At 49.5% G+C, this 461,373-nt stretch carries 450 protein-coding genes, 6 tRNA genes, 1 other RNA gene, 8 pseudogenes and 4 other annotated features (2 of these 469 running past the window's edge); of the genes and pseudogenes, 79 read left to right on the forward strand and 386 right to left on the reverse strand.

Annotated features, from left to right (window positions below):
* The 10 genes from B9D94_RS18675 to adhE form a co-directional block, all read right to left on the reverse strand.
* On the reverse strand, window positions 1-1,259 hold the beginning of the coding sequence (locus B9D94_RS18675) for a stalk domain-containing protein (RefSeq protein WP_148247685.1). Its footprint begins 1,462 nt before the window's first position; 1,259 of the gene's 2,721 nt are visible here — the first part of the coding sequence; the start codon lies at window positions 1,257-1,259; its stop codon lies off the left edge, out of view.
* A 155-nt stretch (window positions 1,260-1,414) separates the two neighbouring features.
* Window positions 1,415-3,055 (reverse strand): beta-N-acetylhexosaminidase, encoded by a 1,641-nt coding sequence (nagZ, locus tag B9D94_RS18680; RefSeq protein ID WP_148247686.1) that lies wholly within the window; start codon window positions 3,053-3,055, stop codon window positions 1,415-1,417.
* A 99-nt stretch (window positions 3,056-3,154) separates the two neighbouring features.
* Window positions 3,155-3,940: a response regulator transcription factor gene (locus tag B9D94_RS18685; protein WP_006209341.1), complete on the reverse strand. Its 786-nt coding sequence runs from the start codon at window positions 3,938-3,940 to the stop codon at window positions 3,155-3,157.
* Window positions 3,918-5,774, reverse strand: coding sequence for a cache domain-containing sensor histidine kinase (locus tag B9D94_RS18690; protein WP_006209340.1), 1,857 nt, complete (start codon window positions 5,772-5,774; stop codon window positions 3,918-3,920). The genes B9D94_RS18685 and B9D94_RS18690 overlap by 23 nt, the downstream gene beginning before the upstream one ends.
* 21 nt (window positions 5,775-5,795) lie before the next feature.
* Window positions 5,796-6,623 (reverse strand): carbohydrate ABC transporter permease, encoded by an 828-nt coding sequence (locus tag B9D94_RS18695; RefSeq protein ID WP_006209339.1) that lies wholly within the window; start codon window positions 6,621-6,623, stop codon window positions 5,796-5,798.
* Window positions 6,623-7,507: a carbohydrate ABC transporter permease gene (locus B9D94_RS18700; RefSeq protein WP_006209338.1), complete on the reverse strand. Its 885-nt coding sequence runs from the start codon at window positions 7,505-7,507 to the stop codon at window positions 6,623-6,625. The genes B9D94_RS18695 and B9D94_RS18700 overlap by 1 nt, the downstream gene beginning before the upstream one ends.
* Window positions 7,508-7,599: 92 nt before the next feature.
* A complete protein-coding gene (locus tag B9D94_RS18705) occupies window positions 7,600-8,952 on the reverse strand; it encodes an ABC transporter substrate-binding protein (RefSeq protein WP_148247687.1) in 1,353 nt (450 codons plus the stop codon).
* A 220-nt stretch (window positions 8,953-9,172) separates the two neighbouring features.
* Entirely contained in the window at window positions 9,173-9,901 is a 729-nt protein-coding gene (pflA, locus tag B9D94_RS18710) for a pyruvate formate-lyase-activating protein (protein ID WP_063479085.1), read from the reverse strand.
* 43 nt (window positions 9,902-9,944) lie between these two features.
* Window positions 9,945-12,191, reverse strand: coding sequence for a formate C-acetyltransferase (gene pflB / locus B9D94_RS18715; RefSeq protein ID WP_148247688.1), 2,247 nt, complete (start codon window positions 12,189-12,191; stop codon window positions 9,945-9,947).
* A gap of 310 nt (window positions 12,192-12,501) precedes the next feature.
* Complete coding sequence (gene adhE, locus B9D94_RS18720; protein WP_148247689.1) at window positions 12,502-15,111, reverse strand: bifunctional acetaldehyde-CoA/alcohol dehydrogenase; 2,610 nt, start codon at window positions 15,109-15,111, stop codon at window positions 12,502-12,504.
* A 276-nt stretch (window positions 15,112-15,387) separates the two neighbouring features.
* Between adhE and B9D94_RS18725 the strand changes: the two genes are divergently transcribed.
* Window positions 15,388-16,113 carry a Crp/Fnr family transcriptional regulator gene (locus B9D94_RS18725; RefSeq protein WP_036636723.1) on the forward strand — a complete coding sequence of 242 codons (726 nt, stop codon included), beginning with the start codon at window positions 15,388-15,390 and terminating at the stop codon, window positions 16,111-16,113.
* Window positions 16,114-16,202: 89 nt separating this feature from the next.
* Window positions 16,203-16,361: a hypothetical protein gene (locus B9D94_RS18730; RefSeq protein WP_006209333.1), complete on the forward strand. Its 159-nt coding sequence runs from the start codon at window positions 16,203-16,205 to the stop codon at window positions 16,359-16,361.
* Between the two features lie 60 nt (window positions 16,362-16,421).
* On the opposite strand, the gene B9D94_RS18735 is transcribed toward B9D94_RS18730, so the two are convergent.
* The 7 genes from B9D94_RS18735 to B9D94_RS18765 all read right to left on the reverse strand — a co-directional run bounded on the left by B9D94_RS18735 (window position 16,422) and on the right by B9D94_RS18765 (window position 22,806).
* Entirely contained in the window at window positions 16,422-17,099 is a 678-nt protein-coding gene (locus B9D94_RS18735) for a hypothetical protein (protein ID WP_036636721.1), read from the reverse strand.
* 180 nt (window positions 17,100-17,279) lie between these two features.
* Entirely contained in the window at window positions 17,280-17,600 is a 321-nt protein-coding gene (locus tag B9D94_RS18740; RefSeq protein WP_006209331.1) for a winged helix-turn-helix transcriptional regulator, read from the reverse strand.
* A gap of 156 nt (window positions 17,601-17,756) precedes the next feature.
* Window positions 17,757-18,419 (reverse strand): uracil-DNA glycosylase, encoded by a 663-nt coding sequence (locus B9D94_RS18745; protein WP_036636718.1) that lies wholly within the window; start codon window positions 18,417-18,419, stop codon window positions 17,757-17,759.
* Window positions 18,420-18,592: 173 nt separating this feature from the next.
* Complete coding sequence (locus B9D94_RS18750; protein WP_148247690.1) at window positions 18,593-19,315, reverse strand: ThuA domain-containing protein; 723 nt, start codon at window positions 19,313-19,315, stop codon at window positions 18,593-18,595.
* Between the two features lie 46 nt (window positions 19,316-19,361).
* Window positions 19,362-20,330: a sugar phosphate isomerase/epimerase family protein gene (locus B9D94_RS18755; RefSeq protein ID WP_006209328.1), complete on the reverse strand. Its 969-nt coding sequence runs from the start codon at window positions 20,328-20,330 to the stop codon at window positions 19,362-19,364.
* A gap of 49 nt (window positions 20,331-20,379) precedes the next feature.
* Window positions 20,380-21,465 carry a Gfo/Idh/MocA family protein gene (locus tag B9D94_RS18760; protein ID WP_006209327.1) on the reverse strand — a complete coding sequence of 362 codons (1,086 nt, stop codon included), beginning with the start codon at window positions 21,463-21,465 and terminating at the stop codon, window positions 20,380-20,382.
* A 240-nt stretch (window positions 21,466-21,705) separates the two neighbouring features.
* Complete coding sequence (locus B9D94_RS18765) at window positions 21,706-22,806, reverse strand: Gfo/Idh/MocA family protein (RefSeq protein ID WP_006209326.1); 1,101 nt, start codon at window positions 22,804-22,806, stop codon at window positions 21,706-21,708.
* A gap of 141 nt (window positions 22,807-22,947) precedes the next feature.
* Between B9D94_RS18765 and B9D94_RS18770 the strand changes: the two genes are divergently transcribed.
* Entirely contained in the window at window positions 22,948-23,766 is an 819-nt protein-coding gene (locus B9D94_RS18770; RefSeq protein ID WP_006209325.1) for an AraC family transcriptional regulator, read from the forward strand.
* 101 nt (window positions 23,767-23,867) lie between these two features.
* Here B9D94_RS18770 and B9D94_RS18775 read toward each other — a convergent pair whose 3' ends face one another.
* Window positions 23,868-24,185: a protein YxiS gene (locus B9D94_RS18775; RefSeq protein WP_006209324.1), complete on the reverse strand. Its 318-nt coding sequence runs from the start codon at window positions 24,183-24,185 to the stop codon at window positions 23,868-23,870.
* Window positions 24,186-24,280: 95 nt separating this feature from the next.
* Window positions 24,281-24,982, reverse strand: coding sequence for a TerC family protein (locus B9D94_RS18780; RefSeq protein ID WP_006209323.1), 702 nt, complete (start codon window positions 24,980-24,982; stop codon window positions 24,281-24,283).
* 516 nt (window positions 24,983-25,498) lie between these two features.
* Between B9D94_RS18780 and B9D94_RS18785 the strand changes: the two genes are divergently transcribed.
* From B9D94_RS18785 to B9D94_RS18795, 3 genes are all read left to right on the forward strand, one after another.
* Window positions 25,499-26,116, forward strand: coding sequence for a TVP38/TMEM64 family protein (locus B9D94_RS18785; RefSeq protein ID WP_006209322.1), 618 nt, complete (start codon window positions 25,499-25,501; stop codon window positions 26,114-26,116).
* 86 nt (window positions 26,117-26,202) lie between these two features.
* Window positions 26,203-27,168, forward strand: a complete 966-nt coding sequence (gene msrA, locus B9D94_RS18790; RefSeq protein WP_040680496.1) for a peptide-methionine (S)-S-oxide reductase MsrA — start codon at window positions 26,203-26,205, stop codon at window positions 27,166-27,168.
* Window positions 27,169-27,304: 136 nt separating this feature from the next.
* On the forward strand, window positions 27,305-27,487 hold the full coding sequence (locus tag B9D94_RS18795; RefSeq protein WP_006209320.1) for a DUF2188 domain-containing protein: 183 nt from the start codon (window positions 27,305-27,307) through the stop codon (window positions 27,485-27,487).
* A gap of 69 nt (window positions 27,488-27,556) precedes the next feature.
* Here the strand turns inward: B9D94_RS18795 and B9D94_RS18800 are convergent, their stop codons facing one another.
* Entirely contained in the window at window positions 27,557-28,249 is a 693-nt protein-coding gene (locus tag B9D94_RS18800; protein WP_006209319.1) for a YitT family protein, read from the reverse strand.
* A 583-nt stretch (window positions 28,250-28,832) separates the two neighbouring features.
* Here B9D94_RS18800 and B9D94_RS18805 point away from each other — a divergent pair.
* Both B9D94_RS18805 and B9D94_RS18810 read left to right on the forward strand, forming a co-directional pair.
* Entirely contained in the window at window positions 28,833-29,216 is a 384-nt protein-coding gene (locus B9D94_RS18805; RefSeq protein WP_148247691.1) for a YhjD family protein, read from the forward strand.
* 29 nt (window positions 29,217-29,245) lie between these two features.
* A complete protein-coding gene (locus B9D94_RS18810) occupies window positions 29,246-31,393 on the forward strand; it encodes a YhgE/Pip domain-containing protein (protein ID WP_148247692.1) in 2,148 nt (715 codons plus the stop codon).
* 86 nt (window positions 31,394-31,479) lie between these two features.
* Here the strand turns inward: B9D94_RS18810 and B9D94_RS18815 are convergent, their stop codons facing one another.
* From B9D94_RS18815 to B9D94_RS18915, 21 genes are all read right to left on the reverse strand, one after another.
* Entirely contained in the window at window positions 31,480-32,553 is a 1,074-nt protein-coding gene (locus B9D94_RS18815; RefSeq protein ID WP_253806001.1) for a glycosyl hydrolase family 18 protein, read from the reverse strand.
* A gap of 30 nt (window positions 32,554-32,583) precedes the next feature.
* Window positions 32,584-34,341 (reverse strand): polysaccharide deacetylase family protein, encoded by a 1,758-nt coding sequence (locus B9D94_RS18820; RefSeq protein WP_148247693.1) that lies wholly within the window; start codon window positions 34,339-34,341, stop codon window positions 32,584-32,586.
* A 31-nt stretch (window positions 34,342-34,372) separates the two neighbouring features.
* Window positions 34,373-36,241 carry a glycosyltransferase family 2 protein gene (locus B9D94_RS18825; RefSeq protein ID WP_148247694.1) on the reverse strand — a complete coding sequence of 623 codons (1,869 nt, stop codon included), beginning with the start codon at window positions 36,239-36,241 and terminating at the stop codon, window positions 34,373-34,375.
* A gap of 20 nt (window positions 36,242-36,261) precedes the next feature.
* Window positions 36,262-37,575, reverse strand: coding sequence for a nucleotide sugar dehydrogenase (locus tag B9D94_RS18830; protein WP_076152691.1), 1,314 nt, complete (start codon window positions 37,573-37,575; stop codon window positions 36,262-36,264).
* Between the two features lies 1 nt (window position 37,576).
* Window positions 37,577-39,058, reverse strand: coding sequence for a polysaccharide deacetylase family protein (locus B9D94_RS18835; protein WP_148247695.1), 1,482 nt, complete (start codon window positions 39,056-39,058; stop codon window positions 37,577-37,579).
* Between the two features lie 405 nt (window positions 39,059-39,463).
* Window positions 39,464-40,390 carry a hypothetical protein gene (locus tag B9D94_RS18840; RefSeq protein ID WP_063479073.1) on the reverse strand — a complete coding sequence of 309 codons (927 nt, stop codon included), beginning with the start codon at window positions 40,388-40,390 and terminating at the stop codon, window positions 39,464-39,466.
* Window positions 40,390-41,751, reverse strand: coding sequence for a nucleotide sugar dehydrogenase (locus B9D94_RS18845; protein WP_006209308.1), 1,362 nt, complete (start codon window positions 41,749-41,751; stop codon window positions 40,390-40,392). The genes B9D94_RS18840 and B9D94_RS18845 overlap by 1 nt, the downstream gene beginning before the upstream one ends.
* 184 nt (window positions 41,752-41,935) lie before the next feature.
* A complete protein-coding gene (locus B9D94_RS18850; RefSeq protein ID WP_006209307.1) occupies window positions 41,936-42,742 on the reverse strand; it encodes a response regulator transcription factor in 807 nt (268 codons plus the stop codon).
* 62 nt (window positions 42,743-42,804) lie between these two features.
* Entirely contained in the window at window positions 42,805-44,172 is a 1,368-nt protein-coding gene (locus B9D94_RS18855; protein ID WP_006209306.1) for a glycosyltransferase family 2 protein, read from the reverse strand.
* Window positions 44,173-44,215: 43 nt separating this feature from the next.
* Complete coding sequence (locus B9D94_RS18860) at window positions 44,216-45,409, reverse strand: HEAT repeat domain-containing protein (protein ID WP_036636687.1); 1,194 nt, start codon at window positions 45,407-45,409, stop codon at window positions 44,216-44,218.
* A gap of 18 nt (window positions 45,410-45,427) precedes the next feature.
* Complete coding sequence (locus B9D94_RS18865; protein ID WP_063479071.1) at window positions 45,428-47,686, reverse strand: hypothetical protein; 2,259 nt, start codon at window positions 47,684-47,686, stop codon at window positions 45,428-45,430.
* 964 nt (window positions 47,687-48,650) lie between these two features.
* Window positions 48,651-50,210: a lysine--tRNA ligase gene (gene lysS, locus B9D94_RS18870; protein ID WP_148247696.1), complete on the reverse strand. Its 1,560-nt coding sequence runs from the start codon at window positions 50,208-50,210 to the stop codon at window positions 48,651-48,653.
* Between the two features lie 64 nt (window positions 50,211-50,274).
* Window positions 50,275-50,547: a binding site (T-box leader), on the reverse strand.
* Window positions 50,548-50,595: 48 nt separating this feature from the next.
* Window positions 50,596-51,618 (reverse strand): potassium channel family protein, encoded by a 1,023-nt coding sequence (locus B9D94_RS18875; protein ID WP_006209300.1) that lies wholly within the window; start codon window positions 51,616-51,618, stop codon window positions 50,596-50,598.
* A 34-nt stretch (window positions 51,619-51,652) separates the two neighbouring features.
* Window positions 51,653-52,045: a DUF350 domain-containing protein gene (locus tag B9D94_RS18880; RefSeq protein ID WP_006209299.1), complete on the reverse strand. Its 393-nt coding sequence runs from the start codon at window positions 52,043-52,045 to the stop codon at window positions 51,653-51,655.
* On the reverse strand, window positions 52,042-52,716 hold the full coding sequence (locus B9D94_RS18885) for a hypothetical protein (RefSeq protein ID WP_006209298.1): 675 nt from the start codon (window positions 52,714-52,716) through the stop codon (window positions 52,042-52,044). Before B9D94_RS18885 ends, B9D94_RS18880 begins: the two co-directional genes overlap by 4 nt.
* A complete protein-coding gene (locus B9D94_RS18890) occupies window positions 52,717-53,916 on the reverse strand; it encodes a glutathionylspermidine synthase family protein (protein ID WP_148247697.1) in 1,200 nt (399 codons plus the stop codon).
* Window positions 53,913-54,587, reverse strand: a complete 675-nt coding sequence (locus B9D94_RS18895; RefSeq protein ID WP_063455996.1) for a hypothetical protein — start codon at window positions 54,585-54,587, stop codon at window positions 53,913-53,915. Before B9D94_RS18895 ends, B9D94_RS18890 begins: the two co-directional genes overlap by 4 nt.
* A 25-nt stretch (window positions 54,588-54,612) precedes the next feature.
* Window positions 54,613-54,828 carry a hypothetical protein gene (locus tag B9D94_RS18900; RefSeq protein ID WP_006209295.1) on the reverse strand — a complete coding sequence of 72 codons (216 nt, stop codon included), beginning with the start codon at window positions 54,826-54,828 and terminating at the stop codon, window positions 54,613-54,615.
* A 451-nt stretch (window positions 54,829-55,279) separates the two neighbouring features.
* Window positions 55,280-55,519 (reverse strand): glutaredoxin family protein, encoded by a 240-nt coding sequence (locus B9D94_RS18905; RefSeq protein WP_006209294.1) that lies wholly within the window; start codon window positions 55,517-55,519, stop codon window positions 55,280-55,282.
* A 25-nt stretch (window positions 55,520-55,544) separates the two neighbouring features.
* A complete protein-coding gene (locus B9D94_RS18910) occupies window positions 55,545-56,417 on the reverse strand; it encodes a DUF8832 domain-containing protein (protein ID WP_148247698.1) in 873 nt (290 codons plus the stop codon).
* A gap of 187 nt (window positions 56,418-56,604) precedes the next feature.
* Window positions 56,605-58,239, reverse strand: a complete 1,635-nt coding sequence (locus B9D94_RS18915; RefSeq protein WP_253806002.1) for a cobyric acid synthase — start codon at window positions 58,237-58,239, stop codon at window positions 56,605-56,607.
* A 309-nt stretch (window positions 58,240-58,548) separates the two neighbouring features.
* On the opposite strand from B9D94_RS18915, the gene B9D94_RS18920 reads away from it, so the two are divergent.
* On the forward strand, window positions 58,549-59,523 hold the full coding sequence (locus tag B9D94_RS18920; protein WP_006209291.1) for a hypothetical protein: 975 nt from the start codon (window positions 58,549-58,551) through the stop codon (window positions 59,521-59,523).
* A 36-nt stretch (window positions 59,524-59,559) separates the two neighbouring features.
* Here B9D94_RS18920 and B9D94_RS18925 read toward each other — a convergent pair whose 3' ends face one another.
* The 5 genes from B9D94_RS18925 to B9D94_RS18945 form a co-directional block, all read right to left on the reverse strand.
* Window positions 59,560-60,615, reverse strand: coding sequence for a Gfo/Idh/MocA family protein (locus B9D94_RS18925; RefSeq protein ID WP_148247699.1), 1,056 nt, complete (start codon window positions 60,613-60,615; stop codon window positions 59,560-59,562).
* A 34-nt stretch (window positions 60,616-60,649) separates the two neighbouring features.
* A complete protein-coding gene (locus B9D94_RS18930) occupies window positions 60,650-61,384 on the reverse strand; it encodes a ThuA domain-containing protein (protein WP_036636671.1) in 735 nt (244 codons plus the stop codon).
* Between the two features lie 110 nt (window positions 61,385-61,494).
* Window positions 61,495-63,114 carry an extracellular solute-binding protein gene (locus B9D94_RS18935; RefSeq protein WP_063479064.1) on the reverse strand — a complete coding sequence of 540 codons (1,620 nt, stop codon included), beginning with the start codon at window positions 63,112-63,114 and terminating at the stop codon, window positions 61,495-61,497.
* 43 nt (window positions 63,115-63,157) lie between these two features.
* Window positions 63,158-64,078, reverse strand: coding sequence for a carbohydrate ABC transporter permease (locus B9D94_RS18940; protein WP_006209287.1), 921 nt, complete (start codon window positions 64,076-64,078; stop codon window positions 63,158-63,160).
* A gap of 21 nt (window positions 64,079-64,099) precedes the next feature.
* The gene (locus B9D94_RS18945; RefSeq protein ID WP_148247700.1) at window positions 64,100-65,029 is read right to left on the reverse strand and encodes an ABC transporter permease; all 930 of its coding nucleotides are present in this window, start codon (window positions 65,027-65,029) and stop codon (window positions 64,100-64,102) included.
* A gap of 316 nt (window positions 65,030-65,345) precedes the next feature.
* On the opposite strand from B9D94_RS18945, the gene B9D94_RS18950 reads away from it, so the two are divergent.
* Complete coding sequence (locus tag B9D94_RS18950) at window positions 65,346-67,085, forward strand: sensor histidine kinase (RefSeq protein WP_148247701.1); 1,740 nt, start codon at window positions 65,346-65,348, stop codon at window positions 67,083-67,085.
* Entirely contained in the window at window positions 67,082-68,704 is a 1,623-nt protein-coding gene (locus tag B9D94_RS18955) for a response regulator transcription factor (protein ID WP_148247702.1), read from the forward strand. Before B9D94_RS18950 ends, B9D94_RS18955 begins: the two co-directional genes overlap by 4 nt.
* Window positions 68,705-68,838: 134 nt before the next feature.
* Here the strand turns inward: B9D94_RS18955 and B9D94_RS18960 are convergent, their stop codons facing one another.
* From B9D94_RS18960 to B9D94_RS18990, 7 genes are all read right to left on the reverse strand, one after another.
* Window positions 68,839-69,915, reverse strand: a complete 1,077-nt coding sequence (locus B9D94_RS18960; protein WP_036636656.1) for a Gfo/Idh/MocA family protein — start codon at window positions 69,913-69,915, stop codon at window positions 68,839-68,841.
* Between the two features lie 214 nt (window positions 69,916-70,129).
* Window positions 70,130-71,047, reverse strand: coding sequence for a ribose ABC transporter substrate-binding protein RbsB (gene rbsB / locus B9D94_RS18965; protein WP_148247703.1), 918 nt, complete (start codon window positions 71,045-71,047; stop codon window positions 70,130-70,132).
* Between the two features lie 15 nt (window positions 71,048-71,062).
* Entirely contained in the window at window positions 71,063-72,031 is a 969-nt protein-coding gene (rbsC, locus tag B9D94_RS18970; RefSeq protein WP_006209282.1) for a ribose ABC transporter permease RbsC, read from the reverse strand.
* 1 nt (window position 72,032) lies between these two features.
* Window positions 72,033-73,514: a sugar ABC transporter ATP-binding protein gene (locus tag B9D94_RS18975; RefSeq protein ID WP_148247704.1), complete on the reverse strand. Its 1,482-nt coding sequence runs from the start codon at window positions 73,512-73,514 to the stop codon at window positions 72,033-72,035.
* A 17-nt stretch (window positions 73,515-73,531) separates the two neighbouring features.
* Entirely contained in the window at window positions 73,532-73,930 is a 399-nt protein-coding gene (gene rbsD, locus B9D94_RS18980; RefSeq protein WP_148247705.1) for a D-ribose pyranase, read from the reverse strand.
* Window positions 73,931-73,932: 2 nt separating this feature from the next.
* Window positions 73,933-74,811 carry a ribokinase gene (rbsK, locus tag B9D94_RS18985; protein ID WP_148247706.1) on the reverse strand — a complete coding sequence of 293 codons (879 nt, stop codon included), beginning with the start codon at window positions 74,809-74,811 and terminating at the stop codon, window positions 73,933-73,935.
* Complete coding sequence (locus tag B9D94_RS18990; RefSeq protein ID WP_063479059.1) at window positions 74,811-75,794, reverse strand: LacI family DNA-binding transcriptional regulator; 984 nt, start codon at window positions 75,792-75,794, stop codon at window positions 74,811-74,813. Before B9D94_RS18990 ends, rbsK begins: the two co-directional genes overlap by 1 nt.
* A gap of 234 nt (window positions 75,795-76,028) precedes the next feature.
* Here B9D94_RS18990 and B9D94_RS18995 point away from each other — a divergent pair, with 234 nt between their 5' ends.
* The 5 genes from B9D94_RS18995 (at window position 76,029) to B9D94_RS19015 (ending at window position 81,731) form a co-directional block, all read left to right on the forward strand.
* The gene (locus tag B9D94_RS18995) at window positions 76,029-77,009 is read left to right on the forward strand and encodes a carbohydrate ABC transporter permease (protein WP_036636650.1); all 981 of its coding nucleotides are present in this window, start codon (window positions 76,029-76,031) and stop codon (window positions 77,007-77,009) included.
* Window positions 77,006-77,830 (forward strand): carbohydrate ABC transporter permease, encoded by an 825-nt coding sequence (locus B9D94_RS19000; protein WP_063479057.1) that lies wholly within the window; start codon window positions 77,006-77,008, stop codon window positions 77,828-77,830. Before B9D94_RS18995 ends, B9D94_RS19000 begins: the two co-directional genes overlap by 4 nt.
* A gap of 124 nt (window positions 77,831-77,954) precedes the next feature.
* On the forward strand, window positions 77,955-79,316 hold the full coding sequence (locus B9D94_RS19005) for an ABC transporter substrate-binding protein (protein ID WP_006209274.1): 1,362 nt from the start codon (window positions 77,955-77,957) through the stop codon (window positions 79,314-79,316).
* A 192-nt stretch (window positions 79,317-79,508) separates the two neighbouring features.
* Entirely contained in the window at window positions 79,509-80,414 is a 906-nt protein-coding gene (rocF, locus tag B9D94_RS19010) for an arginase (protein WP_036636648.1), read from the forward strand.
* Window positions 80,415-80,540: 126 nt separating this feature from the next.
* Entirely contained in the window at window positions 80,541-81,731 is a 1,191-nt protein-coding gene (locus B9D94_RS19015) for an ornithine--oxo-acid transaminase (protein ID WP_148247707.1), read from the forward strand.
* A gap of 150 nt (window positions 81,732-81,881) precedes the next feature.
* Here B9D94_RS19015 and B9D94_RS19020 read toward each other — a convergent pair.
* Window positions 81,882-82,837, reverse strand: a pseudogene (locus B9D94_RS19020) (arsenic resistance protein).
* Window positions 82,838-83,061: 224 nt separating this feature from the next.
* On the opposite strand from B9D94_RS19020, the gene B9D94_RS19025 reads away from it, so the two are divergent.
* Window positions 83,062-83,970, forward strand: a complete 909-nt coding sequence (locus B9D94_RS19025) for a TIGR01777 family oxidoreductase (RefSeq protein WP_063479054.1) — start codon at window positions 83,062-83,064, stop codon at window positions 83,968-83,970.
* Window positions 83,971-84,032: 62 nt separating this feature from the next.
* Here B9D94_RS19025 and B9D94_RS19030 read toward each other — a convergent pair whose 3' ends face one another.
* Entirely contained in the window at window positions 84,033-84,623 is a 591-nt protein-coding gene (locus B9D94_RS19030; protein ID WP_006209269.1) for a YdhK family protein, read from the reverse strand.
* Between the two features lie 207 nt (window positions 84,624-84,830).
* On the opposite strand from B9D94_RS19030, the gene B9D94_RS19035 reads away from it, so the two are divergent.
* From B9D94_RS19035 to B9D94_RS19050, 4 genes are all read left to right on the forward strand, one after another.
* Window positions 84,831-85,757: an AraC family transcriptional regulator gene (locus B9D94_RS19035; RefSeq protein ID WP_148247708.1), complete on the forward strand. Its 927-nt coding sequence runs from the start codon at window positions 84,831-84,833 to the stop codon at window positions 85,755-85,757.
* A gap of 121 nt (window positions 85,758-85,878) precedes the next feature.
* A complete protein-coding gene (locus B9D94_RS19040) occupies window positions 85,879-87,759 on the forward strand; it encodes a class I mannose-6-phosphate isomerase (RefSeq protein WP_148247709.1) in 1,881 nt (626 codons plus the stop codon).
* Window positions 87,746-88,726: an ROK family protein gene (locus B9D94_RS19045; RefSeq protein ID WP_148247710.1), complete on the forward strand. Its 981-nt coding sequence runs from the start codon at window positions 87,746-87,748 to the stop codon at window positions 88,724-88,726. The genes B9D94_RS19040 and B9D94_RS19045 overlap by 14 nt, the downstream gene beginning before the upstream one ends.
* 42 nt (window positions 88,727-88,768) lie before the next feature.
* A complete protein-coding gene (locus B9D94_RS19050; protein WP_148247711.1) occupies window positions 88,769-91,258 on the forward strand; it encodes a glycoside hydrolase family 38 N-terminal domain-containing protein in 2,490 nt (829 codons plus the stop codon).
* A gap of 245 nt (window positions 91,259-91,503) precedes the next feature.
* On the opposite strand, the gene B9D94_RS19055 is transcribed toward B9D94_RS19050, so the two are convergent.
* The 9 genes from B9D94_RS19055 to B9D94_RS19095 form a co-directional block, all read right to left on the reverse strand.
* Window positions 91,504-91,740 (reverse strand): DUF6953 family protein, encoded by a 237-nt coding sequence (locus B9D94_RS19055; RefSeq protein ID WP_006209264.1) that lies wholly within the window; start codon window positions 91,738-91,740, stop codon window positions 91,504-91,506.
* 145 nt (window positions 91,741-91,885) lie between these two features.
* Window positions 91,886-92,863, reverse strand: coding sequence for a Gfo/Idh/MocA family protein (locus B9D94_RS19060; protein ID WP_006209263.1), 978 nt, complete (start codon window positions 92,861-92,863; stop codon window positions 91,886-91,888).
* Window positions 92,864-93,226: 363 nt separating this feature from the next.
* Window positions 93,227-93,415: a hypothetical protein gene (locus B9D94_RS19065; RefSeq protein ID WP_148248819.1), complete on the reverse strand. Its 189-nt coding sequence runs from the start codon at window positions 93,413-93,415 to the stop codon at window positions 93,227-93,229.
* 174 nt (window positions 93,416-93,589) lie between these two features.
* Window positions 93,590-94,507 carry an alpha/beta hydrolase fold domain-containing protein gene (locus tag B9D94_RS19070; protein ID WP_148247712.1) on the reverse strand — a complete coding sequence of 306 codons (918 nt, stop codon included), beginning with the start codon at window positions 94,505-94,507 and terminating at the stop codon, window positions 93,590-93,592.
* 168 nt (window positions 94,508-94,675) lie between these two features.
* Entirely contained in the window at window positions 94,676-96,445 is a 1,770-nt protein-coding gene (gene dhaK / locus B9D94_RS19075) for a dihydroxyacetone kinase subunit DhaK (protein WP_148247713.1), read from the reverse strand.
* Window positions 96,446-96,525: 80 nt separating this feature from the next.
* Window positions 96,526-97,140 carry a DUF1349 domain-containing protein gene (locus B9D94_RS19080; protein ID WP_076152048.1) on the reverse strand — a complete coding sequence of 205 codons (615 nt, stop codon included), beginning with the start codon at window positions 97,138-97,140 and terminating at the stop codon, window positions 96,526-96,528.
* A 43-nt stretch (window positions 97,141-97,183) separates the two neighbouring features.
* Window positions 97,184-97,660, reverse strand: a complete 477-nt coding sequence (locus tag B9D94_RS19085; RefSeq protein ID WP_148247714.1) for a hypothetical protein — start codon at window positions 97,658-97,660, stop codon at window positions 97,184-97,186.
* Between the two features lie 113 nt (window positions 97,661-97,773).
* The gene (gene rpmG, locus B9D94_RS19090; RefSeq protein ID WP_006209254.1) at window positions 97,774-97,923 is read right to left on the reverse strand and encodes a 50S ribosomal protein L33; all 150 of its coding nucleotides are present in this window, start codon (window positions 97,921-97,923) and stop codon (window positions 97,774-97,776) included.
* 108 nt (window positions 97,924-98,031) lie between these two features.
* Window positions 98,032-98,487 carry a disulfide oxidoreductase gene (locus tag B9D94_RS19095; protein ID WP_148247715.1) on the reverse strand — a complete coding sequence of 152 codons (456 nt, stop codon included), beginning with the start codon at window positions 98,485-98,487 and terminating at the stop codon, window positions 98,032-98,034.
* 315 nt (window positions 98,488-98,802) lie between these two features.
* Here B9D94_RS19095 and B9D94_RS19100 point away from each other — a divergent pair, with 315 nt between their 5' ends.
* The gene (locus tag B9D94_RS19100; RefSeq protein WP_082834322.1) at window positions 98,803-100,239 is read left to right on the forward strand and encodes a MocR-like pyridoxine biosynthesis transcription factor PdxR; all 1,437 of its coding nucleotides are present in this window, start codon (window positions 98,803-98,805) and stop codon (window positions 100,237-100,239) included.
* A 94-nt stretch (window positions 100,240-100,333) separates the two neighbouring features.
* Here the strand turns inward: B9D94_RS19100 and B9D94_RS19105 are convergent, their stop codons facing one another.
* The 11 genes from B9D94_RS19105 to B9D94_RS19155 all read right to left on the reverse strand — a co-directional run bounded on the left by B9D94_RS19105 (window position 100,334) and on the right by B9D94_RS19155 (window position 109,186).
* Window positions 100,334-100,855, reverse strand: a complete 522-nt coding sequence (locus B9D94_RS19105; RefSeq protein ID WP_006209252.1) for a redoxin domain-containing protein — start codon at window positions 100,853-100,855, stop codon at window positions 100,334-100,336.
* 26 nt (window positions 100,856-100,881) lie between these two features.
* Window positions 100,882-101,457 carry an SCO family protein gene (locus tag B9D94_RS19110; protein ID WP_036636616.1) on the reverse strand — a complete coding sequence of 192 codons (576 nt, stop codon included), beginning with the start codon at window positions 101,455-101,457 and terminating at the stop codon, window positions 100,882-100,884.
* Window positions 101,454-101,813 (reverse strand): c-type cytochrome, encoded by a 360-nt coding sequence (locus B9D94_RS19115; RefSeq protein ID WP_006209250.1) that lies wholly within the window; start codon window positions 101,811-101,813, stop codon window positions 101,454-101,456. Before B9D94_RS19115 ends, B9D94_RS19110 begins: the two co-directional genes overlap by 4 nt.
* Before the next feature lie 42 nt (window positions 101,814-101,855).
* Window positions 101,856-102,260, reverse strand: coding sequence for a FixH family protein (locus B9D94_RS19120; protein ID WP_148247716.1), 405 nt, complete (start codon window positions 102,258-102,260; stop codon window positions 101,856-101,858).
* 25 nt (window positions 102,261-102,285) lie between these two features.
* Complete coding sequence (cyoE, locus tag B9D94_RS19125) at window positions 102,286-103,128, reverse strand: heme o synthase (RefSeq protein ID WP_253806003.1); 843 nt, start codon at window positions 103,126-103,128, stop codon at window positions 102,286-102,288.
* 26 nt (window positions 103,129-103,154) lie between these two features.
* Window positions 103,155-103,478, reverse strand: coding sequence for a cytochrome o ubiquinol oxidase subunit IV (gene cyoD, locus B9D94_RS19130; protein WP_006209247.1), 324 nt, complete (start codon window positions 103,476-103,478; stop codon window positions 103,155-103,157).
* 1 nt (window position 103,479) lies between these two features.
* A complete protein-coding gene (cyoC, locus tag B9D94_RS19135) occupies window positions 103,480-104,106 on the reverse strand; it encodes a cytochrome o ubiquinol oxidase subunit III (protein WP_006209246.1) in 627 nt (208 codons plus the stop codon).
* Window positions 104,106-106,079, reverse strand: coding sequence for a cbb3-type cytochrome c oxidase subunit I (locus B9D94_RS19140; protein ID WP_148247718.1), 1,974 nt, complete (start codon window positions 106,077-106,079; stop codon window positions 104,106-104,108). Before B9D94_RS19140 ends, cyoC begins: the two co-directional genes overlap by 1 nt.
* A 14-nt stretch (window positions 106,080-106,093) precedes the next feature.
* Window positions 106,094-107,014, reverse strand: a complete 921-nt coding sequence (cyoA, locus tag B9D94_RS19145) for a ubiquinol oxidase subunit II (protein WP_148247719.1) — start codon at window positions 107,012-107,014, stop codon at window positions 106,094-106,096.
* Window positions 107,015-107,167: 153 nt separating this feature from the next.
* Window positions 107,168-108,085, reverse strand: a complete 918-nt coding sequence (locus B9D94_RS19150; RefSeq protein ID WP_148247720.1) for a COX15/CtaA family protein — start codon at window positions 108,083-108,085, stop codon at window positions 107,168-107,170.
* A 189-nt stretch (window positions 108,086-108,274) separates the two neighbouring features.
* Window positions 108,275-109,186, reverse strand: a complete 912-nt coding sequence (locus B9D94_RS19155; protein WP_148248820.1) for a DMT family transporter — start codon at window positions 109,184-109,186, stop codon at window positions 108,275-108,277.
* 106 nt (window positions 109,187-109,292) lie between these two features.
* Between B9D94_RS19155 and B9D94_RS19160 the strand changes: the two genes are divergently transcribed.
* Both B9D94_RS19160 and B9D94_RS19165 read left to right on the forward strand, forming a co-directional pair.
* On the forward strand, window positions 109,293-110,198 hold the full coding sequence (locus tag B9D94_RS19160; RefSeq protein ID WP_076152057.1) for an AraC family transcriptional regulator: 906 nt from the start codon (window positions 109,293-109,295) through the stop codon (window positions 110,196-110,198).
* Window positions 110,199-110,583: 385 nt separating this feature from the next.
* Complete coding sequence (locus B9D94_RS19165; protein WP_148247721.1) at window positions 110,584-111,204, forward strand: putative glycolipid-binding domain-containing protein; 621 nt, start codon at window positions 110,584-110,586, stop codon at window positions 111,202-111,204.
* Between the two features lie 343 nt (window positions 111,205-111,547).
* Here the strand turns inward: B9D94_RS19165 and B9D94_RS19175 are convergent, their stop codons facing one another.
* Entirely contained in the window at window positions 111,548-112,849 is a 1,302-nt protein-coding gene (locus B9D94_RS19175; protein ID WP_006209237.1) for an NCS2 family permease, read from the reverse strand.
* Window positions 112,850-113,019: 170 nt separating this feature from the next.
* Here B9D94_RS19175 and B9D94_RS19180 point away from each other — a divergent pair, with 170 nt between their 5' ends.
* Window positions 113,020-113,721, forward strand: a complete 702-nt coding sequence (locus B9D94_RS19180; protein WP_148247722.1) for an SOS response-associated peptidase — start codon at window positions 113,020-113,022, stop codon at window positions 113,719-113,721.
* 231 nt (window positions 113,722-113,952) lie between these two features.
* Here B9D94_RS19180 and B9D94_RS19185 read toward each other — a convergent pair whose 3' ends face one another.
* The 4 genes from B9D94_RS19185 to B9D94_RS19200 all read right to left on the reverse strand — a co-directional run bounded on the left by B9D94_RS19185 (window position 113,953) and on the right by B9D94_RS19200 (window position 119,107).
* Entirely contained in the window at window positions 113,953-114,240 is a 288-nt protein-coding gene (locus B9D94_RS19185; RefSeq protein WP_006209234.1) for a stage VI sporulation protein F, read from the reverse strand.
* 87 nt (window positions 114,241-114,327) lie between these two features.
* A complete protein-coding gene (gene recG, locus B9D94_RS19190) occupies window positions 114,328-116,379 on the reverse strand; it encodes an ATP-dependent DNA helicase RecG (protein WP_148247723.1) in 2,052 nt (683 codons plus the stop codon).
* Window positions 116,380-116,393: 14 nt separating this feature from the next.
* Window positions 116,394-117,251: a DegV family protein gene (locus B9D94_RS19195; protein WP_148247724.1), complete on the reverse strand. Its 858-nt coding sequence runs from the start codon at window positions 117,249-117,251 to the stop codon at window positions 116,394-116,396.
* A gap of 77 nt (window positions 117,252-117,328) precedes the next feature.
* Complete coding sequence (locus B9D94_RS19200) at window positions 117,329-119,107, reverse strand: DAK2 domain-containing protein (protein ID WP_006209231.1); 1,779 nt, start codon at window positions 119,105-119,107, stop codon at window positions 117,329-117,331.
* Between the two features lie 366 nt (window positions 119,108-119,473).
* Here B9D94_RS19200 and rpmB point away from each other — a divergent pair, with 366 nt between their 5' ends.
* Window positions 119,474-119,662 carry a 50S ribosomal protein L28 gene (rpmB, locus tag B9D94_RS19205; protein ID WP_006209230.1) on the forward strand — a complete coding sequence of 63 codons (189 nt, stop codon included), beginning with the start codon at window positions 119,474-119,476 and terminating at the stop codon, window positions 119,660-119,662.
* A 434-nt stretch (window positions 119,663-120,096) separates the two neighbouring features.
* Here the strand turns inward: rpmB and spoVM are convergent, their stop codons facing one another.
* The 18 genes from spoVM to B9D94_RS19295 all read right to left on the reverse strand — a co-directional run bounded on the left by spoVM (window position 120,097) and on the right by B9D94_RS19295 (window position 140,703).
* Window positions 120,097-120,177, reverse strand: a complete 81-nt coding sequence (gene spoVM, locus B9D94_RS19210) for a stage V sporulation protein SpoVM (protein ID WP_034273235.1) — start codon at window positions 120,175-120,177, stop codon at window positions 120,097-120,099.
* A 159-nt stretch (window positions 120,178-120,336) separates the two neighbouring features.
* Window positions 120,337-120,996, reverse strand: coding sequence for a ribulose-phosphate 3-epimerase (rpe, locus tag B9D94_RS19215; protein ID WP_006209229.1), 660 nt, complete (start codon window positions 120,994-120,996; stop codon window positions 120,337-120,339).
* A gap of 4 nt (window positions 120,997-121,000) precedes the next feature.
* Window positions 121,001-121,909: a ribosome small subunit-dependent GTPase A gene (rsgA, locus tag B9D94_RS19220; protein ID WP_036636589.1), complete on the reverse strand. Its 909-nt coding sequence runs from the start codon at window positions 121,907-121,909 to the stop codon at window positions 121,001-121,003.
* Between the two features lie 53 nt (window positions 121,910-121,962).
* Window positions 121,963-124,092 carry a Stk1 family PASTA domain-containing Ser/Thr kinase gene (gene pknB, locus B9D94_RS19225; RefSeq protein WP_148247725.1) on the reverse strand — a complete coding sequence of 710 codons (2,130 nt, stop codon included), beginning with the start codon at window positions 124,090-124,092 and terminating at the stop codon, window positions 121,963-121,965.
* Window positions 124,089-124,865 (reverse strand): Stp1/IreP family PP2C-type Ser/Thr phosphatase, encoded by a 777-nt coding sequence (locus tag B9D94_RS19230; protein ID WP_006209227.1) that lies wholly within the window; start codon window positions 124,863-124,865, stop codon window positions 124,089-124,091. The genes pknB and B9D94_RS19230 overlap by 4 nt, the downstream gene beginning before the upstream one ends.
* Before the next feature lie 6 nt (window positions 124,866-124,871).
* On the reverse strand, window positions 124,872-125,912 hold the full coding sequence (rlmN, locus tag B9D94_RS19235; RefSeq protein WP_006209226.1) for a dual-specificity RNA methyltransferase RlmN: 1,041 nt from the start codon (window positions 125,910-125,912) through the stop codon (window positions 124,872-124,874).
* Between the two features lie 180 nt (window positions 125,913-126,092).
* The gene (gene rsmB, locus B9D94_RS19240; RefSeq protein ID WP_253806190.1) at window positions 126,093-127,421 is read right to left on the reverse strand and encodes a 16S rRNA (cytosine(967)-C(5))-methyltransferase RsmB; all 1,329 of its coding nucleotides are present in this window, start codon (window positions 127,419-127,421) and stop codon (window positions 126,093-126,095) included.
* A gap of 50 nt (window positions 127,422-127,471) precedes the next feature.
* Window positions 127,472-128,413: a methionyl-tRNA formyltransferase gene (gene fmt / locus B9D94_RS19245; protein WP_076152063.1), complete on the reverse strand. Its 942-nt coding sequence runs from the start codon at window positions 128,411-128,413 to the stop codon at window positions 127,472-127,474.
* Window positions 128,410-128,904 carry a peptide deformylase gene (gene def / locus B9D94_RS19250; RefSeq protein WP_006209223.1) on the reverse strand — a complete coding sequence of 165 codons (495 nt, stop codon included), beginning with the start codon at window positions 128,902-128,904 and terminating at the stop codon, window positions 128,410-128,412. The genes fmt and def overlap by 4 nt, the downstream gene beginning before the upstream one ends.
* Window positions 128,905-128,947: 43 nt before the next feature.
* Complete coding sequence (gene priA / locus B9D94_RS19255) at window positions 128,948-131,482, reverse strand: primosomal protein N' (protein ID WP_148247727.1); 2,535 nt, start codon at window positions 131,480-131,482, stop codon at window positions 128,948-128,950.
* Entirely contained in the window at window positions 131,482-132,735 is a 1,254-nt protein-coding gene (gene coaBC / locus B9D94_RS19260; RefSeq protein WP_148247728.1) for a bifunctional phosphopantothenoylcysteine decarboxylase/phosphopantothenate--cysteine ligase CoaBC, read from the reverse strand. The genes priA and coaBC overlap by 1 nt, the downstream gene beginning before the upstream one ends.
* A gap of 124 nt (window positions 132,736-132,859) precedes the next feature.
* Window positions 132,860-133,060: a DNA-directed RNA polymerase subunit omega gene (gene rpoZ, locus B9D94_RS19265; protein WP_006209220.1), complete on the reverse strand. Its 201-nt coding sequence runs from the start codon at window positions 133,058-133,060 to the stop codon at window positions 132,860-132,862.
* A gap of 62 nt (window positions 133,061-133,122) precedes the next feature.
* Window positions 133,123-133,695 (reverse strand): guanylate kinase, encoded by a 573-nt coding sequence (gene gmk, locus B9D94_RS19270; protein WP_006209219.1) that lies wholly within the window; start codon window positions 133,693-133,695, stop codon window positions 133,123-133,125.
* A 13-nt stretch (window positions 133,696-133,708) separates the two neighbouring features.
* Window positions 133,709-133,969, reverse strand: coding sequence for an extracellular matrix/biofilm regulator RemA (gene remA / locus B9D94_RS19275; RefSeq protein WP_006209218.1), 261 nt, complete (start codon window positions 133,967-133,969; stop codon window positions 133,709-133,711).
* Between the two features lie 53 nt (window positions 133,970-134,022).
* Window positions 134,023-134,910, reverse strand: coding sequence for a YicC/YloC family endoribonuclease (locus tag B9D94_RS19280; RefSeq protein ID WP_006209217.1), 888 nt, complete (start codon window positions 134,908-134,910; stop codon window positions 134,023-134,025).
* A 38-nt stretch (window positions 134,911-134,948) separates the two neighbouring features.
* A complete protein-coding gene (locus B9D94_RS19285; RefSeq protein WP_148247729.1) occupies window positions 134,949-136,820 on the reverse strand; it encodes a bifunctional homocysteine S-methyltransferase/methylenetetrahydrofolate reductase in 1,872 nt (623 codons plus the stop codon).
* A 180-nt stretch (window positions 136,821-137,000) separates the two neighbouring features.
* Window positions 137,001-137,837, reverse strand: coding sequence for a diaminopimelate epimerase (gene dapF / locus B9D94_RS19290; protein WP_006209215.1), 837 nt, complete (start codon window positions 137,835-137,837; stop codon window positions 137,001-137,003).
* 76 nt (window positions 137,838-137,913) lie between these two features.
* Window positions 137,914-140,703, reverse strand: coding sequence for a calcium-translocating P-type ATPase, SERCA-type (locus B9D94_RS19295; RefSeq protein WP_148247730.1), 2,790 nt, complete (start codon window positions 140,701-140,703; stop codon window positions 137,914-137,916).
* A 183-nt stretch (window positions 140,704-140,886) separates the two neighbouring features.
* On the opposite strand from B9D94_RS19295, the gene B9D94_RS19300 reads away from it, so the two are divergent.
* Complete coding sequence (locus B9D94_RS19300; RefSeq protein ID WP_036636561.1) at window positions 140,887-142,644, forward strand: Rqc2 family fibronectin-binding protein; 1,758 nt, start codon at window positions 140,887-140,889, stop codon at window positions 142,642-142,644.
* A gap of 79 nt (window positions 142,645-142,723) precedes the next feature.
* On the opposite strand, the gene B9D94_RS19305 is transcribed toward B9D94_RS19300, so the two are convergent.
* From B9D94_RS19305 to B9D94_RS19345, 9 genes are all read right to left on the reverse strand, one after another.
* The gene (locus B9D94_RS19305) at window positions 142,724-143,590 is read right to left on the reverse strand and encodes a PHP domain-containing protein (RefSeq protein ID WP_148247731.1); all 867 of its coding nucleotides are present in this window, start codon (window positions 143,588-143,590) and stop codon (window positions 142,724-142,726) included.
* 46 nt (window positions 143,591-143,636) lie between these two features.
* Window positions 143,637-144,533: a LysR family transcriptional regulator gene (locus B9D94_RS19310; protein ID WP_006209212.1), complete on the reverse strand. Its 897-nt coding sequence runs from the start codon at window positions 144,531-144,533 to the stop codon at window positions 143,637-143,639.
* 121 nt (window positions 144,534-144,654) lie between these two features.
* Window positions 144,655-145,092: a hypothetical protein gene (locus B9D94_RS19315; protein WP_006209211.1), complete on the reverse strand. Its 438-nt coding sequence runs from the start codon at window positions 145,090-145,092 to the stop codon at window positions 144,655-144,657.
* Between the two features lie 435 nt (window positions 145,093-145,527).
* Window positions 145,528-145,791 carry a YlbG family protein gene (locus B9D94_RS19320; protein WP_006209210.1) on the reverse strand — a complete coding sequence of 88 codons (264 nt, stop codon included), beginning with the start codon at window positions 145,789-145,791 and terminating at the stop codon, window positions 145,528-145,530.
* Window positions 145,792-145,838: 47 nt separating this feature from the next.
* A complete protein-coding gene (locus tag B9D94_RS19325; RefSeq protein WP_006209209.1) occupies window positions 145,839-146,276 on the reverse strand; it encodes a YlbF/YmcA family competence regulator in 438 nt (145 codons plus the stop codon).
* 104 nt (window positions 146,277-146,380) lie between these two features.
* Window positions 146,381-148,090 carry a helicase-associated domain-containing protein gene (locus B9D94_RS19330; RefSeq protein WP_148247732.1) on the reverse strand — a complete coding sequence of 570 codons (1,710 nt, stop codon included), beginning with the start codon at window positions 148,088-148,090 and terminating at the stop codon, window positions 146,381-146,383.
* Window positions 148,087-149,910 (reverse strand): DNA repair helicase XPB, encoded by a 1,824-nt coding sequence (locus tag B9D94_RS19335; protein ID WP_172963970.1) that lies wholly within the window; start codon window positions 149,908-149,910, stop codon window positions 148,087-148,089. Before B9D94_RS19335 ends, B9D94_RS19330 begins: the two co-directional genes overlap by 4 nt.
* A 155-nt stretch (window positions 149,911-150,065) precedes the next feature.
* Window positions 150,066-151,199 (reverse strand): M20 family metallopeptidase, encoded by a 1,134-nt coding sequence (locus tag B9D94_RS19340; RefSeq protein WP_148248822.1) that lies wholly within the window; start codon window positions 151,197-151,199, stop codon window positions 150,066-150,068.
* 72 nt (window positions 151,200-151,271) lie between these two features.
* On the reverse strand, window positions 151,272-151,781 hold the full coding sequence (locus tag B9D94_RS19345; RefSeq protein ID WP_148247733.1) for an NUDIX hydrolase: 510 nt from the start codon (window positions 151,779-151,781) through the stop codon (window positions 151,272-151,274).
* A gap of 252 nt (window positions 151,782-152,033) precedes the next feature.
* On the opposite strand from B9D94_RS19345, the gene B9D94_RS19350 reads away from it, so the two are divergent.
* Together B9D94_RS19350 and ftsW are read left to right on the forward strand one after the other, a co-directional pair.
* Complete coding sequence (locus tag B9D94_RS19350; protein ID WP_006209204.1) at window positions 152,034-152,381, forward strand: YugN family protein; 348 nt, start codon at window positions 152,034-152,036, stop codon at window positions 152,379-152,381.
* An 11-nt stretch (window positions 152,382-152,392) separates the two neighbouring features.
* Window positions 152,393-153,610 (forward strand): putative lipid II flippase FtsW, encoded by a 1,218-nt coding sequence (ftsW, locus tag B9D94_RS19355; RefSeq protein ID WP_006209203.1) that lies wholly within the window; start codon window positions 152,393-152,395, stop codon window positions 153,608-153,610.
* Window positions 153,611-153,667: 57 nt separating this feature from the next.
* On the opposite strand, the gene B9D94_RS19360 is transcribed toward ftsW, so the two are convergent.
* Window positions 153,668-154,054, reverse strand: coding sequence for an Asp23/Gls24 family envelope stress response protein (locus tag B9D94_RS19360; RefSeq protein ID WP_006209202.1), 387 nt, complete (start codon window positions 154,052-154,054; stop codon window positions 153,668-153,670).
* Between the two features lie 187 nt (window positions 154,055-154,241).
* On the opposite strand from B9D94_RS19360, the gene cax reads away from it, so the two are divergent.
* Window positions 154,242-155,315: a calcium/proton exchanger gene (gene cax / locus B9D94_RS19365; protein ID WP_006209201.1), complete on the forward strand. Its 1,074-nt coding sequence runs from the start codon at window positions 154,242-154,244 to the stop codon at window positions 155,313-155,315.
* 123 nt (window positions 155,316-155,438) lie between these two features.
* On the opposite strand, the gene B9D94_RS19370 is transcribed toward cax, so the two are convergent.
* From B9D94_RS19370 to B9D94_RS19390, 5 genes are all read right to left on the reverse strand, one after another.
* Window positions 155,439-155,726, reverse strand: coding sequence for an Fpa/YlaN family protein (locus B9D94_RS19370; protein ID WP_006209200.1), 288 nt, complete (start codon window positions 155,724-155,726; stop codon window positions 155,439-155,441).
* Window positions 155,727-155,876: 150 nt separating this feature from the next.
* Window positions 155,877-156,119, reverse strand: a complete 243-nt coding sequence (locus B9D94_RS19375; protein WP_006209199.1) for an HPr family phosphocarrier protein — start codon at window positions 156,117-156,119, stop codon at window positions 155,877-155,879.
* A gap of 95 nt (window positions 156,120-156,214) precedes the next feature.
* The gene (locus B9D94_RS19380) at window positions 156,215-157,330 is read right to left on the reverse strand and encodes an aminopeptidase (RefSeq protein ID WP_148247734.1); all 1,116 of its coding nucleotides are present in this window, start codon (window positions 157,328-157,330) and stop codon (window positions 156,215-156,217) included.
* A 131-nt stretch (window positions 157,331-157,461) separates the two neighbouring features.
* Window positions 157,462-158,289, reverse strand: coding sequence for a hypothetical protein (locus B9D94_RS19385; RefSeq protein ID WP_148247735.1), 828 nt, complete (start codon window positions 158,287-158,289; stop codon window positions 157,462-157,464).
* A gap of 100 nt (window positions 158,290-158,389) precedes the next feature.
* A complete protein-coding gene (locus tag B9D94_RS19390) occupies window positions 158,390-160,381 on the reverse strand; it encodes a sensor domain-containing diguanylate cyclase (RefSeq protein WP_036636546.1) in 1,992 nt (663 codons plus the stop codon).
* Window positions 160,382-160,911: 530 nt separating this feature from the next.
* On the opposite strand from B9D94_RS19390, the gene rpsD reads away from it, so the two are divergent.
* Entirely contained in the window at window positions 160,912-161,514 is a 603-nt protein-coding gene (gene rpsD / locus B9D94_RS19395; protein ID WP_063479023.1) for a 30S ribosomal protein S4, read from the forward strand.
* 154 nt (window positions 161,515-161,668) lie between these two features.
* On the opposite strand, the pseudogene tyrS reads toward rpsD, so the two are convergent.
* A pseudogene (gene tyrS / locus B9D94_RS19400) lies at window positions 161,669-162,921 on the reverse strand (tyrosine--tRNA ligase).
* 52 nt (window positions 162,922-162,973) lie between these two features.
* Window positions 162,974-163,251, reverse strand: a binding site (T-box leader).
* Window positions 163,252-163,395: 144 nt separating this feature from the next.
* Here tyrS and B9D94_RS19405 point away from each other — a divergent pair.
* A complete protein-coding gene (locus B9D94_RS19405) occupies window positions 163,396-166,503 on the forward strand; it encodes a penicillin-binding protein 1A (protein ID WP_148247736.1) in 3,108 nt (1,035 codons plus the stop codon).
* Between the two features lie 236 nt (window positions 166,504-166,739).
* On the opposite strand, the gene acsA is transcribed toward B9D94_RS19405, so the two are convergent.
* Window positions 166,740-168,464 (reverse strand): acetate--CoA ligase, encoded by a 1,725-nt coding sequence (gene acsA / locus B9D94_RS19410; protein WP_148247737.1) that lies wholly within the window; start codon window positions 168,462-168,464, stop codon window positions 166,740-166,742.
* A 285-nt stretch (window positions 168,465-168,749) separates the two neighbouring features.
* Here acsA and B9D94_RS19415 point away from each other — a divergent pair, with 285 nt between their 5' ends.
* The gene (locus B9D94_RS19415) at window positions 168,750-169,382 is read left to right on the forward strand and encodes a GNAT family N-acetyltransferase (protein ID WP_006209193.1); all 633 of its coding nucleotides are present in this window, start codon (window positions 168,750-168,752) and stop codon (window positions 169,380-169,382) included.
* 112 nt (window positions 169,383-169,494) lie between these two features.
* Here the strand turns inward: B9D94_RS19415 and B9D94_RS19420 are convergent, their stop codons facing one another.
* The 4 genes from B9D94_RS19420 to B9D94_RS31560 form a co-directional block, all read right to left on the reverse strand.
* Window positions 169,495-170,196 (reverse strand): 5'-methylthioadenosine/adenosylhomocysteine nucleosidase, encoded by a 702-nt coding sequence (locus B9D94_RS19420; protein WP_148247738.1) that lies wholly within the window; start codon window positions 170,194-170,196, stop codon window positions 169,495-169,497.
* 118 nt (window positions 170,197-170,314) lie between these two features.
* Entirely contained in the window at window positions 170,315-171,325 is a 1,011-nt protein-coding gene (gene ccpA, locus B9D94_RS19425; RefSeq protein ID WP_006209191.1) for a catabolite control protein A, read from the reverse strand.
* Between the two features lie 93 nt (window positions 171,326-171,418).
* On the reverse strand, window positions 171,419-171,766 hold the full coding sequence (gene ytxJ, locus B9D94_RS19430; protein WP_063479020.1) for a bacillithiol system redox-active protein YtxJ: 348 nt from the start codon (window positions 171,764-171,766) through the stop codon (window positions 171,419-171,421).
* A gap of 95 nt (window positions 171,767-171,861) precedes the next feature.
* The gene (locus B9D94_RS31560; RefSeq protein WP_244892250.1) at window positions 171,862-172,023 is read right to left on the reverse strand and encodes a hypothetical protein; all 162 of its coding nucleotides are present in this window, start codon (window positions 172,021-172,023) and stop codon (window positions 171,862-171,864) included.
* Window positions 172,024-172,589: 566 nt separating this feature from the next.
* Between B9D94_RS31560 and B9D94_RS19440 the strand changes: the two genes are divergently transcribed.
* Window positions 172,590-173,117 (forward strand): type 1 glutamine amidotransferase domain-containing protein, encoded by a 528-nt coding sequence (locus B9D94_RS19440; protein WP_006209188.1) that lies wholly within the window; start codon window positions 172,590-172,592, stop codon window positions 173,115-173,117.
* A 139-nt stretch (window positions 173,118-173,256) separates the two neighbouring features.
* Here B9D94_RS19440 and ptsP read toward each other — a convergent pair whose 3' ends face one another.
* The 4 genes from ptsP to aroA all read right to left on the reverse strand — a co-directional run bounded on the left by ptsP (window position 173,257) and on the right by aroA (window position 178,863).
* On the reverse strand, window positions 173,257-175,020 hold the full coding sequence (ptsP, locus tag B9D94_RS19445) for a phosphoenolpyruvate--protein phosphotransferase (RefSeq protein ID WP_006209187.1): 1,764 nt from the start codon (window positions 175,018-175,020) through the stop codon (window positions 173,257-173,259).
* Window positions 175,017-176,900 carry a glucose PTS transporter subunit IIA gene (locus B9D94_RS19450; RefSeq protein WP_076152087.1) on the reverse strand — a complete coding sequence of 628 codons (1,884 nt, stop codon included), beginning with the start codon at window positions 176,898-176,900 and terminating at the stop codon, window positions 175,017-175,019. Before B9D94_RS19450 ends, ptsP begins: the two co-directional genes overlap by 4 nt.
* A 197-nt stretch (window positions 176,901-177,097) precedes the next feature.
* Entirely contained in the window at window positions 177,098-177,520 is a 423-nt protein-coding gene (locus B9D94_RS19455; RefSeq protein ID WP_006209185.1) for a CoA-binding protein, read from the reverse strand.
* A 50-nt stretch (window positions 177,521-177,570) separates the two neighbouring features.
* The gene (gene aroA, locus B9D94_RS19460) at window positions 177,571-178,863 is read right to left on the reverse strand and encodes a 3-phosphoshikimate 1-carboxyvinyltransferase (RefSeq protein ID WP_148247739.1); all 1,293 of its coding nucleotides are present in this window, start codon (window positions 178,861-178,863) and stop codon (window positions 177,571-177,573) included.
* A gap of 169 nt (window positions 178,864-179,032) precedes the next feature.
* Here aroA and B9D94_RS19465 point away from each other — a divergent pair, with 169 nt between their 5' ends.
* Window positions 179,033-179,341: a rhodanese-like domain-containing protein gene (locus tag B9D94_RS19465; protein ID WP_006209183.1), complete on the forward strand. Its 309-nt coding sequence runs from the start codon at window positions 179,033-179,035 to the stop codon at window positions 179,339-179,341.
* Window positions 179,342-179,450: 109 nt separating this feature from the next.
* On the opposite strand, the gene B9D94_RS19470 is transcribed toward B9D94_RS19465, so the two are convergent.
* Window positions 179,451-179,954, reverse strand: a complete 504-nt coding sequence (locus B9D94_RS19470; RefSeq protein WP_040680510.1) for a shikimate kinase — start codon at window positions 179,952-179,954, stop codon at window positions 179,451-179,453.
* A 219-nt stretch (window positions 179,955-180,173) separates the two neighbouring features.
* Here B9D94_RS19470 and B9D94_RS19475 point away from each other — a divergent pair, with 219 nt between their 5' ends.
* Window positions 180,174-180,506 carry a hypothetical protein gene (locus tag B9D94_RS19475; protein ID WP_148247740.1) on the forward strand — a complete coding sequence of 111 codons (333 nt, stop codon included), beginning with the start codon at window positions 180,174-180,176 and terminating at the stop codon, window positions 180,504-180,506.
* A gap of 22 nt (window positions 180,507-180,528) precedes the next feature.
* On the opposite strand, the gene gndA is transcribed toward B9D94_RS19475, so the two are convergent.
* Window positions 180,529-181,938, reverse strand: a complete 1,410-nt coding sequence (gndA, locus tag B9D94_RS19480; RefSeq protein WP_006209180.1) for an NADP-dependent phosphogluconate dehydrogenase — start codon at window positions 181,936-181,938, stop codon at window positions 180,529-180,531.
* A gap of 198 nt (window positions 181,939-182,136) precedes the next feature.
* A complete protein-coding gene (locus tag B9D94_RS19485; RefSeq protein WP_006209179.1) occupies window positions 182,137-182,733 on the reverse strand; it encodes a hypothetical protein in 597 nt (198 codons plus the stop codon).
* Window positions 182,734-182,997: 264 nt separating this feature from the next.
* Here B9D94_RS19485 and B9D94_RS19490 point away from each other — a divergent pair, with 264 nt between their 5' ends.
* Both B9D94_RS19490 and B9D94_RS19495 read left to right on the forward strand, forming a co-directional pair.
* Entirely contained in the window at window positions 182,998-183,621 is a 624-nt protein-coding gene (locus tag B9D94_RS19490) for a DUF1054 domain-containing protein (protein WP_063479017.1), read from the forward strand.
* A 259-nt stretch (window positions 183,622-183,880) separates the two neighbouring features.
* A complete protein-coding gene (locus B9D94_RS19495) occupies window positions 183,881-185,356 on the forward strand; it encodes an aminotransferase class I/II-fold pyridoxal phosphate-dependent enzyme (RefSeq protein ID WP_148247741.1) in 1,476 nt (491 codons plus the stop codon).
* Window positions 185,357-185,420: 64 nt separating this feature from the next.
* On the opposite strand, the gene B9D94_RS19500 is transcribed toward B9D94_RS19495, so the two are convergent.
* Both B9D94_RS19500 and B9D94_RS19505 read right to left on the reverse strand, forming a co-directional pair.
* A complete protein-coding gene (locus B9D94_RS19500; RefSeq protein ID WP_006209176.1) occupies window positions 185,421-185,732 on the reverse strand; it encodes a DUF1292 domain-containing protein in 312 nt (103 codons plus the stop codon).
* Between the two features lie 90 nt (window positions 185,733-185,822).
* On the reverse strand, window positions 185,823-186,377 hold the full coding sequence (locus tag B9D94_RS19505) for a stalk domain-containing protein (RefSeq protein WP_006209175.1): 555 nt from the start codon (window positions 186,375-186,377) through the stop codon (window positions 185,823-185,825).
* A 249-nt stretch (window positions 186,378-186,626) separates the two neighbouring features.
* Between B9D94_RS19505 and B9D94_RS19510 the strand changes: the two genes are divergently transcribed.
* Both B9D94_RS19510 and B9D94_RS19515 read left to right on the forward strand, forming a co-directional pair.
* Window positions 186,627-187,364, forward strand: a complete 738-nt coding sequence (locus tag B9D94_RS19510; RefSeq protein WP_148247742.1) for an MBL fold metallo-hydrolase — start codon at window positions 186,627-186,629, stop codon at window positions 187,362-187,364.
* Window positions 187,365-187,428: 64 nt separating this feature from the next.
* Window positions 187,429-187,662, forward strand: a complete 234-nt coding sequence (locus B9D94_RS19515; RefSeq protein WP_148247743.1) for a DUF3892 domain-containing protein — start codon at window positions 187,429-187,431, stop codon at window positions 187,660-187,662.
* Window positions 187,663-187,758: 96 nt separating this feature from the next.
* Here B9D94_RS19515 and B9D94_RS19520 read toward each other — a convergent pair whose 3' ends face one another.
* Window positions 187,759-188,202: a GNAT family N-acetyltransferase gene (locus B9D94_RS19520; protein ID WP_006209172.1), complete on the reverse strand. Its 444-nt coding sequence runs from the start codon at window positions 188,200-188,202 to the stop codon at window positions 187,759-187,761.
* 353 nt (window positions 188,203-188,555) lie between these two features.
* Window positions 188,556-188,819: a hypothetical protein gene (locus B9D94_RS19525; protein ID WP_148247744.1), complete on the reverse strand. Its 264-nt coding sequence runs from the start codon at window positions 188,817-188,819 to the stop codon at window positions 188,556-188,558.
* A 135-nt stretch (window positions 188,820-188,954) separates the two neighbouring features.
* Here B9D94_RS19525 and B9D94_RS19530 point away from each other — a divergent pair.
* Window positions 188,955-189,027, forward strand: a tRNA-Val gene (locus B9D94_RS19530).
* 150 nt (window positions 189,028-189,177) lie between these two features.
* Here the strand turns inward: B9D94_RS19530 and B9D94_RS19535 are convergent.
* Complete coding sequence (locus tag B9D94_RS19535) at window positions 189,178-189,432, reverse strand: hypothetical protein (protein ID WP_148247745.1); 255 nt, start codon at window positions 189,430-189,432, stop codon at window positions 189,178-189,180.
* Window positions 189,433-190,019: 587 nt separating this feature from the next.
* On the opposite strand from B9D94_RS19535, the gene B9D94_RS19540 reads away from it, so the two are divergent.
* The 5 genes from B9D94_RS19540 to B9D94_RS19560 all read left to right on the forward strand — a co-directional run bounded on the left by B9D94_RS19540 (window position 190,020) and on the right by B9D94_RS19560 (window position 192,194).
* On the forward strand, window positions 190,020-190,430 hold the full coding sequence (locus B9D94_RS19540; RefSeq protein WP_148247746.1) for a YhjD family protein: 411 nt from the start codon (window positions 190,020-190,022) through the stop codon (window positions 190,428-190,430).
* Between the two features lie 81 nt (window positions 190,431-190,511).
* Window positions 190,512-190,913, forward strand: a complete 402-nt coding sequence (locus tag B9D94_RS19545) for a hypothetical protein (RefSeq protein WP_148247747.1) — start codon at window positions 190,512-190,514, stop codon at window positions 190,911-190,913.
* Window positions 190,914-191,140: 227 nt separating this feature from the next.
* The gene (locus B9D94_RS19550; RefSeq protein WP_148247748.1) at window positions 191,141-191,512 is read left to right on the forward strand and encodes a DUF6941 family protein; all 372 of its coding nucleotides are present in this window, start codon (window positions 191,141-191,143) and stop codon (window positions 191,510-191,512) included.
* The gene (locus B9D94_RS19555; protein WP_148247749.1) at window positions 191,505-191,870 is read left to right on the forward strand and encodes a hypothetical protein; all 366 of its coding nucleotides are present in this window, start codon (window positions 191,505-191,507) and stop codon (window positions 191,868-191,870) included. Before B9D94_RS19550 ends, B9D94_RS19555 begins: the two co-directional genes overlap by 8 nt.
* A gap of 3 nt (window positions 191,871-191,873) precedes the next feature.
* Window positions 191,874-192,194 (forward strand): hypothetical protein, encoded by a 321-nt coding sequence (locus B9D94_RS19560; RefSeq protein ID WP_148247750.1) that lies wholly within the window; start codon window positions 191,874-191,876, stop codon window positions 192,192-192,194.
* A gap of 40 nt (window positions 192,195-192,234) precedes the next feature.
* Here B9D94_RS19560 and B9D94_RS19565 read toward each other — a convergent pair whose 3' ends face one another.
* The 36 genes from B9D94_RS19565 to terS form a co-directional block, all read right to left on the reverse strand.
* A complete protein-coding gene (locus B9D94_RS19565; protein WP_148247751.1) occupies window positions 192,235-192,957 on the reverse strand; it encodes a glycoside hydrolase family 73 protein in 723 nt (240 codons plus the stop codon).
* Window positions 192,950-193,225, reverse strand: coding sequence for a phage holin family protein (locus B9D94_RS19570; RefSeq protein WP_148247752.1), 276 nt, complete (start codon window positions 193,223-193,225; stop codon window positions 192,950-192,952). Before B9D94_RS19570 ends, B9D94_RS19565 begins: the two co-directional genes overlap by 8 nt.
* A 25-nt stretch (window positions 193,226-193,250) precedes the next feature.
* Window positions 193,251-193,628, reverse strand: coding sequence for a hypothetical protein (locus B9D94_RS19575; RefSeq protein WP_148247753.1), 378 nt, complete (start codon window positions 193,626-193,628; stop codon window positions 193,251-193,253).
* Window positions 193,606-193,812, reverse strand: coding sequence for a hypothetical protein (locus tag B9D94_RS19580; RefSeq protein ID WP_148247754.1), 207 nt, complete (start codon window positions 193,810-193,812; stop codon window positions 193,606-193,608). The genes B9D94_RS19575 and B9D94_RS19580 overlap by 23 nt, the downstream gene beginning before the upstream one ends.
* A gap of 2 nt (window positions 193,813-193,814) precedes the next feature.
* Window positions 193,815-194,087 (reverse strand): hypothetical protein, encoded by a 273-nt coding sequence (locus B9D94_RS19585; RefSeq protein WP_148247755.1) that lies wholly within the window; start codon window positions 194,085-194,087, stop codon window positions 193,815-193,817.
* 59 nt (window positions 194,088-194,146) lie between these two features.
* The gene (locus tag B9D94_RS31050; protein ID WP_172963972.1) at window positions 194,147-194,350 is read right to left on the reverse strand and encodes a hypothetical protein; all 204 of its coding nucleotides are present in this window, start codon (window positions 194,348-194,350) and stop codon (window positions 194,147-194,149) included.
* On the reverse strand, window positions 194,334-194,435 hold the full coding sequence (locus B9D94_RS31565) for a CD1375 family protein (RefSeq protein WP_253806004.1): 102 nt from the start codon (window positions 194,433-194,435) through the stop codon (window positions 194,334-194,336). Before B9D94_RS31565 ends, B9D94_RS31050 begins: the two co-directional genes overlap by 17 nt.
* Window positions 194,432-195,022 (reverse strand): hypothetical protein, encoded by a 591-nt coding sequence (locus B9D94_RS19590; RefSeq protein WP_216642856.1) that lies wholly within the window; start codon window positions 195,020-195,022, stop codon window positions 194,432-194,434. The genes B9D94_RS31565 and B9D94_RS19590 overlap by 4 nt, the downstream gene beginning before the upstream one ends.
* Window positions 195,023-195,034: 12 nt before the next feature.
* Window positions 195,035-197,608, reverse strand: a complete 2,574-nt coding sequence (locus B9D94_RS19595) for a hypothetical protein (RefSeq protein WP_148247756.1) — start codon at window positions 197,606-197,608, stop codon at window positions 195,035-195,037.
* Window positions 197,608-198,153 carry a putative phage tail protein gene (locus B9D94_RS19600; protein WP_148247757.1) on the reverse strand — a complete coding sequence of 182 codons (546 nt, stop codon included), beginning with the start codon at window positions 198,151-198,153 and terminating at the stop codon, window positions 197,608-197,610. The genes B9D94_RS19595 and B9D94_RS19600 overlap by 1 nt, the downstream gene beginning before the upstream one ends.
* Window positions 198,150-199,208 (reverse strand): baseplate J/gp47 family protein, encoded by a 1,059-nt coding sequence (locus tag B9D94_RS19605; RefSeq protein WP_148247758.1) that lies wholly within the window; start codon window positions 199,206-199,208, stop codon window positions 198,150-198,152. The genes B9D94_RS19600 and B9D94_RS19605 overlap by 4 nt, the downstream gene beginning before the upstream one ends.
* 2 nt (window positions 199,209-199,210) lie before the next feature.
* Entirely contained in the window at window positions 199,211-199,612 is a 402-nt protein-coding gene (locus B9D94_RS19610) for a DUF2634 domain-containing protein (protein WP_148247759.1), read from the reverse strand.
* The gene (locus B9D94_RS19615; RefSeq protein ID WP_148247760.1) at window positions 199,609-199,947 is read right to left on the reverse strand and encodes a DUF2577 domain-containing protein; all 339 of its coding nucleotides are present in this window, start codon (window positions 199,945-199,947) and stop codon (window positions 199,609-199,611) included. The genes B9D94_RS19610 and B9D94_RS19615 overlap by 4 nt, the downstream gene beginning before the upstream one ends.
* A gap of 2 nt (window positions 199,948-199,949) precedes the next feature.
* The gene (locus B9D94_RS19620) at window positions 199,950-200,915 is read right to left on the reverse strand and encodes an XkdQ/YqbQ family protein (RefSeq protein WP_148247761.1); all 966 of its coding nucleotides are present in this window, start codon (window positions 200,913-200,915) and stop codon (window positions 199,950-199,952) included.
* Between the two features lie 4 nt (window positions 200,916-200,919).
* The gene (locus B9D94_RS19625) at window positions 200,920-201,600 is read right to left on the reverse strand and encodes a LysM peptidoglycan-binding domain-containing protein (protein ID WP_148247762.1); all 681 of its coding nucleotides are present in this window, start codon (window positions 201,598-201,600) and stop codon (window positions 200,920-200,922) included.
* The gene (locus B9D94_RS19630) at window positions 201,600-203,642 is read right to left on the reverse strand and encodes a phage tail tape measure protein (protein ID WP_148247763.1); all 2,043 of its coding nucleotides are present in this window, start codon (window positions 203,640-203,642) and stop codon (window positions 201,600-201,602) included. Before B9D94_RS19630 ends, B9D94_RS19625 begins: the two co-directional genes overlap by 1 nt.
* A gap of 59 nt (window positions 203,643-203,701) precedes the next feature.
* Window positions 203,702-204,064, reverse strand: a complete 363-nt coding sequence (locus B9D94_RS19635; RefSeq protein WP_148247764.1) for a hypothetical protein — start codon at window positions 204,062-204,064, stop codon at window positions 203,702-203,704.
* A 242-nt stretch (window positions 204,065-204,306) separates the two neighbouring features.
* Window positions 204,307-204,729, reverse strand: coding sequence for a phage tail assembly chaperone (locus B9D94_RS19640; protein ID WP_148247765.1), 423 nt, complete (start codon window positions 204,727-204,729; stop codon window positions 204,307-204,309).
* A gap of 46 nt (window positions 204,730-204,775) precedes the next feature.
* Window positions 204,776-205,237: a phage tail tube protein gene (locus B9D94_RS19645; protein WP_148247766.1), complete on the reverse strand. Its 462-nt coding sequence runs from the start codon at window positions 205,235-205,237 to the stop codon at window positions 204,776-204,778.
* 13 nt (window positions 205,238-205,250) lie between these two features.
* Entirely contained in the window at window positions 205,251-206,567 is a 1,317-nt protein-coding gene (locus tag B9D94_RS19650) for a phage tail sheath family protein (protein ID WP_148247767.1), read from the reverse strand.
* 3 nt (window positions 206,568-206,570) lie between these two features.
* Entirely contained in the window at window positions 206,571-206,759 is a 189-nt protein-coding gene (locus B9D94_RS19655) for a hypothetical protein (protein WP_148247768.1), read from the reverse strand.
* Window positions 206,756-207,184 carry a phage tail terminator family protein gene (locus tag B9D94_RS19660; protein WP_148247769.1) on the reverse strand — a complete coding sequence of 143 codons (429 nt, stop codon included), beginning with the start codon at window positions 207,182-207,184 and terminating at the stop codon, window positions 206,756-206,758. Before B9D94_RS19660 ends, B9D94_RS19655 begins: the two co-directional genes overlap by 4 nt.
* A gap of 3 nt (window positions 207,185-207,187) precedes the next feature.
* Window positions 207,188-207,631, reverse strand: coding sequence for an HK97 gp10 family phage protein (locus B9D94_RS19665; RefSeq protein WP_253806005.1), 444 nt, complete (start codon window positions 207,629-207,631; stop codon window positions 207,188-207,190).
* Window positions 207,631-208,023, reverse strand: coding sequence for an ABC transporter ATP-binding protein (locus tag B9D94_RS19670; protein ID WP_148247770.1), 393 nt, complete (start codon window positions 208,021-208,023; stop codon window positions 207,631-207,633). Before B9D94_RS19670 ends, B9D94_RS19665 begins: the two co-directional genes overlap by 1 nt.
* A gap of 1 nt (window position 208,024) precedes the next feature.
* Window positions 208,025-208,408: a hypothetical protein gene (locus B9D94_RS19675; protein ID WP_148247771.1), complete on the reverse strand. Its 384-nt coding sequence runs from the start codon at window positions 208,406-208,408 to the stop codon at window positions 208,025-208,027.
* 4 nt (window positions 208,409-208,412) lie between these two features.
* Entirely contained in the window at window positions 208,413-208,733 is a 321-nt protein-coding gene (locus B9D94_RS19680; RefSeq protein WP_148247772.1) for a hypothetical protein, read from the reverse strand.
* Window positions 208,734-208,779: 46 nt separating this feature from the next.
* Window positions 208,780-209,799, reverse strand: coding sequence for a major capsid protein (locus B9D94_RS19685; RefSeq protein ID WP_148247773.1), 1,020 nt, complete (start codon window positions 209,797-209,799; stop codon window positions 208,780-208,782).
* Between the two features lie 22 nt (window positions 209,800-209,821).
* On the reverse strand, window positions 209,822-210,154 hold the full coding sequence (locus tag B9D94_RS19690) for a hypothetical protein (RefSeq protein ID WP_148247774.1): 333 nt from the start codon (window positions 210,152-210,154) through the stop codon (window positions 209,822-209,824).
* A 30-nt stretch (window positions 210,155-210,184) separates the two neighbouring features.
* Window positions 210,185-210,808: a phage scaffolding protein gene (locus B9D94_RS19695; RefSeq protein ID WP_148247775.1), complete on the reverse strand. Its 624-nt coding sequence runs from the start codon at window positions 210,806-210,808 to the stop codon at window positions 210,185-210,187.
* A 110-nt stretch (window positions 210,809-210,918) separates the two neighbouring features.
* Entirely contained in the window at window positions 210,919-211,212 is a 294-nt protein-coding gene (locus B9D94_RS19700; protein ID WP_148247776.1) for a hypothetical protein, read from the reverse strand.
* Complete coding sequence (locus B9D94_RS19705) at window positions 211,205-211,423, reverse strand: hypothetical protein (RefSeq protein WP_148247777.1); 219 nt, start codon at window positions 211,421-211,423, stop codon at window positions 211,205-211,207. The genes B9D94_RS19700 and B9D94_RS19705 overlap by 8 nt, the downstream gene beginning before the upstream one ends.
* Complete coding sequence (locus B9D94_RS19710) at window positions 211,420-212,475, reverse strand: minor capsid protein (protein WP_148247778.1); 1,056 nt, start codon at window positions 212,473-212,475, stop codon at window positions 211,420-211,422. Before B9D94_RS19710 ends, B9D94_RS19705 begins: the two co-directional genes overlap by 4 nt.
* Window positions 212,472-212,690, reverse strand: a complete 219-nt coding sequence (locus B9D94_RS19715) for a hypothetical protein (RefSeq protein ID WP_148247779.1) — start codon at window positions 212,688-212,690, stop codon at window positions 212,472-212,474. The genes B9D94_RS19710 and B9D94_RS19715 overlap by 4 nt, the downstream gene beginning before the upstream one ends.
* Window positions 212,656-214,158 carry a phage portal protein gene (locus tag B9D94_RS19720; protein ID WP_148247780.1) on the reverse strand — a complete coding sequence of 501 codons (1,503 nt, stop codon included), beginning with the start codon at window positions 214,156-214,158 and terminating at the stop codon, window positions 212,656-212,658. Before B9D94_RS19720 ends, B9D94_RS19715 begins: the two co-directional genes overlap by 35 nt.
* Window positions 214,159-214,175: 17 nt before the next feature.
* On the reverse strand, window positions 214,176-215,447 hold the full coding sequence (locus B9D94_RS19725; RefSeq protein ID WP_148248824.1) for a PBSX family phage terminase large subunit: 1,272 nt from the start codon (window positions 215,445-215,447) through the stop codon (window positions 214,176-214,178).
* A 5-nt stretch (window positions 215,448-215,452) separates the two neighbouring features.
* Window positions 215,453-216,163, reverse strand: a complete 711-nt coding sequence (gene terS, locus B9D94_RS19730) for a phage terminase small subunit (protein WP_148247781.1) — start codon at window positions 216,161-216,163, stop codon at window positions 215,453-215,455.
* 469 nt (window positions 216,164-216,632) lie between these two features.
* On the opposite strand from terS, the gene B9D94_RS19735 reads away from it, so the two are divergent.
* Window positions 216,633-216,857 (forward strand): DNA-binding protein, encoded by a 225-nt coding sequence (locus tag B9D94_RS19735; protein WP_148247782.1) that lies wholly within the window; start codon window positions 216,633-216,635, stop codon window positions 216,855-216,857.
* Between the two features lie 23 nt (window positions 216,858-216,880).
* On the opposite strand, the gene B9D94_RS19740 is transcribed toward B9D94_RS19735, so the two are convergent.
* The 28 genes and pseudogenes from B9D94_RS19740 to B9D94_RS19865 form a co-directional block, all read right to left on the reverse strand.
* Window positions 216,881-217,090, reverse strand: a complete 210-nt coding sequence (locus B9D94_RS19740; protein WP_148247783.1) for an Acb2/Tad1 domain-containing protein — start codon at window positions 217,088-217,090, stop codon at window positions 216,881-216,883.
* Window positions 217,087-217,338, reverse strand: a complete 252-nt coding sequence (locus B9D94_RS19745; RefSeq protein WP_148247784.1) for a hypothetical protein — start codon at window positions 217,336-217,338, stop codon at window positions 217,087-217,089. The genes B9D94_RS19740 and B9D94_RS19745 overlap by 4 nt, the downstream gene beginning before the upstream one ends.
* 93 nt (window positions 217,339-217,431) lie before the next feature.
* Window positions 217,432-217,504: transfer RNA gene (locus B9D94_RS19750), tRNA-Pro, on the reverse strand.
* Window positions 217,505-217,508: 4 nt separating this feature from the next.
* Window positions 217,509-217,596 (reverse strand) — tRNA-OTHER (locus B9D94_RS19755).
* A gap of 145 nt (window positions 217,597-217,741) precedes the next feature.
* Window positions 217,742-218,350 (reverse strand): RNA polymerase subunit sigma-24, encoded by a 609-nt coding sequence (locus B9D94_RS19760; RefSeq protein WP_148247785.1) that lies wholly within the window; start codon window positions 218,348-218,350, stop codon window positions 217,742-217,744.
* Window positions 218,347-218,631 carry a hypothetical protein gene (locus B9D94_RS19765; protein ID WP_148247786.1) on the reverse strand — a complete coding sequence of 95 codons (285 nt, stop codon included), beginning with the start codon at window positions 218,629-218,631 and terminating at the stop codon, window positions 218,347-218,349. Before B9D94_RS19765 ends, B9D94_RS19760 begins: the two co-directional genes overlap by 4 nt.
* Window positions 218,632-218,660: 29 nt before the next feature.
* Complete coding sequence (locus tag B9D94_RS19770) at window positions 218,661-219,026, reverse strand: hypothetical protein (protein WP_148247787.1); 366 nt, start codon at window positions 219,024-219,026, stop codon at window positions 218,661-218,663.
* 5 nt (window positions 219,027-219,031) lie between these two features.
* A complete protein-coding gene (locus B9D94_RS31790) occupies window positions 219,032-219,160 on the reverse strand; it encodes a hypothetical protein (protein WP_301337235.1) in 129 nt (42 codons plus the stop codon).
* Window positions 219,153-219,434: a DNA-entry nuclease gene (locus B9D94_RS19775; protein ID WP_148248825.1), complete on the reverse strand. Its 282-nt coding sequence runs from the start codon at window positions 219,432-219,434 to the stop codon at window positions 219,153-219,155. Before B9D94_RS19775 ends, B9D94_RS31790 begins: the two co-directional genes overlap by 8 nt.
* Entirely contained in the window at window positions 219,412-219,663 is a 252-nt protein-coding gene (locus tag B9D94_RS19780; RefSeq protein ID WP_148247788.1) for a hypothetical protein, read from the reverse strand. Before B9D94_RS19780 ends, B9D94_RS19775 begins: the two co-directional genes overlap by 23 nt.
* Window positions 219,664-219,666: 3 nt before the next feature.
* Window positions 219,667-220,068 (reverse strand): RusA family crossover junction endodeoxyribonuclease, encoded by a 402-nt coding sequence (locus B9D94_RS19785; RefSeq protein WP_148247789.1) that lies wholly within the window; start codon window positions 220,066-220,068, stop codon window positions 219,667-219,669.
* 283 nt (window positions 220,069-220,351) lie between these two features.
* Window positions 220,352-222,613: an AAA family ATPase gene (locus B9D94_RS19790; protein ID WP_148247790.1), complete on the reverse strand. Its 2,262-nt coding sequence runs from the start codon at window positions 222,611-222,613 to the stop codon at window positions 220,352-220,354.
* Between the two features lie 3 nt (window positions 222,614-222,616).
* Window positions 222,617-223,021, reverse strand: coding sequence for a YopX family protein (locus tag B9D94_RS19795; protein ID WP_148247791.1), 405 nt, complete (start codon window positions 223,019-223,021; stop codon window positions 222,617-222,619).
* A gap of 1 nt (window position 223,022) precedes the next feature.
* Window positions 223,023-223,205 (reverse strand): hypothetical protein, encoded by a 183-nt coding sequence (locus B9D94_RS19800; protein WP_148247792.1) that lies wholly within the window; start codon window positions 223,203-223,205, stop codon window positions 223,023-223,025.
* A gap of 49 nt (window positions 223,206-223,254) precedes the next feature.
* Entirely contained in the window at window positions 223,255-223,440 is a 186-nt protein-coding gene (locus B9D94_RS19805; protein ID WP_148247793.1) for a hypothetical protein, read from the reverse strand.
* A 10-nt stretch (window positions 223,441-223,450) separates the two neighbouring features.
* A complete protein-coding gene (locus tag B9D94_RS19810) occupies window positions 223,451-224,098 on the reverse strand; it encodes a hypothetical protein (RefSeq protein WP_148247794.1) in 648 nt (215 codons plus the stop codon).
* Window positions 224,099-224,365: 267 nt separating this feature from the next.
* A complete protein-coding gene (locus B9D94_RS19815) occupies window positions 224,366-224,614 on the reverse strand; it encodes a hypothetical protein (protein ID WP_148247795.1) in 249 nt (82 codons plus the stop codon).
* Between the two features lie 108 nt (window positions 224,615-224,722).
* A complete protein-coding gene (locus B9D94_RS19820) occupies window positions 224,723-226,303 on the reverse strand; it encodes a DEAD/DEAH box helicase (protein WP_148247796.1) in 1,581 nt (526 codons plus the stop codon).
* Between the two features lie 10 nt (window positions 226,304-226,313).
* Window positions 226,314-226,904: a hypothetical protein gene (locus B9D94_RS19825; protein WP_148247797.1), complete on the reverse strand. Its 591-nt coding sequence runs from the start codon at window positions 226,902-226,904 to the stop codon at window positions 226,314-226,316.
* 20 nt (window positions 226,905-226,924) lie between these two features.
* Window positions 226,925-228,049 carry an ATP-binding protein gene (locus B9D94_RS19830; protein WP_148247798.1) on the reverse strand — a complete coding sequence of 375 codons (1,125 nt, stop codon included), beginning with the start codon at window positions 228,047-228,049 and terminating at the stop codon, window positions 226,925-226,927.
* Complete coding sequence (locus B9D94_RS19835; protein ID WP_148247799.1) at window positions 228,049-229,356, reverse strand: AAA family ATPase; 1,308 nt, start codon at window positions 229,354-229,356, stop codon at window positions 228,049-228,051. Before B9D94_RS19835 ends, B9D94_RS19830 begins: the two co-directional genes overlap by 1 nt.
* A 75-nt stretch (window positions 229,357-229,431) precedes the next feature.
* Window positions 229,432-230,142 (reverse strand): hypothetical protein, encoded by a 711-nt coding sequence (locus B9D94_RS19840; RefSeq protein WP_148247800.1) that lies wholly within the window; start codon window positions 230,140-230,142, stop codon window positions 229,432-229,434.
* A 32-nt stretch (window positions 230,143-230,174) separates the two neighbouring features.
* Complete coding sequence (locus B9D94_RS19845; protein ID WP_148247801.1) at window positions 230,175-230,546, reverse strand: replication terminator protein; 372 nt, start codon at window positions 230,544-230,546, stop codon at window positions 230,175-230,177.
* A 24-nt stretch (window positions 230,547-230,570) separates the two neighbouring features.
* Window positions 230,571-230,853, reverse strand: a pseudogene (locus B9D94_RS19850) (AbrB/MazE/SpoVT family DNA-binding domain-containing protein).
* Window positions 230,854-230,858: 5 nt separating this feature from the next.
* The gene (locus B9D94_RS19855) at window positions 230,859-231,755 is read right to left on the reverse strand and encodes a hypothetical protein (protein WP_148247802.1); all 897 of its coding nucleotides are present in this window, start codon (window positions 231,753-231,755) and stop codon (window positions 230,859-230,861) included.
* Between the two features lie 70 nt (window positions 231,756-231,825).
* Window positions 231,826-231,984 (reverse strand): hypothetical protein, encoded by a 159-nt coding sequence (locus tag B9D94_RS31055; protein WP_172963973.1) that lies wholly within the window; start codon window positions 231,982-231,984, stop codon window positions 231,826-231,828.
* Complete coding sequence (locus B9D94_RS19860) at window positions 231,977-232,186, reverse strand: hypothetical protein (RefSeq protein WP_148247803.1); 210 nt, start codon at window positions 232,184-232,186, stop codon at window positions 231,977-231,979. Before B9D94_RS19860 ends, B9D94_RS31055 begins: the two co-directional genes overlap by 8 nt.
* Window positions 232,187-232,207: 21 nt before the next feature.
* Complete coding sequence (locus tag B9D94_RS19865) at window positions 232,208-232,396, reverse strand: hypothetical protein (RefSeq protein WP_148247804.1); 189 nt, start codon at window positions 232,394-232,396, stop codon at window positions 232,208-232,210.
* An 86-nt stretch (window positions 232,397-232,482) separates the two neighbouring features.
* Between B9D94_RS19865 and B9D94_RS19870 the strand changes: the two genes are divergently transcribed.
* Window positions 232,483-232,725: a hypothetical protein gene (locus B9D94_RS19870; protein ID WP_148247805.1), complete on the forward strand. Its 243-nt coding sequence runs from the start codon at window positions 232,483-232,485 to the stop codon at window positions 232,723-232,725.
* On the opposite strand, the gene B9D94_RS31060 is transcribed toward B9D94_RS19870, so the two are convergent.
* The 4 genes from B9D94_RS31060 to B9D94_RS19885 form a co-directional block, all read right to left on the reverse strand.
* On the reverse strand, window positions 232,715-232,885 hold the full coding sequence (locus B9D94_RS31060) for a hypothetical protein (protein ID WP_172963890.1): 171 nt from the start codon (window positions 232,883-232,885) through the stop codon (window positions 232,715-232,717). The genes B9D94_RS19870 and B9D94_RS31060 overlap by 11 nt on opposite strands.
* 2 nt (window positions 232,886-232,887) lie before the next feature.
* Window positions 232,888-233,070, reverse strand: coding sequence for a hypothetical protein (locus B9D94_RS19875; protein WP_148247806.1), 183 nt, complete (start codon window positions 233,068-233,070; stop codon window positions 232,888-232,890).
* Window positions 233,063-233,389 (reverse strand): helix-turn-helix domain-containing protein, encoded by a 327-nt coding sequence (locus B9D94_RS19880; protein ID WP_148247807.1) that lies wholly within the window; start codon window positions 233,387-233,389, stop codon window positions 233,063-233,065. Before B9D94_RS19880 ends, B9D94_RS19875 begins: the two co-directional genes overlap by 8 nt.
* Window positions 233,390-233,528: 139 nt before the next feature.
* Window positions 233,529-233,750, reverse strand: coding sequence for a helix-turn-helix transcriptional regulator (locus B9D94_RS19885; protein WP_253806006.1), 222 nt, complete (start codon window positions 233,748-233,750; stop codon window positions 233,529-233,531).
* 102 nt (window positions 233,751-233,852) lie between these two features.
* Between B9D94_RS19885 and B9D94_RS19890 the strand changes: the two genes are divergently transcribed.
* Genes B9D94_RS19890 through B9D94_RS19900 form a run of 3 tightly spaced genes read left to right on the forward strand, consistent with a single transcriptional unit; the run spans window position 233,853 to window position 235,947 of the window.
* A complete protein-coding gene (locus B9D94_RS19890; protein WP_148247808.1) occupies window positions 233,853-234,233 on the forward strand; it encodes a helix-turn-helix domain-containing protein in 381 nt (126 codons plus the stop codon).
* A gap of 21 nt (window positions 234,234-234,254) precedes the next feature.
* The gene (locus B9D94_RS19895) at window positions 234,255-234,671 is read left to right on the forward strand and encodes an ImmA/IrrE family metallo-endopeptidase (protein WP_148247809.1); all 417 of its coding nucleotides are present in this window, start codon (window positions 234,255-234,257) and stop codon (window positions 234,669-234,671) included.
* Window positions 234,672-234,675: 4 nt separating this feature from the next.
* The gene (locus tag B9D94_RS19900) at window positions 234,676-235,947 is read left to right on the forward strand and encodes a tyrosine-type recombinase/integrase (RefSeq protein WP_148247810.1); all 1,272 of its coding nucleotides are present in this window, start codon (window positions 234,676-234,678) and stop codon (window positions 235,945-235,947) included.
* Window positions 235,948-236,262: 315 nt separating this feature from the next.
* Here B9D94_RS19900 and B9D94_RS31940 read toward each other — a convergent pair whose 3' ends face one another.
* The 4 genes and pseudogenes from B9D94_RS31940 to B9D94_RS19915 all read right to left on the reverse strand — a co-directional run bounded on the left by B9D94_RS31940 (window position 236,263) and on the right by B9D94_RS19915 (window position 239,657).
* Window positions 236,263-236,442, reverse strand: a complete 180-nt coding sequence (locus B9D94_RS31940; RefSeq protein ID WP_148247811.1) for a helix-turn-helix domain-containing protein — start codon at window positions 236,440-236,442, stop codon at window positions 236,263-236,265.
* Window positions 236,418-236,600 carry a hypothetical protein gene (locus tag B9D94_RS31065; RefSeq protein ID WP_006209169.1) on the reverse strand — a complete coding sequence of 61 codons (183 nt, stop codon included), beginning with the start codon at window positions 236,598-236,600 and terminating at the stop codon, window positions 236,418-236,420. The genes B9D94_RS31940 and B9D94_RS31065 overlap by 25 nt, the downstream gene beginning before the upstream one ends.
* Window positions 236,601-237,113: 513 nt before the next feature.
* Window positions 237,114-238,197 (reverse strand): annotated as a pseudogene (locus B9D94_RS19910) (IS3 family transposase).
* A gap of 959 nt (window positions 238,198-239,156) precedes the next feature.
* Complete coding sequence (locus B9D94_RS19915; RefSeq protein ID WP_006209164.1) at window positions 239,157-239,657, reverse strand: hypothetical protein; 501 nt, start codon at window positions 239,655-239,657, stop codon at window positions 239,157-239,159.
* Between the two features lie 927 nt (window positions 239,658-240,584).
* On the opposite strand from B9D94_RS19915, the gene B9D94_RS19920 reads away from it, so the two are divergent.
* Complete coding sequence (locus B9D94_RS19920) at window positions 240,585-240,794, forward strand: DUF5316 family protein (RefSeq protein WP_006209162.1); 210 nt, start codon at window positions 240,585-240,587, stop codon at window positions 240,792-240,794.
* A 296-nt stretch (window positions 240,795-241,090) separates the two neighbouring features.
* Here B9D94_RS19920 and B9D94_RS19925 read toward each other — a convergent pair whose 3' ends face one another.
* The 6 genes and pseudogenes from B9D94_RS19925 to B9D94_RS19950 all read right to left on the reverse strand — a co-directional run bounded on the left by B9D94_RS19925 (window position 241,091) and on the right by B9D94_RS19950 (window position 244,601).
* Complete coding sequence (locus B9D94_RS19925; RefSeq protein ID WP_006209160.1) at window positions 241,091-241,363, reverse strand: hypothetical protein; 273 nt, start codon at window positions 241,361-241,363, stop codon at window positions 241,091-241,093.
* Window positions 241,353-241,561 (reverse strand): annotated as a pseudogene (locus B9D94_RS19930) (hypothetical protein). Before B9D94_RS19930 ends, B9D94_RS19925 begins: the two are co-directional and overlap by 11 nt.
* A gap of 281 nt (window positions 241,562-241,842) precedes the next feature.
* Window positions 241,843-241,983 carry a cyclic lactone autoinducer peptide gene (locus B9D94_RS19935; RefSeq protein ID WP_006209158.1) on the reverse strand — a complete coding sequence of 47 codons (141 nt, stop codon included), beginning with the start codon at window positions 241,981-241,983 and terminating at the stop codon, window positions 241,843-241,845.
* Window positions 241,961-242,473 (reverse strand): accessory gene regulator ArgB-like protein, encoded by a 513-nt coding sequence (locus B9D94_RS19940; protein ID WP_253806007.1) that lies wholly within the window; start codon window positions 242,471-242,473, stop codon window positions 241,961-241,963. Before B9D94_RS19940 ends, B9D94_RS19935 begins: the two co-directional genes overlap by 23 nt.
* Window positions 242,451-243,128, reverse strand: coding sequence for a hypothetical protein (locus B9D94_RS19945; protein ID WP_076152098.1), 678 nt, complete (start codon window positions 243,126-243,128; stop codon window positions 242,451-242,453). The genes B9D94_RS19940 and B9D94_RS19945 overlap by 23 nt, the downstream gene beginning before the upstream one ends.
* 717 nt (window positions 243,129-243,845) lie before the next feature.
* Window positions 243,846-244,601, reverse strand: a complete 756-nt coding sequence (locus B9D94_RS19950) for an IclR family transcriptional regulator (RefSeq protein WP_148247813.1) — start codon at window positions 244,599-244,601, stop codon at window positions 243,846-243,848.
* A 230-nt stretch (window positions 244,602-244,831) separates the two neighbouring features.
* On the opposite strand from B9D94_RS19950, the gene B9D94_RS19955 reads away from it, so the two are divergent.
* Genes B9D94_RS19955 through B9D94_RS19975 form a run of 5 tightly spaced genes read left to right on the forward strand, consistent with a single transcriptional unit; the run spans window position 244,832 to window position 249,904 of the window.
* Window positions 244,832-245,932, forward strand: coding sequence for an extracellular solute-binding protein (locus B9D94_RS19955; RefSeq protein ID WP_148247814.1), 1,101 nt, complete (start codon window positions 244,832-244,834; stop codon window positions 245,930-245,932).
* 36 nt (window positions 245,933-245,968) lie between these two features.
* Window positions 245,969-247,069, forward strand: coding sequence for an ABC transporter ATP-binding protein (locus B9D94_RS19960; RefSeq protein WP_063479014.1), 1,101 nt, complete (start codon window positions 245,969-245,971; stop codon window positions 247,067-247,069).
* A gap of 3 nt (window positions 247,070-247,072) precedes the next feature.
* Complete coding sequence (locus B9D94_RS19965) at window positions 247,073-247,936, forward strand: ABC transporter permease (RefSeq protein ID WP_006209152.1); 864 nt, start codon at window positions 247,073-247,075, stop codon at window positions 247,934-247,936.
* Window positions 247,933-248,751: an ABC transporter permease gene (locus tag B9D94_RS19970; RefSeq protein WP_006209151.1), complete on the forward strand. Its 819-nt coding sequence runs from the start codon at window positions 247,933-247,935 to the stop codon at window positions 248,749-248,751. Before B9D94_RS19965 ends, B9D94_RS19970 begins: the two co-directional genes overlap by 4 nt.
* A gap of 16 nt (window positions 248,752-248,767) precedes the next feature.
* Complete coding sequence (locus B9D94_RS19975; RefSeq protein WP_076152099.1) at window positions 248,768-249,904, forward strand: M20 family metallopeptidase; 1,137 nt, start codon at window positions 248,768-248,770, stop codon at window positions 249,902-249,904.
* Between the two features lie 516 nt (window positions 249,905-250,420).
* On the opposite strand, the gene B9D94_RS19980 is transcribed toward B9D94_RS19975, so the two are convergent.
* On the reverse strand, window positions 250,421-252,052 hold the full coding sequence (locus B9D94_RS19980; protein WP_148247815.1) for a hypothetical protein: 1,632 nt from the start codon (window positions 252,050-252,052) through the stop codon (window positions 250,421-250,423).
* A gap of 1 nt (window position 252,053) precedes the next feature.
* Window positions 252,054-252,839: an ABC transporter ATP-binding protein gene (locus B9D94_RS19985; protein WP_006209146.1), complete on the reverse strand. Its 786-nt coding sequence runs from the start codon at window positions 252,837-252,839 to the stop codon at window positions 252,054-252,056.
* A gap of 468 nt (window positions 252,840-253,307) precedes the next feature.
* Between B9D94_RS19985 and B9D94_RS19990 the strand changes: the two genes are divergently transcribed.
* Window positions 253,308-253,775, forward strand: a complete 468-nt coding sequence (locus B9D94_RS19990) for a L,D-transpeptidase (RefSeq protein ID WP_228030151.1) — start codon at window positions 253,308-253,310, stop codon at window positions 253,773-253,775.
* Window positions 253,776-253,825: 50 nt separating this feature from the next.
* On the opposite strand, the gene B9D94_RS19995 is transcribed toward B9D94_RS19990, so the two are convergent.
* Complete coding sequence (locus tag B9D94_RS19995) at window positions 253,826-254,209, reverse strand: VOC family protein (protein ID WP_006209144.1); 384 nt, start codon at window positions 254,207-254,209, stop codon at window positions 253,826-253,828.
* A 152-nt stretch (window positions 254,210-254,361) separates the two neighbouring features.
* On the opposite strand from B9D94_RS19995, the gene B9D94_RS31070 reads away from it, so the two are divergent.
* Window positions 254,362-254,523 (forward strand): hypothetical protein, encoded by a 162-nt coding sequence (locus B9D94_RS31070; RefSeq protein WP_006209143.1) that lies wholly within the window; start codon window positions 254,362-254,364, stop codon window positions 254,521-254,523.
* Between the two features lie 67 nt (window positions 254,524-254,590).
* Here the strand turns inward: B9D94_RS31070 and B9D94_RS20000 are convergent, their stop codons facing one another.
* The 11 genes from B9D94_RS20000 to B9D94_RS20050 all read right to left on the reverse strand — a co-directional run bounded on the left by B9D94_RS20000 (window position 254,591) and on the right by B9D94_RS20050 (window position 276,283).
* Window positions 254,591-256,507: a beta-N-acetylhexosaminidase gene (locus B9D94_RS20000; RefSeq protein WP_006209142.1), complete on the reverse strand. Its 1,917-nt coding sequence runs from the start codon at window positions 256,505-256,507 to the stop codon at window positions 254,591-254,593.
* A gap of 137 nt (window positions 256,508-256,644) precedes the next feature.
* Window positions 256,645-259,380, reverse strand: coding sequence for an alpha-mannosidase (locus B9D94_RS20005; protein WP_006209141.1), 2,736 nt, complete (start codon window positions 259,378-259,380; stop codon window positions 256,645-256,647).
* A 21-nt stretch (window positions 259,381-259,401) separates the two neighbouring features.
* Complete coding sequence (locus B9D94_RS20010) at window positions 259,402-262,542, reverse strand: beta-galactosidase (protein ID WP_148247816.1); 3,141 nt, start codon at window positions 262,540-262,542, stop codon at window positions 259,402-259,404.
* Window positions 262,539-263,858 carry a glycoside hydrolase family 125 protein gene (locus B9D94_RS20015; protein WP_036637969.1) on the reverse strand — a complete coding sequence of 440 codons (1,320 nt, stop codon included), beginning with the start codon at window positions 263,856-263,858 and terminating at the stop codon, window positions 262,539-262,541. Before B9D94_RS20015 ends, B9D94_RS20010 begins: the two co-directional genes overlap by 4 nt.
* A gap of 22 nt (window positions 263,859-263,880) precedes the next feature.
* Complete coding sequence (locus tag B9D94_RS20020) at window positions 263,881-267,003, reverse strand: alpha-mannosidase (RefSeq protein WP_148247817.1); 3,123 nt, start codon at window positions 267,001-267,003, stop codon at window positions 263,881-263,883.
* A gap of 3 nt (window positions 267,004-267,006) precedes the next feature.
* A complete protein-coding gene (locus tag B9D94_RS20025; RefSeq protein WP_063479004.1) occupies window positions 267,007-269,304 on the reverse strand; it encodes a glycoside hydrolase family 3 N-terminal domain-containing protein in 2,298 nt (765 codons plus the stop codon).
* 26 nt (window positions 269,305-269,330) lie between these two features.
* Window positions 269,331-270,227: a carbohydrate ABC transporter permease gene (locus B9D94_RS20030; protein WP_036638029.1), complete on the reverse strand. Its 897-nt coding sequence runs from the start codon at window positions 270,225-270,227 to the stop codon at window positions 269,331-269,333.
* Between the two features lie 53 nt (window positions 270,228-270,280).
* Window positions 270,281-271,210 carry an ABC transporter permease gene (locus B9D94_RS20035; RefSeq protein WP_164481452.1) on the reverse strand — a complete coding sequence of 310 codons (930 nt, stop codon included), beginning with the start codon at window positions 271,208-271,210 and terminating at the stop codon, window positions 270,281-270,283.
* Window positions 271,211-271,349: 139 nt separating this feature from the next.
* A complete protein-coding gene (locus B9D94_RS20040) occupies window positions 271,350-272,828 on the reverse strand; it encodes an ABC transporter substrate-binding protein (RefSeq protein WP_006209136.1) in 1,479 nt (492 codons plus the stop codon).
* A 127-nt stretch (window positions 272,829-272,955) separates the two neighbouring features.
* Entirely contained in the window at window positions 272,956-274,467 is a 1,512-nt protein-coding gene (locus B9D94_RS20045; RefSeq protein ID WP_120662284.1) for a response regulator transcription factor, read from the reverse strand.
* A complete protein-coding gene (locus B9D94_RS20050) occupies window positions 274,460-276,283 on the reverse strand; it encodes a cache domain-containing sensor histidine kinase (RefSeq protein ID WP_148247818.1) in 1,824 nt (607 codons plus the stop codon). Before B9D94_RS20050 ends, B9D94_RS20045 begins: the two co-directional genes overlap by 8 nt.
* 176 nt (window positions 276,284-276,459) lie before the next feature.
* Between B9D94_RS20050 and B9D94_RS20055 the strand changes: the two genes are divergently transcribed.
* Window positions 276,460-276,798, forward strand: a complete 339-nt coding sequence (locus tag B9D94_RS20055) for a L,D-transpeptidase (RefSeq protein ID WP_148248827.1) — start codon at window positions 276,460-276,462, stop codon at window positions 276,796-276,798.
* A 100-nt stretch (window positions 276,799-276,898) separates the two neighbouring features.
* Window positions 276,899-277,975, forward strand: a complete 1,077-nt coding sequence (locus B9D94_RS20060; RefSeq protein ID WP_036637956.1) for an AI-2E family transporter — start codon at window positions 276,899-276,901, stop codon at window positions 277,973-277,975.
* 97 nt (window positions 277,976-278,072) lie between these two features.
* Here the strand turns inward: B9D94_RS20060 and B9D94_RS20065 are convergent, their stop codons facing one another.
* The 4 genes from B9D94_RS20065 to B9D94_RS20080 form a co-directional block, all read right to left on the reverse strand.
* Window positions 278,073-278,468, reverse strand: a complete 396-nt coding sequence (locus B9D94_RS20065) for a hypothetical protein (RefSeq protein ID WP_006209132.1) — start codon at window positions 278,466-278,468, stop codon at window positions 278,073-278,075.
* 19 nt (window positions 278,469-278,487) lie between these two features.
* Window positions 278,488-279,174, reverse strand: coding sequence for a uracil-DNA glycosylase (locus B9D94_RS20070; protein ID WP_040680506.1), 687 nt, complete (start codon window positions 279,172-279,174; stop codon window positions 278,488-278,490).
* A gap of 208 nt (window positions 279,175-279,382) precedes the next feature.
* Window positions 279,383-279,468 (reverse strand) — tRNA-Leu (locus B9D94_RS20075).
* A gap of 153 nt (window positions 279,469-279,621) precedes the next feature.
* On the reverse strand, window positions 279,622-279,807 hold the full coding sequence (locus B9D94_RS20080; protein ID WP_148247819.1) for a hypothetical protein: 186 nt from the start codon (window positions 279,805-279,807) through the stop codon (window positions 279,622-279,624).
* Between the two features lie 185 nt (window positions 279,808-279,992).
* Between B9D94_RS20080 and B9D94_RS20085 the strand changes: the two genes are divergently transcribed.
* The 3 genes from B9D94_RS20085 (at window position 279,993) to B9D94_RS20095 (ending at window position 282,881) form a co-directional block, all read left to right on the forward strand.
* A complete protein-coding gene (locus tag B9D94_RS20085) occupies window positions 279,993-280,757 on the forward strand; it encodes a polysaccharide deacetylase family protein (RefSeq protein ID WP_120662301.1) in 765 nt (254 codons plus the stop codon).
* A gap of 190 nt (window positions 280,758-280,947) precedes the next feature.
* A complete protein-coding gene (locus tag B9D94_RS20090; protein ID WP_148247820.1) occupies window positions 280,948-281,565 on the forward strand; it encodes a TetR/AcrR family transcriptional regulator in 618 nt (205 codons plus the stop codon).
* Window positions 281,566-281,675: 110 nt separating this feature from the next.
* Window positions 281,676-282,881, forward strand: a complete 1,206-nt coding sequence (locus tag B9D94_RS20095) for an MFS transporter (protein ID WP_006209127.1) — start codon at window positions 281,676-281,678, stop codon at window positions 282,879-282,881.
* Window positions 282,882-282,973: 92 nt separating this feature from the next.
* Here B9D94_RS20095 and B9D94_RS20100 read toward each other — a convergent pair whose 3' ends face one another.
* The 6 genes and pseudogenes from B9D94_RS20100 to B9D94_RS20125 form a co-directional block, all read right to left on the reverse strand.
* Window positions 282,974-283,162, reverse strand: a complete 189-nt coding sequence (locus B9D94_RS20100; RefSeq protein ID WP_006209126.1) for a hypothetical protein — start codon at window positions 283,160-283,162, stop codon at window positions 282,974-282,976.
* Window positions 283,163-283,733: 571 nt separating this feature from the next.
* Window positions 283,734-284,203, reverse strand: a pseudogene (tnpA, locus tag B9D94_RS20105) (IS200/IS605 family transposase).
* Between the two features lie 732 nt (window positions 284,204-284,935).
* Window positions 284,936-285,322: a hypothetical protein gene (locus B9D94_RS31795; protein ID WP_216642857.1), complete on the reverse strand. Its 387-nt coding sequence runs from the start codon at window positions 285,320-285,322 to the stop codon at window positions 284,936-284,938.
* 224 nt (window positions 285,323-285,546) lie between these two features.
* Window positions 285,547-285,765: a hypothetical protein gene (locus B9D94_RS20115; protein WP_120662289.1), complete on the reverse strand. Its 219-nt coding sequence runs from the start codon at window positions 285,763-285,765 to the stop codon at window positions 285,547-285,549.
* Between the two features lie 230 nt (window positions 285,766-285,995).
* Window positions 285,996-286,772, reverse strand: a complete 777-nt coding sequence (locus tag B9D94_RS20120; protein WP_148247821.1) for a class I SAM-dependent methyltransferase — start codon at window positions 286,770-286,772, stop codon at window positions 285,996-285,998.
* A gap of 139 nt (window positions 286,773-286,911) precedes the next feature.
* A pseudogene (locus B9D94_RS20125) lies at window positions 286,912-288,193 on the reverse strand (site-specific DNA-methyltransferase).
* Between the two features lie 484 nt (window positions 288,194-288,677).
* Here B9D94_RS20125 and B9D94_RS31945 point away from each other — a divergent pair.
* Window positions 288,678-288,809: a zinc ribbon-containing protein gene (locus B9D94_RS31945; protein ID WP_148247822.1), complete on the forward strand. Its 132-nt coding sequence runs from the start codon at window positions 288,678-288,680 to the stop codon at window positions 288,807-288,809.
* On the opposite strand, the gene B9D94_RS20135 is transcribed toward B9D94_RS31945, so the two are convergent.
* Window positions 288,802-289,116, reverse strand: coding sequence for a hypothetical protein (locus B9D94_RS20135; protein WP_148247823.1), 315 nt, complete (start codon window positions 289,114-289,116; stop codon window positions 288,802-288,804). The genes B9D94_RS31945 and B9D94_RS20135 overlap by 8 nt on opposite strands.
* 327 nt (window positions 289,117-289,443) lie before the next feature.
* Window positions 289,444-290,322 (reverse strand): discoidin/SUN/FTP domain-containing protein, encoded by an 879-nt coding sequence (locus B9D94_RS31075; protein WP_172963974.1) that lies wholly within the window; start codon window positions 290,320-290,322, stop codon window positions 289,444-289,446.
* Window positions 290,323-291,090: 768 nt separating this feature from the next.
* Between B9D94_RS31075 and B9D94_RS20145 the strand changes: the two genes are divergently transcribed.
* Window positions 291,091-291,888: a hypothetical protein gene (locus B9D94_RS20145; RefSeq protein ID WP_076153030.1), complete on the forward strand. Its 798-nt coding sequence runs from the start codon at window positions 291,091-291,093 to the stop codon at window positions 291,886-291,888.
* A 63-nt stretch (window positions 291,889-291,951) separates the two neighbouring features.
* Here B9D94_RS20145 and B9D94_RS20150 read toward each other — a convergent pair whose 3' ends face one another.
* The 6 genes from B9D94_RS20150 to B9D94_RS31580 all read right to left on the reverse strand — a co-directional run bounded on the left by B9D94_RS20150 (window position 291,952) and on the right by B9D94_RS31580 (window position 294,844).
* On the reverse strand, window positions 291,952-292,443 hold the full coding sequence (locus tag B9D94_RS20150) for a hypothetical protein (RefSeq protein WP_253806008.1): 492 nt from the start codon (window positions 292,441-292,443) through the stop codon (window positions 291,952-291,954).
* Window positions 292,444-292,535: 92 nt separating this feature from the next.
* Complete coding sequence (locus B9D94_RS20155) at window positions 292,536-292,715, reverse strand: hypothetical protein (RefSeq protein WP_148247826.1); 180 nt, start codon at window positions 292,713-292,715, stop codon at window positions 292,536-292,538.
* Window positions 292,687-293,121 (reverse strand): LexA family protein, encoded by a 435-nt coding sequence (locus B9D94_RS31950; protein WP_172963975.1) that lies wholly within the window; start codon window positions 293,119-293,121, stop codon window positions 292,687-292,689. The genes B9D94_RS20155 and B9D94_RS31950 overlap by 29 nt, the downstream gene beginning before the upstream one ends.
* Entirely contained in the window at window positions 293,118-293,594 is a 477-nt protein-coding gene (locus tag B9D94_RS20165; RefSeq protein WP_148247829.1) for an ASCH domain-containing protein, read from the reverse strand. Before B9D94_RS20165 ends, B9D94_RS31950 begins: the two co-directional genes overlap by 4 nt.
* Window positions 293,595-293,878: 284 nt before the next feature.
* Complete coding sequence (locus tag B9D94_RS31955) at window positions 293,879-294,391, reverse strand: DNA methyltransferase (protein ID WP_367613784.1); 513 nt, start codon at window positions 294,389-294,391, stop codon at window positions 293,879-293,881.
* An 84-nt stretch (window positions 294,392-294,475) separates the two neighbouring features.
* Window positions 294,476-294,844, reverse strand: a complete 369-nt coding sequence (locus B9D94_RS31580) for a DNA methyltransferase (RefSeq protein ID WP_253806009.1) — start codon at window positions 294,842-294,844, stop codon at window positions 294,476-294,478.
* A gap of 596 nt (window positions 294,845-295,440) precedes the next feature.
* Between B9D94_RS31580 and B9D94_RS20180 the strand changes: the two genes are divergently transcribed.
* The gene (locus B9D94_RS20180) at window positions 295,441-295,932 is read left to right on the forward strand and encodes an ImmA/IrrE family metallo-endopeptidase (RefSeq protein ID WP_253806192.1); all 492 of its coding nucleotides are present in this window, start codon (window positions 295,441-295,443) and stop codon (window positions 295,930-295,932) included.
* A 190-nt stretch (window positions 295,933-296,122) separates the two neighbouring features.
* Window positions 296,123-296,275, forward strand: a complete 153-nt coding sequence (locus B9D94_RS20185) for an Arm DNA-binding domain-containing protein (protein WP_148247832.1) — start codon at window positions 296,123-296,125, stop codon at window positions 296,273-296,275.
* 26 nt (window positions 296,276-296,301) lie between these two features.
* Here the strand turns inward: B9D94_RS20185 and B9D94_RS20190 are convergent.
* Window positions 296,302-297,176: pseudogene (locus B9D94_RS20190) on the reverse strand (IS3 family transposase).
* 191 nt (window positions 297,177-297,367) lie between these two features.
* Between B9D94_RS20190 and B9D94_RS31585 the strand changes: the two are divergent.
* Together B9D94_RS31585 and B9D94_RS31590 are read left to right on the forward strand one after the other, a co-directional pair.
* Window positions 297,368-297,544 carry an N-terminal phage integrase SAM-like domain-containing protein gene (locus B9D94_RS31585; RefSeq protein ID WP_253806193.1) on the forward strand — a complete coding sequence of 59 codons (177 nt, stop codon included), beginning with the start codon at window positions 297,368-297,370 and terminating at the stop codon, window positions 297,542-297,544.
* A gap of 201 nt (window positions 297,545-297,745) precedes the next feature.
* Complete coding sequence (locus B9D94_RS31590) at window positions 297,746-298,084, forward strand: tyrosine-type recombinase/integrase (protein ID WP_367613785.1); 339 nt, start codon at window positions 297,746-297,748, stop codon at window positions 298,082-298,084.
* A 137-nt stretch (window positions 298,085-298,221) separates the two neighbouring features.
* On the opposite strand, the gene B9D94_RS20200 is transcribed toward B9D94_RS31590, so the two are convergent.
* From B9D94_RS20200 to B9D94_RS31095, 24 genes are all read right to left on the reverse strand, one after another.
* Window positions 298,222-298,295 (reverse strand) — tRNA-Ile (locus B9D94_RS20200).
* 55 nt (window positions 298,296-298,350) lie between these two features.
* Window positions 298,351-298,427, reverse strand: a tRNA-Met gene (locus tag B9D94_RS20205).
* A gap of 82 nt (window positions 298,428-298,509) precedes the next feature.
* Window positions 298,510-298,674, reverse strand: a complete 165-nt coding sequence (locus B9D94_RS31085) for a hypothetical protein (protein ID WP_006209118.1) — start codon at window positions 298,672-298,674, stop codon at window positions 298,510-298,512.
* Between the two features lie 249 nt (window positions 298,675-298,923).
* Window positions 298,924-299,196, reverse strand: coding sequence for a WXG100 family type VII secretion target (locus B9D94_RS20210; protein ID WP_006209117.1), 273 nt, complete (start codon window positions 299,194-299,196; stop codon window positions 298,924-298,926).
* A 54-nt stretch (window positions 299,197-299,250) separates the two neighbouring features.
* A complete protein-coding gene (locus B9D94_RS20215; RefSeq protein ID WP_148247833.1) occupies window positions 299,251-299,520 on the reverse strand; it encodes a DUF4176 domain-containing protein in 270 nt (89 codons plus the stop codon).
* Between the two features lie 2 nt (window positions 299,521-299,522).
* On the reverse strand, window positions 299,523-300,287 hold the full coding sequence (locus tag B9D94_RS20220; protein ID WP_063478987.1) for a hypothetical protein: 765 nt from the start codon (window positions 300,285-300,287) through the stop codon (window positions 299,523-299,525).
* Between the two features lie 14 nt (window positions 300,288-300,301).
* Window positions 300,302-301,375, reverse strand: a complete 1,074-nt coding sequence (locus tag B9D94_RS20225; RefSeq protein ID WP_148247835.1) for a WXG100 family type VII secretion target — start codon at window positions 301,373-301,375, stop codon at window positions 300,302-300,304.
* Window positions 301,376-301,445: 70 nt separating this feature from the next.
* A complete protein-coding gene (locus B9D94_RS20230; protein WP_148247837.1) occupies window positions 301,446-302,237 on the reverse strand; it encodes a hypothetical protein in 792 nt (263 codons plus the stop codon).
* Between the two features lie 219 nt (window positions 302,238-302,456).
* Entirely contained in the window at window positions 302,457-303,041 is a 585-nt protein-coding gene (locus B9D94_RS20235) for a TetR/AcrR family transcriptional regulator (RefSeq protein WP_148247838.1), read from the reverse strand.
* 3 nt (window positions 303,042-303,044) lie between these two features.
* Entirely contained in the window at window positions 303,045-303,842 is a 798-nt protein-coding gene (locus tag B9D94_RS20240; RefSeq protein WP_148247840.1) for an ABC transporter permease, read from the reverse strand.
* The gene (locus B9D94_RS20245; RefSeq protein WP_006209109.1) at window positions 303,839-304,756 is read right to left on the reverse strand and encodes an ABC transporter ATP-binding protein; all 918 of its coding nucleotides are present in this window, start codon (window positions 304,754-304,756) and stop codon (window positions 303,839-303,841) included. The genes B9D94_RS20240 and B9D94_RS20245 overlap by 4 nt, the downstream gene beginning before the upstream one ends.
* Window positions 304,757-304,995: 239 nt before the next feature.
* A complete protein-coding gene (gene pyrE, locus B9D94_RS20250) occupies window positions 304,996-305,637 on the reverse strand; it encodes an orotate phosphoribosyltransferase (protein ID WP_063478982.1) in 642 nt (213 codons plus the stop codon).
* The gene (gene pyrF / locus B9D94_RS20255) at window positions 305,634-306,377 is read right to left on the reverse strand and encodes an orotidine-5'-phosphate decarboxylase (protein ID WP_120662295.1); all 744 of its coding nucleotides are present in this window, start codon (window positions 306,375-306,377) and stop codon (window positions 305,634-305,636) included. Before pyrF ends, pyrE begins: the two co-directional genes overlap by 4 nt.
* 20 nt (window positions 306,378-306,397) lie before the next feature.
* Window positions 306,398-309,604: a carbamoyl-phosphate synthase large subunit gene (carB, locus tag B9D94_RS20260; RefSeq protein ID WP_006209106.1), complete on the reverse strand. Its 3,207-nt coding sequence runs from the start codon at window positions 309,602-309,604 to the stop codon at window positions 306,398-306,400.
* 1 nt (window position 309,605) lies between these two features.
* The gene (gene carA, locus B9D94_RS20265; RefSeq protein WP_036637924.1) at window positions 309,606-310,742 is read right to left on the reverse strand and encodes a glutamine-hydrolyzing carbamoyl-phosphate synthase small subunit; all 1,137 of its coding nucleotides are present in this window, start codon (window positions 310,740-310,742) and stop codon (window positions 309,606-309,608) included.
* Window positions 310,743-310,802: 60 nt separating this feature from the next.
* Window positions 310,803-312,104, reverse strand: coding sequence for a dihydroorotase (locus tag B9D94_RS20270; RefSeq protein ID WP_036637921.1), 1,302 nt, complete (start codon window positions 312,102-312,104; stop codon window positions 310,803-310,805).
* A gap of 112 nt (window positions 312,105-312,216) precedes the next feature.
* Window positions 312,217-313,131 carry an aspartate carbamoyltransferase catalytic subunit gene (locus B9D94_RS20275; RefSeq protein ID WP_269148277.1) on the reverse strand — a complete coding sequence of 305 codons (915 nt, stop codon included), beginning with the start codon at window positions 313,129-313,131 and terminating at the stop codon, window positions 312,217-312,219.
* The gene (gene pyrR, locus B9D94_RS20280) at window positions 313,131-313,691 is read right to left on the reverse strand and encodes a bifunctional pyr operon transcriptional regulator/uracil phosphoribosyltransferase PyrR (RefSeq protein ID WP_006209104.1); all 561 of its coding nucleotides are present in this window, start codon (window positions 313,689-313,691) and stop codon (window positions 313,131-313,133) included. The genes B9D94_RS20275 and pyrR overlap by 1 nt, the downstream gene beginning before the upstream one ends.
* A gap of 317 nt (window positions 313,692-314,008) precedes the next feature.
* Complete coding sequence (locus B9D94_RS20285) at window positions 314,009-315,262, reverse strand: LL-diaminopimelate aminotransferase (protein ID WP_148247842.1); 1,254 nt, start codon at window positions 315,260-315,262, stop codon at window positions 314,009-314,011.
* Between the two features lie 151 nt (window positions 315,263-315,413).
* A complete protein-coding gene (gene abc-f / locus B9D94_RS20290) occupies window positions 315,414-317,384 on the reverse strand; it encodes a ribosomal protection-like ABC-F family protein (RefSeq protein WP_148247844.1) in 1,971 nt (656 codons plus the stop codon).
* Between the two features lie 142 nt (window positions 317,385-317,526).
* On the reverse strand, window positions 317,527-317,688 hold the full coding sequence (locus B9D94_RS31090) for a hypothetical protein (RefSeq protein ID WP_006209100.1): 162 nt from the start codon (window positions 317,686-317,688) through the stop codon (window positions 317,527-317,529).
* Window positions 317,689-317,765: 77 nt separating this feature from the next.
* The gene (locus tag B9D94_RS20295; RefSeq protein WP_082834316.1) at window positions 317,766-318,740 is read right to left on the reverse strand and encodes an RluA family pseudouridine synthase; all 975 of its coding nucleotides are present in this window, start codon (window positions 318,738-318,740) and stop codon (window positions 317,766-317,768) included.
* Window positions 318,737-319,237 carry a signal peptidase II gene (gene lspA / locus B9D94_RS20300; RefSeq protein ID WP_006209098.1) on the reverse strand — a complete coding sequence of 167 codons (501 nt, stop codon included), beginning with the start codon at window positions 319,235-319,237 and terminating at the stop codon, window positions 318,737-318,739. The genes B9D94_RS20295 and lspA overlap by 4 nt, the downstream gene beginning before the upstream one ends.
* A gap of 4 nt (window positions 319,238-319,241) precedes the next feature.
* Window positions 319,242-319,385, reverse strand: a complete 144-nt coding sequence (locus B9D94_RS31095) for a hypothetical protein (protein ID WP_006209097.1) — start codon at window positions 319,383-319,385, stop codon at window positions 319,242-319,244.
* 62 nt (window positions 319,386-319,447) lie between these two features.
* Between B9D94_RS31095 and B9D94_RS20305 the strand changes: the two genes are divergently transcribed.
* Window positions 319,448-320,188 carry a TraR/DksA C4-type zinc finger protein gene (locus tag B9D94_RS20305; protein WP_148247846.1) on the forward strand — a complete coding sequence of 247 codons (741 nt, stop codon included), beginning with the start codon at window positions 319,448-319,450 and terminating at the stop codon, window positions 320,186-320,188.
* A 77-nt stretch (window positions 320,189-320,265) separates the two neighbouring features.
* On the opposite strand, the gene B9D94_RS20310 is transcribed toward B9D94_RS20305, so the two are convergent.
* The 38 genes from B9D94_RS20310 to B9D94_RS20495 all read right to left on the reverse strand — a co-directional run bounded on the left by B9D94_RS20310 (window position 320,266) and on the right by B9D94_RS20495 (window position 362,856).
* Window positions 320,266-320,613 (reverse strand): DUF5665 domain-containing protein, encoded by a 348-nt coding sequence (locus B9D94_RS20310; RefSeq protein ID WP_148247847.1) that lies wholly within the window; start codon window positions 320,611-320,613, stop codon window positions 320,266-320,268.
* 186 nt (window positions 320,614-320,799) lie between these two features.
* A complete protein-coding gene (gene ileS / locus B9D94_RS20315; protein WP_148247849.1) occupies window positions 320,800-323,889 on the reverse strand; it encodes an isoleucine--tRNA ligase in 3,090 nt (1,029 codons plus the stop codon).
* A 62-nt stretch (window positions 323,890-323,951) separates the two neighbouring features.
* Window positions 323,952-324,229, reverse strand: a binding site (T-box leader).
* A 65-nt stretch (window positions 324,230-324,294) separates the two neighbouring features.
* Window positions 324,295-324,789, reverse strand: a complete 495-nt coding sequence (locus tag B9D94_RS20320; protein ID WP_036637907.1) for a DivIVA domain-containing protein — start codon at window positions 324,787-324,789, stop codon at window positions 324,295-324,297.
* 170 nt (window positions 324,790-324,959) lie between these two features.
* Entirely contained in the window at window positions 324,960-325,742 is a 783-nt protein-coding gene (locus tag B9D94_RS20325) for a YlmH family RNA-binding protein (RefSeq protein WP_148247851.1), read from the reverse strand.
* A 13-nt stretch (window positions 325,743-325,755) separates the two neighbouring features.
* Entirely contained in the window at window positions 325,756-326,025 is a 270-nt protein-coding gene (locus B9D94_RS20330; RefSeq protein WP_006209093.1) for a YggT family protein, read from the reverse strand.
* A gap of 8 nt (window positions 326,026-326,033) precedes the next feature.
* The gene (locus B9D94_RS20335) at window positions 326,034-326,480 is read right to left on the reverse strand and encodes a cell division protein SepF (RefSeq protein ID WP_036637904.1); all 447 of its coding nucleotides are present in this window, start codon (window positions 326,478-326,480) and stop codon (window positions 326,034-326,036) included.
* A gap of 2 nt (window positions 326,481-326,482) precedes the next feature.
* A complete protein-coding gene (locus tag B9D94_RS20340; RefSeq protein ID WP_148247853.1) occupies window positions 326,483-327,172 on the reverse strand; it encodes a YggS family pyridoxal phosphate-dependent enzyme in 690 nt (229 codons plus the stop codon).
* An 8-nt stretch (window positions 327,173-327,180) separates the two neighbouring features.
* Entirely contained in the window at window positions 327,181-328,038 is an 858-nt protein-coding gene (pgeF, locus tag B9D94_RS20345) for a peptidoglycan editing factor PgeF (protein WP_036637899.1), read from the reverse strand.
* A gap of 70 nt (window positions 328,039-328,108) precedes the next feature.
* On the reverse strand, window positions 328,109-328,417 hold the full coding sequence (locus tag B9D94_RS20350; RefSeq protein ID WP_100086481.1) for a YlmC/YmxH family sporulation protein: 309 nt from the start codon (window positions 328,415-328,417) through the stop codon (window positions 328,109-328,111).
* Window positions 328,418-328,608: 191 nt separating this feature from the next.
* On the reverse strand, window positions 328,609-329,391 hold the full coding sequence (gene sigG, locus B9D94_RS20355) for an RNA polymerase sporulation sigma factor SigG (RefSeq protein ID WP_006209087.1): 783 nt from the start codon (window positions 329,389-329,391) through the stop codon (window positions 328,609-328,611).
* 77 nt (window positions 329,392-329,468) lie between these two features.
* The gene (gene sigE / locus B9D94_RS20360; protein WP_006209086.1) at window positions 329,469-330,191 is read right to left on the reverse strand and encodes an RNA polymerase sporulation sigma factor SigE; all 723 of its coding nucleotides are present in this window, start codon (window positions 330,189-330,191) and stop codon (window positions 329,469-329,471) included.
* Window positions 330,192-330,356: 165 nt separating this feature from the next.
* On the reverse strand, window positions 330,357-331,376 hold the full coding sequence (gene spoIIGA / locus B9D94_RS20365; RefSeq protein WP_082834392.1) for a sigma-E processing peptidase SpoIIGA: 1,020 nt from the start codon (window positions 331,374-331,376) through the stop codon (window positions 330,357-330,359).
* A gap of 410 nt (window positions 331,377-331,786) precedes the next feature.
* Window positions 331,787-332,917, reverse strand: a complete 1,131-nt coding sequence (gene ftsZ, locus B9D94_RS20370) for a cell division protein FtsZ (protein WP_148247854.1) — start codon at window positions 332,915-332,917, stop codon at window positions 331,787-331,789.
* Between the two features lie 57 nt (window positions 332,918-332,974).
* Window positions 332,975-334,258 (reverse strand): cell division protein FtsA, encoded by a 1,284-nt coding sequence (gene ftsA, locus B9D94_RS20375; protein WP_006209083.1) that lies wholly within the window; start codon window positions 334,256-334,258, stop codon window positions 332,975-332,977.
* A gap of 214 nt (window positions 334,259-334,472) precedes the next feature.
* Window positions 334,473-335,228: a cell division protein FtsQ/DivIB gene (locus tag B9D94_RS20380; RefSeq protein WP_040680456.1), complete on the reverse strand. Its 756-nt coding sequence runs from the start codon at window positions 335,226-335,228 to the stop codon at window positions 334,473-334,475.
* 57 nt (window positions 335,229-335,285) lie between these two features.
* On the reverse strand, window positions 335,286-336,569 hold the full coding sequence (gene murA, locus B9D94_RS20385; RefSeq protein WP_006209081.1) for a UDP-N-acetylglucosamine 1-carboxyvinyltransferase: 1,284 nt from the start codon (window positions 336,567-336,569) through the stop codon (window positions 335,286-335,288).
* 16 nt (window positions 336,570-336,585) lie between these two features.
* A complete protein-coding gene (murB, locus tag B9D94_RS20390; protein WP_006209080.1) occupies window positions 336,586-337,491 on the reverse strand; it encodes a UDP-N-acetylmuramate dehydrogenase in 906 nt (301 codons plus the stop codon).
* 158 nt (window positions 337,492-337,649) lie between these two features.
* Window positions 337,650-338,759, reverse strand: a complete 1,110-nt coding sequence (gene murG / locus B9D94_RS20395) for an undecaprenyldiphospho-muramoylpentapeptide beta-N-acetylglucosaminyltransferase (RefSeq protein WP_148247856.1) — start codon at window positions 338,757-338,759, stop codon at window positions 337,650-337,652.
* Window positions 338,760-338,764: 5 nt separating this feature from the next.
* Window positions 338,765-339,862, reverse strand: a complete 1,098-nt coding sequence (spoVE, locus tag B9D94_RS20400; protein ID WP_006209077.1) for a stage V sporulation protein E — start codon at window positions 339,860-339,862, stop codon at window positions 338,765-338,767.
* Window positions 339,863-339,911: 49 nt separating this feature from the next.
* Window positions 339,912-341,351, reverse strand: coding sequence for a UDP-N-acetylmuramoyl-L-alanine--D-glutamate ligase (murD, locus tag B9D94_RS20405; RefSeq protein ID WP_006209076.1), 1,440 nt, complete (start codon window positions 341,349-341,351; stop codon window positions 339,912-339,914).
* A gap of 3 nt (window positions 341,352-341,354) precedes the next feature.
* Window positions 341,355-342,320 carry a phospho-N-acetylmuramoyl-pentapeptide-transferase gene (gene mraY / locus B9D94_RS20410; protein ID WP_006209075.1) on the reverse strand — a complete coding sequence of 322 codons (966 nt, stop codon included), beginning with the start codon at window positions 342,318-342,320 and terminating at the stop codon, window positions 341,355-341,357.
* 4 nt (window positions 342,321-342,324) lie between these two features.
* Window positions 342,325-343,743 carry a UDP-N-acetylmuramoyl-tripeptide--D-alanyl-D-alanine ligase gene (gene murF, locus B9D94_RS20415; protein WP_006209074.1) on the reverse strand — a complete coding sequence of 473 codons (1,419 nt, stop codon included), beginning with the start codon at window positions 343,741-343,743 and terminating at the stop codon, window positions 342,325-342,327.
* The gene (locus B9D94_RS20420; RefSeq protein ID WP_006209073.1) at window positions 343,740-345,227 is read right to left on the reverse strand and encodes a UDP-N-acetylmuramoyl-L-alanyl-D-glutamate--2,6-diaminopimelate ligase; all 1,488 of its coding nucleotides are present in this window, start codon (window positions 345,225-345,227) and stop codon (window positions 343,740-343,742) included. Before B9D94_RS20420 ends, murF begins: the two co-directional genes overlap by 4 nt.
* A gap of 60 nt (window positions 345,228-345,287) precedes the next feature.
* Window positions 345,288-347,231, reverse strand: coding sequence for a stage V sporulation protein D (locus B9D94_RS20425; RefSeq protein WP_006209072.1), 1,944 nt, complete (start codon window positions 347,229-347,231; stop codon window positions 345,288-345,290).
* Window positions 347,232-347,317: 86 nt separating this feature from the next.
* The gene (locus B9D94_RS20430; RefSeq protein ID WP_148247857.1) at window positions 347,318-349,579 is read right to left on the reverse strand and encodes a penicillin-binding transpeptidase domain-containing protein; all 2,262 of its coding nucleotides are present in this window, start codon (window positions 349,577-349,579) and stop codon (window positions 347,318-347,320) included.
* Window positions 349,580-349,597: 18 nt separating this feature from the next.
* Entirely contained in the window at window positions 349,598-350,014 is a 417-nt protein-coding gene (locus tag B9D94_RS20435) for a hypothetical protein (protein WP_063478966.1), read from the reverse strand.
* Between the two features lie 32 nt (window positions 350,015-350,046).
* Entirely contained in the window at window positions 350,047-351,000 is a 954-nt protein-coding gene (gene rsmH, locus B9D94_RS20440) for a 16S rRNA (cytosine(1402)-N(4))-methyltransferase RsmH (protein WP_148248830.1), read from the reverse strand.
* Window positions 351,001-351,075: 75 nt separating this feature from the next.
* On the reverse strand, window positions 351,076-351,513 hold the full coding sequence (mraZ, locus tag B9D94_RS20445) for a division/cell wall cluster transcriptional repressor MraZ (RefSeq protein ID WP_006209069.1): 438 nt from the start codon (window positions 351,511-351,513) through the stop codon (window positions 351,076-351,078).
* A gap of 208 nt (window positions 351,514-351,721) precedes the next feature.
* A complete protein-coding gene (locus B9D94_RS20450) occupies window positions 351,722-352,990 on the reverse strand; it encodes an adenosylhomocysteinase (RefSeq protein WP_148247859.1) in 1,269 nt (422 codons plus the stop codon).
* A gap of 41 nt (window positions 352,991-353,031) precedes the next feature.
* A complete protein-coding gene (gene bshC, locus B9D94_RS20455) occupies window positions 353,032-354,663 on the reverse strand; it encodes a bacillithiol biosynthesis cysteine-adding enzyme BshC (RefSeq protein ID WP_148247861.1) in 1,632 nt (543 codons plus the stop codon).
* Window positions 354,664-354,853: 190 nt separating this feature from the next.
* Window positions 354,854-355,792, reverse strand: coding sequence for an ABC transporter ATP-binding protein (locus B9D94_RS20460; protein WP_036637870.1), 939 nt, complete (start codon window positions 355,790-355,792; stop codon window positions 354,854-354,856).
* Window positions 355,789-356,784 (reverse strand): ABC transporter ATP-binding protein, encoded by a 996-nt coding sequence (locus B9D94_RS20465; RefSeq protein ID WP_036637867.1) that lies wholly within the window; start codon window positions 356,782-356,784, stop codon window positions 355,789-355,791. The genes B9D94_RS20460 and B9D94_RS20465 overlap by 4 nt, the downstream gene beginning before the upstream one ends.
* Before the next feature lie 13 nt (window positions 356,785-356,797).
* On the reverse strand, window positions 356,798-357,748 hold the full coding sequence (locus tag B9D94_RS20470) for an ABC transporter permease (RefSeq protein WP_006209064.1): 951 nt from the start codon (window positions 357,746-357,748) through the stop codon (window positions 356,798-356,800).
* A gap of 2 nt (window positions 357,749-357,750) precedes the next feature.
* On the reverse strand, window positions 357,751-358,683 hold the full coding sequence (locus B9D94_RS20475; protein WP_006209063.1) for an ABC transporter permease: 933 nt from the start codon (window positions 358,681-358,683) through the stop codon (window positions 357,751-357,753).
* Between the two features lie 208 nt (window positions 358,684-358,891).
* On the reverse strand, window positions 358,892-360,550 hold the full coding sequence (locus B9D94_RS20480) for a peptide ABC transporter substrate-binding protein (protein WP_006209062.1): 1,659 nt from the start codon (window positions 360,548-360,550) through the stop codon (window positions 358,892-358,894).
* Window positions 360,551-360,699: 149 nt separating this feature from the next.
* Window positions 360,700-361,086 carry a DUF3397 domain-containing protein gene (locus B9D94_RS20485; protein ID WP_036637861.1) on the reverse strand — a complete coding sequence of 129 codons (387 nt, stop codon included), beginning with the start codon at window positions 361,084-361,086 and terminating at the stop codon, window positions 360,700-360,702.
* 12 nt (window positions 361,087-361,098) lie between these two features.
* A complete protein-coding gene (locus B9D94_RS20490) occupies window positions 361,099-362,064 on the reverse strand; it encodes a ketopantoate reductase family protein (RefSeq protein WP_148247862.1) in 966 nt (321 codons plus the stop codon).
* Window positions 362,065-362,205: 141 nt separating this feature from the next.
* Window positions 362,206-362,856 carry an RsfA family transcriptional regulator gene (locus tag B9D94_RS20495; protein WP_036637856.1) on the reverse strand — a complete coding sequence of 217 codons (651 nt, stop codon included), beginning with the start codon at window positions 362,854-362,856 and terminating at the stop codon, window positions 362,206-362,208.
* Window positions 362,857-363,199: 343 nt separating this feature from the next.
* Between B9D94_RS20495 and B9D94_RS20500 the strand changes: the two genes are divergently transcribed.
* Window positions 363,200-363,436, forward strand: coding sequence for a DUF2626 domain-containing protein (locus tag B9D94_RS20500; protein WP_006209059.1), 237 nt, complete (start codon window positions 363,200-363,202; stop codon window positions 363,434-363,436).
* Between the two features lie 251 nt (window positions 363,437-363,687).
* Window positions 363,688-364,800: a coiled-coil domain-containing protein gene (locus tag B9D94_RS20505; protein ID WP_148247863.1), complete on the forward strand. Its 1,113-nt coding sequence runs from the start codon at window positions 363,688-363,690 to the stop codon at window positions 364,798-364,800.
* 75 nt (window positions 364,801-364,875) lie between these two features.
* On the opposite strand, the gene B9D94_RS20510 is transcribed toward B9D94_RS20505, so the two are convergent.
* Both B9D94_RS20510 and B9D94_RS20515 read right to left on the reverse strand, forming a co-directional pair.
* The gene (locus B9D94_RS20510; RefSeq protein WP_148247865.1) at window positions 364,876-366,138 is read right to left on the reverse strand and encodes an extracellular solute-binding protein; all 1,263 of its coding nucleotides are present in this window, start codon (window positions 366,136-366,138) and stop codon (window positions 364,876-364,878) included.
* Between the two features lie 194 nt (window positions 366,139-366,332).
* Complete coding sequence (locus tag B9D94_RS20515) at window positions 366,333-367,664, reverse strand: PhoH family protein (RefSeq protein ID WP_006209056.1); 1,332 nt, start codon at window positions 367,662-367,664, stop codon at window positions 366,333-366,335.
* A 117-nt stretch (window positions 367,665-367,781) separates the two neighbouring features.
* On the opposite strand from B9D94_RS20515, the gene B9D94_RS20520 reads away from it, so the two are divergent.
* Window positions 367,782-368,441: a YhcN/YlaJ family sporulation lipoprotein gene (locus tag B9D94_RS20520; RefSeq protein ID WP_006209055.1), complete on the forward strand. Its 660-nt coding sequence runs from the start codon at window positions 367,782-367,784 to the stop codon at window positions 368,439-368,441.
* 105 nt (window positions 368,442-368,546) lie between these two features.
* Here B9D94_RS20520 and B9D94_RS20525 read toward each other — a convergent pair whose 3' ends face one another.
* The 6 genes from B9D94_RS20525 to B9D94_RS20550 all read right to left on the reverse strand — a co-directional run bounded on the left by B9D94_RS20525 (window position 368,547) and on the right by B9D94_RS20550 (window position 373,919).
* On the reverse strand, window positions 368,547-368,828 hold the full coding sequence (locus tag B9D94_RS20525) for a hypothetical protein (protein WP_172963976.1): 282 nt from the start codon (window positions 368,826-368,828) through the stop codon (window positions 368,547-368,549).
* Window positions 368,829-368,903: 75 nt separating this feature from the next.
* Window positions 368,904-370,001, reverse strand: coding sequence for an LCP family protein (locus tag B9D94_RS20530; RefSeq protein ID WP_036644416.1), 1,098 nt, complete (start codon window positions 369,999-370,001; stop codon window positions 368,904-368,906).
* 166 nt (window positions 370,002-370,167) lie between these two features.
* Window positions 370,168-370,461 carry a YlaH-like family protein gene (locus B9D94_RS20535; protein WP_006209052.1) on the reverse strand — a complete coding sequence of 98 codons (294 nt, stop codon included), beginning with the start codon at window positions 370,459-370,461 and terminating at the stop codon, window positions 370,168-370,170.
* A gap of 38 nt (window positions 370,462-370,499) precedes the next feature.
* Window positions 370,500-372,341 (reverse strand): translational GTPase TypA, encoded by a 1,842-nt coding sequence (gene typA, locus B9D94_RS20540; protein WP_006209051.1) that lies wholly within the window; start codon window positions 372,339-372,341, stop codon window positions 370,500-370,502.
* A gap of 152 nt (window positions 372,342-372,493) precedes the next feature.
* The gene (locus tag B9D94_RS20545) at window positions 372,494-373,006 is read right to left on the reverse strand and encodes a hypothetical protein (protein WP_036644418.1); all 513 of its coding nucleotides are present in this window, start codon (window positions 373,004-373,006) and stop codon (window positions 372,494-372,496) included.
* Between the two features lie 250 nt (window positions 373,007-373,256).
* The gene (locus B9D94_RS20550; protein WP_148247868.1) at window positions 373,257-373,919 is read right to left on the reverse strand and encodes a TerC family protein; all 663 of its coding nucleotides are present in this window, start codon (window positions 373,917-373,919) and stop codon (window positions 373,257-373,259) included.
* A 128-nt stretch (window positions 373,920-374,047) separates the two neighbouring features.
* Between B9D94_RS20550 and B9D94_RS20555 the strand changes: the two genes are divergently transcribed.
* Window positions 374,048-374,740, forward strand: a complete 693-nt coding sequence (locus tag B9D94_RS20555; RefSeq protein WP_063478954.1) for a TerC family protein — start codon at window positions 374,048-374,050, stop codon at window positions 374,738-374,740.
* A gap of 114 nt (window positions 374,741-374,854) precedes the next feature.
* Here B9D94_RS20555 and thiI read toward each other — a convergent pair whose 3' ends face one another.
* From thiI to B9D94_RS20585, 6 genes are all read right to left on the reverse strand, one after another.
* Window positions 374,855-376,093, reverse strand: coding sequence for a tRNA uracil 4-sulfurtransferase ThiI (thiI, locus tag B9D94_RS20560; protein ID WP_036644423.1), 1,239 nt, complete (start codon window positions 376,091-376,093; stop codon window positions 374,855-374,857).
* Complete coding sequence (locus B9D94_RS20565; protein WP_148247870.1) at window positions 376,090-377,250, reverse strand: cysteine desulfurase family protein; 1,161 nt, start codon at window positions 377,248-377,250, stop codon at window positions 376,090-376,092. Before B9D94_RS20565 ends, thiI begins: the two co-directional genes overlap by 4 nt.
* A 172-nt stretch (window positions 377,251-377,422) precedes the next feature.
* Entirely contained in the window at window positions 377,423-378,109 is a 687-nt protein-coding gene (locus tag B9D94_RS20570) for a lytic transglycosylase domain-containing protein (protein WP_172964066.1), read from the reverse strand.
* Between the two features lie 140 nt (window positions 378,110-378,249).
* Window positions 378,250-378,615 carry a hypothetical protein gene (locus B9D94_RS20575; RefSeq protein WP_006209043.1) on the reverse strand — a complete coding sequence of 122 codons (366 nt, stop codon included), beginning with the start codon at window positions 378,613-378,615 and terminating at the stop codon, window positions 378,250-378,252.
* Window positions 378,616-378,688: 73 nt separating this feature from the next.
* Window positions 378,689-378,913: a DUF1540 domain-containing protein gene (locus B9D94_RS20580; protein WP_006209042.1), complete on the reverse strand. Its 225-nt coding sequence runs from the start codon at window positions 378,911-378,913 to the stop codon at window positions 378,689-378,691.
* A 138-nt stretch (window positions 378,914-379,051) separates the two neighbouring features.
* Entirely contained in the window at window positions 379,052-379,558 is a 507-nt protein-coding gene (locus B9D94_RS20585) for a YpuI family protein (RefSeq protein WP_006209041.1), read from the reverse strand.
* A 256-nt stretch (window positions 379,559-379,814) separates the two neighbouring features.
* Between B9D94_RS20585 and B9D94_RS20590 the strand changes: the two genes are divergently transcribed.
* Entirely contained in the window at window positions 379,815-381,740 is a 1,926-nt protein-coding gene (locus B9D94_RS20590; protein ID WP_148247873.1) for a S8 family peptidase, read from the forward strand.
* Window positions 381,741-381,822: 82 nt separating this feature from the next.
* On the opposite strand, the gene B9D94_RS20595 is transcribed toward B9D94_RS20590, so the two are convergent.
* The 30 genes from B9D94_RS20595 to B9D94_RS20740 all read right to left on the reverse strand — a co-directional run bounded on the left by B9D94_RS20595 (window position 381,823) and on the right by B9D94_RS20740 (window position 419,095).
* On the reverse strand, window positions 381,823-382,098 hold the full coding sequence (locus tag B9D94_RS20595; RefSeq protein ID WP_036644428.1) for a hypothetical protein: 276 nt from the start codon (window positions 382,096-382,098) through the stop codon (window positions 381,823-381,825).
* 211 nt (window positions 382,099-382,309) lie between these two features.
* Window positions 382,310-382,714, reverse strand: an RNA gene (gene rnpB / locus B9D94_RS20600) — RNase P RNA component class A.
* A 120-nt stretch (window positions 382,715-382,834) separates the two neighbouring features.
* The gene (locus B9D94_RS20605) at window positions 382,835-383,950 is read right to left on the reverse strand and encodes a Nif3-like dinuclear metal center hexameric protein (protein WP_148247874.1); all 1,116 of its coding nucleotides are present in this window, start codon (window positions 383,948-383,950) and stop codon (window positions 382,835-382,837) included.
* Window positions 383,926-384,684: a tRNA (adenine(22)-N(1))-methyltransferase gene (locus B9D94_RS20610; protein WP_063478950.1), complete on the reverse strand. Its 759-nt coding sequence runs from the start codon at window positions 384,682-384,684 to the stop codon at window positions 383,926-383,928. The genes B9D94_RS20605 and B9D94_RS20610 overlap by 25 nt, the downstream gene beginning before the upstream one ends.
* Before the next feature lie 266 nt (window positions 384,685-384,950).
* Window positions 384,951-386,081 (reverse strand): RNA polymerase sigma factor RpoD, encoded by a 1,131-nt coding sequence (gene rpoD / locus B9D94_RS20615; RefSeq protein ID WP_006209036.1) that lies wholly within the window; start codon window positions 386,079-386,081, stop codon window positions 384,951-384,953.
* 41 nt (window positions 386,082-386,122) lie between these two features.
* A complete protein-coding gene (dnaG, locus tag B9D94_RS20620) occupies window positions 386,123-387,940 on the reverse strand; it encodes a DNA primase (protein WP_006209035.1) in 1,818 nt (605 codons plus the stop codon).
* Between the two features lie 41 nt (window positions 387,941-387,981).
* Complete coding sequence (locus tag B9D94_RS20625; RefSeq protein ID WP_006209034.1) at window positions 387,982-388,455, reverse strand: YaiI/YqxD family protein; 474 nt, start codon at window positions 388,453-388,455, stop codon at window positions 387,982-387,984.
* Between the two features lie 233 nt (window positions 388,456-388,688).
* Window positions 388,689-390,764 (reverse strand): glycine--tRNA ligase subunit beta, encoded by a 2,076-nt coding sequence (gene glyS, locus B9D94_RS20630; RefSeq protein WP_148247876.1) that lies wholly within the window; start codon window positions 390,762-390,764, stop codon window positions 388,689-388,691.
* Window positions 390,757-391,644, reverse strand: a complete 888-nt coding sequence (gene glyQ, locus B9D94_RS20635; protein ID WP_076152245.1) for a glycine--tRNA ligase subunit alpha — start codon at window positions 391,642-391,644, stop codon at window positions 390,757-390,759. The genes glyS and glyQ overlap by 8 nt, the downstream gene beginning before the upstream one ends.
* 369 nt (window positions 391,645-392,013) lie before the next feature.
* Complete coding sequence (gene recO, locus B9D94_RS20640) at window positions 392,014-392,769, reverse strand: DNA repair protein RecO (RefSeq protein WP_040680425.1); 756 nt, start codon at window positions 392,767-392,769, stop codon at window positions 392,014-392,016.
* 36 nt (window positions 392,770-392,805) lie between these two features.
* Window positions 392,806-392,946: a YqzL family protein gene (locus tag B9D94_RS20645; RefSeq protein WP_006209031.1), complete on the reverse strand. Its 141-nt coding sequence runs from the start codon at window positions 392,944-392,946 to the stop codon at window positions 392,806-392,808.
* Window positions 392,947-393,084: 138 nt separating this feature from the next.
* Complete coding sequence (era, locus tag B9D94_RS20650; RefSeq protein ID WP_036644442.1) at window positions 393,085-393,987, reverse strand: GTPase Era; 903 nt, start codon at window positions 393,985-393,987, stop codon at window positions 393,085-393,087.
* 67 nt (window positions 393,988-394,054) lie between these two features.
* On the reverse strand, window positions 394,055-394,468 hold the full coding sequence (gene cdd / locus B9D94_RS20655) for a cytidine deaminase (protein WP_006209030.1): 414 nt from the start codon (window positions 394,466-394,468) through the stop codon (window positions 394,055-394,057).
* A gap of 33 nt (window positions 394,469-394,501) precedes the next feature.
* Window positions 394,502-394,885: a diacylglycerol kinase family protein gene (locus tag B9D94_RS20660; protein ID WP_148247878.1), complete on the reverse strand. Its 384-nt coding sequence runs from the start codon at window positions 394,883-394,885 to the stop codon at window positions 394,502-394,504.
* Window positions 394,885-395,382, reverse strand: a complete 498-nt coding sequence (ybeY, locus tag B9D94_RS20665; RefSeq protein ID WP_148247879.1) for an rRNA maturation RNase YbeY — start codon at window positions 395,380-395,382, stop codon at window positions 394,885-394,887. Before ybeY ends, B9D94_RS20660 begins: the two co-directional genes overlap by 1 nt.
* Window positions 395,383-395,406: 24 nt before the next feature.
* Window positions 395,407-397,683 carry an HD family phosphohydrolase gene (locus B9D94_RS20670; protein ID WP_036644448.1) on the reverse strand — a complete coding sequence of 759 codons (2,277 nt, stop codon included), beginning with the start codon at window positions 397,681-397,683 and terminating at the stop codon, window positions 395,407-395,409.
* Between the two features lie 14 nt (window positions 397,684-397,697).
* A complete protein-coding gene (locus tag B9D94_RS20675) occupies window positions 397,698-398,669 on the reverse strand; it encodes a PhoH family protein (RefSeq protein WP_006209026.1) in 972 nt (323 codons plus the stop codon).
* 6 nt (window positions 398,670-398,675) lie between these two features.
* Window positions 398,676-399,869, reverse strand: coding sequence for a sporulation protein YqfD (gene yqfD, locus B9D94_RS20680; RefSeq protein ID WP_063478946.1), 1,194 nt, complete (start codon window positions 399,867-399,869; stop codon window positions 398,676-398,678).
* Window positions 399,866-400,159: a sporulation protein YqfC gene (yqfC, locus tag B9D94_RS20685; RefSeq protein WP_063478945.1), complete on the reverse strand. Its 294-nt coding sequence runs from the start codon at window positions 400,157-400,159 to the stop codon at window positions 399,866-399,868. The genes yqfD and yqfC overlap by 4 nt, the downstream gene beginning before the upstream one ends.
* A gap of 129 nt (window positions 400,160-400,288) precedes the next feature.
* Window positions 400,289-400,879: a YqfB family membrane protein gene (locus B9D94_RS20690; protein WP_063478944.1), complete on the reverse strand. Its 591-nt coding sequence runs from the start codon at window positions 400,877-400,879 to the stop codon at window positions 400,289-400,291.
* A gap of 19 nt (window positions 400,880-400,898) precedes the next feature.
* Entirely contained in the window at window positions 400,899-401,900 is a 1,002-nt protein-coding gene (gene floA, locus B9D94_RS20695; protein ID WP_148248831.1) for a flotillin-like protein FloA, read from the reverse strand.
* Between the two features lie 96 nt (window positions 401,901-401,996).
* A complete protein-coding gene (locus tag B9D94_RS20700; protein ID WP_148247881.1) occupies window positions 401,997-403,358 on the reverse strand; it encodes an NfeD family protein in 1,362 nt (453 codons plus the stop codon).
* A gap of 268 nt (window positions 403,359-403,626) precedes the next feature.
* Entirely contained in the window at window positions 403,627-404,067 is a 441-nt protein-coding gene (locus B9D94_RS20705; protein WP_006209020.1) for a GatB/YqeY domain-containing protein, read from the reverse strand.
* A gap of 17 nt (window positions 404,068-404,084) precedes the next feature.
* Window positions 404,085-404,258 carry a 30S ribosomal protein S21 gene (rpsU, locus tag B9D94_RS20710; RefSeq protein WP_005547957.1) on the reverse strand — a complete coding sequence of 58 codons (174 nt, stop codon included), beginning with the start codon at window positions 404,256-404,258 and terminating at the stop codon, window positions 404,085-404,087.
* A gap of 184 nt (window positions 404,259-404,442) precedes the next feature.
* The gene (locus B9D94_RS20715; RefSeq protein ID WP_006209019.1) at window positions 404,443-404,802 is read right to left on the reverse strand and encodes a histidine triad nucleotide-binding protein; all 360 of its coding nucleotides are present in this window, start codon (window positions 404,800-404,802) and stop codon (window positions 404,443-404,445) included.
* Between the two features lie 282 nt (window positions 404,803-405,084).
* Complete coding sequence (locus B9D94_RS20720) at window positions 405,085-408,534, reverse strand: AAA family ATPase (RefSeq protein WP_148247883.1); 3,450 nt, start codon at window positions 408,532-408,534, stop codon at window positions 405,085-405,087.
* Complete coding sequence (locus B9D94_RS20725) at window positions 408,535-409,713, reverse strand: exonuclease SbcCD subunit D (protein ID WP_148247885.1); 1,179 nt, start codon at window positions 409,711-409,713, stop codon at window positions 408,535-408,537.
* A gap of 51 nt (window positions 409,714-409,764) precedes the next feature.
* Window positions 409,765-413,877, reverse strand: a complete 4,113-nt coding sequence (addA, locus tag B9D94_RS20730; protein WP_148248832.1) for a helicase-exonuclease AddAB subunit AddA — start codon at window positions 413,875-413,877, stop codon at window positions 409,765-409,767.
* A gap of 5 nt (window positions 413,878-413,882) precedes the next feature.
* Window positions 413,883-417,413, reverse strand: a complete 3,531-nt coding sequence (gene addB / locus B9D94_RS20735; protein ID WP_148247887.1) for a helicase-exonuclease AddAB subunit AddB — start codon at window positions 417,411-417,413, stop codon at window positions 413,883-413,885.
* Between the two features lie 308 nt (window positions 417,414-417,721).
* Window positions 417,722-419,095 (reverse strand): class I SAM-dependent rRNA methyltransferase, encoded by a 1,374-nt coding sequence (locus tag B9D94_RS20740; protein ID WP_036644461.1) that lies wholly within the window; start codon window positions 419,093-419,095, stop codon window positions 417,722-417,724.
* A 297-nt stretch (window positions 419,096-419,392) separates the two neighbouring features.
* Between B9D94_RS20740 and B9D94_RS20745 the strand changes: the two genes are divergently transcribed.
* Window positions 419,393-420,364: a Na/Pi cotransporter family protein gene (locus B9D94_RS20745; RefSeq protein WP_148247888.1), complete on the forward strand. Its 972-nt coding sequence runs from the start codon at window positions 419,393-419,395 to the stop codon at window positions 420,362-420,364.
* Here B9D94_RS20745 and B9D94_RS20750 read toward each other — a convergent pair.
* From B9D94_RS20750 to gpr, 18 genes are all read right to left on the reverse strand, one after another.
* Window positions 420,361-420,816 carry an NUDIX hydrolase gene (locus tag B9D94_RS20750; RefSeq protein WP_006209012.1) on the reverse strand — a complete coding sequence of 152 codons (456 nt, stop codon included), beginning with the start codon at window positions 420,814-420,816 and terminating at the stop codon, window positions 420,361-420,363. The genes B9D94_RS20745 and B9D94_RS20750 overlap by 4 nt on opposite strands.
* 87 nt (window positions 420,817-420,903) lie before the next feature.
* Window positions 420,904-422,247, reverse strand: coding sequence for a tRNA (N(6)-L-threonylcarbamoyladenosine(37)-C(2))-methylthiotransferase MtaB (gene mtaB / locus B9D94_RS20755; protein WP_063478937.1), 1,344 nt, complete (start codon window positions 422,245-422,247; stop codon window positions 420,904-420,906).
* Between the two features lie 2 nt (window positions 422,248-422,249).
* Complete coding sequence (locus tag B9D94_RS20760) at window positions 422,250-423,020, reverse strand: 16S rRNA (uracil(1498)-N(3))-methyltransferase (RefSeq protein WP_148247890.1); 771 nt, start codon at window positions 423,018-423,020, stop codon at window positions 422,250-422,252.
* A gap of 74 nt (window positions 423,021-423,094) precedes the next feature.
* A complete protein-coding gene (locus B9D94_RS20765; protein ID WP_036644467.1) occupies window positions 423,095-423,787 on the reverse strand; it encodes a site-2 protease family protein in 693 nt (230 codons plus the stop codon).
* A gap of 2 nt (window positions 423,788-423,789) precedes the next feature.
* On the reverse strand, window positions 423,790-424,767 hold the full coding sequence (gene prmA / locus B9D94_RS20770; protein ID WP_036644469.1) for a 50S ribosomal protein L11 methyltransferase: 978 nt from the start codon (window positions 424,765-424,767) through the stop codon (window positions 423,790-423,792).
* Window positions 424,768-424,950: 183 nt separating this feature from the next.
* The gene (locus tag B9D94_RS20775) at window positions 424,951-425,151 is read right to left on the reverse strand and encodes a YfhD family protein (protein WP_006209007.1); all 201 of its coding nucleotides are present in this window, start codon (window positions 425,149-425,151) and stop codon (window positions 424,951-424,953) included.
* 49 nt (window positions 425,152-425,200) lie between these two features.
* Window positions 425,201-425,572 (reverse strand): hypothetical protein, encoded by a 372-nt coding sequence (locus tag B9D94_RS20780; protein WP_006209006.1) that lies wholly within the window; start codon window positions 425,570-425,572, stop codon window positions 425,201-425,203.
* A gap of 179 nt (window positions 425,573-425,751) precedes the next feature.
* Entirely contained in the window at window positions 425,752-426,870 is a 1,119-nt protein-coding gene (dnaJ, locus tag B9D94_RS20785; protein WP_006209005.1) for a molecular chaperone DnaJ, read from the reverse strand.
* A 92-nt stretch (window positions 426,871-426,962) separates the two neighbouring features.
* Window positions 426,963-428,801 (reverse strand): molecular chaperone DnaK, encoded by a 1,839-nt coding sequence (gene dnaK / locus B9D94_RS20790; RefSeq protein ID WP_006209004.1) that lies wholly within the window; start codon window positions 428,799-428,801, stop codon window positions 426,963-426,965.
* 87 nt (window positions 428,802-428,888) lie between these two features.
* Window positions 428,889-429,485 carry a nucleotide exchange factor GrpE gene (grpE, locus tag B9D94_RS20795; RefSeq protein WP_148247892.1) on the reverse strand — a complete coding sequence of 199 codons (597 nt, stop codon included), beginning with the start codon at window positions 429,483-429,485 and terminating at the stop codon, window positions 428,889-428,891.
* Window positions 429,486-429,546: 61 nt separating this feature from the next.
* Complete coding sequence (locus tag B9D94_RS20800) at window positions 429,547-431,082, reverse strand: TCP-1/cpn60 chaperonin family protein (protein WP_006209002.1); 1,536 nt, start codon at window positions 431,080-431,082, stop codon at window positions 429,547-429,549.
* Between the two features lie 13 nt (window positions 431,083-431,095).
* Complete coding sequence (gene hrcA / locus B9D94_RS20805; protein WP_006209001.1) at window positions 431,096-432,130, reverse strand: heat-inducible transcriptional repressor HrcA; 1,035 nt, start codon at window positions 432,128-432,130, stop codon at window positions 431,096-431,098.
* A gap of 108 nt (window positions 432,131-432,238) precedes the next feature.
* Entirely contained in the window at window positions 432,239-432,700 is a 462-nt protein-coding gene (locus B9D94_RS20810; RefSeq protein ID WP_036644473.1) for an N-acetyltransferase, read from the reverse strand.
* Between the two features lie 75 nt (window positions 432,701-432,775).
* Window positions 432,776-433,942, reverse strand: a complete 1,167-nt coding sequence (gene hemW, locus B9D94_RS20815) for a radical SAM family heme chaperone HemW (RefSeq protein ID WP_148247894.1) — start codon at window positions 433,940-433,942, stop codon at window positions 432,776-432,778.
* A gap of 203 nt (window positions 433,943-434,145) precedes the next feature.
* The gene (lepA, locus tag B9D94_RS20820) at window positions 434,146-435,960 is read right to left on the reverse strand and encodes a translation elongation factor 4 (RefSeq protein WP_006208998.1); all 1,815 of its coding nucleotides are present in this window, start codon (window positions 435,958-435,960) and stop codon (window positions 434,146-434,148) included.
* Between the two features lie 87 nt (window positions 435,961-436,047).
* Window positions 436,048-436,458 (reverse strand): hypothetical protein, encoded by a 411-nt coding sequence (locus tag B9D94_RS20825; protein ID WP_148247896.1) that lies wholly within the window; start codon window positions 436,456-436,458, stop codon window positions 436,048-436,050.
* A 60-nt stretch (window positions 436,459-436,518) separates the two neighbouring features.
* Window positions 436,519-437,889, reverse strand: a complete 1,371-nt coding sequence (locus tag B9D94_RS20830) for a stage II sporulation protein P (protein WP_148247897.1) — start codon at window positions 437,887-437,889, stop codon at window positions 436,519-436,521.
* 168 nt (window positions 437,890-438,057) lie between these two features.
* Complete coding sequence (gpr, locus tag B9D94_RS20835; protein ID WP_036644484.1) at window positions 438,058-439,059, reverse strand: GPR endopeptidase; 1,002 nt, start codon at window positions 439,057-439,059, stop codon at window positions 438,058-438,060.
* A 162-nt stretch (window positions 439,060-439,221) separates the two neighbouring features.
* Here gpr and rpsT point away from each other — a divergent pair, with 162 nt between their 5' ends.
* Complete coding sequence (gene rpsT / locus B9D94_RS20840; protein WP_006208995.1) at window positions 439,222-439,494, forward strand: 30S ribosomal protein S20; 273 nt, start codon at window positions 439,222-439,224, stop codon at window positions 439,492-439,494.
* A gap of 146 nt (window positions 439,495-439,640) precedes the next feature.
* Here the strand turns inward: rpsT and holA are convergent, their stop codons facing one another.
* The 6 genes from holA to B9D94_RS20870 all read right to left on the reverse strand — a co-directional run bounded on the left by holA (window position 439,641) and on the right by B9D94_RS20870 (window position 447,117).
* Window positions 439,641-440,660 carry a DNA polymerase III subunit delta gene (gene holA, locus B9D94_RS20845; protein WP_063478933.1) on the reverse strand — a complete coding sequence of 340 codons (1,020 nt, stop codon included), beginning with the start codon at window positions 440,658-440,660 and terminating at the stop codon, window positions 439,641-439,643.
* A gap of 393 nt (window positions 440,661-441,053) precedes the next feature.
* Complete coding sequence (locus B9D94_RS20850) at window positions 441,054-442,301, reverse strand: zf-HC2 domain-containing protein (protein WP_063478932.1); 1,248 nt, start codon at window positions 442,299-442,301, stop codon at window positions 441,054-441,056.
* On the reverse strand, window positions 442,298-442,846 hold the full coding sequence (locus tag B9D94_RS20855; RefSeq protein WP_036644490.1) for an RNA polymerase sigma factor: 549 nt from the start codon (window positions 442,844-442,846) through the stop codon (window positions 442,298-442,300). Before B9D94_RS20855 ends, B9D94_RS20850 begins: the two co-directional genes overlap by 4 nt.
* Before the next feature lie 184 nt (window positions 442,847-443,030).
* Window positions 443,031-445,685 carry a ComEC/Rec2 family competence protein gene (locus tag B9D94_RS20860; RefSeq protein WP_148247899.1) on the reverse strand — a complete coding sequence of 885 codons (2,655 nt, stop codon included), beginning with the start codon at window positions 445,683-445,685 and terminating at the stop codon, window positions 443,031-443,033.
* A 196-nt stretch (window positions 445,686-445,881) separates the two neighbouring features.
* On the reverse strand, window positions 445,882-446,400 hold the full coding sequence (locus B9D94_RS20865; RefSeq protein WP_006208991.1) for a deoxycytidylate deaminase: 519 nt from the start codon (window positions 446,398-446,400) through the stop codon (window positions 445,882-445,884).
* Window positions 446,401-446,448: 48 nt separating this feature from the next.
* Window positions 446,449-447,117 carry a ComEA family DNA-binding protein gene (locus tag B9D94_RS20870; protein WP_063478930.1) on the reverse strand — a complete coding sequence of 223 codons (669 nt, stop codon included), beginning with the start codon at window positions 447,115-447,117 and terminating at the stop codon, window positions 446,449-446,451.
* Window positions 447,118-447,290: 173 nt separating this feature from the next.
* Here B9D94_RS20870 and comER point away from each other — a divergent pair, with 173 nt between their 5' ends.
* Window positions 447,291-448,133 carry a late competence protein ComER gene (comER, locus tag B9D94_RS20875; RefSeq protein WP_063478929.1) on the forward strand — a complete coding sequence of 281 codons (843 nt, stop codon included), beginning with the start codon at window positions 447,291-447,293 and terminating at the stop codon, window positions 448,131-448,133.
* On the opposite strand, the gene leuS is transcribed toward comER, so the two are convergent.
* From leuS to B9D94_RS20945, 14 genes are all read right to left on the reverse strand, one after another.
* Window positions 448,114-450,555 (reverse strand): leucine--tRNA ligase, encoded by a 2,442-nt coding sequence (gene leuS / locus B9D94_RS20880; protein WP_063478928.1) that lies wholly within the window; start codon window positions 450,553-450,555, stop codon window positions 448,114-448,116. The two genes, comER and leuS, sit on opposite strands and share 20 nt — an antisense overlap.
* Before the next feature lie 88 nt (window positions 450,556-450,643).
* Window positions 450,644-450,900 (reverse strand) — a binding site (T-box leader).
* A gap of 40 nt (window positions 450,901-450,940) precedes the next feature.
* Window positions 450,941-451,825, reverse strand: a complete 885-nt coding sequence (locus B9D94_RS20885) for an AraC family transcriptional regulator (protein ID WP_006208987.1) — start codon at window positions 451,823-451,825, stop codon at window positions 450,941-450,943.
* Between the two features lie 65 nt (window positions 451,826-451,890).
* Window positions 451,891-452,976, reverse strand: a complete 1,086-nt coding sequence (locus B9D94_RS20890; RefSeq protein ID WP_148247901.1) for a Gfo/Idh/MocA family protein — start codon at window positions 452,974-452,976, stop codon at window positions 451,891-451,893.
* A gap of 23 nt (window positions 452,977-452,999) precedes the next feature.
* On the reverse strand, window positions 453,000-454,169 hold the full coding sequence (locus B9D94_RS20895; protein ID WP_006208985.1) for a Gfo/Idh/MocA family protein: 1,170 nt from the start codon (window positions 454,167-454,169) through the stop codon (window positions 453,000-453,002).
* A gap of 28 nt (window positions 454,170-454,197) precedes the next feature.
* Window positions 454,198-455,064 carry a sugar phosphate isomerase/epimerase family protein gene (locus tag B9D94_RS20900; protein WP_006208984.1) on the reverse strand — a complete coding sequence of 289 codons (867 nt, stop codon included), beginning with the start codon at window positions 455,062-455,064 and terminating at the stop codon, window positions 454,198-454,200.
* Window positions 455,065-455,387: 323 nt separating this feature from the next.
* Window positions 455,388-456,158, reverse strand: coding sequence for a class I SAM-dependent DNA methyltransferase (locus tag B9D94_RS20905; RefSeq protein WP_006208983.1), 771 nt, complete (start codon window positions 456,156-456,158; stop codon window positions 455,388-455,390).
* Window positions 456,159-456,201: 43 nt separating this feature from the next.
* Entirely contained in the window at window positions 456,202-457,101 is a 900-nt protein-coding gene (locus B9D94_RS20910) for a CvfB family protein (RefSeq protein WP_148247903.1), read from the reverse strand.
* Window positions 457,098-457,445, reverse strand: coding sequence for a ribosome silencing factor (gene rsfS / locus B9D94_RS20915; protein WP_006208981.1), 348 nt, complete (start codon window positions 457,443-457,445; stop codon window positions 457,098-457,100). The genes B9D94_RS20910 and rsfS overlap by 4 nt, the downstream gene beginning before the upstream one ends.
* Window positions 457,442-458,020, reverse strand: a complete 579-nt coding sequence (gene yqeK, locus B9D94_RS20920) for a bis(5'-nucleosyl)-tetraphosphatase (symmetrical) YqeK (RefSeq protein ID WP_148247904.1) — start codon at window positions 458,018-458,020, stop codon at window positions 457,442-457,444. Before yqeK ends, rsfS begins: the two co-directional genes overlap by 4 nt.
* Window positions 458,004-458,594 carry a nicotinate-nucleotide adenylyltransferase gene (gene nadD, locus B9D94_RS20925; RefSeq protein ID WP_148247906.1) on the reverse strand — a complete coding sequence of 197 codons (591 nt, stop codon included), beginning with the start codon at window positions 458,592-458,594 and terminating at the stop codon, window positions 458,004-458,006. The genes yqeK and nadD overlap by 17 nt, the downstream gene beginning before the upstream one ends.
* A gap of 60 nt (window positions 458,595-458,654) precedes the next feature.
* Window positions 458,655-458,945, reverse strand: a complete 291-nt coding sequence (gene yhbY, locus B9D94_RS20930) for a ribosome assembly RNA-binding protein YhbY (protein WP_006208978.1) — start codon at window positions 458,943-458,945, stop codon at window positions 458,655-458,657.
* Window positions 458,946-459,052: 107 nt separating this feature from the next.
* Window positions 459,053-459,913, reverse strand: coding sequence for a shikimate dehydrogenase (locus tag B9D94_RS20935; RefSeq protein WP_006208977.1), 861 nt, complete (start codon window positions 459,911-459,913; stop codon window positions 459,053-459,055).
* A 53-nt stretch (window positions 459,914-459,966) separates the two neighbouring features.
* Window positions 459,967-461,091, reverse strand: a complete 1,125-nt coding sequence (yqeH, locus tag B9D94_RS20940; RefSeq protein ID WP_036644517.1) for a ribosome biogenesis GTPase YqeH — start codon at window positions 461,089-461,091, stop codon at window positions 459,967-459,969.
* Window positions 461,088-461,373: the 3' portion of a YqeG family HAD IIIA-type phosphatase gene (locus B9D94_RS20945; RefSeq protein WP_006208975.1), read on the reverse strand. The gene runs 245 nt beyond the window's last position; the window shows 286 of its 531 coding nt (coding positions 246-531); its start codon lies off the right edge, out of view; its stop codon occupies window positions 461,088-461,090. Before B9D94_RS20945 ends, yqeH begins: the two co-directional genes overlap by 4 nt.

Raw genomic sequence — 461,373 nt, forward strand, 5'->3', positions numbered from 1 at the left:
GCAAGGATCTCACCAGACTGAACGGTAAAGGAAGCCACCGGCTTTGAGCTCACGCTGAGTATAATCCGCTTGTTCGGCTGATCCACCCGATAAGAGATATCAAGCGCCTGCGTAATGCTGGTCAGCGGCACCATGAACGTATTGTTGGACTGGTATGCCGGGCCCTTCATTGATTTTCTCTGACCATTCACAGTGTATACGCTGCTGTTCGTCTTGAAGCGAAGCTCATCGCTGCCACGGATAATGATCGTTTCTTTTGTTTTCCCGTCATAAGTCAGTTTCAGGCCGACCCGATCAACAAGGGAACGAATCGCAACATAGGATACGCCATTCTGGACAGCCATCGGCTGTCCAGCGGTATACGTTTTCCCGTTCTGGTACATCTTGTTGCTGTTCATCATCAGGATCAGGTCATTGGGGCCAAGATTCGGTATATTGGGAGTCTCGCTCCCTGGTTCCCCGCCGTTATTTCCACCGGGCTGTTGACCGCTATTGCTGTCATTGCCCATCTTGGATAAATCCAGAATAACCTTCTTCTCTGGCTGATTAACCTTATATGGAATATCAAGCGCTTGCGTGATTGCGGTTAATGGAACCATAAACACATTGCTGCTCTGATAGGCAGCGCCTTTCATTGGGCGCACCTGTCCGTTCACTTTATAATTGCTGCTTCCTGTCGTAAAGCGTAGTTCATTGCCGTCTTTAAGGATGATCGTTTCCTTTGTCTTGTTATCATAAGCCAGCTTTAGTCCTGCGCGTTCAACCATCGCACGGATAGCCACATAGGATACTCCTTGCTTCACAGCCATCGGCTGTCCTGCCTTGTACTGCTTACCGTTGTGATACATTACATTGCTGTTCATCATCAGCACCAGTTCATTGGCTGAAACCTGGGAAGTGCCGATCTCGGACTTATCTTCGGTCGTACTGCCCTCTTCATTTTCTGATACCGTATTATCGGAAGGATCGCTTTCCTGCTCCTCCTGCTGTTCATTTGGTGCAGAAGAATCGGAATCAGGATCGCTTATCGTACCTTCGACTGCCTGGGTCGGTGTTTCATTTGGCGTTTCTTCGGCTTGCTGCAATTCCGTCTGCTGTTCTCTGCTCTGCTGGGTTTGTCCTTCCACCGGGGACTGCAGCGCTGAATTGCTAATTAGCGCCGGAGCTGTAATATCCGGTGATTCAGCTGCCACGGGAAGAGCCGTTGATACTTGGGCCGCGGCAAGGACTGTAATCATCGAGATTCTTTTGAAATTCATCCTTTACTCCTTTAAAACACTCAGTATAGTCTGTCTGCCTCTATGGGACATAGTATTAGACGCCAACATTCCCGAAAAGTTGCTCAGAAATAGCTGGAAAATAGGAAAACCGGAGCATTCCCCGTAAGGAAGACTCCGGCTCCAATAACATTTATTTAATTATTGACATAATCCTGGTGGCCGCCCCAACCCAGCGGATAAGTATCGCTAATGCTGACCGGGAGTTTCCCTTCCGGTATCACCTTGCCCAACAAGACGCCGGCAGCCGCATTCATATAATAAGGTGTGTTCTCGTAACTGCACAGATATGTTGCAACGGGAGGAAGGTCATTCATATCATATGGATTGCGGGTTGCAACAACAACGATTGACACACCCTCAAGCTCAGCCAGCTTATTCACCAGCTTCTGTTGTCCCGCGGGGAGACGGCTCTCCGACGTGTACGTAGCCACTACAATTTGTCTATAGCCTTCAGCAGCCTTAACTGCTTGCTCTACCTCCGCATCCGACATATCGGTTCCGACACGCAGATCGTCTGCCTGCACCCCATAACTTCTCAGCGCATCGCCTAACGTATAGCTTTTGCTCCAGGCTTCATCCACCTGGGTAGCTTGCAGCAGCTCTGGCCAGATAACCGCAATCGCTTGCTCTGCCTGAAGTGGAAGCTGGCCTTCGTCTTTCACCAGCGTGATTCCTCTGCCCGCGATTTGGGCCAGTAATTGTTTGGTCTCTTCCGTCACCTCTCCAATCGATTGGACCGGCAGCTCTTCGGCAAGCTTCGCATTGCGCTCCTTGAGCGCTAATATCCGCTCTACAGACCTGTCGATCAGGTTCATGGACAATCTTCCGCTTTGAACGGCTTCAATGACAGCTGTAATCGCTGCGGTCTGCTCTGACAGGGTATGGCTGACCAGCACGCAGTCCGCGCCGGCTTCAATAGCACGAATCGCTCCTTCAGGAATGCCATACTCTTTGGAGATGGCATGCATCTCTAGACAGTCTGTCACGATCAGCCCTTCAAACCCCATCTCCTCTCGAAGAAGTCCGGTCAGCACGGCATGCGAGAGGGTTGCCGGGAGATCACTCGATTCGATTGCCGGGAAGCTGACGTGCGCGGTCATAATCGCATCAACGCCAGCCTTGATCGCTTGCGCGAAGGGGTATAATTCTACACGGCGAAGCCGTTCCATATCATGCGGCACAGAAGCCCGCCCCAGATGGGAATCGACGCTGGTGTCGCCATGTCCGGGAAAATGTTTGGCTGTTGCAGATACTCCCTCTTCCTGGTATCCCTTAATCGCAGCTGTCCCAAGGGCAGCAACGGCTTCCGGGTCTTCACTGAAGGAACGTACGCCGATCACCGGATTGCGAGGGTTGTTGTTGACATCCAGACAAGGCGCAAAGTTCATGTTCACACCGAGTGAACGAAGCTCACGCGCCCCAATCTGTGCCACCCTGTAGGAATCTTCCGCGCTTCCCGCTGCGCCAAGCGCCATATTACCAGGAATGCGGCTGATGCCTTCATGATCGATTCGTGCAACCATGCCGCCTTCCTGATCAATCGAGAGCAGAAGCGGGAGCTTCTGGCTGCCTGAGGCGAGCTGCTGCAACGATTCCGAAAGCTCGGCCAGCTGGGGCAGCGTTCTCACGTTTCGGCGGAAATAACAGATACCCCCGACCTGATATTGATCGATCAGTATGTTTGCATGTTCATTCGGCGTTAGGGCATTGAATCCGCATATAAACATTTGCCCCACCTTTTGCTCTAAAGATAAATCCGCTATCGTCCATTTCATGGTTTCAAAAACCTACTTTCTATCAATTTAAGGACCATGCAAGGCTGGTTGAGCGGGTTCGTATGATGACTTGGCAGCCCGCATTCGTACAGGGCAGATCTAGACCGTTGCCTCCCCGGACATTTCCCGGAATTCGGATGGCGTCATGCCCGTGGCCTTTTGAAACACCTTGGTGAAATAACGGCGTTCATGATAACCGACAAAAGAACCGATCTGCGCAATATTCTTATCGCTGTTCACAAGCAGAAACTTGGCAGCCTCCATTCGCTGTCTCGTCAAGTATTCCACAAAGGTAAGACCCACATGGTTCTTGAACAATAAGCAGAAGTAACTTGAGCTGATGCCCAGATGTTCCGAGAGCTCCTCAATGCCCAAATCCTGCCCCATATGGGTATTGATATACTCTAATGCGGATGTAACCAATTGGTCGGGTGTTTTCTTGACAGCTACAGGATTTGGAGCCTCATCAATTAGCGAAACGGTGCTGTAATACTTCTCTTTCGCTCTCTTCTTGCGGATTTCCTCCCCAATGTCCCGAATCTTCATCTCCAGTTCACCGTAATGAATCGGCTTGCTGATATAATCTTTAACGCCAAGTTTGATTGCTTCCCGCGCATATTCAAATTCCTGATAACCCGTCAGCAAAAAGATTTCCGCCTTGCTCCCCTTATCGCGGATCTTCGTAATAAAGGACAATCCATCCATCACAGGCATCCGGATATCCGACAGAATCAAATCGAGATGATGCTGATCAGCTACTTCAAGTGCCTCCATCCCGCTTCTGGCAAGTCCGACAACCTTCATCCCCATCTCTTCCCAAGGCAGAACCCTGCTGAGATTGTTCAAGATGGGAGCCTCATCGTCAACTAATAATACCTTCAGCATGCTGCCCTTCCCCCCTGTCATAATTGGGTATGACACATTGTATAACGGTTCCGCCAGGACGGCTGGAGCATATGAACAGACCGTAATAATCCCCGTACTGAATCCTTAGCCGGTCTGCCACGCTTCGCAGTCCTAGTCCACGCCGTTCCTGGTTCACTTTAAGGTTCTGCATCGTTGTCTGTTCGGACACGTTATCCTCGGATACCATATATTCAAACATCGACAGCTGTTCGGAGGTCATTCCAAGCCCGTTATCCTCCACCCGGATGAAAACATTCCCGAGTTCCTTCCACGCGGATATGCGAATCATTCCCGTATAGGCTATCCCTTCAAATCCATGCTGTATGCTGTTCTCGACAAGCGGCTGCAGCGTCAGCTTCAGGATACGGCTGTGCATGAGCTCCCTCGGAACGTCGATTTCATATTCGAACAAATCCTCGAACCGAAACTTCTGAATTTCGAGATAACTCTGCAAATGCTTGATTTCTTCCTCGAGTGTGATCTCTTCCTTGTCCTGTATACTGATTCGCAAAATGCTGGCAAGCCGGTATACCATTTCACTGACCTTGCGCCCTTCATTCTGGATGGCAAGGACATTGATAGATTCCAATGTATTAAAGAGAAAATGCGGCTTAATCTGTGCCTGCAACACCCGCATCTCTGCTTCGGTCTTCTGCCGCTGTTCCTTCTTGATCTGCGCAAATAGATTGTTGATCCGGTTCATCAAATTGTTGAACCCTTTCGAGAGGAGCAGCAGTTCATCCTCTCCCTTCTCTTCAACTCTCGCGCTCAAATCCCCATCCTCCACTCGGCGCATAAAGCGTACAATGACAGCGATCGTGCCGGTAATCCGGTTCATGAACAGACGGTTGAACACAATGGCTGTGACAAGGCTGATGCCCATAATGACAAAGAACCATTTGGCAAAGGAAGTAACCTCCTGCGACAAAGAATTCCAATCGGTAACCGAAACGAGATTCCAGCCATAATCGTTCAGATGATAGATGGAGACAATGTTCTCATTGCCGTTAAACTTGGCTTTAAAGCTCTGGTAGCCTTGTTTAAACTCGACTTTTTGCTTCATATACTGACTGATATTTTGGCCATCCATATCATTCTTTGGATCAAAGAGGATTAATCCCTCATTATTAACTACCATGAATGAGGTGTTCTGCAGATTGTTCGGGAGTGTAAGGTTACGGAAGATCTCTTCAAATTCCCATTTTTTGATCTGAACAACAAGAATACCTAGCTTGCGAAGTGTGGAGACATCCTTAATGAGCCTGATCTGGGTGAAGACCGGGTCCGCACCCGTCAATTCCGGAAATTCATGCGGAGCCAGCCATTTGGGAATTCCGTTCAGTTTGACAACCTCTTCATATAGAGGACTATTCTTAAATTGTTCGTAAGGCAGGGTTCTGAAATTTTCTTTACTAAAAATCGGAATCGGTGGCGACTCTTTGCTGAAATGATACAAAAACGCATAACTGATCGCAGGATGATTATATAGAAGGTTTCGAAAACTGCGCTGTCTGTCATTGAGTTTCAGCTGATCCGCATTTGATTCCTTGATCAGATTTTGCGCATCGGGGTCCTTGGCATTCAGCGCCATCGCAAATACGGATGTGGCAATCCCGTTATCCGTGACATATTCCATTTCCTTAAACACGTTCAGAATGCTGTAACTGATCGCTTTAAGGGAGTACTCGGCTTGCTGACTGTACTTTTTCTCAATCGAGTTATAGGTAATAAAGAAAGTAAATAGACCTAGCACAAATAACGGAATAATAATGAGCCCCAAAAAGGCCGTGAATAGTTTGTTCCGCAAATTCATACGCATGCTCCCGCTCCTGTATTACCCCTTGACACTTCCTGCGGTGACACCTTCAATAATCTTCTCTTGTAGAACTGCATAGATGATTAGGACCGGAAGTACGCTGAATACGATACCCGCCGACATCTGCGCGTAGTTCATATTATAGGCGTCTCTGAAACCGACCATTCCGACAGGCAGCGTTCTCAGTTCATCATTAGATAGGAAATAGTTAGCAAGCAAGAATTCGTTCCAGTTACCGAGGAAGTTGATAATGAAAACGGTAACGATGGCCGGAACGGTTAGAGGTAAGATAATTCTAGCAAACAACCCGCCAGACCTCAATCCATCAATAACTGCCGCTTCTTCTATTTCTCCGGGCAACGACCGCATGAAGGCTGCCAGAATAATGACAGAGAAGGGTATCGCATTAGCAACATACGGTAGAATGAGAGCCATATGTGTGTTCAAAATGTCGAGCTGTCTCATCATGCCATAAATCGGCAGCATCAGAGAATTGTTAGGAATCAGCATCCCTATTAAAATACATTGGAAAACAATTGCGCTGATCCGGTTGTACCGCATGCGTGTGACCGCAAATGCCAGCATTGCCGCAAACAGGATCGACAAGCAGGCAGACAGCACGCCGATGTACAAGCTGTTCCAGAAGTAGGTGCTGATCTTGGCGTTAACCCACGCATTGACGTAGTTATCGAATACAAACGTGCTTGGCAGTCCAAACGGGTTCGACGCGATGGACTGATTATCCACTTTCACGGAAGAGAACAACACGAACAGGAATGGATAGAGAATAATGAGCAGATAAGCCATCAGGAATATATGCGGGATCAGTTTCTTAAGTGCTCTCATCAGTATTCAATCCTTTCGTTGCGACGTGCAATCAGCACCTGGTAGAGCACGGTTACGATAATCGTGAAGAGGAAGATCAACACGGCAATCGAATTGCCAAAACCATGTTTGAAACTCGTAATTGCATATCGAATCATATATGTTGCCATAACGTCGGTTGAGCCGGCCGGCCCGCCCTTGGTCATAACCAGAATAATATCCGCCGCTTTCATGGCTCCCGCGATCGAAAGCATGATCACTACAGAGATAATTGGCATAATTAATGGAAGCGTGATTTTCGTGGCTCTCTGAACGCCTGTCGCACCATCCATCGCGGCAGCCTCATCAAGTTCCTTAGGTATGGATAGAATCGCCGCAAGCACCATCACGATGTAAAAGCCGGTCCATTGCCAGCCGTTCGTAATGAGGATGGCAATCATGGCCCATTTTCGATCAGACAGCCAGTAAATTGGCTCAACGCCAACCAATCCTAAAATTTCATTCATCAGGCCAAAGTCCGGGTTGTAAATGAATCCCCACAAAATGCCGATAACTGCTGTTGACATAATAGATGGTGCAAAAACCGCTGTCTTGTAAAGTCCCTTCAGACGTTTCACGTTTGCAATAAGCAATGAGAAAATCACGATAATCGGAACCTGGATCAAACAGGAAAAGAGAATGAAATAAACGTTATTCTTAACTGCTTTCCAAAAAGCATCGTCATTAATTGCGGTAACATAGTTATCAAGCCCAATGTACTTCACATCTTTGGAGATGCCGTTCCAGCTCGTAAAGCTGTTATCAAACGCAGTGAAAATCGGGTATATGAAAAAGGCCAGAAACAGTATGAATGCCGGCAGCACAAAAACGATGTAAATCAGAGGATTTCTCAGCGCTTTGTTCATGGTAACCTCCGTATTTATGTCTGTAATTTAGACGAAAGGGCACCCCCATGTCTAGCAGCGGGTGGTGCCCTTTAACGTCTAATCTTGATTATTTATTCCTCTGCAGCGTTAGCCGCTTCTTGTGCTGCTTGAACATTCTCCAGCATCTTCTCGGCATCAAGCTCGCCGCCGATGACCTGTTGAATCCCCATGCTCAGTGCCGTATTCACGTCTGCTTGAACAAGTGCATCAAAGGCAGGGAAGGAATATTTGATTTCACTTACCCCTTTGAAAATATCCTGCATGAGCGGATCGTCCGAAGTGGAGTTCATGGTTGCCAGATCCATCTTCATCGCCGGCAGCACGCCGTCTTCTTTCAGACCGCGAAGCTGCATTTCATCTGTCCACATATTTTTGATGAATTCTTTAACCGCTTGAAGTTTACGAGGATCCTCAGCCACCGAAGCAGAGAAACCGTATCCATTATTAGCATCCTGCATGACAATCACAGGATCGCCTTCATTAACCGGAGGCAGGTTAAAGTATCCGATCTTGCCTACCATATCGCCTGCTTGAGCCGGATCTCTGAATACGGAGTTAGCCCACGATCCGTCCATCATCATCATAGCTTCGCCGGAGATGATCTGGTTTCTCATGTCCGCATACTCGAAACCGAGCTCGCCTTTTTTGAAGTAACCCTTTTCAACCCATTCCTGATGTTTCTTCACGCCTTCTACGACTTTCGGATCGGTCCATTTGGTTTCTCCGGTCTTAAAGCCATACGTAACTTCCGCTCCTGCATAATAGCTCCACAGATTATTCGTGGTCATGAGCGGAATCCATGCGTCCTTGGAGGATTGTGCAAACGGAATTTTTCCGTCGGCTTTGATTGTTTCCGCAATTTGCTCCAGCTGCGCCAAAGTTTTCGGCACGGTCAGACCTTTCTGTGCAAAGTAATCCTTGTTATAGAAAATCCCTTCAATGGAGCCGCCGATTGGCAATCCGTAAATCTTGCCTTCATGCGTGAATGGATCCAGTGTTGTAAATTTGTCTTTAATGCCTAGTTCTTCCAAAATAGGGGTTAAATCAAGCATCAAGCCTTCTTTGGAATATACGCCTGCGTCCGGGCTTCCGAACACATCGAATACTTCCGGCGGCTTACCTGCGGCCATCTCGCCTCTTAATTTCTCTTTACGGTTCACTTCGGAGTCTACTGCGTCCAGCTTGATTTTAAGCCCGGGTACAGCTTCTTCGGTTTTGCTGACCACATCGTTCAGCAATGCAAGACGGAACTTCTTGGATTCACCTACCTGCGTATGGCGAATTGTAATTTCAAACGGTTCATTGCTGGCCGCGCCTTCCGTACCACCTGATGGTTTCTCTGCTCCGTTGTCACCGCATGCGGACAAAAGTGCGGACGAGACGAACAGAAGCGACATTAATAATGCCAGACCCTTTTTCTTCATTGTCTTTGACCCTCCCGAAGTATTTGTATATTTGATAGGCGTTTTCCTTACATCTTCATTATAGAAAGCGATTCCACTTTTCGATAGGTCGATATTTTTCTATCTAAGGGATAAAATCCTCCACAAAAAACAATAACCCTTCCATAATGAGGAAAGGTTATTGTTAAAAATAATAACATATTATGTTCAGTATAATACAACAAAATTAGTTCGCCACCGATTATTTTTGCTCGGCTGCTTCGCCAATCAACTGATAAGCGCGTGCGATTTCTTCCTCTGACGGTGACGGAACTCCTTCTAGCGGATATGCCATTCCGAGTTCCTTCCATTTGTACACACCCATCTGATGGTAGGGCAGAATTTCGAATTTATCAACGCCTTGTAAAGTGCGAATAAATTGACCGAGCGCCCTCAGGTCGTGTTCGCTGTCATGGATACCCGGCACATATACGTGCCGGACCCACATTTTTCGACCATGGTGGGACAGCCAGCGGGCGGTCTTCAGCGTCCTCTCATTCGACTTCCCGGTCAGCTTGATATGCTTCTCATCGTTGATATGCTTCAGATCGAGCAGAACCAAGTCGGTATGCTCCAGCAGCTCCGATATTTTCTCCGGCTCATTATAACCGTTGCTGTCAAGGGTTGTGTGCAGATTCCAGCGGCGCTTTACTTCCTTAAACAGCTCGGTTACAAAAGGATACTGCAGTGTCGGCTCGCCTCCGGATACGGTCAGCCCTCCACCGGAAGAACGATAGTAACTTAGATAAGGCTCAATCTGAGCCAGCACATCCTCTACCGTCATTTCCTGTCCTTCATGCAATCCCCACGTATCCGGATTGTGGCAATATTGACACTTCAGCAGACATCCCTGCATGAAGAGTACAAAGCGGATACCTGGACCGTCCACCGTTCCGAACGTTTCTATGGAGTGTATATGACCTTTAAGCATAGGGCGTCATCCTTTCTGTATCCGCTGTTGTTACTTTCCATTCTTACATCGTACCGTGGAAGGTACGATTGATCACGTCGAGCTGCTGTTCGCGTGTCAGTTTGACAAAATTGACCGCATACCCGGATACCCGGATCGTTAACTGCGGATAATTCTCCGGATGTTCCATCGCATCCATCAGCTGCTCCCGGTCAAACACGTTCACGTTCAGATGATGAGCCTTGCTTCCAAAATATCCATCCAGCATCGCAACCAGATTGTTCACGCGAATCTCGCTTTCCTTCCCGAGGGCTTTCGGTACAATCGAGAATGTATTCGATATCCCGTCAAGGCTGTCCTCATAAGGCAGCTTGGCCACGGAAGTCAATGAAGCGAGGGCACCCTTCTTATCGCGTCCGTGCATAGGGTTCGCACCCGGCGCAAACGGCTCGCCCGCCTTGCGGCCATCCGGTGTGGTTCCCGTTTTCTTGCCGTATACGACATTGGACGTAATGGTCAGCACCGATTGGGTCGGCATCGCATCGCGGTATGCCTTGTGTTTGCGAATCATGCTCATGAAGGCTTCAACGAGTTCTACGGCGATGTCGTCAACCCGATCGTCGTTGTTACCGTAGCACGGAAAGTCGCCTTCTATTTCAAAATCAACTGCAATCCCTTGCTCATTGCGTACAGGCTTCACCTGTGCATGCTTGATTGCACTCAGCGAATCCGCCGCTACGGACAGGCCCGCTATACCGCATGCCATCGTCCGCAGAATATCCCGATCATGAAGCGCCATTTCAATCCGTTCGTAGCTGTATTTATCATGCATATAGTGGATCACGTTCAGTGTGTTCATATACAGCTTTGCAAGCCATTCCATCATCGGCTTGAATCGCTTCATGACCTCGTCATAACTCAGAACCTCTGCCGTAATAGCGGGGTATTCCGGACCAACCTGGGCGCCGGATTTCTCATCCTTCCCGCCGTTGATCGCATACAGGAGCGCTTTGGCTAGGTTGGCTCTGGCTCCGAAGAACTGCATCTGTTTCCCGATGCGCATAGCGGATACGCAGCAGGCAATCCCGTAATCGTCTCCGTAAATCGGACGCATGAGATCATCGTTCTCATATTGGATCGAGCTGGTTTCGATCGATACCTTCGAGCAGTATTTCTTGAAGCCTTCGGGCAGTTTCTCAGACCATAATACCGTCAAGTTCGGTTCCGGGGCAGGGCCCAAATTGTACAACGTATGCAGGAAACGGAAGCTGTTCTTGGTTACTCTTGTTCCCCCATTTAACGACATACCGCCAATCGATTCTGTGACCCATGTTGGATCACCGCTGAACAGTTCATTGTAGTCCGGTGTACGCAGGAACTTCACGATCCGTAGTTTCATGACAAAATGGTCAACCAGCTCCTGTGCAGTCTCTTCCGTCAGCTTGCCTTCAGCCAGATCACGCTGGATGTAGATATCGAGGAAAGTAGATACCCGGCCAAGCGACATGGCTGCGCCATTCTGTTCCTTGATAGCAGCTAAATAACCAAAATACAGCCATTGGAATGCTTCCTTCGCCGTATTCGCAGGCTTCGAAATGTCAAAGCCGTGCATGCCCGCCATTTCCTTCAATTCCTTGAGTGCATGGATTTGCTCGGACAATTCTTCCCGCAATCGGATCACCGGCTCATCCATCGCATCAACCTCAAGCTCGCTCAGCTCTCGCAATTTATCCTGGATCAAGACATCTACACCATACAAGGAGATTCTGCGATAATCGCCAATAATACGACCACGGCCATAAGCATCGGGAAGACCTGTAATAATCCCTGCCTTACGGGCTGCCCTCATCTCCGAGGTATAGGCATCAAACACGCCCTGGTTATGTGTTTTGCGTATGCCTGAGAAGATGTCCACTACCGCTTGCGGCATTTCAAAACCATATGCGTTGCAAGCATCAATCATCATTCGGATTCCGCCGAACGGTTGTATCGAACGCTTGAACGGCTCATCCGTCTGTACGCCGACGATCTGTTCCTTCTCCTTATCCAAATAGCCAGGTTGATGGGACACAATCGTGGAAGGCGTATTCACATCGACATCCAGCACCCCGCCGTTATCCCGTTCTTTTTTGGTTAAATCCGATACGATATCCCAGAGTGCCTTCGTGTTGTCCGTTGGTCCTGCCAAAAAATCATCAGAGCCATAATAAGGTGTTATGTTCTCTGCAATAAAATCATTAACGTCAATCCGCTTGTTCCATTTACCTGATTTAAAACCTTTCCAGCCCACTTCTTTTTCAATCACCGACATATTGAATCCCTCCTAGATTATGCTGCAGCTTGCCGCACAGGCGGAGTCACACATTGATCCATCTCAGATCTTAATGTGATTATTTTCACGATCAATGCTGCCTCGACCCCGCCGTGTACCTTCAAGCTTCTATATCACAGACCTGAGATTCAGCTTTCTTCTACACTTTTATTGTAATCCTGTTTATTCTCAGCATCTGTGATAAAAATCACAAACTTATCTTTTCCCGTGATTTTTATCACTCTGTTTTACCCGCCCGCTTCTGTTATGCAGTCCGCAGTCCACAACCCGTCTCTTGTATTTCTTGGATTTAAAAGCGGCCGTAGAACGTGTTGCGGTATACTTCCGCAAGCTCTGTGACAAGCGGCAGCTTTGGATTGCTCGTAGTGCACTGGTCTTCAAAGGCCCGGTCCGCCAAATGCTCAACACGTTTCTCAAAATCTTGAGGATCGATTCCCAGCTGCTGGAACGACTCTTCGATGCCCAGCTTCTTGTTCAGCTCTCGGATTGCACCGATCAAACTGTTGACGCCCTCTTCCGTCGTTCTTGCAGACAAGCCCAGAATCCTTGCAATTTCTGCATATCTCTCATCGGCTACAAAGTGAGTGTATTTAGGCCAAGCGGCAAATTTGGTTGGCTTCTTGGCATTGTAACGGATGACGTGCGGCAGCAGGATTGCATTGGTTCGCCCGTGAGCTGTGTGATACTGGCCGCCCCATTTATGCGCAAGGCTATGGTTGATGCCAAGGAATGCATTCGCGAAGGCCATGCCGGCAAGCGTCGAAGCATTATGCATTTTCTCTCTGGCCAGCTTGTCGCCGGTAAGCGCCGATTGCTCAAGATACTGGAACACCAGCTGTATGGCCTTGATTGCCAAACCATCCGTGAAATCGTTAGCCATGACCGATACGTACGCCTCGATGGCATGTGTCAAAACGTCCATCCCGGTATCCGCTACCGCTGTTTTTGGCAGGGTGTATACAAATTCCGGATCGATAATCGCAACATCCGGGGTCAGCTCATAGTCAGCCAGCGGGTACTTGGTATTCCCCAGCACTTTATCCGTAATGACCGCAAACGAGGTCACTTCCGAGCCCGTTCCCGAGGTGGTTGGAATGGCAACGAATTTTGCCTTCTGTCCAAGCTTCGGATATTTATAGACCCGTTTGCGGATATCCATAAATTTTTGCTTCAGATTATTGAAGTCCGTATCCGGGTATTCATAGAACAGCCACATCGCTTTTGCTGCATCCATCGGCGAACCGCCGCCGAGGGCAATGATGCAGTCCGGCTGGAATCGCTTCAGCATCTCCGATCCGCGTTCTACCGTCGTTGTGGAAGGATCCGGCTCAACCTCCGAGAACACCTCGATAGCAACCGGCACTCTGCGCTGACGCAGATAGTGCTCTACCCGCTCTACGTAGCCAAGCTTCACCATCATCGGATCGGTTACGATAGCAACCCGGGTAATATCGGGCATTTTGGCAAGATACTGCGTGGATCCTTTTTCAAAATAGATTTTATCCGGCACTTTAAACCACTGCATATTCACGGTTCTGCGGTTCACCCTTTTCACGTTGATGAGGTTGACGGCTGTTACGTTCGACGAGGTAGAGTTACGGCCATACGAACCGCAGCCCAGCGTCAACGATGGCAGGTTCGTGTTGTAGATGTCACCAATCCCGCCTTGCGAGGATGGCTGGTTCACCAGAATACGGCAGGTCTTCATCCGGTCCGAGAATTTCATGATGATTTCCTCATTGTGCGAGTGGATGACCGACGAGTGGCCCATACCGCCAAATGCTACCATTTCTTCCGCGCGCGTAATTCCTTCCTCTGCATTTTTCACTTTATAGCAGGCCAGAACCGGACTGAGCTTCTCGGCAGACAGTGGATATGCAGGACCTACTCCCTCCAGCTCGGCGACCAGAATTTTGGTGCTCTCCGGCACTTCAAAGCCGCAGGCCTCGGCAATCTTGAATGCCGGCTGTCCGACGATTGACGGATTAACCGCACATTTCTCCGATACCATCGCGTGTGCAGTCAGCTTCGCCAGTTCCTCCCTGTTTACGAAATAACAGCCGCTGGCCATCATTTTTTTCTTCACTGCCGTATAGATAGGCTCCTCTATAATGACTGCCTGTTCAGAAGCACATATCATACCGTTATCAAAGGTCTTGGACAGAATCAGGTCATTTACCGCCTGATCCAGATCTGCACTCTTTTCAATGAAGCAAGGCACATTGCCGGGTCCTACACCAAGCGCAGGTTTACCGCAGCTGTAGGCTGCCTTTACCATCGCGGATCCGCCGGTAGCCAGAATGCAGGCAACATCAGGATGGTTCATCAGTGTATTGGTTTTATCCATGGAAGGAGCCTCGATCCACTGAATGCAATCGGCCGGAGCACCTTGAGCAACAGCAGCATCCCGCAATATCAGGGCAGCTTCCCTGCTGCATGCCTGTGCGGATGGATGGAATCCGAAAATGATCGGGTTTCTTGTTTTGATGGAGATCAGTGCCTTAAAAATTGTTGTGGAGGTGGGATTGGTTACCGGGGTAATCCCCATGATGATCCCGATCGGCTCCGCAATTTTTTGAAAGCTGTCAAAAGCGTTATCCTCAATGACACCCACCGTTTTGTCATACTTGATGCTGTTGTGGATGTACTCTGTGGCAAACAAGTTTTTGATAATTTTATCCTCATATACACCGCGGCCAGTTTCTTCTACAGCCATTTTTGCCAGCTGCATATGCTTATCAAGGCCTGCGATGGCCATCGCCTGCACAATCCCGTCAATTTGCTCCTGATTCAATTCCATAAACTTTTCTTTCGCCCGGTTCGCTTTGTCAATCAGACCTTGAATGTACTCCCCTGCTGTCTGTCCCTTTACTTCGCTCGTTCCTTTACTCACAGCCATATCTCTCATCCTCCCATGGTTCATGATTCTTTCTCTTCTACGGTTTGATCGTATCACAGCCATTTCTAAAATCATGTGAAATATTTCACAATATTAAAATTTATCTTTTCTGTGTGATTTATACCTGTCTTCGCCCTATTTCAAGTGAAAGAGATCACAAAGTTTGAAAATTCGCCATCATTTCCCTCTTGTTCCGCCCCACAAGTGAATGTTTTCACGTTATAATGTATTTAAAGATTAAACAGATCAAATTTTAGGATGTTAGGGGATACCAACATGAAAACTGTAGACAATGTAATGGAAATCGAAAACCTAGGGAACACCCAGTGCTTCTCGGAACAAAACCGCAACCGTCTGCTGGTCACCATGAAGGAAAGAGTACTCCCTGAAGGCTCCCATTTGTTCTGGGAAGGTGACTTCGCCGACAAGTTGTACTTCGTGAAACAAGGAAGAATTAAGTTAACTAAATCGACTGATGAAGGCAAAGAGCTTATTCTATATATGTATCATCCAGGGGATATGGTCGGTCAGGCCGATCCATTCTTCAGCACCAATCACAGCTTCTCGGCAGAGGTGCTTGAGGATAGTGTGGTCGGGGTTATCGAGCATAAGGATTTGGAAATGCTGATCTGTCAGCATTGTGATTTTGCCATTGATTTTATGAAGTGGATGGGCATTCACCACCGGATCACCCAGACCAAATTCCGTGATCTTATGATGTACGGCAAGCCGGGTGCATTAACCTCGACGCTGATTCGTCTGAGCAATACGTACGGTCAGCATCAGGCAGATGATACCATTCTCATTAATAAGAAGATTACCCACACCGATCTCTCGAACATGATTGGGGCAACCCGCGAAAGCGTGAACCGGATGCTGAGTGATCTCCGTAAAAAAGACGCCATTGAATATGCCGGTGGTATGATTGTCATCAAGGATCTGCCGATGCTGCAGGAAATATGCCATTGCGAGATGTGTCCGCTCGAAATTTGCCGGATTTAATGTCACTGCGTCTCGCTGTGCATAATATACAGCCTTTTGACCACAATAAACCTTGTCTTTCCAAACCAAAATTAAAGGGAGTGCTCAGCATGCGTGAAGGTTTGATTCCTGCTGTTCTTGGAACTGTGGTTTCTGCTTCGGGTGCCGCTCTGCTTAGCAGCAAGTATAAACTTGCCGCAACCGGTATTCTCGGCTTCGGACTGGCTCATCTTGTGCTTGGTGCGATTGACCTGGTGGAACACCGGTAAACGATTGGAAAGACTGCACGTCATAAACACACCTTCCTCTAGAGGGTGTGTTTATCTATGTTATATGATCTGAGCCTCCATATAGGCTCGTTCTCCGCTTGGCACTTTCAGATAAGGCCGGATCCCGGCAAACCCCTTCGCATCCAGATCCACACCCGTCATCCAGTTTCCCTCCAGCCAGTCACTGCCCGATTGCATAATGACAGCCGGTGCCTGAATATGTTCCTGATACAAAATGACGCCACCTTGAATAGCCTTGAACGTCTTCCCTTGCTGCAACAAGGGTTCGGCACTGATGTACGTCGGCACAAAATAAGCAGCAATCACATCCAGCTCCTCCCCGTCAAAAAACGGCTCACTGCCGAGAAATGGATGGAGCATTGCAATCTTCTCATAATGGGACCAGATTATCATCTGCAGAAATCTGCCCAGACGCCCCTTATCCTGCCCGCCGGTTGTTTTTGATTTATCCGTTTCATAACCGATGAATTTCCATCCACGGGGACCCTTCACCCATTTCTGAAACATGTCGTTCACATCGCTGCAATTCCGGCTGGCGGCATCCGCCGATTCTGGGCTTGTTCCGGATAAAGCCAACCACAGCGGCTCGGGCAAATACTGACTCAGCATCCGCTTGGTCTTCTCAAAAATATGAAGGACTTGCATTGAAGCGTTTTCAAGTTCTGAGATATCCTCTTGTCCATAATGAAAATGGGAGATATACGTTCGCTTGATCATGGGCTCGCCTCCTTGATTTACCGCTGGGTTATATACATCATATAGCAGGTGCATCGGATTGGTGCATGTCCACATATCTTGCTTCATTGTAAAAAAATCATACTTCAAATTTTGAAAAAAAACCCTGAAATGAGTTGTCTCATGCCAGGGTTTAATCGTCAACGGGGATCTTAAGATGACTCATCTTTCGACCCATTGCTCTGCCCAGGAAGCCACTTGTTCCATTACCGGACGAAGTGCATTCCCTTTTTCAGTTAGTTCATATTCGATACGTACCGGCGTTTCCGGATAGACATGACGAATCAATATGCCTTCGCACTCCAAATCCTTCATCCGCTCCGAGAGCATTTTGTCACTCATGGACGGAATCAAATTGGAAATATCCTTAAAGCGCTTAGGCCCGCTCATCAATGTCTGAATAATCAAACCGTTCCACCGTTTGCCCAGAAAAGAAAACGCAGATTCAAAACGGGGACACATCGTAACATTTGTAACTTCCATATCTCTTCACCTCTTTACGAAGTCACCTTGTTTATAGAAACTCAATAAACTAAACCATAATTCTTGCAAAACTTACGAATTGTAAGTATGTTTCATTTTAGCATATTTTCGAGAAGCTGAAAACCACCTAGCCCCTTTTTCCCAGAAAATCAGCACTTATCCTGAAATCATCCGAGCCAATATATCCAAATCGGACTCGATCAAACGGGATAATTTCCTATTATACAGTACCGCAGCTGGATGGAACAGAGGAAAAATCATATAGGTTTCGGTTGAGAACCTATATCCAGCCGAAGCATCCTCCAGGCTAATCGCCTGTTGTACAGGTCCCTCGATCAGCTTTCCATGCAGCGATGTCACCGTTTCATGGCTTCCGATCAGCCGATGCAGCGCGGTATTTCCCATGGGAGCGATGATCTTCGGCTGGACCCATCTGATCTCTTCATCCAGCAAGGGCGCATGCGCCAAAATTTCCGCTTTGGTGGGTGTACGGTTCGAACGGCTGATGATGTTCTCACCGGACGCCCTCACGATCACCTTCTCCTTATAGGGCCTGCTTCTCATGGCACTGGTAATATACACTTGCTCCCGCGTCAAGTTCAGTCGCTCCAGATAAGCATTCATCTCCTGACCGGCCTGCCCTACAAAAGGTCTTCCTTCCAAAACCTCATGGGCCCCGGGCGCTTCTCCAACAAACATCACGGCTGCGGAGCTTGTTCCTCTCCCCAGCAGAAAACCCTCAACAGGTTGATGAGCCAGCCTGGCCTGGCATATGGCGATAATGGTGGGATCGACAGGTGCGCTTTGTACTTCATTCATGCGTACAGCCCCCTTCTTGTATAACATACAATACCCCATACTTACGTATATTCTATCCCTAGCCTCCAAAAAAATTTACGATTCTGCCGCCGCAACTGGAAAACGAGCCGAACAAGGACAGATCCTTGAACGACTCGTCGTTGTGTTTACTTAAGTACGCTTGTATAAAAGGCTTAGACTAGTACTGGAAGCGCACGAACAGGCTGGCTGTTGCCGAATGTTTGCTTACCTGCAGTTGAATGAGCCCAGTTGATAGCGTTGGTTATCACTTTCAGTACTTCGAGATTGTAGTAAGTTGGATAGGTCTCGTGTCCCGGACGGAAGTAGAAAATGTTCCCATGACCGCGCTTGAACGTACAGCCGCTGCGGAAAACTTCGCCGCCTTCGAAATTGCTGACAAATACCAGCTCATCCGGGGCTGGAATATCAAAGAACTCCCCGTACATTTCCTCATGCTCGATCATGATAGGACCCGTAATTCCCGCCGCAATCGGATGCGTTGGATTTACACTCCAGATAATTTCCTGCTCGCCGGCTTCGCGCCATTTCAAATCACAGCTCGTTCCCATCAACGCTTTGAACGGTTTGGAAAAATGCCCCGAATGAAGAACGATCAGACCCATACCGTCCAGCACGCGCTTAACGACTTTGCTGACGATCTCGTCACTAACCTGGTCATGAGCCATATGCCCCCACCACAGCAGCACATCAGTCGAATCCAGTACATCCTCAGTCAACCCGTGCTCTGGCTGATCCAGCGTTGCCGTTCTGATGATGAAATCCGGATTATGCAGACCCTCCGCCAGGGCTGTGTGAATCCCTGTCGGATATACACTCCGAACCTCATCATGGATCTTCTCGTGTACGAACTCATTCCATATGGTTACATTAAGCATGTTGCTGTTCCCCCTAATTGCGTATTCGCTAGGTTGCCCTAAGATTTTAGACCCACCACATTTCTCCGAGCGGCTCTTCGATCAGCACTTGCTGAAGGTTTTGCACCGCTTTGGAGAAGCCTTCTTCGATGGACATCAGTCCATCTTCATGTTCAATACTTACTACATAGTCATATCCAACCAGACGCAGAGCACTCATCATGTCTGCCCATTCCTTCACATCGTGTCCATAACCAACGCTGCGGAACTGCCATGCACGGTCCAGCATTTTTTCATAAGACTGCATATCGGTCAGACCGTGCTTGTTCACGTTAATCGGATCGATGCTTGTATCCTTCGCATGGAAGTGATGAATAGCTCCCTCGCGGCCCAGAATTTGAATCGCTTGAACAGGATCAATTCCTTGCCACCACATGTGGCTCGGGTCAAGGTTCGCACCAATGACTTCACCCGCTGCTTCACGCAGTCTGAGAAGTGTGCCTGGCGTATGAACCGAGAAGCCGCCGTGCAGCTCAAGACCGATTTTAACGTTACGGTCAGCGGCGAATTTACCCCACTCGGTCCAATAAGGAATGACCTTGTTGTCCCACTGCCAAGTCAGAATCTCTTGGTAGTCGTTAGGCCAAGGTGCTACCGGCCAGTTCGGATATTTAGCATCCTCATGATCGCCCGGGCAACCGGAGAAAGTATTAACGACAGGCACTTCCAGCTTCTCTGCAAGCTCTACCGTTTTTACATACACATCGTGGAACTCTTTAGCGATTGCCTTTTGCGGGTGGAGCGGATTGCCGTGACAGCTCAGTGCGCTAATGATCAACCCGCGGGACTCTACCGCGTTCTTGAAGTTTTTCAGTGCTGTTTCATTTTCAAGCAGCTCTGCAGGGTTGCAATGTGCATTGCCCGGGTAACCGCCAGTTCCAATCTCAACCGCTTTAAGACCCTTGGATGCCACATAATCCAAAGCATCCTCCAGCTTACGTCCGCTCAGCAATACCATAAATACGCCTAATTTCATTGTGTACCTCCTGGTTTTTCATTTTGTATTTGTATTTCTTGTCAGGTTCTTAATTATCGAAATAAACGGCTTTTCCTGTCTTGGCTGATTCATAGATCGCTTCCAGAATCTGCGTTACCACAAAAGCCTGTTCCGGCTTAACAACAGGGTCTTTATCTTCAATAATGGCTTCAATCCACATTCTTGCCTCGCGGTCTGCGTCGCTTTCCTTGGAACCGGAGTAGAACGCCACACCGCCAGCATTCAGATCCACTTTGGTTTCATACAGTCTGCTCATTTTCTCCCCGTTAATGCGCAGACCGTCCTTCATGTCAGCTCCGCCTTCAGTACCTGCCAGAACGGCCTTGGCTTCGCCAGTCTCAACAACGTTAAGCGCCCAGCTGGATTCCAGAACAATCGTTGCACCGTTCTCCATGGTGATGAATCCGAACGCTGAATCCTCCACCTTGAATTCCTTCGGATCCCAAGGACCGAACGCATTCGCAGCATTCTCACGATGTCCCAGCTTATGGAAGGTTGATCCAAGCACACTCTTCGGCTTGTAGTTGTCCATCAGCCACAGCGTCAAGTCCAGCGCGTGGGTACCGATATCGATCAGCGGTCCTCCGCCCTGCTTCTCTTCATCAAGGAATACGCCCCAAGTCGGAACGGCACGGCGGCGGATGGCAAGTGCTTTACCGTAATAAATCTCGCCGAGCTCGCCTTCTTCACAGATTCCTTTCAAATACATGCTATCGTCACGGAAACGGTTATTGTAACCGATGGTAAGTTTTTTTCCGGTACGCTCTGCAGCGTCCAGCATCGCCTTGGCTTCAGATACCGTCTTGGCCATTGGCTTTTCGCACATAACGTGCTTACCGGCTTCCAAAGAGGCTACCGTAATTTCAGAGTGGGAATCGTTTGGCGTACATACATGGATGACATCAATACTGCCGTCTTGAAGCAGCTCTCTGAAGTCCGTATATACTTTGGCACCTTCGACTCCGTACTCATCGGCTGCTTTTTGCGCACGCTCTTCTACGATGTCGCAGAAAGCTACCATTTCTGCCTGTGCCTGCTTCTTCAGGCTTGGCATATGCTTGCCGTTGGCAATTCCCCCGCAACCGATGATTCCGATCTTCAATGTTTTCGACATGTCCATTTCCTCCCATACGCATCTGTTAATTTTGGATACACTCCAAATATTATTGCAACGCTTTCATGCGGATTGCTGCCAAGAGTTCATTCCTGCCAAATCCGTCAGAAGCTGGTTTGCAAGTACTTCATAACCAGTTTACAAGAATAGAAGCCGGGCTGCCAGTTCGCTAAAGGCTCATGGATACATACGAGAAAACCAGGACCTGCCTGCTCGCCATTCAGTCACTCACAGTGCCATTTATTCAGCAGATTCTGCCTGCTGCGGCGATGGAAGTCTGCCATAACGGTATGTGCTTTGCAGAACAATATGTCTGCCTTCAAGCGACGACTGCTGAAATGACTGCATGATCTCCAGCACATGATAAGCCAAGCGAGCGCTGACGCGGTGGTCCTTCTGCTCATGGATCGATTGAATCATGTCATCAATGCCCAGACCCCGCTCATTCTTGCCGCATTCAAATACAGGATCCAGCAATTCCCACTCTTCGGAGCCTGGTTTACGAAGCTTTACCTCTCCATTGAAGAAATTGGGATCACCCAAACTAAGACTTCCCTGGGTACCGTAGATTTCAAGCCATGGCAGTCCAGAACCGCCGAAGATATCAAAACTTGTAATCATGGTCGCAATGGCACCGTTCTCAAAATCCATCGTTCCGGCTAAATGCGTCGGTGTTTGCACTGTTATCGGTTTTCCCTCCAGCGGGCCGGAGCCGACAACGCGGTCGGGAATCTGAATGCCTGTGGATGCGCTGATCCGGCTTGCAGGACCCAGCAGCTCAACCAAGGCCGATACATAATAAGGCCCCATGTCCATCATGGGTCCTCCACCCGACGCGTAGAAAAATTCAGGATTCGGATGCCAGGCCTCCGGACCGGAACCCATCATGAATGCCGTAGCAGCGATAGGCCTGCCAATCAGGCCGGATTCAATGGCCGCTTTAGCCGTTTGTACACCGGATCCCAGAAAAGTATCGGGTGCGCAGCCGACACGAAGGCCTTTTTGATCCGCAAGATTCAGCACACGGCGGCCTTCATCAAGGGTAATAGCCAGCGGCTTTTCACTGTAAACATGCTTACCTGCTTCCAGGGAGGCAATATCAACATTGGCGTGGCTTGACGGAATGGTCAAATTAATAATGAACTCAATATCAGTCTGTGCGAGCATCTCCTCAACGGTATACACGTTCGGGATGTTGAACTCATCAGCTTTCGCTTTCGCGTTTTCGATAATAAGGTCAGCACATGCCACGATTTCAACCCAAGGGCTGTTCTTTAAGTTCGTGAAGTATATGCCGCTGATGTTTCCGCAGCCAATTATACCTGCTTTCATTTTTTTCATCGCTGTCACTCCTTGAGTGTTTAGATGTGCTCTAGACTAGTACAATGGTATTCTTTTATGCTTTCGTTTAAAATGAAGAATATGATTAAAACATGAACAATCTGGTCATTATTTTCTTATTCTTCAAAGGGGACTTTAGCAATGGATTCAAATCTTTCCAACCAAGTCGTAGCAGCAGATTTCTCTTTTCACCGCAAACCTTTCAAGATGTCCCTGGCGGACGGTTTTGATACCTACTTAATGCGATGGCAGACCGACGGAAAATGCCGCGCGAAAATCGATGATAAACTATCGCTCGTTGAGGCCGGAGATCTGTTGATTTTCACTCCCGGACAGCCATACGAGCTCCGAATTGATGATGAATACAACGCTTTGGGAGAGTTAACCATTGAAAGCGGGGATTATCATATTTTTTTCAAAGGGCCTTGGGCTGATGCATGGTGGAATTCGAAGAAACGGCCCACCAAAATCCGTGTTCCGCTCGAAGAACGCTACCTGGGTCTGTTCAGGCAAATCCTGCTGGAGCAGCGGCGCGTATCCGATCCTTATCCGGAAATCTCCGATTATACAGTGCGCATTCTGTGCCTCGAAGTGGACCGTCTGCTGTCGGAGCAGCCTTCGACGACGCCCAAGACGTATCTTGCTTATCGCATGAAGAATTATATTGAAGAGAATGCCTCCTCGATGTTCAAGCTGGAGGATGTTGCCGCCCATGTCGGGATCAGCGTCTCCCGTGCGGTTCATCTGTTCAAGGAGGCATTCGGTACAACCATCATGCAATACACCATGGACGTGCGTCTGAGCATGGCCAAGGAACGGATTGTGTTCAGTCCTCTTTCGCTGGAGGATGTAGCCGAAACCTCCGGCTTTGCCAACTACACTTATTTTCACCGTGTTTTCCGTTCGCGATTCGGTGTTTCGCCTAAACAATTCCGGATGGCCAGCCGAACGTCAAATTAATGAGCCATTCTGACCATAAAAAAGCGGGTCGACCAAGGTTTTCTCCTTGATAGACCCGCTTTTGCCTAAGATCACATGTAAGATATGCCATGAGTTCACGCTTACTTCTTATCGGCACCAAATGTGGCTACTGCCTCAGAGACAACGATCGCCAAATCCTCGTTTCCGAATAATGACAGCACTCCAAGCAGGGTCTGATCCGGTATCTCACCCGCTTCTTCCTTAGGCACCGTTAATGCCAGAACCCGGGTCAACTGATCGTTGGCGGGCTGACTCGGATATGCTTTGCGGTAAAGTTCGGCTGGATCCAGACCGTGATTCACGCACCACTGGGCAAATACGAGGATCATCATATCCTCATCCTGGCGGTACGATTCCGCAATCCGTTCTTCCATGGATTTTCCGGCTGCTGACTCCATGTAATAACTCCTCCTCATGCGATGGGAACTTCTTTGTCGTTCCTTTCGTCCATGAAGATATTATACCGCTTATTGCACCCTATACAAAACCAAAGCTAATCGACCATCTTTACATGGACCGGATTCCTCTTCGCTTTGTCCTCATTCTTCTTCTTCATCCAAGTTCCAACACCAATGATAATGGCGATGACCAGAATTTCAAAACCGTACTTCAGAAAGTCATTTGAGAACCAGTCATGAATCATGGGCTCTGCTACGATCATCTTCGATGCTGTCCATGCAAGCACCGCTGCACCGATGGTAATAATGATTGGAAAGCGATCTGTCAGCTTCAGGATAATGGTACTGCCCCACACCATAATGGGAACAGAAATTGCAAGTCCGATAATGACGAGCATGAAGCTTTCACCCGCTGCTCCGGCTACCGCAAGGACATTATCGAGTCCCATCATGGCGTCCGCGATAATGATCGTACGGATTGCTGCCCACATTTGGTTGCCGGCAGATATTTCATGCTGTTTCTCATCCACCAGCAGCTTGTAAGCGATCCACAGCAGCGCAATGCCGCCGATCAGGCGCAAGCCGGGAATCATTAGGAGCTGTACAACGAGAAGTGTAGCCACAATCCGAATGACAATCGCACCAACGGTACCCCACAGGATAACCTTCCTCTGGTCTTCTTTCTGGACATTACGAGCCGCAAGTCCGATAACAATGGCATTATCGCCTGCCAGCACCAGGTCAATGAGGATAATCGACAGCAGTGCCGTCCAAAATTCCACCGACATCAAATCCATGCTTCTCCCACCCTTTCTTTGATTTCTTTTAGGTTTCCACCTGCGAATGCCCTCCATCCAAAAAAAATGCTGTTACCTTAATTTATAAGGTCTACAGCGTTTTTTGAACGCAAAAAGAGACCTTCACCTCATTCATAAATAAATCAGGCAAAGGTCTCGCTAAACAACAAATTCGTTGCCAATAAAGCCGGGGATGATTAGTCCCGTCATGACGACTTTATTTATGATATAGAACTTATGAGTAATCAGCAGAGCTGACTAAACCCTATATCGCAAGAAAACCAAATCTTGAATCGCGGTCACTCATCCTTGAAAAAGGCCACGATATAGGTTTTCTTATAAAGCTACTCCCCTTTGGGATATTCAATTTTACATATTATAACATATGGAAAATCGCTTGTATATTCAATTTTTTCCATAAAGTCATAGTCTCTCCGCACCGAAAATCGGGCAGAATTCCCGCTTTTTTGCTATTATTATGCTATTCAGCTTTATCATGCAAAGCGAGGAGACATAATGAAACGATGGTTTATACCGGCAATTTATGCTGCCGTCCTGGCATTAGGTTTTACATACAGAGCAGAAATCATGGACTGGCTTCGAGGAGAACCCTCGCTCTTCCTGATGGTGATGCTGGCCACGCTGCTGGCCCTGTTCCCCATTGCACCCTACAAAGTCGTAATCGCTGTACTCGGATACGCTTACGGCACGATCTGGGCTGCAGCTATTTCTTGGTTCGGCACAACGGTAGCCGCCATTCTCCTGTATGCGGCAGTTCGCGCACTGTACAAGGAGAACGGCAGGCGCTTGCTGGGGAAATATGCGGCTGCAGAAATGTTTACCACAGCGGTGGAACGCCGTCCGTTTCAAGCCATATTGCTCGCACGGCTGCTGCCCGTCATACCGCAGATGGCCGTCAATATCTATGCAGGGGTGGCCTCCATTCCCTTCTGGACATATACAGCTGCTTCCGCCATCGGTAAAATCCCTGCGATTCTCCTGTACGCTTGGATGGGCAGCGGACTTGCCGAGCATCCGGCAATATTCGCTGCCATTGCTGCAGGACTCATGCTGGTAACCGCTCTAGGCCTGGCGATATTCCGCCGCCTGAAGGCAAGGAAACATGAAGATTGAGCAATATTTTGGTTTCGCCAACCAAAAATGATTATAATAATAATAAGACTTACATTTATATTGTTATTACGACGGAGGGATAATATATGAGTAATCGTTCAAACCCAAGCGAATTGGCTACCTTTGCGGGAGGCTGCTTCTGGTGTATGGTCTCTCCCTTTGATGAGCTGCCCGGCATTTTGAATGTTGTATCCGGCTATACGGGCGGACATAAGGAAAATCCGACCTATGAAGAGGTGTGCTCTGATACAACAGGCCATTATGAGGCCGTGCAAATCACCTACAACCCGGAAGTGTTCCCATACGAGAAGCTGCTTGAACTCTTCTGGCAGCAAATCGATCCTACCGATGAGGGCGGACAATTTCATGACCGCGGCTTGTCGTATCGGACCGCTATTTTCTATCATACAGAAGAACAGCGAGAACTGGCAGAGCAGTCGAAGCAGGCTGTAGCGGCCAGCGGACGATTTGATGGACCGATTGTAACGCCGATTATTCCGGCCAGCACCTTCTATGCAGCCGAAGAATACCATCAGGATTATCACAAGAAAAATCCGGGCCACTACAAACGCTACCGCAAAGGATCCGGCCGCGAAGACTTCATTGACCAGCACTGGTCCGATCCCGTCGATACCGAGGATCTGAAACAGCGTCTTACGCCGATACAATACGAAGTAACTCAGAATAATGCGACCGAACCTCCGTTCCACAACGAATTCTGGGACCATCACGGAGAAGGAATCTATGTAGACATCGTGTCGGGCGAGCCGCTCTTCAGTTCTACGGACAAGTATGATGCCGGCTGCGGATGGCCAAGTTTCACCCGTCCGATTCGCGAATATAACATCAAGGAAAAAATGGATCTCACCCATATGATGGTCCGCACCGAGGTGAGAAGCAAAAAAGGCGACTCACACCTCGGTCATGTATTCGACGACGGCCCTGGACCCAATGGACTTCGTTACTGCATCAATTCAGCGGCACTGCGTTTTGTTCCGAAGCAAGACATGTTGCAGGAAGGCTACGGCGAATATTTGCAGCTGTTTGAATAAACAGGAACATCCAAAGTACATTGTCCAATCAACGGACAATGTACTTTTTTTATGGAGTTAGAGTGTTTATTCATTTTTATAGGACAGGGTAATAATACAGTACATACTGAATCCAATGAAATGGAGGGATCGCAATATGCCTTGGAGCAAAAATGATTATCCGCCATCGATGAAAAATCTGGAGCCCCGTGTGAGGAATAAAGCGGTGGAAATAGCCAATGCCTTACTGGAGGAAGACTACGATGAAGGTCGGGCCATCGCAATCGCCACCGCCAAAGCGCAGGAGTGGGACGAAAATCACCCCAAAGAGGGGAAGTAACATCCATCCCTGACCGCATACTAAAGAAGCTCACCCTGATGCGGGTGAGCTTCTCTTAATGGGACCGTATTATGAACGGCCGCTAACGGTATGCTGTGCTGCCTTCGGAGTAACCGGAGTGCTTGGGGCACGGACCGCCTTCCGAAAAGGTTTCTTTTCCGTTTTCTCGGTACCGTACGTAACTGTGATCGTGATCACTTGTCCGGCAATCGATACGGCTAATATGGTGTATAAAGTCTCAACCAATGGCATGTAGAATAGCGATAATAGCAGTACTACGGCATCCATCAGGAAAAACACCGTCCCTACCTTAAGCCCGCTCCACTCGCTGAAGAGCACGGAGATCACATCGTCTCCACCTGTTGCCCCACCGAATCGGAGCACAATACCGGCTCCAAAGCCTGTTAATAAACCAGACAGCAGCGCGGCTGCCAGTAAATTATGGCCCAAATCAATCACGAGCGTAGAATACCGCTCTATTAATGCGTAAAACACAGTGAACATACTCGCTGCAACAACCGTATTGAAAATAAACTTCCGGCCTTTGATAAACAAGGCAACGAGCAGTACCGGTATGTCCATCAGGATCATACTTAATGCCGGCGGAATATCGAGTGCATATTTGCCGAGCAGCGCAAGGCCAACAAAGCCGCCTTCGGTTAAATGATTGTGAAAATTAATGTGATAATACGTAAAAGCCATTAAAAACGTTCCGAACAACATCGCCGACATGGTGATAATTGTGTTTTGTCTTTTCCTCATACAGGATCCCTCTTGTCGTAGTAGATTGGTCAGACATAGGCCAATCTCTACACTGAGGAAACCTGGAGGAGCTCATCCTTCGAACCATAGTTCCCATCCTTTCGTGAGAGACCGTCCTTGTCTTCAGACGTCCGACTTCGCTCTACGAAGGAAGCTATGTGTATGAGAGATCATATCGTTTCCAAATCGTCCTTTGGGGATTCGTCCTTCGGGGACACATGGTATCCTGATCCTTTCTTTCTCGTTATAGTTAACTGCTAACATTATTATAACACAGATTGCAGGCTAGCTAAACAGCCATCGGTACTCATTGGAATTTACTGGATGAACACTTGTGTGATGCGGTACATCATCACCCCCAGGAAGATACGCTCTGCCTAAACATCGGCTTACCATGGATTACATGAACATCAACATAATTGCACACTCAAGTTGAATATCCATCCACTCTATTCATGATATGTACGCCTATATCGTGAACATACCAAAAATTATACATTGCGCGAAGCATAATCCTCGAATACGATGTGTATATTAGAACATATGTTCTTATACGTATTTCATTTATGAGGAAGTGTTACTTATGAAGCCTTCAACTCCTCCACTGCCCTCTGAAGAAGACGAAGCATTGATCAGAGACTATCTCCTGTACAACCTGCTCCAATCGCTTCTTAAGCGGGACATTCAAATCCTGAAGACCCTTAGTCTCAAAATGGCAGACCTCTACATTTTAAATTTGCAATACATGCAAAAAGGGAATTCTGATCATGCCTGGTCGGTTCAGCAGCAGATGAGGCAGCGCGGTATCCGGATTCAGAACCAGAGCCTTACCGCAGAAGATGGGGTGCAGGTGCTGTATCTATGCCGCGGATATGAACGCAGGCTGCTCAGCGACTGGGCCTCTCTCAAGGAAGCAATAAAGGAACAGCTTGTTTCGTATCTTGGCACGGATTTGGCGGCATACTAGCTCCAACTACGTACAAGACAGGAGCTTTCATGAAGAATATTTTCCATATTTATTCTACTGATTTAAATAGAATCGTTCGAAACTGGGCTGCAGCCGTCATCATCACCGGGTTGGCCATTCTCCCTTCACTATATGCCTGGTTTAATATTGAGGCCTCCTGGGATCCCTACGGCCAGACTTCGGGGCTGTCCATCGCTGTCGCCAACTTGGATAAAGGAACCACCCTGCGCGGCGAACCGATCAATCTGGGAAAAGAAATCGTGGAGTCTCTCCATCAAAATGAAAAGCTGGGCTGGCGGTTTACGGAGGATAGCGAGAACGCCATTCAGGGGGTAAGGCGCGGTAATGATTACGCGGCCATTGTCATTCCGGAGGACTTCTCTGCCCGTATCGGCACGGTGCTTAGCAACGAGCCTGTCAAAGCCCAGATCCTCTACTATACGAACGAGAAGATTAACGCGATTGCCCCCAAAGTCACGGCACAGGGCGCATCCGGCGTTGTCGAGGAAATCAGCAAAAACTTCATCAAAACTGCCAACGGGACCATCTTCGAGATTTTTAATACGCTCGGGATTGAAATCGAGAACCAACTCCCTGCGATTAATAAAGTGCGAAACCTTCTGTTCCGGCTTGAAAAAAGCTTTCCTGAGCTCAATGAAGCGGTAACCACAGCTCAGGAGGATATTAAGCTGGCAAACCAGCTCGTTCAGCAAGCCCATACCGCCCTCCCCCGCCTGGAAGGAATCGCTACCGAGGGCAAGGAAATGGCGGGCGCACTGGCGGACTTCGCCAATCAGGCTGCCGGTGCCTCGAAGTCTCTGGAGCCTGCCTTGCGTCAAGATTTGGAGGTATTGGATGCAGCTACTGGTGCCCTCTCTCAGGCGCTGGACGCTTTAGGGCAAGCCGACATGGATCCGAAGGAGCTTGCCGACCGCCTGAACGCTGCCCAGGCTCGCGCCGAGACAGCTGCTGAAGCTGCAGCTCGGCTGAGCCAATTGTTTAAGCGGCTGGGCTCCGTCTCCCCCGCAGCAGCTTCAGGTGCCGCCAGGCTTGAGGAAATTGCGATAAGATGGAAATCTGCGCATTCCGTGCTCCAGACCCTAACACAAGCGGTGGAACGGGGCGAGGAAGCACCCGCCGATTCCGTTGCTAAGCTGAAAAAACTTGCCGATGACATTACAGATCTGACCAACACACTGTTAAGCCGCTACGATAGCGAGATCGGTCCAGCCATAAGCAAAGCCTTCAGCAAGGGCTCCGATACCGCCAAGCGTGTCCAGATTGAGCTGACACAGGCGCTGACCAGCGTGCCCGACATCCAGCGCCTGTTAAAGGATGCCCAGAGGGGGCTCACAGTGGGGGGAGAAGAGGTGCAGCTTGCCCAGAGCCGCCTGCCGGAGGCCGAGCTTCGCATTACAACGCTGGCCAATCGACTCCGGGAGATGGAAGCTGAGGGCGATATTCAGGAAGTCATCGATCTGCTTCAGAACAATTTTGAGCTCGAAAGCCAGTTTTTTGCCGAGCCTGTCACACTGGAAGAGAATCGGCTGTACCCGATTCCGAACTACGGCTCCGCGATGTCTCCCTTCTTCACGACCTTATCGTTGTGGGTGGGTGCCTTGCTGCTTGTGTCCCTGCTCTCCGTTGATATTCATGATGAGGAGAGAAGCTTTCGCAGCATCGAGGTCTACTTCGGGCGCTACTTAACCTTTCTGACCCTCACTCTGTTCCAGGCGCTGTTTGTCACCCTCGGCGACCTCTACCTGCTCCGGACCTATGTGGTGAATCCCGGCTGGTTCATCCTGTTTGCGCTGCTGATCAGCTCCATCTTCATGCTGATTGTATACACTCTGGTGTCGGTATTCGGCAATGTCGGAAAAGCAATGGCCATCGTGCTGCTTGTGCTGCAGCTGGCGGGTGCGGGCGGCACCTTCCCGATTCAGATGACACCGCCATTCTTCCAGGCGCTGCACCCGTACCTGCCCTTTACCTATGCCATTAGTATGATGCGGGAAGCCGTTGGCGGCATCCTGTGGGACATCGTGATCCGGGATGCCTTGCTCATGCTCATCTTCGCTGCCATCGCACTGGTCATCGGAATCGTGCTCAAGAAGCCAATCAACCGCGCCAGCAGCGGACTGGTCCGCAAAGCAAAAGCCTCGAAACTGATTCATTAAATCGGCATGCAAATAACCCTAATGAAAAGGACATCCCCACCGGCTTCTTATCACCAGGGGATGTCCTATGTGCTGTCGTTCCATTATCACTTTTTGGTATCCGATATTTCGTTCAATTGCTGCAGTGTATCCTCTCCCACGTCCCCCAGCCGCCAGATCGCAATCTTCGCGATGCCGGATGCCCGCGCCGTTTCAATCCAGCCCGCGATGGTCGTCCCATCTGCATACCACACGGTATGACCGGCGCCGAGGTCGTCGGTATATTCAAAATACAAGGCCCCGCTCGCTGGGTCTCTCTGCGGCTCGTCTGGAATTGAGTTCGCCAGCTCGATCGCCCGCTGCTCCGTCAGCGAAGTGACTTTGCCACTCTCCGCCCAGTCAAACCCGCCAAGGGACAGAGCCAAACCATGCTCGCCGGGGATCTGCTGCAGCTTCTCTGCGAGCTCCCGGATCATGGCATGATCCGCCTTCGGTCCAGGTCCGCTGTGACCACCGTGCAAATTATAGGCCATCAGGACATAATCCGGCCCCTTCGGCAGGTCAAGCGATGCCACGCGGACGCCCGGCTCCAGTACAATTCGAAGAGACAGATCTTCTGTCCGGAGGCGCTCATACAATTCACTGTACAGAGCGGACAGATTATCCCAGTCTTCCTTACGGACCTTCTCGTAGTCCAGTTCCACACCGGTAAAGCCATGCCGGGTCACCTCAGCCACGATGTCCCCGATATGCCGGCTGCGGCTTTCCGGTGTAGCCACGATCCGGGATACAAGATCTGCATCTTTCTGCACCGTCGATCCATCCGTATTGAAACGGTCGTTCACGATGGTCAGAACCCTGCGAATCTGTCCGTCTTCCCGGGCAGCCTCCATGACCTTAGGGAGAGCCTCCAAATAATCCGGTGTAATGTGGAGTTCGTCTTGATGATTGAAGTAAACCGCAAACAGATGGATTTCTTCAAGCCCTCCGGCAAGCAGCTTCAAATCCGTTATCCCCGTCTTCCACTGCCAGTCCGTAATCCAGGCGGACAACCTGACCCCTGTCTGGGGCGGCTGTAGTACCCGTTCCTTCTCTTTGCCTTGTGGCCACCAGATGATGACAGCAGCGCACATGGTCACCAAAACTGTTGTTGCTGCCCATTTCACCGTTCGATACCTCATTCGTTGATCACACCCTACGCCACCCTAATTTTAAAAAGTCTCCACGGCCCAGTCGACAGCCCGGTTCACGGTTCTCTGCACGCTTGTTACCATACCGGTAAATCCAGTCGGCTTATTGGTAAACAGCAGCTTCTGATCCCTGTCCGAAGACTTCGACAGGATCCTGACGTCTTCAAAAATGGCATCGTAGATGTCATCCTTCTCATTCTGCTCATGAAATTGCGATTCGAACGCTACGCCACCGGCACCAATCGAAGCATGCACTGGCTGCTGGTCCAGAATCAGCTGCTGATCAACGCTCAAGGACAGTGAATTGCCATCCACCGAGATCTCCAGCACCCGGCTTCCGCCGATGTTCACAGGATAATCGTTCTCGTCATCACGGGCGCCGGACTGCGTTTGTTCCTTCGTATACACCGACGCCTTGTCGAACTGCAGATCCTCTTCCCCCCATCCTACCTTCGGCAAGGAGTACGTGAACAGTGTCTCAGGAGGCTGCCCCGCAATCTTCTGTTCCACCGCCACGTTATTATTCTCCAGCAGAAGGCGCAGATAAGAACCCTTCATCCGGTCGTAACGAACATAGACGGATTGGCGTCCCACCACATTACCGAGCGCTTTTGCCGAGACGGTAACGTCAGACGCTTCACTTCCCTTCAAATATACGCCACCTGCCTGGGAGGGCGGAGACGTAACCACCATGCGGTTATCCTGGAATTCGGCCGCTCCGCCAAGCAGCACCCACTTGTCGGCCTGCCGCTTGTCCCCCCGAACAAACTGCATGGGCTGCCCTTGATCCTTGCGCAGCTTCATGACAAGGTGATTGGTGGACCAGTAAGGCGCAGGCTGAACCCGAGTCAGATTATAAAGATCGCTGTCCTTCGTGTTAAAGGCGTTGCCCTCCCGGTTGAAATTCATGCCGAACAGCTGTTGAATCTGATCCGTATTCGCGTTCGCAACAAGCTGATTCATCCCACTGCCAAGCGCATTGGCGTGCATAATCATGTAAGTGCCGGGAACATAGCCGAGCGCCTCCGTGTAGACCTTATTCATCACCTCATAATCTGCACGGACCCGTTCTTCCATCTCTACACGATTTTCCAGCGGAATCATATTCTCATCGCGGATGAAATCCATTAGATAGTGGTTGTAATACTCCACGCTGGCTTTGCTGGTCAGCTCGCTCTCGTCTTTAACACCGATATAGCGGCCTTCCTTGTCAAAAATATTAATATACGTCAGTCGGTTGCCGTTGGTCCCCAGCTCCCAAAAACCCGTGCGGGTCATCTTCAACATATCCTTCGGCTGCAGAAACTTCCGTTCGCTGTTGCCCATTTTGTTCGCGTAAGACAAAAAGGTTGCCTTATAATTGTATTTCTCCAGCAGCGGCTGCGCGAACAGGGCAGAATCGTTCCGCCCGTCTTCAAAGGACAGGTACAGCGCTTTATCCGGCAGCTTCTTGCCTTCGGCGTAATAATCGATAATATCCTGCTGCGATATCGTGACGTAGCCCTGGTCATGCAAAGCCTTCAGCTGGGCATCCAGCTGGCTTTTGGACACCAGCTTGGACGTTCCGGTACGACCAACTCCAAAATAGGACAAAGCGATAAAACCCTGTTCCTGACGCCAGGCCGATTTATCCGGCTCCTTATAGGCTCTGAAATCGAAAATCGCGTTCGCCAGCATAATCGCAACTACGCCCAAAATCAGAATCTGTGCCGTAACCTTTATGATTTTCCCGCGATTCTTTCGCCGAACATTAAGGGCAGTATTTTGTTTCTTCCCCATTTGTCATCCTCACTTCAACCGCTTTGACACATCAGAACGGTAATCCGAATTTTTTGCCTTTGCGCTTGCGGGCTTCCTTCTTCAGTCTGGCTTCAATATCCTGCGGCGTTTCCCTGGTCCCCCAGGTCGATTTCCAGAAGGTAAACCAGGCCACCGGCATTTGCCATAACAGCACAAATTCATAGAACAGACAGAACACGAAGCCGAACACCCAGAGCCTGCTCTTGCGAAACAGTAAATGGGCAAGGCTCATAAGCAGCGCCATCAGCAGCAAGCCCATCAGGAAGGTTCCCGGAAAAATGCCGTGAACGATTGGCACATACATCAGATTGTAGGCAACCACGACAGGCGCCGCGATCGGCACAATCAGCCCGATATAGAAGAACAGCGCCATGAACGGCTCTTTCCGCCATATAAAACTGCCAGCCCGCAGAGACTCGCGCAGCCAGGAGCGCTTCCAGCGCATCTGCTGCTTCAGGAATACCTTCATCTGTGAAGGAACGATGGTTGAGCATATGGCCGAATCCTGATAGCCGGTACGGTGTGTTTTTAGAATAAAATTGGTCATGCTCCGGTCATCACCGAAGGTTGCGGGTCTGCCGAGGAACTTCTGGTTCAGCCATGCATCCGCATGCTGGACAATCAGCTCTTTTCGGTAACAGGACAACGGACCCGACAAACAGGTTACGCTGTCAAACCATGATTCTGCCGCTTTCATAATCCGAAACGCAATATAATATCTGACCGTCTGAAGCTTCGTCATATTATTGGTATATTTATTCTCGACGTCTGTCCGTCCGGCCACACCGCCCATTTTCGGGTCCTGGAAGGGTTGAACGAGATGGCGTATGGCCGTCGGGTCCAGAAAACTGTCGGAATCCACAAAAACAACCAGATCATGCTTCGCCATCTCCACACCTTTGACCAGTGCGGCCCGCTTGCCTGCATTCTCCGGCAGCACCGTATAGGTCAGACGTTCCCGGGTAGCGTAACGCTCCGCCTCGGAATGAATCAGTTCGATCATATCCTGGATCTGCTGCACCGATTGGTCCGTCGAACGGTCATCCACCACGATAACCTCCAGCTTCTCAACAGGATAGTCCTGATTGATACAGCTGAGAATCGTGCGTTTGATCCAGTCGGCCTCATTAAAGCAGGGAATGATAATCGACACGCCAGGTGTATACCCGGGATTGATCGGCACATCGCGGTATAAGGCTCCGAATAGGTAACGAGTCAACAGAAACAGTGCTGCAATAATGCTGTATAAATACAGCACCATATTGTATTTAAAATAGATGATACTCTCGGCGCGCATAAGCATAATGAAGAGCACCGACACGAACAGAAGCGCGCTGGCGGAGTAGACGGAATATCCCCACCGTTTGCGCTGAAAATAATCGGTTAGCGGCTTCTCGAATTCAATGGCAAGCATCAACTCGTCGCCGGATTCCGTTTTGTTTACAAACTGGCGAACAATGCTTGCATCAATCCGCACAGCCGATTCGAAGCCCTCGGGCATCGCACCCGGAGGAATTCGGAATCGGGCCTTCACCTTGTCGCCAACTTCAAGGCCCGATGCGTCCGGCACCCTAAGCAGCAGGCCTGTACCCGAAATATCGGCCGCCTGCCCCTTGGTTCCAGAGCTTTTCTTTTTCCCCTTAGGAACAAGCAGCACCTCGAAATCTGCCACATAACGCAAACTGAGCATCCGAAGTTTATTCAAATATTCGGTATTGGACAGATCGTCTCCAGGTTGCAGCGCTCGATTCCCCCTCCGGTCCGCATTCATGCGAATTTGCTCCGGATCAGGCACATACGAAAGAGTCCTTCTGTCCGTACGCGGTAACGTAAGTACTTCCTTGGTACTCTTTTGTTGCTTACTTTTTTTTATCCCCATTGCGTTCTCCCATCGTTATCTCACAAACTCCAATAATGAAAACCGTTGGCTTCACATTCGGCCTTTGGATAAACTCCCTTCACATCAATCAAGAGTTTCTCCTTCTCCGTGCTGAACATCCCGTTAAAATCGGAAATCGCAAGCTGCTTGAATTCATGGTGAGCGACCGCTACGATTGCAATTTGGATTCCTTTTAACTCACGCATATCCGACAGCTCGATACCATATTCTTCATATGCCTGCTTCGAATCCACGTATGGATCCGTCACCATCGGCTGTATCCCGTAATCCTGCAGTTCGCGGATAATATCGATGATCTTGGAATTGCGGATATCCTGGCAATCCTCCTTAAAGGCAAGACCCATCACCGCAACCTTCGCTTGCACCAGATCAAGACCTTGGCGAACTGCAAGTTTAATGACATTCTGGGCGATGTATTTTCCCATCCCGTCATTGATATGCCTTCCGGCCAGAATGATCTTGGAATGATATCCGGTATCCTCGGCCTTGTATGTAAGATAATACGGATCGATTCCGATGCAATGTCCACCGACGAGACCTGGCCGGAACGGCAGGAAATTCCACTTCGTTTCCGCTGCCCGGAGGACGGCATTCGTATCGATATCCATCTGGTTGAACAGCATCGACAGCTCGTTCATAAACGCGATATTGATATCGCGCTGAGCGTTCTCAATGACTTTGGCTGCTTCGGCCACTTTGATGCTTTCTGCCCGGTGGACGCCGGCTTCGATAATCAGCTCATATAGCCTGGCGACCGTCTCCAGCGCCTCCGGATCGCTGCCGGACACGATTTTCACAATCGTTTCAAGCCGGTGCACCCGATCTCCCGGGTTAATTCGTTCCGGGGAATATCCCACCTTGAAATCCACGCCAAAGCGCAGACCTGACTCCGCTTCGAGGATTGGAATGCAAATTTCCTCCGTAACGCCCGGATAAACTGTCGATTCATAGACAACTACAGCCCCACGCGATAAGGCACGACCCACCATCCTGCTGGCACTGCGCACGTATTTCAAATCCGGCACATTCCCGCTTTTTACGGGGGTCGGAACGGCTACAATAAAACAACCAGCCTCCCTCAGCTTGTCCGGATCTGAAGTGAATACCGCCCTGCAGTCCCTAAGAGATGCATCTCCGATCTCACCGGTGGCGTCCATTCCGCTGCTGTACTGCTTCACCTTGTCTTCACTCAGATCAAAACCGATAACGTCCAGTTTCTTCGAAAATGCAACCGCCAGCGGAAGACCTACATATCCAAGACCCACCACCGCCAATTTGTCCAAGCGGTCTACCATGTTCTCATACAACCCCATATTATTCCATCTCCGTTGCGGCCTTGTTTTGCTGCATCATGTCCGCCATTTTAACAAACGTGTATCCCTTGCCTTGCAGGCCTTCCAGCACGCTTGGCAGAGCTTCTATCGTGTGAATATCATCCAGCATGTGCAGCAAGATGACGCTGCCTCGTTCCGTTTTGGTCATAACTCCGTTCACGATATCTTTCGCACTGTTTGAAATGTCCCAATCCAGCGTTGTCACATCATACATGGCAATCACCGGATAACCGACAGCGGCCAGCGCTTTCGCCCGCTCATCATCTACCACGCCGGTTGGCGGACGGAACAGCATAACGGGCTGTTGTTGAATGGCTTCCGTAATGACCTGATGAGCCTTGACCACATCTTCCTGCAGCTCTTGTGGTGTTAACGAAGTAACAACAGGGTGACTATAGGAATGGTTGGCCACATCATGGCCGCCTTCTACCATCGCCCGTGCCAGGTTCGGGTTGCTCTCCACTCCTTTTGCCCGCAGGAAGAAGGTGGCCTTTACATCATGCTCTGCCAAAATATCGAGAATGCGGGTCACCGTTTTGTCACTTCCGAAATCGTCAAACGTCAAGGCTACCTCTTTTTTGTTCGTATCCACTTTGTAGACGAGTTCATACTTCGCCTGTTGATAATCCGGATTGATTCGGGCTGCGTCATATCCCGGAATCTGTTCAAGCGGTTTGCGCTCTCCGCCATTCTCAACAAGCTCGTTCAACGTAACAAGCTGATACCCGATATCATCTGCAGCCTGGGCTATATATTGAATAGATGAGATCACTTCCGGATTGACGTCGGTATTCATCGAGATAATACCGCCTCTTGAAATGAATTTGGCCACATACTCTCCGATCTCTTCCGCACTCTGCATATTACGGTCCTTGGGGTTGATGTTGTAACTCACAACCGCCTTCATGCCGAGATGCGCAGCCGCCAGGGGTACATCGGCAGGGTAATCGCCGGAGCGTGTCCGAACATAGCGCGGCTCTGCTCCGGTTTCCCGCTTGATAACGTCATTCGCCAATTTGATTTCCTTATAGATCTGATCATAATCAAGCTTGTTCATATCCAGTTGGTTCAGTGTATTGTTCTCGATTTCGTGACCTCTGGCCAAGATGGCGCTGGCAATATCCGGCTCCTCCGCCACTCTCATGCCCGGCAGGAAGAAAGTTGCCTTGATCCCCCACGCATCCAGTTCATCGATCAGAGCGGTCATGGTCGCTCTATCGCCCATGCCATTGAAAGTAAGTGCCAATTCTTTTTTGGCTGTGTAAACATACGGGATCTCCCTGCTCTTCTCCCCGGTATACCGATCTACCTTCGGCGCGGGCGCCATCGGACCGGTTCCTTCATTAGAGGCTGGTTTACCGCCAAATAGACCACAGCCTCCCAATAATATCAGGATCATGAATAGTGCAGTCATTCTCGAAAGTATGTATGGAACTCGGAATTTAATAGAAACTCTTTTCATCTGGTTACTCCTTCTATATTTCAAACCGGGACTTTTGTCATGCAGTCATCCTGAACAAACCAGTAGAATATAACACCATCCGTCCATAATTGCTACAGCTGTTTTAAAGAATTCATGGATTTTTTTCTTTTTTTAGATGGCTGTAACCAAATTGAGGGATATATGGTTCATTATACCTATTCGCTCGATCCATCCACTGCTTTTGAATCATCTTTCATCCTCCTAGACTTGATGATTCATTATAAAATTCAATTCTATACAATTTCTAAACAATTCAAAAAACGCATAAAAAATACCCCCGAAGATCTCTGAAGACCTTCCGGGGGTACGCTGAAAGTTGAATGAGTGAATGATATGAAGCTGCTTGCACATTAACCCGGAATACGGACCGGGCTTACTACAAAATCACCGTTTTTCCTCGACCATCGCCGTCCGTTTGTGAACCCAAGCCTGGTAATGATGGACAGCCAGGCCTGCAAAGGAGGAATGGTCGCTGCCAAGCTTGGCGGCGCTCAGGGCTTCATCCTCCATTTCCTGCTCGCTCTTGGTGAAGAAGGTCAAATGCTCCCCTTCTTCCGTATCCCCAAGCTCCATGCCGATCCAGACGGACTTGCCGAGTTCGTCTGCCTGCTTCAGCTCTTCCTTGGACAATTCATACATTTGCTCCCCGCTGTCCCGGTATGCCATAACGGCAATTGCATCCGTATTCTGAATCATCCAGCGGCTGAACGAATCCGAATTCTCGCCTTTCGGTCCAGGTATCGAATCAAGCCAGAACGGAACGGCGGCACTGAGCGGGAGGTTCTGACGCTCCGCCTCCTGCACCCACACTTTCATGTTCGCGCTCCATTCTTCCACGACCTGCACCTGTTCCCGGTCCCATCTCCTTAGCACATAGGGCTCGACATCGAACTGCACACCCTCAAATTTCTCCTCAGGTGCAGAAGCCTGATTGTACTCGTCCAGCCAGGTTAACAGCTCCATCCCTTGACCCTGGCCTTCCCCATAAGCCCAATCCGGCTGCCCGCCCAAAGCATGTACGCTGATGCCCTTCTGATGGGCAGCCGCCACAAAGCGGCGATATTCCTCTTCCGTAACCTCTTTTTGGATTTGCAAAAAAATCGTTGTAATTCCTTCCCTCCCGCTAAAGGCTACAATCTCCTCCGTTTCACTCCGGATCAGACTTGCATCCCACAGCCAGGTGGCTTTGTTCTGATTCACCTTGCCTGACGGAAGAAGAAAAAGGATCAGCAGCAAAAGGCAGATGCCGGCAACCAGGATGATCAACTTCGCTTTTGCGTTTATATACCTCAGTCTTCTCGTCCACTTCATCAGATCAAGACGGCCTCATCCGGTTCGGCAACATGCTGAACGGAATGGCCAATCTTGTAGATATGAGGCTCGGCATACGCCTTAAATGCATTTCTCGTATCCAGGATCGGCACGCCCGCGGAAGCAATGGAATGGTAATCGAGATTACTATGATTCGTGATCAGCACAATGCAATCGTAACGACTGAATTTGGTGAGGTCATACTCCACACTGCGAATCGTTGTGCCATGCTTGTCCACAAAGCTGTTGGCGTACGGATCGTAATATTCCACATAGGCGCCGTTCTCCTTAAACTGCTCATATACTTCAAGTCCCGGCGATTCGCGCAAATCGCTGATGTCCGGTTTGTACGCCATGCCAAGCAGCAGGATGTTGGAGCGCTTAATCGATTTGGCATACTCATTCAGAATCGTAGCCGTCTTGTTGATCACATAGTATGGCATATTGTCATTTGTGGATTGCGCCAGCTCGATGAATTTGCTGTAGAAACGGAAACCCTTGGCCTTCCAGGATAAGTACATAGGGTCCAGCGGAATGCAGTGACCGCCGATGCCCGGTCCCGGATAGAACGGCATGAATCCGAAAGGCTTGGTTGCTGCCGCATTAATTACTTCCCAAATATCAATGCCCATGCGGTCACACATCATGGCCATCTCGTTCACGAAGGCAATGTTCACGCTGCGGAACGTATTCTCTAGCAGCTTGGACATTTCCGCAACCTTGGGGTTGCTGACAGGCACAACCGTCTCCACGTACTGCTTGTACAACGCCTCGCCCAGTTTAAGGCAAGCATCCGTTGTTCCGCCGATCACCTTCGGCGTATTGCGTGTATTAAACCGGCTGTTGGATGGATCTACCCGTTCCGGCGAGAAGCACAGGTAGAAGTCCTGACCGACCTTATAACCGAGCTTTTCGATCTGCTGCTGGATCAGTTCCTCGGTTGTTCCCGGATAAGTCGTGCTCTCCAGAGTAATCAACAGATTGGGTTTCATGAAGCGTTTGAGCTGATCGACTACCATTGTAATGTAGGATGTATCCGGGTCCTGGTTCTCGCTGAGCGGCGTCGGCACACAGATGCTAACCGCATCAATGACCGTAATCATGCTGTAATCCGTTGTTGGTTTAAAGCGTCCGGTCTCCATGCAGGCTGCAAGCTCTTCGGACGAGATGTCCGTGATATAGGATTCTCCGCGATAGATTCGATCAATCTTGTCTGAATCGAGATCGATTCCAATCACCGTAAATCCCTGTCTTACCATTTCTACGGCGAGCGGTAATCCTACATAGCCCAGCCCCACAACACCCAAAACAGCTTTCTTATTTTCAATGGCACTCAATAAAGTTTCGTATTCCTCATTCACAAGTATTCAACCTCCATCGGATGTATAGTCTGTTAGTCTATCGTCTCACTTTTTGGCTAAAGGATAGACCTCGTTTTGTTGAACTCTCTCCTTGCGATTAAAGAACTTCTCAGCTCAACTAATCACGTATCCATTCTTCATTCAAACATTCCTCATCAAGCTAAAGACGTTAATAACCATGTGTTTAATGAAGGCACCGGCGGATGCGGGCATCCAGCTCTACCGGCGAGAACGGCTTGGTTACATAATCATCCACCCCGTTCTGGAAGCACTGGCTGATGGTCTGCTCCACACGCTTCTCGGTCAATACAACAATCTTTGGCGGTTCCTTCACCTTGAGCTGCTGGATATGATGAATGAAGGGCAAACCATCGATGCCGTGCAGATTAAGCTCCGTCAGCACAAGATCAGGCTCCCATTTCGGGATAAGATCCAGAGCCTCCAAGCCATCCACCGCTTCGAGTGTTTCATAGCCTTGCATGGCCAAGCGTATTTGCAAAAATTCTCTCACCGTGGCGTCCTGATCCACAATAAGAATTCGACTCTGATCACGGTCTGCTTCCTCCTGCGTGAATATATGAATATCCGAAGAGGTGCTGAGCCTAGCCGCTTCCGCCATCTGCTTCATCGTCTGCGTTGACGGTGTTTCAGTAAGCGCTGCAAGCGTAATTCTCGGATCCGACTGCTCCAGCCGGCCCTGAAGATGCTGCTTCAAGAGCAGTGCCTGATAGTGGGCGGCATCCAGCGTATACCCAGGCAATGTAAGGGCCAAGACGCCGGTACTGACATCTCGCAGAACCTCGCTGTTCACACCGGACAGCTGGTCCACAAAGCTTTGGACCTCCGTCAGCTCAGCATCCGTTCCGGACGGATCGCCAGCACAGTACAGAAACAGCAAAGCTGTTCCGTTTCGGTGTCCTCTCACTTCCTCCTCCAGGCGGCCGTAGAAATCAACGGCCTGCACGCGTTGCAATGTTGCGGATTGAGACATAATTGTAAGTCCCACCTCTCTTTATGGTTTGACGCTGTAAAAACATGAACCGGGCCTTGATGTCAGGCTGCCTCGTTCTTGTCTTTCCAGCTCTGCCGGGTCATGGTTCCCCATGAATTGTTGTTTTGCATGTATTGAATATGCCCCTGTACCCTCCACAGCACGCCCAACTGGTGGTAACCCACAAATTTGAGTGCCGAGAAGAGAAGCATCTTCACCAGATCCGACAATTTGGTATACCGCCGGAAGGCCATCTCCTCCAGGATGAGGGCGCCTACACTGAGCAGGTACCCGCTTAAGAAGTTGACGAGTCCAAACACGACCAGTACTTGCCAATTTGTCATATCCAGCATTACATATCCAAGCAGAGCCAGAAGGCCCGTGATTCTGAAATAAGGGTTTAGCGCTTCAAAAATAACGTTGTAGGGCATTGTCAGCAATCCCATGACTTTATATTTCGGGTTGAACAGCATATTGCGGTTCTCGATCATGTTCTTCAAATTTCCCCGTCCCCAGCGCTTGCGCTGGTTGGACAATATGTTGTAGCTGTCCGGCGCCTGCGTCCAGCACACTGCTTCCGGACAGAAGGAGACTCGATATTTGATTTTATTTTCCAGCATATAGCGGTGCAGCTTGATGATGATATTCATGTCTTCTCCGGGATAACCGCCCCGATAGCCGCCTACGGCAATGACATAATCTTTTCGAAACATGCCGAAGGCTCCGGAGACGATGATAAGCCCGTTAAGATGACTCCAGCCGATTCGTCCCCCAAGAAAAGCTTTGAGGTATTCAATCGATTGGAACATGGGCCACATACGGCGCGGCAAGGATACGTCCTTAACCTCTCCGTTCTCAATCACGCAGCCGTTGGCAATTCGAACATCTCCCCCGATGGCCACCGTCTCTTCCGGGTTCTCCATATACATCCGGGCCATCCGGATCAGCGCATCCTTCTCCAGCAATGAATCCGCATCAATGGAAGAGATCAGCGGATAACGGGAGAGGTTGATTCCCGCGTTCAATGAATCCGCCTTGCCGCCGTTCTCTTTATCAATCACGTATAATTGCGGATACTGGGGATTGTAATAAATCCCGCGCATCTTATGGGTATGGATGTTCCCGCGCAGCTCCGGATTTGGCAGCAGCGTCAATCCATACTCCTCAATCAGCACCTGCAATGTGTCGTCGGAAGATCCGTCATTGATGACAATAACCTCGTACGTGGGATAATTCAGTGTCATCAGACAACGAACATTCTCCGCGATCGTCAGCTCTTCGTTGTATGCGGGAACCAGCAGGGATACGGATGGTACCAGCTCGGAGCCGGACAGCGTATTGTATTTTGAGTAATTAGCCCGTCTGAAAATATCCCGGATATTTCTGAAAGAGAACAACAGAATTACAAAATAAAGCGCGCTAACGGCCATGACGTAATATATCGCCACCATGCCGTAAGTGAGCAGGATGTCTCTAAGCAGTGTAATCCCCTCCTACTCCTGCAACGGTGCCGATGCGCTTACTCGGTTGAACACCGAAATAACGATCGTACACCAGTTTTCTTTTGTTATAGGCAACCATTTGCTCCACTTGTTCATGTTCGCCTTCCTTGGCCATGATCCGTTCGATCCGGTACAGTGCCGTTTCCCTTGCCGGACCGGTTCCTGTCAACGCAGCCTGACACAGTGTCTCGAAGCCTTGTTCTCCAAGCATGGCAAGACTCTCGGCGCTATGATTACGCACATACCAATTGTCATCCTTCAGGGCAGAAGCCAGAAGCGGAATGCTGCCTGCGGCATGAAGCCGTCCCAGCGCCTTCGCTGCTGCTGAACGTACTTCCCACGCATGATCATTCATTAGCTCCTCAATGGTGTCATCCTTCAGGGCAGGGTTGGAGCTAAGGTACAGCTTGACCGCTTCTGCGCGTACGTCCTTCTCCTCGGATCCCACCAGTTTGCCCAGTGCAGGAACGACCGCCGGAATGGCTTGCCCCCACATGGCAACGAGCGAAACCTTGACCAGTCCCGGATCCGGATCATCCAGAAGCTTACGCATAAGGCTGGCCGAATCCAGCCGGGTCTCGAGCAAAATATCGGCTGCCATATGATGGATGGCTTTATCGTACGAGAGCAGCTTCGACAGCATCTCCCGAATCTGCTGGGACTGCACCGCGCTTTTGGCTATTGCCCGCGCAATGATGATGGTCATGGGACCGTATTTCATGCGATTCATCATATGCTGAAGCTGCGGCACCGCCTCTTCGGCACGCATCCCCCCAAGCCGGTAGGCCGCCTCGATTCGGCGGTCTTTCCGCAGGCTGGACAGTGCCCGGATATCGGCCTCCACAAATCCGGCATCCCTGCACAAGCGAAGCAGCTTCTCTCTGGCATCCCCTTTGAACTGCTCGATCCATTCCATAAACTTGGCCTGAATGACCCGGCGTTCTGCCGGGGTCAGTTTGCCAGGCGGAAGCTCTGGCGTTATATCGCCATGCAGATGGGTCTGCACATACACAAAGTAATCATGGTACTTTTTCTTTAAACGTTCCATTTCTTTCTGCTCGGCATTATGCTTGATCTTCATTTGGAACAACAGGATAATGCCGGCTGCAATGAGGCCGAGACATACATAGATGAATACGTACGCCATGGCTAAATTTGAAAACATATCCGATGGCTCCTCCTTTTATTTAGCATCTGATTGCCGCCCCGGTTCAGGCAGGCGGGTGAAGATTTCCTGCATATCGTAATAGCTTTGCTTCAACCGCTCACTGTACTTGGTGGCTTCCCACAGCTCCCATGTATAGGGTTTGATATCCTGCAGGTTTATAGCCTCCGGCGATTCGGCTGCCGAAGCCCCGTTCTGCTTCGAGCGTTCCGCAATCCATGGTGCCAAGCGAATTCCATCCGCCGTCACGGTGCTGAATGAGCGCTTGTCTTGAAGCGGAGTGTAATCCACAACCTGCAGCGAGCTCGGGTCTCCGAATCCCAATAGCATCCAGGGAATTCGCATCTCAATGAACTGTCCTTGATACTGCCACGCTGTAAGAGAATTGAAATCCGGAGATTCCGGATCGGTGGTCCCCCGTTTGAGAATTCCTACGGTTTCATCCACAAACGGATGAGAGAAACGGGTGTCCGGGGGATTCATCAGCAGGCTGATCGCCAGCTTCCAGGAGTGAAACGATCCACCCGGTACTACAGGATCATTCTTCGTGCCCTTGGCTTCCTCCCCTGGCAGCATCCAATACCCTTCTTCGCCGTACAATCGGCTGTGAAAGTCATAAGATGGCGCTATGGTTACCTGGGACTCGTCCTCTTGCCCTAACTGAATCAAAGTCTCCAAAGCTCCGCCGGTAAGCGTTCGTCCTGCCAGCTCCTTCTCCGGGATGTCTCCGCCTTGAATCGTGTCCGCTCCAATGAAGAGCTTCGAACGCTCAGGGTCAAACACCTCGCCCAGCTCCATGCCAATGTACAGATAGGCTTCATCATGAGTCAGCCTCATGCTCTTCACCCCCGGAGCCGTTCCGGACCAGGCCTTAACTTCCCCATCGGGAAGCTTATCCCAGTCAGCCAAATCGCCGTCAATCGTAATCTGCTCTGTTTTACCCGGCTGCATGGCCAGAACCCCGAACATCTTCTCGTTGGTCAGCACATTCAACCAGAATGCCCGGCGGTCTGCTGGGATTTCAAAAGGCATCGTATTCCATGTTTTCTTGAACCATTCGTCCTGCCACATGAACAGGATTGCCCCGGAATATCCCTCATCGTAAATATCCTGGGTTAGTGAGACGTTGACCAGACCCTGCTCTGCTTCATCATGTCCGCCTTGATCCTTCCCTCCAGGACCATGGTGTGAAACGCCTATGGATGACGGCACGCCATATTCGGTGACCATGATCGGCATATCCTCGAACTCCGCCTTCAATTTGCGCAGGTAGGCTTTGTATGTGTTGTATTCCCCGTCTCCATCAGGAATGGTCTGCAATGTTTCGTCCGTTCGGAAGAAATCCGGATAGTACGGATACACATGGTAAGCCGCAAAATATCCTGCTTCCCAATTCACCGGTGTGACATGCCTTGCGTCCACAGACACCAGATCCTCCTCGAACAGCGGTTCGCCGGGATGCTCCAGCACATCCGTTGTGACCCAATTCGTAAATGTCATCGGATGCTGCCAGCCATACTTCTGCTCCTCGGTAGCCGTATAATCCAATAAAGATGCCAGCCAATTCTCGAAGGGGCTTGCGTCTTCCGTCCCCGAGAAATAGGAGCCCTCGTATTGAGGAACATCCTTATGTACCGTATTTGTTTTCTCAACCATGGCGGGGTCCCACTCTGTACCCACATGCCAGGCCATCAGGTACTTGCCTGCATTGACCTTATACTTGCCACTCGACTGCCCATGTTTGGGCTCTACGTTGATATCCCCATAGACAGCCGCGACTGCCTTGGATATTTCGGCTTTAAACGTCTGAACGATTTCCTCGTCATAAGCATCCTGACGCTCGATCAGCTGCTCCTCCGGCGACCAGATGCCCTGCATAAAGTACAGGGGGTCTTCGCCTTTATCACGGTTATATTTCACCAAAGCCGAGTAAAAGACCGGATTGTGCACCGTATAGACCCTGATGACGTTTGCTCCCATGTCATCAATCTGCTTGAACCAACGCAGGTAATCCTCCTCCGTTGCCGGCAGCTCACCAGGATAATGCCCCGGTACCGTTGCACCCAGATTCACGCCTTTGGCAAAAACCTCATTCCAAACCTCTTCGTTTTCATATTCCAATAAAGAGGTGCCCTCGGTTTTGAACTTCATTTTCACGCCGTCCGCATCCGCATACGTTTTTAATGACGGTCTTAGATATCCTAGAATTACAGCGGCACCGCAGAGAAGCACTATAGTACAAAGCGCTGCGATTACCCACCATTTTCGTCTGCTCATCGTCTTCGTTGCTCACCTGCCCCTTCTATGACATGCTGATTGCTGCACCGACGTTCATGACGTGAGCTATACTCGTCATTCTATAGCCGATGCGTTCCCGATACCATATTCCTTCTTTACCAACTTTTCTAATACCGACAATAGTCTTAAAGAAGCGGATTTAACACTCCCATAACTTTTCCCCCGAATCATGCATCGCCGTCTCTTCAACTTTGTCATTTGACAACTTCACAAGATGATGTTAGTTACGTGTAGCTAACGGGCATGGCCCCGAAGAAGCTGTAGCCTGTATGACTTTATCCCATGAAAGGAGTACAGCGTGTTCAGACCGTTTTCAGAAAATTTTCGTGAATCGTAATATTAAACGCAGAAAAATTGCTAAAGTTCCGGTCATTTTTACATCATTATCCATAGTTATGACAAAATTGATACCAAAGTCGTATAAAAAAACGGCTGAGAACCGCATTCTGTAAAGGATTGGCAATATTAGCCTTTTATACAAAATGAGAACAGAGTCCTGTACCGGGATTGGGTAATATTCTATAGATTTGATTATCAGGATCAAGTGGTAAGTATCGCCTATTTTTGATGATTTAGGTCTCGATTACTTAACAGTAGTTTACATAAATTAGTTTAAAAATTTACACAAATCCGGGCATGACAACATAAAACAGACCCGATAATTAGTCTCGCGGGTCTGTTTGCAAGGCTATGAGGTTGAAAAAGTTACCTTGATTACCGTTTATTCTACAGGCAAATGTCACCTTCACCTCCAAAATGTCGAATATCTCCACTCCTCTACCCGCCCCTATCTAAGCGCCAGCGGCGTTAGTTGATTCATCGTTTAGACATCGGCAACATCCGACCCTGAAATCCACTGTAGTTCCCCGGACATCTGATGAATTGCCCACGTCTTTGTGACCAAGTCGATTGTACCTCCCCCCGAGGATAAAGCCCGTCCTCCTTATTTCTGAAAATTCAGGAGATCAAGCATTCGATGCACGCCGACACCCTCGATCAAGATCGGCATACGGGGACCTTCATCGCGGCCAAGGACCAATTGATAGATAAGGCTGAACAAACGCTTCTGATTTTGTTTCATCATCTTCTTATCATCATGGTGGCAGATCGCATAGATCTTCTCCATTCGTGTTGATCCAGTAAGCTCGGCATCCTTCAGCAGATCGCATACGGTGTGAAGCCATTGCCGCTCCAATGAATCCAACGTCTCGTACCGTTGGTGATCCTGGTGCTCCTTCACGGTAATCAGCTTTTGCGGATACCAGTGTTTGATCCAATACTCGGCTCGCCGTGCGGTGGGTTCGAGCTGCTCCTTCGCATAACTTTCACCAACTCGATGCAAGAGCTCCTGCAGAAGTCGGTAATCAAAATTCACGAGCGGCAAAATGCCGGATAGCTGGCTGAATTTGGGAGCCCGGCCCGGATGGCTGTCCGGCATGGAGAGCTCGAGTGCAGCCTCAATATCAGGGCTTAACTCCTTAGAAGCAGCAGGATTGCGGTAACGCTCATATTCGGTATAGTTACGGATCACATCTTCATCAAGTCCGATATGGAAGGGTGCATTCGGCTGATACTTGGCAAACATAAACAGAATATTCTCAGGCGCGTACACCTTCAGCAGGTCCCCAGGCGTATAGTTGCTGCCGGAAGAGCTGGACATTTTTGCATGGCTCCCCTTCATGCTTATAAATTCGTAGGCCGCATAGGAAGGCGCTGGATTTCCGAAAATGTTCTCCGAGATCACTTTGGATACATTGTAGCTGCCTGTTTCCGACGAATGGTCTCTGCCTCCCGGCTCGAAGGCGACATTTTCCATCTTCCAGCGCATGGGCCAATCGATTTTCCACTGCAATTTCATATGCGTTGCCTGCAGGATCGACAGGGTGCCCCGATGCCCACAGATGCAGGCATAACCCAATCTTTCCGTGGGCTCGTCGAATTGCTGTATCGTCGTTGTATCCCTTCTGCATTCCTCACAGTATACCTGTACTGGATAATAAACAGTCCGTTCTTGGTCATGGGCTCCACCCGTTTTGAAGGCATGCAAGATATCGTAAATTTCCGTCCTGTGTCGGATCGCATGAAGCATAAGCGAATTATACCGCCTGGATTGGTACTCCCGGCTCTGATAAATAAACTCGGGTTCGATCCCGAATTCGGCTAAGGCAAGCTCGAACTCCTTCTCATAATGCTCCGCATAGGAAGCATGACATCCGAACGGACATGGGACCTCCACGTAGGGCATGCCGATGTACTGCTCAAACCCCGGGTCCACTCCCGCAGGAACCTTCCGGAATCGGTCAAAATCATCCCAAGAGAAAATAAACCGAACCTTCCTGCCCTGCTTTCTCAGCGCTTTTGTTACAAAATAGGCCGTCACGATTTCCCGGAAATTTCCGATATGCACAGCCCCGGAAGGACTGATTCCGGCTGCGCACACATAGGTCTGCCTATCTGGATACCTCTCGATCAATTCGTTCGCGATTCGTTCTGACCAATGCATTCCAAGTCCTCCTCTAATTCGTTTGGTAAAAACCAAAAAAAGCCCTCATCTGCAAGATTGTCATCTTGAGGACGAGAGCTTTGAGAATACGCTTCGTGGTACCACCCCGGTTTGTGAAAGCTGTCACCAGTTCCACCTCTTCAGGTACGGCATCACGATGCTTATACCCTATCTCTGTAACGGGAGAGGCCCGTCGTAACATCCTTGAGCCCTTCTGCCCAATTCCTTACGCAGCTCCGAGTCTTTGTTCATTAAGAATATTGCTGCTCCATTCCCACCTGCCAGGAGCTCTCTGCAAACAACGTTTCTCAACTACTCTTCTCTTCATAGCTTTTCATTGTTTCCATAATATTTAAGCCATATTAAACCATGGCAATTCGAAATGTCAAGCAAGTTTACCAACAATCCGCCTATAGGTTGCCTCGTCCGAGACAACATACAGCTTGGCGTCCCGCGGGATCGGCTGATCCAGCTTGCGGTTAATGGTGAGATCGTTGCGATCGGAGATAAGCGTCGCTCCCTGCCGCAGCAGATCCTGAAAGGCATCGCCATAAGTCTTCCATGCCTGGTTCAATGACACTTCATATATATCATCGCCATGCTCACGGCTAAGCAGCTGCATCAGCACATCCGAATTGCCCTCCTGCAGAGCTGCACGTACCGCTAAGCGGGAAACCGCATCATGCGAAAGAACAAACTCGTTCACATGGTTGTGGCGGAAATTCTGAACATGCTTCTCCTGAACAATCTCCACCGTGGTATGTACATTTGGTGCAATCCGTTCAATGCTAGAAACAATCAAGAGCGATTTGCCATCCACCAGCGCCGATTCATCAATCCGAGCGTCTGCAAATACAATCGCCGATTTCGCCTCCAGGATATTGGCCCGCATCAGCACGTCATCTGCTGACGGGTCCCCGCTAATAAAATGCACCTGTTCGAGATGCTCTGCAGGATGCTGACTGGAATCATCAATGACAACAATCTCGGACTCCGGCGAATACGACAAAATCTCATCGATGGCGGATTGCGCTTTTTTGCTCCAGTTTATAATGATCACTTGACCGCTGCCCCGAAAATTCAACCTGCCCGCCCCTCTCTGCCGCTGCATACTTCCAAACGATTCGATCACTTTACCAATTACTAAACTCAGCAGCCCGATACCAAAAATATATATAAATATGGTCAGTATCTTGCCGGGCACTGTGACTGCATAATAATCGCCGTAACCTACGGTTGCCATCGTGGTAAGCACCCAATAAAAGGCGTTAAACCCGTTCTGAAAGGTTTCCGGTTCCAGCAGAAATGCCAGCGTCGAGCACAGTACCACAAACAGAATGACAAGTACGCTGATCGTCGTTTTACGCAGACGCATCATTTTCAAAGATAATCTTAGAAAAAAGTGCACGTTCCTGATCCTCTCCCCAAGGGCGCTATTCTTCCTAAATAATCAAGCTGCTGATCGCAAAGGCTGTACCGATAAACACCATAGCGAGCAGAATTCCGATAGCTACATTCCCCTTTTGCAGTTGCTCGGAGATGCGAAGACCCGGCGTAACCAGCTCGAATACCCAATAGGCAACGATCAAACATACATACCCTACGGCAAACCACAGAATCATATGCCAGATCGATGAATTCGTGTATGCTGATATCCCCAGGATAATGGCCGTTGCCATAAATTTGCCTCCAAAAGCCAGTCCTACCGCTGTATTCCCTTTCTTCAGCTCCTCCATGTCGTTAAACCGGGTCATCCAGCTAAATATCAACATCCCCAGCAATTGAAGCACGATAATGCAGAGCACACTTATTACAATATTAACAACGACCGTCAATCCGCCCACCCCCGAAATTTTGCATAGGCCAAGTCGTAATCGGCGAAATCATGGACTTCCTCCAATACAACATCAACCGTTTTCTTTTTCTCCATTGCGGTAAAACGCTTCTCGTCAATCGGCTGTTTGATCCGGTTTCCTGTCGGCAATTCAACTACCGCAAAATGTCTTGTTTCTTTTTTGTATGTTGTTTTGTATACACCAATCAGCTTCACATCCGTTTTAACCGTGACTTTCAGGTTGGTTAAATCCGCTTGCGCGCTCTTCTTGTCCTTGAACGATTTGATCGTCTGCCAGGAGGATAACCGGATATCATTCCGCTGATTCGCATCGGTGGCGAGTTCGGCGTCCATGAATTCAAGCGTCCAGATTTTGTCCCCGGTCGCATAATTGTTGTCGTTTGGCAGCAGCTCGTTATCCGGCAGCACTGTCATATCTCCGCCAATCAAATCGCCTACCGTGCCTTCAACAATTCGGTAGTCCCATGGCACACGGGTAGAGGAGGATACTTCCTCTGAAGAACCGCTATGGAACACGGACGACTCATTGCTTCCGCATGCGCTCAGCGCCAGCACCATGATCGATAGAATCAGTACAGCCAGCACGACAGAAGGCTTCCTCTTCCTTAGAGGAGCGCCGCTTGGCTGCATTCCCTTTTGTTTCAACTGCATTTATTTCACTCCCATTGCGATAAAATGGCTGGAATTCCCCGTAATCAAGCCGCCCGCCCGTCCGAGCAAGCCGCAAGGGGTTCCATTCAGCACGAACAATCCGGTCAATAAATGAAATGCTCCTTCCGCTGTCTCAACCCGAGCCAAGTCCGCTCTTCGTTGATAGACCGTCGGGAACATCACACTCGTGTCGTAGCCGTCCTGATCCTCTACTTCAAGCTGACCTGCCTGATCGTACAGTTTAACAGAACCACCTTCACGGCCGAACATGGATTTGGAGACAAAATGACCGGAGAACACCGGTTTGTTGTATGTCGGCAGCATATATTTAAGGATGGCTTCCCGTTCGTTCTCCTCGTACAGAAGCCCCAGCTCATACATCCCCCACATGGCGGCAAGCAAACCTTTGGATTGCAGCAGAATGCTGTGCGGTGAGTTGAACAGCTGCAGTCGTCCCGTCTCGATGGCATAGGCCAGCGCATCTCCGCCATCATCGACGGACATCCATTCCTTCGGGTATAGGGCAAACATTCGGTGGATCTCCCGGCCGGCACCGTCCTTCAGCATGCCTTCATCCACCCACAGATCAAGACAATCCACCAATTGAATATCAAGACCGCTATGCCGGACCAACGCTTCAATCGTACCGGAGTCCTCTTTGTGCTCACCATATGCAATACAGGCTGCCGTATCGGGACGCTCCACTCCCCACGCCGCTGTAACCAGCTCCTGCATTCCTTCATTGGGCGAGAAGATTCCGGCTTGCCGACACAGCCATGGAGTGGCAATGGAAGCTTCAACATAGCCTGTAGGCGTATCCGCATTCAGCTCAAGCAGCTTGATGCTGCCGTCATGGGCAATGGCAAAGTCAAACCTGGCATACCTGCTGATCAGCCCCTCCTCCGGGAGCGGGCATTCATCGAGCATTTGCCATAGGATTGGCGGAATGCCAATCAAACTGTATATGTGATGATTGCGATGAATATTGCGAACGGTTTTGTCTAAAATCGTCCACAGAATAGATGCCGCTTCTTCCAGCTCGTGATAGGTCTCTTGACGCATGGTCACAATCTGGTCTATCCAGTAGGCTTCCCCTTCCATGTCCGCCCACGTAAATCCAAGCTCCGCAAGCTCTGACACCCGCTCGTTCCGATTGGGCTCGGGCTTTCCTGTAACTTCAAACACACTTTCTTGACTCATCCGCCAAAACCACCGGATCTGGAGCTGGATTTCGAACCCGAGGAGCTGAATCCACTGGAATTACCGCCAATGCCGCCGGATTTGGACGAGGTGGAGCGGCGTGTAATCGTACCCGAAGATGAGGTTGAAGTTTTGGGGCGAACGGTCGAGTTTACCACCGGTTTGTTCTGGAATGTACCACTCGAATACGTGCGGGGTTTGTATGGTTTACCGCTGTTCGCGTAATAACCGCGGTGATTGTTATACCATCCGCTGGATGAATAATAGGAACCGTTGTTAAACAGCATGTGATAGAGCAGTAGATCATCCCAGCCGAAGCCTGAGTTGTACCCGCCATAGTTGTTGACAACCGTCGTTCCGCCGCCTGAGCCTGCTGCAGCTCCCTCGACCGGCTCATCCTGGAATTCTTCCTCGCTTGGAAACGGAATGTTCCAATCCACATTCTTATCAAAATACTTCTTTACTTCTTCTGTTGACCAGGACACCAGCTGCGGCTCGTCAGCCGAGGTAACCGCTTCCGATGCGAGATCCTTTGCGGCTGCGCCCGATACCAGAAAAGCATTCGCTAACAAAGCGATGCCGAGCGAGCTTGACAAGACCCGGATCGGTTTGCCATCCGGCGTCAGCCATTTCGATGCCGGATGCTCTTTTTTGTCTTTTTCATGACTCAAGATGATTTCTCCTTTCGGACAGGGTTCATTCGTTCCGCATCGGAACGAGCAGAAGCTCCAGTTTGCCCGTGTCTACATTTAATCTGCCTTCAATCGTTTCGTATTCCCGGCCGCCTGCGACGATATAGTTCACATGCTCCAGTGCGGCAACCATGTTAATCGTCCATGCACGCTCTTCAATCTGGATCAGTTCACCATCCGGTCTCTTTTCAAACAAAATGACATTCATTCCATTATCCACTGGTTCTTACCCCTTCCATCTAAGCAGTGAGTATTGATACGTGCAATATTTGGAATCGTTTCAGAAATCTATGATCAGTTATCAACGCTTGCAGAGCGATAATCTTCCAAAAGACGCAATCCATATAATAACACCGCTACAGATTATTTACACCTTCGAATTAACATTAAAAAACTCCCGAAAATGAACATTCTGGCCATACAATGCCTGATTCTTTACGTTTTATAGGGTGTAGCATCAAATTTCGTGCTCATGGTCTCCCTTGACATTGCCACTCATGTCATCGTTTAAAATTAAGAGCATTGCCCGCTTGATGCGGAAGGCTCCAGAAGACGAACGACGCCCGGCGCGATAAGCAACGCGCTGCGATCGGGAACACCACATGCAAAGAAGCATGGATCATTCCGCGAGGAACGAACCATGCTTCTTTTTTATAACCATAATCGCTGGTTTATCTGAACAATTCCCTGATTTCTTGCAGGTTATCGGCAAATCCGATAAATACGTTATCGCCAATAACGATGGTAGGCACAATCTGTTTCCCCGTCAGACGCCTCACTTCTTCCGGATATTCCGGATTCTGTGTGCAATCATATTCCATGTACGGAACTCCCTGCTCCTTGAAATAACGCTTGGCGTGATGGCAGTCGCTGCAGGTGGGAATGGTGTATATTTTCAATGTTTCCGTCATATCGATCACTCCTTGTAAGTGAATTTTACTGGATCTCAACGACAAAAGGCACCGTCATCACTTCACCCTGGTGTTGAAATTGCCCCCAAATCTTGTAGATGCCGCTATGGGGAAAGGTAGCGACAAACTCCGCTTTCGGTCCCGTGCTCTGCTCCTCCAGAGGATGCACATGGATGTACTGCTGGGCGTCTGCGGACAGAATGACAACATGCCCGACCGCGCCCAGGTATGGCTCCAAATCGCTGATTCCCTGCTTTGTCTGCGCATCCCGAACATGATAGCTGAGCACAACCTCTTCATTCGATAAGGTATTGCTCAGGCTCAGTTCAATTTCCTTGCCGTTTACTTGTTGCATCAGACTGGTGTCAGGTTGAACTGCCGAAGCTTCTCCTTCTTCTCCCTCGATCCGGAGCCATTCGCTTCGCGTCGTCCCTTCAGCACCCTTGGGGACAAAATCCGCAAACCATTTATATTCGCCGCCAGCCGGAAAAGTAGTTTTCACGGTAAATTTACCATTCTCCATGTAATCGGGATGGATATGGTGGAAAAAAGACAAATCCCGATTCACGATGATCAGATGCAGCAGTTTCTCATGATTGACATCAAATTCCTGGACGGGTGCGCCGTTACTGTCTGTGATCTGAATCGATAGCTCGGTTTCGGTGCCTGCGCTTACCGGCTCATTCGATGTAACTGCAGCTTTGTAGTTGTTCGAGGCAGCCTCATGCCCGCCTTCGTGTCCACTGTGTCCGTTCTCTTCCTGGTTTGCGTTTTCCTGATTTGAGTTCCCTCCCTGGCCACCCGTATCTTGTACCTGCTTCGCGTTATCGCATGATGTCAACAATCCCAAAGCAAGCAGGCCCGTTAAGATTAGCAAGGTCCCCTTCTTATTCCACATAGGCTATCACTCCAATCATGGATATACTTTGCGGTGACTTTAACTCTCTTTTATTAGTATACCCCCCTATCCTATAATTAATCAATTTTAGTTTTCTTCCTCCCCACACAGATAACACCTTGCAATTGAGGCAAGGTGTTCTTCTATTCTTCACTATTACCCCAAGAACCCATTCTATTCCTTATGGCTATAAGCGCGTACAGCCGATGATTTCATAAATCTTCTCCATGTCCACATGCTCCCGCACGATGTCTGCCACACGGTCGAATTCCGCGAATTTGCGTACCTCGGCTTGGAACGTTACCGGAATGGCATCCAGTCCCTTACTCCCCCGGACACCGTTCAGCCATGACCTGCGGAAAGCATCGTTGTCAAACAACCCGTGCAAATAACTTCCCCATACTCGGCCATCGGCGGTAGCCAAGCCTTCTGGATGGATAGGAGTATCTTCTTCACTTTTTAAAGAATTCTCGCAGTCTGCTTCTATTAAAAACAGTGGACGGTGCCCCGATCCGCCAGGCATCGAGGTCCATTCGGTCACGCCCATATGGATTTCATAGGCCGCTATCGCCACATTGGCCTCTGTATCCGGTAGAATGAGTCTCAAAGGATGTTCCTGTGACAATCTCCCTTTTACGCGAACGGTCCTTTTCTGTTGTAAAAAGGAGGTTTGGATCGGCAGCAGCCCAAGTCCTGCCGCATCCCGTTCGTTTCCTTCCACCGCATGCGGATCGGACAACTGCTCGCCCAGCATTTGATATCCTCCGCAGATGCCAACCAGCTGCACATCCCGCTGCTGCGTCTGTTTCATAATCGCATCCGCCAGCCCCCGATCCTGGATAAACCCGAGATCGCTGATCGTATCCTTGGTGCCAGGCAAAATAATGACGTCCGGCGTCCCGAGTTCATCCACCGATTGGACAAAGCGCACGGTAACATCCGGCTCCCAGCGCAGCGCATCAAAATCCGTAAAGTTCGAAATCCGCGGATACCGGATAACAACAATATCGAGGTCGCGTTTTTCCTGTCTTTGATATTGAAGCTCATCCAGCACAACGGAATCCTCAGCCTCGATTCGCATGTCCTGAATAAAAGGGAGAACGCCCAGCACGGGAATGCCCGTCCGCTCTTCAAGCCAGTCCAGTCCCGGCTTCAGCAGTGCCAAATCCCCGCGGAACTTGTTGATGATAAACCCCCGGACCCTGGCAACCTCATGGGGCTCCAATAGTTCAAGGGTGCCTACGATGGAGGCAAACACGCCGCCGCGATCGATGTCTGATACCAAAATCACCGGCGAATCCGCCCATCCCGCCAAATTCATATTCACAATGTCGCGGTCCTTGAGATTGATCTCCGCCGGACTTCCCGCGCCTTCCATAAGCACGATATCGTATTGCTCCCGGAGCCGATCGAGTGCAGCCAGTACGATTCCCTTGGCCTTCGGCAAAAACTCCGTTCGGTAATCCATCGCACTCATCTGCATTTCGGGCACGCCGTGGATTACGATTTGCGAAAACATGTCCTTCATCGGCTTGATCAGGATCGGATTCATGTCCGTGTTTGCGGCAATGCCGCAGGCTTCGGCCTGCACGCCCTGCGCTCTGCCGATCTCTTTGCCATCCAGCGTCACGTAGGAGTTAAGCGCCATATTTTGCGACTTGTATGGAGCTGTGCGATAACCATCCTGGAGGAGAATACGGCATAGCGCGGTCGTTAGGATGCTCTTGCCTACGTCCGAGGCCGTGCCCTGCAGCATAAGTACTGCTCCCCGTGCCTCGCCGTTATACGTATGCGTATCGTTTATGTATGTTCGTTCACTCATCTTCCTCACCCTTTTCCATGACTTGATCTGCTTGTTCATCATTATAACAAACCGCTGCAAAAGGGGAGCATTATGACTCCATTCCGGAATCTTAGGTTCCTGTTCGGCGAAAACGTACACAAAGCAGGCGATCCGCCTGGATCACCTGCTTTGTGTCATTCAAAACCTTTATAGACACTCAAATGTGCGAGCGCTTAGGGACAATATTTTTCACAATGAGGGATACATTCATCTATTAATATACTTTTTTAGTCAAAGTTGTATTATCTTGGATAGGTGACTAGAGTGGTTAAGGGAGGAACTGATTGAATGTTAATGTATTTCAGCGAGATTAGCAACATCTATATTCATGTAAAGTGGTTTACGGACAATTTCGAATGGGTTCCCCTGCCCTTCCCCCGTGTCGTTACATTGACCTTCTTGTTTTGGTTAGCGTTTACATTGTTCGTCTTACTGGTATCGAGTGTGTTCAACGATCCGTTGGGTAAGACGCGGCCCGTGGTGCGGATTCATCAATTCCTGTACCGTCTCAGGCCGCATACCGAAGTCATTCTCCGCATCGGGCTGGCCATCGGCCTGGTACTGCAGCTTCTGAGCGGTTCTTATCTGGCACCCGAATTCAGAACCAATTCCATGTGGATTATCCTCGGCCTCTCTGCCGCCGCTGCGTGTCTTCTGTATCAGCGTACATTGCCGATCAGCGGTGCCATCCTGTTCCTGTTGTATATTCAAGCTTCATTAAACTACGGTATCTTTCATTCCATTGATTATTTGATTTATATCGGTATTGTGTATTATCTGTTCGTGTGCGGCACGCCCTTGAAAAAAACAGCCGCTCCGGTCATGTATGTATGCACAGGCATGTCCCTCGCCTGGCTCGCCATGGAAAAGCTGACCATTCCAGAACTGGCGTGTTCTGTCATGGGCAGCTATGGACTGCCTACCTTCGGATTCTCCATCGAACACTTTGTTATGATCAGCGCTTTTATCGAAATTGGACTGGCGTGGGCATTCATCGTAGGCATCATGAGCCGATTCACCGCCCTGCTGGTATCAGGTATTTTTATTATGACAAGCCTTGTATTCGGTTACAAGGAAGTCATCGGGCACACCATCATTCACACGCTGCTGATTCTGTTCCTGATCGAAGGCACAGGCGATCTGCGGACACCTTTTCAGTTCCACCGCTCGCCCGTCCTTCGCGGATTATTTGTAAGCGTAAACTTTTGCCTGTTTCTGTTCAGCTTAATGGCCTTGTACATCTGGATGGGCAAAACACTGTGAGACAGCTGTTAATTTCCTGGTCCCTGAACCCCGGCTTTAATTCGGGAGCTCTACTGCTGCCCTGGCTTCGCTTGCCCGGATTACGGCATCCAGCACCTCTTGATTCCGATAGCCGTCCATGAATCCAGGAACTCCATCGGCAGGCGCACCGCGTAATACGGCTGCAAAATCAGCATATTGCTTCACCTTGCAATGCTCCGGCACTTCCATTGTCGTTCTGGAGAGCTGACCTGGCTCCTCCTCTCGAATCCATATGAGCCGGTCCGGGTCCAATGTGCTGGCATGTGCCGTACCGAAGTCGCCATATATGGACACCTCATGCTGATTGCCTGAGCCAAATGCATTGCGCGATGTCTGGAATACGCCCATAATGTCACCCGTCATCCGCGCCTGAAAGCTTGCAAAATCGTCTACTTCGATCCGGGCCATTGCGCCCGTTACCGGATCGCGGCGTTCCGGAATAATCGTGTGCAGCTGTGCGGTTATTTCCTTGAACTCCCCGAACAGAAAGCGCGCCATATCAATCATGTGCGATCCCAAATCACCCAGAGTGCCTGTGCCCGTGATGGCTTTATTGTATCTCCACATGTAAGGAACCTGCTCGCTTGGCACACCGAACCCTTGCAAATACTGAATCGAGAAGTGACGAATCGTACCCAGCTTGCCTGTGCGCACCAGCTCTCTGGCATAACGGAAAGCCGGTGTGTAACGGTATGTAAAACCGATCATGGCCGGAACGGGCTGTCTTTCATACTGCTCCAGCAGGGGCACCGCTTCTTCGAAGACGCGAGTGAATGGCTTCTCCGCCAAAAAAGGCTTGCCTGCCTGCAAGCATGCACTGATAATATCTGCGTGCACATTGTTAGGTGTAATCGAGATTACGGCATCGACGTCCGGATCTTCAATTAAATGATGGAAGTCAGCGTAACGCTTGCTGTCCTCAATGCCGAGCTGATCGCCTACCCGAGCCACAGCTTCACCATTTACGTCACTAACGGCGACAATCTGATACATGTTCTCTTCATTCATCCAGCGGATGTGCTCCTGAGCCATGCCCCCCAAGCCAATTAATCCAATGCGAAATTTATTCATCTAGATGCACTCCTCTTCTATATAACTGATGGTCTTAGGATTGAACAACAGGGACGATGGGCGCAACCCGTCCGTAGGATGTTTTTGCCCCATCAACAGGCGCAGCCCAGAACACGCCGTTCGTGATCACCTGCAGAATCTCGGGCTGGTGGTACACAGGGAACATTTCATGGCCTGGACGGAAATAAAACAGCTTCCCTCTGCCTCTCCTGTAACAGCACCCGCTGCGGAACACTTCGCCGCCTTCAAACCAGGAGATAAATACCAGTTCATCCGGTGCCGGTATTTCAAACCGTTCTCCATACATTTCTTCCCTCGGAATTTCGATATATTCACCAAGACCCTTCGCGATAGGATGACCGGGCTCGACCACCCACAGCCGTTCGATCTCACCATCGTCGCGCCACTTCAGCATGCCGGTGTTTGTACCGAGAAGCTTGGAGAAGATTTTGGAGCCATGACCGGAATGCAGGACAATCAGTCCCATGCCGTCCAGAACGCGTTGACGCACCTTCTCGACAATCTCGTCCCGCACCTCATCATGTGCCAAATGGCCCCACCACAGCAGCACATCCGTGTTCGCCAACCGCTCATCGGTCAATCCGTGATCCGGCTCATCCAATACTGCGGTAGCTACTTCTAAACCTTCAACTCCTTCGAGATGACCCGCTATTGCTCTGTGAATCCCATTCGGATAAATGCTCGCTACCTGTTCATTATGTCTCTCATGCCGGTATTCATTCCATACTGTGACTTTGATGTTTCCCATGATTGCAACCCCCTGTAGGTCGATAGAGTTCTTCTTTTATTCCCTGAATAATCACACTGCCCCACAGCCTATTGAATCTGCGGGGCAGCCTGAATCCGTGCAACCGATCCTTATTTTACGCTGATATAACGCTGATAAGCTTCCTTACGGATCTCGATCAATCGCTCTAACCCCATGTCGTTCAGCTTCTTGACATAAGCGTCCCATTCCGCATCGATATTGCCTTCGGATATCCACTTCGCCCGGGTTGTGCCGACAAAGCCATCGATATCCGTTGTGAGTGTAGGCAGTTCCTGGAACTCCTCAGCACTGTACATCACATTCGGGAACGGCGTGGTTACATAATCGCTGCCCAGCTTGTCAATGACCAGCTTCAGACCGTCCCCCGTAGTCTCATCCAGAATGATGTTTTTCTCGAAGCTCGGGCTCACATACTTCGGTCCGAAATCCCGGACGGACTGTTCCCAGTACCAAGCGTCGGCACTCGTTCCTTCCGGAGGATTCATCAGGGTAAAGGTACCGTCATCGTTCTTCTGGATTACAGTGCCGATGGCTCCCCAGAAATTCTGGATGCTCGCTTCATTGGTGTAGAACTGATCCGCCCAACGAGCTGAGACCTCCGGATGTTTGTTCGACGTTGTAATGAGGAACTCATTTCTTCTTAAACTCATGCCCTGCGGCTCACCGCCCTGATATCGCTTGCCGTCAGGTCCTGCGATGGACGGGATTGCAATGTATTGATCCTTCCACTTGCCAAACACGGCATCCGGGACCCATTGATTGGAGAAACCGATCAGCGCCGCATCCGGGTTCTGATGTTTCGCCGTGGACATGGTGCTGTCCTGCGTGAAAATCTCTTGGTCGATCAGGCCTTCCGAATACAGCTTGTGTGCCCACTTGATCGCTTCCTTGTAATTCTCCGTCACCGGATAATAAACAGGCTCATTGTCGATGACCATCATGCTGTTGGCATTGATGTCAGTGATGCCGAATGGATTCAACAAATCCATGCTGATATTGCCCGATCCGCTGACCGGAATTTCATCCGCCTTGCCATTTCCGTTCGGGTCCTTATCTTTAAACGCCTTGAACACTTCATACAGCTCGTCTGTGTTATCCGGAACATCCAACCCGAGTTTATCCAGCCACGTTTGGTTAATGATCGGCTGGATTGACGCCTTCGGTCTCGACGGCAAGCGTGCCGGCAGGGAATATATTTTACCGTCCGGGAATGTGCTCATCTTCTTCATCTCTGGCGTTTCTTCCAGCGCCGCTTTCAAATTTGGCATGTATTGATCAATGTAATCGTCGAGCGGACGGAAATAAGACAGGTTGTTCACGATGTCGGAATCGCTGAATACGATATCACCGAAAATAATATCAGGCAGCGTCCCGCTGGCCAGCATTATCGATTTTTGCTCTCCCCAATCATTGGAGGACATGATTTGCCAATTGATTTTGACATTAGTCTCCTTCTCCAAATCCTTGAGCCACTGGTTCTGAAGGAAGGTGTCCCCCATATTGCCCCAGCGAACAGTCAGGACGTCCAGGGTTATCGGCTCATTCACAATCGGCAGGCCCTCTCTATTGAACGCGGCCTCGGTATCCGTCTTAGCCTCATTGTTCTTGCTGCCGCTGCAACCGGCCAGGTTTAACAGCAGGATTGCCGCCATCATAATAGAGAAAGCCCATTTCAGATGATGCGGCCTCTTTTTATTGTTTGTTCCCATACCACCATTCCCCCAATTATTATTTTCTTGGATCCATCCGGTTTTACGACTTCACGGCTCCGATCATCACCCCCTGATTGAAATACTTCTGCACAAACGGGTAGATGCACATGATCGGCACCGTTGCCACGATAATCACCGCGTAACGCATAATGTTAGCCAGACGCAGCGCAATGGCCGCGGCCTCTCCAGTACCCATGGCAGACTGCATCTGGTTGGTGACCAGAATGTTACGCAGAATCAGCTGCAGCGGATACAGGCTGGTATCTTTTAAATAAATCAAAGCATTGAAATAGGAATTCCAGTGACCCACGGCCGTCCACAATGCAATGACCGAGATGACCGCTTTGGATAGCGGGATTACAATCGTCATGAAATACCTGAGGTTTCCGCAGCCGTCAAGCTGAGCCGCTTCCCATAAATCCTCCGGAATGCTGCTCTGAAAAAAAGTCCGGGCCACAATGATGTTAAACGCGGCAACCGAGAACGGCAGCACCATGACAAGGAACGTATCGTAGAGATGAAAATCCCGGATCGTCATAAAGGTAGGAATCAGACCGCCGTTAAAAAACATCGTAAATATAAAGAGCAGCGAAAAATACTTGCGGCCCGCAAGGTCTTTCCGTGACAGGGCATACGCTGCGGAAATGTTAACCACGAGTCCGATGGCCGTACCCACAATCGTATACAGTATCGTATTTCGGTACCCAATCCATATATTAGAGTGCTTCAGCAATTCCTGATAGCCTGCCAGCGTAAAATCCTTGGGAACAAGCCACACCTGTCCATTGGCAACCGCTGCCGGCTCGCTGAATGATGCAATGATTATGAAGTAAAGCGGGTAGATCAGCACGATCAGCATCAGGACCGCGAACACATACAGGCCGATTTCCAGCGCTTTGTCGGAAGATCGAGTATTTTTCTGCCGCGGCGCCCTTTTCTCTCTAACTTCCACTAAGCCCATAGAACCCTTCCTCTCTTTTTGTTACCACAGACTGTTCTCGCTGTATTTTTTCGAAATCTGGTTGACCAGAATAAGCAGCGCAAAATTAATGACTGTATTAAACAGATTGATCGCCGAGGAGAAGCTGTACTGGCTGCTCAGCATCCCGATTTTGTATACATAGGTGGATATGACCTCGCTTGAGGTAATATTGAGGCTGTTTTGCATCAGATATACTTTTTCAAAACCTACGCCCAGCAAACTGCCAATCCGCAAAATAAGCAAAGTGACCACGGTTGGCATCAGCATCGGAATATCAATAAACCGGATTTTCTGCCACCGGCTTGCCCCGTCCATCGTTGCCGCCTCGTACAAGCTCGGACTCACCGCGGAAAGCGCCGCGATATAGATGATGCTGTCCCAGCCCGTATGCTGCCACACATCCGACCATACATACACACTGCTGAACAAGCTGGCAGAGCCCATCAAATTCGGAGCCTCCGCACCGAAGAGACGGAAGATATTCCCGATCAGTCCCGAACCTGGCGAGAATAGAATCAGCATGAGTCCCACCATGACAACCGTGGATATAAAATGCGGCATATAGGTTACGGTCTGGAAGAACCGCTTGAACCTATTCTGCCGCATTTGATTGACCATCAGGGCGAGCATGATCGGAATCGGAAACGTTGCGACACTGTACAAACTGATGACCAGCGTATTGGTAATAGTGGTTGAGAATTGATAGGAATTGAAAAACTTCTCAAAGTATTTCAGTCCTGCCCACGGGCTATCCATAATCCCAACAGCCGGGCTGTAATCCTTAAATGCGATCAGTATGCCGTACATCGGAACGTAAGAAAATAACAAGACCAGTACAACCGCAGGCAGCAGCAATAGATACAGGCCCCAATTTTTTCTTATCCGCCTGAGTGTCGGGTGTGTTGAGCTATTCAGTTGGCCTGCTTTCAAATCGATTCCCCTTTCTCCTCTTGTTGTCGTGAACCCGGTATGTCGTGTAAGCAACTCAAGTATACTTCCGCCCAGAATCGTTATTTGGACCTCATGATGCTCTATTCGGACCTTTGCCCCTTTCGACAGCCAGGGAAGCTCTAAATTTCAGGGAGGAACATGCTATGATCCGGACTTTACGATGTATTATTCGGACTTTATGGTAAAAGCGACTGCGTTCGCTCCTGTTTTTTTTGCCTAATCCCTATATAATATCGTTATCATCAATAAAACGCTTTCATAAAAAGGCGATTGGAAAGGAACCCCGAACATCCCTATGGTTAAAGCACTGAATAATAAGCCTTATCCCATCCGTCACTACGTCAAAATCATGCTCTTCATCTCGATTTTTGCCCTTGTAGTGGATCTGGTGATCAGTTTCGCGTCCATCTTCATCGTGAAGCAGCAATCCACAAGGTATCTTCAGGATACAGCGAATCTGTATATAAGGCAGATCAATCATGACTTCTCGTACATCAACCACTATATGGGGTGGACACTCGCGAATGATGAAAGCGTCAAGATGATGGACACCCCGGGCACCGACTATGTAGATTATATTAAGTCAAACGAACGAATGCATAAGCGCTTTAACGAGCTTCAGAAAAACTATGGCCAAGAATACAACTTTTTCTTCTATCTAAAGGATCAGGATTTCTTCCAGAACTATGCGCCTATGTCGCTGTCGTATGCAGAGTTCCGGGACTTAAAGGAGCAGATCGTAACACTCACCGATTCCAAAAACGTATACGAAACCTTCTACTCGAACTGGAACCCGATTCAGGTTCAAGACAAGTTCTACGTAATCAACATCGTGCCTTATCATAATCGCTATCTGATCTGTCTCATCTCCGCGGATGATTTGATCCGGCCGCTGCAGCAGCTGAATCTGGGCGAGGAGGGTTCTGTCTCCCTGGTGGATCTTCAAGGTGGGTCCCTCTCCAGCCCGGGTGCCCGTAAAGCCGATAGTCTGAATCTCGAAGGCACCAAGGCTTCCCTGCTTAGCTTCTCGAAGCCGCGCTCAACGGTTACCGAAGGGTTCTCGAATGCTTCCTTCAACGTGCAGCTGGTCATCCAATTCGGCGTATTCGAGACCATTATGATAGCCCAGCTGCTCATTATGCTTCTGTTCGTGGTGCTCACGTGTACGCTCAGTGTTGTCATGCTGTATTTCAAGAAAAAGGTGTTGAAGCCGATTCAGAATTTCTCGGAGAATGTGAGGCGCATTCACGAGGATAGCGAGAATCTGGATTTTATGAGCAGCGAAATTATAGAGCTTGAGCAGGTGAATTCCCAGTTCAAACATCTGATCGAACAGATCAAGAAGTTTAAAATCGATATTTACGAACAGGAGCTCGAGAAGCAAAGAATTCAGCTGGATTATATGAAGCTGCAAATCAACCCTCATTTTTTCCTGAACTGCTTGACAAACATCTACAGTATGGCGCAAATGCACATGTTTAAGGAAATCGAATATATGTCGCTGTCCACATCCAAGTATTTCCGTTACATCTTTCAAAGCGTGGATCATGTCGTACGGCTGGAAGACGAAATTGAGCACGTCCGAATCTATTTGGAGATCCAGAAGCACCGTTATCGGGATGCTTTTTCTTACCGCATCGAGTATAAGGATGATCTTGCCGGCCTAACCATTCCTCCCTTGGTGCTTCAGACTTTCATCGAAAACGCGGTGAAATACGCGGTATCCAGAGACCAGGAGCTGCAAATACGGCTGTCCGTCGCCTTGGTGACAGAAGGAGAGAAGCTTTATACAGTCATCCAGATATCCGATACGGGACCCGGGTTTCCTATGGAGGTATTAGATAAGCTCGCTAACGGCAAGCCACTGGATCAAAGCGAAGGAAAACACATCGGGATCATGAATACCATGCAGCGGCTGGAGCTGCTCTATCACCATCGGGCTCAAGTTGAGTTTTCGAATCCGGCAGGCGGCGGTGCCTGCGTCAGTTTGACGCTTCCACAGGCCATGCAGGATATAAGGAGGGAAATTCAATGAATGTATTGTTAGTGGATGACGATTATTTTGTCGTGGCTGCGCTGGAGAAGAAGATTGATTGGCGTGCACTCTCCATTGAGCAGGTCCATACTGCTTACAGTGTTGCACAAGCACGTGACATTTTACAGAAGCATTCCATTCAAATTCTTGTCTGTGATATCGAAATGCCGCAAGGGAGCGGGCTTGAGCTTCTCGCCTGGATACGGGAGGAACAGTACAGCATCCAAACGATATTCCTGACCAATTACGCCGATTTCAACTATGCCCAGAAAGCCATTGAGCTGCAAAGTTTTGATTATTTCCTGAAGCCGATTGAATTCGATAAATTAAGCCTCATCATCTCTAAAGCGGCCTACAAAGCCAAGGAACAGCAAAGTTATCAGGAAGCAATCCAGGATGGGCAACTCTGGAAGAAAAATCAAAAGAAACTGCAGGACCATTTCTGGCGCAGGCTGATCCGGGAGAAGAAGGCTTCGTCGGACCGGGCGGCCATCGCAGGTTATATCGCGGAACAAAACCTGTCCTACCAGTTGTCGGATCTGTTTCTGCCCGTGCTCATCACCATCTTTCCGTATGACAAAAGTCTGGGCAAGGAAGACAAGGATCTGTTTGACTATGCGTTCCTCAACGTGTTGTCCGAATTGTTCCTGGACCCTCTTATTTCCGTCGAAACGGTTATGGAATATAAGGATTACAATTGGGTGGTCATGCTGAAATGGAATCGGGCCCCCGATACCCGGGTAATCGAATGCATCTGCTTGTCGTTCATTGAAAAAGCCAATCAATTTCTCAGAAGCGATGCTTGCTGCAACGTATCGACCTCGGTGGCTCTGGAAGCGATCAACAAGTCCATACGGGACCTGCTCCAAATGAACGAGGATATGATCAAAAAGCGGAATCAGATCTTTTTCCTGGAGCAGTATCCGCTGCAGGAAGCCGTTTATGCGCCTCCCCCTCTTCAAGACTGGGAAGAGCTGCTGAACCAGAACAACCCGGGAACTTTTTTGGGAGAGACCCGCAATTACTTGCAGAACCTGGCCAAGAATGGCGTCTATAACGCCTCCGTGCTGCGTTTGTTCCGCCTGGACATCGTGCAGCTCGTGTACGCCTATCTGAAGAACAAAGAGATTCAGGCACACAAGCTCTATACGGGTAAAACCAATGATCAATTATTCATGCAATCGCTGAACTCGATTGAAGATATGGAGAAATATATGGAATATCTGGTCAGCACGGCAGCAGAATACCATTCCTTTGCCGACCATTCCCAAACCGTTGTGGAGGAAATCAAGCACTATATTCAATCCCATTACGGTGACGAGCTGACACGAATGAGCCTGGCGGAGATTGTCTATCTGAACCCGGATTATTTAGCCCGCCTGTTCAAAAAAGAGACGGGGATCTCTTTGGGCACCTATATCATTCAAGCCCGCATTAAGGCGGCCAAACATCTGCTGGAGGCAACCTCGTTATCTGTATATCAGATTGCGGCCAAGGTGGGGTATGCCAACTATTCCTATTTCTCGAAGCTGTTCAAGCAGGATACGGGCTGGCCGCCGAGCGACTATCGAAGGGAGCTGCTGGCCGGGCAGCGCGTGCAAGTGGATCATGTAAAATAACGATAGCTTGCACAGCCATCAGGGCAGCTTGTAAGCCCAGTGACGGAAAAAGAAAAAGCACCCCGGCTTCAAGCACAATCTGCTTGGCCGCGGTACTTTTTTTGCAATATTCAATGAATGCTCGTCCGTGCGAATTACGCAGGGTATATGTCAAAATCCTTCAGGGTATCGCCCGTTCTGGCCGATTCGAACACCGCTTCGATCAGATTCAGGACGCGCAGCACTTCCTCGTTCTTCACGATGGGTTCTGCCTCGCCCCGGATAACGGCCGCAAAGTTATCGAAAAAGCTGCTGGATTGACGATACGGCTCAGGCAGGGCTCCTGTAATGGTAGCTTCTTCGGAAGGAGGCGCCATCGTTTTGGTCAATCCCACTCCGGCCTGAATCGGCTTCGGCTCTACTTTTACGGCATCCTGGTTGCGGGTAACAACTCTGCCGTTTAACGACCAGTCCTCAATAATGCCTGTCCCTTCCGTACCTTTGACATACCAGCGGGGCAGTGTAATGAAATTTGTTGTTCCCACTTCAATCAGAGCCGAGACCCCGTTCTCGAATTGCAGCACCGATTCAAAGCCGTCGTCCACCTCATCACCCAGAATAAAACTCAATCGGCTGCTCAGGCTGACGATCTTGCTGTCCACCATAAACAGGATCTGGTCCAGCAGATGCACGCCCCAGTCCAGCAGCATGCCGCCGCCGTACTGTTCAAGATGGCGCCAGTCCCCCGGGATGCCGTTCGCTCCGTGCACCCTCGATTCAATCCGGAACAAATCGCCGATCGTTTTCTCATTGTACATCTGTTTAATCGTCAAGAAATCCTCGTCCCAGCGGCGGTTCTGGTGAACCATCAGCACCCGCCGGGCAGCATCGGCAGCGGACACCATCTCTTTAAAGTCGCTTACAGAAAGCGTTACCGGCTTCTCGCAGATGACATGTTTGCCGGCGGTAAAGGCCTGAAGCGCAAGTTCCTTGTGCACGTCATTCGGCGTTGCAATCAGAATTACGTCCACTGCAGCATCCTGAAGCACTTGCTCGTAGCTGACATAGGCAGGGTATCCGTCCTCAGAAGACACCTTCCGCCGATCTTCCAAAATATCATAGGTTCCCGTAACCTCGAGATATTCATTGTCCTTGATCAGCTTGGCATGGTAACTTCCCATTCCCCCATAGCCTACAATTACAATTGCTTGTTTGGTTTTCCCCATAGTCATAGATATCCGGCTCCTTTTTAACATCTCTCAGCTGTTCTTGCATCATTGTCATTATAATATATTCCGTGAAATAACGGTTCTCTTTTACGATATTGTATTACCGCGGCGATCTCAAGGCTGTGAGTTACTTCGCTGTGGATGATATTATTTCTCTTCTTGCCAAAAAGCGTTACCCTGCCCATTTCACCAGGGTAACGCTTCTCACAACTCCAGATTATTCCTTAACCACTAATTTTAGCGGTGCGGCAATATTCTCTTCGACCTCTTTGCCCTGCAGCACATCCCTGGCCGCGCCGACAGCCAGTTGGCCGATTAACTCGGGCTGCTGCGCTACTGTTGCTGTCAGCTTGCCGGCCTCGATGGATTTCAAGGCATCGTCATTCCCGTCAAAGCCGATGACCATGATGTCTTTGCCCGAACTTTGAATGGCTTCAATCGCGCCAAGCGCCATCTCGTCGTTGTGGGCAAAAATCGCTTTGGCGTCCGGGTTGCCCTGCAGCAGGTTTTCCGTTACGGTAAGCCCCTTCGTCCGGTCAAAATCCGCCGCCTGCTTCGCCACCACACTCAGCTGCTCATCGGCGATATCATGGAATCCCTTTCCGCGCTCGCGGGTCGCAGAAGCGCCCGGTACGCCTTCAAGCTCGATCACCTTCGTATCTTTGCCGAGCTGCTCCACGATATATTCGGCTGCCATCTGGCTGCCCTTCACATTATCGGAGGCAACCAGCGCAGCGACCTCGCCTTGATCCGCCGAACGATCCAGCGTAATAACCGGTATGTCCAAGCTATTCGCGGTTTGAACTACTGTTGAAATCGCAGAGGAATCCGTCGGATTAATTAGTAATGCATGAACACCTTGTTGAATCAGATCGTCAACGTCATTGCTCTGCTTGGCCGAGTCGTTCTGTGCATCAACGACAACAACCTGCATCCCTTGTTTGGCCGCTTCAGCGACAACGCCATCCTTCAAGGATACAAAGAACGGATTGTTCAGCGTGGAGATGGAAAGACCGATCTTGATATCTTTGACATCCCCGCTGGTTTTGGGCTTCGCCCATTCCGGCGGCTCCAGGGAACACCCGGTTATGAAGATCAGCATAAGTGATACCAGCAGCAAAGTTGTTTTTTTCATCGTTCATTCTCCCCCTTAAGCCGATTTTCTACGGTCGAGCAGTACGGCAATCGCTATGACAACGCCTTTGACAACCATCTGATAGAAGGAATTCACGCCGAGCAGGTTGAGTCCGTTATTCAGTATGCCGATAATCAGCACACCGATCAGCGTCCCGACAATTCGGCCCCGTCCGCCGGTCAGACTGGTTCCGCCGAGAACTACGGCAGCAATTGCATCCAATTCATAGGAAGTGCCCGCCGTCGGTTGTGCGGAATTCAAACGGGATGTGAGAATCGCACCGGCCAGGGCGGACAGCATCCCTGCCAGGGAATAGATCATAATCTTCACGCGCGGCACTTTAATGCCGGATACAAGCGAAGCTTTTTCGTTACCGCCAATGGCATAGGTTTTGCGGCCAAAGGACGTTTTATGAAGGATGACCCACAACACGGCAAAGGTAATGATCATGGTAATGGCCGGCACCGGAATGCCAAACAGATATCCGCGTCCAAACAGCTGGAATGCCAGGCTGTCACCCAGGCCCGTGATCGGGTTGCCGTTTGTATAGACAAGTGTAAGTCCTCTGAATATGGTCATCGTGGCCAAGGTGGCGATAAACGGTGCCATCTTGCCCTTGGTGATCATGAGACCATTGATCATCCCCATCACCCCGCCGAGCGCAACGCCGATAATGATCGCAAGAATCGGGTCAAACCCGGCCAGCATCATATTCGCAACAAACGCACTGGACAGTGCCAGAATCGATCCGACCGACAGGTCAATGCCCCCGGTCAGAATAACAAACGTCATGCCGAATGCAATCAATGCATTAATCGATACCTGACGCAGCAGGTTCAGAATGTTAAGCGGTTCCAAGAAGCTTGGATTCAGGACGGATACAATGACGATGAGAATGATTAGTCCGAGCAGAGGACCGAGCTTTTGCGTCAAACCTGAGACCTTAAATCCTTTTTCCGCCTTGGCATCGTTGATAGTTGTCATATTACTGTCCTCCTGTAGCTAGAGTCATGATTTGTTCCTGCGTTGCCTGCTCGTGGTCCAGTTCACCGGATATCCTGCCCTCATGGACAACGAGTATCCGGTCACTCATCCCGAGCACTTCCGGCAGTTCCGAAGAGACCATCAGAATCGCGACGCCGCGCTCGGTCAGCTCATTCATCAGCTGGTAAATTTCTCGCTTCGCGCCGACGTCCACGCCGCGTGTCGGCTCATCCAGGATGAGTACGCTCGGCCCGATGCCAATCCACTTCGCGATAACAACCTTCTGTTGATTACCGCCCGAAAGATTGCGTGCCTGCGTTTCTGAGCTGTGTGTCTTGATCTGCAGCCGCTTTGTCAACGTATCCACGAAATCCTGCTCCTTCTTCCCGGAGATGAACCCTCTCGAAGAGAAGCTGAACAAATTGGGCAGTGCCATATTCTCGCGAACCGAGAAATCCAGAACCAATCCTTCATCCTTGCGGTCCTCCGTTATAAATCCAATGCCGTGTTTGACGGCATCATCCGGCTTCCTGATGGAGACCTTCTTGCCTCGTACCCAAACCTCGCCGCTGTCGAGCGGGTCCAGTCCAAAAATCGCTCTCATCATCTCGGTACGTCCCGCTCCCATCAAACCGGATACACCTACGATTTCACCAGCGCGAACCGAGAAGCTTACATTCTCGAACCGGCCTTTTCCGCTAATATTCTTCACTTCGAGAACGGTCTCTCCCGGAGACGGCTGCCGCGCCGGATAACGCTCGGTCAGCTCCCGGCCGACCATTTTCTTGACAACTTCATCAAAACTCGTGTCCGGTATCGCCTGGGTGTCCACCGATTTACCGTCCCGCATGACCGTAATCCGGTCGCAGATCGTAAAGATCTCTTCCATTCGGTGCGAAATGTAGACGATGGATACGCCTTCCTTTTTCAAAGAGCGGATGACGTTAAACAGCTTCTCGATTTCCCTTTCGGTCAGCGCTGCCGTCGGTTCGTCCATAATGATCACTTTCGCTTGGGTCATAAGTGCTTTCGCAATCTCAATCATCTGCTGCTGGCCGACGGAGCACAATCCCGCCTCCTGTGTCAACGGAATCGTAACCGCCAGTTTGCGGAACTGTTCCTTCGCAAGCGCCTTCATTTGTTTCATGTTCAGGAATCCGATACCCGACGTCAGCTCTTTGCCGATAAACAAGTTATCCAGCACCGTCATCTCCGGCCAAATGTTAAGCTCCTGATGAATGAAGGCTACACCTCGCTCCTCCGCTTCCTTCGGGTTGGCAAAATAGGTCTCCTGACCGTCGACGACAATCTTGCCTTCATCCCTGCCGTGAAGACCGGTCAAGATATTCATCAGCGTCGATTTGCCTGCGCCATTCTCTCCCATCAGGGCATGGACCTCTCCTTCCCGGAGATCAAAGTCCACGCCTGCAAGCACCCGATTCGTGCCAAACGATTTATGAATATTCGTCATCTCAATGTTCATGGTGCTTCCTCCTTTTTTTAACCGAAATGAACGCCAGCCTGTAAAATGCAATTCGCGTAGGGTCTCGCTTCTCCCGTACGGATGACCGCCTTCGCGGTTCGAGTCCTCTCTTTAAACAACTCGTGCGGGCAAGCCTCGATCTGGTTGCCTTGAAAAAGGTCCTGTATATCATGCAGTGTTTCCTTATTATCAAGCTTCATTTCTTCGGCAATGACGATTTTCTCGATCACCATATCTTCGGCAATCGCCTCCACCACTTCCATGAAGCTTGGCGTGCCTAACTTTAATGCCAGATCAATCTTGAGAACTCCGGGAGGAATCGGAAGGCCAACATCGCCAACAACGATGGTGTCGGTGTGCCCCAGATCAGCCAGCACTTTTGCGATATGGCTGTTCAGCATTCCGCTCTTCTTCATAATCAGAGGCTCCCTTCCACTTCGTCACGTGTCGGCATCCCGCCTTGTGCTCCGAACCTCATAACGGATAAAGATGCGGCACGGTTCGCAAATCTTAAGCTGTCCGTAATGCTCATGCCCTCTGCGAGAGCCACGGCGAAGGCACCGTTAAACGTGTCGCCCGCTCCCGTTGTGTCCACCGCTTCAACCTGGTAGCCCGGCACAACCACCTCTTGGCTTCCGTCAAAATAACGCACTCCGTTCTTGCCTTCCGTCACGATCAGCTTGTTCGGGTATCGGCGCAGCACGTCGCTTAATGGCTCATCTCCAAAAAGGATGGCGGCCTCGTGTTCATTCGGCGTAATATAAGCCGCCTGTTCGATAACGCGGCTCGGTACCGGGCGAGCAGGAGCCGGATTCAGCATCAACGGCACATGGTATTTCGCGCATATTTCACTGACGTGCACCACCGTTTCTTCCGGAATTTCCTGTTGAATCAGCACGATATCCGAAGCCTTGATCACAGCTGCTGCCTGATCTACGTAGGCCGGGGTAATCCGGTCGTTGGCTGCTTTCACAACCACAATGCTGTTGTCACCCTCCGCCAAAATGATGTGCGCGGTTCCGCTCTCTATACCTGTAACCGGTTCCACATAGTCCGTAACAACACCATTCGATTGCAAATTGTTCAAAATCGTTTTACCGAAGGAATCGTCGCCCACGCAGCCGACCATCGTCACCTCTGCGCCAAGCCTTGCGCAAGCAACAGCCTGATTGGCTCCCTTCCCTCCGGGTACCGTCTTGAAGCTGTCGCCAAGCACCGTTTCCCCCGCGCCGGGACGCTTGGCGGCGGTTACCACCAGATCCATCGACGCGCTTCCAATCACCACGATTTTTGCCATTATGATTCCACCTTTCTCGTTGTCTGCCGCTCCATAAATTCTACCGGGAATTCAATGCTGCTTCTCTCAATATGCTGCCCTTCGATAAGTTCAATAAGTAATCTTGCCGCTGCCCTGCCCATTTCATACGCGGGCTGATGTATGGTTGATAACGAGGGAGCGAGCAGGCTGCTAAGTAAAATATCATCAAATCCGATGATTTGTACGTCTTCCGGCACCCTTTTCTCCAGCCGATGCGCTTCCTTCAGCACCGCTGATGCAACAATGTCGTTACTTGCAATCACGCCATCAGTATCCGGATATTGGCGAAACAATTCATAAGCAAACCCTTCTGCGTCGGTTAGGGAAAAGGATGTCGTCTTCAGCACTTGATATGCTGCCCCCCGGTCTTCCAGAACCTCGACGGCTCCTTCAAAACGCTCCAGCGCCGGCCGCACATCCGCCGGACCTTGCATAACCGTAATTTCCTTACTGCCCCGGAGCATCATCTCCTGTGCGGCAATTCTGCCGCCCTCGCGGCCATCTGCGAATACAGAAGGCCTATCGTTCGAGGTTCGGTCCAGAAAAACAACGGGAATGTTCAGACCGGTGTACATATCGGCCTCCGGATCATTCGTTGACGAAATGACGCCAACTACATTGTTCTGAACGAAGGTCTGGATGTATTCCATTTCCTTCTGCTTCTTCTCATCGCTATTTCCAAAAATCAACCGGTAATCGTTCTCCTGCATCTCATCCTCAACCCCGCGGGCAAGCTGCGGAAAATAAGGGTTCATGATGTCCGGAAGAAGCAAGCCGATCAATTTGGATTTTCTTTTATATAAAGAACGCGCCACTTCATTCGGCGTGTAATTCAATTCTCGAATGCTCTGTTCCACCTTGGACCTGGTGTCCTCGTGCACGTAACCGTTTCCATTTAAAACCCGCGAAACTGTCGCTACAGATACTCCTGCCTGCTTCGCCACATCTTTTATCGTTGTCATCCTAAAATCACCTCATCCGTGTGTAACCGGTTACAGGTATAAGATATCACATCTTCTTCTGAGCTGCAAGCTTTTTGAAGAAGGGATATTCTTGCATCCCTTCCGGTCAAATCTTCTTCCATTCTTAGATTATAAAGTAATAAATTACGGTAATCTTACAAAATCCCACACTGGATTTTACATCTGACTCCTATACTCAATACCTGTAAGGCCAAGCTGGAAAGTGAGGTAAACATGATTATGGAAAAAGAATTTACGCTCCCTTCTCCGGGGCACTCTCTAACACCATCCGTCAGCGAGGCACAGGCTTCAAATGAGACAAAACCCGTCTCAATCAAGAAAACCAAGCGCAAGGAAATCATGCTTGCCTATGCCTGTTTAGCCCCTTCGCTGCTCATCTTCGGTCTGTTTCTATTCTACCCGCTGCTCAAATCGGTTTATCTCAGCCTGTTCCTGACCGATCCGCAGGGCCGGGTGGCTGAATTCGTCGGAATGGACAATTTCAGGGAGATATTAACCTCCGAGATGTTCTATAAAAGCTTTGGCAACACACTGCTGTTTATACTGCTGACGGTCCCAACCGGCATTGCGGCTGCTGTTCTGCTGGCAGCTCTGACGCATAACAAACTGAAAGGCATGAAGGTATTCCGCTTCATCTTCTCGCTGCCCATGGCCGTATCCGTTGGTACCGGCTCCATGATCTGGATGATTCTCTACCATCCAACCCTGGGCGTGCTGAATTACTTCCTGTCGCTAGTCGGAACTCAGCCGATCCAGTGGCTGACCGATCCGAAATGGGCCATGATTTCCATCGCGCTGATGACAGTCTGGATGAACCTGGGTTTCAACTACATCCTGATGCTGAGCGGAATGCAGGGCGTATCCGAGGATATATATGACAGCACAAAAATAGACGGCTCCGGTCCGTTTCGGACGTTCTTCCGGATTACGATGCCGCTGATTTCCCCTACTTTATTTTTTACATCCGTTGTGTCGGTCATCGGCGCCTTTCAAGCGTTCGGACAGATTAACATCCTTACGAAGGGCGGTCCGATGAACAGCACCAACGTCATGGTGTTTAACATCTATCAGGATGCGTTTGTCAATTTCCGATTTGGCATCGGCAGTGCGCAGGCACTGATCCTGTTTGCCATTATCCTGCTGTTAACCGTCTTTCAATTCAAATTCGTGGAGAAGAAGGTGCATTATCAATGAACATGCGTCTCATGCCCAAAAGCTTCGTTTACATCGCCCTTCTTCTAGGTTCGCTGGCTGTTGCTTTTCCGCTGCTGTACACCTTGTCAACATCGCTTATGAGTGAGGCCGAATCGGCCGTTTATCCGCCGCCTCTGCTTCCCGGGGCCATCAATCTGTCGAACTTCGCCAAGGTGATTGATACGATTCCCGTGCTGACCTTCATCGGAAACAGCCTGATCGTCTCCATTGCGATTATGCTGGGGCAGATTGTGACAGCAAGCCTGGCAGCTTACGCCTTTGCCTTTCTCCGGTTCCCGGGAAAGACCCTGCTGTTCAGCCTCTTTCTCGCCACCATGATGATTCCTTGGGAAGTGATCATGATTCCGAATTATTTAACGGTCAAAAGCTTGAATTGGCTGGACACCTATCAAGGGCTGATCGTGCCGTTTCTGGCTACTGCCTTCGGTACCTTCCTGCTGAGACAAACCTTTTTGCAGCTGCCGAAGGAACTGTTTGAAGCGGCTCGGGTGGACGGCTGCGGACATGTCCGGATATTTCTGAAAATGGTACTGCCGTTATCGATTCCCGGAATCGCCACACTGGGCGTGTACTCGTTCTTGAACAATTGGAACATGTACCTATGGCCGCTCTTGACAACAAACCGTGTCGAGATGCGCACCGTCCAGATCGGGATCGGCATGCTGCAGTTTGAGGAGATGAATTCGTGGAATCTGATTCTATCCGGTGTTCTGCTGCTTCTGCTTCCTTCCCTGCTGCTGCTGGCACTTGGGCTGAAGCCTCTTGTTCGAGGCATCACGGCAGGCGCATTAAAGGGTTAATGGCTATATAGCCAAGACCATGCATGATCAGCCTTGCGAGCCGGTTGTCTCTAAGAGACGGGACCACGCAATTTCTGATAGATAGAACCATACTATATTTTCAAAAGGGAGAGATTAACCAATCATGAAACGTTTTGGGAAAAGATCCTTCACGCTGCTCCTGCTTTCCTGCTTGATGCTGATCAGCGCCGCTTGCAGCAATTCGCCTACCACCGGGGAGACGACTGCTGCCGCAGGCAGCGAGCCGTCCAAGGAGCCTGTAAAAGTTGTATGGTGGCACTCCATGAGCGGTGAACTCGGCACGGTCGCGGACAAGTTAATCTCCGATTTTAATGCCGCTCACGAAGACATACAGGTAGAGGGCGTATTTCAGGGCACCTACGATGAAAGCCTGAACAAACTCAAAGCTTCCCTGGGCTCAAACAGCGGCCCTACGATGATTCAGGTGTACGAGATCGGCAGCCGTTTCATGATGGATACCAAGGCAATCCGTCCGGTTCAGGACTTTATGGATGCCGAGCAGTACGACATCTCTTCCCTGGAGCCGAATATCAAAAATTACTATACGTTCGACGATAAACTGTACTCGATGCCGTTTAACTCCTCCAACCCGATTCTGTATTACAACAAAGATGCCTTTAAAGCAGCCGGTTTGGACCCTGAGAATCCTCCAAAAACCTATGAGGAGGTAGCGGAAGCAGCAAAAGCCCTGACAAAAGGCAATCAAGCGGGCGCATCCTTCGCCATCTACGGCTGGTTTATGGAGCAATTCCTTGCGAACCAGGGCGTTGAGCTGCTGAATAACGGCAACGGCCGTACATCCCCGGCCACCGCTTCACAGGTTAACAGCCCTGCCGGCGTGAAGACACTGGAATGGTGGAAGCAAATGGTGGATGATAAAGTGCTGCTGAACCTGGGGCGTAAAACGGATGACACCAAAAAAGCTTTTGCAGCCGGACAAATCGCCATGACACTGGACTCCACGGCTTCGCTTCGCGGCATTGTCAGCGCGGCGGAAGGTAAATTCGAAGTCGGTACCGGCTTCCTGCCCAAACCGGCTGACGGCGGCGACGGCGGCGTCATTATCGGCGGTGCCAGCCTCTGGCTGATGAACAACAAATCGGAAGAAGAGCAGCAGGCCGCTTGGGAATTCATGAAGTATTTGGCCGAGCCGCAAACGCAAGCTTACTGGCATGTCAACACCGGCTACTTCCCGGTTACAACCAAAGCCTATGAAGAAGAGCTTGTGAAAGAGAATCTGGAGAAATACCCTCAATTCCAAACAGCCGTGGATCAATTGCATCAAACCACAGCCAATCTGGCAACACAAGGCGCTGTCATGGGGGTATTCCCTGAAGCTCGCCAGCTTACCGAAACGGCCATCGAAGAGGTGCTGAACGGTCAAAAAACACCACAGGAAGCCCTGGACAAAGCTGCTTCGGAAATCAGCTCCAAGATCGAAACCTATAATAAAACAGTAAAATAATAAAAGAGAAATCGTTCGATTCTTTCAACACCCTCCTGCACAGACATTGGACCTATGGGTCCCGATGTTTGGCCGGAGGTTTTTTTTGTGTGAATCTTCATATGCCCGCTACAATCAGCTTGTATGGGGATTAACCCAAGTCACGAAGCCGGGCCAGTGAATACAATGTTACAAAGTGGAGGTGAGTCCATAATGAGAAATCTTCCGTCCACCGTAACAATCCTCTCGGTGCCTTTTGACCGCGGAGCTACCCGGCGGGGAGCCGGTCAGGGACCGAATGCGATATTCGGATCGGGTCTGAAGCGCAAGCTTGACACACTCGGTATCCCCTATCGCGTCGAAGAGCTGGCTGCCCCCCCTGAAATGAAGGATGAGGCACACAATCCTCAATTAAAACATGTGCAGGAAGTATTATCGATCAACGAGTTGCTCGCAGCTCGCGTATACGCCCTGGCAGAGACAGGGGTCTTCCCGCTTGTGCTTGGCGGTGACCATAGCATCGCAATTGGCACACTGGCCGGACTGACCCGGCACCACCGCAATCTGGGGGTCATCTGGCTGGACGCCCATTCCGATCTCAATACGCCGGATACAACGCCATCTGGCAACATCCATGGCATGTCACTGGCTGTCAGCTTGGGTAAAGGCGATACACGGCTGACATCCATAGGCGGTGCAAAATCCCCCATTAAGCCGGAAAATGTGGTGCTCATCGGTTCGCGTTCCCTCGATCAGGGCGAACGGGACCTGATTCGGCAAGAAGGCATTACTTGCTTCACGATGCAGGACATCGACCGCTTGGGCATGTTCCGGGTCATGGAAGAAGCCATCCGCATTACCTCGGCGGGGACGGATGGTGTTCATCTGTCCTTTGATATCGACAGTGTCGATCCCAAAATCGCGCCTGGCACGGGAACGCCGGTTCAGGGCGGACTCAGTTACCGCGAAGCACATCTTGCCATGGAGATGCTGTCTGAATCCGGCATCGTAACCTCAGCCGAATTCGTCGAGAACAATCCGCTGTTGGACCGCGGTCAGACCACGTCCCGACTGCTTGTTGGCTTAATCGCCTCCATGCTGGGCGAAAGCATCTTGTAATCATGAAGCTTCTCACGTCTGCAAGCTTCATGATGAAGTGTCTGCGTCGTGGAACAACTACCTATCAGGGCTTCTTAGACTTCTCCAACCTCTCCGGCTTCTTCAGACTACTAAGGAGGTTACGCCATGGACCCTACAAGGCTTCATATCGAGAAAGCCGAAACGTACGGTGCAAGAAACTACTTCCCCCTTCCCATCGTCATCGCGGAAGCGGAAGGGATTCATATCACGGATGCGGACGGCAAGCGATACATCGACATGTTAAGCGCCTACTCCGCTCTGAACGCAGGCCATCGTCATCCCCGAATCATTCAGGCGCTGAAAGATCAGGCGGATAAGGTGACATTAACCTCACGCGCTTTTCATAACGATCAGTTGGGAGACTTCTACGAGAAGCTGTCCGCATTCACCGGCAAAGGCATGATTCTTCCCATGAATACCGGAGCCGAAGCTGTTGAAACCGCGCTCAAGGCGGCTCGCCGATACGCTTATCGGAACAAAGGCATCCCGGCGGATCAAGCAGAAATTATCGTCTGCGAGGGTAATTTTCACGGCCGTACCCTTACCGTCACCTCGTTCTCCTCATCCAGCGAATACCGGGAGGACTTTGGCCCGTTCACCCCTGGCTTCAACATCATTCCCTATGGGGATTTGGAAGCGCTCGAGCAGGCAATTACACCGTATACTGCCGCTTTTCTTGTCGAGCCGATCCAGGGAGAATCCGGAATTGTCATTCCGCCTGACGGATATCTGAGCGGCGCTATGGAACTGTGCAAACAGCACCACGTCCTTCTGCTCGCCGATGAAATTCAAACCGGCTTCGGCAGAACGGGAAAACGGTTTGCTTGTGACTGGGAGAACGTGGTGCCCGATATGTACATTCTTGGAAAAGCGCTTGGCGGCGGCGTCTTCCCTGTCTCTGCTGTGGCGGCGGAGGCAGATATTCTTGGTGTATTCGAGCCGGGATCCCACGGCTCTACCTTTGGCGGGAATCCACTCGGCTGCGCGGTAGCGATCGCCTCAATGGACGTTTTTGCCGAAGAGGGGCTCGAAGCCAGATCCTTAGAGCTTGGCGAATACTTTCTCCAGCAGCTTCGTTCCATTCGGCATCCCGATGTTAAAGACGTGCGCGGCAGAGGATTATTCATCGGTATGGAGCTGCATGTACCGGCCCGACCCTACTGCGAGAAGCTGAAGGATCTCGGACTGCTCTGCAAGGAAACCCATGAATCGATCATTCGCTTTGCACCGCCGCTCATCATATCGAAACCGGAGCTGGACCAGGCCGTGGAGATCGTACGGCAGGCGTTTACGTGACAACGGATACCTGGCCGCCGCATATGCACCAATAAAAAACAGTTTGTTCACCCGGCCAAGAAGAACGCGGGCGCAACAAACTGTTTTTTCTTATGGGTATCCGTTATCCATTCCGTGCAGGCGCCTAACAAGCAGCACGAATCCGTTGATTCAGCCGGACGTCGGCTTCATTCTTCTTGTGAAGAGGAGCAGCTGAGATACCACGGCAAGCACGGGAAGCTCGATCAGCGGTCCGATGACCAGGGCAAGCGCAATCAGGGGCTGGTCCGGAAAAACTGTCACCGCGATAGCCAGGGCTACCGGAGAGTTTCGGGCAATGATCGTTAAATGTAAACTGACCGAATCCTCATAGGAGAAACGCAGCATTCTGCCTACCAGACTGCCCAGGACGTAATTGACCGTGAAGTAGATCAGGATCGGAACGATAAGAATATAGATCATTTCCAGGTTCTTCAGTAAATACGAGCCCTGAGATGTAAACATCGCCACAATGGCCAAAGACAGAAACATAATCTGTGCTTTGGCAAAGAACGGCACCAGCTTCTGGTCCAGCACCTCCTTCTTTTCCCTCAGCAAAAACCGGGTGAGATGTGCGAGGGTGAACGGCACCACGAGCACCAGCAGCACACTCTCCATGATTGTTGTCATCCGCATCGTTTCAATCGTGCCGGCGAACAGCAGCAGATAGAGCGGCAGCAGCAGCACCTGAAGGATCAGATTGATGGGCAGAACCGATGTGGACAAGGGCACATTGCCTTTTGCAATTGAAGTGAACACCAAATACCAGTCGGTGCAAGGAGTCACCATCAGCATGATGAAGCCTATCCAGAGGGCAGGATAATCCAGACAGCACCCAGCACCCAAGCCAGCAGCGGCGTCCAAATAAAATTAATGATGGTGCTCGACCCTAGAAATCGGATGTTCTTGAAGGCCTGCGTTAATTGCCGCAGCGGTATCGTCAAGAACAATCCATATAACATCAGCAGCAAAAAGGGAACAATCACATATTCCGCATAACCCGAAGCAGCCGGAAGCTGCCCCAACAGCAGCCCGATCCCGACCGCACCCATAATGATCAACGTTTGAAGCTTCTCAAATAAACTCATCCTTCACTCCTTACTTCTTGCTACGGAGTACGAGGCTCCTGCAAATCTTATGGCGGAGTCCTACCGCATTTCCTGTATAATTGATTGTATAATATGGACTTCCAATTCGTAACCCCAAGCGTCATTCGTAAAGGGTCGTTAAGCCTTTCCCCTTCATTTCCGTGAATCACGCTTATCGTATTTTAATCATACACCGACAACATATCGCTCAAGGAGGTTTTTTCATGAGAATCGCTGTTTGCGGAGGCACCGGATTTATAGGCCAAGCATTATGCAAGCGTTGGCTCCAAGACGGGCATGACATTGTCATTGTAACGAGATCGGTTCCGAAATCTCACGCACAAACCGAACATAACGGGCACTTATCCTATCTGACCTGGGATGAGATGAAGTCCAATCCCGAGCGATTTGAGCATCTGGACGCGCTCATCAATCTTGCCGGCTCCTCTCTGAGCCAGCGCTGGACACGGGAGGGCAAACAGAGAATTCTGCAGTCCCGGCAAAAAACCGTATCCTCTGTAGCTGAATTGATGCACAAGTTGGAGCATAAACCAGCGGTCATTGTTCAAGCTTCAGCGATGGCGATTTATGGTACTTCCGAGCACAAAACGTTTGATGAGGAGAGTCCTGCCACCATTATGGATTTCCCGTCCGAGGTTGTATCGGAGTGGGAACAGGCAGCAGACCACATCCCTGTTGACCGGTTAATCAAGCTGCGGATCAGTGTCGTGCTGGGCAATCCAGGCGGGGCACTCCCCAAGATGCTGCTGCCTTACAAAGCGGGCGTCGGCGGTAAGATAGGCAGCGGCAAGCAATGGTTATCTTGGATACATATCAACGATATCGTAGATTTAATTGACTACTGTGTCCGGCACAAGGAAATATCCGGAGCCGTCAATGCCGCTTCGCCGCATGCGGTCAGGAACGATGAATTTGGCAGATGTGTGGCCAAGGTCTATCATCGTCCACATTGGCTCCCCTTGCCTGCCTTTATGCTGCAAGCAATCCTCGGAGAAATGTCCCTCATTCTGTTGAAGGGCCAGCGAATCGTCCCGGCCAAAGCCCTGCGTCACGGCTTTCAGTTTCGCTATGCGGAATTGACGGAAGCGCTGCGCCAGATTAGAGAAAGCTGATAACTCATAAAAAAACAATTGGTTTCCAATTATTGGAAACCAATTGTTTTTTTATACATTTTTTATTGAACCGGAGACAGTTCGCTTTCCGTCACCCATTTATGGTTCTTGACTTCTTCACCCGTGGTTGATGTGAAGTCCACCATATACACCGTCGTTTGTTCCGCAGAATCGATGACCGCAGTTGCGCCCTCCATCCCTTCCATATGGTCCGCGTTAACTACAACCTCCGTACCTGGCTGCAGCGGTTCCTTACCGGCATCCTTCAGCTCTTCTTGAATCACCCATTTATGATTCTTCACTTCGGGACCGCCATTCGTTGGTGTATACGATATCGTGTACACCGTAGTATCATACGCTCCAACAATTGTTGCTTTAGCCCCTTTCATCCCGGGCATATGGTCAGTTTCAATGAGCGCTTGGGTACCAACCGGATAAGTTGGATTCTCTGCCGCCTTCAATCCTTCCGGAACCTCGCCTGAGCCGGAATGGTTCATGCTGCCGTGATCCATCCCGTCCATGCTCCCGGAGGTTTCCTTGCTTGGTGTGCTCTCAGGGTTTGCACCGTCCGTGTTTCCGCAGGCCCCCAATATGAAGATGAGAGATGCTAACACTCCCAGGATGATCGGCTTCCATCGTTTCTTAGCTGACATAAGTATAAACTCCTCTCTAGAATTGAATATTTATAGCATAGCATCTACTTATGAAGAACTTGTGTAGCTGTCTATGCACAACATCACTATACCCATTTTTTCTTTATAACTTATCATTATGATATAAAATAGAGAGACATCGTATTATCCTGTAACTTACATGACCGGCAGATACAAAGCCGTTTTTGAGAAGGAGAAGACTCTCCCATGCTGATTGACAACCATTTATTTGTATCGTTTTATAAACGGGCCAATTCCATCCTGAACCGTACCCTGAACCGTCTTGAACAGCAGGATCTAACCGTTCATATTCACTATTGGGGATTCATGCCGCGTCATTACGACAATACCGAGCATAAACATTCTTTTTTTGAAGCTTGTTATGTATTAACAGGCAGCGGCTCGTATATAGAAGACGCTACAGAGTTCCCCCTTCAACCAGGCACCATGTTTCTCTCCCGGCCAGGCGTCCAGCACCGAATCCGAAGCAAGGAGGGCTTGTCCTTATGCTATGTTGCTTTCGAGCTGGATGAAACTGCACATAACGAGCTCTATGCGGCCGCATTCCGGCTGTTAGCCAAACAGGGCATTCCCGTGCTTCAGGAAGGGCAGCTGCAAGCGCCCGGGCTCCTGTGGCTGTCGCTGTTATCACAGTTTCATTCCGTGGATAAAACCTATTCCCCGCATGTGCTGAACAGCATAGCCACGTCACTGATTTTATCTATTGCTGCAGCCCACGGCCCCGGGTTCTATCAAGAGCCTTCCGGAACCGAGGCCCATGATGAAGGGACCTCGATGTTTCATCAAGCCGAGCTTTTCATCAAGGATAATCTTAACGAGCCGCTGTCGCTTGAGCGGGTGGCGGGCCATCTCCACATCACAACCCGTCATTTGACACGGCTGTTTCGCAAATACGGTCATCAATCCTTTGTCCATTATGTGCAGGAGCAGCGCGTGCAGAAGGCGAAACACCTGCTTCTGAATACGGACCGGCAGATTAAAGAGATTGCTGTATTTTGCGGATTCGAGTCCGTACACTACTTCACACGGGTGTTTACGTCCAAGATTGGCGTGACCCCCGCCCGGTTCCGACGCTCGCAGTTTTCTGAGGGTCGCTATGACTCCGAGTTCTAGCATTTCTCCACCGATGTCCTGATCGTACAAAAACACTTCCTCTTTTTATAAAGACGTATCCTCCCTTGCCTTCTACAATGAAGTCGTAACCAGACAATCCGAAGGGAGGATACATCCATCCATGACATCTGCAACTGCCTTTCAATCACATCCAATCAACCATTTGGACTTTCGCAAGGAACCCCTGTTTATGAAGTATGGGGCAGACGCTTGGTGCTCTCTTATCCTATCCGCCTATAACATGAAGTCGCAGCAAGAGATGCCAGGAAAACCCGGAATCTTTGTAACTTTCGATGGAACTCACGGTGCTCATTTCGATCAATTGCTGGTCGAGCTTCAGCAAATCTGTGACCAAGAGGGGATCCCCTTCCTGAGTGATTCCACGTCCTATTATGTAAAATCCGAGGCCGAGCTCCGAGCCGAGATGGCGCCTTATCTGACCGATAACCGGGCGTTCGGCTATAAGGCAGTTGATGTCAGACCCAGTCAATATTTTCAGCATAATGCAAGGGAATCCTTAAAAAAAAGCGCGCTCGAATTTGAAACAAAAAAAGGCATTTACGTTGTATACGGACCCGGCGCCTCCATGCTGGCGGACAGAGATCCCGATCTCCGCTTCTATGCCGACTATTCCCGCGAGAACCAGCAGCGGCGACACGCCCAGCATATGGGCAGCTTCGGCTTGGGCATGAGTCACGACAAGGTTGAGACGTACAAGAACTGTTTATTTCTCGAATGGCCTGTTTGGGAAACTTACCGCCGCGACTGGTTAGCTTATTATGCCCAGCATGAGGATAAGAAGGCGTTCTACATGGACTTGAATCACCCGGATGAGCCGGTGTGGCTGCCTGTAGCAGCCTTGAAGGAAGTACTGCACAAAACCGGTCGGCAGCCGTTTCGGGTCAAGCCGTTTTTTGCCCCCGGGATTTGGGGCGGTCAATACTTGAAGGAATTATGCGGCCTTCCCGAAGAATGGCCAAACTGCGCCTGGAGCTTTGAACCCATCGCTCCCGAGAATACACTGCTGCTGCGGGTTCAGGACGTCACCCTGGAAATTCCCTTCACCCTGTTGATGGAGGCATCGCCCCATGACATATTGGGACAGCGGAATGTCGAGTTATTCGGCGATTACTTTCCGATCCGGTTTGACTATCTGGATACGATGCAAGGCGGGCAATTATCACTTCAGGTGCATCCGCTGCAAGAGTATGCCGAATCGCAGTTCAATGAGCATATGACACAGCAGGAGTCCTATTACATCATGCGCAATACCCCTGGAGCCAAGGTGTATCTGGGACTGAAGGAAGGAATAACCGGCGGACAGCTGCTTGAAGCGGTGGAGAATGCCCACCTTCACGAACAACCGCTTGAACTCTCCTCCTACGTTAACGAATATGAATCGCAGACGGGGGATCTCTATCTCATTCCGCCGGGAACGGTGCACTGCTCCGGCAAAGATAATCTGGTGCTCGAAATTTCCTCAACCACCTGGTGGTTCACTTTCAAAATATACGATTATTTGCGGCTCGATGGGGACGGCAGGCCTCGTCCGATGAACCCTGATCATGCACGCCGCAACATCAACGATGCCATGAATACTTCAGCCGTAGAACACGGGCTTATTGCCCGGCCAACGCTCATCAGCAGGCAAGGTCAGAGCACGCTGGAACTGCTAGGCCAACGGGAGGATCTTCTCTTTCAGGTCAGCAGGCTGTCCCTGCACGATACGTGGAACGCAGACACACACGGGGAATTTATCATGTACAACCTCGTGGAGGGTGAACGCGTCCGCCTTATCCCGGCAGCAGACGAGGATGCTGCCGTTGAGTGGGGCTACGGGGAGTCCTACATCGTCCCGGCATGTGTGGGCGAGTATCGTCTGGAGAACCTCTCCGGCTCTCCCTGCACGCTGATCGCCGCCCGAGTCAATCCGGAGTGGAGCCTTCCCCTGCTTCCGCCTTCTTGGACTTCCGGAGAGGAGAATTTCCATGCCCTGCGATGATGGAGCAGATCACCCAAGCGAGCCGTTTCCTGCCCGAATCACCATCACGCTTGATGCCGGCGGCACATTCCTGAAAGGGGCACTCATCGTGAACGGGGCGTTTCTTCCCGGTTCGTTCCTTACCTGGCCGTCGAAGTCTCAGGGCTCGGCAAGCGATACGATCTTCAGCTTTGCCAATGCCTGCCGGGAGCTGCTAAACGTATTTGCCTCCACCTGCAGACCATTGGATTATCACGATTCGATCCGAATCGGTTTTGCTTTTCCCGGACCTTTCGATTATGCAGAAGGCATCGCCCTCCTTCAGGGTGTCGGCAAATATGAATCGCTCTACAGATTGTCGGTGCGCGACCTGCTCCGAACGGAATTCCAGAAGCAGAAGAGCTTATTCCCGGGCATCATGACCAATCGTTTAACCGCAGCCAATATCCGGTTCGGCAATGATGCCTTCATGTTCGGGCTTGGCGCCAGTATCCGGTTTCCGTCCGAGCGGTTAATATGCCTTACGCTCGGCACAGGCCTTGGGTCAGCCTTTATAGAGAATGGGCAGATCATCGCTGGCAGGAACAGGATTCCTGACAGCGGAATGCTGTTTGCCGAACCCTACCGGAATCATACGGTGGACCGTTATTTTGGGAGAAGGGGCATTCTGAATTTGGCTAGCGAGCGGGGACTGCTCGTGGACGGAATGGATGTAGCCGATCTTGCAGAAGCGGCTGCACGCGGTCACAAGCAAGCTAAAGACCTGTTCCGCGAATACGGTTGCAGGCTGGGAGAGATGCTGCTGCCTTATATAGCTGACTTTAAACCCCACCGCCTGGTACTCGGGGGGCAAATCTCAGGCAGTTTTCCCTTATGGGAAAGGGATATACAGCTGGCTTTAGGCCAATATGCCATCCCCATTCTCACTCTCGAGGATGGAATCAGCGCTGTGTTTAACGGCATAGAGGGAATTTTTGTAGATGGATAGCCACACATACGTCCCACTTCATAAATAGGAGGTTACTGTTACATGAACTTATCAAACCAAGGTGATCCCAGACCCGCTCGTCCCTGGACCATTTATGCCATCCATCATTCCCACACGGATATCGGTTACACCGAGCGCCAGGAGAGGATCGAGCAGTACCACGTTGACTTTATTCGCCAGGCGGTCGGCATCGCAGAAGCCGCACATCGCGGGGAGCGTCCGGATTGGAGCTCATTCCGCTGGACCTGCGAAACCTTCTGGGCCGTGGAGAAATTTCTGGAAGCGGCCTCTCCCGAAGAGAAAGAAGCTTTTCAGCAAGCTGTCATCCGAGGCGATATTGAGCTGTCGGGAACTTATCTGAACATGACCGAGCTCCCGGACTTTGACCTCCTGAAGCGCAACCACGGGAAGGCTCAGCAGTACGCGAAATCCATCGGACACCGAATCGACAGCGCCATGACAGCTGATATTAACGGCTACGGATGGGGATATGCCGACAGCCTGCTGCAGAATAACATTGAGCACCTGTTCTCCTGCATCCACACGCATCACGGCATGTATCCGCTGGGTCGCAAGCAGACCCCATTCTGGTGGGAAAGTCCGGAGGGCGGCAAGCTGCTTGTATGGAACGGCGAACATTACATGTTTGGCAACGAGCTCGGATTCTGTCCGGATGCACTCGGCAAATACATCATCAAAGACGAATTCCAGCATAACCTGATGGAGCCTGAACATCGCCACAACAACATCGCTTCATTACGGATTAACCGATATTTATGGAATCTGGAACAAGAATCCTATCCCTATTCCTTCGTTCCGATCATGGTGTCCGGTCTTGGGACGGATAATGCATCTCCAAATGCGGACATTGCGGAATGGATGACCAGTTGGAATGAGCAGAACGGTGACCGCATTACGATTAAGTTGGCTACCCTCTCCGAATTTTTTGCGGATCTGAAGCAGGAGGACTTATCCGAGCTGCCGGTGCACCGGGGCGACTGGCCGGATTGGTGGACGGACGGTGTTGCCTCCACGGCGATGCATACTCAAATTTACCGCGATGCCCAGCGCACGCTTCGCAAAGTGAAGCGGCTGGATCCGGCTTCCGAAATGGTAAGCCCCGCCGAGATCGATGATGCTGCACAAGCACTAACTATGTACGCAGAGCATACGTGGGGTTATCATTCCTCCGTGTATGAGCCATGGCATCCGCAGGTCCAAATGCTGGAGGTTCGGAAGCAAGCCTATGCAGCTGAAGCAAGCAAGCTGGCATACCGGGCTTTGGATAAAGCGCTGGTTGCCCGTCAGGGTGCGCTTCTGGCCCCCCATCGCCCTCTGCGGTATGAGGTGATCAATACAGAGCCCGCCACAGCCACACTGCAGGTCGCTATTCCGCTCGATGGCTGGGAGAACGTCATCTTGAAGAGGAAGTTCGAGCTTATCGATGAATCGAACGGACAGTCGCTCCCGTATCAGCTGACGCACACAGGCGCACTCGCAGCCGAGCTGACGCTAACGCCGGGTGAATCCCGCACGCTGTCGATCCACCCGCTCGAAACGGCAGAGGTCGGCTCTCCTTCCGGGAACATGGTGACTGCGCGCAACACCGAGCCAATTGCTTGTGAAGGAATCGCCGACATTCGCTTGGAGCCTCTGGTCCCTTATCCGGTCATTGTGGGTGAGAGCTTCATCGAATCGGATTCGTTCCGCATCGAATGGGAGATCAACACGGGCATTACGGCTTGGATCGACAAGACACGTTCAACCGATCTGCTGGATGATGCACGCCGGCATGGGCCGTTCACGCCGGTTTACGAGGTCACGCCTGCACAGGATGAGCACAGCCCTTCCCAGATATGCGCTACCCGTGCCCGCATGGGCCGCAACCGGAAGGGCACCCATGTGCAGCGCGATGCCGGGCGCCTGATTCGCGTCAACGTGCTCGACAATGGCCCGCTGTTTGCTCTGATCGAGCTGGTCTTCGAAGTGAAGGGGCTCAGCTACTATGCCCTCCACATCAAGCTGTTTGCGAATCAGCCTCGTGCCGAGGTGTCCGTCCGCTTCCACAAGGACAGTGTCTGGCTCCCCGAAAACGTATATGTGGCACTTCCATTCTCCATGGGTCCCGAAGCGGAGCTTTATGTTGAAAAAGCCGGCTGCCACATCCGTCCATGGAAGGATCAAATTCCGGGAAGCTGCATCGATTACACCAGTGCCCAAGAGGGCATATTCTGGCACTCTGCCCAAGACCGGGAAGCGCTCGCTGTATCGATGACAGACACGCCGCTTGTGCAGTTGGGAACGCTGGAGCATACGCCGCGCCAGCTCCATACCATGCAATCGGCGGACAGCCGGCCTTACACGTATGCGTGGATATTGACCAACTACTGGGAAACCAACTTCAAAGCCACGCTCGGCGGCTTCTATGAGTTCCGATATGCGGTAGAGCGGCATCACGGGATCGACCCGCAACAGGCCAAGGAGGCTCTGCATGCTTCAACCGGACAATTTACGATTCATCGGATAAAATAATCATATATGAAAAACAGCTGCCTTGAATTCAAGGTAGCTGTTCTCATTATATATAGGGAGAATCAACGTGTACGGACCCCTGTTCATTTTTCCGAATCCTGACTCCTCAGCGGTCTCGATCCGTTGAACCCTGTGTACCCCGTTATCCCTTTGATCAAAACCAACAGAAGCCTGAATGATCAGACTTCTCAGAATAACAGTCGCAGACTGTTTTTACGTGTTGACACCGAACCCCCTGGAAGTTTCTACGTCCAAGCCCACATAAATCCGTCACGATCCCAGGCAATGCGGCCGCCATGCAGTTTGCGGAATGCCTTCTTCACTTCCTTGGACAGCGAGGCATTTCCGTTCTCGTTAACAAAAACAAACTCCTCACCGAAGTGCTCGCTTACATACCGTATGGCCTCGGTCTGATACAAATTGCCTGTGAATCTGATTTCCTCGACCATCCATTCGGCCACCTGCTGTGCTGTAAATGCCATATTACATCTTTCCCTTCCTTCATGCGTCCACTTATTATAACAGAACTGAACCCATACACACACGAAAGGCCGCCGTACTTCTCGTTGCCCCTCACCCTCGATAGAATTCCGAAGCACATGGTTAGATGTGATATGTGCCGTTTGTTTAATGATTTCCTATTTTGACCGGCAATCCCGTTTCAGCAGACTGCAAAGCTGCATATGTAATCTCCATTGTGCGGACGGCATCCTCATAAGAGGATAGGATTCCTGAAGTTTCGCCTGTGCGTACCGCATGAATAAATGCTTCGTTCTCCCGTTGATATGGGTTGGCCGCATTCCGGTATTCCGTTCTCCTGCCTTGTTCATTAACGATCAGCCTGTCTGCTCTGATGTCAAGACTCCCCTGTTCCGTATAGATAACCAAGCCTACCTTCTCCGATTCTGGCAAAATACAGGTATTGGAGATGGCTGCCACTGCCCCGCTCTTTAACTTCAGTGTAGCGGTTCCCACATCGTGAACGCTTACATTATCATGCATATCCTTCATCGCTCTATGGGCAAAGGCCGCATACACTTCATCCACTTCCCCCAGCAGGCAGCGCAGCAGGTCCACCATATGCGTGGTTTGTTCTATGAATTGTCCTCCAGAGCCTTCCTGTTGTCTCCACCAATACACCTGCGGCATATCACCCATCCAGTAGCCAAGAGCCATGCCGATCTTTCGGCTTTCCAGCAGCTCAGCTGCTTTGATGGCAGCGTCCGTATAACGAAAATGATAACCGACTGACGTCATTAGCCCTGACTTCTTCACCCCTTGCGCAATCTTCTTCGGGATTTCGAGATTCGTGCCAAGCGGCTTCTCGACCATAAACGGAATATGCCGATCCACAAGCAGAGACTCTATCTCCCCATGCGCAAAGGGTGGAACACAGATATAAACAGCATCCGGCTTGCTATCATCCAGCATCTGCTCAACGTTCGCATACGCTTTGGCAGAGCTGTATCCTTCTATCGCTTGGTCTGCCTTATCCTGGCTTGTTCCGACAAAGGCAGCAACACTCACTCCGTCCATGTCGGATAAAATACGGGCATGCATCTTGCTAAACCAGCCGGTGCCGATGATTCCTACGTTCAATGCCATATGATTCCTAGACCTCCTCCTGAATTAGAAACGCAATGGTTTTCCTCTCATCGATTGATAAAATAAACCCAGCAGCGAACATAACAAACATCAGAATGTTGGCCATGCTATCAACCGCTGTGGAGCTGATGTCTTCAGATTACATCAAATGGACCTGCGTTCCAATGATAATCATAAAGATAATATCTGCAGACCCTATCCATGAAAAAAGGATGCAAAAAATAAAAGCAGCCGGTACATCGTGTGTACTTGGTTTGAACGTTAGATGTAGCTGTCCAGCGTGGAGGGAGTGAAGCCCCGTCCAAGTCCTTTATCATAAAAAAACTGCCCCCCGTTCACTGTAACGGGAGCAGTTGCTGTATGTTATTTAAAAATCATCCATATAACAATGAATGCAATTAAGGATGCCAGATAGATGATGAGCAGCTTCGTGAGATTGGTCTTGGTTTTCCGTTCATAATTCGGATTAGCCTTCTTATTCTCTTGTGATAACCCTACAAGAAGTGTTGATACTCCTCCAATTAATGCCAGCGCAATGACAATAATGTACATAACCAACCCCAAACAACCCCATTCAATTATTCATTATATAGAATCTGCTATTGACCCGAGGCACCAGGATCAACATCATGCATCATAACTTGTTCGTTCAGCCTCATTATAATGAACAAACGTTTAATGCACACCATCCAATTTCGCGCCAGTTCGGACCATCCAATTGGTCCTTCAGCCACCATCCATTTCATTGTATCCTAAATCACGTGTGATCATCCGATTCAGCCTGTCCAGTGCCTCTTCGGCTTCAGGCATTGGAAAAAGAGGCCAGACATGCATCATATGTTCATACTCCCAATACTCGGTATCAACACCCTCATCATCCAATCGATCACGCAGCAGCCGGGCATCCGGCAGCAGGGAATCATCGGTCCCGATCAGGATCACCGTGCTTGGCAGGTTCTTCATATCGCCGAACAATGGACTGACCGCAGGATCGTCCATGGGCAGATTCCCTGCATACATCCTTCCGACTGCTCCAAGACCAGCCGGCTGCAGGAAGACATCCCGCTGCGGTATGCCGAGTTTGGCAATCTGCGGATTGTCCATGGCGACGTCCACCCAAGGTGCAATCAGAATTAATCGCTTGGGCGTAAGTGGCGTCTCCTTGAATCCTTGGGCAACGTTCAGCGCTAATGCGCCGCCAGCCGAATCCCCCATCAGAAATACCGGACTCTGGGCCTTAGGGCAGACAAACTTATAATATTCGCGCATCAGCTCAGTCAGATCCCCTGCTTCTATGCTTGGCACGGTCGGATAGTTGGGCATATATATCGATAATCCGGTTAATTTCGTCCACTGTTTAACAAAAGCAAAATGAGGCGGGAGAATTTCTTCGATATAGGCGCCGCCGTGCAAATATAGGACCGTTCCCTTATCCCTAGCACCATGCGATATATAATAGTTCATACTCAAACCACTTTCGCTCTGGAAAGATCGCATTTCAAATCCTTCCTGCTCGCCGGTAAGGGCGGGATAAGGAGGCATGGTAGCGATATACTGCCGAATTGCCTTGGCATCCTCCCATTTATGATGAAATCCCTCGGCCGTCAGTTTCTGTTTGATAGCTATGCTTTCTTTACTCGGCATCTGGTCCAATCCCCTTTTGTTTGTGTTATTAATCGTATGTAAGTCCATCTATCCTCAATATTATCACTGCACATTGCACCCGGGCTGTAGCAATTGATACAAGAACAACGAGCAGCAAAGAAGCCTCGCCTTTCACAAATGAAAGCGAGGCTCCTTGGTTTGATTATTCTATTTTGCTCTTGTGAGCGATTGGGAAAGCTCCGTAAATATAACCCCGAGCGCATGTGCCCCGGCGTCCGGGTAGCCGATGCTCCGCTCGCCGACGGTTCCGGCTCTTCCCATGCGAGCTACGAGGGCCTCCGTGCTTTTTGCACCCTCCACGGCTGCCCGTGCCGCTTGAACGCCGGCAGCCAACAGATTCTCCCCGTCATGCGCGCTAACTCTCCAAGCCTCAGCATACGGAATGAGTGCGTCCATCAGCGTCTTATCCCCCACAACTGCCCCTCTTCCAAAGGATCTTTCACCCGTGTCCTGTATTCCTTGAACCACGGCTTCCATCATCTCGGCGATTTCAGCTATGGACAGCTCCTTCTTATGCAACGCATATTTGCCCGCCGCCCGAAAGGCAGAACCCCAGATCGGACCGGATGCGCCGCCGCAATGCTCCATGATAATCAGTGAACAGGCGTTCAAGAAACTTCCGATATCAGCGGCCTCGGATATAAGCTCCTCCCATTCGGCTTTGAGTTGCTTGAATCCCTTGGCAACACTCATACCAAAATCACCGTCACCGGCGTGCGCATCCAGTTCACAGAACGGGACTTCGTTCGCAATAATGACCTCACTCATTTTGTCTATCAAGTAGATGATGTTGTTCAGTGACAATTGATCGTCCGAAACGGCAGCATACTCTTCATGTGTCACCATGTTGTAGGATTCCGGCTGCTTCTTATGCCGGGATTCCTCTAGAACATCGTGAAATACGACAGGCTCTAGCGGTCCTCGTGTTACGAGTGCAGGCGTGTCACATGGCTCGCCCAGCAAATATTTCAGCTGGTCCGTCAATTTCATGATGGAGACCGAAGCGCCTACCATATCGATGCTTGTCATGTAATTGCCGACAAAGACTTTAAGCACCGTAACGTTCCGCTGATTTAATTCCCGCATGACAGAACGGTTCAAGAGATACAGCTCCTGCAGCGGGGTGCCCCCGAAGCCGTTGACCAATACGGCAACTTCCTGCGGGCTATCACCGTTTACTTGCAGACTTTCCAGCAGCTCCGCTACCATTCTCCGTGCCAGCTCGTCAGCCGGAATCAGCTGCTCACGGCGGATTCCAGGCTCGCCGTGAATGCCTACGCCATACTCCATTTCCTGCTCGCCAATGGAGAAAGTCGGCGTCCCCTTGGCAGGCACCGTGCAGGACGTGAACGCACAGCCAATGCTTTTGACATTATCGATGGCATGCTGAGCCGCTTCTTTAACCTGCTCCAGCGACATGCCGGCCTCTGCGGCCGCACCCGCTATTTTATGTACCAAAACCGTGCCCGCGACCCCTCTTTTTCCTACGGTGTACAGGCTGTCTTCAACCGCGATGTCATCGTCAACCTTCACATAGTCGACTTGAATGCCATCTTCATTCGCCAGATAGGCGGCATTCTTGAAATTCATCATATCTCCGCTGTAGTTCTTAATAATCAACAGGGTGCCCTTCCGACTGGCCGATGCCCGGATTGCCTGATACACCTGAATTTGGGATGGAGATGCAAACACATCGCCGCAAACCGCGACGTCCAGCATGCCCTTGCCGATAAAACCCGCATCCGCAGGCTCATGCCCGCTCCCCCCGCCACTGATCAAGGTTACTTTGTCCTGGTTCATGTTTTTCTTTTGGATAAAGGTATGCATATGATGAAATTCCAACTCTGGATGAGCCATGACGAAGCCGCTGCACATCTCTCTGACGAGGGTTTCCGGTTTGTTCATGATTTTCTTCATAATTATCGCATCCTTACGATTTGGAGTGGTTGATTTAGAGCAGACCCTATATTAATCTGACTGATTCCACAGAAACGATCCTAATCTTCAGTAGACGGATCAACATGAATGTCACTGTCAGGATCGGTCATTACCCAGCGTGTGAAGGTTACGTGCAGCCCGGAACGGGTCGGCGAACAAATAAAAGGCCCTGCTTGACTTGCTGTATTGATCGGAAAAGGCGCCACTCGAAGTGTTCTCCAAGGATGCGTCTCAGTTCTCGCCCTAATGATGACCGCATCATTCATTCTCGAAGCGCGGATCGTGACATTCTCGCCAACCCACTCCGGTACAGGTGCGAGCGACCAATCCGAGTATCCTTGGGTGACAACAACAGCAAGCTGCGGGATTCCATCATTAATCTCGATCCCTGCTTTGATCCATTGCCCCGGAGCGTTCATCAGCATGATTCCTGCCTGATCATAAAGCTCCGTAAACGATTGCAGCTGAAACGTTACTTCCATGGCCGTATCCTTTTCCCACCGTGTGAGCAGAGAATGTCCGCTGTCGCGTTGAAACCCGTATAAGGTTTTCTCCCAATAATCACTGCCTTCTCTGGACTCTACCTTCAAATATTGTCCTTCCTTCGTCTCGGTGACTGATATCGGCACGGTTGTCCATTGACCCGAATCCCAAGATATTCGGCTACGTATCATTCCATCACGACTCCTTACCTCATCTAATGTTATTTCAGTATCTTCACAAGCGGGATTCCTGAATGAACTGCTCCGCGCTATGCAGTAAAAGAATGCAGAAGGAACGGTTATGTCCGATGAAAAACGAAGACACATCGTAGCGGCTGCGGGAAGGCTCATAGGTTATGAGCGCTCGATGTTTCATGTTCCTCATAAGAAGGTTCGTGAACGACTCCGCAGGACCGCGGTCGGAAAAATACGTAAGATAGGCATACAGCGAATGGTCCACAGGTTCATCGAGGGGACTCACGCCAGCGCAGGAGAACTCGGTGACCAGTCCTGCACGCTGCAGCCGGATCAATATCGGATGCAGCTGCTCGTCAACCGGCGTTTTGCCGAATAGCCGCGTACGCTTGGGCAGCTTGCGCACCTTGGGTCTGTTAATCCAATCGTTTAACTCCCGCCTTCTCCGACGCCACTGCTCGTCGGTATGTGTGCTCAGCAGCAGCTCGCTGCCAGCATCATGTCGTTCCTGATGCATACCATCCCTCCTCTCTTCAATTTTGCAGGAACCTGCTAATCTCAGTGTAGTCCCATTTCGTATGAAGTCAAATAAGCCGGACCTTGGGTCCGGCTCTTGGTGGTTCGTATGAACTAGCGTGTTTCCCGATGAAGTGTTACTCGCTTCAAGCGCGGACTATATTTGCGCAACTCCATCCGCTCCGGGTGATTTCGTTTATTTTTTGTCGTTGTATAGTTGCGGTCACCGGTTTCCGTGCATGCCAAAGTTACCGTCACTCTCATATTCAGCACCTCCTCATCTCACATTTTATTAATCGTAACGATTACGATTAGTTAAACCATACTTTAATCCTGTTCTTATGCTTTGTCAAGAAGCAGGTCTGATTGTGCTTAGTCTTCGGTACCGGCTCCCGCCGCCTTGGCGGCTCTGGATAAACTCCACAGCAGGACGGTGATTAACAGAAACGCGGTTAGAGCCATAACAGGAATTGTAATAAAACCCAGCCAGGTAAAGTAATTTACGTTGCAGGGAGTGGGGCCGCAAGCTGCTAAAACATGATTGCTAAACAACGAATAGAAGCGCTGATACGCGATGTGGTATACCGAGATGGCTCCTCCGATACAAGAGAGAGGAAGAACATACTTCATGATTCCCAAATCTTTCTTGTAATACGCAATGCCCAAGAGAATGGTTAGCGGGTACATAAAAATCCTCTGAAACCAACACAAGTCACATGGGATATATCCTTTGATTTCGCTAAAATAAAGGCTTCCCAGAGTTGCTGCAATCGAAATGATCCATGCAGCCCCGAGTCGGAAATCTGGCTGGAATTTATAAGTCGTCAATGGGTTCATTCTCCTTATTCATCTCATATTTATGCTGCTCTGTATCATCATAGTGCACATGCTGTCCCCGAAGAATGACCCTTACGGGCTATATTCGCTCGTTCTCTGGACGATAATACGAATGATCATCGGCACAAATGTTTATCATGCTTACCCCATCCAATTCACGGTCTGAAGGCACCATCCATGTTCAACAGATTGAAAGAGATTTGTCATCATAATGATAAAATTATGAAAACCCTTTATTTGTGCATAGTGATATGATCAAGATTACAGACAGGAACAACCTGAATATGTCATGAGAGGATGAGGAAAGTGTGGAAGCCGGATCGTAACAGCACACAACCTCTATATCAGCAAATTGCTGATGATCTGGAGCAAAGAATATCTTACGGTGAGTTTCCGCCAGGGAGTTTACTTCCATCCGAACGCAAACTCGCCGAGCAATTGGGAGTTAATCGAAGCACCGTGGTTCTGGCTTACTCGGAGCTTCGGGCGCTTGGTATCATAGAGAGCCGTTCCGGGAGCGGAACTCGGGTCAGCAGCTCCAAGTGGGGAGCTACACCCAAGCATACGCCGAACTGGCACCGTTACGCGGAGGGAGGAAACTTCCTGCCTAACCTGCCTTTTCTCCGTCGCATTCGGGAAGCATTGGCTTATGATCCCTCCCTGATTGATTTTGCGAGCGGAGAGCTTGCCGGCGATTTGGCGCCGAACGAAGAAATGAACACGATATTGAGTCAGAAACCGGATACTCCCTATCTGGGTTATGACAATCCGCAAGGATATGGTCCACTACGACAGGCATTGGTAACTTATCTCAAACAATATCGGGGGATTCATACCACTGAATCGTCCATATTAATCACGTCAGGCTCCCAGCAATCGCTGTACCTCATTACGCAGTGCTTGCTTTCGCCTGGTGACGCAGTGGCTATTGAAGACCCGTCATATTGCTATTCACTGCCTATGTTTCAATCTGCCGGTCTTCGATTGTTCAGACTGCCTGTTGATGAACGAGGGGTACAGCCAGAGGACATACGCTCCCTGTACAAGAAACACCGGATCAAGATGATTTTTATTAATCCGAATTTTCAGAATCCGACAGGCACCGTCTTGGCTGAAGAGAGAAGAGCCCAACTGCTTGATGTTGCAAGTGAGCTTGGGCTTCCTATCGTGGAGGATGACCCCTTCAGTTTGACGGCCTACCAGTGTTCGCCCCCTGCACCGCTGAAGTCCGTGGATTCAGTCGGGTCGGTGCTGTACATTGGATCTCTATCAAAAATCGCAGCGTCCGGCCTCCGCGTAGGCTGGATGGTTGCCCCGAATTCTGTCGTTGAACGGCTCGCGGACGCCAGACAGCAGATGGATTTCGGGCTGAGCGTGGTTCCCCAAAGCCTCGCTGGACAGTTTCTCAGCTCCTCCTATTTTGCGCCTCATCTGGACAAGCTGAGAGCTAGCTTACTGTACAAGCGTGACTTACTGATGGAGTCCCTTCGGAAAGAGCTGAACGGTCTCGTTCAGTTCCATGTGCCTGAGGGCGGTTTGCATCTCTGGTGCAAAATCATGCCGGAAGTGAATGATAGCAAGCTGCTGGAAGCTTCCATTCAAAAGGGCGTTATTTTTGCGCCGGGAAGCGTATACGGTTCAGCATCCGGTTACGTTAGATTCACTTATGCCCGTGCCAGGGCTGAGGATATCCCGTCCGGCATCTCGAGGTTTGCTCAAGCTCTGCACGCCACGATTCAATAGGGCAGATGTTAACGGATCTTCTCCTCCCTGGAATAAAGAACAAGGTTAGCTTACCAGAAGCTAACCTTGTTCTCGTGTCCTAACACACTTGTTCCTATTGAATCCTGCTCATCAATTCCTTGACGAACGCAAGACTCGGCAGCTCGCCGGTGACTCGATCAACCATTTTACCCTGGTCATCAATCAAGACGGTTACCGGAAGACCACTGATGCCGTATTGGCCTTTGATTGTATTGTGCTGATCCAGCACAATCGGCATCTCCAAATGATGCTTCGAAGCGAATGCCTCCGCTTTCTCTCGGCTTTCTCCTATATTGACAGCGATAATCTGAGTGCCGGATTCCTGCGCGTACGCTTCGTTCAGGATCGGCATTTCATTAACGCAGGGACCGCACCAAGACGCCCAGAAATTTAACAGCACGGGCTGCCCTCTGTAATCGGAGAGCCTGACGGGCTCGTCCTGAAGATTCACCGCCTCAAAGTCGGGAGCCGTTTGGCCAATCTCAGCGGTTTCCTGATCCCCCAGCAGGGCATGTACGAGAGCGTATATTCCGGCTGCCGTTACAAGCGCAAGAATCAGCCATCGGATCCATGATGAATGAGCTAATCGGTTCATTTCATTCCACCTCGCTTAGACCGCCCCTACTTCAGCAGCGATTTGACGTCCTTCAGGATTTTGTCATAAGGCGGGTCCATGTTGCCATCATATTTCGCGACAACCGTGCCCGATTGGTCTATCAGGTAGAAGGACGTGCCATGAATGACCTGATCTGCTGCTGTATCCATGGCAATAGGTGCTTTGAAGGATTGCAGCACAAACGATTTAATATCGTCAAACGTATATCCCGTGAGCGCATGCCAGTTCGTGAAGTTTGCATCAAATTTGCCCAGGTAACTCTTGAGTGCCGCAGGTTCATCCCGTTCCGGGTCTACCGAAAAGGATACCAGCGTGGCTTCGAGCCCCGCATCACTCAACCGCTGCTGCAGCTCTGCCATATTGGCAGTCATGGTTGGACACACCGTAATGCAGCGTGTGAATACAAAGTCCGCGATCCACACCTTTCCTTTCAGATCAGCTAAAGAGACCTCCTCTTCATCCTGATTGATGTATTCAAATGGCTGGACCGGAATGCTCAGCTGACTCGGCTTGGAATTGCCGCATGCGGCTGCCACCAGCGTCACCAGCATGAGCACGCCTATGAGCATGATCTTTTTCATGTATCCCCCTCCTGCTCCTCGTTCATGTTCGCAAGCCACGCCGCTATGGATTGGATCTCGCTCTCCTCTAGAATCTTCCTGTAGGAAGGCATGCCTCTATAGCCATCCGTTACAATGTCGCGTATTTCATCCTCCGAGAGCCTCGTTCCGACATCCTTAAGACTAGGACCTACCCTTCCGCCCAAATCGATAGCATGGCATGAGAGGCACTGACTCTTGTAGAGGGCAACCGCCTTTTCATCCTCCGGTGTAACAATACTGGCGCGAAGCGCAGAGTCGTCCTCGGTTCTTTCACTGCAAGCAGACAACACCAGCATCGCCAGCATAATAAGCATCAACCTGTATTTTCGGGTCATTGTATCCGCCACCCCTTCTTACCCGATCACTGCTACCTCAGTTCACTTCTCCACATGATCTCCTACAGCAATCTCTTTTTTTGGCATCACATGCATGCCTCTTGCGGTCACATGCGCAGTCACTTCATAGGTCCCTTCGACCTCAAAAGCCTTCTCTATTCGGTACCTTCCGTCTTCTTCATGTTTAGCTTCTATCCGTTGGAACTCATCCTGATCGGCCAGTCGGAACTCGAATTCCACCTCTTGGGCATCTTCAACAAGCGACTCGCCTTGTGTCACTCGCGCTTCAAAAGGGACGGTCTCCGAGGTCTTTACCGGACCCGTCGGCAGAATCAGATCGACCCGGATCAATTCTTCAACCTCTGCATCGGACGCAGGAGCCGAAGAACACGATACTAATAGCAGCACGCACAATATAAGAACAATCAAATCCGATTTCTTCATCATTTCACCCCATTATGCATGCCTATCATTAAAGCGCAGGCGTATCCAGAATCATAACAATGAACACGATCATCAAATAATTTACGGAAATCATGAAATTGGTTTTAGCCCAGCGTTCATCCTCCGAAACGGTTATTCCATGCAGCGTATGCAAGAGCCATATCACACCACCAATCACAGACACCGTCAGAAATACGGGACCGGAAAAGCCGTAAACGTACAGCAAAATGACGGTTGGGAGCAGCAGCGTTACATAGGGAATCATCTGCACTTTGGTACGCCTAACTCCCTTACGGACAGGCAGCAATGGAAACCCTGCCGCTCTGTACTCCTCCACCCGCCGGATGGCCAGCGACCAGAAATGCGCGGGCTGCCACAAGAACAGCAAGCAGAATAACAGAACAGCTCCGGTATCCACGGTTCCCGTGCCGGCACAGTATCCGATAACCGGCGGAACCGCTCCCGATACCCCGCCTACAGCGGTGCTCCAGGTTGAATTTCGTTTCAGCCACATCGTATAGATGACAATGTAAAAGAACATCCCCAGCAATCCAAGCCACCCGGCAACCTTGTTCACGTTCAGGAACAAAATGATTTCTCCTGAGATACCAAGAGCCACAGCACACCAAACAGCATGGGTTAACTTTATTCGTCCCGTCGCTAGCGGCCTATTGCAGGTTCGGGCCATTTTGCGATCCAGCTTGTAATCCCAAACGTTATTAAAGATGCAAGAAGATGCCATCGTAAGTGTTGTTCCAAGCAGCATCCAGCACAACAGGCCAAAGTCCACCACCCATTTGGAGGCTAGCCAGTAGCCTCCAAATGCAGCAACCAGATTAAGCTGAATAATGCGCGGCTTTATAAGCTGCATCCAATCCCCCAGTAAGGTGGCATTCTTCATACAGCTACCATGTTATACAGCATGATCCACATGGACCCCGCTACGATAACCAGCAGGATAACCAGACCCAGCACCAGCGATATCAGATTGTAGCGCGGCTTGTTCTCCTCACGCAAATGCATGAAGAATAAGAGCTGAACCATAAGCTGCAGCACCGCGGCAGTCATCAGCACGACCGAGTTCCAGGTTCCTTCCAGCCAATCATTCATCACAACGGTGATGGGAATCAGGGTCAGAATGATTGAGCAGAAGAAGCCGATGGTATACGATTTGAAAGAACCGTGACCCTCCGGGGTTTGATGCGAATTCGATGGAACCATATTAACTCACCCCCATTAAGTACACGACCGTAAATACAAAGATCCACACCACATCAAGGAAATGCCAGAACAGACTAATCACATTCACCTTCCGTTTGGTTACCGGGGTGATTCCCCGCTTGGCCAGCTGAATGATCAGGGCGATCATCCAGACCAGTCCAAACAGTACGTGCAGTCCATGCGTACCCACCAGGGTGAAAAAGGCGGATAAAAATGCGCTGGTTCCTATCGTCGCGCCTTCGTGTACCAGATGATTGAATTCGGCAATTTCCATCCCGATAAATATGGCGCCCAGTCCAGCTGTAACCGCCAGCCAGGATATGAGACCCTTAACGTTGTGCTTGTGCATGGACAGCAGCGCAAGACCGCAGGTATAACTGCTGGCAAGCAAGATAAACGTGCTTGTTATAATTCCGCCCATTTGAAACAGGTCTGCAGGTCCCGGACCGCCGTCCGTATTTTGCTGCAGCACGATATAGGTGGCAAAAAGCGTTCCGAATATAATGACATCGGTCATCAGATAAATCCAGAAACCGAACGTTCGCACTTCCTCCATATCCGGATGACCATGATGTTCATCATGCGCGTGAGCTTGCAATATTTGTTCTGATGTTTGGGACTCAGCCATTAGATACTCACCTTCCTTATGGCAGCTTCTGTTCGCTCGATTTCATCAACCGGAATATAATAATCCGTATCATAGTTAAAGGAATGGTACAGCAAACAGCCAACAACGCCTGCCAATCCGGTATATATGAATCCGGTCCAATCGAATATGAAACCAAAGCCTGCTATAAACCAGAAAGCCGACATGACAATCGGGACTCCGGAATTTTTAGGCATATGAATCGGCTCCAGCTTCTGCTTAATGGCTTGATGCGCCCCTACGGATTGTTTCTGCTCCCACCATTCATCTTGACGGGATGCATTCGGCAGAACGGCAAAGTTATAGACCGGTGCCGGCGACGGAATGGACCATTCCAGCGTGCGGCCGTTCCACGGATCGCCCGTGGTGTCCCGGTTCTTGGCCTGGTGCTTGAATCCATCCACGATCTGCCAAACCTGAAACAGAAAAGCAATGGCCATCAGCACGGCACCGATCGTGGACACCAGGTTCAGCTCCCACCAGCCTTTGTCCCAGCTGTAAGTAACCACCCGGCGGGTCATTCCCATCAGGCCGAGCACATACTGCGGCATAAAGCAGCAATAGAACCCGATGTTCCAGAACCAGAACGCCCATTTTCCGATGCGTTCGTTCAGTGTGAAACCGAACATTTTCGGCCACCAATAATACAATCCGGCAAAGTACCCGAATACGACGCCCCCGATGATCACCTGATGGAAATGTGCCACCAGGAAGTAACTGTTATGGAACTGAAAATCCGCCGGAGCTACGGATAACAGAACGCCGGTCAAACCGCCGACAATAAAACATGGAATGAATCCAATCGTCCATAACATTGGCGTTTCGAATGTGATTCTCCCCCGGAACATGGTAAACAGCCAGTTGAACACCTTCACGCCGGTAGGGATTGCAATCAGCATGGTTGTCAAGGCAAAGAACGCATTGACGTCCGCGCCCGATCCCATCGTAAAGAAGTGGTGGGCCCATACAAGGAAGGACAGGACGCTGATGATCATCATGGCCCATACCATGGACTTGTAGCCAAACAGCTTTTTCTTCGAGAACGTGGATACGATCTCTGAGAATATCCCGAATGCCGGCAGAACGATGATATACACCTCAGGGTGTCCCCACATCCAGATCAGGTTGATATACATCATCGGGTTCCCGCCGCCGTCAAGCGTGAAAAAATGAGCCCCGGCATAACGATCCAGAAACAGCAGCGCAAGCGTCGCGGTCAGAATCGGAAACGAGAAGATAATCGCGATGCAGCTGGATAGCACCGACCAGGAAAACATCGGCATTTTCATAAGTTTCATGCCCGGTGCCCGCATTTTCAGAATCGTCACCAGGAAGTTGATCCCGGTCATCAAGCTGCCGAGCCCCGAGATTTGGATTCCCCATACATAGAAGTCCTGCCCCACGCCCGGATTGTACATGGTACCCGAATACGGCGGATACGCAAGCCAGCCGGCATCCGGCGAGCCTCCGATGACAAACGACAGGTTAAACAGCATCGCCCCTGAGAAGAACAGCCAGAAGCTGAGCGAATTCAGGAACGGGTAGGCTACGTCTCTCGCGCCGAGCTGCAGCGGCACCATGATGTTGAACAAACCGAACATGAACGGCATGGCCATGAACAGAATCATGATAACTCCATGCGTAGTGAAAATCTGGTTATAATGATCCGGCGGCAAAAAATTAAGCTCCGGCATGGCCAGCTGCGCCCTCATTAAAAGCGCATCCACTCCGCCCCGAAACAGCATCAGGAAGGCAGCCAATATGTACATAATGCCGATCTTTTTGTGGTCAACGGTTGTCAGCCATTCCCGCCATAACCACTTCCACTTCTTGAAGTACGTCAAGCCGCTTACAGTGGCGATCAAGGTTAGCACGATGGTGACATCCGCCCCATAGATTAACGGATCGCCCGTTACAAAAAACTCGGAAGCAAACTCTTTTATTTTTTCCCACATTAGAAGCTCTCTCCTTACCTAGTCACCTGGTCCTCGAATTCGAAGTTTTGCGTGTTTTTCCATGACAAGCCATGGTTGTGAGAAGCGGCATATTTGGTCACCGTCATCTCGAACAGACCTTCCGGAAATGCGGAATACGATTGAACCTCAGATGTGGACGGCTCTCTCAGCTGTTTATAGCCTTCCAAAGTCAGCTTGGGCGAATCGGTCTTGACCTCCTCCACCCATGCGTCAAACTCCTCCTTGGACGTGGCCTCCACATCAAAATACATCTTGGCAAAATCCGTGCCTGTAAAGTTAGCTCCGGAGCCCCAATACTCCCCTACCTCATCGGCCTGCAAATACAGCGTCATCGCCATGCCCGACATGGCGTACATCTGACCGCCCAACTGCGGTATCCAGAACGAATTCATCGGCGAATCCGCCGTAATTTCGAAGCGGATGGGCACATCCTCCGGAATCTTCAACTCATTCACCGACGCTATGCCCTGCTCGGGATACTGAAACAGCCATTTCCAGTTCAGGGACGTTACCTGCACCGTAAGCGGTTTCTCGCTGGAGGCGATCGGTTTCGACGGCTCCAGGTCATACGTTGCTTTTACCGTGATAATGGCCAGCATCAATATGATGAGCACGGGAATTCCCCACCAGATCAGCTCCAGCTTCGTGCTATGCTCCCATTCCGGCGTATACGCTGCTTTTCTTCCTTTTTTATCCCGATACCGCCAGATGATGACGGCAGTCAGAATCAATACCGGAACGATGACGATGCAGCACAGCAGGGTCGAAATAATCATCAAATCGCGCTGCTGCTCCGCAATGGGCCCTTTCGGGTTCAGAACAATGATGTTCTCGCTGCATCCGGTCATCGCCAGCAGCATGATGGACAGTAAAAAAGCCAATCCCATCCATCGAAGTGCTCTCGGTCGTTTCATTACATTCAGCTCCAATCTCTGCTCACTTGTCGTGACTTACTTTAGTGGAGAAGACATTCGGTGTCACCAGCCGTTCGTTCACTAAAAATACAGGCCAAGTTCAATTTTCTGTAACAAATTTCATATACAAGTCCGAATTTCAATCTCATCAACTCATCGTCTCTTCCACGTACGGATCGCAAAAACAGAAAGCAAACTAAAAAGCAAGGTGGCGAGCACGTTGTGAATCAGGCTTGCAAAAATATAGACATGGCTGTTGTTCATCGCAAGTGTCAGCCACGCCCCGCTCAGAATCTGCGCGAGCACCACGAGATTGAGACCAACTGCCAGCGCTGTCAGGCCTGTTGAGCGCTCCCTGATCTCGTATCTTCTTACGGCTAGAAACAGAATGATCAACAAAAGCAGTAGAATCGCAGCAGCAACACGATGAAGAAAGACGATGCCCGAGGCGCCTCCCAGATAGGGGATAACTTGGCCATTGCACAGTGGCCAGCCTATACAACCGGCCTCCGACTCGGTATGCCGGATATAGGCGCCAAGATACACCACACCGCAGCAATACAGCCAGATCCCCCAGCCCAGATAACGAATAGATCGCGGAACCCTGGCATTGGAACGGTAATCGTATGGGTTTGTGCCATACATCCATACCACCAGCAGCATGCTGCTGGCCACCGCAAATAAAGAGATTCCGAAATGAAGAGCCATGACCGCTGGCTGCTGTGGCCACATGACGGCCGCGGCCCCCATCAGTGCCTGGATCACGGTGAAGAATAAGGTGCCGCCGGCATAATAGCGTGCTTCCTTATGGCCCCCGTAATATTTCCGGATCACGATATACGTGACAAGAACGAGGATGCCGACCACCCCGGTTATCATCCGGTGCGAATATTCAATCATGGATTCGAGTGTATATGCCGGGATGAATTTCCCGTTGCACAGCGGCCAATCATCGCCGCAGCCGCGACCGGAACCGGTCTTGGTTACAAGCGCCCCTGCCAGCAAAACGAAGAACATGCCGATAAAAGATGACCATGCCAGCATGCGGTGCCGTGATGTTATTGCGTACAATATAATCCACCTCTTGTGTCTGAATTTAAGCTGGAGCAAGATCCGTTTTATGACCTGTCCCATTGCACAGAATAAAGAGTTGTCGGCCATTCGTGACCATCCATTATGGGCATTTTTCTGCCATCCGCTTCACGTAGTTGACAAAAAAAAGAACGCCCTGGGGCGCTCTAGGTCTGAATCGTTGTTACGTTATCCATCATTCGTTCTTTGATACAGTGCCAGCAACAAAATCATTCCGATAATGCAGGCCGTTCCCGCCCATTGAAAAACGCCAAAAGGCTCTTTCAACCAAAAAACGGTGGTTAGCACAGCCGCCAAGGGCTCGAGCGTTCCAAGCAAACTTGTTTCTTTGGGCGAAAGGCTCTGCAGACTTTCGATGTAGAACCAAAATGCAATCATCGTGCCAAAAACGATCACGAAGACTAGATATAAATAGGCCTCTGATTGCAAGCCGACCAGATTTATTTTCCATGGCGGATGAAACCAAGCAAGAGCACTTCCTCCAATCAACATAGCCCATCCAACAATAACAAGGGAATCGTATTGTTCAAGTAGAGGAACTGCATATATCGTGTAAAAGGCCAGCGCAATTCCGGATAGAACCCCCCACACGATCGCAGGTGTCGGCACGGAAAGCTGCGTGACGGAGCCATTGGACAACAACAAGAAACAACCTAATAAAGCTAGCAAAGCCGTAATCATATCTTGCCTGCTCAGCAGCTTCCGTTCCTTTATAGCAAGGTATACGATGATCATGACAGGTGCTAAATACTGCAATAGCGTCGCAACCGCAGAATTCCCATACTTTATCGATGCTAGATAGGTATACTGAACCGTTAGCATGCCAAGTAATCCGAAAACCATCAATTGCATCGCTGTTTTGCCATTCTTCCAAATCTTCCATATCTGGGATCGGTCCTTGACGAAAAACTGTATGCTCAACAGCAAAATCCCGGCTAAGCATAGACGCGTTGTCACCAGCCAATTTAGATCTATAGCGTACTGCTGCATGAGCTTTTGCGCTACGGTTCCTCCCATTCCCCAACATAATGCGCCGATGATGACAAGACCTAATCCGGTTCTCCGTGCAGGTGTTCCCATGTTGATGTCCCCATTCAAAATATCATAATATTGATATTGTAAAGGCTGATCAACAGATGGGATATAAAAATAGGATCTAAAAATATAAGTATATTGAGGTGTCTTCTTGCAGCACAAAGAGATCAAAATCGATGCGGGCAGCTTAAGAGAGCTTACGGACCATCGTACCGTTGTACTTCCTCTTGCCTGCTATGAAACGGTCATTAAGCAAAACATACACGGTCACATACCTCTTCATTGGCATACCGAGTTACAGTTTGTTTATGTTGTTCAAGGAACAGCGGTCTTTCGGATCAACGAAGTCCAGCAGGTGGTCAAACAAGGCGAAGGCATATTTATCAACAGCGGGAGCTTGCATATGGCCGAGGATGAGCATCATTCAGGCTCTGTTTACATTTGTTTGAATGTGTCGCCTTCGTTTGTCCTGCCCCAAGAATTATATACGACCTATGTATATCCATATATCCATGCAACCAATCTGCCTTTTCTGTTCCTTGCCCCCTCCGAACCATGGGCTCTCCGTATTTTAAGTTCGATTGAGGCGATCAACACATGTATCAAGTTACAATCGCCGTATTATGAAATCCATATCGTTGAACATCTGGCTTCCATATGGAGAAACTTCATGCAGAATGGAATGGTACTGGAGTACAATCAGGCCGAAACAAGAAAGAATCAGCGCATGAAGGAAATGCTGAACTGGCTCCATATGCATTATGCGGAGAAAATCAAATTGGAGGATATCGCAAAAGCGGGGAACTTGAGCCGCTCCGAAACGTGCCGTTATTTCAAGCAAATCCTCAACACATCGCCAATGCAGTATGTGATCGATTATCGGATCAAACAAAGTCTCGTGCTGCTTCACGATCCTGAATCGAGCGTGACAGATGTCGGTTATCGGGTCGGTTTTAACAGCACAAGCTATTTTATAGACAAGTTTCGAGATGCCATGAACATGACGCCCTTAACGTACAAGAACCAAGTGCCTCGACAGAAGGATATCAGCCCGTAAATATAGGGCATGCTGACTTGGTCAGTACTTCCCATCTGAATTTGCTTCCTTATTTAACATTTCAACCTGTCTATGAAAAAAAGCCAGAAAGCTTCCGGCTCCTTCCGTCGCCCGTATATTCTTCGGTCCCCCACCGCACTTTCAATACATCATCTGGCTACTGTTTTCTTTATATAAACAAAAAATGCATCTATTGCATATTGATCAGTTGCCAAAAGAACATACGTTCGGTATATAATAAAAAGGAGTCTAGCGAGGCACAACGTGAAGCCAATCCGATCGGTTCCCCTCTGTCGCTTTAAACCGTGGGAGAGCTTCATATTCAGATGCGGGTGCGGAGCGAGACTAGAAGATCTACACCAACCTAGAAGCGAGGTATAATACTATGAATCTTAACCCAAACGCTGTTAACTATGCCCATCAAACCGGACACGATAGCGGGGAAACCCGTCAGCTTCTGCAATCGCTGCTATGGAACAGGCATGACCTGCCCTCTCTGGAGCACAGCCGTCTCTACCAGCATCAAGAGGGATTCACGCTCACCGGAACGGTTGTAGCCAGTCTGGATACCCAGCCCCTCCACTGCTCCTATGAAGTCGAAACAACAAGCGGCTGGAAGACCCGTGAGGTTCGGATTCACCTCTCTAATGGCACCAAGGAACAGTCCCTTCACCTGAAACAGGATGAGGACAACCGCTGGTGGAGCAGCGGCACAGAATTAACGTCATTTGCGGGAATGAATGACATTGATCTCGGGATCACCCCGTCCACCAACACGCTCCCGATCCGGCGTCTGCAGCTGAAACCGGGGGAGAGTGCGTCCATGATCGCTGTCTGGATTCAGTTCCCAAGTCTGACCGTCAGCCCTCTTCCTCAACGATATACGCGTACGGGTGAACGCTCCTACCGTTATGAGAGCAACAACGGGGCCTATCAAGCGGATCTGGAGGTCGACGAGCACGGGCTTGTCACGAAATATGCGGACGTTTGGAGCCGAACCCGCTGAATAAACTCCGGTGGAGTTTGGATGCCGAGGATGACCTGCCCCTTATTTTGCCGGATCGGGTAAAATAACTTTTACGCGTTCCCCATCCTGCCTTCAACATGACAAATATCCCCTGCGCGGTCTGGCTTGACCTTCAGGGGATTTCATATTTCTTACCTATTGCTTCTTACCTCTGGCATATTGCCTCTTGCTTTTTTTGCTTCTTATCTCTTATATCACGGCTTTATGTGTTCATGCTTCTTGCTTCTTGCTTCTTACGTCTTGTTTCTTGTTTCTTGCTTCTGCTCCATGCTTACTGCTGATTCTACCCTCTTGCTTCATCCTTCCTGCCCTGACTTTCCAATCAATGCGGGACAAATACAAGCTGCAGCACAAACAGCACGGCAAAAATATACATCAGCGGATGAACTGCCTTCCACTTGCCCTTCACGATTTTCATGAGCGGGTAGGAAATAAAACCGAGCGCAATTCCGGTCGCGATGCTGGATGTAAGCGGCATGGTCAAGATGACCAGAAACGCAGGGAACGCTTCGTCAAAATCATTCCACCGGATGTGCTGGACATTGCTCATCATCAGGCACCCTACGACGATGAGTGAAGGCGCCGTAATGGCAGATAGTCCGGCAACCGCTCCGATCAACGGACTGAAGAAGGCCGCAACCACAAACAATCCGGCAACCACAACCGCTGTCAGGCCTGTACGCCCGCCTGCGCCGACCCCTGCAGCGGACTCAATGTACGCGGTTGTCGGGCTTGTGCCAACCATGGATCCCGCTACCGTTGCCACCGAATCAGAGAACATGGCACGCTCGGCTCGGGGCAGCTTGTTATCCTTCATCAGCCCCGCCTGCTCTGCAACACCGACAACCGTACCTGTGGTATCGAACAATGTCACAAGCAGGAACGAGAACACAACGGCGTAAAGCCCGTGTCTGATCACATCCGAGGCTGCCGTAATCGGATTCCATACCAGAATGCCCTCCGGCAGTGTAGGAACAGACATAATGCCACTCGTAAAGGACAGCATACCGGCAAAATAAGCAATAATTCCGGTAATGATCATACCGATAAAGAGGGCACCCTTCACATCCCGGGACAGCAATACAAGTGTAACCGCCAGCCCGACCAAAGCGAGCACCACCGAGGGCTGATGCAAATCGCCAAGGGCTACCAGATTATCCGGATGCGCCGTAATAATGCCGCTCATCCTGAGACCGATAAAAGCAATGAACAGGCCGATTCCGACCGTGATTGCATGCTTGAGATTCGCAGGGATCATCTCGATCAGCCTGCGCCGAAGTGAGGTCATCGACAACAGCAGAAACAGAATACCCGCGATGAAAACGGCGGAGAAAGCTTCAATATACCCAAGTCCGGCATGTCCTTGAACGACAGAGTAGGTGAAATAGGCATTTAATCCCATCCCTGGCGCTACAGCGATCGGGTAACGGGCTACGAGCCCCATCAGCAGTGTACCGATGACAGCGGCTATAATCGTGGCCGTGAAGCTTTGTTCAAATGGCACGCCCGCTTGCGATAATATCAGCGGATTCACAACGGTCACATAAGCCATCGTAAAAAATGTCGTGGTCCCGGCAACAACTTCTGTCTTAACCGAGGTACCGTTAGCTTTTAAATCAAACACAAAATATCCTCCATTCATGATGCATGGACCAGCCAAAGAGTCTGGACCTTTTGGTAAGTTGCATGATGTTTGTTATACTCAAAACACAATAGGTGTTTACTCTATATCCTCGATTGGTACGCTATTTTCAGGTAGGCGTAAGCCACATCGATTACAGGAGGCCATAGACTATGTGCGGACGCTTTACACTCACCGTGACGTGGGAAGAGCTTATGACCAGGTATCTTATCGATCCCGAGTCGGTATCTCCCTTTCACATTCCCCGATACAACATTGCTCCAACCCAAATGGTAACGGCCATCATCAATGACGGCAGCACCAACCGAATCGGACAACTGCAATGGGGGCTTGTCCCGTCCTGGGCCAAGGATTCCTCCACAGGCGCCAAAATGATCAACGCACGCAGCGAAACACTGGAGGAGAAGCCTGCTTATAGGATGCCCTTTTATCGGAAAAGATGCCTAATTCCTGCAGACGGTTTTTACGAATGGCAAAAAAACGAGAATGGCAAACAGCCCTTTCGCATCGGCTTGAGAAGCGGTGATTTATTCAGCATGGCAGGTCTGTATGACATCTGGATCACCCCCAGCGGAGAAAAACTGAGCACCTGCACCGTCATCACCACCGAGCCCAACACACTCATGGAGCCCATCCATAACCGGATGCCGGTTATTCTCAGACCCGAGGACGAGGCATTATGGCTGGAACGGACGACAGCTGCAAGTGAGCGTTACCCCTCCAACCTGCAATCTCTCAAAGAGCTTCTGAAGCCTTATCCCGCTCAGGATATGCAAGCCGTACCAGTTAGCACAACGGTCAATTCCGTCAAAAATGATACGGAGGACTGTATCCGCTCCATTACTCGCAGCTAAGTCAGCCTGAACGCAAAAAAACTTTGCCTATCCTCCTGACTCCTCGCGACATTGCCTGGGCAATGATTCAATCGCCTGTGCCTGGATCCATACAACCCAGTCGTCATTAAGAATTGCTTGCAGAATTATCATTCCTGTTTCAACAACATTTAAGCCCCTGCTCATAAGGAGAAGAGTACTCCAGAGAGGGGCTTCTTCTATGCTTGTAAAACCTTGATGTCATCCAATGGTTTAACGAAACATTCCCCACAGCTTGATCAGATGGAATGTATTGTTCGGGTCAATACGCTGTGCAAGCACGAATTGCACCATTTGCTGCTCCTGCGTTGAACTCAGCTTCTCATTCAGTATGCCGCTGGCGGTTCGGACCAATTGATGCACCTTGGTACTGTTTTGAAGATCGGCTTTGGTCAATCCTTGGGTGAGTCCCTTGATTTTCTCCTTGATTGCCGGGTTTTTCATTTTAAGTTTAATCCGCTCCACCAGCTGCGGACTAATCCCGTACTGCTGATAACCCAATGTTGAAACACCTCCAGTCATAAATGCTGTCACCTTTTTTGATTATATGACGAAGGTCTGTCCATTGTGCCAACAGATTACACGCCGCTAATCCATGATATCGCCCTGAAAAATCTTCTCCTGCTGCAAAAATTCACGCAAAGGCTCATACTCGGGTGACGTCCAGAAGGCAGTGTCACTGACCAGAGCAGCGGCATCACCTCTGGCTTCTTCCACTACTTTGAAGTCGGCCACCATGTCGGCCAGCCGGAATTCCGGCAGCCCGCTCTGCTTCGTACCGAAAAAGTCGCCAGGGCCGCGCAGCTCCAAATCTCGCCGGGATACCTCAAAGCCGTCCTCGGTTTCGGTCATCACCTGCATGCGCTCCTGTCCTACCTCCGACTTCGGATCGGCCACAAGAACGCAATAGGAAGCATGCTGTCCCCGGCCTACCCGCCCGCGCAGCTGGTGCAGCTGCGACAGGCCGAAGCGGTCCGCATCCATAATGATCATCAGCGTTGCATTCGGCACATCCACCCCAACCTCAACTACCGTTGTAGAGATGAGCAGCTGCACTTCATTGCTGTAGAACTGGCGCATGACTTCATCCTTCTCGGCAGGCGTCATGCGGCCGTGCAGGAGTCCGACAGCATACTTGGGAAAGGCCTGCTGCATCTGAACATGCAGGTCAATCGCGTTCTGAACATCCAGCTTGTCCGACTCCTCAATCAATGGAGCGATCAGGTATGCCTGCCGTCCCTGGTCTACTTCCCGGGAAATAAATCCGAGCACACGCTCCATGAGCTCGTGTTTGACCCAATAAGTTGTGATCGGAATACGCCCTTTCGGCCGCTCCGACAGGGTGGATACATCCATATCCCCAAAAGCGGTAATCGCCAGCGTCCGCGGAATCGGAGTTGCCGTCATCGTCAGCACATCCGGGTTATAACCTTTACGCCGGAGCACGCTCCGCTGATTCACGCCGAAGCGGTGCTGTTCGTCCGTCACAACGAGCCCAAGCTCACGGAAGTACACATCATCCTGAATAAGGGCATGTGTGCCCACCACAACGTCTATCAGTCCCATCTGCAGGGAAGCCAGCAAGTCCTTGCGCTTCTTCCCCGTAACGCTGCCTGTCAGCAGACCCACGGTAATTCCAAAGGGTTCAAACAGCTTCTGCAAGGAACGCATATGCTGTTCCGCAAGAATTTCCGTCGGCACCATCAAGGCACCTTGAAAGCCCGAACGCACCGTTGTAAACAGGGCAATGGCAGCTACAATCGTTTTTCCCGAGCCCACATCCCCTTGAAGCAAACGATTCATGCAGTAGGGGGAGCGCATATCGTGCAAAATCTCCAGCTCCACCTTCTTCTGCGCATCGGTAAGCTCAAACGGGAAGCTGCGCACAAACTCCCGAATGGTTGCATTGTCAGCCGTATGTACAACACCGTCCATCCGCCCCCGGTTCAGTGCGCGGAACGCCTGCATCTTCAGCTGGAACAGAAAGAGCTCTTCATACACCATCCGGCGTCGCCCTTCCTGACCTTCCCTGGAATCCACAGGCTGATGAATCGTCAAGATAGCCCCTTTACGGGGCATCAGATCATACTTTCGAAGCAAAAATTGCGGCAGAATCTCGGGAATCATCTCCCCGTACTGCTCCAAAGCCTGTCCTATCGTTTTTCGGATCCAGGATTGCGTAATCTTCCCACCGATGGAGTAGACCGGCTGCAGCGTCCCGCTGCGGAAGGCCCCTTTATCCGGGAACTCCGATTCGGATACCGTAAGCTGCATTCTTCGTTGATCCCACTTGCCCGTCAGCACGATCTCCCGGCCAGCCGTCAGCTGATCCTTGAGAAAATGCCGGTTGAACCAAGTCGCAGTGAACATCCAATTCTCTGCGAGCATTTTGCAGGTTAGACGGGATTTCCCACCATAGCGCTGCAATACAGGCACACTGGCGATCTTCGCTTGAATGGTGATTCTGTCTCCGTCTTTCACTTCACTTAAGGACCGGAGCCGGTAATCCTCATACCGGAAGGGGTAATATTCCAATAAATCCTTAACCGTAGAGACGCCAAAGGCGTGAAGCTCCCCTTCTTTCAGGGCGCTCACGCCGTTGATCTGTCTGACGGATATTTGATCGAGTTTGAGACTCATATCATCTACCTCACTTAAGCAGGCCATATATATGCTGCAATGGTTCCCGGTCCAACATGCGTACCGATAACCGGACCGATCTCGGAGAACACCGTTTCCTCAATCGTAAACACAGCGGACAACTGCTGCAGAAAATCCTCAACCTGAGCAGGGTCAGCTGTATGACCCACAGCCACTTTAATATTTTTTACGCCGGATAAATCCTGTTGAAACAGCTCAATGATTTTGGCGGTTGCTTTCTTGCGTCCGCGCACCTTGTCTACCGGGAAAATGATTCCTTGACCATCAATGGACAGGATAGGTTTAATGTTGAGCAATGTGCCCAGCACTGCCGAAGCTTTACCGATCCGCCCACCCTTCTGCAAATATTCCAGCGTGTCTACCAGGAAGTAGAGGCGGCGCTTGGAACGAAGATCTTCCATGGACAAAATAATATCTGAAGCAGCAGCTCCCTCTTGAGCGAGCTTGGCTGCATGAACAACAAATAATCCGAAACCGTAGGAAGCTGATTTGGAATCCCACACGGTAATATCCGCTTCACCTTCCATAAGAGAAGTTGCAAGCAATGCGGACTGATACGTCCCGCTTAAGCCCGATGAGATGTGAATCGACACGATGGAGCAGCCTGGATGCTGTTCCAGGATGGACTCATACACGGCTACAAAATCTGCGGGAGATGGCTGGGAGGTCGTTGGAAGCTGTGGCGATTGTACCAGCTTGGTGTAGAACTCGCCTGGCGTAATTTCGACTCCGTCCAAATACGTATCTTCCCCAAACATAAGTCTCAGCGGCACGATATGAATGTTGTGTTGCTTCGCCAGGTCTGCCGGAATATCCGCTGTGCTGTCTGTCACAATAACGGTCTTATTCACCGGAACCCCTCCTAAAAATATACCCTGCATAATGTTGAATCCTCTATACACGTACACATACTTCCCTATTTCTTGAATCAGGACTCCACAGAGAACAGATAAGAATAAATCGGCTGTCCGCCATAGTGTACTTCAACTTCTGCGTTCGGGTAGTGCTCACCTAGCCAGTCGGTCAGGGCGTTGGTCGATTCCTCGGTTGCATCCGCTCCGGTAAGAAGCGTGACAATCTCGTCGCCGGATTCCAGCATTTTGCCAAGTAAATCCTGCGAGGTTGTAATCAGATCCGCATTGGCTGCAACAATGTTGGAATTGCGAATTCCGATAAACTGGCCTGCCTTGATCTCCAGATCATCAATCGTGGTATCCCGAACCGCATAGGTCACTTGACCGGATTGAACGCGGGTGATGGCGTCCAGCATGCTGTCCGTATTCATGTCCGCACTTTCGTCCTCCTGGAATGCGAAAGCTGCCGCCATCCCCTGCGGAATCGTCTTGCTCGGAATAACCGTCACGCTGCGCTCGCCTTCCAGAAGCTCCCGAGCCTGCTGGGCAGCCAGCACGATGTTCGAGTTATTCGGAAGAATGAACACTTGCTGAGCCGAGATCGAAGAAATCGCATTGACAAAATCCTCCGTGCTCGGGTTCATTGTCTGTCCGCCGGAGAGAACGACGTCAACGCCCAGGCTTTTGAAAATATCGGAAATGCCTTCCCCTGACGATACCGCAATGAAACCATAAGGTGCGATTTCGTCCGCAGGAGGAACAGCTGGCGCTTCCGGCGTTACATGCTCTGCCGGGATATCCGCAAACAGCTCTGGCATCGGTGCAATATCCATCCCTGTTGTCAGAAGATCACGATGCTGCTCACGCATATTCAAAATGTGAATCTGAGTGATTTCTCCATACTGAAGCGCCAAATTCAACACTTCGCCCGGAGCTTTAGAATGCACATGCACTTTGATCGTTTCGTCATCGGAAATGACAATGATGGAATCTCCGTTCACTGCAAGCGCTTTCCGGAAATAATCTTCATCGAATTCCGCGCCTGCTCCCTCTCCAAGCTGTCTGTTAATAAAGAATTCCATATCATATAAAAATTCAATGTCCTCTGTGGACAGTCTGGACTGGGCTGAAGCCGGAGCTTGAACCGCAGAGAAGTCAGGGACCGCATGGGAGACCGGTGCTGTATTGCTCTGTTCGGCTTGTCCTTCCGACACAGCATATGATCCGGAGGGGACGTCTTGTCTGAGTGCCTGCAAGAAACCTTCGTAAATGTATACCAGGCCTTGACCGCCCGAATCCACGACACCAACCTGTTTCAGAACAGGGAGCATATCCGGTGTCTGGGAGAGCGTTTCCTTCGCTTTCGCCAGCACCTGCTCCATCAGCTCAACAACATCGTTGCTGCGGCGGGAGAAATAGACTGCATGTTTAGCCGCTTCCTTTGCTACCGTAAGGATGGTGCCTTCTACGGGCTTTACAACCGCTTTGTAAGCAGCTTCCACGCCTGTCTGGAGCGCAGCAGCAAATTGATGGGTATTAAGTTCTGTATATGGTGCTGCATACCGGCTGAAACCGCGGAACAACTGGGATAAAATAACCCCTGAGTTCCCTCTGGCTCCCATTAGAAGCCCCTTGGACAGCACACCGGCACTATGTCCGACGGATTCCGAGTGCTTACTCTTCAGTTCTGCAACGCCTGCAGTCATCGTCAAATTCATGTTTGTCCCCGTGTCGCCATCCGGCACCGGGAAAACATTCAGGGAATTGACGTGTTCTGCATGCTGCTGCAGTTGCTCCGCTCCGGCTAGGACCATCGCGGTAAATTCTGTTCCATTCAAAGAACGCTTACTCAATGAGAATTCCCCTTCCTGGCTTGATACCCATAACACTTCTTTTCGTAAATTTCATTATCTATTTCATAGCTTATAGCTGACGAAATGCCCAAACGGTAAATAATAGACTTGCCATGATTAAATCGATCATAACATCTTGATGGGCTACCCTCTCGTCCTCTACGTCTGCCGGCGTTCCAAGCATCTTGAGAGCCATGCCGACTAGCCCACAATATATTTCTTCGGAAATATTATGGACTAATCAACATTGTACTATAAGAAGAAAGAGAAATAAATGTTTTTAGGATAGTTGACGGAGCAATTTTTACTGTGATATTATATTTAAGTATTGTTTCATGCAGGGTTAGGTACAAGGAGGTGTAATGAATGGCTCGCAAATGTTATGTAACTGGCAAGAAACCAAGCAGTGGTAACCACGTTTCTCACGCTAACAATCACAACAAGCGTTCTTGGGGTGTCAACGTTCAAAAGGTTCGCATTTTGGTGGATGGCAAGCCAAAACGTGTATACGTCAGCACTCGTGCTTTGAAATCCGGTAAAGTGACTCGCGTATAATCATCTCGTGTTATATGAAGAAAAACTTCTTAATCTCCAGGCACCGTTTGTGGGCTATCCGGGACAAGGAAGTTTTTCTTGCGTTTAGATACATATTCTTCTCCTAAACAAAAAGCACCTTGAGCGGATAGCAGGTGCTTTTTTTATTTAGATATAAGAAAAATGAACGAGCAAAACTCCCGCTTTCTTATATCGCAAGAAAACTTCCGGTCGAACGCGGTCTGTCTTCGATAAGTACGTCGCTAGACACTCTTCTTTTGATATAAGAAAGCGAAGGAGACATCGCGCTTGGCTTACTTATACCGCAAGAGAAACTTCCGCACGAGATGCGGTATCTCCTCCATGCGCGGATCGGAGTGTTCTTGCCTCTTTCCCTAGAACCGGCAAGGCGGTGCCAGTCCCGGGCGGAGGTTTTGTTACGCCGGGACAAGCTGTCAGCTCTTGTGAAACGTATTTAAGATCGCCTTCACAAAACCTCCCAGAAACTTCGGCAGCTTGAACGTATAGAATTTCATGTCTCACCCTCCCCATCATTCTCATGCCTTCCTAGATTATGTTATGCACCAAGCCCATAGATGTGAACACAGACAAAAAAGGCTACATGAGAACCCTGCTCATGTAACCATATTTATGCGGGAAAACCCCGCCCTATGCATCCCTTGCTCACGTTCCGGTCAAGATGTTACGCTGTTTCGAATATTTGCGATGGCTGCTGCGCGATCCGGCTTGCCGAATACCGCGCTTCCCGCCACCAGGACATCAGCTCCTGCTTCCACCACAAGGGGCGCTGTCTCCGCTGTAATGCCTCCATCCACTTCAATATGGATATTGGGGAAGTCAGAGCTTGAAATCCATTCACGGAGCTGTGAGATCTTGTTAACGGTCCGCTCGATAAAAGCTTGTCCGCCAAATCCAGGGTTTACAGTCATGACCAGCACCAGATCCAAATCAGGAAGCACCTCCTGCAGCACATGGGCCGGCGTGGCCGGATTGATCGCAACGCCTGCCTTTACGCCATGCTCCTTAATAAGATGGATCACACGATGAAGATGCGGACAGGTCTCGGCATGAACCGTAATCAGGTCAGCTCCTGCCTTTACGAAATCCGCTATATAAAGCTCCGGCTGCTCGATCATCAGATGCACGTCAAGCGTCAGGCTCGTGTGCGGTCTGATCGCTTGGACGATAGGCGGACCCAGCGTAATATTAGGCACGAAGTGACCGTCCATCACGTCCACATGAATCCAATCGGCTCCGCCGGCCTCGGCATCCTTAATTTCTTGTCCCAGCTTGGCAAAATCAGCTGACAGTATGGATGGGGCAATTTTTATCATAGTTTCAGTACCTCCGCTTCTTGTCTTTCATTTCTGCAAAAAACTCCACATAATGCTCGTAGCGGCTGGCAAGAATGATTCCATCCTCTTTGGCTTGAATCACCCGGCAGCCCGGCTCATGCAGATGACTGCAGCCTCTGAATTTGCAGTTGTTGGCATAAAGAGCAAACTCCCTGAAACAGGTCGAAAGCTCTTCGACGCCCAGCTCCAAAAAGTCCAATTGGCTAAAGCCCGGTGTATCGGCAACGTACCCGCCGTTATCAAGCTCGATCAGCTCGACATGACGCGTCGTATGCCGACCCCGGCCAAGACGCAAACTGATTTCACTGGTCTCCAGCGTGAGGCCGGGCATCAGCGCATTAAGCAAAGACGACTTCCCGACACCGGATTGACCGGAGAATACGCTAATATGGCCCGCCAAGCGATCCTTCACCTGTTCGGTGCCTGTACCTTCGACCGAGCTGGTAATCATCACTTCGTAGCCTATTTGCTCGTACTGGCGCTTGACCTGCTCCAGTATATCGTCCGAGGCATCCGCAAGATCCTGCTTCGTTAAACAGATCAACGCTTCAAGACCGGCATGCTCAATATGTACCAGGAACTTGTCCAGCAGGTGCAAGCTCAGGTCCGGTTCTTTAACCGAAAACAACAGCACCGCCAAGTCGACATTAGCGACAGGCGGGCGAATTAATTGGGAAGACCGTGGAAGAATTTCTTCCACGGTCCCTTCCCCATTCTCAGTCAGTGAGTACATAACGTGATCTCCAACGAGCGGAGAGATGCCTTTCTTTTTGAAAATGCCGCGGGCTCTGCATTGAACCGCTGGGTCCTCCCCGGATATAATGTTGCCGTCTTGCAGTGGTTTGACATAGTAATATCCGCTTAGTGCCTTCACGATCAATCCCTCAAGCATATAATAGGCCTCACCTTTCTTGTTGAAATTTTAGTGTTCTCATGACTTGTGTCCTAATCATTATCCTTGTTGCCTCGACCCTTGCCGTTGCCATTATTGCCGGATTCCCAATGATTGGCTGCATCGTCTTCGCCATTGTTACCCTCTTCCCCGTTGCCTTCGTCCGGATTGGTGTCGACCGGCACATCAGGCGGAGCAGGCGGCTCTTCAAAGGTCGGCTGCGGCACGGTTCCGTTCTTAACATCGCTGTAACTTACGCTGTACGTATCCACCTGGCGGCCATCACGGAATATCATCACCGTGGCATCCTTGTTCGGTGCCAGCAGCAGCTTGACAGGCACCATTTCCGACGTCGTAATGACCTTGTTCACGACTTCCTGGTTTTCTCCCAATGCATCGGTAAAGACCACACGAATCTTGCTTTCTTGGCCCTCCATGCTAGGTGATACCGGAACGCTGTAATTATATTCAAGTGCATCCGATGGATAGCCGGAGCTGACGAACAGCGTGATTTCGGCGCCTGGTGCAACTTGTTGATTGGCCTCATGCGGCCACTGCTCTATTACGATGCCCTTCTTCACTTCAAAGCTGGATCTCTCTTTAATTGGCCCAATCTTAAAACCATTCGACTTCAAAATATTGACGGCGTTCTCCTGCTCTAAACCAACCACGCCCGGCATAGAGACCAAATTTTTGCCCTCGCTTACCGTTAAGGTGATTTCCACCTCATCGGGATTGAATTCTGTTTCAAAATCCGGACTTTGTTTAAAGATCAGACCCTCCGCGACATCATCATTTTTCTGCGAAGATTGTTTAATGGAGATTGGTTTGACTCCCATCTCTTTCAACTCGGCAACGGCCTGATCAAACGTCTTGCCCGAGAGATCCGGCATTTGTTTAAGCGGCTTCTTATCCCCAACCGACAATTGAACCGGGGAACCCTTCTTCAGCATGGTCTCCGCTTCCTTGTTCTGCGCAAAAACAATGCCTTCATCGACATTCGGTTTATATTCCCGGAGGACTTCCTCATCCACCGTCAAACCGCTCGCCTCGAGCTCGCGAATCGCTTCCTCTTCCGTCATGCCTACAACCTGGGGAACCTTAACCTCCGGTACCTCCAGCATGTTGTTCACATACATGACAACACCAGCCATGATACCCAGGAACAGGAGTACCGATCCGATGATAATGGTCGGCTTGACCCATTTTTTCTTCGGTTTACCGGTGGGCTTTTCCTCATATTCCTCATTGTCCGCATCATCGTCCGGGTCATCATGCTGACTGCGCTGCATCGTTTTGAGTGCCGGCATGACCAGGGTTGAATCGGCATCTTCCTCAAACTCCATCTTCGGTTCATTGAGACGCATCGGGTGCAAACACGTCTCCAGGTCGTCCATCATCTCTTCCGCAGACTGGTAGCGCTCCTCCGGATTTTTGCGCATGGATTTCAAAATAATGTTCTCCACGCTTTGAGGGATAAGCGGATTGACCTCTCTCGGCTCATCAAATTCCTCCTGGAGATGCTTCAGAGCAACACTAATCGGGCTCTCGCCCAGAAAAGGAAGACGGGCAGTAAGCATCTGGTATAACACGATACCAAGCGAGTATAAATCCGATTTCTCTCCGGTCACGACGCCCTTGGCGTGCTCCGGCGAGAAATAATGCACAGAGCCCACAACGGAGCCTGTTTGCGTAATCGTTGTCGACGTGACCGCTCTGGCAATCCCAAAGTCGGTTACTTTGACCCTCCCATTGCGGCCAATCAGAATGTTATGCGGTTTGATATCCCTGTGTATGATCTGATTATGATGAGCATGCCCCAGTGCATCACAAATCTGGGTAGCAATCCGCACGGCTTCTTCCACCTGCAGCGGCGCCCGTTCTTTAATGATTTCATTCAAGTTCTGGCCTTCGATATATTCCATGACGATGTAATGCACTTCTTCCTCCTGGCCCACATCATAGATGCTGACCACATTGGAATGCGACAACGAAGCCGCTGATTGTGCCTCGCGCCGGAAACGGCGAATAAATTCCTCGTCGTGCACAAACTGCTGGCGCAGCACTTTGATCGCTACGTTTCGGTTCAGCAAAATATCCTGAGCCTTGTAGACCAGCGCCATGCCACCGCCACCGATGCGTTCAATAATCTTATAACGACCAGCCAATTCATGTCCGATCATGAATCCCACCCCTTTATACGTTGCCCGTCAACCTCTTCATGATGTTCAAACATTGCGACAGTAATGTTGTCCTCACCGCCAGCGAGAAGTGCCAGTTGAAGCAGGCGATCCGCTCTTTCTTCCAGAGGAAGGTCAAGTGAACCCGAAATTTGTCCAATCAGTTCACGGCTGACCCGGTTGCTTAGCCCGTCACTGCAGAGAAGCAGCACTTCGCTTTCTCCTATCGTAACCGGTGTAAGCTCAACCGTCACATCCACATCCGTTCCAAGCGCCCGGCTTAATACATTTTTCCGGGGATGGGTTTCCAGTTGATCTTCCGTAATCTGACCACTTTTATAAAGCTCATTGACCAGTGTATGATCATCCGTGAGTCGAATCACTTGTCCGGGAATGATTTTGTAGGCCCGACTATCCCCGATATGTCCGATATAACCCTCGGATCCTCGCAGCAGCACCGCTACAATTGTCGTTCCCATATTGTGAAGCCGCTCATCAGACGAGGCTTCCCGATAGATAACTGCGTTAGCATGCAAAATGGCATCCCCCAGCGCAGCCCGAATACTTTCCATGGACATGTCCTGCTCCAGTGAGGACAAATCCTCGGCTACGGTGTCTACCGCAAGCCTGCTGGCGGTGTCACCTGCAAGATGACCTCCCATACCGTCAGCAACCACACCTAAGGTGTAGCCATGCTCCAGTGTGCTAACAAATACCGAATCTTCATTAACAGGACGAACACGTCCCACATGGCTTACATGAACCGTCTTGATCAAATGTTCTCACCTCAACTCCATATGCTTGGCCCGCAGCTGACCGCAAGCGGCAGCGATATCATGGCCTTGTTCACGACGGATGGTCACGTTGACCCCCTTGTCTGCTAACGCACGCTGAAATTTGAAAATGTCGTTTCGCGATGTGCGAACATATTTCCGCTCCGGCACGTGGTTAACCGGAATCAGATTGACAAAGCAGTTCATGTCCTTGATGACGTCCGCAAGCTCTTCGGCATGTTCAACCTGATCGTTCACCCCACCGATCAGCGCATACTCAAACGTAATGCGCCGTCCGGTTTTCGCCTGATAATGACGAAGCGATTCAATCACATCATCAAACGGAAAACGACGGTTGACCGGCATCAGCTTCGAGCGCAGTTTATCGTTCGGTGCATGAATGGAGATGGCCAGATTAATCTGGGTATTCTCTTCTGTGAATTTATAAATGTTAGGCACAATGCCACTCGTCGAAACGGTGATGTGGCGCTGGCCGATATTCAGCCCTTTTTCATGGATCATCGTGCGTAGAAACTTCATGGTTGCCTCATAGTTCTCGAACGGCTCGCCTGAACCCATGATCACGATGCTGCTGACACGCTCTCCCGTTTTATCGAGAATCTTCTGCGCCTGAACCACTTGGGCCACGATCTCTCCGGAGGTCAGATTCCGCTTCAAGCCTCCCAAGGTGGATGCACAGAACGTACATCCGATACGGCAGCCCACCTGTGTCGTAACGCAAATGCTGTTACCGTAGTTATGCTTCATAATGACCGTCTCGATGGCATGGTCATCATGCAGGCCGAACAGGAACTTGACCGTTCCGTCCTTGGATTCGAGCTTGGTGATTTCGGACAACGTAACGAAGCTGAACTGCTGCTCCAGCTTGCCGCGGAGCTCCTTGGACAAATTCGTCATTTCCTCGAAGTCATTTACCCGCTTCACGTACAGCCAGTCATAGATCTGGGTTCCGCGAAACGCCGGCTCTCCATTCTCTTGAGCCCATGCTTGTAGTTCTTCCAGTGAATAATCGTATATAAAAGGTTTCATTCTCACCACACCTGTCTAATTTAGAGGATATTCGGAAACATTCTCCTGAAATCCCGCTATTACATTCATATGCATCTCTTTTTTCATTCTTCCTATTCTAACATAAATAAAAGAGACGGTAAAAGAGGAAAACCCGCCGGCACTGGCGGGATACGACTATAGTCATAACAGCAGGACGCCCTAAGAGGACTGTCTGCTGATTCTTGCAATGTAGAAGCCGTCACTATGATAGTGTTGGGGCAGAATCTGAACTCCCCCTCCTCGCAGAAGGGATTTCTCCTCCAGGCGGCTCAGACTCCCAAGACCATCGTCCGCAATGGCAAACTCCGCATGGCCTTCCAGAAAAGCAGATACCACGCCTTCGTTCTCCTGCGGTTCCATGGTACACGTGCTGTATACCAGGATTCCGCCTGGACGAAGCAGGGACGATACCGACTCCAGCAGCCTTAACTGCAGCGCGGCAATCTCAGCGATGTCCTCCTCTGACTTGCCCCACTTCAAATCGGGCTTGCGCCGGATCACACCAAGCCCCGAGCAGGGAGCATCCAGCAAAATTCGGTCAAAAGACGCAGGCTCGAAGCGATCGGCCAAATCCAGCGCATCCCCGGTCACGGTCATAATGCTGTCCAGTCCCAGGCGGCTTGCCTGGTCCGATATCAGCTTGCCTTTGTGGGTATGAATGTCGTTGGCAATAATGGAGCCTTCATCCTTCATCAGTTCGCCCATGTGGGCGCTTTTGCCGCCAGGAGCCGCACAGCAATCCAGAACCCGCATACCCGGCTCAGGCTGAATGGCTTCAGCGACCAGCATTGAGCTCTCATCCTGGATGGAGATCAGCCCATCCCGGTACCAATCGGTCAGCGCCATATTTCCTGCGCCTTTAACTACAATCCCATAGGGACTGAGGGGCGAAGGTGTCGCATCCAGGCCGTGGCTGCCCATCAGCTTTAACATCTCCTCACGGCTGATCATCGTTGTGTTGACTCTGACGCTGACAGCCGGCGGTTCATTGTTTGCGGCACAGATCGCCTCTGTCGCCTCGGTTCCGTACTGGGCAATCCATCGCTCAACCAGCCACTGCGGATGAGAATGCAGAAGAGAGATCCGCCGGGCAGCAGGCATGTCTTCAGGGATTGTCAGGTCTGCCTTCTGACGCAGAATATTCCGAAGCACCCCGTTCACCATGCCGGAGATCCCTTGATGCCCGCGGCGCTTCGCCAGATTAACAGCCTCACTGACAACCGCATGATCTGGAATCCGATCCAGATATACGACCTGATACAGACTCATTCGAAGCAGCGCTCTTACCCAGGGCTGAAGCTTGGCGACCCCTTTGTTGACATACCTGTCCAAAAAATAATCGAGAGTATTCAGCCTCGATATTGTGCCGTAGATCAGCTCCGTAGCAAGGCCTGCATCACTCTTGGATAGCGAGGCCTTCTGCAGAGCCGAGTTGAGCAGGAGATTGCTGTACGCTCCCTCCTGCTCCACCTGTGTCAGTACATTCATCGCTAGCTCCCGCGGGGATTCCTGGCGTCCCTTCGGGTTACGGTTACCGCTCACGTCAGCACCGTCCCGACCGCCAGGCTTGTCCCGCGCACGAATTGGGCAGCATCCATCGCCTTCTTGCCGCTAGGCTGGACGGTAAGCAAAGTAAGGGAGCCGTCACCGGTCTTCACAACGATGCCCTCTTCGTGAAGTCCAAGGACCGTTCCGGGCTGAGCTTCGCTGGATACCACTTGAGCGCTGCTCGGATTGGCCGCTGCCCATACCTTAAATACTTCCCCGTTCCATAGCGTAAATCCGCCGGAATACGGAACAAGACCACGGATTTGATTATAAATTTCACGGGAGCTGCGGCTCCAATCAATCTTCTCATCATCCCGGGTCAAATTCGGTGCATACGTTGCCTTCGCCTCGTCCTGAGGCTCAGCATCCACCTTGCCCTTCACCAAACGCGGAAGCTCCTGCTGAAGCAGCTTCGCGCCAGCTTGGCTCAGCTTCTCGAACATGGTTCCGGCCGTATCGGTTTCTTCAATGGGAACTTCGGCCTTGGCAATCATGTCGCCCGTATCGAGACCCTCTGCCATATACATGAGCGTAATGCCTGTTACCGCTTCTCCATTGATGATGCTGCGCTGGATTGGTGCTCCTCCCCGGTAAGCGGGGAGCAGCGATCCGTGTACATTTAGACAGCCCAGCGATGGCATATCCAGCACCGATTTCGGCAGGATTTGACCATAAGCGGCCGTTACGATCAGATCCGGCTTATATTCCGCCAGTTCAGCCACAGCTTCCGGGCTCCGCAGGCGCTGGGGCTGCAGAACCGGGATACCATGGCGAAGCGCGGCTTCCTTCACCGGCGTCGGAGTCAGCACTTTTTTACGCCCTTGCGGACGATCTGGCTGCGTAACCACGGCCGCTATGGAATAACCTTCGGCAATCAACATTTCCAGGCTGGGTACTGCAAAGGCCGGGGTGCCCATAAATACGATCTTCATCGGTTCTCCAGCTCTTTTCTTGGCTGTTCCGGAACATATTCATACACCCGATCAGCGATTTCTGTAAACAGCACCCCGTTCAGATGATCAATTTCATGCTGAAACGCACGTGCAAGCAGCCCCGTACCCGTAACGATGAGTTCATTGCCTTCACGATCAAGCCCTTTAACCGTCACTTTCTCCGCGCGGCGCACATCCCCGTTCCATCCCGGTATGCTAAGACAGCCTTCCGGTCCGAATTGCTCGCCTTCGCTCTCCACAATCTCTGGATTGATCATCTTGATGAGACCGTGCTCGTCGCCAGCATCAATGACGATCAGACGCTTCAATATGCCGACCTGCGGCGCAGCCAGCCCCACGCCATCTGCATCGTACATCGTATCTGCCATGTCATCCAGCAGCTTTTGTACGTTCGGCGTGATTTTGGTAACTTCCTTTGCCTTCTTGTGAAGAACCTCATCCGGTTCTTTAACGATAATTCGAATCGCCATGTATACGACACCATCCTTGTGCTTTTCATCATTATATGCGGTATTACATTAACATTTGCGGATCAACGTCAATACTGATTTGGAGTTTGCTGTCCCGCGCCGAATCCTGAAGCTTCTCGGCAACCACACGCACCAGCGAGACGGCATCCATCGTTCCCCGCCATTTTATCATACATTGAAATCTGTATCTATTTTTTAACCGCGGAATTGGCGAAGCCACGGGACCCAGTATATCGAGCGCGCTCGCGTCAAACCGGTCCAGGCTTCCGAACCATCCTCGCCGGTCGGATTCGCTTTTTATGGCAGCGGCAAAATTCTCCGCCATTCTAACCAGCAGCGGCAGCTGCTCATGGGACAGCGTCACCAGTATCAGCCTGCAATATGGCGGGTAGTGGAGCGCCTTGCGGTGCTTCAGTTCGTCCTTGACGAAGGATAAATAATCATGGCTGCTCGCGTGAATGATCGAATAATGTTCCGGAGTATACGACTGGATGACCACTTCACCAGGCAGCTGATGGCGCCCGGCACGTCCGGCAACCTGAGTGAGAAGCTGGAACGTCTTCTCGGCAGCCCGGAAATCGGGCAGGTTCAGCGCCGAATCGGCTGTAATGACACCGACTAAGGTAACATCCGGGAAATCCAGTCCTTTGGCGACCATCTGGGTGCCGAGGAGGACGTCTCCCTTTTTATCTCGAAATTGCTTAAGCAGCTTCTCGTGGGAGCCCTTCTCTGTGGTCGTGTCCACATCCATTCGAATGACGCGTATCCCGGGAAACAGCTTGGCCAATTCTTCCTCGACGCGCTGTGTGCCCGTACCGAAATAGCGTATATGCTCGCTTCCGCAATCCGGACACACCTCTGGTGCTTGTGCCGCATAACCGCAATAATGGCAGCGCAGATTGTTCGATTTCTGATGATAGGTCAGCGAGATATCGCATTCCGGACAACCTGCCACATATCCGCAGCTCCGGCACATCACAAACGTAGAGTAGCCCCGCCGATTCAGAAGCAGTACCGTCTGTTCTCCGCGTTCAAGCCGCGTTGTAATCGCTGCATGCAGGGAACGGCTAAACATAGAGCGGTTTCCATCACGCAGCTCCTCCCGCATATCCACGATCTGCACCTCCGGCAGCCGGTTCCCCAGCGCGCGGCTTGGCATCTCCAGCAGCTGCGGCGCAAAATGATCCTGCGCCTGCGATTTTGCCGCATGATAGCTCTCAAGCGAAGGCGTTGCAGAGCCTAAAATGACGGCAGCGCCGGTCAGCGAGGCCCGGTGAATCGCAACGTCCCTGGCATGGTACTTCGGTGTTTCTTCCTGTTTATATGATGTTTCATGCTCTTCATCCATAATGATCAGACCTAGGCGATCAAACGGCGCAAACACCGCCGATCGGGCACCCACAACTACAGAGGCGCGGCCTTCCCTTATTTTGCGCCATTCATCATAGCGTTCACCGTCCGAAAGCCGACTGTGCATGACGGCCACGCGGTCGCCAAAGCGGGCTTTGAATCGTTCCACCATTTGCGGGGTGAGCGATATTTCCGGAACCAGAACAATCGCCTGACGCTCCTGTTCCAGGCAGCGCTGAATGGTCTGCAGGTAGATTTCCGTCTTGCCGCTGCCTGTAACCCCATGCAGCAGAAATACGCCATGCTCACGTTCGTCAAGCTTATTCACGATGCTGCGGTACACCACCTGCTGCTCCTGCGTGAGCGCCAATGGGGTGCTCGGCGTGAAGTTCCGCCCTCTGTATGGGTCGCGAAACACTTCGACATCTTCAAGGGTAATCAGCCCTTTGTCAGCAAGCGCTTTGACGGTACCCGCTGTGACGCCAAGCGTCTGCAGCAGATCCTTTTGCGATATCGGCAGAAAGTCCTCCATCTCCAAAATATATTGGAGCACTTCCTTCTGACGCTGAGCCTTCGCCGGAAAAGACGCTAAAGCCGTGCTCGCTTCCTCGCTCGAAACGGCAAGCTCTATCGCCTTCATCGTTTTTTTCTGCAGTTTATCCTTGATCTGCTGAAATTCACTGAGCCGTCCTCTGCCGATCAGCGCTTTTATCGTTGCAGCCCCATCCGGAAACGCCCGGGATAGCTGCTGAAGCGACACCTCGCCCTTCTGACCGACAAACCGGATGATCTGCTGCTCCAGCTCACTCTCGGGCAGGATAGCAAATAGTCCGTCCGCTTCCTCTGTGCTGTCCATGTCCATATCAGAATGGGCAAGGGAAATATAGCGCTCCGCTTTTCCTTTCAGCGCCGTTGGCAGCATCGATTGGAGAGCAGATATATGACGGCAAGCATAGCGCTCCTTCATCCATTCCCCGACCTCAATAAGTTCAGGAGAAAGAGGCGGCATCACATCGAGCACTTCCTGAATCGGCTTCATTTTGGCCGTATCCATCTCGGGACGCGGATGCAGAGAAACCACGAAACCCTGCAGCGTACGGTGTCCAAAGGGCACTCCGACACGGCTTCCTACCTCAATCCAGGGGCGCAGATCCTCCGGGATCAAATAATCAAAAGGCCGGTCCGTATCCTTGGACGGCACGTCCACAATTACACGGGCCATTTCCATTAGGATAACCTCCCGGGTAACCGCTCCGCCGCCAGCGTTAAGAGCCTCAGGGCCACTTCCTCCTTGGACATTACGGGAAGCTGCAATACCAGCCCCTCTGCGTCAAAGATATGAACGCTGTTGGTATCCGTGCCAAATCCCGCGCCCTCCTGCGTAACATCGTTGGCAACGATCAGATCGCAGTTTTTACGCTTCAGCTTCTCTTGGGCAAACTGCTCCACGCTATCCGTCTCTGCGGCAAACCCGATCAAGAATTGCGAGGTTTTCCGGCGCCCCAGACTCTCCAGAATGTCCGTTGTTTTTACAAGCTCAAGCGTCATGGTCTCGCCGCGCTTCTTGATCTTGGACGCTGCAATTTCCGCCGGGCGATAATCAGCGACAGCTGCCGCCTTAACAACGATATCACTGTTCTCAAACACGCGAAGCACCGCTTCGTACATCTCCTGAGCCGATTCCACCTTTTCCGTGGAGATTCCCTCAGGCGGAGCTTCATCCGTGTGGGCGGCAATGAGGTGAACATCCGCTCCCAGCATTTGGGCAGCTTTAGCAATCGCAAACCCCATTTTTCCGGAAGAATCATTCGTGATATAACGGACCGGATCGATACGCTCTACCGTACCCCCAGCCGTGACAACCACTTTTTTACCTTGCAATGGGCCAAGAGACTCGCTTCCCGTGCTCACGCTCACCTCTTCCAGCTGAGATGCTTGATCATTGAAGAACCGTTCAACCACGTCAACGATCGTATCCGGCTCTTCCATCCGTCCCTTTCCGACATATCCGCATGCCAGAAGACCTTCTCCGGGTTCAATCATGGCCACTCCGCGGGAAACCAGCGTCTCCATATTCGCCATAACGGCCGGATGCGTGTACATATGCACATTCATCGCCGGTGAGATCATGACGGGTGCAGTGGTCGCAAGCAGCGTTGTGGTCAGCATGTCGTCTGCCAGGCCGTGCGCCATTTTACCAATAACATTCGCAGTTGCTGGAGCGATCAGCACCAGATCGGCCAAGTCGGCCAAGTGGATATGCGAGACTACCGACGGGTCCCTCTCATCAAAAGTATCGCTATAAACCGGGTTTTTGGTCAGAGTCTGCAGCGTTAATTCCGGAATGAACTGCTTCGCCGATTCCGTCATAATGACGTGCACATCCGCTCCCCTCTGGACAAGCCTGCTGCATAAAGTCGCTGCTTTATACGCGGCAATGCCACCTGTAACGCCAAGTACGATGACTTTTCCGTTCAACATGACAATCCCCCGCTTTCGATTGGTCTGAAAGTTACACTATCATATCTTGTCAAAAAAATAACAACCTTTCGGTTGTCACATTTTTGCGCGCTAACGCTGTTGTATTCAAATGTCGGAAAAAGTCCTAGTCCTGGCCCTTCTCAATCTTCACGTAATCGCCGTAGATCTCTTCCAGAGCGACACCGACATACTTATGAGATTTCGGATGTTTCAACTCGCTAACTTCTCCTTCACGCAATTGGCGTGCACGGCGGGAAGCCGCAACCACAAGAGAATATTTACTGTCTACCTTATTCATCATTTCATCAATGGATGGATATAACACAGTCGAAGCACCTCTTCTTATTTTACTTGAAAGTTTATGCCGTCTATGAACAGACAGACAGCTTACTTTCTCACCTTACAATGTTCGGCTATAATGATAGATTCTATTCTCTTACAAGCGAGATTGATTTCATCATTCACTACCGCATAATCATAATGCTGCAGCAGATTGATTTCGTCAACAGCTACGGACATACGATGGTCGATTGTAGCCTGACTCTCTGTTCCCCGGCCCTGGATTCGGTCTTTCAATTCATCCAGCGACGGCGGCATGAGAAACACAAAGATACCATCCGGAAACTTCTCCTTCACCTTCAGTGCACCCTGCACTTCGATCTCCAGTATAATATCCTTGCCAGTGGCTAATGTTTCTTCCACAAAATCACGCGGGGTCCCATAATAGTTCCCGACGTATTCCGCATATTCAAGCAGCTGATCATTGTCAATCATATCCATGAATTGCTCGCGACTTTTGAAAAAATAGTTCACACCATTTACCTCACCGAGCCGCGGCGACCGTGTCGTTGCCGACACCGAATACACCAATTCCGGAACCCGGCTGCGAAGCGCCGTACAAACGGTTCCTTTTCCCACCCCGGAAGGACCGGACAATACAATCAATAATCCTTTAGACATAGTACTCCCCATCTTATTCGTCGTTGTCGTCATCTTTGCTGGACAGACGGTGAGCCACCGTTTCAGGCTGCACAGCCGATAAAATCACATGGTCGCTATCGGTAATGATAACAGCCCGTGTCCTTCGGCCATATGTAGCATCGATCAGCATATGACGGTCCCGTGCTTCTTGAATAATCCTCTTGATCGGAGCCGATTCAGGACTCACGATTGAGATGATTCGATTGGCCGATACGATGTTTCCGAAGCCAATATTAATAAGTTTGATTGCCATAGTGCGGTTGCTCCCCCTATACATTTGACTCTTATTTGCCGATGAAGCTGCGGTTATTCCACATTGGCGGCTTGCTCACGAATCTTCTCCAGTTCCGCTTTCATTTCGACAACACGGTTTACCAGAGTCAGATGATTGGCCTTCGATCCAATCGTATTGACTTCTCTGTTCATTTCCTGAATCAGAAAATCCAATTTACGGCCTACAGGATTTTTCTGATGAAGCAGCTCCCTGCACTGTTCCAAGTGACTGTGAAGACGAATCAGCTCCTCGTCCACATTGGAACGTTCGGCAAACAGAGCGACTTCCATTCCGAATATATGTTCATCAACAGCAAGCGCCCCCTCAGCAAGCGACTCGATGCGCTGCCGCAGACGCTTCCGGTATTCTTCCGGCACGTCTGGAGCGAGCTCGGTCATCTCGCGGTGGAGCAGCTGCAGGCGGTCAAGTCTCTGTTCGATGTCCCTCACCAAAAAAGACCCTTCCCTGCCGCGCATTTGCATCAGACCGTCCAACGCTTGCTCAAGACCTTGAAGAAGCGCATCATTCCATAACTTCTGCTGCGCTTCATCCATGGGAAGTCCGCTCGGACTAACAAGAACATCTGGCAGCGACATAATATCCCGCACCGCCAGATCTCCCTTAATTCCGTATGACTTCAAATCCTCGGCAGCCTGCAAATATGCCTTAACCATAGCGTGGTTCAGCACAGCACCCTGGGACTCGCCGTTGTTTTCCTTGTTAATATAAACATCAATCCGTCCGCGACCGATTCGGCTCTGTACCGCCCTTCGAAGCGAATCCTCGAAGCATGCCCATTCACGAGGCATTCGAAAGACGATCTCACAATACCTGTGATTGACAGACTTCAATTCGAAAGAGATATTGTAACCTTGAAAATCGACAACGGATTGCCCATATCCGGTCATGCTCAATGACATCGGAATCACATCCATTACACTATTGTAATTGATAATTATTAATGAAACAAGGGGGTCAATCGGCGGCCCGATTTCTCCCAGACATACTCCATTAATTGCACACTCATTTCATAGAACATAAACGGAGTCATCAAGTAGATGCCGTTAAAATGCTCTGTTGCCACGTCCAGCAGCTCCTTGCCGATCTTGACGCCCATGGCCCGTCCCGCTTCACCTTCAAGCCCGGCCATGCGGCTCCGAACTTCGTCCGACAGCTGAATGCCCGGCACCTCATTGTGCAGGTACTCCGCATTCCGTCCGCTTGCCAGCGGCATGATGCCGATAAAGATTGGAATCTCCAAATAAGCTGTCGCTTCTCTAAGTCTAACCATCAGCTCGGGGTCGTACACAGGCTGCGTCATCACATAATCCGCACCGGAGGCAATCTTCTTCTCCAGGCGTGCAACCGCCTTGTCGAGATGCCGGACATTGGGATTAAATGCGGCCCCGACAACGAACTTGGCTTTTTGCTTGAGCGGCTTGCCCGAGAAGGCAATGCCATCATTCAGTTGTTTGATCATTCGTATGATTTCAAATGAGGTCATGTCATAAACCGAGCTGGAATCCGGCAAGTCTCCGAATCGCGCCGGATCCCCTGTCACGGCCAGCACGTGATCGATGCCAAGAGCATCGAAGCCCATCATATGCGACTGCGTTCCGATAAGATTGCGGTCACGGCAAGCGATATGAATCAAGGGCCGCAGACCTGTGCGCGCCTGTACCAGATGACCGAGCGCCATGTTGCTCATACGCGTTACGGCCAGCGAATTGTCAGCCAGGGTCAAGGCGTCGGCACCGGCTTTTTTCAAAGCTTCCGCACCTTTCATGAACTTCGTGATATCCAGATCCCTTGGAGGGTCCAGCTCTACGATAACCGTGTGACGCTCCTTCACGATATCTACGATTGTTGGTTCCCCGCTGCGCTCATAAAACTGCTCTTGAGCCGACTCATGGATCACGATGCGGTTGACCTCAGCCTCTTCAACGACTGGCAGCGATGAAGGCACGTACCCGGATAAGGCCAAGGAGATTTCTGAAATATGCTCCGGTGTGGTTCCGCAGCAGCCGCCGATAATTCTGGCGCCCCGATCCGCAAACTCCAGGGCCGTCTTGCCGAAATACTCCGGACTCGCGCCATAACGGTATTCTCCGTCCACGTAATCGGCGATCCCCGCATTAGGGTAGACCGATGCCGGAAGATTCATAACGCCGTTCAAGGTTTCCAGCGCGCGCATAATGCCGTTAGGACCGGTCCGGCAGTTGAAGCCGATGATGTCCGCGCCTTCCTGGCTCAGGATGCGGTAAGCATCCGGCATCGTGAAGCCGTCCAGCGTACGGGCTATATCCTCGACCGCAAACTGGCAGATTACCGGAATATCACTCAGCATTCGCGCCTGCGCCAACGCCAGCTGCATTTCGTCCACGTCATAGAACGTCTCCAGCAGGATGCCGTCAACGCCTTCCGATATCAGAACCTTCAGCTGCTCTTCGAAGTAACGCTTCAGCTCGCTGGTAGAAATGTTGTTTCTTTTGCCTGCCCGAATGGAGCCCACAGCCCCCACTACGTATCCGTGATTACCGGCAGCTTCACGGGCGATTCTTACACCTGCACGGTTAATCTCTTCTACCCTCGTCTCCAAACCGTATTTGGACAGTTTGTCGTAGTTGGCAGAGAACGTGTTCGTCTCGATCACCTGAGCACCAGCTTCAACATACTGGCGATGAACGTTCCCGATGACCTCCGGGGAGGTTAAATTCAGTTCTTCATATGATATGCCTACAGGAAATCCCTTTTGATATAAATAAGTACCCATCGCGCCGTCACCGACCAGTACCTGATTCTCCCATGCCTGCCGAAGATCCGGTTTCATCGCGTTTTCCCTCCACCTGACATTTATTTTCAACTAATGTATCATAAAACTCTCATAAAGATAAAGAGACAAAAGGGAGACCTTCCAAAGGCCTCCCTACCGTGTCCACCCCTACAGGACAAACTTTATAAAATGCTAGTTTTTATCTCGCAATCGTGCCTAATTGCCAACAGCTGTGCCTTAAATGGCTAACGTTCCTTTATACACGAGCTCGGCTGGGCCTGTCATATAGACATGGTTGTCGTTCTCATCCCACTCGATAAACAAGTCTCCGCCTTTCAGGGATATCGTTGCGCTGCGGTCTGTTGATCCATTTAGCACAGACGATACCAGCGTCGCACATGCGCCCGTTCCGCAAGCCAGGGTCGGACCTGCGCCGCGCTCCCATACCCGCATATCCACTTGATCCCGTGAATTCACGGTCGCAAACTCCACGTTAATCTTTCTCGGGAACAGCGGATGCACCTCCAGCTTAGGTCCCCATGTACCCAGATCAAAGTTAACAGCATCGTCAACATAAATCACGCAATGCGGATTACCCATGGATACTGCAGTGAAACGGAACTCCCGGCCGTCCACCTCAACGGGATGATCCACAACCGGGTTGAGATCAATGGTTGTTGGCACACTCAGTCCATTCAGTACAGGCTCGCCCATGTCTACCCGCACACTGCTCACTTGACCATCCTGCACCGTAAGGCGAACCTGCTGCACTCCGGCACCGATGGTTTCTATCGTTATCTCCTCACGGTTGATATGCCCGTGATCATATACATACTTCGCGACACAGCGAATGGCGTTGCCGCACTGCTCGGCTTCGGAGCCGTCCGAGTTCATAATTCGCATCATGAAGTCCGCCTTACGGGAGGGCAATATATATACAAGTCCGTCAGCACCGATACCGAAGAAGCGATGGCACAGCTTCACAGCCCGTTCGGACGCATCATTAGGAAGTTCTTGTTCGCCGTATACAACAACGAAGTCGTTGCCAAGTCCGTGCATTTTCGTAAATTCCATAGTAAAAACCCATCTCCTCTGCAATTGCTACGCTTGTGCATAGTTTATCGCAGAAGGGATGGGCCATCCATTCATTTTACGCCGAAATATTTGCACTCTTCGTCATCATGCTGCGGCGGTTGCGATTCCGTCTGCCTCCCCACACGCTTCCCGCCCCCATCAGGAACGTAGGGATCCCGGCAGCCACGAGCGTAAGCGCCCATTCCTTCAGACCGAGCGGAACCGTTTTGAAGATCGGCTGAAGCGCCTCGATGTACATCACGCCAAGCATCAGTAAGATCGAGGACAGCACGGCCAGCACCAGGGCTTTGTTCTGGAGCGGATTGCGGTGGAAAATCGACCGCGAGCTGCGGCAGTCAAACACATGGATCAGCTGTGCCATGACGAGTGTAGCAAAGGCAACGGACTGCGCTTTGGCCAGCTGGGCGGGATCGTTTGGCGCAATGCGCAGCGTGACCCAGAAGGCGCCGAGTGTACACAGGCCGATCAATATACCGCGGCTGATGATTTTCCAGCCAAGACGTCTTGCAAAAATATTTTCCTTGGCTCCCCGCGGTTTGTGCTCCATCAGATCCTTCTCCGGCTGATCCACGCCAAGCGCCATTGCCGGGAGGCCGTCGGTGACCAGGTTCACCCACAAGATCTGGATCGGAACAAGCGGAAGCGGCAGGCCCAGCATCATGGCAAAAAACATCGTCAGAATTTCACCAACATTGGAAGCAAGCAAATAACGGATGAATTTACGGATGTTCTCATAGATGCTACGCCCCTCCTCGATCGCCGAAACAATCGTGGAGAAATTGTCGTCGCTGAGCACCAGTGACGAAGCTTCTTTGGTTACATCTGTTCCGGTAATCCCCATTGCAATCCCGATATCCGCTGCCTTGATCGCCGGTGCATCATTCACGCCGTCTCCCGTCATGGCAACTACATGCCCTTTGCGCTGAAGCGACTTGACGATACGGAGTTTATGTTCCGGTGACACACGGGCATAAACAAAGGTCTGATCCACCTTCGCATCCAGCTCCTTGTCATCCAGCCGTGCCAGCTCTTGACCCGACATCGACAGACCGTTCCTTGGAAGGATGCCAAGCTGGGCGGCGATTGCTTCTGCCGTTGTCCGGTGATCGCCTGTTATCATTACGGTCTTGATGCCCGCACGGCGGCAAGTCGCAATCGCATCTCGCACTTCGCGGCGCGGCGGGTCAATCATCCCTGCCAGTCCAACAAAAATAAGCTGACTCTCCGCCTCTTTCTCCGTTTCGGGCTTATCGTAAGAGCGCAGATCCCGATACGCCAGGCCAAGCACGCGCAGTGCATCGGAAGCCATGCCTTCATTGGCTGCAAGCACCTTCTGACGGAGCGTCCCAGTGAGCGGGACGATATTGCCGTCCCACATTATATAGGTACAGGCATCAAGCAGGACATCCGGGGCGCCCTTCGTACACAACAAGCGTCCGCCCTGATGGCTGACGATGACAGACATCAGCTTCCGTTCCGAATCAAACGGGAACTCTTTATCTCTTTGATAGACAGAATTCAGGCTGCTCCGGTTTAATCCCATTTTGGACGATAGCGTCAGCAGCGCTCCCTCTGTCGGGTCCCCTTTTAGTTCCCAGGCAGCGGCTGCCGGTTCTTCCTTGCTCTTCCGCTTGTTCCGCATTTCTTCCTGCACGTTCTCATAAATCTCGGCATTGTTGCACAGCCCGCTAATTTGCAGCAGCCTGCGCAGTCCCTGATCCGATCTCAGTTCAACAGGCTTGCCTCGGTGGAGGATCTGACCCGTCGGGTCATAACCTTGTCCAGTTACTTCCAATGATCGGTCTCCCAGCCAGACTTGGGTCACCGTCATTTTGTTCTGGGTAAGCGTTCCGGTTTTATCTGAGCAGATCACGGACGCGCAGCCAAGCGTCTCCACGGATGGCAGCTTGCGCACAATCGCTTTGCGTTTAATCATCCGCTGCACGCCCAGTGCGAGGGCAATGGTTACGATCGCCGGCAGACCTTCAGGTATAGCGGCAACCGCGAGGCTGACGCCTGCGAGGAACATGCCCGCAGCAGGCTGTCCATGCAGAATGCCTGCAAGAACGACCAGAATCGTCAGGCCTAACGACACGCCGATCAAAATTTTGCCAAGCTGCTCCAGGCGATGCTGTAGTGGAGTCTCCTGGGATTCCGTATTCTGGATCAGATCGGCGATTTTGCCCATCTCCGTGTCCATTCCTGTGCGAATGACAACGCCCTTGCCTGTGCCTCGGGCCACCATCGTGCCCATAAATCCGATGTTCTTGCGGTCACCCAGCGGAACATCCGCATCGCTTATCGGCTCGGCATGTTTGTTAACCGGCAGGGATTCTCCGGTTAATGCCGATTCCTCGACGCTGCAGCTGCTGATTTCGAGCCAGCGAACATCGGCCGGAATCCGGTCGCCGCTCTCGACCAGTACCACATCGCCCGGCACGAGCTCTTTTGCCGCAAGCTGAACCACTTTCCCGTCCCGAATCACCCTGGACGTAGGTGCGGACAGCTGCTTTAATGCCCGGAGCGAGCGCTCTGCTCTAAACTCCTGAACGAAGCCAAGAATCCCGTTGATCAGAATGATGGCTACAATCGTTACAGCATCCAGATACTCGCCCAGCAGGCCGGACACCAGGGTGGCTCCAAGGAGCACCAACACCATGAAATCCTTAAATTGATTCAAGAACAGAACAAATGGAGAAATTTTAACGCCCTCGGAGAGCTCGTTATAGCCGCTTTTTTTCCGTCTCTCCCCTGCCTCCTCTTCCGTGAGGCCCTGCTGCGGACGCACTTGCAGCACCTGCTGCAATTCTTCCACATCCATCTGGTGCCATTGCTTTTGTTCCATGCTTCCATTCCCTCCCGGTTGTTTTGCAAGTTCCGGCGGATGACAGCTTTTCCACCCTTTCTACGTAAATGTATTCGGACAGGTCCTGAATTATCACAGAAGGGGCCTTAAGTTTTTGAGGGAAATATGGCATCATAGAGAAGTACGATTAGGAAGGGTAACAGACAGATAGGAGAATGAATGATGGCATTAGACGGTATTGTCACACGCGCAATCGTGCATGAGCTTCAATCATGCCAGGGTGCGCGGATCAATAAAATATATCAGCCGAACGATCGGGACATCGTCCTTCATATGCGCACAAAACAAGGAAATGCCAAATTGCTGCTATCGGCCAACCCTACATATCCCCGGGTGCATCTGACACAGGAGACGTTTGTGAATCCGGCTGAAGCCCCGATGTTCTGCATGGTCCTGCGCAAGCATTGCGAGAGCGGCATCATCGAGGACATCCAGCAGGTCGGCATGGAACGGATTATTCATATTACGATCCGTCAGCGTGACGAGCTCGGGGATATATCCTCCAAAAAAATCATCATCGAGCTAATGGGCAGACACAGCAACATTATTTTGCTCGATCCCGCAAACGGCACCATTCTGGACGGCATCCATCACGTAACCCCGTCCATCAGCAGTTACAGAGTGGTTATGCCCGGGTTCTCCTACACGAATCCGCCGGAGCAGCACAAACTTAATCCGCTGGAAACCGGGCAGGAAGCTTTCCGGGAAGCTTGTTTGATGAGTGAGGAGCAAGCCGTTCCGTGGCTCGTAGGGACATTCAGCGGTCTAAGCCCTCTGGCAGCCCAGGAGATAACCCACCGCACGGGCGCTCATGCATCTGCCGAAGAGGAAACGGAGAAGGACTGCGGCAGCCTGTGGAGCACTTTCGACGAGATCATGGAATTAGTTCGGAGCCATCAATATACCCCGGTTACAGGCCTGAATGGAACGGGGAAATCGGTCTTCTCCGTCATTCCGTTAAGCCTCCTGGCAGGAGAAGCCGCAACCTACGACTCCGTCAGTCAATGCTTGGAGGATTATTATGGTGATAAAGCGCAGCGGGATACGGTTAAGCAGAAGGTCAGCGACCTGCTTCGGTTCCTCCAGAATGAACGAACCAAGAACATCAAGAAGCTGAATAACCTGAATGCCGATTTGGAGGAAGCCGGTGATGCAGACCGGTATCGCATCTATGGCGAGCTGCTCTTCGCCTCGCTGCATCAGATTCAGAAGGGAGACCGGGAAGCAAAGCTGACCAACTTCTATGATGAGGACCAAGCTTCCGTTACCATTCCACTGGATCCGCTTTTGACTCCATCGGACAATGCGCAGCGTTACTTTAAAAAATACAACAAATACAAAAATAGCCTCGCCGTCATCGATGAGCAGCTGATTAAGACCCGTGAAGAGATTGATTATATCGAAAACCTGCTGCAGCAGCTGGCGCACGCTTCCTTGAACGATATCGACGAAATACGCGACGAGCTGATTCAACAGGGATATTTGAGAGATCGAAACCGCAAAGCCAAGAAAAAGAAAAAAAATGACAAGCCGACGCTGCATGTCTATACTTCATCCGAAGGTGTCGAGCTCTACGTTGGCAAAAACAACCTTCAGAACGAATATGTGACCAACCGTCTCGCATCCTCCAATGATACATGGCTGCACACCAAGGATATTCCAGGCTCTCACGTCGTCATCCGAAGCAGCGATTACGGTGACGCCACGCTGCAGGAAGCGGCTCAGCTTGCCGCTTATTACAGCCAGGCTAAAGAATCGAGCAGCGTGCCGGTCGATTACACACTCATTCGACATGTTCGCAAGCCGAATGGAGCCAAGCCCGGATTTGTCATCTATGACAATCAGAAAACCTTGTTCGTCACACCGAACGAGCAGCAGATCAAGGCCCTGCCCAATTCGGTGAAAAACAACCGAAATTAATACAAGCTCAAACACAGTGGCATCGCTACACAAAGAAACGGGTACCCTGGCAGATCAACTGACCTGCCAGGGTACCCGTTTATGATTTAGCTTGCGCCTGCTGAAGCTGTTCCAGCACCTGCATAGGCACCTGCCGACTGCCGATATCCCCATGAAATACCTGGCCCTGCCTCACGCCATGATAATCCGATCCGGCTGTGACGATTAAGCCGTATTCCTTGGCCATTGCCAAATACCGCAGCTCATCCGGGGCTTCATGATCGGAATGATAAACCTCAATTCCCTTAAACGCAGCCGCTTGGATTACCTCTCTTACCAATCCATCGTCACCGTACAGCCCCGGGTGCGCAAGCACCGGTACTCCGCCGGCCTCGCGAATCCATTCGCAGGCCTCCTTCGGATGAATTCGCGGCTGAGGGACGTAGGCCGCTGCGCCTTGCGCTAGATAACGATCAAAGGCATCCCTCAGATGGAGGGCATGTCCTTTCAAAACCAGCGCATCCGCAATATGCGGGCGCCCGATGCTCTCATCAGGCTCAAGCGGCCGTCCCAACCCTTTGATTACTTCCTCCATCGTAAGCTCAATTCCCAGCTCCTGAAGTTTATCTATGATGCGCTCATTGCGTTGTTCCCTTGTTCGTCGCAGCTCTGCCAGACGTTCAAGAAACACGGGATCCCGGTAATCTACATAATAGCCAAGGACATGTATATCCGTTCCTCCGGCCATGGTGCTGATTTCCACGCCCGGAACGACGACCATGTTCAATCGTTCTCCCGCCTGCAACGCCTCCTCGACGCCAGCCACTGTGTCATGATCCGTTATCGCCAGCGCTCCCAGTCCCCGCTCGAAGGCAAGCTGCACATTCTCTGAGGGACGATTCATTCCATCCGATGCCTGGGTGTGGGAATGAAGATCACAGCCCATCCGCTCCGTCGTTTGGTCCATCCTGCTCCATCTCCTTTCTTTGCTGCCAGTTCCGATATGCCTTTGCCTAGCGCTGACGCTCCCTTAGATAGGACAGAAACGTTATGGCTGACATGGGCAGCAGCGCTGAACGCAATTGTATCGAATAAAAGTTCCGTTTAAACGAGGCATCGGCAATATCAATCATTTTGACTAAACCGAGCGCAGTTTCATGTTTGACCGTTGAGATCGACAGCATCGTAATGCCGAGGTCTTCCTCTACGGCCGATTTCACCGCCCCTGTGCTGCCAAGCTCCATTACCGTTTGTATGCTCCCGGGGTCAAACCCCCGCTCCAGCAGAACATCCTCCATGACCTGCCGGGTCCCCGATCCCTTCTCGCGAAGGACAAACGGATAGGCCAGCACTTCCTCCAGATAGATTTTGTCTTCCCTTGCCGCCAGTGGATGCCCTGAGGGTACAATCAGTTTGAGCTCATCCTCCATGACCGCATCGAGCACCATATCCGGATGTTCCACCGGGGCTTCAATCAACCCGAAATTCAATTGGTGGCTTGCGATTTCCTCAAGAATCTGCGTGGTGTTCATCACTTTAAGCATAATGGATATGTCCGGATACTCCCGTCCAAAAGGACCCAGCAAACGGGGCAGAACATACTCTCCGATGGTCAGGCTCGCCCCGAGCTGCAGCCTTCCCTGAAGTTTGTTCGAGAAAGCGGCCATCGCCGCATCCGTTTCCTGAGACAACTCCAGACTCCGTCGTGCAAAAGGAAGCAGCGTCATCCCTGCCTCGGACAATTCCATGCGTTTGGTGGAACGATTAAGAAGCTTTGTCCCGAAGTATTCCTCCAGCGCTTGCACCTGCATCGTCACGGCCGGCTGACTCATGTGGAGCGCCTGCGCGGCAGCGGAAAAGCTCCCCCGCTCGGCGACCGTGTAAAAAATATGTAGTTGATGAAAGTTCATAACATCGGTTCCCCTCTCGCTGCCTCTCTTGTTTTATCATTGTAACGGATCACAGCAGCGCATACAAAAAAAGACATCCGCGCTTACGCTCGCATGCCACATCATGAATTATGGTTCATCTCTATTTACGCTTACGGCTGTTCTTGATCAGTGTCATACGACGCGAATGGCGAAGCCATGAGTAATAAGACTTCAAATCACGAAGCTCAATGGTTTCAGACATACGTCCCAGAAAAGTTACAATGATCATCCGATGCAGTGGATTGCCAATCAGATCACGCTCATGCTCCAGCTCCGAAAACTCCGCCACAACAACCAGGTCGTCATCAATCAGATAGACGTCCTGTTCGTTACGATAATACGGCACGATCCGGTCCTGCTTCAGGCATTCCCACATCCAGGTTCCGATCTCCTCATGGGATGTGTCATTGCCCTCCACCCGGTCTGTATAACGGCTCTTCGCATGGTTGGTAATCACGATGTCGGCTACCTTTTTATCATTTAACGTAATATAAAACGGCTCATAGGTGCTCCACCGCTCAGTCCCTTTGTCGCGCATGGAATATCACTCTCCACCAAATGGGTCTTTGTATCTATGTATATATACCCAACATATTACATCATTCCACTAGTATTCACAAGATTGAAACATCGTTTCTTGTGAACAATCACCGAAAATTTAGAAAAAGCTCTAGTTGTATCCTGTGTGGGAAGGTGCAACGTCATATGGAATGATGGACCAATTAAAGTGTAAATTGTACCGTATTTATACTATTTTATCAAACAAGATTCCGATTTATGCCAATCTATCGTCCCCATTCCATAATAAACTTTGCGCAGCGGAGGTGAGCGATGGAATTTCCACAAAAAGCGAAAGCTGCAAACTGCTGACATGCTTATACAAAAAAAGCGGCCCCCCGGGAAGGGGCCGCTTTACGCTCATCCGCCAACTATGCGATTACCGTTGACTTCAAAGTCCGGTACAGCCTGTGGGCTAGGGGCCGTAAAACTTCGCCTTGTCCGGCCCTTTGCTGCTGTACTCCGTCTTAATCTCATTCCGGTAGGAGCGCTCGATCTTACGAACGTAGGACAATCTCCGGATGTTCTTCATTGTCTCTTCGGCACGGTCAGCGTTGACGTACATGACAACATAATGCATACGGCGTGATATATAATGTACGCTGCCGTATTTCTCCAAGTTCCTTGCTGCCTTTACATCGCTGACCCATATAATAAAACCGGTCCGTTCAGCCAACATCCTAAGCTCCTCGCCTCACTTTCATCTCTATCTCTAGTGTGTGCCTCTTATCCGCAGGAACAAGCTCCGCCGCTGCCGCATCCCTTCTTCGGAAGAGGATCATTGCCCGGAACCTTGATGCTCTCGGAGACCGAAAAAGCAATTCTCTCCGACATCGAGTGCAGCAAATCGTCCAGATTCTTCTCGGCCTGCTTGAACCGTGCGACAGGCTCGTACGCCTCCAGCTCGGATTCCACTGCGGCTACTTCATCCTTCGCCGAATGATAATTCGGGTGGAAGTGACCGAACCGCTGAGTCTCATCAAACAGTTCTTTCTTGGATTCAAGCTTTCTGATCAAAGCCTGGATCGTCGGATCACTCTCTACTTCCTGCTTCCAATATAGATAATCCGCCACTTCGACGGAAGCATTAATCATGTCGCCTATTTCATAGGCATAGGTGAGCACCTCGGCCATATCGACCGTGTTTAATTCCGATACGCTCATGAACTCATCCCGCTTTTCTATTAGTTTGGCCCACACCTGGGTGGAGTGGACTCTTTTATCATAGCATAACGCTCGCATCTTAAGAAGGGGAAATTCAAACGCTTTTACGGAACGACAAGCCGCATTTCCTTCCATTCCCCTTCACCTAACTGCACGGTACTCCCCATCTTTTCCGAATCCGGTTCGTATAGCGCACCCGAAATTTTCCATGGCTGGCGTTCAAGCTGAAACGGAATAAACTCCATGCGGCTGCCATCGATCGCTATCTCTAATTTGGCTGACAACTCAAGTGCCTGCTCCATCATTTGCTTCGCCGTCGAGCTGTGATACGATCGCCAATCCCGCGTCCACATCACAGGAATATGATTCAGGTCCGGAACGATCGAAACTCTATCCGGAACGCAATCATCCAGCTCAAGAACAAACTCCCTGCGCGCAGGGAGCATCAATCCGCAGGCTGGATTGCACACATAACGAGCCTCATGGTAACGATTATCCGATCCGTCGCAGCCCAAGACTTCGACTCTTTCCTTCAGGGTTATGCCCGCCTGTGGTAAGTTCTCCGGATTCCACGATCTTTCAGTATCCTTGCCCCACTGACATAGCGCAGCCTGCACGTTCTCCGGTACCCCCGTCCCCGCATGCTCCTTAAGGAAGGACAGTATCTTTTCCGGTCCCATTCCTACTTCCGCTGCCTGTGCCACAGAGTCTCTGGTCAGACGGTAAACCGTCATAAGATCATCCGAGATGCGTTCCGTGCACATGGCAGCCGTATATTTAACCGTATAAGACACATCTGGCGGGATCAATATTTCAAAATCCGGTTGGATAAAGAACTGCCCTTCCACGGGATGATTGCGGTTCCCCCCACTCAGCAAAGCTGATGGATCCATACGCCATCTAAAATGCAGCCTGCCTTCTTCATCGACTCCAAGATCGGTGTACCCGCACCCGGTCAGCAGCCGTACCCATGGAGCAGCATCCTCCACCGACAAGCTCTGTGCCTTGGACACATCCCTTTCGGGCCGATCCATGCTGCTTGCCAGCAACTGATCAACGGCAAACCAGATGCCTCTGGTTAGAGAAGAATCGCATATCCGCCAGGTAAAATGCTGATATTCCGCTTGATTCGGAACATAGCGCTCCATCATGTTAAGAAGCACTAATCGGTCCATCGCTTCACGCGGAAGTGTCAGCCAATGCTGCAATGCGGCCGTGTTTGCCTTCAGTGAGCCCTGCACCGGAGCTGCCAGCTCAAACGCGAGCAGCAGATCCAATATAACCGCGACATGAGGAGGGTAAGCTTCATCATGGGCATAACGGAGAAGAAGTCCCTCCACGTCGGATGGTGTTAGTTCTGCCACGCTACCAAGCCTCTGAATATGCTTCTTATGCAGAACCCCTTTGCCGGTCATAGCTGCGTGATGCTTGGCAATATATACGAGTACATTTAACAGATCGACTGTGATGCCACTCCTGCCTTCCTGCAGCAGCTTCACGGCTGTCGCGGTAAGCGGTTCAGGCTTCAGATGACAGAAAGCCTCCTGAAGCGTCTGCAGCTTGTCAAAAGGGATAAAGTACAGCCTCTCGCTCCATCCTTTTTTGACCGCCTGGACCCAGCCCTGCTGCCGCAAGGATACAAATGCGAGCTGCACCTCCATCCCGCTTAGACGCTGAACATGCATGGAGCGCAGCCTGTCGTCGTCAAAGCTCTGTCCCGCAAATCGGCGCCAGATGTGTTGGAGAACCGAACGCTCCTTCGGATGAAGCTGGTCTAAACTGCAGCGTCCCGCGCTGTTCTGCTGGTCCGTCATCTCCAGGTAGCCTCCTTCCCGCGAGATAATTCGAACCGGGAAGTCCCCGAAATCCCGCGCAGATCAACAGAACCCGGAGGCTTCGCCAGAACCGTGTGATATGCATACCCCTGCTCAATCAAGAACAGCTGCCTCCGTATGGCAAACATCTCCTCCCGGCTATCCTCCGAGACTACTGCATAAAAATAAGCCCGGTTCTCCCCTTGCTTCGGCCGCAGCAAGCGTCCGAGCCGCTGTGCCTCCTCCTGCCTTGAACCATAGCTGCCCGAAACCTCGATCGCAACGGAAGCATCCGGCAAGTCCACTGCGAAATTAGCCACTTTAGAAACGACAAGCACGCGCACGGCTCCTTCCCGAAACGCCTTATACCATTCATTCCGCTGATCCTGCGCCATCTGTCCCGTAATGAGGGGTGCATCCAGTTGCCGGGCAATAGTATTGAGCTGATCCAGGTATTGGCCGATGACCAAGATTTGAGCTCCTTTGTGTAAATCCACGAGCTGCTTTACAACTAGCAGCTTGGACGGATTCTCGGCCGCCAGCCGATACTGCTCCCTTTTGCCAGCAGCCCCGCAAGCTTCTTTGAGTTCTTCCGGCATCGGCACCTTCATCTCAACGCAGTCCACCGAGGCAATCCAGCCCTGTTCCTCCAGCCGTTTCCACGGCATTTCATACCGTTTGGGACCGATCAGCGAGAACACGTCATGCTCCCGTCCATCCTCCCGAACCAATGTGGCCGTCAGGCCAAGCCTGCGTGTTGCTTGAATATCGGCCGTTGCACGGAACACCGGAGCAGGAAGAAGATGAACCTCATCATAGATGATCAAACCCCAACGGCGTTCGTTAAACAGCTTCATATGCGGCTGCTCATCGTCCTTTCCCTGGCGATGAGTCAAAATTTGATAGGTGGCTACCGTGACTGGCCGAACATCCTTGCGCTGACCGGAATATTCACCAATGTCATCGACAGACAGCGACGTTTTGTGTAACAGCTCGGTGATCCATTGTCTGACAGACGTTGTGTTGGAGGTAAGGATCAGCGTCTCACACTGCAGCTCGCGCATGGCAGCCATGCCGATCACCGTCTTTCCGGCTCCGCAGGGCAGCACGAGCACACCGTTGCCTCCTTCACCGCCGATATCCCTGAAGGATTCCACAGCTTTCTGCTGATACTCGCGAAGCTTGAATTCTTGACTACCCGGTCTCACAACCATGGAATGATCAGCTTCTTCCGGCAACTCTCCGCTCGATTCCTCACTTCTTCTCGTATCCGGTCGTTCTCCCGCCCAGAAGATGTTCAAATATTGTCCATCCAGATATCCCGCATGATCCAGAACAGGATAGCCAAGCCGGGTCAGCTCCTGTTTTAATACGCCACGGCGGCCAGCAGACACCTCTGCCTCGTTCGGCGAAATAAACTGCACCCCGATCTCCACCAGAGAGTGCTTGGACTTCAGTTCCTGCATCACGGATTCCTCCTCACTGCGCAGGAGCAAGGAATTGTCAAGCGTTGGATGCGGAAGCAGCGACAACTGCCCGTAGCGGCCAACGATCCGTCCAACCTCTTCCAGAAGCGCTGCCGGCACGTCCCACCTTGACAGCGATTGGAGACTCGAGCAAATCATCTCTGCCGTCATTCCCGCGGCGGCGGCATTCCACAACGTCAACGGGGTCAAACGATATGTATGAAAAGTTGCAGGACTTTTGATCAAATCCGCATAGTGCGCCAATTGTTCTCGTGCGGCCTCAAATTCAGCATGCGTGGTTTCAAGAAGTATGGTCCGATCCCGCTGGACAATGCATGGTTTGTTGTGCACCATTTTTCCCTCCTCGTATCATATGGATCTCCGTTTTCCATAGCTGAGCTAAAAAAAGAAGCCCACATCCAATGTCATGGATCTGAACTTCCCCTATGATTTATAGGATTTCCAAAATACGAGGGTTCATGCGCTATGAATGCGATTTTCTATGGGTTCTATTCCCCATTCTGATAACTCGATACCATTTCTATCAGCAGCTTCGCCCCGTAACGCATCGCATCTTCATCAAAGTCAAACATCGGATGATGGTGAGGATAAATCGCCTGCTTATCCGGGTTACCCGCCCCCACGAAAATAAAGCAGCCCGGGATCTCTTGCAGATAGTAAGCGAAATCCTCTGCAGGCATTAATTTAGGAGAGACCAGCACCTGCTCCGCTTCGAATACCTTAGGTGCCGTCCGAAAGAAACGCGCGGTTTCTGCTTCATCATTTACGACGGTCGGATAGCCGACGAGATATCGAACCGATGCCTCTGTGCCGTAGGTTTCCGAAACCGTCCGGGCCATATGCTCGATCCGCTCCCGGATCAAAACCCGGGTATGTTCGTCGAATGTGCGAACCGTTCCGGTAATCCGGCAAGTGGAGGCAATCACATTTTGCGCCGTCCCTGCTTGAAAGGTTCCTACCGTAACAACGGCCGGCTGAAGCGGATCAACGGTACGGCTTACGATCGTCTGGAGCTGCATGACAAGCGCTGCACCGGCCACCAAGGCATCAGCCGTAACATGCGGCATCCCGCCATGTCCTCCGCGCCCTGTAATATCAATGAAGAACTCATCTGCCGCTGCCATCAGCGGACCTGGCGCACTGGCTGCCGTCCCTACGGGGAACGGCGACCACAGGTGAAGTCCATACACTACGTCGGCTCCTTCAAGCGCTCCATCCTTGATCATCTCCACGGCTCCGCCGGGACATACTTCCTCCGCAGGCTGGAACATAAACCGAATCTCACCCTGAACCTCTTCCGGATACGTACTGTAATATGCCGCAGCACCGAGCAGCATGGAGGCATGACCATCATGTCCGCAAGCATGCATAACCCCTTGAACCTTGGATTTGTATTCACAGCTTTTACCGTCTTCAATCGGCAGTGCGTCCATATCGGACCGCAGCACCACGGTCTTGCCGGGCTTATCCCCTTTTAGAATGCCTATAACACCATGCCCGCCTACGTTCGTCTTGACCTCCAGACCCAACTCCTGAAGCCGGGACGCTATAAATGCTGAAGTTTCTTTCTCCTGGAACGAAAGCTCCGGGTTCATATGTAAATGACGCCGCCATTCCACCATCCGTGGAAACCACTGCTCCCAAAAAACTTCCTTCGTCAAGTTGCATCATCCTCTCCCCGCTATTATTGCGGCTCAATCGATCGCAAGAAATCCGTAAAGCTTACTTAACAGCAGTCCATGCCCGATCATCGCATCCATATGGCTGCCCTCCTTCATCTTGCGATACACCTCTCTGAGCGGAACCCACACAGCTGTCACATCTTCGTCATCCTCTTGATTCGACTCCTTCTTGCCGGACACCTTCAAATCGTCGGTGAAATAATAATGCACGCAGCGGTTAGCCAGGGAAGCCATTGGATAAGCGCAACTCATATAGGTCAGATCCTTGCAAAGAACACCCGCTTCTTCCTCAAGCTCCCGCTTTACGGCCAGCGCGCGTTCCTCCCCCGGCTTAACCGTCCCGCCCGGGAGCTCCCACGTGATTTCATTAACCGCTTCACGATGCTGACATACCAACAATAAACAGCCCTGATAAACAGCCACCACCGCCGCCGATTCCGGAATCTGGTCCATCACAACAATTTCCTTCTGCGTGTTTTCTTCCACTGCGTAATAATCCGTGCGGTAAACGATGCGATTCATAGGTAATTTCCACCCTTCATCTGAATTGAAGCCCTATGAATATATAACCACTGGAATGGAAAGCGTACATTTCACAGCGTTTTCACTTTCTTTTATTCTAACAGAAAAGAAGAATGCCTGTCGTTATCAAAATCTCTTCTGGATAAAAGGTCTCAAATGAAGCGTGACGGGCGCTTCAGGCTTGCACAAGTTCCTGAAACATACTATCATATTAAAGAACTTTGCAAGGACAATTAAGGGGGTTACGACCACATGATTTTCGAAAATACAGGCTTGGACGGATTGCACAGTGATTTAGCTTACCTTGACGAATGTGCTGAGAAAGTTGGCTTCATTCGTTGGCAGTGGGAATACTACCGTGCTACATATGACTTGAAAATCGAAGATAAAAAAAATCAGGCTGAGTACTTCCTGCGCATGAACACCCGTGCGGTTGAAGGCAAGCTCGAAAAACCGGATACCATCCTCAAAATCGAAGCGGTATACCTGGGTAAAGCTACGTTCCCGCACGGACTTGAGTATGAATCCATGGCTCCTCAGCCTGTTATGAATGTGGCAACCAAGAAGCTTCAAGAGCTCAAAGCTCTTCTGGAAGCGTAAGGTCGAACATTATGAATACGACCAAACCTCAGCCGAAGAGAGGGACGCCTGATTTTCAACTGCTGATCCTTACCTTGCTGTTAGTGGGATTCGGACTGATCATGGTGTTCAGTTCCAGCTCCAGCTTGGCCGTTTTCAATGAAAAATTTAATAACGATCCACTGCATTTTACGAAACGGCAAGTCGCATTTGCGGTCCTTGGCACGTTGGTTATGTTTGTCACGATGAACATCAACTACAAGAAATTCAAGAAGCTCTTTATTCCGGTGTTTTTTCTGACACTGATTCTGTTGATTCTTGTGGTCATCATCGGCTCAGCCACCAACGGAGCCACAAGCTGGTTCAATTTGGGGAAACTTGGCATTCAGCCGACCGAGCTTGCCAAAATTGCGACCATTGTCTATCTGGCAGCGCTGATCACCAAAAAAGGGGAACGAATCCGTCAGTGGAAGGGCGGTTTCTTCCCCGTACTCATTATTGTGGGGATCGTTGCCGGCCTTATCATGCTCCAGCCGGATTTAGGCTCCTGCTTCATTCTGGTCGCTACCAGCGGCCTGCTGATCTATGCAGGCGGAGCCAGCCTCAAGCATATTCTCGGCTGTATCTCGCTGGTTGTGCTCGGTTTGGCGCTCACACTGGGTATCGGATCGCTCTTTAACTCCGGCGGTGACCAGGAGCAGGCCTCCAAGAACTATAAAGTGGGCCGTATCGAGGCTTTCATGGACCCGTTCCAAGATGAATCAGACACTGGCTACAATTTGGTTCAATCGCTGATTGCTATCGGTCAGGGTGGTCTTACCGGGGCCGGTTATGGAGAAAGTGTGCAGAAGCTGCATTACCTGCCGAATCCCTACAATGACTTTATCTTCTCCGTCATCGGTGAAGAATTCGGCTTTATCGGAACCGCCATCTTCCTGCTGCTCTATCTATATTTCATACTGCGGGGAATCATTGTTTCACTACGCTGCTCGGATCCGTTCGGGACGCTAACAGGTGTCGGAATTATGGGACTCATCGCCATCCAGGCATTCATCAACATCGGCGGAGTGACCAATACCATTCCGATTACCGGTGTTACCCTTCCGTTCATCAGTTATGGCGGATCTTCGCTGCTGGTAATGATGCTGAGTATGGGCATTGTGCTCAGCATATCCAGAGACAGCAACCGTCCGATGAAAGAGGAGCAGGTTAAATCCGTAATTAAAAAAGACTACCGGGCAACCGTGTAGTCTTTTTTCTTCATTTTTTTCATTGTTCCCGGGGGAAGTAACCCCCTAGGATTCGTCTTATTTTGCTCGAAACTGAATATCGTCGATTTCATCGTCTTTAAATGCTACACCTTCGACCTTCACGTTTACCTCAACCACACGAAGCCCTGTCATGCTCTCCACTGCTTCGCGGACATTCTGTTGAAGCATGCGGCACACTTCATGTATAGGTGTCTCATAGAGCACGATAATCCGCAGATCGATCGCAGCTTCCAGCTGCCCTACTTCTACCGTAACACCCTTTTGCACATTTTTGCCGCTCAGTCGCTTAGCCCAGCCTTCTGACAATCCACCGGACATTGCTGCAATACCTGGGGTTTCCAAGGCAGCCAATCCGGCAATTTTCGAGACGACATCATCCGATATTCGAATCAAACCGTTATCCAGTTGAAGTTGTTCCGTCATGCCATATCCTCCTTCACCTCATTATCCGTTATTGTAAATGGTAACGGACCTAAAAAGCAAATGCTCACTTCGCAAAAGCCGGATAATTTTTCAAAAAAATTGGGTATATTGTAAAAAGTAATACGAGAATCGTCGTTTGGACTCGTATAGAACTTATCATTACATAAACCAAAGGTAGGTGCAGGTTATGAAAAAGTGGTTGAATCCCTCGCTTCTCATCTTTACCTTTCTGCTGAGCGCGCTTGGGCACTTTGCGAATTGGAATTTCACGCTCCAGTTTATTTTGTCTTCCATTTCGGTTATTTTTGTGGCCGGCTTTCTGGGCAGGGCAACCGAAAGTGTTGCGCATTACGCCGGTCAGCGGCTCGGGGGGTTCCTCAACGCCACCTTCGGAAATGCGGCGGAGCTGATCATCGCAATCCTTCTGATCAAAGAAGGTTTGTACGATATGGTCAAGGCAAGCATCACCGGCTCCATTATCGGCAACCTGCTGCTCGTGTTGGGTCTCAGCCTGTTTGCCGGAGGACTGAAGTTTAAAATCCAGAAATACAACGTGACGCTGGCGGGCCTGAATGGATCACTGATGACGCTGGCCATCATTGCGCTATTTGTCCCTGCCGTCTTTCTGAACACCCACTCCATTACGGAGGGACAAACCAAAACGCTCAGCCTCATTGTCGCGGGAATTCTAATTGTGGCTTACCTCGCATGGCTTGGGTTCTCGATGATCACGCATAAAAATTATTTAGCGGATGTCAGTGATGATCATCATCAGGATGCGCTGCCGCACGAGCACGGTCCCACCTGGTCCAAGAAACGCTCGATTCTGTTCCTTGTGGTTGCAACCGTCATGGTTGCGTTTGTAAGCGAATGGCTTGTCGGGGTGCTTGAGCCGATCAGCCATGAGTACGGTCTCAGTGAGCTGTTTATCGGGGCATTCCTTGTGGCCATTATCGGTAACGCGGCCGAGCACAGTGCAGCCATCATGCTCGCCATGAAGAACAAGATCGGTGCTGCGGTTGAAATTGCCGTTGGCAGCAGCCTGCAGATTGCCTTGTTTGTTGCTCCGGTGCTTGTCTTCATCAGTTTCTTTCTCGGCAATACAATGGATCTCGTGTTCACCACGCTCGAGCTGGTTGCAATCGGCGTCGCCGTATTCATTGCAAGGTCCATCACGCAGGATGGAGCCTCTAACTGGTATGAGGGCCTTCTGCTGATCGCTGTATATGTAATTTTAGGCGTCTCTTTCTTCATGGTATAGGCACAGCCACATAAGGGGAAGCCGCAGCCCCGGTATGAATGCAAGAAAAACCGCATGTCAAAAAACGCATGTCGTGTGGGCGCGACATGCGTTTCTCTATGTATGCGCCTGTACAAGTACAGGCTATTTGGATTGATTCATGGCTTCGTACAGGAGCGCCAGATTGCGTTCAAGCTTGCTGATCAGCTGCTTTCCCGTACTTTCCGGAAGAAGCCCGGCCCGCACCGCGAAATCAACCTCTTTTGAAAAACCGTACATTTGGGTATCCAGCACTTCCTCATAGAGAGGACAATAACGGGTCGCCAGATTCTCCATCTGTACTTCAATAAGCTTTAGGATTTTATCTGCATCTTCATGAAGAAGACTGATCGCTTTTAGATTCAGCTGTTCCTGTAAATCAGATGAAGTCATGATCTTCCCCCCTATGTCAAAAATCACAGCACAGTTACTATCTTTAATATTAGTCGAAATCGAATCTCAATACAAGGACCTGAATAAAATAGACCCCTGCTCTACGAAAAAACACCCTTCCATTGAATGGAAGGGTGTTTTTGGCGACTGTTATTCAGCCACGACGGATACATTCAAACCATGTTTGGTGAATACGTCGATCATTGCTTTTTTAGCTTCATCAGCATCTGGTCCGTGTACATGCAGTTCATAGCTTTGGCTGTTGACAAGCGTTGTGAACAGACCCAAGATGCTTTTCACATCGATGTACTTGTTCTCTGCCTGCAAAACGATAGAGGAAGAGAACTGGCTAGCGGTTTGTGAAATTTCCACGATAGATTGATTATTGGACATACGAATCCCTCCGTAACTTTAGGATCTGAATAAAGCTCATCACTGCACCTTCATGATACATTGAATCCGTTTTCTTATGCAACATTTTTTCCAATCTATTTAAGATTTTCCGGATTTAACGCTGCGAGTTCTGGAATCACAAATATACCATCCTTGCGAATCAGACGATCGTCAAAGTAGATTTCCCCGCCGCCGTACTCAGGCCGCTGGATTAAAACCAGATCCCAGTGAATGGAGGAGCGGTTGCCGTTGTCTGTTACATCATATGCTTGACCTGGCGTAAAATGCAGGCTTCCAGCGATTTTCTCATCGAACAGAATATCTTTCATCGGCGTCAAAATGTACGGATTAAAACCGATGGCAAACTCACCGATGTATCTTGCACCCTCATCCGAATCCAAAATCTCGTTCAGACGCTTGGTGTCGCTGCCCGTTGCTTCTACGATTTTCCCGTTTTCAAAGCGGAATTTAATATTTTCGAAGGTTACCCCGTTATACAAAGTCGGCGTGTTGTAAGAGATGGTTCCATTAACAGAGTTGCGAACAGGAGCCGTGTACACTTCGCCGTCCGGAATATTTTTCTGGCCGGAGCATTTTTCGGCACCGATGTTTTTGATCGAGAAGCTGAGTTCCGTACCGGGTCCGACAATACGAACTTTATCGGTGTTTCTCATCAGCTCGGCCAATGGATCCTGGGCACGGTCCATTTTGGAATAATCCAGATTGCAGACATCAAAGTAAAAATCCTCGAATGCCTCTGTGCTCGTGTTGGCGAGCTGCGCCATACTGGCGTTAGGATAGCGGAGAACTACCCATTTCGTGCGCTTGACACGCTCTTCGCTATGTACCGGGTGGGAATAAAGCGCATTGTACAGCTTCATATTCTCCTCAGGCACGTCAGCCATATCGTTGACGTTCTCGCCTGCACGTATGCCAATGTAACAATCCATTTGTTTCATACGCTCCAGGTCCAACTCGGCCCACAGCTCCAGCTGCTCCTTGTTGGCATTCTTCAGCATGGCGCGTTGAACCGTGCGGTCGGTCAACTGTACGAACGGACGGCCTCCTTGATTCCCGACCTCCTCAATGATCGCATTCAGCAAATCACGCTCCGATCCGATCATCTCGATGAGCACATTTTCTCCCGGCTGCATATCTACGGAATAATTCACGAGATTCTGAGCCAGTTTCTGAATTCTGGGATCACGCATATGTCTTATCCTCCTTGTGTTGACTGTTCCCTACTTCAATAATTGAACAGCGGTAAATTTATAGATTATTGTAGCATGGAAGCCGGCTTGCGTCAGCGCTCCACGTGAAAAATATTTTCACGTCACTTATGTCAATAGCCGGTAAATGTAACTTCAGACAAGAGTGTTTCCGTCCGAGTCTTGCCGTGGCTATCTATAAATGAAAGCTTTCGCTCCATCGTTAATTTGGCTGGAAGATGGTTTTTCCTGTTAATTGTCAAATGACTTACGGAAAGAGCATCCGCCTTCTGCAGCCTATTCCTCATCTCTTTATAATCTCTTTCCCACACGGTCTTCAGCTGTTTACGCACCTTGGGATTGTCGCTGTATAGCGGATCTCCTTTACGCTCAATCCGCTCTGCCAGCACCTTCATCTGTTCATCCAAGGAGCCATATGCCATCTCGGCTGCCGCTTCCGGGGACAATTCGATTCGAAGCACCTTCGTCCCTCTTGCCGCGCCGAGCTCTTGAGTCACCGTCTTCTCCGAATTACCCAAATACTCCAGCAATTCCAACGGATTGAGGCGGGTCATCCACATTTCGTCAGCTCCCTGTGATGAGAGTGTGCTCCACCTGCCTTGCCTGCGCTTAAGTGTCACTTTAAGCCCATCTGCTTTATATATCGAATCCGCCGGTCCCTTTTCTTGAAGCAGCTTCGCGGCCTCGCCTTTTGACGATAACGTTAAATCCTTGTGATGCTGCAAATGCCCTTCAAATGCCATACTTTGCTGAAACGGACCATTCTCCTCGCTCCGAATCGCCGCCTCCCCTTGAAATGAGAAATTGTCGATGCCAGACAGTCCCGAAAGGGCACGATTGAACGATTCTTCGGCGGACAGCTGTTCCTGCCAGGCACATCCCGTTAAGCAGCTTATGAGCAAAATCATTCCCATGAGTGTCCATAATTTCCTCATTCTCATAATCATCAGCCTCTCGTTGATCTTGCTCTTAGGCTATCCGCGGCTCATGACATTATTCAGATTACAAAAAAAACCCTGCAGCCACTCAGCTGCAGAGTTGTTAGTCCAAAGCAATCTCGGCTCCCGCCCTCTCCACGACGATCCGGTTGCGCCCGCTATTCTTCGCTTCGTACAGCGCCATATCCGCTCGATAGAAGAGCGATTCCACACTGATCTTGTCGTTGGTCCAGTTCCACTCGGAAACGCCGCAGGAAACCGTGACTCTCGGATCGGTCTCTTCCGCCACCCTTAAACGAATACGCTCAGCTACCTGCACTGCCTGTTGAATGCCGAGTCCAGGCAAATACACCGCCAGTTCCTCGCCGCCCCAACGGGCAGGAATATCGCTGTGTCGAATGGTACTTTTCACAATGCTGCTGACCTGCTTCAGGATCTTGTCGCCTCTCTGATGGCCAAACGTATCGTTAACCAGCTTGAACTCATCGATATCCACAACAATCAGAGAACCGCAAAAATCTCGGTTTTGACATTCATGAATCATCTCATCAAGATAATGTCTTGCATACAGTTCAGTCAGCATATCCCGATTCGCCATTCGTCGCACCTCGGCATGCAAAAAGGCATTCCCGATTGCCAGACCGATATGGCTTGTAAGCGCTTGAAGCAGACGATAGCTGTCATATGAGAAATAATGCCGCTTCGCGTGTGTTAAGAGAACCACGCCCCGAACCTCGCCGTTAACCGTCAGCGGAGTTGCAATCATCGAGCTTGAATTCGTGCTGTCCATCAGTCTCGACTCCGCCGGACGTTCTTCATGATAATCCGACAGAATGAGCGGCTCCTTCGAATGATAGACCAGACCGCCCAGACCGTAATCCTTCTCAAAGACCTCCTTCGCCAGCCACTCGGCGTTGCAGGACACCACTTCAAGGCCGCCAAGCTCCTCGTTGTATATCAGAATGCAGCAATAATCCGCCTCCAGGATTTTGAGCAGCTCATGGTTGGCAAATTGGAATATTTCCGCCAAATGCAAACTTTTGTTCAGGCGCTGCGTCAGCTCATTAATCATACGGAGCTCGTGGATCATCAGGTTGGACTGCTCGTACAGCTTGGCATTCTCAAACGCTGTACCCGCCGCATCGGCCATCATGCCGAGCAATTCCAAATCCATGTCCGGCAGTTCGGACTTGTCCACTTCCACGTGAAGCACGCCGTAAACTCCTTGCTTGCCCCCCATTGGAATCCCGATCTCCACTATAGGATGAGGAGGCTCATGTTCACGGATCGTCAAGGTGCCTTCCATAAATGTTCGGACGTAGACCTCCTCCTGCCAGTGATGGAGAAGCAAGGGACGCACCAGCGGATGCCCGCTTTCATGATCCTGGGACATAAACAATTCGACTTTCGCCCTAGGATACAGAGCCAGGACACTATCAATGGCCTCAATAAGCACGTTGTCCACATTAATCTGAACATGCATCCGCTTTACATACTGAAATAAAATGGAACGGCGATGAACTTCGCGCTCCGCCTGGGAATGAACTTTCTCCAGATCATCAGCAAATATGTATTCGAGCTGGCGATAGAAGCAGGAGCGAAACAACAAGGCATGACTCTCTGCCAGCATAAGCGACTGCTCCTGTTCCATGGCATCTGTAGAGACGCAGACCAGCACCCCAAACAAATCGCCATGAACACGGGTGAACAGCGGAACAGAGCATAGCACTCTCCCCTCAAACGACTCCTTACCCATACCTGCCGCGGCTTCTTTAGCAATCATAGTATGCGATAGCGTATCGTCTTCGCTCGCATAAAGGTATTCTCTTATTTCAGGTGCCCCTGTCAGCCAAGTCCCCTCATGAGAAAGAAGGGCCCAGCTGAATTTCTTCATCGCTTGTGTGCCTGCACTTTCTCTCTGCCACTCCATATAGCTGTCTGTTATGAGAGGCTGAAGGTAAGGGAAATCATGGGGTGTAATATCCAAGCCCTGAAGCCAAAGACAAGGCTCATTTCCCGGAATAGGCCCGGAATCATTGAACATGACCACAGAACCGGGAGAGCTTTCGTACACTTTCCGTTGTTCTTCTGACATATTGGGCGCTCCTTTGCACCATTATAAAAGGCCTATCCAAGACTGGCGTTCCGATTCATAATGTAAGGATCCATTAGTGCTGCCGCTTTTAGATTGCGGTAACCCAGCTGTTCAACATGTTGGGGAGTATAATCACCGAAAACGTTCCGTTATGTAACTAGATAAATGCGACTACTTAATTCACTAATATCTTACTCTTTTCTACCCATTTTTGCATTAAAATTTATGCGTTTTTCACAATATTTTTAGGTCCATGGTCCTATCGACAAATTTAGACAAAAAACAAGAAATGGTAAGTTACAGGTTGAACTTGACTTTATATCATTACTTCATATAATATTTATTGTTGAGTAAGAATGCAATGCATTCGATGAATTTGGGCGGGTTGTGTCACCCTCACGTTATTTGTTACTGACAGGACAGCGGCTGAACTTTCCTGACAGATCTTCCGGAAATCACGGGTTAGAGTAAACAAATACGGCGCAAATAGAGCCCTAATGAAACTTTAATTAAAAAGGAGTCTATATAACATGGCACGTTACACCGGTCCTAAATTTAAATTAAGCCGTCGTCTGGGAATCTCCCTGAGCGGTACAGGTAAAGAATTGGCAAAACGCCCTTTCCCTCCAGGTCAGCATGGTCCTAACCAACGGAGAAAAGTAAGCAACTACGGTATGCAGCTTCAAGAAAAGCAAAAGCTGCGTCACATGTACGGCTTGGGCGAGAAGCAATTTAAAACCCTGTTTAACAAAGCAACTAGCATGAAAGGTATTGCTGGTGAGAACTTCATGTTCCTGCTTGAGAGCCGTCTGGACAACCTGGTTTACCGTCTTGGCTTCAGCAACAGCCGCGCAGGCGCTCGTCAATTGGTTGCTCACGGTCACGTGACTGTGAACGGCAAGAAAGTCGATATCGCTTCTTACGCTGTAAGCACAGGCGATGTTATCGGTCTTCGTGAAAGAAGCCGCAGCCTCTCTTCCATTAAGGAAGCTTTGGCTAACCGTGTACATCTTCCAGCTTACATCGAGTTTGATGAAGCTTCAATGGAAGGAAAGTACATCCGTCTTCCAGAGCGTTCCGAACTTTCCCAAGATATCGACGAGAAACAAATCGTCGAGTTCTACAACCGTTAAGATTAACGCAGAACTCAAAAAACCTGAAGGCTCCTGCCTTCAGGTTTTTTTATGCCTAAATACGGACCCTCTTGATTCATCCGATACCCAACAGAGTGTAAGACCGTCTTGTGTCTTTTCTCTCTGTGATCACGTACTTTACTGTGCCTTTGTTTTAAGAAAGCTTTAATCTGGCAAATTTACGTTTGCCCACCTGAATAATATCGCCATCTTGAGGAGTGATTTCACCATAGATGTCAGTCCATTTCTCTTCATTCCATTTTACAGCGCCCTGCTGGATTGACCGCCTGGCCTCAGCGTTCGAAGCCGCAAAGCCAAGTTGCGTGAGCAGCTTGATCAAACCAATCTTGCCGTTTTCCAGTGTCTCTTCGGCTACAACGAAATCCTCAATCTCTTCAGGCAGAGCATGCTGCTGGAAGACGGTTACAAAATGCTGCTGGGCAGCATCCGCTGCTTCCATTCCATGATACATACGTACCAAAGTGTGCGCCAGCCCCATTTTGGCATCCCGAGGATGTACACTTCCGTCCTGCAGCCCTGTCTCCAGCTTGTTCAAATCCTCGTTTCTTGCATCGGTAGCCAGCCTATAGTATTTCAGCATGAGCTCATCCGGAACGGACATGGTTTTGCCATAAATTTCGTTAGGTTCTTCATCGATTCCGATGTAATTGCCCAGGCTTTTACTCATCTTCTGCACGCCGTCAAGTCCTTCGATAATCGGCATTGTGATCGCAACCTGCGCCTCTGTGCCATACTCCTTCTGCAAAGTACGCCCCATTAGCAGGTTGAACTTTTGATCTGTACCGCCAAGCTCTACATCGGTCTTAAGCGCAACGGAATCCATCCCTTGCATCAGCGGGTAAAAAACTCGTGAATACTGATCGGCAGCCCGTTTTGGTAACGTTTAGTGAAATCATCACGCTCCAGCATACGTGCAACGGTTACCTTTGCCGACAAACTGACAACTTCTGCAAAAGTCATCGGTGCGAGCCACTCGGAATTGTAGTATATCTTTGTTTTATCAGGGTCCAGCACTTTGTAAATTTGTTTTTTGTACGTTTCCGCATGATGCTTCACTTCTTCTTCCGACAACTGCTTACGCGTTTCGGATTTACCGGTTGGATCCCCGATTCGGCCGGTAAAGTCGCCAATGATGAGCTGCACCTGATGACCAAGCTCCTGAAACTGGCGCAGTTTCTGCAGCACGACGGTATGGCCTACGTGAAGATCCGGCGCAGACGGGTCCATTCCCAGCTTCACACGCAGCGGCTCGCCGGTTACGACCGATAGCATCACCTTATATTTCATCTCATCTTCCGGAACGATCTCCACGGCCCCACGGGAGATGACCTCCATCTGACGCTCTACCTCCTGCCGCTGTACCATTGACAATAGTTCCCACTTCATGTTTCAGCACGCCTCCTCTCTATTATGAAACGCAAAAAAGCCCCTTCTCATCCCAAGGGACGAGAAGGAGCGCTCGCGTTACCACCCTAATTAAAACCCATCTTCACACAAAACCTTCGCGCAAAAAAACGGATTTTCACTTCATTACCATAACGAAATTGTCATCCCGGAACCGGACTACACAGCAGCTGTGCACCAAATACGCAGCTCTTATTCCCCCGGACAGCTCTGGACGGTAATTCAAAGGGGTATCGTTATCGGTTTGCACCAGCCACCGACTCTCTGAAACGATAGGATCCGCCTTCTACTGGAGTCCTTCAACGCTTTTTTCGATATGAACTTTGCATTATTTGTAACATAGGCTTTGCGAAAAAGTCAAACTTCCTCAAAAAAGGACACGCTATACGTGTACACATGATTCAAAACCTTCGATTTATGCTATAATAGGTGCGTTAAAAGGAGGAGTATACATTCATGGTTGAGGAGAAAAAACAGGAGCCTGAGAAACAGAAAAAACCGCGCAAACGGTCCTTTCTGCGGGTTTTCGGATCCGTTATCGGATGGCTCTTTGTGGTAGGTCTGATGGGCGCTTTGTTCGCCGGAGGAGCCGTAGCCGGCTATGTAACCTCTATCGTTGAGAATGAGCCAGTAAGATCAAGAGCGCTCATCGAGAACACGATGAACGATAATGCCATAACCGGCTTCGCCTACTTCGCGGATGGCTCACCGATAGGACAGCTTAGAACCGAAGAAGACAGACGACCGGTGGAGTTCAAGGAGCTCCCCCAGCTTGTTAAAGATGCCGTCGTATCTATAGAAGACAACCGGTTTTATACACATAAGGGTGTTGACATAAAAGGTACAGCTCGCGCCGTAAAGGAACGTGTGCTGAATGAGCCGGTCCAAACCGGCGGCAGTACCTTGACACAGCAGCTCGCCAGGCTAACTTTCCTAAGTCGCGATAAAACCGACAACCGCAAGGTTAAGGAAATGCTGCTGGCCATGCGTATGGAACGTTTTTTAAGTAAAGATCAAATTCTAACAGCTTACTTGAACAAGGTTCCTTACGGTAACGGCTCAAGCGGATACCAGTTGTTCGGCATCAAGGCCGCCGCTCGAGGGATATTCAACATCAACAATTTGAATGACCTGAACGTTGCTCAAGCAGCATATTTGGCAGGTCTTCCGCAGCTTCCATCCTCCTACTCTGCCTTCAACGGCAAGGGAGAATTTGATGAGAAGGCATTCAACCGCGCGGTGAACCGCCAGCACCGGGTATTGGCGAGCATGCTCGAGGAAGGCAAGATAACCCAAGCTCAATATGAAGAGGCTAAAGCATTTGATATCAAACAATCACTTGCCCCTCGCACGCAGAAGGCTTATGTGACTTATCCTTATCTCATGATGGAAGTAGAACGCCAAGCATCGAATATTCTGATGAAACTGGGTCAGGAAGCGGATGAGAACGCAAAAGGCGCCCAAGGGAACTCAGAGCTTATGGATGCTTCCAGAACTCAGCTGAGTACCGGCGGTTACCGTGTTTACACAACGATTGACCGTACATTGTACAAAACGATGCGCACCATTGCGGAGGATGATAGCAACTATCTGCCTGACAGCGCGGAAAAAGGAATGGAACAGACCTCCGCCATGATGATTGACAACAAAACCGGCGCCATTCTCGGTATGATCGAGGGCAGGGATTTCAACACCGAACAAATGAACTATGCTACGCAAATGAAACGACAACCTGGATCTGCCATGAAACCTATTGCCGCCTATTTACCGGCACTGGATTCAGGGGCACTCCAGCCTGCGAGCGTAGTCGATGATTCACCCATCATATTAAAAGACTACAGCAAGGTGTACCACATCCCTAAAAACTCGTACACCGGGTACAGAGGATTGATGACAGCCAGGCAGGCACTCAACGATTCGACCAATACGGTGGCACTCAAGCTGTTTAACAACACGGTCGGCATTGAAAAGGCTTGGGAGTTTTCCAAGAAGCTGGGCATCACTACCTTGGAGGAAGACGATTATAATGCTTCAACCGGTGTACTGGGGGGATTGCATTACGGAGTAACGGTAGAAGAGCTTACCAATGCTTACAGCGCCATCGGTAACCAGGGTAAATTCACCGATGCATTCATGATTGAAAAAATCGTGGATTCCAAAGGAAAAATCGTCTACAAGCACGATGTAAAGCCGGAACAGGTATTCTCCGAGCAGACAGCGTATCTCATGACGGATATGCTTCGAACCGTTATTACGAACGGTACAGGCAGCAAGGTTAGAGACAATTACAAGAAATTTAATGAAGTTCCGGTTGTCGGTAAAACGGGCTCCACCCAGAATTACGGGGATGTCTGGTTTATGGGTTATTCGCCTGACATTACACTCGGAGTATGGGTCGGATACAAGGAGCAAAAAAACACTCTGGTTGGCGATCAGCGCAAGCACGCCCAAGCCATTTGGGCAAGAATCATGAACGAAGTGACAGACGTCAAACCGGACCTGTTCCCTACCAAAACGTTCGAGAAACCGGAAGGCATTATCTCCAAAACAGTCTCCGCATACAGCGGTAAAATACCGACGGCATTAACGGACAAATTCGTAACGGATCTGTTCAATGCGAAGTTTGTACCTACTGAAAGCGATGACGGTGTCGCAAAGGCGAAATATATCACTTACCGGGGTGTAAATTACATTCCGCAGGAAGCAACGCCGCTTGATATGCTCAGGGAGCAAATCGTAATCAAGCGAGAGAAACCGCTTGATGAATTGATTGTTGAGCTGCAGAATGCCCTGAAAGTCATGAAAGGAGATAAGCGACCTCTAGAATCTTATCTTCCACAAGACGCAAAGAAAGGCATGCCAAGCAAGGTCGACCCAAGAACCGATGATGGCAAAGCCCCTACTCCACCGAAAAATGTACATTATTCGATGGGCAGCGGCTCGATAAGCTTTAATGCCAGCGGATCGCCTGACGTTGTCGGATACCGACTCTTTAAATCCATTAACGGCAGTCCGTATACGCATCAAGGTCAGGTTATCCTTGGCGACGAAAGCCTTGTCTTCTCAGGCCTTGGGGCTAACGGCATGTTTGCCACGTATTATGTTGTAGCCGTTGATGTAGCCGGGAAAACATCCGAGCCAAGTGCAATTGTGGGGGGTACCACACCAGGATTCCCTCTTCCAGGCGAAACTGGAACGAATCCTGATGATACCATCGACAATCCGGATGACGGGATCACGGAGGAAGATCCCAATATCGATCCTGGACTCGGGAATGAAGGTGCTTCAACCGTACCGACTGCACCGGGTCAGCCGACCCTGGTGGCTACTCCTGAGGGCTTCTCGGCCAGCTGGAGCGGCAATGTTCCAGAGGAAGAGGTAATGGTCTACAACATTTACATCAGTCCAAATAGCGACGGCAACTACCAAATTCTTGGCTCTAGCAAGAGTACGGAGTTCTACTATTCCTCTGGTGGTCCGATAGGCGGTACCTATAGAATTACTGCTGTGAATCCGATCGGTGAATCCCCGGCTTCACCGGCCGTATATTTTGAGAAGAAATAGTTGCGTTAAATAGAAAGCCAGTCCCTCTTACAGATTACCTGTTCGAGGGGCTGGCTTTTTTGTTAGAATCAGTTCATCGTATCATCTCTGAACACAGAACGCATATAACAGAAGTTACTACTTGCTGGATCAGGTTGACGGGCCTCTATAAGTTTATGCTTCCTTATCTCTTAAAAAGGCTGAGAACGAGCATGGTCGAAACCGTGCTCATTCCCAGCCCTGCATCGATTCTTAGCTTAATCTTCAATCGTGGACAGATCACCTGTAGGAAGATCCAGCTCCCACGCTTTCAGTACGCGGCGCATAATCTTACCGGAACGTGTCTTCGGAAGTTTATCCTTAAACTCAATTTCCCGAGGGGCTGCGTGAGCAGATAATCCTTCCTTCACAAAACGGTAAATTTCATCCTTGAGCTCCTGAGAAGGAGTATATCCTTCACGCAAGGAGATAAAGGCCTTGATGATCTCGCCTCTGGTAACGTCAGGCTTACCGATAACGCCTGCTTCGGCAACAGCCGGATGCTCAACCAGTTTGCTCTCTACCTCGAACGGTCCAATCCGCTCGCCTGACGAATTGATAACATCGTCGATTCTGCCCTGGAACCAGAAGTATCCTTCTTCATCCATATACGCCGAGTCACCTGAAATGTACCAGCCTGGAATTCGGAAATATTCCTCATACTTCGCTTCGTTATTCCAGATTCCTCTCATCATGGACGGCCATGGAGTCTTAATTGCCAGATTCCCCATCGTGTACGGAGCTACTTCTCGCCCTTGATCATCCAGGATCGCGGCCGTAATGCCTGGCAGCGGGCGTCCCATGGATCCTGGCTTGATTGCCATGCCCGGATAGTTACAGATCAGCTGACCGCCAGTTTCTGTCATCCACCACGTATCATGAATACGCTGGTGATAAGCCTTGTGACCCCAACGGACAACCTCGGGGTTAAGCGGCTCGCCGACGGACAACACGTGGCGCACATTGCTCAAATCATACTGGTCGATAAGCTCCGAGCCTGCACCCATCAACATACGGAATGCAGTCGGGGCGCTGTACCATACCGTCACTTTATTGTTTACCAGCGTGCTGTACCAATCCTGCGGACTGAAACGGCCACCACGGACAACATTCGTAACCCCGTTCAACCAAGGCGCAAAAATACCGTACGAAGTACCCGTTACCCAGCCCGGATCCGCCGTGCACCAATATATATCATCTTCCCTTAAGTCCAAAACAACCTTGCCGGTATAATAATGCTGAATCATCGCATTCTGCACATGATACACGCCCTTCGGTTTCCCGGTAGAGCCTGATGTATAGTGCATGATCAATCCATCTTCCCGCTCAAGCCATTCAAGCTCCAGATCACTGGATGCAGCTTCTACTTCTTCGAAGTAACTTACTAGCCGCGGATCCTCTTCCTCCAGTTCACCAACCACAAAAATATGCTTCAGCTCAGGCAACTCGTCTCGCTTTACACGCGACAACAATGCAGGCGTAGTGATCAGCGCAACAGCTCCGCTGTCCTCCAAACGGTCCTTCACCGCCGTCTCCATGAATGCTTCAAACAGGGGTCCAACCACAGCGCCGACTTTCAAAATCCCCAACAGTCCTGCATAGAGTTCGGGACCACGCGGCATAAAGATAAAGACCCGATCTCCTTTGCCGACACCATACTTGCGCAGCACGTTGCCGAATTTGTCGGATTGCTCTTTCAATTGTGCATAAGTAAGAGATTCCTCGCGTGAAGCATCGCTATACAAGAGAGCAATTTTGTCTCCTCGTCCCTCCGCTACATGCCGGTCAATAGCCTCATACGCCATATTCACTTTACCCGACTCATACCAAGTAAAATGTCTCTCGATTTCGTCCCATGAAAACTCGGAGCGTGCCTGCTCGTAACTCTTCATATTGGAATGTGAAACTTCACTTGGCAATATTTCGCTATGCGTTTGATTCATGATAACATCCTCCTCATTCTCATATCGTCTCCTCATAGTGGACAGCGCTTACAAAATGATTGAATGAAACATACGATTTACACATTGCGGTGGGCCGTCATGTTGTCACAGTCATCGAGTAATGAAGCCCTGGATTTCGCAAGGAAACATATCGTTAAGTACGATATAATTGTGAAGGTTTTATGTCGAAAAGATTATATCATAGCTGTTGTTTGCCTGTCATTGCTTTTCATTTTTTTATTTTTTTGCTATAAGTAGGGTATGGAATTGAAAGGAGCGTAACGGATGGAACACTGCAAGGTATACCAGTCTCATGTTTTGTTCCCTGAAGACCGCCGCCTGATCATCGAAGGCCCTGTACCTCCCGAGCAACTATCCGAACTAACCATGCACCCTGATCTCAAGGCTTTTCGTCGTCCTGGTGAGCAGCATGAAGCTTTGGTGGAAATTGCAGGCCTGCCCGAAGGCAGAATTATCATCACGAGAGACCGCAACATGATCGTAGGATATGTAACTTTTCATTACCCGGATGAGCAGGAACGCTGGTCTGAGGGCAATATGAAAGATTTAATTGAGCTGGGTGCTATTGAAGTAGCGAACGACTACCGTTCGCTGGGACTTGGGCAGCAGATGATTAAGACTGCCTTTCAAGAAGGACAGATGGAGCAGTACATCGTCTTCACCACAGAATATTACTGGCATTGGGACCTCAAGGGAAGCGGCCTTAACGTATGGGATTACCGCAAAATGATGGAGCGATTAATGAAAGTGGTCGATATGGAATGGTATGCTACCGATGATCCGGAGATTTGTTCCCACCCGGCCAACTGTCTGATGGTCAAAATCGGGCGACATGTGCCGCTATCATCGCAAGAGCAATTCGACCGCATCCGGTTCAGACAGCGATTCATGTATTAATCGATAGAATATAAACAAACTCCCCGGATTCCCCGGGGAGTTTGTTTATATTGTCCTGCACTACGCTACGATATGCAAGACTATGATAGTTTCGCTTTATACTATTTCGTTGCTAGAGTCTGCCCAGCATATAATTCACGATTTCGTGAGAGCGCCTGGAAGCTTTCACTGTAAACTCGGGGAAATTGACATGCGCCGAACCGTCTGCCTTGTCCGACATGGATCTGATCACGACATAAGGCACGCGGTTCATATAGCATACCTGCGCAACGGCAGAGCCCTCCATTTCCGCGCAAGCTCCGTTTAGATCCTCGTAGAGAGTCTGGACGGTTTCACGGCTGGCAATGAACTGGTCACCGGACAGTACCTTACCGATCACATAGTGATCAACAGATAACTCTTTGCAAGCTTCTTCTGCGAGCTCGATCAAGGATTGATCCGCAGGAAAATCAGATACCTCCTGATAAGGAATCATGCCACGGGCAAATCCTAACGGGGTCACATCCATATCATGCTGCATACATGAAGAGGAAATGACAATATCGCCGATATTCAGATCCGGATGCAGCGCACCTGCAACACCCGTAAACAATATTTTCGAAACGCCAAAGGAGTCAATCAAAATTTGCGTGGTGACAGCAGCATTAACCTTGCCCACCCCGCTCTTGCAAACCACAACCTGTTTGCCGTGAAGCATCCCCGAAGCATAAGTAACCCCTGCTTTAACCGTCGTCACTTTATTCTCCAATTGACCAAGCAGCAGCTCCACTTCTTCGTCCATGGCCCCAATGAGGCCGATTACCTGTGTTGTCATACTTCGTCCCTCCTGTTCAAAAGCGCATAAAGATTTCCACCAGAAAAAAGCCCCTTAAAACCAGGAGCTTTCTTCAGATTAATTCGGTGTTAATTTTAAAGCTTTGGTACTCTTTTTCTTACTCGTTCACATGGCTAACCGACAGACGAAGAATCGTTTCATGCGGCAGAATCACGCGAGGATTCTCCACGTTCTCTTTCTTCATCAGCTTGGTAAGCAGACGCATCGCCACTGCACCAAGATCATACATCGGTTGAGCTACGGTTGTCAGCTGCGGACGAACCATCGAAGCCATCCGGATATTATCTACACTGATAATCGAGAAATCATCCGGTACCTTATAACCTTCATCCTGAATGCTGTGAATGGCACCAATCGCCATCTCATCGGTAGCGGCAAAAATCGCTGTTGGTTTCTTCTTGAGTCCCAGGAAGTATTTCATAGCTTCAACACCGGACTCATAGCGGTAGTTCCCGATCCGCACCAGATCCTCTTGATATTCGATGCCTGCAGCCTCAAGCGCCTTTTTGTAGCCTTGAAAACGGGCATAACCGTTAGCCGGATCCTGCAATGTACCGCTGATCATAGCGATCTCGCGATGTCCATGCCGAACCAATGTGCTAACCGCATCAAATGCCGCCTGCTCATGATCAATATCGACTGAAGGATACGAACCTCTCTCATCGCTTGTCGCACACAGAACAATCGGCACAGCCGATGTCTGGAATGCCTGGATGTGCTCGTCCGTCACAGTCCCGCCCATAAACAACAGGCCATCCACTTGCTTCTCCAGCAATGTGTTGATAACGCGGATTTCTTTTTCCTTCCGCTTGTCGGCATTACACAAAATTATATTATAGTGGTACATGTTAGCAATATCCTCAATACCACGGGCAATTTCCGCAAATATCGAGTTCGAAATGTCCGGGATCACAACGCCGACGGTTGTGGTCTTCTTGCTGGCCAGACCTCTGGCTACCGCATTCGGACGATACCCTAAACGTTCAATCGCTTCGTATACTTTTTTCCGGGTCTGAGGCTTAACGTTCGGGTTATTGTTTACAACCCGGGATACCGTCGCCATGGAAACGCCTGCTTCGCGCGCAACATCGTAAATGGTTACCGTCAAATTCCTTCTCTCCATTGCCAATAGATTTTCATTCGTTCAATACCAATTGAATTTATGATACGACAAATTACTGCTTTGTGCAACGACACGGCACTAGATGCCGTCCAATTGAGTTTTCAGCGCTTCAGCCGTAATATGAAAATGGGATGTATGCCAGACTGGCGCTCCTTCTTTTACAAGAATAACTTGTGGCGATTCGTGTACAGTGCTCAGAGTTTCCGCAGCCTGAGTCGATATCGGTCGGTCAGCAATGACGTCGATCCATACATAGTCAATCTGCTCGTTCGGCCGGTCCTGGAGGTAAGCCTGGACTTCCTTATAAGCTTTGGCACTTATTGGGCATCTGGTACTATGTTTGAACAACAGCAAGGGCTTCTGTTCCGAAGATTCAAGCGTGTTGCGTAACTCCTCGATAGTAGTCATTTTCGTCAACGTCGCCATAGGATATACATCCCCTTCATTGTATTGAAGTTCCTATCCTCTATCCTAACAAAAAGTGCGTGAAAAATCCAACAACCGCGAAAATTTTCTGAAAATTATCTTGAATAATGACCGGAGTTTTCAGGAATGAGGGATTTTATGGCGCTTAACTGCTCAAGTCGCCCCTCCATTTGTCTCATCCAGTCATCATCGCCCATGTTCTGGGCATACCGAAACAGATCCAACAGCATGTTAATTCGGTCATCAAAAGCTTCCATGCAGCGTGACTGCAATTCTACCATAGAATCATCAACGTATGTACGGAACACTTCTCGTAGAACATAGGCTGACTCATTGACATCTGCAAACGAGACGCTTATTCGCCTGCTCTCATTGCTAATCGATGCGAGATAGCGAAGTAAATCCGGTTTAATAAGAGGTAGAAGCTCATACTTCTTGCAAGCCTGACAGGCATAAACAGGAACATGACATATTCGAGTTTTTCTTTCATGAATCAGCTTTCTTAGTTCCAACTTCATAAATTGTCCGCAGTTGCAGGTTTTGAACAAATTGCCCACCCCAAATCCTATCGCGTAATCTAAAACCAAAAGTCCCTTGACACAAATCTGTCACCTAAACTAGTTCTATTCGACTATCATACCAAAGAATCCTGCTAATTTGTGATAATGCTTTATTTACCAGATATGTTTCCAAATGTTCATTTCCGGGTCATTCCTATGAAACGCCCCTCTATCTTTGTTACAATATATACAGACTCAAGAGATGTAATCAGTCGTAATACGGATAGATCAAAACATTCGCGGAGAAAGGAGTCTCTTATAACATGAGACTGACAGGAAAAAAAGTTATAGCGCTTGTAGACGAGGAATTTGAGGATCTGGAATTGTGGTACCCCGTATACCGGGTCCGTGAAGAGGGGGCGGAGGTCCATCTTGCCGGGCTTGAAAAAGGAAAAACATACACCGGCAAATATGGTGTTCCGGCTCAGGCCGAGTATGCATTCGAAGAGCTGAACAGCAAGGACTATGACGGGATTCTCGTCCCAGGCGGCTGGGCGCCGGACAAACTGCGCCGTTATGATAAAGTGCTCCAGTTGGTCAAAGAAATGAACGAAGACAAAAAGCCGATCGGACAAATCTGCCATGCTGGATGGGTGCTGATCTCCGCCAAAATTCTGGATGGCGTCACGGTGACCTCCACGCCCGGGATTCGGGACGATATGGAGAATGCCGGCTCCATCTGGGTGGATGAGGCAGTTGTGACCGACGGCCACATTATTTCGGCGCGCCGCCCACCGGACCTGCCGCCATACGGCAAAGCTTTTTGCGATGCTCTGGCACAGCGTGACTAGATTCCCCTTAACCTAACGATGCACAAACAGCCTCTGCATTCACTGGACCGTGAATGCAGAGGCTGTTTTGGCGTAAATATAGCTTGTCCTCCCAGAAAAGAAAACCTGAAATAAAAATTTCAACCCTTATTATGAACCTTCAAGAGGCCGTGCTGTCCGTACCGTTGGTGCCGTTCAAATAACTGCTGCGTTCCGCAAAGGCGCTGAGACGTTCTTCAACAGCGGAGCTGGTGCGCAATTTGAAGCAAGCTGCTGCCTCTCCCTTCGCTTCAGCCGCATTGGTATTCAATATACGATGCTTCACGCGAAGCAGGGATTGCGGAGACATGCTTAAATCCTGAACGCCAAGCTCAAGCCACAGCGGAATTGCTCTCTCATCCCCGGCCAATTCTCCGCACACACTAACCGGAATGCCAGCCTCGTGTGCCGCCTCTACCGTCGTCCGAAGCATGCGCAAGACCGCAGGATGAAACGGATGGTACATATGCGCGATCTGTTCATTCATCCGGTCCACCGCCAGCACATACTGAACGAGGTCGTTGGTGCCGATGCTGAAGAAATCCGTTTCTTCCGCCAGCAAATCCGAGATGGTGACAGCTGCCGGTACCTCAATCATGATCCCGACCTTAATGTCAGGATTGTATGCAATGCCACGACGGTCCAAATCGGCCATCGCACGCCGAAGCACGACATTAGCCTGCTTGACTTCCTCAACCGAGGATATCATCGGGTACATGATTTTGACGTTGCCATAAGCGCTCGCCTGCAAAATAGCTGACAGCTGCGTCTGAAACAGCTCCGTCCGATCCAAGCTGATACGTATCGCGCGGTAACCGAGGAATGGATTTTCTTCTTCCGGCAGCGCGAAGTAATCCAGCTGTTTATCACCGCCGATATCCAGTGTACGTATCACGACCGAGGCTTTACCAGCGTTCTCGGCCACCAGCTTATACACTTCAAACTGCTCTTCCTCGGTCGGGAAATTGTGACGATCCATATATAAAAATTCAGTCCGGAACAGTCCGACTCCCTTAGCCCCGTTCTTCAGCGCAATATCGAGCTCCTTGACGGAGTTCATATTCGCGGCCAGATTGAAATACGTGCCATCCTTCGTCACCGCGTCAACGGTTGCTAGGAGCTGCAGCTGCTCTTTCTTTTTCCGCTGCTGATCGCGTATTCCTTCATAACGTTCCACAATCAGGGTGTCCGGCTCCAAATACAGCAGGCCCTCGTCCCCATCCACAACCAAATGCTCCCCGGTCTGGATCGGCTTCTCCAGCTTGTTCTCAATGCCTGATACAAGCGGTATGCCAAGCGCACGAGCCATAATTGCCGAGTGAGAGGTCTTGCCACCTGTCATCGTTACTATACCAAGAACGTGGGAAGGGTTAAGATGCACCAGCTGTGACGGAGAAAGCTCCTTCGCCACCAGGATGTAGGGCTGGGTATCGGCCGGAAGCTTGACTTCGGGAGCACCGAGAAGATGCTTGAGCAGCCGGTTGCCAACATCCTTAATATCGAGCGCCCGCTCCTTCATATATTCGTCATCCAGCAGATCGAACATGGATACGAAATGATCAATGGCCTCTTTGACCGCCACCTCGGCCGCCTTGTACTGGCGCTCGATGATCCCTTGAATTTCATTCATAAATACAGGATCCTCCAGTATGGCCAGATGCGCATCAAAGATCTGCGATTCTTCGTGCCCCACCATTTCCTTGAACTCGTTCTTGATATATTCAATTTCATTCTTGGAGGTTCGTATGCCTTCATATAAGCGCTCGAACTCTTTGGCTAAATCGACAGCGTCCATTTCGGAATCGGGAAGATCCAGCTCCCAATGCGGCAGTACGAAAGCCTTACCGATCGCTACGCCTGTTGCTGCGCCAATGCCTTGTATCATGATTCTCTACCCCCAGCATTACTCTCATTTAAAACGACGGACATGACAGATGACTGTCCTCTCTTAACGGACTTGAATGGAGCATAGCTCCAAGATCTTACTTTATCGGGATTGGTGATGACCATTGGCGTGGCCAGTGATGCGGCATGTGTCTTTAGATAAGCCAGATCAAATTTGACCAACAGCTGCCCCGGTTCAACGGTATCCCCTTCCCCAACTACAGCCGTAAACGGCCCCTTCAGCTGGGAAGTATCGATGCCAATATGAATCAGCACCTCAAGCCCCTCAGGTGTTGATATCCCGATCGCGTGCATCGTCGGGTAGACATGCATCACGGTACCGTAGACCGGGGATACAAGCTCCCCTTTTTCCGGTATAAAAGCAACACCGTTGCCGACAAGCTTGGCGGCAAATATGTCATCGGGCACCTCGTCAATCGGAAGCATGCGCCCCTGTACAGGTGCACTGAACAGAACGCGCGGCAAATCCTGCTGCATCAGCTTGTTGATTTCCTCGCGGATGAGCTCGGAATAGGTCCCGAACACCACTTGCACATTCCCTCCGCCCAGCTTAATGATGCCAGCTGAACCCAGCAGTTTAAGTGCATCGGAATCAATCTGGCGATCGTTGTATACGGTCAATCTCAGACGCGTCATGCAGGACTGGACCTGAACGATATTGTCTTTGCCGCCAAGCGCCTCCAGTATGAGCGGTGCCTGGTATGGGATATCTCCCGCCCGGCCTTCCAGCGCCGAGCCTTCCTCGCGCCCTGGTGTCGGGATCTCGAAGGTACGTATCGCCCATCGGAACAGAAAATAATAGACAAGACCGTACACGATCCCGATCGGTATGATCATCCAGGCGTTCTGAGACAAGTGAAAATTCAGCACATAATCGATAAATCCGGCCGAGTACGAAAACCCGTGATGGATATCAAATGAATAGGTAAGCACCATGGCGAATCCGGCCATCAGGGCGTGGAGCACATACAGATAAGGAGACGCAAATAAGAATGCAAATTCGATCTGCTCCGAGACCCCGGTTAAAAAACAGACAAGCGCGGACCGCATAAACGTTTTTTTCACTTTCGGCTTCAGATCTTCACGCGCTTCTTGAATGATAGCAAACGCAATCGCCGGCAGGGCAAACATCATGATCGGGAAGAGCCCAGCCATGAAGTCCCCCGCAGTCGGATCACCTGCAAAAAATCGAGGCAGATCCCCCTGAACGATGGTACCGTCTTCTGTCTCATAGGAGCCCAGCTGAAACCAGTACACATTGTTCAGCAGGTGATGCAGGCCGAACGCTGTCAGTACCCGGTACAAAATACCGTAAAGAAACAAACCGAAAGCGCCCATATGTACGGTAAGCTCATAGAACGCATCAAAACCTCGCTGTACAATCGGTGCCATCCCCAGCATGATCCATGCAAATATGGTGGAGAACAGTCCCATGAACAACAGGACAAACCGGGAGCCTCCAAAAAACTGTATGGCTTCGGGAAGTTTGATATGTTTGAACCGGTTATAAACGTAACCGGACATGACTCCAAAAATAATACCGATCAAGGTTGAGGGCTGCACACTCCCGTCACCCAGACGGGATATAACCTGATCATAAATGAACATACCGGCGAGAGCCGCAAGCCCTGCAGGACCTCCCTGATTCGAGAGCCCCCACGCGACACCGATGGCAAATAAATACGGCATATAATAAAACACACCGTGTCCGGCTGCCTGGGTAATTTCCCCCAAGGTTCCGAAGCCCCACGCCGACCATGGCAGACTCCCCACGCTAAGCAGGAGAGCTGCAGCCGGAAGCGCCATTGTAGGGAGCATGACTGCTCTGCCCAGCTGCTGTAATGATCCCAACCAATTCAAGGCGAGCCCTCCTTTCTATCCTTGATGGTAAGCGTTAAGCCTGTTTTTGTCAAAAAGAAATAAGGGCCATGTCACACAGAAAAGCAAGTCCTACAAGCAGGAACAACGGCAGGTTCAGACCGTGTCCAGTCTGCTACCGGCTGCTTCAACGTAAGACTTGCTTTACTAACTCGCGATACCCTGATTACAGATTCCTGTTAACGCCCGCCGAGTGCAATAGAGTCCTCCACCTTAATGCACCGGTCCATGATCGCGATCATACCGCTGCTCTCGGCGATGGCCGCAGCCTCTTCACTGATAATGCCCTGCTGCAGCCAGAGCACCTTGGCGCCGATCTCGGCAGCTTCCCGTGCGACCTCCGCGCAATATTCGCTGCGTCTGAACACATTGACGATATGGACGGGCTCCGGTATGTCCTTCAGAGACGGATAACTCTTCTCCCCCAGAATTTCAGCTGCACCAGGATTAACCGGGATGATGCGGTATCCGCGCATCTGCATTGCAGCGGATACCATATGGGATGTACGATCCGGCCGGTCAGACAGACCTACAACAGCGATATTGCCTGCATTACGCAAAATATCCGCGATTTCTTCACGTGTCGGATTTTCAAACGCCATGGTTTATGACCACCTTTCCATTCCCTTGATATGCGTAGCGGAGTTCCCCTCTATTTTACCCATTCCACATCGGCGCCAAGCGCCCTCACATGATCAAAATACTGTGGGTACGACTTCGCTACGTGATGCGCGTCCTTTATGCGGATCGGCTGCTGCGCGCGAAGACCAACCACCGTCAGGGCCATGATGACGCGATGATCATAATGGGCATTGATCTCCACGCCGCCCTCGACTCCTTCCGGCCGACCATGCACGATGATCTCAGCCTGACGTTCTTCCACATTGGCTCCCGCTTTCCGCAGCTCGTTTAAGTAATCGGTAATCCGGTCACATTCCTTGTAGCGGAGATTCTCCACATTGTAGAACCGGGAGGTCCCTTCGGCAAATACGGCTGCCGCCACCATGGCAAGAACCGCATCTGTCGCTGCGTCTCCATCGAATTCGAGCGCCTTCAGGGTACCGTTCCCCTCCACATGAACGTTCCCGTTCTCATGCGTAAGGGGAACCTCCATCTTACGGAGAACATCGATAATGGCACGCTCGCCTTGCTTGCTGTCCTCCGACAGATTGCGGATCGTAACATCCGATTGCGTTACCGCTGCAGCTGCCAGGACAGCCGCAGATCCCGGATAGTCCCCTTGAACCGTGTAGGTCTTCGCTTCGTATGATTGTCCGCCAGGAACGCGGAAGAACGTATAATCCTCTGCTGCGTCTATGGTGATGCCCGCCTGCTCCAGCACTTCCAGAGTCTGACCGATAACCACCTTGGATTTCAGATCACCGGTTACGGTAATCTCGCTATCCTCGGCAAGCAGTGGGGTCAAGAACAGCAGTGCGCTTAAATACTGCGAGCTGACCTCCCCTGATACGGTGAGCTGTCCGCCTTTCGGATGTCCGCCGCGTATCGTGATGGGCAGTCTGCCCTCATTATGCTCCACTTCCACACCCAGTTGGCCCAGCGTCTCAATAAGATCATCATGGGGGCGTTTGCCAAGGGAATCGGGATAGGTATTTACGAAAGTTACTTCTTTAGACAATGCGGTGACGCCCATCAAGAAGCGCAGAACGGCCCCAGCGTTGCCCACATTCAATTCCTTCACGTCGCGAGGAGATTTGCCAAAACCTGTAATGACCGCTTTCTCCTCGTCCTCCTCGATCACGGCTCCGAGATCCTGAATGCAGCGTCTCATAGCATCACTATCTTCACTGTGAGCAGGGTAATAAATCGTGCTGGTCCCTTCCGCAAGCGCAGCTACAAGCAAGTAGCGAGTGGTATAATTCTTGGAGGACAGAGCTCCAATCTCTCCGTTCAATTTCGGTGTCGGCCTGACGATTACGTCCATGGTATGTATCTCTCCTTGTATATATTATGATGCGGATATCCTCGCTTGAATCATCCATTAGGATAAATTGACAGAGGAAGAACCGCTTGGTTATCATAGTTCATATGAAACCAGAAACTAAAGATCGATATGATCTTAAATTTTTATGATTAGAAAAGAGGTCTATATGATGAAACCGATCCCTCAGATTGAAACTTCGGAACTTAGAAGCCGGCTTCAAAACGGCGAAAATGTGTACATGATTGATGTCCGCGAGGACGAGGAAGTTGCGGCAGGCATGATCAGCGGTGCCAAGCATATTCCTATGGGCGACATTCCGAATCGCCTGGATGATATCCCGCGCGATCAAGAAGTAATCATTATCTGTCGCAGCGGCGGACGCAGTCAGCATGTGTGCGAATTTTTGAGTCACCAGGGTTTGGACAATGTAACTAACATGAAGGGCGGCATGCTGCAATGGCATGACGATGAAGAATAGGAATTCCATCAAGATGAAGGTGCGGGATGAAGATCATCCCCGCCTTTTTTGCATAATGCTATCCACGCCATGCCTTATTACGCAAGCAGCAAGCCGATCTCTTGTCATCTTAGCCGCGGTAATGCGTTAAAATGTCAGTCGCCACTTCTTCCGCGGAACGGCCTACAGTATCGAGCATGACGTCCGCAAACAGGTATTTATCCTTCCGCTCATCCAGAATGCGCCCGACCCTCTCCTCTACATCTCCCGCAAGCAGCGGCCGATTGACATCGCCCCGTACCCGTTCCACGATACTGGCTGCATCTGCGGTCAGCGCAACAACCCAGCCGCCTTGTTTCATCGCTTCACAATTCTCCGAGCTCAGGACAGCTCCACCTCCGGATGCAACAACAATTCCCTTCCGGAGCAGAACACTGCGAAGTGCAGCAGATTCCGCTTCACGGAAATAAGACTCTCCATCTGCCTCAAACATCTCAGGGATGGTTCTTCCATCCAGCTTCTCGATTTCGGTATCCAAATCTATTAGCGTATATCCAAGCGAATCTGCCACGAGGCGTCCTACGGTCGACTTCCCCGTGCCCATCATCCCGATCAGAATGATGTTCTTACCCATCTTATCCAAGTATCACACCCCATTTGCTGCTTCACTGTAAAGGTTGTTCATATCATACCACAGCCCCAAATCTTTCGACAATGGACCTGACTCTCTAGATCCTACATCTGCAGCAGGCAAAACTCCTATTTTAGCGAGTCTATCTCGTTCACTTGGATCATATAATCATTACAAGAATACCAGACTCACCAGACTCAAAGAAAGGAGTGAACCTCATCCATGTCTTTCCATCCGACCGGTCTGACCTCCTCGTCCATACGCATCCGCCGAATACTCGACCCATCCTATCCCTTATGTCGTGAAGACGTGATCTGGGTGCTTCATTTTGTGCAAAAAAAAGTGGCTCTGAAGGATCCGGCGCTGCTGGATCTTTCAAAGCCACGATTACTGCAAAATTTCAACAGTTATAGCGAAGCTGCGCTGCTCTTGCTCGGAAGCGGAAACCACGTCCACACAAAGAGCGACGACATTCGCACCTGTCTGTTAGAAGCCATGCACGGACTTGCTGAGCTGCGGGAAGCGATCTCCCCTTCTCAAGCCCACACCGATTGACCTCTGTCCTACACCTGAGGTTTTAGTCCATCCAGTTGTAGTGGAACGTTCCTTCTTTGTCCACACGTTTGAAGGTGTGAGCGCCGAAGTAATCACGCTGTGCCTGCAGCAGGTTTGCTGGCAGGTTTGCTGTGCGGTAGCTGTCGTAGTAGGCAAGCGCACTGGAGAAACCAGGAACCGGAATACCCAGGGACACCGCGGAAGCGACAACTTTACGCCATGCATCTTGATAGGTTTCGATAATATCGGTAAAGAACGGATCCAGCAGAAGGTTCTTCAGCTCAGGATTGTTCTCATATGCATCGGTGATGTTTTGCAGGAAACGGGAACGGATAATGCAGCCGCCGCGCCAAATTTTAGCGAGGTTGCCGTACTGCAGGTTCCAGCCGTACTCGTCGGAAGCGACACGAAGCTGTGCGAAGCCTTGGGCGTAAGATACGATCTTACTTGCAAACAGCGCTTTGCGCACATTTTCAATGAACTCGGCTTTGTCGCCGTCAAATGCAGCCGTTTTAGGACCGTTCAGGATTTTGCTTGCTGCTACGCGCTCTTCTTTCATGGCGGACAGGAAGCGGGAGAATACGGATTCCGTAATCATCGACAATGGCACGCCCAGATCCAGCGAGCTTTGGCTTGTCCATTTGCCTGTTCCTTTTTGACCAGCCGTGTCCAGAATAACGTCAACCATCGGCTTGCCGGTTTCTTCGTCGTATTTGGAGAAAATGTCAGCTGTAATCTCGATCAGATAGCTGTCGAGTTCGCCCTGGTTCCACTCCGTAAAGATTCCATGAAGATCCTTCGCATCCAGACCCAATACGTCTTTGAGCAGTTGGTAAGCTTCGCAGATCAGCTGCATATCGCCATACTCGATACCGTTGTGAACCATTTTTACATAATGGCCGGCACCGTCTGGTCCGATATATGTACAGCATGGTTCTTCGTTAATTTTAGCCGAGATGGCTGTCAGAATAGGTTCAACCAGCTTGTATGCACTTTCTTGTCCACCCGGCATGATGGAAGGGCCTTTCAGCGCACCCTCTTCACCACCGGAAACGCCAGCACCGATAAAGTTGAAGCCTTGTTCAGCCAGTTCCTTGCTGCGGCGCTGGGTATCAGGGAAATAAGCGTTACCGCCGTCGATAATAATATCACCTTGATCCAAATGTGGAATCAGCTGTTCAATGGTAGCGTCAGTAGCTTGTCCCGCTTGAACCATGATCAGGATTTTACGAGGAGTTTCAAGGGAATCCACGAATTCTTCAATCGTAAACGTCCCCTTCACTTGCTTGCCTTCGGTTTCCTTCAGCATATCTTCCGTTTTTTGCGGAGAGCGGTTATATACGGAAACGGTGAAGCCTTTGCTTTCGATGTTCAGGGCCAGGTTTTTACCCATTACAGCAAGGCCAATGACACCGATTTGTTGTTTTGACATCTGGTTCTCCATCCTTTGCTCCAATATATTTTTAAACAACCCATCCCTATCCGAGATGATTTGCAATAATCTTATATTAACGTTTTTCATTTGACAAGTGAACCCCTGTCACAAAATCAGAACACGCGCGAAAACACCCCTATTTTGTTTCGGAGTGTTGTTCGTGCTTTAAACTTGTATCTGCGGGTGAAGTCAGGTTTACCACTCCAACCTCATCAGCTCTAAGGAAAGCTCAAGTAATCTTTGCTTGCACGCCTCGACTTTATCCCGGTTCCCCTCTTGCAGCGCTTCATGAAGCTTTTCAAGTTCATCGTCCGTTTCCAGTCTGGACAACAGCAGCCGCTGTTCCCCCACATCCGACTCGAACAACCGCAGCATTTCCTGCTCCGTCATCGGCGTCCCCTTCTGGAATAAAACCCGCTGGCGGTAGCCGGATATTTCCACGAGCCTTATGACCTCACCGAACAAAATATTCTCAATCAATATTTGCCGGTCCTTGAAACGTTTGACGACAGCGTGGCCACGGGTATTCTCGATTAATTTTTCCATCCATTCAGCCAGCTTGGGATCGCGAATCATATAATCACCTACCAGCTTAAATCCGCTGCCCGTGCGTTGAAACCGCAGCTTTACCAGCTTGCGCCCTGTCCGGATTGAAATGACAAACTGCGTATCATTCTCGCTCCAATAAAGCGAATATCCTTCTTGGATCAATTCCTTGATTAGGTCCTGGATATGCCGGCGATCAAACCGGAGCTCCAGGTTGCAATACTCCACTTCCTCGCTCTTATTCACGGCACTCCCTCCTCCGGTTTACTACCGATCACTAGACGACGGTGAAGATTCCCCAATGGCTGCTTTTGACGTTGTCTTATCTATATCTTATACTCCATCTTATGTAACGGTAACTTGGTTTATTGACTATTTTTAACCCACATGAAAATCCGGTGAAGCTTTCGTGGGCGATGCGTGACGTCCATTGGCCTTATGGTATAATAAGTTATTCAAAAGCCGAGTTTAGGTTCTATCTAAATCAACAACAGGGAGGCCATCACATCCATGACGGTTACCGGATTCACAGATAAAGATTTCGAAGTATTCTCCGTTCCCGGGCTTGAAGCCCGTATGGAGGTTCTCATTGAACGGGTAAGACCCAAGCTGGAGACGCTGGGTGCCGAGATAGCGCCTTATGTATCCGCTTTGGCCGGTGAAGAGATGTTTGTGCACGTGGCCAAGCATGCAAGACGCACCGTCAACCCTCCCATCGACACCTGGGTCGCTTGGGCTGCCAGCAAGCGGGGTTACAAAGCTCTGCCCCATTTTCAGGTGGGCATGTTCGGCACACATCTGTTTATTATCTTCGCGGTCATATACGAGAGCCCCAACAAAACCGTGTTTGCAAGCAATTTGGAAGCCAAACTGAAGAAAACAGCGAAGGCACTCCCTAAAAACTTCTATTGGTCCACGGATCATATGAACCCGGCTGGCACGCCTCATCAGGATATGAATGAGCAGGAGTTCGCCTCACTGATTCATAAGCTGAAGCAGGTGAAAAAATCCGAGGTCTTATGCGGTCTGCAGATTCCGCGCGAGGAAGCCGTCAAGCTGGACGGGGACGAGCTGGTTAAGAAGGTGCAGGAGACGTTTGAGACGCTGCTGCCGCTTTATAAATTGGCATTTTAAGCGAGAAAGCAATAAAAAGGGGAAAGGGCTGCCTGAGCGGCTCTTTTTTTATGGGTGATATTTTAATGAAGGAAAGATGAAGATCCAAGTTTCCTCCTTAATATGTCTAAAGTTTGAAGGGTTCGTGTACAAAGCAAGAAAAGCCGTACATTCTCCTTGCATTCCCCCCCTATTTTGCTATACTCAATTTTGTTTATATAATAACCGTATTCAACAAATCATATGAAAATACAGACAAGGAAAGGTTGTGACAACGTCCATGGACCACAGTCGTACACCGCTCTTCACCGCACTTAAGGAACACGCGGCCAAAAACCCCGTGCAATTTCACATTCCGGGACATAAGAAGGGCCTCGGCACCGATGCCGAATTTAGGGAATTTATAGGGGATAATGCCTTTTCTATAGATTTGATCAATATTGCGCCGCTTGACGACTTGCATCAGCCTACAGGCGTAATTGAGGAAGCCCAGAAGCTGGCTGCTGACGCATTTGGTGCTGATCATACCTATTTTAGTGTACAAGGGACAAGCGGAGCGATCATGACCATGATCATGTCGGTTTGCTCGCCTGGGGACAAAATCATCGTACCGCGGAATGTTCATAAGTCCGTGCTTTCCGCCATCATTTTTACCGGCGCCAAGCCCGTATTCGTATCGCCTGCCCAGGATCATAATGTAGGGATTGACCACGGGATCACCATCAGCTCGGTTCGGAAAGCGTTAAAACGTCACCCTGACGTAAAAGCTGTATTGGTCATCAACCCGACCTATTTTGGTGTAAGTGCAGATCTGAAAGAAATCGTCGATTTGGCGCACAGCTATAACGTGCCTGTTCTGGTGGATGAGGCGCATGGGGTATTGATTCACTTTCATGAGGAGCTTCCGATGTCGGCTATGGAAGCAGGCGCGGACATGGCAGCGACCAGCGTTCACAAGCTCGGCGGTTCGATGACCCAAAGCTCCGTGCTGAACGTGAATACCAAGAACGGTTACATTAACCCTTACTGCGTACAGACCATCATCAGTATGCTGACAACAACGTCAACTTCCTATATTTTGCTGGCATCGCTGGATACTTCGCGCCGGAGCCTGGCTCTTCATGGCCGTGAGATGGCTGCAAAAACGATTGAGCTGGCACAATATGCACGTGATGAGGTCAATAAGATCGAAGGCTTGTACAGCTTTGGTGAAGAAATTTTAGGCGGTGAAGCAACGTACTCCTTTGATCCAACCAAGCTGACGATCCATGTCCGCCATCTCGGCATTACGGGGTATGAAACCGAGAACTGGCTTCGAGATCACTACAATATTGAAGTAGAGCTCAGTGATATGTACAATATTCTGTGCCTCATTACACCAGGAGACAACCAGGAAACGATCGACATTTTGCTGACGGCGCTCCGTGAGCTTTCGGACGTATACATGCATGTGAATGAAATTAACGAACTGATTGTAAAAACGCCGGAAATTCCGCAATTGTCGCTTATCCCTCGCGATGCTTTCTACGGGGATACCGAGGTTGTTCCTTTCAAGGAATCAGCAGGACGCATTATTGCTGAATTTATTTATGTCTATCCGCCAGGAATTCCGATTCTGCTTCCGGGTGAAGTTATTTCCCAGGAAAACATTGATTACATCATTGATCATGTCGATGTAGGACTTCCGGTTAAAGGTCCTGAGGACCGCAGCATCCAAAATGTGAAGGTCATCGTGGAAACCAATCCGATCTTCTAAATACCTGTACACACAAAAAATCCCGATGCGAGAGGTTCGCACCGGGATTTTCAGTTAAGGCGTACTATTCCTGGTTTGCAGCAGCGACCAGTTCGTTATAAACCGCCTCTACTTCATTCCATTCCTCTTCGTCCTCAATATTGTAAAGAACCATTTCCTCGTTCTCTTCTTCCATACGTAGAATGACGCCGTCCGCTTCCGGATTTTCGCGTTCAAGCAAAAGCGCGTAAAGCTTCTCGCCGACATCAAATGTCTCAACAAGAACCATCTCTACTTCTTTTCCTTCTTCATCCGTCAATGTCAGCACAAACTCTTCATGCTCATGGTCGTGGTCATGACCGCAAGCATCTCCGTGTTCATGTTTGTGTTCACTCATTGAAAAAACCTCACTTCGGTTAAATTATCATACTTTCGTATCGTATCACGGATAGCTTCTTCAGGTCAATTTCCCCAAGGGACGCTCTCATTAGTTAAGTGCAGTGATCACTTTCTCCGCAACTTTCACAAATCCGGTATCCGATTTGACCTTTACATAGAAGCCAACGGAATACTTGCCGGTTGTTTTAAAATCGTACGTAAAATCATAGGTTCTGAACCAGAAGTTATCCTTGCGGTCCTTCACTTCCTGGGACTGGATATCTTTTATATTACCCGAAGGATCCTCGATGGCGACTTTCACTGCATGGATGTCATTGTTCAAGCTGTCTACCTGACTGAATACATTGAACTTCAACTTGCCTTTGTTCACGTTGCCGAATACAGTATCTCCTTTAAACAGAAAAATATGCACATTCGGCTTGATGACTTGAACTTGTCCATTGGAAGAATTCCAATCCACCGCACCGTCAAATTCCCTCACCGGCACATAGGTTTTGCCATCAATTAAATACCCGCCATCTTTTAATTCACGTCCGTTCATCCATACACGAACCCGTTCATTGACGGAATCTGCAAATAAAAGGGTGCTGCTACCCATTAAAGAAAGCACGAGCATACATGCCATTACTTTTTTCCACTTCATTTTATCATTTCCCTCCATTGGCTCATCATGTTGTTATATGTGTATACTACATGTCAAAAAACAAGTTGCGGACAATTTTGCACTTTGTGGTAAAATTTTTTCCTCATGCCTTTCGGCCTGTGCCTATCCTGATTTTCACTGCAACATCGGTGTGTTTCTATCATAAACTCGGTGTAAATCTACATATAATTCGTTAAAATATACATTAGCTTACTGGACTAACATCATTTCATCAGGAGGTTTCATCCATTGACACTGAAATTGCAAATGCTTGGCACCGGCAGTGCGTTTGCCAAGAACTACTACAACAACAATGCACTGTTCCACGACGGGGATTTCACGCTGCTCATTGATTGCGGTATTACGGCTCCTATGGCACTCCATCAATTAGATCTGACGTTCGATGATTTGGATGCTCTGCTCATCACGCATATCCATGCTGACCATGTTGGCGGTATGGAGGAGCTCGCTTTTATTATGAAAATGAAGTACAATCGCAAAATTCCGCTCTACATTGCTGAAGCGCTGGTCGAACCGATATGGGAGCATTCTCTAAAGGGCGGATTATACCAGCAAGGACATATCTCCTCCCTGGAGGATGTATTTGACGTTCGTCCCCTGAAACCTGGGGTGAAAGCCGATATCTCTTCGGGAATCTCGGTAGAGCTGATTCATACGCAGCATATTCCAGGGAAGAATAGTTATTCCCTCTATTTGAATGACCGGATTTTTTACAGCGCGGATATGGTGTTTGATCCTGCATTGCTCCACAAGCTGGTGAACGAGCGGGATTGTGAATTTATTCTGCATGAATGCCAGCTGCAGGGTCCGGGCGAGGTTCATACTACGCTTGACGAACTGCTAAGTCTTCCTGAAGAGATTCAGGAGCGTACCTATCTCATGCATTACAGCGATGACGTTGAAGCGTTCATTGGCAAGACCGGCACCATGGAATTTGTAGAGCAGCAGCGGGTATACGAATTGTAGATCAATATCTCATGCATAGATTGTAAGGCTTCCCGGGAATACTAAACTCGGGAGGCGATATGATATGGACAATGGACAACAAGAAGTCGTAGGCGTACGCAAAAATGGCGACGGCGACATCATCGAACTTAAGCTGGATAACGGAACTGTCGTTGACTACAAAACAGCTCAACACATGGTCAAAAATAAAGAGATCAAGAACCTGAACGTCTTCCGTGGACGTGACGGCGACGAACACCTTCGTTCCAATGCGGATGGTGATCCCAGCAACAACCTGGACAATATGCCGACGTTTTAATCAACAAAAAAAAGACCTCGAGTTCAACTCGGGGTCTTTTTTTCTATATAACCAATTTAGATGTTCGGCATTTTCGTATAATTAAACCGAAACCGTCTACAGTTCCTTTTTCATACGGACATGGGGAATGCCGGCATCATCAAACGGCTCGTCCGATATCGTCTCATAACCCAGCTTGCGGTAAAATGGCTCTGCCTGCACTTGAGCATCCAGGATGGAATACTGCAGCTTCAATTCACGCGCCTGCGTTTCCAGCGCCATCATCAGCACCCGGCCAATCCCTTTGGAACGAAAAGGCTTGCGAACCGCAATGCGCTGCATTTTGGCGGAATCTTTATTGTAATACGTGATGCGGCCCGTTGCCGCAAACTGCCCTTCGGACTTGATCAGCACATGATGCGCATCCGATTCCAGGTTGTCGTAGTCATCGATCTCCAAGTCAATGGGCACCTTCTGCTCCAGCACGAACACGTCCTTGCGAATATCCAGCGCCTGCTGCAATTGCTCTTCGGTTGATACATTTATGATTTCTGCTGCCATTTCAACACCTCTTTTATGTAGAATCAATTTCTTGTGATTTCTGCAGGTCGAGATATTATACAAAATATTCGTTTTCCTGTATAGTAGAAGCTACTGTCTTCTTGAAAGGAGCGTTGCCTCTATGGGCATGGGAGCTACGATATTTTGGGCGATTATCATAGCCGTCCTGATCATCTACCCCGTCTTTTGGGCGATTAAAAAAGGGTATTCCCGCAAATGGGATGAGGAATAGCATCGGCCGTTATACGACAAACCGCCAGCCTGCCAGCCGGCGGTTTGCTCTGCTCGTTGATCGAGCAAGAGTACGGACCGTTTGCGGAATTCGATCTAGCTCGGATCGTCCTTACAGCTTGTTACGGATTCAGATCGTGTAACGTATCCTCCGAATCCATCGGGGATACCGGCTCCAGTGACCCACTTCCCGGTTTGGAGTATACATCCTGCTCGACAGAACGGCTGTAAACATCAAGCAGCACAGGTGCTGCCGGAGCATGCAGCGGCTCAAGCTGCACCGACGTTCTCTCCGGGATACTGCACCCGCTCCCGAGAGTAGATATTACGATGAATGAAAGAAGCAGCCCTGCTTGTTTGAAACGATGGGATTTCCCACCTCTCATGCCATTCACGCTCCTCTAATGGAAAAATCATGCTCTATGTAGTGTGAACCGGAACATGATTTTTTATAACGAGAAAACCATTGACAGCCATAATGTCTGCTGGTAATATATGAATTACCTTTTTAAATATTTCATGATCTGTTAGCTCAGCTGGGAGAGCACTATCTTGACAGGGTAGGGGTCAGTGGTTCGAGCCCACTACAGATCATAACTGAAAACCCTTGATGCCGTTGGCGTCAGGGGTTTTCCCTTTTCTTTTCGAAAGAGGCTTTTTTAGTAATTGGGGTCCCGCTGGGGTCCAATCAATTGTGTCTTCTCAAAAAAAACAGCCCAGAAATTAATACCTGGACTGATTTTCTTACTTTATGCATTTGCCAATCTGAATCCCCGCCTGAATAGCTGTTGGAAAAATGTAGTTAACGTCTCTACGGGTTTTTAAAATGAATAAGTTTTCTATACTATTAGCCACCTCTGATAATTCAGGCTTTATTTCTTTTATTTCCTCAAGATGTTCGACTAGTTCTTGATATAAATCATCCGTATGACTCTCACACGATTCCACTGCTTCATTCAATTTTCTCTCTTCAGCAATCGACAGCCATTCCTCCAACATTGATTGACAACCCCCTCAACTGTTTATCTGGTTTGCACCTGAGTTTTACCATGTTATAATTTACCTTTGGATCACCTCGTTTTTTTGAGAAAGGAGTATGTATGAAGTTTGAATAACATCTCCCGTGGGAGGTGCTTGCTTGGCGATCTGATATTCCAACGTGGTTGGACTCATGAACACTATGCTTCTATATCAGGCCGTTCTCCTCGTATGATTTCCTATTTTTGCAGTAATGAAAGAACAATGTTGCCTGAGGATATATACGTGGCAATGTTAATTTTCAACTGTGAAATCACTGATATCTACGAGTTTACAGAGCAAGCTGCGGATTAGTTTTCCGCCTCCCTCCGGATGTGTCCGAACAAATTGTTCGGAATATAGGTAAATTATACCTCTTTATCTCCCATCTCTCAATTGTTAAAATTTAACATTAATAACTCTCCCATTACTTTTTCCTATGTACAATCCACACTGGTTTTGGAATAATATTACTACGAACAAGCGTTCTTATCAAGACTTGTTTTCATTTTCACGAAAAGCTATCATAGAATATATGTTCGCATTTTTAGAGGACGGGTGAGGGTGAAATGAAAATAGCAGAGGCCATTACAAGCAAGGATCGTCACTATGTCAAACGTTATATAATCATAACTCTTGTCATTGCAGCATTCGAGCGGGACTGCAGATACATAGAGAAGCAGTTGAAGACGCCGGGGCCTTATGTGGACATCATCAAGCTGGCGACGGAGAATGCATGGGCGGATATGAGAGATGTAAAAAAACACTTTTGGTTAAAAGGCATGAAGTTATACGAAGAGAAGCGAACACCGCTTGGTATTATGGCGAAGTTTAAATGCAGAGGCTACGAGTCATCATTGGAGCTTCGCTGGGAATACATCTCAGCTGAAGCGTCTATCTTAATGCGCAAATATTTAGGGCTTGATGTTTCGGTATATGGAGACCCAACAACACCGGGACATTTAAGGGAGCAATATTAAATTTCTGAAGTAATCAACAGGATACTTTTAACCCTTGTAGAAGAAGTAAGGGAAACAAGCTTTTAAAAGGGGGCTACTTATTTGAATTTCATTAAACACCAGTTAACAGTTGAGGATATCAAAACACTCACCGAAAAGGAATTAGAGAATTTTCATGATTCCATACTATGGGGAGATCCTGAACCGGGAGAAAGCTTTTACGATTTTTCGACTGATGAAGTCCATACAATTACTGAGGTCAGATCAGAGAGCAGTAGCTATTATCTAGTGTACGAGGGTGGAAAAACAGATGATTGGGATACATGCTTCCCATTGCTTAATGTCGGGCAGCTATTGGACCTTCTTTCATTTGAAACGAACATAGAGGTTCGCAGTTGGGGAAGCGGCTGGCTCGTTGTATATGAAGATCAGTTTTTCAAAGTAGGGCGAAACGAACTGATTGATGTTTTATTTAAAGCCTTGAAATTGAAAATTTCCAAATAAAAAATGGACCCCCTCTGGCCTATGCCGAAGGGGCGCATACCGATGTTCCAGGTATTAGACCTACCTGTTTGTGTCGATACAGTAATATAGGGTATATATATTTTACTACAACAAAAATAGAGACTCTATTTGGTTCATGATCAATTCATGGTATAATTTAGTTGACGCAACACCAGAATTTAGATACATTACTTCTAATGAACTAAAATCTCATTGAGGGAGTTACAATGAAAATCAGGACTTTTTTAGTATGTGAGGATGTGGACTTTAACTCTGATGATAGTACTATTGTCATAAAAAAAATGATGCGAGGAATACTCACCAAAAAATTTCCAGCAAAAGAGACAGTATCTTTCTTGCTAACTTTTGAGGATACTCCACAAAAAGACGGAGAGTTAATAATTTCCATTCTCAGTAACAAAGGTAAGCCGGTAATAAAGTATAAGTTTGATTTATTAAGGAGTCAAGACGCCATCACAGCTGATATGGATATAACTTTCCCAGAACCAGGAGAGTACAAGCTAAAAATTACATATGGCGACGAATTCCTTGGTAAATATAGATTCCCTGTAATCAAGGATGGTGATGAAGATGAGTAATTCTAATATCTGTGCTCTTGAATATAATGGGATTAGGGATTTGAATAATTCCATGTCTAGAGAAACATCGGTTATAGGTTTCCGCTTCTCGGATGATACCAAGCCCGTGAAGTTAGCACAGGTCAAGGTTGCTAAAAAGGATGTAGTAAAACCAAGGAGTGGTATTACTATGTTACATAACATCAATGTCAAAAAGATCGGATCTCTACTTATGCTAGCCTTAGCACTTGGAACCATAATAACATCTCTGTCTGGATCAAACGCATTTTCAAATATCGGGGCTATTATTATCGTTTTATCCAGCTTATTTGTCGCTTTCATGTTCTGGTCGGATGATAACGAGCGAAAGAAGGTATAATCGTTGTCTGAAGCACCTCTAAATGATCAGTCAGCGCCTTCACCGCAAACTTCCACTGCCCCTGGAGAAGGAAAGCTGCGCTTGCCTGATTTATTTGGGAAAATTTTAGATAGGCTCCCTATGTCAAAATTAACTGCTAAGATGAGCTACTGCATTATCTTTGCAGTCATGCTGATCATCTTCACACTTATAATGTCTTCCATCAAGACATCTCCCACTGATTTCCCTACCTCATGGGATATGCGAGGTATTATCGCTATATTTTGTATTATCTTCTTTGTAGGGATTTGGGATAGGATAAAGGGATCTAAAAGCAATCCTTAGTAAAGCCCCCGCAGATTAACATAGCGGGGGCTTATTTTATTTATTTTTCAGATTCAATTGCCTGCAGCTGCTTCTCTAGCTCTGCGATCCTGTCGGTATTGCCGCCGATCAATTTAAGGAAGTTCTTCCGCAGTCGATACATCATAACCACTTGTTCCTCTCGTGTGACCGGCGCGCCTGGTCGGCTGCCGTCTACATACCCGTTCTTCTTCATCTCTTCCCAGGCAGGATCTGCCCAGGGACTGACCACATTAATATCTCGCTCTTTTGTTTCCTTCACAGTCTCCGATCCCCCTTTCACCTTGTCGTATTGATAAAGGTTGTACTCATCCATGATTGAAATCAGCTTATCCGCATATTTAGGGTCCGTCGCGTAGCCTGCCTCCTGGATCTCCCTCGCGGCCGTCTTACCGTCCACCCCGATAACCTTCTTGTACTTGTTTCGGTCCCAGCTAACCCCGTTCAAAATCAGCTTGGTATGATCGGTGATGGACTCGCCCCAATTGTTATATGCACGGAAGGCGGCGTCTACTTTGATCGGCTTTCCATTCACATATTCGGTTGTAGGCATCGTACAGCTGCCGGCTGGCCCCCTGCCCTTAATCCCGAAGAGATTATTTCCTTTCTTCGTAAGTCCAGATGTTCCCCAGGCGCTTTCGAGAGCAGCCTGGGCAATGGTCAACGATGCCGGGATAAAAGTGTTCTTCATGTCAGCAGCGGCGAAAATAGCGATCTTCTGTATGAATGCCTGTTTGCTACTCATTAGATCCACCTGCTGCCTTTGCTGTTTGTTTGAGCAATTGATGACCAAGCACAGCAAAGGCTCCAGCAAGCACGCCCTGAATAACGGCTTCTACACCCCAGCCAATGATAAAGCTGGTCATAATGACAGCAGCGATTACCACAATGTAAACTATGGACCAATTAGGCACAAGCGGGGTCGTTTTGAGAATACCTCCGAGAATCCAGCAAACGGCCACGACAGCAAACAAGCGTGGGTCAATCAGTTGAAATATTTGCTCCCAATCCATGATTAAGTCATTCCCCTCTCAAGGTTTATTTTTCTGGTTCTCGATCTGCCTTTCGCAGAATCAAAAACAGGTCATATCGTTTATTCCAGGTGAGCCATGCGAGCGAGACCAGACCGGCCGTAGTGCCGACCTGTGAAAGCGTCCATCCGTAATGCAGCCAAACATCTAGCTCGGCGCTCCCAAACCCGAAAGCAGCTGCCGCGCGGATCAGCAGGACGATGAACATTTTGAATGTATAAGCGATCAAAAAAAAGAGCATCGCCAGCATAAACACGCTGACCACGCCCACCTTGAACCGCTCATTAAAGTACGCCTTATGAGCATGAATAATATAGAGTGACGCCGCTATCGAAATGATGTACAGCGGAATCAGGATTAAATTAATGAGCTCCATGTTTGACATGGCTGCCCTCCCCCTTGTCGTAAACTAAATAACGCGCAAATCGGTTGCGTTCGATTTCATCCTGAATTTCCTTTGACATATTTTTGTATCTGTCAATGGATACCGCTACCCGATTCGATGCACGGTGTATTTCTATTTCTTTTTGCCGAGGGGTAAAGAGACGTTGAATCAGCTTGTTTAGCATGTTCATCCCCCCCTGCCCTCGGTGTGGTCAATTTTGAGTTTCTGCAATACCTCCAGTGTCGGCGACATAAATGCAGCCCTTTCCTTGTCCAGGACCTCCTGCAGCCGGTCCCTGTCCTCTTCAGCTCGGTCCAGCAAATGCCTCGGGACCAGATCCCCCCGGACCAACATGCGGACGATATAAAGCAGTACCACCATTAAGACGATGGCCAAAATGAGAGCAACGCCGTATTTATCCGCTAGTTTAGCCCAACCCTCTATTTCCCCTGAATTCATATACTCGCTCCTTTCCTGTTAAATAACAAGAAGCCCCCGGACCACTCAGGGGCTTGCAGTTATACGATATTCCCATTCACGTCCATTCCTCCGATTTCCAACACTTCGCGCACCTTCTCACGGCTCTGGGTAGGAACATCTTCCAGCTTGATCACACCTTTATGGATCATCATCACATACACAGCCAGCATAGTCTCACCCCCCTTCACAAGAGAAATCGACCACCGTACCAACAATCTAGCCAGCCTATGCTTCCAGCGCATGCCGCACGTCCTCCCGGCAAGCTTCCGGTACGTTATCAATTTGGATGACACCTTTCAAAATCATGTTAACGTAAACGCCAATCATACAGGACCACCCCCTTCCTTCATCTCAAGAATCATCATGTGCAGCTCCATCAAGGCAAACTGATTAATCGTGCTTTCTTCAGCCAGTTGTTCATTTCGGGCTTCGGCAGCTGCCAGGCGCTCCTTCAATAGATCCACTTCCGAAGGCTCCTGCGGCTGTGGTCTCGTAATCTCCTCGATCTCTTCCGGCGTTAATCCTTCGATCCATAACGTCGGTTGCACCGGAGCAACATAAATAGGCGGCTCCCCGCGTTCCTCTTCCGGTAGTGCTGCCCACTCGCCATAGGCTTGCTGGAACTCACTCAGCGCAGCATCAACGGCGTCACGATACGCCTCCCAGCCGTCAAGATCGAAGCGCGGAAGGAACAATCCGGGCTTAACCGGCACGCCGACGATGTACCCCGCTATTTCCGGTTCAGGCGCTTCTTCCTCCGGTTGCTCATCTGCTTCTTGTTCGGATTCTTCCGGATCGGCGGGCGGCTCCGGCTCAATCTCCGCATAAAAAGGGACGACACCGGAAAAGGCATCGTCCACGAGCGTATCCTCTAAATAGAGGCCGTCTGTATTTACTTTTGGTACGGCTTTCATGTGATACCTCCTTTATTGTTCGGCTAGGAATGTAATTCCATCGATGGATACCCAAGTCGCCGCGTTGAAAAAGTCGGCATAAACAGCCCCGTCAGTAGTAATGGTTACTAGCACTGGGTGAAGTCCGGCTGAGCCATACGCTATTCCGATCATATTTCTATTTTGAACTGGCCGGAACCCTTTGGGTAATCTGAATATTATTGTTCCGGAGCTCCCCGGAGTTAAAATACCTTTTAGCTGCACGGTATTATTACTATCTTTTAGGAAGCTTATCGCGGTGTTGGTTGTCCATCCATTAAGCAGCGTCGGAGAAATCCACCCCGGCACATCCTTATCTGCCTTTTTATTCATTAGCACGGAAACAGCGGTCGCATTCTGCTGCACGGCATCAGTCAGCTCTTGCAGCATGGCCTTTTCGTTAGCTGCGTACGATCCGCTGAATGGTACGATTGGCGATTTGTCCAGCGTCAGGTATGTTGCGGAATAGGTTGCTGATGGATCGTAAATCATCTTAGTCTGTAGTTCCTGTGCAAGCGCCCCGTATTCCGATGTTACGTAATATCTCCAACCGTTATCTCGCAAGCTGTTTTTATATATGGCTTCCACGCTTTTAGCTTTATATTTAAAGCCTTTTGAAGAATTATTAGCTACAGGGTTACCGATGTTCCATACACCGTTGCTATCTAGGGACGGAATGACACTCTCCCGAACCACAATCCCCGTCCCAACCTCGACCTGATTATCGCCCTCATTAAACGTCAGCATACCTTCGGAAACGACAGGCTCGACTGTTGGCGTGGCGAGTTGGTATACGAGTTGGTAGGACGTATAATTGGGTGCTTGTGTAGTCGGTAAAATGGAAGGTTCGTCCCCTGACGTTAAGCTTCTCCATCTTTTTGTTCCTGATGTATATGGTATATTGGAGTCGTTCGAATCTCCCTGCCACATCTTCCAACCCATAAAATACGCCTTAATCTCGTCGGCTGTCGGAGTGTAGTTGTCGCCCCATCCACTGTCTGCGTTGGAGATAGAGATATAAATGGACCCGTCAATGGATGTCTCTGTCGTGTCTGCTCCGTTTGTTGCCCATAACCCACCGCTCGTTGCTGTTTTTAATATTTTCCCATCAAACTTAGTAGATTTTTCTGAATATTGTTTCCACGCTGGGAATTGATTTGGGGAAGTGAGAATAACTTTAAACCCAGAAAATGCTGCAGGCGATATAATCCAGTTAATCGAACCTCCTAATTCAATTTTTTTCCACTTCGCCAACTTGAAAAACTGCCCGTCCTTTTCGAACACTTCATCAGCAATCGCACCCGTCAGCGGATCGGCGTGTAAGTCCGTTTGCAGCGCGAGCATTGAGTCCTCGCGTGGTTTGAACGGTTTAGGCGAGGAGCCGAGTGTGAGCATTATATTTTCGACAACATACTCACTGACAGCGGCACTATCAGGCGATACAATACGAACTGTCATAGTTTTGACATTAGCCGGAGTAGAAAATGTATCTGTCCCATTACTTGTTCCACCGCCACCAATTGCAGTTCCGATTGTGTCTAATACAGACTTACCAGACTCATCGAGCCCTAATACATCCACGTAAATTTGGTCATATCGTTCTACACCATTTTGATAGATTTTCGCCTGGAGTGTATAGGTAGTATTAGGCATAACAGGTATGAGATTGGAACTATAGTTTACTACTGTTGATCCCGTTGATTTAACTAAGGCCGAATGAGCCGACACTATACTCAAATTAGTAGTAGTACCTTCAAATAGTGTAGGGGCCAAATTCTCCCCGTAACAAATCGCATACGGATTTCGTACAGGCTGAACGCTATCGACGTACGGATACTTGGCTGCGACTTGCTCCGGTGTCATATTAGCTAAAGCACTATATTCCTGAAAACTAATTTCGTAGATACGAACAGCATCAAAAGTACCCCACTGCCCTGCTGCACCTTTTACAGCAAAATCTATATTTGCTTTGATACTGGTGGCTGGCATGAATCTGAAGAACCCCGGCCGAAAGAATGTGCTTGTAATTTTCCCAGAAGCTGCGCCTTGTCCAGGTAATGAAATAAAACACCCTTCCGTAGCATTACCATTTTTTATATCAGCAACCACTACATAGCATTTACCTGAATCAAACGAGACGTTAAAAACTCCCGACCCGTGAACTTCTCCAGCTGAAATTATAACTTTTAATCCAGCACTTCCCTGTGTTTTATTTACCGTATCTATTTCTAAATCAGCTTGAAATTTTCCAAAGTCCCTGGTTGTTTCTAATCCGCCCACCCTTCCCAGCAGATTCACCAACGTTCGCCCCTTGACCCCAGTTAACGAAAAGGCCGCGCGCCGCTGTGCGTTCAGGATCTGCAGCCCAGCGTTTAGTACGACGTCCTGGCGCTGCACGGTGTCGAGGCGTTCTCCAGCATGTTCAATTGCCGCATTGACTCTCCCGGCAAATTCATCTACCGAATCGGCGTTCTGATCGATATACTTCTCCAGATCGAAGTACGTAGTAGATGGGGAAGAACGATCGATCTTGTTTAATCCTAAATTCGGTGTTTTTGGGTTTGCCACTAGGCTCCTCCTCCTAACAATCTATCTTGTGTCGTCATTTCAATATGTTCGATGGTCATTGCCTCCACTTCGGCAATGGTCAAATAGCGAAGCGAATATTCCACGGACAAGTGTGCGGGCTTGATCTCTTCAATGGCAGCCTTGAGATCGTCAATATTTGGCGGCAAACCATAGGTGTCAATAAATTTGATGACGATCATATAATCATCGGGTCGAACATTTACATCTATCGCCCCGCGTTCATATGCTTGAGCAACACTTTTTAGGAGGCTGCCGGACACCTTGCCTTGACCGCGCATCTTCGAGATGACAACAGATCGGCGTTGCTCAATCGGTTTCCCCGCCTCTGCCACAATCTGAAGGTCGCTCTCGTATCGGCTAATTGCCCAGGTCGCGGATTCCGGATAGGCTTGATTCAGCAGCTCCTCGATTCGAGATGCCATCAGATCCATTTCAGGTCCTTCGGCATTGATCAGCTGCTCCATCTCTAGCACGCCGTCGTAGTATTTCGGTAGGTAACCTTTTAACTGATCGTATCCACTCATGTTACCGTCACCGTCCCGAGCACAGCGACGCCATCCATGCCGATTTCGATGTTCTTCTCCTCTCCATTCACAAACAGGTCGGAATAGTCAATGACCGGCGGGATCCCGAGAATGATCCCTTGGATTCGGGTATACCGAACGAGCGGATCCGTGAAGGCCAGGTCACGGAAATAATCGGCCGCACCGCGCTCCAGCTGCTCCTTGACATCATCCACGGTCGCGCCTGTAGCCAAAGTCACTTTGACCGATATGTTGATCGGGATCTCCGTAGCCCCGACAACCGTAGTCACGGAACCGATAGGTGCAGTTCCCTCCCCCATGCCGTCCTGTGTTGGATCAATATACTGCTGCACGGCTTCCACGACAGCAACTGCCGGCGAGCGCATGTCATTGTTTAGTAAGACGACTTTCACCGTTCCGGAGCCGTTCCATAATGGAAATGCTCGTGCCCGGCCAACGCCTGTGATCTCTCGTGCCCATAACTCATACTGGTACCGGTTGCCGGACGTGATCGGACGTGAAACCTTTTCCTGATACCGCTCGTAAAGGACCGCATCCTCTTCCGTATCTTCGCCGGCCAACAGCAGCTCCGTCAGCTCGCCGCGTCCGAGATCTGAAATATACTCGATTGGGATCAAGGCTCCGAAATGACGATTGCCCTCGGACCCGGCGGTTTCACATTCCATCCGATAGTTCCCTGTGGATAGTCGTTCTATTGCGACATAGTTCAGATCCCCGAGGGAAAAACGGCTGCCGATCGGAATATCCAGCAGCGCGCCGGATCCAGAATAAAACACGGCCCGGAGCTGCGCCTTACTCGCCATCTTCCGATTGATACCTGACCAGGCTATGGATCGGTCCAGATATTCACCGCTGGCCGTATCCGGGAAACGCAAATTCGCATTTAAATCCAGTTCGACATACATTTGAGCCAGCTCGACCGCTGCCGGAGCGAGAGCATCATAAATGATACTTCCTTCGCGCTTGTCAATTCCATCCGGTACCCGGTCCAGCATTCGCTCCAGAATGATCTCAAAGGTTTGATCCTCGAACACCGTTACACCTCCTGTTCTTCTTGATAGGATCCAAATTCCGTATCCACCGTGAACCGGACCAAGGCCGTATCCATGCCGTATTCAAAGCTAAAGCCGGTCACGGCGACAATCCGGTCGTCCTGGGTTAGTGCTTCGGTTACCCAGCGTTCGACCTCGCTTTCGAAGACTGCACGCCCACGAACCTCGCCCAGCTCCAACTCATTTCCGTAATTTCCGGAGTATATAAGATGTTCAAAGCGCTGAGTCGAGAGGATTTTAAAGACGGTCTGCCTGACGGCTTCGATCCCGTCCACGGTTTGGCTACTGATCCGGCCGTTTACTCGATCGAACCGATAGGTCCGGCTCGGGAGCGTGACCGGCTCCAGTTCCTCGTCTGTCATTTCAACGTCACTTTGAGGGATCATCCGCTCACCGCCTTATCCAACACTAAATACTTCTGTCCACCTTGGACCCGAAGCAGAATCACAGCGTCACCCACGGCCAGTCCCTTGCGTATGACGATTTTATCCGTCAAAGCTTTCTCTGTATCAGGAGAACCAGAAAGCTTGTGAACGTGGCTCAGGTCGATCTCATAGCGTGTTAGGGATTCCGGTACAATTAAAAAAGCCTCCGGGAGCGTCAGGCGTTGATCCAGCCTAACCTCCAAGGGGCTTAATGATACGACGGTTCCAAATTGTATAGCGACCGGATTACTAGCGACTACCGCTTCCACGGCCGCCCTTTTAATGATATCCAGCATACTTACACCATCCTCAAATCAAGGGTCATCGTGTGCTGCGCTCCAGATATGGAATGCACGCACTCATCGACCAAGAAAAATTTATTGATCCCGAAACGAGAGATCTGGATATTCACATACATCCCTGCCCGCAATCGGAAGTCACCGATCGCTTCGATCTTCATCTTGCGGGTTTCTCGATTCTTGGCCGTGATTAGCCGGGTCAGGAGATCGTTAATCTGAGCCTTGGTCATATCCTCATCCACGCTTTGATATAGCTGCAGCTTACCCCATTTTTTAATCCGGCTGCTGTCCTCGATCTTGAAGGTCTCGCGTTTGCCAGACTTCTCATTATCTTTATAAAGCACGATATGGTTATAGGTGTCCTCGTCGATGGACTTGCTATATGTGAAATCCGTCATCAGACTTCCTTCCCCTATAACAAAGCCGTACCTCATCTGAGTAATGTTTTCTAAAGTCAGCTGCCCAAAATCGTCGTAAAACACGAAATTGGAACTGTACTTAATCAGCGTTGTATCCAGAGCCCAACAAACCATATCCATCAGAGTCTGATTATCCTGCAGGAAGTTTGGGATCTTGTACTTGGTATCAGCGAGCTTCCCGGTCTTCAGGCCGAAGTCCTTGGCGATTCGCTGAATGATCTGGGTTGCAGTTACGTTGGTCAGGACATAGGTATGATTCGCGTTTAGATACCGCAGTTGATCGTAAGCCAAGACCTTTGCTTCTCCATTCAGCCCCATTTCGAATCTGAAGATGTAGCCCATGAATACCTTATTTGTACCGTCTGTAAACTGGACGATATCCCCGTTTTGATAATTGAATTTCTTGTCCTGGTAAACGCCGCTATCAACCAGGGTGAACTCCAATGAAGAGGCCTTCCCAATCCGGGACGTAGAGTAACGGATATCCTTAACCACGCTCGATACGTCCCAGACGTTGCCGTCCTTGTTATCAATCACGATTTTCATAGCATCACCCCGGCAGCTTAATCACGGTTCCGACCTTCAATTTTTTCGCCTGGGCCTCCGTGATATTGTTCAGTTTCATGAGCTCCTTGTACCGGCTGCCGTCCCCAAGATGCGTCTTGGCGATTGTCCAAAGTGAATCTCCGCTTTTGATCTTCACCGTCTTAGGCTTGGCGCGCTCATCCGGTCGGTCAGGCTTTTTGGCAGCGGCTTGTTTCTTGCTGGCCGATGCGGCGGCGGACGTTTTCGCAATCGTCACTTTTTTGGCCGAGTAAAATACATATTCCTTAAGGGTTAATGTGTACTCAAAATCCCCAGGGGCGCCGCCGACCTCCTTATAGTTAAACTCCTCGATGGATGCTGGGATGTTGATCTTCAGGCCCTGGCTGATATAGATAAAGCGAATCGGCTTCTTTTTATTCATCCAGTCCTCAATTCGGCGGATATAATCAGCAGGGGCGTCAAAACCTTTGGATGGTATGACGTTCTCCATGTCCGCGGGAAACACGCCGCTGAATGTAATCACTTTGAGCTTTGGCGCATCGATCGCGTTGATCCATCCAAGGCCGGCGACGTTATGCTCTTCCCCTTCGCCTTCGCCCTCGATCTCAATTTCCTCCGGAAGGACGGGGATTTCAAAAACAACAGCCCTGTTGTTAAAGCTCAGCTCAATGCTATAATCCGCCATCAGTTATACACCCCTTTGGCGCTGGCTGCGACCTCGTCCTCAAGTCGGGTTGTCAGTTTCGTTACGATGGAGTCCAGATCACCGCTGTTGTTGATATTGCCCGTCTTCAGGGATACGGTAGGCGTCAGGGTTACGAAGTTTTGAATATTCTTCATCTCTGCGATATTCCGCATGATTTTCAAGTCCTCGCTGCTGATATCCACCTTCCCCTTGATCTTATCAACCTGGCCGACCTTCCCGACCTTATCAACCTTTGGTGTTTCCGCTAGAGCAGGCATTTTCATTTCTGGAACCTTATAGTCGCCAAGAGCCGCATCCTTTTGCTTCTTCTCTGCTTCTGCTTGCTCCTTGGCTCGTTTTGCAGCGCGGTCGTTCAACCATTTCTCAACCTTGGCTTCTCGTTCAGCCGCCTTCCCTGATGCCTTCTGTTGAGCTGCAGCTATTTTGGCTTCCCCTGCTTGGCGAGACGCTTCGGCTTGAATCTGGGCTTCAGCAGAGAACTGAACGCCGTTAATAAAATCGATAGAAACAAAGTCAAATTTGTTCAGCTTTTCAATTAAACTATTTATCCTATCAATCGATCCATTAACCATTTCTTCCATCGACTTTAGTACACTAACCTTTGCGTCCTGAAATGCATTCGAAATGCCATTACCGATTGTCAAAAAGAACACCGGAATTTGGTCAAAGAAGTTTAGGATCGCATTCCATGCCCGCATGAAGCCAGCGGCAAACTGATCATTTGTTTTCCAGAGATTATAGAGCCAGGTAATCAATGCGATAATACTCGTGATGATCAGAATATAAACGTTTGCTTTCATCACCGTATTTAATCCCATCCACGCATACTTCAAACCGTTAACTGCTGCAGCTTGAATAAATAACGCCCCTGTCTGGATACCGGTGGCAACGGCACCCACAATCATGGCACCCTTGTTTATAGCCATAATCAAAGCCAATGATCCGAGCGCTCCGACCAATCCGTATACAATAGGCTGCAACAGAGGCCAGTTGGTCCTCATGAACGTGAACACCTGGGTCGCCGTATCTAAAAACCATAAGAGTGACCGCACCGCGCCGGAAATCGCCCATGACAACATGTCAAAGGTATCTTGGAATGCTCCTGAATCAAAGCCCGCATTGATTTTGTCAAATAAAGGCGCTAGTGACTGTAGTCCCGATTCACCCGCTTGGGCCATGTTAAACTTAAAAGTTTGCAGAGCTTTGTTCCACTTGGCAGCCGGAGAGTCTAGCATCTTTTCAAATGCCTCTTCGGTCAAGTTCTGCTGATCGAGCATCTTATCCATACCTTTGATAAATCCATCAACATCGCCTCTCATCCCAGCCAGCCGTGCCTCGCTATCCTTGAGCATACTTCGGCTGATATTAAAGCGTTCGGAGATGGACGTATAATCACCGCTCAGAAGCTCCTTCAAAGAGAACGCCGCCCCCTCGAGCCCTTCTGTCGGATTCAGCTTTGCAAGGCGCATAGAAAGTTTATTTATCTCCGTTAACTGCTTCGGATCCATCGTCGCACTCATAAAAGACATACTCCCGAGCAAACTCGCGTCTACGTCTTGACCGTACTTGAGCGCCTGCTGGACCGTCTGGTCATAAATTGCCTTACCTAGAGCATCATTACCGGATCGAGAGGTAAAAGTATTAACCATCTCCTGTTGCTTCATCGCGCCACCGATCGTTGCCCCACCGAGTTGCTGAATTCCTTGAAAGGTAAGATACGATGCAGCAATTCCTTTTATCGCACTCGCTAACCTGCCGGTTTCCTTGTGGCTTTGCCGAACCGCGTCATTAAATCGATTCTGCTGCCTTGTGGAGTCCTCGATCGCATGATTGATCTTACTTTCGGCCGAGGCAATCTGGTTCTTTGCGGCTGCCAGCTGGCGGTCGATGTTGTGGTTCCGGCTCGTTGTCCGCTGCATTTGCTCCATCGTCCGGATCACCATATTCATGGAACTAATGACGCTTTTCAGCGGCCCGGTCATGGCATCATACATTTTCAACGTTGAGGAGACCGTGGTCATAAACCTACCTCCTTCCTGCCAAAATAAAAGACGCCCTCACAATGGAGAGCGTCAGTTTATCATTTTACACTGTCGAATATTTCAATAGCCTTCTCGTTTTTTGTCTCCAGAAGGAACGCACCTTTTCTTGGCCAGTCAGCCATCTGATCATGCGTATCTAGATCCTTTTCAGCATCTTTGTTAGAAGCATATTCATAAATAGCAACCTTTTGATTCTCAACATAAAAGATTACGCCATCTTTCGCTTTAAGAATCTGAAACATCGGCTTCTCTTCTGGATCTACCTCGATGCCTGCATCCTGATAAGCCTTGATAAATTTGTCCAGTGTCAAATCCTTATTCTCCGTCTCAGCGGATCCACATCCCACGACAGCAACCAATAGCAGCAAGAACACTACAAATAAACCCAATGACTTTTTCACAAATTCGTCCCCCTGAATAGGTCATATTTCCCAACCATTCTACCAAATTTTTCAGGCTTGGGTCTACCGCTTTTTGCTATTGAGCTTTTGGGCTTCTTGTTTTTCCTTCTCAATCCGGACAGAAATCATGCCATAGATGGCAGCCCGTTCCCGGACCGGCAGCGCCATGAGCTCGTGGGGAAGGATATGCAACTCGTGGAGAGCGTAGTACGCATAGTTCGCGTCACCATCGCCCTCCTTGATTAGTTTTTTACCTCATCTACTAACTCGTTTACGTCCCTATCAAAGCCGTTCATGGCCTGAGCTCGTTCAGTTAGTGCAGCATATTCACCAGGGAGGAGCATTTTGCGCAGAAGCGCTTCAGCCCCCGTCACGCTGTAGGATTTTTGCAGATCCGCATTTTGGAGATCGGGGAATACAACACAGCTCGTCGTTACACGGGCCATGTAATCATTCGGATCAATCTCCGGCAAATAGACACCGTTCTTACCCTTTACCTTTCGTGTGGCTGCCTTACGGATCTCGCTGTTCTTCTCCTCGGTAATGCTCCGAAGTTTCCACGGGACGGGCTTTCCGTCCGCATCTTTGAAGCGTTCCGAAACTACGAAATCCTCCGTTACCTCCAAAGCGGCGTTAGCTGCAAAAAACATAGTCATGTCAGACATATTTATTCTCCTTTTCTATTCAATGGATTTTAGATTATTAGGATCTTTAAACCGGTTCTTGGAACGACTGGCCCAGATCGACGTCATCAAACGTAAAGCTGACCTCTTCCTCCAGCGCCTCCGATTCTGTATCCAACGAAGCCATAATGACGCTATCCAGGTTCACACCTTTAATGGTGACGGTCTGGGCACCGATGGAAGACGACGGGTCCTCGTTAGTGACGGTGACATCAAAAAAGACATCTTTTCCTGTCTTAATGTAATCGTACATTAATTGACGGAAGAGGGACGTTACGTAGTAAATTGTCATGGTGCCGGAGCCAACCCATCCCGTCGCTTTGTGCTGTACTCCGCGGCGGCCAAGGGTCCGCACCTCCGCCTTATTCTTTTCTACGGACGCTTCCAGCGTCTTAATGTAGAACATTTCATGAACTCGACTATTAATGGTTGCATAGGCTCTACCTTCCTGACCGGAAATGGTGTCCTGTGCCTTTAAAAAATCTGGCATGCATTACCCCTCCTTAGCGGACCAATACCCGCATATAGATTTTCTCGATCGCATCCACCGGCTGCACGCGCAGCTCGACGTATACACTGTCGGCTGCATCCCCTTGCTTCACAGAGACGTCTGACTGGGCGTCGAAATTCTGAACGGCTCCAATCCCGACGAGTGTTTCGATGTACGTCACGATTTCCTTACGGAACAAAGCTCGGCCATCCGCATTATTGTCCACCTTGCCGATGTAGAACTGTTCGAAGATTCGCTTCGTATCATTCGCCAGGCTATCCAATACGCGAAGTACACGGTTCTTGGATCGCTCTCGTCCTTTATCCGGGGTGAAGCTCCTGAACGTGTTAATGTCCTGTTCGACAACAGCGCGGCCAGATGAGTGGATAAAGAGGAATTCGCCGCTTCGCAGGGCTGCCTCAATCTCGCTGTTTGTGTAGCGGATATCCACGTCCACAGCATCGTCATAGGCGGAATAGGTCAAGGACTCATCTGCAGCAGCTCCTGCGGTAGCCCCGGCCACCCAGGCAACAGCCTTCACGTTGTCCAGGACAGAACCGTCGGATAGGATCACGCCGTTTTTGACGCTGATCACGCCCTCATAGTCTGCTGCTGCATAGTCAGCCATGACCACCTGCACCTTTTTGCCTTCTTGCTCCCGCATCCGTTTAATAGCTGCCGTGTATACGGGCTTCAGTGTGGCGTCCGTGGTCAAAAGTCCAATGGTATTGAAATCATAGCCCTCAATCTTGGACAGAAAATCCGTGTGGTCCCCGTTGGTCACAGTACCATCTGCGCCCCCGGTCAAGTTCAGGCCAGCCGTAACATCCGGCGCGCCGGTGCCGCTGAATTTGACCCAATTGTTTTCGACCAGTTCTTCGATCTCGGACACGATCTGTGTATCCATCACCGCGCCGGCAAGCAGCGTAATGACATCGAATTTCGCGGGATCATCAATGTTATTCTGAACGATAATCCGAATGTCGTTCCCGCGGAGTCCTCCGTACTTCGCTGTCACCGTCAGCCCTGTATTCGTGGCGGTCGCGGCGGTACCAGCATTCAAACGATACAGCAAGACTTTACTGGCTCGCTTCAGGGCTTCTCGCAGTGGTAACAACTCCGGAGCCGAAACATCAAAACCCAGAATGTCCCTGGTATCTGCCCCCGCCTCTACGGTAATCACTTGTTTGGATGGCCCCCAAGATAGCGACAACGGCAGCGAAGCAACGCCGCGTTCACCCAAGGTCCCCATCGTTTGCTCCGTCGTCTCAATGACGATGTATACCCCGGCACGGACCTTGTTTTGTGTTTTCCATGTTCCTCCTGCCATGTCTTAGACCTCCTTCTCTTTGAATTTCGTGATGACGGTCGCCGCCTCGTCCAGCGTATACGTCTTATCTGGCAACAGCAGGCCCGTCAGGATATCTTTTTCCGACGTAGTAAATCGTTTAGCTTCCACCAGCTGATCCTTCGTGTAGCGTGGCGCTGGTTGCGTCTGAGCCTTGATTTCTTTTGTGCTCATTTTAGACGTCCCTCCTGTTTGATATGATTCATCTTCGTTTCCGGCTCTTTGGTTTTTACGACATGGAAGTTGTACTCCACAAAAAAATGCAGTACCCCATCCACGATTTCAAACCTTATCCCGGTTCCCTTTGCGAGAGCTCCCGAAATCGATACCCGTTCCAGTATGCTGGTTAGATCTTCAGCCATGGTGTACATGGATTCATTGGTCTGATCTACGGCGTAGTACCGGATCACCATTGGATGGTACCTCATGTATCTTCTGCCGATTAACTGCATATGCTCAGGCTCTAAGAAGCGCACAAAAAAACAGGGTGGTGTTAAACCCTGTTTGATTTCCTCCCCCATGATTTCAATGTCGGGGAAAGCCGCATCTAAAGCAGCATGAACGGCGTATCTGACATCATTAAAATTAACCTGCGGCATGAGCTACCTCCTTGATGGCCGGCCGTTCATGATGTTGTTCAGCAATTCAGCCATTCGCCTTTCAAGATATCGGGGAAGTTCCCTCTCGATCTCCTGCATGCTGATGGTCATCATGAACTGACCTTCTACCCATTTGGTCAGGTCCTTACCGGTCCGGTGTCCGTATTCTACGAAAATGGCATAGTAAGTGTCGTTGTAGTTATCGACCTGGAACGTTCTGCCTATTCGTTCAACACGGCTTACCTTCCAATTTCGTCTCAGATTACCGGGAGATTCAGTATCCACACCGACGGGCGTACGCTTCTTGATTTTCCGGTTTGCTCGATAGGCCATCTCAAGCAAAAATTCCTCGATAAAACGATCAATGACCCGTTCATCTAAAGCCTTTTTAAATGATTTAGCCATCTTCTCAAGATCCGAAAAATCAACCTTTCCCCATTTGGCCACTACGCCCACTCCTTGCGCTGTAGACTGATCTCCTGATGGGTTGGATATATAAACGGCTCACCTGCGGTGTATTTTCGAGCAGGGGCGATGGCCTCCCACCCGGTTTGTGTGATTCGGCCCCGGGTAACTTCCAGCATGTCGCCTTGTTTGATCTCCATCTCAGGGGCTATAAATAACTTGGTTTCGTTGCTAATATCGTTCTGTGCTTCTGTTTGACCGTTCTGACCTAACGCCTTTTGAGATAGGCGGCAGGGCTGATCCGTAATGAAGGGTACCGGCTCAAGTTTTGTTTCCTTGGTGAGCTGATCCTTCACTTTGGCATTTCGATAGATCGTGGCTCGGTCTTCATACGTCTGTTCAATTGCGGCGCGGTACTTAACGTAATCGATCACGCTACCACCTCAGTTTCCGGTAATGATTGAGATCCACTCGATAATCTAAGAGTGCCTTATCCAACAGTCTGACATTAGGTTGTGGCGGAGCAGCTGGCTTGACCGTGGAAGGTTTGACGGATGTGTCACCGATCGACACCTCTGGGACTTCGACCGGCACCGGCGGCGGATACAGCAGTTCCCCTTGGTCCTCGGCAAGGACAGCCGAAACCATAGCCGCCCAAGTAGGGAGTAAACCATTGGGTATTTGATGTTGATTTGTATAATGCCGGATCCGCTGACCAACTTCAGCAATATACAGTTCCGCAAGCGTCTTGTGAGCATCGTCCGTTAACCCTAAACGGGCTTTAACAAGCGGCCATACGTCACTATCCGTTATCAGCATAGGCTTATGCCTCCATGGCCTTCTGAATGCGTTGGATGATATCATCCTTCTTCGTTGCGTCTCCCAGGTCGATCTCCATTTCCTCCGCGAAGTCCTTCAACTCAAGAACGGTCATATCTTCGATCTTTTTCGGCCCCTGCAGGCTGTTAGGATCCTGTCCCTTATTGGTGTTGTCCGCTGAAGGATCCACTGGAGAATCTTCCTCAACGACATCAACAAACTTCTGGATTCTCTTATAGTCCTCCTGGCTGATTTCAAACTGCTGCTTCGCCAGATAACGAGCACCGTTATGCCGCACCGGGATTTTCTTAACTTTAACGATCATGTGATACACCTCCATAAATGATAAGAGGGCCATTACGGCCCCTTGATTAGATTACTTGTGCCTGGAATACCTCGTCAGCAGCCGGGAAGCTAGGTAGCGCTGTGGCTACTGCTTTGGTCCACGTAGATACAGGATCCAGGTTTTCCTCGTATACCATCGCCAAGACCTTACCGATCATTTGCGTCTGGATAGATGGGTCACGGGTCAACCGGATTTCCTCTGCCGTCGGCCCGTAGATCGTTTCACCGAGCGGTCCTTCCGGCAGCATGACGAATTTATTCTGCGGGAAGTAACGATGTTGTGTGTAGGACCCGTCTGCGGTTTGCTTACGGTACACGTCATCATTCGTTGCGATAGTCGGCAGCTCCAACTGACTCAGCAGCGCGTTAAGATCCAGCCTTGTAGCCACACGAGAAGCGTTATTACCGAACAGTGCACCGATAACCTTCGGATGACGTAGCAGCGCCATCAGGACCGTGCTAGACGTCAACACGCGCTTAGGCTTTGTACCCAATGTGGAATACCAATCCAGCATTTGCGTGATCGGATCACTATCTGGGTTTGTCCACAAATCGGTTCCTGACAACACCTCTTTATGCTCGTCAGGCACGCCGTAATCGATGGTAGCGCTCAGGTTGTTCTCATTGAGTGTAACCGTACCATTTGCAGCAGCTTCCATCCGCATGGCCTCTGCGCGAGCCCGTACACCTGTTACCAAAGTATCGATATCGTTATATACTTCCCGCATCAGATACTGCTGTTCAGCTGGTGTTCGCGGATTCTCAAGCGCGATAATTTCCTTCTCTGTGAGTGGAAGTTTCCGCTTGATCAGTGCCAGTTCCAACGCTTTGCGGTTTGCTTCCCGGCTGCCGATTTCGGCTTCCGTATCAAAATCATGAATCGAGGCGATGACTGGTACACGTCGAGCGCCTTTGATCATGTCAAATTCCAGTGACTCGCGCTTAACTTCCGGAAACAGCAGTTCTCCGGTAAATGCAGGATACTGCCGGTTTTGCAGGTAGTTCAGAATTTCTCGTTGATTAAAAAGTTCCAAGATGTTTGGCATAAGATTTCATCCTCCTTCGAGATTAAACAACCACTTTAAATTTGATATTCGACTTCTCGGCCAGCGCCGTTTTGGCTTCGGTCGTAAGAGTAACAGGCAATCGTGCTTCCAGGATCCAAGCGTCCACCAAAACTGAACCTGGTGCAGGTCCCTCCGTCACATCCGTATCCGTCAACGTAATGCCGATGGCTGTAGCATCGTTGGCCGGGTACACGGATCCAGCCGGAACGACCTTGCGGCCCTGCGCGTCTGGCGTTACGCCGGTACCCTCAATCTGATAGGTATACGCGATATACTTGGCACTTGCCAAGAAGTTGATTTGCTCTACTTTCCCGTAATCTTTTACATATGGCATGATTTTGTCTCCTTTCAATTTATCCCCGGATTAATCCCAAGGATTGTTTGCATTTGTAGGCGCTTTGCCGCCCTCATTTGCTGCCTTTGCAAAGTCAGCTCCTACACTGGACTTGCCGCCACCACCACCAGCTCCGCCGGGCTCTGAAGGCGTAAAGCCCTTGAATTTGGGCTTGCTGTCGTCTTCGGGGACAAACAAAAAAGCCTTGCTCGTTTGCAGGGCTTTGATCTGATCGTCCAGGCCAGCTTTGATATTACCGCTGTCGTCCAACTGGATAAGGTCCGTATTAAGCAGTCCGGTTACAATATCGGGGTCATGCACTTTGCCAGCAAGGGCCAGTTTGACGGCCGTGCTGAGTTTCAACGCCTTGGCTTCGGACTCATACTTTTCCTGTGCCGTCTTGTTGTCTTCTTGGAGCTTTTGGATCTGCTGCTTCAGTGCATCTGCATCGCCGCTGGATTTCGTTAGGTCCTCCAGCTGCTTATCTCGATCCGTCACTTCCTTTTCAGCCTTTTTACGGGCTTCGACGACATCGTTGTATTGCGACTTCGGTACAAAGTGCTTCGGCAGCTCCTTGTTCACGTCACCGATCAAGGCGTCGATCTTCGTTTCATCCAAACCGGCATTCTTCAACAATTCCTTAAGCCACTCCATTTATCATCAACCTCCATAGATTTTTATAGCTGCTCTCCAGCTAAGGGAGCCGGTCGATATACTCCAACCGCGAGTATGCCTAGTTTTTAGCCATCCGACAGGGCAGAGTCTTAATCTTTAATCAAATATTGCCACAGTTGCACGATAGGCGGTTCATCTGGACACATTACCAACTCAGCTCTTATAATCGCAGGGGTAAGCACGCCTAGTCTCTCTAAAAAAGTCAGTGTACGCTGATGATCGAGATCAGCAGTCAATGCAATAGGTATGTGGTCTATTTCAGCTATTTCTCCTTCTTTCACATCCCAACACCAACGAAAATGAACTGCACCAACAATGTCCAATCCTAACTCTTCTCTAACTATTGGGATGATATCAACATCCGTACATACATCTTTATTCATTGGCTGCTTTTGCACCTCCAGATTCAATTGCCGACTGAATCCTCGCCGTTAAGTTTTCAGCGATCTGAGTCACGTCTGCATGATCGGGAACCGAAACGAAAACATGAACATTCATGATACCGACCGGCTTGTCATCCGACGTTTCTTCGACGGTACGCTCGATGAGCTCACCATTTTCGAATCGTTCTGTTGTAATCACCGTTTTAATCATGTGTCCCCGCCTCCTTCTTTACCTTCAACGTATTGTTTGTACCATTGCCCATACGTCATATTGTCAGGGATCTTGTAGACCTCCCCGTCACTTCCCCGAGCCAGCCTTTCAACTGGGTTAATCTCGTCATCGAAGAAGGGAACCACGGTGGAACGACAATAGGGATGCAGCGGTGGAAAGTTGACCCCGACTGCCTTTTCAGCCAGCGTGAACACTTTGTTATCCATCTCTCGGCAGATCGGACTTGTCTTCCGGTCCAGCGTGGATAGGAACTCGTATTTCTTCACGACGCCGCTCGCCTTATACCCACTGAATGCCGCCTCGTTTTGAATATGACTGGTCTCCGTCCTTACGAGCCGTTCCGCCGCGCGGTATCCTACATTCATCCTGTCAGCTAGGATATGGGCAGACTGTCGGGCTCCTTCACCTCGTATAAGAGCTTGGCTAAACTCTGTGATGAGTCGCTGTACAAGCCGGTTATTGTCTCCCCAGATCCGCTGCGAGAAGTTCGAACCGATCCACGGGTTTTTAATCACGGTTTCCAAGGTATCCAGGTCAATCCTAGCGAATGAGCCGCCGAGGCCGATTCCCTTCTGAACTTCGAATATGGTTCGGTAATAACTATCCGTATACACATCGGATAACAATCCAGAAAGCCCTTTATCCTCTGCCATGCTCAAGTTTTGGATAACGCCCTGCATTTGAATCTGAAGCGCCTGCAGGCGGGACACACGAACCTTGTAAGATGCGTTATTCAGCATTTTGGTCCATTGCCCGTCCGGGTTATCTTTGGCAAGCTCGATAAACCGTTCAACGCCCATATGGAAATCCTGCAGCTCATTGCCATTAAGCATCTTCTGGGCATCAGCATAGGACATCGTGCCATTATTCATAGCGAAACGCGAGTAAAAGACGTCGATTTCCTTTTCAATCTCGGCCATTGCTCGCGCATACTCACCCTTTAAGCGGCGCTGTGCATATTGATCTGCTTTACGATGCTGGGCCTCCGCAATTTGTTCACCGCGCTTTTGCCAATAGGCCGATGGCTTCATTCCTCTTCACCTACCAAGGCAGGCAGCGGGAACCCGAAGGCTGGCGAACGCTCAAACGGTGGATCCGGGGGGACGTTTATCGCTGCGACAAGCTCAGCCAAAGAACTGATATCCTCTGATTGGACCGATTCACCCGATTGATACGATTGGATACAAAAACGTGTCATCCCCTGTATGAGCTCATTCACCAGCTGGATCGTCTTCGGTTCTAGCATCCGGACCACCCCCTAACCCTCCGTAGGCATCGGACATCCGCTGTAGGGCCTCTTCTTTTTGCTTCTCGATTCGATCAATCTCGGCCTGAACATCTTTGACCCAAGGATGCTGCGCGACAAGGGTTTCATCGGACAGTATGCCAACACTCTCCTTGATTGAGGTGATGATTGAGGACTCATCGATTGGCATGTCATGGTTAAAGGTAAATTCAACCTTTTCAGCGCTGTAATCCTTGCCTGATGTGTTGTACAGATGCGTATCAATAAACCACCGCAGCTGCTCAAGCGATGCCTGGAACTCGGTTTCCATCAGGCTCGCATCCAAATCCAGATCGGAATAGAGGAACCTCAGAGCAATGCCCGACGGCGCGCTGCCAATATTCAATCCTTGTGTGTCAACACCGCGACCAAATTCATAGATATCCTTCCGGGTCTGCTCTATGTGGGTCTTATATGCCTCCGTATTAATCTCCAGGCTAATGGTATCTACGCCGGAATGGCCGTCAGGATCGTCAATCTTGAAAATGCGATACCTGGACAGGTTTTTTCGAATCTCGCCTGCCGACGTTCCACCATAGCCCTTAACCACATACGCATTGTCTGGCAAATCCTCCAAATTATTCGAGTTATCAGATTTGTTGCGATCATAATCATCAACCAGCGATTGGATGATTTCCACAAGGGGCTGCTCTGCCTCATTGTACTTCCACGGGATAAAGGGGATCCGTTCCCAGTTCAGCGGCTTTTCTTCTTGCCCGGCCACCATAGTAAAGTGAGAACTGACATCACCTGCCTCAACGTCAGGAATCAGCCTGGTTCCGTCATCGACATACCGGTATACTCCGGTTGTATCCCACCACTCAATTTTCCGGACCTTCTTCCGTTTCAATCCTTCATAGGTGATAACCTCATAATCTCGGATGATTGCATCCAGGAGCGTATGTGCCTTGTCACGCCACAACGGGATAATCTCCAGACTATCCATCAGCCGAAACGACAGTGCCCCTTGTTCGTCGTAATGCACGAACCACCAAGCAATCCCTTGGTTTACCGAGGTTCTGCCCGTAGATTGGAGTCGTCGATACATGCTACTATCAAAAAACGCGGACCAGGCTTTGGCGTAGTCCTCTTTTTCCGTTGATATACTCAGCGGCTTGCCAAGAAGGTATCCGACCTTTTGGTCTACGAGCTTCCGGGCGAAACCATGGGCGATACGGTTATCAGCTAGAATATCGGTCTTCACTCTTCGGCCGTCCTCGCCGATCACGGTACGATCTCGATTCAGGATATCGTTTTTCACTCGATAATAACGCTCGCCGATCTCCATCCACTTCCGTTTCTCATTGTCTTGCCATTCACTGGTTTCGATCTGAATGATCTCTTCCCGTGATGCCCTAGATTCGGCCCCTCGAATGATAATCTGTTTTATCTCTTCTTGCTCATCTGGACCAAACAACGAAAAAACCATGTCGTTTACCTCCTCTCTTACTCAAAACTGAAATTCCCCTTCAGGTCCGAAACCTCGTAATCATCCAGGGCATACCAAATAGCCGAGAACGTATGAGGGTCAATGCTGAATTCATCGACAATGATCTCCCCTTTTTTGTCCACGGCATAAGTTAAGTCTTGCAGCTCGTCAATCGTGTTCACGCATCGATCCGAGCATATGATTTTTTTGAACCGTTTGACCTTCTTCGTATACTGCAGCCGCGATCCTTGGAATTTCTTAGCCGGCCGCATCGCAAAACCCATCTGTCGGAAATACTTGATCGTTTTCGGCTCCGCGCTGTCTGCCCGGATGACTTCCCCGGTCCCTTGGAACTCAGCCAGATCCTCGGCTGTGCGGTCATCGGTCATTTGATTCTTGTAATACTCCCAATGGATATACAGGATCCTCTCTTTATGGTCCACAGCAAGGCGTACCAACGCGTTGTAAGAAGATTCAAAACCGAAGTCCATGCCAGCCCTTCGAATCGGCGAGCGAATGGCCCGAATCGCCTCCATCACCTCGTCATGTGGCCGTACCTCGAACTGAGGCAGCACACGCACCCCGTTCACGCCAAAGCGGCCCCTACGGGCAATACGGTGCAGATCCGGATCGTACTTCGCCATATCCTCCAGCTGCTCAATATAGCTATCAGGCAAGAAGAGATTATCATCGGCCACGGAATGGTGATAATACGTACCGTTGACCACTTTGATCCGTTCACGATACAGTTCCTCGTCGTCCAGGACCGTCGCCTTGGCCTTGGAGTCCTTGAAGAAGTGTTTATAGCACCAATTGGCCGTACTGACCGGGTTGGTGCTCAGGATCATGTGCAGCTGCAGTGTCGGGTGCCGAAGACGGCCAAGCAATTCCTTGAAGCCTTCGTATTTGACCTCACTGCATTCCTCAATCCAGACGATGGACACGTTATGGATGGACTTCAGCTTTTCCGGCTTATCCATCCCTTTGAAAATGATCTTGCTGCCATTCGGGAATCGGATCTGCATCGGCGATACAACTGTTCGGACCTTTCCTTCCAGGCCGAGATCGACAATGATCTCCGACAGCAGGGCGTACGTGGAATCCCGTAGTGTATCGTATACCTCCCGGACAACCAATGCCGTGCGTTTCTCATTCAGGAGCTTCAAGATGAGCTTCAGCCCGGCGTGATAGCTCTTAGATGAGCCATACCCACCGACCAAGAAATAAAATTTATGGGTCCAGTCAAATAAAAAATCCTCGAAATGAGGATTGACTTCCTTTTCCACCATCGCCGTCATGTTCGCTCACCCTTTCGGGTAATGACGATCTGGATCGGCTTGTCGTCATCTTTGGCGGCTTTTTGGTCAAGCAAAGCAACTTCGCCTTTCAGCCTGGCGATCCGCAGCTCCTGTTCTTCAGTCGCCAGATCCGTCTTCAGGAGCTCGTCGTATTGCTTGATTAAGCTTTGAAGTGTCCCCATGGCTCGGCTCTGAGCCTGGAGGAATGTGGCCTGCTTATCCCAAGCCTGCTGGACCTCCCAACGTTGACCGCTGACGTTGCCAGACTTCTCCTCGATCTTAGTCGTCGTCACGTCTTCCCGATCCTTAACGTACATAATCTGCTGGGCCCGAATGATCGCCGTGTACTGGATCATGATGTTATCCCAAACGATGTCCAGCGGCTGCTTGGTCTGCAACTGCTCCATGATCTCCAGGGACTCCGCCGGAAAATACCTTTGAAAGAATCCATGAGTAACGGCCTTGTCGTTTCCTGGAGGGCCGCCTGGACCGCCACGATTCCCAACAGCATTCTTATTTCCCCTTGGCGCCCCGCCTTTGTTTGTGTGCACCCTTTTCGGTTTGTGTGCACCCTTTTCGCGGGACCAGCCATGCCGTTGTTTCCAACTCTTCACGGTGTTGATCGAGACGCTATGTTTATCAGCAATCTCTTGATATTTCATTCCTGACAGATAATCCTGCTCGGCCAGTTTATGCAATTCCGCCATTTACACGATCACCACCCCCGGCGTTGTGTTGGTTTTGAAGAAAAGAAAAAAGCCGCTAAGAAAGCGACTTAAATAGAAAATACTTATTGACGTACGTAAATATAAAATGGTATAATATAGTTAGAAAGGAGGTGAACAAGATGCCAAAAACGAGAAAAGAAGAACGACGCGATGAACGGACGGCTAAGATCATGCTCATGACTGCAATCATAAGCTTGATTGTCTCGATCATCACCCTCATCACCACGCTGGTACGTTAATCAGACAACCCGGAAGGGGGGCCCTGCAAAGGGCTTCCTGAAAGGGTGGGTGAAATATTAGGTGTCGTTCTTCTTAACTCGATTATACCACAAAGGAGCTGATCGTATGAACGTCTCCAAGATGAATAAAGCAACGATGATTATCAGCGTATTATCTATTTTGATAAGCCTGACAACCATAGCTATCCTTATTGCAAAGTGGTGAGATTATGCTTGAATTTGAATCTAAAGAACATCTGTCTGCCTGGATATCTCATGAGCTCATAAGCACAGCTGAAGCTATTGAGATTCTGGACTGCACTCGTCAGAACCTTCATTCCTTCGTTAAGCGGGAAAGACTCGTGCCGGTCAAAGAGACGAACCGGGAACGCTTATTCTGGAGGTCTGAGGTTATGAACCTCAAAGAGGAAGTAGCCAAGTACAACCGTAAATGACCCGTCTATATGGCGGGTCTTTTTTATTTATCGTGTCTAGCAACTGCCGCATTCGCCCACATAACAGCCTGCTCCAGGTTCGTCAAGGCAAGCGACTTCTCGCGGCTGCCAGGAGCCAGATCATCGATCAGATAGGCAAGCTCTTTGGCCTTCTTTCGGATCGCCTGATAGATCTCCGGTTGTCCTGGCGTCGGCTCATGATAACTGAAATTGTTCTCGATTTGTGGATTCATTCGACAACCTCCTCATAGGTTTTCTCAAAGATATCCGGCTTACATGGGTAAAACTCGCCGTTCACGCCCTTGATGATGTAGTCTCCAAGTGTGACCTCCATCTTACCCTCAAGAGTAACGATGTAAAATGCAGGTGGTTCAAATACCACCGGATTACTTCCCAACGCAGTGATAACGTCATTCGGCATTATACCCTTTTCGAATTTAACTGCTTCGATAATGACCGGCTTTTTACGATACTGGGCCACAGTGAATCATTCCTCTCAGGATAATAATAAAAGGGCCGCCTCGATCCGAGACGGCAATGGGTAGGAGGTAACGAATAAAAGGTTAACGAATAATCCGAACGGCAGGATTTGAACCCACACTACTTATTCCCAAGGCAAGCGTGCTACCCAGCTACACTACATCCGGACATTGGCACCGGCACCAGGATTCGAACCTGGATCTCTGCTCTCTGTTTTGACAGGGGCCCCGCAGTGCTCTTACCGACGAGCTATACCAGTGAAATTAAAAAGAGACGGCCACCTAACGGCTCATTGGGTCCATTGCTGACCGCCTCCTTACATGAAGGGCACAATATCATATTAACACGGAAAATTAGGCCTTTGTTCTCGTTATGTTCTCGTTTCCGTCTCGTTTTTGTCTCTATTATTTCGCCAATCTTTCGTATTCGGCTATAGCCTTCTTTCTCCAACGGTAAAACACAGGTCTAGACAAGTTCAATTGTTCTGTAACATTCTCCCAGGGGTTACTGTCGATGATGTGCAGCCAAATAATTTTTGCATAATCCGGCTTATATTGCTCAAGGGCATCCAACACCGCCTCTATCCTTTCGACCTCAGCCTGCAGATTCTGCAGTTCCGTCAACCTTTCTATGATCTCCTCGATTCCCTCCCGGATCTCATAACCTCTCGCAGCAATCACCCTTTGAATCTTTCCTCGCAGTTCCTGCAGCAGTTCCGTGTCTTCCGGATCTAACACTTGAACGGGTATAGCTTGCATCTGGGACTTAACTCCGGCAGGGTACTGTGTCATATAAGCATGTGCTACATTTTCCAGTTTTTGCTCATATCCTGACAGATACATGTACGACGGTAGACCTCTCAATTTGCGGTGCAGCTCCTGCAGCTGGTCGTCCTCATTCAGTCGGGATACCGTGATTCCGGCACCCACGCTATACGTAGACAGCGCCTGAATACGGGCTTTCTTCTGCCGGTATTGGGAAAGCTGTTCAATCACTTGCTGTTCTGTTGTCATTCCACTACCTCCAAATTAGCAACGTTCACCTGCAATAGCTCTTCATCAAAGTCCACAATGGCCTGTTCTTTGTAAACATCTATCACAATGCCAGTTCCAAATATTACGTGTCTTACTCCGTCTCCCGGCTTAATGGTGGGTATCGTTAAAGCTTCATCTGCTATCTTTAAGACGTTGTTCAATCGCAAAGCAACATTGTCAGGGTTACCAGAGAAGTTTCCGAGAGACGCTTGCTCTTGTATCTTCCTAAGCGCTTCTATTAGCTTTACTCGGTTATTCATATCCACCCTCCTTCGCAAATCTTCTTGTTTTATGCCTCACGCATCATCGCTCCAGAAGTAGTTATAAACTTGCCGTAGCCTCTATCCTCCACGTCTTCGCTCTGGCAGATCGGGCAAACAGTAACGGAATGATCTACATCCTCATCATCTTCAACCGTGAACATCACCGCGCATTCTGCACACTCGTAGCTGTGCATCATCAACAGCGGCATTTCCGGCTTGTCGGGGTAATTGACCCGTTGCGGCCAATCAAGCGGATTCCGCAAGCGCTCATGATAGATCATCGTTCGTATGGATCCTGTTGTGCTGCCGAGCTCAAGGGCAATTTCTTTTACTGGCTTACCAGCAAGGAACAACTTGTGAAGTTGCTTTTTGTCTACTTTTTCAGGTTTCATCTGTCTCACCTACCATCTCGTTTATTCGGCGGTGGATCCGGCAAGATCACATAGACCTCGCCGATCAGCTCACCGTTATCGCCGTATATCAAATCCCAAGGGATATCTTGAAAATAAGGATCAACATCATACAAGGCATTCCGCCTCCAACCTTCTTTGGTATCTTTGGCGGTACATATCAACCAAACCTTCCCGCCTTAATCGATCATATTTCACACGGATCGTGTGCTCAGTTCGGCCCAGGGCAAAGGCAAGCGTCCGGACATCATCAACCCCATAAAACTTGCAGAGGTATTCCAGTTCTTCACCGCTAAATGTTTTTCCATGGTTGAAGTGGAACTCAGGGTGATAGAGCATCCGGTTAAATCGATCATAGACAATCCCATCAGTTTCTGGTTCTGCCTGCATCACTGACATTCCTCCCTGAATTCTTTTCGTAAACCTCTTCCAGCCACTCAACCAACATGATCATTTGCTTAACCGCCAACCGGTTTTCCTCGTACTTCCTGCAGACTTCCCCAGCGGAATCAGCAACCCATTCCCAAAACTCCGGGCTGTGCATGCCGTATCGGGTCGCGGCGTCGTTCACCTGCTGGGTCCACTGGAACATATCCCAGAAAAACGCCTTGTAATCCATCGCCTACAGCTCCTCGATCCTGACGTAAATGCCTGGCCGGTCGGCCCAGAACTTTTCGATGATCTCGCTGGCCACAATGGCGTCATCCGTCCAGTAGCCCAGTTCCGTCATGATATCAAACGGTAGCTTATTCAGGTTGTGTGTGTCCGGCTTCGTGGTTTTCCATTCACCGTCGTAATGCTTGCTACCGTCTTTGATCGGGAACAGCCATTTCACAATGACTCGCAGCGCCCCCTTGTACTTATTCGCCGGCACATGCTGCCCCAGGTGGGCCATCAGTTTTGCACGAGCTGCCTTCAGATCGTCCGGCTCATAGAATACGGGTTTACCGTTGACGGTCGTCACCTTCTTTTCTTGGTGCGTTGCCGTCGGTGGTTTCATCGGCATGAAGAATTCAGTTGTCATATCATCACATCCATTTTTTAACTTTTTAGCGGCGGCGGATTTCCCAATAAATTTAGGGGAAGGGGGAGGGGGATTTTTATACCCCCTCCCTTATTCCTTATATATTTATATATACAGGTCGCCACCGTCGGCGGCGGCAATCATAGACGTATCAAAATCCCCGCAACTTTTTGCAGAATTGCGGCAATCATACTTCGCAAGTTGCGGCAATCATAAATCCTTGGTGTCCCCGCAATAAATTGCGGATTGCAACGACCATAAAACAAATGATTGCCGCCGCAATTTACTCGTCTTCTTTGTCTTCCTTTTTGACGATTCGGAACCCGATTGAGCGATCAATTTCGTACCCATATTTCTTGACCCAATCTCTCACGGTACGCTCAGCAACCTCTTTTCCGGTTTGCCCATACCATGCGATAACATCCAATACAGTCGGCGGTTCCCCAAAATTACAATTGTTTACGACATCCTCAAACTCTTCAGCTTTGGACCGTCGCTCCTCTTTTGCCTTACCCTTTCGTTTATCCGCAGCCTTCTTCCAAGGTGGCTGTGCGGAATCGCCTTCTGGATCAATGTCCTTCAAGCTGCCGACATCGTCTACCTTATGGATCGGGTACTGGAACCACATGTTGACCGGCTCGAACTTGGCATATTCCCGCAGCGTGCCCTCCACTCGCCATGCAGAGCGTCCCTTTACAGCCTTGATGACCTGCTCAATTGTCGGCATGATGTTCGTCATGACTTGCGGCATAGCCCTCTTGGCGTGGTCCTCCATAGCCTTCGCACTGAGCTCATCATCCTGTGAAACATGATCCTGAAGGTAAGCTGGGTTATGCTGCTGAAACAGTTGTTTGTACATGGCACAAATGGCCTTGTTCTCTTCCTGGCTCTGGAGCGCTTCGGTTACATCCAGTTCCACTAAATCAATAAGTGCATCCGGATCCCGAGCGAACACGCCGCTGCCACTTGCCCGGTCCATGGACTTCTTGCCACCTTGGGACCCTTTCGAGTGATGATGGCAGTAAATGACGCTGCAGCCTAATTCCGTTGCGATCTTGTCAAATTGGTTAGTGAAATGCGCCATCTGATCAGCGCTATTCTCATCGCCTGTCAGAACCTTATAGATGGGATCAATGATCACGGCGATATAATTCTTCTTGGCTGCACGCCGGATCAGCTTCGGAGCAAGTTTATCCATCGGTACCGACTTACCGCGTAGGTTCCAGATATCGATATTGCCGATATTTTTAGGTGACATTCCCTTCGCCTGGTATACGTCTTTAAATCGATGTAAGCAAGAAGGCCGATCAAGCTCCAGATTCACATACAGGACCTTCCCCTGTGTGCATTGCCATCCTAACCACTCGTCTCCTTCGGCTATGGCGGTTGTAAGTCCGATCAACGCAAAGCTCTTGCCGGCTTTCGACGGTCCGGCGATCAGCATCTTATGCCCCTGCCGCAATACTCCATGAATCAACGGTGGAGCCAATACCGGCATGTTATCCCAGAAATCCGTCAGGCTCTCCGGATCCGGCAGATCATCATTGACGCCCTCGATCCATTCATGCCATTCGGCCCAGCTCGCTTTACCAATATTCGTATCTACAATGAATTGCTTTTTGCCATTACGTTCGACGCCCGGCATGCGGGACAGTCTGGAAGGATTTCGATTTTGATTATCGATGTTCAGCCCGTTCTTCTTGCAGACGTTGTACAGGTAATCCACACGCTTCCGGTATTCGTCATAGCTGGCTGCATCCACTCTGACAATGGCGTGCAAGCTTTTTCCTCCGCTGTAGACCATGACGGCGATCGGCAGCTCCAGCTCACGCATGATGGCGTTTTGCTTATCTACGGCCATCGTATCGGACTCGACGAGTGCGTAACGAAACTCGGAGACGTTCTCGTTTTTGACGCCCTTGCCATCCAGCGGGTTGAATCTTATCCAAGCTCCGGCAGCCGGGTCGTAATCACCGAAGACAGCCCCGATATCGCCATTGCACATATTTAGTCCTTGAATCAGCTCGCCAGCTGTCCGGTCCCAGGCACCCTTTGTTGGTAAATACTTGCCTTCATCGTTCTGCCAAGTATCAGTGACGTATCCAACATTTTCGGATGCTTCAAAAAGCGTTTCTAGATACGTTGTTAGCTGCTGGGTAGGATTCCAGACCGCGGGTTCGTGAACCTCTTTACCTTCAATCCAATTCTTATCAACGACGACGTAATCCCCGCCGGAGATCTCGTCATCCCATCCAAGCTCTCGATCTTCCCGATCAGCCGACCGCGGCACCCAACCGTTATCCTTCGCCAGCTGCGTGATCGTTGCACCCGTGACCGGGTTTCCCGATCCTTCGAATGAGGTCCATTTCTTGAAGCATTCGCCGGGATGGTACCTGCCTCCGTCCCGTCTGCTCCAATCATCCCAATCACTGGCCGTATATCCTTCGTATTTAAGCGCCATGCCCACGTTGACCCATTCCTGATAACTCAGGAAAGATGGATCGACGAAATCGAGCAATGCTATGAGGTCGAGTTTATGTTCCATTCTTTATCTCTCCAGTAGCTCAGAGTTGTCGTGGATGGTACCGATTTTAATTGCCCCTTCTACCCATCCATAATCACGGTCGTATTCGGCTAGTTCGGACAAGTATAAAAATCCATCAGGGAATGAGTCAGCAACGAACATGAATCCTCCAGCACAAAATTGTATTTTACAAATGTGCTTATGCCCCTCATATTTCACCTCTGTAATATCACCATCAAATAGCTTTTCTTGTTGCTCAGAATCATCATGAAGCCCCGTGAATTGACCTACCGTTTCCGGATCGACATCATACCGCGGGAAATCAGCAAGGCTATGGACAATACAGTGACGAGTTACACCCTTGACGTAGTACCCATATGCCCACTCGCCGTTATCCAGTTGCTTGCCACGGAATTCATATTCTGTCATGTCAACACCCTCCAAACTTCTTCGGTTTAATCTTCGCGCCTTTACTCAACTGTCCGTGGATCCAGTCAATGCAGTGTTCGGCTGCTTCATTGCGTGTAATTGAATCAACTCCGCTATCTGCCATCATTTCCATGATTTCTCCAAGCTTCTGGGCTTGTTCTTGTCCGATCGTGACTGTTTGCATGCGTACTTCCTCCTTATAGTAAGGTGGGGAGGATTACCCTCCCCTGGTGTTAAACTGCATCTGGATCAGGGTTGTCTGTATACAAAGCTTCCAACGTCTGGTGCACGTCTGATACCGGCACGCCATGAATCTGCGCAATCTCAATCGCATCCCTGTCATCGTTATGCCAATTCAACGACAACTCACATAGAGCATGATAGATGATTCTGTATTCCAATGATCCGACTGGATACATGTTATCCCTCCTAAAAAAGTGCCATCTGTACCACGTCACGTGGCCTGTATGGTATCCACTGCTCGCCGTATTCCTTCATCCATTCCTCGACTGATTTGCGCCGGTTCCATTCGCTTCGGGGAATCCAGCTCGTATTGTCTCCCTGAACGGCTGCCTGATATGGTACGAACCATTCCGGTTTCATCATCCCTAGTAGATGCACCTTTGCTTTGATCCCTGGCCTAAGCAAATCGTCCAGGTAGCGCATACGCTCTCCGTCTGGCATCGGAACCGTGCCGCCGATGAAGACTAATTTTTCATTCTGCAGAAGGCTTCTGTCCCCGCCCGGCTGCAGGATCGGAATCGGTTTGTACCCTCGCCGCCGCATATCCTTGAGATACCATTCTGTCGCTTCTGGACTACCTATCTCGTCATATTGCATGTATTTATGCTTGGATTTGGCGTGCCGATCGATATAAGCGCGATACCCCTGATATGAAATGCAATCATCTGTAAACGTTCCAGGGTCCCATATAACATCTCGGTTCTGCATGTATGATTCCAGCCAGCTCGGATATCTCCGCAGCAGGGTCGCACTCAAAAGCCAGTAGGGGACACCGCTTGCCTGTTCTGCTAGATGCCTTCGATTTACTCCAGCAACATAGATGATCCTTTTCACATCCCCACCTCTTTATCAGTCAATAGATCCTCTATCACGACAAAGCAGACAGACGGGTTTACCTTTGAGGCGGAACGCTGTGTAAATTCTTTTGCAACTCACGCACAACTTTCTTTCGGTCATACCGACTTATCCCTTCCCTTTGAAGTTGTCCTAAACTTGATAGGTTTCGTATGTGATGCCGGTATCGGCTTTCCGTTGATATGCGCCAGTTCCTCTGGAGAGAGCTTATATTCCTTGACTTTGCTTGGGGGTGACCCCTTCAGCTCATTCTCTCGCCTTGGTATCGATGTCTCCATGCCGAACCTCCTTTATAGCCGTGCCTAATGCCCAATGTGCAAATTGTTTTCTTGATAACACCGATTCCATTCCCGGCCGCCTGCCTTTAATAATGATAAAATGCACGTTATCGAAAAAATCCTTTCCATCACATCCAGACCGGGTAGCGGTTACCTTTCTCAGGGAACCACCCTTGCCGACATACGTCTTTCCGGCTTTGATCTCTGAGGGAAACACTTCTGCACACCTCCTAAATATGTGTAATACCATTCCTAAACAGGATCATATGTTCGGTTTCTAGACCGAAAGAGGCCGTTATTTCACTGACTGGTACCCTTCCCAATACTATTCCACGCGGTACTCTTTAGGATTAATGTCAGATGGTGTTCTCCAGCCATTCGCAGCAATGCGATCTATCAATTTACGCGCTGCTTCAAAGGGCCAAGTCCCAACATGCTGGAATCCGCGATTCTCTAGTTGACGGATCTGCTTGGGTGTAGTGAGCCCTTCGGCCCGTCGCTTATCCAGGCGCTCTAGCAGCTTTGTAGCCTTGCCAGCGTTGTCGATCTGATCTGGCAGGATTCCCAGTTTCTCCAGCGTTTTGACTTGGGAATCACTCGGCGGGGCCATCTCCCAACCGAAGGACGGTACATAGCCGGATAGGTCCTCAGCTTGGATTGACATTTCAAATTGCAACGGATCAACCAGCTTAGCCTTGCGCTTTTTCATTTCGGCCAGTTGTTTCGCCAAAGCCTCCTCTCGCTGGGCGATGACGTCCTCTGCAGCTGTCTTCTCCACAGCCTCCAAATCCAGCGCCACCCCGGCCTCCTCTATCTGCTTGGTCATGGCCTTGGCTACTTCCTCATTCTCTGCAATCAAATGAGCAGGATGGCAAAGCTCATGCCGGTCCGTATGCCACAAGAAGTCCAGTAGCAATAATTCTTCTTTTCCAGGATGAAGCCGGGTACCGCGCCCAACCATCTGTGAATATAGAGAACGTACTTTTGTCGGCCGCAGAACAACGACACAATCGACGCTCGGACAGTCCCAACCCTCCGTAAGTAACATGGAGTTGCACAAGACGTTATACTTGCCTTTATCAAAATCCTCTAACACTTCGGCCCGATCCTGTGAATCCCCGTTGACTTCCGCGGCCCGAAAGCCTATTGAATTTAGAAAGCTGGTGAATTTCTGACTGGTCTTTACCAATGGGAGAAAGACAACGATTTTCCGATCTTTGGCGACCTTCCACATCTCTGCAGCGATTGATTCCAGGTATGGATCTAAGGCCGTACCCAAGTCGCTACTTTTGAAGTCTCCGGCCTGCTGTCCGACTGCTGATAGGTCGAGCTTTAAGGGAATCGTCATCGCCTTGATCGGGCTTAGATAACCCTCCTTGATGGCTTTAGGCAACGTATATTCATAGGCCAGGCTTTCAAAGTAAGAGCCCAGGTTACGCATATCGCCCCGGTCCGGTGTGGCTGTCACGCCGAGAACGTTCGCCCCATCGAAATACTGGAGCACGCGCTGGTAGCTGTCTGATATGCAATGGTGGGCCTCATCGATGATAATCGTATCAAAATGATTTGCAGCGAATTGCCGCAGCCGTTTATCCCTCATAATCGTCTGGATGCTGCCGACAACGACCCGGTACCAGCTGCCGATTGATGTCTGCTCTGCCTTCTCAGTAGCGCATTTCAACCCGGTTGACTTCTCCAGTTTGTCGGCTGCCTGATCCAGTAGCTCGCCCCGGTGGGCTAGGACGAGCACGCGCTCGCCCAGGGTCACCCGGTCCTCAATTACCTTGCTAAATACGATCGTCTTTCCGCAGCCTGTAGGAAGCACCAGAAGCGTCCTCTTGATGCCTTTGACCCATTCTTCTTGAATGGATTCCCTTGCAGCCTGTTGATAATCACGTAACTCCATGGGTTACCTCCTAAAACTGGCCTGGCGTGAATCCGCCAGATTGTTGTTGGGAAGCCCCAGGGAATGGCGCTTGTTGCTGGGACTGCTGATTGAATTGCTGTTGCTGTTGTTGCTGTTGGTTATATTGCGGTTGCTGATTGTATTGTGGCTGCTCGGGCTGATGCCCACCGTTTAGGTCTTCGTAGGAGTAGAATGTCTTCACCTGATTATTGGTTTTCTCCTCACCATCCCGCCCCGTAAACTTATTGATTTCCAGTTTCAACCGTCCGCGGGCTCCCACGACCGCATTCCAGTTCATGCGCAGCGGTTCACCTTTCTTCTTCTGGCCGATCCCTGCGAAGAAATTGGACAACAGTCCTTCGGTTTTCGTATGCAGGAACAGGTTATGAAAAACGGTCGCATCTCCATGGTTTGGTGAATGAACAGTCAATTCCAGTTTTGCCTGATTGCAAGCCGGCATTTTTTCGCTTCCAGGAAATCGTCCACGCTCAAACTTTGCAACCGTGAAATCGTAGTCCCCTGCAGGGAGGAGCGTGAACTCCCCACCGTCCTTTTGAATCTGATCGTCCCAGCCTAATTCTCTTTCCACGTTTTGACTCATGTATAATTCCTCCTAATGTCTTATGAAAATGGAATTTGATTTCTTATTTCTTGGACCATGCCGTAAACTTGCTGCCACGCAGCCACCAGCACACCTTCAATGAATCCAGGGTCGTAATTGGTGATCGGTGTATCCTGCGGGTAGTAGCCCTTTTGACTCACAACAGCCTGAATTTCATACTCTTGTACCCCGTGTTGAACCATCAGATCATAAAGAGATCGCGGTATATTGGGATTCAGTTCCGTCTGTTGCGGTGGGCTTGCCGGTTGATCTGGCTGTTGAGGTTGCGCCGTCGGTGTCTGTTCAGGTACCGATGTTGCTGCTGGCAGTTGTTGTGTCGGCTGCTGTGCCGCGGCCGGTGCCGGCTGAGATTGCTTTGCTGGCGGTTGTTGCGAAGCCGCTGCCGAAGTCGGCTGGCTAAAGATATGGGCAATTCGGTTATAATCGAGCGGCAATTCATCCGGCAGGCCATGACGATTTTTTGCGTCCCATGCAGGATGGTGCGTGGTATATATCGTTCTTGTACCGCCTTGTGCTTTGTGTTTTTTTCCCTTGTCGTCGGTTGCAATACTGAAGGTCTTATAATTGATGAACAAAACGATGTCAGCCCATTCCTTGACGAGAGGTGCTGTCCTTGATCCAGTCTTTTGCCCGAGCTTCAATTGATAGCGATCATAGGCGCCCATCTCATCTGGTTGTTCGAATTTGATGATCTGCGCATGCGCCGTCAGAATAACGTGGATGCCTGCCTCTACTACATCTTCTAGCAGATTCAAAAACCGCCCGATCTCCTCTGCAACATAGATGTATCCTTTGCCGTACCCAAAGTCCTCAACGCCGTTTTTATTGTGAGTGGCACATACGCTATCAACGCAGAGCATTTCTGCCCAATCAACCGTGTCAATAACGAGTGAACCGAAACGAGTCGGCCCCTGCTGCTTCACCCATTGCACTTGCTGCTTAAGCATTTCCCAGCTAGATGGCTTCTGCAGTCGCTGAACGTTCAGCTGCTTGGTCGATCCCTCCGTGTCGATAAAAACAGGATTAGGAAACTGGGCAGCAAGTGATGATTTTCCGATTCCCTCCGGCCCATAAAGAACGCCTTTTTGGGCTGTCTGAACAGTGCCACTGATTACTTCAAACATTAGAATTCACCTGCCTTCCATGTTTTCGGCTCTGCTGGAGGTGTCGGCTGCGGCATTGACACCTGTTCCTCCCCTGCAACGTAACCGTCTTCGATGATGATGGAGCATTCTTCGCCTGTGCTGACTCGAGTCGCAATGGCTTGCAGTCCTTCTTGTTCCAGCCACTGGCCGAACTCGTTCAACGCTTCCAAATCCATCTGCTCCAATTTGTCTAGTAGGATAAATCCACAATCAGGTTTCAGTTTCCGTACAATCGCCGTGGCTACCATCAGTTGATCAGCGCCGCTCATGTTATCCCATTTCTGGCCGTTGTAGATCAGTTCGCCATCCTCCACGGATAGACCAGGCAAAGGCAGATTAGCATTGGTAAGTAGATCCGTTCTTTGCTTGCGGATCTCATTGATTTCCGAAGTCAGTTGCTCGTACTGCTGGCGATATTCGCCGGCATCCGTTTCGGCCTTATCCTTGTCCAGATTCGCCCTTACCTTCCGGTTGATCTCGTCAATCTGCTGAATATTGCTTTCAAGTTCCGCTGTCGATTCGTCATTCAGATCATTGGCGTCTTTTTGTGCGGTCTGCAGGTCGGACGAAAGTTGTGCTAACTTCTTTTTGGCTTGATGCAATTCCATTTCCATTCGTGCAACTTCACGCCGTTGGGTATCGTATAGCGCCTCAATCTGAGCTACACGCTGCCGCTTACGCTGGTTCTCCCCGTTCTTTGCCAGAATCTCCTGCTGTTGCCGAATTAACTCGCTGGCCGACACCAGTTCCTTCGGCGCGTCCGGGTAAAATTGTTGTTCCTTAGCATACTTGACCTTTTGATCGGCAATCTGACCGATGGTATGGCGACGGTTGTAAACTTCCTGTTCCTTCGCCTCGAGCTCGTGCAACTTGCTGCCCACGCCAATGATCTGAAGCAGGATATTCGCTTTCTCCTTATTGGACGCATTCATGAACTTCGGCAGATCAATCGCCAATTCTTCGACGAAGCTATCGAGGAGCTGCTGGCCGCCTTTCTGGCCGTTTGGGTCGATGACCTTTAAATCGCTGTTCTTTCCCTTGCGCTCGACGATCAAGCCGTTGGAAAGGACGATATGCAAGTACGGTGGAACAACTGAACCTTCTCGGGATGCTTGGGACGGTCGATACTTATTCCCGCCCAATCCCCACGCGAGGGCATCCAGAACACTCGTTTTTCCTTGGCGGTTCTTCCCGCCGACGATCGTCAGGCCAGTTGAACTCGGCTCAATTTTTACGGCTTTGACCCGTTTGACATTTTCAATTTCCAATTTACTGATAGTAACCATGTGCACCCTTCTTTCGTCACATTTATTTTAAGGAAGAGCGGTGTGCAGACCGCTCTTGTTTTGATGGATAAATATTTACGCGATTACGACAACATGATTAGCTTCAATCAGATCCGACAGTTCTTCTGCCAGGTAGGTTGAAACAACTTCGATGGCTGAATTCCTCCATGCTCCACCATCAGCCTCAAACAAGGCAGCTGACGGACCGTTCTTCATACGGAAAACGAAAGAACTTTCGGGCTGTTCTACTTCGACAAATGTACGATATGGGGCCAGAACAACTGGGTTAGGGACCTTCACGTCCTCCACGGTTGCGACACCGGTCTTAGCTACCACAGATTGTGAAACGCCGTCATCTCCCACTTGACGTACGTTCTCCTCTTTGATGTTGCCAACGACTTTCAGCAGCTTCGAACGATCACCAGTATCCACGAATCCAGACAGCAGCTTGATGATGAAATCCTCAGCATCATAGAAATAATCAAACCGGTAATTTGGCAGCAATGCTTCCGCCCTAATAATTTCGCGGCGTGCATAATCGTTGTTATACGCTGAAATGACTGTTACTTCCGTAGGGCTGACGACGTGGACCAGAAGTGGAGCTTCTTGGTCAAATTCGGATTTCAGGTAATCCACCAATCCGGACAGGTTACGTACAACGAGCGCCGCTGGAGTCGGTTCAAGCACTTTGTAAAGCTGTCGAGTTGCATACTGCTGCCCATTGACTTCAATGACATCCATTTGTCCATGCTCCGACAGATATTCCAATGCATCACGATTTAACATAGATAATTCCTCCTAAAATTTTGTTTTATGGATTAATAGATTCGTTTAATTTTATTGCCAGTGTCATCGCGGACGTCACCATCATCGTCCAGAAAGGTCTGCCCCTGCATGCTGGACTTAAGCTCAGCACCGACAACCTTGCCGTCATTGTCCCGGTCCATGATGAGCGTGGTCATGAGTTCCTTGGACGGTGCCAACGTGGTTGTCGCCTGGACTGTGACCTCGGCAACCTCCCGTTTGTCATCTGGCTTGATCGTCAGCGAAAGGCTAATTTTCCGTGCGGCTTTTGCATTGGTATTCGGATCCCCGATATTGGCAAATACTTTTGCCAGTTCCTGATCAAAACGTTCAACTACGCCGCCATTTGCCAAGGATTCCAATGTGATTTTTGCACTCTTACTCATTTTCAAACTCCTCCTTAAAAATAATTAAATATTGCTTAAGCTTTTGATCAATTTCTCTTCATTGCTAACCATTAAATCGATACAAGGCTTGCAGACCAACTTCCCTGGATAAAACGAAACTAGCTGATCTCTCACATAACCGCACAAACAGCAGCCAGGGGCATATTTTGCAAGGATGATCCTTTCACCCTCTACGAAAACCTCCATCGGGTCCCCATCAGCAATGCCCAAAGTACGGCGTAATTCTTTAGGGATAACCACACGCCCCCAGCGCATCCAAATTACGAACAATACCAGTTGCTTTCATATTCATTAACCCTCCCTATACTCTGATTCAATTTTTGACCAATTTCGAGCTACCGCGTTCAGGGTTTCACGGGATTCTTCCTCTCGATCCCGTGCTTCCGAAAGTAAATCCAGATCACATAGATCAGATACAGCGTCCCGGATTAATCCGTCGATCACGTCAGGTCGCAGCGCATCCAGTTCCCAGCACTCATGCCCAAACTCAGCGATATAGCCTGAAGCCCGACTATCAGAAAGTTTCGTAGGGTTTGGCGGCGGGTCGAACTCCTCAATTTGATCGTAATTAAGCGCTATACGTTGAAAGTTGATAGATACCCCGAACAGCTCAAGACGATCTTCGATATCCCGACTCATGTCTTTACCGCTCGGGTCATGATCGCCAAGATGAATAATATGAATGTCTTTTTGACCAGCAAAGTTATCTAAACGTTGTGCGGCTGACCACATTTCAGACTGGCTTACATAACCACGGCAAGAGAAATATGGAATGTCCATTTCTTCACAGACTTGCCCAACGATACCCACCAGTGCGTCCTTCTCGACCCACACCTCTACGTAATTGTCTTGATCCTCCCATTTGTCATAGGCAAAAGAGCGAGCAGCAGAATATATGATCGAACCAGGGGAAGACCAATGGCTATTCTTTTTAAGGTTTCTAGTCCGATCCTCGATTGCTTCCCAATCTATGAGCCCTGACATTCGACCATCTGATATCAAACTTCCGAGGTTTTTATAGGACCTTTCATTATTCGGAATGACATCACGGGCAACAAGCTGGTAATATACTTGCCGGAGAGTCAAAGAGTAGCCCATTTCCTGATATTCATGAATAATGGCATTAACTTGCTCGATTAATTGAAGACTGCTTGAGCGAAAATTGATTTCCCGATAACAGATTTTCATTGATTTTCCCCTTCTGCCAGTGTTAAACTGGCCTTAATAATGGGTATTACCTGTGCAGCTTCCCGGGCTCCTACACCGTGAGAAGCTGTTTTTCATTTTCAAGGGAAGCAATCTCCCCGTCTAACCAATCAAGCGCAGCTGGCAGTACCTCTGGATCCACTTCAATACGACCGTATACCAGTTTCCATCGCAATAGTTTAAGTTCCAGTCTTCGAAGAGTCTTACTCACTTTTCTGGTTTACCCCCTTACTCGTTTGGCTTAGAAGTTTATCGCGGGTATCTTCGATACTCATCAAGGCTTCTCGTAATGTGCGAATGTCTTCATGCTCTAAGTTGTTTAACGAAACCCTGGCACGCAGAAGGTATTTCAACCCTAAATTCAATTGAGCAACTGCATCTTCTGTGGTTATTGCCCTTTCCGTTTCGTTCACTTTCCGGTTCACCTCCTTGATTTAGTAATACAGCAGTTTTTCAAGTCGGATGGTATCCCTGCGAAGCTCAGCCATTTTCCGTTTCAGTTCAGCCAAGTCAGAAGTCGATTCACAAGGACCAGGTCTGTGCAAATCCCCATTGAACAACAGATCAATAATGCGTTGACATTCAGCTGCCACTAGATCCTTTGCAGTTTGAGTATCATCCATGTTGCTTGTTCACCCCCTTTCCAGTAGTCAAAGGACTTTGCCCTTCCCTTGTCGAATAGATGAACTTTGAAGGGAGGTGCTAACTAATGGCAGTACAAGTTCATGCCTGCTTATGCGGCGATTGGGTAAATCTCAACGATGATCCTGATTGCAAAATCGGCAATCACCGTTCTTCACCTACTGTATGGTGGGAAGAAAACGCTGAAATATGGAGTCCATTCAAAAAAGATAGTGAGAATACAATGTATCAGCTTGATTATGTGAACATCCATTACAAAGGAACTGATTACCGAATACACCCAATCTTCATACAGATTGTCAGCACTTAAATTCTCGGTGAAGGTTTTCTTTCAACAATTCCAAGTCGTCAAGCTCCACCTTGGCGGCCTTGGAATTGTATTGCATGTCGATTTGTTGCTTCACCCTGTCCCACTCGCTGCGCTTCATGCCTTTCAGAGCTTCCGTTATTTGGGCTATTTTATTTTCCACGCTCATTCCCTCCCAGCAATAATAGTTACCGCGCCAAGCTTCTCGACCAGACATTTCCCTGAGCAAACCAGCTCATGGCCGATCTTTGTCACTGGCTGCCCACGGTTAATTTCCTTACCACATTTCTCGTTGGCGCAGTAATCAACAACTTCGTTTTCTACTGTGAGATTTAATCCTTTACTCATTTTGGTCCTCCTTTTTGTAATGCATCTTCTCTTGCTCTTTCTTCCAGGTGTCTATCGATGCTGAGCTAAAAAGCAGTTTTGGTCTACCCCTTCCAGTAGAACTGAGAGGTATATGAGGTATTCGTTTATTAGCGCACAGCTTATAAAGCATTTCTGGGGATATCCCAATGTATGGAGCAGCTTCATGCACCTCCATTGTTATATCTGGCTTGCCAATTGACTCAGTTTTTAATTGTTCGATAATCGTCGGAAGTAGCTTCTCTGCTACTCTATCAACTATGGCTTCTAGGAATTCAGTAGCAGCTTTATCTCCGATCATGCTGTTCACCCACTCTTGATAATTAAATTATCATTTGAATTAAAAAAATATTTCCAGAATAATCCTATTGCTAGTTGACGATAATATTATTATCAATTATAATACAAAACAGATAATAAAATTATCGCTTTGGGCACACTTAAACAAGACTAAGATTATCAAAGAAATCCGGGAATAATTTTTCAACTGGTTCACCGAAGTAATTTGAGAACTTGAACATCAAATCCCTGCCAGGAGTATAGGTTCCATTCTCGATCATACGAACGTAAACCGTTGATATTCCAAGTTCAGAAGCAACTAAAGACTGAGAGCCTTTAGATTTACGACGCATTCTAAAAAGTTCTCTTTTTGCTCTCCTCACACTAGCACCTCCTTTGTGTACTTCTGATTATATTTGATAATTTAATTATCGTCAACCCGTTTTGATAATTTATTTATCATTATTTTTTCAGGAGGAAAACTAATGAAAATTGGAGACAGATTGACCCAGTTAAGAACTAAAAAAGGACTAACGCAAGATCAACTAGCTGAAGCACTTGGTGTTAAAAGAGCTAGATATAACTCTTGGGAGAACAACATAGCTAAACCGGACATTGAAATGATCGCTAAATTAGCTGCACTCCACAAAGTGTCTTCAGATTGTATTATTGGTGTCGATACACCAACCCCGGAATGGGCTACACATAAAGATAAAAGAGACTTTAAGAAAATGCTTGAAGACAACGCAGAAGTAATGTTTGATGGTGTACCTATTTCTGATGATGACAAAGAAAAGATAAAAAGGGTTATGGAGGCGATGTTTTGGGACGCTAAAAAGAAAAATAAGCGGAAGCCGACTGAGTAAAACCTCTGGAGGTAATCAGCCATGAGAGAACTTACAACAAAGCTAGTGAAGAGGCATAAGACGAACTGCCCGTTTACTATCGCACGTGAATTAAATATAAACATCAGTTTTGATGATTTAGGCGAAAACACCAGGGGATTTTACTACAGAGTACTTAAGCGCCGCTATATCTGTATACATAAAGATTTATCAGATGAATGGAAAAGATTCGTGTGTGCCCATGAATTGGGTCACGACAGACTCCACAAAGGTGTAAGTCAATTTTTCGTGGACGAGCATTCCTTTTTCCTGCCTGGAAAACTAGAACGACAAGCTAATGAATTCGCTGTACACCTTCTTCTTAACGGAGTCGCCTTAGATGAGAACGACACTGTCACATCTCTACTTGCCAGAACAGGCATTCCTTGCGAAATGAAAGATTATATAAGGGGGCGGTGATAAAATGGCGGACTATGAACCTAGAGGAGAAAACTCGTGGCGGCTTACTATCAGCCTTGGCAAAGGACCAAACGGAAAAAAAATAAGAAAAAGAAGAACAGTGACCGTTGAGGATCCAGCTATTTTAAAATCAAAAAAAAAGCTTGATCAATACCTTAATGAAGAGTGGTTGAAATTCAAAATTGAAGTTGAAGCCGGGGCGTATATTGACGCAAGCAAAATGAAATTTTCTGATTTTGTAAACGAATGGAGAGATAAGTACGCCTCAAATCCCAAAAATCTTTCACCCACAACATTAGAAATTTACGAAGTACACATTAGGTCAAGAATCATTCCGGTATTTGGGCATATACGTATTGATCAAATCAATGCAATGAAAATCGTGACTTTTCTCAATGCTTTAGAAAAACCCGGATCGCGCTTAGATGGACGTGACGATCCTCTTGACGCCAGTACTATAGGATTTATTTATAGAGTTCTGAAAAACATCTTTGCTCGAGCGGATGAGTGGAACGTTATAAAAGAAAATCCTATGGACGGCTTATCTAAACCAAAAGAAAAAGATGCTAAAACAAAAATGTTAGAGCAACGCAAAAACCCTCAATTTTATGATGAAAAAGAAGCACAGTTGGTTGTTGATGCGTTATATAAAGAAAGCAGAAAATGGAGGTTGCTGATTCTAGGATCAATGATTGGCGGATGCCGGCGCGGGGAGCTGATAGCTCTTGAATGGCAGTTTGTTAACTTTGAAGAAGGACACATTGAAATCGATAACAATATCCCGCTAACAAAAGATGGGAAAGCTGTTGAGAAGGGACCAAAGTCAACAGCATCATACAGGACAATTGATATGCCAGATTGGTATATAGACGAATTGAAAACATACTATAGGGAGTGGGTCTTAGAGAAAAAACATCTCGGCACAAAATGGTTAGGCGAAGAACGCCAGTTTGTTTTCCACAATGGCAAGGGGCAGCCCTATTATTATAAACATCCATCTCGTTGGTGGGAACGATTCTGTAAACGTCATGATATACGATATATTAAATTCCATGGTTTAAGACATAGCATGGGGACATTGTTATTAGAAGATGAAGACGAAAGTAACTTCGACTCAATATTAATCGCCATACAAAGACGAATTGGGCATGCGCGGCTTTCCACTACTTCAGATATTTACGTACATGTAACAAAAAAAGTAAAACAAAGAACTGCCGGTAAATTCGATAAATTTTCACGAAAGACAGAATCTAATCCGGGGTCTATTGGGGTCTAATCGGGGTCCAACATGAGACAATAGGTAATAAATCCAGACTATTCAGAACAAAGTATTATTTTCAAAAAACATTATATTACGGGCTTCTTCGGTCTTGATGCAATTAAAAACAACTAAGCAAGCTTCCTTGACAGGGTAGGGGTCAGTGGTTCGAGCCCACTACAGATCATAACCGAGAGTCCTTACACTGTAAGGACTTTTTTCTTTTTATCATCTTCCTCCCATTAGGCAAAAGTATCAATTGGTGCCCTTTATTCAAGTAAAGTGTATTTAATCATTTTTTGGTGCCGCGAATAACTACAACAATACTCCCCCTTATCGATGGATCACGCCCTCTAACCAATCGATAAATGAATTCTTCGGTACCAACATTTTGCGACCTACACGTACATGATGAAATCGATTTTCTTTGATCAAATTGTAGGTCTGATTAATTCCAATATCAAGAACCTTTTGAATATCAGCAGGCGTTAAAATCTCGGGGGATCCCTCCAAGGATCATCGCTTACCTGTGTTAATTTGAAATTACTCACTTGTGACTTATGAACTTCTTCTCTCCACTCCATTCGCTTGATATCATCTAATATCATTTCAATCTCCCGGTTAACATACTGCTGCAGATCGGTTAGTCTTCTCTCTAGGTATTTAATCATCCTATCATTCTTCTTCGATTATATCGAAGCGAAAGGGAAAGTAACTTTTAAAATCAAAATCTGGAGCTAGATCGTGGTCGTCCACACCCGCAGTCCATTTGAGAACCCAGAAGGACCCGGACTTCCTTTATTCAGAAGTCGTCGCATGCTATTAAATCAACAGTACATGTAAAAAATGAATCACAGTACCGATATATTTTGCAGGCTAGGTGAAATGGTTTGTTTTAAAGGAGAGGATGTGGAACTAATGGCTGGATGTAGAAAGTTTTATGAGAGCTAAGTCTCCGAGTTGGAACTTTCCTGAGAATGAAGAACTGTATGATGTTATGGAGGATTCTATGGGCTGATCGAGATCATAGCTGTTAAACCGTGAAAATTCAACAGCAGTAGCTGACCTACACAATACAATTGCAGAGATCTTGGTTAAAGAAGCGAAAAAGAAAGCTGCTCAGGATAATAAGGGACTGGGGACTGCCCCCCGTTTATGAGACAGGGATCAAAACACCTTTCAAGTTAAGCAGCCAGTCGTCGGTAATCCACCGGCGACGGGTTATTTAATTTCGTCTGAATACGAATTGAGTTATAGTAGTAAATGTAGTCTCGAACGGTCTGTTCAACGATGGCCGTCGTTGTGCAGGTTAATCCTTCGAGATAGAACGTTTCAGACTTTAGCGTGGAATGAAACGATTCGATAGAGGCATTATCAGCGGGCGTACCCTTACGGGACATGCTCATGGTAATGCCTTTTCCTTTCACCGCCTCTTGATATGCTTGTGACGTATAGACGCTGCCTTGATCGCTGTGGAGCATGGAATCTTTTGTGAGAGGCAGCTGATTCAGCGTATCTAAAACAAATGCTGTGTCTTGTTTGTCTGCTATACTGTACGCCACGATCCCCCCGTTAAACAAGTCCAAAATGCTCTACAGATACAACGTTTTTCCTCCAAACGGCAAGTAAGTGATACCCGTTACGAGTTTTTGCATCGGTGCATTGGCCTCAAATTGACGTTTTAACTGATGTTCCGCTATATGTGTCGGCTGTCCTGTTGGCTTGCGCTTCTTTGTCCTGACTCGACACTATAATCCCTCAACGTTGCATAATTCGCTGTACTCGTTTGTGATTGATGGATTGCCCTTTCGAAGCAGCGCAGTAATCTTTCGAGGAATTTATGCCGGGTGCAAAATTAACGAATCTCCTCGGTAAGTAGATCTTCTCGTTTTGTGATAAGGGGTCCTTTCCAGCGATAGTATGACGAACGAGCAATCCCTAATAGTTCCCATGCTAGTTTACTGACAGCTCTCCTCGAACAGATTCCATCCAGGCTACTACGGCCTCTGGTGACACCTCCTCTCCAACTCCTTGTACTTTTTTAGTAACTCCAGCTGTTGTTTCAGATACCGATTATCTGCCTTTGCTTACCGACAGGCTGCTCAAGCCGATGAAGTTCCCCATTAAGATACCACGACATCCAAACTTTAAGTTGAGTGACATTCCTGATCTCTAGCTTGTCCATGACCTCCTTCGTCGGGATACCTGCTAACCTCATTTTAATTGCCTCATTTTCACTTCTACGGGGTAGCTAACTCGTGTTGCCAACGTAAAAACACCTCCAAGTTATCTTCCACATCTTAACAACATGGTTTCTTTCACTTGAAGGTATTTTAATTTGTCTCATATTACGGGGTCAGTCCCGAGGGGCAATTATTGGACCGTTCCAGTTCAAAAGTTTCAATAAAAGCTAAAGGCAAATTCAGCATGACAAGAGCGACGGAAAGGAATTTTTATGAAGGATAATTCTCTGTGAAGATTTTTCTATCCTATCGTTGAATTATGGCTCTTAAGGATATTTAACCACATTGGAGGATTATATATGGATTTTGATATGGGTGAATTTATAGGCGGCGTATTAGGCGTATTTGGAGTGTACGGCATCGCTGTTTACCAAATACGTAAGCAACGACAGGCGGAAAAAACCGGCTAAAGATCGCAAGCTTACGGTCTGGCAACGATTCTGAGCCAAAAACTAAATTCAGCCTGGGGCTATTTTACAACAGAGAATTTTCAATAGGGAGAACTTTTTAGAAATGTAGATCAAATGAATCATCAATTACAGAAGCATCTGCCTGAGGCAATCGAGACAAACAAGAAACTTGTTTCAATAATAACTAATATTATTGACGGGTTGTCTGCGATTAGTGAGAAGTATTCAAAGGAAAATCGAAATCACGATAATTTCATGGCTTATGAAACTGAACTTCTTACTTATACAGAATTTATGCGCAATAAGTGTCACGAGTTTATTGAGGAAATAAAAAAACGTAATCAATAAGACTTTTAATCGAAATACCAGCTGAAGGAGCGGAATTCTGAATCCGGGTCCTTCCAGCACTCAGAAAACAAAGAAATGTAAAGTAGGGTTGATTTCATTTGCGAAAGAAGATGTAAATACGCTGGACCGATGTAAATATATTGATTTCTTATCACGCGATTTATGGAAAAGAAAAAGCACCCTAAGTGGGTGCTTGCTCTTCGATACGAATCAATATTCATTTTCATCAAGGAATAGCACTGTAATAAGTAAAGCTAAATTCGTACGATTCAGTATTTACAAATTCATGAGCTTTCACTCGCAAGAATAACGTAGCTCCTTCAGGAACATACAGGTTCTGAAAAAATGATGGATAACCAGTATTACCTTTGTTGGTAAGGCCTCCAGTTATCAGATTCGTTTCTCTTGTTTCGTTATATTTAACAATCGCCCCCAATTCCAAGATATTATCAGCGTACCCACGAGGCCAAACAGCACCGAAAACGAATCGATCTTGTCCTGTATTATTGGTCCATTTGAACCAATCCTCATCTTCACCGCTTTGTAAGAAAAGATTAAAGTTGTTTTGTTGTTGTAAAAGATCGATAGCTAGTTCTCTAGAGTCACCAACCCCTATCACAAATGGAGCCACTTCACTTGTTGTCGCATTGTCAGCAAAGGCTGCTTGCGAAAACGAAAAAACACTGGTTGAAATCAAGAGTACCGTCAACATTTTTTTCAATTTCATGTTACTCCTCCTCTTAAAATCTATGTATTTCGATCAACAACATCATAACATTTGGAAAATTTAATATATATAGGGGTAAAGTATCACATTTTTACGAAATAGATATTATCTTGATGTCTAATAGAGGCGCATTTTGTCAGGTGCTCCTTTATTGGTTTTTCTTTACTTCGCAATAATAAGCGTATATCCCTGCTACTGTAACAGGTATTACGAAATATAGTGTTACCATTGCAGTTGAAAGGATCATTAAGGCTTATTCTGTCTGGTAAGTATTTTGTTAACAAGGACAATTCCTAATATCTCCGTGATAGCAATTACTCCAAGATACCATAATCCTGATAGCACGGATCGCTCGTCATTACCGATGTTAAATATCCCATTTTCCCCCTCCAAAATGCATGATTCGACATTTTTGCATCACTTCACCAGCATTAAGAGATGATTCAGCTCGACGAGGAAGTTACTGTAAGACTCGTAGCATAAACAAGGTTGCTAATGTTTTTTTGATATTCATACTTAATCCACCTCTCTGACCCATGTATTCCCTCAAAAAAATATTAAATTTGGTAAAATTAATATATATAGGATGAATGCATTTTATCTTTACAAATTATTCTGATGTCAAATAAAGGCGTAATTTGTAAAAACAAGCTATATGTTAAATTTGAGTTTAAAAGTTATATTATTTTCTGGAAATTAGAAACTTTTTCAATTAACTTGGAGGTTTTTTCAATGTATGGTATGTATATATTGTTTATTATCTTGATTATTGTTGGAGTAACCCCAACCTTTTATAGACTCAACAAACGAATAAATCTATGAGAAGGCATTTGAAAACTTGAACATGTGGATTAGTATCTGAATATAGAAATCAACCTCTCCACAAGGAATAGCGTTTAAGCCCAAAATGGATGGGAGGAACATTAGATGAATCTGCTTATCATTGCAGGAATTGTTTGTCTCTTGGTTACAGGACTCTTATCTGGAGCATTCACTACAGGAGACCAGCAGAGAGGGAATTTCTATGCTGAATCGAAGGTGAACCGGACTTCTAAAAGGAAAGCAGCCAATTGGTTCTTTTTAGCCGGTGTTTTACTGCTTGCAGTTGGTGGCGCGGTGCATCTTCTGTTACGTTAATACTTTACTTTTAGGAGGGACTTCATGAGTGATTTTGTTTGCAACGAAGATCATGGAATAGAAGTTAAGAGGGTTCAATATGTGCTGATCTCCCTGCTCTCTATTTGTACATTGAGAAGGGTCCCCGCAATCGAAACATTCAGGAACGAAATATATGTTCATTTAATGAAATTGAAAATCTCAGATTAACCTATCTCTATCTATCCAACTCCAGCAGATGATTTTGACGCTGCAGCAGTTTTGGGCATGGGGAGAGCAGAATTGCATCATCCCAACAATGGTTACGGGTGCCTCGCCTATCGAATTTCAATGAGCTGTCCAGAATACGGCACCTCTCTCCATTCCGTTATAGTCAGTAACTCCTCTTCTAGAACAATTAGGCTTTGCATATCCCGCCAGACATTAAACCTAATGTAACCTTGCCGCTCTAATGATTCGATACCTTCCAAAATTTCAACCGCCTTCCGGCCGGTAAGATATTTGAGCAGCCTCAAGGTTGGGACACGGCTGCGATGAGCCTGATAGGTAATCAATATCTTGAGCAGCTTGACCTCCAGATCATGAAGCATGCGAACCCCTTCCTTTCTCATGTCTCCAGGACAGAATGTTGTTTACATTAAATACACGAGGTTGACCTGTTTCCAGGCATGTTGCCCTAATGCGCGAATCCCGAACACTATGGATCTGTGTATTTTACGCTGGGTGATCTTACCCTTCTGATCCTCGTAAATGATTTCGATGGTTTGTTCCAGGTATTTTTCAAACATTACGCCACCGCCTCTAATAAGAACATTTGTTTGTATTATATGCGAACATTCGTTCTTTATCAATAACAATTTTACCCTGATTATCTTGCAGATAAAATCCACAAATTTGCCGCTGCCTATAGCTCCTTATCCATACTTATACAGCCGCTCAATTGTTTCCTCCCCATCTTCACGCAAAAAGAAATCCGGCACCTAGACGGCACCGGATTTCATCATCATTCATGCAGCTTATCTTAAATTGGAGTCCCTCAGTCCCCTTACTGCACATATCAACACAGCAATTATTTCAGAAGTTCTTCCGGTGTCTCTCCACTGTACACAAATACGGGACTTGCGGTATTAACTACAAATACGGCTACCATCGTCAAAGCAGATGCGATAAATGAAAACAACTGATGCCTAACCTTGCTGATCCATAACATGAGCTTGTCCTCCTTTCCAGTGTACTAAACTGAGCGCCTGGATAAAAAATATGACAGCCAATGTGGGGGACTGAAGTCCAAAATTAAGCATAACGATAAAACAGCTAATCAAGCGAAGTTTATAATAATGTTCCCTCGGTATTCGTGACTGCTTCTCGATTCGGCTGGGAGCAAACATCATAATCAGCAGCAGACTGAGAACGTTCATGACCAGCACCGTGACATGATTGACGTCCACGAAAGATACCAGGGTAAAAAGAACCGTCGTGAAAGCGATGCAACCGGCTCCCGTCTTAAGGTGGAAGCCACCAGAGAATTGCCTCAGCACCGCAAAACCTATCATACTTATAAGGGCCTGCTTCGCATTACCGGTGAAAGCAGAAATGAGCAGCGTGAAGATCACCGTGATCATCACGTTCAATAGAATAGCAGCGGCGTGCTGTAAAACAGAAATAGAAGAATTATGATCAGGTATCTGTCGTTTTATCACTTCCGCTATCCGCTTTGACAATCCTTCTATGATCATAAGAACCCCGCTCCTCTGTATTGATGGCATAATACAAGAAGATTCCAAACGTTATCCCAAAGAAAAGAAGATGCAGCCATAAACGATTGAGGTAAAACAGAATTGCCATCAACATCAAAACAACGATGATTAACGCAATCAACAGGATATGTTCAGATTTAATGCGCAATTTCTCAAGATCGTATTTAAACCCTATCCGAAACTTATACATGACCCAAGAAATTAATAATCCAGTCGCGCCCGACAATAATTGAAGGATATAACCATTGGCAGGATTGGTCTGAAGTGTGTCAATAGAACCGAAGAAAACGGATAAATAAGCACTCTGAATCAAAGCATACAGCATGTACCCGATGATGGTACAAATAGCCGACCAGATAACAGGAATCTTAATAATGGCTGAGAACAAGAAAACAAAAATCAGCACGGTAATGAGAGGAGCCAGAAAGTCCAGTTGAAGTTCATTTCGCATGATGAAACTTTGTAAGTTGGCAAGGATCATGATCACCAGCGCCTGCCATATATACTCTTTGGTTTTAAGTCTAAGCAATGTCATAATCAGTGAATAAATCGCCAGTGTTTCAAAGGTTGAAAACAACATAAACCAAATGGCTTGCATTCAAAGATTTCCTCCCTATGCCATAAGAAATGGGTTTGATGTGTACTACGCCGCTTCCCGATCTACCCTGATTGCATTGGAAAGTCATAACGCCTCGATCAGATGGTATTCCGACAGTCCATTAGCTTATGGAATCAATCGAGTCATCCTAAAAGAATCCATGTTCTTGGAGTCATCAGAAGGCGGCTGCCACTTCTTATATGTCTGGAAACTCTGTTGGAAAATACAAACAACATCAAACGGTGTTACAGCTCTGGATCATGTTTAAGAAGTCTTAAACGCAATCGATTCAAAACGCTAAACACCCTGGGCATCAAAGCACAGCAACGTTAAATTATATCCAGAAAACTAAAACCAAGCCTTAGTTATCAAGTATCCACGACCCTATGAACATGACTAATCCAGAATAACTCTGGTCATTCTATTGCGATCCTGACATCATCATCTAAGTCAATTATATAAGGCCTAATAGGCATAACAACAGGTAATTAAATACAAATGTGGGGGAATCCATGATGGATTAATGAAGTGTGATGAGAAAGAAGGGAGTTAATTAGTTATATCTATATTATATACGAACTTTTGTTCCTGTTCAATTGCTTTGGAGCACTTTAAACCATTTATCTCTGACATCTACCTCCCACGATAAAAAAAGGATGTCCCAACATCTTCCAAGATGTTGGGACATCCTTTCTATGTGAGTAGCACAGGTATCGCTTACGGATGATACCCTACCAGATTGGATATATCAGCTGCCGCCTGTAATACTTCCTGAATCCAATCCTCTTTATGCTGATCGATACGATCGCTTGGACCAACCAGACTGATCGAAGCATTCACCTGACCCTCGCTGTCGTATATAGGTGCTGCTATACCCGTTACTCCGACATTCCTCATATTCGAGCTGATCTCATATCCTTGATCCTCAATGCGGCTGATTCGCTCGCGCAGTTCCTTCACACTCTTCATCGAGTGCTCCGTAAATGCAGCCAGCGGCTCGATCATAATCTGCTCCTTCACTCCATCAGGACTGAATGCCAGTATGACCCGCGAAGCACTCGTGGCATACAAGGGAAACCGTCGGTATGCATCAATAATAAATCGTATGGGCAGCGGAGAATCGATTTTGTCCATATAGATCGCTTCGTTCCCTTCACGCACACATAGACAAACCGATTCTTTGGTTAGCTTGGCAATACGCTCCAGATAAGGCCTTGCAACGCTGACCCAATCATTGTTCCGTTTAACCCGGTTTCCGAGCTCCAGACATGTATACCCAAGCGAATACTGCCGTGTCAGCCTATTCTGCTTAATGAACCCTTCACTCTCTAAGGTCGCCAGCATTTTATGTACGGCCCCCTTGGACCATTGCAGCTCCTTGCTAAGCTCGGTAATCCCCCACTCCTTCTGATCGCGGAGAAATAACTTCAGCAATTTGCAGCTTTTTTGTACGGATGTCAACAACTGATCCATCTTTAGCCTCCTATCAGCCACTTCCGTTTTAATATGAGATCGTTTTTGACGCGCTGATTATATGTCAATCATGTTCGAAACAGTCTATCAAAAAAACTTGGTTTCATGTGAGATATTTCATTGTAAACACGATTGAATATACCATGTTGCTATGTTAAAATCAAAAACAATATTTCACTATTATAAAACATCGTTCTCTAATAGTGAACAAATAATAAGGGGGAATCATTGTGAAAAAAGGTCGCCTTGCTTCTATCATTCTCGCTTTAACACTCTCCACCTCGCTGTTATCCGCATGCGGAAGCGCAAAAACGGCTTCAAACGGCGGTGCCGAGTCAGCGGAAGGTTCCACCATCTCCGGTGAACTGGTTTTTGCCGGCAACGGTGCAACGGTAGAATCCCTGTTCAAAGATGAAATCTTCAAGAAATTCAATGAAAAATACCCGGATGTCAAACTAACCTACGTGGCCGGCGTCGCGACGGACATTGTTGCCAAGGTGAAAGCTCAGCAGGGTTCCTCCCAAATTGATATTGCATTTATTGAGGGCAGCGAACAAGAAGCAGGTCGCGTTGAAGGACTCTGGGAAGCCTTGAATGCGGACGAAATCCCGAATATGTCCAAAATCGATGACCGCTTCAGAGTCTCAGAGAACAGCGGCGTGACCATCAATTACACCCCGATGGGGATCTCTTACAATGCCAAGCTGATTCAGAGTAAGAACCTCCCCGTTCCAGCATCATGGAACGATCTGACTCTCCCCGAAATGAAAAACAATATAACGCTTACTGAAATGTCGAGTAATTTCGGCCGTTCGGCAACGATCATGCTGGCATATGCCAACGGCGGCTCGGAAGCCGATATGACGCAAGGGTTTGAACAATTGAAAACGATTGCTTCTTATATGCCGACATTCGCCAAAACAGCCGCTCAAATCCAGCAGAATCTGCAGGATGAGACAGCTGCATACACCGCCTGGACCATGGCGCGCAGCATCGTGCAGAAGGATGCGGGTGTCGACCTGGAATTTGTCATTCCGGAAGAAGGAGCAAACATCGTGCCAACCGTTGCTTCCATCGTAAAGGGAGCGAAGAATCCTGAAGCGGCTAAGGCATTTATCGATTTTATCCTGACCGATGAGATTCAAACCCTGTTTGCCACAAAGTTGTATTACAACCCGGTCATGGACGTTACGCTTCCGGACGACATCGGCAGTCTGATCAATTTTGACAAGAGCAAAATTGTGAATTTCGATTACGGTGTAATCAGCGAGAACAAGCAAGCCTGGCTGGAAACCTTCAATAAAGACATCGCTCCGCTTGTAGGCAAATAAGTTCGATACGAAGATTCAGAATCGGAGGAAACACAGATGACGAAGGAGTATGACGTTGAACTGCATCAGATCCGCAAGTGCTTCGGCAGCACCGTGGTGGTAGACGATTTTAATCTTCAGGTGGAGCGCGGGGAATGTGTCACTTTTCTCGGTCCATCCGGCTGCGGCAAGACAACAACATTGAATATGCTGGCTGGTTTTCTGGAGCCTGACGGAGGCACCCTGACGATCAAGGGCAAGCCGATGAACGGTGTTCCCTCAAATAAACGTGATCTTGGCATGGTGTTTCAAACATACTCCTTGTTTCCGCATATGACAGTTGCAGAAAACGTGGCGTATGGCTTGAAATTGCGAAAAATCCCCAAATCCGAGATTGCTGCCAGAGTGAACAAAGTGCTGGAGCTGGTCAAGCTTCCCCACCTGGCTGATCGTTATCCCAAACAGCTGTCCGGCGGCCAGCGCCAGCGCATTGCGATTGCCCGCGCCTTGGTAACCGAGCCCTCGGTACTGCTCCTTGACGAGCCGCTGAGCAACCTCGATGCCAAGCTCCGGGAAGAGCTGCGCGAAGAGATGAAACGGCTCCAGCAGGAGCTCAAAGTCACGACCATTTTTGTTACCCACGACCAGGAAGAAGCCATGTACATGTCCGATAGAATCGTTGTCCTGGATCATGGACGGGTAGAGCAGATCGGAACACCGGAAGAAATCTACCAGAGGCCGGCTTCACCCTTCGTGCACGAATTCGTAGGCAAGTCCAACCGCTTTCAGGTCAAGCTTGCCGCTACAGACGAACACCTGTGGCATTTTGCAACTAAGGAAGGGATCCTCCTGCAGGCAGACCGCCATTCGCGGCAGGAGTTAACAGGAGATGCTGCCGTGGCTTATGTCAGACCTGAGCATATTGTCATACAGGAAGTGGTGGGAGACGCTCCACCCCCCAGCATGAATACCGTGTTTGGCATCGTGAGGCTGGTTTCCTTCCTCGGTTCGATTGTTGAAGTTATCGTAGAATGCCATGGTCAATTGATCACCGTTCGAACCGGCATCGCTCCGCACCTTCACCTGGTTGAAAATAAATTCGTCCAGCTAAGCTGGGACTCCCAGCATGTGAGTGCTTTTCCAGCAAAGGAGGCATAGCCTATGAACTCCCTGCTCCGATCCAAGGGCTTCATTGCCACCTTGCTGCTGGTACCCGGACTTATCATTATTCTGGGTGTGTTCATCCTGCCTATGTTCTACATGTTAATGATCAGCTTGCGCGAGGACATGGGACAAGGAGCCTGGACACTGGCATCCTATGCGCATCTCTTTAAAGATACCTATTATGTGCAGATTCTGTGGAGAACCGTGAGGCTTAGTCTGTATACGGTTTGCGTTTGTCTCGTCCTTGGCTTCCCGGTTGCCATGTACATGGCTCAGGCTACGCCGAAAATGCGGGGTCTTATAACATTTCTCATCATCTCCCCTCATCTGATCAGCGTAGTCATCCGCAACTTCGGCTGGGTCGTGATATTGGGCAACAACGGTTTTATCAACAATACGTTAATGTCGCTAGATGTCATCTCCGAACCGCTGCGGCTGCTGTACAATGAGCTTGGTGTTGTGATTGGATTATCCGATTCGCTGATCGTTTATATGGTCCTGGCCATTTCCACGAGCCTGTATGCTGTTGACTCATCCCTGTACAAGGCAGCCGGCATTCTCGGCGCAACACGATTCAAACAATTCTTCAGCATCACGCTGCCTCTGAGCATTCCCGGCATTTTTGCCGGAACAACACTCGTGTTCAGCCTGGCTATGAGCTCTTTCGTCACGCCAGCCCTTATGGGTGGCACCTCAGTAAAAGTACTGCCGGTGCTGGCTTATGAGCAGATGATGGCATCACTCAATTGGTCCCTTGGAGCTGCCATTGCATTCCTGCTTCTCGGTTCAACCATCGGTTTGGTCACGCTATTTACCAAGCTGGTGGAAACGAAGCGTTATAAGGAGGTGTTCTCATCATGATTCGTGAAAAAAAATCTCGCAGACCCTCCGTGCTTGGCATCATCACGTTCTTTGTCGTGCTGATGGTCATCTCCCCATTGCTGATCATCATCCCGACGTCGTTTACGTCGACGGGTGTCCTGCGGTTCCCGCCGCAGGGGTTCTCGCTCCAGTGGTATGAGAAAATATTCGACCGTCCGGAGTTCATCGAGTCGTTCGGGTTCAGCCTGCAGCTTGCTATCATTACCGCCGTTATCGCAACCGTCATCGGTACGCTGGCTGCACTGGCATTGCACAAGTACAAGCCCCGCGGCTCAGGCGTCATCAGTTCCCTGCTGTTATCACCGCTGACGGTTCCGGCACTGATCATCGGCATTGCGGCTTTGCTGTTCTTCACACGCATTGGGCTTGCAGGCACGTTCCTCGGTCTGCTATTGTCCCATATTCTGATTTCTGTGCCTTACGTTGTACGACTGGTTTATACGGGACTCAGCACCTTTGATTATACTTTGGAACGGGCCGCATCCATTCTTGGGGCAAACCCGCTGCGGACCTTCTGGGACGTTACGTTTCCACTGATCCGCCCAGCGGTGCTCTCCGGCTGTGTGTTTGCGTTTCTGACCTCATTCGATAATGTCACCGTGTCACTCTTTATGATCTCGCCGTCCACAACAACATTGCCGATGGCTATCTTCAACTACATGCAGGAATCGTTAACTCCGCTCGTTGCATCGATATCCTCTATCGTGATCTTGCTGAGTTTGGTATTTATTTTCATCTTAGAGCGCGTATACGGCTTGGATCGTTTGTTTGGCTCCAACTCACACGCTCATTAAGGCAGGTAGAACGGATATGAAATGGGTAACCCGACTGGAACTGCTGCTCCCGGAAATGCTCCGGCTGCTAGAGCAAAGCGTCAACATGGATTCGCCTTCCCAGCGTAAAGACTTAACCGACCGAATGATCGACTGGTATGAAGATATATGCCTCTCACATCTGGATGCCAGGGCTATCCGGGTTCCAAACGAAGAATATGCCGACCGCCTGGAGATTCATGTCGGCAGCGGGCAGCGGCGCATCCTGCTCATTGGACATGCGGACACGGTGTGGCCCGCAGGCGAATGCGCGCAAAGGCCGTTTCGTATCGAGGGAGACAGAGCCTACGGTCCGGGGGTTCTGGACATGAAGGCCGGGATCATTCAAGCCATATTTGCCTTAAAGGTGGTGCAGGAGATGGGAAGGCTCCCTGCCGATGTTACCTTTATTCTGTTGATTAACAGCGATGAGGAAATTGGAAGCCCTTCTTCCCGCCTCTGGATCGAGGAGCATGCCCGCTCCAGCCAGGCCGCCTTTGTGCTGGAGCCGCCGATGGAACCGGAAGGCGCCGTCAAAACGGCTCGCAAAGGAAATGGTCGCTACCATCTCCAAATCGAAGGTCGTGCCGCTCATTCCGGGGTTAATCCGGCTGCCGGCGTATCGGCGATCCACGAGATGGCGCGCCACATTCTGAGCCTCCAGGAACTGAGTGATGACAAGCGCGGCATACATGTCAATGTCGGCATCGTAAACGGAGGAATCGGCTCCAATGTCGTTGCCCCCCAGGCGGAAGCCTATATCGATATCCGGGTAGAAACGATGGAGGATTTCAACCGAATGGCACATAAAATGCAAGAGCTTGCTCCAATCCACCCGGAGATCCGCCTGCAGATCGAAGGGCAGATGAATCGGCCGCCCATGGAACGAACGGCGGCGATTATGAATCTGTATCATTTGGCACAACAGGTTGCCGAGGAAGAACTGAATCTGCCTCTGCCGGATACCAGCACGGGCGGAGTCAGCGACGGCAACTTTGTTGCCGCATGCGGCACGCCGACACTGGATGGCATGGGCGCCCGCGGCGACGGGGCCCATGCCCTTCACGAATATGTGTTGATTGCCGATATCCCTAAACGCGCTGCGCTTCTGGCCGGCATACTGGTCCGGGTATAAAATAGCGGTATCTAGTACGATACATAGGAAATCAAAGAAGGGGCATCCATCTCGGATGCCCCTCTCCTTTGCCGTCTCCAGTCCTACAATAGGATTAGAGCCTTGTGAGCAGGTCTGTTTTTGTGTATGTTAGTTTTGACTGGAAATGACAGCCTAAGGAGAAACGCCATGCGAACCAAAATCCTGCAAAACTTAACAGTTCTATTCCTTACATTGAGTTGGTTAACCACCTATGCAAATAGCGACAGTCCACTCGACCAGCAAACGTTGGATCGATTACGGGAATCCTATGATCTTGAGGCTCCTTCGACCCAAGCTACGGCTCCATATATGCCAGACAGGTGGAGTCAAGGTGACTGGGGAGTCAGCCTGGACTCGTCTTCACTGACCGAATTGCTTCATGCAGCCCTGCAGCCTGTGTTCTATTGCCCGGCAGCTGATTTATATGTTGTCCTCGTAACGCAGCCCGAAGCCCGCTTCATCCAGTCTCGGATCGTTACCCGAACATTCCGCTGTTTACTTGTACAGCTTGGTCCATACCCATCCATTCACAGCGAGCAATACAACGATATAGGCCGGAATGCCATAAGCAATGGTACTGCTTGCATAATGCAAACCGATGAATCCGCCTACAACAATGAAGTAGACCAGAACCCACCAGCCTTCCTTCTGCTGAGCCATATTAAACGCTTGGGAGAATGGCGGAGTCCTCAGCATAGCCTTGGCTGATAACGGGATCAACATCAATCCGGTAAGCAGCACAATGAGAATATCCGGCAGGATTCGCATACCGAATATGATGACAAACACCACCGCATTCACAGCGAACAGCGGCAGGAATATTTTGATGGCAAACGCCTTTAAAGCCCCTTTGTACAAGGGGGTCATGCTCGGCATCGGGGCTGACCCGAACAGCCAGAAGGCTTTGGGCTTGCCCGAGTATTTCAGCATCATCACGACCGTAGCAACCATGATGAGCATAACATACAGCACATAATAGGATGATCCTCTGCCGATTTCCGCGAATGAGGAATTACGGATTGTGGAGAAAAAGAATAAATAAGGCAGCAGCACGGCTAACCCTAAAGTAGGGTACACCTTAAGCTTAAATTCTCGCTCGTTCTTAAGCATGCTGGCAGACAACCGGAAACAGGCCTGCTCCGTGCGCGATCGGCATACCCATCTGGCCAAGAACCGGTCAAACTTTCCACGCTCCCGCCCTTTTCCCGCTTCGCTGTGAGCCAGCTTCTCCAGATACAACTCGAATGACGGAATCAAGCGGGCATATATCATCATAAGCAGAATCGGGACAAATACGGCCAATGCCGAGAGAAGAATCAGCCACCCGCCCCCCTCGCCAAACAGCCACTCATAAGGAGCCGCATACCATACTGGCGGAAGCAGGATTTGCCACCAAGCCGGTGTAAACACCAGATTGAAATCAATCAGATCAAAGGAACGAATCACAAACTGATACCCGATGGCCAGCGTGGCGGACAGACCAATCTGCACGTAATTGATCAGATCCTTCAGTTTCTCTCCGTCCCAATATTTCAGCAGCACCAGATAAATCATGGAAGTACTCACAAGGATGAGCATATTCATCAGGATCATCTCAAGGATATAGATTAAAAAGAATCCAACGCCGTGCTTGATCAATCCAACGACCAGGGAGCCGGCCGAAAGAGCCCCGGTTAAAAGAAGCAAATAAATACCTGCATGAATCGATCTGGCCAGACCGACCGTTCGACCGTCGATCGGCTTGGTCATCAGTATGCTTCGGTCGCGCACATCCAGCAGCACCGAGGAGAAGTCCGAAATCATGGAGGTCATAATCAGAAACATTAAGATTGCGGATAAAAGGCTCATCGGCAGTAGATATTCCGGATCGCTCCAGAACACAAACGGCGTCAGGACGAGCCCGATCAAGCCGTACATCCAGAGAGAGCTGACAAACAGGTTCTTGTCCTGCTCCTCCTTCTTCCGATTGACTGAGGACAAGATGACAGGGGCCCGCCTTGAGTCCATGATGAGTTTGACATGTAATATACGGCGCAGGACCTCATAGTCCACACCCGTTCTGGAGATCACGCCTTGAAATCGGTCCAAAATCTTAAGCATTCGAAAGGTTGATTCCGGCCCCGGCATGTCAGCTCTCCTCCCGAACGATCGATACGAACCGCTCAGCAATCTGGGCATGATCATGGAAACCTGTCAGCTGATTAAATACCTCTTCCAAGGAGCCTTCATGTGAATGCTGCTGCAGCTCCTTGAACGTTCCATCCGCTACGACCCGGCTATCGGCGAGCAGAACGATGCGGCTGCTGATTTTCTCAACAACGTCCATGATATGCGAGGAATAAAAGATCGTCTTGCCTTGAGCCGACAATTGGGCGAGAACCTCTTTAACCACCATGACACTGTTCGCATCCAACCCGCTTAATGGCTCATCAAGGAATAACAAATCCGGGTCATGCAGCAGGCTCGAGATCAGCAGTACTTTTTGCCGCATCCCCTTTGAGAATGTAGCAATCCGCGAGTGATAAGCTTTGTCCAGACCAAAGCAATCCATTAAATGTTTGGCCTTATAATCCGCAGTATCATATGTAAGTCCGTACAATTCACCTGTAAAAGTCAAATATTCGGCTGCCGTTAACTGATCGTACAATTCCGCGACCTCCGGCACATACCCGATTCTCCGTTTATAGTCGATATTCCCATCGGAAATATCCTGCCCGAATATGCGAACGGTCCCCGTGTAACCCTCAACCAGTCCCAGCATAATCTTAACCGTTGTGCTCTTTCCCGCTCCATTCGGACCGATGTAACCAATCATCTCGCCGCGGCGCACTTCCAGATCAATGCCGTTCAATACATAACGATTATCATATTTCATGCGCAGATCTTGAATCGATAACACTTCATCTGTAGACATCGTATACGAATTCTCCTATTCTCTCATTGTCTTCACATACCTACCTTATTATGGGAGCTCAGGAAAATCAACCTTTCATTCATATTCGCTCTGCAAAATCCCCATATGCAAAATATGATGCCAAACACCCGGTACAAGCTCTGTCTGGAGCTGCCCTCATGCACAAGCCGATCCATTCATGCAGCTTGACAACTTTATCATGAAAGGGTAACACAAATTCTTATCGTCAAGATTCGATCATGCACTGAGCTTGTCTCACAAAGTCTTATGTCACAGCCAAGCTCGCTACCAGATTTAAATAGATTGTCCCGCCTTGCCCTCTACAGCCCTCTTTGAAAACAACTTGTTCTATTTTTCGAAGTGTGAACAATTTCGTCAACATTCGCGAATAACCGCATATATATGGGGGAGAACGAAAAGAGGTGATCGGACATCATAAAGGGCATCAACCGCATACTAATTTTTACCTTGCTGCTGGTTTTCTTTCTCCCTAACTTGACCCATGCCGCCTCAGGGCAGAAACTGGACAGTAAATACGCTTCGTATGCACAATTTATCGTCATTGATAAATCCACCAACAAGCTGACGTATTACGAGAAGGGAAAGGTCATTAAAACATTCCCCGTCGCCACAGGCAAAAAGCCCTCCTACACGCCGGAAGGCCTGTTCAAAATCCATGAAAAGGTAAAAAACAGACCTTACTACAAGGAAGGCATCAAGGGCGGAGATCCGCGCAATCCGCTGGGGGACCGCTGGCTGGGCATTAACGTGAAGGTCAACGGCAGGATCAGTTACGCCTATGCGATCCACGGGAACAACAATTCGAATTCGATTGGAAAATACGTATCCGCCGGATGTATTCGCATGCATAATAAGGACGTGCGCTGGCTCTACGACAAGGTCAAAATGAACACCCCTGTCCTCATCCAAAAATAATCCAAAAGCTTAGAAGCTGAACACTTGACGGTGTTTGGCTTTTTTAATTTCTATGAGCCATACGCAGCTCCAAACTCTATAATGTTGCGATCTGGATCCAGCACGAAAATTTGCGCAAAACCTGCAACGCTGTCGGGATTGGCAGTATATTCAACACCCATTCGGTCCAGCCATTCCTTGGTTTCGCGGTAGCTCTTCACCCAGATGGAAAAATGCCCGTCCGTCGTATCGATTCCGCGCTCGCGAAGCGTATCGCTGATCGGATGCTCCAGCAGATGGAGCTGCTGATCCCCCACCGCGTACCAGACCCCTTTGGATGTAAACGGCGGACGCCGCAGCTCGCGGAACTTAAGGACTTCCGAGTAAAACACCTTGGCTTTTTCCAAATTCCGAACGGCCAAACTGACATGGTGCAGTCCTACATATTGAATCATGTATCACACCTCACTTGTAAGCGGAATAAATGCTTTATGATGGTCTGCCAGCCTTATCATACTTCATTTGAATCGAGGTATGTATCTCCATCCTAAAGGATACCTTATACATTATATAACATGAATCAACCACTTAAGGGGGGAGTTTCACCATGGATATCCATTCCGAGGAATACAAAATCGCATCACTGAATGGAAATGAAGGCACCTTAAAAGCGATTGAAGATGCCGAGACGAAGATCGCCGAGCTCACAGGCAAAGATATCACACTGATTGCTTACGAGAAAGAACAAGGTCCAGAGGATACACCATAAACAAACCCTGCACAAAAAAGAGCTGCCCTCCATGAGTCCGCATAGACTCTGGAAGAGCAGCTTTTCTTTAGATGAAGCAGGACGCCGTCACTGCTGCCTGATAGGTCACGTTAACCTCCAGCACTCTGCCGGTAAGTCCGTTCTGATCGAACGGCAGCCGCTCGGCTTCCAGTTCCTCAATCTCTTCGATATGCCCATCCACATAATCGGCAAGCCGATCCTGTGTGGAAGAGATTCGTGCCAGCAGCCCCCCGTAGCGGAGGTCCAGTACCTCCCAGCCAAAGGGCTTATACGTGTTCATCCAGAGCGCACGGTGCGAGAGCCGCAGCGCCTCGATGCGCTGCTTTAGCACGAGCAACGGGGAATCCGGTGCTGCTGCAAGCTCAGCCAGCTGATCCTTTTGTCCCGTTTTATACCACTTTTTCAGCGTAACGCCGAGGGTGCTTTTAATAACAAGCACCGATGCCAATCGTTCATAAAATTCATACAGACGACTGAACGGTGCCGGGAATTGCTCCTTGCATTGCCGCCATCTCCGCTCCAGTCCAGCGTAATGCTGGGGCAGCACAGCTTCCGCTTCACCTTCCACATGTTTGTCCAGCAGCCCTAGCAGGGGATCCTGCCACAATAAATATTTGGATGGGTTCGCCATCCAGTGATTGCCCTCCGACACGCCGGGAACCTCATCCATATATTTCAGGGCGTTCAGCGATTCAAACAAATCGATGCCCGTACAGGCCGCAAGCCGCCTTGTAAGAAGCTTATCATCAACCTCATCGCCATATCCATGCTCGGCAAATAGCTGCAGACCGGCAAGAATGACCAAGTGATTGCTTTCGTTGCCGTTATCTCCCCAGACGGTAGCAATCACCTCGCGGATGCCCTTGGTTTTGGCAGCACGCAGGGCAGGCTGGCTGGTCATCCATGTCTTGCCGTTGTTGGGACAGATACTGTTCCACATATGGATGCCGCCGGCAAAAATCGGCTTGGAGCCCAGCCTCATATGCTTCTCATATAACTGTTCATATCCGTTTTCATCACGGCGTCCATAGTCCCAATACACAAATTGAACGCCTTTTGGAATGCGGCTCATATTGTCATCCGAGAAATCCGCATCTACATTGTACAGCGCCCCTTGATAATCATTCGCCAGCAAATTAAAATACATGTCGCTCCAGATCATCGGCTCGAGTCCGAGACGATCGGTGATGGCAAGCACCCGGTTGACATGGTCATTCATGATCTGGAAACGGTCCTGAACCCCGTTCAATTTCAGATAATTTCCAAGACCTACCTGGAATGCCTCATCCATGCCGATATGAATTCGCTTGGAACGGAACATGCCGGATGCGGCTGTGATCATCTGCTCAATGAAAGCATATGTCTTTGGCTCGCCTGCGAGCAGAATATCGGCATGGTCCTTCATATCTGCCGCATACCCCCATTTTAGCGCTTGCTGCAGATGCCCCAGGGTCTGAATACACGGAATCATCTCGATGCCGAACAAATCCGCATAATCGTCGCACTCCTTCAGTTCCGAAGCTGTATACCGGCCGCGCATATATCCGAAGTAGGGCTGCTCTTCTACCTCGTACGTATCCTCGGTATACATCATCAGTCCGTTCAGTCCCATCAGCGCCATATAACGGATAAACTGTTTGATCACCGCCACCTTGAGAACGCCATTGCGGGAAACGTCGAGCATCGTACCGTTAAAGTCAAACTTCGGTTCCGCCGTCAGCTCGAATAAAGCCCCCTCCCTGGCCTGCTCCAGAAACAAACCGAGCGCACGGAAAAAGTGTATGCTCTCCTGGTAACGGATCAGTCCCTGCCCATCCTTCAGCGCCACCTGAATCGGACCTTCCATCTGAACGACCCGAATCTTGATCCCTTCTCCGTCTGTAATGGAGATGTCCAATATGTCTGAAAGCTCGCTGATCCCTTCAAGCAGTTTTCCAGACAGGTGATCAAAATGAATCTTCATGTCATTCCCTCCATGATCCCATTTTTGAGATGCTGTCTATCATTGTGTGAAACAGCAAAGCCCGATCCCTTCATCTTGGAATCGGGCTTTGCCAAGGCGAGAAGCTAATATCCTTCCCAGCCTATATATTAGGTTTCTTACTCGGCCGAAACTTTAACACCAAGTGTCACAATCTCATATGGCTTGACTGGCAGCGTGCAGCTTCCCTTGTCATCCAAGCTTTGAACGGATCCCTCTTCTTCCAATATCGAGCTCTTATAAACGCCTTGGGTTGGCAGGGAAGATTGCAACTTCAGCTCTGCATCCGTGCCTGCCATATTGAACCAGCGCAGCATCAGATCGCCTGACTTCCGGTTCACCTTCAGGGAAGAGAAGGCAAGCTCTTCATGACTCCATCCAAGCGGCGCGGAGGTCGATGCAACGGTACCTGCATGAACTCCGGTCTGAGCAACCGTCCATGGGATCTGGAACTGGTAAGCCTCGGCATAAGCGCCGGAACCGATGCCGTCGCCCTGGTGCGGAATCACTTCCATGCGAACCGTATGAACGCCGATACACTGAGCTTCCGGCGTTGGGAAGTAACCCCAATCCCCGAGCTCACCGACGGAGCGCAGCAGTGTAACCGCGATCGTGTTGCGACCGTCACGCAGCACTTCATATTCGTTCAAGCCCTGGTTCGCCACCGTCAAGCCTGCTGCAGCCGCGGTAACATCCACGAAGGCCTGCTGATGAGCCGTATAACTCGGGTTCTCCCATTCGGCAGCCGGCTCGTTGTCCCGCTTCGCCACTTCGAACATGGAATCCACGTTATGAGACGCTGCCTGCAGATCCGTTGGGAACAACGCACGCACCCGATGATCCTTCGCCTGATTATCCATCGTGGCTTCGATCTCGACACCTTTGCCGCAACGGTTCAGGCTGAGCACGGTACGTATGGACAACGGCACCATCTCGCTTGATCTTTGGGCCTTGCGGTTCGGGTAATACACCAGTTCATGCTGCTCTTCGTCCAGCTTGCCATCGGCCATAGCCGGAATGGACCAGTTATGGACGATTTCGATGGAAGCGCGGTATGGTGAATCCTCCAGGACCGAAATTTTGGCGATTTGACCTTTTGTAGTCAATGCCGTTTCGCCATCCGGCTGTTTATACATATATTCGTTACCGATATCCCCGGTATTCTCATAGACACCCAGATCGCGGTATACCTGTCCATTCTTCTTATCCGTTAAGGTGAAGGAACCGTCCCCTTCGATCTCAACCTTGAGCAGCTCGTTCTCCATTACGTTGGAATGGCTGATCAGGGATTTAATCGGAGTTGGCTTATTATCACTTTTCACCCATGCGTAGGTTGTCAGACCCATTGCTGCAATTTCGCTTGCCTCGAATGTCAGTCTGACCCTGCGGCACATATAAGGCTGGCGGAACCGGTCATCCGGGAGATCGTATCCGAACTGAAGACCAAGATCTTCAACGGTACACGGTACTGATTCACCCTGCGCGTTAACCAGAACGCGGCCGGACAAATCGATTTCCTTCATCCGGCGGCTCGTTTCTTCCAAAGAGTAGCCTTCCCGGAAATAGAGCCGCTTAGCGTCCAGCTCGATGCTGACCGTACCGCTGCGTGTCCATCCGGTCGTATTAAATACGACCAGCGGCAGCGGATCAGAGCCCCACTGCTCGAATCCGGTTGTGTCAACCGCATCCGCGATCACGCGGACGCTGTCATCCACAATATTTTCGGCCACGTGGGCGCTTTTCTCGAAGCGGGTGACCATCTCGCGGTGAACCTCGTCCACGCTGCAGCCGCAGATGCTGTCATGCGGATGATTCTGCATCAGCGTTTTCCAGGCATAAGTGAACAGATGATGCGGATACTCCTTGCCAAGCAGGCTTGCGTACGACGCCAGCGGCTCGGCCACTTTTTCCAGCAGGGTCTGGCCGCGCTGGTTCATCTGCTTCAGGTATACACGAGCCGAGGCGGTATTCACGAGCGTTCCCCAGCCGTCCGTCCGCTGGCTGCGCAGCTCTCCTGTTACGGAGGACAGGTCCTGCGACAGTTTCTCACGAACCGCTTTCAGGTAATCATCAAAATTGGAGTGAATGAACTCCGTATCCGGATACAGCTTCTTCGCCGTACGGATGCCTTCCGGGAGATCCGTCTGAATCGGCTGATGGTCGCAACCGTTCATATAGAGCAGTTCGGGCGTGGAAGCATACTTCTCGGCATCCGCCAGCTTGCGGTCCCAGAACTTCTTCGCCTCTTCTTCGTCAACAGGAACTTCGTTGCCGTTGCTGTACCAGTTGGCAAACAGGATGCCCAGCACCTTGGAGCCGTCCGGACCTTCCCACATCAATTCGGAGAACGAGGACTCATAACCGCTATCGGAAACGGTATTGTTAAAGCCAGTTGGCTTCACGCCCCGGCCGAAGAAGGCGTTATCGATACCGGACTGTTGCATCAGCTGCGGGATTTGGCCCGTAAGTCCAAACGTATCAGGGAAATAACCGATTTTGGCAACCGTGCCATAACGCTCGGCATCCTGGTGCCCAATCTGCATGTTTCTCACATTGGCTTCGCTGCTTGTCAGATACGCATCCTGCAGAATGTACCAAGGCCCGATGATGATGCGTCCGTCCGTGATCAGCTTCTCAAGCTGCTCCTTCTTCTCGGGTCTTACCTGCAAATAATCTTCAATAATAATGGTCTGACCATCAAGGAAAAAGCTGCGATATTCCGAGTCCTTATCCATCGTCTCGAGCAAGCTGTCCATGAGCTCGATCAGCCGTACATGGTGCTTTTCATACGGTAAATACCACTCGCGGTCCCAGTGAGTATGAGAAATAATATGTGCTTTTCTGGATTGATCCATCTCTACGTAGTCCCCCTTATGTTAGCCTTTCGATACGGTAATTCCAACCTCATCCGGGCGGTACACCGATAACAGGTCCCCGCTTGCATCCACTGCGAACAGTACCGAGCGATCCGCCTCAAGCATAAATGAATAGATAAGACCTGTTGAAGGATCCTTCACTTCGACATTCGTATCCCACGATTGCTCTGAACCGAATACGAAGAGTGCCCCTTCTTCAAACGTTACCTTGCGCCCGTATACGCCGGAATGGTCTCCACCTTGGCTCCAGATCAGCCCCGTGTCGGCAGCAGATAACTCCAATGCGTATCGATACAGTGCAGATAGGGTATCGATCCGGTCATTCAACTCAACGGGAAGCGGACTCCAGAGAAGGCGTCCGGCACCGAGCTTGACCTCGATGACGGCGTCGCCAGCCTCATCGGTTGAATGTACGTCGCTGCTGATCACAATTTCCTTACTAAGCTCGGCGATTTTCCGATGACCGTATGACGCGGGCCATGTGGCATCCCCGATACGCAAGCTCTCTTCCCGGCGCACATTCACCACTTTGCGCTGTCCCAGCTCTGCCGTCATTCGCTCGACCGGATGCCAATATGCATCCAGACCGACAGGTCCGGTCAGAAGGAGCGTAGCTCCCGTTTCTTTTACGATATCCATCAACTCGGCAAACGCCCGGTCATCTATATTATGAGCACTCGGCAGAACGATGAATTTCACCGGATGTCTCCGCAGCGAGCTTAGATCATACTCTCCAACCGCGCGGAAAGGCACATTCAGCTCGTAAGCCAGGGCGCGTGTCGCCTTCGTTGTTGCTTCAAAAGCAAACTTCCGGTTCGAGAAATCGTTCGAGTATGGGAAAATGACCGCTGTCTCTTCAAGCTTCCGTCCCTTAAACAAGTCCCGGATGCCCTCCATGAATGCGCCAAAATCATACGACACATCCGCTTCCGGCTTCTCCGTCCCGTCAGCGCGGACAGCTCCGATATGCGATTCATTGGCATTATCCATGTAGAAGTTTGTGTTCCAGATCCAATGAACGGCGCCTGCACCGCCTGTTGAGAAGGCGTACGCATATTTGCGCTCCAGCAGGTTCCGAAGCTCGGCTTCGCTCCGCTTCGCCCGGCCATCCGGTGTTTCCACGTACATGATGCCCGTTTCCTGAATGAGGTTTGGTTTATCCGGCGTTTTGGCAAATATGCCGTCCCAGATCAGATAATCGTTAAACCACCAGGAGTGAACCGTTGTATAGTCCACAGCCTCCGCATAGAAGAACGGGGATGGACGCTGTGCTCCTAAGGCCTCATCTTGTCCAACCGTAACCATATGGTCAGGGCATACCGCTTTGATATCATCATATAGTTCCTTCGCCCAGCGGTTGTGCATGTCCATCGAGAAGAGTACATAATCGAGCCACTGGGTGCCCTTTTTCCCTTGATGCATATCTTGAACGTCGAAATTAATGGCTTCAGGTCCCGGAGGAACCGCAGACTCGAATGCCGGCAGCTGATCGGAAGTCATGTTCCAGCGTTCCTGCAGAGACTCAACCGAGCCATGACGCTTCTTCAGCCAATCGATATACGCTTGCTGCTCGAACGAATCCTTAGCTGAACGAGGACCGTCCGAGAAGATCTGCGGCGGATCGAACATGGAAGGCTCGTTAATCAAATCCCAGTCCACGTTCTTCGTAGCTTTATGCCTTGTGATAATGGAGCGGATAAACCGCTTCTGCGCTTCCACGCTTCGCGGATCAAGGTAAGGATTCTGTCCTTCCCAAGTCTCCGGTGTAAAGGAGAAGAACGTAAACGTGACCTGCAGATCATGCTTCTTCGCCGTTAACAGGAAGGCGTCAATCGAACGCAAAACCTCTTCGGATGCATGCCCGTCCACCTGCATGATATTGCGGTAAGCGGTCCAGATCCCGGTACGAATCCAATTGATGCCGGCATTGCGCATTTGCGCCATATCGCGATCCCACACATCCGTATTCGGAAGGAACAGGAACTTACGCGCGACATCGGACGTCATGTAAGTCATCCCGACAACAGGCAGCGGGCGGCCATCTTTGATAAAGTAATCCCGGTTGCAGGTAACTGGCGTTCCAGTCTCCAAAAGCTCATGATCAGCTCCCCAGAAGCCTTGTCTCAGCCTGCGGATTTCTCCATCCGGACCTTCGGCTTCACACAACACCCGATAAGATCCCGGCTTGATATCAAGCGCAACCGGAATGCGCTGTACATGAAATTGTCCAGTTACATCAACGGTTACGGAATGATTCCATACCGGAGCTTCATCCAGGTCATGCTGAACCGAGATGCGGAACGTCCAGCTCTGCGGCTCATGGACAGGCAGATTCCGCCCCATCCGTTGTGCCTGCAGGGTCAGGGTCGCGCGCTCGCCGGACTCATAGGTTGCATAATTCGGCTTGATCCACAGCTCGGTAATCCCTTTGGCGCAGAACGCCGCCCACCGGCGCACCTCTTCTCCCCCATCCTGTTCCCAGAAGGAGGCGGAGAGAGGTTGATTTACAAACAACCAGCGACCTCCCAGAAACGGCCCGCCAACGTTCTCCCACAGAACTACAGGAGCAGCGACTTGCCTTCCCTTGGCTGTACATCCCTTAAGGAGCGGATAAATCCGCGTATCCATCGGTCCTGCCGAGCCCATCTGGTGAGGCAGATCGCTGCTCTTGGTAACATGCGGAACCAAGTTCCATGTATCCTTAACGGTAAACCGTTTGTGACTGTTCTCCATCAGCGGAATATCTTCACTCGCGATCAAATCATTCACGCGCCCACAATCCACAGGCAGCGCCTCATGAATGTTCAGCTGCTGATGATATGCCGTCTGTTCATGCTCTACCACCCAGGCACCGTCCTCCATACGGACGGGACGTTTGAATGGGGCACCCCCAACACTGACCAAGCCGCCGCCATTTCTCAGAAAGTCCAGGATGGCTCTCCAGGCGGATTTCGGAAAGTACGGAGCGTGTAAATTGACAAAGCTAACGCCTTGTCCCCCTGCTGCTGCCAGCGTTTCAGCCAAGTTCTCTGCGCCGCACACGGAATCGAACATATCCAGACCGGCTGCCGATACCGGCAGTCCGGCAGCTTCAGCTGCCGGAAAGGACGGATCATAGAATACAATCAGGCGTTCACTCATAGAATCCCTGCTTTCATCGCCTGGTACACCAATTGCGAGAACAGGCTGTTGGACCAGGCAAACCATGATCTAGTAAAGACTTTAGGATCATCGGCATGGAAGCCCTCATGCATGAAGCCGGTATCCGCATCGGTCGCTTCCAGCAGCGCGATCATCTCCAGCTTCTCTTCTGCCGTCTGCGCCGTAATTCCCTGCATGGACAATGCCATATGCCAAATATAATCCGGCGGCGTATGCGGACTGCCAATTCCCTTGGCAACTGCCCCCTCGTAATAGAAAGGATTTTCTTTGCTCAGCGCAAATCGTCTGGTGTTCTGATAGATCGGATCATCTGCAGTCACATAACCCAGATACGGAATAGACATCAGACCGGGCGTGCCTGCATCATCCATCAGACAGTAATTCCCATAACCATCAGTCTCATAAGCGTAAATCGGGCCAAACTCCGGATGACGGTAAATACCGTATAACTGAATCCCGTGATCCACATCGGCTGTAAGGCGCTTCAGCTCATCAAGCAGTTTCATATCACGGAATACCCATTCCGCAAATTCCTGCATTTGACGCAGGGCTACAACGGCGAACATATTCCCTGGAATATTGTAATGAAAATCGCAGGCATCATCGCTTGAACGGAAGCCGGACCAGATCATGCCCGTATAGTTAACCGGCATGCCAAGTCCGTTGTTGCGCAAGGAATCGGTAGGTATGCCGTTGTCCCGCGTGAAATGGTAAGGTGATTTCTCGAAATGATGCTGTTCGGTTTTAAACAGCTCGATGATTTTGATCATCGCTGACTTGAAGTTTGCATCAAATACGTCCGTCAGGCCAGTTTCCTTCCAGTACAGGTAGGCCAGGCGGACAGAGAAGCAGAGCGAGTCGATCTCGAACTTCCGCTCCCAGACCCATGGCGACATTTCGGTTTCATCCGTTGTGTTCCAGTGCCAGTCGTTCGCCGATTCATTGAAGGCATTGGCATAAGGATCAATATGAATATATTGGAAATGGCGCTTGATCAATCCGCTGAGTATACGCTGAAGCTCTGGATCATTCTTCGCAAACGGAATGTAATGAATCACCTGTTCTACGGAATCACGCAGCCACATAGCCGGAATGTCACCGGTAATGACAAATGTCGTCCCGTCCTCCATCAGCTTCGTTGTGGTCTCCAGCGTGTTTGGAAAACAGTTCTTGAACAGCTGCAGCAGCTTGGGACGATGTGCTAATTTTTCTTCGGCCTCTTGCAGAACCGCCTGAATCGATTGCGGCAGCTCAAGCTCCGGCATTGGTATTTTGGGGAGTCTGAATTGTTCCATGATTTGTTCTGGCTCCTTTTGATTAGGTATGTTGTGTAGTCAATTTGATGGTCTTGATCTCATACGGCAGGAAATGAAGGGTTAACCTTCCTTCTGCTGTATCCAGCCTTTCGAGTTCCTCTTCAATTGCATTGGACAGATGGACCGTTTCGCAAGGATAAGGCCAAGTGAGTTTCACTTCGTCTCTACCCCCGGCGGATTCATAGAATCGCAGAATATAACCGGTTCCGTCCTCTGCAGGTTTAACCGTATCCAGCACAACATGCTGGCTCTCGAATGGGATCAAAGAATGAACAGAGGGCTGAATGCCCTGCTTCGAACTTGTTCGCACGCATGGCAGTTCATGATTCAGCTCGGCAGCTTTACGAACGATGCCGGCATTTCTCCAGTCTCCTTCGTGCGGATACAGGGAATATGTGAATTCATGCTCTCCCAGGTCTGCTGTAACATCGGGCCATTTCGGCGCTCGCAGCAGGGACAACCGGATCGTGCTGTCCTGAATGTCGTACCCGTACTTGCAGTCATTGATGAGGCTGACGCCGTATCCATGCTCCGATACATCGGCGAAGCGGTGTCCGCAGACCTCATATTGCGCCTGCTCCCAGCTCGTATTGCGATGGGTCGGTCTCTCAATAGTACCGAACGGAATCTCATACGTTGCCTTATTGGCAACAACAGCGATCGGGAAGCCGACTTTCAGCAGCTTGTGCGATTCGTTCCAGCTGACAAAGGTCTTGAAGTCGATCCGCCGGTCATGATGATAAAAAATCAAATCTTGCGTGATCTCCGAGTTATGGATGCGCCAACGGAAACGAAGCACATCCTGTACTTCACCCGCCATCAGCAGCCTCATCTCGATCAGTTGCGCTTGATCGGCTATTTGCTCCTCATAGCGAGTATCGATATCCCATGCATCCCACAGGGTCGGACGGTCATGGAAGAAGTGGAAGCGATTTGCGGCTTCCCCTGGCTTAATCACTTCCCGCTCCGCATCTTTGTCCCACAGACTCACGATTTCGCCCTGCGCGTTAAAGCGGACCTTATAAAACTCCGTTTCCCAGCCATCCGAAAGTCCAGTAGAACACTTCTCCGCCGCTGCCTCGTTTCCTGCCGAGGGTCTAAGCCAAATCGTTTTGTAACCAAACGCGGGGATGCCTTGAACATAAACGTTCAAGCCCTGAAAGGCTTCGCCGCTCTCTAAGGTCCGAACATCATACTGCAGCAGCGCTCCATCGGAATCATAGGGAGCGTGGCTAACAAGCTCCGGTCCGCCCTCAATCGAAATGACCCCATTTCTTTCCCATCCAAGTCCATTGAAGATGACATAGGGTAGACCTTCCCCTTCTGTATCGGCCTGACCGGCCAATACCTGCAGCCCTTGGGTGAGACTGCGATTCCCCTTCCGGAACACCTCGGCATATTCCTTCTCAGAGGTAACATAAGACTCCGTAATGGCAGAGCCCGGAATAATATCATGGAATTGATTAAGAAATATCAGCTTCCAGCCCTCATGCAGCTCGCTGACGATTTCCTGCCTCTGCCCACCGCCCATCGACGGGAATGCAACCGAGCTCCATAACTCGGCTTCACGGTACAAGATTTCCGCCTTGCGGTTAAAGCGCTTGTTCCGTGCGTGGGTTGTGTAGGTTCCTCGATGCAGCTCAAGATATAAATCCCCGCGCCATTTCGGCAGCTTTGGCAAAGCGGCATCAATCCCTTCGAAAAATTCGGCGGCCGTGCTGTACTTGCTGGCAGGCTGCCCAACCATCAGCTTAGCCCGATTGATATATTCCAGCATCTCGCGAGTCACACCCCCGCCGCCATCACCGTGTCCATAGAGCAGCATCTGCTCCGGATGGACGGGTCTTTGCCGGTAAGACTGCCAATGCTCGTGAACATCTTTTGGCAGTGTGTTCTCGTTCACGCCATGATTAAGATAGGAGAGCATCGGTGTTCCGTCAATGCCCACCCAGTGGAATAAGTCGTACGGGAACACATTCGTATCATTCCAGCCGAGCTTTGTTGTCATGAAATAACGAATGCCGCCATGCTTCAATATTTGGGGCAGTGATGCACAATATCCGAACGTATCCGGGAGCCATTCAATATGTGATGTCAAACCGAACTCTTCCTGATAGAAGCGCTGTCCATAGAGCATCTGGCGCATGAGGGACTCTCCGCTCGGAATGTTTAAATCCGGCTCGACCCACATCCCGCCGACCAGTTCCCAGCGTCCCTCCATGATTCTAGCCCTCACTCTCTCGTACAGCTCGGGATCATGATCTTTCAGGAATTGATACAGCAAGGGCTGGCTCTGCGCATATTTGTATTCCGGGTATTCATTCATCAGCGCGTCCACCGTGGAGAAGGTCCGGCTTGTTTTTCGAACGGTTTCCCGGACCGGCCACAGCCAGGCGATGTCGATATGAGACTGTCCGACCATGTGCTCGGTTCCTTCAGCATGGCCGCCAATGGCTGTAACCTGCTGCACAAGCTCTTGCTCAATCGCGGTCACCATTTCACCTGCGATGATCGATGCCTCATTCAGACTTACAAAACGATCCATCGCCTGATACAAGGCCTCCATCAATCGGATGCGCCGCATATCGTTGTCCGGCAGCAGTATAACCGAATCCCTGATAACAGTTGCAGTGTACATCAGACTCTGAACAGGCACGTTCACGTTGACAAGCAGACTCTGTACTCGGGTAATCGGAGGCTGGATGACAGCCTGCTGATTGAGCGGATCCACGGGCTCCGGAATCGGATCGTATAATTCGATTTCCAGCTCCATGTTCATGCCGGTGCGCTTCGGATCAAGCGTTACAAACGTATGATTGCGGTCCAAACCCTGATACGAAGCTCCGTTAACACGCAGCAAAGCTTCGCCTCCGGACTGAAACAGAAGCCCTATCGCGCCATCTGCCCACTGCGGGGGCAGCTCAAGGCTCATTCGAAAGAAATAGGTTGTGCCCTGCGTGCTCGGGAATCTGTTGAAGTCATGTCCTTCGGCAAAAGGGGCTGAGTCTTCATACACGCCCGGAACCATATAAGTGGTCCGCGTAATATCCCACCCCTTGAGTTCTCTCGACTCAAGCCACTGGCGCTCCGACAATTCGCGTATAAATCGCCTAATGCGTTCCATCCATCAGCCCTCCTGCACGGTCAAATCCGCACTCAGCGTGTCATTGACATGTCTGCCAACCATGATTCGGAACAGACCTGGTTCAACAACCTGCTTATAATCTTGACCGACATATTGAAGCTGTTCGGCGCCTATCGTAAATTCAATCTTTCGTTTTTCTCCAGCCTTCAGAGATATTTTGCGGAAACCCTTCAGTTCACAGGCTGGTCTTGTGTATTTGCTGGCCACATCGCTCACATACAGCTGAACAACTTCGGATCCTTCCCGAGTGCCGCTATTCGTGACGTTGACGGTGACAACTGCCGTTTCGCCGATTCCAATGACATCCGAGGATAGCTGGATATCCGAATAACTGAATTCGGTGTAACTAAGCCCATACCCAAACGGATAACGCGGCTGGGAATCTTCTTCGAGGTACCGCTTGCCGCGCGACCGCTTGCCGTTGTAATAAACCGGAAGCTGTCCGACATCTTTTGGGATTGACAAGGTTAGCTTCCCGGACGGATTCACATCCCCGAACAGGATGTCGGCAATCGCATGTCCGCCCTCCTGACCCGGGTACCACGCTTCCAGAATGGCATCGGCATGGTTGTCGATCCACGGTTCCGCAATCGGCCGGCCGTTGATATACACAACGATCATCCGCTTGCCAAGCTTATGAATCTCTTGGGCCATTTCCAATTGAACGCCGGATAGCTGCAGCGTCATCCGGTCGATGCCTTCGCCGCAGTCCATGTCGCTTAAAGCGTCGTCCGTGACCTTCGAAGCCCCTGTGCGCAAATCGATCGTTCCTTCGCCGAAATCGCGGGCGCTGGAGCCGCCCAGCACCAACACCACGGTATCGGCCTGATCCGCACAAGCTAATGCGAATTCAAAACCCTCCCTGGAATCGTCCTTAATACGGCAGCCCGGAGCATACAATACATGGTCTGGAACATCCCCCAGCTTGGCACGAACCCCATCCAGCACCGTGACCACGCTTGCTGGCGGCTGTGGTGATGTATAGTCCCCAAGCTGATTGTATCCCTGATCGGCATTAGGTCCAATGACAGCAATCACGCCCCCGTCCTTCGGTAACGGCAGGGCCTTTCCTTCATTCTTAAGCAGCACGATGCCTTCTGCCGCAAGCTGTCTGGCAAGTTCTACGTGCTGTTCGCTGCCGATCACTTCCTCGGCGATCTGTGGTTCAACGTATGGACTCTCAAATAAACCGAGTTTAAATTTCAAAGTCAATACGCGGCGAACGGCTTCATCCAGAACGGAGGCCTCCAGCTTGTTTTGCTCGATTGCCGTTTGCAGATATTTCCCAAACATCTCACCCGACATCTCCATATCGATTCCGGCCGATAGAGCCTGAACAGCGGCATCCATTCCGTCTTCTGCCGTATCATGGCCGCTGGCCAGCATGTCGATGGCACCACAGTCGGTGATCACCATGCCGTCAAAGCCCCACTCCTTGCGGAGAATGTCGCCTAACAGCTCCGTATTTACGGTGCAAGGCACGCCATCGATCTCGTTATAAGCCGGCATAATGGAGGCAGCTCCCGCTTCCACGGCCTTCCGAAACGGCAGCATATCCACTTCCATCAGCTCACGGGTCCCCATGTGCACAGGTCCCGCATTCCTTCCGCCTTCAGAGCTGCCATAACCTACGAAATGCTTCAGCGTTGCTGCAACACTGCTCGGACTGTCCAAAGACTCGCCTTGAAGGCCTTCAACCGATGCGACTGCATATTCACTGATCAGGTAGGGGTCTTCGCCAAAACATTCCTCGGTACGTCCCCATCTGGGATCGCGTACAACGTCCAAGACCGGGGAATAGGTCACAGCACCGCCCTGACTGCGCGTCTCAAGCGCAACGGCGCGGCACATATCCCGGTATAACTCCACATTCCATGTGCTTCCGATTGAGAGCGGTACCGGAAACACCGTGCCGCCAATGGCCATATGACCATGCGAGCATTCCTCCCCGATGAGAATCGGAATGCCGAGACGGGAATTCTCGATTGCATACCGCTGAATTTGATTAACGGCTTCCGCTCCTTCACGTGGAGAAAGACCGGTTTCAAGTGTTACACCGGTCCATGGATCGGCGCGAAGGGTCCCGTACAGGGAGCCGACGCCGCCATCTTTCACTTGCTCTTTAAATGAATCCGCTAAGGTAATCCGGCCTTCCTTCACCTCATAGGTCTTCCAGCCGAACGGCTGGACCAACTGGCCCACCTTCTCCTTCGTTGTCATAAGGCCAAGAAGATGTTCCACTCTTTCCGCAATGGGTTTACTGGAATCTTGATAAGTCATCTCATACCCTCCGGTACATGAAGAATTTATTCTTTAACCGCGCCGATGGTCAGACCTTGAATGAAATAGCGCTGGAAGAAAGGATAGGCCAGAATAATCGGCCCGGTTGCCAGAACGACCATGGCCATCCGTGACGTATCCTGCGGCATGCTCTGAAGAGCGGCCATGCTAAGAGATGAATTCTGAGAATTCTGCAGGATGAACTGCATGCTGGTCTCAATCCGCATCAGCATGGATTGCAGTGGAACCAGGTTGGGATCATCAATATAGAGAAGTGCATTAAACCAGTCGTTCCAGTAGCCGAGGGTGCTAAACAGTCCGATGGTTGCCAGACCCGGCAGGGAAAGCGGCAATACCAGCTTGTAGAATATTTTAAATTCACTCGCGCCGTCGATTTTACCGGATTCAATGATGGCATCCGGAACACTCGTGCTGTAGAAGGTTCGAAGAATCATAATATAGAAGGCATTAACCGCCAGTGGCAGGATCAGAGCCCAGATCGAATCCTTCAAGCCGAGCAGTTGCGTTGCTACGATATAAGTCGGCACCAAACCGCCGTTAAACAGCATCGTGAAAAATGCAAAGAACGAGAAGAAATTACGATATCTGAACCCTTTGCGGGAGACCGCATAAGCGTACAGCGAAATAATAAACAAACTAATCAGCGTACCTACAACCGTCACAAAAATCGTAACGCCGTACGAACGAAGAAGTGTATCCCCGGTTTGGAATACATATTTATAAGCCTCAAGGCTCCATTTTTCCGGCCAGATCTGATATCCGTTGCGGGCCAGAGAACCTTCATCTGTAAATGAGATGATCATCACGAATAAGAACGGAAATACACACAGGAACGAGAAAATACCGGCTATCAGGTTGAATACGACATTCCACCCGGATGAAAGCTCATGGAAATCTTTCATCTTGCTTTTCGATTTGAACACATCACATACCCCCTTCTTGGTAGATTGATCGATTAGAACAAAGCGTTATCCTTGTCATATTTACGCACGATGTAGTTGGATACCATAACCAGGATAAAGCCGACTACCGACTGGTACAGTCCTGCAGCGGTACTCATTCCGATTTCGCCTGTTGTTTTCAGACCACGGTATACATAGGTATCGATAACATTCGTTACAGAATACAACGTTCCCGAATCCCTTGGCACTTGATAGAACAGACCAAAGTCAGCGTAGAAGATTTTACCGATCGCAAGAAGAGTTAAGATTGTCATCAGCGGTTTCAGCATCGGAAGGGTAATGGCTTTAATCTGCTGCCATTTGTTCGCTCCGTCAATCATTGCCGCCTCGTACAAGGATCTGTCGATCCCCATAATCGCTGCCAGATAGACAACGCTGTTGTAACCTACGGATTTCCACAAGCTGATCAGCGTCAGGAATATCGGCCAGTACTTGGCCTCGGAATACCACTGAACCGGCTCCATCCCGAACCAGCCCAGGATTTGATTCAGCATCCCCTTGTCCATGCTCAGGAAACTGAAAGCAAAATAACCTACAATAACCCAAGATAAGAAATACGGCAAGAACATCCCGGTTTGATAGATTTTGGCCAATTTCTTGTTCACGATTTCAGACAATACGATAGCCAGTGCCACGGAAAGAACGAGACCGAGAATAATAAACACAAAATTATAAAGCACGGTATTGCGGGTAATGATGTAAGCATCGTTGGTACTGAACAGGAACTTAAAGTTTTGGAAGCCTACCCATTCACTATTAACGATGCTTGCCCAGAAGCCGTCCCGGCTAAAGCGGTATTCCTTAAATGCAATGATCGTCCCGAACATAGGCAAATATGAGAATAAGAGAAACCATAGGGTCCCCGGTAAAACCATGAACAGCATGGCCTTATTCGTCATAATATTTTTGAAAAACTGTCCGATTGCTCTCACGCTTACCCCTCCTCGTGAAGTATATGAATGAACAAAAGAAGGGCGGTGAACATCCGCCGCCCCGTCCTTGTTCATGCTGAAGCGGTATCTTTGCCCATAGTGGACATGCGGACTGCTTCATGCATTGTTATTACTTGCTTGCTTTCCAAGCATCAATTTGGCTTTGTGCTTCAGCCATGATCTTGTCCAGGCCAGCAGCTTTCAGCTTTTCATTCGCTTTTGGCAGGAACTCTTCCGGATTCACGGTACCTGTCATCAGCGGTGCCCAGAACTCTTCTTTTACGTTATTGACTGCAGCGAGCTCTGTGGATACTTTGGTTGGATCGAAGTTGAAACCGAGCAGCGGAGCAGGCTTGCCGGACTCGTTAAACTTCTTGAACTCTTCCCATTTGTTCTCGGGATCTTCAGGATTCAAGTACGTCAGCATAACATTCCCAAGTGCGAAGGTAGGCATGTCGTAGTTTTTCGATTCTGGCAAGTTTTCCATTACATTCTCGCTAAGCTTCTTGTAATGCACGTCTTCGATACCGGAGTCAACCAGGTTGCGAAGATATACGTCCGTGTTCAGCAAGTTCAGGAATTCCATCGCTTTCTCAGGGTACTTCGAGTTAGCGGAGATCGCTTGCATGGAACCCATAACCGACCAGTTAAAGATGTTGGCATCGCCAGCCGGCGTGGATACGACCGGATAGCCATAGCTTTGGCTCCACAGATTGTCTGCGAACGGCTGTGTTGCCGCACGATCCGCAAACCAGTTGCCGGATGTCATCAGGTCTTGCGTCGAAGTTGTTGTAGCTGCTTCTGGGGAGATATATCCCGCTTTGTAATACTTGTTCATCAATTTGAGCATGTCCATCGTTTCTGGCATTTCGAGGAAGTTCACAACTTTTAATTCTTCCTTGTCATCCAGGTATACAGCCATTGGCATCTTTTCGATGATGTAATCAAACGGAAGCAGCGGGCCGAAATCCTTGCTTACGGCCAATGGAACAACGTTTGGTTCATTTTCCTTAATCGTTTTGAGCAGTGGCTCCAGGCTTTCCATCGATTTCACGCCTGAAATATCGAGATTGTATTTATCAAGCAGCGTTTTATTAAAGCGCCATGCTTCTTGAGCAGGAAGCTCTTTATTTGCCGGAATTGCGTAATTGTGTCCGTCTACCTTGGAACCTTCCAGGAACGCCGGATCAATTGCGTCTTTAATGCCTTGTCCATGGCTTTCGATCAGTGCATCCAATTCCATAAATGCGCCTTTACGTGCATTTTGTACATAGTCGAACGCCCATGAGCTTGTGAAGAGGATGTCCATCGGTTCGCCGGAAGCTGCCATTACCTGCATCTTCTGGTTGTAGTCACCGAAGTCGATCATTTTCATGTCAACGGTTACACCAATCTTCTCAGTTGTGTATTTATTGATTTCCTCTTCAACCTTGTCAACATCCTTTTGAGGTGTTCCGATCGTGTACCAGATCAGCTCTACCGGTTTCTCGGCAGTTCCCCCGCCATTTCCTGCACTCTCTTCCTTATTGCCTCCACATGCTGACAGCAGCATGGATGCGGACAAAAGAAGCGTAAGCGGCAGAAGCCATTTCTTTTTCGATTTACTCATGTTTATCCTCCCTTTTGAATCCTTGTGTCTCTACACCTATAAGGTTATCCCATGAAAGCAGTTTCACATAGGCGAAAAATTAAAGGAATTATGGTGAAAATAAAGAAAAAAACTCTGATTAAATCAATCAGAGCATTCCTCTAAAGTCTCTTGGCGATACGCCGACAAACTTTTTGAACTGTTTATAGAAATAACCCGTTTCCCAGTAACCTACATTTTTTGCGATATCTTGAACTTTGGCAGAGGAGTTTCGCAGTAGTTCTTTGGCTCTATCGATGCGGTACCCGTTAATATACTCCGTAAAACTCTCTCCCGTTTCTTTATGAAAGAGATGCCCAAGATACACGGGATGAATATGGTATTGGGCACCTAACACCTTCAATGACAAATCCTCGTTAAAATGCTGCTGGATATGGTGCAAAATCTGCTGAATGACAGGGCTCTTCACGTCATTGTTGAGCGAGTCAACCAGACCGCCGACCCCTTCTTTCACGGCCGTAATCAAGTCGTCTATCGATATGGACTCCATAATATCGGTAATCGTGTTTTTTACAAAATCGGGGGCAGCCGTGTATTGAATATCGTTAAGCTCCAGCTTCAGGCGAACAACCATCTCAACCGCGACACTCTTCAGTATCGTTGGGGTCATGCCCTGCGTGTGGCGAAGCCGGTCAAAATCGCTGTCGATCAGCTCAAACAGCCCCTGCTTGTCCCTGCCAGCGATGCCTTTTGCATACTCAGGCCACTGGACCGTGTAGGATTCCGCGGCTTCGCCCTTCTTCGCCTGAACATCAACATAATCCACGTAGGAGGGCTGCTCCAGCACGAGATAGTATTCCTGTGCCTCCTTCGCATGGAGATAGCTATCCTTATAATTTCCTCCGAGGCTCTCTATGCTCCCAAGCGATATGCACAGCTCCTCTTCATAACACTGCTCGCGCACCTGCTGAAGGAGCCTGATCGCCCTCGCCTTTTCCGTATCCGGCTCCCTCATCATAAATATCACCACATGGTCGCCGTCATTGTCCCGGAAATACATAACGCCCTGCTCCTGCTCCATCAATTGATACAGACAGCTCTCAAGCGGCGTGAAATCAGCTCGCAGTATGGATGCCATGACATAGGGCAAATTCAGGTTCAGCCCCAGAAGATTAGCGCGTTCCTCCAGCTCCTCCGGCTCAATCCGGTCCGTGATCCAGCGGTATAGAATATTGCTTCGCAGAATGTTAATGTCGTATTCGTCCAGTCTCATTTCTCTCTTGGCATTGTTCATCTTATCGGTCGTACTGGCAATGGTCTCTTCCAGTTCCTTCAGATTGATCGGCTTGAGCAAATAATTCTCGATCCCGAGACGCATGCCTTCCTTCAAATAGGCAAAATCGTCAAAGCCGCTGAGGATGATCACCTTCAGATTGCGGTTCAGCTTGCGTGCGCCTTCTATCAATTCAAGTCCTGTCATCACAGGCATTGATATATCCGTTATGAGGATATCAACGGGGACGACCGCCATCTTCTCCAATGCCTGGCGACCGTTTCCTGCGTGACCCACCACCTCAATGCCATACTTGGACCAATCCACGACATCTACCAATCCTTCTATAATGAACGGTTCATCATCCACGATAAATACCTTATACATCGTTATCCAACTTCCCTTCTGTCACCGGAAATCTGACGGTCACCGTCGTTCCGTTACCCGGCTCACTCTCGATGTCCATCCCGTAAGAACTTCCAAACGTCAGCTTTAACCGTTCATTCACACTTCGCAGCCCAAAGGATTCTCCGTTGGACTCAGCCATCTGTAGTCTTGCACGGATATCCTCAAGCCGCTTTGGTTCGATTCCCTTCCCGTTATCCTTGATCACAATGCAGACCTCACCGTCCTGCTGCGTAGCGGTGATCGATAGCCAGTTATCATCCTGGTCGCTCCGCAATCCATGTACAATATAGTTCTCAATGAGCGGCTGCAGCGACATTTTCATCATCGGCACACTCTTGATTGGTTCCTCGCAGAACATTTTATAAATATACTTGTCCTTATAGCGAATACGGAACAGTTCCAGATAGAGCCGGCAAGCTTCCAGCTCATCCTTCAACGTATAGTTGGACTTGCGCTGTACGATATTCTTAAACAGCATCGATAAGCTGTAGATCATATCACCAACATCCTGAGCGCCCTGAGAGAGAGCTCTCATTCGTATCACCTCAAGCGTATTATATAGAAAATGCGGGTTAATTCTGGCCTGCAGCGCGGACAGCTCCGCGTTCTTCTGGTTGATCTCCGCTTTATATACCTTATCGATATATCGTGTCAGCTCATCCAGCATTTCATTAAAGCTGCCGGCAATTTGCCCCAGCTGATCCTCCTTGGTATCCTGCATCCGGGCAACAAACTCGCCCTTCTCCACCTTGCGCATGAATCGGATGATGTTATCGGTCCGCTTGGAGTAGTTCACAATCATCAGGGCCGGAATGGAAACGGCAACAACAATGCATAACAAGGCTGCAATAATAATCGTGCTCTGCAAGCCATGCAGGGATTCCGCAACCTCGCGCTTCGGAGTAATCCCTACCACCGTATAGCCCGCCTGATTGTGAGCCAATATGGTTACATACGACTCCTCGTCCAAGAATACGGTTTCTTTGGAATTGAGCAGCCGCTCCGCATAGGGATACTTCTCGCCATAATATCTGCCACCAGAATCAAACATTACGCTGCCATCACCCGACAGGACCATTACAGATCCCTTCATCTCATCCTCGCTGCTGTTCAGCACGGTTGCGAGCGCTTCCGTCCGGAATAAAACAAGCAGCTGCCCCAGATTCTTGTAGGTGGTCATATCATTGATCGGACTCCGTATCGAGAATAGCGGTACAGCAGCATCTCCAGCCAGCTTGCGAACCCAGAAATTCGGCAGTGTGACGCTCTGGCTTTCCATGGCCATAACATCGGGTATGTAAGAATGCGTAGCGTTCGCCTGATAGAGCCGGGTCATGCTGCCCTGTTTATATACATACACATACTGCTTCTCGGCACTGTACAGCATAATATTCTCAATATCCGGATCATCGTCCAGCCGCTGCTTAAAGTATGCAAGCACACTATCCGTATTGGACTGCCCGCTGCCCACAATCCGGTTCATCCGCTTGGCAATATATTCATTGAACGAGTTCATCAGAAAGTAGGAGGTGTCAAGGCCAAGGGAACCATTGCGATACAAGTCATTCACGTAGGACTGTACATTCTCATATTTTTGATTCACGTGCCGCTCCACCCGTTCAACTCCGCTGCGCTGGATATCCAGTTCGCTGCGAACAGCGGATTGAAACAAGAAATAATACATTAGAAAAGATAAAGTTACGATGGTGACCACCGCAATCAGGGAAATCAAGAGCAGCATTTTGGTAAACATATTATTTTTGATGTATTTTTGATAAAACCCAACAGGAGACATCCGTTATCCCCTTCCTGATGTAAAGCTTTTCATTATTAAATATAACATCGACCCGCCCTTATCAATGGATGAAATTTCTTCCAAACCGTGAAGGTGCAATCTGCCTATTTTAGGCCAATTCTGGGTCGAATGCCTTCCCCGATTCATAACATGGATGAAAAAGGAGGTGGATGATGATGCCCAAGTACCGCATCATTGTCGATGTGGCCAACTATCAGCTGCATTTGCTGGACGGTGACGCCGTGGTACATACGTACCCGATTGCTGTAGGCAAAATGGCCACGCAGACCCCTCCCGGCAATTACACAATCGTCACCAAAGAGCCCAATCCAGGCGGACCATTCGGAGCTTATTGGTTAGGTTTGTCCAAACCGCACTACGGCATCCATGGCACGAATGATCCTTCATCCATCGGCAGATCCGTTTCCCATGGCTGCATTCGGATGTACAATGAGGATGTTCTGCAACTTGCTTCGCTCGTACCCCTGCATACCCAGGTCACCATACGAAACTAATAACATAGACTGGTGATTTCAAATCCCTCCAAATTGGTTAAATACAAATGTTATATGGTACTTACGTATTTACCTATTCGTTGTTATGGAGGGATTGCCCATGATGCAGAGCAAATATTTCAGGACATGCTTCGGTATAATCGCGCTGCTCTTAATCATTTATCTAGGATCCGAGATCAGCTTTTTGTTCCGCCCAATCGTCTCCATGTTCAACATGTTGATTGTTCCTGTCGCGATGGCCGGCTTCTTCTATTACCTGCTTCGGCCAATTGTCGATTACCTGGAACGCCAGAAAATCAAACGCTCCATTGGTGTCTTGATGCTGTATTTCGTGTTTGCCGGACTCTGTGCGATCTTTGGCATCGTGGTGTGGCCGACACTTCGGGAACAGATGGAGACTTTCATAAGCAACGCCCCTTTCCTAGTGGAGGGCGTCCAGGAACAGATTGACCAGCTGCAGCAGAATCCGTACTGGTCCCGCTTCATACCAACCGAATCAGAGTTGACCACTTCGCTCACGGAATATATGAATCGCATCATTACCTGGATCAGCAACTCCATCAACAACCTGATTACCGTTGTATCCGGTGTTGTTGTCATTATTGCTACGATTCCCATCATTCTGTACTACATGCTCAAGGAGGGCAACAAGCTGCCGCCAAGATTGCTCAGCGTTCTGCCTAGACGATTCCGCCGTGACGGTCAGGAAGTGCTGGGTGAGATTGATTCCGCACTCAGCAATTTTATTATCGGCAAAGTCATCCTTAATCTTATACTTAGCGTTCTGATTTATATCGGATTTTTAATTATTGGACTGCCCTATTCCTTGCTGTTAACCGTGATCTCCTTCTTCTTGAATTTCATTCCGTATATCGGTGCGCTGCTTGCAACCATCCCTGTCGTTATCGTCGGGTTCATTGAAGCTCCGTCCATCGCCATATGGTCTGTCGTTGTCATTGTGATCGCACAGCAAATTCAAGATAATATTCTGACCCCTGTAATCTATGGCAAACAGCTCGATATTCACCCTCTCACCACGGTGGTCCTTATTCTGGTAGGTGGAGATTTCTTCGGACTCCTCGGTATCCTGCTCGCTATTCCTGCCTATATGATCATTAAAATTCTCGTGGTGCGGATCTACGAACTCTTCCTTGCTGAAAAAGTAGAGGAGGCTTAAACGCTTCAAGGAATTCTGCTTATCCTTCATTCAAACAAAAAAAGGATGTCCCCGCCAACTTTACGATGGCTGCTGGGGACATCCTTTATTCAAATAATTACGCATTGCCCCGCAAGGACCGAACGACAAAATAATGCTCGTCCTTACGCAAAATCATTCCATTTGACAGCGTGACCGTTTCCTCATCATGAGAAGCAAGAACGGCCTGAGAGGAGACCAATTGATTGCCCCTCCATACCATCACACAAGATCCAAAGTAGACTGCATTATCAAATTGAATCGTATGATTCACGACATAACCGATAGAGTTTAGAGCCGGAGAAGAATTTCTCGGCATTATTCTATGAATGGAGCGAAACGGGATGACAAGCTCCCCCGGGCCAAGAATGACCTTCTCCTGAATGGGGTCCCATGATTTCAACACACCTTCAACCGTGCTTTTCGCCCCGTCTAAACGCTGAATGACAACATGACGACCGATCCAATGCTTCATGAAGGTCACCTCTCGCGGATTATTCAACTCCATCGCCCGATGTGCTTGGGATGTCCCAATTCACCGGATCCATACCCTTTTGCATTAAATAAGCATTCGATGCTGAAAATGGACGACTGCCGAAAAAACCTTTGTGCGCTGCAAATGGACTCGGATGACTGGACTCAAGCACCTTGTGCCGACTTCGGTCTATGAAAGAACCCTTCTTCTGTGCGTAACTGCCCCATAATATAAACACCATTGGCTGATCGCGTTCATTCAGCTTTGCAATAACGGTATCCGTGAATCGCTCCCACCCGATTCCTTTATGCGAATTGGGCTCACCTTCGCGTACCGTAAGAACCGCATTAAGCAGCAGCACCCCCTGATCAGCCCATGACTGTAAAGAGCCATGGTGCGGAACAGGTACACCCAAATCGGATGCCAGCTCCTTATGTATATTGCGCAGAGACGGAGGAATCGTAACTCCGGGTGAAACGGAAAAGCTTAATCCCTGTGCCTGCTTTCGTCCGTGATAGGGATCTTGTCCCAAAATAACGACTTTTGTGGATTCATACGATGTTTGGTGAAGAGCTCGAAATATATCTTCCTTAGGAGGATACACCGTGCTGCGCCGGTATTCCTCGTCCACCCGTTCCATCAACGCTTCAAAATAAGGCTTATCCATCTCTCCGTTCAGGATAACGTCCCAATCATTGTTAAACATCCGCATCTCTCCTCCCCTCCTCCTCACACAGGTCAGCGTGGAATTATAAAAGAATGCGATTTTTATAGAAAGGACTTTAACGTCTTCCATTCCGTTTGTTCCGATAATAGCCTTCGTCAAAAAAATTGACCTCTTGTCAATTTAAAAAATAAGCCGGCACCCATACAGGGGGCCGACTTATTTTGCATCTTACCAGACGCTGTTATAATGCCGAGGACGGGGGTCGAACCCGTACGGTAGTCACCTACCGCAGGATTTTAAGTCCTGTGCGTCTGCCAATTCCGCCACCCCGGCATATTTTATCTTAGATTCGCTCTATTCAAATCACCATATGGGATTCATACCGATTAACGGAAAATTTTGCGATTCTTTTCGTTCTGGCGACAAAATCGATAATACCATGTCTAACCATATGATGTCAATATATGAAACTCATATTTTTTCGCATCACCCTGAATGCGATCCCCCATTTTTCTCGATTGCCCCGAGTCGCTGCTCTAATTCATCGATTCGATCGCGCTGCTCCGTTATGTCCGATGCTTTACCGGAAGCCTTTACCTTTGCCCAATCCTCCACCCCCTGGTAGCGGCTCACGTCAATCCCTTGGGCATTCGAACGATTACGTGATTGCATCTGGATCACTCCTTTCTACCATTACATGCTCTGCATGCGGAACATGCTTGTGCCGATCGGTGTTTAATGTCGAACGGCGTCTGAGCCAGACATTAGGAATAATTTTACCGTGTTCACCAAATGATAAAGAAGCTTGCATGTCACATGCCAAGACTAGAACAGCAGAGAAAAGGATAATGATCACCATGAAAAAGCTCTCAACTGTTATATGGCTTACTCTCTCCCTCTCCCTGTGCCTTAACGAGCATGTTGATGCAGATCATGTGCCGTCTGCTTCCAAGGGAAGAGACTACTATGAGGAACGCGGAGAGATCGTATGGGAAGTGCCCACACCCAGCAAAGTGATTGCCCTCACCTTTGATGATGGTCCGGATGCACACACGACCGTTGAAATTCTGGATCTGTTAAAACAATATGGCGCAAAGGCGACTTTCTTTGTTGTGGGCAACCGGGTGGAGAAACACCCCGATATCGTGGCTCGCGAGCTTCACGAAGGGCATGAAATAGGAAACCACTCCTACACCCATCCTCCCTTCCACAATATCAACGCCAGCAAATTAACCAGTGAACTGAACCGGACCCAGGAAGCGATTTTCAAAGCGACAGGCAGCAAAACCGTATTGTTCCGCCCGCCCGGTGGAAGTTACAATGAATCCATTGTAAGAACAAGCAAGGATATCGGTATGCTGACCGTATTGTGGTCATGGCACCAGGATACGCTGGATTGGCGAAAGCCCGGCGTCAACCGGATCGTCAAAAAGGTTCTGGATAACGCGCACAATGGAGACATCGTGCTTATGCACGATTTTGTCCCGACCAGTACACAGACGGTGGAGGCGCTCAGCGTGATTTTGCCGGAGCTGCAAAAGCGTGGCTTCACATTTGTTACTGTATCCGAGCTGCTCTCCTATCATGATAAATCGCATAAGTTTATTGAAGTAAACCACTGATTCATCCCATTGCAATGCTAAAATAACCGCTGCCTGCAGGAGGTAACGGTTATTTTTTATCAGCTGATTTCTCGCTGTTTCGGACATTCAAACTCCCACTTGAATATTTTAAATCCATTTGATAAGATACAGAACGAACGTTCAGTATAGAAAAATAATGACAATATCTATACGTATAAGGGGGGCGCTAATGAACAAAAAACAACAGCAGAGCGAAGACACCAAGCGGCGCATCGCTGAAGCGGCCAAAGCCCTCATTATGCAAAAAGGATACAAGTCGACCTCGATTGAGGAAATCGTAGAAGCAACAAGAAGCAGTAAGGGCAACATTTACTACCACTTCAAAAGCAAGGAAGGGCTGTTTCTGTATCTTATCGAGGAATGGGATCTGGAATGGGAGCAAAAGTGGAGCAGCAAAGAACATCAATATACCACCATCACGGACAAATTGTACGGCATCGCGGATCAATTGGTGTTTGATGATTTGAACCACCCGTTCTCCAAAGCACTGGATGAATTTCTGAACAGCAGCGAGAGTATGAGCGAGGATGTGGAACAGCGGATTACCCAGATCATTCGAAATCGACTGGAATTTAATCAGAAAATGCTGCAGCAAGGGATTGATCAGGGTGAATTTGAGAACCATAACGTGGAGCACCTCTCAATTATATTTGAAAGCTTGATCGCGGGTTTAAGCCAGATGTCTCAAATGGCCAAGCTCGACAATGTGCTCGCGCTTTATCATTCTGCCATTCGTGTGCTCTTGTATGGTATCGCCAAGAAACCTGGCATGAATAACGGCAGATAAACGTTCCATTTTTTGTGGAATGTTACAAACCGAACGTTCAGTATGCAATTATATAAACATGTAAATCACGACAACACGTTGGATCGTCATTTATTTTTGGAGGAATCATCATGTCATTACTGCTGCGTAATAATGGAGCGATCCTGCTCCTCATGTTCAATATATTTTTAGTCTTTACCGGTATCGGTCTGGTCATACCCATTATGCCCACCTATATGACGGAGCTTAATATTAACGGCAGTACCGTGGGCATGCTCGTGGCTGCTTTTTCATTAACACAGCTGCTGTTCTCGCCACTCGCGGGCCGCTTGTCCGACTCCGTAGGACGTAAAAAAATTATCATCTCCGGTATGATTGTATTCGCCTTATCGGAATGGCTGTTCGGGGCTGCCAGCACGCCGACGCTGCTGTTTGCAGCCAGAATGCTTGGCGGCATAGGTGCCGCACTCATCATGCCTGCCATTATGGCCTACACGGCTGACGTGACTTCTAATGAGGAGCGTGCAAGAGGCATGGGCTTCATTAATGCTGCGATTACCACCGGATTCATTATCGGGCCGGGAATCGGGGGTTTCATTGCTGAGTTTGGGATCCGGGTTCCCTTCTATGCAGCCGCGGTCGCGGGCGGTATCGCTGCCTTGGTAACGTTAATTCTGCTGCCCGAATCTTCAGCCAAACAAGAAGCGCCTACCGTACTGGGACGGAAGAAGGAGAGTCTGTTTCTCCAGCTGGCGCGTTCCTTCAGAGAGCCTTATTTCTTAAGTTTGGTCATTGTATTTGTTCTCTCCTTCGGTCTTGCCAATTATGAGACTGTGTTCGGATTGTTCGTGGATCATAAATTCGGTTTTACCCCCAAAGATATTGCCATGATCATAACGTTTGGTTCGATTGCAGGCGCCGTTGTGCAGGCCACAATATTCGGATGGATCCTGAACCGGTTTGGGGAGAAAAGAGTCATCACACTCAGTTTGTTAACCGCGGGGATATGTATACTGTTAACCCTGTTTGTGCATAAGTACTGGTTGATATTCCTCGTAACCTTCCTGGTGTTCCTGTCGATTGACATCCTGCGTCCCGCTATCGGTACGCAAATGTCCAAGCTGGCCAAGGACCAGCAGGGCTATGTTGCCGGCTTAAACTCCGCTTACACCAGCCTTGGAAATATCGCAGGCCCGCTTGTGGCCGGGTATTTGTTTGACCTGGATATCAATTATCCGTACATCGCTGCCTCCATCGTGCTCATTCTCTGCTTCTTCCTGGCCATGCGTGCCGGCAGAGCCTGGTCCGCTACCGAAGCCGTCATGAATGAACGTTGACGAACAAGGAAACGATCCCCCTACCGCTATATCTTTATAACATGGAACAAGCGCCCGTCAGCAGCTGACGGGCGCTTGTTTTGCTATGTATTTTAATAAGCCACCAGGACAATGATTGCCAATAGAGCCACAAGCGCAAATAAAAGTGCCCAGCCCAGCTCGAAGCGTCTTTTTTCTTTGTAAGCCTTGAAGGCTTTTCTCGATTCAAACACGAATACAATCACCAAAAAGGCAAGCAACACAGGCAGTCCCCAGGACTGATTCAATACCCATTCTGACACTATGATCCCCCGTCCTATGTACTAAAATGAGCTGACATACCAACCAGCCGCAGCCCTTGGATTACGTCTGGTCTTTAACGGCTCCTCTAAAATGTAACGCAAGTCGCCTGCGATTACAAATTCCCCAAGGAGAACATGTTGAAACCACGGAGAGATTTGGGCGTATTGTTTCAAAGGACCTTTCGTGAAAACATGATGATCTGATTCGTCATTCGTGACAAACGAAGAACTAAGGCAGCAGCAACACCCCTTATCAAAATGGAGGTGCACAAGAAGTATGAAGAAGTTGGGAAGAACCCAATTAGAGCATTCCGGTGGTGTTATATCCTTGATCTTCGATGTTGTACTTTATATCCCCCGCTTGATCATCAGATGGTTAAACTGATACCAAGCAGCACGCTCGCTATGATCATTTATGGCTGCAGCCATATAAACAGCAAGTCATAACCACCGGCTTAGCCGGTGGCTTCCATCAGCCCTATAAGGGCATGGTACTAACAAGCGCCTATAAGGCGCATTGAAAGTCTGCCAACCGCGGGTATTCTCAGGCTTGCCCCTCAAAGGGGCTTTTTTATTTGCCCTTTCCTACCGACTCACCCGTAAACGGGTCGAACAGTTCTTTCATCGTGAGTTGTTCGTAGTTCTTGTCTTCTGTTAGTTGATTCCGAATGTACTCGGTGATCACTTTCTTGTTTCGTCCTACTGTGTCCACATAATATCCTCTACACCAAAACTGCCGATTTCCATATCGGTACTTCAGGTTTGCAAATTTATCGAAGATCATGAGTGAACTTTTTCCTTTTAAATATCCCATAAACTCCGATGCACTCAACTTCGGTGGTATGCTCACCAGCATGTGAATAGGATCTACACATGCCTCCGCTCCAGAATCTCTACTCCTTTGCGCTCGCATAACTCTCGAATGATTTTCCCAATTTCTCTTTTTAATTTCCCATAAATCACTTGCCTGCGGTTCTTCGGCGCAAATACGATGTGGTATTTACAGTTCCATCGTGTATGTGCTAGACTGCTTTTAACCATTCCTTTGTCCTCCTTGATCTTGATGATGCGGCCCTCAGACCGGCACCATCTTATCATGAAGTTCAAGGGATTTTTACTCATAGCTATAAGCTTTCCTGAACCCCCGGTCGAACCGGGGGTTTTCTTATACAACAATAAAAGACGAGTTAATTTAACTCGTCAGAGTATCTAGAAAGTCCAGAGGACTGTTCGCCACTTCATTTTTTTATATGGGGAGACTCATCTTTTAAAACAAAAATTGATTTAAAACGATCAAAGGCCCTAGTTTTGAAACTATTAAGGCAAATTTTAACCCCCTGCAAAAAACAGGGGGTTTCTCGACAACCTGACGAGTTAATTTAACTCGTCTTTTTAATGACATAAGATCAATGACGAGCTACGAAGGAAATCTTGCCGCAGAAAAATTTGTTGCGTTCCCATCATTTTGTATTATAACCGCCTGGCTGCTAAAAAATCTAACTGTTACTAGATCCCCAGCTTGTAACTGCAGTATAGTTGTAAATCCTACAGTGTCAATCACAGTTTGACCAGCTGGTGGAATGATGAGTTTAAAATAGTACGAGCGAAAAGCACCATTTACTTGAATTGAGAGTCGGACTTCTGCTGAACCAATAGTTATGCCTATAAAAAGGGCACTTACACTTAGAGAATAAATACCTGTTGCAGTAGGGATAAATGTACTCGGAAGTACATACTCGCCGGCAAGATCAAATATTACATTCGGAAAAGATATCAAAACGTCCGTATTGATAGGAACTTCTTGATCCGTATTATTTTCTGCTCTGAATGCAGATATCGGCACCGGGCCCGTAGGACCTGTAGGGCCTTGTAGACCTTGAGGACCTGGTGCTCCCGGTATACCTTGAGGACCTGTCGCTCCCGGTATACCTTGAGGACCTGTCGCTCCCGGTATACCTTGAGGACCTGTCGCTCCTGGTATACCTTGAGGACCTGTTGCACCAATCTCTCCTTGTGGGCCCGTAGCTCCAACTGGGCCCGGTATGCCTTGTGGTCCGGTAGGGCCGCCAGTAGGGCCAGGAATTCCTTGAGGACCTTGGGATCCAGGAAGGCCAGCCACTCCTTGAATACCTTGTGGCCCCGGAACACCTTGAGGACCAAGTAAGCCCTGGGGACCTTGTAAACCCCGTGGGCCTTGTAGCTTTAGAAATACTTTTTTTCGGCTCCTCCTACATCTACGTCTATATTTTGGATGTATTACCACCCATTTTAGTCTTTTAAATGCGATCGCCCCCCAGCATTATTTAAGACAGTTTATTGCCCACTCAAAAAATTGTTTGGACTAATAACTTGGGTCTTAAGAAAAAGCGGTTATTGCCTAGCGATTAATCAAACCCATCCTTCTGCAGCTCAATATCTATTTCAATCAGCTTCTTCAGGTCATCCACCGTCTTGATCTCAATCCGGCCCTCCTGAAAATCCTTAACCCACTTGGCTATACCGGCCTTGACGATCTTCCTGTATTGTTCCTTGCTCTCGAGGATACCTTCCATGACCGCGAGTTCATGTTGCATAAGCAAATCTTTATTCTCAGGTGTTCCCACTGTCGTTCCCCTCGGCTTTCCGTTATGATGGAATCCGAGATAGCGGCGGAGTCGATAAATGCCGCGCGCGGCGGGCCGCTATCTCAGCCGGGGGATACCCTGGTCTATGGGGAGGACGTTAGCGCGTCCTCCTTTTAATTTTGCTTGTAAATGTTCATCTACAGGCAAAAGAAAACCACCTGATTAAATTAGGTGGTTGATTCTGAACTATCGTTTCCCGTTAGCTTAAACTACACCTTTTTTCGAGCAGTTACAATGGGCTGGTAATAACCTGATTCTGATGGCATAAACCATTCGATATCCACAAACCCAGCCGTACTCAAAATATGATTAAAATCTTCTCTTAATATAGCTCTGTATCTCGTTTTGTGATGCTTTGTTATCCATTGCCCATTAATTTCTTGTATTAAAAAATGGTTTGTCTGATAGGTTTTCGCGTCATCTGACCAATCCCAAACCTGAAAAACAATTCGTTTGCCCTTCTCGAAAACGCGTGGCTCAGTAACTCTAGGCTTTTCTTTTACCAGCTCATTATAATCCCTTAGGGTTATGAGGAGAATGCCATTATTTTTGACTTTTGAATACATGTTGCTCACAGCCAGATATAAATCTTTATCTGTCAGAAGGTGTGGGACTGCATTATCTGCGGAAAGAACAACATCATAAACTCCGGAAACATCTTTCTCTAATGAACGAAAATCAGCTACCCCAAAGTTTATTTTAACCCCGAAAGATTCTGCCTCTTTTGTTGCTCTTTCAATAGAAGCTGGGCTTAAATCAGTACCCGTTACTTTAAATCCGTGATTAGCCAACCCTATTGCTTGTGTACCGATACCACAGGAACAGTCTAAAAGCGAGGCACCATCTTTGCTAAGACTCGCTAGTTTTGAATGAATGAATTTGCTTAGAACCTCTCCTTGCCAAGAAATGGCATGATGCCAATCAACGAAAATAAGATGGTAATCTTCTGTTAGGTCATTATAAAAATCTAAAACAGAATCATCCAATATACTCACCCACCCACTTTGGTAATTGTAATATTAATGGGAATTCGTCTGTTCACGATCTATTCCTTCTTTTTTATTCACAATCCTGCCCGTTAGCTTAACAAGAAGTATTTTTCGCAAATTTTATTAAGGTGTTTCATTATACTGCAGCATCTTCGCGATTCAACACTGGTTCGATCCCAGTTGCCTCGCGGTACCGCCTCTTGATTACATCACAGAACTTAGGATCAAGCTCCATGGTCCGGCAAACACGGCCGGTTTGGTCACAGGTCATCAAAGTGCTTCCCGATCCTCCGAAGAGTTCGACGACCAGGTCTCCTTTACTACTGCTGTTCCTAATTACTCCAATGGCTTTTGAGTCGGATGGACGTATTTACCCACATCACCGCGGGATACCTCCCAGACCGTTGACGGCTCTGGTTCTTCTGCAGGTAAGCCGGCGCGCCATACGGTTGATTGCCGACGGTCACCATACCAGGCAGGAGCCTTGCCACGTTTATGGGCATAAAAGATAGGCTCATGCTGCCAGCGGTACTGTGACCAGCCAAACGAAGCCGCATTTTTCACCCAAACGCATGGCAGCGAACGACAATAACGGATGCGTTCATTGCATCCTCAAACTCGCGCTGATATGACGATGGATGAAATACGTAAATTGCTGCAGCTTGGTCCATAATGCTGCCATAGCTTTGAAACACGGCATGCAAAAAGCCCGCAAATTCCTCTGCGGGCATGTCGTCGTTCATTATAGAGTCGTGGCCATTTGCGGCCAGTCGCTCCGAATCACTCACCACTGCGACGTTGTATGGCGGGTCCGTGACGACCAGTGCGGCTTTAGCTCCATCCATCAACAGAGCCACGTCTTCCGGATCTGTTGCATCGCCACACACCAAACGATGCGGACCAAGCTGCCAAACATCACCGCGGCGGGTTTCCGGCTCCTTAATCACGTCGAGTGCTCGCTGCACATCGAAGTCATCCTCAACAACCGGTATATCAATCTCTGGTATCTCTGGCAATGAGCTAATCAGGTCCTCAATCTCCCCAACATCGAACCCGGACAGCGAGAGATCAGCCCCGCTTTCCTGCAGCTCTTGCAATAACCAAGCGAGCGCTCCTTCATCCCAACGACCAGATACCTTATTAAGGGCCAAGTTCAGCAGCCGCTCTTGCTGATCGTCCAGATCAACCACCGAAACCTCCAGCTCAGCCAAGCCCAGCTCGTTAACCATGATCTTATACCGCTGATGCCCGCCGACCATGTTGCCGGATCTCTCATTCCAAACGATCGGTTCAACGTAGCCGAATTCCTCAATGCTGCGCTTCAGCTTTTCGTATTCCGGATCTCCCGGCTGTAAATCCACTCTTGGGTTGTAAGCTGCTGCATTGATTTGATCTATCGAAATCATTCTGATATCCACTTCATCTTCCTCCTAATTGTGTTGAGTTGGTTTCACGTATACAGACACGACAAACAGGAGCACACGCCAACGCTATGCTCCTTATCTGCTGTTTTCCTAACTTATTCCACTATTCGTCCGTGATCAATAACCATCGCCTTAAAATGGCTCTTATTTTGTCATCTATACCTACCGACCATAACAAACTATCTATCAAAGATTAAAACTATTATAATATCTAAAATTATTGTAGCTATTATTATATAAGGGTAACTATCTATTAATTTTTTTTGTTTCGGCAAACATCTTAATAAAAGAGACAGTATCGAGAACAATAATATGAATGATACAAATATAACTCCGTACGAGAAATTACTTACTTCATAAACATAACGCATGTTAGGTCCCGCCAACCTTTCCTATATCTTCAATAAAACAAATTTCGACATCAGGAAGGTTTTCCTTCTTTCGTGTCGAAAGACCTAGGTAGAAAGGAGGTGTTATCATGCCCACAACTGGAGAAAAGCCAGGTAAAGGAACGTACACTTGTAAAAGGTGTAGTCAAACAGTGGTTCTTGATGATCACACGGATACTTTGCCGCCTTGTCCAAACTGCTCTAATACAGAATTCAGATAAGACTCGTCTTAATAACTTCTTGTATAGTTCTTTCATCGTAACCAAATAACTTACCAAGAAGCCAGTGATCATATGCTGTCTTCGGTGCCTGCGGTGCGTTTTTAATAACTTCTAAGATGTGAGGATATTGATACACCCAGAAGGAAATCCATCCTTCACTGAGTCTATCCGCATGAGTTAAGAGACCTTCTGTTGACTCGACGATCTTCATAGCTTCTTCCAAGTATCTTTCTTGGAGAGGTATAACAGCCGCAGGTTTTCCTCGTTTAACCAGTAGACAATACACCGACAATTCCTCGCGATTCATAATATCACCTCTAAACTTTACTATGCCTGTTGACAAGTGAATTATTCTGTTTATCGATGTAGATCAACCGAACACACCGCTGCCTGCTTCAAAACTGTTTCGTTCCGGTCCATTCACCCCACACACATCGGTTACACTTATCCGGCTGCTTCGGCTTATAACGTGGTCGCTTCAGCTTATTACGTTTTCCGGCCATGTCGTCGTTCCTCCCGATTTCGTGGTGAGCTGCCTGCTGTCACTTTAATCAACCATTGAAACCATTTCATATAAATTCACGCTCCTAAAAGAAAACAAAAAAGCCGCCCAGGAATGGACGACTTAATTTCTCTAATATTCACTTACTTCAAAATTAATTATCTTATCGAAGATGATATAGTCTTTTCTGGACTTAAACGGCCCCTTGTTGTTCCCATGTTTATCAATGGCGAAAGATATTGAGCCACTTCCTGATGCTTTTGCTTCATACCAATTAATAAATGCGTTTACTTCACTCATAGAAAGATCAAACTCTTTTATAGCCCCGTTAAGCAAAGTAATTTCAATCAATGCACGATTGCTATCTGGTTCTGTTGGTGGTTCTGTTGGCTCTGTTGGTGGTTCAGTAGGTTCTGTTGGAGGTTCGGTTGGTTCAGTGATCTTACTCATCATTTCTAATTCGTCAATGCTTACATATATACCACCATTGTTAGCCTTCACATTTAAACGATACTTCTTATAAGGAGTTACATTGTTAAAGGTGTACTCTCTCTTTTCTCCTCCGATCCAGTTAATTTCGCTTGTTCGTGTATCAAGGATATCCCAAGCTTGAGTTTGTTCATTCCATCCTTCAAACGTCCAATCCTTTGGTGCCCTGTTCATATCAGAGCTCAAACGTGGGGTAATATTTTTAATTGTATACTTAGAAATAACTTGTGGTGAGGCGAATTCGTAAGCTAACCATCCAGTCGGGATAGGTGGTTCCCAAGTGTCTTCATATGATTGACTGGTACTTCTGTTAAAGGCCTTCCAAGCTGCATACATGGGACCGTATTCCTGACTTGCTGATGCAATACCACTAGGTGCTGTGTGGCTTGTCATCTTAGGAATTAAATTATCTGAGTACTGATCTTGGGTTGTAGTTGCAAAAGTATGCGATGAAAAAAAAACGGTAGTGAACAAGAGAATTGCAGTTAGAAATAGAGTACTTCTCTTAATTAATGTAGACATCTATCTTCCTCCTAAATTATGTATGTGTTAAAAGTACAAGAATAATCAACATTTGTCTAAACATAAAATTGAAAATAAAGTAATTAATGCTACTTATTTCAAATAAAATAAGCCGCTCCAGGAAGGAACGACTTCGGATTATATATTCAGTTCTTATCTGCAGAGAGATCCGTCAGAGCATTGCGACCGTGCCGGCCGCAGCAAAAACGCTGCGCTCTTTGCTTTAAAAGCATCTGTACTTAGTAACTGGAGAGGAAGAACAAGACCATTTTAACGAGCTGCTGAAATTTGTGTCAAAATGCTGTCCCCTGTTTATCTCGCAAATTCCTGAATCTCCCCTATCCAATCCATCATTTGCTCACTGTTTCAATCTACTAAGCATCGATCAGACATCAAAAAGTGAACAATCACTCTCCATCTCTCTAAAACAAATAGAAAAAGAGAGAAAGGGGGACAAGATGAACCTTCTTGAAATCATAAACCTTATCGTCAATTACTCAATTGATCATTGATCAACCTAATCATGTCGCTATAATCCTAACAATAGAAAAGCGAGAAGAGTTACGCCCCGGTAATATGCCGCATTCATGCAGCCGTGCGTGTCATTTTCGCCTTTTTCTATGCTTATTGGTTTTCAACTTAGGGTCACATTAGAGTCAGTTTTCGTTAAATATATTCCAATTTGTCTTTGTAAACCAATTTCCTAAAAGCGAATAATTCCCACGATTTTCGAGAATTTTAACTAAAAACAGAAATGGAGTTGATTCCGTGAAGATTATAAATGATAAAAATGTTGCAGTAATGAATGTAGTCTCCGGTGTTGAAATTGCGTACATCGTTGCAGAAGCTATAATTTCCTTTGCCGTGCAAAAGTTATTAGAAAACATGACGAAGACTGACGCTGAGGAAATAAACCTAAAAACACTGAAATTAATTGCAGACATGCTACATCAAGAAATTGAGGAGGGTAGACAAAGAGATTATGAATCACTTGTAGCAGCATCTGTCGATAAGTTTTTTCTCTATGAAAGGACCAAGCAAGAATTCTTACTGCAGGATATCGTTGCTTCAAATATTAATGCTATCACCGGACTTAAGAACATTGGTCCAGGAGCCATATTAGCATGGATAATGGGTGTGCAATATATAATGTCCGCTTATGTGATTTGGAATGATGAAGACCGCACTCAAGTGATTATTTTGAAGGAAATTGTTGAAAGATATGCTCCGATAGCCAGAGAGTATTTGAAGGAGGCGATGGAGTATAACGAAAACCGAGTCGGTCCCGTTGAATGCGAGTATGACGAGTGGTCTGGAAAATGGACATGTTGTTTCAGGCTAGACGGGAATAAAGCTGGATGCCGAACATATCAAAGGAAAAGTAGAGCTAGGTCTAGATGTCAACAAGAAGCAGACGCAACAAAAAAACACCTAGTAGAAACTAATAACACATTACTATTCAACCCCATTTCTGAAATCATTAATAAATGGGATGAGATAGTAGTCCGTGTAAATAAAATGATCGAAGAAGGTACTAAATCTCTAAATGAAGGTAATATGCAATAAATAGATGCGGCCAACTTAGAACAAATTAGCTCCTAGTTGGCCGCACTTACCTAGGCTTAGCAATTAGTATTCCGTGCTATCCTGGTCAAAGAACCCCATTAATTTCAACGTATTTGCCATGCTCTCTGTACCTTCGGCAATTTTTCGCCGGATAGTGCTATCACTTAAACCGTGCCGGAAGAACAGTAATGTCTCTTTATAAGAGTAGCCCTGCATATACCTGTAGTCCACTGCTTTCCTCGCGTCCTCGTCTTGAATTAAGCTGAAAGCCCTGCGAAGCTGATGAGTATAAAACTGGTACCGCTGATACACCCAACGCTGCTTCTCGATCAGAATTGTAGCATTGGCCGTCTTATCAGCATGCAGATCCTCCTGATCGATGCGGCGAGCTGCTTCACCATCAATAGCCACTTGCCTTAATTCTTCTTCGAATTTTTCAAAATCGTGCATGAGCATTGTCATCTCTTTATATTTTCCGAGCAGGAATTTTGTGCGCTGGATCTCCGCTTCATTCGCTGTTGGAAAGAGTTCTCCTTGTCCCCATGACATCGCCATTCCCCTCAATCCCCTTTGTGATATAATCGTTGAGAGGAATATATTTCCGATTGACCCCCGGACCGGCCAAGGATTAGGGGGTCTTTTCACTTCTAAATATCATCAGAGCCCTCATCGTCATCTTCTTTGAAGGCAGCTTCAAACATGCTATCCAGCAGCTTCACATAATCTTCTAATTCTTCATCCGACTTTCTAAAGATGTCAGGTCCATGCCCTGGTACTGTGCGGTAATTGGATAGGCGTTCAATTAGTTGATCTCTTCGAGTTTTCATTGGTCACCCCCAGTCTCGATAACCACCAAGTTATGTCCATTGCTAGCTCAGTGTTTGGTGTCAAATCAGCGTATTGAAACAACGCTCCAGCCGCAGCTACGTCCTTGTCCGGCAATAATACAAAACATGATCCATCAACCGCACGACCGGTCTCATTGTCGATTACTGTGTACTTGTTATAAAGCCCTGGTTTCGTCTCCATGCCAACCTCCACCACCTTGATTGCTCGCGGGCTTTCACCCTTCTCAATAGCTCCCCTCAAAACCAATCTTTCCAGAATATTGTACGCTGTTGAGGTAGATCTGCAGTTAATCCCTTTCGCGATCTCTCGCACGGTTGGAGGATAACCATGCTTATTGACGTAAAATTTAATGAAATTTAAGACCTCTGCTTGCCGAGTTGTCAAACTATACTTATCCCTAATGCAGTCATCCCTTCCCAGTTCCAGAATCCTTGCATGCCCTTGGCCGGGATCGGCTCCAGAAGCCTGTTAACGTTCGCCATCTCCCAGGCGAAGCGCCCCGGGTAATAGAACCCAGATTTCGATTCCTTCAATCCAACGATCCGAGTTTCCTCTCGGCCCCTTTCAGCGTGGTAGAGCAAAGGCATTCCACTTTGATAGTCCATTCCTATGGACCAGCATTCTGTCATGCTTGCTATCGCCACAACCGCCCCGGTCGGCAAGCTCTCCACCGTGTACCCATGCCGCATTAATGCTGCCTTAATTTCCGCCACCTCACATGCCTCTCGGTCAATCTTCTTGCCGGCATGGATCGCCAGCTCACCGCGGTGCTTCGTGGGCCAGCTACGGGTTTCAAGCTGCTTTTCCCCGAGGGCGATCAACGTCGCCCAGGGTTGAATTATCGTTATGGCTTTCATGATTACCTCCAATATATTGGAACTATTTTCAATGTTTTGCGTAATAAATTTAAGTATCCGACCAAATTTCATTTTAAAGTGAGGTCATTGTATGAAGAAGATAAACTGGCCTGGAAGAACCAAGTTAGAAAGGTTAGTCGATATTTCCACTCTGGTTCTGGATGTTATCCTCTACATCCCACGTTGGATAATGAGACTGTTTTAGTTTGTTAGGTTGGGGAGGATTACCCTCCCCTGGAATTAAAATGTCATCGTTGGTTGTATAACTACAGTCCGTCTCTCTGCTATTTCCACATACTGTGGCCCCATCTCGATGATTGTGCATCCCGGTTATTCTCCAACGACACTTTAAGTGTGGTTCCGGATCCGCCGAATGGATCGAGGACCCGCCCACCTACTGGAGCACCCGCCAAGATGCATGGTTCGATGAGTTTCTCAGGGAATGTGGCGAAGTGGGCTTCGGTGAATTGAGCTGTGGCCACTGTCCAGACCGATGACTTACCTTCCCGTTCAGCCATGTAATCTGCAAACAAGATGTACGCTTCCTCACCCAAGCGGACGTACAACCATCGCCAGACTTCAAGTGGATCATCAAAATTCCAGACTGACCTCATATTTCTTAATCCAGAATCGTTAGGGATGTTGCCTGTGCTCTCGCGCACTACCTTTTGGTTATTATCAAAACTCTGATTATTGGTGTAATTTCCACCGCCACGGAATGTCTTGGCGTTCCCTCTTGCCCTTGTCCTCGATTGGAGGGGGTCAAAAGCTCCCGGTGATCCTCCGACTGCTTTCATTCGACCGTTTGTCTTCGCTCCCCCGTTCGCTCGATCACTTCCAAGCTGCCCCTCGAGATCCTGAGATAGTCGTGCAATGTTGGATTATGCCAAAGGTTCTTTGATCGCTTCACCATCGTAGTAATAGCGCTCCGATTTCGAAAGCAAAAACATATATTCATGCGCCTTTGTCGGTCGATCCCCTACACTTTCCGGCATGCAGTTCGGTTTGCTCCAGATGTTATCCATCCGGAGATACCAGCCATCTGCCTGCAGGGCAAAGGCTACTCTCCATGGGATGCCAATCAGGTCTTTGGGTTTGAGTCCGTTTGGTACGGATCTCGAGGGAATATTCATTCCTCCAAGATTACGAGCCCCGATAGTAGGGTCACCCAGCCCTGGTATCCCTGCCTTAGCGTAACTATCCCCGAAATTGATCCAGAGCGTCCCATCCTTTCGAAGCAGCCGCCACACCTCCCGGAAGACCAGAACCTATGAGCAACGAACATCTCCGGCGTAGGCTCCAGCCCCAGACATCCAGTCCACTCTGGTACCGTAATCGGGGGCAGCCCCGGCATCGGTGTGTACGTCACTTCCGGCCAGTATGTTGGGGTGGGTCCGTAATCCCGAAGCCCCCAATATGGCGGGGATGTCACGCAAGTGTTAAATGATTCGACCTCGAGCTGCGGCATAACTTCCATGTTGTTTCCCTGGAGAATCATCCGTTTCCGCCCTCCTCAACCCGATCATTTACAGCTGCTAAGATGGGATAGATTTGTACAGGGTTCACGGCGTTCCCCAATGCTTTTAGCCGGCCAACTCGATCTTTTACACCGGTTGCAACTCTTGGTGGTTCCCATTCGAATTGCTCTGCTCCTTGTCCGGCAGGCCACTGATATCGGTCCAGCCAATCGGAAAGCCTTACTCCACAACAACTGAATACTGAAGAATTATCCAGGCGGCTGAACGTATAGGTTTATTATTCGGAGTTAGGTAGTGAAGCGGTAGAAATAAAGAGTGGGTTAGGATCCATTAACATTTATAAGAATCAGTCAAGGGTAAGGCAATGGATCGACTTTTTACATGAACTTTGCCATATATTACGACATTCGGGTGATCAGAGAATTATGCCAGAGCAATATACCAGAGCTCAAGAAGCTGAAGCAGATAATTTTGTTCTTTATGCAGCAATGCCGATTTCAATGATCTCACAACTTCGATTACCTGTAAGAAAGAATGATGCTATTCATTTCTTAGCCTCTATTTTTAAAGTCCCGTTATATTTAGCTAAAAGGAGACTGGAACAAATTCAACATAGATTGTGCCAAGGGAAGTTGTTAACGGAGACAGTTGCTCAGGTCGAAGACAGTGATCATTTTAGTAAAAGCGATCATGATGATATGAGAGAGACTAAGATCTACGCATATTATGATCCCGCTGATGATTTGATAGCACCATCACAATTCATTGTTCACGTAGACCATGAAACTTTACATTACCAAGAGGAACTTATCTTTTCCACAGATGGCCCATTTGAGGTAGTCGAGGATAGCCAGCCTTGAGAATTTCACAGACAGTAAACCAGTAAAGTTTTTTGATTTGGATTATACCAGTGACGGAAGAATCAGTTTAAAGCTGAGCCATCTGGCAAGCAGATATTATAACTCTGCCAATAAATTTGTAATTCAGAAAAAGGATATTGAGGAATTACTACGGTTCTATGGAGATGAATTTTAAGGAGGGCTTTTGTATATGAAAGGTCATGTATATCCAAGAGGAAAAACTTATACTTATGTAATCGATCTGCCACTTGACCCAATGACAGGTGGTCAGAGACAAAAATCAAAAGGTGGGTTTAAAACAGAAAAGGAAGCCTGGACAGCGGGGACTGACCCCCGTTTGTGAGACAGGGATCAAAACACCTTGCAAGTTTAAGCAGCCAGTTGGCGGAAATGAACCGGCGACTGGTTGTTTAGTTTTGTTTGAATGCGAATTGAGTTATAGTATGTTATGTAGTCTCGAACGGTCTGCTCGACGATGGCCGTCGTCGTACAGGTTAAACCTTCGAGATAGAACGTTTCAGACTTTAGCGTGGAATGAAACGATTCGATGGGGGCATTATCAGCGGGCGTACCCTTGCGGGACATGCTCATGGTAATGCCTTTTCCCTTTACAGCTTCTTGATAGGCCTGAGAGGTGTAGACGCTGCCCTGATCGCTACGACATTGGAGCCCCTCTCGCTGCATAATCCGCTGCACGCGTTTATGGTTAATCTTGTGCTCCATCCGAAGCAGTGCCGTGATCTTCCGATATCCGTAACGAAATTTATGCTGACTACAGAGTTCACGAATCTTCTCTACCATGTGATCTTTATATGGGCTCCCGTAGGCGGCTTTCCAACGATAGTAAGTGGAGCGAGAAAGCCCGATCCATGCACACGCTTGAGCCACACTGACTTCCCCTCGAACGGACTAAACCCACTCCACTACAGTCTTTGGCGACACCTCCTTTGCATTTCCGCGAACTTTTTTAGCAGATCTAATGGTTGCTTTAGAAACCGATTCTCCGCCTGTACCTTCTCCAGCTCTGACGTATATTCAGGCCCTTTACCGTAGCTGTATTGTTTACCGACAGGCTGCTCCAACCGGTTCCATTGGCCGCTGCGATACCATCTCATCCAGGTCTCTACTTGTGTCTTATTTCGTATGTTCAGTTGGTCCATGACTTCTTTCACTGGAATGCCATCTAGTCTCATTTCAATGGCTTTTTTCTTCACTTCTACCGGATAGCTAACTCTTGTTGCCAACGCAAAACACCTCCAAGGTTGTCTCCATATCTTACGACATGGTTACATTCTCTTGAAGGTGTTTTAATTTGTCTCACGCTATGGGGTCAGTCCCGCGTGCCACCTAAAAATCGCTGAAATAGAGAAAGGCTTGCATGTCGATGACTCGAAGATAACGCTTCGAGAATATCTATCTCGAAACCCATGCCAAACTGAATTTCAAGCCTACTTCGTATGATACTGAGAAAACGGTCATTGAAGCGCGAATTATACCTGCACTTGGTAAAGTAAAACTTCAAGCATTGACTCCGCGAGCAATCAAAACATTCTACGCCGAGCTACGAAAAACCTATTCAAAGGAATATGTAAGACCATACACGGCATTCTGAAGCGTGCACTGAGAAATCGCATACACCGAGTCAGGGCTCTTGTCAGAGGATATCATGAGCAAGGTATCCATGAGAAGTAAGGTTAATGCGAACGAGCAAAAGGAAATGAAGTTCTGGTCTGTTGAAGAATTCAACTAGTTTCTAAAATCATCGAAAGGTCATGTTCACTATATTGTATTCTCGCTGGCAATTTACACCGGCATGCGTCGTGGTGAATTTGAGTACGGTGATGGGTATGAGAATAATGATCTCGTATGCTGCTACCCGAACGGCGGTTATATAAAACCGAAACGAATAGCAGAAGGAATGGACGTTTTGGTCCGGAAGGCAGAAGTAAAGAAGATTCGATTCCACGATTTAAGACATACCCACGCGTCATTTTTACTCCGGATTGGCATAAACCCCAAAGTGGCAGCTGAACGCCTCGGAATGACTCAGCAATGTTCAATGAACGATACTCTCACTTGCTCCCTACTATGCAAGATGAAGCCGTCGATAAGATTGAAGCAGAGCTTAAAAAGTACTCTGAAAAGACGCTAGATCCTTTGGATAAATAGCTGCCGTTAACAAATGCGTTAGCAAATCGAAGTATCCTGCTTTTTTACCATAGTATTTTCTCTGCATAACTGCTCAATAAACAGCAAAAAACCCTTGCATCACAAGGGTTTTCGATAAAGTGGGCCCTGAGGGACTCGAACCCCCGACCAATCGGTTATGAGCCGACCGCTCTAACCAACTGAGCTAAGGGCCCTGAACATACATGTACACATAAACATAAGGACGTCATACATACATCGTTTAAAAATTGGTTGCGGGGGCAGGATTTGAACCTGCGGCCTTCGGGTTATGAGCCCGACGAGCTACCGAACTGCTCCACCCCGCGTCAATGCTGTATCAAACAGCGACAAGAATAAATATACACCATTCCCTTGCATCAAGTCAAGTACTGTTTTAATGGAATTTAATCAAGGCATAAATCGAACGCCGTATCGGCCCTTCCTGGAACGGTAAACCTCCACCATCCGCGGATCATTGTACCCGAACAGCCATCCATCCTGCTCCAACCGTTTGGCGAAGCACCCTGCTTGAAATTTGGTTTTATACAGCTTTCCGTAATAGATCCAATTCATCCTATGCGACTCCTTACCTGAAGTATAATCTGCTGCTGTCATATTATGTCCAAACTTCCACTAAAAAACCGCAATATCCACAAAGTCCTTCCCTAATAAAAAACAATCAGCCCTATACCGTACCACTGATCATAGCCCCGTCATGTAGACACAAAAAAAGAGAGTTTTAATTAAGGCGGCAATCTTTTCCCGGAATTCAACCGGGAAAGGTCCCCAAGTTTGTTTTTGTCGCTTAATAAATCGCTCCGCCTATTGTCCGTCAGCCTCTGCAAACCGGGCAGCAATGCTCATGAGCTCCTGCTCCATCGAATTCATCATCTGGATAAAATTCACGAGCTGTGCCTTTGTCTCCTCAGCCTCTGTGCGAAACCGCTGCTGCGAAACACCCTCCCATTCTGCATTCAGCGTCTCAATGATCTGTGACATTCTGGCTACCAGTTCCCCACCATAGTCACTTCCGCTGCGAATGTCTGCCGCTGCGCGGCGCAGTTCCTCCGGGGATACCTCTATGCGTCCTGACATGATCTACCTCACGCTCCTCCCTTATGAACCTTTATGAAAATATACTCTGGGATGTTATGTAGCTTTTGTCTCAGCCAGTACGGTTTGAAACTGCTCCTCCTCTTCGTCCTGGTAGCCGGTAAATATAATGTCCTGGATATCCTCATGATTAAACACATAGGCAAATTCCGGGCTAACATACCCTTCCGGGTACGGGCAGGCCAGATAATCGAACAGCTGCGGCTGCTCAAGTGCAAGAATCTGCTTGCGCCCGTATATCACCAGCTTCTTCTCACCTTGTTTCAAAATAACAATCGATCCGTTTGGCAATAACTGCTGTGTCATAATTACCCTCTCCTTTTCTTGCTTGGACGATGCGGTGCCGCCGGTGCGCGCCCCTGTTTCATTTTGTTCAGATACGCTGCGTTCCGCTGCTCCTTCGGCAGCCCCAAAACGGGGTAATGCTCTTTCAGTTGATCCATATGATTCTGAATGAAGAAGTAGCGATGAATGAACACAACAGCCAAATACAGACCGAGAATCAACAGGACGGAAAAAGCCGCCATTCCCATCACGAACCTGCCAATATCTCCGATAACCGCGACTGCCAAGTAATAACCTGTGTAACCGATAGCCGCAAACAGCATGGCGGCCTTGCCAGCTTTTCCGACCCGACCCTGCCTCTCCATGGATTGGTAGGCTCCTTGCTGCAGCGCTCTAAAATGCAGGACATAGAATAGAGCGAGCAATAGCAGCATGACCGCTACCGAGCTAAGACCATATCCAATGGAATCGACCCCAGCCATGTGATACATCATTTTTAATATAGCGACCTGACAAGTAACGGCCAGCGCCAAACCATACAACCCCAAATACAGCACGAAACCGACCTCGGATTGATACGGGTTTAAACTCAGGCCCATTCCCCACAGCAGCATAGCCCCCCATACTGCGCAAGCGATGTAAAAATAGATCGACATCATCGGCTCCGACAAAGTAACCAGCGCAGGTATCAGCATAATAAATAAAAAACATACGATGCCGCCCCGGATTTGCTCTGCGGGTATCAGCCGGAAATGAAATAACGCTTCCTCCGAAATCTTTGTGCCCATCTGTTACACTCCCCTTATTTGAACCAACCGGCTATCGTCGACCCTAATTTCTCAACTCCTATTTTTAACCCCTCGGTTAAAGTATCCTTCTCGCCATTCCCGTCAAAATCTGCAAACTTGATCCCATCCATGACATAGGAAGCACCGACCGAAACACCAAAACCGATAGCCGCACCCGCGAGGGTTCCGATCGGACCGCCCACCGCCGTCCCGATCAGCGCGCCGGCTTTGGCACCAGCTGCTGCGGAGGCTACAACCGTACCCAAGCCGACACCCACATCCACGGCAGCGTCCCCAGCTATTTTGGCTCCACTTTTGTTCTCATTGATATTCGTGACCAGATTGCCCACCGTTTGCATGGCGATACCGGCATAACCGAGCTTACCGCCTTTCCAGCTAAGCGAATCTTTAACCGCTGCGCCCGGAAGGACATATTTTGGAATTCGGGGGTGATTCCGCCAGTTGTATTCGGCATAGGTTTTCTTGCGGATATTGGCCATCATTCCGTTGGTCACATTGGCTCGCATATTGCCGCGTCTGTCCTTCTCAAGCCAGACTCCAAATCCGTTCCGGTACATGTCCCAGTATTTATACATCGTTCCTGATGCCGTTACGGTCCCGAACAATACGCCAGTGGCCGCCAGCGGGTTGCTGGACCATTGATCAGCCGTTCCGCCAAATGGAGCGAGCGCATTAAATTCAATCCCCGCTGCCGTTACGGGGGGATCTGACTTTTTGCTCCCGTTTTGTGCCAGGCTCGTCTGTAGCAGCAGATGCGGACTAATTTGAGCTACCGATTGTTTGCCGAAGGTCAAGCTGTTCCCAAGCGACTGGTCGGTTTGCGAGAAATCGCTGGCCTTCTTCACCAACTGCCCGCGATTCTGCTCCAGACGGCTTACCACCGACTGACAAGCAGCCCTGCACTGTGCCAGGCGCTGCTCAACCTGTGCACGATGACGTGTCTCCCACGACATGCTCTGAATGCGCTGCTGCATCCGCTCCTGAAGCTGCTGGACTTCCCGTGCAATATCAGATACCGCTGCTCCTTGCTGGTTCAGCATTTCGGGTACTACACGTATTTTGGTCATATCAAACAATCCTCCATGTAGTTGATCGAGAAGACACACTGTAAGATGTTAGAGCCATGTTTGTCCTCTATCACTTTATACGCTCTATTACGGCTCCAAGCTCTCGGATGATCTCTGTAACTTGGGCGCCCCGGATCTTATCCTGATCTCCTTCAGGGCGGATCAGCCAATTGGAATCCTTCCCCCTTAACAGTTCAATTCCTTGGATTCTGCAATTCAGATCCGGACAATAATACACAGTGAATGAAGCATATCTCTCCGGACTGCTTACAGAGTCAGCCAAAGCCGTAACAACGGATTCCGGGTAGCCTTGCGCCAGCAAATGCCGCTGCGGCTCCTGCTCACCTTGTTCAGCGTTCATCCATTGCTGGAACCAGCCCTTAGGCAGTGCTAGAAGGCCCGTGCCGCGGTTTTTCCTATCCTCAAGCTCCAGGTAGCCAATGATCTTCAACCAGGCCTCTGAAGGCGTTCCCAGCTCCTCCAATACATATATCCGCTCACCGGATGGACCGCTCTCGATTTCGGATTTTACGACAAGGGCTGAACTGTAGTAAATAAAACACTCCTTCGGTTCTCCCTCAAAACCGGTAACCCTCATGTGAATCGTTAATAGGGTCCGACTGCATACTTCTATGTATTCCAGCAATTCCTGCGCAAGAACCGGCTCGTTATCGACGGTATCTGTAACAATCAAGCCTTCCTCCAGGAGCTCCTGTTCTATCCTGGCCACTTCTGCGGGCATCTCCTCGGCAAGCGTACCGCGGAAAGGATCTTCGAGCCCGATGACAGCTCTTGCACCAACGATGCCGGTTAACACAAAAAATTGTTTGCCGGTCAGTTTGATCCTTGACGAAAATTCCAAAGATCTCTCCTCCTTACGCTCAGTCCCGCCTATTTTTGTAAATAAATCACAAGCCATCATTACTATTATAGGTGAGACGTCTCCTCCTCCTCTACCAAATCCTGGCCCTAAATTTATAGGAACATATACCCAATTCAGTCACATATAAAACAATGGATCGCTGAAAACCTCAAAAAAAACATCCCGGGTCGTAAACAACCACTGGAATGTTCTTTGATTTCATGTAGGATGAGGCGGGTCATCCTTCTGGATAATGCCGTAATACATAATCGTCATCAACTGCTCACTCACCGCGTTAATGCTACCCAGACCATTATACCACTCGCTCCGCGCCGTAAACTCCTTAATGAAGGTCATGAAAGCGACCAGCACCTGAGGGGAGATATCTTTTCGAATCTGGCCAAGCTGCTGGCCCTTAAAGATCAGCAATTCAAAATCAGGCACTACATACTTCTGGTTGAACTGCATCAGCTTCGCCATCTGCTCCGGAAATTTGGCCAGATCCGTCACGAACTTCTGCGACACATGCACCGAAAATTTCTCCTGATCCCTATAGAAAATGGTTAATGCTTCAAGAGGATCCCCGGCCTGCTCCATCACATCGCGATAAATTGACATCAATTCCTCAATCATCCGATCCACTACATGATCCAGTAACCCTTCCTTGCTCTGATAATAATTATAAATGGTCATCTTGGAGACAGGCACCGCTTCCGCGATTTGTTCCATGCTTGTCTGCAAAATTCCATGTTCCAAAAACAACCGTTTCCCAGCTTCCAGCACTGCTTCTTTCTTGGCATTCATCGGTTAAACGATATCCCTTCTCTTCAACATAAGGACACCTATGGCTGTGCCAGCCGCATACAGTCCTAATGTAACGACCCAGCTCACCGCTGTCAACCCGCCCCCCCGGACAATATCCAACGCATCGAAGAGCCGGTAGGGCGAGATTGAAGATACCTTATGCATCATCTCACTGCTGCCGGAGAGCAGCTTGAGCAGGAATGCCAGAACAGCGACTCCAGCTCCAACGGCCACAGCCGTGCGATCAGAGGAGAACCAGGAGGTAAGCGCGTAACCGATCCCCATGAACAGCAGCACCAGTAAATAACCTGACAACAATAGCAGCAATAAGCCTCCATATTGCTCCAGTTGCACCCTATACCTAGCCAGCAGCAGAATAAGCAGTGAACCGACAACAAACACAATCGTCATATGCAGCCAGTTCGCAAACGCTTTGCTCCAGAATACCTCTCCTCTGCTGTAAGGCAGCGTGAACAGAAATTCTGCAGTGCCCCTGTCTCGTTCCCTGGATATGCTTCCAGCTGCCCACGACGTCGCAAAAGAAGATATCAGCACGATAAAATAGGGGTAGGCCTGCGTTGCCACGAACCCTTCGAAGGTACGAAAGCTTTCAGGCTCTATGCCAAATGCTTTAAGCAGGCCTTCCGGCAAACCTTTTATGAGCTGTTCCATTTCCGGATTGTTCACAAAGGCTTCTGCCTTGCCCAGCAAAAGAATCAGTATTAATAAGGTCACAAGAAAACACGTCCAGAATCCGCGTCTGTTTTGACGAAGCTCCTGTTGAACCAGATTCCACCTCATACCCGTTCCTCCTCTGCATGCTGCACCCGATAATCGTCCATGAACATTTCTTCAATTGTTGGCCTTCGAATCGTCAGATCCGCTATCGGAAGCCGGGATAATGCAGCCAGCGTATTCGACAACGGGTTTCCTCCCGTATCAAACCAATGATACGTTCCATCAAACTGGACCTTTGCATCGATAAACTTCAAAAGATCGTTCTCGCGCTGATCACCCGGCATTTCCAGCCGAAGCATGATCCGATGGCTTCTCCCGGCAGACAAATCTTCCATGCGTGATATACGGAGCAGTTCACCATCACGTATAAAAGCAACTCGCTGGCACACCTTCTCCACCTCCGACAGCACATGAGTCGAAAAAAATATCGTCATGCCCCATTTCCGGTTGAACTCACCCAGCATTTGAAAAAACTCATGCTGCACAAGGGGATCCAGACCAGAAGTGGGCTCATCGAGAATAAGCAGTTCCGGCTGGTGCAGAAGAGCCAAAATGATGCCCAGCTTCTTTCGATTGCCAAGGGAATAGGCTTTGATTTTGATGCCGGGATCCCATTGCAGCCTTTCGGCATATTGAAGAGCCTCGGTCTGTTTAACTTTCAGCCCATGTGCTCTGGCGGTAAATTCAAGCATCTCCCTGCCCGTCATATTAGGATAGAGGATGATCTCTGATGGTAAGTAACCGATGCGCCGCCGAAGTTCCGGCTGCTCTTGCCGCATGGATGTGCCAAGCACATGAAGTTCACCCGAACTTGGAGACAATAACTGCATGATCATTCGAATGGTAGTCGACTTCCCAGCGCCATTCGGTCCAATAAAGCCAAACACCTCGCCCTGCTCAACTGACATGTTCAAATCCTTAACTCCGTATGTAGAGCCAAACTTTTTATGGACACCTACTGCTTCAACAGCCAACATGGTCATCCCTCATTTATACTTTTATTTTATTTTTAGTATAAACTATGCCATGATTTAATCCCATATACCCCCTATATATTTACTTTATTAATTCAGAAAGTATAAATTGGTTTCTCACAAGGAATAAACAGCTACGGTTCTAGAGGCACTATCCCTTTCTAAAAAGATAAAAAACGCCGCCTCTGCAAAAATCTCAGAGGCGGCAGTCGGATCAAAAATTATAATCTGTACAATAATGTTTAAAGTCCGAAGGAGGAAGGATTCGCTCTCCAGGACTGAAGTAGCTGTACATCCTCTTCTTGTATCCGGTTCTCGGATAGGGCTACATCGATGAGTGCACCGTAGTTGGACAAGCTCTGCAGCGGAATTCCAGCTTCGGCGAAGGCTTGTACCGCTTTATCCAGCTGATAGCTGAATATGGCCAGTACCGCCAGCGGCTCTGCACCTGCATCCTTGACCGCTTGCGCTGCTTTCAATGAGCTGCCGCCGGTGGAGATCAGGTCCTCAATTACAACCACCTTCTGCCCCGTCTTGATCAGACCTTCAATCAGGTTTTCCTTGCCATGGCCTTTGGCCTTGTCCCGAATATAAGACATCGGCAGATTCAACTTCTGGGATACAAAGGCCGCGTGCGGAATTCCTGCTGTCGCCGTTCCGGCAATGGCTTCCGCTTCCGGATACTGCTCCCGGATGACAGCAGCAAACGATTCAGCGATGTAGTCACGAATCTCGGGGTAGGACATCGTCAGGCGGTTGTCGCAGTAAATTGGGGATTTGATGCCCGACGTCCATGTAAACGGCTGGTGTGGACGAAGGGAAACGGCCTCAATCTTCAGCAAATGGGATGCGATCTGATGCGGAATATTCGCGAGTGTACTCATGCTTGAATCATCTCCTCAATAATCTGTTCTGCTGCTTGTCTAGGGTTCGCGGTAGCGGTGATTGGTCGACCAACAACTAGATAGTGGCTGCCCCTGCGAACCGCTTCTCCCGGCGTAAGCACCCGGGCCTGGTCACCGATATCCGCGCCAGCAGGACGAATGCCCGGGATAACGGTTTTAAAATCCTTACCGCACGCGGTGCGAATGGCTTCCACTTCAAGCGATGAAGCCACGACGCCGTGCAGTCCGGCTTGCTGGGCCAACGAAGCGTATCTTACAACGGTGTCCTCTACAAGCCCTGGGATCCCGATTTCGTTATTCATGACATCCTGATTCGTACTGGTTAACTGCGTTACCGCTATAATTGTAGGCATGGCAAGACCCGGGGTTTCCGCCACTGCGGCCTCTGCCCCGGCTTTTGCCGCCTGCATCATGAGCGCACCGCCGCCGGCGTGGACGTTAAACATGTCCACACCCAGCCGCGTAACACTGTGCGAGCCGCCTTTTACCGTATTGGGGATATCGTGCATCTTCACGTCCAGAAACACGGAATATCCTTTTGCTTTCAGTTCTTTCACGAAGTCAGGACCTGCGGCGTAGAAGAGCTGCATGCCCACCTTCATGTAACAGGGAATGCCCTCGAGCTGCTGAACCAGATCCTTCGCACGATCGGCATCCGGGTAATCCAGGGCCACCATCAGGCGGCCCGCCATTTCATTGTAGCTTGAGCTTGCGTTCATCTGTACCCCTCCTTCTCGATTTAAACCGGCATCGCTTCCGAGGAGAAGTTGATCGTCTCCAGCATGGTCAGAAGCTCACGAACCGTATCGAGCGAGGTCATGCACACTACGCCGTTCTCAACCGCTTCACGGCGAATACGGAATCCGTCACGCTGCGGCGTTTTGCCTTTGGTCAATGTGTTAAAGACAAAGTTCGCTTCACCTGTGCGGATCATATCCAGAATATTTGGTGTTCCTTCGGACAGCTTGTTAATGGTCGTCACATCAAGTCCCGCTTCTTTTAATGCCGCGGCTGTTCCGCCTGTTGCTATGATTTTATAACCAAGCTTATGGAAGCCTTTGAGCAGTGCTGCTGCTTCGGCTTTATCCTTGTCTGCGATGGTAGCGATAATGGCACCCGTCGAAGGAATCTTCATGCCTGCACCGATCAGCCCTTTATATAGTGCCTTGGCATACTTCACATCGCGGCCCATCACCTCACCGGTAGATTTCATCTCCGGTCCGAGTGTAGGCTCAACGCGGCGAAGCTTCGCAAAGGAGAATACCGGCACTTTAACCGATACATAGTCGCTTTCCGGCCACATGCCTTCCTCGTATCCCAAATCCTTGAGCTTCCCGCCCATAATAGCCTGCGTAGCCAGGTTCGCCATCGGGATGCCGGTAACCTTGCTCAGGAATGGAACTGTCCGGGAGGAGCGCGGGTTCACTTCGATCACGTACACTTCATTTTTGTAGATAACGAACTGGATGTTGACAAGTCCGCGGGTATTCAGTTCCTTGGCAATCTTGATCGTAATCTCCGTGATCTTTTCCTTCAGATCCTGGGACAAGTACTGTGGAGGGTATACCGCAATCGAGTCACCGGAGTGAACTCCTGCGCGCTCTACATGCTCCATAATTCCCGGAATCAGAACGGTGTCGCCATCGCAGATCGCGTCTACTTCCACTTCCTTGCCCATCATGTACCGGTCAATCAGCACCGGATGATCCGGGTTAATCTTAACCGCCTCTTTCATGTAGCTAAGCAGCTCGCTGTCGGAGTATACAATCTCCATGGCCCGTCCGCCGAGTACATACGATGGTCTTACCAGTACCGGATAACCCAGCGATTGAGCCGTTTCTACAGCATCATCAACCGATATTACGGTTTTTCCTTTCGGTTGGGCAATGTCCAGTCTGGACAGGAGCGCTTCGAATTTTTTGCGATCCTCGGCTTCGTCAATGCTTTCCAGACTTGTGCCCAGAATCTTCACGCCCGCTTTGCTCAGCGGTTCGGCGAGATTAATGGCCGTCTGCCCACCGAACTGCACGATGACGCCGATCGGCTTCTCCTGTTCGATGACGTGCATAACATCTTCGAAGAAGAGCGGTTCGAAGTAGAGGCGATCCGACGTATTAAAGTCGGTTGATACGGTTTCCGGATTGTTGTTGATTATAACCGCTTCGTATCCCGCCTTCTGGATCGCCCATACAGCGTGCACGGTGGAGTAGTCGAACTCGATGCCTTGACCGATCCGGATCGGACCGGAACCCAGCACGATGACCTTTTCCTTGGCGGATTCGATGACTTCATTTTCCGTTTCATAAGTTGAGTAGTAGTATGGCGTTGTTGCTTCGAACTCTGCAGCGCAGGTGTCGACCATTTTGTAAACCGGACGCAATCCATGCTCGTGACGCAGGAACCTGATTGATTCTTCGGTTGTATGTGTACTCGCATTGCCTTCAGCGCGAAGCTCGGCAATTGCGCGATCCGTGAAACCAAGACGTTTCGCTTCGTACAGGGTTTCATAAGTCAATGAAGCTTCTTGGCGGATGTGATCTTCATATTTAATCAGGCGCTCGATTTTGTCCAGGAACCACCAGTCGATGTTTGTAAGGTCTTGGATCTGCTGCAGTCCATAACCGCGGCGGAATGCTTCGGCGATCAGGAATATCCGCTCATCGTCTGCTTTCACAAGACGCTGCTGGAGCACTTCATCACTCAGCTCAGCGGCACCTTTCAGGTAAAGACGGTGCACACCGATCTCCAAGGAGCGGACTGCTTTATGAATGGATTCCTCAAAGGTGCGTCCAATCGCCATCACTTCGCCGGTTGCCTTCATCTGTGTTCCCAGCTTCCGGTTAGCGTGGATGAACTTATCGAATGGCCAGCGCGGGATTTTGCTGACGATATAATCCAGGGTAGGCTCGAAGCAAGCATAGGTCTGGCCCGTTACCGGATTGACAATCTCGTCCAGCGTGTAACCCATGGCGATTTTGGCTGCCATCTTGGCAATCGGATAACCCGTTGCTTTTGAAGCGAGCGCAGATGAGCGGCTGACCCGCGGATTTACCTCAATGACGTAGTATTGGTAGCTGTTCGGATCCAGCGCGAACTGTACGTTACATCCGCCTTCAATGTTCAGGGCACGGATGATCTTGAGCGATGCGCTCCGGAGCATTTGATACTCGCGGTCAGACAGCGTCTGGCTTGGTGCCACAACGATACTGTCGCCTGTATGAACGCCCACCGGATCGAAGTTCTCCATGTTACACACAACGATACAGTTGTCGTTCGCATCGCGCATGACCTCGTACTCGACTTCCTTCATCCCTGCGATGCTCTTCTCGATCAGACACTGTGTAATCGGGCTGTAGCGAAGGCCGGAGCTGACCGTTTCGCGCAGTTCCTCTTCCGTTGCGCAGATACCTCCGCCGGTTCCTCCCAAAGTGTAGGCAGGACGAACGATAAGCGGATAGCCGATCTCATCAGCGAAGTCCATTGCCTCTTCCAAAGTCGTTACGATGGTGCTCTCTGGTACAGGCTGCTCAAGCTCGCGCATCAGCTCACGGAACAAGTCGCGGTCTTCCGCTTTCTCAATCGATTCCAGCTGAGTTCCGAGCAGTTTGACATTCTCCTGTTCCAAAATGCCGGCACGCGCAAGCTCAACCGCCATGTTCAGACCCGTTTGTCCTCCAAGCGTTGGGAGCAATCCGTCCGGACGCTCCTGTCGGATGATTTGCGTGACAAAATCCAGGGTGATGGGCTCAATGTATACTTTATCCGCCATGTTAGTATCTGTCATGATGGTCGCGGGGTTGCTGTTGATCAGCACAACCTCGATGCCTTCTTCTTTCAGTGCTTGGCAAGCTTGCGTTCCTGCATAGTCGAATTCCGCTGCTTGACCGATGACAATCGGACCGGAGCCGATGACGAGAATTTTTTTGAGTGTTTCATTTTTAGGCATATTAGCGAGCTCCTTTCACGGCTGCGGCCAGAACCGCCTGGCGCGGCTTCCGGACTTCATTCTCTTTATGGTCTCTTATCATTTCAAGGAATTGATCGAACAGATAGCTGCTGTCGTGCGGTCCAGGTGCAGCTTCAGGGTGATACTGTACGGAGAAGGCCGGGAATTTCGAGTGCTTCAAGCCTTCAATCGTTTTATCGTTGTTGTTGATATGCGTGACTTCAAGCTCCGTGCCTTTAACGGAATCTTCATTTACTGTAAACCCATGATTCTGGGAAGTAATATAGCAGCGTCCGCTGGCAAGCTCTTTAACCGGATGGTTCCCGCCGCGGTGTCCGAATTTTAGCTTCTCGGTGTCGGCGCCCGCAGCCAGTGCAAACAATTGATGACCCAGGCAGATGCCGAAGATCGGATATTCGCCAAGCAGTTGTTTGACCATGTCTACAGCGTACGGAACATCTTTCGGGTCCCCAGGGCCGTTGGACAACTGGATTCCATCCGGATGGAGTCTGCGGATTTCGTCCGCAGTGGTGTCATGCGGAACTACGATCACATCGCAGCCACGGGAAGTCAGCTCGCGTAAAATCCCGCTTTTTGCACCGAAGTCAACCAGAACGATCCGTTCCTTGGAGCCGGGGCTCGTAAACATTTGCGGTGTTGAAGTACTTGCCACCTGATTGCGAAGTTCAGCAATCGTTGTGTCGCCGAGCATTTCCTTCAGCTCTTCTACCGGCTTGTTGGACGTTGTCAGAATCCCCTTCATGGTTCCGTAATGACGGATGATGCGGGTCAACATCCGTGTATCGATTTCGCTGATCCCTGGAATTCCATATTCCTTCAACAAGCTGTCAACGCTGTATTCTGCACGCCAGTTGCTAGGAACAGGCTCATGACGACGAACAACGAATCCGTGGACGAACGGCCGAATGGATTCAAAGTCATCCCGCGTGATGCCGTAGTTTCCGATCAAAGGGTACGTCATCGTCACGATCTGTCCGCAGTAGGACGGGTCGCTCAGCACCTCTTGATATCCTGTAATCCCTGTATTGAAAACGACCTCTCCGGTCATTTCAGCATCCGCGCCGAAGGATTTTCCGCTGAACAGCGTACCGTCCTCCAGTAACAATCTTGCCTGCATCCCGATCACTCCTGTCATCTATGTGTAATATATTTTATAAGTCATTGGCCTAAGTGTTACTTAAAATCCATTTTGTTCGGACCATTTCATATCGCCGTCCACCCAAGTCATCACAGGCCAGCCCTTCAGCTTCCAGCCGGTGAATGGAGTGTTGCGGCCTTTCGTAGCGAACTCTTCCGGGTTCACTTCCTTCTCGGCTTCCAGGTCAATCATGGTCAGGTCCGCTGCTGCCCCGGCTTCCAGCACACCCGTTGCAAGACCGAATACTCTTGCCGGATCACTTGTCATCCGTTTGACCAGCAGTGCGAGATCCCATTTGCCTGTTGCAACAAACTTGGTATAGAGCAGTGGAAATGCCGTTTCGAATCCAACGATACCGAATGGTGCGAGCTCCATGCCTTTGGCTTTCTCTTCAGCACTGTGCGGGGCGTGATCCGTCACGATCATATCAAGCGTTCCGTCCAGCAGACCTTCTATACAAGCCTCTACGTCACGCGGAGTGCGCAGCGGCGGATTCATCTTCCAGTTTGCATCAAGGCCGGGAATATCTTCGTCCGAGAGTACCAGATGGTGCGGGCATACCTCAGCCGTTACCGAGATGCCAATCGCCTTCGCCTGGCGGATCAAACGTACGGACTGCTCTGTGCTCACATGGCATACATGGTAGTGTACCCCGGTGGCTTCCGTCAGCAAAATATCCCGTCCGACATGGATCGCTTCCGACTCGTTCGGAATTCCTTTCAGGCCATGCTGCTGGGCGAACTTGCCTTCGGTCACGCAAGCTCCCTTTACCAGCGAATCGTCCTCGCAGTGAGCGATAACCGGCATGCCCAGCGCTTTTGCTTTTTTCATGGCATCTTTCATCATCTGTGCGTTCTGTACGCCGACCCCGTCATCCGTGAATCCAATCGCCCCTGCTGCCTTCAAGGCTTCGAAGTCTGTCAGTTCACGACCCAGCTCATTCCTGGTTATTGCAGCGTAAGGCAGCACCTTCGCAAGATTCGCCTCACTCGCTTTGTCCAGTATCAGTTTCACCGTTTCAGGCGAGTCGGTAACCGGCCTTGTGTTAGGCATGCAGGCGATGGTCGTAAATCCGCCCTTCACTGCTGAGCGGCTGCCGCTCTCGATCGTTTCCTTGTGCTCATAACCCGGCTCTCTCAAGTGCACATGCATATCGATGAATCCCGGTGTGACCAGTTTGCCCTCGGCATCGATTATCCGCACGTTCTCGCCCGCTTCCGGCAAGGCTCCAGCCTCACTCACAACCGACTGAATCAATCCGTCTGCAATGACGATATGTTTGTCTTCGAGCTGTCCTTGTTCATTGATCACTTTGGCATTCCTTATCACTTGCATTTGCATCTTGGTTCCCCTCCGCAGCAGAAGCACCGTTCGCTTCTTTGTATATTGTATAATAAAAATTCATGTTTGTGTATAATTATTAATATTTATTCATCCATATTCATGCTTCAGGTTAGCCCTTCATCGCCCGTTCCATAACCGCCATGCGAATCGGCACTCCGTTCGCCATCTGATTGAATATCATCGATCTGGGACTTTCCACAACCGTGTCATCAATTTCAACGTTCCGGTTCACGGGTGCCGGATGCATAATCATCGTGTGCCCTGACAGCCTCGCTGCCCGTTCTTCCGTAAGACCGTACTGCTCCCGGTATTCCGCGCTGGATTTGAATACTCCTGCGTTATGACGCTCCAGCTGAACCCTCAGCATCATAACCACATCAGCCTTCAGCGCCGTTTCCATCGATACATAAGGTGCATACTGGGCAAGCTCTGGTGCCTGCATCGTTTCCGGTGCGCAGAACTGCACATGCGCTCCGAATTTCTGCAGCGCCCACAAGTCCGAACGCGCCACCCTGCTGTGTTTGATATCTCCGATGATAGACACCGTTAATCCTTTAAGCTCTCCGAAACTTTTCTTCATTGTATATAGGTCAAGCAGTGCCTGCGTTGGATGCTCATTGTTGCCATCTCCTGCATTCACCAGTGGAATCGACACCCGTTCTGCCAGTTCTTGAAGCACTCCTGAAGGTTTCAAGCGGATGACACCTGCGTCAATCCCCATCGATTCCAAGGTCCGCACGGTATCGTAGATCGACTCGCCCTTCTCTACACTTGAGGCTGCCGCTGCAAAGTTCATCACCTCGGCGCCGAGTCTTTTCTCAGCCATTTCAAAAGAAAATCTCGTTCTGGTGCTGTTCTCGAAGAACATATTAACCGCAAATTTTGATTTGAGAACCGGTACCACTTTGTCGGACTGCGCTTCCCAATATGCCGCCCGATTCAAGATCGATCCAATCTCGTCTCTGCTAATATCCTTCAATCCTAAGAGGCTGCGTTCTTTCACTGAAATGGCTGTTGTCATGATTATCGTTCCTCTCTTTGGCTAATGGTCACTTCATCCTTGCCGTCGATTTCGGTTAATGCCACCGTAATTTCCTCATGTTTAGAGGTAGGAACGTTCTTTCCGATATAATCCGGCCGGATCGGCAGTTCGCGATGGCCGCGATCTGCGAGAACCGCAAGCTGTATCATTCTTGGCCGCCCGCAATCCATCAGGGCATCCATCGCCGCCCGAATGGTTCGTCCGGTGTACAGCACATCATCGAACAAAATCACTTTCTTATCATGGATGTTCAGGTGCTCCAGACTGAGCTTTGCTCCTTCCACCCGCTCTGCGGTGGCTTCCTTACTATCCCGGTCATCCCGGTAGGAGGTCACATCAATCTCTCCCCAAGGAATCGGCGTACCTTCAATCTCGTTCATTCGCTCGGCGATTCTCTGAGCCAGAAACACCCCGCGTGTACGGATGCCGACCAGTACACAATCTTCAATCCCTTTATTCTTTTCCAATATTTCATGGGCAATTCTCGTTAGCGCGCGGCGGATGGCCGTCTCGTCCATAATCACATGCTGTTCATTGCTCATCCTTAAGTCCTCCTTCAACACGTTTGATTAGCCCTTTCCAGTTCCTGACGATCCGTGGGTTTCTTACACACAAAAAAACTCCTTGCCCGGCTTGGACAAGGAGTTGATCTCATAGAGATAGTGTGGAAAGCGCAGCATCTATCCGCAGACAGAGCTATGCCTCCTGTTAATGAACCTCGGTTCACGTTACCTTGCCAGCCTCACGGGACTGATTTAAAGGTGCTATTCGATTGATCTCATTATGACAGACCCCACAGGAGATGTCAACCTCGATCATGTCGAAAGTTGTCGCGTTCCGAACAGAGTTTATTACGCTATTAAAATTCGAATTCCACATCGCTAAGTCTGCTGCGAATTTCGGAAATTACCCGTTTCTCTTCTTCCTCACCGTCAGCAATGAAGGTCACGGAGAAGCGAACGAAATGTCCTGCATCATCCCAAGGCACCGTAGAGATCAGTTTCTCGCGGATCAGATATTGGGAGAAGTCCTCTCCGGACTCAAAGCGGCGGCCGCCTTTAACTCCTTTTGGAGCCTCCACATACAGGAAGAAGGAGCCTTTCGGTTTCTCGGCTGTAAAGCCAAGTTCATTCAGCACGTCCACCAGCATATTGTGACGACGCGAATACTTCTCTGCAATCTTCTCGGTAATTTGCGGATTGTCCAAGCCGTATGCTGCTGCCTTTTGGATGGCTATGAATTGACCGGAGTCGTTGTTGTCCTTCACATCGCCAAACGCTTTGACCACAAGCGGATTGCCGGCGATGAAGCCGATGCGCCATCCTGTCATGTTGTAGGATTTGGACAAGGAGTGAAGCTCCACGCCAACATCCTTCGCGCCAGGTACGGAGAGGAAGCTGAGCGGCTTCAAGCCATCGTAGGTGAGCGCTGCATATGGAGCATCGTGGACGACGACAACTCCGTACTTGCGAGCCCATTCCACAACCTCGGAGAAAAACTCAACGGTTGCGCTGGCGCCCGTCGGGTTGTTCGGATAGTTCAGGTAGAGCAGTTTTGCACGGCGTGCAATGTCTTCAGGAATGGAACTGAGATCCGGCAAAAACGCGTTTTCTTTTTTCAATTCCACATTGTATACTTCGCCGCCCAAATACTTGGTGTGCGTGCCAAGCACGGGATATCCCGGAACCGTCATAATGGTTACATCCCCCGGGTTAATGAAGCAGGATGGCAGCATAGCCAGTGCAGGTTTGGAACCAATGGAGTGCAGCACTTCTGTAGCCGCATCGATTCCTTCGACTCCAAACACATTCTTCAAGTAGCGAACAGCCGCTTCCTTAAACTCAGGAATTCCGTTATCCGCATATCCCCGGTTTTCCCGCTTGGAGGCTTCCTCAGCGAGCTTCGCCACGATGCCTGCGTCCGCCATCTCGTCCGGCTCGCCAACACCCATATCGATAAGATCCGTGTTCGGATGCTCCTGCTTCGCAGCTGCCTTCGCTCTCTTGATTTTCTCAAATTTATAAATGGCTGTATCTTTGCCATAGTTGGCTCCGCCGATACGGTTAGCAAAGTTTTGCTGAATGTACGTTTCCTGATATTTGTCAATACTCATGATTTGTATTCATCTCCTACTCTTGCAATGATATTCATCCATAAATATGCCGTAAAATCTCGGCAGGAGCCATGCATTATATATCAAATGATTTGTACTTTTTCAGCTTGATCGTATGTCATAGACTTAAGCCTCATCAGCAAAATCCAGCTTAAGACAATTCCAGCCATTCCGCCAGGAGCTCGTCACGATTCGCAGCCAGCGACTCACGCTCATTCCAGCGCTGTTCCAGAAGCGCTGCATCCGTTCCGTCAACCATCGGACCCTCTGTCTCAAGCCATCCATCAAGCTGTTGAATGAGTCTCTCCAAACGGTCGATCTCCTCCTCCAGCCAATGGCTCCGTTCGGCAGAAGATGGATTCTCTCTTATTCGGTTTGAATGTTGCGCAGGTTGAGCGCTGGTCTTCTCCTTCGCTTTCTGCTGCGCTATCTTCGGCAAGGCAATGTCATCTCTTCCGCCTGGAAGCTCTCTTGCAAGTGACGCTGCAGCCAACTGATCCTTCTTGGCTCGAAAATCATCATAATTTCCCAAGTAAACGATAAGCTTGCCTTGTTCCAAATCCCATACTTTATGAGACAGCTGATTGACAAAATACCGGTCATGAGAGATGGCAAGTACGGTCCCCGCATAATCTCGCAATGCATCCTCCAGCGCTTCGCGTGAGGCGATATCCAAATGGTTGGTTGGTTCATCCAGAAGAAGCAGATTCGGCTTCTGGTATATAAGCAGCGCTAACCTTAATCGTGTCCATTCACCGCCCGACAGCTGCCCGACCGTTCTGAATACAGCCGCTCCGTAGAACAGATACCTTGCCAATATCCCGCGAGCTTCGCCTTCCTCAACCCCGGCCTTCCCGCGGAAATATTGAAGCACGGATTCCTTGGGATTCTCCGGCTCTTCTTGTTGCGCCAAGTAGCCCACATCCACCCTGGAACCCCATTCCAGCGTTCCGGAATCCGGCATCAGCTCTCCCATCAGCACCTTGAAGAGCGTTGTTTTACCGCTGCCGTTCGAGCCCATGAGCACAATCTTCTCACCATACTCTAGCAAGCCGGATGCCCCTCTCAGCACCCTCTGATCTCCGTAAGCAACCTCAACTTGTTCAAAGTATGCCACACGGCGGCCCGAACGATCCTGCGGATTGAGATCAAAATCAGCTTGCCTCCGTTCCAATACAGGCCTCTTGACCTGTTCCATCCGTTCCAGCGCCCTGCGCATGGACGCCGCCCGTTTGAAAAATTTCTCATTGCCGCCGATGCGTCCGAATTCCTCCAGCTGCTTGATCGATTCCTTCATCTTTTTGATCACTTTCTGCTGCTCTTGATACTCCGCAAACTGTTGGAGCAACCGTTCCTCCTTATCTCTCATAAATGCGGTGTAACCGCCATTGGCTGTGAAAACTTCCCCATCCTCGATCTCAATCGTTTTGGACACCACCCGATCGAGAAAATATCGGTCATGGGAGATAATGACGCAAGTTCCCGGATAGTCGCTCAGAAAACCCTCCAGCCATTCGGTACGTGCCAGATCCAGATGATTGGTAGGTTCATCAAGCAGCAGCAATTCCGGCTGTACGATCAGCTGTGATGCCAGCATCACCCGAGTTTGTTCTCCGCCAGACAACGAGCCGAAGGTAAGTCCGTACTCACGCTTGGAGATTTGAAGCCCTGAAGCAATCCTATCGATGCTGGCCTCCAGTTCATAACCGCCCTCGATCTCAAACCGCTCCTGAAGAGCTGAATAGCGGCGGAGTACACGATCTAATTGCGCTGCATCCGCTGCGATCTCAACATCACTCATTTTCTTCTCAAGCTCTGTCATCTCCGTTCGGTAGTCCGTCAGATGACTCAAGCCCTGTGACAGCACATCCAGCACCGTCCAGGCATCCATATAGCTCGGAATTTGCTCCAAATATCCGATTTTCACATTCTTCTTTATCGCCAATTGTCCTTCGGTTGGCTTGTCATGACCAGCAAGAAGACGCATCAGCGTTGACTTTCCGCTTCCGTTCCTTCCGATGAGAGCAACCTTCTCGCCTTCTTGGATTTCAAATGATATCTGGTCCAGCACCAGATTGGCGCCGTGGTATTGAGTAAGTTTTTGTACATTGATCATATTCATATTAGGTTTCCTCCTGTATGCTCCGAACAAATTTCATCCGTACTGTTCGAATGCCTGTTAGCTGGAGAAGAACCGGGCGCTGCAAATGCAAAAAGGGCCCACAGAGCAAGCTCTGCGGACCCTTAAGAATAGTAAGCCTTAATTAGGGCTTAATCCGTGCAGGCAGGCAGGTGACTTCTCGCGATGGTACAACCGTATAATTGAAATTGGACAGACCTCTCCCGTTGTAGAGAAATGCATGAACAATGCCAGCCATAGATACAGGCAGCTGGCTAATACGGTTGTTTACCATCTCGATATTCATCCTGCTCACCTCCTTCATTAAAGTTATCGTCACTATAACATACCCGACAATTCAAACGCAAGAAAAAAAAGGAACCGCTAGCGGCCCCTTAGGATCGCCAGCAATTCCTCCATATCCTTCGGCATCGGTGCAGAAAACTCCATGTACTGTCCGCTTGAAGGATGGACAAAACCTAAAACGGCTGCATGAAGCGCCTGCCCGTTCAGTTTGATTCCCTTGCTCTTGCCGTATACGGGATCACCCACAAGCGGATGGCCGATATACTTCATATGCACGCGGATTTGATGCGTTCGTCCTGTCTCCAGCTTCAGCTCGAGAAGACTATAGTCTCCGAACCGTTCCACCACGGTAAAATGAGTAACTGCATGCTTGCTGTTTCGGTCCGTCACCGTATATAATTTACGATCCTGCGCATCCCTGCCGATAGGTGCATCAATCGTTCCTTGATCATGACTGATATTTCCATGTACAAGAGCCAGATAACGACGGTTCACGCTATGGTCCTTCAATTGAGCGGCCAGAGAAGCATGAGCTTTATCGTTCTTGGCTGCCATAATTAAACCGGTTGTATCCTTGTCAATTCGATGAACGATGCCAGGCCGAAGCTCCCCGTTAATGCCAGACAAGTCCTTGCAGTGAAACATCAGCGCATTCACAAGCGTTCCGGAGGAATGCCCCGGTGCCGGGTGAACCACCATCCCTCTCGGTTTATTCACCACAATCACGTCCCGATCTTCAAAAGCAATTTCAAGCGGGATGTCCTCCGGAATAATCTCAACTACCGATGGCTGAGGTACACTCAGCACAATATGATCACCCTGACTCACCTTATAATTGGATTTTACAGGTTCCTCGTTGACCTTAACATGTCCATCTGTAATCCACAACTGCACCTGGGAGCGCGAAACTTCTTCCCCTAGGCTCTCCGTTATGTATTTATCTAAACGGGTCTTGGAGGAATCAGCATCTACGGTCCACTCATGAAGCTCCTGGCCCTGTACCGTTCCATCGTTAAAGTCCGCATCCATATCCATTTCGTCTTGCAACATCATTCATTCCCTTCTGTACCCGAAACTCCACTTGTTGTCTTCATCTTCTCGCGTCTTCCGTCAAGAAGCGTATCCAATATAATTAACGCCACACCGATCACAATACAGGAATCAGCAATATTAAATATCGGGAATGTGTAGCTGCCGAAATTGAACTGCAGGAAATCCACAACCTCTCCCATTACCAGGCGATCGATGAAGTTCCCCAAGGCCCCGCCAAGAACAAGCGCAAGTGCTGTAGGCAGTAATCTGCGTCCTTCCTTCACTACCTTTTGCAAGTACCAGATGATACCCGCCACCACGATAAGCGTCACAACAATGAAGAACCATAATTGATCCTGCAATATGCCAAACGCGGCTCCCCGATTTCGGCTCGATGTGATCAGGAAGAAATCACCGATTACCGGAATCTGCTCATATAGCTCCAGGTTTGTGGCAATCAAGTACTTGGTGCCCTGATCAATAAGAAATAAAACAAATGCAATCAAATAATATACCACTTGTTTATGTCACTCCGTTCTTGTCTTCTCCAACCAAACGTTCACCTTCGCTGATCGGTACATAACTCGTCTTATTGTAGCACAGCGGCTCAGAAATCGTCCATTCCTGTCCATTGGCGAGAACATTTTCCGTCAGTAAAACCGACACGATAGGTGCACTCTATACATATGAATCAGAAGGTCAACTTCGGACCATGAAAGGAGCCTGACATGTCGCATTTAACTCAGGAGCAACTCGATATTCTGCAACAGAAGCTGATGGATCAAAAAGTTGAGCTTGAACGGCGCATGATCTATAACGACCAGCATGGGCTCGGCGAGTCCGAGAGAGATTCAACCGGCGAGTTATCACATATCGATAATCACCCCGGTGATCTGGCTACAGAGCTCTATGAGCGGGAAAAAGACCTCGCCCTCCAGGACAGGGTAGATCTTGAACTGCAACGTGTCATTTTCTCACTTGAAGCCATCCATCACGGACGCTATGGTGTTTGTCTGACCTGCGGCCAGCCCATTCCATATGAACGGCTGGAAGCTCTGCCTGATACGCAATATTGCGTAAAAGACACTCCGCGTGAAAACCTGTCCTACAATCGTCCGATTGAGGAAGAGGTGCTGGCGCCCGCTTTTGGTAAATCCAGCATGGATGAACATGAGTATTCCGCTTTTGATGGCGAGGACGCTTGGCAGATCGTCGAAAGCTGGGGCACCTCCAACACACCTGCAATGGCGGAAGGAAACGACATTGACAGTTATAACGAGATGGATATCGAGAATGGCGATGATCATGGCGGTTTTGTTGAGGTATATGAAAATTTCGTTGCAACCAATATCGATGGTTCCGAGGTCTTTATCGTGCGTAGTCCCCAGTACGTTGATTACCTGAATCGGGGCGAAGGAAATTACCTCCTTGATCCCAACGGAGACCCCGATGATGAATCCTTCAGCTAACTAATAGTTCCGGGTGGGCGGTATGACTGCGATTAGGGCAGCTGCCGGCCCCTTGTACATACTTGCAAAATTCCTTGTTATGTCAACTCCAGCTGACGCTGAACAATACGCACAATGTCTGCAATATAATCACCGATAATCGGCAAATTCAGTGCGCCCAGCGCCTGAAGAACGTAGATGATGGTGGCTGCAAAAAAGGTAAAACCAATCGCAATCCCCACGCCGCGGGCTGTGCCAGCCAGCAGATTCGTCCATATCAGCTTCCAGGGCCGGTTCAACAGCTGAGTGTATTCCGCAATCCGGGACTTCTCCAGCTGTTGTGCAATGTCCGTGGTCATTCGGTGTATCGCGCTCAGTTGATCCTTGTCTTCATCCAACAGCTTCTTCTCTTCTGTTAACTCCGTTTCATCCGACTTCTCCGCCATATTCAACGCCCCTTTAGCCGCAATCTCTGCCTGGATACGAAACCACGATTCGCTGATTATTATGTATCTATTGGTAGAATCTCATTCGTATAGAACCTAAACCGCTGAAGAACCCTGCCTCAACTTGAATATGAAAAAAACCAACGCCCCATGATAGGGGCATTGGTATTAAATCCAATCTATCTTTCAGGCGATATGGATACCGATCGTTTTGCCGCCAAGCTCAACCCGCTCCATGCCTTCACTTTGTCCAAATTGCAGATCGTTCACGAGCACATTCTCGCGCAGAACCTCTTCAAAAGCGGTAATAGCGCCTCTAAGCTCATCATCCGTGTCAAGAGTCAGGTTGACCCGCTTATCAATCGGCAGATCCAGTTTCTTGCGTGTATCCTGTACGGCACGCACGACTTCACGAACCCAGCCTTCCTGCTCCAGCTCTGGGGTGATATCGGTATTGAGCGCAACGGTTAACCCATAACCCGAAGCGGATGCAAAGCCCTCCTTCGCTTTCTTCTCCACCAGAAGCTCGTCAGCAGTAATCTGCAGCTCCTCACCTTCCGGTGAAGTGACATTCACACCGCCCATTTGAACCGCTTTGCGAGTGTCGTCACTGCTCATTCCCTTCAAGAACCCTTGCAGGAAACCGATATTCTTACCGTATTTCTTACCGGCAACCTTGAGATTCATCTTCAGCGTGAAATCTACGAAGCCGCTGTCGCTGGTCTCAACCTCGATTGCTTTTACGTTGATCTCATCCTTGATAATGTCTTCGTATCCGGAAAGATCAAATTCACGGTCCATGGACACAATCAGCTCGGACAGCGGCTGACGCGTCTTGATTCCGGTCTCGTTGCGGACGTTGCGCGCAAGCTCCACAATCTGTCTTGCCGTCTCCATGTCCTGCTCCAGCGCCTTGTCGATCAGCGCTTGGTCTGCTTGCGGGAAGTCGGCCAGATGCACGCTCTCGCCGCCGCCCAGGTTGACAAAGATATCTTCGGACAGCATCGGCGTAAATGGAGCCATAAGCTTCGAGAGGGTGAGCAGCACATGCGTCAGCGTTCCATACGCAGCCAGCTTATCTTCGCTGAGCCCGCTGCCCCAGAATCGGTCGCGCGAACGACGAATGTACCAGTTGCTCAGCTCATCCACATAGGCTTCGATGGCTTTGGCTGCATTCAGGAAATCATTCACAGCCAGCCCTTTATCAACTACTTGAATCAAGCTGTTCAGGCGGGAGAGAATCCAGCGGTCCAGCTTATGGTCCGATCCCTTGAATTCATGCTCCTTCGGATCATAGCCGTCAATACCGGCGTACAGCGTCAGGAATGCATGAGTGTTTACCAGCGTATCCACCACTTTGGATTTCGCCTCGCCAACGATCCCTTTGGAGAACCGCTTGCTGTTCCATGGCGCACTGTCAGCCAGCAGCGCCCAGCGGAAGGCATCCGTACCGTACTCTTCGATGATATCCCAAGGATCAATGACATTCCCTTTGGATTTGGACATCTTCTGTCCATTCTCATCCAGGATATGACCTGTGGCCATGACCGCTTTGTAAGGAGCTTTACCCGTGAACAAGGTGGATACGGCCAGCAGGCTGTAGAACCATCCACGTGTCTGGTCAATTCCTTCGCAGATCATATCGGCAGGATACTGCTGTTCGAATTTCTCCTTGTCCTCGAACGGATAATGATATTGTGCAAAAGGCATCGATCCGCTGTCAAACCATACGTCGATCACCTCAGAGGTGCGTTCCATCACGCCACCTTCGCAATGCGGGCATTTCACTTTCACTTCATCCACGTAAGGCTTGTGAAGTTCCAGATCCTCCGCAATCTCGCCAACCGCGTTGGCACGAAGATCAGCAATGCTGTGCGGGGCATATTGTCCTTCGCACGTGTCGCAGACCCATACGTTCAGCGGCGTTCCCCAATAGCGGTTCCGGCTGATATTCCAATCAACCAAATCTTCCAGGAACTTGCCGAAGCGGCCATCACGCACGTGGCCCGGATACCAGGTTACCTCATTGTTGTTCGCAATCAATTGATCCTTAACGGCTGTCGTCTCGATGAACCAGCTCTCCATTGCATAATAGAGCAGCGGGGATTTACAGCGCCAGCAGAACGGGTAGCTGTGCTCATATTTCTCTTTGCTGTACAGAAGACCTTTTTCAGACAACGACTTCACGATATCCAGATCGCAATCTTTGACGAAACGTCCGGCAAAGTCTGTCACTTCATCGGTGTATCGGCCTTGGCCATTGACCACACTTACAAAGCTGATGCCATTCTCGCGGCATACCCGATAGTCATCCTCACCGTGAGCAGGAGCCATATGCACAATGCCCGTACCGCTTGCATCCGTAACAAAGGAGGCGCCAACGACTATATTTTTTTTCTCCGCTTGTACGAAGGTAAATGGAGAATCATAGGTTTTGCCAACCAGCTCAGAACCTTTCAACGTAGATAGAACGGTAAACTCGCCCTTCATGACATCCTCTACCAGATTTTTAGCGACGATGTAGATGCCGTCCTCTTGCTCTACGCGCGCGTAATCCATATCCGGATTTACAGCTAACGCCACGTGGGATGGAAGTGTCCAAGGCGTGGTCGTCCATGCCAGTACGTATTCTCCGCTATCGTGCAGCTTGAATTTGGCAGTTGCACTCAGGTCTTTAACATCCTCGTAGCCCTGGGCTACTTCATGAGAACTGAGTGTCGTCTGACAGCACGGGCAATACGGGCTTACACGATGACCGCGGTACAGGAGACCTTTGTCATGGATTGTCGCCAAGATGTTCCATACACTCTCAATATAATCATTCTCCAGCGTGATGTAGGGATGATCCAGATCGGTCCAATAAGCAATCGCTTCGGTCAGCTCACGCCATTTATGCTCGTATTCAAACACACTTGATTTACATTTCTTGATAAAGGCTTCCACGCCGTAATTCTCGATTTCCTGCTTGCCGGAGATACCAAGCTGCTTCTCCACGCCAAGCTCAACCGGCAGTCCGTGCGTATCCCAGCCCGCTTTCCGAACGACATGGTAACCTTTCATCGTCTGATAACGGCCAACAAAATCTTTAATGACCCGGCCAAGCACGTGACCGATATGCGGCGCACCGTTCGCGGTTGGAGGCCCTTCATAGAATACATAATTCGGCTTGCCGGCCCGGCTTTCGATCGATTTCTTGAACGTGTTCTCCTCGTTCCATTTGTTCAAGATGCGCAGCTCTCTTGCCCGCGCCTTCTCTTTGACGTCTACTCTGTTCATGCCAATCGTCCTTTCGCCCTGATTCGTAATGTTCCTGTGAAAATAAAAAAAGGCCTCATCCCCAAAGGGACGAGAACCTGTTCTCGCGTTACCACCCTAATTTCGCTGAACAGACTTCCGCTAGAAGACTATCCATAACGACACCTTAAGTCCATGTCTTCACTACAAGACAAGGTCCGATGTAACGTTCGGCAGACGGTTTAGCTTACACACGCAGTTAAACGCTTCAGCTTCACTTCTCCGGGATGATCTTCTGCTTGGTCTGAACGCCGGACTTTCAGCAACCGCCGGCTCTCTGAGGGACAGATCCTTCGCGTACTATTCCCATCAACGAATTCGAATATGAATCAACAATATGTTATTAGTTATAGACTCTTTCCGGGAAAAAGTCAACCGGATACCCGCCTAGTATACCTCTTTAGGCTCAAGACTTGCTTCACGGCTCTCCAGCGTCTCCCAGCCTTCTTGCTTCAAGAGCTCCAATTGCGCCTCAACCAAGGAGCGGAAACGGGTACGGTAGATGGATGCCTGCTTCTTCAACTCTTCAACCTCAAGCGCAATTTTGCGGGATTTGCTCAGCGCATCATTGATAATACGGTCTGCATTCTTCTCGGATTCCTTCACGATCAGCTGAGCTTCCTTCTTCGCGTTGTGTTTCAGCTCGTCCGCCGCTTCTTGAGCGACAATGATCGTCTTGGATAAGGTTTCCTCAATATTTGAAAAATGATCCAATCTTTCCTGCATCGTCAGCAGCTGGTTTCCCAGCTCCTTATTTTCCCGGATCACACTTTCGTAATCTTTAATAATCTGGTCCAAAAACTCGTTGACCTCGTCCTCATCATAACCCCGAATTCGACGGGCAAATTCCTTGTTATGTATATCAAGCGGTGTCAATGGCATGGTGTGCACCTCCTAAATATATGGGCCTTACAAGACGGTTCATCCGCTGTAGTAGCCAAACCACCCGTCCATGAAGACAATAGCGGTCATTCTGATTTATCGGCAAATCCATTGTAATTATTAATGTACCTTGTATTGTTTCGACAAAAAAACGGCAATTCCTTCAAAGGTCAGGCATATTTCCCAACCTTGATACGGTACCGCCCTTTTTTCGTCAGGCCGCCTGTCTCCAGTACTTTAAACCTTCCAAAGCCTTGGATGGAGACAACATCGCCTTCTTTTAAATTCGTTGAAGGATCCTCTTCCACTTTCCAGTTCACACGGCATCGGCCCGCCTTGATCGGTACCACGATTTTCGTCCGGCTGATCCTGTATGCGTCACTGGCGATCCCGTCGAGTCTCATGGAAGATGCGGTAATATCCATCGTATCGAAATTCGTATGCGTGACCTGAAGCTTGTCCAGCGGCAGCAGTTCCGTCATCACGTGCACCCTGTGAACTTGACTGAGATTCAGATGCAGGAACGAACTGATGTCCTCGGCAACCACCGTATGGCAGCCGTCCTCAAGCACATGAATATCACCGATCTTGGATCTCTTGATGCCAAGACCCAGAATCGAACCCATGTAGTCGCCATGGTCGAGCTCCAGATACTTCTGATCCCCGGAAGATATGCTGAGCACTTTCATCTTCAAATCCTCGCCCTCAAGATCCCGATAATCCGGTGCAATCAATGCCCGAACGCGCTCTGCGTCAGCATGTCCACCCTGAAACAGGGCATGCACATCGGGGTGACGATTCACGAGCGACTCCAGAATGAATCTCTGACGAGGGTCCAGGAAATCCGTCAGCTTCGCTTCATGATACTGTCCGGCATTGACAACCCATTCCCAAGCCCGGTCCACAAATTCACGTTCGTCCCTGTGAAAATGATCATAGATGTCCAGTTTCATGCTTATTCACCTGCTACAGTAGATATCCGAGGATAGCATACACGCCCCGTTGTGCCAGCTGCAGCACGAACAACGCGACAATCGGAGAAATATCGATCATGCCCATAATCGGCGGGATAAACCGGCGGAATGGAGCCAAATACGGCTCAACTAACTTGCCAAGCAGCTCCCCGACAAAGCTTTCTCTCACATTCGGGAGCCAAGACATTAAAACGTAGACCAGGATCATGTAAAAATAAATTTGGAACAGGGTTCCAACAATGCTATAAATTTCGCTGCTCAAAGCCTAGATCACCTCATTCTGTTATATTCATGCTCGTCTGCTAAAATCTCGGAGATGGAACCTTGAATCTCGACGGTATCCGGCGTGCATAGGAAGATATTCCCCCCTACCTTGGAGATTCCGCCACTAAGCGCATATACCGTTCCGCTGAGAAAATCGATAATGCGCAGCGCCTGATCATTGCGTACGCGCTGCAGATTAACGACAACTGTTCGGAATGACCGCAGATGATCTGCAATCTCCTGTGCTTCATCATATGAACGCGGCTCCACTAATACAACCTTAACGTTCTTCTGTGAATGAATGCTGACGATATTTGCATTTTTTTGATTTTTCCGATGATCAAACGGGGTTGCCTCCACCGGCTCGTCCTGCGAGGCAAGAACCTCGCGTTCCACAACTTCTTCTTCCTCTTGCAGTCCCAAGAAATTCATAAACCGGTTCATCACGCCCATCGTCAATCCTCCTCTTTACCTACTAAAATTGAGCCGAGACGCACCCAGGTAGCCCCTTCTTCTATGGCAACTTCAAAGTCATTGGACATACCCATGGACAATTCAGTCAACGGCTCCAATGTCAGCGCCTGCTCATTCAGCTCATCTCTTAGTTGTCTTAAACCACGAAATACAGGACGCGTCTGCTCCGCTGACGACTCATATGGAGCCATGGTCATGAGTCCGGTTACCTTTACGTGTGAAAGACTGTTGATTTCCTTCAAGAACTCGGCTGCTTTCTCAGGAGCCAATCCGTACTTGGATTCCTCGCCCGAGATATTAACTTGCATAAAGGCGGATACCTGAAAGTTCAGCGCTGCAGCCCTCTTCTCCAGCTCATGGGCTAAGGACAAGCGGTCAAGTGAATGAATATATTGAAATTTATCAATGACATCCCTGACCTTGTTGGTCTGCAGGTGCCCGATGAAATGCCACGTTCCACGGTCTCCAAGGGCGTTCCACTTCTCCTGGGCGTCCTGCCAGCGGTTCTCGCCGATATGCTGAAGTCCCTGATCCAGTACCGAAGCTGTTTTATCCAAGGAGACATATTTAGTGACCGCAATCATATTCACTTCATTCCGGTCCCTGCCGCTTCTTGCGCAAGCCTCCGTTATTCGCTGTTCCACCTGATCGATACGTTCCATCAAACTCAAGGGACGACTCACCTCTTTCTCATCCCGATCCAACTTGCCATACGACCCGTTGTCCCTCCATCCTTGCGGTAGGAGAAGAACAGATCGTGATTGCAGCTTGTACACCATGAAGTACATTCGATATGTTCCGCCAATATTCCTGCTTTAATCATAATGTGTCTGTTTATTTCTTTCAAGTTCAGCATGTATTTTCCGCGTCCCTTGTCGATATACAGGGCTGATTTTGCAGCTTCCTCTGGCGTAAGCCCCCCGAATCCAATATCACGGACACGATCCATGACCCGATCATCCACCTCATAGCAGCACTCGCCTATCGACGGACCGATGGCTGTACGAATATTCTGCGGCATGCTGCCATACTCCAGGGCCATCTTGGCGACCATTTCTTCAGCAATACGGCCTACCGTTCCCTTCCAGCCGGCATGGGCCAAACCGACAGCACCCGAAACGGGGTCCCAAAAATACAATGGCACGCAATCCGCGTAGAAGGAAGTCAGCAGCACGCCGGGGACATGGGTCACAAGTCCGTCTGTATTTTGAAAGGCCGAGGTCCGATCCAAGCTTCCTCTGCCTCTGTCCTCTTCATGAACGACACCAATCTGAACGCCATGCACCTGTTCACCACAGGTCCAGTCCTCCAGTGAAAACCCAAGGGACGCAGCGGTTAATTTCCGGTTCTCTACAATGTCACCCGGTTCATCTCCGACATGAAAGGCCAAGTTCAGACTGTCATATGGTACCCGGCTAACGCCTCCTTGCCGGCCTGTGAAACCGGCTGAAATCGCAGCAGCCTCCGTTTCCCTTCCCCATTTTTCCAGCACGAACAGACTCGGTGTCTGCTTCTCCTGACTCACAAACGGTTCCATGAACATTTCACCTCTATCCCAGTGTAACAGAAAACATACGCTGGAGACACATCAACCGATTGGCGGCTTGTCAGAAGCTGCGCCGATCATGGCGATCCGGGCGATCCAGATATTCCACCGGCTCCTGATCTTCCGGCATTCTTCGCAGCTCCTCCATCTTGACAAGCACTACATCCGAACCAATCTTCACGATATTCCGCCAGGGGATGATCAGATCACTCCCGCCGCCAAACAGCCCCATAAACTTGCCGTAACTCGGCACAACAATCGCTTCAATTCGACCCTGCCGCAAGTCGAGTTCCAGATCACTGATCTGTCCCAGCCGTTTGCCATCAATGATATTAATAACATCCTTCGTTTGAAAATCGGAAATTTTCATCTTTTTCCCCACCATTTGATTTTCAGGTATCATGAGCATTCACACCTTAGATGTATTTGAGGATCGGGCATGCCGTTTACATAAATACCCTCTGTTCAGTATATGAGCCGCATGAGTAAAATAACTTACTTAAATTAAAAAAACGACCCCTTGAATGGGATCGTTGTCTTTTCGTTTGATGGCTGGTCTTCCTAAGTTTTGACATGCTTCTGCATTTGCTTGATCGCTGACTTCTCCAGACGGGACACCTGAGCTTGGGAGATGCCGATTTCATCAGCAACTTCCATCTGGGTTTTGCCTTCATAAAACCGCATGGATAAAATCATTTTTTCACGTTGTCCGAGCTTGTGCATCGCTTCCCGGAGTGCAATTTCTTCAATCCAGGATACATCTTTGTTCTTATCATCACTGATTTGATCCATCACATAAATCGGATCTCCGCCATCATGATAAATCGGCTCAAACAAGGACACGGGATCTTGAATAGCATCGAGTGCAAAAACAACATCTTCCTTGGGCACATTCAGCGCTTCGGAAATTTCAAAAATCGTCGGTTCGCGCGAGTTCGCATTTGTCAGCTGATCCCGGACCTGAAGTGCCTTGTAAGCAATATCACGCAGGGATCGCGAGACGCGAATCGGGTTATTGTCCCTTAAGTAACGACGTATTTCTCCGATAATCATCGGTACGGCATAAGTGGAAAATTTAACATTTTGCGACAAATCAAAATTGTCGATGGCTTTCATCAATCCAATGCACCCTACCTGAAACAGATCATCAACAAACTCCCCCCGATTATTAAACCTCTGGATGACGCTGAGGACCAGTCTCAGGTTGCCATTCACCAGTTTTTCTCGAGCTGATCGTTCATTGTTCTGCTGCAGATTATGGAACAGCTCCCTCATTTCCACATTCGTCAGAACCGGCAGTTTTGACGTATCCACACCACAAATTTCAACTTTGTTTCGCGTCATGATGACTAACCTCCCAAGGAGAAACATTACTGTACATTATCTCCGAGGGGGGTTATTTTATTCCTTAGGTTTTCCAGTTACACCATCTTGTTGAATTCTTTGCGGAGTCGTTTAATAATTCTCTTCTCCAATCGGGAAATGTAGGATTGTGAGATTCCAAGCAGGTCTGCCACGTCTTTTTGCGTCTTTTCTTCCCCGTCCTGAAGCCCGAAACGAAGCTCCATAATCATGCGTTCCCTGTCGCTTAATTTATCAAGCGCTTTTTGCAGGAGTTTCCGGTCCACCTGCTCTTCGATGTTACGGTAGATGGTGTCATTCTCGGTGCCCAGCACATCGGATAAGAGCAATTCGTTGCCATCCCAATCGATGTTCAGCGGTTCATCAAAAGAAACCTCGCTTCGCGTTTTGTTATTCCGCCGCAGGTACATCAGTATTTCATTTTCAATACAGCGCGAGGCATATGTAGCCAGCTTGATTTTTTTCTCCGGGTCAAAAGTATTCACCGCTTTAATCAGTCCGATCGCACCAATCGATACCAAATCCTCGATGTTAATGCCGGTGTTCTCGAATTTGCGGGCAATGTACACAACCAGACGCAGGTTACGTTCGATCAGCATAGCGCGGGTGGCTGCATCGCCGGAAGGCAGCTTCTTGAGCAAGAACTCCTCTTCTTCTTTCGTAAGCGGAGGCGGAAGCGCCTCACTTCCTCCGATGTAGTAGATTTCCTGACTCTTCAGGCCTAGTAAAAAAAGTACGCGGTAATACTGCAGCTGCAATGCTAATCTCCATTTAACGGGCATCTCGTATCCTCCTAAACGTTTTCCCGAAGGGACAACATAACTTCGTAAGTGTAGTCACGGTTTTCCTCGCTTGGCATGATAACTTTCCATAAGAGTTTCAAAGATTACATCAGCATTCCATATAGATTACACGATTCGAAGACTATGAAAATAGCTTTATCATCGTTATCCCGCAGTCTTCGCCTCACCAGATTCAACAAGGCTAGATTCGGTATTCTGTTGTAAAGCTTCCTCCTGAGCAATACCTGCATGAACCTTGGGCGTGCCCTCTCCCTCCGTCAAAGCCGGATGGATAATGGCCCGGTATGCCCTGTCGCCGGACAGCGTTCCGCCATCAAGACCAATCAACACTTTGGATGATACGTATTCCAGTCCTCCCAGTTCAATCCGTACCATGTCGGGCTTTAGGGCAAGCATGAATGCGGCCCCCCGGTTGACACCACGGTACGGAACTAACCGCAGACGGTCCTGCCAGTCAAATTCCTCTGCCCCCAGCCCCATAATTAATTTGTCCGGTTCCCCCTCCATCAGCTGTTTGCTCCAGCCCTGGGGCAGATAAGCTTCCCATAGCGCTGCTTCCATCACCATAACGGGCGTGCGCGTCAAGGGATCGCTTAATTGGTTTCCTGTATCGAGCAAACCCACACAGGAAATTTTGGTGCTGCCAATCCATACGGAGACATCACCTAACAGGGTTTCACGGTTCTCGGTTTTACGTTTCGTGGTCTGAACCGCCTTAAATGCGAATACAACTACAAAAAAGGTAATGCATGCAAACCAGAATCCCACCTTCAATTCAAAGGATAGCCCTCCCGATGTCGTATACCATATCCCACTGAACAATTCTCCCGAATTTTGCACCAGATAATGAAATCCGATAATACCTCCGGCTGCGGCAAAATTCACCATATAAAAAGCTCCCAAATGACGAAGGTAACTCTGCAAGCTTGCAAATCCAAAAGCAATCCAGAGCATAATCAATGAAAGTCCAAACTTAATGAGAAAGGTGTACAAAAACGACAATTGCGGGACAAACATCATGACAACATACAGTGCGCCTACCACGGAAGATAACACTAGCCTCCACCATCTTGGTTTGACCCTGCGCATCCAGGCGGTTAACGCCAGCAATATGCCGTCAATGACGAGGTTTGCCAAAAATATGAGATCAATATAAACAACCAGGTTGTTCACCTGCCTAGTCGAAAAATCCACTTCCGTTATGCTTCTGTTGTTTTCTGGGCAATGGGAGATGTTACTAGTATAAAAAGAATAGAATTCAAAGTCTGTCTAAACCTGTGGGCCGATTACAGACTTTTTTTGTCGATGAAGGGCAGTTTTTAGAAACCGGAGCCAAGAGGACTCTCCGCTCGTCAGTCAACCATCTTGATCTTGGGAAAAAACCAGGGGAATATCCATATGTTACGCAGCGTTTGAGCACCTGAACCTTTATTCGTGAAAGTGTGACAGCATCAGCACTATTTACTTCTTACTCTCTTATGGATGGGATGGGATGTGGTATGGCAAGGCTGTGGAGAAAGATAAAAAAAATAAACCTGTCTTCATCAGGATGACGAAGCACAGGCTTATTCGAATTAATCATTATTACGGGAACGATTGCGAAGGAATGTAGGAATATCGAGCTGATCATTGCCGTTCTGATTGCCAAACGGCTTCAGATTCACATTGCTCTTGTCCGTTGCCTGCTGCTGCTGCTGTTGTTGTTCCCCTTGAGGCATTGCAGGGCGACGTCCAGGAGGGATCGGTGAAGGTTTGCTCTCAAAGCCGGTAGCGATCACCGTTACCTTGATTTCTTCCTTCATGCTTTCCTCGATAATCGCACCGAAGATCATGTTCACTTCCGGATCGGAAGCTGAGGTTACGATCTCGGCCGCTTCATTTACTTCATACAAGGAGAGATTGGCTCCTCCTGTAATATTCATGATAACACCACGTGCTCCCTCAATAGAGGTCTCAAGCAGCGGGCTCATAATTGCCTTGCGGGCAGCTTCAGAGGCACGGTTCTCACCGGTAGCCAGTCCAATACCCATCAGCGCAGATCCGCGTTCTGTCATGATGGTCTTCACGTCGGCGAAGTCAAGGTTGATCAGACCCGGTACTTGGATCAGATCAGAAATGCCCTGAACGGCCTGACGCAATACGTTATCAGCTTCTCGGAACGCTTCCAGCATCGGTGTCTTCTTATCCACGATCTCCAGCAAGCGATCATTCGGAATGACGATGAGTGTGTCCACTTTCTCTTTCAATGCTTCAATGCCAAGCTCCGCTTGGGAAGCACGCTTGCGTCCTTCGAACGTAAACGGACGAGTGACAACCCCAACCGTTAATGCCCCGCACTCCTTAGCAATTTCAGCTATGACAGGAGCTGCGCCTGTTCCGGTTCCGCCGCCCATACCAGCTGTAACGAATACCATATCCGCACCCTTCAGGGTGTTCATAATCAAATCACGGGATTCTTCGGCGGCCTTCTTGCCGACATCAGGATTGGCACCAGCACCAAGGCCGCGAGTCAACTTATCCCCGATTTGCAATTTGTGTTCGGATTTAGCAAGATGAAGTGCCTGAGCATCCGTATTTACCGTTATAAATTCAACACCCTGCACACCATTCTCAATCATTCGGTTAACAGCGTTGCTTCCGCCGCCACCTACTCCGATTACTTTTATTTGAGCCAAGCTATCCATTTCAAAATCGAATTCCAACATCTAATCCATCTCCCCCTCAATGTGCGTGGATGGCACGTCCACTGTCGAATGAATCCGCTATATAAACTCGCTGAACATCTTTTTCAGGCGTTCAATAAATCCCGGCTTCTGGCTGGTCTCCTGAGTTGCTGCGACAGGATTTTGCTGCTTCGCGCGGTTCACCGGTTTCTTGCTGTTTCCGCTGCTGTTGTTGCTTCCTCCTGTATTGCGTACACGTACATTCCGGATTGCATTATGGAGGATGCCGACTCCGCTGCAGTATCCCGGATCACGAACACCGATAAAATCCGGAACAGCAATCCGTACGGAAGTCGCCAGCTCATTTTGTGCCACCTGCAGCACACCAGGCATGGACATAGTGCCCCCAGTAAGTATATAACCACCAGGAAGCTCACTGTAACCCAAGCGTTTAATTTCTTGGCTTACCAATTGGAAGATTTCCTGAATACGAGGTTCTATGATAGCTGCCAGATCTTCTTGAGTGAACTCCTTGTCCACATTGCTTCCAATTCTCGTCACTTTAAAAGTTACTTCGGGCGCGGCACTCTCAATCAGTGCGCATCCATACTTCAATTTCACCTTCTCTGCTTGATCCGTCAGAGTTCGCAGTCCATATGCAACATCATTCGTAACAAAATCGCCACCAACCGGAAGCGTCGAGGTTGCGGCAATGCTGCCTCCCTCAAACACAGCCAGCGTGGTTGAGCCTGCTCCGACGTCCACCAGTACCGAACCCATCGTTTTCTCATCCTTCGACAAGGCGAGTTGTCCGGCACCAAGCGGAATCAACACCAGATCCTTCACTTTCAGGCCTGATTTCTCCACGCATCGTAACAGATTATGTATTGCCGTTTTGGCGCCAGTAATAATCGTCGCTTCTACCTCAAGCCTCACGCCGATCATTCCTCGCGGATCTGAGATTCCTTCCAAACCGTCAACTACAAACTGTTTAGCAACCACATCGATAATTTCACGATCAGGTGGAAGCGCCACGACCTCCGCTGCCTTCAGCACGCGGTCGATGTCCTCTTCGCCAATTTCTCGATCCTCGTTCGATACTGCCACAACTCCATGGCTGGATTGAAGTCCGATATGATTTCCGGAAATGCCGACATATACTTCGGATATTTGAATACCGACCATACGCTCCGCATGATCTACAGCGCTGCGAATGGATTGTACGGTCTGGTCGATATCTACAATTGCACCCTTGCGAATTCCCTCCGAGTCGGCAGATCCAACTCCAATAATATTAAAGGTTCCATTATTAACTTCCCCAATAATAGCACGAACTTTGGATGTACCGATGTCCAAACTAACAATGATGTCATTGTTGCTCAAGCCCTGGCACCTCCTGTTTTTAGCAAATTAATTTGATAATAAAGAATACATTTCTACTTATTCCACACTCGCAGGTCTTTCCCTCTTTTTTCAACATTTTTTTTACTGCCAACATTTGCTATAACAGGCCGTAAAAGTCATTCAAAAAAGAAGAACCGAAACAAGTTGTCAATACTTTCAATTGTACCATTTATTCCTATTCCTGAGTAGGGGGTTATTGCCCTTCCTCTGACTCTTCTGTAACTTCTTGTTCAAACGGTACATAAGCGTCTGCTTCCAGCATCGTAATCACACCCGGCCGCTCCATTTCGGTAACCTGACTCAGGTACTCTACTTTATCCCGAAGCAGGGAAACCGTAGTGATGACTTCGAATTTGGAACGTGTGTACAACTTGATCCGGTCCGGGAAAGAGACCGTCGGTGAAGGCATGATTTCCGAGATGTCCGAGGTCAAACTATTGGGAATCTCCGCAAGCACTTCACTTAACATAGCCTTGTTCGGGTCCGATGGATCCCACTTGGTCAGGATCGGCTTCTCCACGGCGATACCGCTCGCTGTAACAGGAACGGAAGTACCGCTTGCCAGAATCGCTTGAAGTTCTCCGTTCTCCGACAGCTCATAGGCGACCGTAGGATGCTCCGTAACCGCGATTCGCACCTCACCCGGAAAGCTCTTGACCACTTCAGCCGACTTGATAGTTCCCAGACCCACGAGGCGTTCCTGCACATCTTTAGGCTCTACGCTGAAATATTGGTCTCCTATGCGAAGTCCGCTTTGCTTAGTAAGCTGCTCATTGGTATTAAACGTATTGCCTGTAAAATGAATCTCGGTAACTTGGCTGACCGGCGATCGGAAAAAGAGAATCGTCAGCAGCGCTGCAAACAGCAGCAAAAGAATCCATATAATTTTCCTGGCTGTTTTCGGTTTGGGCTTGTCCTGCTTAAGGACAGGCATATGTGTCTTGGACATATCCACTCTCTCCATAAAGACCTGTTATCCCCTCCTCTGGAGGGGATGCTCAGGACCTCAATTGGCTAAATCAAGCGGTTTGGGCACAGGAGACTGACGATAGATCCGTGCACCTAAACCTTGGAACATGTTTTCAATACGATCATAACCGCGATCAATATGGTGAACTTGCTCCACCACGGTCGTTCCCTGCGCGGCCAAACCGGCAATGACGAGCGCCGCTCCAGCCCGAAGATCGGTTGCCTCCACAGTGGCTCCGTAAATTCTCTGAACACCGCGTATAAACGCATAGTTCAGATCCGTGGAAATGTCTGCTCCCATGCGGGAGAGTTCCTCCACATGTTTGAACCGTCCCTCAAATACCGTTTCTTTCATAACACTAAATCCATCGGCCAAGGACAACAAGACCATGACCTGGGACTGCAAATCGGTCGGGAAAGAAGGATAAGGCGAAGTCACAATTCGTTCAACAGCTTTGGGACGGCTCATACAGCTTATGTTTATTATATCATTGCATACACTGGTTTGAACACCGGCGCGCTTCAGCACATGTATAAGAGAAGTTAAATGAGAGGGATTGGTCTTTGTAAGCGTAACACTTCCCCGGGTGACGGCGGCTGCAATCATGACGGTTCCCGCTACGATCCGATCCGGTATGATCTCATACTCGCAAGGCGTAAGACGCTCCACGCCGTGGATCGTAATCGTATCCGTTCCGGCACCGATAATGTTGGCTCCCATCTTGTTCAGGAAATGCTGAAGGTCTTGAATTTCAGGCTCTCTGGCTGCATTGGTGAGCACCGTTGTGCCAAGTGCCGTTGCTGCTGCCATCATGATATTCTCCGTTGCCCCTACGCTGGCAAAATCGAGATGAATATCCGTTCCGATCAATCGGCTTGCTCTGCAATGGATTTTATCGTTGCTCTCCTCGATTTCCGCACCCAGTGCCTGCAATCCCTGAAGGTGGAGGTCGATCTTGCGTTCCCCGATCGCACAGCCCCCGGGCTGATAGATCGTCACTTCACCAAAACGGGCCAGCAGAGGTCCCATCAAAAAGATGGAGGATCGCATCTGCTTCATTAAATCTTCCGGGACATGAAACGAATTGGCAGACGAGGTATCCACGGTAACCGTCTCCAGCTCATGCTTGCATTTGGAGCCAAGACGGCCAAGAATGCTTAGCATCACTTCAATATCCAGCAGATGCGGGACATTGCTTAATCTTACAGTCCCTTCTGCAAGAAGACTTGCTGCTAGAATAGGTAAAGCTGCATTTTTTGCTCCATGGATACGTATGGTTCCTGATAGGGGCCTTCCACCCTCAATCACCAATTTGTCCAATGTATCACCTCCGAGTTTACCGCTCGCCCAGAACGTACACCTCAGGCACCATATGAATTCCGTTCTTCTCTGAGATGGTTTCCTTGATGCGTTCCATCAAAGCGAGCACGTCCTCTGCTGTCGCTTGACCGGTGTTCTCAATGAAATTGGCATGCTGTAAAGAAACTTCTGCGCCCCCGATCCGTAGGCCCTTGAGGCCAGCAGCCTCAATCAACCTTGCGGCATGGTCGCCAGGCGGGTTGCGGAATACACTGCCTGCGGTTGCGGATTGGAGCGGCTGTGTACGCCGGCGACGGTCCTTGTAAGAGGCCATAACAGCTGAAATTTCTTTGCGGTCTCCTTGACGGAGCCCAAATACCGCTTCAGTCACAATCCCTTTTCGTTCATGCAGAATGGAGTGTCGGTAATCAAACGCCATATCTTTCGCAGCATACGTAACCAATTCCCCTGTTTCCAGTACAATGTCAGCGGACTTGAATATGCGTGACACATCAGACCCATGGGCGCCTGCATTCATGTAAACGGCACCTCCAACTGACCCAGGAATACCTCCGGCAAACTCAAGACCGGCTAATCCTTGTTTTCCGGCCAGAACACTGAGTTTGACAAAAGACAGACTACCGCCTGCAGTTACTGTCTCTCCGTCAAAATGAAGCTCCTCAAATCCCTGGCCCAGCTTGATGACCGCTCCCCTAATGCCCTTATCGGCAACTAACATGTTTGAACCGCGCCCGAGTTGCGTCCAATGAATACGATGGGCATGGAGAAGAGTGACCAGTTCCTTGAGCTGTTCCTTGTTCTCAGGAATAATCAGGCAATCGGCTGGTCCGCCTATTTTCCACGTCGTATATTTTGCCAGCGGTTCATTCCATAACACGGCTCCGACATTGGCTTCAGATAGTAGCGATTTCCACTGCTGCATTTTAAATAAACCTCCCTTGACTTTCAAAACCAAAAGGCCATTCCTTCTGCTTAACGAAGGAGATGGCCGCTGTCAGTAATGCCGGCCTCATGGGTGTGTCACGATTATAGAGTATCTTATGTCAGGCTCCATAGGTGTGTGACAATCGCCCAGCCGTTTTAGCGTTTGCCGGTTAACCGGCGGATTTCTTCGACCATAACGGCAGCCGAATCCGGTTTGCCAAGCTTTTTCGAAGCGGCTGACATCGTCTCTCTGGTCGAGCGACTGGTCATAATCTCCTCAAGCTTTCCAAACAGCGTTTCTGCCGTCAAATCCTTTTCAAGTATCATGCTGGATGCGCCCGCTTCTTCCAACTGCCTTGCATTCGCCTCCTGATGGTTGTTGGTAACGTTAGGAGAAGGTATAAGTACAGATGGAATACCAAGCGACGTGATCTCAGCCAGGAACGATGCCCCGGCACGATTCACGATCAGCGAAGTGGCCGCAAGCACCTCCGGCATATTATGAATGTATGGCATGATATGAAGATGATTAGGCATCGTGCCGAGCTGCGCTAAAATGGATTCACGCGTATTCTCGAAATACGTATCGCCTGTTACGAACACAAAGTGCACGCCAGGCAGCTTATGAAGAAACGGCGCCATGCCCATCATGGCGTTATTGATCGCCTTGGCCCCACGGCTTCCTCCAACGATAAGAACGACTTGGGCTTCCATCGGGATGCCAAGCGTAGCAAATCCACGTTCACGATTGGCGGTTAATACCGTTGTCGCGCGTGGATTTCCTGTATAAACCGTTCTTTTGGCTTTCGGAAAAGAGGATTCCGAACCTTCAAAGCTGACCGCGACCGTGTCCGCATAACGGCTGAGGAACTGGTTGGTTAGCCCCGGTATCGCATTCTGCTCATGAATCATGGTCGGTATGCCGAGCTTGGCGGCTGCATAAACGACCGGACCGCACACATATCCGCCTGTACCGATCACGACATCGGGCTTGAACTCCCTCAGCAATGCCTTGGATCGCTTCACGCCTTTGAAGAAACGCATAATCGTTTTGACGTTATCAAACGACAGCTTGCGCCGGAACCCGGTGATGTCAATGCTCTCAAATGGCAGCTTCTCTTGGGGCACCAGTTTGCTTTCGAGGCCGCGCTGGCCTCCAATATATAAAAACTCCGTCTTCGGATCTTCCTTCTCACATTGTCTTGCTATGGCAACGGCGGGGTAAATATGTCCCCCCGTTCCGCCGCCGGTCAATACGACACGCATACCCTTCACCTCGCATAACGGGAAATATTTAATAGAATGCCAAGGGCCGTCAGCATCAGTGTCAGTGAACTGCCCCCGTAACTGATGAGCGGCAGCGTAATTCCTGTCACCGGCATCAAGCCGATAACCACACCGATATTGATCACGACCTGGATGGCGACCATGCCTACGATTCCTACAGCCAGCAGGCTGCCAAAGCTATCCGGTACGGTCATGGCCACTCTCATGCCCCGCCACACCAAGGCAGCAAACAAGAGCAGTACGATGAGACCGCCAATAAACCCGAGTTCTTCAGCCAGGATCGAGAATATAAAGTCAGTCTGCGGCTCAGGCACATAAGCGTACTTCTGACGACTCATGCCAAGACCGAGTCCACCAAGACCGCCCGGCCCAATCGCATAAAGGGATTGAATAATCTGATAGCCTGCGCCCAGCGGGTCAGACCAAGGATCCAGAAACCCGGTAATCCGCTTCAGCCGGTACGGAGCTGCCAGAATCAAGCCTATGAAGCCTGCTATTCCGCCTAAAGCAAGGAAGCCCAGATGCTTCATCCGTGCCCCTGCGGTGAATACGATCATCATCGCAGCTCCCAGCATGACGGCTCCTGTCCCCAGATCCGGCTGCAGCATAATCAGTCCAAATGCCAGTCCAATCAAACCAAGAGGCGGCAGAAGTCCCTTCGTAAACGACGTAATATCGTAGTCCTGTTTACTGAGCCAGCGCGATAGAAACAGAATCATACCGAGTTTCATAAATTCAGAGGGCTGAATGCCAAATGAGCTGATGCCAAGCCAGCTTCTGGCCCCGCCGCGCACAACGCCGACACCCGGAATAAGAACGATAACAAGGAGGAAAAAGCAGGCCAGAAGCGCAAGCTTGCTATACTTCTTCCAGACCCGGAAGTCAATCTTGGATGTGAAATACATCGCAGCAAGGCCCAGACAGGCAAAAAACAGCTGACGCTTCACAAAATAAAATTTATCGCCATAGTCATGAAAAGCGAGCACGGAGCCCGCGCTGTATACCATGACGATTCCGATGGCCAGCAGGGCCAAAATACAGATAAGCAGCCACAGATCGGGCGCCTGGCGGTTCTTGTTCATGGAAAGGCCACCTCGTACATCCTTAGTAGGGGCTTATCCACCCCCCTACTTAAAGGTTATGCACCGCCTCTTTAAAAATGCTTCCTCGTACCTCAAAGGAAGGAAACATGTCCCAGCTCGCACATGCGGGAGATAGAAGAACAATGTCTCCGCTCTCCGCAAGTTCAGAAGCTTTCCGGACAGCCGAGGTCAAGGTTGCGGCGGCGTCCTTCCCATTATCGACGAGTATGATGTCCTTTAATCCCGCTTTGGCTGCAGCATTCGCGATTTTCTCCTTCGTTTCGCCAATCAGTACGACAGCTTTCACCCTTCCTTGCATGGAAGGAATCAAATCCTCGTAATCCGAACCCCGATCAAGCCCACCTGCAATCAATATGATAGGTTCTTTGAAAGAAGTCAGAGCCATATTCGTTGCTTTGGAGTTGGTTGCCTTGGAGTTGTTGTAATAGGAAATCCCCTGAAGCTCGGCAACAAATTCAAGACGGTGCTCGACACTGCGGAAGCTGGACAAAGCACCTTCCAACTGATCAGGCGCAACTCCGGCTGCAATGGCGATCGCACAAGCAGCTAAGGCATTATCCACATTGAATCTCCCAGGCAGTCCGATGTTCTCCACACGGATGATCTCATGCGTAAAACCTTCACCGTCTGTATAAATAATGGTGCGCCCTACATCACCCTCATCTTCATCCGAATCCTGCGAACCCGGAGCATACGGCGTCGAAAGGTAAACCCCTTCGCGAAGGCTCTCAGTCATCGAGAAAGGAATAATGCGCGCCTTGATATACGGGACAAGATTTCTGCACACGGGATCATCCCAATTGAGCACAGCGGTATCATCCGCAGTCTGATTGACAAACAGCCTGGCCTTGGAGGAGATATAATCGTCCATTCCGCCATGGTAATCCAGATGTGTCTCCGCAATGTTGAGAAGACAAGCAATGCGCGGCCGGAACTCCTCTGTTCCTTTTAATTGAAAACTGCTCAGCTCTACAACCATCCAGTTGTCCGGAGTTGCTTCCGCAGCTGCCTCGGACAGAGGCGTGCCGATATTTCCGGCTACAATCGGTGACAGTCCTGCGCTCTCCAGCAGCTTGCCCACCCAAGTTGTTGTCGTTGTCTTGCCATTGGAGCCCGTGATCCCTATGATCGGCGCTTCACACAGGTGATAGGCCACCTCGACTTCTGTCACAATCGGTATCTCCAGCTCAAGCGCCTTCCGGACAGGAGGGACGGAATACGGAATCCCGGGATTTTTGACAAGAAGCGCCACACCGGGATCAATCAGGTCATCGGGATGTCCACCACAAATAACAGAAATACCCAAAGCCTCGAGCTCCGAAGCTTCAGGACACTGTTCTCTTTCCTTTCTATCGTTAACGATGACCGAGGCTCCGGCCTGATGCAGTACCTTAGCTACCTGCACTCCGCTTTTGGCCAAACCCAGCACAACGACTTTTTTATCCCGATAATCATCTAGCTGCTTCATATGTTACAACCCCTTGTTGATATAAAGTCCAAGTCCCGCAAGTATCAGTCCCACGGCCCAAAATGTAATGACTACGCGCCACTCCGACCATCCGGACAATTCGTAATGGTGATGGATCGGGCTCATTTTGAATATACGCTTGCCTCTGGTTTTGAATGAGGCTACCTGAAGCACGACCGACAGCATCTCTATGACGAATACCCCGCCGACAATCAGGAATAGCAGCTCGCTCTTGGTTACGATGGCAATCGCACCAATAGCCCCTCCGATTCCCAGAGATCCCGTATCTCCCATAAACACCTTTGCGGGGTGTGCGTTAAATACGAGGAAGCCCAGCACCGCACCGATCATCGCCGCCGCGCAGAATGCCGCTGCAAACGAGGTCGACTGGATGGCTACAATCGCATAGGCTCCAAAAGCAATCGCACTGACACCGGACAGCAGACCGTCCAATCCGTCCGTGAAGTTGACGGCATTGCTGATGGCAAGCATCATGATGACGATAAACGGATAGTAGAACCAAGGTCCCCAGTCAAAGGACCAGTCGATGCCCGGCACACTGATAGCAGTGCTATGTCCATTGGAGATTAGCAGCCAGCACATAATACCGGAAAACAGAAGCTGTCCAAACAGCTTCTGCCGGGCCGTGAGTCCTAATGACCTGCGAAATACGATCTTAATATAATCGTCAAGAAATCCAATCAGCCCGAAGCCAAGTGTCGCTACGATCAGCACGTAGAAATCCGTATCGACAGGCGAGAATTTAATATAAGTCAGCGTAAAAGCAAGCAGGATGACTACGCCGCCCATCGTTGGCGTCCCCGCTTTTTTCAAGTGGCTCTGTGGTCCGTCGTCCCGGACCTGCTGGCCGAACTTCATCCGCCGCAGCAGCGGAATGAGAAGCGGAGCCGAAATTACCGCAAGTATAAACGCTACACCGATCGTCAGTAACAGCAGTTGAAAGTCCATCAGCTCACCCCCTCACTCCGTTGTTGCCGCCAGGCAGGGCCTTCAAAGCATCGACCACGTGCTCCAGCCTCATACCGCGCGAGGCTTTCACTAATACGATATCCTTCTCGGATACGTGCTCAAGCACAGATGCAATCAGCTTCTCTTTATCGGTGAAGGAAAGCACGGCCCCATCAGGGAAGCGCAGCTTTGCTCTCTCCGCCGTATGAACCGACAGCGGCCCGTAGGTAAACACAAGATCCGCATTGTCCGGAGATAAATAGTCTCCTATCTCCGCGTGGAACTCCCCTTCCCGCTGACCAAGTTCCAGCATGTCCCCGAGAACGGCGATCCGTTTGCGATAGCCTTTCATATCGCCCAGCACATCCACAGCCGCCTTGACCGCCGTCGGACTTGAATTATAGGCATCGTTCAGCACAGTAACCCCAAACGGGGTCTCCACCGCTTCAATTCGCATGCTGGACAGCTTCAAATTGGCAAACCCGCTGCGAATGGCTTCATCGCCGATGCCCAAATGAGCGGCAACCGCCATCGCCGCGAGTGCGTTAACCACGTTGTGACGCCCGAGAAGCGGCAGGCTGAAGCCTTCTCCTGCATGTCGGTTCGACGTGAAGATGATGCCTCTGGCATGAAACATCAATCCAGTTGGGTAATCGTCGTTAGTCTCCTGATTCCCAAACGTAAAGGTGTTCAACCCCTCCGGCTTCACCGTAGACTCTTCCGCAAGCACCTGATCGATCAACGGTTCGTCTCCATGGTAGATCAGCAATCCGCCTGGCTTCATGCCGCTGATGATCTCCAGCTTGGCGCGAGCGATTTCCTCCCGGGAACCGAGCTGCAGCATATGGGCTTCGCCAATATTGGTAATCACGGTCATATCCGGGCGTGCTATGGTCGAGAGCAGTTCGATCTCATGCCGTCCACTCATACCCATCTCAAGCACGATGATGTCGGTATCTTCTTTCATGGCCAGTACGGTCAGCGGAAGTCCGATATGGTTGTTGTAATTGCCTTGTGTCTTGTGCACTTTATACGTGGTCTCTAGCAGCGCAGACACCATGTCCTTAACCGTGGTTTTACCATTGCTGCCGGTAATTCCGACTACCTTCGCACTGGTCTCCGATAAATACGCCGCAGCCAGCGATTGAAGCGCCGTCAATGTATCCTCAACGAGAATGAGCGGCAGATCGGGAACAGGCTGATGATCCCGCTGCCAGAACGCCGCGCCCGCTCCGCTTGCAAGCACGCTTTCGGCGAACTCGTGTCCGTCAAACTTCTCGCCCACAATCGGAACAAACAGATTGCCGGGCTGTATGGTTCGGGAGTCAGTACCGACTCCTTGAATGATGATGTTGGCATCTTGGTTACGTGAGAGCGTGCCGCCGCACAGGTCGGCGATGCTCTTTAATGATTTATGGATCACTTTTGTCTGCCCCTTATCGCGTCTTTGGCTACGATGCGGTCGTCAAAATCAAGCACTTCGCCCGCAATCAGCTGGTAGGTCTCATGACCTTTCCCCGCAATCAATACTACATCGCCCGGGCTTGCCATTTCAATAGCCTTTTCAATCGCCTTCCTGCGATCAACAATGAGATTGTAGCTTTCTGCTGCCACTCCGTCCTCAATCAAGCCGGCTTCGATATCCTTCAGAATCAAATCCGGGTCCTCGGTACGCGGGTTATCGGAAGTCACCAATACAACATCGCTATATTTCGCGGCAATTTTGCCCATGATCGGCCGCTTGGTCCGATCCCGGTCACCACCGCAGCCGAATACCGTGAGCACACGGCCTTCCGCGAATTCATTAACGGTACGAAGCACGTTTTCGAGACCGTCCGGCGTATGCGCATAATCCACGATTACAGCGTACGGCTGGCCCTCATCCACAACCTCCACGCGTCCATCCACTCCGGGAACGGACTCCAGGCTGCTCTTGATGTCCTCAAGCGGCACGCCCTCGAGAAGCGCTGCAGCGATGGCTGCCATCGCGTTATATACATTGAACTTCCCTACCATGCGAATCGAAATATCTGCGCTGCCACGGAATGTGTCCACATGGAACGAGGTGCCTTGAGCAGTGATCGATATGTTGCTGGCCCGCACATCCGCATCTTCTCCCAAACCGTAAGTAATTACTTCGGCAGCGGTAATCTTCGCAAAATAAGCGGAAGCATCATCATCCGCATTCAATACTGCATATTTGCGCGATTTTTCATCCTTGGCAAAAGCGTTGCCCAGCCGGGAGAAAAATAACCCTTTCGCTCCGCGGTACTCTTCCATGGTGTGGTGATAGTCCAGATGATCCTGCGTCAGATTCGTGAATATGGCGGTCCGGAAATCCGTCCCCTTCACCCGGCCCTGCTCAAGTGCATGCGAGGATACCTCCATCACACAGCACTCGGTGCCTGCGTTAGCCATGTCGTTCAAGTAACGCTGAAGCTCCAGTGCCTCCGGTGTCGTTCTCGGCATCGGGAAAGACTGATTGCCGTATTTCATCTGAATCGTTCCGATCAATCCGGTCTTCAGGCCGTGGTCGTTCATGATCGTCTCAATCAAATACGTTGTAGTGGTCTTGCCGTTCGTTCCGGTTACACCGATCATCTTCATGCGGGCGCTCGGCTGATCGAAAAAGGTGTTAGCCAAGCCTGCCATCGCAAAACGGCTGTCTTTTACGATAACCTGCGGAAGATCAACCTCGAGCTTACGCTCAACGACGAGTGCGGCTGCGCCTTTCTCCGCGGCCTGGGCAGCAAACAGATGTCCATCTACCGTATGACCCGGCAAGCAAATGAACAAATCCCCCGGTTTCACTTGTCTGGAGTCCGTTTCAATCCCCGTAATTTCAACATCTCCGGATCCATCGATCACAGCAGCAGCCAACACGGATGATAATTGCTTCAATTTCATTGTTATCCCTCTCTCTATATATCTGCATCATCCGACCCGCTTGCCGGCTGGATGATGCCATTAATGTTCGTGTTTCGATTCCTCGGGGTCTTCACCCATATAAATCCGAATAGTAGAGCCTCGCTCCACCCGGCTTCCCGGCTTTGGCGCCTGGGAAATGACCGTATTGCCGGTCCCGGACCTAGCCAGCATGAAATTCATATTCAGATCCTCATACAAATCCTGAACCGTCGCCCCGACCAGGTTCGGCACGGTCACCGTTGGTGTCTCGCCGTATTTGTACTCGCGGGCAAGCTGATCTTTACGCGGCGGAACATTCATGTAGTGCAGTGCATCCTCCAGAATGTTCTGCACGATGGGAGCAGCCACGACGCCACCGAACTGAATGCCCTTCGGGTTGTCAACGGCTGTGTAGACCACGATCTCAGGGTCGTCCGCAGGTGCAAACCCGATAAAGGATACGATATGCTCCGTTGACGAGTAGCGTCCATTAATGACCTTCTGGGCGGTTCCTGTCTTCCCGCCGACTCGATAGCCGTCGATGAAAGCCGGGCGACCGGTTCCCTTGGCTACGACGCTTTCCAGCGCCTCGCGCACCTGCTTGGATGTTTCTTCCGAGATTACTTGTCTGACGAGCTCCGGCTCGATTTCCTCAACCGTCTCCCCCGTCTCCGGATTGATCCACGCCTTGGCTACGTGCGGCTTGAACAATTTACCTCCGTTAATGGCAGCAGATACTGCCGCGACCTGTTGAATCGGTGTAACCGATACCCCTTGGCCAAACGCCGTTGTGGCCAGCTCAACAGGCCCGACTTTATCAAGCTTGAACAGGATTCCGTTCTCTTCTCCGTTCAAATCAATGCCCGTCTTCGCTCCAAAGCCAAAATCGCGGATATACTGGAACAGACTTTCCTTACCCAGTTTCTGGCCCAATGCCACAAAGCCCGGGTTACAGGAGTTCTGCACAACCTCCATGAAGGTTTGGCTGCCATGACCGCCTTTTTTCCAGCAGCGCAGTCTCGCTCCTCCAACCTCCACGGCACCACCATCGAAAAAGTGATCGTTCTTCAGATCCACCTTGTCCTCTTCGAGGGCAGCGGCAAGTGTAATAATCTTGAACGTCGAGCCCGGCTCATAGGTCATCCAGATCGGTAAGTTGCGATTATAAGTCTCGGCCGAGAAATCCTGGTAGCTGGCAGGTGAGTATCCCGGCCTGCTGGCCATCGCCAATATCTCTCCTGTCTTGGGATTCATGGCAATTGACCAGGCTCCATTGGCCTGATACTTCACCATGGCCTGATCCAGCTCCCGCTCCATAATGGACTGAATCGATTTATCAATCGTTAACTCTAAATTCAGACCGTCACGGGGCTCCACGTATTTTTCCGAAGAGCCGGGCATGATTCTGCCGCCTGCATCGGACAGATAGGATATTCCGCCATCGAACCCTTTCAGCTTGTCTTCATGTTTGGCCTCAAGGCCGGTAAGTCCCTGGCTGTAGGCCCCCGTAAATCCTAATATATGGGCGGCCAGATCGCCATAGGGGTAATAGCGCTTGTTATCCTCAGCAACAACGATACCCGGCAGCTTCAAATCACGAATTTCCTGAGCCAGCTCCATCGTAATTTTTCGTCCACCGGGATTTATCCGTTCCAACCTCGAACGTTTGGTAATAATCTTCTTGATATCGGCTTCATTCATGCCAATAAGCCCTGCCAATGTTTTGGCTGTATGGTCCGGATCCTTGACTTGTACAGGAATCGCCCAAATGGTCGGTGTTGTTATATTCGTAACCAGTGCGGTCCCATTACGGTCCAGTATTTCGCCACGCTGTGCCGCAAACGGAATATCACGGCGCCACAGATCCTCCGCCTTCGCCGACAGCTCCGCACCTTTCCCGATCTGCACATAGGCTAGTCTGATGATCAGTGCAGAGAATAGCAGGAGCAGCAGCAGCAGGCTCCAGAGCAGCCGTCTCCGCTGAGATACCTTGGATACTTTCACCTAAGCTTCCCTCCCCGTTTGAACCCGAAAGCTCATGAAATGCGTTCTTCACATGAGTATTCGGGACAACCTCGGGTTAGAACAAGCTATTCCCCATCTGCCTTGCCTTCAGTTTCACCTTCGCCGGTTGCTCCGGCTTCGTTATCCGCAGGAGGCTCAGCTTCATCCTCCGGGGTATCGCTTCCTGTTAACAATTCCTCCGCGGATTTAAGTGTTAAATGTACGGTTCGCTGACCATTCTCAGTCGTTTCCAATTGTTCAGCAACGTAGCCTTCACCTTGGACATTCACTTTCACCTTCATCAAGGTGAGCACTTCCATGGCATCCCTGAGGGATTCACCCTGTAAATGCGGAATCTGCATGGACGCATTGTCCTCGGTAAGCAGATAGATACGCTGGCCGGCACTCATCGCTGCTCCGGCTGGTGGGTATTGCTGCTTTACCGTGCTCCCACTGCCCAACGTTTCGAATGTCGCGCCCTCATCAAGCAGCTTGGTCTTCACTTCACTGACCTTCATGCCTGACAAGTCAGGAGAGATACGAGCATTTTCAGAAATTGCTGCCTTATTTGACTTGCTTGATTGCTGTGTCACATTCGATTTCGGGACTCCCCAATAATTTAATGTCTTGGATACAATCTCTTTAAATATCGGCGCAGCCAACTTACCGCCGCCGATCTCCTCATTCGGCTCGTCAATGATAACCAGTACCGCGATTTTCGGATCATTTACTGGTGCATAGCCGATAAATGAAACAATTTGCTTGGAGCGGTCAGCATATCCACCGTTAGATTTAATAGCAGTGCCTGTTTTTCCAGCAACTCTGTAGCCATCGATATAAGCATATCTTCCTGTACCATCTACCTGGTCAGCTACAACTTGTTCAAGATATATTCCTGTCTCTTTGGCCGCTTCAGGAGAAATGACCTGACGGATCACTTCCGGCTCGATTTTCTGAACTTCGCCTGTATTAGGATCTTCGATCTGTTTTACCATAAGAGGTTTCATGAGCTTACCACCATTGGCAACTGCTGAAATAGCCGCAATCTGTTGAATAGGCGTTACGGATACGGCATAGCCATAAGTCATCGTCGAAATATCGGAATCGTAAGTCATATTAAGGCTACCCAGAATCTCACCCGGAAGATCAATGTCCGTCTTCTGAGTAAACCCAAAATCTCTAATATAATTCGTAAAGCGTTCCTTCCCAAGCATTTCGAATCCCAGCTTAACAAAGGCAACGTTACTAGACCTCTTGACACCTTCAAGATAAGAGATCGTCCCCCAACCGGATCGATTGAGATCCCAGTGGGTTCTTCCCCCTGCCCGGATGGATCCGGACTGGTAGGCAGCATTCGGGTTAAACAGCTTCTCCTGCACGGCACTGGCCAGCGTTACAATCTTGAAGGTCGATCCCGGCTCATATATGGACCGCACAGCATGATTATTAAAATTCTTTTGATTCCATTCCGAATATGTATTGGGATCAAAAGTTGGCATATTGGCCATTCCCAGTATTTCCATCGTGTTCGGATCCGCCGCGATCACCGTCATACTGATTGGTTTATACTGGTTATACGTCTCGCGCATCGCTTCCTCGATATAATACTGGATTGTATCGTCCATCGTCAGTACTAAATTTTTCCCATTTATCGCAGGCTGGTATAACTCATCCTCGCTCGGGAGCTTGATCCCTTTCTTGTCGCTCTTGTACGCAGCGAATCCGTCGGTTCCCTTCAGATCCTCATCATAGTATTGCTCAATACCCCCGACAGCCTTACCCTGACGCTCGGTATATCCCAGGATATGCGCAGCCAATGTCTTCTGGGGATAATAGCGTTTTGACTCTCTTTGAAAGCCGATGCCCGAATCCGCCACTTTACCGGCAGCCTTTAATTTTTGGTTCAAGCCATCACTAAATTCTTTAACCTCTTCCATCTTCTCCTGGTCGATTTTCCATCCTTCATTGCGGACTTCCCGGCCCTGGAGGTACTCACCTTTTTCATTTTTGGCCTTGACCAGTTTACGGAGCTCATCCTCATCCTTGCCGAGAATTTCATGCAGCCCCTTTACCACCTCGTTCTCCAAGCCGTTAGCTTGAATGACGGCCGGGTTCAGAACAACCGTAAACGCAGGGGCATCCATGGCCATGATATCGCCGTCCCGATCCATAATCGTCCCGCGCGTTGCGGGAAGATCCTGTTTGCGCGACCATTTCGACACGGCTTGTTCCTTCCAAAAATCGTTGTCAATGACCTGCAGCCAAAACACCCGACCAATCAATAAAGCAAAAAAGAGGGTTATACATCCCCCTATTAGCACGGTACGCAGTTTAATTTTTTTTATCATCGGTCAAAACCTCACACTTCAATCATTTTGTCCCGAGTCTGAATCCTGTGTCCCGGTTGATCCCGAGACGGGTGATAGATGGATCGCGTTGTCATCCTCAATAGGCACATAACCAAGCTCTTTGGCCTTCTCCAATACTTGCGTCTCCAGTGTCTGCTTCTCAACCTGAAGCTGATTGATATTCCGTTTCGCTTCTACTATCTTATTGTCCGTATCATGAATCTGCCGGTTCAAATCATAAGAATGAACATGGCTCATGCCGATGACGCCCATGACAACAACCACGAACACCACGGACAACAAATACAGCAGCTTTTCTTTTTGGGGAAGCTGGGAACGGCGTTTAATGACTTTCGTCTTCTCGAGATAAGCGGACTGCTGCTGCGTTTCCTTCTGTCTCTCCTGTACGGCTAAATTGCCGCGCGTGTAAGCCATGGCTGATTCTCCTTCTTCAGGGATTTTACGTTCTACAGTTTCTCCGCAATCCGCAGCTTCGCCGATCGTGCTCTTGGATTACTCTCAATCTCTTCCACTGAGGGGATGAGCGGTTTACGGTTAACCAGCTTCAGGTCACCTTGGCCGCCTCCGCATACACACATCGGAAAATCAGGAGGGCATGTGCACTTGGGAATGTAACTGTTGAATATTTGTTTGCATATCCGATCTTCGAGCGAGTGGAAAGTAATGACGGAGACTCTACCACCTGGTGCAAGACATCTCACGGCTTGGTGAAGCGCGTCTTTGAATGCACCGAGCTCATCATTTACCGCAATGCGAAACGCTTGAAAGCTGCGTTTAGCTGGGTGGCCGCCCGTTCTCCGAGCTGCGGCTGGAATCCCTTCCTTTATCATTTCGACAAGCTCTCCGGTTGTGTGAATAGGACCCTGTACCCTTCTTTCCACAATAACCTTCGCAATTCGCCTTGAAAATTTTTCTTCGCCGTATTCGTACAATATTCGTGCGATTTCCTGTTCCGGCCATTCGTTTACAATCTTGGCTGCCGTAAGCTCAGCGGATTGATCCATCCGCATGTCCAGCGGGGCGTCATGATTATAACTAAACCCTCTCTCCCCCTCATCGAATTGCGGAGAAGATACGCCCAAATCGAACAGTATACCGTCAACTTGTGGCTGCCCGTTCTCGTCAACTCCCACTTCGCTTCGGAGCACCTCCTCCAGATCGCGAAAGTTAGTTTTGACAAGGGTAATCCGGTCCACGTAAGGCTTCATGACTTCCCTGGCATTGTTCAATGCCCAGTCGTCCTGATCCAGTGCGATTAACCGGCCATTCGAACTTAGTTGGGAAGCAATGAGCGAGCTGTGCCCTGCTCCCCCGAGCGTACAGTCAACATATATACCGTCTGGTTTGATGCGCAGCCCTTCTGTCGCTTCTTGCTTAAGCACTGTGATGTGATGGAACAAAGCTGCAGCCCTCCATTGTTTCTCATTCATGATTTTTAAGTAATACTTGTCCATTTACAAAGTTTCACATGTTGGTCATAGATCAAAATCAAAGTCTACCAGCTTCTCAGCAATGTCGTTAAATGTTTCCTCCGACTGCTGATAGTAATTTTGCCACTGCTCCTTGCTCCAGATCTCCACTCGGCTCGATACGCCGATGACGACGCATTCTTTCTCGAGCTTGGCGAACTCGCGCAAATTGCCCGGCAAATTTACCCTTCCCTGTTTATCCCATTCACATTCCGTCGCCCCGGAGAAAAAAAACCGGGTAAATGCGCGTGCATCCGACTTCATGAGTGGCAGGGACTTGAGCTTCTGCTCCATGATGGCCCATTCATCTCGGGGGTATACAAAGAGGCAGTTATCCAAACCGCGGGTTACGATAAATGAATTGCCCAGGAGGTCACGAAATTTAGCAGGGATAATGATTCTCCCCTTATCGTCGATGCTATGCTGAAACTCCCCCATGAACATCAGGCATTCCACTCCTTAACCCCGATTCCCCACTTTGCACCACTTTCCACCACTTTAGGATAATAGATTCGGCGTCAAGAATCAAATTCCTTCAAAGATGCATTTGTTTTTTTGGAACTTTCTCTCAGAACCACCGCACAAAAAACCTCCTTTCATTCCTCATTGGGAATAAAAGGAGGTTTGCAAATGATCTAAAGCTGCTGCGGTATTAGTGCTGAGCCCAGCTGTCCAAGTAGGATTTCTGCTCATCGCTCAGGCTGTCAATTTGGATACCTAGACTTTCCAGTTTATATAATGCAACCTGTTGATCCAATTCGTATGGAACATTAACGACACGGTTACCGATACGCTGGTATTGATCATTCACATGTTTAAGCGACAACGCCTGAAGCGCAAACGTCATATCCATGATTTCTGCGGGATGCCCATCTCCTGCCGCAAGATTCACAAGGCGGCCTTCTGCAAGCAGATAAATCTTGCGGCCATCGTTCAGATGATATTCCTCGATATTGCGTCGAACCGTACGAACCGACTTGGAACGTTCCGTGAGGTCCGGCTTATTGACTTCTACATCAAAATGACCGGCATTCGACAGGATCGCTCCGTCTTTCATGACATCGAAATCTTCCCCGCTGATTACATCCCGGTTGCCTGTCACCGTGACGAAGAAATCTCCCAGCTTCGCTGCTTCACGCATCGGCATAACGTGGAAGCCATCCATGTAAGCCTCAACCGCCTTAATAGGATCAATCTCGGTCACAATGACGTTGGCGCCAAGACCTTTAGCGCGCATAGCCACGCCCTTGCCGCACCAGCCATACCCTACAACGACGACGGTTTTGCCTGCAACAACCAGATTTGTTGTCCGGTTGATTCCGTCCCATACCGATTGTCCGGTTCCGTACCGGTTATCAAATAAGTATTTGCAATACGCATCATTTACAGCGACCATCGGGAATTTCAGAGAGCCTTCTTTCTCAAGCGACTTCAGACGCAGGATTCCTGTTGTTGTCTCTTCGGCACCACCCCGGATTCCTTCAAGCAGATCCGTGCGCTCCGAGTGGAGTATTGTTACGAGATCCCCGCCATCATCAATGATCAAATCCGGTCTTGTCTCCAGAGTTGAAATGAGGTGCTGCTTATACTCTGCCGGATCCGGATTATACTTGGCAAACACCGTGATTCCGTCTTCTACCAGCGCGGCGCATACATCGTCTTGCGTAGACAACGGATTACTGCCGGTAATGGTCACTTCAGCTCCGCCAGTCTGAATGACCTTTGCCAGGTAAGCTGTCTTCGCTTCCAGATGCAAGGAAATGGCCACTTTCAAGCCTTTGAATGGCTGTTCTTGTTCGAACTGCTCGCGCACCCGGTTCAGTACCGGCATATGCGCCTGCACCCAATCAATTTTCAGATGGCCTTCCGGTGCCAGTTTCAAGTCGGTAATATTGCTGGTTTGTATTGATGATGAGCTCATATTAACAGCCTCCCGTGATCTGATGATTGAATTCCTGCTCATTATACGTAAACAACCCGGTGAATGCCCGAACTTTCGTATGGGATTTCCATCAGGCTATCCACCAGATTCAATCCATAACGATTCATGTATTCAAGGATGTTGTACACCCTCTCCTGAGGCTTGCCTTCCGGTAACAGCGTTTGCTCGATCCGCTTCCACTGTGCCAAGGCGGCCTCATGCTGCTGTTCCAATGCATTCCGGGATTTACTCAACAGGTAATCCATCTGCTCCAATATCTTATCTTTATTGGTTAATCCTAATTTTAACAGTCCTGACTGCATTCTGCCAAGATCTTCTATTAAGGGTTGATATAAAGCTTCAAATTGTTCACGGGTCTTGCTGAATCGATCCTCCAGATTCAGTTCGTCCTTGCTCGCAAGCCATGTCTCGCGCTTCTTGTCGAGGCGGTTATGAACATCTTCGAAGGATATTTCATATTTCTCCATGAGTTTATGGACGGTTCCGTCTACGATGGAGAACGACATTCTCGGTATGATCAGCGGCATCTGCAGACCTAAATCAGCAAAGGCATAACGCGTAATCGCCCAATAAGAAATTTCCCCCGGACCGAGTATCGTTCCCAGCACAGGCAGCAGACAATCCTGCATAATTGGGCGAGTCAGCACATTGTTGCTGAAACGCTCGGGATGCGCATGCAAATCTCGAAGAAGTTCCTGCTCTGTGAGCGTAACCATGCCTTTACGGTCTGAGAATACATTCCCCTCCCGGTACAGCAGCAAGCGCCTGCCTTCATGCAGGTAGAACAGGTTAGCCCCATTCTCGGAAACATCGGCCTGAACATCATAACCAAGTCCCTTGATATCCCTTGCAGCCTGCTGATACGAAAGACCTAAGGTTTCATTGTGAGTGATCAGCGATTCGAATACAGGTACTTCCAGCGCCCGAAGTCCGGGGTCCGCCGAATCTAGCAGTATGAGGCCATATTTGCCAAACAAACGGTTGATCAGTTTAGCGAAGGCCTCGCTGAGCCCCCTCGAGCCGTTACACGCATCACGTGCCAGCTTCAATATATCTGCCTTGTACTCGCTGTCTGACAGCTTCGTTTGCAGCTCTGACAGCATCAAATTCCAATCCTCTTCGGCAACGCCAGTGTAACTGACAGACGTTCTAAGCCCATCCTTTGCGTCGAGCTTGATTTTGGAAATCTGCTGGTCCTGACGTAGGAAAAAGGTATGATTCACTTCATCCCAGTCATGATCCTCCCCAGCAATCCAGAACACAGGCACAACGGGACGATTCAAGCGTTCCTCCGCTTCGCGGGCGGCTTGAATGACGGTAATCGCTTTATATATAACTAGCAGGGGTCCAGTGAACAGCCCGCTTTGCTGTCCGCCAACCATGGTTACCGTTCCCGGCTGCTCCAGAAGCTGGAGTGATGTATGTACGGCGGGATGATCATTGTGTAGCTGATTATACGTACGAAGACAGTCTACCAGCACTTTACGCTGAACTCGCTTATCTTCGGAAAGATCCAGCCATTTTACCCGCTCGGCATAGCCGTGCTCGCTGCGATGATCTTCACCATAGAACCCGCTTACCCGTTCGAAGTGGTGAATATAATCCTGAGCGAGACGCGAAGCGAGGGACAATGGTTCCGGAACGATATTCATGAGGTCTGCCTCCTATTCTGCGTCGCAACCAAATCTAGATTGTTAAGCACTCGAATTTCTTATATATGATTAGCCTTTCTTGATTGTACCGAATGTTGGCATTCTGCGTCAAAGGAAAAGAATAGCCGCCGGCATACAAGCCGGCGGCTATTCTAGAGATCAGCATTTCTAGATTTAGGACAAGCGCGCTTTAAGCGTAGGCTTTAGCAACCCAGTGTCCTTTAGATACCTCTACCAGCTCCGAATCCTTCACGTCCAGCTGGACGGTTCCGTCCTCGCCTTTGGCTGCTGAAATCGGTCCCTGCATATCATTCTCGAGCTTGAGACGTTTTTTGTTTGCCTCGATTTCCGGATCCGGAATCGGAATCGCGGACAGCAATGTTTTGGTGTACGGATGGATCGGATTCGCATACAGTTCTTCACTATCTGCCAGCTCCACCATTTTACCCAAGTACATTACCGCTACCCGGTCACTGATATGCTTAACCATGGACAAGTCATGCGCAATGAAGAGATAAGTCAGGCCAAGACGATCCTGCAAGTCCTTCAGCAAGTTAACAACCTGCGCCTGGATGGAAACGTCAAGCGCTGAGATCGGTTCATCACAAATGATGAATTTAGGGTTAACCGCAAGTGCACGGGCTATCCCGATCCGTTGACGCTGACCGCCAGAAAATTCATGAGGGTAACGCGTCGAATGGTCACTATTCAAGCCAACCATATCCAGCAGCTCCTCGATCCGCTTCTTGCGCTCGGCGCGGCTGCCTGCCATTCCGTGAATATCCAGTGCTTCTCCGATGATATCCGAAACCGTAAATCTTGGATTCAGCGAGGCATACGGATCCTGGAAAATCATCTGCATGTCACGGCGCATCGCCTTCATTTTGCCCGGAGACAGCTTGTAAATGTCGGTTCCGTTAAAGTTAACGCTGCCGGCAGTTGGTTCGTAGAGCCGCAGAATCGTCCGTCCTGCTGTTGACTTGCCGCAACCGGACTCTCCCACCATACCAAGCGTCTCGCCTTCGCGAATATAAAAATTCAAGTCGTCGACCGCTTTAAGGATGTTGCCCTTACCGACATTGAAATACTTCTTAAGGCCCTTTACCTCGATCAAGTGGTTATCCTTCATGAACCTTGCGCCTCCTTCGCCATCGGATGCAGATTCCAGCAGCGCGCCATATGCGTGTCACTGAATTCCGTTGCGCCCGGATCTACCCGTTCACAAATTCTCATAGCTTCATCACAGCGCGCAGCGAACGGACAGCCTACCGGAGGTTTAATGAGATCCGGCGGTGTTCCGATAATCGGAATAAGCGGCTCGTCTTTTTTCTGATCCAGACGCGGCATCGAACGAAGCAGGCCTTTGGTGTAAGGATGCTGGGGATTTTTGAATATCTCCCATTTCGTTCCGGTTTCCACGACTTCACCTGCATACATAACGATAACACGGTCACACATTCCGGCAACCACACCAAGGTCATGCGTGATCAGAATGATCGATGTTCCGAGGCGCTCCTGCATTTCCTTCATAACATCCATAATCTGTGCCTGAATGGTAACGTCGAGTGCCGTTGTCGGCTCATCGGCGATCAGCAGGGTCGGCTTGCATGCAAGCGCGATGGCTATCATCGCACGCTGGCGCATACCGCCGGAGAACTCATGCGGATACTGATTGAAGCGTTCCTCTGCATTTTTGATGCCAACCAGCTTCAGCATTTCAATCGCATGTTTTTTTGCTTCCGAGAAGGACATCCCTTGGTGCTTAACCAGCACCTCCGTGATCTGCTTCCCTATTCTAATGGTCGGATTGAGCGAGGTCATCGGATCCTGGAAAATCATTCCGATATCCTTGCCGCGAATCGCTTCCATCTGTTTATTGGTTTTTTTGAGAAGGTCTTGTCCTTGGAAAATGACCTCTCCTTTTTTAATTTCTGAGGGCGGGGACGGAATCAATCGCATAATGGTCTGGGCAGTAACACTTTTACCGCTTCCGGACTCACCGACGATGGCAACCGTCTCCCCCTTGCCGACTTCAAAATTCATGCCGCGCACAGCCTTTACTTCACCGCCGCGAACACGAAACGATACGTTGAGGTCCTTCACCTGCAAGATCGGTTCCATACCTTCCCACCTCCTATTTTTTCAATTTCGGATCAAGAGCATCACGCAGTCCATCACCGAAAATGTTGAATGCTAACATCGTCAAGCTGATAAATAGAGCAGGGAACAACATCCGCCATGGATAGTACATCCATCCGGACAGCGCATCATTAATCATGGAGCCCCAAGAAGCGACCGGAGCTTGAACGCCAAGACCAAGGAAACTCAGGAAGGCTTCGGCGAAAATTGCACTAGGCACCGACAAGGTCAACGTAACGATGATCGGTCCCATCGCATTGGGTATCAGATGCCGGAACAACAAGCGGGAAGTCCCCGCACCCATGGAGCGAGAAGCAAGTACATACTCTCTGCTCTTGAGCTGCATGATCTCGCCCCTTACAATCCAGGACATATTGATCCATCCCGTGATGGTTAAGGCGAGTATGATCGTCCCTAAACTTGGTTCGAATACAACGAGCAGCAAAATCGTAACAAGCAGATATGGAATGGAATACAGAATTTCTGCAAACTTATTCATAAACTCATCTACACGGCCACCGAAGTATCCCATGATGCCGCCATATATAACACCAATCATCAAGTCAATCGCAGCTGCTGCAAGACCAACGGTCAATGAAATCCGAGCGCCCATCCAGGTACGTACAAAAACATCGCGTCCCAGGTCGTCGGTTCCAAACCAATGTTCTGATGAAGGCGGCATGTTCGTATTCATCAAATCATTCGTTTCATAGTCATAATTAGAGATCATCGGGCCAATAATCGCCATGACGACAATCAGGATCATAATAATCAAACCGGCCATCGCTAGCTTGTTCTTACGCAATCTCTCCCAGGAATCTCTCCACGAGGATAAACTTTCACGCTGTATTACTTCAGATTGTTTCTCATCAGGACCAATCTTCTGAAAATCTTCAGGCTTCAGGTTTAGTGCCGCAGGATGAGGCATACTTTGTTCTTTCTCCATGTCTACCTCTCCTTCCCGCCGGTCAATTTAATACGTGGATCAACGAATATATACACGATATCCGTAATGAAACGCGCCAGCATCAACAAGATGCCGTAGAAAATGGTGATACCCATAATCACTGTATAATCACGGTTTGTAATACTTTCAACAAACTGCTTACCGATGCCGCCAATACCAAAGATCTGTTCAATAACGACCGAACCCGTGATAATATTTGCTGTCATCGGGCCGACGTAGGTTACGACCGGCAAAATACCATTTCGGATAACATGACGGAACATAATGGCAAACCAATTAAGTCCTTTCGCCTTCGCCGTCTTGATATAATCCGAGTGCAGCACTTCCAGCATGCTGGATCGTGTCAAACGGGCAATAAATGCAATCGGTTGAGCAGATAACGCCATAACTGGAAGCACGTAATCAAGCGGTCCTTCAAAGCCCATGACATTGAAAATGCCTGCCTTCTCCGCCAATAGGTACTGCAGCAAGGATGCGAGTACAAAACTCGGCACCGCGATTCCCAACACCGAGACAATCATAGCGATGTTGTCAATCAGCTTGCGGTGATACAGTGCTGCAAGCATCCCCAGCAGGACACCCACGATAACGGATACGACAATCGCGATGAGACCCAGTCGCAGTGAAGGCCCGAACGTGTCGACAATAATATCAGTAACGGATTGTCCCTGTTTCTTCATGGACAAACCAAAATCACCCTGGACGATGTTTCCCAAGTATTTCGTATACTGCTGAAACAACGGTTTATCTAAATCATACTGTTCCATCAACCTCGCCAAAATTTCAGGCGATGGCTTTTTCTCTCCCATAAACGGATCGCCCGGTATGGCTTTCATAAGAAAAAAAGTGGCTGAGATCAGTATGAACAACGATACAAGCATATAAAAAAACTTACTCGCCACATACCTCAGCATTTCGCTAGCCTCCTGATCAGTTGTTCTAAACCAAGCCGTCTATACAATTGTATAATTCCAGAACGGATTGAGCATCCCTTAACTTTCCCCAACGGACACAAGATTTGGAAACCTTGCGCTCATACAAAAAAATCGGGATATATATGAGGTTTGAATGCCCCACATATATATCCCGAACCGTAACCTTTTATAATTGGTTTACAAAAGACTACTCGATATATGCACGTGTGAAATCGATATCACCTTTATAATCCAGATGGAGGTTTTTCACCCATGGTTTAACCAGGGACACACTGGAGTAGTAGTAAATTGGCATTACAACCTGGTTGTCTTGAACAAGAATTTTCTCGGCTTTGGACATCAGCTCCATGCGCTTAGCATTATCGCTAGTAGCATAAGCATCTTTCACAAGTTTGTCATATTCTTCGTTCTTGAAGCCGGTGTCGTTGTTACCACCATTGGATGTCCACATATCGATATAAGTCATCGGGTCGTTATAGTCTGCTCCCCAACCGGAACGTGCAATTTGATAGTTCAGATCCGTACGGTTTTTCAGGAATACGCCCCACTCTTGGTTTTGAACTTTCACATTAACTCCGAGATTGTTCTTCCACATATCGGAAATCGCAAGTGCAATTTTCTTGTGGTTGTCATCGGAGTTGTGGATCAGAGTAACTTCAGGCAATGTGGTATAGCCTTTTTCCTTCATACCTTGCTCGAGCAGTTTCTTAGCCTCTTCAAGATTTTCTTGGAAGTAAGTATCCGGTACCTCTGTGCGGTACTCGTCGGACTCACCCTTGATACCCGGAGGAACAAAACCAAATGCAGGGATTTGTCCGCCTTGCGTAATTTTTTCTACAATTGCCTTACGGTCAATCGCCATCGAGAATGCTTTACGAATGTTCACATTGTCGAATGGTTCTTCGGTAGTGTTAAAAATATAGAAATACGTCGATGAAATACCTTTGATCATCAGCTCATCGCCAAGTTCCTTCTTGATCGCACTCAGCTGATCCGTCGGGATGTTGCCTGTTGGATGTCCTGCATAATCCAGCTCATCGTTACGATAGCTTGAAAGTTCAGTAGCAGAGCTGTTTACGATACTCATTTGAACTTTTTCAAGTTTGATGGAATCCTTGTCCCAGTACTGGTCGTTCTTCACAAGCTCGATCTTTTGACCTTTAGTCATTTGTGAAACCTTGAACGGACCGTTACCGATCAACGTATCCGGCTTGGTTGCCCAAGAAGCATTTCCTTCAACGGAGCTGTGAACCGGGAAGTACGTTTGGAATGACATCAAGCTGAGGAAGTAAGGTGTAGGGTTTTCGAGTGTAACTTCCAATGTATAATCGTCAGTTGCCTTTACGCCAACCTCATTAGCGTCTTTAATGTCTCCAAGATTGTAAGCTTCAGCATTTTTGATGTAATACAGCTGATAAGCGTATGGTGATGCAGGTGTAAAGTTTGGATCAAGTACACGTTTCCAAGCATACTCAAAATCTTTTGCTGTTACTGGATCGCCGTTGCTCCATTTGGCATCTTGGCGAAGGGTGAAGACATATTTCAGTCCATCTTCAGAAATATCCCATTTTTCGGCTACGCCTTGCTCTTCGGTGCCGTCCGCACCTTTACGAACCAAACCTTCAAATACAGAACTGATTACCGTATTCGATGTGTTATCCTGAGCCAAGCCCGGATCCAATGTAGGAGGGTCGGAAGCAAGGTTCATGCGGAAGACCTGCTCTTTAGGCTTGTCCGTTCCGCCATTATCGGCGCCTTCGTTCTTGTCAGCTCCACATGCTGCCAACACGGAGCTGAAAGCAAGAATAAGCGTCATAAGAAGCAGTAATTTTTTGTGTTTCTTCATCTTGCGGTATCCCCCTCATAGATTTTAGGTATATGCTTATCGATTATACAACCAGTGGTCAAAAAAATCCAGAAATCAATAAATTGAAAAATCTGCCTGACCCAAGGATCAAACAGATTTATCATTGAATTCTAGTTATTAGATTGTTCTTACGTAACTTTAATTATGTATGAAAGGATACCAAAAAATGTGAAAACTACGTAACCGAAACTCATAGCAACGAAGCCAAGCCGCCAGACGGCTCTCGCCAGTCTTTTGCCGTTAACCTTGCCCTTCCAGCGGTTCTGCGCACTTCCGATTAGCCCAGTTGCAATAAGCAGCATGAGGAGAATAAGATAGAACCCGGATTTGGACTGGAACGTATTATTAAACAAGGCGGATACCGAAAACAGCAGGAAAAAAGTGGTGACATCCATAGCCAGCCCAAACGCTTGTTTTCGATTTTTGTTTCTTTGCAAGACGATCATATAAACAAGGATAAATGGAATGAACGGAAATAGACTTAATGTGTTAAACACACCCTGCAAGAACCCCATGCTTAAACCCCCCTATGTATTCATCCCCTCAATGAGCTGCACAATGAGCTCGTGTGTTGGCACCGCAATGCCATATTTACGCCCCAGGCCTACAATGCTTCCGTTAATCCAGGCCACTTCGGTCGTTCTGCTGTCCATAACATCCTTTAGCATGGAAGACGTGTTACCCGAAGTCGATTGACAGACAGCTACAATCCATTCCCAGAGCCTGCTCCCATAAGGAATGCCGCCCGCTTTATATACGGCGATCCCTTCATCATAAAGCTGCTGCATCAGCCTGACGCGTTCGGGCGATGATAACAGCTCTCCATTAGGAATCCGCCACAATGCAGTCAAAGGGTTAATCACCGCATTCATCAGCAGTTTACGATAGATCATCACATCCATTTCATTCGACAAAAAAGCTTCAAATCCTGCTCTATTCAGCTGTTTAACGAGCTCATTTTCATCATTTCCCTCTGAAACAGGGCTTGCAGAGTCCTGTTCGGGCATGAATTTGCCGATTGTCGTCGTTCCGCGGCCAGCATGCAATACAGATACGAGACTTGTGCGTTTGGCTCCCTCTGTTGTAATGGCCGCATACAGTGTCCATGCAGGCAGCAGTTCTTGAAGCCGCTCCAGATGCCCCGTCCCGTTCTGATAGCAGATCAGCCTGCGATGGTCTTGACCATATGGAGCCAGCACCCGGGCTGCCAGATCTTCGATCCCTTGCTGCTTCAACATCAGAAACAGATAGTCCGCATCGGCTGCAGCCCCTCGCTCGGCAAAGGAAGACATTGTGCAGACCGTGAGCGAGCTGGAATCCATCCGCTTGTGCCGGCCTGTACCTTCCTCGATGGTGATGCCTGAAGCCTTCAGCATGTCCGCTTGCTCTTCACTGCGACACCATAACGTGACACGGCAGCCGGAGCTCGCAAGTTTGCCTGCATATAACAGGCCCAATGAGCCTGCACCGATGATATGTATATTCATGTTCATGTGAATCCTCCAAATGTAATCAAACGTTACGTACTAGCCCTAGTATATATCAGAATAATCTCCTATACGCACAAATAACCCGCCAAAGCGCATGAAATGCACTAATGCGGGTTACGGTGAATAGCAAAACAATCTTTTTTCCTATTCGATTCGTTCCAGATTACCGTTTGCATCCATTTTGAAGCGAGTTTTAAGTTCCTCATCCTCTTCGTTTAAGAAAGCCAATCTTCGTGCCCGATCCATAATCTGAATCAATGCCTTATAATCATCATTGACAACATGATAGTCAGTTTTCACTTCGCTTACTTCCTTTAGCAAACGTTGATTCTCACTGCGAAGCCTTGCGAGCTCATCCTCTTTCTCACGCAAACTCTTCTCAAGCGATTTATACTGACGCGAACTTTCCTGAAGCCCACCCTTCCATTGACGAAGGAAACGGATGACGGCATCAATAGAAAGCGTTTCTTCACTTGCACCTTCATTCTTGTATACATCCTGTTCCAGTTCCGGAGCAGCCAAGCCAGCAACCTGCGGTCCGCTTAAGGAAGGCTGCTTCTTATAATAACTCCTCTTCTGACGCTGAGATTTCGCCAAACTGATAGCATCCTCATATTTCTTGCGAACACAACTGTTCCAACGAAATCCGCATGCTGCCGATGTCCGGCCTATTCTTTCTCCCACTTCCTCAAAGGCAGCCAATTGGGTGCTGCCCTCACGAATATGACGCAGGGTCACCTCCGCCAATATCAGGTCGTCCTCTGCACTCCATGCATCCTGTCTCACTGCTGACATACCATAAAACCCTCCTAACGACATCCTAAAATAACCGTCTTCAATACCGTAAATCCGGCTGCTGAATAGGGTATAAAAACTGCTTAATTCATTTCTATGCCTCTCATAGAGTTCATAGAATCTATTTGATACTAAAATGTATTTCCATTTTGGATACAGATCATACTCTTACAGGAGGGAAAACCACCGATTAGCTGAATTTGTTAACGAATTCAATGCCCTGCTTCTGGATAATAATAAAAAATGAAGGGTTTTCTTGAGTTAGGCGTTTACACGTTTTTCCCATAACGCTATAATGTTCATAGCAGCATTATGTGCGTACATACGAGAGGAGGATATAATCGTGGCACGGATGTTTCGAGTCCTTGGCTTTTTCACCCTGACTATCGGGTTGATGGCCTTTGCCGGTGATCATATTGAAATGGCTCTGCTCTTCTTCCTGCAGACTGCATTTTTCGTGATCCTGGGATATTTGAAATTCACGGAGAGAACCTATATTCTTCTCTTCTGGGCTTATATGATCGTGACCTTCACGGGCTTTAGCTATTGGACGGTCTTCATTATGGGCAAACCACTCTAACAAGCATAACCATGCAAGCGATTTATTGATCTGCCGGCGGTCAACCTGGACAACCTGAGGCTGCGCTGGTGGGTTTTCCTTGCGCTTAGAGAACAAGTACTTAAAAAAGCGATCAGGTGCTTTAGCTGCCGGATCGCTTTTTTAGTTCCTAAGGATTGATAATTGAGTCGTACACGTCATATATTGGTTAAACATGAAGGGACAACGGATGGATTCCTTTCGACTAACAACCATTCAAGGAGGACTCCCGTTTGAATGTTCGAGTAAAATATCCGATCCTCCCGTTCTTGCTGTTCATCGCCCTGTTGTTCTGCTTCATTGCAGCTCCTGTCGCGGTATATTCGCAGCAGGAAACAAGTCCTGCTATGCCTGATTCGGAAGAGGCGCGCCAACTTCTGGAGGACAGCCTATCCATCGTGGAGATTGATCATGAAATTGAACGGATAACCAAACGTCTGGATGAATTGCAGGTGCTTCAGAATGAGCTGCAAATCAAGATTCAGGATATGGGCACACGCATTGAAGACCGGCGGGATCGGGCAGGAGCTGTTCTTCGGTCTTATTACATGGGAGAACGGGATCACTTATTCTTGATGCTGTTTTCCGCCAAGGATTTAGCCGGTTTTTTTCGAATCATGGACTTCTACGATATTATCATTCAGAACGACCGGGATACGCTTACAGTTTACAACAATCAATACCGCTCCCTCGCATCAGCCCAGGCTGAAGCAGCTCGAAACGCCGCTCAGCTCGCGGATGTAAAAGACAGCCTTGTCAAGCAGCGCGAGCGGGTACTTGCGCTTGAGAAGCAGGTTGACGGGGCTCTGACAGCCAGCGGCAACCCGGATGCGATGAAAAAGCTGATTGAAGAATTCACACGGTATTGGGAGAATGTAGGACTGTATGAGGTGAAACGTCACTTTCAGGCCCTGGCAAGTGCCATGGAGAATCTGCCGCAATTTGTCCAGGGTAGCAAAAATATGTTGAAAACCAACGGGAAGGTGTACACCATTGACATCCATGAGGATGATCTCAACGCATTTTTGAGGTCCCAGGATGAGATTTTTAATGCCTTTTCGTTTCATTTTGACGACGGGAAGGTGACAGCTACCGGTAAAAGCGGCAATCTATCCCTGCTGATTGAAGGGAAATACACCGTAATCAATGAACCGGAGAACGCCATCATGTTTCAAGTCGATAAACTTGTGTTTAATCGGCTGGAACTCCCGGATACTACCCGCAAAGCTTTGCAGGAAGAATTCGACATGAACTTTTATCCGAAACAGCTGGTGTCCTTCTTGAAGGCAACCGAAGTATCGAGCGAGGACCAAAGACTCGTGGTGAAAATGGAACTGGACTTATAGCGGGCCCCCTCTCTCTGGTGCCGTAGTCCTGACAAAACGAACAAGCTGCCCTGGATAGGCAGCTTGTTCGTTTAATTATTCGTGTTGATCAGACCTGTACAACCTCATATATTCTTCCCTCGTCATTTCCCCAAGCAGCAATCGGCGTGCCGACTCGGAATAGGTAAGAAAACCTTCCGCATCCCCGAATTCCAGAGCAGCCGCTTCATTCCGGGAGAGCAGCACTTGAGCCGGCACGGCCACTTTTTGCCAGATGCCCCGATCTCTTAAGGCTGCACCCGTAACATACAGCTCCGAAACAACCGGCAAAGTTCCGACATCTTTACTCCATTCATGCTGAATATCTTTATCTGTCATATAGGTAATCCATTTCATCGCTAAGGCGGGGGATTCCGTGTGCGCGGCTACCGCAAAACTTCTCGTCCGGACGACAGGTGTGTTCAAATGGGTCTTTCCCATCGCAAGGGCAAGAGATAAACCTTCGGTATCCTTGTCTGAAAAGCTAGAATAGGGTTCAATGACCACCGTTGCCTCCCCCTTCCCAGAGGATGGAGAAGACGGTTCCTCAGTGTTCCTCGGAGTATCCTCCTCGACTTGGTTCGTTTCCATCATTTGCTTCCTGTTGTGAATCAGCATATCCAGCACCTCTTGCTCCGGCTTGGAAGGATCACCTTCCAACAAGTGGACTGCTGCACCGAACGCATATGGATCATTCGGATCAAATGAGATCACAGGGGTTTCTATATGTAGCTCAAAAAATTCCTGCCACGCCTTACGGCTCTCCGGTATTTTGAATACAGTACCGTCCTTCTCTTTGGCCTGCCAGGTCATCACATAGGGATCTATATCAAATGGCATCCCCCATTGATATCCGTTCCACTGCAGCGGCGGCAGAAGACCGCTCAAGGTATCGCCGCCAGGCATGACCGCTTGCGATGCATCAACCGGCAATAAATAGCCGTTCATTGCAAGCGCTTTAATATAGTGTGTATCCATCAATAAAACGTCGGGCCCTTCTCCAAGGGTCATCTGAAGCAAAAAAGACTCTAGCTGCTCTTCATTGGTTTCCAGAGGAACGATTTCAATCTCCGCCCCCGTCTCCTCCTTAAACCGCTCATTGATCGCTTTAAGCTGCCGCATCTCATCACCGTTCAACTGAACTCCGACTTTAACAGGACCCAGATCACGATCCGGAATATCCGGCCTTTGCTGTGGAGGGATCGGCTCATCCCCCGGCGGTTCTCTTCTTGTATTGTGAGTGAAGTCAAAACTGGGAGATAAACTGGATAAGGACAACAGTAAAATGGCGAACAGGAACCAATATTTTTTCCGCTTCATATCCCATCTTCACTCCTTCTGCAGGCACATGCCCTTATTTTACCAAACTTCTAGTGCTCTTGTCCTATCTTTTTTAATATTTATCTAGTCCATATTTTGTTAAAAACCGAAGACAAATAGGACTGCCCGCTGATCATAGGCAGCCCATATCATTATGATTATTCTTCATCATCATTTCTCGGGAAATATAAGGATTACAACAGATCCGCTGCCAGCTGCGCCAGCTTGGAACGTTCCCCTTTTGTCAGCGTAATATGACCGCTTAAACTCTCTTGTTTGAAACGTTCTACCACATAAGTCAGGCCATTGCTCACGGCATCCAGATATGGGTGATCAATCTGTTCCGGATCCCCCATCAGGATGACCTTGCTCCCTTCTCCAGCACGGGAGACAATCGTTTTGACCTCATGGCGGGACAAGTTCTGGGCCTCATCCACAATGATGAATTGACCCGGAATCGAGCGGCCCCTGATATAAGTTAATGCCTCCACCTGGATGCTGCCCAGCCCCATCAGTATTTTGTCGATATCTCCCGATTTTTTTGTATCGAACAGGTACTCGAGATTGTCATATATCGGCTGCATCCAAGGTCTTAATTTCTCGTCCTTCTCACCAGGCAAATAACCGATATCCTTTCCCATTGGGACGACCGGGCGTGCGATCAGAAGTTTCTTGTATTTATGTTCATCCTCGACCTTGGACAGACCCGCTGCCAATGCCAACAGCGTTTTGCCCGTTCCGGCTTTCCCCGTTATGGTGACAAGTGGAATGTCGTCATTCAGAAGCAATTCAATCGCCATGCGCTGCTGGGCATTTCGTGCGCTGATGCCCCATACAGGTTCGTTGCTTAGATGAAGGGGCTCCAATCTTGTTGCGTCTTCATTTACATGAAGCAGCGCAGACTTCCCTGAACCCATCTCGTCCTTCAGGATAACAAATTCATGCGGGTACAGCGGGTAGGACAATTGAAGAGGTTTAATAGGCAGATAACGGTAGCTGTAAAATTCATCGATGACCGAAGGATGCACCTTTAATGTGGAGAATCCGGAATACAATTCACTTGGATCTGCCGTCCGGTCTGATAAATAATCCTGTGTCGTTAATCCGAGCACATCCGCCTTGATTCGAACGAGCACATCCTTACTGACCAGCACGACAGGTCTTCCAGTGTCCTTTGGATCCTCCTCCAATTTATAATTCAACGCGACAGCCAGAATGCGGTTGTCGTTGGATGCCTCGCTAAATAACTCCTGTACCTTGACAAAGCTCCGATGATTCAGCTCAACCTTCAATGTCCCGCCATTCTCCAGGTGAACCCCATCATGCAGGTGCCCCTGTTCTCTTAACCCGTCAAGCAAACGGGAGACTGTTCTGGCATTACGGCCAATCTCATCGGCATTTCGCTTTTTGGAGTCAATCTCTTCAAGAACCACCGCAGGAATGATGACTTCATGCTCCTCGAATGCATAGATCGATTGAGGATCATGCAGCAGTACGTTCGTATCCAGCACAAATATTTTTTTCATCTTATCCCTCCACTGCTTCTTCATCAGGTACACACATAAACCTTTCCGTCCCGGACATAATAAGCTTAGCGACTGGAGTAATTTAGTGAACTCTACTACGAAAGGACAGATCAATCCATGAGAGCTGCTCTATCCATCATGCTAACGGTGTTTTTGCTCGCAGGCTGCGGGACACCAAATCACAATGCATCACCCTCTCCTCGTAATAAAACCAATGGAACCACAGTGAACAATGTTAACAACATGAATGGGAACAGAGGTTATACCACTAACAATGTAGACGGTACAACTCCGGATAACACCAATTCTGGGCGAGTCGGCAACGTGAATGACAACAACGGGAAAGTTGATACCACTACCGCAAATCACCTGAAATCACTTGCTGAAAGTGTGCCCGGCGTGAAAAACGCAAACTGTGTAGTCATGGGTAAAACCGCTGTTGTTGGTCTTAATGTAGATGGAGATTTAGATCGTGCAGAAGTCGGAAGCATCAAATACACAGTCGCTGAAGCCCTTCAAAAGGATCCAGCAGGTGCCAACGCACTTGTTACCGCTGATCTGGACGTTTCGAATCGCATAGCTGAACTTGGCCGCCATATCCAGCAAGGTCATCCAGTCTCAGGCGTTGCTAGCGAGCTTGCAGACATCGTAGGCCGCATCATCCCTCAGCTGCCTAAAGATGTAACGCCAAGAGACGGTAGTGCCGAGGATGTCGGAGCTCAGACGGTAAAACCGAATAACCACCATGCGCCAGCCAAACATCAGCACAAGAAATAGCAGTGTCTGACGATGAATCGTCTTTGGATTGGTGGTTCATCCGTCATAAGCCGAGTTTGTCCGTCAAGCGTCTCCAAATTTCATACAAAAAAGCCCAGTGAATGCTCACTGGGCTTTTTTCATGGTCATAACAACGCCTCGAACCAGCAATGCTGCTGCATCGGAGACATGACCCGTATCGTATTCGGAGTGCTGTGCCGAATTTGGTATAAATTTGACATCCATGCCGAATGAACCTGTCATCTGGGACATGGAATCAGAAGGACGGCATCTGCATGCTTCCCATCTGCGGATGGATTCTGCCCGCACAAACGCATGGGCATCCTCATCAGTCTGCCGATTCTGGTGGATGAATGGGTGTGTCGTATGCATCATGAGGTAGGGCATTCCTTCGGCCTCCTGTACAATGATCTCCATCTGATACATTGTATTATACCATACGATAAAACTTGCCTTCAATTGTCACGGAGTTGCTTTAGAATCCGCTTCTGTCCCCTGTGCATTGTGTTTGCCAGCAAGTTCGTCTTGCAGTGCTTGTCTTGCTGCGTCCAGTTCATCGTTATTAATGTAGACGTTAGGACTTCTCCACTCACCGGTTATTGGCATAAATTTAACATCTTCTTTTCCAATATCATAATAAGTCATAAGCAAATCTCGGATCTGCTGCTGCTCGAAATCGGTGGTCATATTGTCACTAACCGCATCTAGCGCATTGCCAACCTTCGTAACGCCACCGAACGATTTCATCCTGTCGAGCAGGGAATGCAGCACCTCGCTTTGACGAGCGTTGCGATCAAAGTCGTTGGATTCCTTGGTCTTCGGACTACAGTTCATAGATTTGCGGTAACGTACATAATCTAGCGCCTTCTTGCCATCAAGCTTCTGCGGACCCACCGTCAGGTTAATATCAGTTCCATCCACCGAATCCCGATGGCACATATTGTATTGGACGTTAACGTCTACACCGCCGAACGTATCCACAACATCACGGAAGCCCTGAAAATCGATAACTGTCACATAGTCGATATTAACGCCAAGATATTTACTCATCATCACTTTCATTTCTTCTTCAGCCGGAATACCGCTGCCCGGCTCCTTCTTCTCAGCTGCATTGTATGCCGCTTTAAACCTTGGATAATAAGCGTTGAGTTTGGATGACTTATATCCTTCAAGTTCAATCAGCGTATCCCGAGGGAGTGATACCAGCGTTGACGAATTGGTTTCCGGATGCATTGTGGCCACCATTACTACATCCGTCAAATAAGTTCCGGTCTCCGGCCGATGATCCGTACCCAAGAGAAGCACGGTGAGCGGCTTTTCTTTTGCGGATTGTCCAGGTGCTACAGGCTTGTCGATCCCGCTTTTTTCAATAACCTGATTCCCCTTGACGAACAGGTATCCGGCATAACCTGCTGCTGCCAAGACTGCGATTAACAGTACGATAAGAACAAATTTAAAAAATGATTTCCATGGACTTTTTTTCTTTTTTGGCACTGGCTGTTTCTTGCCCTTCCCCCCACTTTTGGCTCTCGGAGGGAGATTGGTATGATTAGAATTCATATCATAACACCTGATTTCATTCAAATTAGATGAATGTCCGATAAACGCTTCAAATATCGAAGCATTTACCGGACCATGGTTGTTGACTTCTCTCTCTTATAAACGATGGGGACTGACAAAAAGTTGCCGTATACTTGTTGCCATAGCTGCTAAATTTCTACAAGGCCTAAGACTTAGGCTCAGCCTGGGACTTCTTCTTCTGACGATCTTCGACAAAGTAACGAATACGCACCATCAGCATCAATGCCACAGCTACTAACAAACATTGGATAATCGGCAGCTTGTCGATCTGAAACACAAGCAGTATCGCCGAACCCAAGGCCATCAAGATATACAGCAGAATTTCCTTTAATAAAGGAAGCTTCTGCTTTACACGGAATACCTTGTTGTAAACGTAGGTGATCAGCACAAAAATGACAATATAGGAGATGAGCGGGTGCGAGGCAAACCATTCTTGCATGATAGGTTCACTCCTTTAGACAAGTAGATCTCTATCTATTATAGATTTGCTTGCGCCATTTTACGATGTTTTTCTGCACGCTCGCGCTCACTCTTGTTCAGGATCTTCTTGCGAAGACGAACGGACTTCGGTGTAATCTCGCAGTACTCGTCATCATTCAAGTACTCCAGAGCCTGTTCCAATGAGAAGATGACCGGTGTTTTCAATTTAACAGTATCATCCTTAGTTGCCGAACGAACGTTGGTCAATTGCTTCTCTTTACAGATGTTTACAACGATATCGTTATCGCGGGTATGTTCCCCGACGATCATGCCCTCATAAATTTCAGTACCCGGCTCCAGGAACAGGGTTCCGCGATCCTCAACCGACATCATCCCGTAGAACGTTGTAGAGCCGTTCTCCGTAGAAACCAGAACGCCTTGGTGACGTCCGCCGACTTGGCCGCCGATAAGCGGTCCATAGCTGTCGAATGCGTGGTTCATGATGCCGTAACCGCGAGTCAGCGTCAAGAAGTGTGTACGGTAACCGATAAGGCCGCGGGCCGGAATCAGGAACTCCAGACGCACTTGTCCGTTGCCGTTGTTCACCATGTTCACCATCTCGGCCTTACGAGCACCGAGGCTCTCCATTACAGCACCTGTGCTTTCTTCAGGCACGTCGATCATCAGACGTTCGATCGGCTCCATTTTGGCACCGTCGATTTCTCTGACGATAACCTCAGGCTTGGATACTTGAAGCTCGTAGCCTTCGCGACGCATATTCTCAATCAGAATACCGAGGTGAAGCTCACCGCGACCTGAAACGATGTACGCATCCGGACTGTCGGTTTCATCCACTCTCAAACTTACGTCTGTTTCCAGCTCTTTGAAGAGACGGTCGCGCAGTTTACGGGATGTTACCCATTTACCCTCGCGTCCGGCAAAAGGACTGTTGTTTACAAGGAACGTCATTTGCAGAGTAGGTTCGTCAATTTTAAGAACTGGAAGTGCCTCGGGATGTTGGGGATCGGCAATGGTTTCTCCGATATTAATATCTTTAATTCCCGCGATCGCCACAATGTCTCCTGCTCCTGCTTCAGCAACTTCAATCCGCTTCAGTCCTTGGAAACCGAACAGTTTCTCGATACGGGCATTCTTGGTGGAACCGTCGCGAAGCATAACGGTTACCGGCTGACCTTGCTTAATAATCCCGCGGTTCACACGACCAACGGCGATACGGCCAAGATATTCATTGTAATCCATCAAGGTTACGAGGAACTGAAGAGGCTCGTCCACTTTTTCGGTAGGGGAAGGAATATGGTCAATAATGGTTTCGTAAAGAGCAAGCATGTTATCATCCTGCTTATCGGCATCCAAACTTGAAGTACCGTTCAAGGCTGATGCATATACAACAGGGAAGTCCAATTGGTCGTCGTTCGCTCCAAGCTCGATGAACAGGTCCAGGACTTCATCAATAACTTCAGCCGGGCGAGCCGCTGGGCGGTCGATTTTGTTAACTACAACGATTGGCGTCAAGTTATGTGCAAGCGCTTTGCCTAATACAAACTTGGTCTGAGGCATACAGCCCTCATAAGCGTCAACCACGAGCAGAACGCCGTCGACCATTTTCATAATACGCTCTACTTCACCGCCGAAATCGGCGTGTCCAGGTGTATCCACAATGTTAATCAAGAAATCTTTATACGTAATAGCCGTATTTTTGGCTAGAATGGTAATTCCGCGTTCGCGCTCCAAATCATTGGAGTCCATCGCGCGCTCCTGCAGCGTCTCATGCTCCCGAAAAATACCGGACTGCTGCAGCAGTTGGTCTACAAGTGTTGTTTTGCCATGGTCAACGTGAGCAATAATGGCAATGTTGCGAATCTGATCTCTTGATTGCATAAATATATCTCAAATCCCTTCTATTCGAATGAGCCACAAAGAAAGCGCCGGACGACATACCGACGCTTCAACATACTTCCTATAATATAGGTAAACGAGCGGGAAAATCAAGTCTTTTCAGAAAACTTCCAGTAACATTTATCTCTTACCAATTACCAACCTCTGCTCCATTTATTATTCCGTCTAGAGCGATTACGGCCGAGGATCATCCAAATGCCTGCAGCAATTAAGATCAGGGCAATAAGATAGAATCCCCCGGTCTCTAGCCAGGTGAATATAAAAATCAGAATGGAGAGCAGCGTAAGTCCAAGCGCAACAGGCAGTGCAGCACCGGGACGCGGAGTCTCATACAGATAATACTCATACAGGCCAACGGCAACGCCAAGAATCAACACAGGCCATAATGAAGCCATCAGTCCCCATCCTCCAATATTGCATATGAAGAACAGGATCCCGTAAACCGTTAGAATACCGCCCGGTATGAGGATGGCGGCAGAGGCACGGCGACCAAAAAACATGATATGCAGAAAAATACCCGGCAGCAGCAGAACCAGCGGCCATAATGTTCTGCCTAAAAATCCAAACACACCCAGCTTGCCGAGCAAAATAACGACTCCAGCGACAACGATGAATATACCCAGCGCCAAATCTTTTCTGGAGGACATTTGATCACCCTCTCCTCATTATATGTATCACCCAAAATAGCGGTTTATAAAATAAGTGGTTACGTTAATTTTAGCCCAAACCGACAAAAAAAACCATATCTTGAGTTTGTTCCACTCAAAAATAGCATCGCCCTGCAGCATATGCCTTAAGCAAACAAAAAAAGATGGCTGCCGATGCAGTCCATCCTTTTGTTTCCAGCTTCCTATTTTATTACCGGAGTCTCACCCGTTCCATATGTTATGAACCGGATTATGTCCCCGGCCGCCTTATCGTCTGCAGTCCTCCAATCAGAACGACAGCCCCTGCAATGACGATTGGCAGCACGTTATGGGCATACGGCATCCAAGAAGCCAGAAGCAGACCGACGCGCGAGTCTTGTATGAGCATTTCGCCTGCCGTAAATGCTAGAATACCGGCTCCTATGTAGAGCAGCACGGGGAAATGATGAAGCAGCTTAGAGATCAGCCCGCTTCCCCATACAACAATGGGAATGCTTAACAGGATGCCGATGACAATCAGGGCAAGGTCACCATTTGCCAGGCCCGCAATAGCCAGCACATTGTCCAGGCTCATCACAAAATCAGCAACCAGAATGGTATTGACCGCTGCCCATATCGTCAAGGAACGGGACATGGCAACATCCTCATGCTCTTTTTGTGTCATTAGTTTTATGGCGATCCAGATCAGGAGCAGTGCACCGCCAGCTTGCAAAAACGGGATTTTGAGCAGCAGAACCGCAGCAAAAGTCAGAATGCACCTCAGAAGAACCGCTGCGCCCGTTCCGATCCAGACCGCCCGTTTGCGGTGCAATTCAGGAAGGTCCCTGCTGGCCATCGCTATGACCAGGGCGTTATCACCACTGAGTACAAGGTTAATCAGCAATATCTGTCCCAACAAAACAATCGTCTCCACAAGAACAACACCCCCACTCTACACATATGTGGTAATTGTCCAAGCTATGCTTGCACATCGGGAAAAATAGGCCTATAATAAATCCACTTTGTTTATTGTGGAACCGTATTTTAAGAGGAGTGACATTCATGGAAACCACAACCGCTGAATTTTTTCTCGCACTAATCAACATTGTGTTTCTGGATTTGATCTTAGCCGGAGACAATGCCATTGTGATCGGCCTTGCGGCACGCAACCTCCCGAAGGAAACCCAGAAAAAAGCAATCATCTACGGTACGGCCGGAGCGGTTATTCTTCGTATCATAGCCACCATTCTTGTTGTATGGCTGCTCAATATCCCTTGGCTTCTGCTCGTTGGAGGCGTACTCCTGATCGGGATTGCCTACAAACTGATGACGGACGACAACAATGATCACGACAATATAAAAGCAGGCAAAAGCCTTGGAGCTGCGATTCGCACCATTATTATTGCCGATGCCGCCATGGGGCTGGACAACGTAATTGCTGTTGCAGGAGCAGCCAAGCACAATATGATTCTTGTTACCGTGGGTCTTCTCATCAGCGTTCCCATCGTGGTGTGGGGCAGTACCTTGTTTATCAAATTGATCAACCGGTTCCCTTGGATCATTTATGTAGGCTCTGCTGTACTTGCATTCACGGCATCCTCCATGATTACCGATGAGAAGCATTTCCTCAGCTACTTTGAAGGACATCTGATCATTAAATACCTGTTCATTGCGGCCATAATCGTGGGCGTACTGACGGCAGGGCATCTGAAGAAACGATCTGTGCAGCGGCGTCAGTCCTCCACCCTCTCCTAATCGAATACTCTACTGTACGAACAAAAACACCCCAGGGGATCAGCCTTGGGGTGTTTTTCAACTTTTGTTTCATCTGCGTTTATATACGAATTATAACCTGATCCTGGATAAAATCTAGAACCAGTCTTCGTTTACTGTGAACTCTTCATTCTTCTCAGCCATCGTACCGATCTTGCTGTCAGGCGTAATGATGACAGTCTCCGTGCCTTCAACCGCAGCCTGAAGCAGAGCAGGGAGCCGAGTTAACGAGGCCTCCACTTTCTCGATAATGTTCAGGTTCGGATTCGTAGTTGGAGATTTAGGCACAAATAACGTGCAGCAGTCCTCATACGGTAAAATCGACGTCTCAAACGTACCGATGTCCATTGCGATATTAATGATATCATTCTTATCCATCATGACAAGCGGCCGAAGCAGAGGCAATTCGGTTGCTCTGCCAATGACATTCATGCTGGGCAGTGTCTGACTGGCTACTTGTCCGAGACTGTCCCCGGTTACAATGGCCAAGGCCCCTTCACGCTCAGCGAGCGAGGAAGCAATACGAAGCATCGCCCTGCGCATGAAGGTAATAATCAGATTATCCTGCCCAATGCCGACAAAAGAAGTTTGCACATCGGTGAATGGTACGAGATGTAGCTTGATTTTGCCGGTATAACCGGATAACAGTCTTGTCAATTCCATTACTTTTTCCTTGGCCAGCTGGCTCGTGTAAGGGAAGCTGTAGAAATGAACGCATTCAATTTCGAGGCCCCTGCGCATGGCCGACCAACCGGCTACAGGACTGTCAATCCCACCAGAGAGGAGCAGCATGGCCTTGCCGTTTGTGCCGAGCGGATACCCGCCTGCCCCTGGAATGACTTCATAATAGAGGTACGTCTCATTCTCACGAATTTCCACGCGCAGCTCAATATCCGGCTTCTTCACCTTTACTTTAAGCTGAGGATAGGTGCGCAGCAGAGGGGAACCGACCAGATGATTCATCTCTTGTGAGGAATGGGGGAACTGCTTCCATACTCTTCTGGCATTGACCTTGAAGGTTGTCGTATCGGTTAATTCCTTCTGCCCCACAAACTCAACTGCTGTAGCAATAATGGGGTCAAGCTCGGATGGACATACACGAACAGGGCTGATCGAAACAAGCCCAAACACCTTCTTGAGGGCATGGATCAGAATCTCGGGAGGTTCTCCGTTCAGCTCAATATACAAACGACCGTATTCCTTCAAAATTTTGGCTCCTGGATACGGTTTAAGCACGTTTCGGATATGATTTAACACCGATTTCTCGAATCGGTTGCGGTTTTTGCCTTTTAGGGTAAATTCGCCAAAGCGAAGCAGCAGCATATCATAGGTCATCTTCGGTTAACCTCTCTTTCTATAATGGGACGCAGTTTACTGCACGCATTAGCCAAAACCTCCACGAATCGAGCCGCATCGCCGAGCTGATGCTCTTTACCGAGACTGATGCGGATTCCGGAAGAAGCTACCTCCATGCTTTTACCCATAGCAAGCAAGACCCGACTGGGCTCGCTTAATTTGGAAGAACAGGCGGATTTGGTTGATATAAGCATTCCCATCTCTTCCAGGGCATGAACCATCACCTCCGGTCTTAGACCCGGATAGGAAAAATGAATAATATGCGGCGCATCCAACTCATTGCTGTTTAACACCAAACCGGGTATTTTGCGTATACCCTGGAACAGAAGCTCCCTCAGTTCCATCATCCGGGCGTAGAGCTCAGGTTGTCTCTCTTGGGATAGCCGCATGGCCTTCGACATGGCAACCGCACCTGCGACATTCTCCGTTCCTGCCCGCAGTCCATTTTCCTGCGATCCACCAGATATCAACGGAAAGAGCTGAACCCCTTGCTTAACGTACAGGACACCCATCCCTCTTGGACCGTTGAATTTGTGGGCGGACATGCTGTACAAATCCGCTTGCCACTCGGAGATGGTTACGGGCAGCTTGCCAAATCCCTGCACGCCATCGACATGAAAGAGTGTGCGCGAATTCACTTCCTTCACGATCCGGCCAATATCAGCCAGTGGCTGGATGGCGCCAGACTCATTATTCACATGCATGATGCTGACAAGTACGGTATCTTTACGAACAGCTTCCTTCAAGACATCAAGATCAATCACACCAGCAGCATCGACTGGAAGATAGGTTACTTCCCAGCCAAGCGATTCCAGCTGTTTGCAGCATTCATAAACCGAAGGATGCTCTGTTCCCGTTGTGATGATATGGCGCCCCCGGCTGCTGTACTGCATCGCGGACCCTTTAATAGCCATGTTATTGCCTTCCGTTGCACCAGACGTAAATACGAGCTCTGATGGCAGAACATCAAGTGATGCTGCGCAGACCTCCCTTGCCCTTCTCAGAAGTTTAGCGGCTGCCTCCCCTGAGCGGTGAAGAGCAGACGGGTTCGCGTAATGTTTCTTCATCACTTCGGACATCGTATCCACCACTTCATCAAAAGGAGGGGTCGTTGCAGCGTGATCCCAATATATCAAGGTTATTTCCCCTTTCCATTCTTACGCCATCGCATGTTGTAAATCATATCATTCCAGACCTTTATATTTACACAAAAAGACCAAACGGTAAAGCCGCACTCCATCTCAATCGGACAAAGTCATGCTTATCGTTTGATCCTCTATCAGGTTTACTATTCATCCCGAAGCGGGGTTATAAACTGTATTTCGACTGTGCATTCATTACTTTGCCAATATAAGCCTGGGTTTCCTCAGGTAACATATGTACCATCGACATAAGCTCCTCATCACTGGATGCGCCCAAACCTGCAACTCGTGTCGGACCTGCATTGTAGGCTGCAAGCACCATCGCCAATTCCCCGCCGAACCGCTGAATCAGACTGGATAAATATTTGGTGCCACCTTCAATATTCTGAGCCGGATCAAATGGGTTGCTGACCCCAAGTCCCCTTGCCGTCCCATCCATGAGCTGCATCAATCCCTTTGCTCCTGCAGATGATACTGCATTGGGGTCAAAAGAAGATTCTGCGTCTATAACCGCCTTGATCAGTGATACGGGCACACCATATCGTTCCCCCGCTGATGTAATTAATTCTTCAAATGTCGTGGGCTTGGTCGCTCCCGTGTCATTCAGCGCTCCCTCTACAGGATAATACGAATTGGATTCCTGGACGGCACCAAGCTGCTGCCACAGCAGTCCATCCTTAAAGGTAACACCAGGGGCAAGCTGCGTAATGGAGCGCTCTACCGGCTGGGACGAGGCTTCTTCTTGAATCAGGCTGCTTAATACATCCACAAAACCGGCTGCCGATCCGGTGGAATTCGTATTCACCTGTGGTACATCCGTCATTTGCTTCCATGTTATCGAATCGATCTGCATCATATGGCTCACTTTCTCCCGCAAAAATTTCAAACTTGTCCTTTCATTTTACCATGGAATTGGAACAATCTGCTATACCCCTTCGACAAAAAAATTGCGGATCACCCTTTTTGATGGATGACCCGCCCATATAAAATGATCTATCTGCTGAAAGGAATCAGGATAAAATAACTGAGCGTTGCCAATATGCCAAGACCCATTGACCATGCCCCCGTTGTTTTGCTGCCTTTACTATAAGCATAATAACCAACAACCGTTGCGATGGGGCCCAGAATCACCGACCACATAAACAGGGAGGCAATACCCATTACCAAGCCGACATATCCTGCCGTGCGGCCTGCAGACAAGCCTGTTGCATCATCCTCGTCCACGCTGCGCACAGACGTTTCCATTGGCGGGGCAACCTCAGCGGCGTATTCCTCACGGTGATCTTTACGAGGGAAGTCCACTCTGTTCCGATTGCTATCCACAATCTTTATCTTGTTGTCGCGGTGTTTATCATCCATTGCTAACTCCTCCATTTCCTTCAATCTCTAATAAGCGGCTTCCGGAGAATATCCGGCACTCCGGGCATTCCGTTTAACCCTTTGGCTTAAAGGTAAGGCAGCAGGTCTCTGAGGACTTGTCGGCAACATCCTGATGATCGTCCACATAAGGCTCTGCTCCATACTCCTCATTGAGTTTTACGTTTGCATGACGGTCGATTTCGATCATAATCATCTCGGCGTGACATAAATTTTGTTCTCCCCAGTAATGGCAATTGCTTACACTGCACTTAACTAATGGTTTGGCTTCGTTGGCCATTTTAGCATCACCTCGTCAACATTTTTTCCTGAGTTAACTGCTGGTATGCACAAGAATGATTGTCAGTTGGTGTTAAGGAGTCACCACGCAAAAAAGAGATGCCAATGTATGGCACCTCTTGTTCTTTCCTTGTTTGTATTAAGCGTGACTTTTCTCGGATTGCATACGGCGCTCCGTTAAATAATCACTTTCGTAGTAGGCAAGATCATCGCGAAGCTCTTCATAAATTTTGGTAATATTCATAATGACGTCACGTGCTGGTCGAACCGGCTTCTTCCGAAAACGGATGGCATCCTGTCCGGTGTAAGCATACCGGCCATCTTCCGAATAACTTTCGTTTTTCGGATAGAAAAAACTATTCACGCAGCGGTGATACAAGTTATACAAAGCCTTCTCGGCAAAATCGATATCAAAATTAGGGCGACGCTGTACAACACCAAGCTTCTCATAGGAAACTTCTGAAAACACAAGCAAATGGCGAACATCTGACAGAAATCCTTTGTAAAAATGAACGGTTTCCTCATCCTGTTCTGTTACCAATTGAGATAAAGCATGTTCATTCAAAAATGTTTCCATAATCGAAATAGCAGATTTCAACTTTTCTCTGGATTCGGAGCACAATTTCTGAAGATTGTCTGCTGGCATTACGATAGATCCCCCTTAAATGGTCGTGACCATACAGGTCATTTTGCCTGACGGTCGTTTTAATATGTACTATCCTAACACAAATTTTGGGATAACGAAATCCCTATCATGAATACACTTACAAGGTTATTTTTAGTACAAATCATTTTTCCCATTCAACCCTAAATTTCACAATGCCCCGAGAACGCATAAAATAGATTCTCACTCCCCACGCTAAGACTAATTAAAATACGTAATGCGGTGAGGAGGAAAATTTGTGAAGTCACGTACCATGTGGAGCATCATCGGTGCCGCGTCTATTCTTGGCGTGCTCCTGATCTCCCTGTTCACCCCGGGTTCGAAGCAGCCGGCTCCAACTGCCGAACCATCACAGCCTTTGCAGCCTCAGCAGGAGAATAAAGCCAAGAACTTTACCATGTTAAGCGACATCAAGGCTACGGATAAATTAAACCGGCTCGATGCAAGGGGTCACTTAAGCAAGATGCTGAAGAACGAGTCTTTACGAAATGCCGGACAGATTAAAGCCTATACGCTGAAAGAGCAAAAAACACACAAGCATTTTCAGCAAATTCGGTGGTACAACCTGAAGCAGAATAAAATGACCGATATACAAGGTCAGCTTCCCAAGATGAGTAAAAAGGATAAGGATCTGATTGCCCACCATTTTCAGATGGCACAGCAGAAAATCAAACATGGCGAAGCGTATGATTCACCAAAATTTACTGCTGCTGGGCAGCCTTATTTTGTTGTAGCGGAGCCATCCCAGGATGGAAAATATGGTGCAGCCGCTTTGGTTAACCAGGCTGTGCTTCAAGAGGTCAGCAATCACCAGAAGCGCAATCTGCGCTTGATCCCGTACCCGAAGGAAGGAAAATTCCGGGTGGAATCCATTCATGCCGATACACTCTCTGACATTACCGTCAAGACCGGTCATGATAATGAGAAGGCCAGCCATTTTTACGAAAATGAAATCGTTGTGTCTTTTCAGGCTGAACCGACAAAGCAGCAGCTTCAGCACATCGGGAATGAGATTTCGTGCGATACCCCTAGGAAACTTGGCTATGCTTATATTTTTCGGTCCAAGAATATGGACTACCAACATCTTCGTGCCTACTTCCAGAAGAACTGGGACACCAAATATACCGAGCCACACTATATTTACTTAACCAATGACCGTCTGCCTCAATCGCGGATGTCCTCCGATGCCTTGCCGGATGGCGCAAATGCGCAGGTCAATATTCCAAATGATCTGCTGTTCTCCCAATATCAGTGGAATTTGCCTGTCATTGAGACAAATCGCGGCTGGGATTTATCCAAAGGGAGTGAGGATGTTGTCATCGCCGTGATAGACACCGGAGTCGATCTTACGCATACCGATTTGAATGGACAGCTGGTGGAAGGCTACAACATTGTGGATAATGACCAGCAGCCGCTGGACGATGTCGGACACGGAACGCATGTGGCAGGCATTATCGGCGCTCTGGTGAACAACGGTGAAGGGGTCGCCGGGGTTAGCTGGTACAATAAAATCATGCCGGTCAAAGCGCTTGACAGCTCGGGCTCCGGCACAACCTATGCTGTAGCAGAGGGCATTATTTGGGCGACAGATCACGGAGCGAAAGTCATAAATATGAGCCTTGGCAACTATGCAGACTCTCAATTCTTACACGATGCTGTAAAATACGCCTATGACCGTGATGTTGTCCTGGTTGCCGCCTCGGGCAATGACAACACAGAGCGCCCTGGTTATCCTGCTGCCTATCCTGAGGTGCTTGCTGTCGCAGCGACGGACTCGAATCAAAAGAGGGCGGAATACTCCAACTACGGCGACTACATTGATGTATCGGCCCCCGGAACCAATATCGCCAGTACGTTTCCAGGCAATCAGTACGCCGCACTTTCCGGAACCTCAATGGCCAGTCCTCATGCAGCTGCCATGGCAGGGCTCATCCGTTCTCTTAACCCGGACCTGACAAATCAAGAAGTTATGGATGCTATGATCAAACAAGCCGTAGATCTTGGCGATAAGGGAAAGGATAAGTATTATGGTCATGGTCAGATCGATATTTTCCAATCTCTGAAGGCCGTTGGCACCTCGGAAGTTCCTCTGCAGTTATGGCCAGGCCATGCGTTACGCAATCTGGAACACGAGCTGCGCAAACTAAACGGGTCTAACCGATAATAAATATAAAGAATAAAGCAGCTTCCGCCCATCAAGCGTTGGCTGCTTTATTTCTCTATGCGTTCAACAGTAGCTTCCGATATTATTTCTTGCGGCGGGAACGGCTAGTGCGTACAGCCGCTTTCTTCGACCGCTTGCTGGATACGGTAACGCCGCCGTAGCCTCCAGGGCCTGTTACTACCTCTTCCTCGCTGTACGTGTATACATGTTTCTCCACCGGCACACAGTGTACTTTATCCACCACTTTAATTGGATGAATAACAGGTACGATTTGCGGTATAAAGTGGTCTCTAACAACTACAATCGGTTCGCACATAATCGGCGACACAGGACATGGATTTTCGTTATGACAAGACATATTTTTGCAACTCCTTTCCGTTGATGCTTATAGCTTATTATTCAAGGGGCTATTTGGTATGGACGATTGTCCTTGAGAGGCAATTCATCCCCTTTAATTTTCGCGGAATCAAGAAAAAACGCGCATTCTCTTTACACTCCTCAACACGGAGCGGTAAGAAAATACGCGTTTGTACCTTTACGGATTAGATATAAATAAACCGTTGTTCAGTTGGGAAAGTTTTCCGTAAGCCGGGTTCTGTGCTCTTCGTGGTCATAGCGGGAACTACCCTGCCACCATAAGCGACAATCATCTATCTAGGCCGATCATTACTAATCGACTCAAGCGACCAACCCGGACGCGCCTCGGGCTAAGGCTGTCTCCTCGAAGGAAACTGCGTCCCATTAGGTCTTGCTCCAGGTGGGGTTTACCAGGAACGAAGTCACCAGCGTTCCTCGGGGTCTCTTACACCTCGGTTCCATCCTTGCCTGTGCCGCAATGAAGCGGTCATCGGCGGTCCATTTCTGTGGCACTATCCTTCAACTCGCGCTGACTGGACGTTATCCAGCACCCTGCCCTATGGAGCCCGGACTTTCCTCTCGCGGCTTGCACCGCCAGCGATTGTCTGTCAAACTTTCCGGACAACATTATATATTATATCTTGATTTGCAGCCATACACAACCCTGCAAACTTTTACAGCAGCTTCGCAAGCGAGTATTAACTTCCAAGCACTAACCTGTACATAACAACATTTACCTACATAAACCGAAACGGCTCTGTATTAATACGGGAAGCCACAACCCGAGTGTCATACTTATGCTCCTGCAGCTTCTGCTCCATCCATTCGGCAACCTTAACCTTCATTATTTTCTCGGCATTATGTCCAGGATCAATAATGGTAAGTCCCGCAGCCAGTGCATCCTGCGCCGTATGATAATCCACATCGCCTGTAACCAGCACATCCGCGCCGCGGAACAGAGCTTTCATCATATAACGCCCTCCGGAACCTCCGATGACCGCCGCCTTCCGTATGGTGCGGTCGAGTTCCCCTACGACACGAACGTGAGGGACATCCAGCTTCTCCTTCACTACTTCCACCAGTTCAGCCAGCGTCTGGGGCTCCTTCAGCTTGCCAACCCGGCCAAGGCCGAGGGATCTTCCCTTCAGATCCATGGAATACAAGTCATAGGCCACCTCTTCGTAAGGATGCGCTCTAAGCATCGCCGCAACGACCTTGTTCCGGATCGTATGAGGAACAATCGTCTCAATTCGAACCTCGTTAGCCCGCTCCATCTGACCTTCCTTGCCCTGAAACGGACTGCTGCCTTCTCTTGGCACATAAGTACCAAAACCCTCGATATTGAAGCTGCAGTGGCTGTAATTTCCGATCCAGCCTGCACCTGCACCCAGAACGGCATCCAATACCTCCTGATGATGGCTCTTCGGTACAAATACCACCAGCTTCGACAACTGCTCGTTATGCATGTCATGGATGGGTGACGTGTTCTCTATGCCCAATGCTTCAGCCATCCAATCATTCATGCCGCCTTCGGTCACGTCGAGATTTGTATGACTCACATACACGGCAATATCATGCTTAATCAGCTTTTCGTATACTTTGCCCATCGGCGTGTCCGTCTGCAGCTGTTTCAATGGACGATATATTATAGCATGGTGCGCGATAATGAGATCGGCACCAAGTTCGATAGCCTCATCCACGACTTCATCATTGACATCCAGTGCTACGAGCACCGTCCGAATATCCTTCTGCAATGTTCCGAGCTGCAGCCCGATCCGATCATCGGGTTCGGCTACATGCTTCGGGGCTAATTGCTCCATGTATTGAATTACCGTTTGTCCTTTGGCAAGCATGCCAGCACCTCCTGAATAAATTCAATATCCGATCGAATCTCGTTAGCCTTGCCGACTGCCGAGTCCTGATCCGAACGCGAAAGCGATTGAAGTATGTAGTTCATCTTCTCTATCTCGGCTTTCCACTTATCGTGAAATACGGGATTCGGAGTCTTCGTCAGCCAAGGTCCCATACGCAGCAGCCAGTCCAAATTCAACTCAACGCCAATAGCGATCGTTCTTTCCGAATACACCTGCTCATTCGTCAGATTCGTCAATTCTGCAGGCTCCGCAACCAGTACCTCATAGATTTTGCCGTCTTCCTCCAGAATGAACTCCTCAATCAGCACCCAAGCGTGGGAGTACAGCCATTTACGTAAAATGTCCTCTCCGACATTCGGCTGCAGGATCAGCCTGTTCACGCCGGCCAGCTTGTCCTCGCCGCGGTCCAAAATAGCGGCAATCAAGCTGCCGCCCATGCCCGCGATTGTAATGACATCAGCCTCACCTGCTGAGAGTACATCCAAGCCGTCTCCTCTCCGTACACTGATCACCTCGGTCATTCCTGATTCCATAACCTGCTTTACGGCAGCGTCGTAAGGTCCCGGATTCACTTCACCCGCGATCGCTTTGATCGCGGCTCCGCTTTCCACAGCAGCCACAGGAAGCAATGCATGATCGGAACCGATATCTGCAAGCCTGCTGCCGCGTGGGATCTGCTCCAATATTTGCGATAATCTCTTTGATAATTTCACAATGACACACCTTACCATTCCATATTTTCATCCGAATCACAATCTATTCATTACCCTAACAGACACGATGCCAAACTGCAAACCGGCAAAATGAGCGAAATAATTCGGTGCCGTGTCATTTGCAATGGGTTTGGAAAAGAGCTAAAATAAAGACCAATAAAACAAATACAGGAATAAATACCAAAACCAAGAAATCGTTGCGCCGCGCTGCTGAACTTCGAAAAAAAGGACCTGCTGCTGTTACTGCAGAAGGTCCGTGGATTAAGCTATTCGAGAAAATCCTTCAAGCGCTTGCTGCGGCTTGGGTGACGAAGTTTACGAAGCGCCTTGGCCTCGATCTGCCGGATTCGCTCGCGTGTAACACCGAACACTTTACCAACCTCTTCAAGCGTTCTGGTGCGGCCGTCATCAAGACCAAAGCGAAGACGGAGTACATTCTCCTCGCGCTCGGTCAGTGTATCAAGCACATCCTCGAGTTGTTCCTTAAGCAGCTCATATGCCGCTGCGTCGGCAGGCGCAAGTGCTTCCTGGTCCTCGATGAAATCGCCCAGATGGGAATCATCCTCTTCCCCGATTGGCGTCTCAAGCGAAACCGGCTCCTGGGCAATCTTCATGATTTCCCGGACTTTCTCAACACTGAGTTCCATCTCTGCAGCAATTTCCTCCGGCGAAGGCTCACGTCCAAGCTCTTGCAGAAGTTGTCTGGATACACGAATCAGTTTGTTGATGGTTTCCACCATATGAACAGGAATGCGAATGGTACGAGCCTGGTCTGCAATCGCACGCGTAATGGCTTGACGAATCCACCAGGTGGCATACGTACTGAATTTAAACCCTTTTTTATAGTCGAACTTCTCCACGGCTTTAATCAAGCCCATGTTGCCCTCCTGGATCAAATCCAGGAACAGCATGCCACGCCCGACGTAACGCTTGGCGATACTTACAACGAGACGAAGGTTGGCCTCGGCAAGACGGCGCTTCGCTTCCTCGTCCCCTTGCTCAATCCGGTTCGCAAGTTCAATCTCATCATCAGCAGACAACAGCGGAACCCGACCAATCTCCTTAAGGTACATACGAACAGGATCGTTAATCTTGATCCCCGGTGGCAATGAGAGATCATCGTCAAACCCAAAATCCTCATTCTCGCGGGATTCGGAGTCTTCCGATTGCCGATGAGTTCCCTCATCGTCATTCTCATTTACCACATCGATTCCAAGGTCGGCAAGCTGTTCATAAAACTCTTCCATTTGCTCCGTGTCCTGGTCGAAAGGCGATAATTTCTCCATAATATCTTTATAGCTCAATACGGATCTCTTTTTACCCTGTTCAATCAACTGATCCTTGACTTGATCCAGCGTAAATTCCGTTTCTAGTTCAGTATGCTGATCATTCGCCATCTTTCGACTCCCTCCTCCCTAGAAACAGCAATGTGCGGTCTTCATTGTCTTTCTAGGGCGATAATCTCACTTGCAATTTGTGCGGCTCTCATAAAATCACCTGAGCGCTCCGCTTTTATCATTTCTTCTTTTTTCTGGTCGATCTCTCTCTGCTGCGGGAATTTCAGTACCTCGCGTATGCAATCATCCAGCACTTGGACATTCCACTCGGCTGGTGCTTCCATCATCATGATGGAGCTGACGGTCATTTCCAAACGGTCATCCTGGAGCGATGACATGAAACGGCTGATATCCGGAGATTTGCCTTGTGCGTAAAAAGCATATAGATAAGCAGCGATTGCCGCATGATCTTCGATATTAAACGCTTCTCCCAGGCGATCGCCTACGTATCGCGCTGCCTCTGCATCCTGCAGCATCAGCGACAGCAGCCGCCGCTCTGCAGCATGGTAAGCAGGCAGAAGTGTCGGGGCGGACTGGCGCCCTTTTTTATGCCTACCATTATTCCACCTTTTTTCCTTATTATCCCCATTCTCCATCTTTTTTTGCATAGACTGCCGAAGCAGATTGCAATCCTGCTTCAGACTCTCGTAGGAAAGATGCAGCTCAGAGGACAATTCCCTCAAGTAAACTTCCCGTTCGGTTGAGGAATTCAGTACTGCGATAATAGGCAATGCTTCTTTGGCATACGCAATCTTACCATCTTCTTCTAGCAGTATATGGTTTTTCTTCAGATATATAAGTTTAAATTTTGTTGTTGAAACGGCCGTTTCTACCACATGCCTGAAACGCTCGGCTCCGAACTTCCGGATATAATCATCCGGGTCCATTCCTTCGTTGACCAATGCGATTCGCACTCTGAGACCAACGCCTTCCAGCATTGGAATGACTTTCAACGCAGCGGCCATACCAGCCTTGTCGCCATCGTAGATAACAACAACTTCATCAGCCATCGATTTCATGATAGCTACTTGGTTTTCCGTTAGAGAGGTCCCCATCGTTGCCACGCCGCTCTGCAGTCCTGCTTCCCATGACGATATTACATCACCGTAACCTTCAAATAACAGAATTTGACGCGATTTGCGTATGGATGTTTTCGCCTGGTGCAGGTTGTACAATATGCGGCTCTTATTAAATAGAAGTGTCTCCGGAGAATTTAGATACTTCGGTTGACCGTCCCCCAGTATTCTGCCAGCGAATGCAATCACTTTGCCGTTGCGGTCATGTATCGGAAACATGATTCGTCCGCGAAAACGGTCGAGATAGCCCTCTTGTTCATGTCTTGCGGATAATAACCCGCCCTTCTCCATCTCTTTCAAGTCAAAGGATCGCTTGCTTAGGAACTGGACCAGTGTGTCCCAACGATCTGGAGCATAACCGATCTGAAACTGGTCAATCACTTTGTCGTTCATTCCACGGGAACGTAAATACTTCATGGCTTCTGTACCGTGCTCCGTATTCTTTAACAGGAAATGGTACAGCTTGGCACTGAGCTCATTAGCTTCAATCAAACGTTCTTTTTCCGGATTACGAGGAATTACGGGAACCCCTTGACCTTCCGGTAACGAGATATCATTCTCTTCTGCCATTGTCTTGACGGCTTCGGGAAAAGAAAATCCTTCGATTTCCATTCTGAATTTAATGGCGTTTCCGCCCTTACCGCAGCCATAGCAGTAAAAGATTTGGCGTTCCGGTGTAACCGTAAAGGAAGGAGTCTTCTCTGAATGAAACGGGCACAAGCCCTTCAGGTATTTCCCCTGTTTGGTAAGATGCACGTATTTGCTGACCGTGTCCACGATATCGCTCTTGGCCAGAACTTCCTCAATGACATCATCCGGAATATTGCCTTGTCCGGTACTCATCCAAACCACCTTCATCTCTTTTGGCACGTAAATAGTATTCGCTACGGGTGGACATTCTCCTGCAATTCATGCAAAAGTTTTGTCAGTTTATGTTGAAAAAACCTCCGGTCTTCCTCAAGCAGCTTCTTGGGCCCTTTGCCATACCTGCCTTGCTTTCTTGCCTTAGCCTGATGATGACGGGTATCCAGCATGAAATCGATATCCGTATTATCGAAAATACGCCCGCGAAAGGAAATCACATGGCATGATTTGGCAAGCGCCAGTGCAGCCAGTCCATAATCCTGCGTCACCACGATATCCCCCCTGGATATGTGGTTGGCAATGTAGAGGTCGGCACTTTGATCGCTCCGATCCACCTGGATCGTCGTAACACCCTCTTCAGCTTGTAACAGATGATCGTAGGAAGAAACAAGCAGTACAGGCACATGGAACGTACGAGCAGTCTCTGCGATTTCCTTCTTGACTGGACACGCATCACCGTCAACCACGATCGTAATGCAGATGCTATCGTTCATTCACATTCACCGGCTCTATCTTTAATCTTGGAATAATCCTTATGCTGTATATTATTATATACGTCTTTGGCAGATTAAAATCCTGCTTCTGATAATAAACAATGATCCCTACTTGCTTGATCCCTGCCGATGGACTCTTATGCACAGCGAAAGCGGCATCCCGCGCTTAACCACGGGCTGTCGCTTTCACTGAACAATACATTATACCATTTGCAAAATCATACTGTCACTATCTACCACACCAATTTTGTAAAATCAGCATACTGCTTCAAATCGCCATCAATTCCGGACAGAAGCGCAAGACGATTGGCACGTACAGCTTCGTCCTCAGCCATAACCATAACGGAATCAAAGAATCCGGTAATCGGTTCTTTTAGTCCACTCAGCAAGGACAATGAACGTTCCCCGTCGGCAGCTTCGAGCGCTGCTTTGTAATCTTCGCGGACAACGTTCCAGGCTTCATACAGGGTAGCTTCTTCCGTTTCGGTGAACAGTTCCGGATTGACTGCAGCCTTGCCGGCCTTGGCAGCCAAATTGCTGACCCGGTTGAAGGATTCTACCGTTGTTTTGAAATCCTGCACGCCCTCCACTGCATTCATCAGCGCATGGCCTCTTGAAACAACGGATACCACATGATCAAATCCGGCTGTAATGACTGCATCCACCACATCGTAACGCTGATCCTCGGACAGAAGTTTCTTTACGCGAAGCCCGAAGAACTCCTGAAGGTCCTTAGAAATTTCGTCTGTCGAACGCTTCAGTGCACGAATATTCTCATGAATCTCCAGCGCAATGCCGAACACATCCGATAACGTAATCGGAAGTTTGTGCTCCAGAATGATCTGTACAATTCCTGCTGCCTGCCGGCGCAGCGCGTATGGATCCTGGGAGCCCGTCGGAATAATACCGATGGAGAAGCAGCCCACAATCGTATCGATTTTGTCAGCGATACTGACGATGGACCCTACCTGAGTAGATGGTACCGAATCGCCGGCAAAACGAGGCTGGTAATGCTCAAATACCGCTTTTGCCACCTCTTCTTTCTCACCGGCTTTTCGCGCGTAATCTTCACCCATCACGCCCTGCAGCTCAGGGAACTCATACACCATCTGGGTGACCAGGTCGAATTTACAAATATCGGCTGCACGACTCACGGAATCGGCTGCATCCGCGGAAATGCTGAGTTTCGTTGACAGTTGATCGGAAATTCGGCGGATTCTGCGAACTTTATCGCCAATGGTGCCCAGCTCTTCATGGAATACAATGCTTTCAAGCTTTGATAAGGCGTCTTTGATCTGAAGTTTCTGATCTTCCTCATAGAAGAATTTCGCATCCGACAGACGGGCACGCAGTACCTTCTCGTTACCTCTTGCAATGACATCCAGCGAACGGCTGTCTCCGCTGCGTACGGTTACGAAGAATGGCAGCAATTGTCCCTGCTTATCCAGAACCGGGAAATAACGCTGGTGCTCACGCATTGAAGTAATTAACACGTCCTGCGGAATATGCAGGAACGAGGAGTCGAAAGTTCCATACAGCACGGTCGGGGTTTCAACCAGGAACAACACCTCTTCCAGCAGATCGTCCTTAATGGCGATATTCCAGTCTTTTTCCTGGGCCAGCGCCTGAATTTGCGACACAATCATCTCCTGGCGTTCATTCACGTCAACAATGACATGCTGTTCGCGGAGCACTTCGCGGTAAGCGGACGCTTCCGGAATAACTGCTTCGCTGCCAAGGAAACGATGTCCGCGAGTCACATTGCCAGATTTCACGCCCGTTATTTCCAGATCAACCGTTTCGCTGCCCAGCATAGCCACCATCCACTTAATCGGACGGACAAATTTAAATTCGTGCGCTCCCCAGCGCATATTCTTCGGGAACGTCATCGAGGTCAAAATGCCATGAAGACCTTCGGACAAAATAGACTTCGTATCAACGCCGACACTATTCTTCGTAACGTAGATATACTCCACTCCGCCAAGCTCCTTAAAGGTGAAGCTCTCAGGGGTAACGCCCTGGCTTCTTGCAAAACCGAGAGCCGCCTTACTCCATTGACCGCTCTCATCCAGCGCGATTTTGCGGGAAGGCCCTTTGACTTCCTCGCTAACGTCCTCCTGCTTATCTGCAACATTCTGCACCCATACCGCCAAGCGACGCGGTGTAGCATACGCCGTTACATCTCCATGCCCGATCCTGGAAGCATCCAGCCATCTGACCATTCTGTCCTGAAGCTGTTCCATCGCAGCGCGCAGAAATCGTGCCGGGACTTCTTCCAGTCCGATTTCAAACAATAAATCCTTAGACATGGTCTGCGCCCCCTTTCTTAATCAGCGGGAAGCCCAGCTTCTCGCGCTCCTCCAAATACGTAGCTGCCACCATACGAGCCAGGTTGCGCACGCGCATGATGTATCCCGTTCTCTCCGTTACACTGATCGCGCCTCTGGCATCGAGCAGGTTAAAGGTATGGGAGCACTTCAGCACATAGTCGTAAGCCGGGAACACCAGATTCTGATTCATGGCTTTGTTGGCTTCTTCTTCATACATGTTAAACAACGTGAACAGCATTTTGACGTCCGATACTTCGAACGTGTATTTCGAATGCTCAAACTCCGGTTGATGGAATACGTCCCCGTATGTGATGCCGTTTACCCATTCCAGATCGAACACGTTCTCTTTGTCCTGGATGTAGGATGCAAGGCGCTCCATACCGTAAGTAATCTCAACAGCTACCGGATTTGCGTCAATGCCGCCAACCTGCTGGAAGTACGTAAACTGGGTAATTTCCATACCATCAAGCCATACTTCCCAGCCAAGACCCCATGCGCCCAGAGTTGGTGCTTCCCAGTTATCTTCAACAAAACGGATGTCGTGATCAAGGGGATTGATTCCAAGACGCTTCAAACTCTCCAGATACAGCTCCTGGATATTATCCGGCGAAGGTTTGAGAATGACCTGAAATTGGTGATGCTGGTATAGACGGTTCGGGTTCTCTCCGTAGCGGCCGTCAGCAGGGCGGCGGGAAGGCTCTACATACGCCACATTCCACGGCTCGGGTCCGATCGAACGCAAATAGGTCATCGGGTTCATCGTACCGGCACCTTTCTCCGTGTCGTACGGCTGCACGATGATACAATTCTGCTCTGCCCAAAACTGCTGCAGCGTCAAAATCATCTGCTGGAAATTCATGATTTTTAGCTCCTTTGCTTTCTTTTTCAAATACATTCCATTACGATAACAATTCTCTGTACAACAAAAAGCTCTCGCCCTACGCCTGTTGTACAGACATAGGGACGAGAGCTGTAGCTTCCCGCGGTTCCACCCTACTTGGCACTGCTCATTCGCTGTCATGCTTCAAACCAGCCAATAAGCAAAACCCACTTTATCGGTTCATCATGCTCCCGGGTGCCTCTTCATGAATCTCTCCCACCAGGCTCTCACCATCCCCGGCTCGCTAAATACAACGGATCGATAATTCACTACTTTCCCGTTCAATGCATGTCAGTATTCAAAAAACTAATAAACTGATAAATATCATACCTCATTCTATACCTTACGTCAAATGTTGTACTTGTCCATCTGGTCCAAAAAGTTTTGCGATTTCAGACGCAGTCCGAGCTGCATATCCATTAAGGCTCGCATGACCGTTTTGAGCTCGGTCTTGGTCTCATCCTTGACATCCACATTGCCAAGCCGTCGCAGGTCCAACCTTCCGAACAGACGCAGCAGCTTCAGGGTTCTCGGTGTAACGGACATCGCCGGCGGATCCAAATGCTTGCAGTATCGGCACAGCACTCCGCCAAGGCGAGGGCTCACCAGCATATCTTCATCTTTTCTAGTCTGATTGCATGATATGCACACATCCAGCTCCGGCCCATAGCCTGCGGCCTGAAGGATTTTCATCTCATAGAGATTTATGATAATTTGGGGATCCTTATCCTCTTGAAGAGCTTCCATACAAGCCTTCAGCTGATGAAACCAAAAAGCGCCTGTCTCCTCATCCTGCAGCACCCGATCCAAGAGCTCGCAGGCATAAGAAGCATAGGCAGCTTTGACAAGATCTTCGCGGAGCCTATGATGAGACTCCATAATTTCACCAGCATTCAAATTGCCGAGCCCTGTACCATTACGGAAGAAAACATACTCTCCATAGGTAAACAACTGTGTCAGAGCAGCATGCCGGCTTTTCACCTTTTTTGCTCCTCTGACCAGCACACCTACCTTGCCCGATTCTTTGGTGCAAAGTGTAATGATTTTGTTCCCTTCGCCGTAGTCCATGCTGCGGATGACAATCCCTTCCGCCCGATATAGCATGCGTTTTCCCCCAACCATTCCTGGAGCAACCAATGATTACTCGTCTTCTTCATGCGGGGCCGCCTCTTCTTCAACGGATGCTGCTGCAAGAACCGATTCACTTTCGGCTTCCTTATACAGCAAATATGCATCGACATCTCCTGTCATCGCAAAATACTTCCACGAAAAATCTCGCATTCGTATTCATCCTCTCTTCGGAAATGACGTTTCGCATCTACGGAAATTAGGATGTGCGTCTGGAGCCGTTTTATGAAATGCAATTGTTGGCAGGCGGCACTGCGTATGTTTTCCCGTTAGATTTGGACACCGGATGGATTACTCCCCACGGTGAAATCCGAGATCACGAAGGACACGATCTTGATTGCGCCAATCTTTTTTAACTTTAACCCAGAGTTCCAAGAAAATCTTGGATCCGAGCAGTCTTTGAATATCCTGACGGGCTTGTCTGCCTACTTCCTTGAGCAAAGCGCCCTGCTTTCCGATGATAATGCCCTTCTGCGAATCACGCTCCACAAAAATAACGGCTGAAATGTACACAGTTCCGTTCTCCTCCACCCGCATATCTTCAATGGTAACAGCGATGGAGTGGGGCACCTCTTCCCGGGTCATATGCAAAATCTTTTCGCGGATCAGCTCTGCGCACACAAACTGCTCCGGATGGTCCGTTACCTGATCCTCCGGATAATACTGCGGGCCTGGCGGCAGGTATTTCTGAATCTGATCAAGCAGCGTATTCACATTGCTGCCGAGTTTCGCAGAAATCGGAACGATCTCGGCAAAATCATGGAGCTTGCGATACTGCTCAATAAGGGGCAGCAGGGCAGTCGGCTCGATTTTATCGATTTTGTTCATCACCAGGATAATCGGAGTCTTGAGCTTTTGCAGCTGCTCCGCAATGTAACGATCCCCTCCGCCGATTCCTTCAGAAGCATCAACAAGAAACAGAGCTGCTTCAACCTCGCCTAATGTGCCCAATGCAGTCTGATTCATATAATCCCCAAGCTTGGATTGGCGCTTGTGAATACCCGGCGTATCCAGAAAGACTACCTGTGAATCATTGGTTGTGTACACTCCATGAATTTTGTTTCTCGTCGTTTGCGGCTTGTCCGACATAATCGCAATCTTCTGACCAATCACTTGATTCATCAGGGTCGATTTGCCTACGTTCGGTCTTCCGATAATAGCCACGAATCCGGATTTAAATTGTTTTTTCTGCATAACATTCCTCCGCTACTGTTCCTGTATCAACTTGTTGTATTCTTTTTAATTAATTCCACTAATTCACTCAAGCTTGCTCTTTGTTCAGATCCCAGGGGCCAAATGCTCCCGGCAGCAGCTCACTGACGGTGGTCTCCTGTATATCGCCTTTCAGATTCCCCATAATCACTTTCATATCCGGCTTGCACAACTCCACCAATACTTGGCGGCATACACCGCAAGGTGAGCAGGGGCCTTCTGTATCAGCAACAATGGCAATTGCCTGGAAGCTCCCTGCTTCATGACCATCCGCAATCGCCCGGAATAATGCCGTACGCTCTGCACAATTGGTGGGACCATAGGCAGCGTTCTCCACGTTGCAGCCATGGTGTACCTCTCCATGCGCATCCAGAAGAGCTGCGCCCACACCAAACTTCGAGTAGGGTATGTAAGCCCGCGTGCGTGCCTTGATTGCTTCCTGCATTAATAATCCTGCATCCATGTATAGTTCCTCCTATAGATCAACTTGTTGATATCAATTTGTCATTGATTGTATCCATTCCCAAACCGGTTGATAGAACACCAGTAAACCGACCATGACGGCAAACGCCGCTGCAACTAACGCTGCACCGGCTGCGGTATCCTTAGCCAATCGGGCTAAAACATGTTTTTGTGGCGAGATTAAATCGACTACGGCCTCGATTGCGGTATTTATCAGTTCTGCAATGAATACAATGCCGATGGCCAATATCAGAAATAACCAGCTCATCCGGTCCAAGTGCAGCAAAGCTGCTGCGATGAGTACGATCAAGGCAGCAGCCATGTGTATTTTCATATTGCGTTCCGTTTTCACAGCCGTGACGATGCCCCGTAAGGCACAACCAAATGCCTTATATAACGATTGTCTGTGCGGTTTCACTATCTTGTCAATCCTACTTCGGCAAGCACAGCCTCCTGTTTGCCCATCATTACGGCTTCGCTCGCTTCATCCTGATGATCATACCCGAGCAAATGCAGAAATCCGTGAACGAACAGAAAACCCAGCTCCCGTTCAAGAGAGTGACCGTATTCTTCGCTTTGCAGCTTTGCACGCTGGACCGAGATGATAACGTCACCCAGAACATCCGGGACACTCTCCAGTTCCTCACCTTCGTCAAGCTCATAAATGATTTCGAGCTCGTCGTTTGTAATCTCATTCATGGCAAAGGACAGCACATCGGTTGGGCGGTCAATTCCCCGATATTCCCGGTTCAATTCATGAATCTGTCCATCATCAACAAAGGTCAGATCCACCTCTCCATCCGTTACTCCCTCGGCCTCTCCTGCCTTCTGAAGGATCGCTTCAAGCACAGCGATAAACTCCTCGCCAATGTGAAATTCCTCTTGTTCATTATTCCATGCCAGCTGCAGGCTCATTCTTAAACGCTCCTTCTCTTGTTCCTAACTGGTTGCCGTTGTCCCTGAAGCAGTTTCATCCGTTGATGGTGCCGGCGGTTTAGGCCGCTTCACATCTTCCGGATATTCGATCCGGGAATGGAAAATTCCCATCACCGTTTCCTTCAATGTCTTGGCGATAATATCCAGTTCCTTCATCGTTAAATCACAATCATTAAACTGATGGTCGTCCAAGCGGCCCTTGATGATCTTCTCGATCATCGATTCAACCTGCTCCACCGTCGGTTTGCGCAGCGAGCGAACGGCTGCCTCCACGCTGTCGGCAATACCGACGATGGCAGACTCCTTGGACTGAGCCTTCGGCCCATGATATCTGAAATCATCTTCCGTGAAATCCGGTTCAATGCCCTGCTCTTCAGCCTGACGAACCGCTTTATGATAAAAATAATGTAAAAATGTCGTTCCATGATGCTGCTCTGCGATATCTCGTATCGGCTTGGGCAGCTTGTACTCCTTCAACATTTCCACGCCATCCCTTGCATGAGCAACGATAATGGATTTGCTCAGCTTCGGCTCAATGGAATCATGCGGGTTCTCCATATTGTTCTGGTTCTCGATAAAATAGATCGGTCGCTTGGTCTTCCCGATATCATGATAGTAGGAACCGACACGGCAGAGGAGACCATTGGCGCCAATCGCTTCCGCTGCAGCTTCCGACAAATTGCCGACCATTACGCTGTGATGGTAAGTGCCTGGTGTCTCTGTCAGCAATTTGCGCAGCAGCGGATGATTCGGATTCGACAATTCTACGAGCTTTAATGCCGACAGGATGCCGAAGGTGACTTCGAAGAACGGCATAAGCCCGATGACGAGGATAGCTGTCAACAGCCCGCCCGCAATAGCAAAGCCTATTGAATACAGCGTTTCTGTCGTGGTCCAGGTATCGTTATTGATTAACAACATGATAAACACGATCAGCGCTCCGAAGAGAGAAGCCATAATACCGCCCTTCAGCATCGTTGACCGCTGGCTCGCACGGTGGATAGAGAAGATCGCTACACATGAAGTTACGGCTGCGAATAAACCGAATTGGAAGTCAAACAGTTCCCCTCGCACATTCAATATCACACTCGCCATGATACTGAAGATAATGACACTGAAATAGGCAAGCGAGGTTTCCAGCAGCAAGGTTACCAGAATCGCGCCGATCGCAACGGGCGCAAGATATCCTACATAGATCTGGGAATCACTTTGCAGGAAAGCGGTCAAATGCATGGTGATCAAGGTGATCACGTACACGAGAAGCAGCATTAACAGCTGCGAATTGTTGTATTTGAATTTGCCGGGATCCGATTGTCGGATGAACATCAGTATGCCAAGCGATAGCAGAGCGGACAGCAGCAAAACACCCAGCTCCGGCCAGTAATTCACTTCATCCTTAAGCAATCCATTCTTGCCAAGCAGCTCATAAAGTTCCGGTGTGATGAGCTGACCCTTGGCCACGAGGATATCCCCTTGTTTAATGAATACAGGCGGGGTATTCTCGCGTTTCTCAACCCTTGCTTCCTTCGTTGCTACCTCGTCAAGAAATTTGTTAGGCGTGATCGCTAGACGCGACAGCTCCTGAACAACTTCTCTTGAAGTCCGGTCATCTAACCGACTTGTACTTACCATCTCCGCAACCCTTGCGCGTGCTGTCTGCGCATCAAAGATTTCGTTCAGCATCAGCCGGGATACGATCTCCCGGGCAACGGATTTCATCTCGATAATGTCTTCAGAATTCAACCTTGGCAGCTTAATAAAAGTCTCCTCAGGGATGCGGTAGGTTTGTTCCTCGATCACACGCTGCATCTCGTCGAGCAGCTCTTTGGAATAAGCTTCATTTGTGCTGTTGGCCGAAACAAAATTTTGCACGAACTCTTTTGCCATTCTCGGAATTTCATTGCGATAAATCCCGACTTTTTCTGATGAGCTGATATCCACATCTTGATTCAGGCGCTCAATGCGATCAAGAATTTGGGTAACCAGCACGTCATTTCGCAAAGGAACAAGAGGGTATATGGGCTGGACGCTCTCTGCGGCAGCCTCTTGTGCCTTCAATGTAGCCTTGCTGTCCTCTATTTGTACAGGCGACACGATGTTCTTCTCACTCTTCGTATTGACCTGAATGTCATACCGCTCCGGCAAAAGCTTCGATGCTAGACTGATATAAAAGAGCAACGCAAGCAGCAAAAACAGAATATAGCGTGTTGCCACGCTATATTTCCATCCGCTGTTTTTACCCCATATGGACTTGTCCGTCGATGGTTCTTTGGAGGCCATTGCGACAATCCCCTTTAATCTTGGTTTTCTGCTGCTTTATCATAAGCGACGATGATTTTTTGAACTAAAGAGTGCCGTACAACATCCTGTTCAGCAAAGTAAACAAATCCGACTTCCTCAATATCGCTCAAAATCCTTTTAGCTTCGATAAGTCCTGATTTCTTGCCACGCGGCAGGTCAATCTGGGTCACGTCCCCCGTAATGACCATCTTCGAGCCAAATCCGAGCCGTGTCAGAAACATCTTCATCTGCTCCGGCGTTGTGTTCTGCGCTTCATCCAAAATAATAAATGAATCGTCCAGCGTCCGTCCGCGCATGTAGGCAAGCGGCGCAATTTCAATCAATCCCCGCTCAAGTGCCTTGGCGGTTTGATCCGGACCCATCACATCATATAACGCATCGTACAGGGGTCTGAGATAAGGATCCACCTTCTCCTGCAGATCTCCTGGCAGAAAGCCCAGGCTCTCTCCTGCCTCGACTGCAGGCCTTGTCAGAATAATCCGTTTCACGGAGCCTTCCTTAATCGCTGCAACGGCCAGCACGACCGCCAGATAGGTTTTCCCGGTTCCCGCAGGGCCGATGCCAAATACGACATCCCGTTTCTTAATCGTGGTCACATAGTGCTTCTGACCGATGGTTTTTACTCGAATAGGCTTACCCTTGAAAGTTGTCGTGATCTCGCCCTTGTATAGATCAAGCAGTTGGTCCGCCCTCAATTCCTTAGCGAGTTCTACAGCATACAGAATATCGCGTTCAGTCAGCATGTAACCGTTCCGGACAAGCTGAAGCAGCACTTCAAACAGCTGCTGGAGACTCTCCACATTTCGGTGTTCTCCCCGAATCGTGATGACCGCTTCCCGTGAATCGATGGTTGCGGGAATTTCTTTTTCAATTAATTTAAGAAACGTATCTTGTGGTCCGAACAAAGACAGACCTTCTGACGCGCTTTGCAGTAAAATTTGAATGCTGGTCGTTTGCTGTGACAAATAGCCTCATTCTCCTTGATTGTATACTATGGGAAGTTCTTTCGCGATGGTCTCTTCCACCTCAAAAAGCACTTTCATATAAACTTTACCATTCTCTTTCTTATCATGCAAAATTTTTTGGCTTACGAACCTTGATTTCGCTCCGTATTTCGCTAAAATATCCCGCTGTGCCCCCTCGATACCCTCTTTTTTCGCTTCTTCCTCCGTGATGGTATGCTGAACCTCCGTGACCTCCATAATTTTTTCTGTCATCCAGCCCAGCGGAAGCACGCGCGTTCTCCATGTGAGGGGATCATAATAGGTCAACGTTTCCTGTTGCGAAAATGGAATTTCGCCATAACCCCACAGCTGGACGGCCCGATCTCCAAATACGATATAAGATCGTTTTTTCCCTTCGCCCGTATAGACCTTATGCGTCTTAACCAAGGGGACCTCAATGTTGTACTCATGCCATACAAGCCCCCTCACTTCTCCATTGGCCACCACTCTCTCCGAGTTCTCCTCATCCCCGAGGACACCGGAAATCAGGACGTCCCCCTTCTTCACCCGGGAGTTGATCCCTACTTTGGGGACCCCCTTCTCAGCATATATGTGGGTAATGACAGCATCCTGTGTACTGATAAGATGCCTTGGGCTCTGAAGAGGCGGCTTCTCCGGCACGGCAGCTTCTACAATCTGTATACGTATGCGTGTCCCGTTACGTTCCACTCCCACCCATGAGGTTCCCGGAAGGCGGGCCGTCATATTCCCGGACAGCTTGTCCAACGATTCCAGCTTAAAAATCCATTGAAAAGGATAAATCCCTTCCTGCTTGGCTGCATCCAGCACATCTTCCGAAGCAATGGTCTCATTCCCCTCTACCTCAACATTCCATATCATCGAGGAAAGGGTCAGCAATATGGTAAAAAACAAAACAATGCCAAACACAAACGCTTTGCGTTTCAACAGACGCCGAGCCTTAAAGGGGTAACCGCAGCGCTCCTTGATGCGCGTGCGGCAGCCTGTCCGTTTTAACAGCGGACGGAGCCCTCTAAAATCCTTCAGCAGCAGTTTAAGCTCCGCTGAATGCGCCCCTGTCGGTGTAACGTCCCAAACGGGAATCCCCGCCTCCGCCAACGAATTGATGAATGCTTCCACATGCTCACCGCGAACAGCAAGCGTCAAATATCCTCGAAGGTTAATCATTGTCGGAATCTTCACGGTTTCTCCCCCGTTCCTATGTATTGGATATTATGAATGGTTCCAATGATGGTCACTTCATTACTCTGGATTGCCTGAATCGCAAGACCGGACCCTGAAATCTCCAAAGAACCCTGCGTCAAAGACAACACAAGTCGTTCCTCTGAAAAATGCCGGACTCCGCGATGGTTCTCGATATGCAGCTCTTTATTGCCAATCAGGGTCAACCGCGGCAAATCAAATAACAGGTCCTGTGGCAAATCAAGCATTTCTTGGGTCCATTTCTGCAGCTTGCGGCTGATGCGGGACATATGGAGACTTTCCCCCTTCCTGTACTGTACACCTTATGCCCCAAGTAGCTGTTTTATGAGATCAAAAGTAAAAAGACCGCCCCGTCAAAAAAATCTTGACGAGGCGGTCTCCCACTTCTATTAATCTACTTATCGACGAGGATTCATCGGGCGTTTGGCACGCGGGGTTCCTAATATTTCTGACCATACAATACCATTTCGTGCCTGTTCTGCAAAATTCGATCGACTGCCGTCAGACTGTTCACGATCTTCGTCTCGAATTTCGACAACGGTTTCCGGTAGTGCGGTGGTCATCCTGTTCAACTCGGAATGTATCCGGTCCAGATCCGATTGCATCATGCGCATCCTATGATCCATGCTATCGGATTGACGATTCATCTCCTGGTCACGTCTCATTCGATCAATCTCTTGATGTTCAAGAGAGTATCCGTTCCCGGTCCCCGGTTCTTCTTCATCGATCCTGTCAAAACGGGAGGTTTCATGAGCAGGTGCTGGACGGGAGACTTCCGGAGATGTCTGTACCCGCCTTGTTTCAGGCCGCTGCTGCGGATCCTGCTGCCTCTGCTGTCCCGGTCTTGCAGGACGTTCTCCCTCGCCACCGAATGTTGGCATACGGGTGGTTTTCCCCTCCTCAGGGTTCTTGCCGCGCCTTCCGAGGGCAGAGATGATGAAGAAGCCTATAACAGCTACAATGTAAAAATTTTCAATTAACCAGCTCACTATAGGCCCACCTCATCATTTACTTGTTTTTGTTGTCTCCCGGATTATCATTGTTCTCGCCCATCTTGCCGAAGGATCCCCTCATTTGCGTGTCGGCTTCGATGTTTTTCAGGTTCATGTAATCCATGACGCCGAGTTGACCGCTGCGAAGGGCTTCAGCCATGGCCAGCGGAACTTGGGATTCCGATTCCACAACGCGCGCTCTCATCTCTACGACGCGAGCCTTCATCTCTTGTTCCTGCGCAACTGCCATCGCGCGTCGTTCTTCCGCCTTCGCTTGGGCAATACGCTTGTCGGCTTCCGCCTGTTCGGTCTGCAAATAAGCACCGATGTTCTTGCCTACATCCACATCCGCGATATCGATGGACAGGATTTCAAATGCGGTACCGGCATCCAAGCCCTTGGACAGTACCGTTCTGGAGATCAGATCCGGATTTTCCAAAACATCTTTATGAGAGTTACTCGAACCGACGGTTGTAACGATACCTTCACCTACACGAGCGATGATCGTTTCTTCCCCGGCGCCCCCGACCAAACGGTCAATGTTGGCACGCACGGTTACACGGGCTTTAACTTTGACTTCAATCCCGTCTTTTGCAACAGCGGCAACGATTGGCGTCTCAATGACACGCGGGTTAACACTCATCTGAACAGCCTGCAGAACATCGCGTCCCGCAAGATCAATTGCGGCTGCACGTTCAAATTCAAGTGGAATATTGGCACGTTGAGCTGCAATCAGGGCATTTACAACCCTGTCTACATTACCGCCTGCCAAATAGTGACTTTCCAGCTGATTGATATTTAAACCAAGACCTGCTTTTGTTGCTTTAATCAGCGGATTCACAATTCGGCTTGGCGTTACACGCCGCAGGCGCATAGCCACCAATGTTATAATCCCTACGCGAACGCCGGAAGCAATCGCCGAGATCCAAAGCATTAACGGGAAGAAACTGAAAAACACACTAAGTACGATGATCGCGACAACCACGATCAAAAGAATAGGTATCAAAGAACCGTCCATATTTACTTCACCCTCCATTTGAAAAATATTTTCATCATATCCTGGAACCGATTAAAACACTTGCCCTTTTCATACTACACAATTACGTGACGAGGTTCACCCTTTTTCTTCCTCTACCACAATTCTAGTACCGTCTGTCTTGATCACTCGGACCGGGCGACCGGAATCAATGAATCCTCCCAGCGTGACCACATCCAGACGTCTTCCCTCGAGTTCCATCGTTCCAGCTGGACGGAGCGGCGTAATTGAAGTTCCAATGAGACCGATTAATACATCCCGGTCTTCATTCGGAACATATCCCTGCTCCCTCGATAAGCTGTCACTAAGTATGAACTTCCGCCATATCCCGCGTTCCTTGAATACGAGAGCGACAACGATTACAGCTACAAGAGCCGAGGCGGCGGCAATACCAAGGGACAATGCAACATGCGATGTGCTGTAGGCCGCCAGCACGACACCGGCGATCAAACTGGCTGATCCAATAATGCCCAGTATGCCGAAGCTTGGCACAAACAGTTCCAAGGCCAGCATCACAATGCCGATAATAAACAGCAGCCAGGTCTCCCACCCGGCAAAACCGGCTACCTGATTACCGAAGAAATACAGTACAAATGAGGCCACGCCGAGAATTCCAGGTACGCCGAAGCCCGGTACAATGACTTCGATGATAACACCTGCGATACCGATGAATAACAGCATTGTCATTACCCCAGGGTGTGTTAGGAAGGTAGCCAGCTTCTCCGAGAAAGTCGGCTCCATCCGGAATACATCCTGAGTGGAATAATCCATCCACGCGATAACCTCTTCGGTGCTGTTTGCAAGCGTATCTGCATAACCCGTCTTGAGTGCTTCATCTGGCGTCAATGATATAATATCACCGGGTTGTTTTGTCAATCCGATCTCAGGCATATCAACCTTCAGATTAATGTCAGCCATGCCCATGGCGATATTCTTGTTTCGCCCGCTTGCTTCAGCAGCACCAGCCATCTTGCTCTTCCACCAGGAAACCAGCTTGGCATCTTCAATCCGGTTTCCTCTGGCATCGACCATATAGGCTGCACCTATCATGCTGCCATCCGACATAGCAATCTTATCTGCGTTCAGCGCGATATAGCTGCCAGCCGATGCAGCATCGCCTGTAATGTAGGCTACAATAGGAATATTGCTGTCCTTCATCAAGGTGGCGATTTTCCCAGCCTGATCGACCAGTCCGCCAGGCGTATCAATCTCCAGAACAATGAGCCCGGCCGACATTTGTTCGGCTTCCTTAAACCCGCGTTCCATGAAACTGGTTAAACCGCGCTCGATCTGCTGTTTAACCGGAATGACATAGACCGACCCGACGTTAGCCGCCACTGCAGGCTTTGTCGGACCAAAATACATCCCAATGGATATCAGTATCATAACCGCGGCTGCCGTCAAAGTCAGGAACCTTCGCATCCAGATCTGTCCGTTCATCTTTCTCCCTCCTTTTCGAATTATTAAGCCATCCATCCCCTAATTCAACAAAATGAGTTCAGCGACCTGCCTTAAGCATAAGCATATGTATTTACTTGCCCTCATATGGTAGTTATTACGAATCAGAAACGATTTCGTTTCAAAAAGTATGCCCATCGTTGGAAAAAACCATCGATTAAGTAAATAGCATTTCTAACAAAGTAAGCGGTTTAGCCACAGAGTAAGAAAAAACACCCCTTGAAAAACAAGGGGTGTTTCACTTATGTTGTTACAGAAATTGTTGAACTACTTGATTAACAAGCTTTCCGTCTGCACGCCCTTTAACTTTTGGCATGAGAGCGCTCATCACTTTACCCATCTCGGCTTTTGAAGAAGCACCGGTTTCCTGGATGGTCTGCTGTACAATGACTTTAATTTCTTCTTCAGTAAGCTGTTCCGGGAGGTAGGCGCTAAGGAGCTCAATTTCTGCTTTTGCATCGGCGGCAAGATCGTCGCGTCCCGCTTTTTCAAATTCTTGGAGGGCATCTTTGCGCTGTTTGATTTCACGACTAAAAATATCAAGCACTTCGTTGTCATCCAAACTTCGTTTCAAATCTATTTCAAGATTTTTTATCGTCGAACGAACCATTCGAATCGTTGAGAGTTTGAACTTGTCCTTACTCTTCATCGCTTGCTTCATATCTTCGTTCAATCGTTCGCTAAGATTCATGCTTTTTTCAGATCCTCCTAAAACTTTCTCTTACGAGCAGCCTCGGACTTTTTCTTGCGCTTTACGCTTGGCTTTTCATAATGCTTGCGTTTCTTCACTTCAGCCAATACGCCATCTTTAGCAATGGAACGCTTGAAGCGACGAAGTGCAGCATCAATTGTCTCGTTTTTGCGAACTTTAGTTTCAGACACCAGTTTTCCCTCCCTCCGACCAGACCGTCCAAGAGCATTAACACGGTTCATCAAACTTCATTATAGGGCAAACCGAAATAGGGTGTCAACCTTGGGCGCCTAATTTACAATAGTCTCAACAATTGGAACAACCCCACAGAGGTCAAACACTGGGAGGTTGATATCGTTCTCTTTATTCCAGATGCTATGTATGAGCGGGTGAAATGCCTGTCAATGCACCTAAACGACGGCCGCCCATCAGATGATAATGTACATGGAACACCGATTGTTCTCCATCAGGTCCGCAGTTGTTAATCAGCCGATAACCGCTCTCTGCAATGCCAAGCTTGGCCGCAGCTTCTTTTGCTGCTTGGTGCATCTCACCAATCAGCTGCGAATCCTCATCCTGAATATCGTTCATGGATGCGATATGCTTCTTGGGAATGATCAATACATGAACAGGTGCTTCCGGGTTAATATTTTGAAATACAAGCACCTTATCATTCTCGAGTACTTTCGTCGAAGGAAGCTCACCCTCTACAATTTTACAAAAAAGACAATCCATGCACGGTTACCCCTTTCATACGTTCTCACGCTTTTATCATATAAGAAAATGGACCATGCGTCCAATAAATGACTTTATCAGCAGCAGGCAAAAAAAAGAGAAGCACCCCTGGAACGCAGCTGTCCAGTAAGGAGGCGCTTCATCATGAGAGCAAGGGAAAAGTTAGGAATCCCCCATGATCAAGCGCCTGCCCGGTGCTTCTTGTATATGTCGGCTTAACTGTACTATAACAGTGCCTTGTTGCTGTTTCCGTGATATATATCACATCGACTGCTCTAGCTGCTACAGCGATTCGATCGCAAGCTGCGATCCTTCTCCAGCCTGCTCCGCAGGCCGCACGACCAGCTTCCGTGGCAAACGCGCCCGAAGCTCTGGCACGTGGCTGATGATGCCGACGGTAAGCTTATCATTATGAAGCCGCTCCAGAGCGGTGATAACCGTCTCCAGCAGTTCCGGATCCAGGGTGCCAAAGCCTTCATCAAGGAAGAAGAACTGGAGCGGATACTGCCCCCGAAGCTGAATCTGCGCTGAAAGCGCCAAAGCCAAGGCCAGCGAGGTTAAGAATGTCTCACCGCCGGATAGAGTGGATACCGGCCGCCTTACGCCGCCGTTGGCGTCATCCCGAATGACAAAGCCTCCCCCGGAATCCACCTCAAGCGAGTAGCGCTGCTTGGTCAAAAAGCGAAGACGCTGGGAAGCAGACTGGCTCACCTGCATCAGCTGCTCCTCCGCAATGTATTCCACGAATGCATTGCCTCGCAAGCAGGACTGCAGTTTGGACAAGCGCTCGCTTTCCCGTTGAAGGCCAAGGCGCAGCTCTTCCAATTCCATAAACCGGATATGTCGCTTCTCCAAATCTTCCAGGTCCCGCTCCGCTCTGGCTTTCGCCCGTACGGCCTCCTCATCGGCCGTACGAGCCGCCTGAAGCTCGGCAGAGCTTCGTTCCCATTCCTCTTGACGGAATGGATCGGTGCCGAGCTTCTGCTCGACGTCCCGAAGCCTTAGCGTCCATTCCCGTTGTCCCTCACGATGCGCCTTCACCAGCTGGGCACATCGTTCGGTTTCGCTCTCGGATAAGCAGGCTTCCATAACGGCTGCCTCCGTAACAAACGGCGAGGCTTCCAGTTGCTTCTCCCATGCAAGCTTGGCAGCAAGATACAGCTCCTGTGCGGCGTTTGCAGCCTGTTCTGCAAGAGCTGCTTCTTTGGCTGCAAGCTGCGCCGCCTCATCGGCCTTTCTGCGCTTGCCTCTGGCTTGCTCAGCGGATTCCTTCAGAAGCTTCAATCTGGATCGGCATTCACTCAACAGCTCTTCAGCGGATCGTTCCCCAATCCATGCCTGAAGGCGCTCTTTCTTGTCTTTCAACACTTCAGCTTTGCCCTCACGCTGGGCATCCCACTGAATCAGCAGCTTCTCCAGCTCACGGAGCTTCTGCTCCAGGCGGAGGACCGCCTGCTGCTTCTCCTCAATGAAGGGAACGCTTCGTTCAAGCCCTTCCCTAATGGACTCGGACTCCGCATCCTTTTGCTGCATGAGCTGAAAACGATCAGCCGTCTCTTCCAAAGGAAATGCCGGGTTGTCCTCCTGCCATAAACTTTGAATGTCGGCAGTTTCGGCTTCCAAGCCTGCAAGCTGATCGCGCAGCTGGTTCACTGTCATATGACCATTCTCAGCCGCAGCATTCTGCTTCATGAGCTCCTGTTGGCAGGCGTGGAGGCTCTGCTGAGCCTTGGACGCCTCCATGCGGCACTGCCCAATGGCAGCTGCCTGTGCTTCCGCTCTTTGCACCAGCCATGCAGTGTCTGAAGCAAGCCTCTCCACATCGTACGGTGTTTCAACAACAAGCACTCCTGAGGCTGCAGCTTCCACCCATGCTTCGTCCTGCTCCTCACGAGGGCCCTCGAGAAGGAGTTCGCTTCCAGCGAACGGCTCCGTCTGGGCATTCAAATGACTCACCAGAGATTCCGCTTCGTTAAGCTGCCCCCGCAGGGTCAATCGGATTTCCTGTATCTGATGTGCAATCCGTGACAGTCTATCCAGGTTCTCGTCAGAGGTCGTATCAGACGGCTCCGAAGCTGCCGCAGGAAGAGGGTGATGCTCGCTTCCGCATACGGGACAAGGCTTACCCTCCTGTAGCTCAAGAGCCAGCGACATGGACAAATCATGAAGCTGCTTTTCACGAAGCAATTGATTCATCGCCTGGTTTACCTGGCTGGCCGCAACTGCAGTCCGGTCGGCAAACGCCGCAACTTCAGCGGCAGAACGCTGCAGATTGCCGGCATGTGCCGAGAGCTTTATGTATCGCTGCTGCAGTTCCACTTCCTGCTTCTGCAGCATACTGAGCCTTAACTCTTGCTCCTTGAGTTTGATCTCCTGCTGTTTCAGTTCGTGTTCTGCCTTTTCCTTATGCTTACGGGCTGCCTCCAGTGCCTGAACCTTCTGCATCGCCGCATGAAGCGCCTGACGCTCACCTGAGCGGGTCTCAAGCCCTTTGAGCTTATCCTGCAGCTCCTCCCGCCGTCTGCGTCCTCGTTCAAGCAGCTCCTGCTCCTTCTGGAGCTGCACGCCCACCGTCTCGAATTCTTTGCGGGCATCCGCTCGCTGTACATCCAACCGGGCCAACTCGTTGGACAAAACATCCCGCTCTTGCTGCAATAAGACAGCTTGCTCGAGCTGCTGCTCACGCAGCACGAGCTTTGGCTCCTCTGCGATGAGCGCTGCCTGGGCAGCTTCATCTGCTGTGCCCGCCTGTTCAGCAGCCTGCTGAGCTGCTGCAGCCTGCTTGGTGAGCCCCTCGGCATGCCTGAGCCGAGTTTCCCACGTTTTGCCGGTATCACGCCACGTCTCAAGCGCAGGGAGGACAGCGGCAGCTGCTCCCGTCAGCTCCAGCCGGTGCTCCAGCCGCTTAATCTCTTCCTCTTGAGCAGACAATTCATCCAGCTTGCCCAACAACCGTTGCTTCTCCATGTCCAGCTCGCGAATTTTTCCCAGAGCTTCATGCGCCTCAATTGTGGCCTGGAGACGGCTGCGGGAGGATACAGCGAGTTTCTTAGCATCTTCCAGCGCTGTTTTCGCTTCTGCCAAAGCCTCTTTGCCCGCGCTGCCCAGCCCTTGCTGCTCCGCTTCTATGGATTTCAGGGCACCGTCCGTATCCTTCACCCGGCGGCTGAGCTTCATGGCAAGCTGATCTCCGTACCTCTCCAAATGAAACAGCCGCTGGAGCATCTGCCTGCGATCGCTGCCCTTCAGGGATAGGAATTCGGCGAATTTCCCTTGAGGGAGCACGACCGCACGGGTAAAATCGTCCATCTTCAATCCGATTTTCTCTTCTACGCAGCGGGTGACGTCGGCCAGCTTATCCGCCATCACTTGCTCCCCTTCGGGTGTAACTTGGATAAAACGGCTGATCGTATTGCTGATGGAGAGCTCATTCACTCGTTTAAATCTCCGCTCTACCCGGTATCGCTCCAGCCCGGCAGCAGAAGAAAGCTCAAACGTAAAGGAGACAGACAAGCTGTCCTCCGAATGGTTCATGATTCCCTGGGTGCCGTTAACCGCGCGCTCCACTTTCCCGTACATAGCCAGTGTAATGGCATCTAGCAGTGTGGATTTCCCGCTTCCAGTCGGACCGAATATCCCGAAAAGTCCGGTTTCACACAACGTTTCAAAATCAATTTCCTGCGTACTGCGGTAGCTCTGCAAACCGGATAACTTCAACAGAATCGGTTTCATCTACGCTTTCACCTCCGTCCCGTCGGGTTCCTCTTCCTCTACAAGCTCCAGGAACAAATCAACCAGATGGTCCTCGGGCTCCGCCCCGCCGGTTTGCCGCTGATAGAACTTTCGGAACAGATCTGGAAGCGGCAGTCGGGAACGCTCATTCTCCAGCTCCAGCGCCTCCATCTCCGGATATACCGGGCGAATGTGAACAATCCCGTCCCTGCTCTTGCGCAGGCGCTGGATGTCCGCAAGCCCCATGGCCTCCGTCAAGGATACCTCCAGATCGATAAAGGCATCTGGATCACGACCCTCATCAAGCCACTGATAAACTTCCTCCAAGCCGCCCTTTGCCTTCCAGCGAACTAGCGAACGACCGCTGCTTAGAAACAGCTCCTCAATCACGGGGACTCCACCTGGCGCCACGTCAACCATCGTCACAGATTTGGCCTGCCCAGCTTCCGAGAAGCTGTAAGCCAGCGGTGAACCGCTGTAGCGGATGATCCCCTCCCCTTTCACAGCCTGAGAGCGATGCAAATGACCCAGCGCCGTATAGGCTGCGCCGACAGAGAGTGCGGACGGATCGACCGTATAAGCTCCGCCAACCTGTATCGGTCGTTCAGAATCGCTCTCAACGCCGCCAAGAACATAAATATGGCTCATAGCCAGGTTAACCGTCTGCTGGGAAAACTCCCGTGCCATCATCCTCATCAGTTTCCCTACTCTTTCGCTATAAGCACGGCGGAGCTGGTCCTCGTCCCCATCCACCGAGAGCAGTTCATTCAACCGCGCCTCCGAGGGATAGGGAAGAGCGGCTATCTTGGCTGTTTCTCCCGTACGTGCCGCCGAAACGGTCACGGCATTGGCGATAGGAGTTCCAATGAGGGTAATGCCCCTGGTCGAAACAAGCGGCGTGATGGATGCCACACGCTCCGGCTGATCATGATTGCCGGCAATGACCACCATCGGGCGGCCTCCCTCTGTCAGCCTGGCTGCCGCATCATAAAACAGCTGCTCCGCTGCCGCAGGTGGATTTACGGAATCATAGACATCTCCCGCCATAAGGATCAGGTCTGCCTTCTGATCCTTAGCCAGCTCAACCACCTCATCCAGAAAGTGCTCCTGCTCCGCCAGCCGGCTCCGTCCTTCAAGCGTTCGCCCCAAGTGCCAGTCTCCGGTGTGCAAAATACGCATCGCAAATCTCCTCTCCCAAACTTCCAACAAACTCAAACTCACTACAATGGGTTAAACCTGAACGGCCTGTCCCCCATCAAAAAAGTACAGCCATTTCTCATATACAGGCTCGCCTAAAATGTCTTCCAGCGCCTTTGCATACAAATCCAGTTGAAAACGGTACTGTTCCGCCAACGCCGGAATGCCGCCGCGGTGCTCCAGCACCCGATCCGTTTTATAATCCAGCAGCACAAGTCTTCCATTGTGCCGGAATAAGCAGTCTACAACCCCCTGGATCAGCACCGTCTCGTCCTGAAGCAGTTGAACATGCGGGTGATCGTTCGCCGTCTGTTCCGCGATTTGGTCTATAAAAGCAAGCCCTTGATAGGCTTCCGCTGCAGGCAGTGCATAGGAGAACGGCATTTCACGCCATGTATCTTCTGCTTCCATAAGCTGCTTCCCAACTGCACAATCAAAAAGGCTGCTGATTTCCGCCGGCTCCACGACGGCAGCCTGCTCTCCGGTTATGATTTCCTTCTCCACAAGATAGCGGATGGTTTGTTCAATCTCGGAAATCCGTTCAGCAGCTCCCCCCAATCGTTGAAGGGGCAAGTGCTGCATAATCGTATGGTAGACCGTTCCCCGCTCGGCTGGTGTCAGCTTCGCAGACTCCATGAATTTTGGCCGCCTCAGGTTCAGTGTGAAGGAAGCGCCAAGTCCTATATCTTCCTGGCTCTGGCGTTTCACGGCCTGCTCCTCTATCAGATCCAAGGAGGGACTGTCCTGAAGCGTCAAGAGTTTCTTCATCTCCGTCACAGACGTTTTGGCGGAAATTTGACTGACCGCTTCATAGCGATAGCTCCAAGACAAGCGCCGGTCAATGGCTTCCCGCTGGTGATCGGACACAGCATCCTCCTGCTGCGCCGTCGCTGAATCCAGTTCTACCGGCTCAAGCTTGTGAAGAGCTTTTAATTTGTTCATTCGATCCAGACTGTCTGCTTGAACATCATCCGCAATTCCACTCATGCCCTGCGCCAAAGATTCCGGTGTCTCTATCGAAAACAACCACTCTGATTGATCCTCAGCCAGCACACCCAAATTCCCCTCTACGGGCAACCCTGCCATTTCACGGAGCAAGGTCGCGGAAGGGTGCCGGATCACGGCAGGGCCGATCCAGTCCAAATAACTCCGACCTCGGGCAAGGACATAATCCGGCAGCAGCAGCTCGGGATTATGATCGGCCTGCGCCCATGTAGACACTTTTTTCGGCAAATCCTTCACCGTACCGACCAGGATCATCTTCTCCTTCGGCCGTGTGAGCGCAACGTAGAGCACTCGCATCTCTTCGGCCAGCAGCTCCAGCTGTGACCTGCGGCGGATTGCCAGATTAGGCAGGGTGGGGTAACTGACCCGCATGCCCTCATCTACAAATTTCGGTCCAAATCCAAGCTCCTTATGCATGAGGAAGGGCGAGTTCAAATCCTGCTGGTTGAAATTCTTGGACAATCCCGCCACAAAAACGACAGGGAATTCCAGCCCTTTGCTCTTGTGAATGGTCATCAGACGTACAGCGTTTCCTTGGCTGTCCGTTCCGCCGGCAGTCCCAAGATCCCCCCCCCGCTCCCGAAGCCTTGAAACAAAGGTAAGAAAACGAAAGAGTCCCCTTGAGGAAGTATCCTGCTCATACTGCACCGCACGGTCATACAAGGCTGTCAGATTTCCCTGACGCTGCTTGCCTCCCGGCAAACCGCCGATCCAATCCAAGTAACCGGTCTCGCTGTAGATCCCCCAGATCAGCTCGCTCAGGCTCCCCTGACGGGCCTCCTGACGCCAGCGCCGCAGTCGGTCCATGAACAACCCCAGTTTTGTGCCCAGCTCCGTTGATATTTCAACATTCGGGCCGTTCATCCGCATCGAAGCACTTGAAGAGCTGCCTGCAACCAGCTCATGGCCTGCCGCCGCTTCTGCCATACTTTCCAGCTCTGTGCCCGGAGTCCACTTCCCGTCAACGAGACCTAATGAACGTTCTGAATCCAATACCGGCGCCAGTCCACCTAACGCAGCAGCTGCCTTAAGCGCATCGTAATAAGTACCTTTGGCGCACAGGCGGACCTGTGCCATCTCTTCCTCCGATAAACCGAGAATGGGCGATCGCAGAACCGATGCCAGAGGAATATCCTGCCGAGGGTTATCGATTACCTGCAGCAGCGATAAGATAATCTCCACTTCGGTTGCCTGAAAGTATCCTTTGTTCTGCTCGCCGAACGCCGGAATTCCCTCCTGTCGCAGCTCCTCAATGATTAGAGGCGCCCATACCATGGCAGAACGCAGCAAAATGACCATATCTCCATACCCGGCGGGCCGCATCGATTTCAGTGTCTTATCGTAAACCATGAGCGGCTTTCCGCTTTCGCCGGTCATCTCACGGATTCTGCGGGCAATGGCACGAGCTTCCAGTTGGGCGGTTTCCATCTCAAGCGCCTCAACCTCCATCATGCCCCCGTCCTCTTCCGAAGCCGATTCTTCGGACGGTTCCTCCGCACCCTTTCCGAGACGGTCGATGAGAAGCAATTCCGGCGTATAAGGACTCATGCCCCCTGTATCCTCGCGTTCGGGAAAGGAAGCGCCGGATATCAGCTCCGCTCGCTCGTCATAGGCGATCTCCGCTACGGATTCATTCATGATCTGTCGAAACAGCACATTAACAGCATTCACAACTTCCATCCGGCTTCGAAAATTTCGAGCCAGATCAATCCGCATGCCCACAAGGGACGTGTTGACGTCCGAGGAGAATTTTTTGTATTTATCAAGAAAAAGTCCCGGCTCTGCCAGGCGGAAACGGTAGATGCTCTGCTTGACGTCTCCAACCATAAACCGATTTCCCGGCGCTTCTCTGGATATCAATCGTACGATATCTTCCTGCACACTGTTTGTATCCTGATATTCGTCCAGCAGCACTTCGTCAAACTGCTCGCGATATTCCATCGCCGCATCGGAGGGCATCATATGACCCGGCACGGAATCCGGATGGCGAAGAATATGTAGGCAGTAATGCTCCAGATCGTTAAAGTCGACCAAGCCTTTGGATGCCTTGGCCTCCCGGTATCGCTCGCCAAAGGCAACAACCGTCTCGGCCAGTTCCTGCATCAGCGGCGCAGCCGTATGCAGCTCCTGCAGAAATTCTGATGCCGGTCGGCCGAACAAGGCGCTTTTCAGCTCATTTACGGTCTTCTTCACAAGGTCCCGAAGTTCCTTGACCCGTTCCTGCAGCTCAGGCAGGACATCGTCCTTCCTGACCGACTTCAGCTTGCCAAAAGAAACCTCGCGAAAAATACCGTATAACGATTCCCACGGTGAAGAATCGATGGCTTCAAGCAAAGAGGCCACCAGCGACAAATCCTCATTCAGATTATCCACATACGGTGCTGGCCCCCCGGGCTGCATAGCAATGGCTTTCGCTTGCAATAGCAGGCCTGCAGCTCCGTTCAATGCTAAACGTGCGTCAGCCAATACACTTTGAACCCACGGTGTTTGTCCGAGCGTCTCGGTATCCGCTACCTGGAAGCTTGCCGCTGTGTCTCGCAGCCAGCTTGCCGGCCATGAATGACTGCGCGAGAAATCGTAGAGGCGCTGAACGAGACGATACAGTGCATCGTCCGTTCTCTCCCCGCTGAACCAATCAGCCAAACGGAGAAACGTACTGCCCTGGTCCTGCTCTACTTCACCATACTTCTCTTCGAACAGCTCCTCCAACATATCCTGCCGCATCAAATCCGCCTCATGTTCATTCAGAATGCGGAACCCCGGATCCAGCGGGATCAGCTGATAATACCGGCGGATGACTTCCATGCAGAAGGAGTGCAGCGTTGTAATCGACGCCCTGCCGAGTAAAGCGAGCTGGCGCCGGATATGCTCGTTGTCCGGGTCACGGTCCAGCTCGCGTTCAAGCGCTTCCCGAATCCGACCGCGCATTTCGGCTGCCGCTGCCTTGGTAAAGGTAGCCACAAGCAGCCGGTCCACACTGAACCCTGTGGTGTCGTCAAGGATTTTGCGAATGATCCGCTCAACGAGCACGGCGGTTTTTCCTGAGCCTGCTGCGGCTGCAACCAGGATGTCATCACCCGAAAGTGCAATGGCCTTCCATTGGTCATCACTCCACATGCTGCCCTCAGGCTTTGCTATCATCTCTCTCACCGACTCTCTCCTCCCTTCGGATGTCCCAGCAGATCCCAGACCTGATCGCGTCCCGGCTTGCCCAGCAGCTGGTAGTCGCTGCCCTCAATCGCATCGTCGAACTGACACACCGGCCGGTAGGAACAGTACGTGCAAGCTGTTTCCTGCTGGATTCGGTAAGGTTCAATCGCTACATCGCCGCCGGTAATTCTGGAGCCGATCGTCAGCATATTTTCCCGCACTGCGGATAGCAAAGTCTCCCACTGATCCGGCGTCGCAACGGCTGCGCTGCTGTAGAAGCTGCCGTCTGTTTTGACGGCAACAGGCAGAATAGCCGAATGGCCTTTTTCAAGGGATGAATCCATGAGGGAAACGGCTTCACGGTCTGCAAGCAGCAGACCTTTCATTTTGTAGCGCTTGAGCAGTTCCTCTGCCGCCTGTTCCGGCGTCATGCCGTTTGCGGATTGCAATACCGGATCATGAACGTGGAAATACAGCGTTCCTGCAGGCAATGCCTGTTCGCCAAGCCAATCCTCCGCAAACGTCAGCAGCACGTCCAGATAGGTCAGCATCTGCAAGGACAATCCGTAATAGACCTCATGCAATCGCAGATCCTTCTGGCTGGATTTATAATCAATGACCCGAAGCATGATCCCATGCTCGCCACGTGCCATATCCACCCGGTCAATACGACCGACAACCTCCATCTTCACCCCGTTAAGCAGTTCAAACGTCAGCGGCGGCAGCGGTTTGCCGGGACCGAAGTCAAGCTCAAGGCCGATCGGCTCGAATTTGCCGCGCCGGGCTTGTTCACCCAAAATAACGGAAGCTCTGCCCACGATATTCTTCAGCTTCCGGGAGATATATCCATACCGTTTGGAGCTCAACAAGATTTCGCCCTGCAGCATCGGAGCGAGCCGATCCACGATAGCCTCCGCCTCACGCAGACACTCATCTGCCGACAGGTCTCCCCAGCTTCGATGCTCCGATTGAAACTTCACTGCCATGCTGCTCAAGGCAGCATGGAACAGCTGTCCGATGTCAGGAGCCTGCAGTCGGTACAGCTGCCGCTCTCTCAGCTTTAATCCATGTGATGCAAAATGTGAAAATGGACAGGCTACAAACCGCTCCATCCGGGATACGCTTGTCCGCAGCTTCGTTCCATACAATTGCCTGCTGGTCTCTTCCTTAAGAGGCTGCGCTTCATTCCGATAGGACAATGAAGAGAGCATCGATTCCAGACGCGGCCGAAATTCCGGCTTCTGAGCAAACCAATTGTACATATGCCACCAAATGTGCGGAATGTCCTCTCCATTCCTCCAGTCGCGAAGCCTTCCCGTTAAATACGCAAGCGTCTTGTGCGGACGGGCCGCATATCGCTCCTGTTCGGGAACCGATTGCCCGGCATGCGGCCTTGGATACAGGGGTGTCTCGTCGATCTGGAACATCAGCTTCAGATGACGGATCACCTCGGAAGGCAATAACGTCTTGCCTTCATCATCTGCAGCAGGATAGCTGACCCACAGCTGCTCGCTGGCTGAAGTAAGCGCGTTGTAGATCAGGAAGCGCTCATCCAGCAGTCTGCGGGATATACTCGGGGCAAGCTCCAACCCGCGATCTTCGAGATGGAGCCGCTCCGTCTCTGTCAAAATGCCGTAATCCTGAAACTGGGCTGGAAGAACGCCATCGTTAATGCCGAGCAGAAAAGCATACTTCACCCCGCCCGTTCGTGTCCGGTCCATGCTTCCGATAAGCACCTGATCCAGAGAGGGTGGTACAAGGGCCATCTTCATTTCAGTGAGACCCGTATCCAGCACCCCTGTAAACAATTCCGTGCTCAGCTTCTCTGCACCCATCATCTCCACAATCTGGTCAAGCAGGTCAAGCACGGCTCCCCATACCTGGCGATGCTCCCTGGCTTCCTCTGGACGTCCTGCGTCCAACGCGGCCCGGCTGAGCAGCTCCAGCTTCTCAGGTACATCGCACTCCTCCAGAAGGCGATAAACTGCCGTACTCTTATCCATGGCGGTCGCAGCCTTTTTCATCCGTTTCTCGAACGCATGAAGCGGCTCTGCGATGACCCTTCTTGCGTATTCAATAGCCTGCATGCCGTCGAGATTGAGCACCTCGTTTTCTCCATCCTCTAGAGAGAGACTTGGAATCCCCTTCCACGGACGGCCATCCGTCCAGCGGTAACCATGAATCCCGGAAGCGAGCACATGATTCTCCAACCGGTCCATATCCTCCCGGTTCAGGGAGCCGTCCAGCGGAAGCAGCAAATCCGTCTTCACGCAGCGGAACACATCCTCATAACGCCATCTTCGCCCAATGACATCCAGAGCCGAGCGAATGAATTCAACTAACGGATGGTGCAGTTCGCTCCGCTTCTGATCCAGAAAATAAGGAATATCGTATTCCTTGAATAACGGGCCTACCAGATGCTCATAATCTCCCATATTCCGGACGAATACCGCCATCTCCCGGAATCTCGCTCCTTCCTCCTGCGCCAAGCGCAGCATCTCTCGAAGTGCCCCTTCGATTTCGGCCCGGCGATGGCTGGCAGCATGAAGAAGCAGCCCTTCTCTGCGGCCGTTCTCCTTGTCCTCATGATTCCCGTCTCCATAAGCTCCCGTCCAGCGCTTCTTCCGGTCATAACCGCGCTCAAGATGCGCCAGCACCGGGGAATCCTGAAACCTCGGCGGCACTTCAGGATGCAGCATATGGTGTTCCGCATCCATTCCCAACTCATCGGCAATTCCTTTCAGCTTTATGTACGTCACCGCGGTAGGATGAAACAAATCCAGCTCATGTGGAACAGCCCCATCCATATAAGGTTTGTCGAGTGTCAGAGCTATCGTGACGTGATTGGCATGATGGATAAGCTCCCCGAGCACCCGATACTCCTGCGGGGTAAAGCCATGGAAGCCATCGATCCAGATGTCGGCACGCTTGATGTATTCTGAGTCCGCCACGCCCTCCGCCAGTGAGGCAAGTGTGTCTTCCTCATCCGTGTACAGCCGCGATATCTCGAGTTCGAAATCACGGAATACAGTTACGATATCTTCCAGCTTTCGGCGAAGCATCGGAGAATTTCCGGAGCCCGACATCATCTGGCTCAGCTGCTCCTCCACACAGGAAGCGTCAATGCAGTATCGCTTCATTTCCGTGTAGAGCTCACTCAGCTTACCGACAAAACCGAGCTGCTCGCCTGAGGCGCCGAATAGCTGCAGTTCTTCTTTGCGCCTCCGCAAAATTTTATACATCAGCATGCGTTTTCCTTCTTCACTGATCGCCACTTTCGCTGCTCCGCCAGTCTCCTGCATGACCCGGTAGGCCAATCGGCGGAAACTGAGCACTTGCGCACGCATCATGCCCCGTATGCCTCCCGCATTCACGAGTGCGTGTTCGGCTTCATAGGACCCCTGCTCCGGAACGATCAGAATCATCGGATTCCCCCTGGGATCCCGCTCCAGTTGATCCATCATCTCTTGACGGATCAATGTGCTCTTGCCGCTGCCTGACCTTCCGATCACAAATTGAACGCTCATGCTATGCCCCCTTCCACAGTGTCTGCCAAAGGGTACTCCTTCACCAGAGAACACGATATCGTTCCGATGAAATCATACCCTTGAATCTATGATTTATTTGACCAAAAAGGATGTAAAATCCATTGTAATTGTTAGCACTCTATCAAAAAAGATGCTGATCACTAGTATAACATAAGTGCGGTTTGATGGAACATACGTTTGGATTTCATTGCCATTCCAAAATATTGTGTGCATAAGAAAAAGGACCTCCCCTCATGGTTTACCCACCACTTGGAAGATCCTTCTTATCCATACGATTCGGCAGCACTCTATAGTCTTGATTTGCTGCGCACTTCAAACACAGCGAATTTCAAATAATGCCCCTCGTCCACCCCAAGGATTTGGGGGTGATCTTTACCAGCGGCACGCCATTCCACCAATCTCAGAATTTTGCCTGCATCTTGGGCCGCATCCTGGATCGTCTCCAGAAACAAATCCGGCCGCATATGGTACGAGCAGCTAGCCGTAACCAAATAACCGCCCTCGTTCACCAGTTTCATGCCATGCAAATTGATGTCCTTGTATCCGCGGCAAGCCCCTTTGACGGCTGACTTGGTTTTGGCAAATGCCGGTGGATCCAGAATTACCACATCCCAGGAACGGCCGCCTCCTGCTGTCAGGGGTTTGGAGGTGTCTACCTTCTGATCCCCTTTGGCCCGCTGTTCACGTTCATCCAGTCCTTTTACCTGGTTCCGCAAATATTGGAAGGCATCATCCACGACGAACTCCACCCGATCCTGAAATCCGTTCAGTTCGACATTCTCTCTGGCACTGTCTATTGCATGCTCCGAAATATCGAGGCAGGTAACTTTCTTGGCGCCATATTGGCAAGCATGCAGGGTGAAGCTGCCCGTATGGGAAAAGCATTCAAGCACCGTGGCTCCGTCCCAATATGGAAAAGTAACTTCTTTTCCACTCTTGTTCACAGGCACCTTCTTCAGCTCACCACCCGATTCCACTGCTTGAAGCGCAATTCCGCTGCGGCTTCCCCAGCCGGTCATTAACGGTTTAATGGAAGCCCGATTCTCACGCTGGTCAAAGAAATATCCCGTCTTCTGTCCCTCTTCGATATCAACCTTAATCTTGAGGCCGTTCTCCGTCACGGTTACGTGGCGCGGACACTCTCCGTAGAGGACCCCTTTGCGCAGCTCAAGTCCCTCCAGCTCACGAACGGATACGTCGCTCCGCTCATAGATCCCTTTTGGCTGCATAACCTCAACCAGCGCACTCACAATCTCTTCACGGCAGCGATCCATACCCAGCGTCAGCAGCTGCACAACCAGCACGTCAGCGAAACGGTCTACAATCAAACCGGGTAAAAAATCGGCTTCTCCGTATACCAGCCGGTAGGCGTTCTCTTCCCCGATAAACCGTTCCCGGTGCTTCAGGCACTCCTGAAAACGGGCGGCAAAAAAAGTCCGATTCATCAACTCAACCGGCTCGTAGGAAACGGTGCGTACCGTGATTTGAGACTGCGGATTGTAATAACCCGAGGCAAGAAACCGCCCTTGGTGGTTTAACACAGAAACCAGATCCCCCGGTTTCGGCTCTCCCTCAACTGAGGCAATCTCGCTTTTATAAACCCAGGGATGCCCCTGCTCCAATCTCTTTTTTCGACTGCGCTCCAAAATAACCGATGGCACTGTATGTTCACTCCTTAAGTTATCCCCTGCGCCATATCTATAGGCATGCATGTCCGCCAGGGGTCATATACGTAATAAGAAAAGCGTCTACCGACGTGTTTTTTGCGTAAGACAGACAGCGTGTAAAGGATGTTTTTCTTGCGATTATCCAATTCGCTCAGCTTCGGTGAACTGTTATAAATTCCATAATCTTAAGAAAAGCACCGATGGAGGTCTTACCGAAGAGATCCGGTCAAGTCCTTCCGCCGCGGCCGACGTTATTATCTCACACTTTATTCCTCAGAAAAGGAGAACATCATGCTATCCTCACTCTGGTTTCCCATCTGTTATGGTCTTGTTCTGTTCCTGTTCGGTATGAAGGTCATGGAGGTTGCCCTCCAGCGCTGGGCCGGTCCCCTGTTGCATAAGTGGCTCCACCAAGCGACATCCACACCCATCAAGGGCATGATCGCCAGCACTGCGGTAACAGCACTGCTCCAGAGCAGCACCGCTGTAACCGTACTAGCGATAGGATTCGCGAATGCCGGCCTGTTGAGTTTTGCCGGAACCCTGGGCATCATTCTAGGCACCAACATCGGCACAACGGTTACCACGGAGCTCATCAGTCTTCAAATCGGACAGGTAGCCATGCCCCTCCTTGTCCTCTCCCTGATGTTATGGATTGGAGCTGTACTCGTCAGCGAACACGTACCTTCCAGCTATGACAAATTAAAAGAGAAGCTGATCCGCAGTCAGTTTCTCTGCTTGGCGGTTGCCGGATTCTCGCTTGTGCTGCTCGCCATTCAATTCATGCAATCCATCGGCCCCACCCTTCAAAGCCTTGGCGTGTTCCAATGGTTTCTCGACCATGCTTCGCGAAGCGTCCTCTGGGGCATTGCCGCCGGAACGCTGCTGACCGCGCTCATGCACAGCAGCGCTGCAGTCATCGCCATGGCAATGGGCCTTGCAGCAAGCGGAGCACTGCCTCCCGAGATTGGCGTCGCCATCGTGCTGGGCTCTAATGTGGGGACCTGCGTGACAGCTTTAATAGCTGCGCTTGGCAGCACCCGGGCCGGACGATTTGTGGCTTGGTCCCACATGGGTCTCAATATCGGCGGGGTTCTTCTCTTTACGCCCTTGATTGCAGGTTTAACGATGGTATCGGGCTGGTTTGCCGCAGACCCGGCTGGTCAGATCGCCCATGCACAAACCTTGTTTAATGTCGTTTGCTCTCTTATCGCGCTTCCGCTGTGCTATCTGCCATTCTGGAACAAACGGGCTCAGACCTAAATCTGAATATCTTCGTCTACAGGAATGCTGATATCAAGCAGCGTAAGCGCTTTGCGCAGGATAACATCATTATTGTTGTAACCGTTACTGCGCTGCTTCCTCCATGCGGTAAGAGGCTCAAACCAATCCACCCCGTTAATTTCCTCGACCTGGGGTTTCAAAACACCCTTTTCTGCCTTTACCAGGTAGTAGTGAACTTCCTTGTCCACCTGGCCTAATTCGGGATGATGGTATTTATATGCAATGATGTCCACTGGAGAGGTGATGGATCCGACTATACCTGTCTCCTCGCATATTTCTCGGAGTGCCGTCTGCTCGACGGTTTCACCTGCTTCCATCTTGCCTTTGGGAAGCGAGGTTTTTCCGTAACGGTCCAATATGAGCTGGATCTGAAGCGCCCCTTCATAATGACGGTATACAACGCCGCCTGCGGAAATTTGTGTATATGTCATGTCCTGTTCCTCCTTCATGTACAACAAGGATTCCACTTCCAAATGGCTAGGAAATGAAATCCTTGTCTGGTATGGCTGCTATTGGAATTACTGGGCAGCTGCCTTAAGTCCATGATCCATGACGCTGAGGAGTTCGCCCTCGCATTCATTTACACCGGCTTTGGTCACTTTTACGCGGCACAATTTGCCTTCGAGATCAGACGAGCCATTGAATATGAGCTGGAGGTAGTTGTCGCTGTAACCCTGCATCTTTCCGCCTTTGGGAGCACCCTTGTATTCCCGCTCCGGTATCACGTCCAGAATCTTGCCTACAAACTGCTCCGCATAAGCAAGCTGCAGCTGCTCCGACAAGTCGATCAGATCATGGACACGGGCGTTCTTCACTTCCTCGTCCACCTGATCCTCCATACGTGCTGCCGGCGTACCGGTACGCTTGGAATAAGGGAACACGTGCATCTCGGAGAATTGAATGGCCTTCATCAGATCATAGCCGTTGCGGAACATCTCATCCGTTTCTCCTGGAAATCCAACGATGACGTCGGTGGTAATGCCGACATCCGGCATCGCTTGGCGGATCAAGCCCATCTTGTTATAGAACTCTTCCGTCGTATATTTACGGCGCATCCGTTTCAGCACCGTATCATCTCCAGCTTGCAGCGGAATATGGAGGTGACGGCACATTTTACTGGAACGGTTCAGAACGTCCAGCATCTTCTCGTCGATCTGGCTCGCTTCAATGGAGCTGATGCGAATGCGTTCCAAACCGTCAACCCGGTCAAGGTCCCACAACAGGTCGGACAATCGGTATTCCTCAAGATCGTCGCCGTATCCCCCCGTGTGAATACCGGTCAACACGATTTCTTTATATCCTGCCCCTACCAGCTGATGAGCTTGCTGGATAATGCTCTTCGGATCCCGGCTGCGCGACAGTCCGCGGGACCAAGGAATAATGCAGAACGTACAGAAGTTGTTGCATCCGTCCTGAATTTTCAGGAATGCACGTGTACGCTCGGCAAAATCCGGAACGTCCATCTCCTCGAACACTCTGGTCTTCATAATATTACGCACCGCATTAATCGGCTGGCGCGTTTTTTCAATATCCTGAATGAAATCCATGATTTTATCGCGATCCTGGTTTCCGATTACAAGATCCACGCCTGGAATATCCAAAATCTCGGCAGGCGAGGTTTGGGCATAACAGCCCGTTACAGCCACGATGGCTTCAGGATTGCGGCGAACCGCGCGTCTGATCATTTGACGGCTCTTTTTATCCCCTGTATTGGTAACGTGGCAAGTGTTAATCAAATAAACATCAGCGGTTTGTTCGAAGTCCACCTGGTCGTAGCCTTCATTTTTGAAGTATTGCCAGATGGCCTCGGTATCGTAAAAATTGACTTTGCAACCCAACGTATAAAACGCTACGGATGGCATGTTCAAACGCCCCCCATTTCTCCAGATTCGTATAGTGCGCAGGCAAGCGCGGTCATGCCGGCAGTCTCGCAGCGGAGAATCCGCCTTCCCAGTCCGACGGACACGGCTCCCGCATCCTCGGCAGCCCGGCATTCCTCTTCCGTAAATCCGCCCTCAGGCCCAACGACCAGCAGCAAGCAGGCTTGGGAGCTGGACTCCGGCAGCGCCTGCTCTACAAATGGCTTGAGCACGTCCCTTAACTGGGAACCATGCTCTTTCTCATAACAAAAACAAACAGCATCATAGCTGGAAAACGCTGCAAGCAGATTCCTCCACGATAAAGGCTGTTCAACAGACGGTACCCGGTTACGATGAGCCTGTTCAGCAGCCTCCTTCGCGATTTTGCGCCAACGCTCCAGCCGCTTGCCTTCCTTCTTGGCATCGTACTGAACAATCGTTCGTTCCGATAAGAAGGGAGCAAAGGACACCGCGCCAATCTCGGTGCATTTTTGGATGACGGTCTCCATTTTGTCGCCTTTCGGCAAGCTCTGGGCAATCGTCACCTGCAGGCGCGGCTCATTTCTCATCTCCATGGATTCAATCACAACGGCAAAAACGCTAGCCGCTTCTAAACTTTCAATTTCAACCATGGCTTCGCGGGATACCCCATCGCTTACAATCAGTTTATCACCAAGCCTTCCTCGCATGACCTTGGTGATATGACGGGCATCATCGCCCGTAATCTCTACACGGTCTCCCTCGAATTGTGCGGGAGTCACAAAATATCGCTGCATCTTTATATCCTCACCTAACTCAAAAATCGCCAAACCTCATCATACAACTTTTCATGCGAACTGACCAGAAAAAATCAGTGTCGATAACCGCCGGTCATCAAAATGAACATATCCAAAATTTTGGAGGACAGCGCATATGCCGTATCATACAGGGGCTTGATCGTATAGTTCTGGAAAAAAGGCAACAGAATGATCAACAAGAATATAAGGATCGACCATTGCTCAAACTTTTGTATCTTCGCACTCATCCGCGGAGGAAGCGCGTTCTCCAGGATGCGGTAGCCGTCCAGCGGCGGCAATGGAACCAGATTAAACAGACATAAAAAGAAATTGAGCAATATGAATATATTAAAGAACAAATGCACCGCTTGATCCGTCTTGGTTATTCCTTCGGGAGGAATAATGCCGGTTTGATACAGAACAGCATAAATGAGCGCCCCAAGTATGCCTAACAAAAGGTTGCTCAGCGGACCCACCGCCGCCACGATAATGCTCATCCGGCGCGGGTTGCTAAAGTTCTCCCGATTAATGGGAACCGGTCTTGCCCAGCCGAACCCGGCAATCAGCAGGAGGACGATGCCCAGAAAATCAAAGTGCACCGCAGGATTCAGTGTCACTCTGCCCAGCAGCTTGGCTGTAGGATCTCCGAATTTATTAGCAAAATAGGCATGTGAAAACTCATGCACGGTAAATGCAATGATTAAAGCAATCAGGTAAAACGGAAGCTGTTCCAGCGGATAAAATAGCAGCTTATCCAAAAAATCCATAATCAGTTCTTCCTCGCTACGAATGCAACCCAATCATCCTCGCGGCAAATGTCCGCGATTTCGAAACCCGAGGCAATCAGCGCCTTCTCCACGATTTCTTCTTTGTTCTTGTAGATTCCGGAAGCGATATAGGCGCCGCCTGGCTGAAGGGCCTGGTAGACATCGTCCACAAACAATAGGATAACCTCCGCCAAAATGTTGGCCACTACAACTTGTACCGGCAGTCTCACGCCCAGGTCCGATTGAACGGACGAATCCGTCAGTACCGAGAGCAAATCACTTTCCTTCACCGTGATGACATCTTCCAGACCATTAAGACGGGTATTCTCCTTCGCGCTGGATACGGCAACCGGGTCCAGGTCAAGAGCCAGAATTCGCGAAGCCCCCAGATGCGCCGCACCGATGGAGAGAATGCCTGATCCCGTCCCGACGTCAATGACTTCCTCACCGCCCTGGATTACCATCTCCAGCGTACGCAGGCACAAGGAAGTGGTTGGATGTGTTCCCGTTCCGAAAGCCATCCCGGGGTCCAGTACAATAATGGATTCATTGTCCGATTCAGGCGTGTATTCCTCCCACGTCGGTTTGATGGTTAACCTCTCGGACACGCGGATCGGTTTAAAATACTGCTTCCAGGCAGTCGCCCATTCATTCTCATCCACCGTCTTCATCTCATAACTTACTTCACCTGTATCAATGCCAAATTCCTTCAGCTCCTCCACACGAGGGGCAATTTCATCAAGGACCGATTCCAGCGTAACCGTCTCATCAAAGTAACCTTTGATGACGGCAAACCCTTCAGGAATATCGTTAAACGGAACAATCTCATCAAACCATTGCCCAAGGGATGTATCCCGCTTCTTGTTCGTAGTACCGGACTCTTCAATTGAGACGCCTCCGGCTCCTGCTTCATGCAGGAAATTCGTAATCATCTCCACGGCTTCCTCCGTGGTATGTATCGTTAATTCACGCCATAACATGTGCTACAGTTCCTCCTCGTTCATACATAAATACCATTGTACTATATGGAGGACCCCTGATACAAAGTTTGTACGGAAATGCGTGGCGACTATTCTGTTGATCAAATAATCAAAAAAGCCCTTCTTACCGCCTCCGCAAGAAGAAGGTAAGAGGGACCGGGCAATACATTAAATTCGTAACGATCAATCTACGTCTTTACTGGTTTCGTCGAGAATTTTCTTCAATTGGCGTTCATCCGCAGCCTCGCTTCTGCGAAGCGCCTCGACATCATCGTGATCGGCTTCCATTGCCGAGAATTCAACATCCTCAGCCTTGGCGGATTGAAGAGCAATCATCTTCTCCGTTTTGCTCGAAATTTTTCCTTTTTTCACACGTCTCATCATGAGTGCTATTCTCCTTTCCTTATGAACGATTAGCGCTGACCTGCAACACTTAAACCATGCCGCCGGATTCTTCGATGATTCGCATGGCTTGAGTGAATACGCCTTCATCCAACACAACCGTCAACAGAATATCCCGGCCCTCGGTTCCGTCCTGCCCTCCGCTGCTCATCCCGCTGGCAGAAGGATCCGCCGCGCCGAGGATTCCGGCTCCCGGCCCCGAAATGTCCGCATTTAGGGTCAACGTTGACAAGCTGGCAATATTACCTGTCAACGGATTCATCGGTTGGTTAAGCTCCCCGCCGGGATAAGCCCCAAACCGGTCGATAGACATATCCGCAACGCGCAGCGACTGGAGCTTGCGAGCTGCGTGCTGTGCCTGATCAGGGCTTTTGAAATACGCCAAAATATTTTTCTCTGCCACTTCACTTCACCTGCATTTCCTCTTCAAAATCGCGCATCTGGATGGAACCCCCCTAGGATGCTTCATCATTGATCCTTTTATTCTTGGGAGCTGTAGAAAAAACAGCAGGCCAAAGGTATGTTATCCTTCAGCCTGCTGTTATATTTCGTGCTATGAAAGGGAATATCCCTATATCGGTATTAATCACCACGGAATGCTTTTTTGACACGGTCAAAAAAAGACTGTTCCTGTTCGTGAGTCTGTTCGCCATCAAGCGAAGCAAATTGACGAAGCAGTTCTTTCTGCTCATCACTCAGCTTACTTGGCGTGATAACCACGACTTTGACATGCTGGTCGCCCTGTCCCATGCCGCGCAGCCGCGGTACCCCTTTGCCTTTCAGTCGGAAGAAGGTGCCGGTCTGTGTTCCAGCAGGGATCTTCAGCTTCACTTTTTCGGTCAGCGTCGGGATTTCGATCTCATCACCAAGCGCGGCTTGGGCAAAGGTAAGCGGTACTTCGCAATAAATGTCGTCCCCTTCGCGTTCAAAGAAATCATGCGGCTTCACACGGATAACAATATACAGGTCACCGGCCGGTCCGCCGCGTAATCCGCCTTCGCCTTCGCCTGTCATGCGCAGCTGAGCTCCGTCATCCACACCGGCAGGTACGCGAACATGAATTTTGCGCTGTTTTTTCACTTTACCGTTGCCATGACAAGTCGAGCAGCGGTCTTTGATAATCTTTCCGGTTCCGTTACAGTTGGAACAAGCACGGCGGTTCACCATACGTCCGAATGGCGTATTTTGCACAACCTCCTGCTGTCCGCTGCCATTACATACCGAGCAAGTATGAGGCTGCGTGCCTGGTTTGGCACCGGAACCATGACAGGTATCGCAGGTCTCGGTTCTCGGGATATTAATATCCGTCTCCTTGCCAAATATGGCTTCCTTAAACTCTACCGTCATGGTGTACTGCAGATCGTTCCCCCGCTGAGGCGCATTCGGATCACGGCGTCCATTGCCGCCAAAGAACATATCAAATATATCTCCAAAACCGCCGAAATCACCGGAGAAGCCGCCTCCGCCCATTCCTTGGTTCGGATCGACATGACCGTACTGGTCGTAAGTCGAACGCTTCTGACCATCGCTCAATACATCGTAAGCCTCTTTCACTTCCTTGAATTTGGCTTCCGCGTCAGCCGCTTTGTTTACATCCGGATGGTATTGGCGAGCCATTTTGCGGTACGCCTTCTTGATATCATCATCCGATGCATCCTTGCCAACACCGAGCACCTCGTAATAATCACGCTTATCAGCCACGGTTTCACCCCAATCTCTTTATTACTCTTTACATAAGGAAAGCCAAAGTGCGAAGATGCGCAGCTTTGACCTTCCCATACAATCTATTCAGATTAACCTTTGTTTTTATCTTCGTCAACAACCTCGTAATCTGCATCAACGACATTGTCTTTCTTCGGAGCGCCAGTGTCAGCACCTTCAGCACCTTGCTGTTCTTGTGCTGCTTGCTCATACAGCTTCACGGACAGCTGCTGCACGATTTGAGTCAGCTCCTCAACCGAAGCGTTAATCTCTTCCAGGTTATCGGCTTCGAGCGCCTTTTTCACTTTCTCTTTCGCTTCGTTCGCTTTTTCCACTTCGGCCGCATCAACTTTGTCTCCAAGGTCTTTGATGGTTTTCTCTGTGGTGTATACGAGTTGGTCCGCATTGTTGCGAGCTTCTACCAGCTCTTTACGTTTACGGTCTTCCTCGGCGTGAAGCTCAGCGTCTTTCATCATTTGTTCAACTTCAGCGTCACTCAAGCCGCTGGAAGACGTGATGGTGATCTTCTGGCTCTTGCCAGTGCCTTTATCCGTAGCCGAAACATTGACGATACCGTTCGCATCAATATCGAAGGTAACTTCGATTTGCGGTACACCGCGCGGTGCTGGAGGAATATCTCCAAGCATGAAGCGTCCCAATGTTTTGTTGCCGGCAGCCATTTCGCGCTCACCTTGAAGCACGTGAATTTCGACACTCGGCTGGTTATCGGCATACGTGGAGAATACTTGGGATTTGCTTGTTGGGATTGTCGTATTGCGATCGATCATTTTGGTGAATACGCCGCCTGCGGTTTCGATACCGAGGGACAGTGGAGTTACGTCGAGCAGAACCACGTCTTTAACGTCGCCAGTCAATACGCCCGCTTGAACAGCGGCACCAAGCGCGACCACTTCGTCAGGATTTACGCCTTTGTGAGGCTCTTTGCCTGTCAATTTCTTAATGGCTTCTTGTACGGCTGGAATACGGGTAGAACCGCCGACAAGTACGATTTTATGAATATCATTAGCCGTCAAACCTGCATCGCTAAGCGCTTGACGAGTTGGTCCAAGCGTACGCTCTACAAGTGAAGCGGACAATTCTTCGAATTTAGCACGAGTCAGGTTGATCTCCAAATGCTGAGGCACGCCATCAGCAACGGTGATGAACGGCAGGGAAATCGTTGTTGTAAGTACGCCGGACAATTCCTTTTTCGCTTTCTCAGCTGCGTCTTTCAAACGTTGAACGGCAGCCTTGTCTTTGCTCAGGTCAATGCCCTGCTCTTTTTTGAATTCTGCTACCAGGTAGTCGATGATCACTTGGTCAAAATCGTCTCCGCCGAGTTTGTTGTCACCGCTGGTTGCTTTTACTTCGAAGAAGCCATCGCCGAGTTCCAGAATAGAAACGTCGAATGTACCGCCACCAAGGTCATATACCAAAATCGTTTGGTCTTCGGATTTTTCCATACCGTATGCCAAAGCAGCTGCCGTCGGCTCGTTAACGATACGCAGAACCTCAAGACCCGCGATTTTACCGGCATCCTTGGTTGCTTGACGCTGACTGTCATTAAAATATGCAGGAACCGTGATAACGGCTTGGGTTACGGTTTGGCCCAGATACGCTTCCGCATCGGATTTCAGCTTCTGCAGAATGATTGCGGAAATCTCTTGCGGTGTGTAGTCTTTGCCATCGATGGTTTCTTTGTGATTCGTACCCATGTGACGCTTGATGGAGATAATGGTACGATCCGGGTTGGTGATCGCTTGACGTTTGGCTGTATCCCCAACAACACGCTCGCCATCTTTCTTAAATCCGACGACGGACGGGGTTGTACGAGCACCCTCCGGATTCGGGATAACTACTGCTTCCCCACCCTCCATTACGGCTACGCAGGAGTTGGTTGTTCCTAAGTCGATACCAATTACTTTGCTCATGAAAAATTTTCCTCCTTATTCATTCACACGAATCTTCGTATGATATTGATCATTTTTTTATATGATAAACGACCATTCGAGAGTCGCTTACATGCTCACTTTAACCATGGCAGGTCTCAATACTTTGTCTTTCAGCATGTAGCCCTTCTGCACTTCCTCGACCACGATGCCTTCCTCGAATTCATCACTTTCCACTTGCATTATCGCTTGATGATACTCCGGATTAAACGGCTCGCCGATACTGTTCATCGCCGTCAAGCCTTCGCTTGCCAGAACGGATTCCAGTTGACGGAAAATCATGTTTACCCCTTTGGAGAAGGATTCAAACTCCGGATTGTCACCGGATGCCTGAAGGGCACGTTCAAAGTTGTCAATCACGGGCAGAAGCTCCGTAATGAGTTTGGAGGAAGCATATTTACCAAGCTCCTCTTTCTCCTTCTGTGTACGTCTGCGGAAGTTATCGAAATCCGCTTGCACTCGCAGCGCACGCTGCTGATGCTCCAGCACTTCAGCCTGAAGTTTCTCAAGCTCGGCAGAACCAGCCTCATCCGAAGATTCCGTTACAGGAATCTCCTGCTCAGGGGTTACTTCACCCTCACCCGGGCCTGGCGTGTTCTCCAACGTTTCTTCTACTGTTTCCTCTGATACTGTATCTTGAACGGCATCCTTATGCTCATTATTCAAGACGCCTTCACCTCCTTCATATTCTAAACCAGGTTGTCTGTGATTCATTTATGGGATTACGTTATTCGCCTATTTCCTTCATCTTGATTACATGATGAATCCGAAGCACGGCAGCCGCTACTTCGCCGGCTGCCCGCAGTCCGTGAAGTTTGACCGGAGCCGGATCAAGCACCCCAAGCTCCTCATAATCCACAACACGGCCGCTGTCACAATCAATACCCATACTATCGGAGATGGCACGAATTTGTGCTGCGCGCACTTCCTCCATCTTCTCAAGCGGATTGTAACCGGCATTCAGAAGGATCTGCGACATCGGCTTGCGCAGCGCCGCCGAAACGGCCTCCATCCCGAAGGCTTCCATGCCTTTCTGGGCCTCCCGGATCCGTTCCAACTCGTAGGACACGGCAAGTTCGCTTGTCCCGCCGCCTGGAAGCACCCCGCCGGATACGGCCGCCTGCAGAGCCGATGCTGCGTCTCCCGCGATTCGGGCGGCCTCGCCCACCACTTCAGAGGTGCTTGCACCGACAATGACCGTCACAATACGGTCTTGATTGCCGCATGCAAGCCGGATCTTCTCAATCCCTTCATCATAAGAGACACGCGGGGTATGGCCCAGAAGAGCCGCAAGCTCCTTCGAGTCTTTATGTAACGCCTTCCGGCGTATGGGAGTAGCCCCCGTCATGTCGCTTACCCGCCGAAGATCCGCACGCGATACGCGCGGCACAACCATCATGCCGTGGTCGAGGCAGAACTGCTCTGCATCGGGGTGGATTCCTTTTTCAAGCAGAATGAGTTTTACGGACAATTCCGACATCTTCTCTAAATCCGAAGCGAACACTTTCCTAAGATCCATATACTGCGCAAACCCGGCTTCCGTTGTCAGCGCCTCTTCGTCTATCTCATCCGGCTCCAGGGAATCGAACAGCACAAGCACCTTGGCATCATCATATGATTGTGATTCGCGGGCGAAGATCGGCCTCTGCCGCAGCAGAACCCCTTCAAACACTTCATTCTCGGCATTCTCCAGAGCAATTATACTGTCTGCAAGCGAGTAGGAAGGGTCCTGGAGCCGATTAATTCCGGCCTTGTGCGCAGCCTGCATGATTAATTCCACAATGTCCTTGCGTTCACGGCCAGCAACGTACACCGTCCGCTCAAGCAGCGGATCGTCCAGTCCGTCAATGACCCGAACCCGGTCAGATAACAACCGCAAAGACGTCTCGATTCCCTGACGCAGACCCTCCACCACCTTGGAAGCCGGGACACCCCGCGTAATGCGGGATACGCCTTCCTGTACCAGGGCACCTGCAAGCACGGTAGCGGTTGTGGTGCCATCCCCGATCTTCTCCTGCTGGGCACGCGCCACCTGTATGAGAAGGCGGGCTGCCGGATGGGTGACATCCATTTTATCCAGAATCGTGACACCGTCATTGGTAATGACGACTTCACCGCGAGGACCCACCAGCATCACGTCCAGCCCCTTGGGCCCAAGAGTACCTTCCACAGCGGACGTGACAGCCCGGACGGCATTACTATTGTTCAGCAGCGTAGAGTACCGCTCATCTCCATCCACTTGGCTATGTTGTCCTTGGCTCATCTGTCTCACTCCTTTATTTGTACCAGTGTGACAGCAGCTTCGTCAGGTCATGGGATAATACATTCAAGATGCCGATCACCCGTGCATATTCCATTCGTGTAGGGCCGAGTATTCCGATGGAACCAAGCGCTTTGCCATCGATGGAATAGGTAGCCGTTATTAAACTGCAGTTGGAGATCGCTTCATGCGTATTCTCCGTACCTATCTTCACCTGAATGCCGTGCTCCCCAGGAGCCGGTGCCATCAGCTTCATCAGGGCGGGCGTCTGCTCCAGAAGCTCAAATATTTCCCTTACCTTATCTACATCCTTGAACTCGGGCTGATTCAGCATATGGGTGGTACCGCTAAGATACACACCGCGGTGGTCCGGTTCGTTATTAAGCGCAATATCGAGCATGCTCATGAGATCCTCGTAATGCGAAATATGCCGCTGCATTTCCTCGCCAATCTCCGTATACAAACGGGTCTTGAGTTTATATAGAGGCACGTTGACAAGTTTCTTGTTCAGAAGGTTCACCACTTGCTCCAATTCCGAAACGGACACGCCCTTGGGAATGGAGACAATCTTGTTCTCAACTTGCCCAGTGCTGGTTACGATGATCGCTACGGCCTGGTCCTCATGAAGAGGAAGAAGCTGGAAATGACGCAAAGACGTATGAAAAACTTCCGGTCCCAGCAGGATGGAAGTGTAATTAGTCATCTGAGACAAAATGCCGGCTGTATGCTGAATCATCTGCTCCATCACGTTCAGCTTTTCTGCAAAAAATGATTTCATCAAATGCAGCTCCGCAGCGTTCAAGGAAAACGACGACGCGAGATGATCAACATAATAACGATATCCCTTATGAGACGGAATTCGTCCAGCTGACGTATGAGGCTGCTCCAAAAACCCGAGTTCCTCCAGATCAGCCATCTCATTTCGAATGGTAGCCGGACTATAACCCACATCCCCGCGTTTGGAAATGCTTCTCGAACCTACCGGCTCGGCAGAACGGATATAGTCATCCACAATGGCATTCAAAATCATGCGCTGACGATCTGTTAACATGTCGCTCCCCTCCTTGCTGACTGCTAAATTTCGCTTTCGTTAGCACTCATCGTCATCGAGTGCTAACCGATATAACAAAAATACCAAACCGACCTGAGGATTGTCAAGTCAGTTCAGTACTTTAAGAACAGCTATTTCGTCACAGGCGTGCTGCTTCTTGCAATGGATGCAGTCGGTCCACACCTTCTCCGGGAAAATCTCCTTCTCAACGACGTCAAAGCCGTTTTTGATGAAAAAGGATACCTCGTACGTCAAGGCCATCACTTTCGGAAGCTCACGACGCTTCGCCTCTTCCAAAAGGGAATCCACCAGCATCGAGCCGATGCCCTTTCCTTTATAACCTTCAGAGATGCCGAGTGATCGGATCTCAACCAAATCGGTTCCGAGCTGACACAATGAACCACAGCCGATAACATGTCCTTCGGATTCCGCAACCACGAATTCTCCGATCTGTTTCTCCAGCACTTTTTTGGACCGGGGCAGCATGATCCCCTTCTCGGCATATCCCTGAATCATCTGATACAGCGGCTCGACATCCTCAAGCTTTGCTTTTCTGCATACCGCCGACATGTTGTCCGTCTCCCCTTTACACGCTCCGTCATGTTATGAATAAATATACAACAGAGCGCATATAAGTTCAATAGATTAATTTGTCGACAGACTCCCTATAAATTCGGCGAACACATCGTTGCCAAACAGAATTCCTTTGCTGCTCAGCTTATAGCCGTCTTCCGTGGAGTCCAGAAGCCCAGCCCCCACCATTTTATCCAGCGGACGGGCGAATACCTGCTCCATGGGAACACCGAATTGCTGCTGGAATCGGGTCCGTGATACACCGTCCAGCACACGGAGTCCAACCATCAGGAAATCCTCCATCGCTTCTTCCCTTGACACCTCAAAGCTTTCCAGTCTCGGGAGTCCTTTGTTGGCTGCTTCATTATAAGGATTGACCCCTTTGATGTTCACGTGACGCTGACGGCCTACATATCCGTGCGCTCCTGCGCCCAGTCCATAATAATCCTCGTTCCGCCAGTAAGTCATGTTATGACGGCTCTCAAATCCGGGTTTGGCAAAATTGCTGATCTCATACTGCTTATATCCGGCCGCCTTCATCCGTTCCATTAAGAGAAGGTACATATTCAGCTCGTCCTCCTCGTCCGGAAGCGGCAGCTGGTTTCTCTGGTACATCGTATGGAACAATGTGTTCTCTTCCACCTTCAGGCTGTATATCGAATAGTGAGGGAGCCCCAGTGCCAAGGCCTTATCCACACTTTCCGCCAGCATCTTCAGCGTCTGGTTCGGAAGTCCGAACATCAAATCGATGGACATGTTGTCAAAGCCTGCTTGCCTGGCGTTGTCCAGGCTCCGGTACACGTCATCCGTATCATGGATTCTCCCGATGCCAGTCAGCAAGCTGTTCTGGAAGGCCTGCACCCCGAAGCTGATCCGGTTCACGCCGCCTTCACGCATGACGGACAATTTCTCCAAATCCGTAGTACCGGGATTCGCTTCCATCGAGAACTCAATGTCCTCCGTCCATTCGGGAAAATGCCGCCTCACGCTTTGCAGAAAATACGCCATTTCATTCGGCTTGAGGACCGTCGGTGTTCCTCCCCCCACAAATATGCTCTTGATGATGCCCGGAGGATTGGCCTTAACGGTCAGTTCCATTTCCTTATCCAGCGCATGCAGATAATCCATAACCGGCTGATCCTTTAATACATAGGAGTTGAAATCACAGTAAAAACATTTATTGGTGCAGAACGGAATATGGATGTACACTGCTTCCGTCCGTTTATCGATTGCCATCATTCTTTTTCTTGCCCCCTCATGTGCAGCCTCCTGCACGACTAACTTAAGTAATTACAGATGTTCATTCTCTACTATAACGCTACGCCTCTTGTAATGAAAGAAAGGAAAGCCGAGAATCGGCTTTCCCATCATTTGCATTGTGAAGCTGTAAGACTGGCGGCTTCGCTGAGACTAAACACACGTCCTGCTGAACCATCCGATTACTAGTCGTCGATTTTCAAGACGGCCATAAAGGCTTCCTGCGGCACTTCGACGCTGCCGACTTGCTTCATCCGCTTCTTGCCTTCCTTCTGCTTCTCAAGGAGTTTCCGCTTCCGGGAGATGTCACCGCCATAACACTTGGCAAGTACATTCTTCCGCATCGCTTTCACCGTCTCACGGGCAACTACCTTAGTACCCACGGAAGCTTGAATCGGCACTTCGAACATTTGGCGAGGAATCAGCTCGCGCAGCTTCTCGCAAATGGCCCGTCCGCGGTGATACGCGCGGTCCTTGTGCACGATAAAGGACAAGGCGTCCACTTGTTCGCCGTTGAGTACAATATCCATCTTCGCCAGATTGGATTTACGATATCCAGACACCTCGTAATCAAACGAGGCGTACCCCTTCGTGCTGGATTTAAGCTGGTCGAAGAAGTCGTAGACAATTTCCGATAACGGAATTTCATAGGTAATGGTAACCCGAGTTGTGTCCAGATATTCCATGTTGACGAATTCGCCGCGTTTGTTTTGGCACAGTTCCATGATCGATCCTACATAATCGTTCGGCACGATAATGGCTGCTTTAACATAAGGCTCTTCAACATAATCAACCTTGCCGACCTCAGGATAATGGGAAGGGTTATCGATCTGGATCTGCTCCCCGTTCGTCAGCGTAATGCGGTATATAACGCTTGGCGCGGTCGTGATCAGCGGTATGTTAAACTCGCGTTCAATCCGCTCCTGGATCACATCCATATGAAGCAGGCCCAGGAATCCGCAGCGGAAGCCGAATCCGAGTGCACTGGACGTCTCCGGCTCAAAGCTGAGCGATGCATCATTAAGCTGCAGCTTCTCAAGCGCCTCGCGCAGATCGTTGTAGTCTGACGTTTCGATTGGATACAATCCGCAGAACACCATCGGGTTGATTTTGCGGTAACCCGGGAGCGGCTCGGCTGTCGGACGCTTGGCATCCGTTACCGTATCGCCGACCTGCGTATCGCCTACACTCTTGATGCCCGCTACAATGAAGCCGACATCTCCGACGTTAAGCTCGTCCACGATGGACATGCGGGGCTTAAATGCACCCACTTCAATGACTTCGAAAGATTTGCCGGTCGCCATCATTTTGATTTTGGAGCCTGCCTTAATGCTTCCGTCGATAACACGCACATAGACGATGACACCCTTATATGGATCATAGTGGGAGTCGAAGATCAGCGCTTTCAGCGGTTCTTCCGGATGGCCCGTAGGTGCCGGTACTTTCTGCACCACCTGCTCCAAAATCTCCTTGATACCGATGCCCGCTTTGGCGGAAGCCAGGACCGCATCGCTGGCATCAAGCCCGATGACATCCTCGACCTCTTGCTTTACGCGCTCAGGATCGGCGCTTGGCAGATCGATTTTGTTAATGACAGGCAGGATTTCAAGATTGTTATCCAGTGCCAGATATACGTTGGCCAGCGTCTGGGCTTCGATACCCTGCGCAGCATCAACAACGAGCAGCGCGCCCTCACAAGCAGCCAGGCTTCGGGATACCTCATACGTAAAGTCGACGTGCCCCGGAGTATCAATCAGATTCAATATGTACTCCTCGCCGTTATCGGCTTTGTAATTTAGGCGAACCGCCTGCAGCTTGATGGTAATTCCGCGTTCTCTCTCCAGATCCATCTGATCCAGAACCTGCTCCTGCATTTCACGCGAGGTTAATGCACCGGTATACTCTAATATACGGTCAGCAAGTGTCGATTTCCCATGGTCTATATGTGCAATAATGCAGAAATTACGAATTTTTTGTTGTCTTGCTTGTACGTCTGTCATGCCTAACCCCCAACAACCACCAGATGTTTGAATCAACTTATTATACCAGTTGAGGGGATGCACAGCAATGCTGAGAAAAAGGTGAATTTAATCCGTGATGGATCCGAACATCGACACCACCCAGCGTATGCTCTGGTCAGACAGCTGCTGGAGCAGTCCTGCCGTCTTGTCCGCAAGCACATCCGCAGGCGGTTTTGAGCGTTCGGGCAGCAGAATATCGCTGGGTGACGGCTCGAATTCAGGCTCCGATGCACGGACTTCCTGTTCCTGAGCCGTGGACTCTGATGCCGGCGGGGTCCTGCGCGTCCCTCCCCAGCCATTCCCTCGGGTTGTCTCGCCTTGCGTCTCTTGAACATGGCCTTGCTGCACATTCTGCACAGCTGAAACGCCGTCTGCCGGTACAGGCGCTCTTGACCCTCCAAGCTGCATGCCGACCAATATGCCGATGCCTGTCCAAATGATAAGAGCCACAAACCGTTTCCCCATTCTTGACATCATAAGTCCCCCTCCGATTTCACGTGTGCTCTGCCCTGTATTTCACAAGGCAGCTTTCAGAACTTAGCCTGCCTTGGCTGCTTTACGCTCAGTGTCCGCAGTGCCGCTTTCTTTGGTTGGCGCTGAAGCGGCACGTTTGTTCGCTGGATCACTGTCTTTTTTTACGCTGGCTTTCTTAGCCTCCTGCTCCTGCCAATACACATCTGCAATAATATCCGCCAACGCTTCAGACGTACGCTGTAATTCTTCCTTGGTGTTGTCGATCCCGCCGATTTCGATCAGGATGCTGTTCGGTGACAGGGATTGGTTGTACTCCCCGTTTCCTTGATCTGCGGATTTGCCCCACACGCCCCGTGAGACGCCGGGATAGGATTTCTCAAGCTTGGCATTGATTTTACTTGCAAACTCCTCGTTCTTTCTCCAGTTCTCGTTCGCATGACCGATAATGAAGTAGACCTTGGCGTAGTTCACACCGTTCACGGTGGCTGTTGTTTTGTTGTAACGCTGCGAATCGCGGTGGATATCGATCAGATAGTTGATGCCGTCATTCTGGGACATGGCTTCCATGACCATCTGGCGGGAGTATTTATAGGAATAGTTGTAGTTGTACCCCGGTACGGTAGATTGATAGTCACTCTTGTCATGCAGGGTGCCAATCCCGTTGGCCTCAAGTCTTTTGCTTAGAAAACTGCCCACCAGCATAACGTTTTTGCTCGGCGATACCGCCCCCGGATTATCGGATGGATGCGTGAGCAGCGGGTTATAGGCCTCTTGCGGATGCGAATGATAGATTAATACAGCCTTCTTGCCGCCTGTGGTTTTACCGTCCTTGGATGTGTTTCCAGGTTCATTCTTGCTGCCAGGCTCTTCCTCGGCCCCTTGATCCGGCCCGTCTTCACCGCCTATGCCGTTGTCGCCCTGCTCTCCTTGCGGCGGTACCTCGCCCGTATCCCCCGGATTCTCTTCCGGCTGTTCCGCTGCAGGATCCGGCCGGTAATCCGCCGGGGCTTCGCCATCCTCATTGCCAGAGCCGTGGGACAGCTGTACCGGTTGATTGGCCTTCATACCCGGAAGCTCACCCGCGAGGAGGCTTTTTGGATCTTTGGGATTCACACTCGTGAGCAGTTCAAAGACGAAGGTCGACATTTTATCCCCGGAGAAACTTGAAGTCTCTTTCGAAGCCGTCATATGCGGCATTTCCATTCCGATCATATCAATGAAAAAGTGGCTTGATAGGGAAGCGGCCAAACCTTTCATCGACGACACAGGCGAGGAATTCATCCGCTGCTCCGCCATCCCGCCGAGCCCTAGTAAAATAAAAAATATAAGAGAGCCCAGCATTAATATGACTAGCGTTCGCCCCATGCTCAGACCTTCCATCACCTTGCGTTTCAGTCGGGCAATATTCCATATACGAAACTTGCGATTGTTCATAACGAAGTCCTCCTCGGTTCGCCGGGAGCTATCAGGCCATCTACTCGCCGTTCCCGCGACTCTGTAATCTCTTATATTCCAAATCTATGAACCGAGGAGAATCGATAGAACTAGATCCATGGAAAAATATAAAAGCTCCGATAGATTCGGAGCTTTTATAGATTGGAGCTAGTGGGTGTACGCCCCCACATTACCGGGATCCACGGCCTCATGGAGCGCCGCGTTTAACCCCGATGCCACGATATTGGCAATATCCTCGATAAACTCGTCAATTTCCTTCGGCGTAACGATAAGGTCGTGGCCCAAAGGCTCCAGTACTTCCTTCACGAGCGCAAGCCGCTCCGCCTCCGATATATCATGGAGCATGCCCATGATCTTCCCGGTCTCCGGTGCTCCCTCGCCGAAATGTGACTTCATCATTTCAATCGCATTATTTACGATAGTGGAGGCATAACAGACCGTTGGCACTCCAATCGCAATGCAGGGGACGCCGAGTATGTCCTGCGTCAGACCCTTGCGTTTGTTGCCAACGCCCGAGCCGGGATGGATTCCGATATCCGCAATCTGAATGGTCGTGTTAACCCGCTCCAGTGAACGCGAAGCCAGTGCATCAATAGCAATGATCAGGTCGGGACGGGTCTGCTCCACAATGCCTTGCACCGTTTCGCTTGATTCAATCCCCGTCAGACCGAGGACGCCGGGTGCAACCGCACTGACCTGGCGATAGCCTGGCGCTACACGATCAGGCATGAGCTCAAAAAACTGACGGGTCACCATCACATTCTCGACAACGAGTGGTCCCAGCGAATCCGGGGTTACATTCCAGTTGCCAAGCCCCACAATCAACACACTCGCCTTAGGTCCGATTCCGATTCGAGACATAAACGCCTCAAACTCGCGTGCGAACACAACCGATACCTGATCCTGCAGCTCTGTATCTCCCTTGCGGAGATCGGGAACTTCCAATGTGACGTAGTGACCCTTCACTCTTCCGATCTTTTGGGAGGCAGCTTCGTTCTCTACGTCAAGCCTCGTAATCTTGATTCCGTCCTCCTGAACCACATCTTCCAGCAAACCCGGAATGGCTGGACTGCCTGCGCCACCGGCCAGTTCTCTAGATTCCACCGCGAGGTCCGTTCGGACCGAATATTTTTGAAGATCCAGATCCATCTAAATTCACACTCCTCCTCATATTGCTAATAGTGTGCGAGAGTAGGGGGGAGTTTATGCAGAAGTCCGAATGAGTATTGCTTTTTGTCCACCCCCATGCTAAAATATTTTAAGTTGTGAATCATTTCGCTCTATTGAAATGCCTTACAGGAGGTGAATGTAATGCCAAACATCAAATCCGCGATTAAACGTGTAAAGACAAGTGACAAACGCCACGCGCTTAACATTTCTCAGAAATCCGCGCTTCGCACAGCTGTTAAAACTGCTGACGTAGCGTTGAACGGTACAGAAATCGAAGCTGCTAAAGCTGCTTTCCAAGCTGCTTCCAAAAAGCTTGATAAAGCCGTTACGAAGGGCCTGATCCATAAAAACGCAGCTGCCCGCAAGAAATCCCGTCTGGCGAAAAGACTGAACGCTCTTACGGCTCAAGCGTAAGTAACGTTTGTTGAATACGACATTGAAAAAGCCCTGAACAGTTCACGCTGCTCAGGGCTTTTTGTGGAGATAAAAGGAGCATACGCTAGTGATAGCCGCACGCTCCGATCTCGCAATAACATTCAGGTGTGTCGTTGAACAAATGACTATGCTCCAAGCCTTAATAGAAACAATTCAATCCCCAGCACCTTATCCACAGCCCCGGTCTTCATCTGATAATCCAGATTAGCCAGATGGTTCAGTATGCCTTCCAGACGAGCCGTCTCAAACTTACGGGCCTGTTCTCCGGCAATCTTCACCGCATAGGGATGCAGTCCGATCGTGGATGCAATCTGCTGCTGCGAGTAGCTTTGGGTGGATAAGGTCTTCACTTGCAGAATGATTCGGAATTGCCTTGTGATCAATGCAGCAATCTTGATCGGCTCCTCGCGTTGTTTCAACAGCTCGTAATAAATACCGAGTGCCTTGTCCATCCGGAGATTTGCGATATCCTCGACCAATGCAAACACATTCTGTTCCGTGCTTCGAGCCACCAGCATATCCACGGTTGCGATATCAATGCTTCCGCCTGAACCCGCGTATAAACACAGCTTCTCGATCTCGCCCGACAAGGACTGCAGGCTGGTTCCGGCATTACGAACAATCGCTTCAGCCGCACCCTCACGCAGTGTGCAGCCGCTTTGCTTCACCTGCTTGTCCACCCAGCGGAGCAGCTCTTCCCCGCCTAAAGGCATGAAGGACAGCGCTACACCTGTCTTCTTCACGGCTTTAACTACCTTTTTGCGCTCATCCAGCTTCTCTTGGCCCACCATAAAGACAATCACACTATAATCAGCAGGATTGGTCAAATAATCCAGCAGTGCCTCTGGACGATGATCCACTTTCCCGTTATCTTTTGCAGCGGTAAAAAAAGACGTATCCCGGACAAATATCAATTTTTTCTGAACCATAAAAGGAACCGTCTCCGCCTCTTCCACAACGGCTTGAATCGAAGCTTCCCCTAAATCCATATGAATCAGGGCAAAATCACGGTCTTCTTTCGGGATCAGCTGGGCTTCCAGAAATTCGGCGAATTCCTTCATTTGAAATTTCTCGCTGCCGTACAGCAAATAGACGGAAGACACATCTCCCTGCTTGACCGCCTTGGCCGCCGCTTTGGCATCCATCGGCGTCCCCCCTTTCTACACTGTACACTATACCAAAAAAGAGGGCCCAAAAGCGATAGATGACCGGCAGAATTATGAGATCTGCTTTTTGAACAAACGGCAACAAAACTAGAAGGATTTCGCAAATCATCATCAACTCGCTTGCGATATCAAATCTTGCGGCAATTGGATGTCCAATCAATCCGGAGTCCTCAAAAAAACAAAGAGACCTCGGCTTTAGCAGCGGCAAGGTCCCTTCGTCCCAACACATCTATATAAACGCCGGCAAGAATGCTCTAGAAACACCCCGCCGCCGGTCATACGACTGTGGTTGGTATAATGCTCTCTCTAATATATAGTGTATTCATATCTCCCGGCATTGGTGCGCCGATTTCATTATCTATATATATATTTCTATTGCTTCGGCTTCTTCTGTTGTGTGGCAGCAGGCGGCTCGGTCTTCTCTATGGAATAAACAGATTCAACCAATTCGCTGTTCATCTGCACTTTGTACTTAAACGTCAAGCCATCCTCAGACCATTGACCGGATACCCATTTGCCGCTGAGTGGAATCTTCTCGAGTGTTTCCATCGCTTCTGGCGACGTATTGCTTCCCGAAGGCAGCCGATAAATGACCAGCTGATCCAGCTCCAGCGAAGCCCTGTACAGACCGTCCGGAGATGACCATTGCTCCGGCATCATCGCAATTCCCATTGACCGTTCGGAAGATTCAGCACTTCCGGCTCCTGCATCTGCTGAAGGATCATTGCTTGGAGACAGCGTCTCTGGCTTCGTATCCGCCGACTCGGAAGGCGGGGTCTGCCCATTCACTCCCTCATTATTCTGTTGAGGTTCACTGGCTGGAGGGGCAGACGGACTTGTAGCATTGCTTTTCGGTACCTCATTGTTGCTCGTTGCAGGTTGTTCTGGCGCTTGAGGTACCCCTTCATTGTCCTTTTTCACGGAAGCATCGGGTGCCGGCGTTTCTTCCCCAGTTTCCTTAGGGGCATCCGACGGCTCAGCTGTTCCCTTGGTTTCATTCGGATCCGGATCGGATTCGGTTGACGATTCCAACGCCGAGCTTTGAGTGCTGTCGGAAGGGTCGCTCCCCTCCTTCTCCGTGCTATTGGCCGCCGTTCCGCCATCGGTAAACAGCTGCGGCGTACCTTGATCCTGGATCTCGGTCGATTCCTCTGTCGATCCAGCGCTTGTCGTACTTGCCTCTTCATATGGAATTTCCGCATCGGATAACATCTTCGGCTCATTATTGAATATGGCAACGCCAAGTATAAGCACTGCGGCAGCAGCTCCGATGGCCGTTCTCCCGCCAACCGTACTCCACCAGCTGCCTGCACGTCGTGGACGCCGAATTTCCGGCATCATCTCTGCAGGCTCCTGGTTTTTTACGGCTGGGGGTATGACAAGGTTATGGCGATCACGGTCAATAGCATCAAGTCTCGGCATGATAGCATCTACCAGACTGACAGGCGGGGTTACGGCCGGAAGATCCTCAAGCTCTCTATTCAATGATTTCAATATATTAAAGGTCTCCGCACACATGGGACACAGAGCAATATGCTGATACATTTCGGCCGTCTCATCGGAAGTAAGGTCCCGGTCCAAATACCGGTGCATACGTTCCACCACCTCTTGGCAATTCATCCTGATACACCACCTTTCTGATGCTCTTGGAGCATATTCTGCAGCTGCTGCCTGGCCCTGAACAAATAGGATTTCACCGTATTGAGCGGGAGGTTCAGACAATCAGCGATTTCGTTGTAGGATAGGTCCTGCAAATATCTTAAGACAATGACGGTGCGATGATGATCCGGGAGTTGATTAATGGCCTCCTGGATATCCTGAGCGAGATAACCCGACATCACTTCCCGTTCTACATCGAGATTATCCCGAAACACCAGATCATGTTCATCGATGGAAACCGTCGGCTTCGTTCTGCGGAATTTATCAATGCATATGTTGGTTACAATTCGCTGGACCCATGTCTTGAACTGGGCCTTCTCCTCGTAGGAGTTAATCTTCGTATATACGCGTATTAGTGCTTCCTGGGCTGCATCCATGGCATCCTGTTCATTGTTTAAAATATAATAAGCAGTTCGGTAAACATGTTGCTCAATTTCTCGCAATAGGGTGATTAGAGCGTCGCGATCGCCCGATTGAGCGGCTCTTATGAGTCCCTGCTCCACCACAGTGGATCCCCCTCTCCCTGCATACATACAGACGGATAGAATAAAAAAATGTTGCAGTATGTAACCTATTATTTTTTTCAGGAAACTTCATCTAACTATACCAAATATAAAGTTTATAGTCATCTGCTGCAATTTCCTATATAGATCATACTACGATTCCGGGTCTCAAGGACAGCCGTGCGCATTATGGAAGCTTCGTGCGGATCTCAATATGGTTCTCCTTCATCCTCATCTGGACTTCACCATGAAGATTGGTCTGATAGATGATCGACCCGGACCGTTCCAGCCGTCCTACCACATCCGTATGCGGATGCCCGTACATATTGTTAACACCAGCAGAAATTACCGCCGTCCTCGGCTTCCAAGCATTCAGCCATGCCGCCGATGTCGAGGTTTTGCTTCCATGATGGGCAACCTTCATGACATCAACCGGGTTATCGGCTTGGAGTCCCGATCCTTCGTGCAGCAGTTCCTCCAGATGCAGCAATATTTTCTGTTCGGCAGCCTGATCCGTATCTCCGGTAAATAACACTCGGCTTCCATTCATCTGAAGGACAAATACTAGTGAAGCATGATTCTGTTCCTTAATCAACGGTAATGAATTTATGGTTTCTCCACTTTCTGGGAAAATAGGGAACAAAAATTGTATGTCCGTGTACTTGTCAACCTTCCAGGGACCCCGCTCGGCGCCAGCCTGATATATCGGAACATTCCGTTGTACGGCAGTTGACATCAGCTCCCGGAAGGAGTCAGAGTCGGCCAAGGTCCCGTTAAAAACAACCGATTTCACGGGAATTTCCTTCAGTACGGCCAAGAGACCACCAATATGATCCTGATCACCATGCGTCATAATGACGGCCTCAAGCTGGTGAACCCCCCTTTTTTTTAACAAAGGCACCACCACTTTCTCTCCCACTTCGAACGGCGCTTTTCTTTCCTTCCAGGCATCCTTTTCCTTGCGAAAATTCACCGTTCCGCCGCCGTCAATAAGAATATGCTTGCCTTCCGGAGTTGTTACCAGAATCGAATCCCCTTGTCCAACGTCCAAAAATTGCACCAGACCTGCCCCACCCATGGAAGGGGATTGATATCCGGTATACAGCAGTGCACCCAAAACCACGGACAGCAGCATGATCACGGATCTTACCGCATAGCGCTCGACATAATGACTTGTTGTAATGAACCCCCTCCATCGCAACGAGCCAGCCCATTGATCCACAAGCGGAAACACGGCAGTCGGTTCAGATAAGTCTGCTCTGCTGTTCAAGGAATCACGACCTTCCAACGGAACCGTGTCATCGGAGTTATTCATCGCTGCTCCTTGATGCTCTGACTTCTTCTTCACAATCGAGAGCAGTACATATAGGGCAACATAGTACGCCAATATCCAGGCCAGCGAAGGAGATGGCCACAACGTCATAAAAGCAGAGGAGGCATTCATCCATTCAACGATACGAAATGTCAGCTGATTCAGCCATTCGGTTATATTCGCCAGCCAGCCTGCTCCCCGCATCCATACCCAGCTGAGCAGCAGGGACACCATCCCTAACGGGAGAACGATCAGACTTATGACGGGAACGAGAATCAAATTTGCGATGACAGACAGGAGCGATACCTGATTGAAATAATAAATCGTGAGCGGAAAAGAGATGAGCTGAGCCACCACCGTAATGCCTACAGTGCCCGCAAGCCAGCGGGGCATAAATCTCAGCAGCGGCATCAGCTTTGGCACGAAAATCATCAAGCCTGCAGTCACGATGAACGAGAGCTGGAAGCTGACGTTGACAAGAAAATACGGGTTCCACAGCAGCATGGCAAGTGCCGCAGCACTAAGAATATGCAATCCGTCCTTCAACAGCCTTCGCCTCGCAGCATACAAGCCGATCATGCCCATGATTCCCGCACGGACGATGGAGGGACTCGCCCCGGTAAGCAAAACATAGACCGGTATCAGCCACATGACCACGGTGAGCGAAGTCTCTCGCGTCATTCGAAGGGTCGTGCACAAGAATAAGAGACAGCCTACAACCACGGCAACATGCATGCCTGATATCGCAAGAATATGTGTTAAACCCAAGCGGGAGAACTCCATAAATGTATCGGGATCCAGATCATCCTGATTGCCAATAACAAGTCCCTTCATATAACCTGCATGAACTCCGGTGTATAATTGCTCCAGCTTGCCGCCGAGTGTATCTCGGGCAGAATCATTCCACCTGAGAATATGGCTTAAGCTCCAGCCGTCAGGTGGTGTGATCTGCGCTTGGTCGGCGCCCTTGACCTTGATGATCCAATGCATATTCTGAGTGCGCAAATATTGAAGATAATCAAAACCGTCAAAATTTCGCGCTTCACCCGGTTTTTGCAGTTCTCCGGTTAACTGTATATGATCTCCGCGCTGCCACTGGCCTGCTATATCCAGCTCGGACTTGTCCAATAATCTGACTTGAACCATAACGACATCATGCGTCTTTAGATCCTGGTCATTGTCCTGGTGAGCATGAGTTTTCATGTGGGTTAATGTAGACTGCCTGAAACCAAGATCAGCCTTCTGCAGCGAAACTTTGAAATCGGCCCTGTCTCCATCCACCTCCACAGGCGAAGAAATCACGCCCTGTGCGGTCACAGGATAAGTATCCACTGTCTCTGCTGCGGGAAGTCGCAATTCCAAATCACTTACATTTAACGCGTCGTGCCATTCCCAGTAGATGGTAGAACAACACAACGAGCACAGCATGCAGAACACAAACAAAGGTCCCGTGCGTCCCCAATGACATACAGCCAGCAGCAGGAGCATCAGCCCGGCAGCAATCAGGGCCAGTCTCCATCCATCGTACATACATGCAGCCCCGCTGCCCATAACCCATATAACAGTAAACACAAGTAACGGCCTTCGCCTCATAATTGGTATATCCTTTCGTTGTCATAACAAAAAAAGAACCTGTGCCTGCATATCGCAGCCAAAGGTTCTTCCTTTGTGACTTCCTATTTCGCATCCTATTTCATAGAAGTATTACGTAGACATCCTTCACGCATCATTCCGCTACAGTCATTAATGTCTCTCGTGGGGGCTCGTACGACTCAAGCTGCCGGAACAAAATCCCCTTCTGTTCCATCATGCGAGACACCTTGCCCGAATCCTTCGGATACGAGCGGTGGAATACCACTTCGACAATGCCGCTGTTAGCCAGCATATTCGCACAGGTCCAGCAAGGCTCATCGGTCACATAGACCGTGCTGCCTTCCCTGTCGATCCGGTCTGTGAACAGCAGCAGGTTTTGTTCGGCATGAATGGTGCGGATACAGCGCTGTTTTTTCACCATGCGCTCCTGGCCATCCTGCACAACCAACTCGTAATCCTCCGCTATCATACAGCCTGCTTCCGAGCAGTCAGGAACCCCCATCGGCGCGCCGTTGTATGCTGTACCGAGCAGCTTTTTCCCCTGCACCAGCACCGCCCCAACATGACGCCGTGGGCATTGGGAGCGGGTAGAAACCATAAAGGCAATATCCATGAAATACGTATCCCAATCTTTACGTTGATCTGCACTCATCATCTGTCACCTGTTTCTTATCGATATCTCCTTTATTGTAGCACATAGCTAAAGTCCAACGTAAGGCTTCATCTTCTCCAGCATTTTGGGTCCAATGCCTTTGACATTCATTAAATCCGCTATACTCCGAAAAGGCCCAAACTGCTTCCGGTAATCGATGATGGCCTGGGCCTTGGCTTCCCCGATGCCGGGGAGTTCCATCAGAGTCGCTGCATCCGCCGTGTTCACATTAATCAATCCGGACTGTACCGAAGACGACGGCGAATCCACGGCAGACTCACTAGCAGAAGCTCGTTGCTGCGTCTGCAGAGCGCCACCATCGGTCTGGGAGGAACCCGAAGAGGATTCGGGCTGGACAGAAGCCGGAGGCGACGTTTCGCCTGGGGAACCGCTTACGGTAGCAGCACCTTGGCTGCTGCTTAGTGAGAGATCCTTCGTGTTGCCCGCAGGCTCGCTTCCTGTATCAGGGTCCGCCTTCTTCGCAGCATCAGGAACGTCACCAGCCTCTGCTGGAGCAGCATCTTCCACGGCCCCGTTCCGGGAGTTCGCGGAGGACGTCTTCATTCCCTTTTCTCCTTCAACCCCCACCACTTGCTCCAGTTGGTCGTTTAACGGCTGCCAGCCCTCAATCCCCTTGTCGGTGCCGCCTGCAAACAAAATGAATCCGCAACCTGCGATGGTTGCCGCAAGACTCCAACCTAATGATATCCGTTTCATTCATGACCTCTCCTTATCATAAAAATTCATATCCATTGCGTTCAAAAACAGAATACTTGCATTCTCTCACCGAAATCACATGAAAAACCGTCATGAATCGGCATCTTCCCCGCATACATTAACTTAAGGACGGTACATTTCTGCCGTAAAGCGCGAAAGGAGGGAACGTACACATGAAGGTCGGTTTTATCGGTACGGGCAGCATGGGAAGTCTGTTGATCGAAGCCTTCATTCAATCGGGCGCACTCCTGCCTGAGCAGATTCGAGTCAGCAACCGAAGTCCTGAAAAGGCGCAGAAGCTGGCAAAGCAACATCCCGGTTTGACTGTATGCAGCTCTAACACAGAGACAGCTTCACAGAGCGACCTGTTCTTCTTATGTGTCAAGCCGCTGGAGTTTAAAACGGTCATCAGCGAGATCAAAGATCAGCTGGAAGCCCGGCAAATCGCGATATCCATCACGAGTCCGGTGCAACTGATCCATTTGGAATCAACGCTGCCATGCAAGGTCGCGAAAATCATACCGAGCATCACCAACATTACCGGAGGCGGAGCATCGTTATGTATGTATGGTTCCCGAATAAAAGAAGAAGACAGGCAGCTTATAGAAAGCCTCCTGTCTTATATCAGCAGGCCGCTCGAGATACTGGAATCGCACACGCGAATCACTTCCGATTTCTCCAGCTGCGGGCCTGCTTTTTTAAGTTTATTCATGGAAAAATGGATCGACGCTGCCGTTGAAATGACCGGTATCGACCGTAAGACCCTCAATGCATTAGCCGGTGAAATGCTGCTTGGCACCGGCAAGCTGCTAACGGAGGAGGGCTTCTCCCCCGAGCAGCTGCAAGAGCGGGTGGCGGTTCCCGGAGGCATCACCGCCCAGGCTTTGACACTGCTTGAGTCAAACCTGAACGGACTGTTCTACCAATTGATCCAGACCACACACGACAAGTATGAGGAGGATCTGGCAAAACTGGATGCTGCCTTCGGTTTTACGATTAACCGGCCACGATATTGACCAGTTTACCCGGTACGGCAATGATTTTGCGTACACTCTTTCCTTCCAGCGCCTGCTTGACATTCGGAAGGGAGAGGCTATGTTGTTGCATGGCTTCTTGATCCATGTCTTTCGCGATTTTGGCACGTTCTACGATTTTGCCGTTGACTTGAACAACAATCTCAACTTCTGCCTCTACGGTCCAAGCCTCGTCAAAATCAGGCCATGGCTCATAGGTTACACTCTCGCTGTAGCCTAAACGGCTCCACAGCTCTTCAGCCAGGTGAGGCGCAAGCGGGGAAAGCAGTTGAACGAAGCTCTTCATGGCCTTCCGTGGAAGCTCATCCGTCTTGTATCCCTCGTTGATGAATATCATCAGCTGGCTGATTGCTGTGTTAAAGCGCAGATGCTCGAAATCATCGGTCACTTTCTTGATCGTTTTGTGCAGCGTACGTTTGAATTCGTCCGTACCCTCGCCCTCAACGATTCTAGGATTCAATTGACCGTCGTCACCGATGAACAGGCGCCATACACGGGAGAGGAAGCGATGCGTTCCCTCAACGCCGTTGGTGTTCCATGGCTTGGTCGCTTCCAGCGGCCCCATGAACATCTCGTATACGCGCAGCGTATCGGCTCCATACTCGTTAACGATGTCATCCGGATTGATGACATTGCCACGGGATTTACTCATTTTTTCATTATTGTTGCCAAGAATCATGCCCTGATTGACAAGCTTCTGGAATGGCTCCTTCGTATCAACAACACCCAGGTCATACAATACTTTGTGCCAGAAGCGCGCATACAGCAAGTGAAGCACGGCATGCTCCACGCCACCGATGTACAAGTCAACCGGAAGCCACTCCTTCTGCTTCTCCTTGGAGCACAATTCATCATGGTTGTCAGGATCAATGTAACGCAGATAATACCAGCAGCTGCCTGCCCATTGCGGCATCGTATTGGTCTCGCGGCGGGCTTTCATGCCGGTTTCAGGATCTACCGTTTCCACCCACTCCGTAACGTTAGCCAGCGGTGATTCACCGGTACCGGACGGCTTGATCTGATCAACATCCGGGAGAAGCAGCGGAAGCTGATCCTCCGGCACGGTCTTCATCGTTCCGTCTTCCAGATGCAGGATCGGAATCGGCTCGCCCCAATAGCGCTGACGGCTGAACAGCCAGTCACGCAGACGGTAAGTTACCTTCTTCTGACCCTTTCCCTCTTTTTCCAGCCATTCATTCATCGCTTGAATAGCCGCTTCATTATCCAGCCCGTTCAGGAAACCGGAATTCACATGCTCGCCACTGCCGGTGTAGGCTTCCTCTTCAACATTTCCACCCTGAACGACTTCAATAATCGGAAGACCAAACTGTTTGGCAAATTCCCAGTCACGGCTGTCGTGACCCGGAACCGCCATAATGGCTCCTGTTCCGTAACCTGCCAGCACATAGTCCGCAATCCAGATCGGCACTTTAGCGCCGCTCACCGGATTAATGGCGTATGCTCCGGTAAAGACACCGGTTTTGTCTTTTGCCAAATCCGTCCGCTCCAGATCACTTTTGCGGGAAGCCTGAACTTGATAAGCCTTCACCGCTTCGCGTTGATCCGCTGACGTAATTTTGTCCACAAGGTCATGCTCCGGTGCCAGCACACAGTAGGTAGCGCCGAACAGTGTATCCGGGCGGGTTGTAAATACCTCCAGATGGCCATCGTAACCCTCGATGTCAAAACGAACCTCGGCACCCGTGGATTTGCCAATCCAATTGCGCTGCATATCCTTCAGGCTTTCGCTCCAGTCCAGCTCATCCAGATCCTCAAGCAGGCGCTCTGCATATTCGGTAATACGCAGAATCCATTGACGCATCGGCTTGCGAACGACCGGATGTCCTCCGCGCTCACTCTTGCCATCGATGACCTCTTCGTTCGCCAGCACGGTACCGAGTGCTTCGCACCAGTTAACCGGCACTTCAGCCACATAAGCCAAGCCGCGGTTATAGAGCTGGATAAAGATCCACTGGGTCCATTTGAAATATTCCGGATCGGTGGTGCTGATCTCCCGGTCCCAGTCATACGAGAATCCGAGGGATTTGATCTGGCGCCGGAACGTATCGATATTTTGCACGGTGAACTCGCGGGGATGCTTGCCTGTGTCCATCGCATACTGTTCTGCAGGGAGTCCGAAAGCATCCCATCCCATGGGATGCAGCACATTGTAACCTCGCATCCGTTTGTAACGGGACACGATATCTGTTGCCGTGTATCCTTCCGGATGCCCTACATGCAGGCCTACGCCGGATGGATATGGGAACATATCCAGTGCGTAAAACTTCGGTTTGGATGATGCCTCTTCGGTTTTAAACGTTTTTTTCTCGTCCCAGTACTGCTGCCACTTCGGTTCGATGGCCTGCGGGATATAGCCGTGGCCGGTTGTCTGATTGTCCGTCATACTTCAATGCTCCTCCTTCACATTCGAGAGACAAGGCCTGATGCCATTGTCCAAAAACAAAAAAACCTCATCATCCATAGCGTTGATCGCTAGGGACGAGAGGTTTGATTCCCGTGGTACCACCCTAGTTAGCCAAAGGCATACTTTGCCTTTCACTCCCTTTGCATCCTTATCGCGGATGAGACGACAATGCTTCATCGGCCAGTTGCTGAAATAGCCATTCAGCGGCCGGGTTAACATCATTGCTCCGAGGCGAGTTCATTCCTATCGTCAACCGGTTTTCACCAAACACCGGCTCTCTGCATGATCGAATGCGGAAGTACTAATCCTCATCATCGCTTTCATATTACCATTTTAATGTGGCTATTATACCCAAAATGTACGATCAAGTCAACGAAAGTTCATCTCCGCTCCTGCGGTAATGCTCCGGTGTCGTTCCGACCATTGATTTGAACATCCGGCTGAAATGAGCCAGATGCTTAAACCCGGATGCCTGGCTGACCTCCGTTATGCTCAGATAAGGGTGAAGCCGCAGTAAAATTTTAGCCTGGTTGATCCGCCGGTGATACAAATATTTAAACACCGTTGTTCCCGTCACCTCCTTGAATAAGGAGGATAGATAATGCTTGGTAATATGCATATCGCGGGCGATTCTCTCCAGCGTCAGATCGTGCATATAATTTTCCTCGACAAACGATACCACATGCTGGACATGCCGCTCCTTCTCTGAGATCGAGTCTTGACCCTGTACAGCGGCCTGACACCAGCCTGCAATGACGTACATCAGCTCCTGGATGCGCAAGGTCATGCGTTCCTGGCGGTAGTGGGTCGTGGACGCTGACAGGCGATGAATATCGGCCAGCAGGGCCTCGAACTCTTCCCGATTGGTCCCGGTTAGGGTCATACGATGATTCCGGAGCGTATCGAAGGGGTCCAGCAGGATCGTCTTGGCCGATTCCGACAGCCCCTTGCACACCCAGGCCGGGTCAAAATGCAGAATGCTTCTTACGTATCTGGAATCGGGTTCCACACTCGGACAATGAAGCGTCAAACCATTCATCAGCAGCAGATCCCCCGGCTTCAGCGCAAAGACAGAGTCACCGATTAGATAGGTGCAGCATCCCTCGTGAAAATAATAGATTTCATAAAAGGCGTGGGAATGGAATTGCCCGCTGATAAGGGGCTGTTCATTATAATAGCTCAGATCTATTGGCTCTTTCAGCTGCATCCACTCGAAGCTTGGCAGCCCTTTGGATGATGACGAGGACATAAGAGAATCGCCCCTTTAGCGGCCTGGGGTTGTAGAACCCCTGAACATCGCGGAGTTTTTCTCTATTATATATGATTTTCTTGAATGCGCACGGCTTCATTCTGAGCAATCACGCATAATTCGCCGGCCTTGAAGGCGTGCTCCTGGGACATGGCAAACTCGGTCCGTTCCAGACAATCCAGGATCAGCTCGCCGAAAAACGGATAGCCTACCTTGCCCTGCAGCTCCATATGAAACTCCCCTTCGCCGTTAACCAAATACAGATGATCGCCTTGTGGATGTCTGGCAATATCAATGTATTTACGAAGTTCGATATATCCGTCCGTTCCCAAAATAACGGTTCTTCCGTCGCCCCAGGTACCGAGGCCCCCAGGCGTCAGCCAATCGACACGGAAATAATTCGTGGCCCCATTGTCTCCGAGAAGTGTCGCATCTCCGAAATCCTCCAGCTCCGGGTAGGCCGGATTCGCATAATTGCCCACCTTGCTGCTGAGCACCTTGGCATCGCGGCAGCCTGCAAAAAACAAAAACTGCTCAATCTGGTGGGACCCGATATCGCACAATATGCCGCCATACTGCTGATGGCGGAAAAACCAGTCCGGACGGGATGGAGCATTTAAGCGGTGCGGTCCTGTTCCCATCACCTGCACCACGCGGCCGATCACGCCGTCCTGTATCAGCCGACCCGCGTGGACCGCACTCTCCACATGCAGCCGTTCACTGTAATAAACCATATACTTCCTGCCTGTCTCTGCCGCCTTTGCACGTGCGGAGCTTACCTGCTCCAGGGTGGTGAACGGCGTCTTATCGGTAAAATAATCCTTGCCGTGTGACATAACCTTCAAACCAAGCTCACATCTCTCCGATGGAATGGCGGCAGCCGCTACAAGATGAACTTCCGCATCCTCGAGCACCTGTGCCTCGGAGGAAGCGGCGGTTACGCCTGGATAGGTCTCGAGAAAAGCCGCTACCTTGGCGGGGTCTGAATCATACACCCATTTTAAAGTTGCCCCCGCTTCAATTAATCCGTTACACATGCCGTATATATGTCCGTGCTCCAGCGACATGGCGGCAAAGACAAAATCCCCTGGCTTGCACACCGGCTGGGCTTTGCCAACCGGCGCATAGAGCATTCCATTACTGCGATCCATACCGATTGCCTCCTGACGGTTCATTAATAGGTTCCGAACGTTTTGCTCATATCAACCGGTCCAACCTCTCTGACGGTCTTCTGGCTGGAAGATTGGGCAATGCGTTCCTGCAGCAGCTCATAATACAAATCTTCGTTCAAGGGCAGATCCACCCAATGATCGGTCCAGGTGGACAGATGCATCGCGTTTGACAGCGTCAATCCGTGGATCCCCTCTTCGCCCGGCGCAATCAGCGGCGTGCCTTGACGAATGGCATCCACAAAATTTTGAATAATGCCGCTGTGCTGAGGATTATCACCCGAGATCGGCACATCGCATTTCCAGCATTCCGGTTCTCCAAAACCTCCGGTATACTGCTGATTGAATTCGGGTTCCGGAACGCGAAGGCGCCAGAAGGTAAGCTTTCCGTCCTCAATGACGATTTTTCCACGGTCCCCCGTCACTTCGTACCGGTTCGTTCCAGGCGCTTCGCCCGTTGTGGTAATAAAAACGGCCGTTGCACCATTCTCATATTCAGCATAAGCCGTCACATCGTCTTCCACTTCAATATTGCGGTATTTGCCAAACGAACAAAAGGCACGAATCCTCTTCGGCATCATTCCGGTCGTCCACTGCCACAAATCCAGCTGATGTGGAGACTGGTTGATCAGCACGCCTCCACCTTCACCGCCCCAGGTTGCACGCCAACCGCCGGAATCATAATAGCTTTGGGACCGGTACCAATTGGTTACGATCCAGTTCATCCGCCGGATCTCACCAAGCTCGCCGTCTGCAATCAGCTCCCGAAGCTTCTTATACAGCGGATTACAGCGCTGGTTATACATAATCGAGAAGACTTTGCCACTGCTCGCAGCGGCAAGGTTCATTTCCCGAACCTGCTTGGTATAGACGCCCGCCGGCTTCTCGATCAGGACGTGGAGTCCATGACTGAGGCATTTTATCGCCACTTGTGGATGTGCATAATGCGGCGTGGCAATGATCACCGCATCGATCTCTCCCGAAGCTATTAAAGCATCCGCATCATTCCAGATTTTCACATCCGAGGGCAGTGTTGCCTTCGCCTCTTCCTGCTTAGCCGGGTTGAGGTCACATATAGCGCTGAGCTTCCCTCCGGCAATCCGGCCTGCTGCAAGCGTTCTGGCATGCGAGAATCCCATGCCGAGTCCAATGACGGCTACTCTTACTTGATCCATATTTCTTACCTCCCTTGTGAATGAATGTCTACACGCGCTGTTTATGATCTGCCCACACCTTCATCTGCTCGGCAAAACGGAGCAGCATCTCCGTAGACTCATACGTACCGCTAAAGTCTTCAATCCCGAAATAACCATCGTAGCCCACTGAATGCAAATCCTGTATCACTTGCACCCACGGAACGGCTCCCTGGGCAAGAGAAACCCATTCTCCAGACCAGACTGCCGTGCTTCCATCCTCTGATGGAGTCTTGCGGTATCCTGCATTCTTAACATGGACATGAGCCAGATAGGGACCCAGCAGTTCCAGGCCCATTCGGTAATTCTCATACCCTTCATGGACCATATTGCCCGGATCATACAGCACCCCAATATGCTGTGGATTGAAGTGGGATACAAGACGGTGCGTTAGTCCCGCACTCGGCGCAATCGTCAGATGATGTGTCTCCACCAATGCCTTGACTTGATAAGCCGCTGCCAAGTCCTGAACCTCGTGTAAATACCGTACCGCTTGATCGTACAGTTCATTGTAGTTGTGCTTTCGGTCATATCCCGGAATACCCACGCGAATAAATGAAGCTCCGATCAGCTTGGCTGCCTGCATGACCTTTTCCGTTGCTTCCACATCACCACAGGTCAGATAGGGGACCACCGCAAGACTGCGCCGTCCAAACTTGTCGGCAGCTTGGCGGAATCTAAGCCAATCCTCCTCCGTGCCTCCCGGATCTATTGAGCATCGATTATGACGCCAGAAGGAAGGCTTCTCCTCTGCGGCATCGGCTGGAACTTCCTTGAAGCGCCATTCAATGCCCTCAATACCGGCATCAGCCGCTGATTTAGCCAGCGCCTCAGGCTGCAAATCAGGTGTTGCGACTGTAAAAACAGACAGTTTCATTATTCCGTCATCCTCTCTTCAGACCTGTGAATTTGCATGAGCAACATTTGATCATCGTTGGACTCATTTCTTATCATTCAGAGCGTCATAGATTCATAGAACCAACCTTGCAGATAGCGCTCTCATTTCTGTCTTTTCTCTCTCTCCAACATCGTAGCACAGTCCAGGAGGCAAACCCATATCCCTGTATCCGAACCTTAACCACAGTCAAACAAAGCGGAAAAGAAGTGTCTTTGAATACAATCAACCGTCCTTAACGCAAAAAAGCACCCCTGCCGTCCTGGAACAGACGGTAAGAGTGCCTTCCTTATCATAAGTATTCATTATTTTACGGCAACGTAGAACAGCCGGGATGCATCCTGCCCTGCTTCAATCCACTCAAAATCGGCATAACATTTCACATCCCGAAATCCGGCCTTCACCAGTTCAACTCTCATCCATTCCGGGTCGTATCCGCGCTGGACATGAGTCTCCTCAAAGCGGCGGTAAACCGAAGGATCCTGATCGTCCCTGGCAAAAATGGAAAGATGATGTTCAATCTCACAACGACGTTCATCCAGGTCGCATGTCCAGATATAGGACACTTCCCGTTCATCCAGAACGAATGGCTGCTCTTCGTCATAACGAATCAGCGTATTGGGGTGATGCACATCAAACAGGAACGTGCCGCCTTCCTTAAGACCGCTGTAAGTCCGTGCAAAAGCGGAGCGTATGTCCTTCTCCTCCAGCAGGTAGTTCACACAATCACAAAATGAAATGACAGAATCCACCTGCTCTGGCAGTTCCCAGGAGCGCATATCCTGCTGTACCCAGCGGACGCTGCCCTCCCGAAATAAACGGTGCCCCTGCGGTGTTCCCTCGAGCTTGCGTCTGGCAACGGACAGCATGTCCGCTGACAGATCAATACCTGTTACCTCAAATCCGGAGTTAACCAGCGGGATGGTGATACTGCCAGTTCCGCACCCGAGCTCCGCAACGCTTTTTGGCATTCCGTGTTTATCCCAGGCTGTTCTCGCAAAGCGGATCCAATCCGGATAAGGCATGTCTTCCATGAGTTGATCATATACGTAAGCAAACTTGCGGTAAGACAACATGATGACACCACTTTCCTAGAAGCTTCCCCTATGATCCGGGTTGTTACTTAGAATCGGTATTCTCTTCTTTATTGACCATATACGTCCAGCTGTCCTTCTGGGTAACGAGCCCGTCCTTCATCAGTTTGCCAAGCGCACGTTTGAAAGCGGATTTGCTTATGCCAAATCGCTGCTTGATGATATCGGGCGGTGTATCATCCGAATACGGCATCGCATGGCCCGGGCGCTCCTTCAGAAAAGCAAGGAGCCGGTCGGCATCATCTGTCCGGCCGATCTCTTTTTGCGGAACCATGGACAGGTTGACCCTTCCATCTTCCCGAATATGACTTACCCGGACTTTGACCTCTTCGCCAAGGCGCAGCATGCGTGTCCGTTCGGAGGAATGGATCATGCCGATTGCACCAAAGCCGACCACGCCTCCGTCAATGATGACAAATGTGCCCATCTGGAGCGGTTTATAGACGAGGGATGTGAACCATTCGCCCTTCCATGAATCAGGCGCATGGAACGAAAGCGGAGCCAGCTCCTGCTCGCCGGCAAGCTTCGCCCGAAGACGCCCTTGCTTGTCATGCTCCATAATGACAAACACATAGTCTCCCACGACCGGATGCAGTTCCCGCATCTCAGGCAACTCCCGGATTGGAAGCAGCAATTGTCTGCCAAGCCCCATCTCAAGAAAACACCCGAGACGGGGATGAACATCCGCCACCTGCAGCTTCGCGGTTTCACCCAGTGTCAGATAAGGTTTCTTCATCGTTGCAGCCAAGCGATCTTCCGTATCAAAGAAAATAAATACCTCTACCGTGTCCCCCGGTTCAATCTTGCCCGTGAGCTCCGAATAGTGAAGAAGCACATCCCGATCGCCGCCATCCAGAAAATAACCGTAAGGAGAAACTTCTCTGGATACAACCAGCTCCGTCAATGTGCCGGCAATTAAACTCATACGTTCTCCACCACTTTAGCATCCGACCACAGACGCTCGATATTGTAATACTCGCGCTCATCGCGGTGGAAAATATGCACGATAACATCTCCAAGATCCATCAATACCCAGCGGGCTGCGTCCATTCCTTCCAGTCCGCGAAGAGCTACGCCTTCATCATGGGCCCGTTTGCGGATTTCGGTTGCTATCGCTTGCACCTGGGTATCCGAGTTACCGTGACAGATGACAAAATAGTCTGCGATTAGCGAAATCCCTCTGAGATCCAGAACAACGAGATCCATTGCCTTTTTATCTTCTGCGGCGGCAACTGCCACATTTAACAACTCATTCGGTTTCAACGTCATGAATTCGCCTCCAATTGCTTAATTAGATCGTTGCGGGCTAATACCGTCAACGGATAAATAATTTGTCTGCGTGATAGCAGGTGTCCGATCGTGGAATCAAAACCGGCGGCAAGCGCCTCTTCAAGGCTATGGTTGGCCAGTTCGCGAATATTATTCACCCCGGGAAAATCCCGTCCCGGTTCCATGTAATCCGCAAGGCAGACCACCTTGTCCAGCAGCGTCATTCCTATGCGTCCTGACGTATGGTAACGAATTGCGTCAAGCACCTGGGCATCCGTCACCCCATACTCCTGCTGCGCTACAAAAGCACCGACCTCAGCGTGCCAGAGCTGCTTGTCGTAATGGAGCAGCTCTTCGGAGAGTTTATGATCCACCATCATCTGGTGAAGCCTCTGCACAGGCCAATATTTTGCAACATCATGCAGGATGGCTGCCAGCTCTGCCTTAACCGGGTCGGCTCCAAACCGGCCGGCCAGGATGACGGCGGTTTCCATTACGCCCTGCGTGTGCTCCCAGCGTTTGGCCGGCATCTGAGAGGATATAGCGTCAATCAGTTTCTCACGGCTGTACAGCATATATACCGCTCCTAACAATATAATCATAAACACGGTCCGGTACCATATAACGGATCGACAAGCCCGATGCCGCTCTATCCCGAATCAGGGTGGAGGATATTTCGATCAGCGGCATCTCCGCCGTGACCACCACCTGACGCAGAAATTCCGGCAACTCATCCACAGACAGCTTGGTCCCGGGACGGTTGAGCCCGATAAAGGTGAGCATCTCCGCCAGTTCCTCAATGCGGTTCCACTTGGGAAGGTATGCCACCATATCCGCTCCGATAATGAACGAAAATTCATGCTCGGGATACGTATCCCGCAGCTCTCTGACGGTGTCGACGGTGTAGGAAACTCCGCCGCGTTGCACTTCCCAGTCCAATGTACGAAAGGACGGATGGTCGGCTACAGCCTCGGCCGTCATTTCCAGCCGCATGAGTCCGGTTACGCCGGCATCTTCCTTGTGCGGGGGGATATGACTTGGCATGAACCATACCTCATCCAGGTCATAAGTATCCCGTGCAGCTTCAGCTGCCAGCATATGCCCGATATGAATGGGATCAAAGGTTCCACCCATTATCCCTACCTTCATCCGGATCGCCTCCCCTTATAGAGAGTTATTCTACTGCCTTACAAGGAGCAACGTGCTCCCTTATGGCAGTTCGATGGTCTTGTAATCTTTGGATTCTTTATAGAGCACGATCGTTTTGCCGATGACCTGCACCAATTCCGCTTTGGCTCCCTCGGCAAGTTCCTGCGCGATTTCCCGAGGATCTTCAAGGCAGTTGTTCAATACGGATACTTTCAGCAGCTCACGCTTCTCAATCGCCTCGGAAATATGGCGGATCAGATGCTCGTTGCTTCCTCCCTTGCCTACCTGGAACAGCGGATCCAGATGGTGCGCAAGGGAACGTAAATGTCGTTTTTGCTTTCCTGTTAACATGCTTGGTCATTACTCCTTAAATATTCAATTATTAAATCCAACGGATTGGTCGAAAGCTATATTGTAGCTTTTGCTTCACCATTAATCAATAAACAAGATGCACCGGTTCAGGCTTGAAAGCTGCTCAGAACCGCTTCCTTCATGGCCTGCACAGGTGCCGTCAATCCCGTCCAATACTCCAGTGCATACGCGCCCTGATTGATAAACATCCCAAGTCCGCCATGCACGGTGCATTGACGCAACTCACCTTGCCGGAGAAGCTCCGTCTTCAGCGGGTTATAGATCAGATCGCTGACCACGATCCCTTCCGGGATGTGCCCTTGAGGGATAGGAATCTCCGAAATCCGGGGAAACATGCCTACAGAGGTTGTGTTGATAATGACATCTGCTGTAAGCAATGCCTCTTCGGCATAATCTTCACCGTATCCCCTCAAGTCGGCAAGCGAGCTCCATTCCTCAGCCAACGCCAGCGCTTTGGCGGCTGTCCGGTTCACGATCGATATCGTCTCGGGCTTTTCGCCGATAAGGGCATAAATGATACCCCGGGCAGCGCCTCCGGCTCCAAGGACAACAATGCGCTTCCCTTTGAGGTCGGGACACGCTTCATCCTTCAATGAACGAACATATCCGATGCCATCCGTATTGTAACCCTTTAGGGTGCCGTTGTCATTGACGATGGTATTGACGGCGCCGATCTGCCGCGCCCCTTCATCAACGACATCCAGATACTTCATAACCTCCACCTTGTGGGGGATCGTAACGTTTACGCCACGAAACCCCAACGCTTTCACAGCCTGGATCGCTTCCCCTAATCCTTCCGGACGTACATGAAGCGGCACATAGGCGCCCGATAACCCCAGTGCGGTTATGGCCGCATTATGCATGGCCGGCGATTTCGAGTGGCCGATGGGATCCCCCATAACGCCAAGGAGCAGGTAATCACGCTCGATCCATGAATTCTCTTTCATTTCTCCTCCGCCTCTCCCGCCATAAGCCAATGGTGCACCTATGGATGAGTCACTTATATCAAGGATGGACGCGACAGAACTTTGATTCCTTTCGGTGCATGAACCGCTACAAGCGCACCCTGCTCACCGTTGATCTTGATCCAGCCGAGGCCGGATATAAACACGTCTTGGCGCGTTCCCTTCGGTATACGGATTTCATGTCTTGTCCATTCCGGTAATTCCTCAAGCCGTTCCTTAGTCGGGGGCGAGAGGAGCTCTCCGGCATGCTCCTCAAACAACGAATCCGCCCGTTCCAGCTTGGTCCGATGAATGCCTAATCGGCCGCTGATGAAGCAAGTGAAGGATTGATGCTCCCCTTGCAAAAAGTCAAAGCGGCCAAAACCTCCGAAGAACAGGGTCTGACCCTCGTTCAGCTGGTATACCATCGGTTTCAACGGATTCTCCGGCATCACTGTCCCCAAATCCTCACGGCTGACTACCTCGCTATAGCGCCAAGGGTATACGATGCCCGGCGTATCAATAATATACCGGCCATCATCCAGCGGGATATTGACCATATCCAATGTCGTTCCCGGATAACGGGAAACGGTCAACTCCTGATCCAGATCACTGTAGTCGCGGATCAAACGGTTGATCAAGCTGGATTTGCCTACGTTCGTGGCTCCAACTACATATACGTCACGGTCGCCTCTGTGCTGCCCGACCATCTCCAGCAGCCGCTCGAAGCCTTGATTCTTCTTCGCGCTGCAGAGCACAATATCTTCCGTTCTCAGGCCATGCTCCTTGCACTGCTTCTGCACCCAATTCAGAACCTTGTTCCAATTGGTAACTTTCGGCAGAAGGTCTGTTTTATTAACAGCCAAAACGACAGGGTTATTGCCGACAAAACGCTGCAGTCCTGAAATGAGACTTCCTTCAAAGTCAAAGAGGTCCACAATATGAATAACAAGCGCATTCTTGCCGCCAATTTGTCCGAGCAGCCGTAAAAATTCGTCCTGATCTACGGTTACCGAGGATGCTTCATTATAATTCTTGATCCGGAAACAGCGCTGGCAAATGACCGGGTCACGGTCCCAGGCCTTCTCCGGCAAATAGCCGGGCTTGTCCTGTGCTGCACTCTGAAGCGGTATGCCGCAGCCGCTGCACTTCTTGATGTCTCCGCCTGTAGGCAACGTCATGATTTCGGTTCCTCCTCCATCCATAATCCTTTTTTGCGTAAACGGGTCAATGCGATGCGTTCCACCCGGCGATTAACCAGACGGGTAAACCATCCCTCATCGCTGATTGCGATAGGCATAACCAGAACCGTATACAAACCGAGGCGATTCCCGCCATATACATCAGTCAGCATCTGGTCACCGACAACCACCGTTTTATCCGGAGTGAGCTCCATCATTTTCATGGCTTTGCGGAACGGAGTATTGCTGGGCTTACGGGCTTCGTGCACATATTGGATATCC

The sequence above is a fragment of the Paenibacillus sp. Cedars genome (genome assembly GCF_003184205.1).
Lineage (GTDB): Bacteria > Bacillota > Bacilli > Paenibacillales > Paenibacillaceae > Paenibacillus_AQ > Paenibacillus_AQ glucanolyticus.

Coding starts and splice junctions, on each gene's coding strand:
- B9D94_RS20475 (WP_006209063.1), bottom strand. CDS start 358,683: ATGCTGAGGTATGTGGCGAGTAAGTTTTTTTATATGCTTGTATCGTTG.
- B9D94_RS18760 (WP_006209327.1), bottom strand. CDS start 21,465: ATGTCGAAAACATTGAAGATCGGAATCATCGGTTGCGGGGGAATTGCC.
- B9D94_RS20605 (WP_148247874.1), bottom strand. CDS start 383,950: ATGCTTGCCAAAGGACAAACGGTAATTCAATACATGGAGCAATTAGCC.
- B9D94_RS20510 (WP_148247865.1), bottom strand. CDS start 366,138: ATGAAGCGGAAAAAATATTGGTTCCTGTTCGCCATTTTACTGTTGTCC.
- B9D94_RS19030 (WP_006209269.1), bottom strand. CDS start 84,623: ATGTCAGCTAAGAAACGATGGAAGCCGATCATCCTGGGAGTGTTAGCA.
- B9D94_RS20520 (WP_006209055.1), top strand. CDS start 367,782: ATGAGAGCTGCTCTATCCATCATGCTAACGGTGTTTTTGCTCGCAGGC.
- B9D94_RS19625 (WP_148247762.1), bottom strand. CDS start 201,600: ATGGCGGATTATAGCATTGAGCTGAGCTTTAACAACAGGGCTGTTGTT.
- rbsC (WP_006209282.1), bottom strand. CDS start 72,031: ATGACAACTATCAACGATGCCAAGGCGGAAAAAGGATTTAAGGTCTCA.
- coaBC (WP_148247728.1), bottom strand. CDS start 132,735: ATGTTGAACGGAAAAGTCATCGTACTTGGCGTTACAGGTGGCATTGCC.
- terS (WP_148247781.1), bottom strand. CDS start 216,163: ATGGCGGAATTGCATAAACTGGCCGAGCAGGATTATCTGTCAGGAATG.
- addB (WP_148247887.1), bottom strand. CDS start 417,413: ATGAGCGTTCAATTTGTGATCGGAAGGTCAGGCAGCGGCAAGAGCACA.
- carB (WP_006209106.1), bottom strand. CDS start 309,604: ATGCCTAAAAATGAAACACTCAAAAAAATTCTCGTCATCGGCTCCGGT.
- B9D94_RS19085 (WP_148247714.1), bottom strand. CDS start 97,660: ATGCATCAGGAACGACATGATGCTGGCAGCGAGCTGCTGCTGAGCACA.
- cyoA (WP_148247719.1), bottom strand. CDS start 107,014: ATGAAACGACCGAGAGCACTTCGATGGATGGGATTGGCTTTTTTACTG.
- pyrR (WP_006209104.1), bottom strand. CDS start 313,691: ATGAGCAATGAACAGCATGTGATTATGGACGAGACGGCCATCCGCCGC.
- B9D94_RS19975 (WP_076152099.1), top strand. CDS start 248,768: ATGAAATGGGTAACCCGACTGGAACTGCTGCTCCCGGAAATGCTCCGG.
- B9D94_RS19690 (WP_148247774.1), bottom strand. CDS start 210,154: ATGCCATATGTAAAAGATTACGGGAAAGTAGAGCAAATCAACTTCTTG.
- B9D94_RS19520 (WP_006209172.1), bottom strand. CDS start 188,202: ATGGCAGCAGAAATCATAAATGTATCAACCGAAGAGCAATTGCAGCAG.
- B9D94_RS20865 (WP_006208991.1), bottom strand. CDS start 446,400: ATGAGTGCAGATCAACGTAAAGATTGGGATACGTATTTCATGGATATT.
- B9D94_RS19390 (WP_036636546.1), bottom strand. CDS start 160,381: ATGTCAGAAGAACAACGGAAAGTGTACGAAAGCTCTCCCGGTTCTGTG.
- B9D94_RS19995 (WP_006209144.1), bottom strand. CDS start 254,209: ATGATTCAATATGTAGGACTGCACCATGTCAGTTTGGCCGTTCGGAAT.
- B9D94_RS19385 (WP_148247735.1), bottom strand. CDS start 158,289: ATGAGAATGAGGAAATTATGGACACTCATGGGAATGATTTTGCTCATA.
- rbsB (WP_148247703.1), bottom strand. CDS start 71,047: ATGAAAAAAACAACTTTGCTGCTGGTATCACTTATGCTGATCTTCATA.
- B9D94_RS20435 (WP_063478966.1), bottom strand. CDS start 350,014: ATGGCTTACACGCGCGGCAATTTAGCCGTACAGGAGAGACAGAAGGAA.
- B9D94_RS20895 (WP_006208985.1), bottom strand. CDS start 454,169: ATGGATCAAGTAAGAGTAGCCGTCATTGGACTCGGCATGGGATTCTCG.
- B9D94_RS20525 (WP_172963976.1), bottom strand. CDS start 368,828: ATGCCCTACCTCATGATGCATACGACACACCCATTCATCCACCAGAAT.
- B9D94_RS19715 (WP_148247779.1), bottom strand. CDS start 212,690: ATGCTAGAACCGAAGACGATCCAGCTGGTGAATGAGCTCATACAGGGG.
- B9D94_RS20800 (WP_006209002.1), bottom strand. CDS start 431,082: ATGAGCCAAGGACAACATAGCCAAGTGGATGGAGATGAGCGGTACTCT.
- rpsD (WP_063479023.1), top strand. CDS start 160,912: ATGGCACGTTACACCGGTCCTAAATTTAAATTAAGCCGTCGTCTGGGA.
- B9D94_RS19600 (WP_148247757.1), bottom strand. CDS start 198,153: ATGAGTGGATACGATCAGTTAAAAGGTTACCTACCGAAATACTACGAC.
- B9D94_RS19015 (WP_148247707.1), top strand. CDS start 80,541: ATGGACCCTACAAGGCTTCATATCGAGAAAGCCGAAACGTACGGTGCA.
- B9D94_RS20235 (WP_148247838.1), bottom strand. CDS start 303,041: ATGAATGCCAAGAAAGAAGCAGTGCTGGAAGCTGGGAAACGGTTGTTT.
- B9D94_RS18775 (WP_006209324.1), bottom strand. CDS start 24,185: ATGGAGTCAGCAGCCGGAAAATCCATGGAAGAACGGATTGCGGAATCG.
- B9D94_RS20480 (WP_006209062.1), bottom strand. CDS start 360,550: ATGAAGAAACACAAAAAATTACTGCTTCTTATGACGCTTATTCTTGCT.
- B9D94_RS18860 (WP_036636687.1), bottom strand. CDS start 45,409: ATGTTTTCAAATTTAGCCATGGCGTACGTATTCATCTATGTATGTCTC.
- B9D94_RS20460 (WP_036637870.1), bottom strand. CDS start 355,792: ATGAAGGATAACCACTTGATCGAGGTAAAGGGCCTTAAGAAGTATTTC.
- B9D94_RS18705 (WP_148247687.1), bottom strand. CDS start 8,952: ATGAAGAAAAAGGGTCTGGCATTATTAATGTCGCTTCTGTTCGTCTCG.
- B9D94_RS19070 (WP_148247712.1), bottom strand. CDS start 94,507: ATGCCGAGTAAAGAAAGCATAGCTATCAAACAGAAACTGACGGCCGAG.
- B9D94_RS20225 (WP_148247835.1), bottom strand. CDS start 301,375: ATGACCAAAATACGTGTAGTACCCGAAATGCTGAACCAGCAAGGAGCA.
- B9D94_RS19675 (WP_148247771.1), bottom strand. CDS start 208,408: ATGCTGATAACGGATAGTGACGTATGGCCGCTTGTTAAAGCCCGTTTA.
- ybeY (WP_148247879.1), bottom strand. CDS start 395,382: ATGAGCCTGCAGCTGGCATGGAATAATGAACAAGAGGAATTTCACATT.
- B9D94_RS18955 (WP_148247702.1), top strand. CDS start 67,082: ATGAATGTATTGTTAGTGGATGACGATTATTTTGTCGTGGCTGCGCTG.
- rpoD (WP_006209036.1), bottom strand. CDS start 386,081: ATGGCGAATGATCAGCATACTGAACTAGAAACGGAATTTACGCTGGAT.
- recO (WP_040680425.1), bottom strand. CDS start 392,769: ATGCTATATCGGGCGGAAGGGATTGTCATCCGCAGCATGGACTACGGC.
- B9D94_RS19405 (WP_148247736.1), top strand. CDS start 163,396: ATGGTTGAGGAGAAAAAACAGGAGCCTGAGAAACAGAAAAAACCGCGC.
- B9D94_RS31955 (WP_367613784.1), bottom strand. CDS start 294,391: ATGAAAGCAGTCGGAGGATCACCGGGAGCTTTTGACCCCCTCCAATCG.
- B9D94_RS19110 (WP_036636616.1), bottom strand. CDS start 101,457: ATGAAAAAGATCATGCTCATAGGCGTGCTCATGCTGGTGACGCTGGTG.
- B9D94_RS20090 (WP_148247820.1), top strand. CDS start 280,948: ATGAACAAAAAACAACAGCAGAGCGAAGACACCAAGCGGCGCATCGCT.
- B9D94_RS20495 (WP_036637856.1), bottom strand. CDS start 362,856: ATGTCAGCAGTGAGACAGGATGCATGGAGTGCAGAGGACGACCTGATA.
- B9D94_RS19820 (WP_148247796.1), bottom strand. CDS start 226,303: ATGGAGTTACGTGATTATCAACAGGCTGCAAGGGAATCCATTCAAGAA.
- B9D94_RS19555 (WP_148247749.1), top strand. CDS start 191,505: ATGAGTAATTCTAATATCTGTGCTCTTGAATATAATGGGATTAGGGAT.
- B9D94_RS19330 (WP_148247732.1), bottom strand. CDS start 148,090: ATGACGGACCAGCAGAACAGCGCGGGACGCTGCAGTTTAGACCAGCTT.
- B9D94_RS20700 (WP_148247881.1), bottom strand. CDS start 403,358: ATGAACGGACAGATCTGGATGCGAAGGTTCCTGACTTTGACGGCAGCC.
- B9D94_RS19470 (WP_040680510.1), bottom strand. CDS start 179,954: ATGGGTAAGAACATCATTCTGATCGGGATGATGGGCACGGGGAAGTCG.
- B9D94_RS19180 (WP_148247722.1), top strand. CDS start 113,020: ATGTGCGGACGCTTTACACTCACCGTGACGTGGGAAGAGCTTATGACC.
- B9D94_RS18800 (WP_006209319.1), bottom strand. CDS start 28,249: ATGAGGAAAAGACAAAACACAATTATCACCATGTCGGCGATGTTGTTC.
- ftsW (WP_006209203.1), top strand. CDS start 152,393: ATGAATACGACCAAACCTCAGCCGAAGAGAGGGACGCCTGATTTTCAA.
- B9D94_RS19465 (WP_006209183.1), top strand. CDS start 179,033: ATGAAACCGATCCCTCAGATTGAAACTTCGGAACTTAGAAGCCGGCTT.
- B9D94_RS19660 (WP_148247769.1), bottom strand. CDS start 207,184: ATGCCGCAGGTTAATTTTAATGATGTCAGATACGCCGTTCATGCTGCT.
- B9D94_RS19535 (WP_148247745.1), bottom strand. CDS start 189,432: ATGTTGGAGGAATGGCTGTCGATTGCTGAAGAGAGAAAATTGAATGAA.
- hrcA (WP_006209001.1), bottom strand. CDS start 432,130: ATGTTAACAGATCGTCAGCGCATGATTTTGAATGCCATTGTGGATGAC.
- cyoE (WP_253806003.1), bottom strand. CDS start 103,128: ATGCAGCTTATAAAGCCGCGCATTATTCAGCTTAATCTGGTTGCTGCA.
- lysS (WP_148247696.1), bottom strand. CDS start 50,210: ATGCATTGGTCAGAACGAATCGCGAACGAATTGATCGAGAGGTATCCA.
- B9D94_RS20935 (WP_006208977.1), bottom strand. CDS start 459,913: ATGAAAGAGAATTCATGGATCGAGCGTGATTACCTGCTCCTTGGCGTT.
- B9D94_RS19585 (WP_148247755.1), bottom strand. CDS start 194,087: ATGAATTCAGGGGAAATAGAGGGTTGGGCTAAACTAGCGGATAAATAC.
- B9D94_RS20450 (WP_148247859.1), bottom strand. CDS start 352,990: ATGAGCTCATCATCAATACAAACCAGCAATATTACCGACTTGAAACTG.
- B9D94_RS18785 (WP_006209322.1), top strand. CDS start 25,499: ATGAAACGATGGTTTATACCGGCAATTTATGCTGCCGTCCTGGCATTA.
- B9D94_RS20095 (WP_006209127.1), top strand. CDS start 281,676: ATGTCATTACTGCTGCGTAATAATGGAGCGATCCTGCTCCTCATGTTC.
- B9D94_RS18740 (WP_006209331.1), bottom strand. CDS start 17,600: ATGGAAGTTACAAATGTTACGATGTGTCCCCGTTTTGAATCTGCGTTT.
- B9D94_RS19830 (WP_148247798.1), bottom strand. CDS start 228,049: ATGTTTGAAGTAATCAGTGGCACTGTTCAGACAGCCCAAAAAGGCGTT.
- B9D94_RS20065 (WP_006209132.1), bottom strand. CDS start 278,468: ATGAAGCATTGGATCGGTCGTCATGTTGTCATTCAGCGTTTAGACGGG.
- hemW (WP_148247894.1), bottom strand. CDS start 433,942: ATGATGGCAATCGATAAACGGACGGAAGCAGTGTACATCCATATTCCG.
- B9D94_RS19120 (WP_148247716.1), bottom strand. CDS start 102,260: ATGATGAAGAAATCGGATTTGATTGTTCTTATATTGTGCGTGCTGCTA.
- B9D94_RS19900 (WP_148247810.1), top strand. CDS start 234,676: ATGGCGGACTATGAACCTAGAGGAGAAAACTCGTGGCGGCTTACTATC.
- rpmB (WP_006209230.1), top strand. CDS start 119,474: ATGGCTCGCAAATGTTATGTAACTGGCAAGAAACCAAGCAGTGGTAAC.
- adhE (WP_148247689.1), bottom strand. CDS start 15,111: ATGGCTGTGAGTAAAGGAACGAGCGAAGTAAAGGGACAGACAGCAGGG.
- B9D94_RS18920 (WP_006209291.1), top strand. CDS start 58,549: ATGTTAATGTATTTCAGCGAGATTAGCAACATCTATATTCATGTAAAG.
- rsgA (WP_036636589.1), bottom strand. CDS start 121,909: ATGCTTGAGGGATTGATCGTGAAGGCACTAAGCGGATATTACTATGTC.
- B9D94_RS20240 (WP_148247840.1), bottom strand. CDS start 303,842: ATGAGGTGGAATCTGGTTCAACAGGAGCTTCGTCAAAACAGACGCGGA.
- B9D94_RS20745 (WP_148247888.1), top strand. CDS start 419,393: ATGCTATCCTCACTCTGGTTTCCCATCTGTTATGGTCTTGTTCTGTTC.
- cax (WP_006209201.1), top strand. CDS start 154,242: ATGAAAAAGTGGTTGAATCCCTCGCTTCTCATCTTTACCTTTCTGCTG.
- B9D94_RS31945 (WP_148247822.1), top strand. CDS start 288,678: ATGCCCACAACTGGAGAAAAGCCAGGTAAAGGAACGTACACTTGTAAA.
- typA (WP_006209051.1), bottom strand. CDS start 372,341: ATGCAATCAAGAGATCAGATTCGCAACATTGCCATTATTGCTCACGTT.
- B9D94_RS20080 (WP_148247819.1), bottom strand. CDS start 279,807: ATGCAATCACGTAATCGTTCGAATGCCCAAGGGATTGACGTGAGCCGC.
- B9D94_RS19315 (WP_006209211.1), bottom strand. CDS start 145,092: ATGCGCGACAAAGGGACTGAGCGGTGGAGCACCTATGAGCCGTTTTAT.
- rsfS (WP_006208981.1), bottom strand. CDS start 457,445: ATGACGTTGAAACCGAATGAGTTGTTAAATGTGGCAGTTGCCGCCGCA.
- B9D94_RS20015 (WP_036637969.1), bottom strand. CDS start 263,858: ATGGAACAATTCAGACTCCCCAAAATACCAATGCCGGAGCTTGAGCTG.
- B9D94_RS19615 (WP_148247760.1), bottom strand. CDS start 199,947: ATGCTGGATATCATTAAAAGGGCGGCCGTGGAAGCGGTAGTCGCTAGT.
- B9D94_RS20270 (WP_036637921.1), bottom strand. CDS start 312,104: ATGCAAATGCAAGTGATAAGGAATGCCAAAGTGATCAATGAACAAGGA.
- B9D94_RS19525 (WP_148247744.1), bottom strand. CDS start 188,819: ATGAGAGGTGGGAAATCCCATCGTTTCAAACAAGCAGGGCTGCTTCTT.
- B9D94_RS19350 (WP_006209204.1), top strand. CDS start 152,034: ATGATTTTCGAAAATACAGGCTTGGACGGATTGCACAGTGATTTAGCT.
- B9D94_RS18690 (WP_006209340.1), bottom strand. CDS start 5,774: ATGAATTTGCGGAACAAACTATTCACGGCCTTTTTGGGGCTCATTATT.
- B9D94_RS18975 (WP_148247704.1), bottom strand. CDS start 73,514: ATGAACATTGAGATGACGAATATTCATAAATCGTTTGGCACGAATCGG.
- B9D94_RS19370 (WP_006209200.1), bottom strand. CDS start 155,726: ATGACTTCATCTGATTTACAGGAACAGCTGAATCTAAAAGCGATCAGT.
- B9D94_RS18935 (WP_063479064.1), bottom strand. CDS start 63,114: ATGGGAACAAACAATAAAAAGAGGCCGCATCATCTGAAATGGGCTTTC.
- B9D94_RS19080 (WP_076152048.1), bottom strand. CDS start 97,140: ATGATACGTAGCCGAATATCTTGGGATTCGGGTCAATGGACAACCGTG.
- pyrF (WP_120662295.1), bottom strand. CDS start 306,377: ATGAACGCAAGCTCAAGCTACAATGAAATGGCGGGCCGCCTGATGGTG.
- B9D94_RS20060 (WP_036637956.1), top strand. CDS start 276,899: ATGATGCAGAGCAAATATTTCAGGACATGCTTCGGTATAATCGCGCTG.
- B9D94_RS18940 (WP_006209287.1), bottom strand. CDS start 64,078: ATGGGCTTAGTGGAAGTTAGAGAGAAAAGGGCGCCGCGGCAGAAAAAT.
- B9D94_RS20715 (WP_006209019.1), bottom strand. CDS start 404,802: ATGGATTGTCTTTTTTGTAAAATTGTAGAGGGTGAGCTTCCTTCGACG.
- B9D94_RS20830 (WP_148247897.1), bottom strand. CDS start 437,889: ATGAACAATCGCAAGTTTCGTATATGGAATATTGCCCGACTGAAACGC.
- B9D94_RS19515 (WP_148247743.1), top strand. CDS start 187,429: ATGGACAATGGACAACAAGAAGTCGTAGGCGTACGCAAAAATGGCGAC.
- B9D94_RS19590 (WP_216642856.1), bottom strand. CDS start 195,022: ATGAAAGCCGTACCAAAAGTAAATACAGACGGCCTCTATTTAGAGGAT.
- B9D94_RS20705 (WP_006209020.1), bottom strand. CDS start 404,067: ATGAATCTTAGCGAACGATTGAACGAAGATATGAAGCAAGCGATGAAG.
- B9D94_RS19025 (WP_063479054.1), top strand. CDS start 83,062: ATGAGAATCGCTGTTTGCGGAGGCACCGGATTTATAGGCCAAGCATTA.
- B9D94_RS18795 (WP_006209320.1), top strand. CDS start 27,305: ATGCCTTGGAGCAAAAATGATTATCCGCCATCGATGAAAAATCTGGAG.
- B9D94_RS18770 (WP_006209325.1), top strand. CDS start 22,948: ATGGATTCAAATCTTTCCAACCAAGTCGTAGCAGCAGATTTCTCTTTT.
- rbsD (WP_148247705.1), bottom strand. CDS start 73,930: ATGAAGAAGAGCGGAATGCTGAACAGCCATATCGCAAAAGTGCTGGCT.
- rpsT (WP_006208995.1), top strand. CDS start 439,222: ATGCCAAACATCAAATCCGCGATTAAACGTGTAAAGACAAGTGACAAA.
- B9D94_RS31090 (WP_006209100.1), bottom strand. CDS start 317,688: ATGAATATCGAGATGGTAAACAACCGTATTAGCCAGCTGCCTGTATCT.
- B9D94_RS19490 (WP_063479017.1), top strand. CDS start 182,998: ATGACGGTTACCGGATTCACAGATAAAGATTTCGAAGTATTCTCCGTT.
- B9D94_RS19835 (WP_148247799.1), bottom strand. CDS start 229,356: ATGGTTACTATCAGTAAATTGGAAATTGAAAATGTCAAACGGGTCAAA.
- B9D94_RS19740 (WP_148247783.1), bottom strand. CDS start 217,090: ATGAATCCACAAATCGAGAACAATTTCAGTTATCATGAGCCGACGCCA.
- B9D94_RS18695 (WP_006209339.1), bottom strand. CDS start 6,623: ATGAGAGCACTTAAGAAACTGATCCCGCATATATTCCTGATGGCTTAT.
- B9D94_RS19420 (WP_148247738.1), bottom strand. CDS start 170,196: ATGACAACACAGGTAATCGGCCTCATTGGGGCCATGGACGAAGAAGTG.
- B9D94_RS20220 (WP_063478987.1), bottom strand. CDS start 300,287: ATGGGCACAAAGATTTCGGAGGAAGCGTTATTTCATTTCCGGCTGATA.
- mraY (WP_006209075.1), bottom strand. CDS start 342,320: ATGGACTTTCAACTGCTGTTACTGACGATCGGTGTAGCGTTTATACTT.
- B9D94_RS20575 (WP_006209043.1), bottom strand. CDS start 378,615: ATGGATGATAAACACCGCGACAACAAGATAAAGATTGTGGATAGCAAT.
- B9D94_RS18960 (WP_036636656.1), bottom strand. CDS start 69,915: ATGACTATGGGGAAAACCAAACAAGCAATTGTAATTGTAGGCTATGGG.
- murG (WP_148247856.1), bottom strand. CDS start 338,759: ATGCGTGTCGTATTGACCGGCGGCGGAACGGGGGGACATATTTACCCC.
- B9D94_RS20825 (WP_148247896.1), bottom strand. CDS start 436,458: ATGATGTCAAGAATGGGGAAACGGTTTGTGGCTCTTATCATTTGGACA.
- B9D94_RS19165 (WP_148247721.1), top strand. CDS start 110,584: ATGAATCTTAACCCAAACGCTGTTAACTATGCCCATCAAACCGGACAC.
- B9D94_RS18995 (WP_036636650.1), top strand. CDS start 76,029: ATGATTATGGAAAAAGAATTTACGCTCCCTTCTCCGGGGCACTCTCTA.
- B9D94_RS18805 (WP_148247691.1), top strand. CDS start 28,833: ATGAAGCCTTCAACTCCTCCACTGCCCTCTGAAGAAGACGAAGCATTG.
- B9D94_RS19685 (WP_148247773.1), bottom strand. CDS start 209,799: ATGCCAAACATCTTGGAACTTTTTAATCAACGAGAAATTCTGAACTAC.
- gpr (WP_036644484.1), bottom strand. CDS start 439,059: ATGGATCTGGATCTTCAAAAATATTCGGTCCGAACGGACCTCGCGGTG.
- B9D94_RS19735 (WP_148247782.1), top strand. CDS start 216,633: ATGCTTGAATTTGAATCTAAAGAACATCTGTCTGCCTGGATATCTCAT.
- B9D94_RS19765 (WP_148247786.1), bottom strand. CDS start 218,631: ATGAATAACCGAGTAAAGCTAATAGAAGCGCTTAGGAAGATACAAGAG.
- B9D94_RS19855 (WP_148247802.1), bottom strand. CDS start 231,755: ATGAAAATCTGTTATCGGGAAATCAATTTTCGCTCAAGCAGTCTTCAA.
- glyQ (WP_076152245.1), bottom strand. CDS start 391,644: ATGAATTTCCAGCAGATGATTTTGACGCTGCAGCAGTTTTGGGCAGAG.
- gndA (WP_006209180.1), bottom strand. CDS start 181,938: ATGTCAAAACAACAAATCGGTGTCATTGGCCTTGCTGTAATGGGTAAA.
- B9D94_RS19645 (WP_148247766.1), bottom strand. CDS start 205,237: ATGCCAGATTTTTTAAAGGCACAGGACACCATTTCCGGTCAGGAAGGT.
- B9D94_RS20885 (WP_006208987.1), bottom strand. CDS start 451,825: ATGTCCTCGTCATCATCCAAAGGGCTGCCAAGCTTCGAGTGGATGCAG.
- B9D94_RS19870 (WP_148247805.1), top strand. CDS start 232,483: ATGGCAGTACAAGTTCATGCCTGCTTATGCGGCGATTGGGTAAATCTC.
- B9D94_RS19505 (WP_006209175.1), bottom strand. CDS start 186,377: ATGAAGTGGAAAAAAGTAATGGCATGTATGCTCGTGCTTTCTTTAATG.
- B9D94_RS19985 (WP_006209146.1), bottom strand. CDS start 252,839: ATGTCTACAGATGAAGTGTTATCGATTCAAGATCTGCGCATGAAATAT.
- B9D94_RS20570 (WP_172964066.1), bottom strand. CDS start 378,109: ATGCAGATCGATTCGATAACATGGAAGCAAATGACGGATGTACCACAG.
- B9D94_RS18990 (WP_063479059.1), bottom strand. CDS start 75,794: ATGACAACGATAAAAGATGTGGCGAAGCAGGCAGGAGTATCTGTAGCG.
- B9D94_RS19610 (WP_148247759.1), bottom strand. CDS start 199,612: ATGATCCCTCAAAGTGACGTTGAAATGACAGACGAGGAACTGGAGCCG.
- B9D94_RS20585 (WP_006209041.1), bottom strand. CDS start 379,558: ATGCCAGCAGACAATCTTCAGAAATTGTGCTCCGAATCCAGAGAAAAG.
- B9D94_RS19725 (WP_148248824.1), bottom strand. CDS start 215,447: ATGGTGGAAAAGGAAGTCAATCCTCATTTCGAGGATTTTTTATTTGAC.
- nagZ (WP_148247686.1), bottom strand. CDS start 3,055: ATGAAATGGACGATAGCGGATTTATCTTTAGAGCAAAAGGTGGGGCAA.
- B9D94_RS20085 (WP_120662301.1), top strand. CDS start 279,993: ATGAAAAAGCTCTCAACTGTTATATGGCTTACTCTCTCCCTCTCCCTG.
- carA (WP_036637924.1), bottom strand. CDS start 310,742: ATGCAGGCAAGATTGTTACTGGAGGACGGTACGCTGTTCAGCGGAAAA.
- B9D94_RS19065 (WP_148248819.1), bottom strand. CDS start 93,415: ATGTACATTATTGTCATTGCGCTGGCATTAATTGGAGGAGTATCAACA.
- B9D94_RS19375 (WP_006209199.1), bottom strand. CDS start 156,119: ATGTCCAATAATCAATCTATCGTGGAAATTTCACAAACCGCTAGCCAG.
- B9D94_RS19800 (WP_148247792.1), bottom strand. CDS start 223,205: ATGCAAACAGTCACGATCGGACAAGAACAAGCCCAGAAGCTTGGAGAA.
- B9D94_RS18825 (WP_148247694.1), bottom strand. CDS start 36,241: ATGGGGATAAAAAAAAGTAAGCAACAAAAGAGTACCAAGGAAGTACTT.
- B9D94_RS18745 (WP_036636718.1), bottom strand. CDS start 18,419: ATGAATGAAGTACAAAGCGCACCTGTCGATCCCACCATTATCGCCATA.
- B9D94_RS19970 (WP_006209151.1), top strand. CDS start 247,933: ATGATTCGTGAAAAAAAATCTCGCAGACCCTCCGTGCTTGGCATCATC.
- B9D94_RS20545 (WP_036644418.1), bottom strand. CDS start 373,006: ATGTCCTCCAGAAAAGATTTGGCGCTGGGTATATTCATCGTTGTCGCT.
- B9D94_RS19570 (WP_148247752.1), bottom strand. CDS start 193,225: ATGGATTGGGAGCAAATATTTCAACTGATTGACCCACGCTTGTTTGCT.
- B9D94_RS31560 (WP_244892250.1), bottom strand. CDS start 172,023: ATGGAAGCTTTTGATGACCGAATTAACATGCTGTTGGATCTGTTTCGG.
- B9D94_RS20155 (WP_148247826.1), bottom strand. CDS start 292,715: ATGAAAACTCGAAGAGATCAACTAATTGAACGCCTATCCAATTACCGC.
- B9D94_RS19155 (WP_148248820.1), bottom strand. CDS start 109,186: ATGGGAACACCTGCACGGAGAACCGGATTAGGTCTTGTCATCATCGGC.
- B9D94_RS20490 (WP_148247862.1), bottom strand. CDS start 362,064: ATGAACATGAATATACATATCATCGGTGCAGGCTCATTGGGCCTGTTA.
- B9D94_RS18950 (WP_148247701.1), top strand. CDS start 65,346: ATGGTTAAAGCACTGAATAATAAGCCTTATCCCATCCGTCACTACGTC.
- spoVE (WP_006209077.1), bottom strand. CDS start 339,862: ATGAACAAGAACCGCCAGGCGCCCGATCTGTGGCTGCTTATCTGTATT.
- ileS (WP_148247849.1), bottom strand. CDS start 323,889: ATGAACAGAGTAGACGTCAAAGAGAAGGCGCGGGCAAGAGAGCTGCGC.
- B9D94_RS18850 (WP_006209307.1), bottom strand. CDS start 42,742: ATGTCTCAATCCGCAACATTGCAACGCGTGCAGGCCGTTGATTTCTAC.
- B9D94_RS19915 (WP_006209164.1), bottom strand. CDS start 239,657: ATGAAATTGAAAAAAATGTTGACGGTACTCTTGATTTCAACCAGTGTT.
- B9D94_RS20515 (WP_006209056.1), bottom strand. CDS start 367,664: ATGAAAAAAATATTTGTGCTGGATACGAACGTACTGCTGCATGATCCT.
- B9D94_RS20555 (WP_063478954.1), top strand. CDS start 374,048: ATGGAAACCACAACCGCTGAATTTTTTCTCGCACTAATCAACATTGTG.
- rsmB (WP_253806190.1), bottom strand. CDS start 127,421: ATGAATGTACTGACACAGGTGGAGCAGGAGGGAGCGTACAGCAATCTC.
- prmA (WP_036644469.1), bottom strand. CDS start 424,767: ATGTTATGGCGTGAATTAACGATACATACCACGGAGGAAGCCGTGGAG.
- B9D94_RS20625 (WP_006209034.1), bottom strand. CDS start 388,455: ATGAACGATAGCATCTGCATTACGATCGTGGTTGACGGTGATGCGTGT.
- B9D94_RS19295 (WP_148247730.1), bottom strand. CDS start 140,703: ATGGAACAAAAGCAATGGCACCAGATGGATGTGGAAGAATTGCAGCAG.
- B9D94_RS20040 (WP_006209136.1), bottom strand. CDS start 272,828: ATGAGTAAATCGAAAAAGAAATGGCTTCTGCCGCTTACGCTTCTTTTG.
- B9D94_RS20760 (WP_148247890.1), bottom strand. CDS start 423,020: ATGCAGCGATATTTTGTGACTCCCGCACAATTCGAGGGAGACCGTGTA.
- B9D94_RS19580 (WP_148247754.1), bottom strand. CDS start 193,812: ATGCTAAACAAGCTGATTCAACGTCTCTTTACCCCTCGGCAAAAAGAA.
- recG (WP_148247723.1), bottom strand. CDS start 116,379: ATGAGTCTCAAACTCGATCAAATATCCGTCAGACAGATCAACGGCGTG.
- B9D94_RS19320 (WP_006209210.1), bottom strand. CDS start 145,791: ATGTTGGCTGAACGGACCGGTTTTATTATATGGGTCAGCGATGTAAAG.
- B9D94_RS19550 (WP_148247748.1), top strand. CDS start 191,141: ATGAAAATCAGGACTTTTTTAGTATGTGAGGATGTGGACTTTAACTCT.
- B9D94_RS19760 (WP_148247785.1), bottom strand. CDS start 218,350: ATGACAACAGAACAGCAAGTGATTGAACAGCTTTCCCAATACCGGCAG.
- yhbY (WP_006208978.1), bottom strand. CDS start 458,945: ATGTTAACAGGAAAGCAAAAACGACATTTACGTTCCCTTGCGCACCAT.
- B9D94_RS20310 (WP_148247847.1), bottom strand. CDS start 320,613: ATGGCGGAGAAGTCGGATGAAACGGAGTTAACAGAAGAGAAGAAGCTG.
- B9D94_RS20470 (WP_006209064.1), bottom strand. CDS start 357,748: ATGGAGAAAGAACAAAGTATGCCTCATCCTGCGGCACTAAACCTGAAG.
- gmk (WP_006209219.1), bottom strand. CDS start 133,695: ATGTCTAAAGGATTATTGATTGTATTGTCCGGTCCTTCCGGGGTGGGA.
- sigG (WP_006209087.1), bottom strand. CDS start 329,391: ATGACGCGAAACAAAGTTGAAATTTGTGGTGTGGATACGTCAAAACTG.
- B9D94_RS20055 (WP_148248827.1), top strand. CDS start 276,460: ATGCCCAAGTACCGCATCATTGTCGATGTGGCCAACTATCAGCTGCAT.
- B9D94_RS31050 (WP_172963972.1), bottom strand. CDS start 194,350: ATGCGCTGGAAGCATAGGCTGGCTAGATTGTTGGTACGGTGGTCGATT.
- B9D94_RS19105 (WP_006209252.1), bottom strand. CDS start 100,855: ATGAACCGATTAGCTCATTCATCATGGATCCGATGGCTGATTCTTGCG.
- B9D94_RS18755 (WP_006209328.1), bottom strand. CDS start 20,330: ATGAAATTAGGCGTATTTATGGTATTGCTGAGCGGACGTAAGCTGGAG.
- priA (WP_148247727.1), bottom strand. CDS start 131,482: ATGGAAATGGCCCGTGTAATTGTGGACGTGCCGTCCAAGGATACGGAC.
- def (WP_006209223.1), bottom strand. CDS start 128,904: ATGGCGATTCGAATTATCGTTAAAGAACCGGATGAGGTTCTTCACAAG.
- B9D94_RS19980 (WP_148247815.1), bottom strand. CDS start 252,052: ATGCCGGGGCCGGAATCAACCTTTCGAATGCTTAAGATTTTGGACCGA.
- B9D94_RS20910 (WP_148247903.1), bottom strand. CDS start 457,101: ATGAGTTTAATTGCCGGCACATTGACGGAGCTGGTTGTATCCAGAGAA.
- B9D94_RS20210 (WP_006209117.1), bottom strand. CDS start 299,196: ATGTCAGGACGCATAGAGGTATCCCCGGAGGAACTGCGCCGCGCAGCG.
- addA (WP_148248832.1), bottom strand. CDS start 413,877: ATGATAGCAAAGCCTGAGGGCAGCATGTGGAGTGATGACCAATGGAAG.
- B9D94_RS31075 (WP_172963974.1), bottom strand. CDS start 290,322: ATGTCTACATTAATTAAGAGAAGTACTCTATTTCTAACTGCAATTCTC.
- rocF (WP_036636648.1), top strand. CDS start 79,509: ATGAGAAATCTTCCGTCCACCGTAACAATCCTCTCGGTGCCTTTTGAC.
- B9D94_RS18910 (WP_148247698.1), bottom strand. CDS start 56,417: ATGTGGAATAAGAAGGGGACCTTGCTAATCTTAACGGGCCTGCTTGCT.
- B9D94_RS19300 (WP_036636561.1), top strand. CDS start 140,887: ATGGCATTAGACGGTATTGTCACACGCGCAATCGTGCATGAGCTTCAA.
- B9D94_RS19895 (WP_148247809.1), top strand. CDS start 234,255: ATGAGAGAACTTACAACAAAGCTAGTGAAGAGGCATAAGACGAACTGC.
- B9D94_RS19285 (WP_148247729.1), bottom strand. CDS start 136,820: ATGAAACCGGATCTTCGGCAGGCATGGGAGAATCAGGTACTGGTCGGT.
- B9D94_RS19640 (WP_148247765.1), bottom strand. CDS start 204,729: ATGTCTGACATGACTATGTTTTTTGCAGCTAACGCCGCTTTGGAGGTA.
- B9D94_RS19115 (WP_006209250.1), bottom strand. CDS start 101,813: ATGACCCGAAAATACAGGTTGATGCTTATTATGCTGGCGATGCTGGTG.
- B9D94_RS31565 (WP_253806004.1), bottom strand. CDS start 194,435: ATGATTGGCGTTTACGTTAACATGATTTTGAAAGGTGTCATCCAAATT.
- B9D94_RS18780 (WP_006209323.1), bottom strand. CDS start 24,982: ATGGATTTGATGTCGGTGGAATTTTGGACGGCACTGCTGTCGATTATC.
- B9D94_RS19950 (WP_148247813.1), bottom strand. CDS start 244,601: ATGGATCAGTTGTTGACATCCGTACAAAAAAGCTGCAAATTGCTGAAG.
- msrA (WP_040680496.1), top strand. CDS start 26,203: ATGAGTAATCGTTCAAACCCAAGCGAATTGGCTACCTTTGCGGGAGGC.
- B9D94_RS20420 (WP_006209073.1), bottom strand. CDS start 345,227: ATGAAATTGAAGCAATTATCATCCGTGTTGGCTGCTGCTGTGATCGAT.
- B9D94_RS31065 (WP_006209169.1), bottom strand. CDS start 236,600: ATGATTAAATACCTAGAGAGAAGACTAACCGATCTGCAGCAGTATGTT.
- pflB (WP_148247688.1), bottom strand. CDS start 12,191: ATGTCGGTGATTGAAAAAGAAGTGGGCTGGAAAGGTTTTAAATCAGGT.
- B9D94_RS20535 (WP_006209052.1), bottom strand. CDS start 370,461: ATGCAAGAATGGTTTGCCTCGCACCCGCTCATCTCCTATATTGTCATT.
- dnaK (WP_006209004.1), bottom strand. CDS start 428,801: ATGAGCAAAGTAATTGGTATCGACTTAGGAACAACCAACTCCTGCGTA.
- remA (WP_006209218.1), bottom strand. CDS start 133,969: ATGGCAATCAAACTTATTAATATTGGCTTCGGAAACATCGTATCGGCC.
- B9D94_RS18700 (WP_006209338.1), bottom strand. CDS start 7,507: ATGAACAAAGCGCTGAGAAATCCTCTGATTTACATCGTTTTTGTGCTG.
- B9D94_RS18735 (WP_036636721.1), bottom strand. CDS start 17,099: ATGATCAAGCGAACGTATATCTCCCATTTTCATTATGGACAAGAGGAT.
- yqeK (WP_148247904.1), bottom strand. CDS start 458,020: ATGCTGTACAGCCGTGAGAAACTGATTGACGCTATATCCTCTCAGATG.
- B9D94_RS20900 (WP_006208984.1), bottom strand. CDS start 455,064: ATGAAACTGTCTGTTTTTACAGTCGCAACACCTGATTTGCAGCCTGAG.
- B9D94_RS20025 (WP_063479004.1), bottom strand. CDS start 269,304: ATGACTTATCAAGATTCCAGTAAACCCATTGCGGAAAGAGTGGAACAT.
- B9D94_RS20380 (WP_040680456.1), bottom strand. CDS start 335,228: ATGTCCAAGACACATATGCCTGTCCTTAAGCAGGACAAGCCCAAACCG.
- B9D94_RS18765 (WP_006209326.1), bottom strand. CDS start 22,806: ATGAAAAAAATGAAAGCAGGTATAATTGGCTGCGGAAACATCAGCGGC.
- B9D94_RS19680 (WP_148247772.1), bottom strand. CDS start 208,733: ATGATCGTTAAAGTTAAGAAAATCCCGGTGCGGCATAACGGTGCTCGT.
- yqfC (WP_063478945.1), bottom strand. CDS start 400,159: ATGTCCCGCATCAGCCGCAAGCTGCAGAAATGGACCCAAGAAATGCTT.
- B9D94_RS20135 (WP_148247823.1), bottom strand. CDS start 289,116: ATGAATCGCGAGGAATTGTCGGTGTATTGTCTACTGGTTAAACGAGGA.
- B9D94_RS19655 (WP_148247768.1), bottom strand. CDS start 206,759: ATGAGCACAAAAGAAATCAAGGCTCAGACGCAACCAGCGCCACGCTAC.
- sigE (WP_006209086.1), bottom strand. CDS start 330,191: ATGCCCGTTAAATGGAGATTAGCATTGCAGCTGCAGTATTACCGCGTA.
- B9D94_RS20580 (WP_006209042.1), bottom strand. CDS start 378,913: ATGGCCAACGAAGCCAAACCATTAGTTAAGTGCAGTGTAAGCAATTGC.
- B9D94_RS19005 (WP_006209274.1), top strand. CDS start 77,955: ATGAAACGTTTTGGGAAAAGATCCTTCACGCTGCTCCTGCTTTCCTGC.
- B9D94_RS20870 (WP_063478930.1), bottom strand. CDS start 447,117: ATGAAACGGATATCATTAGGTTGGAGTCTTGCGGCAACCATCGCAGGT.
- era (WP_036644442.1), bottom strand. CDS start 393,987: ATGCAGAAAAAACAATTTAAATCCGGATTCGTGGCTATTATCGGAAGA.
- dhaK (WP_148247713.1), bottom strand. CDS start 96,445: ATGAAGAAAATCATGAACAAACCGGAAACCCTCGTCAGAGAGATGTGC.
- holA (WP_063478933.1), bottom strand. CDS start 440,660: ATGGATGCCAAAGCGGCGGCCAAGGCGGTCAAGCAGGGAGATGTGTCT.
- dnaG (WP_006209035.1), bottom strand. CDS start 387,940: ATGAGTACCGGACAAGGCAATATTCCGGATGATGTCATTGAGGAAGTT.
- glyS (WP_148247876.1), bottom strand. CDS start 390,764: ATGTCTAAGGATTTATTGTTTGAAATCGGACTGGAAGAAGTCCCGGCA.
- B9D94_RS19630 (WP_148247763.1), bottom strand. CDS start 203,642: ATGACCACGGTCTCCTCAACGTTGAAAATGTATGATGCCATGACCGGG.
- B9D94_RS18885 (WP_006209298.1), bottom strand. CDS start 52,716: ATGCAGTTGAAACAAAAGGGAATGCAGCCAAGCGGCGCTCCTCTAAGG.
- B9D94_RS20295 (WP_082834316.1), bottom strand. CDS start 318,740: ATGATGTTGCAAGACGAAATGGATATGGATGCGGACTTTAACGATGGA.
- B9D94_RS20485 (WP_036637861.1), bottom strand. CDS start 361,086: ATGGGGTTCTTGCAGGGTGTGTTTAACACATTAAGTCTATTTCCGTTC.
- B9D94_RS19500 (WP_006209176.1), bottom strand. CDS start 185,732: ATGAGTGAACACAAACATGAACACGGAGATGCTTGCGGTCATGACCAC.
- B9D94_RS19415 (WP_006209193.1), top strand. CDS start 168,750: ATGGAACACTGCAAGGTATACCAGTCTCATGTTTTGTTCCCTGAAGAC.
- B9D94_RS18865 (WP_063479071.1), bottom strand. CDS start 47,686: ATGAGCAGACGAAAATGGTGGGTAATCGCAGCGCTTTGTACTATAGTG.
- mtaB (WP_063478937.1), bottom strand. CDS start 422,247: ATGCCATCCGTAGCGTTTTATACGTTGGGTTGCAAAGTCAATTTTTAC.
- B9D94_RS20165 (WP_148247829.1), bottom strand. CDS start 293,594: ATGAAAGCCATAACGATAATTCAACCCTGGGCGACGTTGATCGCCCTC.
- abc-f (WP_148247844.1), bottom strand. CDS start 317,384: ATGAATATGATCAATGTACAAAAACTTACTCAATACCACGGCGCCAAT.
- B9D94_RS20595 (WP_036644428.1), bottom strand. CDS start 382,098: ATGTCTTGTCATAACGAAAATCCATGTCCTGTGTCGCCGATTATGTGC.
- B9D94_RS19620 (WP_148247761.1), bottom strand. CDS start 200,915: ATGAAAATCGTGATTGATAACAAGGACGGCAACGTCTGGGACGTATCG.
- B9D94_RS19845 (WP_148247801.1), bottom strand. CDS start 230,546: ATGAGTAAGAGTGCAAAAATCACATTGGAATCCTTGGCAAATGGCGGC.
- B9D94_RS20320 (WP_036637907.1), bottom strand. CDS start 324,789: ATGCCATTGACACCGCTTGATATACATAACAAGGAATTTGCCCGTCGA.
- cdd (WP_006209030.1), bottom strand. CDS start 394,468: ATGGATGCAGGATTATTAATGCAGGAAGCAATCAAGGCACGCACGCGG.
- B9D94_RS18925 (WP_148247699.1), bottom strand. CDS start 60,615: ATGAATAAATTTCGCATTGGATTAATTGGCTTGGGGGGCATGGCTCAG.
- B9D94_RS19055 (WP_006209264.1), bottom strand. CDS start 91,740: ATGGCATTTACAGCACAGCAGGTGGCCGAATGGATGGTCGAGGAAATC.
- B9D94_RS18725 (WP_036636723.1), top strand. CDS start 15,388: ATGAAAACTGTAGACAATGTAATGGAAATCGAAAACCTAGGGAACACC.
- B9D94_RS20720 (WP_148247883.1), bottom strand. CDS start 408,534: ATGAAACCGATTCTGTTGAAGTTATCCGGTTTGCAGAGCTACCGCAGT.
- pknB (WP_148247725.1), bottom strand. CDS start 124,092: ATGATCGGACATGAATTGGCTGGTCGTTATAAGATTATTGAACGCATC.
- acsA (WP_148247737.1), bottom strand. CDS start 168,464: ATGAATCAAACGCATAGCGAAATATTGCCAAGTGAAGTTTCACATTCC.
- B9D94_RS18930 (WP_036636671.1), bottom strand. CDS start 61,384: ATGGGAAACATCAAAGTCACAGTATGGAATGAATACCGGCATGAGAGA.
- nadD (WP_148247906.1), bottom strand. CDS start 458,594: ATGAAGGTAGGGATAATGGGTGGAACCTTTGATCCCATTCATATCGGG.
- B9D94_RS19880 (WP_148247807.1), bottom strand. CDS start 233,389: ATGATCGGAGATAAAGCTGCTACTGAATTCCTAGAAGCCATAGTTGAT.
- B9D94_RS20010 (WP_148247816.1), bottom strand. CDS start 262,542: ATGAGTGAACGCCTGATTGTATTCTATGATCCGTCCTTTCCGGCAGCT.
- thiI (WP_036644423.1), bottom strand. CDS start 376,093: ATGACCTATGATATGCTGCTGCTTCGCTTTGGCGAATTTACCCTAAAA.
- B9D94_RS20030 (WP_036638029.1), bottom strand. CDS start 270,227: ATGAAAGATTTCCATGAGCTTTCATCCGGGTGGAATGTCGTATTCAAC.
- B9D94_RS19140 (WP_148247718.1), bottom strand. CDS start 106,079: ATGTGGGAAAAAATAAAAGAGTTTGCTTCCGAGTTTTTTGTAACGGGC.
- B9D94_RS20050 (WP_148247818.1), bottom strand. CDS start 276,283: ATGTCTCCTGTTGGGTTTTATCAAAAATACATCAAAAATAATATGTTT.
- B9D94_RS18905 (WP_006209294.1), bottom strand. CDS start 55,519: ATGACGGAAACATTGAAAATATACACCATTCCCACCTGCAGCGACTGC.
- B9D94_RS19705 (WP_148247777.1), bottom strand. CDS start 211,423: ATGATTAAAACGGTGATTACAACAGAACGATTCGAAAATGGTGAGCTC.
- B9D94_RS19825 (WP_148247797.1), bottom strand. CDS start 226,904: ATGAGTCAAAACGTGGAAAGAGAATTAGGCTGGGACGATCAGATTCAA.
- B9D94_RS18915 (WP_253806002.1), bottom strand. CDS start 58,239: ATGAGTGAACGAACATACATAAACGATACGCATACGTATAACGGCGAG.
- B9D94_RS20430 (WP_148247857.1), bottom strand. CDS start 349,579: ATGATAAAAAAAATTAAACTGCGTACCGTGCTAATAGGGGGATGTATA.
- B9D94_RS19540 (WP_148247746.1), top strand. CDS start 190,020: ATGAAAATAGCAGAGGCCATTACAAGCAAGGATCGTCACTATGTCAAA.
- B9D94_RS19380 (WP_148247734.1), bottom strand. CDS start 157,330: ATGCGTGATCCCAGAATTCAGAAACTGGCTCAGAATCTCGTGAATTAT.
- B9D94_RS20185 (WP_148247832.1), top strand. CDS start 296,123: ATGAAAGGTCATGTATATCCAAGAGGAAAAACTTATACTTATGTAATC.
- dapF (WP_006209215.1), bottom strand. CDS start 137,837: ATGGAATTTACGAAAATGCACGGACTTGGCAACGACTTCGTTGTTGTA.
- cyoC (WP_006209246.1), bottom strand. CDS start 104,106: ATGGCTGAGTCCCAAACATCAGAACAAATATTGCAAGCTCACGCGCAT.
- B9D94_RS19060 (WP_006209263.1), bottom strand. CDS start 92,863: ATGGCATTGAACGTAGGAATCATCGGCACCGGCTGGTTTAGCAAGATG.
- B9D94_RS20000 (WP_006209142.1), bottom strand. CDS start 256,507: ATGAAGATTCATTTTGATCACCTGTCTGGAAAACTGCTTGAAGGGATC.
- B9D94_RS20905 (WP_006208983.1), bottom strand. CDS start 456,158: ATGTTGTCTTACCGCAAGTTTGCTTACGTATATGATCAACTCATGGAA.
- rbsK (WP_148247706.1), bottom strand. CDS start 74,811: ATGGCAAAAATCGTGGTGATTGGAAGCGCGTCGATGGATCTGGTGGTA.
- B9D94_RS19575 (WP_148247753.1), bottom strand. CDS start 193,628: ATGTCAAACATGGAGCTCATTAATTTAATCCTGATTCCGCTGTACATC.
- B9D94_RS19920 (WP_006209162.1), top strand. CDS start 240,585: ATGAATCTGCTTATCATTGCAGGAATTGTTTGTCTCTTGGTTACAGGA.
- B9D94_RS20530 (WP_036644416.1), bottom strand. CDS start 370,001: ATGAATTCTAATCATACCAATCTCCCTCCGAGAGCCAAAAGTGGGGGG.
- B9D94_RS19360 (WP_006209202.1), bottom strand. CDS start 154,054: ATGACGGAACAACTTCAACTGGATAACGGTTTGATTCGAATATCGGAT.
- B9D94_RS19495 (WP_148247741.1), top strand. CDS start 183,881: ATGGACCACAGTCGTACACCGCTCTTCACCGCACTTAAGGAACACGCG.
- B9D94_RS20070 (WP_040680506.1), bottom strand. CDS start 279,174: ATGTTTAACAATGATTGGGACGTTATCCTGAACGGAGAGATGGATAAG.
- B9D94_RS19345 (WP_148247733.1), bottom strand. CDS start 151,781: ATGAATCGCATCGTTTACCGCACGGATTATTACGCAGTGGAAGAAAAC.
- B9D94_RS20645 (WP_006209031.1), bottom strand. CDS start 392,946: ATGCGAGATTTTTCGTGGAAGTATTTTGCGATGACAGGAGATGTCGAT.
- B9D94_RS19840 (WP_148247800.1), bottom strand. CDS start 230,142: ATGTTAAATCGTGATGCATTGGAATATCTGTCGGAGCATGGACAAATG.
- B9D94_RS18820 (WP_148247693.1), bottom strand. CDS start 34,341: ATGGGGAAGAAACAAAATACTGCCCTTAATGTTCGGCGAAAGAATCGC.
- bshC (WP_148247861.1), bottom strand. CDS start 354,663: ATGAATATCGTTCCGGAACCATTGTCCCTCGCTTCGCGTCTCGCTCAG.
- B9D94_RS19965 (WP_006209152.1), top strand. CDS start 247,073: ATGAACTCCCTGCTCCGATCCAAGGGCTTCATTGCCACCTTGCTGCTG.
- B9D94_RS19700 (WP_148247776.1), bottom strand. CDS start 211,212: ATGAATAAAGATGTATGTACGGATGTTGATATCATCCCAATAGTTAGA.
- B9D94_RS20325 (WP_148247851.1), bottom strand. CDS start 325,742: ATGAAACTGGACATCTATGATCATTTTCACAGGGACGAACGTGAATTT.
- B9D94_RS19280 (WP_006209217.1), bottom strand. CDS start 134,910: ATGTCATTGAGCATGACCGGATATGGGCAATCCGTTGTCGATTTTCAA.
- B9D94_RS20350 (WP_100086481.1), bottom strand. CDS start 328,417: ATGAAAATTTCCGATTTTCAAACGAAGGATGTTATTAATATCATTGAT.
- B9D94_RS18730 (WP_006209333.1), top strand. CDS start 16,203: ATGCGTGAAGGTTTGATTCCTGCTGTTCTTGGAACTGTGGTTTCTGCT.
- B9D94_RS18815 (WP_253806001.1), bottom strand. CDS start 32,553: ATGAGGTATCGAACGGTGAAATGGGCAGCAACAACAGTTTTGGTGACC.
- B9D94_RS19720 (WP_148247780.1), bottom strand. CDS start 214,158: ATGGTTTTTTCGTTGTTTGGTCCAGATGAGCAAGAAGAGATAAAACAG.
- B9D94_RS19035 (WP_148247708.1), top strand. CDS start 84,831: ATGCTGATTGACAACCATTTATTTGTATCGTTTTATAAACGGGCCAAT.
- B9D94_RS19440 (WP_006209188.1), top strand. CDS start 172,590: ATGAGACTGACAGGAAAAAAAGTTATAGCGCTTGTAGACGAGGAATTT.
- B9D94_RS20750 (WP_006209012.1), bottom strand. CDS start 420,816: ATGACATATACACAAATTTCCGCAGGCGGCGTTGTATACCGTCATTAT.
- B9D94_RS19040 (WP_148247709.1), top strand. CDS start 85,879: ATGACATCTGCAACTGCCTTTCAATCACATCCAATCAACCATTTGGAC.
- B9D94_RS20005 (WP_006209141.1), bottom strand. CDS start 259,380: ATGGATCAATCCAGAAAAGCACATATTATTTCTCATACTCACTGGGAC.
- B9D94_RS19935 (WP_006209158.1), bottom strand. CDS start 241,983: ATGTTATGGATCAGCAAGGTTAGGCATCAGTTGTTTTCATTTATCGCA.
- B9D94_RS20890 (WP_148247901.1), bottom strand. CDS start 452,976: ATGGATCGCAGTAATGGAATGCTCTATGCGCCGGTTGGCAAAGCCCAG.
- B9D94_RS19565 (WP_148247751.1), bottom strand. CDS start 192,957: ATGAGTAGCAAACAGGCATTCATACAGAAGATCGCTATTTTCGCCGCT.
- rpmG (WP_006209254.1), bottom strand. CDS start 97,923: ATGAGAGTGACGGTAACTTTGGCATGCACGGAAACCGGTGACCGCAAC.
- B9D94_RS19335 (WP_172963970.1), bottom strand. CDS start 149,910: ATGGTGCACAACAAACCATGCATTGTCCAGCGGGATCGGACCATACTT.
- B9D94_RS19805 (WP_148247793.1), bottom strand. CDS start 223,440: ATGTATCCAGTCGGATCATTGGAATACAGAATCATCTATCATGCTCTA.
- pflA (WP_063479085.1), bottom strand. CDS start 9,901: ATGCTTAAAGGTCATATACACTCCATAGAAACGTTCGGAACGGTGGAC.
- B9D94_RS31070 (WP_006209143.1), top strand. CDS start 254,362: ATGGATATCCATTCCGAGGAATACAAAATCGCATCACTGAATGGAAAT.
- B9D94_RS20725 (WP_148247885.1), bottom strand. CDS start 409,713: ATGCGTATTTTGCACACCGGAGACTGGCACTTGGGGCGAACGCTTGAA.
- pgeF (WP_036637899.1), bottom strand. CDS start 328,038: ATGGAACCGTTTGTGAGTCAGGAGAAGCAGACACCGAGTCTGTTCGTG.
- B9D94_RS18890 (WP_148247697.1), bottom strand. CDS start 53,916: ATGAGTCAAGAAAGTGTGTTTGAAGTTACAGGAAAGCCCGAGCCCAAT.
- B9D94_RS18685 (WP_006209341.1), bottom strand. CDS start 3,940: ATGCTGAAGGTATTATTAGTTGACGATGAGGCTCCCATCTTGAACAAT.
- B9D94_RS19875 (WP_148247806.1), bottom strand. CDS start 233,070: ATGAGTAAAGGATTAAATCTCACAGTAGAAAACGAAGTTGTTGATTAC.
- B9D94_RS20020 (WP_148247817.1), bottom strand. CDS start 267,003: ATGGAACGCATTAGGCGATTTATACGCGAATTGTCGGAGCGCCAGTGG.
- ftsZ (WP_148247854.1), bottom strand. CDS start 332,917: ATGTTGGAATTCGATTTTGAAATGGATAGCTTGGCTCAAATAAAAGTA.
- B9D94_RS19305 (WP_148247731.1), bottom strand. CDS start 143,590: ATGGACCAAACGACGGAGCGGATGGGCTGTGATCTTCATTCCCACACC.
- murB (WP_006209080.1), bottom strand. CDS start 337,491: ATGCAGCAGTGGAAATCGCTACTATCTGAAGCCAATGTCGGAGCCGTG.
- B9D94_RS19960 (WP_063479014.1), top strand. CDS start 245,969: ATGACGAAGGAGTATGACGTTGAACTGCATCAGATCCGCAAGTGCTTC.
- pyrE (WP_063478982.1), bottom strand. CDS start 305,637: ATGAGTACACTCGCGAATATTCCGCATCAGATCGCATCCCATTTGCTG.
- B9D94_RS20150 (WP_253806008.1), bottom strand. CDS start 292,443: ATGGCGATGTCATGGGGACAAGGAGAACTCTTTCCAACAGCGAATGAA.
- B9D94_RS18830 (WP_076152691.1), bottom strand. CDS start 37,575: ATGGGGTTGTATGAGAACATGGTAGACCGCTTGGACAAATTGGCGGTG.
- B9D94_RS20775 (WP_006209007.1), bottom strand. CDS start 425,151: ATGATGAGACGTGTGAAAAAAGGAAAAATTTCGAGCAAAACGGAGAAG.
- B9D94_RS20850 (WP_063478932.1), bottom strand. CDS start 442,301: ATGAATTGCCAAGAGGTGGTGGAACGTATGCACCGGTATTTGGACCGG.
- rlmN (WP_006209226.1), bottom strand. CDS start 125,912: ATGAAACCTTTTATATACGATTATTCACTGGAAGAACTACAAGCATGG.
- B9D94_RS19790 (WP_148247790.1), bottom strand. CDS start 222,613: ATGGAACATAAACTCGACCTCATAGCATTGCTCGATTTCGTCGATCCA.
- B9D94_RS31590 (WP_367613785.1), top strand. CDS start 297,746: ATGCGTCGTGGTGAATTTGAGTACGGTGATGGGTATGAGAATAATGAT.
- B9D94_RS18855 (WP_006209306.1), bottom strand. CDS start 44,172: ATGGCCGTTAGCGCGCTTTATTTTGTAATTCTGTTGTTCTCTTTCAGA.
- mraZ (WP_006209069.1), bottom strand. CDS start 351,513: ATGTTCATGGGGGAGTTTCAGCATAGCATCGACGATAAGGGGAGAATC.
- B9D94_RS19455 (WP_006209185.1), bottom strand. CDS start 177,520: ATGGCGTTTGAAAATCCGACACGTGAAGAAATCGCGGATATTTTGCGT.
- B9D94_RS20305 (WP_148247846.1), top strand. CDS start 319,448: ATGTCGCATTTAACTCAGGAGCAACTCGATATTCTGCAACAGAAGCTG.
- B9D94_RS19710 (WP_148247778.1), bottom strand. CDS start 212,475: ATGAAGCCATCGGCCTATTGGCAAAAGCGCGGTGAACAAATTGCGGAG.
- B9D94_RS19925 (WP_006209160.1), bottom strand. CDS start 241,363: ATGCTTCATGATCTGGAGGTCAAGCTGCTCAAGATATTGATTACCTAT.
- B9D94_RS20765 (WP_036644467.1), bottom strand. CDS start 423,787: ATGGATTTTTTGGATAAGCTGCTATTTTATCCGCTGGAACAGCTTCCG.
- B9D94_RS19695 (WP_148247775.1), bottom strand. CDS start 210,808: ATGGAGTGGCTTAAGGAATTGTTGAAGAATGCCGGTTTGGATGAAACG.
- comER (WP_063478929.1), top strand. CDS start 447,291: ATGAAGGTCGGTTTTATCGGTACGGGCAGCATGGGAAGTCTGTTGATC.
- B9D94_RS20810 (WP_036644473.1), bottom strand. CDS start 432,700: ATGTCGGCGGTATGCAGAAAAGCAAAGCTTGAGGATGTCGAGCCGCTG.
- aroA (WP_148247739.1), bottom strand. CDS start 178,863: ATGGACGTAATCGTCAGGCCGACACCGAAATTGAACGGAGAGATTGGA.
- B9D94_RS19310 (WP_006209212.1), bottom strand. CDS start 144,533: ATGAACTTTCATCAACTACATATTTTTTACACGGTCGCCGAGCGGGGG.
- ytxJ (WP_063479020.1), bottom strand. CDS start 171,766: ATGGCGACGTTGACGAAAATGACTACTATCGAGGAGTTACGCAACACG.
- B9D94_RS18840 (WP_063479073.1), bottom strand. CDS start 40,390: ATGAAGTGGACGAGAAGACTGAGGTATATAAACGCAAAAGCGAAGTTG.
- B9D94_RS20245 (WP_006209109.1), bottom strand. CDS start 304,756: ATGTTGGCTGTTGAAGCAGTAGGTGTCCATAAAAAGTTTGGCTCTACA.
- B9D94_RS19775 (WP_148248825.1), bottom strand. CDS start 219,434: ATGCAGGCAGAACCAGAAACTGATGGGATTGTCTATGATCGATTTAAC.
- B9D94_RS19890 (WP_148247808.1), top strand. CDS start 233,853: ATGAAAATTGGAGACAGATTGACCCAGTTAAGAACTAAAAAAGGACTA.
- fmt (WP_076152063.1), bottom strand. CDS start 128,413: ATGAAGATCGTATTTATGGGCACCCCGGCCTTTGCAGTACCCAGCCTG.
- B9D94_RS20285 (WP_148247842.1), bottom strand. CDS start 315,262: ATGAGTATTGACAAATATCAGGAAACGTACATTCAGCAAAACTTTGCT.
- ptsP (WP_006209187.1), bottom strand. CDS start 175,020: ATGATACAAGGCATTGGCGCAGCAACAGGCGTAGCGATCGGTAAGGCT.
- B9D94_RS18835 (WP_148247695.1), bottom strand. CDS start 39,058: ATGAAAAGAGTTTCTATTAAATTCCGAGTTCCATACATACTTTCGAGA.
- B9D94_RS19795 (WP_148247791.1), bottom strand. CDS start 223,021: ATGACAGAATATGAATTCCGTGGCAAGCAACTGGATAACGGCGAGTGG.
- murD (WP_006209076.1), bottom strand. CDS start 341,351: ATGAAGCAGCTAGATGATTATCGGGATAAAAAAGTCGTTGTGCTGGGT.
- B9D94_RS31085 (WP_006209118.1), bottom strand. CDS start 298,674: ATGAATTGGATCTATTACGGAAAGCTGTATAAAACCAAATTTCAAGCA.
- B9D94_RS20465 (WP_036637867.1), bottom strand. CDS start 356,784: ATGGAACCGATCTTGCAGGTGAAGGACCTCAACGTATCGTTTCGTGTT.
- B9D94_RS19770 (WP_148247787.1), bottom strand. CDS start 219,026: ATGAAACCTGAAAAAGTAGACAAAAAGCAACTTCACAAGTTGTTCCTT.
- B9D94_RS19475 (WP_148247740.1), top strand. CDS start 180,174: ATGTCTTTCCATCCGACCGGTCTGACCTCCTCGTCCATACGCATCCGC.
- B9D94_RS19780 (WP_148247788.1), bottom strand. CDS start 219,663: ATGGATTACAAGGCGTTTTTCTGGGATATGTTCCAGTGGACCCAGCAG.
- B9D94_RS19785 (WP_148247789.1), bottom strand. CDS start 220,068: ATGACAACTGAATTCTTCATGCCGATGAAACCACCGACGGCAACGCAC.
- B9D94_RS18810 (WP_148247692.1), top strand. CDS start 29,246: ATGAAGAATATTTTCCATATTTATTCTACTGATTTAAATAGAATCGTT.
- B9D94_RS19340 (WP_148248822.1), bottom strand. CDS start 151,199: ATGGTGGAATGGCGGCGTCATTTACATATGAACCCGGAGCTTTCGTTC.
- yqeH (WP_036644517.1), bottom strand. CDS start 461,091: ATGACGTTGCCTACAGGCGGAGACATCAAGAAGTGCAGCGGCTGCGGC.
- B9D94_RS19650 (WP_148247767.1), bottom strand. CDS start 206,567: ATGGCAGGAGGAACATGGAAAACACAAAACAAGGTCCGTGCCGGGGTA.
- B9D94_RS20215 (WP_148247833.1), bottom strand. CDS start 299,520: ATGACACAGCAGTTATTGCCAAACGGATCGATTGTTATTTTGAAACAA.
- B9D94_RS19325 (WP_006209209.1), bottom strand. CDS start 146,276: ATGAGCGTATCGGAATTAAACACGGTCGATATGGCCGAGGTGCTCACC.
- B9D94_RS19045 (WP_148247710.1), top strand. CDS start 87,746: ATGCCCTGCGATGATGGAGCAGATCACCCAAGCGAGCCGTTTCCTGCC.
- B9D94_RS19000 (WP_063479057.1), top strand. CDS start 77,006: ATGAACATGCGTCTCATGCCCAAAAGCTTCGTTTACATCGCCCTTCTT.
- spoVM (WP_034273235.1), bottom strand. CDS start 120,177: ATGAAATTCTATACGTTCAAGCTGCCGAAGTTTCTGGGAGGTTTTGTG.
- lepA (WP_006208998.1), bottom strand. CDS start 435,960: ATGACAGACGTACAAGCAAGACAACAAAAAATTCGTAATTTCTGCATT.
- B9D94_RS19050 (WP_148247711.1), top strand. CDS start 88,769: ATGAACTTATCAAACCAAGGTGATCCCAGACCCGCTCGTCCCTGGACC.
- leuS (WP_063478928.1), bottom strand. CDS start 450,555: ATGACGGACAATCAGACAACCGGCCACGGCTATATCCCGCAGGCCATC.
- B9D94_RS18750 (WP_148247690.1), bottom strand. CDS start 19,315: ATGCTTAATGTAACCATATGGAATGAGTTCGTACACGAGAAGATCCAT.
- cyoD (WP_006209247.1), bottom strand. CDS start 103,478: ATGGTTCCATCGAATTCGCATCAAACCCCGGAGGGTCACGGTTCTTTC.
- B9D94_RS20335 (WP_036637904.1), bottom strand. CDS start 326,480: ATGGGCGTGATGAACCGGTTTATGAATTTCTTGGGACTGCAAGAGGAA.
- B9D94_RS20670 (WP_036644448.1), bottom strand. CDS start 397,683: ATGGCCTCCAAAGAACCATCGACGGACAAGTCCATATGGGGTAAAAAC.
- B9D94_RS19945 (WP_076152098.1), bottom strand. CDS start 243,128: ATGCAAGCCATTTGGTTTATGTTGTTTTCAACCTTTGAAACACTGGCG.
- floA (WP_148248831.1), bottom strand. CDS start 401,900: ATGGACGGTTCTTTGATACCTATTCTTTTGATCGTGGTTGTCGCGATC.
- rpe (WP_006209229.1), bottom strand. CDS start 120,996: ATGATAAAAATTGCCCCATCCATACTGTCAGCTGATTTTGCCAAGCTG.
- B9D94_RS20860 (WP_148247899.1), bottom strand. CDS start 445,685: ATGTACGATGGATGGAGACTGGCCCTGATTGCTGCCGGGCTGATGCTC.
- B9D94_RS20045 (WP_120662284.1), bottom strand. CDS start 274,467: ATGTATAAGGTATTTATCGTGGATGATGAACCGTTCATTATAGAAGGA.
- B9D94_RS19865 (WP_148247804.1), bottom strand. CDS start 232,396: ATGGATGATACTCAAACTGCAAAGGATCTAGTGGCAGCTGAATGTCAA.